Source organism: Terrabacter terrigena (genome assembly GCF_042676085.1).
Taxonomy (GTDB): Bacteria; Actinomycetota; Actinomycetes; order Actinomycetales; family Dermatophilaceae; genus Terrabacter; species Terrabacter terrigena.
Genome location: NZ_JBHTKH010000001.1, coordinates 1 through 456,523 on the forward strand (window position 1 = coordinate 1; position 456,523 = coordinate 456,523).

Sequence of the window (456,523 nt, forward strand, 5' to 3'; positions counted from 1 at the left end):
GGCACGAATCGTTGTCCGGGAACCAATCGAGCAGCTGCTGGTACGTCGACGGATAATCCACGCCCCGAATTGGATTCACGGTCATCGACAGATTCTACTTCACCCAAGCAGATATGCAGAACACCCGTTCGACGTTTCGGGTTATCGTGGGGGCATGGACCTCGCTCTCCAGGGTTCGCTGCTCGACCTCACCGACGCGATGACCCTCCGCGCCGTCGGCAGCGGCCTCACCCGCCACCACCTCGCACGGGGCGCCTGGGTCGACGTCAGACCGGGCTGGCTGGCCGCGGGCGACGAGCTCTTCACGGCCCTGCTGCGCGAGGTCCCCTGGCACGCCGAGCGCAGGCCGATGTACGACTCCGTCGTCGACGTGCCACGCCTGACGAAGTTCTACGCCGGTGGGGAGCGGCTCCCCCACCCGATGCTCGACGAGGCGCGCGACGCCCTCAGCGCCCACTACGCCGCCGAGCTCGGCGAACCGTTCGTTACCGCCGGCCTCTGCCTCTACCGCGACGGGCGCGACAGCGTCGCATGGCACGGCGACCGCATCGGACGGTCGCGCGACAGCGACACCATGATCGCCATCCTCTCGCTCGGCTCCGCCCGCACCCTGGCGCTGCGCCCGCGCGACGGCGGTGCCATCCCCGGGTCCACGACAAAGAGCTTGCGCTACCCCCTCGGGCATGGTGACCTCGTGGTGATGGGTGGCTCGTGCCAGCGCACGTGGGACCATGCGGTGCCCAAGACGTCCGAGCCGATGGGGCCACGCATCTCCGTCCAGTTCCGGGTAGCCGGCGTCCGCTGACACCAAGGAGGATCCCCGTATGCCGTCAAGCCGCTCAGGTGGCCCGCTCCCCTTCCTCGACCATCTCGCGGCCGACTCGGCCCGGTTCCGCGCCGCGCTCGAGAATGCTCCCGCCGACGTGCGCGTGCCCACGTGCCCCGACTGGGACGCCGACGACCTGCTGTGGCACCTCGCCGAGGTGCAGTGGTTCTGGGGTGAGATCGCCGAACGCGGCCTCACCGACCCGGACGACCTCGACGCGATGAACGCGAGCCGCGAGCAGCGGCCGGCCGACCGGGCCGCCCTGCTCGACTTCTTCGACCGGTCCAGCAAACGCCTCCACCGGGTGCTGTCCGGTCTCAGCCCCGAGACCCCGCTGTGGATGTGGGCCGACGACAAGAGCGCCGGCTACATCCGGCGTCGCCAGGCCCACGAGGCGATGATCCACCGCCTCGACGCCGAGCTGACGGTCGGCGACCGCACGCCGCTCGACTGTCGGCTCTCCGCTGACGGGGTCGACGAGGCCCTGCGGATCATGCGCGGCTACGAGCCCGAGCCCGGCCTCACGCACGAGCCGAGTGGCCCCGCCGTCACCATAGCGACGGTCGATGCCATGCACTCGTGGACGGTGACGCCGGTGCGCGTCACCGGCACCGACGACGACGGCGACGCCATAGACACCCAGCGCTTCCTCGTGGTCGACGGCCCCGATGACGCCGCGGCCGCAGAGATCTGCGGCTCTGCCGCGGACCTCGACTGCTGGCTCTGGAACCGCCCCGCCGAGGGCGAGATCACGCGCGACGGCGACGCGGTAGCCCTGGCCGCGGTCGACGCCGTGCTCGGCGGCTCGATCGACTGACCCGGGCCGACGCCGGGCCGACCCCGAGCTGACCCCGGCAGGCCGTCCGTCTAGGCGCCGACGTAGGCCGCGAGGTGCTGGCCCGTCAGCGTGGAGCGCGCGGCCACCAGGTCGGCGGGCGTGCCCTCGAACACCACGGTGCCGCCGTCGTGCCCGGCGCCGGGGCCGAGGTCGATGATCCAGTCGGCGTGCGCCATGACCGCCTGGTGGTGCTCGATGACGATGACCGACTTGCCGGAGTCGACGAGTCGGTCGAGCAGCCCGAGCAGCTGCTCGACGTCGGCGAGATGCAGGCCGGTGGTGGGCTCGTCTAGGATGTAGGTGCCGCCCTTCTCGCCGAGGTGCGTGGCGAGCTTGAGCCGCTGGCGCTCACCACCGGAGAGCGTCGTCAGCGGCTGGCCGAGGCTGAGGTAGCCGAGACCGACGTCCTCGAGGCGACCGAGGATCGTCGCGGCCGCCGGAACCCTTGCCTCGCCCTCGCTGAAGAAGGCGTGCGCCTCGGAGACCGGCATGGCGAACACCTCGGCGATGTTCTTGCCACCGAGCTCGTACTCGAGCACGGCGGCCTGGAACCGGCGCCCTTCGCAGTCCTCGCACGGCGACTCGACCGTGGCCATCACCCCGAGCTCGGTGAAGATGACGCCTGCCCCGTTGCACGTCGGACAGGCGCCCTCGGAGTTGGAGCTGAAGAGGGCAGGCTTGACACCGTTGGCCTTGGCGAAGGCCTTGCGGATCGGCTCGAGCAGGTCGGTGTAGGTGGCCGGGTTGCTGCGTCGCGACCCCTTGATCGCGGCCTGGTCGACCGTGATGACGCCGTCGCGGCCCTCGACGGAGCCGCGCACGAGCGAGCTCTTGCCCGAGCCCGCGACGCCGGTGAGCACCACAAGCACTCCGAGCGGGATGTCGACGTCGACGTCGCGCAGGTTGTTGGTGTCGGCGCCGCGCACCTCGAGGGTGCCGGTGGGCGTGCGGAAGCTCGACCTGAGGGTGGCGCGGTCGTCGAGGTGGCGACCCGTGATGGTGCCGCTGGAGCGCAGGCCATCGACGGTGCCCTCGAACACGATCTGGCCGCCCCCGGTGCCGGCCTGCGGCCCCAGGTCGACGACGTGGTCGGCGATGGCGATCGTCTCGGGCTTGTGCTCGACCACGAGCACGGTGTTGCCCTTGTCGCGCAGGCGCAGGAGGAGCCCGTTCATCTGGGCGATGTCGTGCGGGTGCAGCCCGATGGTCGGCTCGTCGAAGACGTACGTGACGTCGGTGAGCGAGCTGCCGAGGTGGCGGATCATCTTGGTGCGCTGGGCCTCTCCCCCTGACAGCGTGCCGGCGGGCCGCTCGAGGGAGAGGTAGCCGAGCCCGATCTCGACGAAGGAGTCGAGGCTGTGCCGCAGCGACGTCAGCAGCGGCGCGACCGACGGCTCGTCGAGATCGCGCAGCCACTGCGCGAGGTCGCTGATCTGCATGGAGCACAGGTCGGCGATGCTCTTGCCGGCGATCTTCGAGGAGCGCGCCTCGGGCGTGAGGCGGGTGCCCTCGCACTCGGGACACGACTGGAAGGTCACCGCTCGCTCGACGAACCGCCGCACGTGCGGCTGCATGGCCTCGGGGTCCTTGGAGAGCAACGACTTCTGGATCTTTGGGATGATGCCCTCGAAGGTGAGGTTCACGCCCTCGACCTTGATCTTGGTGGGCTCGGAGTAGAGCATCGTGTCGAGCTGCTTCTTGGTGAACTTCTCGATCGGGGTGTCCATGGGCAGGCCGACGCCCTCGAAGAGCCGGCCGTACCACCCGTCCATCGAGTAGCCCGGCACCGTCAGAGCCCCGTCACTCAGCGACTTCGTCTCGTCGTAGAGGGCCGTGCGGTCGATGTCGCTGACGTGACCCATGCCCTCGCAGCGCGGGCACATGCCGCCGAGGTAGACGGCCGCGCGCACGACGGCCTTCGAGACCCTGCCGCCCTTGTCGGTGGACATGACACCGCTCGCCTTGCGGGTGGGCACGTTGAAGGAGTACGCCGTGGGCGGGCCGACGTGCGGCTGCCCGAGCCTGCTGAAGAGGATGCGCAGCATCGCATTGGCGTCGGTGGCGGTGCCGACCGTCGAGCGCGGGTTGGCGCCCATGCGCTCCTGGTCGACGATGATCGCCGTCGTCAGCCCCTTGAGCACGTCGACGTCCGGACGCGCGAGGTTCGGCATGAAGCCCTGCACGAACGCGCTGTAGGTCTCGTTGATCATCCGCTGCGAGTCGGCGGCGATCGTGTCGAACACGAGGGAGCTCTTGCCCGAGCCGGACACGCCGGTGAACACCGTGAGCCGACGCTTCGGGATCTCGACGCTGACGTCCTTGAGGTTGTTCTCGCGCGCGCCCTGCACGCAGATCAGGTCGTGGCTGTCGGCGACGTGGCGCTCGGCCGTCTCGGTGAGGGACCTGCTGGGCTTGCTCATCGTGTCTCCATGGTCGGGTGTGTGCGTCAGGCTCTGGGTTCTCGACGGGTGGCCCGGGGCCTCATGCCAGCCAGCGGCCGTCACGCATGAGGTCGCGCCCGGCGAGCTCGTCGACCTCACGCCAGGCCTGCACCCGCCGCGGCACGATGCGGAACCAACGGTACGGCGTGGTCAGCTGCCGCGGGTCGAAGCCGGCCAGCCGGGCCTCGGTGTCCAGTCGGCGCTGCGCTCGCGAACGCGGTGCGTCGGTCACGTTGCCTCCAAGGTCTCGGGCGGGGAGCGTCAGCGTCACGCTATCGGCGACCACGGACGCCGCGCGTCACGATGGTGGGTCGCCGCTGCATCGACCCCCACACCTCAGGCGCGCGTGCGCCGACCCGGGAGCGGCAGCGACGAGTGCACCGCGGCAGCGAGTGCCACGACGACCGGCACGAAGGCGAAGAGGTAGCGCGACCGCCCCTGCAGCACGAGGGTGAAGGCGGCGATGCCGAGCACGGAGACGGCGAGGAGCAGGGTCTCGCGCCGGTACGGGGCACGCAGCAGACCGAGGCCGGCCACGAGCAGCACGGCGAGCCACAGGGCCTGGGTCAGGTCGGCCCGCAAGGGGTACACCGACCCGTGGAAACCGTTGAGGTCGTGGACGACTCCGGTGAGACCGGTGGCCGGCGCGAGCGTGCCGGGAAGCGAGTCCGGCCCCTCGCCCCAGGCCCAGAAGAGACCGTCCCCCCAGTTCCACGCGGCCTTGCTGCCGTAGAAGGCCAGCGTGCCCCCGAGGCCGCGCTCGGCCCAGCGGTCACCGAGGAAGCCGGCGGCGTACGCCCGCGTCTGCCCGGGGTCGCGGCCGGTCACGGCGTCGACCATCTCTCGCGAGTAGGCGCCGTAGTTGACGACGCCGGACGGGCTGCGCTGCTCGTCGGCGCCGAGGGCGACCCACCAGAGGATCGGCGGCGTCGCCGTTGCGTCGATGCGCGACGAGTCGACCCCGGAGGCGGTTGCCGCGGCGGCCGAGAGACCGAGCCCGACACCGACGAAGGCGACCATCGAGACGGCACAGGCCGCGATGACTCCGGCGCGCCTGGCGGGCTGGAGGTCGTGGTCGAAGATCGCCACGACGGCGGTCAGCACCCCGGCGATCGCGACGACCACCGGCGTCGTCTTGATCGTGTAGGCGACGGCGATGCTGACGACCGACAGCACCCACAGCGCGACGCGAGCCACTCGGGGCCCCGGGGCAAGCGCCTTGACCGCCATCGCCACCCCGCCCACGACGAAGGGCATAGCGTAGAAGTCGGTGTACGGCACGGCCAGCCACGGGCTCGTGCCGACCAGCACGAGGGTGGCGAGCTGCGCGGCGAGGGCGGGCCCCCGACCGGCCACGCGCACGACGACCAGGTGGACGGCATACAAGGTCACGCCGACGCAGAACGCGTTGAGCGGAACGAGGATGGCGTCGGGCGACAGTGAAAAGGCTTGTCCGACAGCAACACCCATGCGGTCGATCGCCAGCAGCGGGAGGTTGTTGGGGAACAGCGAGAGGTAGTCGTAGTCGGCTCTGCCCAGCGGGCGTCCGGCCTGCAGCGCCTTCGCCATGTCCATGACCACCCGGGCATCCCAGCCGTAGCGGTAGCCGGTCATCAGCCCCACGGCACCTGCGACCACTCCCCCGCCGATGGCCGTGGCGACGGGCAGCCAGCGGTTCTTCGCCCAGCGCGGGGCGCGCACGAGGCCGGCCAGGGCCAGCAGGCCGAGGGTGGCCGGGACGACCACCTGTGGGCGGTGGGCCACGTTGACCGCACGCGGGGCGAGCAGCCCGACGAGGCCGACGGCCACGAGCGACACCCCGGTCAGCCTGAGCAGGGCTCGGCCGACCGGGGTGTCCATGGGGCGCGAGGCTACCTCAGCCCGTGGCGCCGGCCGCAGCCGCCTCGTCGGCGATCCGGTCGCGGTGGGCGCGGTTGCACGCGGACACGACGGCCTTGAGCGAGGCCGTGACGATGGACGAGTCGACGCCCACTCCCCACAGCACGCGCGGGCCGATGGCGCACTCCACGTATGCCGCAGCGCGGGCGTCGCCACCCGCCGACAGTGCGTGCTCGGCGTAGTCGAGGACGCGCATGTCGGGTGCGCCGTCGATCGTCATGAAGGCGTCGAGGAAGGCCGCGATCGGACCGTTGCCCCGGCCGGTGATCGTGACGGGGTCGCCGTCGTCGGTGATCGTGGCCTCGATCGTCGAGTCGCCGTCGACGGTCGAGTCGGTGACGACGTTGACCAGCTCGAAACGCCCCCACGGCTTGCCCGGGTTGGGGAGGTACTCGTCCTGGAAGCGCGACCACAGCTCGGCGGGCGCCACCTCGCCGCCGTCCTGGTCGACGCCGCGCTGCACGACGCCGGAGAACTCGATCTGCAGGCGTCGCGGCAGGTCCATCTGGTGCTCGGACTTCATGATGTAGGAGACGCCGCCCTTGCCCGACTGGCTGTTGACGCGCACGACGGCCTCATAGGAGCGGCCGAGGTCGTGCGGGTCGACGGGCAGGTAGGGAACTCCCCAGACGAGGTCGTCGACGCTCGTGCCCCTCTCCTTGGCCTCGACCTCCATCGCCTCGAAGCCCTTCTTGATGGCGTCCTGGTGGGAGCCGCTGAAGGCGGTGAAGACGAGGTCGCCACCGTAGGGGTGGCGCTCGCCGACGGGCAGCTGGTTGCAGTACTCGACGGTGCGCCGGATCTCGTCGATGTCGCTGAAGTCGATCTGCGGGTCGATGCCCTGGCTGAAGAGGTTCATCCCGAGGGTGACGAGGTCGACGTTGCCGGTGCGCTCGCCGTTGCCGAAGAGGCAGCCCTCGATGCGGTCGGCTCCCGCGAGGTAGCCGAGCTCGGCGGCAGCCACGCCGGTGCCCCGATCGTTGTGCGGGTGGAGGCTGACGACGAGGGACTCGCGCCGGTCGAGGTTGCGCACCATCCACTCGATCGAGTCGGCGTAGACGTTCGGGGTGATCATCTCGACCGTGGCCGGCAGGTTGACGATCATCTTGTGGTCAGGCGTCGGGTCGATGACGTCGATGACCGCGTTGCAGATGCGCATCGCGAAGTCGAGCTCGGTGCCGGTGTAGGACTCGGGAGAGTACTCGTAGTAGATCGTCGTGTCGGGGATCGTCTCCTCGAGCTTCTTGATCAGGCGCGCACCCTGCACCGCGATGTCGACGATGCCGTCCTGGTCCAGGCCGAAGACGACGCGACGCTGCAGGATGGAGGTCGAGTTGTAGAAGTGGACGATCGCCTCCTTCGCGCCGCGAATGGCGTCGAAGGTGCGCTCGATGAGGTGGTCTCGGCACTGGGTCAGCACCTGGATCGTCACGTCGTCGGGGATGTGGCCGCCGTCGATCAGCTCACGGCAGAAGTCGAAGTCGGTCTGGCTCGCCGACGGGAAACCGATCTCGATCTCCTTGTAACCCATCTTCACGAGCAGCTGGAACATGCGCAGCTTGCGCTCGGAGTTCATCGGGTCGATGAGGGCCTGGTTGCCGTCGCGCAGGTCGACGGCGCACCAGCGCGGGGCACGTTCGATGCGCTTGGTCGGCCAGGTGCGGTCGGGCAGGTCGAACGGGATCTGCTCGTGGAAGGGGACGTACTTCTGGAACGGCATTCCCGACGTCTGCTGGGGGTGGATCATCGCGCACTCTCTCTCGTCTGTGTTTCGCTCGGTGTCCGGCCGGACACGGGAAACTCCGCGACGAGGAGGGCCGGGGTCAGGCCTCGTCGCGGCAGAGAAGGAGGAGGCTCACCGCACGCACGACCTCACCGTATGCCGCCGGGCTCGAGCCCGTCCACACGCCGGCCCGGGACGCCCGGATCCTGAGACCGGGTCCGGGCGTCGCTGCGGGTCGGCGTCCGTCGTGTGAGTGGGCGGCTCAGACCCGACCGGGGGCGGCGGCCTGGGTCGTGCTCGAGCCGTGGGCGTCGCCACCGATCAGGACCATGTCGTTGGCGGCCAGCCCGACGAGGGTCACGGCGACGACGGCAGCGACGACGAGGCCGGTGCGGTGGGGGTTGGGCGCACGCCGGGCGCCGGCATCGGTGTCGTCCGCGTTCTCGCCCGAGCGGAGCGACAGCGCGAAGCCGACGGCAGCCGCCTCGAGCACCGCGCAGGCGAGGTCGCCCATTCCCAGGGCCTCCGGAACCCCGGGTTCGGGACCGAACGGCAGGCCGACGGTCCTGGAGAGCGCCCAGAGCGCGATCGGTCCGGCCGCGACCACGACGGACGCTGCCCAGACGAGACGTCCCGGGCGAACCAGCACGCCGACCCCGACGAGGAGCTGTGTGGCGGCCAGCACGACGAAGAACAGGCCGGCGGCAGCCCACTCGTCGAGGTGCTCGGGCACGACCACGACGTGGATGGCGGCCGCACCTACGAGCGCGCCGACGAGCCCGAGGACCCGGTCGTCGAGCACGGAGGCGTGCGCCTTCCGCGGCGAGGTGACGCGCAGCCGGCCGCCTCGCATCGCCACCACCCACCCCACGACGAGCACGTTGGTGAGGAGCACGATGGCAGCGCCGTAGCCGGTGGCGCGAGCCTGCAGCCAGAAGCTGTCGGACTCGAGGCGCGCGACGCAGTCGACGCCGCACGTGGTGCTCATCGAGCCCATGTGCTCGACGAGACCCGACTGCAGCCGGAAGTCGACGGCGGCGCTGACGACGAGGTGGGCCGCGCCGACGAGGGACGCGCCGAGGGCGACGAGCCAGGCGGAGGAGATGACCGCTCGGGCTCCGCGCAGCACCGGACCGAAGCGGCGCTTGGCCACCGTGAGGGCGGAGAGCACCCCCACGACGTAGAGCGGCGTCGTCACCGACGACTCCCGCAGCCATGTCGCGAAGGGCTCTCCGGTGCGCTCGATCGCACCAACCGCGCCGCGCAGCGAGATCACCCAGAACCCGTCGGCGAAGGCGAGCACCGCAGCGAGCGAGATGACGGTGGCCCACGGGACACCGGGCAGGCTCGCGGGCGCGGGCAGCGACGCGGACGCGAGCTCGGTCGTCGGCTCCGCGACCGGAGTCGAGCGCCTCACCGCGCTCTTCGTGTGCGCCCTGAAGTGGTGGATGGGTTGGACGGAACGAGTCGCCATTGGGACCAGCCTCGTGTCTGCAGTGAAAAGGTAAGAGCGTCAAGGCGATCGGGGTGGCCACCCCAGAGGATGGCCACCCGCGGTCGGTGGTGCGGACTAGGTGATCTCCCAGCCGAACATCATGGCGTGGTCCTCGTGCGCCAGGTTGTGGCAGTGCGCCACGTAGGGTCCGTGGAAGTCGCGGAACCCGCGGTAGACGACGACCGACTCGTCCGGATCCAGCGCCACGAGGTCCTCACGCGAGACGTCGTCAGGATGCCCGTTCTCTGCGGTCAGCGACACGTCCTTCCCGTTGCGGATCAGGGTGCGGTGCTCCTCCATGTGCAGGTGGAAGGGATGGACCCAACCACCTCCGCCGTTGCGGATCTCCCACAGGTTGAAGCTGTTCTTCTTCTGCTGGGCCAACGGCGACTTTCCCGCAGGGTTCTTCAGGCTGGACGCGACGGTGGCGGGCTCGAACGGCTTGCCGTTGATGAGCCACTCGACGTCGGCGCCGGCACTGCCGCGCTCGACCTCGAAGATGAGCCGGTTGTCCATCAGCGTGCGCCAGTTGCTCGGCAGCGGTGGTAGGGCCCGCATGAGCCGGTTCGGCGGTGGCATGACGCTGTAGTCCGGCGCGGCGTCGCCGATGACGAACTTCAGCATCGGCACCTTGTAGTTCGGGTCGGGTGAGAAGCGCGAGGAGTCCGCCCACTTGCGCCCGTTCGGCATCTTCATCACGTCCGTCAGGTAGACGACGTCGCCCTTGGTCGTCGGCGTGCCGTCGGCGTACTTCGTGAAGTCGATGATGACCTCGCGCCGCTTCGCCGGCCACAGCTCGAACGAGCGGCGCGTGATCGGGAACGGAAGCAGCCCGCCGTCAGAGGCGATCTGCACGAACTTCATGCACTCCTGGCCGTCCGGGATGCGGTACTGACCGTCCAGCTCGTCACCCGAGTAACCCAGCGACACAGCGGACTTCGGCCCCTTGGTCGAGCTCATCAGCTTGAACTCGTAGATGCGCGAGACCGACGCGTCCAGGAACCGGAACCGGTACTTGCGGCGCTTGACGTAGAGCACCGGGTAGGCCGTGCCGTTGATGGTGAAGATGTCACCGACGAAGCCGTGCGACGGGAAGTGCTTGAAGAACGTCTTGCCCCACCACTCGGGGTGCGTGGCCGGGTTCTTGACGGCCGGGTACTCGCCGAGGGCGTCGTGCACGTCCTTGTGCGTCGTCACGCCGTCGTCGAGGCGGGTGTCGTAGAACGCCAGCGGGATGTCGTAGTCGACGTCGAAGGACCCGTCCGCGTGGTTGCGCCGGACACCGGGCAGGCGCAGGCCGTAGCGCTCGTCGCCCATGTCGAGCTTGCCCTTGGGGTCGTAGATCGGGTAGAGCCCGACCATGCCCTTGTAGACGTTGGCGCCGGTGTGGTCCATGCGGTGGTCGTGGAACCAGAAGAAGCTCTGCTTCTCGCGGTCGTCGTTACCGGCCGGCCAGTTGAGGTACAGGTTGTCGCACCACGTCTGCGGGAGGTAGCCGTGCGTCTTCGGCCCGTAGTTCATCGTGTAGTGCGGGTTGCCGTCGCTCTCCGGCGCGGTGTGCCCGTTGTGCAGGTGCGTCAGGAACGACCAGTCGGGAGCGCCGAAGTCCTGGCGGTCCAGACCCAGCTCGTTCTCGTCGAGCCGGTTGACGAAACGGACGAGCGCGGGCTTGCCGTACTCGGCGTTGATCATCGGGCCCGGGAACGTGCCGTTGAAGCCGTAGATCGTGCTAGGCGGCAGGTCGCGGACCGTGCCGGCGGCGTACGTCTTGCCGGTCGAGTCGAACGAGACGGTCGGCTTGCCTGCGGCGTCGATCGGCAGCACCTTGGAGCTCGTGAACGAGTGCGGGCGCACCATCAGCTCGATCTTGTAGACGATCGGGTCCGGGCAGTTGATCGTCTTCGTCCAGATCTGGTGCTGCTCGTTGCCGAGCGAGTTCTGTTGTCCCACACCGGGTCCCGGTGGCTGCGGCCACGCGCTGAACTCCGACAGCGGCGTCGGCCGCAGCGCCTGCGGCACGGTCAGCGGGTCCTTGAACGGGGACATGATGAGCGGGCTCGTCGGGTATGTCTCGATGTAGAAGAGCAGGTCGCTCAGGGCCGTCGAGGTGCCGGCGAAGGCACCGTCGGCGTTCAGCAGCCCACCCTTCTCGAGCCCTGGAACGGCGAAGACCTTGGCGCCGACCACGGCCGCGCTCAGTCCCCCGGCTGCCCCCAACCTCAGCAGCGTCCGGCGCCCCAGACCCCCTGTTTCTGCAGTTGCTTGCGTGTCCATGACACAGATCCCCTCTTACCTGGTCGTGCGGTGGAACCTCCCCGGGCACAACGATGAACCCCAGACCTAGGGGTCTTCTGGGGTTCCATGAAACTGGCCCGTCGGGACGTCACGAATGTCCGGATCCGTCACGAATGTCGTCCGAATTGCGTAGTGACACAAAGGGGTTCGAGAGGGTACACAACACCCCCGGGGGTGTCAGCGCACGGGCGACGGGCGCTTCGCTCAGGCCGAGGGGCCGGCCGGGTCACCTGTCGCGGCCGGATCGCCCGCCGGACCGTCCACGCCGGGGCCGTCCGGGCCCGCGTCGGCGATCAGCTCCTCGGGCCGCGGTGGCACCGTCTGGTCGTCCTCGAGGACCTCGAACTCGTGGTCGTGCGCCGCTGTCTCGGACATCTGGGCCTCCTCGACCCGAGTGTAGGACCGAAGGCGGCCCTCAGCGCCGCCCAGCTCCGGAGGGTGTGGACCAGGACAGTCAGAACCCGAGGCGCTGGAGCTGCTTGGGGTCGCGCTGCCAGTCCTTGGCGACCTTGACGTGCAGGTCGAGGAAGACCTTCTGCCCGAGGAGCGCCTCGATGCCCCGGCGGGCGTTCGTGCCGACCTCGCGCAGGCGCGACCCGCCGCGTCCGATGACGATCGCCTTCTGGCTCGAGCGCTCGACGAAGACGTTGACGCGCACGTCGAGCAGCGGCCGGCCCTCAGGACGACCCTCGCGGGGCACCATCTCCTCGACGACGACGGCGAGCGAGTGCGGCAGCTCGTCGCGCACGCCCTCGAGGGCGGCCTCGCGCACGAGCTCGGCGATCATGACCATCTCGGGTTCGTCGGTGAGCACCCCGTCGGGGTAGAGCTGGGGCGAGCGCGGCAGGAACGAGGCGAGGAGGTCGCGCACCTGCTCGACCTGCTCCCCCGACACGGCGGAGCACGGGATGATGGCGTCCCACGAGCCGAGCTGGTCGATCGCGATCAGGTGCTCGGCGAGCCGCTCACGGTCGACAGCGTCGGCCTTCGTGGCGATGGCCACGACGGGCCGCCGGCGCACCGACCGCAGCTCGGTGAGCTCGTTGGCGATGAACGTGTCGCCCGGGCCGATGCGCTGGTCGGACGGGAGGCAGAAGCCGATGACGTCGACCTCGAGGAGCGTCTCGCGCACGAGGTCGTTGAGCCGCTCGCCGAGCAGGGTGCGCGGCTTGTGCAGGCCCGGGGTGTCCACGAGGATCACCTGCGCCGTGGGCGTCGTCGCCACGCCGCGGATGGTGTGCCTGGTGGTCTGGGGCTTCGAGCTCGTGATCGCGACCTTCTGCCCCACGAGCGCGTTGGTCAGCGTCGACTTGCCGGCATTGGGCCGGCCCACGAGGCAGGCGAACCCGGCGCGGTAGTCGCCGCCGTCGCCGCCGGCGGCACCTGCGCCGCCGGCGGCACCTGCGCCGCCTGCAACCCCGCCGTCAGGTCGGCCCGGGTCAGCGTCCTGGGTGCCCATGGGCGTCCTCCGTCTCGGTGTGCTCGGGTGCTGGCTCTGGCTCCGCGGCGCGGCGCACGATGACTGACGCGACGCGGTGCCGGCGCCCCGCCATCCGCTCGGCCGTCAGCTCCAGGCCAGCGACGGTACCGGACGACCCGACGATGGGCACCCGTCCGATGACCTTGGTGAGGAGGCCGCCGACCGTGTCGACGTCCTCCTCCTCGATGTTCACGTCGAACAGCTCGGCGAGGTCGTCGATGTCCATCGTGGCCGGCACCCGCAACGTGCCGTCCTCGAGCCGCTCGACGCCCGGCCCCTCACGGTCGTGCTCGTCGGCGATCTCGCCGACGATCTCCTCGATGATGTCCTCGATGGTGATGAGTCCCGCCGTGCCGCCGTACTCGTCGACGACGATGGCGAAGTGGGTCTGGTCGCGCTGCATCTCGCGCAACAGGTCGTCGACGGGCTTGCTCTCGGGCACGAAGTGCATCGGTCGCATCACCTCGGTTGCGGGGTGGCGCCCGTCCTCGGGGGCGGCGTTCAGGCGGCGGGCGACGTCCTTGAAGTAGAGCAGGCCGCGTACGTCGTCGCTGTCCTCGCCCACGACGGGGATGCGGGAGAAGCCCGAGCGCAGGAAGAGCGACATCGCGCTGCGCAGCGTCTTGTCGGCATCGAGGACGACCATGTCGGTGCGCGGCACCATGACGCCGCGTGCCAGCGTGTCGCCGAGCTCGAAGACGGAGTGGATCATCTCGCGCTCGTCGGCCTCGATGACGTCGGACTCACCGGCCATGTCGACGAGGTCGCGCAGCTCGGACTCGGTCTGGAACGGGCCGTCGGTGTAGCCCTTGCCGGGGGTCACGGCGTTGCCGAGGACGACGAGCAGCTTGGCGACCGGGCCGAGCACCCGGCGCAGCCCCACGGCGAACGGGGCGCTCCAGAGCGCCACCGTGTCGTAGTTCTGGCGACCGAGGGTGCGCGGCGAGACACCGACGACGACGAACGAGACGACCGCCATGATCGCGATGCTGATCAGGGCACGGCTCCACGTCGACTCGACCTGCCCCGCGACGGCGAGGGTCACGAGCACGGCGGCGGTGGCCTCGGCCACGACGCGGAGGAACGCGATCACCGACAGGTAGGGGGGCGAGTCGGCGACCACGGTCATGAGCGACTTCGCCCCGGACCGCCCCTCGTCGAAGAGCTCCTGGGCACGCACCCTGGACATGCGGAAGATGGCGGCCTCGGCGGCCGACAGCAGGAACGCGACGACGATGCTGACGAGGGCCGGGACGGCGAACCGCGGGAACATCTCGGTCTCTCGCCCTCGCTCAGGCGCCGGGTCGGTTGCGGGTGGCGAGGAAGGTGAGGAGCAGCTGTCTCTGCAGCTCGAACATCTCGCGTTCCTCGTCGGCTTCGGCGTGGTCGTAGCCGAGCAGGTGCAGGATGCCGTGGGTCGTGAGCAGGAGCATCTCCTCGATCGGCGCGTGACCGGCCTCGAGGGCCTGCTTCGTCGCGACGGAGGGGCAGAGCACGATGTCGCCGAGCGTGCCCTCCTCGGGCTCCTGGCCCTCACGGCCGGGGCGCAGCTCGTCCATCGGGAAGCTCATGACGTCGGTGGGACCGGGAAGGTCCATCCACTGCACGTGGAGCACCTCCATGGCGTCCTCGTCGACGAGCTTGATGCACAGGTCGGCCTGGGGGTGCACCCGCATCTGTTCCATGACGTATCCCGCGCACGCGAGCAGCTCGAGCTCGTCGACGTCGTGGTCGGTCTCGTTGAGGACGTCGATGCTCATGCCGGGTCCTCCTGTGCGACGGCCGAGTCGACGACAGGGGGCGTATGCCGCGCGGCGGAGTCCCGCGGCCCGCTCGCACCGGCCGGGGCGTCCTTGCGGCGCTTGGCGCGCTTGTGCCCGCGCGCGTCGTCGCGCTCGTAGGCGTCGACGATGGCGCTGACCAGGCGGTGGCGCACGACGTCGTGCGAGGTGAGCTCGGCGAAGTGGATGTCGTCGACGTCGCCGAGGATGTCGCGCACGATCTTGAGGCCCGAGCGCGTGCCGCCCGGCAGGTCGACCTGGGTGATGTCGCCAGTGACGACCATCTTCGAGCCGAAACCGAGACGGGTGAGGAACATCTTCATCTGCTCGCTCGAGGTGTTCTGGGCCTCGTCGAGGATGATGAACGCGTCGTTGAGGGACCGGCCGCGCATGTAGGCGAGTGGCGCGACCTCGATCGTGCCCGCTGCCATGAGCTTGGGAATCGTCTCGGGCGAGACCATGTCGTGCAGCGCGTCGTAGAGCGGACGCAGGTAGGGGTCAATCTTGTCGTTGAGCGTCCCGGGCAGGAAGCCCAGGCGCTCACCCGCCTCGACGGCGGGCCGGGTGAGGATGATGCGGTTGACCTGCTTGGCCTGCAGCGCGGCGACGGCCTTGGCCATGGCGAGGTAGGTCTTGCCGGTGCCGGCAGGGCCGATGCCGAAGACGATCGTGTGCTGGTCGATGGCGTCGACGTAGCGCTTCTGGTTGAGCGTCTTGGGCCGGATGGTGCGACCGCGGTTGCTGACGATGTTCATCGTGAGCACGTCGGCGGGGCGCTCGAGGGTCTGGCTCCGCAGCATCGAGATGGAGCGCTCGACGGCGTCGCGGTTGAGCGGCTGACCGGTCTCGACGATGACGAGCAGCTCGTCGATGAGCGAGTCGATGATCTCGAGCTCGCCGGCCGGCCCGGCGAACGTCATCTCGTTGCCCCGGACGTGCGTGTCGACGAGCGGGAACTGCCGCTCCATGGTGCGCAGCAGCTCGTCGCGGGGGCCGAGGAGCGTGACCATCTCGATCGGGGGCGGGATCTGCCGGGTCAGGACCGGTGCGTCCGCGCCGGAGCGGGCTCCGCTGGAGCGCTCGGGCCGGTCGCTGCTGGCAGTGGTGGCGGTGCCGTCGGACTCGGATGGTCGAGGTTGCGCGTCATTCATCGTGCTGCCGAGTCTACGTGTCGCGACCGGAGCTCCTCACCACGAATTCGGACAGGTCCTTGCTCTGCCGCAGGCGCGACGGCTCGTGGACGTACATCATGTGCCCCGCCTCGTAGTAGGCGTGCTCGATGTTCGCGACCAGCCCGTCGGGCAGCTGGAGGTGCGCGACGACGTCCTCGGCGGCGAAGTGCGGCGTGGCACCGTCGTAGTAGCCGTACGCGATGTGCACCCGCAGGTGCGGGTTCTGCCGCATCGCGCGCTCGAGCTTCGGCGACACGTCGATCGGCCGACCCTCGAAGTCCTTGAACGACCACGGATGGACCAGGCGCGAGATCTGCTCGTAGTGCAGGTCGCTGCCGTAGCCGAGCTCGTCGCGCACGTAGTGGTTCCAGGCGGCGGCATACGGGCCGGTGATCGCGTCGTGCGACGGGTCGGCGTCCATGTTCTCCGCGAACGCAGCGGCGGCCGGTCCGGTGAACCGCGAGTCGAGGCGACCCACCGACAGGCGCTGGTCGCGCAGCAGCTCGGTGAAGTAGCGCCAGTGCTCGATGCGCAGGTCGACGCGGTCGACGTAGTCCTCGGTCAGGCCCGAGAGCCGGGCGAGGGTCGCGACCGCCTCGGCGCGCTCGGCCCTCGTCAGCCGGTTGCCGCGCGAGAGCACCCACGGGTAGTCGCGGGCGGCATACGCCTCCGCCTCGTCGAGGACGGTGCGCAGCGACCTGCGCCCGTGCTTGCCGTGGTAGTGGGCCACGGCGGCATACGTCGGCAGGTAGAGGGCGTGGGCGCGGTCGTTGCGCTGGTTCTCGAAGTCGACCGAGCTGAGGTCGAGCACGCTCGAGATGAGGATGAGCCCGTTGAGGTACATCCCGTAGCGGGACTGGAGGTGCTCGGCGAGCGCCGCGCCGCGCAACGTGCCGTAGGACTCGCCGGCGACGAACTTCGGGGACATCCACCGGCCGTTGCGGGAGGTCCAGAGGCGGATCAGCTCGCCGACGGACTCGATGTCCTTCTGGTAGCCGTGGTACTCCCCGGGCTTGCCGCCCTCGACGGCTCGGGAGTAGCCGGTCGACATGGGGTCGATGAAGACGAGGTCGCTGACGGCGAGGAGCGACTCGGGGTTGTCGACGAGGGCGTACGGCGGGGGCTCGAGGGCGCCGACGTCGCCACTGACCACTCGGCGCGGGCCGAGGAGGCCCAGGTGCAGCCAGACGCTCGAGCTGCCGGGCCCGCCGTTGAAGGCGAAGGTGACCGGCCGGGTGCGCGCGTCGGCGTCGTCGAGCACATAGCTCGTCATGGACAGCTCGGCGCGCGCCTTGTGCCCCCCGAAGGTGCCGTCCTTGTGCTCCTCCTCGCGGAGCACGACCCGGCCCGTCGTCGCCGTGTAGGCGAGCCGACGGCGCCCGACCTTGAGCACGTGGTGGGTCGTGACGAGCTCGTCGACGGGCTCGGGCTTGTCGCTCTTGGCGGGCGTCGCCGGCACGTCGGCGGGAGCGCTGGGACCCTCGTCGGTCTCGACGGGTGGGGCGGTGGCGGTGGCGTCGCCGCTCACACCATCCGCCCCTCGGTGAAGGCGACGCCCGCCAGCACGTGGACGTGGGCGTGGAAGACGGTCTGGCCCGCCGCGCTGCCCGTGTTGACGATCATGCGGTACGCGTCGGGGACGCCCTCCTGGTCGGCCACCTGCGCGGCCAGCCGGAACACGTCGGCGAGGTCCACGTCGGACGCGGCGGCCAGCGCCCCGACCGTCGGCTCGTGCCTTCGCGGCACGACGAGCACGTGCACCGGCGCGGCAGGCTTGATGTCGCGGAAGGCGATCGACCGCTCGGACTCGGCCACGCGGTCGCCGGGGATCTCGCCGGCGACGATCTTGCAGAAGAGGCAGTCACTTGAGGTCTGCGAGGTCATGTCTGCACCCTAGGCATGTCAACCTCCACGTGCACGTGCGCGTCATTTGTCCGTGAGAACGTTGGGTATGCCGACAGGCGAGGTGAGCGAGCCGAGGTCCAGGGGCTCCGCAGGGGGCTCGGGACCCGCCCGCCCCTCCGGCACGTATGCCGCCACGGACCTCCCGACCGACCCCGACGTCGCGATCACCGAGCTCTACCACGCGCACTGGCACCGGCTCGTGCGTCTGGCGTGGCTGCTGCTGCGTGACCAGCTGGCGGCCGAGGACGTCGTGCAGGACGCCTTCGTCGCCACACACCGCAGCTGGGCCTCCATCCGTGACGGCGGACGCGTGGTCGGCTATCTCCAGACGGCGGTCGTCAACGGCTGCCGCTCGGTGCAGCGGCACAACGTGGTGGTCGACCGCCAGAACGCCCGCGACGCCGCAGCCGCGGACGCGCCGGGCCGCGACGCGCTCGGCAGCGCCGAGACGCACGTGCTGCGGGAGTCCGAGCGCGACGCCGTCGTCGACGCCCTACGCACCCTGCCGACCCGTCAGCGCGAGGTACTCGTCCTGCGCTACTACGGCGGGCTCTCGGAGGCACAGATCGCCGAGTCCCTCGAGATCTCCCCCGGCGCCGTCAAGACCCACGCCCACCGGGGGCTCACCGCCTTGCGGCACACCATCGACCCCAGGGAGCTGTCATGAACACCGACCCGAGGCGACCGGGCGGCCAGACGCCCGACGACGAGCCGGTCGTGATCGGTGCGGGCCTGCGGCCGGTCGAGGACCGCCTGCGGCGCGCCCTCGACTCCGAGGCGCGGACGATCAGCCCCGGCGACCGGCTCGGCGCGATCCTCACGGAGGCGCACGCCTCCGAGTCGAGCGGCCGCCGCCGGCACCACCGGTGGTTCCTTCCCGCTGCCGCGGCGGCCGCTGTGGTGCTCGTCGCCGGCACGGTGTGGGCGGTCAACCGCCCGTCGAGCTCGACCCCGCCGGTCGCGGCGACCTCCAGCACGACCGGCAACCCGTCGTCGAGCCGCTCGAGCGCAACGCCCTCGACCGGGCCGTCGAGCTTGCCGACGCAGACGGCCAGTGGTCCGACCCAGGCCACCACCGCGCCGACCAGCGTCGTCCCGCCCGTGACGACGCCGACGTCGGTGCCTGTCTACTACCTCGGGCCCGTGCGCGGGGGCGGCGGCCCGGTGCGGCTCTTCCGCGAGTTCGTGTCGACCCCGGTCGCCGCGCCCGTCACGCCGGAGGGCAAGGCGCTGGCCGCCCTGCGCCTGGCGATGGGCTCCGCACCCAAGGGGTCGCAGTACCGGTCGGCGTGGACGGGCGTGACGCCGCAGTCCGTCACCGTCGGCGCCGACTCCATCCGCGTGCGTCTGTCGGCCGGGACCAGCGACGACGCCACCCTCGCGACCGAGCAGCTCGTCTGGACCGTGCAGGCCGCCCTCGGCAAGTCGCTCCCGGTGCGCTTCGAGCTCGCCGACGGCGGCCAGGACGTCTCGCCCGGTCACACGGCCTCGTCGACGTTCAACCGGCCGAGCGACCCCATCGCCGTGCTCGAGCAGGTCGCCCCGATCTGGGTCGACGCGCCCGCCCGGAACGGCGTCGTCAAGGCGGGCTCGACGCTGACGGCCAAGGGGGTGGCCAGCACCTTCGAGGCGAACGTCGAGTGGGAGCTGCTGCGCGACGGCGGCTCGTTCGAGAAGGGCTTCACGACGGCGTCCGAAGCAGCGCCGGCGCGAGGCAGCTACACCTTCTCGACGAAGAAGGCCCTCACAGCGGGCTCGTACGTGCTGCGGGTCTTCGAGAGCAGCGCCAAGGACGGCTCGGTCGCCTCGGAGCAGCGGATCCCCTTCGCGGCCCGCTGACACACGCATCGATCGGGAGAGCGCTGCGTCAACGGCCCCGAGACCGCCCAGCGCGTGACGGAGCGCACGTTCCGGTCGTGGTGGGCGTCAGCGCCAGCGGGTGCGGGCGCTGAGCACGGCGAGGGCCGCCGGGCCGGCGGACGACGCGCGCAGGATCGTCGACCCGAGGCGCACGGGGCGGGCCCCGGCAGTGCGCAGGGCCTCGACCTCGCGATCGGTGATGCCGCCCTCCGGGCCGACGACGAGGAGCACGTCGCCCTGCGTCGGCAGCTCGACGGAGGCGAGCGGCTCCGTGGCGTCCTCGTGGAGCACCAGGGCCAGGGCCGACTCCCCCACCCGGGCCACGAGCGGGGCGAGCCCGACCGCGGGCGACGTCACCGGCACACGGGAGCGGCGGGACTGCTTGGTCGCCCGGGTCACCACGGCCGCCCACTTCGCGAGCGACTTCGCGGCGCGCTCACCGCGCCACACGACGACAGAGCGCTCCGCCTGCCACGGGACGACCTCGTCGACACCGAGCTCGGTCGCGGCCTCGATGGCCTGCTCGTCGCGGTCGCCCTTGGCCAGGGCCTGCACGAGGACGAACCGCGTGGGCGGTGCGGGCTCGTCGGTGACTGCGAGCACCGTCCCCCGCACCCACGACCGGTCGACGTCGGTGGCCTCGAGCAGGACGCGGCGCCCGGCACCGTCGGCGACGAAGTAGCGTTCGCCCACGCGCAGGCGCACGACGGCGCCGGCGTGGCGGCCCTCGTCGCCGTCGAGCAGCAGCGACGCGCCCTCGACCGCCGCGGCGACCGAGGTCGGCTCGCCGAGGAAGAGCTGGTGGGTCACCGGGCGCTCACGGGGAGGTCACTTCTCCTTGAAGGCGTCGCGCAGCTTGCCGAAGAGCCCCTTGTTGGCCGGGGCGAGACGGCCCTCGGGCCGCTCCTCGCCGCGCAGCGCCGCGAACTGCCGCAGCAGCTCCTGCTGCTCGTCGGTCAGGCGCGTCGGCGTCATGACCGTGGCGTGGACGAGCAGGTCGCCGCGGCCGCCGTGCCGCAGGTGCGTCACCCCGAGACCGCGCAGCGTCAGGACGTCACCGCTCTGCGTGCCGGCCTTGATCTCGAGGTCCTGCATGCCGTCGAACGTCGAGAGCTTGAAGCTCGTGCCGAGCGCGGCGGCGGCCATCGGCAGCTCGACGCTGCAGTGCAGGTCGTCCCCGCGGCGAGTGTAGGTCTCGTGGTTGAGGACGCGGATCTCGACGTAGAGGTCGGCGGCCGGGCCGTTGCCGGGGCCGACCTCACCCTCACCGGTGAGCTGGATGCGGGTGCCGGTGTCGACACCGGCGGGCACCTTGAGCTTGAGCGAGCGACGGGTGCGCACGCGGCCGTCGCCGGAGCAGTCGTGGCACGGGTCGGTGAGGGTCGAGCCGTAGCCCTGGCAGTTGACGCACGGACGCGAGGTCATCACCTGGCCGAGGAAGCTGCGCTGGACCTGCTGCACCTCGCCGGCGCCCTTGCAGATGGGGCAGGTCTGCCGGCCCGTGCCGGGCTCGGCGCCGTCGCCGCCGCAGCGGTTGCAGCCCACCGCGGTATCGAGCGCGAGCTCCTCCTCCGAGCCGAAGACGGCCTTGGCGAGGTCGAGGTCGAGCCGCACGAGGGCGTCCTGCCCGCGCTGCGTGCGCGGCCGAGGGCCACGCGTGCCCGCCGTCGCCCCCGCTCCGAAGAAGGCGTCCATGACGTCGCTGAACGAGAACCCGGCACCGGCGCCGAAGCCGGCGCCGCCACCGCTGGCGAACGGGTCGGCGCCCATGTCGAACGACTGGCGCTTCTGCGGGTCGGACAGCACGTCGTACGCCTGCGACACCCGCTTGAACTCCTCCTCGGCCTCGGCGCCGGGGTTCACGTCGGGGTGCAGCTTGCGGGCGAGCCGACGGTAGGCCTTCTTGATCTCCTCCTGGCTCGCGTCGCGCGAGACACCGAGGACGGCGTAGTAGTCGTTCAAGCTGGGATTCCTTCGGTACGTGGTGCGTTCGGTTCTGCGCAGCGGTGCGCCGGTGGGTGCGTGAGGTGTCGAAGCGGGTCGGAGCCGGTCAGGTGGCCTGGTTCTCGTCGAGGATCTCGGAGACGTAGCGCGCGACTGCACGGACCGACGCCATCGTCGTGGGGTAGTCCATGCGGGTCGGGCCCAGCACCCCGAGGCTGGCCACGCGCTCGGACCCGGACCCGTAGCCGACGGACACGAGCGAGGTGGTCTGCAGGCCCGTCACGGGGTTCTCGGAGCCGATGCGCACGGAGACGAGGTCGGGGTCGTCGCCCAGCTGGCCGAGCAGGCGCAACAGTGTCACGTGCTCCTCGAGGGCCTCGAGGATGGGCCCGATGGTGCGCGGGAAGTCAGCACCGGCTCGTGCGAGGTTGGCTTGACCGGCCAGCACGACGCGCTCCTCGCGCTCCTCGACGAGCGCGTCACCGAGGGCCGAGACGACGGCCCGCATCGCAGCACGGTCGACCTCGTCGGTCTCGTCGACGAGGCGCCGCAGCCGCGTGGCGGCGACGGTGAACGGCACGCCGGCGGCGACGTCGTTGATGCGCGTGCGGATCGACGACACGAGGGCCTCGCCGTCGGCGTCGGACAGGACCCGGCCGGTGTCGACCACTCGCTGCTCGACGCGGCCGGTGTTGACGATGAGCACGATCATCAGGTGCGACGAGCCCAACGGGACGAGCTCGATGTGGCGCACGGTCGACCTGGTCAGCGAGGGGTACTGCACGACGGCGACCTGGCGGGTCAGGCTGGCGAGCAGGCGCACGGTGCGGTCGACGACGTCGTCGAGGTCGACGGCACCCTCGAGGAACTGGCTGATGGCGCGTCGCTCACCCGAGCTGAGGGGCTTGACCGCGCTGAGCCGGTCGACGAACACGCGGTAGCCGGCGTCGGTGGGCACCCGGCCGGCCGACGTGTGCGGAGCGTGGATGAGGCCCTCCTCCTCGAGCAGGGCCATGTCGTTGCGCACCGTCGCCGCGCTCACCCCGAGGTGGTGTCGTTCGACGAGGGCCTTGCTGCCGACCGGCTCGGAGGTCTGCACGTAGTCCTGGACGATGGCGCGCAGCACCATGAGCCTGCGGTCCTCGCTCATCACCTACCTCCTTCACGGTTGGGCCATCGGCGACCGACGGACGGCTCGGAGCGCCGCGGGTGCGGGCGAGGCTCCCTGCGGCGGCACCTGCTCTGGCACTCTCGGTCAGCGAGTGCCAAGTCTACGACGTGACGCGCCGATCTCCGATTTCATCCAACCGTATGCCGCCTCGCCACCTTCCGGTCGCCCGCGTGGCGCGCGCGCCGGGGCCGGCCCGGCGGCATACGCTCGCTTGTCGTGTCTCCCAACGACCGATACGGATCCGACGTGCTGAGCGGTGACTGGCGCGCCCCGAAGCGCGGCCGGTCGACGCCGACCCCGGCCGAGCCCGACCTCGTCGTCGAGGAGGTCGAGACGGGCTGGGTGGGTGCCGTCGTGCGCGTCGAGAAGGCCGGTGGCATGCACGTCGTGCACCTCGAGGACCGGCGCGGCCGCACCAAGGCCTTCCCGCTCGGCCCGGGCTTCCTCCTCGACGGCGCCCCCGTCACCCTGACGCCTCCGGTCGCCGCCTCTGGCGCGGCCCTGGCCGAGGCCCGAAAGGCCGCGTCACGCACCGCGAGCGGGTCCGTGGCCGTGGCCGGGGCGAGGGCGAAGGTCGCCAGCGGCTCGCGCATCTACGTCGAGGGCCGCCACGACGCCGAGCTCGTCGAGAAGGTGTGGGGCGACGACCTGCGCGTCGAGGGCGTCGTCGTCGAGCTCATGGACGGCGTCGACGACCTCGCGGGCATCATCGCGGAGTTCCAGCCCGGCCCCGGGCGCCGCCTCGGGGTGCTCGTCGACCACCTGGTGCCGGGCACCAAGGAGGCCCGCATCGTCGGGCAGGCGCAGGCCCTTCCGGGCCTCGCCCAGCACGTGAGGATCCTGGGCCACCCGTACGTCGACGTCTGGCAGTCGGTGCGGCCCGAACGGCTCGGCTGGCAGCAGTGGCCGGTCATCCCGCGGGGCACGTCGTGGAAGCACGGCATCTGCGCGGAGCTCGGCTGGGCGCACGCGAGCCAGGCCGACATCGCGAACGCGTGGAAGCGCATCCTCGGCACGGTGCGCACGTACGCCGACCTCGAGCCGACGCTGCTCGCCAGCGTCGAGGAGCTCATCGACTTCGTCACCGAGCCCGGTGCCTGACCCCTACTTCTTGAAGTAGCCCTGCACGTCGACGACGAGGTTCGTCTCGGCCGACGTGTGCACGGTGATCGAGCCGTCGGCCGCCACCGGGACGATGACCCAGTTGGCCCGCGTGCGCGCGGCCGGAACCGTGAGGCTCGGCGAGGCGGGCCTCGCAAGGCCCGTCGGGTAGGCGGTGACCGAGGTCGTGGCAGTCGGCGTGACGGCCGCCAACGTCACCGAGACGGCGCTGACCCCCACGTTCGGCACTCCACCACGCCCGAGCACCGGCACCGTGATCGTGGCTCCGGCGGCCACCCGACCGGCCGGCGCGCCCAGCCCGCTGCGCGTGTCGACGATCCGCGCCGGGGTGACGGCCACGTGGTCGGCTCCGGTCCGGAACCAGCCGACGACGTCGACGAGCACGTCGGTCTCGGCCGTCGAGTGGATCGTCACCTTGCCCCCGGTGCCGAGCCTCGAGACGACCATCCCGGTCATCGACGTGGTCGCCTCGTAGCCGACGTGCGCCGTTGCCGGGCGGGTCGACCCCGACGGGTATGCCGTCAACCAGCCGCCGGCGGACGGCGCGGCTGCCGAGATGTCCAGGGCGACCGCGGACGCCCCGGTGGCGGGCACGATCCCCGCCCCCGCGACCGGCAGGTCGACCGTGCCACCCGCGGGGATGCGCACCTGCGGGGCGCCGAGGCCGCTGCGGGTGTCGAGTACGCGGGTCGGCGTGACGGGCACGAGGTGCCCGGTCGTGGGGTACCAACCGACGACCTCGGCCACGAGGTTCGCCGCGGCGGACGTGTAGAGGCGCACCTTGCCGTCGGTCCCGAGGCGGGCCGGGACGAGCTCGCTGATGGTCGCACCGGACGCGTACGACACGCTGCGCGACCCCGGGCGCACGGCGCCCGACGGGTAGGAGGTGAGGTAGCCGGCCGCAGCGGGCGCGGTGACCGTGACGTTGAGGACGGCGGTCCCGACGCCGCCGGTCGGGACACCGGCGCGGCCACCCACCTGGACGGCGATCGACGCGCCGGCCGCGACCTTCGCCGCGGGGGCGCCGAGCCCGGTGCGGGTGTCGAGGACGCGGGTCGGGGTCACGGCCCGGTAGACGTCGGTGTCGACGACGGTGGCGCCCTGGTCCTTGAGGTGGATGAAGCCGTTCGGCCACTTGCCGCCCGTGCGGGTGACCTTGCGCCACCTGAAGTCGCCGCCCCAGTTGTCCTCGGAGACGAGGATCTCGTCGGCGGAGACCACGCGCTCGACGTAGGCGACGTGCCCGGTGGCCGAGAACGAGGTGTTCCACCAGGCGACCGAGCCGACCGCCGGGTCGTCGTTCGTGCGGTCGGCGAAGGCCGGACCCCAGTTGTAGGCGTTTCCCGAGAGCGTGGCCGGCTTGACGTTGGGCAGGCCGTTCTGGACGAGCCGGTAGGCGACGTAGTTGGTGCAGTTGTGCCCGGTGGACTGGCGCCACCAGCTCGTCGTGGCGTTCGTCGTGTAGCCCGAGTTCGGGTAGCCGGCGGTCTGGCAGGGGTCGTAGCCGGTGCACAGGACGATCCACTCGGCCGACCGGGCAGGACCGGCGAGGCCAACGGTCCCGACGAGCAGCGAGACGACGGCGACGAGCAGAGCCAGAGCCCTGGACCGGACGGTCCGAAGGGTCGACGGGTGCCCGTCCTGCTCGTGGGGGCGGCGCGCCAGTCGCATGTGGTCTCCCGTGATCGGCCGTGGGTGCTCACGGAAATGTAGGACATTCGGGCCACAGGATGACTGGTTTCCCAGAAATCCCTCGCGACACGCCAGACAGGATGCGCAACACGCAACATCAAGTGTGCTAATGACACCGCTGTCATTAGCACTGCGTTCTCGGCCGGTCAGCGTCGCCGGCGCCCGGGGGCCACGACCCTGTCGATGACCTGCTCCTTGAACCGGGTGAACGGCGGCCGGATCCAGGCCGTCGTGTCGGGGCGCGTCGGCATGGTCAGCACGGCCTTGGCGTGCGAGAAGAGCTCGACGGACCGCTCGCCGTGGTAGGCGCCCATCCCGCTCGCGCCCACACCACCGAACGGGAGCTCCGGCACCGCGAGGTGTGCCAGCGGGATGTTGAAGCCGATGGCTCCCGAGGACGTCTCACGCACGAAGCGCTCACGCACCACGGTCGACGGGGTGAAGACGTAGAGCGCCAGGGGCTTGTCGCGCCGGTTGACCAGGGCGATGGCCGCGTCGAGGTCGGCGACGGGGACGAGCGGCAGCACGGGTCCGAAGATCTCGTCGCGCATGACGGCCTCGTCGGGGTCGTCGGGGTCGGCGACCTCGACGAGAGTGGGCTCGATGTAGCGGGTGGCCGCGTCGGACCGGCCGCCGGACACGACCCGCTCGGCGTCGATGAGCCCGGTGAGCCGTTCGAAGTGCCGGGCGTCGACGATGCGGCCGTAGTCGGACGATGCGGCTGGGTCGTCACCGAAGGTCTCGCGGATCGCTTCCACGAGAAGCGGTTCCAGCTTTTCGAGCGTCTCGGCGCTGGCCATGACGTAGTCGGGGGCGACACACGTCTGCCCTGCGTTGGTGAACTTGCCCCAGACGAGGCGCCGTGCCGTAACGGGCAGGTCCGCGTCGTCGGCGACGTAGGCCGGGGACTTGCCGCCCAGCTCCAGCGTGACCGGCGTGAGGTGGACCGCGGCAGCCTCGAGCACGATGCGACCGACCGTGCCGTTGCCGGTGTAGAAGACGTGGTCGAAGCGCTCCGCGAGCAGCTCCGTCGTCTCGGGCACCGCACCCTCGACGACGTGCACGGCCTCCGGGTCGAGGTGCTTGGGCACGAGCCGGGCGAGCAGGGCCGACGTCGCCGGCGCGAGCTCGCTCGGCTTGAGCACCACGGCGTTGCCGGCGGCGAGCGCCCCGACGAGCGGCGCGAGGCACAGCTGCAGCGGGTAGTTCCAGGGGGCGATGACCAGCACCACGCCGAGCGGCTCGCGCACGACCCGGGCCCGACCCGGCGCGAGGGACAGCGGCACCGGGACGCGCCGGGGAGCCGTCCAGGCCCGCAGGTGGCGCAGCGTGTGGTCGATCTCACGGACGAGGAACCCGGTCTCGGTCACCCAGGCCTCGTTGGCGCTCTTGCCGAGGTCCGCGTGCAGCGCCGCGGCGATGTCGGCCTCGTGGTCCACGAGGAGCACGCGGAGGGCCTTGAGCTGCGCAACCCGCCACGCCCGCGGCTTCGTGCGCCCCGTGTCGAACGCCCGACGTGCCCTCGCGACGACCTCGCGGGGCTCGACCGAACGCCCACCGGACGCGCCCTCGACAACGCGGTCGGCGGCCCGTCTGACGCGAGGGGAGGTGGTCTCGGTCGCCTTCGTGCTCTCTGCGCCGCTCGTCGTCGTCGACATGGTCTCGCTCATCTGCCTTCCGGGTCGCTTCGCCACGCGCCCCTCAGGACGCGAGGAGCCGGTGCACCACCGTGTCGGCGAGGAGGCGTCCACGGAGCGTCAGGACGAGCCGGGAGTCCCGCAGGGCAGCCCGGCCGTCGAGCAGTCCGTCGGCGATCAGTCCGGCCACGGCGGTGCGCCCCGATCCTCGCAGATCCGCCACGGGAAGGCCGTCCACGAGACGTGTGCCGAGCAGCACACGCTCGTCGTAGCGCTGTTCGTCGGTGAGCCCCTCGCGGGCCTGCGCCGGCGACTCCCCCGCGCCCAGCCGGGCGGCGTACGCGCTCGGGTGCTTGACGTTCCACCACCGCACTCCGCCGACGTGGCTGTGCGCCCCCGGGCCGACCCCCCACCAGTTCGTGCCCGACCAGTAGGCGACGTTGTGCCGGCACCGCGCCTGCTCCGAGCGGGCCCAGTTGCTCACCTCGTACCACCCGAAGCCCGCCGCGGAGAGCAGCTCGTCGGCGAGCTCGTACTTGTCGGCCTCGTCGTCGTCCTCGGGCGCCGGCACGACTCCGCGTCGCACCTGCGCGGCGAGCTTCGTGCCCTCCTCGACGACCAGGGCGTACGCCGACACGTGGTCGGGCTCCAGGGCGACAGCCGCCTCGAGGCTGCGGCGCCAGTCGGCGAGCGACTCGCCCGGCGTGCCGTAGATGAGGTCGACGCTGACCTGCATGCCCGCGGACCTCGTCGCCGCGACGGCTCGCGCGACGTTCTCGGGGTCATGGGTGCGCTCGAGCGTGCGCAGCACGTGCGGCACCGCCGACTGCATCCCGACCGACACACGGGTGAATCCCCCGTCGGCGAGCTCGCGCAGCGAGTCTGGCGTCACGGAGTCGGGATTGGCCTCGGTCGTCACCTCGGCGTCGGGAGCCAGGCCGAACCGCTCGCGTATGCCGTCGAGCACCGTCACCAGGTCACGTGACCTCAGCATCGTCGGAGTGCCACCCCCGACGAAGACGGTCGACACCGGAGGCGCACCCGCCCCGAGCACAGCCTCCGCGAGGTCGAGCTCGCGCAGGGCCGCGTCGGCGTAGGTGTCGACGCCGATGCTCGCACCGGGGCCGCCGAGCTCGGTCAGCGTGTACGTGTTGAAGTCGCAGTAGCCGCACCGCACCGTGCAGAAGGGCACGTGCACGTAGATTCCGAGGTCGGTCGTCGCGAGGTCGGCGAGCGCCGAGGGTGGGAGCTCCCCCGTGCTGGGAGGGGGGTCGCCGTCGGGAAGGGCGGAGGGCGGCATACGCCCATTGTCCCAGCCCCCTGGGGGTGGCTCGTCCGCGTGGGTGGGTGCCAACCGGCTCGGCGCGGTCGCCTAGGGTGCAAGGGTGTACCGCCCCAACTGGATCGAGCTCGACGGCGTCGTCAACATGCGGGACCTCGGGGGGATGGTGACCAGCGGCGGGGACGAGGTGCTCCCACACCGCCTGCTGCGCTCCGACAACCTCCAGGACCTCACTCCGCAGGCGGTCGAGGCGCTCGTGCGCACCTACGAGGTCTCCGACATCGTCGACCTGCGCACCCACGTGGAGGTGGCCAAGGAGGGCGACGGCCCGCTCCTCGCCGTCGACGGCGTGACGCACCACCACCACACCCTCTACCGCGAGGACTCCACGGAGTCAGGCATTCCCGCCGCCGAGCGCGCCCTGCCCTGGGAGACCGACGAGCGGCGCGAGGCCGCAGCGGCAGCGGCGGTCGACGAGGAGCACCGGCGCAGCCACGAGCAGTTCTGGTCGGAGCACTACCTCGGCTACCTCGCCCAGCGACCTGACTCGGTCGTGGCGGCGCTGCGCGCCATCGCGGGCAGCCGTGGCGCCGCGGTCGTGCACTGCGCGGCGGGCAAGGACCGCACCGGCACGGTCGTGGGGCTCGCCCTCAAGGTCGTCGGCGTGCCCGACGAGCTCGTCATCGCCGACTTCGCCGCCTCGGCCGAGCGGGTCGCCGCGATCATGGGGCGCCTGCGGGCCAAGCCCGCCTACGCCGAGAACCTCAAGGACAAGACGGTGGCCCAGCAGTCGCCGACCACCGAGACGATGCGGATGCTGCTCGCCACCCTCGACGAGCGCTTCGACGGCCCCCTGGGGTGGCTTGCGCAGCAGGGCTGGACCGCTGCCGACACCGACCTGCTGCGCCGCAAGCTGCTCTCGGCCTGAGCGGCTCTGCGCCCGCGACCCTCAGCGTCGCGGGCTCACGTGGAGGTGGATCGTCCCCTCGACCGTGACGACGCCGTCGGCCCGCGTCGCCGTCACGGTGACCGGCACCTCGGACGGCTCGCCGTCCGCGGTGGGCGACCACGCCGCGGGGTCGGTGACGGCGGTGCAGGTGAGGGCGGTCGTCGACGTCGCCGGGTAGCGGACCTCCATCCCTCGCGGGATCCACCGGTGCGTCGGCGCGATGCTCGCCTCGGCCAGCAGGCCCATCGCAGCCTCGAGACCGTTGCAGGCGGCGATCGCGTGGACGGTGCCGATGTGGTTCTGCACCCGGCGTCGCTTCGGCACGACGACGACGGCACGGTTGGGGGCGACCTCGACGACGCGTGGGCGCACGGACCGGAAGTACGGCGCCGCCGCGCTGAACGCGAGGCCGAAGACCCGCTTGCCCAGGGGCACGCGCTCGAGACGACGGTAGAGGGCGTAGGCGTCGATCATGACGCATGGGTTACCGACTGGTAACCGAGCCCGCGCAGCCGTCCGGGCGGCGGTCGGATCGCCGCCCAGACGGCCACGCGTACGACTCATGCACTGCGGCCGCAGTACCCACGGTACGACCGCGAGCGCCCTTGTGCGCGTTACTTCTTCGTCTTGCCTGCGTCGGCGTCGCTCGAGAGGGCAGCGACGAAGGCCTCCTGCGGCACCTCGACCCGTCCGACCATCTTCATGCGCTTCTTGCCCTCCTTCTGCTTCTCGAGGAGCTTGCGCTTGCGGCTGATGTCGCCGCCGTAGCACTTCGCGAGCACGTCCTTGCGGATCGCGCGGATGTTCTCGCGGGCGATGATGCGCGAGCCGATGGCCGCCTGGATCGGGACCTCGAACTGCTGGCGCGGGATGAGGTCCTTGAGCTTGCCGGCCATCATCACGCCGTACGCGTACGCCTTGTCCTTGTGCACGATGGCGCTGAACGCGTCGACCGACTCGCCCTGCAGCAGGATCTGCACCTTGACGAGGTCGGCCACCTGCTCGCCGTCGGGCTCGTAGTCGAGGGAGGCGTAGCCGCGGGTGCGCGACTTGAGCTGGTCGAAGAAGTCGAAGACGATCTCGGCGAGCGGCAGCGTGTAGCGCATCTCGACGCGGTCCTCGGAGAGGTAGTCCATGCCGCGCAGGTTGCCGCGCTTCTGCTGGCACAGCTCCATGATGGCGCCGACGAACTCGCTCGGGGCCAGCACGGTGGCGCGCACGACGGGCTCTCTCACCTCGGCGATCTTGCCCTCGGGGAACTCGCTCGGGTTCGTGACGTGGATCCGCTTGCCGTCGTCCATCGTCACGTCGTAGACGACGTTCGGCTGGGTCGAGATGAGGTCGAGGTTGAACTCGCGCTCGAGCCGCTCGCGGACGATCTCGAGGTGGAGCAGGCCGAGGAAGCCGCACCGGAAGCCGAAGCCCAGTGCCGCCGACGTCTCGGGCTCGTAGACGAGCGCGGCGTCGTTGAGCTTGAGCTTGTCGAGGGCCTCACGCAGGTCCGGGTAGTCGGACCCGTCGATCGGGTAGAGCCCCGAGAAGACCATCGGTTTGGGGTCGCGGTAGCCGCCGAGGTCCTTCGACGCCGGCTTGCTCGCGTTGGTGACGGTGTCGCCGACACGCGACTGGCGCACGTCCTTCACGCCGGTGATGAGGTAGCCCACCTCGCCGACGCCGAGGCCCTTGCTCGGCACGGGCTCGGGGCTGATGACGCCGATCTCGAGCAGCTCGTGCGTCGCCTTGGTCGACATCATGACGATGCGCTCGCGCGGGTTCAGGTTGCCGTCGACGACCCGCACGTAGGTGACGACGCCACGGTAGGTGTCGTAGACGGAGTCGAAGATCATCGCGCGGGCGGGGGCGCTCGCGTCGCCCGTGGGGGCCGGCAGCAGGCGCACGATCGTGTCGAGCAGCGGCTCGACGCCCTCGCCGGTCTTGCCCGACACCCTGAGGCAGTCCTCGGGCTCGCCACCGATGAGCTTGGCCAGCTCCTCGGCGTACTTCTCCGGCTGGGCGGCCGGCAGGTCGATCTTGTTGAGCACCGGGATGATCGTGAGGTCGTTCTCCATCGCGAGGTAGAGGTTCGCGAGGGTCTGCGCCTCGATGCCCTGGGCGGCGTCGACGAGCAGCACCGCGCCCTCGCACGCGGCCAGCGAGCGCGACACCTCGTAGGTGAAGTCGACGTGGCCGGGGGTGTCGATCATGTTCAGGGCATAGGTCGTGGACGTGCCGGCCTCGTCCTCGACGGCCCACGGCATGCGGACCGCCTGGCTCTTGATCGTGATGCCGCGCTCACGCTCGATGTCCATGCGGTCGAGGTACTGCGCGCGCATCGCGCGCGAGTCGACGACACCGGTGAGCTGCAGCATGCGGTCGGCCAGCGTCGACTTGCCGTGGTCGATGTGCGCGATGATGCAGAAGTTGCGGATCAGGTCCGGCGGCGTTGCGTTGGGTGCCAACGCGGAGCGGGCCATGGGCGACACGTGGGACGAACCTCGCAGAGTCAGTGGTCAGGTCAGGCGGATCGGTGGTGCCGGTCGGACGGGGACCGGGCATGCGGTCGGGGTCACGACCCACCGCCGAGATCAGCACAGTCTCCCATGCTTTGCACCTGCACCGCTCACAGCCCGTCACGTGGGGGTGACGCACAATGGCGCCCATGCGTGCCCAACCCATGCAGGTCCTGCCCGTGGCCCACGGATCCCACCTTCCGCTGCGGCGTCACGTCCGGCACCCGCGCGAGATCCTCACCCTCGTCGTCGCGGTCGTGACATCGCTGCTGCTGCTCGCCGGCGCCTTCGGTGAGGTGCTCGTGGCGTTCGACGAGGACCGTACGCCCGACGTCTACGCCCTCGCCCTGATCTTCGCGCCGCTGCTCGTGTGGTTCGCCCGCGGCCAGCTCTGGGCCATGCAGCGCCTCAACGGGATCCGGCTGACCCCCGAGCAGTTCCCAGAGGCGTACGCGATGCTCCTCGACGCGGCGGGCCGTTCCGGACTCTCCTTCGTGCCCGACGCGTACGTCGTGCTCGGCAACGGCGTGCTCAACGCGGGCGCCTCGGGCCACGGCCACCGACGGTTCGTCATCATCAACAGCGACCTGCTCGAAGTCGGCGGTGCGGCGCGCGAGCCGGACGCCCTGAGGTTCGTGATCGCGCACGAGGTGGGTCACATCGCCGCCGGGCACACCAGCTACTGGCGGATCCTCGGCACCTTCGCGTCGCAGTGGATCCCGCTCGTCGGCTCGACGCTGAGCCGGGCCCAGGAGTACACCGCCGACAACTACGGCCACGCCCTCGTCCCCCACGGCGCCCGGTCGGCCATGGCGACTCTCGCCGGCGGCAAGTACCTCGGCCGCTCCGTCGACGTCGACGCGATGGCCGACCGGGCCGTCACCGAGCCGGGCTTCTTCGTGTGGGTGACGAACGCCGCCGCGAGCCACCCGGTGCTGCTCTGGCGCATGCACGCCCTGCGCGACCGTCGCCGTCCGGGCCGACTGCTCTGGCGGCCCAGGGAGCCGTGGCTCTGGGGTGAGACCGCGGCCCCCGGGACGTACGCCCTGCCATCACTCGTCGGCTTCACGCCGACGGCGCTCCCGGGGTCCCCGGAGCGGGCGGTCACGGCCGGGTACGCGTACGCCGGGACGCGTGGCCCCGCAGCCACGCCGGACGCCCCGACAGCCTCGGCACCGACCTCGCCCGCCGCGGACGGCATGTCGAGCGACGGCATGTCGAGCGACGGCATGCCCGTTCGACGTGAGGGCGGAGGGACCGAACCGCTCCCGAGCGACCCGACCAGAGAGGACGACCGGTGGAGACCCTGATCAGCCGCGCCGACGGGCGCGAGGACGGCGAGGACTGGACCGAGAACTACGAGGAGCTGCCCGGCCGTGCCGGCATCAGCATCATCCTCGAGTCCACGACGCAGCAGGGCGTGGGACCGCGCCTGCACCAGCACCCGTACGCCGAGACGTTCATCATCCGCCGTGGCGCGGCGACGTTCACGGTCGGCGCGGGCGACGACGCGCTCGAGGTCGTCGGGCACGCCGGGCAGGTGCTGGTCGTCCCCGCCGACACGCCGCACCGCTTCCGCACCGGCCCCGAGGGCTACGATGCGGTGCACATCCACGCCAACGAGCGCTTCGTCACCGAGTGGCTGGAGTGACCTCGACCGGCCGGGCCGGGGTCGAGGCAGCGCCGGCCGCGCGCTCGCGACGCTCGAGCAGCGCCGAGCCCACCGCCACACCGACTCCGAGCACGGCGAGGCCGGCTCCGACGAGGCTCGGCGCGCCGTAGCCCCAGCCCGCGGCGAGCACGAGCGAGCCGAGCCACGCGCCGAGCGCGTTGGCGGTGTTGAGCGTCGAGTGGTTGAGCGCCGCCGCGAGCGACTGCCCCTCGTGCGCCACGTCCATGAGTCGGGTCTGCAGCAGCGGCACGACGATCGAGGGCAGCAGGCCCAGCACGAGGACGAGCACCACCGCGAGCCACAGCGTGCGCGCCGCGAAGCCGAAGACGCCGAGCAGGACGGCGATGAGCCCCAGCGCCACGACGATCCCCTTGAGTACCCCGACCCGGTTCGCGACCCTGCCGCTGAGCACCATGCCCGCGACCATCCCGACGCCGTATGCCGCCAGCACCCACGGGATGTAGCGCTCCTCGAGGCCGGCGAGCTCGGTCATCGTCGGCGTGATGAAGGAGTACATCGCGAACATGCCGCCGAAGCCCACGACTCCGACCAGCAGGGCGAGCCAGACCTGCGGACGTCGCAGCGCCTGCATCTCGCTGCGCATCGACTCCTCGCCGCTGGGCGGCTGGTGCGGCAGCCAGAGCGCGATCGCGCCGACCGTGACAACGGCGACGAGACCGACGAGCAGGTAGGGCAGGTGCCACGAGAAACGCTGTCCGAGAAGGGTCGCCAGCGGCACACCGATCACGTTGGCGACGCCGAGACCGCCGAGGATCGCGGCGACGGCCGCGGTCCGGCGCTGGTGGGAGACGAGTGACGCGGCCACGACGGACCCGATGCCGAAGAAGGCGCCGTGCGGCAGACCTGCGAGGAACCGCGCTGCCATCACCGTGGGGTAGGTGTCGGCCGCGACGATCGCGAGGTGCGCCACGGCGAAGAACCCCATCAGTCCCATGAGCAGACCCTTGCGCGGTGCCTTCGCGAAGGCGACCGCGATGAGCGGCGCACCGACGACGACGCCGAGGGCGTACGCCGACACGTAGTGGCCCGAGGTCGCGATGTCGACGCCGGTCCCCTGGGCGATCTGGGGCAGCAGGCCCATCGTCACGAACTCGGTGGTGCCGATGGCGAAGCCCCCGACGGCGAGGGCGAGGATGGCGAGGGTGGTGCGACGGGCGGCGGGGCTCACAGGTGGTCTCCGGGTCGGGGCATGTCGGCGTCTCGGGTGGCGCGGTGGCGGGGACGCGGTGGCGGGGGGCGGATCGCCGTCGACCCGGTGTCGGACCCCAACGGTAACGGCCGCGCGGCTACGGTGATTCCCATGCCCACGACCTTCGAGCGTCTCCTCGGACGCCTGCGCGACCTCGTGCGCGGCACGTCGACCGCACCCACTCGGCAGCGCGGGACGCCGACGGCCCTGCCTCGCGAGCGGCAGCAGGGGCAGACGCGGCCGGCCCAGCCGTCGGCGGCGGAGTACCCCGGCGACGCGACCCGCCTGCCCGACACAACGTACGCCCCCAAGCCGGACGGCCGGCCCGATCCGGGCGAGATCGTCTGGACCTGGGTGCCCTACGAGGAGGACCACTCCCAGGGCAAGGACCGGCCCGTGCTGCTCATCGGCCGCGACGGCGACTGGCTCGTGGGCCTGCCGCTGACGAGCAAGGACCACGACCTCGACGAGCGGCAGGAGCGTCGCTCGGGGCGTGAGTGGGTCGACATCGGCTCGGGCTCGTGGGACCGACGGGGCCGCCCCAGCGAGGTGCGCGTCAACCGGCTCGTGCGGGTCGACCCCGCGGGCGTGCGCCGCGAGGGCGCAGTGCTCCTCCGTGAGCGCTACGACGAGGTCGTGGCAGCGGTCCGGCGACACCACCGCCACTGATCGCCGGGCCCGGCCAGTCCGGCACGCGGCCTCGATCGCCTCGGAGACGCAGATCGGGCCCGCCACCGCGAGGTGACGGGCCCGATCACGCTTGGGGTAACTGCGTCAGAGCGACGCGACCTTCTTCGCCAGTGCCGACTTCTTGTTGGCAGCCTGGTTCTGGTGGATGACACCCTTGGAGACAGCCTTGTCGAGCTTCTTCGAGGCGGTCTTGAGGGCCTCGGCAGCGGCGTCCTTGTCGCCGGAGGCGGTGGCCTCGCGGACCTTGCGGACCCAGGTGCGGAGCTCGCTCTTGACGGCCTTGTTGCGCTCGGTGCGCGTGCGGTTCGTCTTGATGCGCTTGAGCTGCGACTTGATGTTTGCCACGTGTGTTCTTTCGTTCGGTCGGATGGTTGCCGTTAGAGGGCGGCAAAGCTGCTCGGGACCGGGCGTGGGGACACCCTGCGTGAGCAGCTCTGGGTGCTGCAGACGTGCGCGCACGACCTGAGCGCGCACGCGACGGTCAAAGTTACCAGTGGCGGACGTGCTCGACCAAACCGGCCATGTGCCGTGCCTGCCTGACTCAGCGGGCGGCGCGGGCGCGCGCGATAGTGAGGATGGCGCGTTCGACGGCATACACGGGGTCGCGCCCGCCGCCCTTGACCTCGAAGTCGGCTGCGGCGACGGCCTGGACGGCGACCGCGAGGCCGTCGGCGCTCCAGTGGCCGACGGCACGGCGTGCCTTGTCGATCTGCCACGGGGCCATGCCGAGGCTCTTGGCGAGCTGGCCCGAGCTGCCCCGGCCCGCCGCGCCGACCTTGATGAGCTGACGCAGCTGGGAGGCGATGACCGCGACGATCGGCACGGGGTCGACGCCGGTGGCGATGGCGTGCCGCAGGAGCCGCAGCGCCTCACCGGAGTGCCCCGCGATGGTGGCATCGGCCACCCGGAAGCCGGTCGCCTCGACCTTGCCCCCGTGGTAGGTGTCGACGACGGTGTCGTCGACGGTGCCCTCGGTGTCGGAGACGAGCTGTGAGCACGCTGCCGCCAGCTCGCGGACGTCCTTGCCGACCGCCTCGATGAGCGCGCGCACGCCCTCGCTCGTGATCTTGCGTCGGGCGGCCGCGAACTCCTTCATCACGAAGTCGGTCTTGTCGCGGTCGGTCTTGACGGCCGGGCATTCGATGACGCGAGCGCCGGCCTTCTTCATCGTGTCGAGGACCTTCTTGCCCTTCATGCCGCCTCCATGGGCGACGACGAGACCGACGTCGGGGTCGGGGGCGGCGAGGAGCGAGAGCAGGTCGAGCTGGAGCTCGTCGGACGACTCGTGCAGGTCACTCACGACGATGGTCCTGGCACCACCGAAGAGCGAGGGGCTGGCATGCATCTGCAGCGCCCCGGACTCGTAGGTCGCCGGGTCGATGCGGATGACCTCGTCGTCGGCCTCGCGGGCCGCGAGGACCACTGAGGCGACGGCACGTTCGACGAGAACCCCCTCCGGGCCGGTCACGAGCACGAAGGGTGGAACGGCCGGGTCGGTCATGGCGTCCACTGTGCCATGCGGGCCCGACAGCCGGGCCGCCCGTCCCCGTGGAAGTGAAGGTCATGTTCGCCCTCGTCCTCGCCCTCGCGCTCGCCGCCGTCGGTCTCGTCCTGGTCCGCCTCAAGGACCACCCGAAGAAGCTGGGGCGCTACGCCCTCATCCCCTTCGGTCTCGCGGTGTTCCTCGTCGCGAGCGCCTGCTGCTACCGCCTCGACGCCGGTGAGGCCGCGGTGACCAAGACGTTCGGGACCGTCAGCGACGAGGCGGTCAGCGCGACCGGCATCCACCTCAAGGCGCCGTGGCAGGACCTCATAACGTTCGACATCCGCAACCAGACCATCTCGCTCGACGAGGACGGCGGTCGAGTCGCCACCGTGACGAGCGACAACGCGACCGTCGCCTACGACGTGACGATCCGCTACTCCCTCAACCCGGGCAAGCTGCCCGAGATCATCCGGCAGTACCCCGACCAGGAGACCTTCATCGCCCGCGCCGTGCTGCCGGGTGTCTCCTCGGTCACGCGCGACGCCCCGACGACGTTCGCGGCCGCCGCGGTCCGCCAGTCGCGCGGCGAGCTGGCGCAGCGCATCACCGAAGGCCTCGAGAAGCGGCTCGGCGAGGTCGGCGTGACGGTCGAGCAGGTCGACCCCCGTGCGATCACCCTCGACCAGAACGTCCAGGCCAACTACGACAAGGTGCAGAGCTCGCTCGCCAATGCCGAGGCGGCCAAGGCCGACCTGCAGACCGCGCTGGCCAAGGCCGAGATCACCAAGACCGAGGCGCAGGCGACCTCCGACGCCGACCAGATCATCCGCTGCGGTGCCACCTCGACCCAGGTCAGGGAGATCATCAACGGCAAGGAGGTCACGGCCGTCAAGGTCGTGCCGGTGAGCTCCGACAAGTGCCAGAACCGGCTCAACGAGCAGGTCCTCATGAGCAAGTACATCGACATGCTCAAGGAGCACGGCGACTCGCTGGTCGTCGTGCCGCAGGGCACGCAGAACCTGCTCCAGCTCCCGGCCGTCCCCGGCTCGGCCGCCAGGTCTCGGTAGGGACCCCGGGCCCACCGAACAGGTCACGACACCCCCGGGATGCGGTCCCGGGGTGTCGGGCGTACTCGGTGTGCTGCCGGAGGAAGCAGGCGGGCGGCGGGTCAGTCGAAGAGGGCCCCGGAGGCCAGCGAGAGCCCGAGCTGCTCGAGCCTCGCCCGGATCGTCTCCTCGGGCAGCTCGAAGTGGTCGACGAGCTCGTCGAGCTGCATGCCGGACTCGGCGGCGTCTCGCAGCTCCTCGTCCTGCTCGTCGGTCCAGGCGTGACCGGACGTGACGGCGTTGCGCGTCGACGGGGCGACCGGCGGCGGCCCGGCCACCGGTCTTGGGTGCTCCGTGCCGTCGGCGTCGGAGCGTGCGCCCGTGAGCGACCGCAGCGCCGGCTCCTCGACGGCGACCGGCGGCGGCGCCATCGCGTCGAGCCGCTCGAGCGCGGCCAGCACCATCTTCTTGTCGGTGGTCGGGTAGAACGGCGGCAGCGAGCGCTGGAGGAATCCGGCATACCTCGCCGTCATCATCCGCGAGTCGAGGAACGCCACGACCCCGCGGTCGTCGGCTCGGCGCACGAGCCGTCCCGCGCCCTGGGAGAGCCGGAGCGCGGCGTGGGTGGCCGACACGGCCATGAAGCCGTTGCCGCCCATCCGCGCGATGGCTTGCGACCGGGCGGACGCGAGAGGGTCGTCGGGTCGCGGGAAGGGGATGCGGTCGATGATGACGAGCTGGCACGAGGAGCCCGGCACGTCGACCCCCTGCCAGAGCGTGAGCGTGCCGAACAGGCAGGTGCGCGGCTCGCGGGCGAACTGCCGCACGAGCGTCGTGATCTGGTCCTCGCCCTGGCAGAGCACCGGGATGTCGTCGCCGAAGCGCGCCCGCATGACCTCGGCCGCGGTCTGCGCGGCGCGCATCGAGGAGAAGAGGCCCAGCGCGCGGCCGCCGGCGGCCCGCACGAGCTGCTCGATCTCGTCGAGCGTGTCGTCGCCCGCGCCGTCGCGGCCCGGGGGCGGCAGGTGCGCCGCGACGTAGGCGATGGCCTGCTTCGGGTAGTCGAACGGGCTGCCGACGTCGAGGCCCTGCCACTTCGGCGCGCCCTCGCCGCGCAGCCCGATGGTGCCGGCGACGGCGTCGAAGCTGCCCCCGAGCTCGAGCGTCGCGGAGGTGAGCACGACAGTGCGCTCCTCGAACACCTTGTCCCGCACCAGCATCGCGACACTCATCGGCGCCACCCGCAGCACGGGTCCGCGGCGCTGGTCGCGGCTCAGCCACACGACGTCGAGCTCACGCTCCTCGAGGATGCGCTCGGCGTTCTCGTGCACCTCGTCGACGGCCGCCCGGGCCACCTGGCGCGCGCCGTCGGCCTCCTGCCCCTGCGGCGGCTTGAGGTCGCTCTGCACCACACGGGCGGTGTCGCGCACCCGGGCGAGCGCCAGGCCCACCGAGTCGGGCACGCCGAGCATGCGGCCTTCCTCGAGCGGCTCGAGCGCCTGGGCGAGCAGCTCGCCAGCCTCGTCGAGGGCCGCCGTGTTCTCCGACATGCGGCCGGCCTTCTTCGCCGCGGTCATGACCATGGTGCCGGTGAGCTCGTCGGTGATGGTTGCGGTCACCCGGTCGACGAGCTCGTGGGCCTCGTCGACGATGAGCACGTCGTGCTCCGGGAGCATCTGGCGTCCCTCGAACGAGTCGATCGCCATGAACGAGTGGTTGGTCACGACGACGTCGACGTCCTTGGCCGCGGCGCGGGCCCGCTCGACGAAGCACTCCGCGACGAGCGGGCACTTGCCGCCCATGCACTCGTGCGCCGACACCGAGACCTGGCGCCAGGCACGCTCGGACACGCCGGGCACGAGCTCGTCGCGGTCGCCCGAGTCGGTCGTGGACGCCCACTCGCGCAGCCGCACCACCTCCTGGCCGAGGCGGCCGACGCTCGCGTCGACCTGCCCGACGGAGAGCAGGCCGTCCTCCTCGTCGGGAAAGCCGCCCTCGAGCTTGTTGAGGCACACGTAGTTGCGGCGTCCCTTGACGAGGGCGTAGGTCGGTCGCCGTCCGAGCACCGGGGCGAGCGCGTCGGCTACGCGAGGCATGTCGCGGTCGACGATCTGCCCCTGCAGGGCGAGCGTTGCGGTCGCGACCACGGCGGGCTTGCCGGCCTGGAAGGCGTGCGCCACGGCAGGGACGAGGTAGGCCAGCGACTTGCCGGTGCCGGTGCCTGCCTGGACCAGCAGGTGCTCGCCGCTGTCCACGGCCTTCGCGACGGCCCGGGCCATCTCGACCTGGCCGGGACGCTCCGCGCCACCGACCCCCGACACCGCGGCGTGGAGGAGTTCGTCGAGCGCAGGTCGCTGGGCCATCGGGTCAGCGTATGCCGCCTGGCCGGACCCTCGTGCGCGGCGTCCCCCGTGAGTCGTCCGTCGGCCTCCGGACCGGCCACGGACAGCCGGTCCCCCCTCCGGTACTAGTACCAAGGGACAGTGACCGCCGCCGTGGGCGCAACCCTAGTCTTGACGAGTTCAGTGCACTGCCGCTCCGCACGGCGCAGCCGCCGCGCCGCCCGCCGCAACAGGCGCTCCGCTCGACTCGAGGGAGTTCTCGCTATGGCCATGTCACGGACCACCAGCCTCCACCACGGCAGGCGCAGCCTCTCGTCGAGACGGACGGGGGTGCTCATCGCGGGGGTGGCAGTGGCCACGCTGGCCATCACCCTCCCGCAGTCCGCCCTCGCGAGCGGGCCCTCCACGCCGGTGCCCATCGGTGACCCCATCGGCCCTCGCATCCAACCGGGGCCCGTCCAGGTGGACCTCACCACCGTGACGACCGGTGTGACGGCGCCCTTGGCGGGGATCACGGCTCCCGGTCGCCCCGACGAGCTCTTCGTCGTCGACCAGGTCGGAACGCTGTGGAGCCTCGACCTGACTACGCCCGCTCCGGTCACCCCGACCTCGGTGCTGGACGTGTCGGCCCTGCTCGCGGGGCCGCAGGACCCCAAGGACGAGCGGGGCTTCCTCGGTGCGGCCTTCTCGCCCAGCTTCGCCACCGACGGCCTGGTCTACACGGACACGTCCGAGGCGACGAGTCCTGCCGACCACCCGTTGCGGCCGAGCACCGACGCGTGCCTGGCCGGCTTCCCGCAGACGCCCGACCACGTCGACGTCATCCGTGAGTGGCACCTCGTCACCGACTCCGGCGGTGCGCTGCACCTCGACCCGGCCGCCCCCGTGGGCCGCAAGCTGCTCTCGTCGGAGCACCCGCAGGCCAACCACAACGCGGGCGACATGCACTTCGGCCCGGACGGCTTCCTCTACGTCACCGACGGCGACGGCGGCGGGGCCGACGACCAGAACTGCCAGACCAACTTCGACGGCAACCCGATGTTCGGGCACCCCGGCGGCGGCAACGGCCAGAGTCTCGACACCCCGCTGGGCAAGATGCTGAGGATCAACCCCCGCACCGCCGACCCACGGGGCACCCTGTCGGCCAACGGCGCCTTCCGCATCCCCGCCGACAACCCGTTCCCCGGCGGTGCCGTGCCGGAGATCTACTCCTACGGGCTGCGCAACCCGTTCCGGTTCTCGTTCGACAAGGCGAACGGCAACCTGTGGGTGGGCGACGTCGGCCAGAACGACATCGAGGAGGTCGACCTCGTGACGGCGCCGGGCCAGAACTTCGGCTGGCGCGTCAAGGAGGGCACGTTCCTCTTCGAGCCCGGAGGCTTCCAGCTCAAGGGCTCACGGTCGGACGCGTTCGTGTTCGCCCGCTCGCCCGGCAGCCCGGCCGGCATCACCGACCCGGTGGCGCAGTACGACCACGACGACGGCACGGCCATCATCGGCGGTTACGTCTACCGCGGTTCCTCGATGCCCGGGCTGAGGGGCCACTACGTCTTCGGCGACACCTCCCGGCGCCTCAACAACGGGCACGGCCGTCTCTTCGCCTTCGACGCCGACAACCGGTCCGCCGTCACGGCGGACAACACGATCGTGGAGCTGCGCGACGGACCGATCGACTTCCAGCTGATCGGCTTCGGACAGGACAACGCCGGTGAGCTCTACGCCCTCGTCTTCGGCGTCCCGGGTCCCAACGGCACCACGGGTGCGGTGATGCGGCTGAGCCAGTCCACGCCGTAGCCCGAACGGCCCCCCATCGCCGAGCTCGGCCCCTCGGAGCTCGGACCTCCCGGCACTCACCCGAGCCCTCCCCCCACGGCTCACTCCCCCGGCAGAGTGCAGGAGAAGCGGTGCCGGTTCCCGACCACCCCCAGGGTCGGGAACCGGCACCAGACCGTGTCCGCCGGGATGCGGCCGAGGCGGGGCCGTCGCCTGCCGGTCAGTGCAGCGGGCTCGAGTCGACGCGGCGGGCCATGGCGACGTCGTCGCGGTAGTCGGTGGGACTCAGCCGCAGGCCCCTCGGGACGCGCCCCACCTCGGTCCAGCCGGCCTTCTCGTAGAAGTCGCCGAGACCCAGTCCGTCGCGGTAGTCGAGCCGCAGCAGCTCGACCCACGGCAGGTCGCGGCGTGCGATGCCGACCATGCCGCCGAGGAGGACGCGGCCGAGGTTGCGCCCCTGCGCCTTCGGGTCGACCATGAGCCGCTTCAGCCCGGCCACGTGGTCGTACGGGAAGCCACGCGAGTGCTCCCAGAACCCGAGCCCCCGCAGGCGGCCGCCGGGGTCGACGAGCACGCACAGGAGCGACCTGCCGGCACGGACGTCGGCGAGATGCCGGTCGAGGGCGACCGAGACGTCGTCAGCCGTGGCGCCGGGCAGGAAGCCCACGGACCCGCCGGCGTCGTTGACCCGGACCCACAGCCGGACGACGGCGTCGCGCAGGCCCTCGGCCGCCTCCGGCGGCACCACCCGGACCCGCGGCGCCTCGAGGTACGCCATCTGCGCTCCGTCGACGTCGTCCTTGGACGACCGGGTGCCGACCTGGACCAGCCCGGCGCTCGCGGCCGTGCGCAACGACGCCGTGTTGACGGGGTCGACCATGGCGGTCACGACCGCCTCGGGGCGGTGCTCGACGCCCCATGCCACGAGCGCCCGTGAGATCTCACGCCCCAGGCCGGCGCCCAGCCTGTCGTGCGCGAGACGGTAGTAGAGGTTGAGGAAGCAGCTGTCAGAGTCCTTGTGCCGCAAGCCCGCCCACCCGATGACCGCGCTCGTGGCACGGTCGACGACGGCTGCATACCCGAGCTGTGACGTGTCCCAGTCGGCGAGGTCGGCCGCGAGCCGGTCGCGGCAGCGTTCGGCGGTCGGCATGCTGGCCGGGGCGTGGGCGTAGGTGCGGGGATCGGTGTGGAGCCGGACATACGCGTCGAGGTCGTCGGCACGCGGACGCCGCAGCACCACGCGCTCGGTCGTGACCCAGGCTGCGGGCTCCGCGGGTGCCGCGGTCACGGCGCCTGACGTTCGGGCGCGCGCGTCTCGCAGACGGCCTGCGGGGCTCCGTCGCAGCACGGCTCGATGTAGAGGCACGCCGGGCACCGGTTGTGTGCCTGCTCGGCATACATCTGCGTGCCGCAGTAGGGGCAGGGGATCTCGAGGGCCATGGCCCCCATCCTCTCCGACGCGACCGACGCCCGGCGGGTGACCCGCCGGGCGTCGTCAGGTGGAGGGTCGTGCCGTCGGCGACCCCTCAGCGCGTGACGACGACGTATGCCGTGAGGTCGGCCTCGACGGCCGGCGTGACCTTGGCGCGCACGCGCGTGCCCTCGGCGACGTGCTCGCTCTCGAGGATCTCGGCCTCGTCGTGCAGGCGCGAGATGAGGTCGCCGCGGTCGTACGGCACGAGCACCTCGACCTCGATGTCAGGCTTCGGCAGCTCGTGGGCGATGAGTGCGCGCAGCTCGGCGAGGCCCTCGCCGGTGCGCGCCGAGACGGTCACGCAGTGCTTCTCGTGCCGGCGCAGGCGGTCGAGCACCTCCGGGTCGGCGATGTCGGCCTTGTTGACGACGATGATCTCCTTGATCTGGTCGCCACCGACCTCGGCGAGCACGCCGCGGACGGCCGAGATCTGGCCCTCGGGGTCGGGGTGCGAGCCGTCGACGACGTGCAGGAGCAGGTCGGAGTCGCCGACCTCCTCCAGCGTCGACCGGAACGCCTCGACCAGCTGGTGCGGGAGGCTGCGCACGAACCCGACGGTGTCGGCGAGCGTGTAGACGCGGCCGTCGTCGGTCTCGGTGCGTCGGACGGTGGGGTCGAGCGTTGCGAAGAGCTGGTTCTCGACGAGCACCCCCGCACCGGTCAGCCGGTTGAGCAGCGAGCTCTTGCCGGCGTTCGTGTAGCCCGCGATGGCGACGGACGGCACACCACCGACACGGCGTGACTGGCGACGGGTGTCGCGGCTCGTCTTCATGCCCTTGATGTCACGGCGGAGCTTGGCGATCTTGGTGTTGATGCGCCGCCGGTCGAGCTCGATCTTCGTCTCACCGGGGCCACGGGAGCCGATGCCCTCACCGCCGGCCACCCGGCCACCCGCCTGCCGGGACATCGACTCGCCCCAGCCACGCAGGCGTGGGAGGAGGTACTGGAGCTGGGCCAGCTCGACCTGTGCCCGGCCCTCCCGGCTCTTGGCGTGCTGGGCGAAGATGTCGAGGATCAGGGCCGTACGGTCGATGACCTTGACCTTGACGACGTCCTCGAGCGCGCGGCGCTGGCTCGGGGCGAGCTCGCCGTCGCAGATCACCGTGTCGGCGCCCTCGGCAACGACGATGTCGCGCAGCTCGACCGCCTTGCCCTTGCCGAGCCAGGTGGCCGGGTCGGGGCGCTGGCGCCGCTGGATGACGCCCTCGAGCACGGTCGAGCCGGCGGTCTCGGCGAGGGCTGCGAGCTCACGGATGGAGTTCTCGGCGTCGGCGGCGCTGCCCTCGGTCCAGACCCCGGCCAGCACGACGCGCTCGAGGCGCAGCTGGCGGTACTCGACCTCGGTGATGTCCTCGAGCTCGGTCGACAGTCCCTGGACGCGGCGCAGGGCTGCGCGCTCCTCGCGTTCGAGCTGGTCGCCGTCGTAGAGGGGGAACTCGGCCCCGTCGGTCTCGTGGCCTTCGGCAGCCAGCGCGGTGGCGCGGGTGCCGAAAAGGTCGCGCTCGCGGTCTGCGCCGCGAGCGGTTTCGCCGGTGTGATGGTGGTGGTTGCTCGTCATGTTCTCCCTATGGTCCCAAGGTGCAACGCCGGTGGCCACTCGTTTGTGCCCGTCGCGTCGACCGCCGTCCCGATACGGTGGCCCGGATGAGCGAGCCGAGCGACCACTACTTCAGCGCAGAGCCGGCCACACCGGAGGAGCGCCGCACCATCGAGGTGACCCTCGAGGGGCGCAGTCTCGCCCTCACGACCGCCCGCGGCGTCTACTCTCCCGACCGCCTCGACCCCGGCACCGCCGTCCTCCTCGCCGGTGCGCCCGACCCGAGCCCCACCGGTGAGCTGCTCGACGTCGGCTGCGGGTGGGGCCCGATCTCCATCACGATGGCGCTGCGCTCCCCTGGTGCCAGGGTCTGGGGCATCGACGTCAACCGCCGCTCCCTCGACCTCGCGCGCACCAACGCGTCGGCCGCGGGCGTCGGCTCGATCCGGTTCTGCGAGCCCGACGACGTGCCCGGCGACCTCCGGTTCTCCACGATCTGGTCGAACCCGCCGATCCACGTGGGCAAGGCGGCGCTGCACGACCTGCTCGAGCGGTGGCTCCCCCGCCTCGCCGACGACGGCGTCGCGCACCTCGTGGTGCAGAAGCACCTTGGTTCGGACTCCCTCCAGAAGTGGCTGAACGCCCAGCCGTGGGGCCTGACCTGCACCCGGTTGTCGTCGGCGAAGGCGTTCCGCATCCTCGAGGTGCGTCGAGCCTGATGCCGCCCACGGGGCCGGCTCGGTCGTGCTCCGTGGCAGGTACCCGCGGCGGGCCGCCGCCCCCGCCAACCCTGCAGAGGGTCGGCCCGCCACCGTGCTGCTGCACGGGTCGGGACACTGGTGGGGTCGGGACACTGGTGGGGTCGGGCACGTGGGTCGCCCGCGAGCTCGCCGACCTCGACCGCGGCGAGGGCCGGACGGGTCAGAGCGGGAAGTCGCCGTCGGCGACGAGCGCGGCCGGGCCGGCGAGCTCGACGCGCTGACCGGGCAGCGGGGTCACGGTCAGGCGACCGCCGGGCACGTCGACGATCCACGGGCCGAGGTCCTCGACGCCCGACCAGAAGCGGGTCGCGAGGGCGGCAGCCGCAGCACCCGTGCCGCACGACCGGGTCTCGCCGACGCCCCGCTCGTGGACCCGCATCTCGATGTGACCCGGGCCGACTGCCCGGACGAACTCGACGTTGGCGCCGTCGGCACGCTCGGGATGCAGCTGTGGCGCCTCGGACAGGTCGAGGTTCTCGAGCGTGATGCCCTCGGGCAGCATGACGACCGCGTGGGGGTTGCCGAGGTCGAGCGAGAGCGCCGGCACGGGCTTGCCGTGGCGTGGCCGGACCATGATGTCGAAGCCGTCACGGCGCGCCCCCTCCTCGTCGGCGAGGCGCCACGGGCCGAGGTCGACCGCATACCCCTGCTCGACGACGCGGACCGTCTTGACGCCGGCCCGGGTGGCGATCGAGAAGCTGGACCCGAAGGCGAGTCCCTCGCGGCGCAGGTAGGCGGCGAAGACGCGGGTGCCGTTGCCGCACATCTCGGCGAGGGAGCCGTCCGCGTTGCGGTAGTCCATGAACCACTCGGCCTCGGGGGCCTGGGCCCGCACGGCGTCGTCGGTGGCGTGCGCCGTGCGGACGACGCGGATGACGCCGTCGGCCCCGAGGCCGGCATGGCGGTCGGCGATGCGCTGCACCTGGGCAGGCGTGAGCTCGAGCGAGCCCTCGAGGTCAGGGACCAGGACGAAGTCGTTCTCGGTGCCGTGGCCCTTGGTGAAGCGCGTCATGTCAGCCATTCTCCGGTATGCCGTGTGGCGTGGCCGCACCCGCCGCGCTGATCGCGGCCAGGGCCTGGTCGAGCAGGTCGTCCGCGAGGGCGTCGAGCCACACGATGCGCGGGTCGGGGCGGAACCACGACTCCTGTCGGCGTGCGTAGCGTCGGGTCGCCTGCGCGGTGTCCAGGCGGGCCTCGGCCTCGTCGAGCCGCCCGTCGACCACGGCGATCGCCTGGCTGTAGCCAATGGCCCGGCTCGCCGTGACCCCGTCCCTGAGCCCCTGCCCGAGCAGAGTCTCGGTCTCGTGGCGCAGGCCCTGCTCCCACATCCGGTCGACGCGTCGGGCGATGCGGGTGTCGAGCACCTCGCGATCGACGCGCAGGCCGAGCAGCACCGCGGGCGACAGCAGCTCACGCTTCGGCATGGAGGCGCTGAACGGCCGACCGGTCAGCTCGACGACCTCCAGCGCACGGACGACGCGACGCACGTTGCCGGGCAGGATCGCGGCGGCAGCCTGCGGGTCAGCGGCGCGGAGCCGGGCGTGCAGGGCGTCGCCGCCGACCTCCTCCGCCTCCGACTCCAGCCGGGCGCGCACGAGCGGGTCGGTGGGCGGTATCTCGAGCCGGTCGAGGGCGGCTCGCACGTACAGGCCGGAACCGCCGACGAGCACTGCGCGGTGACCACGGCCGGCGATTCCCGCGAAGTCGCTCCGCGCGGCCTGCTGGTACGCGGCGACGCTGGCTTCCTCGCTGACGTCGAGGACGTCGAGCTCGTGGTGCGCGACGCCCCGCCGCTCGGCGGGCGCCAGCTTGGCGGTGCCGATGTCCATGCCGCGGTAGAACTGCATGGCGTCGGCGTTGACCACCTCGCCGTCCAGGCGCTCGGCGAGGTCGAGCGCGAGGTCGGACTTGCCGGTGGCCGTGGCACCCACGACAGCGACGATCGGGAGGGTCGCCCCCTCGCCGGACTCAGTGCTCAACGGGTCTCTCCCGGCGTCCTGCCCTCGGAAGATCGGCCACCGACGGCGCTCAACCGATGAGCTCGTCGGCGTGCTCGTCGCTGGGGTCCTCGTCGTGGCCGAAGGGGTCGCGGTCGACGCCGGGGTGCCACGAGCTGCCCGGCTTGCCCCAGCCGTTGCGCTTGACCGCCTTTCGGGCCTTCTTCGACTGCCGCTCGTCGAGCCGGTCGACGTAGAGCGTGCCGTTGAGGTGGTCGTACTCGTGCTGCATGCACCGCGCGAACCACCCCGTGGCGTCGAACTCCACACGGTTGCCGTCGAGGTCGAACCCGACGACGTGGGCCCGGTCCGCCCGCTTGAGCGGGAACGCCTCGCCGGGCACCGAGAGGCAGCCCTCGGTCTCCTCGTCGGGGTCGGGCCGCTCCTGCGGGATCTTCGAGGTCGTGACCGTGGGGTTGATGACGTGACCCTGCTCGGGCACGCCGTCGTCGTTGGCCATCTTCCAGATGAAGACCCGAAGCCCGACACCCACCTGGGGCGCGGCGAGGCCGACGCCGTTCGCGGCGACATTCGTCTCGTACATGTCCTCGACGAGCGTCCGCAGGTCGTCGTCGAACTCGGTCACGAGGGCAGCCGAGCGGTGCAGGACGGGCTCACCCGTGATGACGATGGGGCGCACAGACATGCGCCAAGTCAAGCATGACGGCTCGAGGGGCCCCGAATCGGCTCAGGTCGTCGCGCAGCCGGGCGCGACCTGCGCGAGCGCCGGACGTCCGACCGACGGCATACCGAGGCTGACGGCCGGCTTGCCCGTGCCCTGCGGAGCGTCCTGCAGCGCCGCCCAGGCGTCTCCGCCGGGCGTGCGCCGGACGGCATACGTGCCCCCCTCGACGCCGGAGTCGGCGACGAGGTGGTGCGGGGCGCCGTAGGTCACGGCAACGGTGACCACGTCGCCGGGGCGGGGCACCTCGGCGCCCTCGGGCACCGCGAAGTGCACGAGCCGGTTGTCGCGTGCCCGACCGGACAGGCGCTTGGTCTCGGCGTCCTTGCGGCCCTCGGAGGGCGCCACGAGCACCTCGACCTCACGCCCCTCGAGCGTGCGGTTCTCCGCCCAGCTGACCTCCTCCTGGAGCGCGATGAGCCGGTCGAAGCGCTCCTGGACGACGGCCTTGGGCACCTGGTCGTCCATCGTGGCGGCCGGGGTGCCCGGCCGGATGGAGTACTGGAAGGTGAAGGCGCTCGAGAAGCGGGACTCACGCACGACGTCGAGCGTGTGCTGGAAGTCCTCCTCGGTCTCGCCGGGGAAGCCGACGATGAGGTCGGTCGTGATCGCGGCCTCGGGGATGTGGCGCCGGACGTTCTCGATGATGCCCAGGAACTTCGTGCTGCGGTAGGACCGCCGCATGTCCTTGAGGACCTTGTCGGAGCCGGACTGCAGCGGCATGTGCAGGCTCGGCATGACGCTGGGGGTCTCGGCCATGGCGAGGATGACGTCCTCGGTGAAGGCGGCCGGGTGTGGGCTGGTGAAGCGGACCCGCTCGAGCCCCTCGATCTCGCCGCAGGCCCGCAGGAGCTTGCCGAAGGCGAGGCGGTCGCCGAACTCGACGCCGTAGGTGTTGACGTTCTGCCCGAGCAGGGTCACCTCGACGACGCCCTGGGCCACGAGCGCCTCGATCTCGGCGAGGATCTCGCCGGGCCGGCGGTCCTGCTCCTTGCCCCGCAGGCTCGGGACGATGCAGAAGGTGCAGGTGTTGTTGCAGCCGACGGAGATCGACACCCAGGCGCTGTAGGCCGAGTCGCGACGCGTGGGCAGGGTCGACGGGAAGACCTCGAGGCTCTCGAGGATCTCGACCTCCGCGCGACGGTTGTGGGCCGCCCGGTCGAGCAGGGCGGGCAGCGACCCGATGTTGTGGGTGCCGAAGACGACGTCGACCCAGGGCGCACGCTGGACGATGGCGCCGCGGTCCTTCTGGGCCATGCAGCCCCCGACGGCGATCTGCATGTCGGGGTTCCTGAGCTTCGCCGGGCGCAGCTGGCCGAGGTTGCCGTAGAGCTTGTTGTCGGCGTTCTCGCGCACCGCGCAGGTGTTGAACACGACGACGTCGGCGACCTCGGGCCGCTCCCCCACCGGCAGGCTGGCGAGGTCGACGTAACCGGCCGTCTCGAGGAGGCCGGCCAGGCGCTCGCTGTCGTGGACGTTCATCTGGCACCCGTGGGTGCGCACGTCGTAGGTCCTGCTCCCGGTGGCGGCGGGCTTCTGCGCGGAGGTCTGCATAGTCATGGCATCGACAAGGGTACGGCGTGCGCCCGCCGGGGACGGCACGCGCGGAACGAGCGTCGTCGCGTGCGCACGGGGCGGAGGCCGTGCGGGCCCGCTGACGGGACACCGGCACGCCCGGGAATAGGCCGCCGACCCGATCCGTTGACCTCACTGCTTGACAGTTCAACCATTTTCCGGCACCATAGTTGTTGAACATTTAACCACCTACTTCAAAGGACGCATCCCATGGGTTTCTTCAACCGCAGCAAGTCCGAGGCCGAGACCATCGAGGCTCCCTCCGTCGCCGTCTCCGACATCTCCGGTGACTACACCCTCGACCCGAGCCACACGCGCATCGGCTTCTCGGCCCGTCACGCGATGGTCACCAAGGTCCGCGGCAACTTCGAGCAGTTCGAGGGCTCGGCCACGGTCGACACCGCGAACCCGGCCAACTCCTCGGTCAAGGTCGTCATCGAGGCCGCTTCGGTCACGACGCACAACGAGCAGCGCGACGGCCACCTCAAGACCCCCGACTTCTTCGACGTCGCCAACTACCCGCAGATCACGTTCGTCTCGACGAACGTCGAGCGCGACGGCTCCGAGTGGGCCATCACCGGCGACCTGACGATCAACGGCGTGACCAAGTCGATCACCGTCCCCTTCGAGGAGACGGGCTCGGCCAAGGACCCGTTCGGCAACACCCGCGTCGGCTTCGAGGGTGAGACCACCATCGACCGCACCGAGTGGAACCTCTCCTTCAACGCGGCTCTCGAGACCGGCGGCGTCCTCGTGAGCGAGAAGGTCAAGCTCGAGTTCGACGTCTCGGCGATCGCCGTCGTGCCCGCGCAGGCCTGAGCCTCCCGCACCACACCCGAAGGGGGTGGGGACCGAAAGGTCCTCACCCCCTCGTGCTGTCTCGGGCACACCGCACCCCACCGCCCTGCCGCGAGCGCGACGGGTCTGGCCCGGCCGGCCGGGTCAGTCGCGCTGGTGCTCGGGCAGGCCGTCGATGGCGTCGCGGATGACCGGCCACGCCAGCTCGCCGGAGTAGCCCTTGCGTGCCAGCATCCCGGCCAGCCGCCGGGCCTGGACCCCGGAAGGCAGGCCACCCATGCTCCGGAGCTTCTTGGCGACGAGCTGCTCGGCGCGGACGCGCTCGTCGCCGGCGCCGACCTGGCCGAGCGCCTCGTCGGCGACCTCCTGGTCGATGCCCTGCTTGCGCAGCTCGTGGGCGAGCGCACGCCTGGCCAGCCCCTTGCCCGCCTGGCGCGACCGCACGAGCATCTGGGCGAAGGCCTCGTCGTCGACGAGCCCTACCTCTGTCATGCGGTCGAGGACCTTGGCGGCGATCGCGTCGTCGCACCCGCGCTGCCGCAGCTTCTTCTCGAGCTGGACCCTGCTGCGCGGTGCCATGCTCAGCTGGCGCAGCACGATGGCCCGGGCGACCGACTCGGCGTCGGCCTCGGGGACCTCAGTCTCGGGGTCGTCGGGCGGCGGCGCCCACCCCGCCCGCTTCCCGTCGTCGGCGGAGCCGGACTCGGCATGCCCCGGGGGCATCGCCCAGTCGGGCCGGTCGGCAGGGTCTGCGGCGGCCCACCCGGTGCGCGACTGACCACGACCCCCGCGCCGTGAGCCGCCGTTGTCGCGACGGCCGGGACGGCCGGGACCTCCGCGGCGGCCGCCGCCTGCAGGCGTGCCTTCGCCGGGCCCCCGGCTCGCGCGAGCCTCGCCGTCAGGTGCGGCCGCCCGCGCCTTGACGACACCCTGCGCCTCGGCGAGGGCGGCAGCAGCGCGGGCGAGCCGTTCCTGGGTGGACTCGTGTGCCGGATCAGCCACGATCAGAAGTCGACGGGCACGTCCGCGACCTCGGCGGGCTTGTCGACGCGCGGCCCGACACCGAGCTTCTCCTTGACCTTCTTCTCGATCTCGTCGGCGAGGTCGGGGTTGTCCTTGAGGAAGTTCCGGGCGTTCTCCTTGCCCTGGCCGAGCTGGTCGCCCTCGTAGGTGTACCAGGCACCGGCCTTGCGGACGAAGCCGTGCTCGACGCCCATGTCGATGAGCCCTCCCTCGCGGGAGATGCCCTGGCCGTAGAGGATGTCGAACTCGGCCTGCTTGAAGGGCGGCGACACCTTGTTCTTGACGACCTTGACGCGGGTGCGGTTGCCGACCGGGTCGGTGCCGTCCTTGAGCGTCTCGATGCGGCGGACGTCGAGTCGCACCGACGCATAGAACTTCAGCGCCTTGCCGCCGGTGGTCGTCTCGGGCGAGCCGAACATGACCCCGATCTTCTCGCGGAGCTGGTTGATGAAGATCGCCGTCGTGCCCGTGTTGTTGAGCGCACCGGTCAGCTTGCGCAGCGCCTGGCTCATGAGGCGGGCCTGCAGACCCACGTGGCTGTCGCCCATCTCGCCCTCGATCTCGGCGCGCGGCACCAGCGCGGCGACGGAGTCGATGACGATGATGTCGATGGCCCCGGAACGGATCAGCATGTCGGCGATCTCGAGCGCCTGCTCACCGGTGTCGGGCTGCGACACGAGCAGGGCGTCGGTGTCGACGCCGAGCTTCTTCGCGTAGTCGGGGTCGAGCGCGTGCTCGGCGTCGATGAACGCCGCGATGCCGCCGGCCCGCTGGGCGTTGGCGACCGCGTGGAGCGCGACCGTCGTCTTGCCCGAGGACTCGGGGCCGTAGACCTCGATGATGCGACCGCGGGGCAGTCCGCCGATACCGAGGGCCACGTCGAGGGCGATCGAGCCGGTCGGGATGACCTCGATCGGCGGCCGGACGTCGTCACCGAGACGCATCACCGCACCCTTGCCGTAGCTCTTCTCGATCTGGCCCATCACCGAGGAGAGCGCCTTGTCCTTGTCCTTCTCCTGCACCGATGCCATGTCGGGCTCCTGTTCTGCCGTCTGCGCTGCGGTCGTCTACCTGCGACCCGGGGAACGGATCGCACTGCGAGATCCGCTGTCGGGTCAGACGCTAGGTGCCGGCGCCGACATCGGGTGGACCACGAGACGGCCTGTGGACGATGCGGGTGGTGGCGCAGGACCTGTGGAGAACAGTACCGAACACGTGTTCGAAGTCGCGACGACACGCCGCGTCGGGCGAGAACCCGTCTCAGCCGTCGGCCCGGAGGTCTGCCAGCGCCGCCTCGAACGCGGCGAGCACCCCGTCCGAGAAGAGCCAGAACCGCGCTTCGCGCACGCCTTCGTGACGGTCGAGCGCGGCGGCGAGGGCGGCCAGGGACACCGTGGCCGCGGCGTCGACGGGGTAGCCGTAGACACCGCACGACACTGCCGGGAACCCCACGACCGCGCACCCCGCTGCGTCGGCGAGCTCGACGCACCGCCGGTAGCAGGAGGCGAGCAGCTCGGGACCGGCCGCCCGGTGGATCGCCCCGTCGACACCCCCGCCACCCAGCAGGGAGGGGTTGGCCGCGTTGACGATCGCGTCGGCCGAGGCGTCGGCCGTGAGGTCGCCCCGCAGCAGCGTGATCCGGTCGCGCCCGGCCGGGAGCTCCGTCACCCGCCGACCTGACCGCCCTGGGCACCGCGGGCCACCCGCACGTCGCGGCCCAACCGGCGCTCCGGTGGCACGTCCATGTCGATGCAGAGCGCCTCCCAGACCGCCCGCGGCGCCTCGCCGTCGGCCAGCGCCTGGACCACCGTTCGGTTGCCGAGCGCGCCGAGCACGTGGTCGCGCGCGAGCGAGCCGGCGTACGCCGGGCCGAACTCGTCGTCCATCAAGGTCCAGAAATGACTGATCCGCACCCCAGCAGTCTGCCACCCGCGCCGCGGGAACCGGTCGCGCCGAAGCCGTCGTCGGAGGGTTGCCCGAACCGCCAGCGCCGCCGTCGCGTGACCGGTATCGTCCTCTCGTCCCGCGCGCCGAAGCAGGGACATCGACACTTTCAGGGGAGCCACCATGTCCGAGCCCAACGGGCCGTCCGCCCAGTCCGGCGATGCCACGCGACCGATCCCGGCCGACGTGACCGCGCCCGTCGCGCACTACACCTACCCCGTGCCTTCGGGCAGCCACCCGGTCCCGGCCGCGACCGGCGAGTCCGCGGGTGTCGCCCTCGACGACGAGCCGCCCGCCCCGGTCCAGCCCGGCCGAAAGCGCACCGGCCTCATGGTCGGCGCCCTCGCCACCGTCCTCGTCCTCGGTGGCGCCGGCGTCTTCGCCGCGCAGACCCTGAGCGGCAGCGGGCCGCAGCCTTCCGACGTCCTGCCCGGCGACGCGTACGCCTACCTCCGCGTCGACATCGACCCGTCCGCCGGCCAGAAGATCGCCGCCGTCCGCTTCCTCGGCAAGCTCGACGCCGTCAAGGACACCCTCGGCAGCGACGACCCGCGCAAGAAGCTGTGGGAGATGGCCTCCAAGAACGCCGGTGACGACTGCCTCAGGAAGATCACCTACGACAAGGACATCGAGCCCTGGCTCGGTGACCGCCTCGGTGCGGCGATCCGTCCCGGCGGCACCTCCGACACGCCCAACGTCGCCGTCGCGATCCAGGTCAAGGACGAGGCCGTCGCCAAGGACACCCTGACGAAGCTCTTCGCGTGCGACTCGTCCTCCAAGACCGACGTCCGCACCAAGGACGGCTACGCCATCGTCACGCCCGCGGGCACCGGTGACGCCACCCTGGCCGCAGTCGACAAGGGCTCGCTGTCCGCGAACGCGAACTTCACCGGCGACATGGGCGCCCTCGGCGAGCAGGGCATCGTGTCGGCCTGGTTCGACATGACCACCGGTATCAAGGAGCTGCCGAAGCTGGGTGGCGGCGACGCGGGTCTCGACGCCGCTGCGATGGCGAGCGCCAAGGGCCGCTTCGCCGCCGCGCTTCGCTTCGACGCCGACTACGTCGAGCTGGCCGGCGTCGTGCGCGGCGCCGACGCGACGAAGGCCGTCAAGGGCGACGGCAGCGAGCTGGCCGACCTGCCCGCGAACACCCTGGCGGCCGTGCACGTCTCCGGCGCCGACCAGATGCTCGACTCGGCGTGGCCGCAGCTGAAGAAGCAGATCAACGACTTCGCGGCCGCCGACGGCCAGGACGACGTCATCGCCACCATCGAGGACGAGCTCGACGTCAGGCTCCCCGACGACCTCAAGGCCCTGCTCGGCCGGTCGTTCACGGTCGCGATGCCCGACCAGGACCTCAAGGGCGACACGCTGACCGTCGGCGCCAAGGTCGTGTCGAGCGACGCCAAGCGTGCCGACGAGATCATCGACCGGCTGGTCCAGATGTCCGGTGGCAGCAGCGGCGCGCTCACGCACAAGGTCGAGGGCGACAAGCTCTTCGTGGCCACGACGCCCGACTACGCCGACGACCTCAAGTCCGGCGGCAAGCTCGGTGACACCGACGCGTTCAAGCTGGCAGTGGGCGACGTCACGTCGTCGAACAGCGCCGTGTTCGTCGACCTCGACAAGCTCGAGAAGCTCTACCTCGGCGAGGTCAAGGGCAACGACAAGACGTTCCTCGAGTCGCTGCGTGCCGTCGGCCTCAACGCCACGACCACCGGCAACGGCGAGGGCACGTTCACCCTCCGCGTCCTCGGCAACTGACCGACGCACGCGTCGACGCACGACGAAGGGCCCCGCTCCCGGCGGGGCCCTTCCCATGTCGGCCGGAAGCCGCGCTCAGCCCGGCTGCGCGAACCCCGAGATGCCGAAACCGTCGGTCGAAGGGACGTGGACCTGGTTGCCGGAGTAGGAGATCCCGCCCACGACCGGGGAGGCGACCGACCACCAGGCGGCGTCGAGGTCGCTCACGGCGGTCGTGGGTTCGGCCGCGACGACCGCCGCAGCCGCTCCCACCCCGACGTGGCTCTCCATCATCGAGCCGACGATGGTGCCCAGCCCGGCCTCGTGCGCACGCCGAAGCATGTCGCGCCCGACGGTCAGCGAACCGCACTTCGCGAGCTTGACGTTGACGAGGTCGGCCGCTCCGAGCCGGATGATGCGCTCGAGGTCCCACGGCGAGTAGCACGACTCGTCGGCCATGATCGGCAGGCCGACCCGCTCGCGCACCCAGGCGAGCCCCTCGACGTCGTCGGCGACGACCGGCTGCTCGACGAGCTCGACGCCGAGGTCGGCCACCTCGAGGGCGCGGATGACCCGGACGGCCTCCTCGCGGGTCCAGCCCTGGTTGGCGTCGAGGCGGATCGCGACGTCGGGCCCGACGGCGTCGCGCACCGACGCCACGCGCTGGACGTCGGTGCCCGCGTCGGTGCCGACCTTCATCTTGAGCGTGCGGAACCCGTCGGAGACCCGCTCGCGGGCGGTGTCGGCGAGGGCGCCGGCCGTGCCGGCCGAGAGCGTCACGTCGGTCGTCAGAACGTCGCGTACGCCGTCAGCGCGCGAGCCGAGCAGAGCAGCCACGGAGGTGCCCTCCGCCTCGGCGACGAGGTCGTGGAGCGCCGCGTCGACGGCCGCCTTGGCGCCGAAGTTGCGGGCGACCGTACGCTGGACCACGGCAGCCGCGGCTTCCAGGTCGTCACGGTCGTCGAGACGCCGACCGGTCACCGCGGGCGCGAGCATCTGCTCGATGCAGGCGGTCGCGCTCGCCAGCGACTCCCCCGTGACCTGCCACACCTGGGGGGCCTCGCCCCAGCCGGTGCGACCGTCGCTGTCGGTGATCGTCACGATGACGGTGTCGGTGGTCTCGGTGCGTCGCAGGGCCGTGACGAACGGTGTGTGGAGCGGCACCGACGATGCAGTGGTGACCACCCGCTCGACCGTGGTCACCGTCCACGCATCCCGTCGTGGGCGGGGGCAGCGGGGGCGGTGGGGTCAGCGGCGCCCGACCCGGCGGCATACGCCCGCGGTGTGGCTGTGGTCGAGGGTCCGTCGTGCTCGACCTGCCAGACGTCGCGCGCGATGCCGGCCACGAACGCGGCCGCACGGGACTCGTCGAGCGCGATGGTGGTGCACACGGCGAGCACGAACGGCGGCTCGCCGGGTGGACGCACGAGCGCGACGTCGTGCGAGACGCCGGGGACCCAGCCCGACTTGCTGGCCGTGGGTGTGCCCTCGGGCAGGCCCGCGGGCACCTGGTCGACGTGCACCTGTCGCGAGAGCATCTCCTCGACCGGGCCGAGCACGGCCTCGCCACCCAGCGCCGGCTCGCGTCGCGCCACGGCGGCCATGAGCAGGCCGAGATCCGCAGCGGTGACGGTGTTGGTGATGCCGGCCGCTCGGGCCCGGGCGTCCTCGATGCCGCGGGCTACGACCGTGGCTGGCGAGCAGCCGGTCAGGCGCAGCACCTCGGCGACCTCGCCGAGCCCGACCACGTCGACGAGCAGGTTGGTCGCGATGTTGCTGGAGCGGGTGATGGCCCGGTCGGCCAGCTCACCCAGCGTGCACGTGCCACCGATGACGGCCCAGGTCTCGGGGTCCTGGTCGTCCGAGGCATCGAGCTCGAAGCGCGACCCGTCGAGCACCGACGCGAACGTGGAGGTCACGGCCACCGGCTGGTCGAGGTCCAGCTCTCCCCGAACCACCCGCCGGAAGGCTGCGACGACGAGCGGGAGCTTCATGGTCGACGCGGCGTAGTGCGGCGCGTGCGCGTCGTGCGACCACCGGTTGTGACCGTCGATGTCACCGAACCACACCGAGACCGTGGCATCGCGCGACGAGCTGACCTGGTCGAGGCGGGCGTCGATCTGCGAGAAGGGCGTCGGCACCCTCGAACGGTAGACGATCAGGCAGCAGAGGCCGACACCACGTCGCCCGAGGGGACGGGCAGCGCCACGGTGGGCGCCAGGCCCTCGCTCTCGGCCATCCGGTTGGAGACGTCGATCAGCACCCGCGACAACGGCAGGTCGAGGGCGCCGCAGATCGAGGCGAGCAGCTCGGAGCTGGCCTCCTTCTCGCCCCTCTCGACCTCGCTGAGGTAGCCGAGCGACACCGACGCGGTGGCCGAGACCTCACGAAGGGTGCGGCCCTGGGCCCGTCGGCGCTCGCGGAGGACGTCGCCGAGCTCGCGTCGCAACAGTGTCGTCATGCCGTCCTCCTTCAGGTCGCTGGTGCGGGGTCGTGCGGTGCCTGTGGGCCCTGCGGGTCACCCGACACGCCTACCGTACCCCGAGGGTCCCTCGCCGGTGCCAGAGTTCGGCGCGTGGCGCCCGTCTCCTCGGCTGCGAGGCGGAGCACCGCGGCGACGCTGGCGGCCCGGATCTGGGCCCTGGTCCCGTTCAACTCCAGCGCGCGCGTGACTGTTCCCGAGGGCCCTGCGACGGCGACGTGCACGGTGCCGGCCGGCTTGCCCTCCGATGGCCCCGGGCCCGCGACGCCGGTCGTGGACAGGCCCCACGTGGCGCCCAGCCGGCGGCGTACGCCCTCCGCCATGGCGACGGCCACGGCGGGGTCGACGGTGCCGACCCGCGCGACGAGCTCGGTGGGGACGTCGAGCAGGGCGGTCTTCACCTCAGGGGCGTACGCGACGATCCCGCCGAGCAGCACGGCTGACGCGCCGGGGGTGTCGGCGACGGTGGCCGCCACGAGTCCTGCGGTGAGCGACTCGGCGCACGCGAGGGTCTCGTGACGCGCGGTGAGCTGCGCCACGAGCAGGGGGCCAGAGCTCGTCCCGGAGGTCTCCGCGGGGCGCTCCGCGTCACGCTCTGCGGGTGCCACGTCAGTCGCGGTTCGAGGTCTTCTCGGGCGGCACCGGGCCCGCGCCGGTGCTCGTCGTCGACGTGTCGGCGGGCCCGGAGCCAGGGTGGGCGCCGGTGGGCACGTCGGTGCCGGTTGCCGCCGTCCAGTGGGAGCGCTGGACGGCGCGCGCCTCGCGCTCGGCCGCGCGGGCCGCGCGCCGCAGCCGCGTGCGCTCGCTCGTCTCGCGCAGGCGGGCGGCCTTGAAGACGTAGTCGACGCCGCTGAGCACCGTCATGACGAGGGCCGCCGCGAGCAGGACGTAGGCGACGGTCGTCAGCACCCCGCCCAACGGCCACCCCCAGAGGGGCAGCGTCAGCGAGCCGAGCGACAGGGTTTGCAGCATCGTCTTGAGCTTGCCGCCGCGACCGGCGGGCATGACTCCGTGCCGGATGACGACGAAGCGCAGCAGGGTGATGCCGATCTCGCGCACGAGGATCACGACCGTGACCCACCACCAGACGACGCCGAGCAGCGACAGGCCGATGAACGCGGTGCCGGTCAGGGCCTTGTCGGCGATGGGGTCGGCCACCTTGCCGAAGTTCGTGATCTCGCCCCGGCGGCGGGCCAGCTTGCCGTCGACGCCGTCGGTGACGGCGGCCAGGGCGAAGACCACCCAGGCCCAGAAGCGCCACCACGGCTCGTGGCCGCCGTCCTGGAAGAGCAGCACGGCGTAGACGGGGACGAGCAGGAAGCGCAGGACCGTCAGCGCGTTGGGCAGGTTCCAGTCGGTGGGACGGGGAGCGGGCCCCTCCCCCCGGTGGAAGGTCTGCGGGGTCATCGCGGCTCCGCGACGAGGTCGATCCCCTCGGTGCCGACGACGACGGCCTCGACGAGGTCGCCGACCTGGGGCGTCGGGGCACCGTGCGGCACGTGCACGATCGTGACGCCGTCGACCTCGGGGCCCTGGAACGCGGCGCGGCCGACCGCCGAGCCGTCCTCGTCGTCGATCTCCTCGACGAGGACGACGACGGGCTCGCCGATGCGCTCCTCGGCGCGCTGCGCGTTGAGCTCCTCGACCAGACGGGTGAACCGGTCGAGGCGCTCGGCGACGACCTCGGGAGCGAGGTGGCCGGTGTAGCCCTCGGCCTCGGTGCCGTCCTCGTCGGAGTAGCCGAACACGCCGACGACGTCGAGGCGCGCCTCGGTGAGGAAGGCCTCGAGCTCGTCGAGGTCGGCCTCGGTCTCGCCGGGGAAGCCGACGATGACGTTGCACCGGACACCGGCCTCGGGGGCGTCGGCGCGGACGCGGGCGAGCAGGTCGAGGAACGCCTCGCGCGACCCGAAGCGGCGCATCGAGCGCAGCAGCGGCTCCGACGCGTGCTGGAACGAGATGTCGTAGTAGGGCACGACGCCCGGGGTGTCTGCCATGGCCCGCAGCAGCCCGGGTCGGATCTCGGCGGGCTGAAGGTAGGACACGCGCACCCTCTCGATGCCCTCGATCGCGGTCAGCTCGGGCAGCAGCTTCTCGAGAAGGCCGAGGTCGCCGAGGTCCTTGCCGTAGGAGGTGGAGTTCTCGGAGACGAGGAAGAGCTCCTTGACGCCCTGCTGGGCGAGCCACCGGCCCTCGGCGACGACGTCGGCCGGACGCCGCGACACGAAGGCGCCCCGGAACATCGGGATGGCGCAGAAGGAGCAGCGCCGGTCACAGCCCGAGGCGATCTTGAGCGGGGCCCAGGGGCGGCCGTCGAGACGGGCCCGGATGACGCGCGGGCCGGAGGCCGGCACGGGCACGCCGTCGAGCGTGTCGCCGCCGGACGAACCGGTCTTGCTCGTCTCGGCGAGCTCGCCGTGGCCGGGCAGCGCGACGCCGGCCGCGCCGGCCTGCCGCTCGACCGGCGTGAGCGGGAGCAGCGTGCGGCGGTCGCCCGGCGTGTGGCTCTCGACGTGGCCGCCGGCGAGGATCGTCTGCAGGTGGCTGCTCATGTCGCGGTAGGAGTCGAAGCCGAGCACCGCGTCGGCCTCGGGCAGCTGGTCGGCCAGCTCCTTGCCGTAGCGCTCGGCGAGGCAGCCGACGGCCACGACCTTCTGCGTGCGGCCGCCGTCGCCCTTGAGGTCGGAGGCCTCGAGAAGGGCGTCGATGGAGTCCTTCTTGGCCTGCTCGACGAACCCGCACGTGTTGACGACGGCGACGTCCGCCTCGGACGCGTCGTCGACGAGACGCCACCCCTCGGCGAGCAGGCGGCCCGCCAGCTCCTCGGAGTCGACCTCGTTGCGCGTGCACCCGAGGGTGACGAGTGCGACGCTTCTGTCGGCGCTCGGGTGGGGAGGGGTCATGCGTCCACTCTAGATGGACGGGTGTTCAATGGCCGACATGCTCGGAACCGCCCAGCCCGGCTCCACCGACCCCGCCGACCCCGCCGCGCCCGCACGCGCGCTGCTCGCCCGTCACCCGCTCGTCGACGGCCACAACGACCTCCCCTGGGAGGCGCGCGAGCAGACCCGCTACGACTTCGACGCCCTGGACATCGGCGGCAGGGTCGCGACGACCCAGACCGACCTGCCGCGCCTCGCCGACGGGGGGGTCGGTGGCCAGTTCTGGTCGGTGTTCGTGCCGAGCACCCTCCAGGGCGACTCGGCCGTCACGGCCACCCTCGAGCAGGTCGACGCCGTCCACCGGATGATCGGGACGTATGCCGACCGCCTGGCCCTGGCGCGCACGGCGGACGAGGTGGACCGCGCCGTCGAGAGCGGTCGCATCGCGTCACTCCTCGGGGCCGAGGGCGGGCACTCGATCGGCTGCTCGCTCGGCACGCTCCGCCTGCTCCACGTGCTCGGCGTGCGCTACCTGACGCTGACCCACAACGACAACACGCCCTGGGCCGACTCGGCGACGGACGTGCCCGTCGTCGGCGGCCTGAGCGAGTTCGGGCGCGAGGTCGTCCGGGAGATGAACCGTCTCGGCATGATGGTCGACCTCAGCCACGTCGCCGCCACCACGATGCGAGCCGCGCTCGCGACGACCGCGGCGCCCGTCATCTTCAGCCACTCGTCGGCGCTCGCACTGTGCGACACCCCGCGCAACGTGCCCGACGACGTGCTCGCCGCCCTCGCGGCCAACGGCGGCACGTGCATGGTGACCTTCGTGCCCGAGTTCGTCTCCCCCGACACCGCCGCGTGGCGGGTCGAGGCCGCCGAGGCCGCCGCCGAGGTCGGCGTCGACGCCAAGGACTGGGAGGCCTTCGGCCGCTTCAGCGCCGGGTGGCAGCAGCAGCACCCGAAGCCCGACGCGACCATCGAGCAGGTCGTGGCCCACGTCGAGCACGTGCGAGAGGTCGCCGGCATCGACCACGTGGGCATCGGAGGCGACTACGACGGCACGGACACCTTCCCGGTGGGGCTCGAGGACGTCAGCGGCTACCCGCGCCTCGTCGCCGCGCTGCTCGAGCGCTCGTGGTCCGAGGACGACGTCGCCAAGCTCGTGCGCGGCAACACGCTGCGCGTCATGCGCGACGTCGAGGCCGTCGCCCGCGACCTCCAGACGACGCGGGGTCCCAGCCTGCGCACCTTCGACGAGCTCGACGGGCCGCCGACCGCCACGGTGTGAGCGCCGGCCCGCCGGGCGGCATACCTGGTCGGGAGCTACTGGCGGAAGCGGGCGATCGTGAGGCCGACGAGACGAGCGACCACCAGCGCGACGTAGAGCATGCCGGCGATCTGCTGGAGCAGCACGAACGCCCGTGCGTGGGGCTCGACGGCGTAGATGTCGGACAGGCCGGTCGAGGTCATCGTCGTGATGGAGAGGTAGAGCAGCTCGAACCAGGTGCGGGTGCCGGGGTCGGTCTCGCCGTAGATCGTGAACGAGTGCGGGTAGGCGATCTGGACGGCGAGGTAGAGGTACGCGAAGCCCCACGCCACCACCGTGAACGTCGCACCCGTCGCGTACAGCTCGTCGCGCGTCACCCAGTTGTCGGCGAACATGTACCGAAGCAGGCCGTAGCCGGTGTAGAGGTAGAAGAGCGCGTGCAGCACCGAGCTCCAGAAGGTCAGCGTGGTGTTGTCGCTCCAGATCGCCTCGGCGACGGTCAGGATGACGACGGGGCCGCCGAGGAGCACCGCCACCCAGGTGAGCGCCGGGGTCGCGCGGACGGCCCGGACCGCGAGGAACAGCACGACGAGGCCGATGAGGCCGAAGATCGCGCGCCCGACCTCCTGCACATCGCCCCGGCGCGTCTCGATGAAGGGGTAGGCGACCAGGGCCGCGAGCTGGACGAAGAGCAGCAGTGCGCACGGCAGCTCGGTGATCTTGCGCCGGAGGCGGTCGATGCGCGACGGCGGCCCCGTCCGACGCGGCGATGACGGCCAGAGCTCCAGCGAGGCACTCACCCCTCGGACTCTAGTGGCGCCCCCGTCAAGAACGCGTCAAGAGCCGTCAGCGCCGGGTCAAGCGCCCCGGCTCCGGGACAGGCGCCGGAGTAGGAACAAGGCATGGTCACCAACATCCTCCTGGGCCTCGTGGCGCTCGCTCTGCTCGGCTACCTCGTCCACGTCCTGCTCCATGCGGATCGCTTCTGATGAGCGACACCGTCAGCGGGCTGCTCACGATCGCCGTCCTGGTGGCAGCACTGGCGATCGTCCACGTGCCGCTCGGCAACTGGATGGCAAAGGTCTTCACCGACGAGAGGCACTGGCGCGTCGAGCGCCTCGTCTACCGTCTCTGCCGCGTCGATCCCACGTCGCAACAGCGGTGGACGACGTACGCCGTCGCCATCATGGGGTTCTCCGTCGTCGGCGTCGTGCTCCTCTTCCTGATGATCATGCTGCAGGGCGCGCTCCCCCTCGCCCGCGGCGCCGCGATGGACGTGGACACCGCGGTCAACACGGCCGTCTCGTTCGTCACGAACACCAACTGGCAGTCGTATGCCGGCGAGGCCGGGACGTCGCCGTTCGTGCAGACCGTGGGCCTGACCGTCCAGAACTTCGTCTCCCCCGCGGTCGGCCTCGCCGTCGCGGTCGCCCTCGTGCGCGGCCTCGTCCGCTCGGGCGGCTCGGAGCTCGGCAACTTCTGGGTCGACCTCGCGCGCGGTCTCTTCCGGGTGATCGTGCCGATCGCCGTGGTCGGCGCAGTCGTGCTGCTGCTCGGTGGCGTCATCCAGAACCTCACCGAACCGACGACCGTCACGACGCTCTCGGGCGGGCACCAGGTGATCCAGGGCGGCCTCGTCGCCTCGCAGGAGTCGATCAAGGAGCTCGGCACCAACGGCGGTGGCTACTTCAACGCGAACTCGGCGCACCCCTTCGAGAACCCGAACGCGTTCACCGACCTCGTCGAGATCTTCCTGCTCCTCGTCATCCCGTTCTCGCTGCCCCGCACCTACGGCGTCCTCGTCGGCGACCGTCGACAGGGCTGGACCGTCCTCGGCTTCATGGCGATCCTGTGGGCGCTCATGCTCACGGCGGTCACGTGGGCCGAGGTGCACGCCGCGGCCGGCCCGCTCGGGGGGATGGAGGGCAAGGAGCTGCGCTTCGGCGTCTGGCCCTCGGCGCTCTTCGCGACGAGCACCACGGCCACGTCGACCGGCGCCGTCAACTCGATGCACGAGAGCTTCTCGGCGCTCGGTGGCGGCGGCGCGCTCTTCAACATGATGCTCGGCGAGCTGTCACCAGGTGGCGTGGGCACCGGCCTCTACAGCGCGCTGCTCGTCGCGGTGCTCACGGTGTTCATCGCCGGGCTCATGGTGGGGCGCACTCCCGAGCTGCTCGGCAACCAGATCGGCCGGCGCGAGATCACCCTGACCGCCCTGGCCGTCCTCGTCATGCCGACGTTGGTCCTCGCCTTCACGGGCGTCGGCATGGTCGCACCCCTCGTGGCCTCCCAGATGCTCGCCGACGGGCCGCACGGGCTCACCGAGGTCATGTACGCCTACGCCTCTGCCGCGAACAACAACGGGAGCGCCTTCGCGGGGTTCTCCGCGGACACGCCGTACACCAACCTCACATTGGCGCTGTGCATGTTCCTCGGTCGCTTCGTCCCCATCGTCCTCGTGCTGGCCCTCGCCGGCTCGTTCGTGGCACAGCGCCGCCGCCCCGTCACCGCCGGCACGCTGCCCACCCACACCCCCACCTTCATCGGCCTGTTCGTCGGGGTGGCCGTCGTCGTCGGCGGTCTCACCTTCTTCCCGGCTCTGGCCCTCGGACCCCTTGCGGAGGCACTCTCATGACCCGGTCGTCCACGACCACCACGCCGCGCGTCCCGGCAGCGTCCGAGACGGCTGCCACGGCGCTCGCCCCGCACCGGCACCACCACGGCGACGAGCTGATCCGCCCCGGCCGGCCAAGCGCGTCGTACGCGCAGCTGGGACGGCAGCTGGTCACCACCTTTCCCCAGGCTGTCGTCAAGCTGGACCCGCGCCACGTCTGGCGCAGCCCGGTGATGTTCGTCGTCTGGGTCGGCTCGGTGGTCACGACCGTCCAGGCGGTCGCCGATCCGTCGTGGTTCGCCTGGGCGGTCACCGTCTGGCTCTGGGCCACGGTGCTGTTCGCCAACATGGCCGAGGCCGTCGCCGAGGGCCGCGGGAAGGCGCAGGCCGCCACCCTGCGCGCCACCCGGAAGACCACGACCGCCGTGCGTCGCCTCCCCGACGGGTCCGTCGAGACCGTCGCGGCCTCGGACCTGACGATCGGCGATGTCGTCGTCGTCCGACCCAACGAGGTCATCCCCGGAGACGGTGACGTCATCGAGGGCATGGCCACCGTCGACGAGTCGGCCATCACCGGCGAGTCGGCCCCTGTGATCCGAGAGTCCGGCGGTGACCGGAGCGCCGTGACAGGTGGCACGACCGTGCTGTCGGACGGGATCGCCGTGCGCATCACGACCCGACCCGGAGAGACCTTCATCGACCGGATGATCGCCCTCGTCGAAGGCGCCTCGCGCCAGAAGACCCCGAACGAGATCGCCCTGACGATCCTGCTCACCGTCCTGACGATCATCTTCCTGCTGGCCGTCATGGCCATGCAACCGATGGCGATCTACTCCGGGCAGGCACAGCCCCCCGTCGTCCTCGTCGCGCTGCTGGTGTGCCTGATACCGACGACGATCGGGGCCCTCCTGTCGGCGATCGGGATCGCAGGCATGGACCGGCTCGTCCAGCACAACGTGCTCGCCACGTCCGGCCGTGCCGTCGAGGCGGCGGGTGACGTCTCGACGCTCCTGCTCGACAAGACGGGCACCATCACCTACGGGAACCGTCGCGCGGCGCAGCTGCTCGCCGCTCCGGGTCTCGGCAACGAGGAGATCACCCGAGCGGCCTACGTGTCCTCGCTCGCCGACGAGACGCCCGAGGGCCGCTCGATCGTCGAGCTGGCGGCCGCGGCCCTCGACGTGCCCTCCCGTGAAACGCTGGACCGGCTCCCCCGCGCCGGGGCGACCTTCGTCCAGTTCACGGCCGCGACGCGGATGTCGGGCGCCGATCTTCCCGACGGCACGCTCTACCGCAAGGGGGCGGCGGACTCCGTCGCGCGCTGGGTGACCGGCCACGGCGGCCAGATGCCGAGCGGCGTGCTCACCGAGGTCGACGGGATCGCCACCTCGGGCGCCACCCCCCTCGCCGTCGCGGTGAAGGAGCCCGGACGAGCACCTCGCGTCCTCGGCGTCATCCACCTCAAGGACGTGGTCAAGCCAGGCATGAAGGAGCGCTTCGCCCAGCTGCGCGCCATGGGCATCCGGACCGTCATGATCACGGGCGACAACCCGCTCACGGCACGGTCGATCGCCGCCGAGGCCGGCGTCGACGACTACCTCGCCGAGGCGACGCCCGAGGACAAGATGGCCCTGATCAAGCGGGAGCAGGAGGGCGGCCGACTCGTCGCCATGACCGGCGACGGCACCAACGACGCTCCGGCCCTGGCCCAGTCCGACGTCGGCGTCGCGATGAACACCGGCACGATGGCGGCCAAGGAGGCGGCCAACATGGTCGACCTCGACTCCGACCCCACCAAGCTCATCGACGTCGTGTCGATCGGCAAGCAGCTGCTGATCACCCGCGGTGCGCTGACGACGTTCTCGATCGCCAACGACATCGCCAAGTACTTCGCGATCATCCCGGCGATGTTCGTCGTCCTGTTTCCCGGCCTCGACGCGCTGAACATCATGGGACTGGCCTCCCCGCGGTCGGCGATCACCTCGGCCGTCATCTTCAACGCCCTCATCATCATCGCGTTGATCCCCCTGTCTCTCAGGGGAGTTCGCTACCGCGCCGCCGGTAGCACCGCCCTGCTCCGACGCAACATCTGGATCTACGGCCTGGGCGGCATCGTGGCCCCGTTCATCGGGATCAAGCTGCTCGACGTCGTCGTGAGCCATCTCCCCGGAATGATGTGATACCGATGACCAGCACCATGAGCTCCTTCGTCAAGCAGTCGTGGGCGGCCCTACGCGTCATGCTCGTGCTCACCGTCGTGCTCGGGCTCGTCTACCCCGCCCTCGTGTGGGGCGTCGGGCAGGTCGTCGCGCGGCACCAGTCCGCCGGCTCCCTCGTCAGGGTCGACGGCCGAGTGGTGGGGTCCTCCCTCATCGGGCAGCAGTGGTCCGGCGACCAGTGGTTCCACGGTCGCCCGTCGGCCAGCGACTACTCCGGCGACACCAGCGGCGGCTCCAACCTCTCGGGGTCTGCGCTCGCGGACGAGGTCGCCAAGCGGGCGTCTGCCGCCGGGCTGGACCCGACGACGGCTCCTGCAGACGCCCTGACGGCGTCCGGCAGCGGACTCGACCCGCACATCTCGCCGGCCTACGCGGTGAGCCAGGTCGGGCGGCTCGCAGCGGCTCGCGGGCTCGACCCGGCCCGGGTCCTGGCGCTCGTCAGGCAGCACACGACCGGGCGCCAGCTCGGCTTCCTCGGCCAGCCGCGTGTCGATGTCCTCGCGCTCAACCTCGCGCTCGCGCGTCTGTCCGGGGGAGACCCTCGCTGACCTGCGAGGATCGGGCCATGGCAGGAGGACCCGAGCAGCCGGTCCTCGGCGGCGAGCCGGGCGGGCCGTCGACCGCCGGTCGAAGCCGGGGACGCGGCTCGCTGCGGATCTATCTCGGCGCCGCTCCGGGCGTCGGCAAGACCGTCGCCATGCTCGACGAAGCGCACCGCCGTCTCGACCGGGGCACCGACGTCGTCGTCGGCATCGTCGAGACCCATGGACGGCCACACACCGCAGCGCTGCTCGAGGGGCTCGAGGTGCTCCCCCGCCGCAGCGTGGTCTACCGCGGCAGCATCCTGCCGGAGCTCGACGTCGAGGCCGTGCTCGCCCGGCAGCCCCACGTCGTGCTCGTCGACGAGCTGGCGCACACGAACGTGGGCCCCGACCTCGGTGCCGTGGGCCCGGAAGGCCACGCGGACGTCACGGGCGCGGGGGCCCACGAGAAGCGGTGGCAGGACGTCGAGACGATCCTCGAGGCCGGCATCGACGTGCTCTCGACCCTCAACATCCAGCACCTCGAGTCGCTCAACGACACCGTCGAGTCGATCACCGGCGTGCGCCAGCGCGAGACCGTCCCCGACGAGGTCGTGCGCCGGGCGGCACAGGTCGAGCTCGTCGACATGACGCCGGAAGCCCTGCGCCGCAGGCTCGCCCACGGCAACGTCTACGCCCCCGAGAAGGTCGACGCCGCGCTCGCCAACTACTTTCGGATCGGCAACCTGTCGGCCCTGCGCGAGATTGCCCTGCTGTGGCTCGCCGACCGGGTCGACGAGGCCCTCGAGCGCTACCGGGCCGACGAGGGCATCGAGTCGCCGTGGCCCGCCCGTGAGCGGGTCGTCGTCGCGCTCACGGGCGGCCCGGAGAGCGAGACCCTGCTGCGTCGCGGCGCTCGCATCGCCACGCGCGTCGCCGGTGGCGAGCTCATCGCCTGCCACGTCCGTTCCTCCGAAGGGCTTGCGACGTCCGACCCGGCCGCGATCACCCGGCTCCGTCGGCTCGCACGCGACCTCGGGGCCGAGTTCCACGACGTCTCCGGCAACGACGTCGCCGAGGCGATCCTCGACCACGCGCGTGGGGTCAACGCGACCCAGATCGTCGTGGGCGTCAGCCGCCGCAGCCGCTGGCAGCAGCTGCTCCGGCCCGGGATCGCGGCAGCGGTCGCCGACGGCTCGGGAGACATCGACGTGCACCTCGTGTCGCACGAGGGATCGAAGGTCGGCCACCGACGTGCCCGCATGACCGGGCTCCCTGCCAGACGCGTCGTCGCCGGCCTCGTCCTCGCCGTGCTCGCACTCGCGGCGCTCACCGCAGTGCTCGTGGCGACACGCGAGGGCCACACCCTCTCTCTCGACCTGCTGCTCTACCTCGCCCTCACGGTCGTCTGCGCCCTCGTCGGCGGCATCTGGCCGGCTCTCTTCTGCGCCGTCGTCGGCTCGCTCGCGGTCAACTGGTTCTTCACCGAGCCGAGGGGCACTCTCACGATCAGCGACCCACCGAACGCCCTGGCGCTCGCCGTCTTCGTCCTCGTCGCCATGGCGGTCTCGTCCGTGGTCAACCTCGCCGCACGGCGCACCGAGCAGGCCGTGTCGGCCGAACGAGAGTCGGCCGCACTGGCCGCCCTGAGCCGCGACCTGCTCGCCGAGCCACGCCCCCTCCCCGCCCTGCTCGACCGCGCCCGCGACGACCTCGGGATGCGAGCCGCGGTGCTCACCGAGCGAGGCCGCGACGGTGGGAGGGTCGTGGTCGCCTCCACGGACCCGGCCAACGCCGTCGGGGCCCAGCTGCCGCAACGCGCGACGTGGGCCGTCGACGTCACCGTCGACGACGGGGTGCACCTGCTCCTCGACGGCCCGCCGCTGGCGGCCGAGGACCAGCGGGTCGTCGAGGCGTATGCCGCGCACGCCACGATCCTGCACGGGCGCGAGCAGCTCGTGCGTTCAGCCCGCGAGGCAGCCGGGCTCGCCCGCGACAGCGCCGCACGCACGACGCTGCTCGCGGCCGTCTCGCACGACCTCCGGACGCCGCTAGCGAGCATCAAGGCCGGAGTCTCGACGCTGCGCCAGGCGGGCCTCACCCTGTCGACCGACGACGAGGCCGAGCTGCTCGAGTCGGTCGAGGAGTCGGCCGACCGGCTCGACGCCCTCATCGGCAACCTGCTGGACCTCTCACGTCTCGAGACCGGCACGGTGCGCCCCCACAGCCACTCGGTCGACCTGCTCGATGCGGTCGTCTCGACGGTCCGCACGACGAGCGCCCCGTCGCGGGTCGACCTCGACCTCGAGTCCGACCTCCCGCCCGTCCGGGTCGACCTCGGCCTGCTCGACCGGGTGCTCGCCAACGTCGTCGAGAACGCCCTGCGGCACAGCGGCGCCGCAGACGTACGGGTGACCGCGGGCCGCATCGGCGACACGGTGCAGCTGCGGGTGGTCGATCGCGGGCCGGGCGTCGACGACGCCGACAAGGACCGCATCTTCGCCGCCTTCCAGCGCCTCGGCGACGCCCCCAGGGGCGACGGACTCGGGCTCGGCCTCGCCGTCGCGCGAGGCCTCATGAACGTCATGGGAGGTGCCCTCGTGCCCGAGGACACCCCTGGCGGCGGCCTGACGATGGTGCTCGAGCTGCCGGTCGCCACGTCGTCCGCCCCGCCGTCCGCCACGCCGTCCGCCCCGTCGCACGTCCCACCGCAGGCTCGCAGCGACGTCGACACCGCCGACGCCCACGACCATCCGCAACCGGCGACGACCACCGAGGAGGACGCGTGACCCGAGTGCTCGTCGTCGACGACGACCCACGCCTGCAGCGGACGCTGGCCATCGCGCTGCGTGCCCACGGCCACGAGGTCGTCACCGCGGGCGACGGACGCACCGCGGTGCAGTCGGTCGCCGAGGACACCCCCGACGTCGTCATCCTCGACCTCGGCCTGCCCGACCTCGACGGCACCGAGGTGCTGCGGCGCATCCGGGCCGGGTCGGTGGTCCCCGTGATCGTGCTCTCGGCCAGGCACGAGTCCGACGACAAGATCGAGGCCCTCGACCTCGGCGCCGACGACTACGTGACCAAGCCCTTCGGCGTGGAGGAGCTGCTGGCGCGGGTCCGGGCCGCCCTGCGGCGTGGTGGCGCCCAGGGCCAGCACCTCGAGCCGATGACGACCGACCACTTCCGCCTCGACTTCGTCGAGCGCCGCGCGACCGTCGCCGGGGTCGACGTGCGTCTCACCCCCACGGAGTGGCGCCTGCTCGAGGCCCTGTGCCGCGAGCCCGACCACCTCGTCTCGCAGCAGGACCTGCTGAGGGCCGTGTGGGGGCCGTCGTACGGGCGGGAGTCGAACTACCTGCGCGTCTACGCCAACCAGCTGCGGCGCAAGCTCGAGCCCGACCCGGCCAACCCCCGTCACCTGATCACCGAACCCGGCCTCGGCTACCGCTTCCACCCCTGAACCGTCGAGAGGCCACGTGCGGCCTCTCGACGGTTGAAGGGCTCCGGAACTGGCCCCTCGACGGTGGAGGGTCAGTAGCGCTCGCGGCCGCCGCGGTCGGTGAGGTTCCAGGCGTCCTCGGACTCCTCGTCGTCCTCGTCGACCGTCGGCGTCAGGTCGCCGGGCGTCCACCGTGCTGCCGGCATCGCCTGCGTGCTGTCGCCGTCGTAGTCGTCGCCCGCCTCACGTCGCTCGCCACGCTCGGCCACCAGCGCCGCCGTGCGCTGCGGCGCCGCCGACCCGTTGTCACCGTCGTCCCCGAGCGCCGTGGCAGCCGCCGTGTCGGGCTCGGCGGCGACGTCGACCGGCGATGCGGCATACGGCCCCTCGTCGCTCGGCGTCTCGTCGGCGACGGGGTGGGGCACCTCGTCGCCGCGCAGCAGCGCGAGCGTCTGCGGCAGGTCGTCGGGCCGCACGAGCACGTCGCGCGCCTTGGACCCCTCGCTCGGGCCGACGATGCCGCGCGACTCGAGCAGGTCCATGAGCCGGCCGGCCTTCGCGAAGCCGACGCGCAGCTTGCGCTGGAGCATCGACGTCGAGCCGAACTGCGTCGTGACGACCAGCTCGGTGGCCTGGAGCAGCACGTCGAGGTCGTCGCCGATGTCGTCGTCGATCTGCTTCTTCGGCGCGGCGACCGTGACGTCCTCGACGTAGTTGGGCTTGAGCTGCGTCGTGACGAACTTGACGACCTCGTGGATCTCGGACTCGTTGACCCACGCACCCTGCACGCGCATCGGCTTGCTCGCGCCCATGGGCAGGAAGAGCGCGTCGCCCTGGCCGATCAGCTTCTCGGCGCCGGGCTGGTCGAGCACGACGCGGCTGTCGGCGAGCGAGCTCGTCGCGAACGCCATGCGGGAGGGCACGTTGGCCTTGATGAGGCCGGTGACGACGTCGACGGACGGACGCTGCGTGGCCAGGACGAGGTGGATGCCGGCCGCGCGAGCCAGCTGCGTGATGCGCACGACCGACTCCTCGACGTCGCGCGGCGCGACCATCATGAGGTCGGCGAGCTCGTCGACGACGACGAGCAGGTACGGGTAGGTCGTGATCTGCCGCTCTGAGCCCGGCAGCGGCTTGACCTTGCCGGCGCGCACCGCCTTGTTGAAGTCGTCGACGTGCTTGAAGCCGAACGCCGCGAGGTCGTCGTAGCGCTGGTCCATCTCCTTGACGACCCAGGCGAGGGCCTCGGCGGCCTTCTTGGGGTTGGTGATGATCGGGGTGATGAGGTGCGGGATGCCTTCGTACGCCGTCAGCTCGACGCGCTTGGGGTCGACGAGGATGAGGCGCACCTCCTCCGGCGTCGAGCGCATGAGGATCGAGGTGATCATCGAGTTGACGAAGCTCGACTTTCCGGAGCCCGTGGCTCCCGCGACGAGCAGGTGCGGCATCTTCGCGAGGTTGGCGATGACGTACGCGCCCTCGACGTCCTTGCCGACGCCCATGACCATCGGGTGCTCGTTGCTGCGTGCGGTGTGGCTGCGCAGGACGTCGCCGAGCGCGACGTTCTCACGGTCGAGGTTGGGGATCTCGATGCCGATCGCGGACTTGCCGGGGATCGGGCTGAGGATGCGCACGTCGGCCGACGCGACGGCATACGCGATGTTCTTGGAGAGGGCGGTGACGCGCTCGACCTTGGTGCCGGAGCCGAGCTCGACCTCGTAGCGGGTGACCGTCGGGCCACGGGTGAACCCGGTGACGGCGGCGTCGATGTCGAACTGGTCGAAGACACCCGTGAGCGACTCGACGACACGGTCGTTCGTCTCGCTGCGGGTCTTGTGCGGGGGGCCCGGCGTCAGCATCGAGTGGTCGGGCAGCTGGTAGGTGATGTCGCCGCCGAGGCTCAGCTGCTCGACGCGAGCGGGCAGGTCGGACATGGGCGGCGGGATGAGCTCGGCCTTGGGGCCGACCTTGCTCGTGTCGGGGGCGCCGAGCGTCTTCGGGTCGGTGGCGTCGATCGCCTTCTCGCCGCTGGGCCGCGGCGCGAGGACACCCGGAGCGGTCGGGCGCTTCTCGCCGGGACGCACGCGCGCCGCCGGCTCGCCGTCGGCGCCCTTCTGCGCGGCCTGGCGGAACGCCTCGTCGCCGTCGCGGTCGGCGAGGTCGACCGGCTTGCGGCGTGCCCGCTTGAGTGCTGCCGTGGGGGCGTCCTCGGGCTCGGCGGCCGCATCGTCGTGGTGACTGCGCTCGATGACGAGCGCCTTGAGCTGGCGCAGCCGCGTCGGGATCATGTTGACGGGCGTCGCCGTGATGACGAGCAGGCCGAAGACCCCCAGCAGGACCAGCAGCACGATCGCGCCGTAGGGCGACACGGCGGCGGCGAGGGGGCTCGACGCGAGGAAGCCGAGGATGCCGCCGGCCGCGCGCATGCCGACGGCGCCGTCGGGCGGGTTCGGGATGCCGTCGGCGAGGTGTGCCAGCCCACAGGCGGCGAAGGTCAGCGCGATGGTGCCGACGACGATGCGGCTCGTCGTCGCCTCGTCCTGGGGAGCGCGGAGCATGCGGAGGCCGAGGGCCAGCAGGACGAGCGGGACGGCATACGCGACGCGGCCGAAGGTGCCGGCGAAGATCGCGTGCACGACCTGCCCGAAGGTGCCGGCGACGCCCCACCACTCGCGGGCCGCCACGACGACGGCGAGTGCGAGCAGGGCGAAGCCGATGCCGTCGCGACGGTGCTCCGGCTCGAGGTCGGCGGCGCTGTGACCGACGCGTCGCACCGCTCCCCCGGCCATGTGGGAGACGCCCATCCACGTGCTGCGCATGGCGCTGAGCGGGAAGGGCAGCCCACCGTCACGCGCCTTGGAGGCAGCCTTCGCCGGGGGCTTGCGCGCGGCGGGCTTGCGCTGCGCGGGCCTCGACGAGCGTGCGGCGGGGGGACGCGACGAGGTGCTGCCGGTGGCCCCCTTGGCGCGGGTGGCCGCTGCGGTGCTCGAGCGCTGGCTGCTGGACGGACGTGACCCCATGGTCGCACCGTACGTCAAGGCACCTCTGAACTCACGTGTCACACGCGCAACAGGGGAACATCGGCGCGACGACGCGCCCGAGGGTGCGGATCGGGTCTCGGGTGGGGCCGGCGGGCTCCGCCGCCACCGGGTCGTGTGCCGCCGCCACCCACCCGTCTCAGATTCCGACACCCGCGGACCGGTCGGTGGACAGCCTGCCGCCACCCGCCTATCTTCGATGCAGGTCATGAGTGCCAGTGACAAGCCCCGGCTCGCTGGCCAGCAACCCTCCTCCGCGGTGGGGTGCTCCGGGTGACGACCAGGTCGACCCCGATCAGCTCGTGTGATCGCGGCCGGCAAGCGCGGACCTGCATCCGGTGGGTCCCTCGGCCCCAGGAGCACTCCCATGTCGGTTCTTCCCAGCACCTCCGTCTGTGGTGGCAGCCCCGCCCCGGTGGTCCGCGCCCGCGCGCTGCACGTCGTCCCCGACGCCGCAGCGTTGCCGACGGTGGTCGGCGCAGGACTGCGCGTGCCGACGCTGCACGGCGACACGGCGTACGCGAACCTCGACCACGCGGCGTCCACGCCGGCTCTCGAGACCGTCAGGGCCGCCGTCGACCGTGCCCTGGAGACGTACTCGTCGGTGCACCGTGGCGCCGGCTTCGCCTCACGGCTGACGAGCGCGTGGTACGAGCAGGCACGGGCGGAGGTCGCTGCCTTCGTCGGTGCCCGTGACGACGACTCGGTCATCTTCACGCGCACGACGACGGACTCCTGGGCGCTGCTGAGCAAGGCGCTGCCGAGCCGCACGACGGTCTTCGTCTTCGGCACCGAGCACCACTCCACCCTGCTGCCCTGGGGTCGCTTCCGCACCGTGCGCCTGCCCGTGCCGCAGACGGTCGAGGACGCCCACGCGCTCCTCGAGGACGCCTTGGCCGACCACCCGTCGCGCCACCGCCTCGTCGTGCTCACCGCCGCCTCGAACGTGACCGGCGAGGTGTGGCCCGTCGAGCGCTTCGCCGCGCTGGCCCACGACCACGGCGCCCGCATCGCCGTCGACGCCGCCCAGCTCTCGGCCCACCGGAGGATCGACCTCGCGGGCTGGGACGCCGACTACGTCGCCTTCTCCGGCCACAAGACGTACGCCCCCTACGGTGCGGGTGTGCTCGCGGGCCGTTCCGACTGGCTCGACGCCGGCAACCCGTACCTGCTCGGGGGCGGCGCGACGCGCTCGGTCACCGAGGAGGGCACGACGTGGGCGACCGGCCCGGCCCGCCACGAGGGCGGCAGCCCGAACGTCATCGGCGCCATCGCCCTCGCCGCCGCGTGCGCCACGGTCAGCCGCCACCGCGAGGCCATCGAGGCGCACGAGACGCAGCTGCTCGAGCGCCTGACCGCCGGCCTCGACGGGGTGCCGGGCGTCGAGGTGCTCTCGATCTTCGGTGAGGACCACGACCGGGTCGGCGTGGTCGCCTTCACGATCGACGGCTGGGACTCCTCGCTCGTCTCGCAGGTGCTCTCGGTGGAGCACGGCATCGGGGTGCGCGACGGCAAGTTCTGCGCCCACCTGCTCGTGGACGAGCTGCTCGAGGACCCGTGGGGCGAGCGGTCGGGAACCGCGGTGCGGGCCAGCATCGGTCTCGGCTCGACGCTCGAGGGCGTCGACCGTCTCGTGTCCGCCGTGGCAGGGCTCGTCGAGCACGGTCCGACGGCGTCGTGGACGCTGACCGACTCGGGCTGGGCCCTCGACGGCGCCGACCCGCGCGACGTGGAGGTCGAGCGCCCCTGGTGACCTCGGGGGCGGCACGCCACCACGTCCGGCGGGCAGGGCACGTCGAGGACGGGCTGATGGTCCGCCTCTCGAGGGGGTGATCACCCCAGCAGACGGCGGACGACTCGACGGGCGACCGGTCGCACCGTCGTCACCGCGCTGTCGTCGCGCCCGGTGTGCCCGGTGTGCCCGGTGTGCTCGGTGTGCTCGGTGTGCTCAGCGCCCGGGCAGGGCGTAGCTCGCCCAGACCGCCGCGTGGTCGGCACGGTTGATCGCGACCTGACCCGCCGAGACGACGGTCAGGCCGCGGCTCAGCAGGTGGTCGAGCTGCACGAACGCGGGGAGGCGGTTGCCCGCGAAGGGCCACGTCCGCACCCAGCCCTCGCCGTCGGTCAGCTGTGCGTCGTCGAGGCCCTCGGCGAGGTCGCGCATGCCGGGGTGGCCGTAGGAGGCGTTGAAGTCGCCGGCCATGACGACCGGCCCGTCTCCGTGGTGGCGTTCGTTCCACGACTGGAGCGCCCTCAGGCCGGCGCGCCACTCGACGGTGTCACCGCGCAACGGAGCCGTCGGGTGCGCGACCTTGAGGCGCACCGTCCCGTTCGGCGCCGTGACGTCGAGCTCGGGCTGAGTGCTCTGCGTGCCCTCCACCGACGGGTCGGTGCCGGCGCTGCGGACCGAGAGCGGATAGCGCGAGAGCACCATCGTGCCCGTGAAGGTGCCGGGACGGGCCACCCCCTCGCGCTGGGTGAAGTAGTCGCGGGCCCCCTCCGCGTCGAGCCTTCGGAGCAGGGCGGGCGTCGCCTCCACCAGCACCAGCACGTCGACGGCGTGGAAGCGGACGGCGGCCATGAGCTGGTTCGCGTTGGCCGCGCCCACCCAGACGTTCGCCGACATGACCGTGAGATCGGCTTCGGCCTTCGGCGAGGTCGAGGCCCTGAACCCCGGTGCCGCCACGGCGACAGCGACGGCCAGCGCGACGGCGACCGGGATCGCGGTCACCCACCGTCGCAGCACGAGCGCGGTGACCGTGAGCAGCAGGAGTCCGATGAGCACGAAGGGTCCCGCGGTCTGCAGCACGACGACGAGGTATGCCGTCGAGTCGAGCCAGCGCAGCGCCCCGACAGCGACGAGGACGAGCAGGACGAGGGCGATCGCGACGTCGAGCCACCTCCGGCGGCCGCGACGTCGCCCCGGGCCTGCCGACGGGTCGTCGGTGTATTCGGTGTATTCGCTGTCGTGAGCGTCGTCGGCGTCGCCGGGCCCGCTCGGCGGGGGTGCCCCGTCGACCTCCTGCACGGTCACCTCAGGCCTGCAGCACGACCGGGATGATCATCGGCCGGCGCCGGATCTTGCCACCGACCCACGACCCGACGGCGCGCCGCACGACCTGCTGCAGCTGCTGGTCGTCGCGCACGCCGTTGGCGACGGCCTCCTCGACGGCCCGCTCGACCTTCGGGATGACCTGCTGGAAGATCTCCTCGTCCTCGACGAAGCCGCGCGCCGTGATCTCGGGTCCGCTCGCGATCTTCCCCGTCGCGGCGTCGAGCACGACGATGCAGGTGATGAAGCCCTCGTCGCGCAGGATGCGGCGGTCCTTGAGCAGGGCCTCGTCGGCGCCACCGACGCTGCTGCCGTCGACGTAGACGTATCCGCACTCGACGACGCCGGAGACGGACGCCTGGCCGTCGACGAGGTCGACGACGACGCCGTCCTCGGCCAGCACCACGTTGTCGCGGGGGACCCCCGACTGGATCGCGAGCTGCGCGTTGGCGTACATGTGACGCCACTCGCCGTGGACCGGCAGGACGTTGCGCGGCTTGACGATGTTGTAGCAGTAGAGCAGCTCGCCGGCGCTGGCGTGGCCGGAGACGTGCACCTTGGCGTTGCCCTTGTGCACGACGTTGGCGCCGAGGCGCATCAGGCCGTTGATGATGCGGTAGACGGCGTTCTCGTTGCCCGGGATGAGGCTGCTCGCGAGCAGCACGGTGTCGCCGGGGCCCACGTCGATGCGGTGTTCGCGGTTGGCCATTCGGGACAGCGCTGCCATGGGCTCACCCTGCGAGCCGGTGCAGATGAGGACGACCTCGTCGTCGCGCAGGCTGTCGATCTTCTTGATGTCGATGAGGATGCCGTCGGGCACCTTGAGGTAGCCGAGCTCCGACGCGATCCCCATGTTGCGCACCATCGAGCGGCCCACCATGGCGACCTTGCGACCGGCCTTCTCGGCGGCGTCGAGCACCTGCTGGACGCGGTGCACGTGGCTGCTGAAGCAGGCGACGATGATGCGGCGCTCGGCGTGGCGGAAGACCTTGTCGATGGCCGGGGCGATCTCGAGCTCGGGCGTGGTGAAACCGGGCACGTCGGCGTTGGTCGAGTCGGTGAGGAAGAGGTCGACGCCCTCCTCGCCGAGTCGGGCGAACGCGCGCAGGTCGGTGAGGCGGCCGTCGAGCGGCAGCTGGTCCATCTTGAAGTCGCCGGTGTGCAGCAGCGTGCCGGCCTCGGTGCGCACGAACACGGCGAGTGCGTCGGGAATCGAGTGGTTGACCGCGACGAACTCGAGGTCGAATACGCCGAGCCGCTCGCGCTGCCCCTCCTTGACCGCCATGGAGTACGGCCGGATGCGGTGCTCCTTGAGCTTGGCCTCGACGAGGGCGAGGGTCAGCGTCGAGCCGATGAGCGGGATGTCGCCCTTGAGCTTGAGCAGGTACGGGACCGCGCCAATGTGGTCCTCGTGGCCGTGCGTCAGCACGATCGCCTCGATGTCGTGGAGGCGGTCCTCGATGTAGCTGAAGTCCGGGAGGATGAGGTCGACGCCCGGGTGGTGGTCCTCGGGGAAGAGGACGCCGCAGTCGATGACGAGGAGCTTGCCCTTCGTCTCGATGACGGCCATGTTGCGACCGACCTCGCCGAGCCCACCGAGCGCGACGACCCGCAGGCCGTTGTCGGGGAGGGCGGGTGGGGTCGTCAGCTCGGGGTGGGGATGGCTCACGGGTGTCCTGTCGTTCGGTGGTGCGCCCGGGCCGACTCGGGCCCGAGCAGAGGTCAGGCGGCGGTCATCCGACCGCCGAGATGGCGTCGCGCACGAGCGCGGTCTGGGAGTCGTCGGCCTCGACGAGCGGCAGGCGCACGACCGGGGAGGCGATGACGCCCTGCACGACGAGACCGGCCTTGGCCATGATCGCGCCCTGGGTGACGTTCATGACGGCGTTGACGAGCGGTGTGAGGCGGCGGTGCACGGCGCGGGCGTCGTCCCACCTGCCGTCGACGACGGCGTCGGCCATCTCGCGGTATGCCGCCGGGGCCACCTGCGAGGTGACCCCGACGAAGCCGGCGGCCCCGTTGGCGAAGTGGCCGAGGTTCATGGCGTCGTCGCCGGAGTACCAGTCGAGCCCGGTCTCCTGCATCATCTCGCTCGCGAACCAGAGGTCGCCGCGGGCGTCCTTGACCGCAGCGATGCGCTCGTGCCCGGCGATGCGCAGGTAGGTCTCGCGGGCGATGGCGATGCCCGACCGGCCCGGGATGTCGTAGACCATGACGGGCAGGTCGCTCGCGTCGGCGATCGCGGTGAAGTGCGCGACGAGCCCGGCCTGGGGCGGCTTGTTGTAGTAGGGCGTCACGGCGAGCACGGCGTGGGCACCGGCCTTCTCGGCGAGACGCACGGACTCGATGCTCTTGGCGGTGTCGTTGCTGCCGGCTCCGGCGATGACCACGCAGCGGTCACCCACCGCCTCGATGACCGCTCGCAGCAGCTGGTCCTTCTCGCTCGCAGAGGTCGTCGGCGACTCGCCGGTCGTGCCCGAGACGACGAGGCCGTCGTGGCCGGCGTCGACGAGGTGCGTCGCGAGGCGCTGGGCCGCGTCGAGGTCGAGCGAACCGTCGGCCCGCATCGGGGTGACGATCGCCGAGAGAACACGTCCGAGGGCGGGTGCGTCAGCCATGGGCCCAAGGTTAGCGCCCCGCCCGACACGCCCACGTCGCGCGCCCACGAGTGGACGCTACTGGCACGTTCAGGACGTCCGACACTCACGTCTGACAGTCACGTCTGACGGTGCCGGCTGGCAGCGACGTCTGACAGCACGAACGAAAAGGGCGAGGCACTACTCGCTCGGGGGTCCGAGTAGTGCCTCGCCACCCACTACATCGGCGACCGCCAGTGGGCGTTACAGCCCGGACGGAACTTTCTTCAGGGAGCGTCGCGAGCGCCGTCGCGCCGCTCGTAGGTGACCCAGGAGAAACCGGTCCCGGCCTCGCGGGCGGTCTCCACCCACGTGTCCGGGTCGATGGCGGGGAACGTGACCGAGCCCGGCGGGGACTGCTCGACCTCGGTGACCAGCAGTCGGGCGGCATACGGCAGGGCGAGACGGTAGACCTCTCCCCCGCCGACGACGAAGAGCTCTCTTTCTCGGGGCACGAGGTCGAGCGCCTGCTGCAGCGAGTGCGCGACCTCGACCCCGTCATGGCTCCACCCGGTGTCGCGCGTGACGACGATGCTGCGCCGGCCGGGCAGCACCCCCATCGTGTCGAACGTGCGCCGTCCCATCACCATCGGGTGGCCCATCGTCGTGCGCTTGAAGAACTTGAGGTCCTCGGGCAGGTGCCACGGCATCGTCAGGCCGTCGCCGATGACGCCGTTGCGACCGACGGCGGCGATCATCGTCACGTTCGGTCGCACCTCGGTCATGTGGTCAAGGCTCGCAGACGCGCCGCGCTCACACGGCGATGGGTGCCTTGATGCCGGGCTCGGCGACATAGTCGAGCAGCTCGAAGTCGTCGAGGTCGAAGTCGTCGATGTTCGTCTTGCCGGGCGTGATGCGCATCGTCGGGAGCGCGTGCGGCGTGCGGCCCAGCTGCAGGCGCGCCTGCTCGAGGTGGTTGAGGTAGAGGTGCGCGTCGCCGAGGGTGTGCACGAACTCGCCCGGATCGAGGTCGGTGAGCTGCGCGATCATCTGCGTGAGCAGCGCGTAGCTGGCGATGTTGAACGGCACACCGAGGAAGATGTCGGCGCTGCGCTGGTAGAGCTGGCACGAGAGGCGGCGGCGTCCGTCGGCGCCGGGCGGGGAGACGTAGAACTGGAACATCGTGTGGCACGGCGGCAGCGCCATGTCGTCGACGTCGGCGACGTTCCAGGCCGACACGATGAGGCGCCGGCTGTCGGGGTTGGTGCGGATCTGCTCGATGACCTTGGCGATCTGGTCGACGCGCCGGCCGTCGGGGGTCGGCCAGGACCGCCACTGGTAGCCGTAGATCGGGCCGAGGTCGCCGGTCGCGGGGTCGGCCCACTCGTCCCAGATGCTGATGCCGCGCTCCTGGAGCCACCGCACGTTGGTGTCGCCGCGGAGGAACCACAGCAGCTCGCCGATGATCGAGCGCAGGTGCAGCTTCTTGGTCGTCATGGCCGGGAAGCCGTCGGCGAGGTCGAACCGCATCTGGTGGCCGAACACGCTGAGCGTGCCGGTGCCGGTCCGGTCGGACTTCTCCTGACCGTGGGTCAGGACGTGGTCGAGGAGGTCGAGGTACTGCCGCACGTCCGGAAGCGTAACCCGCCGCACCGACTCCCCATCGGTTCGATGTACCAGCGCGTCGTGGGTGACGCGCTGGTACATCGAACCCCGCGCCGGTCAGGCGGTGCGGACCTCTTCGCGACGGTGGGCGGCCAGCTGGTCCACGACGGCGCGGGCCGCGGCGCGACCGGCCCGGTTGGCGCCGATGGTCGAGGCTGACGGGCCGTAGCCGACGAAGTGGATGCGCGGGTCGGCGGTCGACGTGGTGAAGGTGTGGGTGTCGTAGGGGGCCCGAAGCCGTATGCCGCCGTGCTCGCTCCGGAGCCGCAGTGGCGCGAGGTGCCCGACGGTCGGGCGGAACCCGGTCGCCCAGATGATCGCGTCCGCCGGCTCGAACGACCCGTCCGCCCACCGCACGCCGTCCGGCTCGATGCGCTCGAACATCGGGCGACGGTCGTACGCCCCCAGCTCGGCTGCGCGGGCCTCCTGGGGTCGCAGGAGCAACCCGGTGACGCTGACGACGCTCTGCGGCGCGAGGCCGCGCGCCACCCGCTCCTCGACGAGCGCCACGGCCCGGCGGCCGGCGTCCTCGGTGAAGGGCCCGCTCCGCCAGACCGGCTGCCGCCGCGTCACCCAGGTGGTGCGAGCGACCGGCGCGAGCTCGCCGAGGATCTGCACGGCGGAGGCGCCGCCGCCGACGACGACCACCCGCGGCCCTGCGAGGTCGTCCGGCCCGGCGTAGTCGGCGGTGTGCAGCTGGCGCCCGCGGAAGGTCTCGATGCCCGGGTAGTACGGCCGGAACGGGGTCTCCCACGTGCCGGTCGCGTTGACGACCGCCCGCGTCAGCCACGCGCCGGCCGTGGTCTCCACCCGGAGCAGCCCCTCGGCGGAGCCGTCCACCGGCACCACGCCGCGCACCCGGGCCGGTCGCACCACCGGGAGGCCGAAGCGCCGCTCGTAGGCCTCGAAGTACGCCGGCACCACGACGTTGGCCCGCGCGCGTTGGTCCACGTCGCCCAGCGGCATACCGGGGAGGTCGGCCACGCCGTGCACGTCGTGCATGGTCAGGCTGTCCCATCGGTGCTGCCACGCACCCCCCGGCGCCCGGTTGGCGTCGAGCACGACGAACGGCCCGACGCCGAGCCGCTGGAGGTGATGGGCGGCAGACAGCCCGGCCTGGCCGGCGCCGATCACGACCGCGTCGACGACCTCTGCACGCATGCTCGTTGAACGCTCAACGAGCATCGGGTCTTCCCGGGGGCTCAGGCGTCGTAGTCGAGCGAGACCTCGTCGCTGACCGGGTGGCTCTGGCAGGCGAGCACGATGCCGGCCGCCACCTCCTCGGGCTCGAGCGCGTAGTTGCGGTCCATGCGCACCTCGCCCGAGACGAGGCGCGCGCGACACGTGCCGCAGACGCCGTTGGTGCACGAGAACGGGGCGTCGGGGCGCGCCCGGAGGGTGGCGTCGAGGACGGTCTCGTCACGGCTCGGCATCGGGATGACCGTGGTGCGGCCGTCGAGGTTGACCGTGACGGTCGCCTCGGGCGGGGCGGAGTCGTCGACGACGACCTTGCGCCGGGGCTCCCTGCCGTCGTCGACGTGGAAGATCTCGTGGTGGATGTGGCGCGCGTCGACGCCCCGGTCCTTGAGGAGCCCCTCGGCGCCGGTGACCAGGCCGAAGGGTCCGCAGAGGTACCACTCGTCGACCGACTGCACCGGCAGCAGCGACCCGAAGATGGCCGCCAGCCGCTCGGGGTCGAGGCGACCCGAGAAGAGCTCGACGTCCTGCGCCTCGCGCGACAGCACGTTGATGAGGTGGAAGCGGCCCGGGAAGCGGTTCTTGAGGTCCTCGAGCTCCTCGAGGAACATGATCGAGCTCGTGCGGCGGTTGCCGAAGAGCAGCGTCGCGCGGGAGCCGGGCTCCTCCTCGAGGGCGGTCGTCAGCAGCGAGAGCACCGGCGTGATGCCCGAGCCCGCCGCGATCGCGACGTGATGGCGTATGCCGTCGGGCCGGGTCGGGCAGGTGAACGAGCCCGCCGGCGTCATGACCTCGACGACGTCGCCGGGTGAGACGCCACTGTTGAGCCACGTGGACATGCGCCCCTCGGGCACCTGCGCGGCGGCGACCCGCAGCCGGTGGCCCGTCGGGTCGGCCCCGCGCGACTGGCAGATGGAGTACGACTGGCGCACGTCCTCGCCCGCGATCGTGGCGCGCAGCGTGAGGTGCTGGCCGGGCTCGAACGCGAACTCGTCGACGAGGTCGTCGGGCACCTCGAAGGTGACGGCGACAGACTCCTCGGTGAGGCGCTCGACCGCCGAGACGGTGAGGGGGTGGAACCGGGCACGGTGGCGGGCGGCTGCCGGGGCGGCCGGTCCACCCGAGGGGGCGGCGGACTCGGTGGTGACGTCGGTCATCAGATGGCCTTGAACTCGTCGAAGGGCTCGAGGCAGGCGTTGCAACGGCGCAGCGCCTTGCACGCGGTCGAGCCGAAGTGGGCGATCTCGGTGGTGTCGGTCGAGCCGCACCGCGGGCAGCCGACGACGTGACGGGACAGGGTCAGCGCCACCGGGCCGCGCGACTCCCCCGTCGGGGCGCGCCCGGGCGGGGCGATGCCGAAGCGGGCGAGGGCGGCCTTGCCCTCGTCGGTCATCCAGTCCGTCGTCCAGGCCGGCGACAGCTGCGTGCAGACATGGGCGGCATACCCGTGGCTGTAGGCCTCGAAGGAGATGCGCCCGGCGATGGCCTCCATCGCGGGGCACCCGCTGTAGGTGGGCGTGACGGTGACCACGACGGTGCGTGACGCCTCGTCGACCTCGACCGACCGCAGGATGCCGAGGTCGGCGATGCTGATCACCGGCACCTCAGGGTCAGGGATGCGCGAGATCGCCTCTGCGACACCGGACTCCACCGCCACGGCCGTCACCACGTCGCGCCGGGGTGCGACCGCGCGATGTGCTGCATCTCGGCGAGCAGGTAGCCCATCGGCCGCGAGTGGATGCCGTCACGACCGCCGCGCGAGCGCCAGGGCGACTCGTCGGGAAGCGTCAGCGTCGCCTCGCCGACGACGTCCGCGACGCGCGCCACGACGGCGTCGTGCAGCCCCGAGGGCAGCACCCCGGCGCCGAGCCCCGCCGCCTGCACCGAGGCAGCGTCGTCGTCGAACAGCTCCGCGAGGTAGGGCAGCACGCGCTGGAGGGCAGCCTGCATGCGCCGCTGCGACTCCTCGGTGCCGTCGCCGAGCCGCACGACCCACAGCGCGGCGTGGTCGAGGTGGTAGCGCACCTCCTTGAGCGCCTTGCCGGCCACGCCGGCCACGACGTCGTCGCTCGAGGCACCGAGTGCCGTGTGCAGCTCGACCTGGTAGGCGGAGAACCACAGCAGCCGTGCCATCTCGTCGGCGAAGTCGCCGCGCTCCTGCTCCACGAGGTGCACGTTGCGCCACTCACGCTCGTCGCGGTGCATGGCGAAGTCGTCCTCGCTGCGGCCGGTGCCGTCGATCGAGCCGACGTAGGGGTAGAGGCCGCGCGCCTGGCCGAGGAGGTCGAGGGCGATGTTGCCGAGCGCCATGTCCTCCTCGATCTGGGGGGCGTTCGTCATCCACTCCCCCAGCCGCTGGGCGTACACCATCGCGTCGTCGGCGAGCCCGAGCAGGTAGGTCGCGTAGGGCTTGGTGCCCGGCGAGTTCTCGGCCGCCCCGGGCAGCGGTCCCCTCTCGGCCGTTGGGCCGGATGGGGTGCTCGAGCGGGGTCTCCCCGAAGTGTCGGAGCGAGGAGGAGGGCTTTGTGGGGTGCTCACAGGTACTCGACATCCTCTGGAACGTCGTAGAACGTGGGGTGCCGGTAGATCTTGTCGGCGGACGGGTCGAAGAAGGAGTCCTTCTCGGTGGGGCTGCTCGCCGTGACGTCGTCGGCGCGCACGACCCAGATGGAGACGCCCTCCTGGCGACGCGTGTACACGTCGCGCGCGTTGCGCAGCGCCAGCGTCGCATCGGGTGCGTGGAGCGAGCCCACGTGGACGTGCGAGAGTCCCCGCTTGCCACGGACGAACACCTCCCAGAGCGGCCAGCTCCTCTCGGACGCCCTCTCGGGTGCTTCGGTCACGCGGCACTCTCCTTCTGCTTCTGCTTCTCACGGGTGGCCTGCTTGGCGGCGTACGCGTTGGCGGCCTCGCGCACCCACGCGCCCTCCTCGTGGGCGCGGCGGCGGTGCGCGATGCGCTCGGCGTTGCACGGGCCGTCGCCGCGCAGCACCTGCCAGAACTCGTCCCAGTCGATCTCGCCGAAGTCGTAGTGGCCGCGCTCGTCGTTCCAGCGCAGCTCGGGGTCGGGCAGCACGATGCCGAGCTTCTCGGCCTGCGGCACCATCATGTCGACGAACTTCTGGCGCAGGTCGTCGTTGGCGAAGCGCTTGATGCCCCAGGCCATCGACTGCTCGGTGTGCCCGCCACCCTTGGCGGCCTCACCCGTGTCGGGCGGCCCGAACATGGCCAGCGCCGGCCACCACCAGCGGTTCGCGGCGTCCTGGGCCATCGCCTGCTGCGCCTCGGTGCCACGCATGAGGTTCCAGAGGATCTCGAAGCCCTGACGCTGGTGGAAGCTCTCCTCCTTGCACACGCGGATCATGGCGCGCGCGTACGGCCCGTAGGAGCAGCGGCAGAGCGGCACCTGGTTCATGATCGCGGCGCCGTCGACGAGCCAGCCGATGGCGCCGCAGTCGGCCCACGTCAGGGTTGGGTAGTTGAAGATCGAGGAGTACTTCTGCCGGCCGTCGTGCAGGCGCTCGAGCAGCTCCTGCCGGTCGATGCCGAGGGTCTCGGCGGCGCTGTAGAGGTACAGCCCGTGGCCGGCTTCGTCCTGCACCTTCGCGATGAGGATCGCCTTGCGACGCAGGCTGGGCGCGCGGGTGATCCAGTTGCCCTCGGGCTGCATGCCGATGATCTCGGAGTGCGCGTGCTGTGCGATCTGCCGGATGAGCGTCTCGCGGTACTTCTCCGGCATCGCGTCGCGCGGCTCGATGCGCTGGTCTGCGGCGATCAGGGCATCGAAGTCGTCACCGACCGCGTCGGAACCGTCACGCTGGTCGTCGTGCGCCGCCGCCGCGTCGTACGCGTCGGTCTCGGCCGCGTTCAGCGGTTCGTTCGGGTCGATGACGTCGTTGCCATACATGAGTCCAGTATGCGAGATGGGCCGGGGCGCTGCCAAAGCCGGGTCCTTGAGAGGATGCCGGGGTGGCACACGATCACGGGCACGCCCATCCGCACACGCACGGCAACGACCACGACAACGGCGACGGGCACGGCCACGGCCACGTGCAGGGTCCCGTCGCGGACGCCAGCGTCCGCGTGGCCCGCCCCTCCGACGCGCCCGCCGTGGGCCTCGTGCAGGCCGTCGTGTTCCGTGAGGCGTATGCCGGCGTGCTCGCCCCCGAGGTCGTCGCCGCGTTCGAGCCGCGTCCCTTCGCCAACGCCTGGCGGGCGACGCTCGAGGGCGAGCAGTCCCGCGACGGGGTCCTGCTCGTCGCGTGCGCCGGCGAGCAGGTCGTCGGTTTCGCCGCGGTCGGCGCCTCCGACGACGCGGACGCCGGTCCCGGCACGGCCGAACTGCTCGTCCTCGGCGTGCACCCCGAGGCCCGTCGGCAGGGGCACGGCTCACGCCTGCTGCACGCCGTCGTCGACACGGCCCGGGCCCGCGGTCGCGACGAGCTGGCCGCCTGGGTGCTGGGGGCCGACGACACCACGCGCGCCTTCCTCACGGCCGCCGGGATGGCCGTCGACGGAGCCCGGCGCGAACGGGTCGTCTCGGACGACGGGCGCACGGCCGCCGAGATCCGCCTGTCGGCCGTCCTGGCCGACCCGGGGACCGCATGACCGCGTCCGCCCTCCCTCGCGCCGAGCGGCGGGTCGTCGTGCGAGAGGCCCTGTCGGTCGGTGTCGCGACCGGGGCGTACGGCATCAGCTTCGGCGCCCTCGCCGTCGCGGCCGGGCTCGACGTCTGGCAGGCGACGGCGCTGTCGCTGCTGATGTTCACCGGTGGCTCGCAGTTCGCCTTCATCGGCATCGTCGCGGGTGGCCTGCAGGCGGCCCCCGCCGCCATCGCGGCGTCGTCCCTGCTCGGGGTGCGCAACGGCCTCTACGCTCTCGAGCTCACCCAGCTGCTCGGGGTGCGAGGCCTGCGGCGTCTCGGGGCGGCCCACCTGACCATCGACGAGTCGACGGCGGTGGCGGTCTCGCAGGAGCACGTGCGCGCCTCGCGACTCGGGTTCTGGCTGACGGGCACGTCGGTGTTCGTCCTCTGGAACCTCACGACCCTGGGCGGCGCGCTCCTCGGCAACAAGCTCGGCGACCCACGCACCTACGGACTCGACGCCGCGGCGTGCGCAGCTTTCACGGCCCTGCTCTGGCCGCGGCTGCGCAGCCGCGACGCGGTGGGCGTGGCCGCGCTCGCCGCGGTCGTCTCCGTCGCCCTCTCGCCGAGCCTGCCGGCCGGCGTCCCCGTGCTGGCCGCGGCGCTCGCGGCGCTCCTCGCCTGGCGTGCCCCTCGAGGCGGTGACCGGGCGCCGGCGGACGACCCGCAGGCGGCGGAGGTGCGCGTCTCGCAGCAGGGCGGAGGCGCATGACCATGTGGGTGGCGGTCATCGTGGCCGCGGCGATCGCCTTCGGGCTCAAGCTCGCCGGCTACCTGGTGCCGGCGAGCGTCCTCGACGACCCCAGGGTCCGTCGGGTCACCGCGGCGCTGCCGATCGCGCTGCTCGCGGCGCTCATCGCCACGCAGGCGCTGACGCAGAAGGACGGGTCGCTGACGGTCGACGCGCGTCTGGCCGCCGTAGGGGTCGCGGTCGTGGCCCTGCTGCTGCGGGCGCCGTTCATCGTCGTGGTCGTGCTGGGCGCGGGCACGGCGGCTCTGCTGCGCCACCTCGGCTGGGGCTGACCGGTGGCCGACGCCGACGACGTCCGTCGACTGGCCCTGGCGCTGCCGGAGGTCCAGGAGGTCCCGAGCGACGGTTTCGACTTCCGGGTCGGCGGGCACGGCTTCGTCTGGTCCTATCCGGAGCGCCGACCCGGGCAGCGCCGGGTGATCCGCACCGACATCGCCGTGCTCTACGTCGGCGACGAGGCGGAGAAGCAGGCCCTCGTCCTCGGCGAGCCGGACCTCTTCTTCACGACACCGGCCTACGACGGCTCGCCGCTCGTCATGCTGCGGCTCGACCGGGTCGGCGTGCGCCGGCTCGAGGAGCTGGTCACCGACGCCTGGCACATGCGCGCCCCCGACGAGGTGCGCGCCCTGCTCGACGGCCGGGGCGGCTGAGTCGCCGGTCCCCGGGCTCGCGAAAAGGGGGCCGCGACGCGTGCTCAGGCGTGGGCGGCGCAGACCGGGCGGAGGGGCCGACCGGGAAGGTCCTCACGGTTGGCGACGCGGCTCGTCGGCTCGCCGCAGACGGAGCACGCGGCGATGTCGACCGCCTCCTCGGTGAACGGCACCGTCATGCGCTCGTCGAAGACGTAGAGGTGGCCCTCCCACAGCCCGCGGTCGCCGCGCTGCTCGCCGTAGCGCACGATGCCACCGTCGAGCTGGTAGACCTCGTCGAAGCCGCGCGAGCGCATCAGGCTCGTGAGCACCTCGCAGCGGATCCCGCCCGTGCAGTACGTGACGACGGGCCGTCCCTTGAGGTCGTCCCACCGCCCCGAGTCGAGCTCGCGCACGAAGTCGGCGGTGTGACGGACGTCGGGCACCACCGCGCCACGGAAGCGCCCCACCTCGGCCTCGACGGCGTTGCGGCCGTCCAGCAGCACCACCTCGTCACCGCGCTCGGCGACGAGCGCGTCGAGCTGGTCGGGGGTGAGGCGCGTGCCCCCGCCGACGACCCCGTGCTCGTCGACGACGACCTCGTCGGGCACGCCGAACGACACGATCTCGTCACGTGTCCTGACGACGAGCCGCGGGAAGTCGAGGCTCCGGCCCTCCGCGTCGAGCCCGGTCCCGTCGCTCCACCTGACGTCGACGTCGTGGAACGGTGCGTACTCCCTTGTCTTGCGGACATACGTCTTGAGCACCGTCACGTCGCCGCCGACGGTGGCGTTGATGCCGTGGCGTGACAGCAGGATCCGTCCGCGCAGGCCGAGGCCCTCGCAGAGATCGCGCTGCCACAGGCGCAGCGCGTCGGGGTCGGGGACCGGCCGGAACGCGTAGAAGAGGACGACCTTCGGGATGGCCACTCGGGCGACCGTCAGAGGCCGATGTAGTGCTCGAGCCCGACCGTGAGGCCGGGGTGGTCACCGACCGCGCGAACCGCCGCGACGACCCCGGGCATGAAGCTGCCGCGGTCGAACGAGTCGTGGCGAAGGGTGAGCATCTCGCCGGCGTTGCCGAGCAGCACCTCCTGGTGGGCGGTGAGCCCACGCAGGCGCACGGCGTGCACGGGTATGCCGTCGATCTTGGCCCCGCGGGCACCGTCGGGGTCGTGGGTGGTTGCGTCGGGCACGTCGGCGCAGCCCGCCTCGGACCGCGCCCGACCGATCATCGCTGCCGTGCGAGCCGCGGTGCCGGACGGCGCGTCCACCTTTGCCGGGTGGTGCAGCTCGATGACCTCGACCGACTCGAAGAAGGGAGCGGCCTTGGCGGCGAAGGACATCAGCAGGAGTGCGCCGATCGCGAAGTTGGGTGCGATGAGCACGCCGACCCCCGGCCCGGCGCCCGCCGGGGGTGCGTCGGCGAGCTGGCGCCGCAGGGCGTCGAGCCGCTCGTCGTCCCAGCCCGTCGTGCCGACGACGACGTGGATGCCACGCTCGACGCAGTGGGCCACGTTCGCCGGGGACGCGTCGGGGACCGTGAGCTCCACGGCGACGTCGGCGCCACCGAGGTCCCCGAGGTCGTCACCGGAACCGTAGGCGCCGACGAGGCTGAGCCCCTCGGCCGCCTCGATGGCACGCACCGCCTCCGACCCCATCCGGCCCCTCGCGCCGATGACGGCGACGCGGATCTCACGTCTCGTGCCGCTGTCGTCATCGGGCTCGGTCACCTGCTCGTTCATCGTCCGCACGGCACGAGGGTAGTGCCGACGACGGGCACGGAGCGGGTGGGTCTCGCGCCGGCGGTGCGCCCTACCGGCAACGGCCGCCCGTCAGCCGCCTTTCAGTGAAAACCCAGCGCCGGGCGCGAGCATCCGTGCGTGACCACGGATGCCGGGGGCGGCTCCAGCCCCACCGCCGACCGCGCCGACGCCCGCACCCCGGGGGACCCGCGCGTCCTTCCCGCCGCCACCACCGAAGAGACAGCCGCCGAGACAGCCGCCGCTCGCGCCACGCACGCTGAAGGCGGTGCGCGCGTCGACCGGCGCCTCTTCCTCACCGCGGTCACCGGCTCGGTCGCGCTCGGCGCGGCCGCCTGCTCCGCCCCGGGCGGTCCCTCGGCGTCACCGCAGTCCCGCAGTGCGTCGGCGTCCGTCACGGCGGACCGCACCACGACGAGTCCGGCCCCGCGCGGCCCCACCACGACGAACGCCACGACCGCGGGAGGGGCCGCCACAACCAGCGGGCGCGTCACCCCGGTCGTGCTGCGCACGGACGGCCCCGACATCGTCCACGGCCCCACGAACCGGGCCCTGGTGGCGCTGACCTTCCACGGTGCCGGCGACCCGAGCCTCACCCACCGGGCCCTCGACCTGCTCGCCCTCCACGACGCTCGTGTCACCGTCTTCGCCGTCGGCACCTGGCTCACCGCCCACCTCGACCTCGGGAAGGCCCTTGTCGACGGCGGTCACGACCTCGGCAACCACACGTGGTCCCACCGCACGATGCCGCGCCTGGACCCGGTGGATGCGCGCGCCGAGGTGACGCGTGGCGCGGAGGCCGTGGCCCGCGTGCCCGGGTCCTCGCCCCTGCTGTTCCGCCCCTCCGGCACGCCGAGCTCGACGGCCACGATCCGTGCGGCGGCACGCTCGGCCGGCTACCACCGATGCGTGTCGTACTCCGTCGACCCGCGCGACTACGCCGACCCCGGCCCCGCAGCCGTCACGGCCCGTACGCTGGCCGGAGTCGCTCCGGGGAGCATCGTGTCACTCCACCTCGGCCACGCCGGGACCGTGGCCGCCCTCCCCTCGGTCCTGAGCGGCCTCGCCTCGCGCGGCCTGCGCGCCGTCACCCTCTCCGAGCTGCTCGCATGACGCGCCGGAGCCTCACCGCCCTGCCGTGCGCCGCGACCCTGGGCGTGGTCCTGCTGGTGTCGGCCTGCTCGGGCCCGTGGTCCTCCCCCGGTCTCGACCCGGCCGGCGCAGCGGTGCCCTCCACGCCGACAGCAGCAGCGACGGAGCCGTCCCCCACCCGGGCCGCCGCTGCCGGCGCCACGTCGGAGGCCGGCAGGAAGGTCATCCCGCCGTACGCACGGACCGGTGCCGGTGACTTGTCCGCGAAGGCCCGCACCGCCCGCCCGCTCGTCTATGTGCCCGACCAGATGGCCGGGTTGCTCCAGACCATCGACCCGAGCACCTATCGGGTGGTGTCGAGCCGCCACGTGCCGGTCTCACCCGAGCACGTCGTGCCGTCGTGGGACCTCGGCCGCCTGTGGGTGAACTCCGACAAGGGCAACGCCCTGACGCCGATCGACCCCCGGACCGGCGCAGTCGGCCGACCCGTCGCGGTGCGCGACCCCTACAACCTCTACTTCACCCCCGACGGCCGCTACGCCCTCGTCATGGCCTCGCGATCTCGCGCCATCGACGTGCGCGACGCGCACACGATGGCGCTCGTCCGCTCGCTGTCCGTCCCGGCGTGTGCCGGCGTCAACCACGCCGACTTCACCGCGGACCTGCACACCTTCGTCGCGAGCTGCGAGTTCAGCGGCGGCCTGCTCGTCGTCGACGCCGCGGCGACCCGCGTCGAGAAGGTCATCGACCTCAACGGCGTGCGGACTCCTGGAGCCACGCCGGCCACGGGCCCCGGCAGCATGGCGGGCCCGCGGATGGGCCTGCAGAAGGCTGCGACTGCCATGCCGCAGGACGTACGCCTCACCCCGGACGGCCGGTGGTTCATGGTCGCCGACATGCTCCGCAACGGCGTGTGGTTCGTCGACGCGCACACCTTCCGTCTCGACCACTTCGTCCACACCGGGCTCGGCGCGCACGGCATCTATCCTGCGCGCGACGCCTCGAAGGTCTACGTCTCCAACCGCGATGCGGGCACGATCACCGTCTTCGACGCGTCGACCGACCGCCCGGCGACGACGTGGACGCTGCCCGGCCACGCCACCCCCGACATGGGCGGCGTCAGCGCCGACGGGAGCCAGCTGTGGCTGAGCGGCCGCTACAGCTCCGAGGTCTACGTCATCGACACCGGCACGGGCCGGCTCCTGCACCGGATCCGCGTCGGCGCCGGCCCGCACGGGCTGCTCGTGTGGCCGCAGCCGGGCCGGTTCTCCCTCGGGCACACGGGGAACATGAGATGACGCCGCAGGGCACGCCTGGCGGGGCGAGCGCGGTGGAGCAGCGGTGACCCCTGTCGTCCCGGGCGACCTGCTGACGGCGTGGACGGCCAACCCAGAGGGCTCGCACTCGTCGTGCTCGCAGCCCTGCCCTACGCCCTCCTCGTATGCCGGGCGGCCCGCGCCGGGCAGCGTCCGTCAGCCTGGCGCGCTGCCCTCTGCTGGTCGTGACCGGCCTGCTCTTCGGGCTGCCGCCGCTCGCCGGTCACCTTCTGCCCCGGTCGGGACCGGCTGACGCCTCGGGTCCGGCCCACGCGTCCGGGCTCTGGTGGGAGCAGGACCCGAGCTTCGCCCGACGTTGTGGCCGCACCCCCCGACGACGCGAACGGCCCGCCACCGCAAGGGTGACGGGCCGTTCGTGCGATCCGGGACGGGTCGATCAGACCTCGGCAGGCGCCTCGGCCGGAGCGGCCTCGGCGGCGTCGGCCTTGTCGCCCTCACCCTCGGGGAGGACCGCGGCGAGGCTGAGCTTGCCGCGCGGGTCGATCTCCTTGAGCTCGACCTGGATCTTCTGACCGATCTTGACGACGTCGTCGACGTTGTCGATCCGCTTGCCGCCGACGAGCTTGCGCACCTCGGAGATGTGCAGCAGGCCGTCCTTGCCGGGCAGCAGCGAGACGAACGCGCCGAACGTCGTCGTCTTGACGACGGTGCCGAGGAAGCGCTCGCCGACCTCGGGCATCTGCGGGTTCGCGATGGCGTTGATCGCCGCACGAGCCGCCTCGGCCGAGGGACCGTCGACCGCACCGATGAACACGGTGCCGTCGTCCTCGATCGAGATGTCGGCGCCGGTGTCGTCCTGGATCTGGTTGATCATCTTGCCCTTCGGGCCGATGACCTCACCGATCTTGTCGACGGGGACCTTCACCGTGATGATGCGCGGGGCGAACGGGCTCATCTCGTCGGGCACGTCGATGGCCTCGGCCATGACGTCGAGGATGTGCAGACGCGCGTCGCGGGCCTGGGTCAGCGCGCCGCCGAGGACCGACGCGGGGATGCCGTCGAGCTTGGTGTCGAGCTGGATGGCGGTGACGAACTCCTTGGTGCCTGCGACCTTGAAGTCCATGTCGCCGAAGGCGTCCTCGGCACCGAGGATGTCGGTGAGCGCGGCGTACTGCGTCTCACCGTCGACGGTGTCGGACACGAGGCCCATCGCGATACCGGCGACCGGGGCGCGCAGCGGCACGCCGGCGTTGAGCAGCGACAGGGTCGAGGCACAGACCGAGCCCATGGACGTCGAGCCGTTGGAGCTGAGCGCCTCGGACACCTGACGGATGGCGTACGGGAACTCCTCGCGCGTCGGCAGCACCGGCATGAGCGCACGCTCGGCCAGGGCGCCGTGACCGATCTCGCGGCGCTTCGGCGAACCGACGCGGCCGGTCTCACCGGTGCTGTAGGGCGGGAAGTTGTAGTTGTGCATGTAGCGCTTGCGCGTGACGGGACTCAGCGTGTCGAGCTGCTGCTCCATCTTGAGCATGTTGAGCGTCGTGACACCCATGATCTGGGTCTCGCCGCGCTCGAAGATCGCCGAGCCGTGAACGCGCGGCAGGACCTCGACCTCGGCGCCCAGGGCGCGGATGTCGGCGAGGCCACGGCCGTCGATGCGCACCTTGTCGCGCAGGATGCGCTGGCGGATGAGCTTCTTCTGCACGGAGCGGAAGGCGGCCGAGACCTCCTTCTCACGCCCCTCGAACTGCTCGGCGAGCTGGGCCTTGACGGCCTCCTTGATCTCGTCGAGGCGCTCTTCGCGCTCCTGCTTGCCGGCGATCGTCAGCGCGGCCGTGGTGTCGGCCTCGACGGCGGACTCGACGGCGGCGTACACGTCGTCCTCGTAGTCGAGGAAGACCGGGAAGTCCTGGACCGGCTTGGCGGCCTCGGCAGCGAGCTGGGCCTGGGCGTCGCAGAGTTGCTTGATGAACTTCTTGGAGGCCTCGAGGCCCTCGGCCACGACCTCCTCGGTCGGAGCCTGCTTGCCCTCGTTCTTCACGAGGTCCCACGTCGACTCGGTCGACTCGGCCTCGACCATCATGATCGCGACGTCGTCACCGTTGGGACCGGAGACGACGCGACCGGCGACGACCATGTCGAAGACGGAGCGCTCGATGTCGGAGAAGTTCGGGAAGGCGACCCACTGGCCGTCGATGAGCGAGACGCGCACGCCACCGATGGGGCCCGAGAACGGGAGGCCGGAGATCTGCGTCGAGGCGCTCGCGGCGTTGATGGCGAGCACGTCGTACTGGTGGTCGGGGTTCAGCGAGAACACCGAGATGATGACCTGGACCTCGTTGCGCAGACCCTTCTTGAAGGTCGGGCGCAGGGGCCGGTCGATGAGGCGGCAGGTGAGGATCGCCTCGGTCGAGGGACGGCCCTCGCGGCGGAAGAAGCTTCCGGGGATCTTGCCGATGGCGTACATGCGCTCTTCGACGTCGACCGTCAGCGGGAAGAAGTCGAACTGGTCCTTCGGCTGCTTGCCGGCGGATGTCGTCGACAGGAGCATCGTGTCGTCGTCGAGGTAGGCCGTGACGGCGCCGCCGGCCTGCTTGGCGAGGCGGCCGGTCTCGAACCGGACCGTGCGGGTGCCGAAGCTGCCGTTGTCGATGACGGCCTCGGCGAAGGTGATGTCTGGACCCTCCATGTGGGCCCTCGCTTTCTTTTTCTCAAGTGCCCGTGCACATCGTCGTTGTGTGCCCGGTTTGCGTGCTGTTCCTTCTTCGGGCCGGGTGGCCCAGGGGCGGGGTCGGCGGTCGCCGACCCGCACCTACGACGAAAGGCGGTCTCCGCGATAACGCGGTGACCGCCTTTCGTCACGAACTCATCGACGCAGGCCGAGTCGCTTGATCAGCGAACGGTAGCGCTCGATGTCGGTCGCCTCGAGGTAGCGCAGCATGCGCTTGCGGCGGCCGACGAGCAGGAGGAGACCACGACGGCTGTGGTGGTCGTGCTTGTGGGCCCGAGCGTGCTCGGTGAGGTCCTTGATGCGCTGCGTGAGCATCGCGATCTGCACCTCGGGAGAGCCGGTGTCGCCCTCGACCGTGGCGTACTCGGTCATGATCTTCTTCTTGACGTCAGCGTCCAAAGGCATGGATGAACCGACTCCTTCTCATCTCGTTGCGCGGTGCTCCAGGGCATGTCCACCTGGGCGCTATCGATCCGCGGCCGGACTACGGCGTCTCCAAGGGTAACAGCGCCGATCACACCCCCCTAATCGGGCCGCGTGTGCCTGCGTGACCGTTTCGTGACCGATTTCGTGACGGAGCCGGTGTGGCTCGGGAGCGCCGGGCGGGTACGTGACATTGTGCTCGGGGACCACACTTGAAGGAGTCACGCGACACCATGATCATTCTCGGACTCATCCTGCTGCTGATCGGCATCTTCGCCAAGGTCAGCATCCTCACCACGATCGGCATCGTCCTGATCGTCGTCGGTGCCGTCCTGTTCCTGCTCGGCGCGACGGGTCGCGCCATCGGTGGCCGGAAGCACTGGTACTGATCGGGCCGCACGAGCTGCAAGCAACAGGACGCCCCCGCGGGACTCGCGGGGGCGTCCTGTCGTCTCCCCCGGCGCATGCCGGCGTATGCCGCCGGGCAGGGTTTCGCGGGTCGTTCACCCCGTTCGCAGGCGCTTGACCGCCTGCTGTACGACGCGTCGCTCGGACTCCGCCGACCAGGCGGCCCCGTCGATCATCAACCACAACAGGTCGTCGCCCTCGGCGACGAGAACCCCTCGCGCCGAGCTGCCCGAGCCGAAGATGCTCTTCTGGGTGGCGACGAGGCCCTGCACGCCCCCGAGCCTGCCGGCCCGTCCGCTGCCGCAGCGCCTGGCGAGGTCCGCGAGCAGGTCGGCCGTCGCAGCGCGAGCCGGGTCCCCGGGATCGAACTGCAGCAGCACGTACTCGAGCGCGACGTTGCCCCTGGACAGGTAGGAGCCCGCTGCGAGCCGCGCCGCGGCGAGGCCGGCCACGACGGTGCGCGCACCGCTCCAGGAGTAGGTCCCGGGGTCCTGCGAGAGCACCCAGGGGAACGCGCCACGGTCGCACGTCTGCCGAGGTGTCGGGTCCGGGCGGCAGCCCTCGGCGTCACGAAAGGCGCGAGGGCGCCCCCGACCAGCGGGAGCGCCCTCGTGAGCCGACCTGACGGCATACGTGCTCGTCTGCGGTCGGTCAGAAGTTGATCATGTGGCCGGCGATGCCGTGGACGGCCTCCTTGACGGCCTCGCCGAGCGTCGGGTGCGCGAAGACGGTGCGCGAGACCTCGTCGGCCGTGAGGTCCCACGTCTGGGCGAGGTTGAGGACCGGGAGCAGCTCGGTGACGTCGGGCCCGATGAGCGCGGCGCCGAGGATCTCGTTGTGCTCGGCGTCGGCGATGACCTTGACGAAACCGACCGGCTCGCCGAGGCCCATGGCCTTGCCGTTGGCCGAGAAGGGGAACGTCGCAGTCTTGACGTCGTGGCCGGCCTCCTTGGCCTGTGCCTCGGACAGGCCCATGGAGCCGATCTGAGGCTGGCAGTAGGTCGCCCGCGGGATGAAGCGGTAGTCGATGGCCATCGTCTCGACGCCGGCGAGGGTCTCGGCGGCGACGATGCCCATCGCCTCGGCCACGTGCGCGAGCATCAGCTTCGCCGTGACGTCACCGATGGCGTACACGTTGGGCACGTTGGTGCGGCAGAACTCGTCGACGGCGATCGCGCCGCGGTCGGTGAGGGCGACGCCCGTCGCCTCGAGGCCGAAGCCCTCGGTGCGCGGGGCGAAGCCGATCGCCGACAGGAGGCGGTCGGCCTCGAGCACCTGCTGGTCGCCGCCGGCCGCAGGGCTCACGGTGACCTTGACCCCCGACCCGGTGTCCTCGACCGACTCGACCTTGGTGCCGAGCAGCACCTTCACGCCGAGCTTCTTGTAGTGCTTGAGCAGCTCCTTGGACACGTCGGCGTCCTCGGTGGGCACCATGCGGTCGAGGAACTCGACGATCGTGACGTCGACGCCGAAGTTCTTCATGACGTAGGCGAACTCGACGCCGATGGCGCCGGATCCGGCGATGATGATCGAGCCGGGCAGCTCGGGGTCGAGGATCTGCTCCTCGTAGGTGACGACGTTCCTGCTCACCTCGACACCGGGGATCATGCGGGTGACGGAGCCGGTCGCGAGGATGAGGTTGTCGAAGGTGATGGAGCGGGTCTCGCCGGAGTTGAGGGCGACGTCCATCGACGTGGGGGACGTCAGGGTGCCCCAGCCGTCGACCTCCTCGATCTTGTTCTTCTTCATGAGGAAGTGGACGCCCTTCACGATGCCCTCGGAGACCTTGCGGCTGCGGGCGTGCGTCGGGCCGAAGCTCATCGTGGCGTCGCCCTCGATGCCGTACTTCTGCTTCTCGTGGGTCAGGGTGTGCGACAGCTCGGCGTTCTTCAGCAGCGCCTTGCTCGGGATGCAGCCGACGTTGAGGCAGACGCCGCCCCAGTACTGCTTCTCGACCACGGCGACCTTCTTGCCGAGCTGCGCCGCGCGGATCGCCGCGACGTAGCCACCGGGACCGGCACCGAGCACAACGACATCGAAATCAGGCATGGCGCACAGCCTATCCATGCTCGAGACGGCTTCGAGAAGGCGTCCACCGGGTACGTCACGATCAGCAACCATCTGCGGAAATGGCTGTGTCGCAGGCCACATGACCCGTGCTTGCGAGAGTAAGTTTCCGCGACGCACGGCCGAAACATCCGGCCCAGACCAACGGAGGTCACTCGCGTGAGCACCACTCCGCATCGCCATGAGGCGCCACCGGCGAACAAGGGCCTGCTGGCTCTCGCCGGCGTGCTCCTCGCCATACCCGTCGTCGCGCTCATGCTCGTCGGCACCTACGCGAAGGACGAGCCTCGCGTTGCAGGCTTCCCGTTCTTCATCTGGTACCAGTTCGTCTGGGTCGTCATCTGCTCCGTGTTCACCTACACGGCCTACCGGATCGTGCTCAAGGCCCGCCCGCACGTCCCGATGAGCTCCCAGGGTGACTCCTACGACGACTCCTACAGCGACTCCCGCCGGAACTCCCGCCCGAACTCCCGCCGTGACGGGTCCCGAGAGGAGGGCACCCGATGAGCGCCATCGCGCCCGCGGCCACCAACACCGGCGTCAACGGCGTCGCCCTGGCCGTTCTCATCTTCTTCTTCGTCGTGGTCGCGGCGGCCGGGTTCTGGGCCGCGCGCTGGCGACGCCCGGCCAGCATGGAGAGCCTCGAGGAGTGGGGTCTGGGAGGCCGCTCCTTCGGCACGTGGATCACGTGGTTCCTGCTCGGCGGCGACCTCTACACGGCCTACACCTTCGTCGCGGTGCCGGCTGCCATGTTCGCGTTCGGCGCGGTCAACGGCTTCTTCGCCGTGCCCTACACGATCGTCCTCTACCCGATCATCTTCGTCTTCATGTCGCGCCTGTGGTCGGTCTCGCACCGGCACGGCTACGTGACCCCTGCCGACTTCGTCCAGGGCCGTTCGGGCTCGCGTGGCCTGTCGCTCGCCGTGGCGGTCACCGGATTCCTCGCGACGATGCCCTACATCGCCCTGCAGCTCGTCGGCATCCAGGCGGTGCTCGAGGTCGCGGGCGTGGGCGGCGGCGGCAACATCATCGCCAAGGACGCGCCGATCTTCATCGCGTTCCTCGTCCTCGCCCTCTACACCTACACCTCTGGCCTGCGCGCTCCGGCGATCATCGCGTTCGTCAAGGACATCCTCATCTACCTCGTCATCATCGTCGCCGTGATCTACCTGCCGACGAAGGTCGGCGGGTGGGACCACATCTTCGACGCCGCCAAGCAGAAGATGACGACGACCACGAACGCCGCCACGGGCAACAAGAACGTCTTCATCCCCGGCGAGAAGGCGTACTGGGCCTACGGCACCCTGGCGCTCGGGTCGGCGCTGGCGCTGTTCATGTACCCGCACTCGATCACGGCGAGCCTCTCGGCCAAGAACCGCAACACGATCCGGAAGAACGCCTCGATCCTGCCGGCGTACTCCTTCCTGCTCGGCCTCCTCGCGCTGCTCGGCTGGGTCGCCATCGCCGCCGGCACCAAGCCGATCGGCCTCGACGGCAAGCCGAACGCGCAGCTCGTCGTGCCGCAGCTGTTCGAGGACATGTTCCCGTCGTGGTTCGCCGGTGTCGCCTTCGCAGCCATCGCGATCGGTGCCCTGGTGCCCGCCGCGATCATGTCGATCGCCGCGGCCAACACCTTCACGCGCAACATCTACAAGGCGTGGCTCAAGCCGGACGCGACCGTCCAGCAGGAGGCCAAGGTCTCCAAGGTCACCTCGCTCGTCGTCAAGGCGTTCGCGCTGCTGTTCGTGCTGCTGCTCGACAAGAGCAACGCGATCAACTTCCAGCTCCTAGGCGGCATCTGGATCCTCCAGACGTTCCCGTCGCTCGTCTTCTACCTGTACACGCGCTGGTTCCACCGGTGGGCCCTGCTCGCCGGCTGGGCCGTCGGCATGGTGTACGGCACGCTGGCCGCGTACAACGTGACCAACAAGGCGACGGGTGCGCCGTTCGCGGGGTCGGTCGCCTCGATCCCGGTCATCGGCCAGCTCGGCTACATCGCGCTGACCGCGTTCGCGCTCAACGTCATCGTGGCGGCGGTCCTCACGCTCGTCCTCAGGGCCGTGAAGGCGCCCGAGGGCGTCGACGAGACGGTCCCAGCCGACTACTTCGCCGACGCGGGCGACCCGCGCGTCGAGAAGCTGCCGGCCACTCCCGAGGAGGCTGCGCGGGCGCACTGACGCCTCTGCAGACAGTCCCAGCAGGTATGCCGCAGGGCCGGGTCCGTTCGGGCCCGGCCCTGCGTCGTGTCCCCTCCCCCCCGCCTCGTGACGGTGCGCCCTCTTGAGCGGGAGGTGCGGGCGGGCTCAGGCCTCGCGGGGGCGTTCGGGCGGCAACGCTGCGATCGCCTGGTCGACGTCGAGCCCGGTGACCTGGAGCAGGTCGACGACCGTCGAGCGGAGCTGCGCGAGGACCGTCTCGGTCGCGAGGCTCGACGTACGCGGCAGTGCGGCCGTCGCACGCGCCACCTCGAGCATGGCCGGCCGCCCGACCTCGGGGGACGCGTTCTCGGACAGAGCGCGACCGACGACGTCGGTGGCCGCCGCGAGCTCGAGGAGCAGCTCCCCGTAGCCGGGCGGCAGCGGCTCGCCGCGCCCGACCGCGATCGTCACGCGGCGCACGAGCACGCGGGTGCTGCGCATCGCCCGGTCGAGCGGCTCGACGAGGTCGACCATCTTGCGGACGCCCTCGGCGTGCTGGCGCTTGAACGGCGACGACGTGAGCACCGAGAGTCCCTCGTCGGCAGCCGACCCGAGCTCGCGCAGCAGCGACTCGGTGCCCCTCGCGGAGGCGAGCACCTCGGCGGCGGCCGGCACGTCGCCGTCGCGCGCGCTGGCGGCGGCGCGACGCAGCAGCTCACCGATCTTGCGCACCGCCTCGGCGGCCGCCACCCGGGGCCGCCGCAGCGGCGCCTGGGGCACGACCGTCGCGGCGACGAGGGCGATGCCGCCGCCGATGAGGGCGTCGGTCCAGCGGTTGAAGGCCTGTCCGGGGGTGGCGACGAGTGCCGCGATGACGATCCCCTGGACGGCGGACTGGGTGACGATCACGGCGCTGCCGTGGAGCAGGGTGGCGAGGGCCATCGAGACGAGCACCACGGCCGAGATCTGCCACGGCCCGCTGCCGGCGACGTGCACGAAGACGTCGGCCGTGAAGACACCGACGGCGACGCCGATCGCGACCTCGAAGACCCGCCGGAGCCGCTGGCCGTAGGACATGCCGAGGCAGATGACGGCCACGATCGGCGCGAAGAACGGTGACGGGTGACCGACCACGTCGGTCGCGAACCACCACGCGACGCCCGCCGCGACGGCGCACTGCACGAGCAGGAACGCGCGCGTGCGGAGCCGCTCGAACCGGGTGCGCACGCTGAGCCGGCTGCGGTCCCAGGCCCGGTCGAGCACCTGGATGACCGGGGCGTCGCTCCTCAGGTAGTCGTCCACGCTCGAAGCCTCTCGTCAGTCGCGGTCGTGCCGTACGCGCGCCGGCGCCTACAGCCCCAGGGCAAGGATGGCATCGAAGATCTGGCGCACGGCAGGGGCGGCCACCTTGGAGCCCGACCCGCCCTGCCCGACGACGACCACGACGGCATACCTGGGCTTCGTCGTCGGGCCGTAGCCGGCGAACCAGCCTGTCGCCTGCTTGCCGAACACCTCGCCGGTGCCCGTCTTGCCGGCGACCGGGTAGCGGGCCTGCGGGAAGCCGGCGAAGGCCGTGCCCGCCGAACCGCCCGGTCTGGTCACGTCGCCGAGCGCCGCCCGGACGTACGCCAGGACATCGGATCGCAGCGGCACCCTGGCGACCCGTTTCGGCACGATCGGGGTGGTCGTGCCGTCCGGGGCGCGGTAGGCGGCCGCGACCTGCGGCTGCCACAGCGTGCCGCCGTTGGCGATGGCGGCGTAGACCCCGGCCATCTGCAGCAGGGTCACCGCCGTGTCGCCCTGACCGATGGAGAAGTTGACGGCGTCGCCCGCGCGGTACTGGTAGCCCGTGGCGCAGTTCTCCGTGGCGAGCCGCTTGAGGTAGTCGGCGCGCACGCGGTCGGTGCGCGCGACCTCCGGGTAGCCAGTGCCGGCGCGTCGGCACGTGGCGTCCTTGGTCGCGAGCCAGTACTCCTCCTTCCAGGCGCGGTCGGGAACGCGGCCGGCAGCCTCTCCGGGCACGTCGATGCCGGTGCGGCGGCCGAGGCCGAACGCCTTGGCCATCGCCACGAAGGGGTCGGGGGCGCCCGTGGGCGCGGCCAGGCCGCCCTGGGCCAGCCAGGCGGCGTACGCGAGCCGGTAGAAGACCGTGTCGCACGAGACGACGAGGGCCCGGTGGAGGTCGATCGGGCCGTAGCCGCGCGACTCGAAGTTGTTGAAGAGGCGGCCGCCGATCGACACGTTGGGCGAGCAGTCGTAGCTGCCGGTCAGCTTCGCCCCGGAGCTGACCGCGGCCGGCACCGAGATGACCTTGAAGGTCGAGGCGGGCGGGAACGTCTCGGCCGTCAGTCGCGACGTCAGCGGGCTGCCGTTCGCACGGCTCGTCAGCCGGGCCAGCTCGGCGCTGCTGATGCCGCCCGCGAACGCCGACGGGTCGTACGACGGGTAGCTGGCGGCGGCGACGACCGCACCGTTGGTCACGTCGAGCACGACCGCCGCGCCGGTGTCGGCCCGGAGCTTCGACGAGTGGGCACGAGCCACCGCCCCGGCGAGCGCTGCCTCGGTGCGCGCCTGCAGGCGCGAGTCGAGGTGCGTCACGACGTCGAGACCGGCGACCGGCGGCGTCACGCTGACCGTGTCGGTGACGATGCCCCGCGGGTCGACGGCCACGACGGTGCGGCCGTTCGTGCCGCGCAGCGCGAAGTCGTACTGCGACTCGAGGCCCGACCGACCGACGAGGTCGTCGGCGTCGACCCGGCCGCCGCTGCCCGAGACCTCGTCGGCGTCGGCACGGGCCACCCAGCCGAGCAGGTGCGGTGCGAGTGCACCGTCGGGCCGGGCGTAGTCGCGGCCGGGCTGGGTGGTGACGCCGACGCCGGGATACTTCTCCGGCTGCTCGACCAGGGTCAGGGCACGCCGGGCGTCGACCCCGGTGGCGACCGGGATGGGGACGTAGGGCGAGCCGTTGAAGCAGGCTGGCGCCGCAGGCGCACCCGCGGTGCCGCAGAGCATCGTCTTGCCCCACAGGCGGTCGAAGGGCAGGCCGAGCACGGCAGCGACGCGCGTCACGAGGTCGCGACCACCGTCCTTCGCGTCGACGAGCACCGAGCGCTGCACCGTCACGACGGTGTCGAAGCTGTTTCCGACGAAGGGGGTGCCGCGGCTGTCGAGGATGCGGCCGCGCAGGGCGTGCTCCGTGATGGCGCGCGTGTTGACCGTCGTCGCAGTGCGCGCGAGCTCGGGGCCCTGGACCAGCTGGAGCTGCCCGAGCCTGCCCAGGAGCAGGCCGAACATCGTGACGAGGAGCACGAGCACGACGCCGGCCACTCCGACGCGCCGCACCGGCGGCCTGCGGCCCAGCCGGAGACGCGGTGACCAGCGACTCCTCACCCGAGCCTCCGGCGCACGAGCGCCCGGTCGACGACGAGCAGGGCAGGCAGCAGCATCGCGCCGAGCACCAGGGTCGCGACGAGTCGCGTGGCATCGACGGCGAGCTCGACGCCGCCCTCGGCCAGCACGGCCGACGCGACCCGACCCGCCAGCACGACGGCGGCTGCGCAGAGCAGTGCGGCCGGCGCACGCACCCATGAGCGGGACGACGACCGCCGGAACAGGCCTGCCACGAAGCCGGCCAGCATGGTGACGAGGGGCATCAGGCCGAGCGGGGTGCCGACCGGCGGCACGAGCTCGACGACCCATCCCGCGAGCAGGCCCGCGAGTGCCCCGTGCACCGGCCCTCTCAGCACCGCCGTCGCCACGACCCCGACGAGGACGAGGTCGGGCACCCACGCCGGGGGGACGCCGAGCCGTGGCAGCAGGGTCGCCGTGAGCAGCGCCGCCAGGACGAGGTATGCCGTACGCAGCACTCCCAGCAGCGTCGGCCTCATCGTCCGCCTCCGGTCGGGTGGGACGCCGTGGCCGGTACCGGGCCGCCCGCGCGAGCGACAGCCGAGGACAGCGCGCTCGGCGAGGCCGTCGTCGGCCGCGGCACCTCCCGCGGCTTGGGCACGATGACGGCGACGACGTCGATCGCGTCGGGGTCGGTCGCGGGACGCACCGTGGCGCCCCTGGTGAGCTGCCCGCGGTCGGAGTCGACGGCGGTCACGGTTCCGACCACGATCCCGGCGGCATACGGTGTCTCGTCGACGCTGCCGAGGGTGCGCACGACGTCACCTACGACGGCAGTGCCGGGCGCGATGGTGGACAGCCACAGCGACCCCCGGGGGCGCGACTCGGTGTCGCCGGCCAGCGGCGACCTGACCGTGCCCAGGGTGCCGGCCGGCCCGACCCGGACGGCGACGACGGAACCGGCGCTGCCGAGAACCTGCACGTCGCTCGTCCACGGCGCCACCTCGACGACCCGGCCGACCAGGCCCTCGGTGGAGACGACGGTCGAGTCGGCCCGGACGCCGTCGCGGGAGCCCACGTCGAGCGTGACGGTGCGGCCCCCGAGTGGGCTCAGGTCGCTGGCGACCACGCGGGCGGGCAGCACGGTGCGGCCCGCCGTGGTGGCGGAGCCGAGGAGCTCGTCGAGCCGGTCCAGGTCGGCGGCGCGCCGCTGCTGGTCGGCGAGGATCGTGCGCAGCCGCACGTTCTCGCTCCTGGCGGCGGCGAGCTCGTCGGGCCGGGCACCGGACAGTGCCCGCTGCACCGGGCCCAGGACGATGCCGCCGGCACGACGCACGCCGTCGGCGACGCCCCAGCCGGCGAGGTCGGCGAGCAGGAGGGCGACGGTCAGCGACGCCAGGACGACGAGGAGGCGGCGGCGCACGGTCGACGGCATACGGCTAGAGGCGGTGGTCGCCGACGAGCACCCGCTCGAGGCTTGCGAACTCGTCGACGCAGCGTCCGGCCCCTCGCGCGACCGCGCGAAGGGGGTCCTCGGCGACGCGAACGGGCACCCCGAGCTCGTGGCGCATGCGCTCGTCGAGGCCCCGGAGCAGCGCGCCGCCGCCGGTGAGGGTGATGCCGCGGTCGAGGATGTCGCCCGCGAGCTCGGGCGGGCACACGTCGAGCGTCGCCCGCACCAGCTCGATGATCTGCAGGACCGGCCCCTCGATGGCGCGCCGCACCTCGACGGAACCGACCTGGACGGTCTTGGGCAGCCCGGTGACGAGGTCGCGTCCGCGCAGACGGGTGGTCAGCTCCTCGCGGAGCGGGAAGACCGAGCCGACCGCCACCTTGATGTCCTCGGCGCTGCGCTCACCGAGCAGGAGGGAGTACTCGCTCTTGACGTGGCTGACCAATGCCTCGTCGATCTCGTCGCCCGCGATGCGCAGCGAGCTCGACGTCACGATGCCGCCGAGGCTGATGACGGCGACGTCGGTGGTGCCACCCCCGATGTCGACGACCATGCTCGCCGCCGTCTCGTAGACGGGCAGGCCGGCGCCGATGGCCGCGGCCATGGGTTCCTCGATCATGTAGACGCGCCGCGCGCCGCAACGGGTGGCGGCGTCCTCGAGGGCTCGGCGCTCGACGCCTGTGACCTCGCTCGGCACGCACAGCACCATGCGGGGCCGCACGAGTCGCGACGTGCGCACCTGGTCGATGAACCAGCGCAGCATCCGCTCGGTCTCGTCGGCGTCGGAGACGACGCCGTCACGAAGGGGGCGTACGGCCCGGATGGTGCCCGGCGCCCTGCCGAGCATCTCCTTGGCCCGGCTGCCGGCAGCGACGAGCCGGCCGCTCCCCACCTCGACGGCGACGACCGACGGCTCTTCGACCACGACGCCGCGACCGCGCACGTGGATGAGCGTGTTGGCCGTGCCCAGGTCGATCGCGAGGTCGCGACCGATGGCGGGCCAGGTGCTCATGGCCGGGATTGTGTCGCGCCGTCGCGCCGTCCCCGAGGGCATCGGGGGTGTGTCGCCGGATGCGTGGCGCGAGTGGCCCCTGTGACGGGTGTGCTCTCAGAGCCCGGGGAACCAGATGTCGATCTCGCGAGCGGCCGACTCGGGCGAGTCGGAGCCGTGCACGATGTTCTGCTGGACCTTCAGGCCCCAGTCACGGCCGAGGTCGCCGCGGATCGTGCCCGGCAGGGCCTCGGTGGGGTTGGTGGCACCGGCGAGGCTGCGGAAGCCCTTGATGGAGTCGTGGCCCTCGATGACGACGGCGGCGACGGGACCCGAGCTCATGAACTCGACGAGGGGCTCGTAGAACGGCTTGCCCTCGTGCTCGGCGTAGTGGGCGGCGAGCTGCTCGCGCTTCGGGGTGAGGATCGAGAGACCGACCAGGGTGTAGCCCTTCGCCTCGATGCGACGGAGCACCTCCCCGGTGAGGCCGCGCTGGAAACCGTCGGGCTTGACGAGGACGAGGGAGCGTTCGATGGTCACCCGTCCACCCTATCGGCCGGGCCGTCGCCCCCTGACGGCGCTTCACCGGCGCCCGCAGCCGCCTCGCGGCGGGCCATCTCGGCGTCGACCTGGGCGCCCTTGACCAGACAGGTGACCCACAGGGCGAGGAAGAACAGCCCGACGACGAACATCATCGGCACCACGAGCGCACTGAGCAGCGTGAGCGCCTGCACGACCCAGCCCAGCGTGAGCCCCCACGGACGCCGCATCAGCCCGGCAGCCACCACGCAGAGCGCGCCGAGCCCGAACCCGACGAGCAGGTATGCCGTGCTGCGCCCCCCGCCGTCGTTGGCGGCGCTGACGCCCCGGGCGACGAGGGCGCCGAGCAGGATGCAGATGGACTGCCCGCCCAGCACGGTCGCGAGCATTCGGAACGTGAACTTGCCGGTCTGGCCGTGGAACGGGAGGGATCGCATGCGGTGGGGTGCCTCTGGCTGTCGGTGCTGGTCGGGAAGAGGGACTGGAACGTGGGCGGCCCGGTCAGTAGTTCTGGCTGGTGTCCCAGCTGCGGATGATCGCCTGCGCCTCGGAGGCGCTCGCGCCCGTCGCCTCGGTGTAGAGGGTCATGGCGTCCTCACGGCGTCCGGCCAGGATGAGCTCGCTGATGCGAGCACGGCCCTCGTCGGTGAGCCGACCCTCGGTGAAGGACGCCGCTGCGTCGCGCACACCCGGCCCCTGCCCCGGCACGAACCAGCTGTCGACGGCCCGCTTGGCGTCGGCCAGTGGGGCGCCGGTCGCCTCGCGGTAGATCTTGATCGCGTTGATCTTGTGCCCCGCGCTGATCTCGCGGCTGACCTTGGCGCGTACGCCGTCGGTGAGGCCGACGAGCGGGCGGTCGGGGTCCTTGCGGCCCATGACACGCCCCCACAGCACCACGAGGACGACCACGACGGCGAGAACCAGGATGATCTTGGCGGGGTTCACGTGTCCAGCCTAGGAGATCACACGTCGGTGAGGCCGAGGAGCATGCGCACCTCGCCCGCGGTGATGACCGAGCCGGTGGCGATGACGCCGCCGCCCATCCCGTCGGCCTCGGCGAGCGTGACCGCCTGCTCGAGGGCGTCGGGCAGGTCGCGGACCACGGTCACCCGGGACTCGCCGAAGAGCTCGACGGCGAGCTCACCCAGCTTCGCGGGCGAGAGCGCGCGCGGCGACGAGCTCCGCGTCACCACGACGTGGTCGAGGACGGGCTCGAGGACCTCGAGCATCCCGGTGGCGTCCTTGTCGGCGACGATCCCGACGAGCCCGACGAGCTTGGTGAAGGTGAACGACTCGTCGAGCGCCGCCACGAGGGACCGGGCGCCGTGCGGGTTGTGTGCGGCGTCGACCAGGACCGTGGGTGAGCGCCGCACGATCTCGAGCCGGCCAGGCGACGTCATAGCGGCGCAGGCGGCCAGCAGCACCTCGTGCTCGATGCGCTGCTCACCTCCACCGATGAACGACTCGACGGCCGCGACCGCCGTGGCGAGGTTGCTCGCCTGGTGCGCCCCGTAGAGCGGCAGGAACAGGTCGGGGTACTCCCCCGCCAGACCGCGCAGCGAGACCTGCTGGCCGCCGATGGCGACGTCGCGGGCCAGCACGCCGAAGTCGTTGCCCTCGAAGACGATGCGGGCGCCCCCGACCTCCTCGACCCGGTCGAGGAGCACGCGGGCGACGTCCTCGTCCTGCACGCCGGAGACGGTCACGGAGTCCGCCTTGATGATGCCGCTCTTCTCCTCGGCGATGGCGACGACGTCGTCGCCGAGCAGGTGGGTGTGGTCGAGGTCGACCGGGGTGACCACTGCGACCTGGGCGTCGATGACGTTGGTCGCGTCCCAGGATCCGCCGAGCCCGACCTCGATGATCGCGACGTCCACGGGGGCGTCGGCGAACGCCACGTAGGCGAGGGCCACGAGCACCTCGAAGAAGTTCATCCGACGGCCGCCGGACTCGAGCGACCGCGCATCGACGATCTCGATGAGCGGGGCGACCTCGTCGTAGGCGGCGATGAACTTCTCGCGCGGGATCGGCTTGCCCGACAGGGTGATCCGCTCGCGGATGTCGTGCAGGTGCGGTGACGTGAACCGACCCGTCGACAGGCCGCTCTCGCGCAGGACGGAGTCGATCATGCGGCTCGTCGAGGTCTTGCCGTTGGTGCCCGTGAGGTGGATCGACGGGTAGGTGCGCTGGGGGTCGCCCGCGAGCTCCATGACCGCGTTGATGCGCTCGAGAGAGGGGCCGATGTCGTTCTCCGGGGCGCGGCCGAGGATCTCCTCCTCGACCTCGCGCATCCGCTTCATCTCCTCCAGGTTCCGGGCCGCCTCGAGGGCCGATGCGTCGGGGCGCCCGTTCATGCCGACGCTCCGTCCGGGTCGGAGTGACCGGGGTCGAGGTCACGGGCCATCCAGACGCTCGCCGGCAGGCCGGAGCCGCCCTCCTCGCGGTGCGTCACGACGAAGCCGTGCCGCGCGTAGAAGCGTGCGGCCTGCTCGTTGCCCTCGAGGTGCGAGAGCGTGATGCGGCGGTGGCCGTCCTCCCGGGCCCTGGCGACGACGGCGGCCATGAGACGCGAGCCGGTGCCCTGGCCGTGGTGGCCGGGCAGCACGTAGAGCTTCCAGAGGACGAGGTCGTCGTCCTGGGCGCCGAACGTCGCCACGCCGATGACCTCCCCGTCCTTCTCGGCCACGAGCGTGTGCCCCTTGCGGATGGAGCGGGACACGACGTCGCTCGTCCACCACTTGGCCAGGCCCATCGCGACGTACTCGGGACCGGCGATCGGCTCGTACGTGGCGCGCCAGGTGCGGTGACCCACCGAGACCACTCCGGCCAGGTCGTCGCCGACGGCTCCGCGCACGACGACGCCGTCGCTGTCGGCCTGGGCCTCCCGGCCGTGCTGCTCGGGGGTCGCGCCCATGTCGGTGCCCTCCAGCTCGTCCTCGCGGTTCGCGATCATCGCTTCACCACCAGGATGGTCGCAGCATGGTTGTCGCCGACGACCACCTCGGTGGGGGTGCCCGGGAGCCCGTCGGGCAGGGCGTGCTCGGGGCCTGCCGCGGCGAACTGTGCGGCGAGCGTCTCACCCACGATGAGGTCGCGGTGGGTCACGGTCGCCTCGAAGACCTCGGCACCGCCCTGGATCGTGAGGCTGATGCGGTCGCTCACGTGCAGTCCGGTGTCGCGGCGGGCCTGCTGGACGGCCCGCACCAGGTCGCGGGCGAGGCCCTCGGTCGCGAGCTGGGGCGAGACGCGCGTGTCGAGCACGACGAACCCGCCGGACGGCAGCATGGCGGTGGCCCCCCTCTCGGCGGCGTCACCGGCAACGACGGTCTCGAGGGTGTACTCCCCCTCGACCAGCGCGAGGCCGCCGGAGGTCACGGACCCGTCGGCGTCGACGGACCAGTCACCGGTCTTGCTGCCCTTGATGGCGAGCTGGACGTCCTTGCCCAGGCGCGGACCGGCAACCCGGGCGTTGACGCCGAGGCGCTGGCTCACCCCGAAGTCGGCGTCGCTCGCCGTGGCCACGTCGACGAGGGTCACCGCCTTGACGTTGAGCTCGTCCTGGATGATCGCGCGGAACGGCTCGAGCGCCGCGGGGTCAGCAGTGACGACGGTGAGCTCGGCGAGGGGCAGCCGGGCACGCAGCCCCCGGGCCTTGCGCAGGCTGGATGCCGTCGAGCAGACCTCGCGGGCACGGTCCATGCCGACGACGAGGTCGTGGTCGTGCGGCAGGTCGGCCGCCTTCGGGTAGTCGGCGAGGTGGACCGAACGGCCCCCGGTGAGGCCACGCCAGATCTCCTCGGTGACGAGCGGCAGCAGCGGCGCCGTCGCACGCGTGACGGTCTCCAGGGCGGTCCACAGCGTGTCGAAGGCCGCCAGCGACTCGTCGGTCTCGCCGCCCCAGAAACGGTCGCGGGAGCGACGGATGTACCAGTTCGTCAGCACGTCGAGGAAGCCGCGCATCGTGTCGCACGCGGCCGCGATCTCGTACGCGTCGAGCTGCTCGGTCATGTCGCCCACGAACTCGCCCAGCTTGGCCAGCAGGTAGCGGTCGAGCACGTCGGACGATGCCGTCGAGTAGGTCGCCTCGTAGCCCTCGCCGCCGCGGGCCGTGTTGGCGTACAGGGCGAAGAACGACCAGGCGTTCCACAGCGGGATCATCACCTGGCGCACGCCGTCGCGGATGCCCTGCTCGGTGACGACGAGGTTGCCCCCGCGCAGGATCGGGCTGCTCATGAGGAACCAGCGCATGGCGTCGGCGCCGTCGCGGTCGAACACCTCGCGCACGTCGGGGTAGTTGCGCAGCGACTTGCTCATCTTCTGGCCGTCGGAGCCGAGCACGATGCCGTGGCTGACGCAGGTCTCGAACGCAGGCCGGTCGAACAGGGCCGTCGCGAGGATGTGCAGGGTGTAGAACCAGCCTCGCGTCTGGCCGATGTACTCGACGATGAAGTCACCCGGGAAGTGGTGCTCGAACCAGTCGGCGTTCTCGAACGGGTAGTGCACCTGGGCGAAGCTCATCGAGCCGGAGTCGAACCACACGTCGAGCACGTCCTCGACCCGCCGCATGGTGGACCTGCCCGACGGGTCGTCGGGGTTCGGGCGCGTCAGGGAGTCGATGAACGGCCGGTGCAGGTCGGTGACCTCCACGCCGAAGTCTCGCTCGAGCTCGGCGAACGAGCCGTAGACGTCGATGCGCGGGAACTCCGGGTTGTCGGACTTCCAGACCGGGATCGGGCTGCCCCAGAAGCGGTTTCGCGAGATCGACCAGTCGCGCGCGTTGGCCAGCCACTTGCCGAACTGGCCGTCCCTGATGTGCGCGGGGGTCCACTCGATCTGCTGGTTGAGCTCGAGCATGCGGTCCTTGATCTTCGTGACCTCGACGAACCACGACGAGACGGCCATGTAGATGAGGGGCTCGCGGCAGCGCCAGCAGTGCGGGTAGCTGTGGTCGTAGGTCTCGCGTCGCAGCAGCACCGTGCCGGCGGTCACCGAGCCGGTCTCGCCCTCGCCGCGGGTGGCCGCCTTGAGGTGGTCGATGATGTGCGGGTTGGCGTCGAAGACGTGCATCGACTCGTAGTCCGTGACGGGCCACGTGAACCGGCCGTCCGGTCCGACGGGGACGACCGGCTCGATGCCGGCGGCGTCGGTGACGATCTTGTCCTCCTCACCGAAGGCGCCGGCGGTGTGGACCAGCCCGGTGCCGTCCTCCGTGGTGACGAAGTCGGCAGGGAAGACATGGTGCGCACGCTCGTGGCCCAGGTAGTACGAGAACGGCGGCGTGAAGGACCGCCCGACCAGGTCAGAACCCTTGAGCCGCTGGACGATCCGATCATCCAGCGACGCAGGGTCGACGTCGGCGCCGAAGAGGTCCTTGGCGTATGCGGCGAGGCGCGCCGCACCGATGACGTAGCGCTCCGTCGTGCCGGTGGCGTCGGACTCGACGACGACGTAGTCGATGTCTGGGCCGACCATGATGCCGAGGTTGGCGGGCAGGGTCCACGGCGTCGTCGTCCAGACGAGGGCCAGCTCACCGGTCTCGAGCCGCAGGCCGATCGTGACCGCGGGGTCCTGCCGCATCTTGTAGACGTCGTCGTCCATGCGCAGCTCGTGGTTCGACAGCGGCGTCTGGTCGTTCCAGCAGTAGGGCAGCACCCGGAAGCCCTCGTAGACCAGGCCCTTCTCGTGCAGCTGCTTGAAGGCCCAGATGACCGACTCCATGTAGTCGGGCTCCAGGGTCTTGTAGTCGTTGTCGAAGTCGACCCACCGCGCCTGGCGGGTCACGTAGTCGCGCCACTCACCCGTGTACTTGAGCACCGAGCTGCGGCACGCGTCGTTGAACGTGTCGATGCCGAGCTCGACGATGTCCTGCTTCGTCTTGAGCCCCAGCTGGCGCTGCGCCTCGAGCTCGGCCGGCAGGCCGTGGGTGTCCCACCCGAAGCGTCGCTCGACACGCTTGCCGCGCATCGTCTGGTAGCGGGGCACGATGTCCTTGACGTAGCCCGTGAGCAGGTGGCCGTAGTGGGGCAGCCCGTTGGCGAAGGGCGGTCCGTCGTAGAAGACGAACTCGTTGTCGCCGTCGGTGCCCGCGTCGCGGTTCTCGACCGACGCGATGAACGTGCCGTCCTCGTCCCAGTACCTGAGGACGCGCTCCTCGATCTCGGGGAAGCGCGGGTTGGACGGGACGCCGGCCCGGGCCGTGGGCTCGCCTGCGTCGTCGTTCGTGGTGACCCTGGGGTAGGTCATGCTCGTGGTCTCCTGCGGTCGCGTCGGTCACTCGTCACCTGCACGAGGACGACTGCCGGAGGCCGCCGCGGTACCACCCCGCTTGCCGCACGTCACCCGCCGGGGCTCGGCGAGCGGCATACGACCGCTCTTGTCGAAGGCTGTGACGGGCCCATCCGTCCGGGTCTAGTGGGAGCTCGCGCTCTGTTCTTCCGGAGGCTCGCCGCTGATGACGGCTCGAACGCCTGTGCGCGCCAGTCTAGCCTGTCGGCGACACACGGCCTCCCGGGTTAGCGTGGGCGATGGTCATCCGCAGAGCGCTGACGGTCGTCCTCGCGTCGCTCTCGTTCTCTGCCGCGGCCTGCACCGGCGGGTCTCCGACGCTCGGCGCCAGCGCCCCTGGGGTGTCTTCGCCGACGCAGACGTCCGCCGGCACGACGAGCCAGTCCGCGTCAGGCGTGCCGCCGCCGAGTCGCACAGCGGTCCCCGTTCCCCCGACCACTCCCCCTCACGCGTCGCCGTTCGACGTCGAGAGGGTGCTCGGCGGCGTACGCGACCTCGCCGCCATGGGCCCTCGTGACGCCGCGAGCGCCGCCGGCGACCGCGCCGCCGCCTACGTCGCGGCACGGCTGCGCGCTGCCGGCTACCGGGTGACGGTGCAGCCGTTCACCGTGCCGGCAGGCGTCTCCTGGGGCGTGCCGGTCCCGGCCGGCAGCACCGCCAACGTCGTCGCGGACCCGCCCGGCTTCGACCCGCGCAGGCCGCACGTCGTCATCGGGGCGCACCTCGACACCGTCCCCCGGTCCCCGGGCGCCGAGGACAACGCGTCGGGCCTCATGGTGCTCGCCGAGGTCGCCCGGATCGTCCGCGAGCAGCCCGGGGCGCTGCCCGTGCGCTTCGTGGCGTTCGGCGCCGAGGAGGCACGCGGCGGGAACGGCACGAGGTACGCGTTCGGGTCCCGGCACTTCGTCACCGCTCTCGGCGGGGCCGAGCGCACAGCCGTGGGAGGGATGCTGGCGCTCGACCGCGTCGGCGTCCGTGCCGCGGCCGTGCCCGTCTGCTCGGGCGGACGGGGCACGCCGGCGCTGGCCGAGGCCATCCGGGCCGCGGCGACGAGCGCATCGGTCCCGACGAGAGCCTGCACCAACCGCGCGAGCGACCACGTGTCGTTCGAGCGGGTCGGCATCCCCGCAGCCCGGCTCGGCAGCGTGCCGTACGCCGCCTACCACTCGGCAGGAGACGTGCCATCCGTCGTGGACCGGCGGCAGCTGGCCCGGTCGGGCGCCGTCGTGCTGGCCTGGCTCCGGTCGCTGGGGTGAGCACCACCCCCGGGCGAGCCGCAAGCTGGTTCGCGACACATCGGCCGCCGCGCGGTGGACGTGTCGGAGCCGCGAGGACCTGTTTGGCAGGATGAGGCCATGACCGAAGTCGAGACGACGGGGGCGTGGCTCAGCCGCGAGGACCTCGACAACGCCCGTGACCGCCTGCCGATCCTCTACGTCCACGCCATCCCGGTGCGCGTCGACGACCGCGGCGTGGTCACCCACGTGGGCCTGCTGCTCAGGGCCGACGACGACGGCGGCATCGGCCACGAGGTCGTGGGCGGTCGCGTGCTCTACCACGAGCGCGTGCGCGACGCCCTGATCCGTCACATCGAGAACGACCTGGGTCCGGTCGCCCTCCCCCGCGTCCCCATGTCGCCGCAGCCGTTCACGGTCGCCGAGTTCTTCCCGACCCCTGGAGTGACGCCGTTCCACGACCCGCGCCAGCACGCCGTGTCGCTCGCGTTCGTCGTCGCCGTCACGGGCGACTGCCGCCCGCAGCAGGACGCCCTCGACCTGTCCTGGGTCACGCCCGAGGAGGCGGCCTCGCTCGCCGCGCTGGGCGAGATGCCGGGGTCGCACGGTGTTCTCGTGCGCCAGGCCCTGGCGCACGTCGGCTTCCCCGTCTAGGTCTCCCGGGCCACTCCCGGGCCGCGGAGGCCGTCGCGCCTGCGACCCTCCACGCAAAAGGGACGGCTTTCGGTGATCCGCTGTGCGCGGTGCGTGACCTCCGTACCGTCAGAGATGGGTTTCGCCGGGGCCCGGATCGCCGTATGCCGCGTTGGTCATCCTCCCCTGTCACGCGGCATACGGCCCGGCGTCGCGAAGCGCCGGAGCGCTCAGTGCTGGTGCTCGAGGAGCTCCTGACGGCCTGAACCCAGGACGGTGAGCGGCAGCAGCGTCTTGCCCGTCGGGCCGATCTCGATCTCGGTGCCCATCTGGGGGCACACGCCGCAGTCGAAGCACGGCGTCCAGCGGCAGTCGTCGACCTCCGTCTCGTCGAGGGCCTCCTGCCAGTCCTCCCAGAGCCAGTCCTTGTCGAGACCCGAGTCGAGGTGGTCCCACGGGAGGACCTCTGACTCGCCTCGCTCACGGGTCGTGTACCAGGCGAGGTCGACGGGCGTGTCGGCGAGCGCCTCCGCGGCACAACGCATCCAGCGGTCGTAGGAGAAGTGCTCGCTCCAGCCGTCGAACCGGCCGCCGTCCCGCCAGACCGCCTCGATGACCTTGCCGACGCGACGGTCGCCGCGCGAGAGCAGCCCCTCGACGATGCCGGGCTGGCCGTCGTGGTAGCGGAACCCGATCGAGGAGCCGTAGCGCTTGTCGGAGCGGATCGCCTCGCGCAGCTTGAGCAGGCGTGCGTCGGTCTCCTCGACGCCGAGCTGCGAGGCCCACTGGAAGGGGGTGTGCGGCTTGGGCACGAAGCCGCCGATCGAGACGGTGCAGCGGATGTCGCGGCGGCCGGACACCTGGCGGCCCGTCTCGATGACGCGCTTGGCGAGCTCGGCGATCTGGAGGACGTCCTCGTCGGTCTCGGTGGGCAGACCGCACATGAAGTAGAGCTTGACCTGCCGCCAGCCGGCGCCGTAGGCCGCGGCGACCGTGTTGATGAGGTCCTCCTCGGACACCATCTTGTTGATGACCTTGCGGATGCGCTCGGAGCCGCCCTCGGGCGCGAAGGTCAGGCCCGAGCGGCGGCCGTTGCGGGTCAGCTCGTTGGCGAGGTCGATGTTGAAGGCGTCGACGCGGGTCGACGGCAGCGACAGGCCCGTCTGGGTGCCCTCGTAACGGTCGGCGAGGCCCTTGGTGATGTCGGCGATCTCGGAGTGGTCGGCGGAGCTGAGCGAGAGCAGGCCCACCTCCTCGAACCCCGTCGCGGCGAGACCGCGCTCGACCATCTCGCCGATGCCGGTGATGGACCGCTCGCGCACGGGCCGCGTGATCATGCCGGCCTGGCAGAAGCGGCAGCCGCGGGTGCAGCCTCGGAAGATCTCGACCGACATGCGCTCGTGCACCGACTCGGCGAGCGGCACGAGCGGCTGCTTCGGGTAGGGCCAGGCGTCGAGGTCCATGACGGTGTGCTTCGCGACGCGCCAGGGCACGCCGTGCGCGTCGGACGAGGGTGCGACGCGCTTGATGCGGCCGTCGGGCAGGTAGGAGACGTCGTAGAAGGCAGGCACGTAGACCCCGCCGGTGCGGGCGAGCCGCAGCAGCACCTCGCGGCGGCCGCCGGGACGGCCCTGTGCCTTCCACTCGCCCACGATGTCGGTCACCGTGAGAACGGCCTGCTCGCCGTCGCCGACGATGGCGGCGTCGATGAACGAGGCGATCGGCTCGGGGTTGAAGGCCGCGTGCCCGCCCGCGACGACGATGGGGTCGTCGTCGGTGCGGTCGGCGCTGTGCAGCGCGATGCCGGCGAGGTCGAGCGCCGTGAGCATGTTCGTGTAGCCGAGCTCGGTCGAGAAGCTGAGACCGAAGAGGTCGAAGTCGCGCACCGAGCGGTGCCCGTCGACGGTGAACTGCGGCAGGCCCGCCTCGCGCAGCTGCGCCTCCATGTCGGGCCACACGGCATACGTGCGCTCGGCGAGGGCGTCGTCACGCTCGTTGAGGACCTCGTAGAGGATCATGACGCCCTGGTTGGGGACGCCGACCTCGTACGCGTCGGGGTACATCAGCGCCCAGCGCGTGGTCAGCTCCTCGCCGGTCTGGCCGTGGCCGCCGACGTGCCAGTCCTTGACCGTGGAGTTGAGCTCGCCTCCGACGTACTGGATGGGCTTGTTGACCCGCTCCAGCAGGGGCTCGAGGGCGTTGAACAGGGACTCTCCGGGCATTGGACCATGGTAGGCGCGCCCCGCCCCCACGCGAAAACGCCGAGGAGGGTTCGGCGCGCGTCACGCCAGGACCGACGAGCGAGGCGAGCGCAGCGAGCGAGCCGAGGAGGGAAGGCGTGACGTCAGGCGCGCCGAACACGGCGAGCGGAGCGAGCCAGATGGCTCAGTACATGGCATCGAGATCTGCCTGGTGCTTCTCGGTCACTGCCTTGCGGCGCAGCTTCATGCTGGGCGTGAGGTCGCCATCCTCGATGGTGAGGTCCTTGTCGAGGATGGTGAACTTCTTGATCGTCTCCCAGCGGTTGAGTCCGTCGTTGAGCCGGTCGACGTAGCCCTGCACGAGCTTCCGTGCCTGCGGCGAGAGGACGACCTCGGCGTACGGCCGGCCCTCCAGCCCCACGGTCGGAGCCCACGCGGCCACGGCGTCGGGGTCGAGCGTGACGAGCGCGGTCGCGTAGTTGTGCCCGGCGCCGTGCACGAGGAACTGGCTGACGAAGGGGCAGAGGCCCTTGAAGCGTGCCTCGATCTCGGCAGGCGCGATGTACTTGCCGCCCGAGGTCTTGAAGACGTCCTTCTTGCGGTCGGTGACGTAGAGGAAGCCACGGTCGTCGATGCGGCCGATGTCGCCGGTGTGGAACCACCCGTCCTCGGTCAGCACCTCGGCCGTGGCCTCGGGGTTGTTGTGGTAGCCGCGCATCACGCCGGGGCCCTTGACGAGGATCTCGCCGTCCTCGTCGGCGATGCGCACCTCGGTTCCGGGCAGCGGCCAGCCGACCGAGCCGTACTGGTAGGAGCCGTGCGCGGGCGGGTTGACCGTCGTGCCCGACGACGTCTCGGTGAGGCCGTAGCCCTCCTGGACGAGCAGGCCGACCGAGCCGAACCAGCGGGCCACGTCGGCGTTGAGGGGCGCCGAGCCGCTGATCATGAAACGCACCCGGCCACCGAAGCGCTCCTGGACCTTGTGCAGCACGAGCTTCGTCGCGAGGTCGTGCCGGCGCTTGAGGCCCGGTGAGGGCTGCTCCCCGCGGGCCTGCACGTCGCGCATCTCGCCGCCGACCTTGAGGGCCCAGTCGATGAGCTTCTTCTTGATGCCCTTCTCGCCGGCGAACATCAGCGCGATGCGGCCGCGGGCCTTCTCGAAGATGCGCGGCGGGCCGGCCATGAAGGTCGGCTTGATGACGGCCATGTTGTCGACGATCTTGTCGACCCGGCCGTCGACGGCCGTCGGGAAGCCGATCTGCAGACCGGTGGCGACGAGCATCTTGCCGAAGACGTGCGACAGGGGCAGCCAGAGGAACTGCAGGTCGTCCTTGGTGAGGGTGCCGATCGCGTCGATGACCGCGCCCTCGTAGACGACGCTGTCCTGCACGAGGCGCACGCCCTTGGGCCGGCCCGTGGTGCCGGAGGTGTAGATGACGACCGCGAGGTTGTCGGGGCCGAGCTGGTCGATGCGTGAGTCGACGAGGTCGGGCGTCGCGGCGAGCCACTCCCGGCCCCGCTCGGCGAGCTCGTCGGTGGTGATGACCCAGCCGTCGTCGCTCGCGCTGCCGGTCAGGGCGATGACCTGGCGCACGCGGGGGATCTCGGAACGAACGTGCTGGAGCTTCGCGACCTGCTCGTCGTTCTCGGCGAAGACGATGCCGCTGCCGGAGTCGGCGAGGATGTACGCGACGTCCTCGGCGATCGTCGTCGGGTAGACCGTCGTGGTGGCACCGCCTGCGCAGATGACCGCCAGGTCGGCGAGGATCCACTCGAGCCGCGTCGTGGACGCGATGGCGACGCGGTCCTCGATCTCGACCCCCAGGCTGATCAGGCCCGCCGCCCACTGCTCGACGACCTCGTGCGTCTGGGCCCACGTCAGGGTGGTCAGCTCGCTCGACCCCTCGGCGAAGTGGAGGTAGGCGGGCGCGTCGGGCGTGGAACGCACCCGGTTGCGGAAGAGCGCGCCCACGCTGGGTGCGCGCCCGTCGAGCACGTCCTGGTCGACGTCGCGGTCGGCGAGTGCCTGGAGGGGCATGTGGACTCCTTCGTCACTGGCGGCGGCCCGTCATCGGCGTCTGCGGGCACCCGCCATGCCGGGATGATGTCAACAATCCACCCGGCAGTCACGCATCCGTGGCGCTTCGACACCGCACCGTGACCGCCGGGTAACTTAGCGGCGCCCCGGCGGCGACGCCGACGCGACGTTGCCCACGAGTCCTAGCGCGATCCACGACGCGATGAGCGACGAGCCGCCGCTCGAGACGAAGGGCAGCGGCAGACCCGTGACGGGCATGACGCCGAGGTTCATCCCGATGTTCTCGAAGGCCTGCACGCCGAACCACACACCCACACCGATGGCGACGAGTCGTCCGAAGGCGTCGGCCCGGCGCGCCACGACGACGCAGCGCACGACGATGAACCCGATGAGCAGCACCAGGCCGGCGGCGCCCAGGAAGCCGAGCTCCTCGCCCGCCACGGAGAAGACGAAGTCGGTCTCCTGGAAGGGGATGAAGCCGCCCTGCGTCTGCCGGCCCTCGAAGAGGCCCTGACCGCCCAGCCCACCCGAGCCGATCGCGATCCGCACCTGCCGGGTCTGGTAGCCGATGCCCTCGGGGTCGAGCGACGGGTCCAGGAAGGCCCGCAGGCGGTTGCGCTGGTAGCCCGAGAGCACCGGCGTGAGGAAGGCCGCGGCGACCGCTGCACCCCCGGCGACGAGCACGCCGACGGTCCACAGGGCGGGAGCACCGGCCGCCGCGATGATGACCACCGACAGCGCGACGAGCACGAGCGCCGAGCCGAGGTCGGGCTGGGCCAGCACCAGCACGACGGGGACGCCGGCCACCAGCCAGGCCAGGGCGACGTCACGGTGGCGCTGCGGCATACGGCGGTCGGCCCGCTCGGCCAGCAGCATGGCCATCCCGATCGCGAGGGCGACCTTCATCAGCTCCGACGGCTGCAGGGTCATCCCGCCCGGCAGCCTGATCCACGAGCGTGACCCGTTGACGGTGGACCCGAGCGGCGAGACGACGGCCACGAGGCCGAGGACGGCCAGCCCGTAGACGATCGGCGCGAGGGCTCGCACGGCACGCACGTCGAGCCTGGTGACGACGACGGCGCACACCACGCCCACGGCGAGCGAGACGAGCTGCTTGAGGGCCGCTGTGCCGTCGGCGTCGGCGCGCGTGGCGGACCAGACGAGCACGACGCCGACGAGGGACAGCCCTGCCGCGCCGATGAACAGGCCGAGGTCGACCCGCAGCCACGACGGTCGAGTGCGCGACGGCACCCGCCTGCCTGCGCTCCCGCGGACGGTCAGGACGGCACGATCGCCGAGAGGATCTCGCGACACCGTTCCACGTCCTGCGCCATCTGCTCGACGAGCGCGTCGATGGACTCGAATCTCAGCGTCGGACGCAGGTGGTCGACGAACTCGACGGCGACCCGCTCGCCGTAGAGGTCGAGGTCGGTGCGGTCGAGGACGTACGCCTCGACCCGGCGCTGGTGGCCGTCGAACGTGGGGTTGGTGCCGACCGACACCGCGGCGGGCAGCGACCGGTCGGGGTCGGAGGGGTCGAGCCCGAGGCGCAGCAGCCAGCCGGCGTAGACACCGTCGGCGGGCACGAGGCCCTCGTGGTCCTGCGACAGGTTGGCCGTCGGGTAGCCGAGCTCGCGGCCACGGTGGTCGCCGTGCACGACGGTGCCGGTGACCCGGTGCGGGCGCCCGAGGATCTGTGCCGCATGGGCGACGTTGCCGGCCAGGATCTCCGAGCGCAGCTGTGTCGAGCTCCACCGGGCACCGACGGCCACGCCCTCGCCGATGTCGTCGAGCGCGATGACCTCGAAGCCGTCGGCGGCCCCGAGCTCGCGCAGGGTCTCGACGTCGCCGGAGTTGCGCACACCGAAGCGGGTGTCCTTGCCCACGACGACGGCCGCGGCACCGAGCGCCTCGACGAAGGTCGAGCGCACGAACTCCTCGGGGGTCTGCTGGGCGAAGTCGGCGGTGAACTCGATGACGAGCACCGCGCCGATGCCCACGGACTCGAGCGCGTCGAGCCGCTGCTCGAGCGACATGACGGCCGCAGGGGCACGATCGGGGTAGAGCACCGCGATGGGGTGCGGCTCGAAGGTGACGGCGACGGGCAGGGCGTCACGCTCGGCCGCCTCGCGCACGACCCGGGTCAGCACCTCACGGTGCCCGCGGTGCACCCCGTCGAAGTTGCCGAGGGTGACGACGGTGGGCCCGAGGTCGCTCGGGATGTCGTCGGGTCCGTACCAGCGCTGCACGGCGACCACTGTAGTGGCCGGGTTCTCGGGCTCGCGCACGCTGGTCAGACGGGGGCGCCCGACGAGACGAAGACCACCTTGGCCCGTGCCGTCGTGCGGGTCTCGTCGAGCACGGCGACGAGGCGGCCCTCGGGGTCGATCGCTGCCACGGCCTCGCACCAGCCCGGCCCGCTGGGGATGCGCTGGCCGTGGCTCAGCCGCAGGGCGTCCGCGGCCGACACCTCGTGGACGGGGAGCTGGGCGCGGGCCGCCTCGGCGATCGGGAGCAGCCGTATGCCGGACGGCCCCTGCGCCTCGGCCGTGGCCGTGAGCGCGTCGAGCGAGAGGGCCTGGTCGAGGCCGAACCGGCCGACCCGGGTGCGACGCAGCGCCGTGAGGTGCCCGCCGACGCCCAGCGCCGCCCCCAGGTCACGGGCCAGCGCGCGCACGTAGGTGCCGGAGGAGACGTCGACCTCGACGTCGACGTCGACGACGTCGATCGGTGGACCGACCTCGACGGTCTCGGTGCCGGGTCGCACCCCGAGCACCTCGAACCGGCTCACGGTGACCGGTCGGGGTGGCAGCTCGACGGTGTCGCCCTGCCGCACCCGCGTGTAGCTGCGCACGCCCTTGACCTTGATGGCGCTGACCGCGCTCGGCACCTGCTCGATGTCACCCGTCAGGGCCGCGACGGCTGCCGGGAGCGCCGCCTCCAGCGCCGGCACGTCGTCGACGCCCAGCGCCTCGGTGGCCTCCCCCTCGGCGTCGTCGGTGAGGGTCGACATGCCCAGACGGATCGTGGCGGCATACGACTTGTCACAGCCCACGAGGAACGTGAGCAGCTTGGTGCCACGGTCGACACCGAGGACGAGCACGCCGGTCGCCATCGGGTCGAGCGTGCCGGCGTGGCCGACCCGACGGGTGCCGCAGAGACGGCGTGCGCGTGCCACGACGTCGTGGCTGGTCCACCCGGCCGGCTTGTCGACGACGAGCAGGCCACCCGACCCGTCGGTCATCGTGCGTCGACGTCGGCGTCCACCCCACCGGCCGTGAGGTCGCGGACGCCGTCGCTCGTGTTGTCGAGGTCACTACCGAGGTCGCTGCCGAGGTCGCCGTCGAGGTCGTCGTCGAGGCGCTCGGCGGGCTTGCGGTAGGGGTCGGCGTCGCCCGCGGGCTTGGCGTTCGCCGCCGCCCGGGCGAGCTCGGCGTCGCGGGCGCGTGTCTGCGCGACGAGGTCCTCGAGGTGCGCGGCGCCCTCTGGCAGCGCGTCGGCGATGAACTCGACGGACGGCGTGAGGCGGATGCCGATGCCCCGGCCCACGGCGGAGCGGATGCGTCCCTTGTTGGCCTCGAGCACGTCGGCCGTGGCCTTGCGCTCCTCGTCGGTGCCGAAGACCGTGTAGAAGACCGACGCGTGCTGGAGGTCTCCGGTGACGCGGGCGTCGGTGATGGTGACGAAGCCGAGGCGTTCGTCCTTGAGCCGGAACTCGAGGTACTCGGCGACGATGACCTTGATCCGGTCGGCGATCTTGCGGGCGCGGGCGGGGTCAGCCATGACTACCTCTGCTTTCGTGTGTCGTGCGGTCGGACCGGTCCGAGCCGGCCGACGTGTGATCACCCTAGTAGCGGGCTGCCGCCGCCGCGCATTCCCACCCTGCGTGAGCGACCGACCGGTGTGCCGCTCGGCGTCTCCTTGCGGAGGACTCCTACCCGGTTCGCGTGCGCACGAGGACTCCCCCGCTCCAACGGGTACGAGGTGCTCGTGGGCGGTGCCGACTCCGACCCCGACGACCGCTCGGCCGACGGACCGGCCCAGGCGATCGCGGACCTGATTCCGATCGTGCGCCGCGTCGTCGGCGGACGGGTCGGCGCTCACCCTGCCGCCGAGGACCTCGTGCAGGAGACCCTGGCGCGCGTCCTCGCCGCGACCGCCAGGATCGAGCCGGGCATGCTCGAGCCGTACGCGATCGTGACGGCCCGCAACGTCGTGGCCTCGATGTGGCGCGACGAGGACCGCAGGCGGCGCAACCAGCACCGGGTCGTCGACCTCAGCGAGCCGGACTCGCCCGAGGCGCGCCTCGTCCTCGACGAGGAGCAGGGCGCCATGGCGCAGGCCCTGGAGCGCCTCACCGAACGCGAGCGCCGCACCCTGCTCGCCCACGAGGTCGGTGGGACCGACACCCGGACGCTGGCGCAGCAGGCAGGAAGCACGGCGGGCGCCGTTGCGGCACAGCTGAACCGGACCCGGGCACGGCTGCGGGTCGAGTACCTGCTGGCGTCCCGCCAGGTCGAGCCGCCCACCGATCAGTGCCGTCCGGTGCTCATCGCCCTGAGCAGGGCGGACCAGCGGCGCCAGCGCGAGGTCGGGGCCGCCCAGCACCTGCTCGAGTGCGAGGTCTGCGCCGAGCTCAGCGAACCGCTGCTGGAGCGCGGACAGCCGCGTGACGACACCCTGCGCATCCCCATCACCTCCGACCCCGACATCGTCGCGGCGCGCACGGCCGCCCGCAGCCTCGCCTCGACCCTCGCGTTCGGTCCGACGGACCTCACGGTCATCGCCACAGCCGTCTCCGAGGTGTGCCGCAACATCGTGCGCTTCGCCGGGTCGGGTGAGCTCGTCGTCGAGCTGCTCGAGGCGCCACGGCGTGGCCTGCAGGTCGTCGCCCGTGACGCTGGGCCCGGGATCGACGACGTCGACGCCGCGATGACCGATGGCCACAGCACGTACGGCGGGCTGGGCCTCGGGCTGCCCGGGGTGCGCCGGCTGATGGACGAGTTCGCGGTCGTGAGCGAGCCCGGCCACGGGACGACAGTGACCATGACCAAATGGGAGAGGAACGACCATGGCTGAGCAGTCGGACGGGCGGACGCAGCAGAGCGCGCCCACCGAGGAGGCGAACACCGTCACTCCGGACAGAACGCCGGACGACGGGGACAGTTCGAGGGGCAACGGTGAGCACCTGCTCCCGCAGCTCGTCGCTCACCTGCGGGAGCACCGGACCCGCTTGCGCGAGGAGTGGTCCGAGCGCATCCAGGAGGCGCACCTGCTGACGGCGATGACTCCCAAGGAGATGGCTGCCGAGACCACCTCGGTCTACGACAACTACGTCGAGGTGCTGGAGACCGGCAGCGTGGGCGCACTGCAGCAGTACGCCCGCGACCTGTCGGAGCGGATCATCCCCCGTGGGGTCGAGACCCACGAGGTCGTCGGCATCGTGCTGCTGTTGCGCGACGTGCTCGCGCGCTCGCTCTTCGAGAAGTACCAGCGGGACTTCGCGCTGCTCAACGAGGTGCTCGACGCGTACGAGCCCGCGGCCAACCGGATCGCCAACACGGTCGCCGTCAGCTTCGTGGAGGAGCGCGAGCGCGTCATCCGGCAGCAGCAGGACGCCATCCGCGAGCTGTCGACGCCCGTGCTCCCGGTGCGTGAACGCCTGCTCATCCTGCCGATCATCGGGGTGCTCGACAGCGAACGGGCGCGGCAGCTCACCGAACAGCTGCTCTCGGGCATCCGCAAGCACCGCGCCAAGGTCGTGGTCATCGACATCACCGGCTCGCCGGACGTCGACGAGACCGTGGCCAACCACCTCGTCCAGACCGTCGACGCGTCACGCCTCATGGGTGCGAGCGTCATCATCACAGGGCTGTCCCCGAAGATCGCCCAGACCCTGGTCACCATCGGCGTGGACCTGAGCAAGATGAACACGATCGGCGACCTGCAGGGCGGCCTGGAGGAGGCGGAGCGTCTGCTCGGCTACACCGTGACCCGGAAGGAGGGCAGCAGCGGATCGTGAACGGAGGACCGGCGCTGGTGTCGATCATGCGGCAGGGAGCCACCCTGATCGCATCGATCCACACTGCCCTGGACGACTCCGAGCTGGTCCGTTTCGAGCACGACCTCGTCGCGCAGATCGGTGAGCACCGCTCCAGCGGCGTCATCATCGACGTAGCCGCCCTGGACGTCATCGATTCCTTCGCGGCCCACACGCTGCGCCGGATCGCCGAGATGGCCCGCCTCCGCGGCGCACGCACCGTCGTGGTGGGCATCCGGCCCGAGGTCGCGTTCGCGATGGTGCGCCTCGGGATGCAGCCCGCCGCAGGTGGCGGTCAGGTGACCACCGCGCTCGACCTCGAGGAGGGCCTGGCTCTTCTCGGGGCGCCGCAGCCCGGCGGCTCCTCCGGGGGCTACCCCGGCGGCAGGTGGCCGTGACCGCCTCACCCGACCGCACCGTGCTGGGCGACCTCACCCAGGACTACCGCACGACGCTGCTCCGGTTCCTCCCGCACCACGACGAAGGGGCCCGGGCCACCGCGTACGAGCTCGGCCGGCGCGCTGTCGCGGCCGAGATCAGCCTCCTGGAGGTCTGCCGGCTGCACCACCAGGCGACCCTCGAGGTGCTGCGCGACACTGCACCCGACGAGGTCGTCGACATCCTCGAAGGGGCCACGGAGCTGCTCCTCGAGGTCCTCGCCGCCTACGACATGACGCAGCGCGGCGTGCTCGGCCCGTGAGGCCGTGCGCCCGAGCGAGGCGGCGGACGCCTTGGTGCCCGGCGCATGACGCGGCAGGCAGGCCGAGTCCCGCGAGGCCGGACGTGCTTTCCTGCTCGGCGACCCCCGTCCGACGAAGGCACGTCACCAGCCGCCCGGCGTGACCCACGTCATGGCCGCCTCCCCAAGGGCTCTTCAGGTGTGACAGACGGCCCACGAGGCCGCCCCTCGCACCGATGAAGGAGTTCTGTTCCATGAACCTCAAGACGAAGCTGTGTGCCACCGGTGTCACCCTCGCCACGACCGCCGCCCTCGGCCTGGTGCCGGCGGCCGCCGCATCGGCCGCCCCCTCCGCCGTGCCCGCCGCCGCCCCGGCCGCAGCAACCCCACGAGCGACCGCTGCGCCCATCCCACTGACCTTCCCGACTGCACTGGGCACCTTCAATGGGGTGTTCACACCCTCAGGCTTCACGAACCAGAACGGCTCCTTGGCGCTCACGGGCGTCGTGACCGGGACAGTCACGTCGGCCACGGGCGCCGTGACCCAGGTCCCGGCGCAGAGCATCACGACATCCGTGATCAGTGCCGCTACCACCGGTAGCTGCCAGATCCTCGACCTCGTGCTCGGGCCGCTGGACCTCAACGTGCTGGGGCTCGTCGTCCACCTCGACCGGGTGCACCTCAACATCACGGCGCAGCGTGGCCCCGGAAACCTGCTCGGCAACCTCCTGTGCGCGGTCGCCGGCCTGCTCGACGGCAACGGCATCAACGGCCTTGCGACGCTCCTGAACCGCCTGCTGGGCCTCTGAGGCACACCCACAGGCCCTCGGCCGGCGGGCAGTCCCCCTCGCCCCGCTGCCGGGACGGCCTCTCCGGGCGTCGCTCTCACCCGGACAGGCGAACGGCGCCGACTCCCTCAGGGAGCCGGCGCCGTGCCTTGTGCCGGCAGCGTCTGCCGGCCCACACGATCAGGCGCGAGGCTTCTCGCGCATCTCGTAGGTGGCGATGAGGTCGCCGAGCTGCAGGTCGTTGTACGACCCGAGGTTGATACCGCACTCGAAGCCCTCGCGGACCTCAGTGACGTCGTCCTTGAAGCGGCGCAGACCGGCCACCTCGACGTTCTCGGACACCACGACACCGTTGCGGGTGATGCGTGCCTTGGAGCCACGCTTGATCTCGCCGCTGCGCACGATCGATCCGGCGATGTTGCCGAACTTGCTCGAACGGAAGATCTCGCGGATCTCCGCCGTGCCGAGCTCGACCTCCTCGTACTCCGGCTTGAGCATGCCCTTGAGCGCCGCCTCGACCTCGTCGATGGCCTGGTAGATCACCGAGTAGTAGCGGATCTCGACGCCCTCGCGCTCGGCGTAGTCGGCGTTCTGGCCCTCGGCCCGGACGTTGTAGCCGATGATGACCGCGTTGGAGGCCATCGCGAGGTTGATGTTGTTCATCGTGATGGCACCGACGCCGCGGTCGATGATGCGCAGGTCGACGTCGTCGCCGACGTCGATCTTGAGCAGCGCGTCCTCGAGCGCCTCGACCGAACCCGACACGTCACCCTTGAGGATGAGGTTGAGGGTCTCGACCTTGCCCGCCGCGAGGGCCTCGTTGAGGTCCTCGAGCGAGATGCGCTTGCGGGCCTTGGCCAGCACGGCCTGACGGTCGGCAGCCTCGCGCCGCTCGGCGATCTGGCGAGCCGTGCGGTCGTCCGGCGCCACGACGAACGTGTCACCGGCGCGCGGCACCGACGAGAGACCGAGCACCTGCACCGGACGGGACGGACCCGCCTCGACGACGTTCTGGCCGTGCTCGTCGAGCATGGCACGCACGCGACCGTAGGCCGATCCGGTGACGATCGAGTCACCGACGCGCAGCGTTCCGGTCTGGACGAGGACGGTTGCCGTGGCACCACGGCCACGGTCGAGGTTGGCCTCGATCGCGACGCCGCGAGCCTCCTTCTCCGGGTTGGCCCGCAGGTCGAGGGCCGCGTCGGCCGTCAGGAGGACCGCCTCGAGCAGGCCGTCGATGTTCTGACCCTGGCGGGCCGAGACGTCGACGAACATCGTGTCGCCGCCGTACTCCTCGGCGATGAGGTTGTACTCGGTCAGCTGCTGACGCACCTTGGCCGGGTTGGCACCCTCGACATCGATCTTGTTGACGGCGACGACGATCGGCACGTCGGCGGCCTGCATGTGGTTGAGCGCCTCGATGGTCTGCGGCATCACGCCGTCGTCGGCTGCGACGACGAGGATCGCGATGTCGGTCACCTTGGCACCACGGGCACGCATGGCGGTGAACGCCTCGTGACCCGGGGTGTCGATGAAGGTGATCGCGCGGTCGACGCCCTCGTGCTCACGGTGCACCTGGTAGGCACCGATGTGCTGGGTGATGCCACCGGCCTCGCCGGCCACGACGTCCTCGTTGCGGATCGCGTCGAGGAGGCGGGTCTTGCCGTGGTCGACGTGGCCGACCACGGTGACGACCGGCGGACGGGCCTCGAGGTCCTCGTCGTCCTCGCCCTCGATACCGGTCTCGAGGTCGATGTTGAAGGAGTCGAAGAGCTCCTTCTCCTCCTCCTCCGGGGAGACGACCTGGATGTCGTAGCCGAGCTCGGCGCCGAGCACCTTGAAGGTGTCCTCGTCGAGCGACTGCGTGGCCGTGGCCATCTCACCGAGGTGGAACAGCACGGTCACGAGCGATGCCGGGTTGGCGTTGATCTTGTCGGCGAAGTCGGTGAGCGACGAGCCGCGACGCACGCGGATGGTCGTGCTGCCGTCGCCACGTGGGACGGTGACGCCACCCAGGCTCGGGGCCTGCATCTGCTCGAACTCCTGGCGCTTCGCGCGCTTGGACTTGCGTCCGCGGACCGGACGGCCACCGCCTCGGCCGAAGGCACCAGCCGTCGAGCCACGACCGCCACCGCCACCACGCGGACCGCCGCCGAAGCCACGACCGGGAGCGCCACCGGGGCCGCCACCGGGACCGCCGCCGAAGCCACCACGACCGCCGGCGCCGCCGCCGGGGCCACCACGGCCCGGGCCACCGGCCGGGCGCTGACCCGGACGGCCGACGGTGCTGCGCTCCGGCATCATGCCGGGGCTGGGGCGCGGACCACCGGGACGCGGCGCGCCACCGGGAGCACCCGGACGACCACCGGCAGCGGGAGCTCCCGGACGCGGGGCACCGCCGGGGGCGCCACCGGGACGGGGTGCACCCTGGCGCTGCTGCGGACGCGGCATGCCCTGGCTGGAGCTGAACGGGTTGTTGCCCGGGCGCGGACCGGCGTCGCCACCGGGTCGCGGGGCGCGGGACTGGCCCATGCCCTGGCTCGGGGCGAACGGGTTGTTGCCCGGACGCGGCTGCCCCGGACGGGGAGCCGGACGCGGGGAGGCCGGGACACCGGAGGTCTGCTGACCGCCGTCACGGCTCGACTGCACCCGGGCCGGCGCGGAGGCCGCGGGAGCGGCCGGAGCGGCGGGTGCAGGGGCAGGCGCCTTGGGTGCCGGGGCTGCGGGAGCAGCAGGGGCCGGGGCGGCCGGGGTGGGGGCAGCCGGGGCAGGCGTCGGTGCGGCCACACGGGCCGCCGGAGCTGCCGGTGCGGGGGCCGAAGCCGCCGGGGCCGACGGTGCTGCAGGGGCGGGCGCGGCCGGGGCCGACGGTGCCGGAGCAGCCTTCTGGGGCGCGGACGGGGTCGCGCTGGGGGTGGCAGCCTTTGCTGCCGGCTTCTTGTCGCCGCCGGAAGCGCCTTCGCGGGGGAAGGTCTCCATGATCTTGCGGACGACGGGGGGCTCGATGGTCGACGACGCCGACCGGACGAACTCTCCTTGGCTCTTCAAGTGTGCGAGCAGTGTCTTGCTCTCGACTCCGAGCTCCTTGGCGAGCTCGTAGACTCGGACCTTAGCCACATCTCTCCTGTTCCTGGTCCGGCCTGAACAGGATGTGGCCGAACCGTGGGTTATTGCTGGGGCTTGCTCATCGCTGAGTACTCATCGGGTGCTCATAGCGTTTTCAACCCGCCTTGGTTCGCTGACTGATTACTGACTCATACCGATCCGGCGCGCCCCTCGAAGGGCGGCCGGGTACTACGTCTGCTGGATGCCGAGGTGTCGTGCCACCGCGCTCACGTCGACCCCGGCCTGCACGCGCAGGCCACGACCGAACGCCTTGCGGCGCACTGCCAGCTCGAAGCACTCGGGCGTCGGGTGCACCCACGCACCACGTCCGGGCATCCGGTGCCTCGGGTCGGGACGAAGCATGACCGGCCCGTTGCCGGTGTCTTCGTCCGTCGCCGCGACCACTCGCAGCAGGGCCGACCAGCTATCCGATCCTCGACATCCCACACAGGTGCGGGACGGCTCAGCACGGAGTCCAGTCCGGTCGGCCACAGACAAGTCTACCGCGTCCACGCGCTCGCCCGCTCCACGGGGTGCCTGCCGTCCCGACGACACGCCGCCGGGACGGGTCTGGTCACCCGGCCTGTCGTATGCCGTCCCTGCCTGCAGGTGCCCGCGGGTTCCGATGCGGCCCCTCGGGGCCGACCCCAACGCGTGCTCAGAGGTCTTCGGGCGCGACCTCGACGCCGCCGCCGGGTGCTGCACCGGCCTCGGTGTCGGGCCGGATGTCGATGCGCCAGCCGGTGAGCTTCGCGGCGAGGCGGGCGTTCTGCCCCTCCTTGCCGATGGCGAGACTCAGCTGGTAGTCGGGCACGACGACCCGGGCCGTGCGCGCCGACGCGTCGACGATCTCCACCGACTGCACGCGGGCGGGCGACAGGGCGGCGGCCACGAACGCGGCAGGGTCCTCGGCGTAGTCGACGATGTCGATCTTCTCGCCGCGCAGCTCGGTCATGACCGCCCGGACGCGAGCGCCCATCGGCCCGATGCAGGCGCCCTTGGCGTTGACCCCGGACACCTTGCTGTGGACCGCGATCTTCGTGCGGTGCCCGGCCTCGCGAGCCAGCGCGGCGATCTCGACAGTGCCGTCGGCGATCTCGGGCACCTCGAACTTGAAGAGGGTGCGCACGAGGTTCGGGTGGGTGCGTGAGAGTCCCACCTGGGGTCCCTTGGGGCCGCGCTTGACGCTGACCACGAAGCAGCGCAGCCGCTCGCCGTGGACGTAGCGCTCGCCGGGAACCTGCTCGGCCAGGGGGAGGATGCCCTCGACCGTGCCGAAGTCGACGAGGACGTTCCGGGGGTCCTGGCTCTGCTGGATGATGCCGGAGATGACGTCGCCCTCGCGGCCCTTGAAGTCACCGAGGATTGCCTCGTCCTCCAGGTCGCGCAGGCGCTGCACGATCACCTGGCGGGCCGTCGAGGCCGCGATGCGACCAAAGCCCACCGGGGTGTCGTCGAACTCGGGCCCGGGCTCACCGCGCTGGGGACGCTCGCCGTCCTCGGTCGGGGGCAGCAGCTCGCCCTCCTCGCGGGCCCAGACGATCACGTGCCCGGACTTGCGGTCGAGCTCGACCCGCGCGATGCGCTGGCTGCCGTCGGTACGGTGGTACGCGACGAGCAGCGCCTGCTCGATGGCGGGGATGAGCACGTCCAGACTGATGTCGCGCTCCCTCTCCAGGGCGCGCAGTGCTGCGAGGTCGATGTCCATCAGTGGTCCCCTTCCGGAGCGGCGGCCTCGCCGAAGGCGTCGGCGCCGTCTCGTGTGCCGTCTCGTGTGCCGTCTCGTGTGTCGTCGTCTGTGTCGGCGGCGTCGGCCCGCTTGAACTCCACCTGCACGGTGCCGCGCTGGACGCCGTCGAGGTCGAGCGTCAGGTGACGCGCGGGTGTCTTCTTCGTCGCGGGGACGTGCAGGTCGAGCGTGTCGGAGCCCACCTCGGTCAGCCGGCCCGTGTCGGTGCCGCCCTGGTGGACGATCTCGACGAGCCGCCCCACCTGGCGGCGCAGCTGGTCGCGGGAGGCGAGCGGCCGCCCGACGCCGGGCGAGGACACCTCGAGGACGTACGGGGACTGGCCCATGACATCGCTCGCGTCGAGCTCGTCGCTGACGGCACGCGTCGCGTCGGCGACGGCGTCGAGCGAGAGTGGCGGGACCTGGCTGGTCGTGTCGGCGACGTCGAGGCCGCTGATGTCGGAGTCGACCAGGACCCGCACGAGCCGCCGCTTGCCGGCCGGGGACACGGAGACGTCCTCGACGACGAGCCCGAGGGGCGCGAGAACCGGCTCGAGCGTCGCTCTGATCTCCTGGGCCGTGCTCATCGGTCGACGCCTCCTGCTCTTCTCGAATGTCCGGTGTGGACGCCCCCTGGGGGCGGTCACGGCACCGCGTGGAACCCACTCTAGTGGCGCCGGGGGGTCGTCGCCGACCGCCCGGCGCGTGCGAAGATCTCGGCATGGACGGCGACACCCGGGGGCGCGGGGCACGGGTGATGGACGGTCTCGGCCGCCCGCCGCGCCGGCTCCTGGTGCTCGGGGGCGGGGCAGCCGCGCTCGCGCTCCTCGCCGACCACGGCCTGCGCCTGGACCTTCCCCGACCTCCGGCGCCTGCCCCGACGCGCCGGCCCGCCCCGGACGAGAAGCTGCTGCTCGGGGCCGTGGCCGAGCTCGACCGCGTCGTCAGGGCCGAGGGCGAGGTGCTCGCTGCGTCGGCCGACGACGCGCTGGTGCGCCGGGTCCGCACGGTCAGCCGTGACCAGCTGCGGGTGCTCCGGGGCCGGCTCACGAACTCCGGCGTGCCGACGTCGGTCATCGAGGGCGCCGTCGCCGCGACCAGGGCGTCATCGCCGGTGCGCACCCGGTCGGCGCTGGCGTCCCTCCTCGCCGAGCCTGCCGCCGGTCAGTGGTCCGCGCTGACGACGGCGACGGAGGGTGCCCGCGCACTGCTGGCGGCGGCATACTCCGAACGGCTGGCCGCGGCCGTGCTGCTCGGGCACCCGGTCGACACGGTCACGGCACCCAGCCCGGCGCGCCCGGCCGTCGTCGCGCGCACCCAGCCGCTCGTGTACGCCTTCGAGGTCGTCGCGGCGCAGAGCTCGGGCTCGCAGCGTCGCCGGGCCGAGGAGACCCTTGCCGAGCTGAGCCGCCTCGACCTCGCGGTGTCCGGCACCGGCTCGACCACGCCGCCGGGCTGGGCGCTGCCGTTCCCCGTCACCACCGCGGCCGACGCCAGACGTCTCGCGACCGAGGTGCTGCGCTCGGCCGTCGACGGTGCCGTCGCGGCTGCCGGCGCGGTTCCGACGGCGAGATCGCTCGAGGACGTCGCCAGGTGGAGCGCCAACGTCCAGGCGCTCGCCGTCGACTGGGACATCCCCCTGACCGCCTTTCCGGGAGCCTCGGCGTGACCTACGACCCGATGTACGACCTCATCCCGGCCTACTTCGCCCACGAGGTCAGCGGCTACGAGTCCACCGGCTACGTGTCCGGCGAGGACTGGATCGACGCCCTCCCCGGCCTCATCACCGCCCTGCTGTCGGAGTGGGAGCTCGAACCCGTGGGGCGACCGAGCAACGGAGTCTGCGCCGTCGCGATCCCCGTTCGGCTGCTCGGGGCCGGCCGCGACGTCGTCGGGGTGAGCGGCGAGGGCATCCTCAAGATCACCTGGCCCCATCCCGAGGCGGCCACCGAGCACCTGGCCCTGCAGACCTGGAACGGCCACGGGGCGGTCCGTCTCGTCCGCGCCGACCCGGCTCGCTTCGCAATGCTGCTCGAGCGCCTCCACCCCCGCGACCTCACCCGGGTCGACATCGACGAGGCCTGCGGTGTCATCGGCGGCCTCCTCGCGGTGCTGCGCCGCCCGCCCCACCCGCGCGTCCCCAGCCTGACGGCATACGCCCTGAGGAAGGCCGACGAGCTGCGCGAGGCACCGGCGGTGCTCCCTCGCCGCTACCTCGACCAGGCAGCAGCGCTGGCGAAGGAGCTCGCCGAGCGCCCTGCCGCCGAGGACCGCCTGCTGCACACCGACATGCACTACACGAACGTGCTTGCGGCCTACCGCTCCCCGTGGCTCGCGATCGACCCCAAGCCGATGGCCGGCGACCCCGCGTTCGAGGTGGCACCGGCCCTCTGGAACCGCGCCGACGAGCTCGGCAGCGGCTCGCAGATCCGCTGGTCGCTGCGGCGACGGCTCGAGATCGTCTGCGAGCGCGCCGGTCTCGACGAGGGGCGGGCGCGGGCGTGGACGATCGTGCGCGAGGCCGACAACGCCGTCGACGCGGCACGGAGCGTGGCGTCGGGCGGTCAGGCCGCCGACGCCCGGGCCCACGACCGCGTCAGTCTCGCCGTCACGGTCATCAAGGCGATGAACGACTGAGGGAGGACCTGCGTCCGAGGCTCGAGACGCGCCGGTCAAAACGTTTCGATTTCGATGTCGAAACTCTGTAATCTGGTCCGGCTCCCCTTACGACGTCGAAAGGCACTCGCATGCCTCGCCTTGCCATGCCCACCTTCCGCGACCCGCGCTCGGCCACGCCGACGCCGGCTCGCGAGATCGCGCGCATCGCCGTGCCGGTGAGCATGGAGTTCGTCCTGATGCTGGTGCTCAACTTCGTCAACCAGATCGTCGTCGGCAGTCTGGGCGCGACCGCCATCGCGGCGGTCGGCTTCTCCAACAGCCTCACCTTCATCCTCGGCGTCACCCTCGGCGCGCTCGGCACGTCCGTCGCGATCCTCGTGGCGCGCGCGGTCGGCGCCCGCCGCGCGGAGAGGCTCGACCACACCGTGACGGCGGCCGTCGTCGTCGCGCTCGGGCTGGGCGCCGCCGTCTCCCTGGTGCCGTGGTTCTTCGCCGACCACCTCCTGGGGCTCGTCGGCGCGTCACCGTCGGTCGCGGCGGCCGGCACCGACTACTTCCGGCTCACCGTCCTCGCGACGTTGCCCGTGATGCTGAGCGCGGTCCTCTCCGGGGTGCTCCGGTCGGCCGGACGGCCCACGAGCCCGATGATCGCGACGTTGATCACCGTCGTCGCGAACTCGGCCATCGCGTACTCCCTCGTGACCGGCCTCGGGCCGTTCCCGGCACTCGGCGTCGCCGGCGCCGGCTGGGCCACGCTCGTCACGGCCGTCGCGAAGAGCCTGATCCTGGCGTGGATGGTCTTCGGACCCCGCCACACGGTGCGCTGGAGCCTGCCCGACACCCGGGCGCAGTGGAAGGCGGTCATCGTGCCGCTCTTCGTGCTCGCCCTGCCCCTCGGCATCACCGAGCTCTTCTGGACCGTGGGCACCTTCCTCTACAACGTCGTCTTCCAGCAGCTCGGCGACGAGGCCCTCGCGGCCGCCCAGATCGTCACGACCCTCGAGGGGATCTTCGTCGTCGGCAGCATCGGGCTCATGGCTGCCACGACGACGCTCGTGGGGCGCTCGGTCGGCAGCGGCGACATCGCCGCGGCGGTCGCCTGGGTGCGACGCGTCAAGCGGGCCGGCATCGGCACCGCCGTGGCGTTCGGGCTGCTCTTCGGGGTGTCGGTGCTGCTCCTCGACCCGCTCTTCGGCGAGGCCGGTCCCGACGTCCGGCTGATGGCCGGCGTCGGCATCCTCCTCAACGCGGCGTTCCAGGTCGTCAAGGTGCGCAACATGATCGTCGGCGCGGGCGTGCTCCCGAGCGGCAACGACGTACGCGGCGTCATCCTCGGCGACGTCGTCGGTGCGTTCGTCGTGGGCCTGCCCCTGGCGGTGCTGCTCGGCCTGCACACCCCGCTCGGCTACGTCGGCATCTTCGTCGCCCGCATCGTCGAGGAGCTCGCGAAGCTCGCCGTGTTCAGCTACCGGGCCAAGCGCATCCGCTGGGAGTCGCTCGTGGCGCAGGCAGCCTGACCAACCGCAGGCGGCGTCGCCTAGCGTGAAGGGATGACGAACCGCCTCGCCGACGCGACGAGCCCCTACCTGCTGCAGCACCGCGACAACCCGGTGCACTGGCAGGAGTGGGGCGAGGCGGCCTTCGCGGAGGCGCGTGAGCGCAACGTGCCGGTGCTGCTCTCGGTCGGCTACGCGGCGTGCCACTGGTGCCACGTCATGGCACACGAGTCCTTCGAGGACGAGACCGTGGCCGCGGCGCTCAACGCGCGCTTCGTCTCCGTCAAGGTCGACCGCGAGGAGCGTCCTGACATCGACGCCGCCTACATGTCGGCCGTCACGGCGACCACGGGCCACGGCGGCTGGCCCATGACCGTCTTCCTGACACCCGACGGCGAGCCCTTCTTCTGTGGCACGTACTTCCCCCGCGACCACTTCCTCCGGGTGCTCTCCGCCCTCGACGAGGCGTGGCGCACCCGCGAGGCCGAGGTGCGGGCGTCCGGCACGCACATCGCCACGACGCTCGCCGCTGCCCTCGAGCCACCCACCCCGTATGCCGTCGAGCCGGCCGCGTTGTCCTCTGCGGTCGCGCTGCTGGCCCGCCAGTTCGACCATGCCGCAGGAGGCTTCGGCGGAGCACCGAAGTTCCCGCCGTCAATGGTGCTGGAGTTCCTCGTCCGTCACCACGTCCGCACCGGCGACGCGGACGCTCTTGCGATGGCCTCGAGGACGTTCAGCGCCATGGCACGCAGCGGTATGTACGACCAGCTCGCAGGCGGCTTCGCGCGCTACTCGGTCGACGCGGGGTGGGTCGTCCCCCACTTCGAGAAGATGCTGTACGACAACGCGCTGCTGCTCCGGGCATACACCTCGTGGTGGAAGGTCACGCGGGATCCTCTGGCGGAGAAGGTGGTCCGTGAAACCGCGCAGTTCATCGTCCGCGACCTCGGCACCGACTCGGGGGGCTTCGCCTCGTCGCTGGACGCCGATGCCGACGGGGTCGAGGGCCTGACCTACGCCTGGACCCCCGGGCAGCTGCGCGAGGCACTCGGCGACGATGCCGATGCCGCCGCGGACCTGTTCGTCGTCACCTCGACAGGAACGTTCGAGCACGGGTCCTCGACGCTGCAGCTGCCTGCCGACCCGGCCGACGGGGCCTGGTTCGACGTCGTCCGGTCCCGGCTGCTCGCCGCCCGCTCGGCACGCCCGCAGCCGGCCCGCGACGACAAGGTCGTGACATCGTGGAACGGCCTCGCGGTGGCAGCCCTCGCCGACGCCGGCGCGACGTTCGGCGTGGACGCGTGGGTCGAGGCGGCTCGCACCTGCGCCGGGCACGTGCTGGACGTCCATCTCGTCGATGGCGGCCTGCGCCGTGCCTCCCGTCTCGGCGCCGTCGGGGCAGCCGGCGCGGTGGCCGACGACCACGGGAACCTCGCGGAGGGCCTCCTGGCGCTGCACCAGGTCACCGGAGAGGCGCGCTGGCTGGACGCGGCTCGGACAGTGCTGGACGCCGCCTCGGGGTTCGCCGCCGACGACGGCGGGTTCCACGACACCGCCGAGGGAGCGGAGCACCTCTACCTGCGTCCACGCAGCGCCGCCGACAACGCCGAGCCCGCAGGGCAGTCGGCCCTCGCCGGGGCGCTCGTCACGCTCGGCGCCGTGACCGGCGATCCGGGCGCACTCGACGCGGGGGCGCGGGCCACGGCTGCCGGGCTCGGGCTCGCCGTCCGTGAACCGCGCTTCGGCGGGTGGAGCCTCGCGGTCGCCGAGGCGCTCGTGGCGGGGCCGCTACAGGTGGCCGTCGTCGGGTCGGGGGCGGGCGCCGACGCCCTCGAGCAGGCCGCGCGACGGTCGCCGGGCGCAGGGCTCGTCGTGGTCCGCGGCGAGCCCGACCAACCGGGCGCGCCCCTCCTCGCCGACCGGCCGCTGGTGGACGGCGGCGCCGCGGCGTACGTCTGCCGGGGAATGGTGTGCGACCTGCCCGTCACCGACCCGGCCGCCCTCGAGGCGCGGCTTCGGTCCACGTCCGCGAAAGGCTCCGACGGACGTTCCGACGCAACAGGTCCGGCGGGCAAACCGCCGGGGGGCGAGATCTGACGGGCTGAAGGCGCGCATTCTGCAACAATCACGGCATGACGGGCTCTGAACGCACCGCGGTTGTCGTCGAGGACGACGACGACATCCGCGAGCTCATCACGCACAGCTTGACGATGCAGGGCTTCGAGGTCGCTGCCGCCTCCTCCGGTCAGGCGGGCATCGACCTCGTGATGGCCAACGACCCCGACCTCGTCACCCTCGACCTCGGGCTCCCCGACCTCGACGGCATCGAGGTCTGTCGGCGCGTGCGCGACGTCAGCCAGGCGTACGTCGTCATGATCAGCGCCCGCACCGACGAGATCGACCGGCTCATGGGGCTCGAGATCGGCGCCGACGACTACCTCACCAAGCCGTTCAGCCCGCGCGAGCTCCAGGCGCGCGTCAACGCGATGTTCCGTCGTCCCCGCGCTGTCCGCACCACCGCCGAGGCGCAGCCGGCCGCCCCCAACGGCAGCACCCCACCCTCCCACGCAGCAGCCCCGGGCAGCGCCCCGGCGGGCAACGACGCCGGAATCGTCCTGCTCAGGCACGGCCGCATCTCCGTCGACGCCGAAGGGCGCGTGGTCATGGTCGACGGCAAGGAGGCCGACCTGACCCGCACCGAGTTCGACCTGCTCACCACGCTGCTGAGCGCGCCCCGTCGGGTGTGGTCGCGAGCCGTGCTCCTCGACGGCCTGTGGGGACCGGGCTGGTCGGAGGAGCACCTCGTCGAGGTCCACGTCGGCAACCTGCGTCGCAAGCTGACCCGGCTCGGGCCGGCCGGCGGCCGCGCACCGATCCGCACGGTCCGCGGCGTGGGATACCGCATGGAGGAGCCCGACGCGTTCTGACGGACGTCAGGCCAGCCTGTCACCGGCTGCCGGGGTCGGGTCGGGCCCCGTCGCGTCCAGGTGCGTCCTGAGGGCCGAGCCCGCCCCGGGCGCGATGCCGATCATCGTCGCCCCTCGCTCGCGAGCGAGGGCGGAGTCCCCACGCCGCACGGCGTCGATGACGCAGAGCACGGCGGACTCGAGGCGTACCAGGCCGACGGTGGCCGACGACACGCGAAGGCTGAGGAGCACGTCCATGGCTGCGATGTCGTCGCGGCAGGCCAGCGCGTCCGACGCCCTCGACAGGCGCCCCTCGAGCATCCGGAGGTAGGTGCGGGCGATGGAACGCGCGAGCTCGGCGCTCTCGAGCTCGGCCGCGAGGCGGACGAGGGCGGTGGGGTCGAGCTCCTGGGTGGCGAGCGCCGGGCAGGGCCGGCCCACGACGACGTCAGCAGCCACGGCAGGCCTCGGGGCATGCGCCAAGGCCACGGTGAAGGCCGCGGTCAGGGCCTCGGTCAGGGACACGGTCAGGGACACGGTCAGGGACACGGTCTCGGTCACGGAGCAGGGCGGGCCGGCCCCCCACCAGCCTGCCCGCCCCGCTCCGATCGACTCCCCCCACGGAAGTCCTCGAGGTGGCCCGCCGACCGGAGCCGGTGCCACGGCCTCGCGCCGTCGTCGCAGGGTCGACGTCGGCGGTCCTGGTCATGGCACTCCCTCCCCGGATCGGCGGGCCCTCGCCCGAAGGTCTCTGCACCAGGGGCCCGCCACCCGTCGGACCGGCTGATGCAAACGACTGTGACGAGCCAACTGCAAGCCCTCGACGACGCGCCGCGCAGGGTTTCCGCAAGATCGTCGCAAGGCCGCCCCGGTTGGGACGGCCTTGCGACTTTTGTCCTTGCGACAACCGCCGAGCGTGGTGGCGCTGCTGGCCCGACGTCGCGGCCCGGGCCGGACGCTGACGGCTCAGAGCGCCGTGGAGAGGTAGTCCGTCGCACTCGTCGCGAAGGCCTCCCGGGTCGCCTCCGAGCCGACGAAGAGGGCCGTGGCCCAGATGTCGGCCCACAGCAGGGTCGGGCCCGTCACCGTCACCGACCCGGGACGTCCCACCAGGCGGCCCTCGACGGGGTCGTAGAGGTGCGCGCCCCGGGCCGCCGTGCCGGAGGTCGCGACCGCACCGCGCGCGAGGGTCAGCGTGCTCGCGATGCGCTGGCGGTCGCGCGGGTCCTCGATGCCGACCCGCCACAGGATCGCGTCGGGTCCGGCGACCGGTAGGTCGTCGTGGGCACCGACCAGCAGGTCGCCGCCGGCGTTGATGCAGAACGAGAGTCCCCGAAGCCGTCGCAGGGGCCTGGAGGCACGGTCGACGGCCCAGCCCTTGACCAGCCCGGTGGGGTCGAACGCGAGGTCGCCCTCGCCCGTCGGCAGGAGCGTGGTGAAGGCACCCCTGGTCAGCTCCTCGGCCTCCTGCCCGAGACGGAGCGCTTCCTCCACGAGCGGGCTGCACTGCGCCAGCTGCACCTGCTCGCGTCGCAGCCGCATGAGGTCGGAGTCGTCGCGGTAGGTCGAGAAGACGGAGTCCATCTGGCGAAGGACGCCGAAGGCCTGCTCGACGGCGTCTGCCGGGCCCGGCCCGTCGACGCCGTCACCGCGCAGGTGGATGCTCACCGGCATCCCCATCACCTGCTCGACCCAGGCGCGCCGCGGCGGGGCGGGCGTGGCGTCGACCTGGGCGCTCCCGGCGGTTCCGCTCATCCTGCGCTCCCTCTTCAGTGTCGTCACGGCGGTCAGATGTTGGCTCGGTCGATGGCCGACTGCAGCGACTGGGTGTAGCCCTCCCAGGTGACCGTCGCGCCCGAGACGACGTCGATGTCGGCCGACTGCGCCTGGACCGCCTCCTCGTTGTAGACGGGGACGGCGCGGGAGTTGATCATCTGGTCGTGACGGTCCTCCCCCGGGACCTGGAGCACCTCGGAGGCCGTGATCTTGCCGCCGACGACCGTGATCTTGACCTGCACGTTGCCGAACCGCGTCATGACGGCGTCGCCGTCGACCGTGCTCGAGCCCGAGCTGGACCCTGAGGACGAGCCGGATGCCGTCCCGGACGTGGCCGACGAGGAGCCGCTGCTCTCGGACGTCCTGGTCGTGGTGCTGACCTGTCGGCTCTCAGCCACCACGACGGCCGTCGATGATCGGGACGTGCTATAGTTGAAGAGGAGCACGAGCACCGTGACGGTGCTCATGGCCCAGAGGACGATGCGGCGCATGGGAGGTCTCGTTTCGGGGTCTCGGGGGTCAGTAGCTGAAGCGCTCGTGGTGGACGGCCTCGCGCGGCACGCCTGCCTCGTGGGCCGCGGCGATGACGGCGTCCATCCAGGTCGGGTTGCCGCAGACGTACACGTCGCGTTCGGCGATGTCGGGAACGATGCGGAGCAGGGCCTCGGCGTCGCCGAGGCGGCCGGCATCGACCGGGAGCCAGCTGGCGCGGTCGCGCCTGCGGTGGCCCACGACGGCCACGACGCGCCCGCCCTTGGCGCGCGCCAGGTCGAACAGCTCGTCGCCGAGGACGATGTCGGACTGGCGGCCCACCCGGTAGAGGACGACGACGCCGTCGGGCGAGGCGGGCAGGTCCTCGAGGATGGCGCGCAGCGGCGTGATGCCGATGCCGGCGCCGACGAGCACCGTCTTGCTGCTCGTTCGGACGCCTGTGTGCAGCCGCCCGTACGGGCCCTCGACGAGGACCTGCGTGCCGGGTCGGAGGGTCGCGAGGCGTTCGGTGGACGCGCCGACCCGCTCCGCGGTGATGCGCAGGGATCGACCGTCCGGGGCCGCGGACAGGGAGAACGGGTTGGCGCGGGACCACCCCGGCCCGTCAAGGAAGCGCCACTGGAAGAACTGGCCGGCGCGCACGGGCAGGCGGTCGAGGTGGCGTCCGGTCATGACCACCGAGGTGACGGTCGGGGACTCGGCGACCACCTCGGACACGACGAGTCGGTGACGGCGCGAACGGACGACGGGGAGCACCACCCGGAAGGCGAGCACCGAGACGAGCGCGACGGCATACAGCCCCCACCAGAAGACGGTGGCCACCGGTGAGGACGTGAAGTCCTCACCGGTCCAGAGCTGGTGGGGCAGCGCCAGGCCCGCGCCGAGGTAGGCGTAGAGGTGGAGCAGGTGCCACGACTCGTAGCGCAGGCGGGCGCGCGCCCTCTTGACCGAGGTGACGACGACCATGACGAGGGCGATCGTGCCGGCGAGTGCCAGCACCATGCCGGGTGAGTGGAGCACCTCGTCGACGAACGTCCCCACCACGCCGAGGTCTGTGCCGGCGCTGTAACCCACGGTCGTCAGCACGATGTGGGCGACCATGAGGTTGAAGGACGTGAAGCCCACGAGGCGGTGCACTCGGGCGAGCTCGTCCTGGCCCCAGGCCTGCTCGACGAGCGGGATGCGGGCCATGAGCAGCACCTGCAGGAGCATGAGCACCGAGGCCAGCAGGCCGCTGAGCCGGCCGACGTCGGAGAGGGCCTCGCCCACGGACCCGAACGCGGTCAGTCCTCCCCCGGCGACCCAGAGGGCCACCACGAAGAGCGTTGCGGCCCACGCGAACACAGCCGAGGCGTCTCGCCACCAGCGCGGCGTGGGCCTGAGTGCCCGACGCTGGCTGCGGGCCGCGGCGTGCTCACGGGCCTCGGGGAGGGCGAAGGAGGTCATGGCACTCAGGTTCGAGTCGCACCCTGTGTGCGTACTGTGCCGGGCGGATGTCAGGCGTGTGAGTCGCGGGCGGGTGCCGGGGTGACACGCCGGTGGGAGTCGATGCGCCCGGGACGAGCCGGGTCAGGCCCACAGGCCGACCAGGCTCCCTCCGATCTTGACGACGAACGCGCTGACGATGACCACGAAGACACCGCGCACGAACCCGCTGCCTCGCGCGACCGCGGTGCGGGCACCGACGTACCCGCCGACGAGGTTGGTGGCCGCGATGACGACGCCGACCTTGAGCACCACGAGTCCCATGGGAGCGAAGACCGTCAGGGCGCCGAGGTTCGTCGCGAGGTTGGCGATCTTCGCCTTCGCGCTGGCCTCGAGGAAGTTGTAGCCCAGCAGGCCGACGAGCGCGAAGACGAGGAAGCTGCCGGTGCCCGGGCCGAGCGCCCCGTCGTACGCGCCGATGACGAATCCGGTGACCATCGCCAGGACCGTGTGCCGCGCTCCGTGGAACCGGCGGATCGACTCCTTGCCGAGATCGGGCTTGAAGAGCGTGTAGGCGCCGACCACGACGAGCAGCACCAGGATGATCGGGTTGAAGGCGGACTTCGGGATGTGCAGGCCGATGAGGGCGCCGCCGATGGAGCCTGCGTACGCGACGGCTGCCATCGGCAGCGCCGTGCGCAGGTCGGGCCGCACCCGACGGTAGAAGGTCACCGAGCTGGTCGTCGTGCCGAAGACCGAGCCGAACTTGTTCGTGGCCAGCAGCTGTGCCGGGGTCGCTCCGGGCAGCCCGAGGAGCAGGGCCGGGAGCTGGACCAGACCACCGCCGCCGACGACGGCGTCGATCCACCCCGCGACGAACGAGGCGACGCCGAGGAAGCCCAGCGTCGTGAGAGTCGGGTCGCTCACGCCTCGCCGCCCACGCCCTGGTGGTTCCAGAGCGCGACGATGCCGGCCACGTCGAGCAGCTCGTCGGCCACCGCGTCGGGCCTCGCGTCGACGGGCATCCGCTGACCGGCCGGGATGTCCGAGTGCGGGACGAGGATGGCGCGCATGCCGACCTGGTGGGGTCCGTGCACGTCCTCGAAGAGCCGGTCACCGACGTAGACCGCGCGCTCGGGCTCGACGTCGAGCGCGCGGCACACGGCGCGGAACGCGTCGGGGTGCGGCTTGACGACGTGGAGCTCCGACGAGTACACGTCGGCGTCGAGAAGGTCGAGCACGCCGTCGCGCGCGAAGACCTCGCGGTGGTAGTCGCGGGTCCAGATCGTGTTGGAGAGCACGCCAACGCGGATCCCCTTGCGACGCAGGGACTCCCACAGCGGACGTACCTGGGCGTCGGTGTGCGTGTGGGGTTCCCAGAACCGTCGGTAGGCCGCCAGGGCGAGGTGGTGACGGTCGTGCTCGGGGTCGACGCCCGCGTCGTCGAGGATGGCCGCGATCGTGGCGCTCTCGTGGGTCTCGCGGCCTCGGCGCCAGGCTCGCTCCTCGGCCTCGAGGATGCGCATGGCCAGGGAGTCCGCCTCCGCGATGTCGTCGACCGGCATCTCGGGGTCCTCGACGGGGAGCCCGTGGACCGTCCGCGCGAAGACGCGCCACTGCTGTGGCAGGTCGACCTCGTGCCAGGGCGTCAGGGTGCCGCCCCAGTCGAAGACCACCGCCTCGACGGGACGTCGGGAGGTCGTCACGAGCGCTCGACCTCGGCGGTCACCTCGGCGGTCAGCGCCGCCACGACGTCGTCGACGGCGACCTCACGCCGCTCACCCGAGCGGCGGTCCTTGATCTCGACCTTGCCCTCGGCGAGGCCCCGACCGATGACGAGGATCGTCGGCACCCCGATGAGCTCGGAGTCCTTGAACTTGACGCCGGGGCTGACGCCCTTGCGGTCGTCGACGAGCACGGACAGGCCCTGCACCTCGAGCTCGCGGGCGATCTCCTCCGCCTTGACGAAGAGCGCCTCGTCCTTGCCGGCGGCGACGATGTGGACGTCGGCGGGCGAGAGCTCGCGCGGCCAGATGATGCCGGACTCGTCGTAGTTGCCCTCGACGACGCAGGCGACCGCGCGGGAGACCCCGACGCCGTAGGAGCCCATGACGACGGTGACGAGCTTGCCGTTCTGGTCGAGCACCTTGAGGTCGAGCGCCTCCGCGTACTTCGTGCCGAGCTGGAAGACGTGTCCCATCTCGATGCCGCGCGCGCCCTCGAGCACGTGGTCGCAGTTGGGGCACGGGTCACCGAAGCGCACCTCGGCGGCCTCGATGGTGCCGTCGGCCGTGAAGTCGCGTCCGGCGACGAGGTCGATGACGTGCTGGCCCGGCGCGTCGGCGCCGGTGACCCAGCGGGTGCCCTCCGCGACGCGGGGGTCGAGCAGGTAGCGGATGCCCGTGCTGCCCTCGCTGCCGAGCGCGCCGGGGCCGATGTAGCCCTTGACGAGGGCGGGGTTGGCGGCGAAGTCGGCCTCGGTGAACGCCTCCACCTCGGCCGGCTCGACCTGAGCGCCGAGGCGCTTCTCGTCGACCTCACGGTCACCCGGCAGACCGATGGCCAGGGGCTCGCGGGTGCCGTCGGGGTGCACGAGGGTGACGAGGACGTTCTTGAGGGTGTCGCCGGCCTCCCAGGCGCGGTCGTCGCGCGGGAACCGCTCGTTGAGGTGCGCCACGAGCGTCTCGATGGTCGGCGTGTCGGGGGTGTCCTCGGCGTGCGCGGCGGGCACACCGTCCCACCCGACCGGGTCGGGGGCGGGCACGCGTACGGCCTCGACGTTCGCGGCGAACCCGCAGCTCGTGCAGTGGACGTAGGTGTCCTCGCCGACCTCGGCCGTGGCGAGGAACTCCTCGCTCTTGCTGCCGCCCATGGCGCCGGCCATCGCCTGGACGATGACGTAGTGGAAGCCGAGGCGGTCGAAGATGCGGACGTACGCGTCACGGTGCAGCTGGTAGCTCTTGTCGAGCCCGGCCTCGTCGACGTCGAAGGAGTAGGAGTCCTTCATGACGAACTCGCGGCCCCGCAGCACGCCGGCCCGCGGGCGGGCCTCGTCTCGGTACTTCGTCTGGATCTGGTAGATCGACAGCGGCAGGTCCTTGTAGGAGCTGTAGAGGTCCTTGACCGTCTGGGTGAACATCTCCTCGTGCGTCGGCCCGAGCAGGTGGTCGGCGCCCTTGCGGTCCTGGAGGCGGAAGATGTTGTCGCCGTACTCGGTCCAGCGTCCGGTCGCCTCGAAGGGCTCCTTGGGCAGCAGCGCCGGGAAGAGCAGCTCCTGGGCGCCGATCGCGTTCATCTCCTCACGCACGATCCGCTCGACGTTGCGCAGCACGCGCAGGCCCAGGGGCAGCCACGTGTAGACGCCGGGGCTGACCCGGCGGATGTAGCCGGCGCGGACGAGGAGCCGGTGGCTCGGGACCTCTGCGTCCGCCGGGTCCTCGCGAAGGGTGCGCAGGAACAGGGACGACATGTGCAGGGCCACCGGGACTCCTCGGGTGCAGCGCGCACGGGCGCGCGTGGGTGCGGAACCTGCGCAGGATATCGGCCGCCCGACGGTCCCCTCCTGGCACGTGTCCTGTCCTGTTCCTGTCCGGTCAGGACAAGAACAGGTCACGGACTTGACCGGTGACTCGGCCGCGTGTTCAGTGAGCCTGCCGGAGACAACGATGTCAGCATCGTCCGGCGATCGTGACGTCCTTGTGACAACACACCGCGGTGTTCGGCGACGTGAGCACGAACCGTGAGCAACAATCGGGATTGGGTGCATGCGCCCGTGGACACCACAAAGGAGTGTTGACGACCAGATGAGCGACCCCTCCACGCCGGCTCCCGGAAACGCGCGCAGCGATGTCACGGGCGCCGCCGCACAGCCGGGCGGCACGATCCTCGAGATGCGCGAGATCACCAAGGAGTTCCCGGGGGTCAAGGCCCTCTCGAACGTGTCGATGTCGGTCCGGCGCGGCGAGGTCCACGCCATCTGCGGCGAGAACGGCGCCGGCAAGTCGACGCTGATGAAGGTGCTCTCCGGAGTGCACCCGGCCGGCACCTACGACGGCGAGATCCACTTCGAGGGCAAGCTCGTCGAGTTCCACAACATCCGCGACAGCGAGCACGCCGGCATCGTCATCATCCACCAGGAGCTCGCGCTCATCCCCGAGATGTCGATCGCCGAGAACATCTTCCTCGGCAACGAGACCGCGAGCGGCGGCGTCATCGACTGGCTGGCCACCCGCGTCAAGGCGCGCGAGCTGCTCGCCCGCGTCGGCCTCCAGGAGGAGCCCGAGACCAAGATCCGCGACATCGGTGTCGGCAAGCAGCAGCTCGTCGAGATCGCCAAGGCGCTCTCGAAGGACGTCAAGCTGCTCATCCTCGACGAGCCCACGGCGGCGCTCAACGAGGGCGACTCCCAGCACCTGCTCGACCTGATCGCGGGCCTGCGCTCCAAGGGCGTGACCTGCATCATGATCAGCCACAAGCTCAACGAGATCGAGCAGATCGCCGACTCCATCACGATCATCCGCGACGGCAAGTCGATCGAGACGCTGCGTGTCAAGGAGGACGGCGTCGACGAGAACCGGATCATCCGCGGCATGGTCGGCCGCGACCTCGAGTCGCGCTTCCCCGACCACACGCCGAAGCTCGGCGAGGTCTTCTTCGAGGTGTCCAACTGGACCGTGCGCCACCCCAGCGTCCCCGACCGGCTCGTGGCCAAGCACAGCGACTTCTTCGTGCGCCGCGGCGAGATCGTCGGCTTCGCAGGCCTGATGGGCGCTGGTCGCACCGAGCTGATGCGCAGCCTCTTCGGCCGCTCCTACGGCACCTACGTCGAGGGCACCATCGTCAAGGACGGCAAGCAGCTGCGGCTGCGCACCGTCGCGGACGCCATCGACGCGGGCCTGGCCTACGTCACCGAGGACCGCAAGTCGCTCGGCCTCAACCTGCTCGACGACATCAAGCGCACCACCGTCTCGGCGCGCCTCTCGCGCATCACGAAGGGCTTCGTCGTCGACGACCGCCAGGAGTACAACTACGCCGAGTCCTACCGGAAGTCCTTGCGCACCAAGGCTCCCAACGTCGACGAGGGCGTAGCCAAGCTCTCCGGCGGCAACCAGCAGAAGGTCGTGCTGGCCAAGTGGCTCTTCACCGAGCCCGACCTGCTCATCCTCGACGAGCCCACCCGCGGCATCGACGTCGGTGCCAAGTTCGAGATCTACGGCATCATCCAGCGCATGGCGTCCGAGGGGAAGGGCGTCATCCTCGTCTCCTCCGAGCTGCCCGAGCTGATCGGGCTGTCCGACCGCATCTACACGATCAGCGAGGGTGCCGTCACCGGTGTGCTCGACCGCGAGCAGGCCGACCAGGAGTCGCTGATGCGCCTCATGACCCGCGGGACGCGCGGTGGCGGCGACCCGTCGCGCGAGAGCGCCTGACCGGCGGCCCCGCAGCCCTCCCGGCGCCCACTCCCCTCCCATCCACACCCGACAGAGCCAGGAAGCACCAATGGACAAGGTCAAGAAGATCTTCGGTGGCGACACCCGTCAGCTCGGCATGATCTTCGCCCTCGTGGCGCTGATCATCTTCTTCCAGATCTGGACCGGCGGGCTGACGCTCACGCCGGACAACGTCATCAACATCTTCCAGCAGAACTCCTACATCCTCGTCCTCGCGATCGGCATGGTGCTCGTCATCATCGCCGGCCACATCGACCTCTCCGTGGGGTCGGTCGCGGCGTTCGTCGGCATCTCCGTCGCGATCGCGATGCGGGACTGGGGCCTCAGCTGGTGGGTCGGCATCCTCTTCGGGCTCGCGCTCGGCGCGCTCGTCGGCGCGTGGCAGGGGCTCTGGACGGCCTACGTCGGCATCCCGGCGTTCATCGTCACGCTGTCGGGCATGCTGCTCTTCCGCGGCGCGAACCAGTACGTCGGCAAGTCGAACTCGGTGCCCGTCTCCGACGACTTCCAGGTCATCGGTGGCGGCTACCTCCCCGAGGTCGGCCCCGACACCGGCTACAACAACCTCACCGTCCTGCTCGGTCTGCTGCTCGCGGTCGGCATCGTCTACGGCGCCATCCGCAGCCGCCGCGCCCTGGTCAAGCTCGGCGCCGACGTCGAGGAGGCCTGGGTCATGTGGGTGCGCCTGGCCCTCATCTGCGCGGCGATCATCGCGGCGACCCTGCTCTTCGGCTCCGGCCGTCCCGGCACCTCGTTCCCGATCGCGGGGATGATCCTCGCCGTGCTCGTGCTCCTCTACGGCTTCATCTCGAACCGCACGGTGATCGGCCGCCACATCTACGCCGTGGGCGGCAACCGCCACGCGGCCGAGCTCTCCGGCGTCAAGAGCAAGAAGGTCAACTTCCTCGTCATGATGAACATGTCGATCCTCGCGGCCCTCGCCGGCATGATCTTCGTGGCCCGCTCGACCGCCTCCGGCCCGTCCGACGGTGTCGGGTGGGAGCTCGACGCGATCGCGGCCGTGTTCATCGGTGGCGCGGCGGTCACCGGTGGCGTCGGCACCGTCGTCGGCTCGATCGTCGGAGGCCTCGTCATGGCGGTGCTCAACAACGGCCTGCAGCTCAAGGGAATCGGCGCCGACGCGACCCAGATGATCAAGGGGCTCGTCCTTCTCGTCGCCGTCGCGTTCGACGTCTACAACAAGTCGCAGGGCCGTGCCTCGCTCATCGGCCTGCTGATGCGCAACGCCCGCGGGCGGGGCGGCGGCGACGACAGCACGCCGCCCCCGCCGTCGGCCGCGGTGGAGACGGCCCCGATCACCGAGAGCATCCGTCAGTCCAGCTGAGCCACCCGGTTCGCTGGCCCCACAGACACGGTCAGGGCGCCCGCCCGAGGCCGAGAAGGATCCGCGTTCGCCCGGACGCGATGAGAGGAAAGAGAGCACATGCGTACCTTCACCAAGGTGCTGGGCGTCACGGCTGTGGCCGCCCTTGTTCTGACCGGTTGCGGTCGGAGCAGCGACACCGGCACGACGCCGGGCGCTTCGAACGGCGGCTCCGCGGCGGCGGGCTTCCCCGCCAACGCGGTCATCGGTATCGCCCTGCCGCAGAAGACGTCGGAGAACTGGGTGCTCGCCGAGCAGCTGTTCAAGGACGGCCTGTCGCAGGCCGGCTTCCAGGGTGACGTCCAGTTCGCCAACGGCGGCGTGTCCGAGCAGCAGAACCAGATCTCGGCCATGGTCACGAAGGGCGCGAAGGTCATCGTCGTCGGCGCCATCGACGGCTCGCAGCTGGGCACCCAGCTCAAGGCCGCCAAGGACGCCGGCGCGGTCGTCATCGCCTACGACCGCCTCGTGAAGAACACCAACGCCGTTGACTACTACGTCGCCTACGACAACTTCAAGGTCGGCGAGCTCCAGGGCCAGGCCCTCCTCGACGGCATGGCGAAGAAGAAGCCGAACGGCCCGTACAACATCGAGCTCTTCGCCGGTTCCCCCGACGACGCCAACGCCCAGGTGTTCTTCGACGGCGCCATGAAGGTGCTCAAGCCGAAGATCACCGACGGCACCCTCAAGGTCGTGTCGGGCCAGACGGACTTCAACCAGGCCGTCACCCAGGGCTGGAAGGCCGAGAACGCGCAGAAGCGCATGGACACGCTCCTCGCGGCCAACTACACGAGCACCAACATCGACGGCGTCCTGTCGCCCAACGACACGCTGGCCCGCGCGATCCTGACGTCGGTCAAGGCGGCCGGCAAGCCGAACCCGATCGTGACCGGTCAGGACTCCGAGGTCGAGTCGGTCAAGTCGATCATGGCGGGCGTGCAGTACTCCACGATCAACAAGGACACCCGCAACCTGGTCAAGGAGACCATCGCCATGGTGACGGCCCTCCAGAAGGGCCAGACGCCGACGGTCAACGACACCAAGTCCTACAACAACGGTGTCAAGGTCGTCCCGGCCAACCTGCTCCCGCCGGTCATCGTGACCAAGGAGAACGCAGCCGAGGCGTACGCCAACGACCCGACGCTCGCGCCGCTCACCAAGTGAGCTGACGCCTCCGGGCGCCACGTGCACGAAGGCCCGTCCCTCCGGGGGCGGGCCTTCGTCGCGCCCGACCCCGTCTCGCGTATGCCGTCCCGTGCGCATCGGTGGACGCGTCGGCGCTGCGCCGCGGACCGCGCGTAGCGTCGCGTCATGGGTGACGTCTACCTGCACGGGCACCATGCGAGCGTGCTCGCCTCGCACGGGGCACGCACCGCATCGGACTCCGCGGCCTACCTGCTCCCCCACCTGCGCGAGGGCTTCCGCGTGCTCGACGTCGGGTGCGGACCGGGCACCATCACCCTCGACCTCGCCGACGCCGTCGGTCCCGCCGGGCAGGTGGTCGGCGTCGAGAACGTGGCCGGCCCGCTTGCGCAGGCCCGGCGCAATGCCGCCGCCCGTGGCGACCACCGGACCGTCTTCGCGCACGCCGACGTCATGGCCCTGCCGTATGCCGCCGGGTCCTTCGACGTGGTGCACGCGCACCAGGTGCTCCAGCACCTCACCGACCCGGTCGGGGCACTGCGCGAGATGGCTCGCGTCGCGGGCCCGGGCGGGATCGTGGCCGTGCGCGACGTCGACTACGCCTCGATGGTGTGGCACCCCGCGTCGGAGGGCATGACGCTCTGGCTCGACGTGTACCGCCGACTGGCCCGCCTCAACCACGCCGAGCCGGACGCCGGACGCCACCTCGTCGCCTGGGCCCACGCGGCCGGGCTCAGGGACCTCGCGCCGTCGGCGTCGCTGTGGACCTACGCGACGCCGGAGCAGTGCGCCCGGTGGGGTGGTGCCTGGGCGAGGCGCACCCTCGAGTCGACCTTCGCCTCGCAGGCGGTCGAGCGCGGACTGCTGACCGAGGCCGGGCTCGCCGAGGTGAGCGGGGCCTGGCGCGAGTGGTCGCAGCACCCGGACGCGTGGTTCGCGATGACCCATGCCGAGGTCGTCGCACGGGTCTGAGCGCGGCGGCTGTGACCGGGTCGCTGGTCACCGATCGGTGCTGCCCTCACGTGCGGGAGGCCGCACCGTCCCAGGACGACTGCGCTCCAGTCGACGCATCACGGTCCACCCGGCCGCCAGCGTCAGCACGCCGAGCGCGCCGCCCACTCCACCGGAGGTGACGGCTCGAACGAGGGCGCGGTGCAGGCCGTCGGCCGACCCCGCCGTCGCGATCGAGACGGCGACGCCGAGCCCCGCGCCGACGACCGGCAGGGCGCGCAGGGCCGACCTCCCCGCCAGGACCTGCGGCTCCCCCGGCACCGCCGGGCGTGAGCGCAGCTGCCGCCAGCTCCACGCGAGCAGGCCGGCAAGTCCCAGCACACCCGACGCGTACTGCAGCCACTTCGTCAGGCTCAACGGGCCGACCTGCGTGCGCAGCACGGGCAGGTGCTCGGGTCCCCAGGCTCCCGGGTGGGTGAAGGCGTCCCATCCGACGTGGGTCGCGGCCCCGAGCAGCGCACCGGCGACGACGAGAGCCCACCAGCGGAGGCTCCCCCGAGGCTGCTGCCCCCGGACGTCCACCCGGTGCCGCAGCGCCGCGGGCGCCACGTCGACGACGGGGCCGCGCAACCACACCCACCAGACGAGGACCAGGACCACCGCGAGGGCGGCGTCGACGGTGAGGACCCCACGAAGGGAGTGCGTCGTGCCGTAGTCCACGACGCCGGGGAGGAAGACCGCCACGTCGGGCGTCATCGCCCCGGCCGCCACCGCAGCGAAGGGCAGCCCCAGACGCTGCAGCGGGACCGCGACGATGGCATGGCTCGGCGTGAACGGCACGGGCGAATCGTGCCACGGCCGGCCGCGTGCGACCGGCGGATCGGCGATAGTGGCGACATGTCGTCAGCGTCGCTCTCCTACCGCCTGATCACCGAGCCCGCCCTCGCGCGAACGGCGTTCGCCGCGCTCGTCGAGCGTGAGGCGGAGGCACTGAGCGTGGTCGCCAGTGTCACCGAAGGGCTGGTCGCCGACCCGGCCCGCCACGTCGCGCCGCGCTGGTGGGCCGGGACCGACGAGGCCGGTGAGGTCGTGGCGGCGTTCATGCACACGCCGCCCCATCACCTGCACATCGCCCACGCGACCCCCGTGCAGGCCCGCGGGCTGGCCGTGCACCTCGCCGGGAGCCACGAGACGCTCCCCGGCGTCGGCGGCCTTCGAGCCCCGACGGAGGCGTTCGCCGACGAGTGGGCCATGAGGACCGGCGTGTCCGCGGCCGTGTCGATGGAGGTCGGACGGTTCGACCTGCCGGTGCGGCCCCGCGTGCCCTTCGAGGTGCCTGGTGGGTTCCGCACGGCGACGGCCGACGACAGCGCCCTGGTCGACGAGTGGCACCAGCATTTCTACGAGGCGATCGACGGCGCCGGGGCACGGGCATCGTCACTCGACCGGCACATCGCGGCTGGTCGCGTGGGGCTGTGGATCGACCGCGGTCGTCCCGTCTCGATGGCGTACGCCTCCCCCGCCAACGGCGGAGTCACCCGGGTCTCGGGCGTCTGGACCCCACCGGAGCTGCGCGGCCACGGCTACGCGAGCGGTGTCGTGGCCGCCCTCAGCTCGGCGCGGCAGGACGCCGGTGAGTCGTGCATGCTCTTCACCGACCTGGCCAACCCCACGTCGAACGCCATCTACCAGGCGATGGGCTACCGCCGGGTCGGCGACAACGTCAGCATCACCTTCAGGGCATGACTCCACCGACGCGCAGGGCTGCCCGGACCATCGGCCACTGGAGGGGCAGCCGCGCGACGGTGGCCGCGAGGTAGCCCTGCTTCGCAGTGTCATGCGGGTCGCGGTCGAACCGCCGCTTCGCCTGACCCGTCATCGTCACGTTGGCCGGGAAGACGGCGAGGAGCAGCGCCGCGGACGCCAGCCCCGCCACGCGGCGTGTGCGAGGGACGAAAAGCCCTACGGCACAGATGATCTCGGCTGCACCTGACGCATACACCAGGGCTCGCCGGGACGGCAGTCGCTTGGGGACGATCGACTCGAACGGCTCCGGCCGCAGGAGGTGCATGGTGCCCGAAGTGAGGAAGAGACCCGCCAGGGCGAGGGCATCCTTGCTGAGCGGCGCGTTCGTCGAGGTCTTCATGCCCTCACCCTAGGCGCGGGCCGGAGCGCTCAGAGGAGCACGGTCGTGAAGGCGCCCACCTCGCGGAAACCACACCGGGCGTATGCCGCCCGCGCCGCCACGTTGAAGTCGTTGACGTAGAGCGACACCTCTTCGGCCATTCCCGAGAGCACCTGCTCGACGACACTGGCCATGGCCGGGACCGACAACCCTTGCCCACGCAGCCGTGGGTGCAGCCACACGCCCTGCACCTGGGCGCAGCCGAGCGCGAGGGACCCGACGTCGGCCTTGAAGACGACCTCGCCGTCCTCGACCTTGACGTACGTGTGCCCGGCCCGGACGAGGGCGGCGACGCTCGCCCGGTAGCCGCGGTCCGAACCGAAGTAGGGCGGGTAGCCGATCTCCTCGGTGAACATGTGCGCCGCGGCCGGAAGGACGATGTCGACCTCGTCGATGCGCGCGGGTCGCACGTCGGGGTCGAGCGTCAGACCGAGGGCCGAGGGACGCTCGCGGGTGGTCAGGAGCGGCTGGTGGGTGCGCACCGCGCGCACGGGACCCCAGGTCGGGCCCAGCCGGTCCCAGAGCGCGACGACCTGCGCCCTCGGACCGAAGATCGACGCGCACTGGCGACGCATCCTCATGATGCGTGCGGCGATCGCCGCGACCCCGTCGTCGTCGAGCTCGACGGGCACGACGTTGGCGCTGACCCAGACCAGGCCACGGAGCTCACCGTCGTCCCAGTGCCCCAGGAGCGAGCCCGGCGAGGACCTCAGCGAGCCCTCGGTGATGCGTGCCGCGACGAAGACGTTGGCCACCCGGTCGCGGGCGCAGACGGCGAGCGCGGCATCCTGGTCGGCCGCCGACAGCGGTCGCACGGGTAGGCGTTGGCGCAACACCACCCAAGAGTGCCCTCCCGCGGCCCGGGTGTCACCCCGGCGCGCCTCACGAAGGCGTCACACCCGCGTCACGAACCGTCAGCTGACGGTGACGCTGGGGGCGCCCGCGGACTCCTCGTCGACCGGCTCGCCCATCTCCTCGGCGAGGCGCATGGCCTCCTCGATGAGGGTCTCGACGATCTGGGCCTCGGGGACGGTCTTGATGACCTCGCCCTTGACGAAGATCTGGCCCTTGCCGTTGCCGGAGGCGACACCGAGGTCGGCCTCGCGGGCCTCGCCGGGGCCGTTGACCACACAGCCCATGACGGCGACCCGCAGCGGCACGGTCATGCCCTCGAGGCCGGCGGTGACCTGGTCGGCGAGGGTGTAGACGTCGACCTGCGCGCGACCGCACGACGGGCAGGAGACGATCTCGAGCTTGCGGGGGCGCAGGTTCAGGCTCTGGAGGATCTGGATGCCGACCTTGACCTCCTCGACCGGGGGGGCGCTCAGGGAGACCCGGATCGTGTCGCCGATGCCGCGTGAGAGCAGTGCGCCGAACGCGGTCGCCGACTTGATCGTGCCCTGGAAGGCAGGACCGGCCTCGGTGACGCCCAGGTGGAGCGGCCAGTCGCCACGCTCGGCGAGCAGCTCGTACGCGCGCACCATGACGACGGGGTCGTTGTGCTTGACCGAGATCTTGAAGTCGTGGAAGTCGTGCTCCTCGAAGAGGCTCGCCTCCCAGACGGCCGACTCGACGAGCGCCTCGGGCGTCGCCTTGCCGTACTTCTCCAGGATCCGCTTGTCGAGCGAGCCGGCGTTGACGCCGATGCGGATCGAGACGCCGGCGTCCTTCGCCGCCCGCGAGATCTCCTTGACCTGGTCGTCGAACTGGCGGATGTTGCCGGGGTTGACGCGCACCGCGGCGCAGCCGGCGTCGATCGCGGCGAAGACGTACTTCGGCTGGAAGTGGATGTCGGCGATGACGGGGATCTGGCTCTTCCTCGCGATGGCCGGGAGCGCGTCGGCGTCGTCCTGGCTCGGGCAGGCGACCCGCACGATGTCGCAGCCCGACGCCGTGAGCTCGGCGATCTGCTGGAGCGTCGCGTTGATGTCGGTGGTCGGCGTCGTCGTCATCGACTGCACCGAGACCGGGAAGTCGCTGCCGACCCCGACCTTGCCGACCTGGATCTGGCGGGTCCGGCGCCGGGGGGCGAGGACCGGCGGGGGCGCGGACGGCATACCGAGGGAGACGCTCATGCCGCCATTATGTCCCGCCCGAGGAAACCGTCCGGTCGCGGGCGGGGCTCAGCCGAACAGCTTGATCGGCTTGACGATGTCGGCGTAGATGAGCAGCACCGACATCGTGATCAGCACGAGGCTCATGGCGTACGCGACCGGCAGGCCCTTGGCCACGTCGACGAACCCGGGGTCGGGCCGGTTGCGCACTCGCGCCCAGCCCTTCTTGATCGCCTCCCACAGCGCCCCCGCCACGTGGCCGCCGTCGAGCGGGAGCAGTGGGATGAGGTTGAAGACGAAGAGGGCGAGGTTGAGCGAGGCGATGAGCAGGATCAGCTGGGCGATCTTGAGCCAGTTGCCGCCCTCGTCGGCCGGGATGTCCAGGGCCGCCACCTCGCCGCCGATGCGACCGACGCCGACGACGGAGATCGGGCCGTTGGGGTCGCGCTCGTCGGAGCCGAACGCCGCCTGGACGACCCCTGCCATCTTCTCCGGGATGCGGACGATGATCGAGGCGGTGTCGACGGTGCGGTCCCAGACGAACTTCGGTGCCTGGGTGAGCGGCGTCTTCACGAGCTCCTGGCCGGGCGTGATGCCCGCGAAGCCCATCGAGGCGAGCACGGGCTTGCCGTCCTTGGCGATGGCGTTGCCCTGGTCGTCGTAGGTGGCGCGCTCGAGCACCGCCGGCGTGATGCTGACGTCGACCTTCTGGTTGCCGCGCTGGACGGCCCAGGTCATCGTGCGCCCCTTGCTGTCGCGGATGGCGGCCGACACGGCGTCCCAGGTCGTGACGGGCCTGCCGTCGACCGAGACGATGCGGTCGCCCGCCTGCAGCCCGGCCGCCTTGGCCGGTGCGACCGGGTCGCCCGGCCGGCACTTCGGCTGGGGCACCTGGAGCGTCGGGGCGGCCGTGGGCACGCACTGCGACAGCAGCCCGACCTTCGGGGCGACCTGCGGCAGTCCGTAGAGCGTGATGACCGCGGTCAGCAGTACCGCGGCGATGAGGAGGTTCATGACGGGGCCGCCGAGCATGATGACGATCTTCTTGGCCGGGTGGAGCCTGTAGAAGACGCGGTGCTCGTCGCCGGGCCTGACCTCCTCCATCGAGTCGGCTCGGGCCTGGTCGACCATCTGGCTGAACCGGCCGGTCGAGAGGGTGCGCAGCTCGCCGGGCTTGTCGCCGGGGCGCGGCGGCAGCATGCCGATCATGCGAACGTAGCCGCCGAGCGGGACCGCCTTGATGCCGTACTCGGTCTCGCCACGCCGCCGGGACCAGACGGTCGGGCCGAAGCCGACCATGTACTGGGTGACCTTGACCCCGAACTTCTTGGCAGGCACGAGGTGGCCGATCTCGTGCAGCGCGATGCTCAGCGCCACGCCGACGACCACGACCAGGACCCCTACGAGAAACAGCACACGACCATTGTCACATCGTCTCCACGACTTCCCGATTCGATGTATCCCCGCACGCCATGGGCCTCGCAGATACATCGACCCGGGCATGATCCACAGCCCCCTTCGCGAGAAGCTGCCTTTTCCACCGGCCACCGGTTGGCTGGCCCGGCGTCGAGGACAGGTCGACACGCTGGTTGGGTGGAGAGAAGCAAGCGTCGTCGACTGGCTGCCGAGCTGGCCGAGGCCGCGGACGGAGTCGCGTCCAGGGCATGGCTCGCCGCGGCAGGCATCACCCGCCACGACATCCGCTATGAGGTGGATGCAGGACGGTGGCGCCTGCACGGACGTCAGACGGTCGCCGTACACAACGGCACGCTGGGGACCGTTGCCCGACGCTGGTCCGTGGTTTTCGAGACGGGCAGCGCCGTGGCCGCGATAGACGGCGTGACGGCACTGCAGCACGCCGGGCTCAAGGGCTACCTCGACGAGGTGGTCCACGTCTCGGCCGTGCACAACCACAACACCGACCCGTTGCCCGGAGCAGCGATCCACAAGGTGATCCGCCGCGTCACGGGTGAGCTGGTGCTCGCCGGCCTGCCTCGCACCACGCCCGCCGTGGCGGCGATCCGGGCGGCCCACTGGGCGAGGACCGACCGTCAAGCAGCGCTGATCCTGCTGATGACCGTCCAGCAGCGTCTGACCACTCCCCATCGGCTCGCTGCCGCTCAGAGGCTCGTCCGAGGTCGCACCCGCCGTGCCTTCATCCGAGCGGTCGTTCGCGACATCGCCTTCGGGGTGCAGAGCCTCGGTGAGCTCGACTTCGCACGAATGTGCCGATCGCGCGGGCTCCCCGAGCCGTCGCGCCAGGTCGTGCGTCAGACGCCTGGCGGACGCATCTACCTCGATGTCGCCTGGGACGACCACGACCTGGTCGTCGAGATCGACGGCGCACAGCACCGTTGGGGAGTCGCGGTCACCGACGACAACCTGCGCCAGAACGACATCACCCTCTCGGGCGACAGAGTCCTGCGTGTCGACGTCATCGGCCTTCGGCTCGAGACCGACCGCTTCCTCGAGCAGGTCCAACGCGGGCTCAGCCGGCGTCGTGCCGCCTGAGCTCGCCGCGCCGCCCCCCGGTTCGATGTATCCCCGCACGGCCAGAGCCGCGCGGATACATCGAACGGGGAAGGGGCTGGCGTCAGCCGCTGATGGCGCGCTCGGCGGCGCTCCTCGCCCATGCGTCGGCGGCGAGGACGTCCCCGAGCGTCAGGTCACGCACCTGCGAAGCGGGCTCGGCGGCATACGCGTCGACGACGTGTGCGACGGTGTCGACGATGTCGACGAAGCCGATGCGGCCGTCGTGGAAGGCGTCGACGGCGACCTCGTTGGCGGCGTTGTAGACGGCCGGCCACGTGCCGCCGGCCTCTCCTACCCGCCGGGCGAGAGCGACTGCCGGGAAGGCGTCGTCGTCGAGCGGCTCGAACTCCCAGCTCTGTGCCTTCGTCCAGTCGCACGGCACGTCGGCGTCGGCGAGGCGCTCGGGCCAGCTCAGGCCGAGGGCGATCGGCACGAGCATGCGCGGCGGCCCGGCCTGGGCGATCGTCGAGCCGTCCACGAACTCGACCATCGAGTGGATCATCTGCTGGGGGTGCACGACGACGTCGATGCGCTCGAACGGGATGTCGAAGAGCAGGTGCGCCTCGATGACCTCCAGCCCCTTGTTGACGAGCGTCGCCGAGTTCGTCGTGATGACGCGGCCCATGGCGAAGTTCGGGTGGGCCAGGGCCTGTTCGGGCGTCACCCCGGCGAGCTCAGAGCGGGTGCGTCCACGGAACGGGCCACCGCTCGCCGTGACGACGAGGCGCCGTACCTCCTCCGCGCGACCGCCGCGCAGGCACTGCGCGATCGCCGAGTGCTCCGAGTCGACGGGCACGATCTGGCCGGGCGCCGCGACCGCCTTGACCAGCGGACCGCCGATGATGAGCGACTCCTTGTTCGCGAGCGCCAGCGTCGTCCCCGCCCGCAGCGCCGCCAGCGTCGGCTCGAGACCGATGGCGCCCGTGATGCCGTTGACCACGACGTCGGCGTCGCGAGCCGCGAGGGTCGTGCTGGCGTCCGGTCCGACGAGCACCTCCGGGGCGTATGCCGTCACGCCCGCTGCGTCGGCCGCGCTCGCGATCGCTCGCGCCACGTCCTGCTCGGTGCCGCTCGCCAGGGCGACCACGGGCACCCGCAAGGCCACCGCCTGCCGGGCGACGAGCTCGAGGTTGCTGCCGGCGGAGAGGCCCACGACCTCGAACCGGTCGGGGTTGCGCTCGACGAGGTCGATGGCCTGCGTGCCGATCGATCCGGTCGAGCCGAGCAGGACGATGCGGCGGCGGGTCGGGGCCGAGGTGTCTGTCACCCGGGCATTGTTCCGCAGGCGCGGGTCAAGCGGTCACTCCCCTCGCCCGCAGCAGCTCGTCGCGCTCGAAGGCGTAGGCGACGGCCCACGTCATGTGCAGGCGGTACATGCGGATGTCGTCGCCCCAGGACCACGGGCTGCTGCCGTAGTGCGCCGTCCAGTGCGCCTCGACCTCGTCGCGCTCGGGCCCGGGTGCCATGAGGTCGGCGTAGCCATGGGTGAAGAGCGCGAGGTCCTCGCCGTCGACGTGGGCCACGCTGACCGCCGGCCGTGCCGCCAGGTGCTTCGCCTTGGCCGAGGTGCCGGAAGTGCTGAAGGTCCACGTGCCGTGCAGGAAGTGGCCGTCGAGGGCACTGATGCGCGGCTCGCCGGCGGCGGTGACCGTGGCGACCGACAGCACCTTCATCCCCGTGAGCAGTCCGGTGAGCTGCTCGGCCGTCAGCGTGCGGTCGTCGGTGATGATGGCCCGCAGGTGCCCCGTGGACCGTGCGAGCGAGGCATCGAGCAGGGACTGGAGCGAAGCCGTCTCTTCACTGGTCTCGAGCATGTTCCGACGCTAGACCCGGGCGCCGACGGTCAGGGCCGGCCGACCTCTCGGTGACGTAGATGACGACGTCGCCGTGGGAGGACGACGGGGGTGGTCGTGGGCCTCACCGGGGTCGGGGACGTGCGGCGGTGGCCTGGCCTCGACCACGAGAGCGACGGCGCGACCCCGCGGGCCCGCTAAAGCCGCCCGACGGCATACCTGCTCGGGTGCGGTGCACCGTCAGTTGACGAAGACCCGCTCGTCGATGAGGCGCTCCTTGACCTGCTGGCCGTCGGTGTGGAACCGGCCGTGGGTGAAGTCCTTGTGGAACTCGAGCTCGACGCCGGCGCGGCCGTGGCGGTTCTTCTCGACGGTGACCACGCACCAGTCGCTGAAGCGCTGCGCGTTGCCGAGGTCGTAGATGAGGTGGTCGCGCGCGACGATGTCGACCTTCTCGCTGAGGATGAGCACGATGTCGGACTCGTAGGCGAGCGCGGACGAGCCGCGTAGGTCGTGGATGCGCATGCGGCGGCCCGCCCCGAGGCTGGCCTTGTCCGCCGCGGCCACCGCCACGACGGGAACGCCCGCCTGGAGGGCGAGCTCCTTGAGGCCCTCGGCGGCCACGGTCATGGCGTCGCCGTCGCGGGCGTCGTGGGCGTCGCGGACCGGCACCTTCTGGAGGTAGTCGACGAGCACGAGAGGCGCGTCGCCGGTCTGCTGCGCCACCTCGTCGACGATGCGGCGGATCTCCGCGAGGGTCGTCGACGCGTTCGACTCGTGGATGTGCAGGCGGTCGCCGAAGTCCGCGAGCGCGAAGAGCGCCGGAAGGGCTCCGGGAAGCGGCGTGAGGACGTCCTCGAGCGTGAGGCCGCCCGACTCGGACTCGAGCGCACGGCGCACCTCGTGCACGGTCGCGACCTCGCCCGGGATGCGCTCGGAGGCCTCCATCGAGACGAGGCGCTCGAAGAGCGTGTGCGCCTCGTGCTCGTAGGAGAAGAAGAGCGCCGTGCGCCCGGAGGCGACGGCGTTGCGCACGAACTGCAGGCCGATGGTCGTCTTGCCGTTGCCCTGGGATCCGCCGAGGAGCACCAGCTCACCCGCGCGGAAGCCGCCGGTCAGGGTGTCGTCGAGGACCGGGAAGCCGGAGGACCACACGGACACACCGGCCGAGCCGCCGCGCCGCAGCGCGGAGTCGGTGTCGTCGAGCAGGGAGGCGAGCGAGCGAAGCGCCCCGCCTCCCAAGCGCCCCGCTTGAGTCGTCATGGAAGGGATTGCATCACAGCGGCCGCGTCGGCCGGGCCGGTTTCGCACAGTTTGCCCCGCACTGCAGGGGTGACCGCGGACCTACAGGGCGATGCCGACGTACTTGGTCTCGAGGTACTCGTCGATGCCCTCGAAGCCTCCCTCGCGCCCGACACCGGACGCCTTCACACCGCCGAAAGGCGCCGCAGGGTTGGACACGATGCCCTGGTTGACGCCGACCATGCCGTACTCGAGCGCCTCGCTCATCGTGATGGCGCGCGAGAGGTCCTTGGTGAAGAGGTAGGCGACGAGGCCGTACTCCGTGTCGTTGGCGAGGCGGATGGCCTCCGCGTCGGTGCGGAACGTCGTCACCGGCGCGACGGGGCCGAAGATCTCCTCGCGCGCCATGTCGGCGTCGGTGGGCACGTCGGCGAGCACGGTCGGCTCGTAGAACCACCCGTCGCCCGAGGGCACCGAGCCGCCCACGAGCACCTTGGCGCCCTTCGCGACGGCGTCCGCGACGAGCGCGCTCACCTTGTCGCGCGCCTTCTCGTCGACGAGGGGCCCGACGTCGACGCCGTCCTTGGTGCCCTTGCCGAGGGTGAGGGCGCCCATCCGGCGGGCGAGCGCGGCGCTGAACTCGTCGGCGAGGGACTCGTGGACGTAGAACCGGTTGGCCGCCGTGCACGCCTCACCCATGTTGCGCATCTTGGCGAGCATCGCGCCGTCGACGGCCTGGTCGACGTCGGCGTCCTCGAAGACGAGGAACGGCGCGTTGCCGCCGAGCTCCATCGACACGCGGAGGATGCCCTGCGACGCCTGTTCCATCAGCGACCGGCCGACCGGGGTCGAGCCGGTGAAGGTGAGCTTGCGCAGGCGCGGGTCGCGGATCAGCGGCTCCATGACGGCGCCGGTGGTCTCGTGGGTGGTCATGACGACGTTGAGCACCCCGTCGGGCAGTCCGCACTCGCGGAGCAGGTCGGCGAGCGCGAGCATCGTCAGCGGCGTCTGGCTCGCCGGCTTGACGACCATCGTGCAGCCGGCGGCGATGGCGGGGCCGATCTTGCGCGTGCCCATCGCCAGCGGGAAGTTCCACGGCGTGATCATCAGCGTCGGACCCACCGGCTGCTTCATCGTCATGAGCCGGGTCGCGCCGTTGGGCGCCGTCGACCACCGGCCCGAGATGCGCACCGCCTCCTCGGAGAACCAGCGGAAGAACTCGGCGCCGTAGGCGACCTCGCCGCGGCTCTCGGCGAGCGTCTTGCCCATCTCGAGAGTCATGAGCATCGCGAACTCCTCGGCGCGCTCGGTGATCCTCTCGTATGCCGCTCGCAGCAGCTCGCCGCGGTCGCGCGGGGGGGTCCTGGCCCAGTCGGCCTGCGCCGCCACGGCGGCGTCGAGCGCGGCGCGCCCGTCGGCGACCGTGGCCGCCGCCACGTGGGTCAGCGCCTTGCCGGTCGCGGGGTCGTCGACCGCGATGGTCTGGCCGTCGCCGCCGTCGCGCCACTGCCCGCCGATGTAGAGGCCCTTGGGCACCGAGTCGATCACTGACTTCTGCGTCACCGCTGCCATGCCTGAACCCTATTCCTCGTCGATGTTCGGTCATCGGTTGCTCCCCCACCGCCCGGTCGATGTATCTGCGCGGCCTGGGGCGTGCGGAGATACATCGAACCGCGTGCCGTGCCGTCCGCTCAGCGCTCGTCCACACCCCAGGGCGAGCCGTAGCCCTCGGGTGTGGGGGCCGCGAGCAGGTCGAGGAACGAGACCGCGTCGAAGGCCTCCGGCCCCAGGACGCCCTTGCCCTTCCACGTGCCACGCGCGAGCAGCTCGAGCGCGACAACCGGGTTGACGGCGGTCTGCCACACCACGCACTGGGCGCCGTAGTCGCGCATCGTCTGCTCGTTGTCGGCGACGTGATAGAGGTAAGTGCGCCGCGGCCGCCCGTCGGTGCCCGTTCCTGTCACGAAGAGCCCGGCACACGTCTTGCCCGTCATCCGCGGACCGATGGTCGCCGGGTCGGGCAGCACCGCAGCGACGACGTCGCGGGGTGACACCTCGACGCCCTTGACGCGCACGGGGTCGGTGCTGTCGAGCCCGAGCGTGTTCAGCACCTTGAGGATCGTGATGAACGCGTCGCCGAGGCCGTACTTGAAGGTGACCCGCCGGGCGTCGACCCAGCGTGGCATGAGGAGAACCTCCTCGTGCTCGACGTTGACGCACTCGACCGGACCGATGCCCTCCGGGAAGTCGAAGACCTCGGGCTCGCTGAACGGCTCGGTGGTGAACCACCCGCGGCCCTTCTCCCAGATGACAGGCGGGTTGAGGCACTCCTCGATCGTCGTCCACATCGAGAAGCTCGGCGCGAAGACCTCGTTGCCGTCGTCGTCGCGCACCTCGAGGTTCGCGCCGTCGCGGGTGCCGAGCTCGTCGATCTCGGAGAAGAGGTGGTCGGCGGCGTAGCGGGCGAAGACGTCCGAGAGGCCCGGCTCGACGCCCATGCCGACGAGGGCGAGACGGCCGTCGGCCTCCCACTCCCCCGAGACCGCGAACTGCTCGTCGCCCAGCTTGACCCCGGTGACGGCATACGGCTGCTCGGGGTGACGCTGCGACAGGCTCATCGCCATGTCGAGGTAGTCGGCGCCGGCAGCCTTGGCACCATTGAAGATCGCCATGTTGAACTTCGGGTCGACGGCGTTGAACACGTGGGTGACGTCGTGCTCGCGGGCCAGCGCCGTCACGGCCTCGGCCGAGGACGCGTCGACCTGCGCCGTGACGAAACGGCTCTCGTCCGGGTTCCGCTCGACCACTGCGGCGACAGTGCGCTCGGCGCGCGACGCGTCGTAGTCGGCGACGACCCACAGCTCGAAGAAGTCGCGTTCGGCCGCGATGCGCGCGGCAGCGTCACCGACGCCGCCGGAGCCGACCATGAGCACTCTCACGCCTTGCTCGCCCTCCGCGCGTTGCCGATGACCTGTCCGCCCACGACGAGCAGCACTGCGATGAGGAACATCGAGAAGCCGATCACGTTGGCCTGCGCGGGGATTCCGCGGAGGTACGAGGTGTAGACGAACTTCGGGAAGGTCGACTCGTCACCCGACACGAAGTTCGTGATGATGAAGTCGTCGAAGCTCAGCGAGAACGACAGCAGCGCCGCCGAGACGATGCCAGGGAGGACGAGCGGGAACGTCACCCGCCAGAAGGTGCCGCCCGGGCCGGCATACAGGTCCTGGGCGGCCTCCTCGAGCCTCGGGTCGAGGCTCTGGAGCCGGGCCTTCACCGTGACGACGACGAAGCTGATGCAGAACATGATGTGGGCGATCACGATGGTCCAGAAGCCCAGCCGAAGCCCGATGCCCGAGAAGCCCTGGACGAAGATCGTCAGCAGGCTCGCGCCGAGCACGATCTCGGGTGTCGCCATCGGGATGAAGACGAGCAGGTTGCTCGTGCCGTGGCCGCGGAAGCGGTGCCGCACGAGGGCGAACGCGATCATCGTGCCGAGGATGGTCGCGATCACCGTGGCGATGGTGCCGACCTGCAGCGACACGACCAACGACTCGCAGGCACCTTGTGCCCCACAGGGATTCGCCCAGTGCTTCGTCGTGAAGCCCACCCAGGTGATGTTCGACTTCTTGTAGTCGTTGAAGGAGAACGCGAACGTGTAGGCCACCGGGACGAAGAGGTAGACCAGCACGAGCAGCGCGACGATCATCGCGATGTGGTCGGCGACCCAGCGCCTGGCGGCGTTCACAGCAGCTCCTCGGTGCCGAAGCGGCGGATGTAGAGGAAGACGAGGACGAGGATGATCGCCATCAGGGTGAAGGACAGCGCCGCTGCGGTGGGATAGCCGCCGAGCACGCGGAAGAACTGGCTCTCGATGACGTTGCCCACCATCTTCGTGCTGCGGTCGGAGCCGAGCAGCTCGGCATTGACGTAGTCGCCCGCGGCCGGGATGAAGGTGAGCAGCGTGCCGGCGATGACGCCGGGCATGCTCATCGGCAGCGTGACGGTGCGGAACGTGGTGAACCCGTTGGCGTAGAGGTCACCCCCCGCCTCGATGACCTTCGGGTCGGCCCTCTCGAGCGACGCGTAGATCGGCAGCACCATGAACGGCAGGAAGTTGTAGGTGAGGCCGGCGACGACCGCGACCCACGTCTCGGTGATGTGCCCGCCGGGCAGGAGGTGAAGGGTCTTCAGCACCGAGGCGAGCGGGCCCTCGTCGGCGAGGATCTGCCGCCACGCGATGGTGCGCAGGATGAACGAGGTGAAGAACGGCGCGATGACGCAGATCATCATGACGTTGCGCCAGCGGCCCGCCTTGAAGGCCATGGCGTACGCGAGCGGGTAGGCGAGCAGGAACCCGAACAGCGTCGCGAGCGCGGCGAAGAGCAGGGACCGCCCGAAGTGGCCGGCGAACTCGGTGATCGCGCCCGTGTAGTTGCCGACGTTCACGTCGCGGTAGTAGTAGCCCGGGTAGCCGGGGAACTGGGACTGGAGCGAGACGCTGGCGAGCTGCACGAGCGGCCACACGAAGAAGACGCCGAGCCACAGCATCCCGGGTAGCAGGAGCAGGTAGGGCACCCAGCGCCGGCCGCGGTGTGTCCTGGCCGGGTCGATGTCGGGAGGCCCGGCCGGCACGCCTGCCGGCCCGGTGGCGGCACCGGGCGGCGCCGCGAGGCCCTGGGCGACGCTCACGACGTCACGACCTGCGCGGTGTCGGAGCTGCCCACGCTCCCGTCGCCGCTCTTGTTCGAGGCTGTCGAAGCGCCGGCGCCTGCACCGGCCTCCGCGCTCGCCCCGGCGCCGGGGTCGGCGCCGCTGCCGGCCACCGCGAACGCATGGCCGGTCTCCCACCCGAGCCACACCTCGTCGCCGGGCCGCACGGAGTTCGGCTCGACGTCGAGGTTCTGCTCGTAGACGGCCCAGGTGGCCCCGCTCGGCACGGTGACGAGGTACTGCGTCGCGACGCCCGTGAAGCTGACGTCGGTGACGGTGCCTCGCACGTCGTTGCCGGCGCCCTCGGGACGGGTCTCGTGCAGGCGCACCTTCTCGGGGCGCACGCCGAAGAGGATCTCGTCGCCCTCGACCGAGGACCGGTTGAGCGGGACCCGCACCCGGCTGCCCGCCACCTCGGCGACGAGGTGCTCGCCGTCGCGGTCGACCACACGGCCGGCGCCGAGGTTGGACTGGCCGAGGAAGTTGGCGACGAAGGCGGTGCGCGGCAGGTCGTACAGCGCCTCGGGAGCACCCATCTGCTCGATGTGGCCGGCGTTCATGACGGCGACGGTGTCGGCCATGGTCATGGCCTCCTCCTGGTCGTGCGTCACGTGGATGAAGGTGAGTCCGACCTCCGTCTGGATGCGCTTGAGCTCAACCTGCATCTCACGACGCAGCTTGAGGTCCAGGGCACCGAGCGGCTCGTCGAGGAGCAGCACCTCCGGTCGGTTGACCAGGGCACGCGCGAGAGCGACGCGCTGTTGCTGACCACCTGACAGCTGGACGGGCTTGCGCCCGGCGAGGTGCGTCATCTGGACCAGCTCGAGCGCCTCCTGGGCCTTGCCGGCGGCATCCTGCTCGCCGCGGCGCCTGGGCCCGAAGGCGACGTTGTCGCGGATCGTCAGGTGCGGGAAGAGCGCGTAGCTCTGGAACACCGTGTTGACGGGGCGCTCGTAGGGCCGCGACCCGGTGAGGTCGGTCTCGCCGATGAGCACCCGCCCACTGGTCGGCTGCTCGAGCCCGGCGATCATGCGCAGGGTCGTCGTCTTGCCGCAGCCCGACGGGCCGAGCAGGGCGAAGAACGACCCGCGCGGCACCTCGAGGACGAGGTCGTCGACCGCGGTGAAGGACGCGAACTCCTTGGTGACGTGGTCGATCCGGAGGTCGCCGGCCGCCTGCCGGAAGCCGCTGGTGCGCCGTGCCATCAGTTACCCACCACCTTTGCCCAGGCGGCGCCGTAGTCGGCGTCCTCCTGCGGTGAGAGAGCCCGGAAGCTCTGGATCCTGTGCTGCTTGATGTAGTCCTCGGTGGGGAAGATGAACGGGCTCTTGGCGAGGTCGGGGTCCTCCTTCGCCAGGATCTCCTGTGCACCCTTCACCGGGCAGACGTAGTTGACGTACGCCGCGACCTGGGCCGCCACCTCGGGCTCGTAGTAGTAGTCCATCAGCGCCGTGGCGTTCTTCCGGTGCGTCGAGGTGATCGGGATCAGCATGTTGTCCGACCAGAGCGTGCCGCCCGACTCCGGGATCGTGAACTGCCAGTTCTCGTTCCCGGTCTCGGCCCGGAGGATGAACAGGTCGCCGCTCCAGACGATCCCGGCGATGGCGTTGCCGCTCTTGAGGTCCTCGAGGTAGCTGTTGCCCTTGATCCGTCGGATGTGGCCGTCGTTGACGCGCTTGTCGATCTCGGCCATGCCGGCCTCGATCTGCGCCTTGCTGAAGTTCGAGGAGATGTCGACGCCCTGGCGCTGCATCATCAGCGCCGCGGTGTCACGCATCTCGCTCAGCACGACGACGCGCCCCTTGAGGTCGTCGGCCCACAGGTCGTCGATCGACTTGAGGTCGCGGCCCACCTTCTCGCGGTCGTAGCCGATGCCGGCGAAGCCCGACTGCCACGTCAGGGAGTACTGCCGGCCGGGGTCGAACGAGACGTCCTTGAGCGTGTCGATCAGGTTGGCCGCGTGCGGCATCCGGATGAGCTCGAGCGGCTGCACGAGCTCGTCGCGGATGATCCGGTTGGCCATCCAGTCCGTGAAGACGAAGACGTCACGAGCGATGTCCTGCTTGGCCCGCAGCTGCGGCGCGATCTTGTTGAAGTACGAGTCGTTGTCCTCGATGTCGACGGAGTACGTCGCCGCGATGCCGGTGCGCTTCGTGAACGCCTCGAGGGTGGGGTACTTCGTGGCCTTCTCGTCCTGGTCGAGGTATGCCGTCCAGTTGGCCCACCGGACCGTGCGGTCCGTGTCGGACACGTCGACGGGCAGCTTGACGGCGGCCTTGCCACCTGCCGGCGGCAGCGGCGGTGCGCAGCCCGCGATGCCTGCGGCGGCGAGCCCGAGGGCCGAACCGCGCAGCAGCGAGCGACGGGAGACGGTGGAGCGTGCGGCCATGGAGGCCAGCGCTCGGATCGCGGGATCCGCTGGGGGGCGACGCCTGTTCACGCCTGCTCCTTCGGTTTCGTGGTGAACGGACCCGGTCTGGCGACCGGGTGGTCGGACGATCGGACGATCGAGCCCGTGGTGCTGCTTCCCTGTTGCGTTCCCTGTTGCGCAGAGCTCAGGACTCGATGTTGGCCATCACGTGCTTCACGCGGGTGTAGTCCTCCAGTCCGTACATCGACAGGTCCTTGCCGTAGCCGCTGTGCTTGAAGCCGCCGTGGGGCATCTCGGCGACGATCGGGATGTGCGTGTTGATCCACACGCAGCCGAAGTCGAGCTTGCGGCTCATCCGCATCGCCCGGCCGAAGTCCTTGGTCCACACGCTGGAGGCGAGACCGTACTGCACGCCGTTGGCCCAGGCGAGGGCCTCGGCCTCGTCGGTGAACCGCTGCACCGTGATGACCGGGCCGAAGATCTCGTTCTGGATCTGCTCGTCGTCCTGGCGCAGGCCCGCGAGCACGGTCGGCTCGAAGAAGTAGCCGTCGCCCAGGCCGTCGGCGCGGCGTCCGCCGGCGGCCACCCGGGCGTGGTCGGGCAGGCGGTCGATCATGCCCCCCACGTGCGTGACCTGGTTCGGGTTGTTGACCGGGCCGAAGAGCGCGTCGGCGTCGTCGGGCATCCCGACCTTCGCCTCGTTCTTGGCGTACTCGGCCAGGGCGTCGACGAAGTCGTCGTGGATGCGCGGCCCGGCGAGCACGCGCGTCGCGGCGGTGCAGTCCTGGCCGGCGTTGAAGTAGCCGCCGACCGCGATGCCCTCGACCGCGGCCTCGAGGTCGGCGTCGTCGAAGACCACGACGGGCGCCTTGCCGCCGAGCTCGAGGTGCACGCGCTTGAGGTCGCGCGAGGCACTCTCGGCGACCTGCATGCCGGCGCGCACCGAGCCGGTGATGGCGACGAGCGCGGGGGTCCGGTGCTCGACGAGCACGCGGCCGGTCTCGCGGTCACCGGTGATGACGTTGAAGGTGCCGTCGGGGAGGAACTCGGAGGCGAGCTCGGCGAGCAGCAGCGTGGTCTCCGGCGTCGTGTCCGACGGCTTGAGCACGATGGTGTTGCCCGCGGCCAGGGCCGGGGCGATCTTCCACATCGCCATCATCATCGGGTAGTTCCAGGGGGTGACCTGTCCGACGACGCCGATGGGCTCGCGGCGCACGAAGGACGTGTGGCCCTTCATGTACTCCCCCGCGGACTTGCCCTCGAGCACGCGCGCCGCCCCCGCGAAGAAGCGCAGCTGGTCGAGCATCGGAGGGACCTCCTCGCTCGCGGTCATGGCGTGCGGCTTGCCGGTGTTCTCGCCCTCCAGCCGCACGAAGTCGTCGGCCCTGGCCTCGATCGCGTCGGCGAACTTCAGCAGCGCCGCCTGCCGCTCGCTCGGGGTCGTGTCGCCCCAGGTCTCGAACGCCTTGGAGGCTGCGGCGTACGCCCGGTCGACGTCGGACTGGCTGCTCACGGGTGCCTTGGCCACGACCTGCGCGGACGACGGGTCGACGATGTCGGTCGTGGTGTCGCCGTCGGGGTCGACGTACTGGCCACCGATGAAGTTGCGGAGCTGGCGGGGCTTCGAAGTCATGCCGGAATGCTAGACGCAGACCTTCGCAATCGTGAAGGGTTGACGCGTACATTCTTCGGAATCAGTTGACTGAGGACTTGCCAACAGCGTGTTCCACAGGTCAGTATCGGGACATGACGACCATCCGAGGCGTGGCCAACGCGGCCGGTTCCGGAGGCGGTCGGGCGCGCAGACCCGCGGTCAACCTCGACGACGTGAGCAAGACGATCATCGAGCTGCTCCAGCACGACGGCCGCAAGTCGTACGCCTCGATCGCCCAGCAGGTGGGGCTCTCGGAGGCCGCGGTGCGCCAGCGCGTCCAGCGGCTCCTCGACGCCGACGTCATGCAGATCGTCGCGGTCACCGACCCGCTGCAGGTCGGCTTCCAGCGCCAGGCCATGGTCGGTCTGCGCGTGTCCGGTGACATGACGTCGGTGGCCGACGCCCTGACCGAGATGGACGAGGTCTCCTACGTCGTGACGACGGCCGGCAGCTTCGACGTGCTCGCGGAAGTGGTCTGCGAGAACGACACCCACCTGCTCGAGCTGCTCACGACCCGCATCCGGCCGATCCCGGGCGTCACGGCGACCGAGACGTTCGTCTACCTGAAACTCAACAAGCAGCTCTACAACTGGGGTACACGATGAGCATCAACCCGAACCAGGTCTGGGAACCCTCCTCGGACACCCGGACTCCGACCGGCGCCCTCCACTCCGAAGCGGCGCGCGACCACCTGTGGATGCACTTCACGCGCCACTCCGTGTTCGAGGAGAAGGAGGCCGGAGGCCTCGGCCACTCCGTGCCCATCATCACCAGGGGCAAGGGCTGGAAGATCTGGGACGACCGCGGCAACGAGTACATCGACGGGCTCGCCGGCCTCTTCGTCGTCCAGGCGGGGCACGGCCGCGAGGAGCTCGCCGAGGCGGCCGCCAAGCAGGCCAAGGAGCTCGCGTTCTTCCCGCTGTGGAGCTACGCCCACCCCAAGGCCATCGAGCTCGCCGAGCGCCTCGCGGCCTACGCCCCCGGTGACCTCAACCGGGTCTTCTTCACCACCGGTGGCGGCGAGGCCGTCGAGACCGCGTGGAAGCTCGCGAAGCAGTACTACAAGCTGACCGGCAAGCCGACCAAGCACAAGGTCATCTCGCGCGCCGTCGCCTACCACGGCACCCCCCAGGGCGCACTGTCGATCACCGGCATCCCGGCGGCCAAGGAGATGTTCGAGCCGCTCGTGCCCGGTGCGCACAAGGTGCCCAACACCAACATGTACCGCGCGCCCGAGCACCTGCGCGACGACGAGAAGGCCTTCGGGCGCTGGGCCGCCGACCGCATCGCCGAGGCCATCGAGTTCGAGGGGCCCGACACGGTCGCCGCCGTCTTCCTCGAGCCCGTGCAGAACTCCGGCGGCTGCTTCCCGCCACCGGCCGGCTACTTCGAGCGGGTCCGCGAGATCTGCGACGAGTACGACGTGCTGCTCGTCTCCGACGAGGTCATCTGCAGCTTCGGCCGCATCGGCTCGATGTTCGCGTGCGACGACTTCGGCTACGTGCCCGACATCATCACCTGCGCCAAGGGCATGACGAGCGGCTACTCCCCCATCGGCGCGATGATCGCGAGCGACCGCCTCTTCGAGCCGTTCAAGCAGGGCACGACCTACTTCCCGCACGGCTACACGTTCGGCGGGCACCCCGTCTCGGCGGCCGTCGCCATGGCCAACCTCGACATCTTCGAGCGCGAGGGCCTCAACGACCGGGTCAAGCAGAACGCCCCGATCTTCAAGGCGACGCTCGACAAGCTGCTCGACCTGCCGCTCGTCGGCGACGTGCGCGGGGCCGGCTACTTCTACGGCATCGAGCTCGTTAAGGACAAGGCCACGCGCGAGACGTTCAACGACGCCGAGTCGGAGCGGCTGCTCCGCGGGTTCCTCTCCAAGGCGCTCTTCGATGCCGGGCTCTACTGCCGCGCCGACGACCGCGGCGACCCCGTCATCCAGCTCGCGCCGCCGCTGATCATGGGGCCCGACGAGTTCGACGACATCGAGTCGCGGCTGCGCTCGGTGCTCATCGAGGCCGAGAACCACCTCTGACCGCCCCCCTCCTCGCGTGTGCCGTGGAGGTTGCGCAGGCCAGGATGCCACCCGTTCCGGCGGGTGGCATCGTGCGTTCCCTCGTGGCCGGCTCCGCCGCGTGACGTCGGAACGCTGTGTGGCCCCGTTCGTTGGGTAGGTATCCGACAGACGCGACGCCGACGCTAGGAGAACGACATGGGATTCCTCGACAAGCTGCTCGGGCGCGAGCCGCTGCAGCAACAGCGCACCGCTCCCGCCCCGACCGGGCAGCCCTACCAGGTGCCACCACCGCGTGGCGGGGCCTCGAGCGAGGACGAGCGAGCCATCGCCCGCTACAAGTACCTCCTGCGCACGGCCGACCCCGAGCACATCGAGCGCGTGCACGCCGAGGCGTTCGGCAAGCTGTCGCCGGAGCAGCGCCAGATGGTGCTCCAGCGCCTGACCGAGGACCTCCCCGAGAACGAGCGTCCCCGCACCGACCAGCCGGCCGACCTGGCCCGCAGCGCCACGCGCGCCGAGATGAGCCGTCCGGGCTACCTCCAGGGCGCGTTCGGTGGCGGGCGTGGCATGGGTGGTGGCCTGGGCGGGGGCATGGGTGGTGGCATGGGCATGGGCGGCATGATCGCCGGCTCGATGCTCGGCACCATCGCCGGAGTCGTCGTGGGGTCGGCGCTCGCCGACATGATGCTCGACGGCTACGACTCCTCCCCCGAGGCCCAGGAGGCCGGCGACGCGAGCGCCGACTCGGGCGACTCGGGCGACTCGGGTGACGCTGGTGGTGACTCCGGCGACTCGGGCGGTGACGCCGGGGGCGACGCCGGGGGCTCGGACTTCGGCGACACCGGAGGTGGGGACTTCGGCGGTGGCGACTTCGGCGGTGGCGACTTCGGCGGTGGCGACTTCGGCGGCGGGGACTTCGGCGGCTTCTGACCGGTGACCCGGGCGTGGTTCCGCAGAGTCCCGGCCGCGGAACCACGCCCCGCCGGGGCTCGGGTCAGACTCCGGCGAGCCAGTGGAAGAGCGCTGCGATGCCGAGGATCACCGGCACCGAGGCGAACGTGCTGACGAAGACCGTGTCGCGAGCCAGGTTGACCTCGCGACGGTAGCGGACGGCATACGTGAAGATGTTCTGAGCGGTGGGCAGTGCCGCCGTCACGACGACGGCGAAGAGTGCCTCGCCGCGCAGCCCGAGCGCGAGGCCGACGCCGAGCGCGATGGCGGGCATGACGAGGATCTTGAGCCCGACGATGGTCCAGACGTGCTCGGCGCCGCGGCCGGTCGCGGGTCGCGGGCCACGGCGGAGCGAGATGCCGAAGGCCACGAGCATCGAGGGCACCGCCATCGCCCCGAGCAGGTCGATGGGTGCGGCGACGACGCGCGGCAGGTCGATGTCGAAGATCGCGATGAGCAGGCCGGCGACGGCGCCGAGCGTGATGGGGTTGCTGAACATCCGGCGCAGGCTGCGCAGCAGCGTCGGCCGCTCGCCGCGGGCGTCGCTGTCGAAGAGTGCCATGTAGACCGGCGTGATGATGAGCAGCTGCATGAGGAGCGTCGGCGCCACCCAGGCGACGTCACCGAGGACGTAGAGCGCGATCGGGATGCCGAGGTTGCCGGCGTTGACGTATGCCGCCGAGAGGCTTCCGATGAGACGTGACCCGAGCCCCTCTCCCGCCCAACGGAACCGGGCGACGAGCAGGTAGACGGCGACCACGGCCGTGAAGCTGATGAGCGACGTCACGAGGTTGGCCGAGAGCACGGCGTCGAGCGAGGTGCGCTGCATGACGGTGAGCAGCAGGGCCGGTGAGGCGACGTGGAAGGCAAGGCGCGAGAGGTTGACCTGGGCGGACTCGTCGAGGATGCGGCGGTGCGCGAGGAACCAGCCGACGGCGACGATGACCGCGATCGTCGCGAAACCCTCGAGGACCCCGACCATGCGACCGATCCTGTCAGCGAGCCGCGACGCATGACGGCCGGGTCCGCTCCTCGATCCTCGGCGGGGTCGGGCCGTGCAGGATGGGCCCATGGAGATCGAGACGCTCGAGGAGTTCGACGACCACCTCGCCTCGGACGGCCCGCTGCGCGGCCTCCGGCTGCAGGATCTCGACCTCACGGGCTACGCCGACCGCCTGGCAGCCCGCGGCGACCTCACGGGTCTCGTCGTGCTGGGCGGGAAGGTCCCGCTACCGGTCGCCGAGGTGCTGCTCCGCGGAGGCGCGATCCAGTTCCCCGGCGTGGCGGACGCGCCGGTGGACCCGTGGCGCGGCCTCTACCTCCCCTCCGACCTGTACGCCGGGCTCCAGGACGGTTACGCCGCGACCCCCGACGCCGAGGCGTACGCGTGGTTCATCGACGCGAGGCTGCGCACCGACGCGTACTGCACCCTGGTACGGGCGATCCACGACGACTCCGTGACCGACGACCTCGACGAGTTCGTCCAGGGCCGCTCGGTCGTCGGCATCATGGGCGGCCATGCGCTGCAACGGAACTCACGTTCGTACGCCGGTGCAGCGGGACTCGGACACAGCCTTGCCGAGGAGGGCTACCTCGTCGCGACGGGGGGCGGTCCCGGCGCGATGGAGGCCGCGAACCTCGGTGCCCTGTGCCGCAGCGCGGCCGCGGTCGAGGAGGCTGTCGCCCGCATCGCGCCGGTCCCGAGCTTCCGGCCCGACGTGACTGCCTGGGCGGCCGGCGCGCTGGCGGCGCGGACGGCGGTCGTCGGTGACGAGCCGGACGCGCCCATCGACACGCTCGGCCCGACCGCCCGCTCCCTGGGCATCCCGACGTGGTTCTACGGGCACGAGCCGCCGAACGTCTTCTGCGACGTCATCGCGAAGTACTTCTCCAACGCGATCCGCGAGGAGGGACTGCTCGCCCGGTCCAACGCCGGGATCGTCGTGCTCGACGGGGCCGCGGGCACGGTGCAGGAGATCTTCCAGGCAGTGACGCCGCTCTTCTACGCCGTCGACGACGCACCCCTGCCGCCGCTCATCCTCGTCGGCCGCGAGCACTGGACCGAACGCGTGCCGGTCTGGGCGGCGGTCACGGCGATGGCGGCCGGCCGCCCGATGGAGGAGGCGATCCACCTCGTCGACACGATCGACGACGTCCTCCCCCTCCTGCCCGCCCTGACCGCGTGACCCCTGACCGCGTGACCCCTGACCCGATGTCCCGATGTCCTGACCGCAGACCTCCGCCCCTGCGCGCCGAACCCGTGAGCTCGGCCCGGGACGGTCAGGCGGGCCCGGGGGCACGGAGCACGGGGGCGAGGGCGTCGAGCACCGACGCGTCCTCGATCGTCGCCGGTACCGCGGTCTCCTTGCCGTCGGCCATCTCGCGCATCGTCTTGCGGAGGATCTTGCCCGAGCGCGTCTTGGGCAGTGCCGCCACGATGTCGACGCGGTGCAGCGCGGCGACGGCCCCGACCTCCGACCGGACCCGCACCACGAGCTCGCGCCGGATGCGTTCGCCGTCGGCCTCGGCGTCGACGCCGGACTTGAGCACCACGAGGGCGCGAGGCACCTGCCCCTTGAGGTCGTCGTGGACGCCGATCACGGCGCACTCGGCCACGGCCTTGTGCCCGGCGAGGGCCGCCTCGAGCGAGCCCGTCGACAGGCGGTGCCCGGCGACGTTGAGCACGTCGTCGGTGCGGCCCATGACGTACAGGTAGCCGTCCTCGTCGAGATAGCCGCCGTCACCGGTGAGGTAGTACCCCGGGTGGGCCGACAGGTAGGAGCTCACGTAGCGGTCGTCGTCCCCCCACAGCGTGGGAAGGGTGCCCGGCGGCATGGGCAGCTTGATGCAGATCGCCCCCTCGACACCTGGCCCAACGGGCTGGCCGGAGCCGTCGAGCACCTGCACGTCGTAGCCGGGCACAGCCACCGTCGGTGACCCCGGCTTGATGGGCATGAGGCCGATCCCCTTGGGGTTGCACGCGATCGGCCACCCGGTCTCGGTCTGCCACCAGTTGTCGATGACGGGCTTTCCGAGGGCGGCGGAGGCCCACTCGTAGGTGTCGGGGTCGAGCCGCTCACCCGCGAGGTAGAGCGCGCGGAAGCGCGAGAGGTCGTGCTCGGCGAGCTTCGAGGCCGTCGAGTCCTCCTTCTTGATCGCCCGGAACGCGGTCGGGGCGGTGAAGAGACAGACCGCGCCGTACTCGGCGATGACCCGCCAGAACGCCCCGGCGTCGGGGGTGCCCACCGGCTTGCCCTCGTAGAGCACGGTCGTCGCCCCGGTGAGCAGCGGGGCGTAGACGATGTACGAGTGGCCGACGACCCACCCGACGTCGCTCGCGGTGAACATCGTCTCGCCCGGCGCCACGTCGTAGAGGTTCGCCATCGACCAGCGCAGCGCGACGGCATACCCGCCGCTGTCGCGGTAGATCCCCTTCGGCTTCCCGGTCGTGCCAGAGGTGTAGAGGATGTACAGCGGGTCGGTGGCGGCGACTGGCACGCAGTCGGCCGGCTCGGCGTCGGCGTACACCTCGTCCCACGTCATCTCCTCCCAGTCCGTGTCGCGCTCGCCCACCGCGGCACGGGACTGCTCGCGCTGCAGCACGATCACCGACTCGGGCTTGTGGCTGCTTCGGTCGAGGGCCGCGTCGAGCATCGGCTTGTACTCGACGACGCGGTTCGGCTCGACACCGCAGCTCGCCGAGACGACGACCTTGGGCTCGGCGTCCTCGATGCGCGCGGCGAGCTCCTGAGGGGCGAACCCGCCGAAGACCACGGAGTGGATCGCGCCCAGCCGGGCGCAGGCGAGCATGGCGACGACTGCCTCGGGGACCATCGGCATGTAGATGACCACCCGGTCACCCTTCTCCACACCGAGACCCGACAGCGCACCCGCGAAGCGCGACACGCGACCCAGCAGGTCTGCATACGTCAGCGTGGCCTTCGTTCCCGTGACGGGCGAGTCGTACCGGACGGCGGGCTGGTCACCGCGCCCGGCGGCGACGTGCCGGTCGAGCGCGTTGAAGCAGACGTTGAGCTCGGCGTCGGGATACCAGCGGTAGAACGGAGGTCGGGTGTCGTCGAGGATGCGCGTCGGCGGTGTGACCCAGTCGATGGCACCGGCGGCCTCGCGCCAGAAGCCCTCAGGGTCGGCCAGGCTCGCGTCGTGGACCTTCTGGTATGCCGTCGTGGCGCCGTCGCTCATGCCCTCACTCTGCCGCCGCGCCCTCCACGACACCAGAGTCGGTGCGCTGAGGTGACGCCTCAGCGGGACGAGCGGTCCGGATCGCGACGCACATCGCAGCGGCCATGAGGCAGAGCACCGCGGCGACGTACCACGCGAGGTCGTACGTGCCGAGCTGGTCGCGGACGAGCCCCGCCCCGAGCGCTGCGACCGCGGCGCCGAGCTGGTGCGAGGCGAAGACCCAGCCGAAGACGATCGGGGCGCGCTCGCCGAAGGCGCTGCGGCACAGAGCGATCGTCGGCGGCACGGTCGCGACCCAGTCGAGCCCGTAGAACAGGATGAAGGCCAGCATGTTGACGTGCATGTGGTCGCTGAAGAGCGATGGCAGCAGGAACAGCGAGGCACCGCGCAGCGTGTAGTACGCCGCGAGCAGGATGCGCGCGTCGACCCGGTCGGTGAGCCAGCCCGAGAACACGGTGCCGGCGACGTCGAAGACGCCGACGAGGGCGAGCAGGCCCGCCGCCGTGGTCGTCGGCATGCCGTGGTCGTGGGCGGCCGGGATGAAGTGTGTGCCCACCAGCCCGTTGGTCGACATGCCGCAGACCGCGAAGCTGCCCACCAGGAGCCAGAACACCTTCGTGCGGGCCGCGTCGCGCAACGTGCCGACTGCGAGCTGCACCGGGCGGCCCGTCGGGCGGGGTGGGCGGGCCGCCGGTGTGCCCGCGGGCGAGCCGTACGCCGTGAGGCCGAGCACGCTCGGGCGGTCGTGCAGCTTCCAGAGGACGAGCGGGACCACCGTCAGTGCTGCGGCGGCGGTGGCGATGGCTGCCGAGCGCCATCCGTGGTGCTCCGCCAGCCAGGCGAGCACGGGCAGGAAGATCAGCTGTCCGGTGGCGCCGGCCGCGGTGAGGATGCCGGTCACGAGGCCGCGGCGGGCGACGAACCACCGGCCGGTCACGGTCGCGACGAGGCCCATCGACATGGCCCCGGTGCCCATCCCGACGACGATGCCCCAGCAGAGCACGAGCTGCCACGACTGGGTCATCCAGATCGGCAGCAGCGAGCCGAGGCTGACGAGCCCGAGTGCGACGGCGATGACGCGCTGGATGCCGAGGCGCTCCATGAGGGCGGCCGAGAACGGCGCGGCGAGCCCGAAGAGCACGAGGTTGACCGAGACCGCGCCACCGATGACACCCATCGGCCAGCCGAACTCGTCGTGGAGCGGCGTCATGAGCACGCCGGGCGTCGAACGGAAGCCGGCGGCACCGATGATCGTCAGGAAGGTGACGACGGCGACCCACCAGGCGGGGTGGAGGCGTGGGGTCTGCGAAGGCGCGTCGACGGCGCGGTCGGTGAGGGTCACGGGGCAACTCTGCGGCATACGGGGTGGGCGACGCGAGTGGCCGGAGGGACATCATGTGAAAGAATCCGGCCATGACCCGCACGCCGTCCCACCGGCCCCACCTCGTCGTGGTGCTCGCCCTCGACACCGTGATCGCCTTCGAGCTCGGGCTCGCCCACCGCTTCCTCGCCTCGTCGGCGCTGGACCCCGGCTGGCCCGGCGAGCCGACGGGCTCGGCGCCGCCCTACGACGTGCGCATGGTCACCGTCGACGACGGACCCGTTCGCACCTCCGCCGGTTACCGAGCGCTGCCCACCGACCCGAGCACCCTTGTGGCACAAGCCGACACGATCGTCATCCCGGGCATCAACGGCACGATCATCCGCGACGGCGTGCTCCCCGACGCCCTGGTCCGGCTGGCCGGCACGGCGCGACCCGAGGCCCGGTGGGTGTCCATCTGCACAGGTGCGTTCGTCCTCGCAGCCCTCGGAAAGCTCGACGGCCGCGAGGCCACCACGCACTGGTGCCACGTCGACGCGTTCCGGCGGCTGTTCCCCGAGGTGCACCTCACCCCCGACGTGCTCTACGTCGACCACGGCGACGTGCTCACCTCGGCCGGCAACGCCGCCGGCATCGACCTGCTGCTCCACGTGCTGCGCTCCGACCACGGCACCGAAGCCGCCAACCGGGTCGCCCGCGGTGCCGTCGTCGCACCATGGCGGGCCGGCGGCCAGGCCCAGTTCATCGACCGGCCCGTGCCCGACGAGTCCGACGCGGGCACCGGGCCGACCCGGGCGTGGGCGCTCGAGCGCCTGGACGAGCCGATCTCGCTCGCAGACCTGGCCCGGCACGCCGGCATGAGCGTGCGCACCTTCACCCGCCGGTTCCGTGAGGAGACCGGCGAGACGGCCGTGACGTGGCTGACGCGCGCCCGCGTCGACCGGGCGCGGCACCTGCTCGAGACGACCGACCTGCCCGTCGACCGTGTGGCGGCCGACGCCGGCTTCGGCACGACCGCCTCACTGCGCCAGCAGCTGTCGGCCGCCGTCGGCGTCTCACCCCTGGCCTACCGCCGCACCTACCGCGACCCCCACCCCGCCGCCTGACCCGACGAGAGGCCGACGCGTGCCGCCTCCCCCACGTCGAGAGGCCACTCACGGCCCGGCGTCCGTTGCCCTCTCGACTGCCGTTGGGCGGCCACGAGTGGCCTCTCGACGGTTGCGTCCGGGGTGAAGGTGACGGCTGGAGGTGTCAGGCGGTGGCGGCGGCCAGCTGGCCGCAGGCCCCGTCGATGTCCTGACCGCGCGTGTCGCGGATCGTGGTCGGGATGCCGTGTGCTCGAAGCCGCTCGACGAAGTTCTGCTCGACGCCCTGCCGCGAGGCGGTCCACTTCGAGCCCGGCGTCGGGTTGAGCGGGATCGGGTTGACGTGCACCCAGCCCTTGCCGCGCGCGGCGAGCTTCTCGCCGAGCAGGTCGGCACGCCAGCCGTGGTCGTTGATGTCGCGGATCAGGGCGTACTCGATGGAGACGCGCCGACCGGTCGCCTCGTAGTAGCGGTGCGCGGCGTCGAGCGCCTCGTCGACCGACCACCGGGTGTTGATCGGCACCAGCTCGTTGCGCAGCTCGTCGTCGGGCGCGTGCAGGGACAGGGCGAGCGTGACCGGGATGCCCTCGGCCGTCAGCTTGTCGATGCCCGGCACCAGCCCGACGGTCGACATCGTGATGCCGCGGGCCGACATGCCGAGGCCGTCGGGTGCGGGGTCGGTGAGGCGCCGGATGGCCCCGATCGCCGCCTTGTAGTTGGCGAGGGCCTCGCCCATGCCCATGAAGACGACGTTGCTGACGCGCAGCGGGTGCTCGCGGTCCTCGTCGCCGCCGCCCGCGAGCTCGCCCCGGCGCAGTGCGCGGGCGGCCCAGACGACCTGCTCGACGATCTCGGCGGCCGACATGTTGCGGGTCAGGCCCGCCTGGCCGGTCGCGCAGAACGGGCAGTTCATACCGCAGCCCGCCTGGCTCGAGATGCAGATGGTGACGCGCTTCGGGTAGCGCATGAGCACCGACTCGACGATCGCGCCGTCGTGCAGGCGCCACGCGTACTTCATCGTCTGGCCGTCGTCGGCGACGCGCTGGACGACAGGGGTCAGCAGCGTGGGCAGCAGGTCGGCCGCGAGGTCCGAGCGGACGCCCTTGGGCAGGTCGGTCATCTGCTCGGGGTCGTCGACGAGCCGCTCGAAGTAGTGGGTGGACAGCTGCTTGGCCCGGAAGCCCTTGTGCCCGAGCGCCTCTACGGCCTCCTTGCGCTCAGTCGGGCTGAGGTCGGCGAGGTGGCGGGGCGGCTTGCCCCGGCGGGGCGCCTTGAAGGTCAGCTGCCCCGGCTCGGGGCGGGTGGTCGTCGGCTCGGGCAGCGCGACAGGCGCGGGTGCGGGGGTCTCAGTCATGGCTCCCCCATTGTCTCAGGTGGAGTCAAAACGAGCCGTATGCCGTCGCGCGGGGCGGCGCCGGGTCCCGCCGCCCGCGCCTGGCCAGGTGCAGGGGTTGCGCCGACGGGGACCCAGGTGGACACAGCGACGTCAGGTGGGCTTGGCCGCGAGCAGGGTGAGCACGGCCCAGACGATCGGCGCGACGACCACGAGCGAGTCGAGCCGGTCCATGACGCCGCCGTGCCCGGGGAGGATGTTGGACATGTCCTTGATTCCGAGGTCGCGCTTGATGAGCGACTCCATCAGGTCGCCGACGGTCGCCGCGATCGCGACCCCGATGCCGAGGGCGATGCCGATCCACCACGCGTGGCCGAGGAAGAAGTGGACGGTGAGCGAGCCGCCCACGATGCAGAGCAGAACCGAGCCCGCGAAACCCTCCCACGACTTCTTCGGGCTGATCGACGGGGCCATCGGGTGCCTGCCGAAGAGGACGCCGGCGGCATAGCCGCCGACGTCGCTGCAGACCGTCGTGATGAGGAAGACGAACACGCGGCCGACGCCGTCCTCGGGCGCGAGCAGCAGCACCGCGAAGCCGACGAGCAGGGTCGGGTAGGTCGCGACGAAGATGCCGCCCATGACGTCGCGGCCGGCGCCGTCGAGGTGACCCGTGCCGCGCCAGAGCACCACCGCCAGACACGTGAGCACCCACGCCACGACGAGGCCGGCCGGCCCGTGCTCGTAGGCCGCCCACAGCGTGGCGAACATCCCGAGGACCGGGGGCACGAGGGGCGCCCGCACGGCGGCCTGGCGCAGGGCCGCCCGCAGCTCCCAGATCGCGACGGCCACGGCGAGCGCGACGAGGACGACGAACGACTCCTTGCGGATGAGCAGGGTCGACACGATGAGCACGCCCAGCCCCAACCCGACGCCGATGGCCGCGGGCAGGTTGCGCCCGGCGCGGCTCTGCTTCTTCTCGAGAACGGCCTGGGCGGGCAGGCCGGCGAGCTCGTCGAGCCTGGGGTCGTACGGCACCGGGTCGAGGGGCCCGTGGGGCTCGTCGACGACGGGCTCCCCACTGCCGAGGTCCCCGCGATCCGACGGGGACTCAGACGGGGACTCAGATGGGGACTCGGACGGGGATTCGGACGTCATCATCGGGTCGAACGTCGAGGTCACACCTCGAGCAGCTCGGTCTCCTTGGCCTTGACGAGCGAGTCGACGAGGTCGGTGTGCTTCTTCGTGAGCCCGTCGAGCTCCTTCTCCGCACGCGAGCCGTCGTCCTCGCCGACCTCGCCGTCCTTGACGAGCTTGTCGAGGTCGGTCTTGGCCTTGCGGCGGATGTTGCGCACCGAGACGCGGGCCTCCTCGGCCTTGTGGCTCGCGAGCTTGATGTACTCGCGGCGGCGCTCCTCGGTCAGCTCCGGCATGACGCAGCGGATCTGGGTGCCGTCGCTGCTCGGGTTGACGCCGAGGTCGGAGTCGCGGATGGCCTTCTCGATCTCGTGCATGGCCGACTTGTCGAACGGGATGACGAGGATGGTGCGCGGCTCGGGGTTCTGGAACGACGCGAGCTGCTGCAGGGGCGTCGGGGCGCCGTAGTACTCGACCGTGAGCTTGTTGAACAGGCCCGGGTTGGCCCGCCCGGTGCGGATGCCCGCGAAGTCCTCCTTGAGGACCTCGACGGCCTTGTCCATCTTCTCCTCGGCCTCGAACATCGTCTCTTCGATCATGGCTCTCTGGCTTCCTCGTCGCTCGTTGGCGGGTGAACGGGGTGGTGCGCGGTGGTCGGCGGTCGTGCCGGTGGTGCGTGTCTGCGGCTGGTGCGTGTTTGCGGCTGGTGCGGTCAGGCGTTGGTGACCAGCGTGCCGATCCTCTCACCGAGGAGCGCACGCGTGATGTTTCCCGCCCCCTCCATGCCGAAGACGACCATGGGCAGCTTGTTCTCCATGCAGAGGCTGAACGCCGCCGCGTCGACGACCTTGAGCCCCTCGACGATCGCGTCGTTGAAGGTGACCGTGTCGAGCTTCTTGGCGTCGGGGTTGCTGCGGGGGTCGGAGTCGTAGACGCCGTCGACGCCGTTCTTGGCGATGAGCACGGCGTCGCACTTGATCTCGAGGGCACGCTGCGCGCTCACGGTGTCGGTCGAGAAGAACGGCATGCCGGCGCCGGCGCCGAAGATGACGACGCGGCCCTTCTCGAGGTGGCGGATCGCGCGGCGCGGGATGTACGGCTCGGCGACCTGCTGCATCGCGATCGCGGACTGCACACGGGTCTCGATGCCCTCCTTCTCGAGGAAGTCCTGCAGGGCGAGGCAGTTCATGACGGTGCCGAGCATGCCCATGTAGTCGGCGCGCGTGCGGTCCATGCCACGCTGCTGGAGCTCGGCGCCGCGGAAGAAGTTGCCGCCGCCGATGACGACGGACACCTGCACGCCACCTCGGACGGCCTCGGCGATCTGCTTGGCGATGCCGGAGACGACGGCCGGGTCGAGGCCGATGCTGCCGCCCCCGAACACCTCACCGGAGAGCTTGAGCAGAACCCGGTGGAAGGGGGTCGTCTGGGCGTCGGTCATGGCTCAGGGCCTCCTCGTGGGCAGCATTCAGGCGGTCGGTCGATCTTTCCACATCCCGTCGCCATCGTCCGCATCGAGGTGCCGACCGGACCTCAGGCGGGAGCCGCCCCGGCCAGGATCTGGGGCAGGGCCGCCGCGAGCCGCGCGTAGTCGTCCTCGTCGTTGTAGGGCGCGGCCGCGAGCCGCAGGTAGCCGCGCCCGTCGAACGCGACCGGCGGCACGACGAAGCCGGCCGCGTGCAGACGCTGCCAGAGCGCCTCGGCCGACTCCGTCGTGTCGGCCACACCCTCCGGCAGCGCGACGAGCCTGAGGCAGGGGGCAGAAGGTATGCCGCCGTGCGGGCTCTCGGTGCCCAGCGCGGACCGCACGTGCTCGGCACCGTGCAGCAGCAGGTCGGCGTTGCGGGCGACCTGCTCCCAGCCGCCGAGCTCGGCCCAGACCTCGAGGCCGTCGGCGACGGCAGCCCAGGCGGAGTGGTCGACGGTGCCCTGCAGGTCGAAGCGCTCGGGGAAGGACAGCCCGTGGCTCCACGACGTGACGAGCGGCCGCATGTCCTCGCGGTGCCCGGGCGCCACCCACAACGCTGCGGCTGCCCGGGGCGTGTAGGCCCACTTGTGCAGGTTGCCCGCCCAGAACGCGACACCGAGCGCCTCCACGTCGAGGCCCGGGAGCGCCCCGGGCGCGTGCGCCGCATCGACGAGGACGGGCACCGGCGCGACGGCCGCCGCCACCTCGGCGACGGGGAGCACCAGGGCGGTCGGCGAGGTGATCTGGTCGACGACGACGAGCCGGGTGCGGTCGGTGACCGCCGCCGCGAAGGCGGCCGCCACCTTGGCCGGGTCCGCGTCGACCGGGAACTCGGCCGTGCGCAGGGTCGCGCCGCGCGCCTCGGCCGACCAGCCGGCGGTGAGGTAGCCGTGGTTGCTCACGACGACGTCGTCGCCCGGCCCGATGCCGAGACCCTGGAGCACGACCCCGACCGCCTCGGTGACGTTTCGCACCAAGGCCGTCGACCCGGCTGGCAGTCCCAGGAACGCCGCTGCGCGCGCACGCGCGTCTGCGAGCACCGCCGGCAGCTCGTCGCGGAAGGCGCGCATCGGCGATCGCTCGATGCGGGCGCGGGCCCGGTCCTGGGCCTCGCGCACCGACCGGGGCACCGCACCGAAGGCGCCGTGGTTGAGGTGGGTCAGGGCCGGGTCGAGCTCGAACAGCTCGGCGATGTCACGACGCACCAGGACATCCTGCCTCAGCGTGCGAGCGCCCCCGCCATGAGGTCGGGGCACGCTGCCGCCTCGGTCGGTGTCAGCGGCGCCGGCGCGGCCGCTACCTCGCGCGAACGGCCGAGGTTCCAGGAGAGCAGGTCCTCGCGTGACGCCCGGACCTCGATGGTCGACGGCTGCACGATGCAGGCGGACAGGGCCCGCGGCAGGCCCGCGACGATCGTCGGCGTCGCGTCGGGTCCGAGGGTGCGCAGGTACCCGGTGTCGAGCTTGCCGGTGGTGGCGTAGCGGTCGATGTTGTGCTGCGCCACCCAGGCCTCCGGGTTGAGCAGCCCGCCGACGAGGACGAAGGCCGCCGCCGACATCAGGGCCGCGCGCGGCAGCCACCAGCCCCGGAGCCGGATGCCGGCGACGGTGACCAGCACGACGACGAGGCCGAGCCACAGCTCGAACGCGTCGACGAGCACGCGCAGGACGGTGAAGCCGTACGCCTGCTGGTAGAGGTCCATGCGGTGCAGCGCCGAGGCGACGACGACGAGGGTGAGGGCACACAGCGCACCGAGCACGCCACGGAGGACGAGGCGTTCGGTGGCGGTCTCCCGGGGCGCCTTGCGCGCGGCGATGGCGATGGTCAGCAGGGTGAGCAACGTGGCGGACGTGAGCTGACCGAAGCCCTGGTGCACGTAGTCGGCGTACGTGAGGCCGGTGGTGCGCTGGATGTACTCGTGTCCGCCGAACAGGGCTGCCGCCTGCGCCACGACGAACGCGACGAACAGCGTGACGACGAGCCCGACCGGCACGACCCACTCGAAGGTGCGCGCGACCGGACGACCGGCGGGCAGTGCGACGCGCTGGACCCTCGGCGGGTTGAGCGCGACGTAGGAGGCGGCGAGCAGTGCCCCACCCATGACGAACCCGACGAAGAAGCGGAAGGTCAGGCTGTCCCAGGCGAACTGGGGCACGATCGCGCTCGCCCACGAACCGAAGATCGCGTCGCCCGAGGCGAAGAGACCACCGAACACGACCAGCGCGACGAGCGAGATGGCGGCGGTCCGCACGATCGGCCACACGATGCTCACCCGGCTCGTGGCGCCGACGCTCCGGCCGAGCAACGGCAGCCCACGCAGGGCGGCGAGTGGCCACGAGGCGGCGCCGGCGACCATCGACACCAGCGCCCTGGCGTCGGTGAGGGCCGTGGTCGTCAGGACGAGCCCGAGCAGCACGGCGAGCACCATGAGCCACTCGGTCGACCGCAGGACCGACAAGGAGGCGAGTCCGGTGCACACCGCGGCCGTCGCGATGGTCCAGGGCTGCAGCCGTCGCTGCGACGTGCGCCAGAGGACGACGCCACCGACCATGAGCACGAGGAAGAGCGCGACGCCCATGTCGCGGTACGGCAGCAGCACCGCGGCCAGGACGCCTACTCCGACGCAGGTGAGGAGCAGCCGCACCTGGGGGCCCACGCCCGTCTCGGGCCACAGGTCGCCGAAGAGTGAGTCGAGCAGCGGTTTGGGCGCGCCGACCGGCACGGTTCCCGGCGTCGCGGCCGGGGCGGGGCCCCCGCTCGGGTTCGTCGGGTCGGGCGTCGAGCCTGCTGCGGCGGGGATCGGGACGGGCACGGCGGTCTCCTCGGTCGTCGGTCTGGTGCCGGCGGGGCTGCCGGTCGTGCCGGTAGCGGCATACGTGGTGGGGACGGGCGGGTGCTGCACCGGGGGCCGTGGAGCTCGCGGCAGCACGGCGCGGATGCGCGCCCCTTGCTCCCCCGGCGGGGTCGGCAAGGCCACGAGCGAGCCGCCGTGGAGCTCGCACACCCAGCTCGCGATGGCGAGCCCGATGCCGGTGCCGCCGCCCGCGTCGTCCCCCGAACCGAACCGGTCGAAGACCCGCTCGACGTGCTCCGGCGCGATGCCGGCGCCCTCGTCGGCCACGAGCAGCCACCACCGGTCCTCGCCCTCGGGTCCGGCGCTCACGGTGACCGTGCCGCCCCTGGGGCTGTGCCGGTCGGCGTTGTCGAGCAGGTTGGCGAGCACCTGGTGCAGACGAGCGGCATCGGCGGTGACGGTGAGGCCTGCGGGCACGTCGACGACGTGCACCGTGCCGCGACGCGAGACGCCGGCCTCCGCCACGGCCGTCTCGACGAGCTCACGGACGTGCACCCTCCCCAGGGCGAGCGGGACCCGCCCGCCGTCGACGCGGCTGAGGTCGAGGAGGTCACCGACGAGCGCGCCGAGTCGCTCGGCCTGCGACAGGGCGGTGCGCAGCACCGCGTCGTCGGGGCGCACCACGCCGTCGACGAGGTTCTCGAGCAGCGCCTGCTGCGCGGTGAGGGGCGTGCGCAGCTCGTGCGAGACGGTGGCGACGAGCTGGCGACGCTGGCGGTCCGCGTCGGCGAGGTCGGCGGCCATGGTGTTGAAGGCCGCCGAGAGTGTGCCCACCTCGTCGGTGGCCGTGGCCGTGACCCGTTGTGAGTAGTCTCCGGTCGCCATCCGTGACGCGGCAGCCGTCATCTCGCGCAGCGGCGAGGTCATGCCGCGGGCGAGCCACTGCGTGACCCCGAGCGCGGCGACCACCGTCACCGGGACCGTGAGCCAGACAGGCACCTCGGCCCGGTCGCCGATCTCGGAGACGAGGATCGCCGCGACGATGCTGCAAGCGACGAGCAGGCCCAGCTTCACCTTGATCGAGCGGATGGCGTCGAGGGGCCGGTCGGTGTTCACGGGGCCTCGTCCGCGCTCTGGGCGGCCCGCGAGCGATGCGGGCCGCCAGGGTCGACCGCGTCGGAGGGACCGGCGTCGTCGGCCTCGAGGGCGTAGCCGATGCCGTGCACCGTGCGCACGCGGCCGGCGCCGATCTTGGCGCGCAGGGACTTCACGTGGCTGTCGAGGGTGCGCGTGCCGCTCGCGTCGGCCCAGCCCCAGACCTCACGCATGAGCTCGTCGCGGCCGCGGACGGCGCCGGGCTCGGCCGCCATGGCGAGCAGCAGGTCGAACTCGAGCGGGGTCAGGTGCACCTCGCTCCCCCGCACCGAGACGCGCCGCGAGCCGCGGTCGACACCGACGTCGCCGACGGTCAGCACGGGCGGCTGCTCGGCTGCGAGCTCGCGGGCGCGCTCGACACGGCGCAGCAGGGCCCGGATGCGGGCGACGACCTCGCGCATGCGGAACGGCTTGGTGACGTAGTCGTCGGCGCCGACGCCGAGACCGACGAGCAGGTCGGTCTCGTCTGCGCGAGCTGTGAGCATGAGGACCGGCACCGGCCGCTCGGCCTGGATGCGGCGGCACACCTCGAGCCCGTCGAAACCGGGCAGCATGAGGTCGAGCACGACGAGGTCTGGCGAGTGCTGGCCGTGGGCCTCGACGGCGCCAGGGCCGTCGAACGCCTGGACGACTCGGAACCCTTCTGCGACAAGGCGATCCGTGACTGCCTGGTTAATGGTCGGGTCGTCCTCGACCACGAGCAGCGTCGTCGGTGTGGCCGCGCTCTGCGGGCGCGACGGGGTCCCCTGGCTCATGCCACCGACTCTAGGAGCGTGCAGCCGGAGGGCGCGGGTGCGACGTGTGGAGATCGTGTGAAGGTCGCCGGGCGTATGCCGTCGCGCGAGGTCAACCCGACAGCCAGCGCCGGAACAGGCGCGTGACGAACGGCAGCAGCACGTACGTCATCCAGGGGGTGGCCACGAGCGTGGTGACGAGCACCCGCAGCACCGGTGGCCAGCCTCCGCTGAACGGCATGAGCAGGTAGGTCAGGGCGAGGCTCGTCGGGAAGAAGGCGAGCCAGATGACGCTCGCCTGCTTCCACCTCGGCGGCGCGGTCGGGACCGCAGCGCCGGGCTCCTGCACCGAGCGTGAGGTCGGCTCGTCGAACCAGCCCTCGATGCCGGTGCGGTACTCCGTGCGGCGGTGTTCGACCAGGTCGGCTGCGGCGCGCAGCCAGCGGATCCGCTCGGGCGAACGCTCCCAGGTGTCGAGGTGCGCACGCGAGGCGAACCGGTAGAGCATGTGCCAGTCCTCGGCGCCGGAGCGCACCCAGCCCGCACCGAGGAAGCCGTCGAAACGCTCGGCCATCGACGTGCCGGCGTGCACCCACGCCTGCATGAGCAGCTCGTCCTCCGGCGCTGCCCGTCGGGTGATGGCGACGGTCAGGGGGCCGTCCGCCGCGATGGTGTCATCGACGGTGTTGCCCATGGGTCCTCCTCTGGCTCAACGATGTTCGTATGCCTGCCCCGAGGGCTCGTCCGGACGCGACGATGCCGGCCGCCCCGACGGGGCGACCGGCATACGTCGTCGTGCTGCGCGGCCCGGGCTGCGCCGAACCGGCGGAGTCGGTGAGTCAGTGCCTCACTGGCCGACGCGGAAGCGCGCGAAGGACTTCGCCGAGGCGCCGCCCTCCTCGAGCACCTTCGCGACCGTCTTCTTCGGCTCCTTGGCGAACGGCTGCTCGAGCAGGACGTTCTCCTTGAAGAAGCCGTTGACGCGACCCTCGATGATCTTCGGCAGGGCTGCCTCGGGCTTGCCCTCCTCCTTGGCCGTGGCCTCGGCGACGCGACGCTCGTTCTCGACCGTCTCGGCCGGGACCTCGTCACGCGTGAGGACGGTCGGGCTGAACGCCGCGATGTGCATCGCGACGTCGCGGCCGACGGCCTCGTCGCCACCCTCGATCGCGACGAGGACACCGATCTGCGCAGGCAGGTCGGGGCTCGTCTTGTGGAGGTAGGAGACGACCTTGTCTCCCTCGAGCCGCGCCACGCGGCGGATCTCGATCTTCTCGCCGATGGTCGCGTTGGCCTCGTCGATGAGCTCCTGGACGGTCTTGCCGTCCTCGAGCGTGCTCTTGAGGAGCGAGTCGGCGTCGGTGGCGCCGGCCGAGACGGCCTGCGCGAGGACCTGGTCGGCGAGGGCGATGAACTTCTCGCCCTTCGCGACGAAGTCGGTCTCGCAGTTGACCTCGACCAGGGTGCCGACGCCATCGGTGGCCGAAGCCGCCACGAGACCGTTGGAGGCCGAACGGCCCTCACGCTTCGTGACGCCCTTGAGGCCCTTGACGCGCAGGATCTCGACAGCCTTGGCGCGGTCGCCGTCGGCCTCGTCGAGCGCCTTCTTGACGTCCATCATGCCGGCGCCGGTCTGCTCGCGCAGCGCCTTGATGTCAGCGGCGGTGTAGTTCGCCATGCTCTGTATCGCTCTTTCCGTCAGATGTGGATGACTCGAACTGGCTGGGAGAGAAGGACTCAGGCCTTCTCGGCAGCAGCCTCGGCCGGAGCCTCGGTGGTCTCGGCGGCGGGGGCCTCGGCAGCAGGCGCCTCGGCAGCGGGAGCCTCGGCAGCAGGCGCCTCAGCAGCAGGCGCCTCAGCGGCGGGAGCCTCGGTCGCGGCGGCGGCGTCGGCGTAGAGCTCGCGCTCCCACTCGGCCAGCGGCTCCTCGGCCTGCGTGTCGGAGCCGGACTTGCCGGACGAGCGCTGGACGAGACCGTCGGCGACGGCGTCGGCGATGACCCGCGTCAGCAGCGTGACGGAGCGGATCGCGTCGTCGTTGCCGGGGATCTTGTAGTCGACCTCGTCAGGGTCGCAGTTGGTGTCGAGGATCGCGATGACCGGCAGGCCGAGCTTGCGCGCCTCGTCGACCGCGAGGTGCTCCTTCTTCGTGTCGACGATCCAGACGGCCGAGGGGACCTTGGCCATCGTGCGGATGCCGCCGAGGGTCTTCTCCAGCTTGTCCTTCTCGCGCTTGAGGATGAGCAGCTCCTTCTTCGTGTAGCCCGAGCCGGCCACGTCGTCGAAGTTCAGCTCCTCGAGCTCCTTGAGGCGCGTGAGGCGCTTGGAGATCGTCTGGAAGTTGGTGAGCATGCCACCGAGCCAGCGGTGGTTGACGTACGGCATGCCGACGCGCGTCGCCTGCTCGGCGATGGGCTCCTGGGCCTGCTTCTTCGTGCCGACGAAGAGGATCGTGCCGCCGTGGGCGACGGTCTCCTTGACGAAGTCGTACGCGTTGTTGATGTACGTCAGCGACTGCTGCAGGTCGATGATGTAGATGCCGTTGCGCTCGGTCATGATGAAGCGCTTCATCTTGGGGTTCCAGCGACGGGTCTGGTGCCCGAAGTGGACGCCGCTCTCGAGGAGCTGGCGCATGGTGACGACGGCCATGCCGTGTTCTCCCTTGTTCCGTGGTTGTCAGTTGTCCGCGAGGCGCGTCACCGCTGGTCGGTCACGTGCGTGCACGTGCCGCCCTTCGGCATACCGCCCCACTCCTGGCGCCTGACGCACCCCGCCCCACCCGGAGGTGGGGACTGCCGTGGTGCGACCCGGTCCGGAAACCGGCAGAAGACGCGCGAATTACGGTCGCGCGTGACGAGCACACGTGACCGCCGTCCATCGTACGGCCTGACCCGGGTGGTGGAGAAATCGGAGCGACCAGACACAATGGCCGGCATGGTGCAGTGGCTGGCGACGATCCCGGCCTTCGTCGTCCTCTCGACCGTGCTCCTGCTCCCGGGCTGGCTCGTCGTGCGTGCCCTGGGCGCGCGAGGAATCGAGGCCCTGGCCGTGTCCCCCGCCGTGTCGACCGGCCTCATCGCCGCCTTCGCGACCGTTGCCCAACGCGCAGGGCTGCGCTGGGGGCTGCTGCCGCTGCTCGTCGTGACCCTCGTGTCGGTCGGCGTCGCGATGCTCGGCATGCGGCTCTTCAGCCGGCACGACCCGGAGCTCGGTGCCGCGAGGCGGTTCCTGGGACGCCCGCGCCCTGACGCGGTCGTCGCGATGGCCATCGGCGTCGTGCTGGCACTGGCGACGATCCTGCCGGCCATCGGTCGGCCCGACGAGCTCGTCGACAGCCCGGACGCCGTCTACCACCTCGACCGCATCCGCACCTTCCTCGAGACCGGCAACTACTCGATCGTCAACCCGACCTTCTACCCCAACGGGTTCCACGCGTGGATCGCCACGAGCCTGCTGCCGGGGGTCGCCGACGTCCTGCCGGGCACGAACGTCGCCACCGTCGTGCTGGCCGCCGTCGTCTGGCCCGTGGGCTGCGTCGCCCTCGTGCGCCACGCGCTGGGCACCTCCCGCCTCGTCACGTATGCCGCCGCGTTCGCCTCCGCCGCCTTCATCGCGTTCCCCACGACCCTCCTCGGGTGGGGGGTGCTGTGGCCCAACCTCATGGCGACCGCGCTCACCCCCGGCGCGCTGGCGCTCATGCTGCAGGCCGCGCGGTCGAAGCGCATCGGGCAGTGGCTCGGCTTCGCCGCCGCCCTTCCCGGTCTGGCACTCGTCCAGCCGAACGCCCTCGTGGCCCTCGTCCTGTTCGCGCTCGTCTGGTTCGTCGCCGCCCGCCTGCGGGCCGGGCTGCTGCACCACCTGCCATGGGTCGCGGTGTCCCGCGACCTCGCGGTCGTGGCCGTCGTCGCCGTCGGCGGCCTCGTGGCAGCGCCCGTCGTCTCCGAGCGCCTCGCCTCGACCCAGTCCTACGCATGGAACGACCGCGTCTCCATCTGGACGGCGCTCGTCGAGGTCGTCGGCGGCAGGCTCCAGATCGCGAGCGTGCTGTGGGGCCTCGTGGTGCTGCTCGCCCTCGGTGTCGCGTGGATCGCCGTGCGGGCGCGGGCTGCGATCCCGGTCGTCGCGATGTGGTTGGCGTGCGTCGTCCTCTACGTGATGGCGGCGTCCTCGACCGCCTCGTGGACGGCACTCGTCACCGGCTACTGGTACAACGACAAGGTCCGCCTGGCCGCCCTGGCCGCGGTCCCGGGCGTCGTGCTCGTCGCGGCGGCGGCGCCTGCGCTGCGCGAGCTGCTCCGCCGCGCGCCGCGCGTGGGGGCCCGGCTCGAGGCCCGACCCGTCGCCACCGCGATCGTGGCCGTGGTCGTCCTGCCGCTGGTCACCCTCGGGCTCAACGGGACCACCCGTCACCGGATGCTCACGGGCTTCTTCCAGCCCGGCTCCCCCGACCGGGTCATCCTCGGCTTCGAAGGGCAGGAGTCGCTGCGCCGCCTCAATGCCGTGATCCCCGCCGGCCAGGGCGTCGTCGGCCGGCCCGAGAACGGCACACCCCTCATGTGGGCTCTCTTCGGCACCAACACCCTCTACCGGTCGATCCCCATCCCCACGACCGGAGACGAGATCCTCATCGGCACCGGCTTCGACAACCTGGCCGGCCGACCCGACGTGTGCGACGCTCTGGCCCGCCACGACATCCGCTGGGCGATCGACTCGAGCCACGTCTACTGGCTCGACCGGCCCGAACGCAGCTCCGGCCTGAAGGACCTCGCGTCCAACGACGGCGTCGAGGCGGTCAGGACGGACGGCGCCTACACCCTCTACCGCATCACCGGGTGCGGTCTCGCGGACCGCTCGCCCGCCTGAGCTCGCCCGCCTGAGCGCACCCGCCCGACCGCACGCGACGGCAGCCACGAGCGGACTGCCTACCCAGGTGCGTCGATGCGTAACACTTCGTCGCCGCGACCGATGGTGCAGGTGCAGCCCCCACCGAGACCCCTGACCTGGTGGGTGCTGCCGGTTCGCGGCACGCCCCCCTCCACAGCTCCCCGCGAACCCACGAGAGCCCCCGCCCCCTACCGGGCGGGGGCTCTGGTGACTCCGCGGCCTGCCCGGGCAGCGCGCCTGTGGCCGTGGATACGCTCGGGCCATGGCCACGCCGCTCATCGCACGCATGCAGCCCTTCGGCACGACGATCTTCGCCGAGATGTCGGCGCTCGCGACGAGCACCGGCAGCATCAACCTCGGGCAGGGTTTCCCCGACACCGACGGCCCGGCCGAGATGCTGGCGGCGGCGACGGCCGCCATCGAGGGTGGTCGCAACCAGTACCCGCCGGGTCCCGGTGTGCCGGAGCTGCTCGACGCGGTCGCCGCCCACCAGCAGCGCTTCTACGGCATCGCGGTCGACCCCCGCTCGCAGGTGCTCGTGACGGCCGGCGCGACCGAGGCCATCGCGGCGGTCGTCCTGGCGCTCTGCGAGCCGGGCGACGAGGTGGTCACGTTCGAGCCCTACTACGACTCGTATGCCGCCACCATCGCCCTCGCCGGCGCCACCCGCCGCACCTCCGTGCTCCGCTTCCCCGACTTCTCCGTCGACGAGGCGTCGATCCGGGCCGCCTTCTCGTCGCGCACCAGGCTCGTGCTGCTCAACACCCCGCACAACCCGACCGGGAAGGTGTTCACCCGCGAGGAGCTGGAGCTGGTCGCGGCACTGGCTCGCGAGCACGACGCCTGGGTCGTCACCGACGAGGTCTACGAACACCTGGTGTTCGACGACGCCGAGCACGTCCCGATGGCGACCCTGCCCGGGATGTTCGACCGCACCATCACCATCTCCTCGGCAGGCAAGACCTTCTCGGCGACCGGCTGGAAGGTCGGCTGGCTCTCGGGACCGGTCGAGGCCGTGGCGGCCGCGCGCACTGTCAAGCAGTTCCTCACCTACGTGGCGTCGGGACCGTTCCAGCCCGCGGTGGCGCTGGCGCTCGGGCTCGGCGACCCCGTGTATGCCGGCCTGCGCGACTCGCTCCAGGCGAAGCGCGACCTGCTGTGCTCGGCCCTCGAGGCGTCCGGGCTCGAGGTGTCGCGGCCATCGGGCACCTACTTCGTCATCGCCGACGCCGCCCCGCTGGGTGCCGTCGACGGGCTGGAGTTCGCCCGGCGGCTGCCCGGGATCACCGGCGTCGTCGGCGTGCCGGTGTCCGTCTTCCACGACGACGAGGACGCCGCTCGCACCCTGGTCCGGTTCGCCTTCTGCAAGAAGGACGACGTGCTGCGCGAGGCGAGTCGCCGGCTGGCGGCGGCCGGCCGGTCCTGACGGGCTGCCCACGCGCGCTGTGCTGTCCACACCCGTCGTACGGAAGAGCCGTTCGTCCACAGGCGTGGCCGGCGTCGACCGTGACGCTGCGGGTGCGCCGCAGCATGGGTGTCATGTCGATCGGTTCAGCACTGCTCGCGGCGGTGGTCGCGACGGCTTCGGTGACCACCGCAGTCGCGGCGCCGCCGGGGGCCATGCCGTCGGGGGCCGCGCCCGCGGTCGCCCGGACCGGCTCGGGATCCCACGGACGCTGGGCCTGGCCGCTCGACCCCGAGCCTTCCGTCGAGCGGCGGTTCGACCCACCTGAGCAGCCGTGGCTTCCCGGCCACCGCGGGGTCGACCTTGCCGCGGCCTCCGGGCAGTCGGTCCAGTCGCCGGCCGCGGGCACGGTGACCTACTCGGGCCGGCTCGCCGGACGCGGCGTCGTCGTCGTCGCGCACGATCGCGGGCTGCGGAGCACGTTCGAGCCCGTGGACGGGTCCGTCGAGGTGGGCGCGACCGTCGCCCGGGGTGAGCGGGTCGGGGTCGTCACCTCGACCGCGGGTCACTGCGCACCGGCCGTCTGCCTCCACTGGGGTGTGCTGCGCGGGCAGACCTACCTCGACCCGCTCAGCTTCGTCGGGCGGGCCCGCATCGTCCTCCTCCCTCTCTGAGGCAGCTGCAGTCAACCGCGTGCGCGCGGGATCGCGTGGCTGATCGCGCTCGAGACATGGCAGCCCGGGACGCGGGACGACACCGGACGTGCGATCACGCGCGATCGCGTGCGCGATGTCGTGGTCGGCGCGGTCCGGGCACGCCGAGGCTGACGGCCGAGGCAGGTTCAGGCACGCGGATGCGCCTGCTCGTAGCTGCGGCGCAGCCGGTCGACCGAGACGTGCGTGTAGATCTGGGTCGTGGCGAGGCTCGCGTGACCGAGGATCTCCTGGACCATGCGCAGGTCGGCGCCACCCTCCAGCAGGTGGGTCGCGGCGCTGTGGCGCAGGCCGTGGGGCCCGAGGTCCGGTGCGTCGGGAAGGTGCGAGAGCAGCTCGTGCACGGCTGAGCGCACCTGGCGGGCGTCGACGCGGCGTCCCCGACGACCGAGGAAGAGGGCAGCGCCGGAGTGCTGCCCGACCAGCCTCGAGCGGACCGCCAGCCAGGCCTCGACCGCGCGACCGGCCGGCGCGCCGAAGGGGACGATGCGCTCCTTGGCGCCCTTGCCCATCACCCGTACGACGCCCTGGGCCAGGTCGAGGTCGTCGATGTCGAGGGCGGCCAGCTCGCCGACGCGAATGCCGCTGGCGTACAGCAGCTCGAGGACGGCCCGGTCGCGCACGTGGATCGGGTCCTCGTCGTCGGCGCGGGTCGCAGCCAGGTCGAGCAGCTCGATGGCCTCTGCCTGCCTGAGGACTCCGGGAAGGGTGGCACGGCGCTTCGGCGCGACGAGGCGTAGCGAGGGGTCGGTCGGGATGCGACCCGTGTGCTCCGCCCACTTGAGGAAGGTGCGCGCCGAGGCCGCTCGGCGGGCGATCGTGGCCCGTGCGGCCCCCGCGTCGGCCTGCACCCCCAGCCAGGACCGCAGGTCGCCGATGCGCAGGTCGGCAACCTCGTGGATGCCTCGCTCGGCCGCGAACGTGAGCAGATGGCGCACGTCGCCGAGGTAGGCACGACGCGTGTGCACGGAGCGACCCCGCTCCGCGCCCAGGTGGCGCGAGTAGGCGTGCAAGAGCTCTGCGTGGCGCTCGAGCACGTCAGGCCCGGCGCCGGCCTCGCCGTTCGCCACATCCGTCACTCCCGCACCATGGCAAACTGCAGACCGTTCGGCAAGTACCTGCTGCGCAGGCGCCTGCAGCGTCCGCCGAACCGAGGCAGCGACGTTCCCGGTCGAGAGCGGCCCGAGCTCGCCTCTCGACGAGCCTGGAGCGGCCACCCCTGACCACTCGACGACGCTCCAGCGGCCACACGTGGCCACTCGACGAGTCAGCCGGCTCGCGGCTTGCGCTGGGCACGCTTGCGCCAGGTGCCGGCCGACTCGGTGACGAGCCCGAGCCGTTCGAGCCGGCCCAGAGCGGCGCGGACGGTCAGCGACGCGTGGGCAGCCGACCTCACGATGTCGTCGAGCGGGACGGCGGAGCGGAACGGCACCGCGTCGAGCACAGCCGCGTCGACCGGCGACAGGTTGTCGTCGGGACGGACCGGTCCGCGGGCCGGCTCGGCGGCGTCGTCACCGAGGTCGCCGACGAGGTCGATGACCTCGTCGACCGACGTGACGAGGACCGCGCGGCCGTTGCGCAGCTCCTCGTGACAGCCGGCCGACATCATCGAGGTGACCGGGCCGGGCACCGCCCCGACCGGGCGGCAGGCCGCGACCGCGTGGGTGACCGTGTTGCGCGACCCGGACCTGAGGTCGGCCTCGACGACGATGGTGCCGCGGGTCAGGCCGGCGATGAGCCGGTTGCGTGCCAGGAACCTCGACTTCATGGGCGCCGAACCAGGGGCCACCTCCGCGATGACGAGGCCATCGGCGGCGATGCGGGAGATGAGCGCTGCATGGCCGGAGGGATAGGGCCGTTCGACGCCACCGGCGAGCACCGCGATGGTCGCCCCGTCGACGGCCAGAGCCCCTCGGTGCGCGGCACCGTCGATGCCGAAGGCCGCACCGCTCACGACGGTCCACCCTCGGCGCGCGAGCCCGCCGGCGAGCTCTGTGGCGAGCTGCTCGCCGTAGGTCGTGGCCGTGCGCGATCCCACCACGGCGACCGATCGCTCGACCGTCTCGGCCAGGTCGAGGCGGCCTCGCACCCAGAGGCACCACGGTGGCACCGGGATGGTGTCGAGCCGTTCTGGCCACTCCGGGTCGCCCGGGACGACGAGGCGGGCGCCCACCTTCGCTGCGATGTCGAGGTCGCGTTCGGTGTCGAGCACCGCGACCCTCGGGCGAAACCGCGCGAGCGTTCCCGCGCCGGCCCGGACCCGTTCGAAGGCCTCGACTGCGCCGACCGTCGCGACCAGGCCGTGCACCTCACCGTCTGCGGGCTCGACGACCCGTGACAACGCGGCCCGCGCGAAGCGGTCAGGCTCCATGACGTCCCTCCCTCACCGAACGGTCGTTCATGCCGCGACCCCCGACCGGTGACGAAGTGACAGCGCGACGTCGACCTCTTCGCGACCGGGACGTTGGAGGCCGAGGAGGTCGGCGACGGTCCACGCGCAGCGGAGCGTGCGGTCGTAGCCCCGCAGGCTGAGCGCCCCGACCTCGAGCAGGCGGTCGAGGGTGCCCGTGGACGCCGCCGGGAGCTTCCACGGCCCGGCCCTGAGCTCGGACCCGGGCACGTCGGCGTTGACCCCGCGGCTGCGCTCGAGCACGTCGCGCCAGCGGTCACCCTGGGCGGTCCGCGCCGCGGCCACGCGTGCCGCGACGACAGCGGTCGACTCACCCGGCGCGGCGCCGGCCATCGTCAGGCGCGGCGGCTGGACGTGCACCTGCAGGTCGACGCGGTCGAGGAGGGGCCCGCTGAGCTTGCCGAAGTAGGCGCGTCGCATCAGCGGGGTGCACGTGCAGTCGAGGCCCTTGCCCCACGCCTTGCCGCACGGGCAGGGGTTGGCCGCCAGCACGAGCTGGAACCGGGCCGGGAAGGTCACCGACTCCTGGGCGCGCGCGATCGACACGGCACCGCGCTCGAGTGGAGTGCGCAGCGCCTGGAGAACGCCCTTGTCGAACTCCGGCGTCTCGTCGAGGAAGAGGACCCCGCGATGGGCCTGCGTGATCGCGCCCGGACGGATGCGGCCGCTGCCGCCACCGATGACGGCCGCCTGGGAGGCCCCGTGGTGCGGCGCCACGAAGGGCGGGTGGGTGATGAGGCGCGCGTCGCCGCCCGAGCCGAGCGCCCCGAGCACGGAGTGGATGGCCGTGACCTCCATCGACTCCCCCTCGTCGAGCGACGGCAGCAGCCCCGGCAGTCGCTCGGCCAGCATCGTCTTGCCTGCCCCCGGCGGACCCGCGAGGAGCAGATGGTGGCCGCCGGCGGCCGCGATCTCGAGCGCCAGCTTGGCCTCGGCCTGGCCCACGACCTCACTGAGGTCGCGCACCGGCTCGGGCTCGAGCGCGGCGACGAACGGCACCGGGACCTCCTGCACCGGACGGCCCTTGCCGAGGTTGCCGTAGCGGCGAACCAGCTCGGTGACCTCCGCCACGGGATGCACCTGGACTCCGGACACGAGTCGCGCCTCGCCCGCGTTGGCCACCGGCACCACGGCGTGCCGCACGCCTGCCAGGGCCGCCGCGTGGACGAGCGGCAGGACACCGGGGACCGGACGCACGGTCCCGTCGAGACCCACCTCGCCGATGTGCACGACGTCGCGCACCACGCGGGCCGGCAGCAGGTCCATCGCCGCCGCGACCGCGACGAAGATGCCGAGGTCGAACCCGGTGCCGACCTTGCGCTCGCCCGCCGGAGACAGGTTGACGGTGACGCGGCGCTGGCTCACGGCCATCTTCTCGATGAGCGCCGCTGCAGCCTTGATGCGGTCGGAGGACTGCTTGACGGCGGAGTCACCGAGGCCGCTGATCGCGAAGCCGGGCAGCCCGGTCGTGACGTGCGCCTCGACGTCCACGACGAACCCGGCCACGCCACGCAGCCCGACCGAGAGTGTGCGTCCGAGCCCGGCGCCCATCAGCACACCCCGCGGAGGTGCTCGAGCCGAGCGGGGCCGGTTGGAGGTCGGAGGATCGAGATGACGTCGATGCGCAGGTCGAGCCCGCGCGCGGTGTCGGCGTGCTCGTCGCGCCACAGCCCGGCGAGACGACGCAGCCGCCGCTGCTTGCGCCACGTCACCGCCTCGAACGGCGCACCGAACGCCTCGGTGGTGCGCGTCTTGACCTCGCACACGACGAGGTCGTGGGCCTCGCGGGCGACGACGTCGATCTCACCCCGGACGCACCGCCAGTTGCGGTCGAGGATCGTCAGCCCGTGGGCGAGCAGGTAGCGGCAGGCGAGGCGTTCGCCGTAGTCGCCGAGAGCGCGGGTCGAGAGGTCCATGCGACCACCCTGTCGGCGCCCCGCCGGGCAGGACAGGCGTCAGCGTGAGGCTGTGGACGGCATACGTGACCGGCGAGGGGGTGTGGACAGCGGCCCCCGACAGCTCAGGTGAAGTCGCCGTTCTCCGGGAGCTTGATGTCGGGCTTCGGGAGCTCTTCGACGTTGACGTCCTTGAACGTCACGACGCGCACGTTCTTGACGAAGCGCGCCGGCCGGTAGATGTCCCACACCCACGCATCGGCCATCGTGACGTCGAAGAAGACCTCACCGCCGTCGCTGCGCACCTTCACGTCGACGGAGTTGGCCAGGTAGAACCGGCGCTCCGTCTCGACCACATGGGTGAAGAGGCCGACGACGTCGCGGTACTCCTTGTAGAGCTGGAGCTCCATCTCGGTCTCGTACTTCTCGAGATCTTCCGAACTCACCTGATCGCCGTCCCTGTCTGCTCTGACGTGGTGCCCACCGGAGCGAACGTCTCCGTGACCTCATTCAACACCTCGACCGGCGTCTCGGCGTAGACGCCGGGCAGGCGCCACGACCGCCGGTGCAGGTCGCACGGCCCGAGGCGCGCGAGGGCGTCGAGGTGCTCGGGGGCGGAGTAGCCCTTGTTGAGCCCCCAGCCGTAGGCCGTGTGCTGCTCTCCCAGCGCCACCATCAGCGTGTCGCGCTCCACCTTCGCGAGCACGCTCGCGGCGGCCACGGACGAGCACTTCATGTCGGCCTTGATCATCGTCGTCACCGGCGGGGTGGCCGGACCGGCGTCGTCGGCGAAGGCGAGCAGACCCACCTCGGTGGGGGCCGTGAGCCAGTCGTGGTTGCCGTCGAGGATGACGAGGTCTGGCACGACCCCGAGCCCGCCGAGCGCCCTCAGGCCGGCGAGCCGGAGCGCGGCCATGATGCCGATCTCGTCGATCTCGTCGTTGCTCGCGTGCCCGACGGCATGCGCGACCGCCCACCGCTCGATGCGGGGCACGAGACCGTGCCGCGCCCTCTCGGTGAGCAGCTTCGAGTCCTTGACCCCGACCGGGGCCGACCGCACCGTCTCGTCGATGACGACGACGCCGACGCTGACCGGCCCGGCGAGCGCGCCGCGGCCCACCTCGTCCATGCCGGCGAGCAGCCGGTGACCGGACCGCTGCAGGGCCCGCTCGACCCGCAGGGACGGCTTCTTGGAGGGTGCAGGAGGTGCCATGGTGGTGCTCGCGTCCGTCAGCCGGCCGCGACCTTCGTCGCCGACACGGTCGGCTTGGCACCCGGCTTGGGATTGACCGTCGCCTTGGTCGTGGGCTTGTTCAGGGGGGCCTTGCTGGTCGTCCTGGCGGCCGGGACCTGGCCGAAGGTGCGCTCGGGCACCCCGAGCCAGGTGACGTGGTCGATCGGCCACACGACGAACAGCGCGCGGCCGACGATCTTGTCCATCGGCACCGAGCCCGCGGCCCCGGTGCCGTCGTCGTGCCAGCGGCTGTCGGAGGAGTCGGACCGGTGGTCGCCCATGACCCAGATGCGCCCGGCCGGCACGGTGATGTCGAACTTCTTGCCCTCGCTGGGGAGGTCGCCCGGCTTGATGTACGGCTCGGTGATCTCGACGCCGTTGACCTTGAGCTTGCCGGTGTCGCCGTCAGCCTGCACGTGGTCACCCGGGAGGCCGATGACGCGCTTGATGAGGTGGTTCTCGGCGTCCTCGGGCAGCAGGCCGACGAAGACGAGCGCGTCGTGGAAGGGACCGCCGACGTCGCTGCGCTGCTCGCCGAGACTGCCGAGCCAGGGGGTCGGCGTGCCGGGGTCCTCGAACACGACGACGTCGCCACGCTTGAGGTCGAAGGGACCGGGCGTGAGCTTGCTGACGATGACACGGTCGTCCTTGACGAGGGTGTTCTCCATCGAGCCCGAGGGGATGTAGAACGCCTGGAACAGCCAGGTCTTGACGACGAAGGAGAGCGCCATCGCCAGAACGACGACGATGAGCAGCTCCTTGAGGCCGGCCAGGACCGTGGCCACGAAGCCACGTGGCTCGTCGTCGTAGTCGTCATCGACGTCGTCGATGTCGTCCCTCTCGTCGATGCCGTCGACGGGGCGCCCGCGCGTCGGGTCCTCGGGGCGTCCGGTGTACTGCGACATCACTCACCATTTCGTGGGACGGAGGCAATTTGTCCTTGGTCGACCGACCCGAGCCGATCGAGCGGCCAGTATCGCACCCAAACCTTGCCGATGATGTCGGCGCCGGGCACCATGCCGCCGCCCGGCTCGCCGAGGTGCGCCCGGGAGTCGGAGGAGGCCCCGCGGTTGTCGCCCATCATCCAGAAACGGTCGGGCGGGACGGTCACGTCGAAGGGGATGACACTCGGTCGCGCACCGGGCGCGAGGTAGGGCTCGGTGACCGCGACGCCGTTGATCTCGAGGCGGCCGTCGGCGGCGCAGCAGCGCACGTGGTCGCCGGGCAGGCCGATGACCCGCTTCACGTAGTCGGTCGGCTGGCCCTTGCCGGCCAGGCTCTCCACCGCCTCGACCAGACGCTGGAACACGCCCCGCTGGGGCACCTCGAGGTTGAAGGCCTCCGAGGCGTCGAAGACGACGATGTCGCCCCGCTGGACGTCGTCGGGCGGGGTCGTGCGGGACACCAGCAGCCGGTCGCCGACGAGCAGGGTGTCCTGCATCGACTCGCTGGGGATGCCGAAGGGGGTCACGAAGAACGCCCGGACGACGACGACGGCGAGCAGCAGGACCGCGGGGCCGAGCATCCACCGGTGCCGGCGGGCAGCGGCAAGCGCCCCGGCCACCTGCGAGCCGGGACGTGACGAAGGCGCGGCGGACCCCGTGTCGGGGAGCGTCCCGGAACTGCTCTCCGGGACGGCCCGCTCGGGGTCCACCGCGCCTCGCGTGGTCAGACGGACGACTGCGTCAGCAGGTCGTCAGCTCTTCGCGCCGGCCTTGGCCGGGATGCTGTCGCGCTTCTCGCGGATCTTGGCGGCCTTGCCGCGCAGACCGCGGAGGTAGTAGAGCTTCGCGCGGCGCACGTCACCACGGGTGACGACCTCGATCTTGTCGATGACGGGCGTGTGCAGCGGGAAGGTGCGCTCGACGCCGACGCCGAAGGAGATCTTGCGGACCGTGAAGGTCTCGCCGATGCCGCCGCCGTGACGACGGATCACGATGCCCTGGAACACCTGGACACGCGAGCGCGTGCCCTCGATGACCTTGACGTGGACCTTGAGGGTGTCGCCGGCGCGGAACTCGGGAACGTCCGAGCGCAGCGATGCGGCGTTGATCTCGTCAAACGTGTGCATGATTGCTTCGCTTTCTCAGGTGCCACAGGCCACCTCGTCACAATGTGGGTGTCGCGCCCGTCGGGCCACGTGGCCGACCGTGTGGTGCTGGTGGGCCAACTCCCCCTGTGGCAGGGGCCGTCGTGTGCCGGACGCAAGGAGCAAGTCTGCCAGAGCGGGCGGCATACCCGAAATCCGGGAGCCGAGCACCTAGCGTGGGGGCGTGGACGTCTCCCCCGGCTGGCCCGTCGTCGTCTGTCTGGTCGTCCTCCTGGCGGTGACCGTCGCCGCCGACCGCGCGGGACGCATCGACCTGGACCGCCAGGCCGTGCTGGCCGGTGGCCGGGCGGTCGTCCAGCTCACGCTGGTCGCGCTCGTCATCACCGCCGTCGTCGGGTCGCTGTGGCTCTCGTTCCTCGCGGTGGCGGTCATGTTCACCATGGCGGTCGTCACGACGACGCGCCGGGTCGGGGCGCCGGGCGGCTGGCCGTGGGCGGCCGCCGCCATGGCGTGCGGGGTCGTGCCCGTGGTCGGCATCGTCCTCGCGACGGGCGCCGTCCCGCTCGCCGGGATCGCCCTGATCCCTGTCGCCGGCATCGTCATCGGCAACACCATGACCGTGCACACGCTCGTCGGCCGGCGCACCTTCGCGGCGCTGCGCGAGGAGCGGGGGCAGTACGAGGCGGCCCTCTCGCTCGGGCTGACCTCGAGCCAGGCCATCGACGAGGTCATCGCGCGGCGGGTCCCCGAGGGCATCCTCCCGAGCCTCGACCAGGTGCGCACCTCGGGTGTGGTCACACTCCCCGGTGCGTTCATCGGAGTCATGCTCGGCGGTGGCAGCGCCGTCCAGGCAGCCACCGCGCAGGTGCTCGTGCTCTTCGCGATCATGGCGACGCAGGCGGTCACGGCCGGGGTGCAGGCGGCCCTCATCCGGCGCCGGCTGCTCCTGCCCGACGACCTGCGCGACGGGCTGCCCGTGTGAACGAGGGGGCGGCCGACGTCAACGACGCCGCTTGACGAGGGTGACGGCGCCCGGGACGGGAGGCACCGCATCGGTGAAGCGGTAGCCGGCCTTCTTGTAGAGGCGGAGGTTGTCGGCGCTCTTCGCCCCGGTGTGCAGGGAGAACGTGCGTATGCCGTCGGGCGCGGTCGACTCGGCGTGCTCGAGGAGGCGCCGGCCGAGTCCGCGGCCCTGCAGGTCGGGCGCGACGCACAGGCGGCCGATGTGCCAGTCGTCGCCGTGCCGCGACGTGCGCACCGCGCCGACGAGGCGGCCGGCGCGGCGCGCCACCCACGTCCGGGTCGTGTCGAGGCTGGCGCGGACGTCGTCGAGACTCTCGCGCAACGCGGGGATCTCGAGGGTGTCGTTGGCCAGCGCCTCCTGCACCCAGCACGCCCGCATGAGCAGCGCCAGCTCGGGCACGTCGCCGGCGGTGGCGGCAGTGATCTCGATGTCACCGTCGCCGTGCGAGGCGTGCAGCAGGTCGGGGCGGCGGGCCGCCGTGCGGGCCAGCCGCTGCTCGTGCCGCCAGGCGGCGATGGCGCCGTGGTTGCCCGAGAGCAGCACCTCGGGCACGTCCCGGCCGTTCCAGGTGCGCGGCTTCGTGTAGATGGGGTACTCGAGGAGGCCGTCCTCGTGGGACTCCTCGACGAGCGACTCGGCGTTGCCGATGACGCCGGGAACGAGCCGTCCGACTGCCTCGACGATGGCCAGGACCGCCACCTCACCGCCGTTGAGCACGTAGTCGCCGAGGCTCACGACCGACACCTCGAGGCCGAGGTCCTCGCGGGCGTGCTCGTAGACGCGCTCGTCGATGCCCTCGTAGCGCCCGCAGGCGAAGGCGAGCCACGGCTCGCGCGCGAGCTCGCGCGCGAGGGCCTGGGTGAACGGCTGCCCGCCCGGCCCGGGAACGACGAGGCGCGGCTTGGTCGACGGATCACCTTGTGCGACGACGTGGCCGAGAGCCTCGGCCCATGGCTGCGGCTTCATGACCATGCCTGCTCCCCCGCCGTACGGGGTGTCGTCGACGGTGCGGTGCCTGTCGTGCGTGTGGTCGCGCAGGTCGTGCACGCGGACGTCGAGCAGCCCGTCCTGGCGGGCCTTGCCGATGAGCGACAGGTCGAGCGCAGCAAGGTAGTCGGGAAAGATCGAGACGACGTCGATACGCATCGCGGGACCCGGGACCCCTTCGAGCGCAGGCGAGTCGGACGACGAGCGGGTCACTCGCTGCCCTCGCGGTAGAGGTCGTAGAGGCCCGGAGGCGCGTCGACGACGACGTGGTCGTCGGCCACCGTCGGCACGATGCGCTTGACGAAGGGGACGTATGCCGTGACGCCGTCGGTGAGCGTGACGACGAGGCGGTCCTGGGCAGCGCCGATCTCGAGCCCGCTGACCGTGCCGACCGGCTCGCCTGCAGGGTCGCGCACCTCGAGCCCGACGAGGTCCTCCTCGTAGTAGGCGTCGTCGTCGTCGTCCACCTTCGGCCCCGAACCGGGCAGCACCAGCCTCGTGCCGCGCAGTCCCTCGGCGCCGGTGCGGTCGGGGATCTCCTCGAACGTGAGGAGCCAGATGCCCCGGTGCACGCGCGTCGAGGCGATGGTCAGTGCCGTCGGCACACCGGAGCCCGGCTCGGCCTCGGTGGCCACGACCGTGCCGGGCGCGAAACGCGACTCTGGGTCGTCGGTGTGCAGCTGCACGGTGACCTCGCCACGTAGTCCGTGGGGCTTGCCGATGCGGGCGAGGACGACGTTCATGGCCCGAATCCTCTCAGGTTTGGCGGTGGCCGGGGCACGCGCCCGGCGCCCGGGGACTGCACCGACGGCATACGCGATCGGTGGCTCAGACGGCAGTGGGGCACCCCGGTCACCCGGGATGCCCCACTGCGCTGGCGTTCTCTCGGCGGTCGCTCAGCGGACGCGGTCGGTGTCGACGATGTCGACCCGGACGTTGCTGTTTCCCGCGAGGGCCCCGACGACGGTGCGCAGCGCGCTCGCCGTGCGGCCGGAGCGGCCGATGACGCGGCCGAGGTCGTCGGGGTGCACCCGGACCTCGAGCAGCTCACCGCGGCGCAGCTCCTTGCGGCGCACGACGACGTCCTCGTCGTGGTCGACGATGCCCTTGACGAGGTGCTCGAGCGCCTCCTCGAGCATGCTCAGGACTCGCTCTTCTCGGCGTCCGTCGCCTCGGCCGCAGGCGCGTCGGCCTTCTCGTCGGCCTTCTCGTCGGCCTTGGGCTCGGCCTTCTCGTCGGCCTTCTCGTCGGCCTTGGGCTCGGCCTTCTTGGCGGCCTTCTTCCGGGGCGTGGTCGCACCCTCGGAACCGGCGTCGGTCTTGCCACCGGCGGCGGCGACGGCGGCCTCGTAGAGGTCCTTCTTCGAGGTCTTGGCCTCCTTGGTCTCGACCTTGCCCGCGTCGACGAGCTTGATGAGGGCGGCGACGGCCTCGGTGGGCTGGGCGCCCTGGCTCAGCCAGTAGTGCGCGCGCTCGATGTCGATGTCGATGAGCGACGGCTGCTCGGTGGGGTGGTACTTGCCGATCTCCTCGATGGCCCGGCCATCGCGCTTGGTGCGCGAGTCCATGACGACGACGCGGTAGAACGGTGCACGGATCTTGCCCATGCGCTTCAGACGGATCTTGACGGCCACTGTGGCGGTCTCCTCAACCAGTAGTGAGCGCGGCGAGACCGGCTGGGTTCAGCCGGGGTGCCGACGCTCGGTGTGTAGGCGTCCGGTCCAGCCGAGAGGGGGCCGGACGGGTACAGCCCTCCATTCTGCCAGACGTGAGGGGATGCTCCGGACACGACCGTCGCCGCCCGGCTCAGGCGAACGCGGCCCGCACCGCGAGGGCGTGCCGCACGACCGTGCTCCTCGGCAGGTCGAACGCCGGGTCGAGGTGCGGCACGGCGGACGGGTCGAACCCCGCTCGGGCAAGGCCCATTCGCAGCTCCGGGGCGCTTGCTCTGACCTCGACCACCCCGCCGATGGGCGACGCCCGGAGGAGCTCGAACAAGGCGGACGGGTTCTCGACCGTGCTGGAGGAGTACAGCGGGATCCCGAGCTCGGCCGCCACAGCCGCCCCGATGCTCGTGCCGCGCGAGGCGGCGTCGAAGCCGGGTGCGCCGGTGACGACGCAGGCGATGCGCCGGTGGCTCTGGGACCGGTAGGGCACGGCCGGCCAGTCCGACGAGAGGATCGTGAAGCGCTCGTGGTCGCGCCAGTCGCGCCGGCCGTCGGGCCCCGGCAGGTGCAGGAAGTCCCGCGAGAAGCCCTCGTGGACGAACCCCAGCGACCGGACGAGGCCGGCGGAGCGGTGGTTCGCCGGCTGGATGTTGGCCTCGAGGCGGTGCAGTCCCATGCCGTGCGGCTCGTCGTCGAAGGCGATGCCGACCGTCAGCCGCAGCCCCTCGGAGAAGAGGCCGCGACCGGCATACGGGTCGTAGGAGTCGTAGCCGATGGTGGCGCTGCGGAAGGCACCACCGACGACGTTGGCGACGTTGATGCGCCCGACGAGGCCGTGCGAACCCTCGGGGTCGAGGGCGTGGACCATGAAGGTGCGGTAGGTGGGCGACTGGTTCTCGAGCACCACGGGCAGGTTGTGCGGGTTGGGGATCGCGAAGTCGGAGAGCCGGCGCTCCGACCGTGTCACGGCATCGGCGTACGCCGCCGCGTCGGCCTGGGTGGGCGGGCGCACCTCGACGCGCTCCCCCACTGCCGTGAGGGGCGCGACGGCATCGGGGTCAGCGGACAACGCGACCCCGCAGGACCACTCCGAGCGGGTCGGCGACGGTGGTGACGTCGGCGCGCGGATCGGACGCATACACCACGAGGTCGGCGTCCTCGCCCTCGACGAGGCCGGGCCGACCGAGCCACTCGCGCGCCCCCCACGTCGCGGCGGACACGACCTCGACGTTGCTGAGTCCGGCCTTCGTCAGCTCGACCATCTCCTGGGCGACGAGGCCGTGCGGCAGGCTGCCGCCGGCGTCGGTGCCGACGTAGATGGGCACGCCGGCCTCGTGGGCCGCCCCGATGGTCGCGTAGCGCCGCTCGTGGAGATCGAGCATGTGGCGGTGGTAGTCGGGGAACTTCGCCTGAGCAGGCGCGGCGAGGTCGGGGAACTGGGCGATGTTGACGAGGGTCGGCACGATGGCGATGCCCTGGGCGGCGAAGGTGTCGATGGAGTCCTCGCGCAGCCCGGTGGCGTGCTCGATGCAGTCGATGCCCGCGGCGGCGAGGTCGCGCAGGGACTCCTCGCCGAAGCAGTGGGCGGTGACTCGGACGCCCTCCTCGTGGGCGGCCGCGACGGCGTCGGCGACGACCTGCCGCGACCAGCTCGGCGCGAGGTCGCCCACTTCGCGGTCGATCCAGTCACCGACGAGCTTGACCCAGCCATCGCCCCGGTGCGCCTCGAGGCGGACGTGGCGGACGAGCTCGTCCTCCTCGACCTCGTGCGCGTAGTTGCGGATGTAGCGACGGGTGCGAGCGATGTGCCGCCCGGCGCGGATGATCTTCGGCAGGTCCTCGCGCTCGTCGACCCACCGGGTGTCGCCGGGCTGGCCGGCATCGCGGATGAGCAGCGTGCCCCGGTCGCGGTCGGTCAGGGCCTGCTGCTCCGCCTCGTCGCGCGGCACCTCGCCGTGGGGTCCGAGCCCGACGTGGCAGTGCGCGTCGACGAGCCCCGGGAGCACCCAGCCCTCGAGCGTCTGCTCGTCGGACCTGTCGGTCGGCGAGGTGAACGACACCCGGCCACCCACGACCCACAGCTCGTCGACGATCTCGTCGGGTCCGACGAGCACGTGACCGCGGACGTGGAGCACCGGTGCACTCATGGCCCCGACCCTAGCCGGAGCCGCCCGCGAGGTCGGTGAGGACGTCGGCCCAGTGCGCCATGAGCGTCGCGTGGTGGCCGGCGCCCTCGTGGACGACGATCCGAGACGTCGGCAGGTGGGCGTGCAGCCATCTGCCGTGCTCGAGGCCGACGACATGGTCGCGGTCGCCGCACCAGAGCGTCACCGGAGCCGACACGTCGGACAACGCGATGTCCCAGCCTGCGCTGAACGCGAGCGCGTCGCGTGAGGCGCCACGGTAGGACGGGACACCGGGCCGCCCGGTCGCCGTCCAGGGCTCGAGCACCTCGGATGACACGAGGCTGCCGACCGGCAGCGTCGGTCGCCGGCGCGACCACGCCTCAGGCGGAGCTGCCGGAAGGGTCGCGGCCGCGTCCTGCAGCGCCACCGCCAGGTCCACGTCACCGGCGAGCGCCGCAACCACGGCGGGCGCTTCGGCGGCTCGGGGGTCGAGCTCGAGCGCGGGACCGATGCCCGCGACGACCGCGACCGCGCGGACCCGGTCGACGTGTCTCGCTGCCGTCGCGAGGGCGTACGGTCCTCCCCCCGACACCCCGAGCACGGCGAAGCCGCCGATCGCGAGGTCACCCATGACGTGGGCGGCGTCGTCGGCGACCGTCCTGAGGGTCGTCGGCGCGTCGGTGGAGCCGCCGTAGCCCGGTCGGGAGAAGGCGACGAGCCGCACCCCGGACCGACGGGCCGCCCCGTCACCGAGCGCGGCCTGGAGGCGCCCGCCCGGCGTGCCGTGGAAGAAGAGGACCGGCGTCCCGGTCGGGTCGCCGCCCTGCCACACGTCGAGCCGGCGGCCGTCGGGCAGCCGCACCCGGGAGCGCCCGTCGGTGGTGAGCACGCACCTGAGCGTATGCCGCCGGGCTCGTCCCGCACAGGTGCCCGAGGTCGGTCAGCCGCGCAGCAGACGGGGCACGGCGACGACGTCCACGAGGGCCGTGCCACGCAGCACCGTGATCTCCATCGACCGGTCGATCGCCTCGTCGAGCAGGATGCGCTGCAGCGACTGCGCGTCGAAGAGAGCCCGCCCGTCCGCGGCGACGACGACGTCGCCGCGCATCAGCCCGGCCCGGTCGGCCGGGCTGCCGGGGACGACCTGCGCGATCCGCAGTGCCGTGCGCCGCCCCAGTCTGGCCGCGACCTCGTCGGACACGGGGACGGGCGCGGTGACGAGGCCGAGGTAGGCGCGGCGCACGTGGCCGTCCTCGACGAGGGCCTCGATGATGCGCCTGGTCGTGGCGTTGATCGGCACCGCGAGGCCGAGCCCCACGCCGGCCACGGCCGTGTTCACCCCGACGACCCGGGCACCCGAGTCGGCGAGGGCGCCCCCCGAGTTGCCGGGGTTGAGCGCGGCGTCGGTCTGGATGACGTCCTCGACGAGGCGTGAAGCGGCGCCGGACCGCGTCGGCAGCGAGCGGCCGAGCGCGCTGACGACACCTGCAGTGACACTGCCCTCGAGGCCGAGCGGGTTGCCGATGGCGACGACGACGTGCCCGACCTCCAGCCGGTCGGCGTCGCCGTACGACGGTGGGGGCGGCAGCGAGCTCTCCGCGCGCACGACCGCGAGGTCGGACAGCGGGTCGGCCCCGACCAGGTGCACCCGCAGCGACATCCCGTCGGCGAAGTGGGCGGTGCCGCGGTCGACACCGTCGACGACGTGGGCGTTGGTCAGGAGCAGTCCGTCCTCGGTGAGCACGACGGCGGAGCCGCCACCCTCGACCGTGCCGCCGCGCGCCGGCCTGCTGACGCGCAGACTGGCGACGACCGGGGCCAGTCGCCGCGCCACGGTGCTCACCGCGCGCGAGTAGGCGTCGAGCACCTCGTCGTCGCTCGGCTCAGGAGCGGGCGGCATCTCGAACGGAGGCATGGTCCCTCCCGGAGTCCTCGGCCGCGCGGCGTGCGCGGCCATGTGACGGACAGCGACGACGCGGCCCGTGGAATTCCGTGGGGCGGCCCGGGTTCGCCGAGGGCGAACGCGGAGCCGGGCCGGCGCTCGCGAGGGTTCTGCTCAGCCCTTGCCGAGGAACTTCTCGAACCCCTTGGGCAGGTTGGCCGGGTCGAAGCCGGCCATCGGGTCGGCGTCGGCGCCCTGTCCGTTGGACCCGGGGGCCCCGAACGCGCTCGCCGCGGACGAGGCACGACCGGCGGCCGCCTTCTCGGCGGCGGCGCGCTCCTCGGCCGCCCGCTTGGCCGGGTTGCCGCTCTTGCTCTTCTTGCGCTGGGGCTGCTGCTTGCCGCGCTTGCCGGTGCCCGGGATGCCCGGCATGCCCGGGAGGCCGCCACCACCGCCGCGGGCCATCGACTTCATCATCTTCTGGGCCTGCCCGAAGCGCTCGAGCAGCTGGTTGACCTCGGTGACGGTGACACCCGAGCCCTTGGCGATGCGCGACCGGCGCGAGCCGTTGATCTGCTTCGGGTGGGTGCGCTCGAACGGCGTCATGGAGCGGACCATCGCCTCGACGCGGTCGAACTCGCGGTCGTCGAAGGCGTCGAGCTGGTCACGCATGCCCTGCATGCCCGGCATCATCTTGAGCATCGACTTGAGCGAGCCCATCTTCTTGATGGCGTTCATCTGCGAGAGGAAGTCCTCGAAGGTGAAGTCCTCCTCCGCGAGGAACTTGCGGGCCATCTCGTCGGCCTCGCGTTTGTCGAACGCCTTCTCGGCCTGCTCGATGAGGGTGAGCACGTCGCCCATGTCGAGGATGCGGCTGGCCATGCGGTCGGGGTGGAACACCTCGAAGTCGCTGACCTTCTCACCGACGGACGCGAACATGATCGGCTCGCCCGTGATCTCGGCGACCGACAGGGCCGCGCCGCCGCGGGCGTCGCCGTCGAGCTTGGACAGCACGACACCGGTGAAGGCGACGCCCTCGTGGAACGCCTGGGCCGTCTCGACGGCAGCCTGGCCGATCATCGCGTCGATGACGAAGAGGACCTCGTCGGGCTGGATCGCCGTGCGGATGTCCGAAGCCTGCTGCATGAGGTTGGCGTCGACGGCGAGGCGACCGGCAGTGTCGACGATGACGACGTCGTACTGCTTGGCACGCGCCTGCTCGATGCCCATCCGCGAGACCGACACCGGGTCCCCGAAGGACCGCGTGCCCTCGCCCGACTCGAGGACGGCGTCGTGACCGCCCATGTTGCCGCGCTCGGGCGCGAACACCGGGATGCCGGCGCGCTCGCCGACGACCTCGAGCTGGGTGACGGCGTTGGGGCGCTGGAGGTCGGCCGCGACGAGGAGCGGCGTGTGGCCCTGGTCCTTGAGCCACTTGCCGAGCTTGCCGGCGAAGGTCGTCTTTCCGGAACCCTGCAGACCGGCCAGCATGATGACGGTCGGGGGCTGCTTCGCGAAGCGGATCGTGCGGGTCTGCCCGCCGAGGATCGCGACGAGCTCCTCCTGCACGATCTTCACGACCTGCTGGGCGGGGTTGAGCGCCTGGCTGACCTCGGCGCCGAGCGCGCGCTCGCGCACGCTGGCGGTGAACCGCTTGACGACGGGCAGGGCCACGTCGGCGTCGAGCAGGGCGAGGCGGATGTCGCGGATCGTCGAGTTGACGTCGGACTCCGAGAGCCGGCCCTTGCCGCGGAGGTTCTTGAAGGTCGCGGTCAGGCGGTCAGACAGGGATGCAAACACCCGGCAAGGCTATCCGTTCCCGCGCACAGCTCCGACCCGACGCCCACGCGGCAGCGTCGCACCCGTCCGTCGGCGCCCGAGGAGGTATGCCGTTCGCGTCGTCGTGGCGTGGCCTACCGTGGGCGGGTGCCTGACCTCATCGACAAGATCGCGTGGATCCACCTCGAGCAGCGCCGCCTGCTCGTGGCGCGCAACGCCGGACGTGAGAGGTTCTACCTGCCCGGGGGCAAGCGTGAGCCGGGCGAGAGCGACCTCGAGACGCTGGTGCGCGAGCTCGAGGAGGAGCTCACCGTCGTCGTCGACCCGGGCACGGCGGCATACGTCGGCACGTTCGAGGCCCTGGCCGACGCCCGCAGCGACGGCCTCGTGGTGCGCCTGACGTGCTACACGGCCTCCCACAGCGGGCCCTTCGCGCCGTCGCGCGAGATCGACGAGATCACCTGGATCACCTCGGTCGACGGCGACCGGGTGTCGGCGGTCGACCGGCTCGTCCTCGGTCACCTGCGCGACGCCGACCTCATCGACTGACCCCACCCGCCGCCGCAGCCGCAGTCCCGGTTCGATGTATCTCCGCGGCCCTGGGGCCGCGGAGATACATCGAACGGCGGTGGAGGCGGGGGGCAAGTGTGGGCGGGTCAGGCCCCGTCGCAGGTGTCGATGATCATCGCCACGGCCTGCGCGGCACGTGCCGGTGCGAGCTGCCCGCCGCCGAACTCGGTCACGTAGAAGGTGTCGAGCGTCTGGCCGGCATACGTCGCGATGTGCGCGGACCGCACCGACAGCGAGGCCCGGGCCAGCGTGATGCCGATGTCCTGGAGCAGACCGGTGCGGTCGGTGGCCCGCACCTCGATGACCGTCGCGGTGTCGGACGCGCTGCTGATCACCATCGCCCGCGTCGAGTCGACCGACCCCGACCCGGGGCTGCGGACCCCGACCGGCCTGCGGCGCTGCAGCTTGCCGAGAGGCGACCGGTCACCGCTCGCGACGCGGGTCAGGTCACGCGAGATGACGGCGGGCAGGGGCGTCTCCCCGCCCGGCGACTCGACCCACCACTCGTTGACGGCGAGGCCGTCGACGGTGCGCACGATGGCCGAGCGCACCACGAACCCGTGGGCGGCGAGCAGGCCGGCGGTGTCGGCGAAGAGGCCGGCCCGGTCGCGGTCGATGATGTCGATGCGGTGCGCCCCGCCGAGCGAGGCCACCGTCACGTAGGACTCTCCGGACGCGACGCGGTCGAGCGCGTCGTCGGGGAGCGTCAGGGTCTCCATCGGTTCCACGGCGAGTGGTCCCTCCGTCGCTGCCTGGGCGGTGAGAGCCGTCCGGCAGGCGGTGTAGAGCCGCTGGACGAGCCCGGCCCGCCAGTCGCTCCAAGCCTTCGGTCCGGCTGCTGACGCGTCCGCCTCGGTGAGGGCGCGGAGGAGGTCGAGGGTCGTGAGGGACCCGTCGACGGCGTCGGAGAGCGCGGCGATGGTCGCCGGGTCCTCGGGGTCGCGGCGCGTGGCCAGGTCGACGAGCGTCAGGTGCTCGCGCACGAGCCGCACGACGGTGACGCGGTCGGCATCGCCGATCCCGATCCGCTGCAGCACCGTGTCGGCCAGCTCGGCCCCGGTCGCGGAGTGGTCCCGCGAGCCGGGCACCTTGCCGATGTCGTGGAGCACGGCGGCGAGCATGAGCAGGTCGGGACGGGAGACGTCGCGCACCATGCCGCTGGCCGCCACGACCGTCTCGATGAGGTGACGATCGACCGTGTGCCGGTGCACGGCGTTGCGCTGGGGCCGGCTGCGCACGGCCTGCCACTCGGGGATCCACCGCTCGACGACGCCGGCGAGGTCGAGCCCCTCCCAGACCGTGACGAGCCCGGGACCCGCGGCGAGGAGGTCGGCGAAGAGGTTGCGCGCCACCTCGGGCCACGGCTCGGGCATCGGGGGCGCCTGCGCCGCAAGGTTCTTCAGCGTCGTCGGTGAGAGCGGTATGCCGCCCCGAGCCGCGACCACGGCGGCGCGCAGCGGGATGATCGGGTCCGAGGCCAGGTCGGCCGACGGTCCGAGCACCGCCTCACCGTCGTGGCGGTAGAGGCCGTAGCCGAGCGGAGCCAGCTGCGGGCGGCGCGGGCCGACGCGCAGCGTCCTGGCGCGCTGGGACTGCATGGCCCGGCGCAGGGTGCCGTCGACGGCATACGCGATGGTGCGCGCCGACGTCGACAGGTCGGTGAGCAGGTCGTCGGCGTCGGTGTAGCCGAGCAGGGCGGCGCACGCGTCCTGGTCGTCGCGGGTGAGGCGGTCGCGGCCTCTGCCGGTGACGACATGGATCGCGTCGCGCACGTCGAGGATGCGCTCGTACGCGTCGTCGACCTCGCCGTGCGGCCGGTCCGTCAGCCACGCGGCGGTCAGGGCGCGCAGCACCGACATGTCCCGCAGGCCGCCGTGGGCCTCCTTCAGGTCGGGCTCGATGAGGTGGGCGAGGTCGCCCTGCCGGGCGTGCCGCTGGACGACCGACTCCTGCATCTCGCCGAGCCGGGTGCGGGCGTTGGCCCGCCAGTCGTGCGCGACCGTCGAGCGGGCCGCGTTGACCACGTCGGCGTCACCGGCGACGTGGGTCAGGTCGAGCAGCCCGACCGCCGCCGAGAGGTCGTCGGCGGCGACCGCGCGGCAGTCGGCCACCGTGCGGACGCTGTGGTCGAGGCGGACCCCGGCGTCCCAGATCGGGTACCAGAGCTTGTCGGCGAAGGCGCCGACCTCCTTGCCCGAGAGCCCCCGGGGGTGGTGCACGAGGACGAGGTCGTAGTCGCTGAGGGGCCCGCCGTCGCCGCGGGCGAGCGAGCCGACGGCCGCGAGGGCCACGCCCTCGTGCCGCCGGCCCGCGCACGCCTCGCGCCACAGCTCCTGGAGCCAGCCGAGGCCGAAGTCGGCGAGCGCCCGGCGCCGGGTCTGGCCGGCGCCGGGCGTCGCGAAGGTTCGGGTGCCGGCGAGGTCCAGACGTCGGGTGGTCACATCCGTCATGTCAGGTTCTCGCCGTCCCCTTGAGCTGCATGTGTACGTGTCTGTGCTGTGGTGCGTGTCGTGCTGCGGCCGTGTCGCGGCGCCTCAGAGGGCGTCGACACCACGCTCGCCGGTACGGACGCGGACGACCTCGTCGACCGGGACGGACCAGATCTTGCCGTCGCCGATGCGACCGGTCTGGGCCGCCTTGAGGATGACCTCCAGCACGTCGGCCGAGTCGACGTCGTCGACCAGGACCTCGAGGCGCACCTTCGGCACGAAGTCGACGGTGTACTCGGCGCCGCGGTAGACCTCGCTGTGGCCGCGCTGGCGGCCGTAGCCGCTGGCCTCGCTGATGGTCATGCCGGCCACCCCGAAGGCCTCCAGGGCCTCCTTGACCTCGTCGAGCTGGTGCGGCTTGATGATGGCGGTGATGAGCTTCACGCGGATGCCCCTTCCTTGGAGGACGGCTCGTCGGCGACGGCCTGTCGGGTTCGTTCGGCCACGACGCCCGAGGACGGCAGGCTACGGCTGCCACCCGTGAACGAGCCGAGGTCGTACGCGGTCTCCGCGTGCTCCAGCAGGTCGATCCCGCTGACCTCTTCCTCCTCGGAGACGGTGAAGCCCATGGTCTTGTGCAGCACCCAGCCGATGGCGAAGGTGACGACGAAGGAGTAGATCAGCACGGCGAAGGCGCCGAGTGCCTGGGCACCGAGCTGGCCGAGGCCACCACCGAGGAAGAGACCGTCGTTCATGCTGAGGCCCGCCGTGCCGGTCGGGCTGTTGGTCGCGTCGGCCAGGAAGCCGATGAGCAGGGTGCCGATGAGGCCGCCGACGAGGTGCACGCCGACCACGTCGAGGCTGTCGTCGAAACCGAACCGGAACTTGAGGCCGACGGCCAGCGCGCAGCCGACACCGGCGGCCAGGCCGACGACGAGCGCCCCCCACGGGGAGACGGTGGCACACGCGGGGGTGATGGCCACGAGGCCTGCGACGACGCCGGATGCCGCGCCGAGGGACGTGGCGTGCCCGTCGCGGATCTTCTCCGTGATGAGCCAGCCGAGCATGGCGGTGCAGGTCGCGCCCAGGGTGTTGACCCAGACGCCGGAGGCCAGGGTGCCCGCGCTGAGGGCCGAGCCGGCGTTGAAGCCGAACCAGCCGAACCACAGGATGCCGGCGCCGATCATGACCAGGGTCAGGTTGTGCGGGCGCATCGGCTCCTTGGGCCAACCCACCCGCTTGCGGAGCAGGATCGCGAGGGCCAGGCCCGCGACACCCGCGTTGATGTGGATGGCCGTACCACCGGCGAAGTCGTACGCGCCGGCGCCGCCGAGGAAGAGCCCTTCGGCCTTGTTGGCGATCCAGCCACCGGTCTCGGCGGCGAAGCCGTTGAAGGCGAAGACCCAGTGGGCCGCCGGGAAGTAGACCAGCGTCGCCCAGATCACGGTGAAGACGGTCCAGGTGACGAACTTGGCGCGGTCGGCGATCGCGCCGGAGACGAGGGCCACGGCGATGATCGCGAAGACGACCTGGAAGGCCACGAACGCCCCACCGGGGATGCCGCCCGCTGCTGCCGTGCCTGCGGCCGCGTCGGCCGGGACGTAGCCGTAGATCGCATCGAGCACGCCGGTGAGCCCGAAGTGCTCGAAGGGGTTGCCGAGCAGACCGCCACCGACGTCGTTGGCGAAGGTCTCGCTGTAGCCCCAGAGGATCCACACCGTGCCGACCGTGCCCATCGTGATGAACGACATCATCATCATGTTGAGGACGCTCTTGGTGCGAACCATGCCGCCGTAGAACAGGGCCAGGCCGGGGGTCATGAACAGGACCAGGGCGGCCGCTGCGAGGACCCACGCGGTGTTCCCGCTGTCGGTGAACGGCGCGTCTGCCGTCACGAAGGTAAGTGCGCTCATGGCGAGAACGATGGACGGGCCGAATTTCCGGCGACGGCGCCGTTTGTTACAGCGGTGTCAACAACCGGTCGGCGTTGTTAGCGAATGGTTTCCCGCACGGCGCCGGTCCGGATCGTGGACACGCGCGACCGGCGGGTGGAACGCGATGCCGCCCGGCCGACCCCCGTACGCACGTGTGCCGCCCGGCCGGCGGGCGGCGTACGTGGTCGTTCGGGCCCGGTGCGTCACATGACGATGGCGTCGACGAAGGCCTCGGGGTCGAAGGGCGCCAGGTCGTCGGGGCCCTCGCCCAGACCGACGAGCTTGACCGGGACGCCGAGCTGGCGCTGCACGGCCACGACGATGCCGCCCTTGGCGGTCCCGTCGAGCTTGGTCAGCACGATGCCCGTCACGTTGACGGCCTCGGAGAACACCTTCGCCTGTTGCAGGCCGTTCTGGCCCGTGGTCGCGTCGAGGACGAGGAGCACCTCGTCGATCTCGCTCTGCTTCTCGATGACGCGCTTGACCTTGCCGAGCTCGTCCATCAGGCCGACCTTGTTGTGGAGGCGACCGGCCGTGTCGATGATGACGACGTCGGCCTCCTCCTCGATTCCTGCCTTGACCGCGTCGAAGGCGACGGCGGCGGGGTCGGCGCCGTCCTTGTCGGAGCGCACGGTGACGACGCCCACCCGGGCGCCCCACGTCTCGAGCTGGTCGGCGGCCGCGGCGCGGAAGGTGTCGGCCGCCCCGAGGATCACCTCGCGGTCCTCGGCGACGAGGACGCGGGCGAGCTTGCCCACGGTGGTCGTCTTGCCGGTGCCGTTGACACCGACGACGAGGATCACGGCGGGCCGGTCGCCGACGCGGCTGCTGGCGATGCGGCGGTCCATGTCGGGCTGGACGAGCGCGAGCAGGTCGTCGCGGAGCCAACCGCGCACCGTGGCCTCGTCGGTGGTGCCGTCGACCTTCACCTTGGTGCGCAGCGAGTCGACGAGCTCGGTCGTCGCCTCGACACCGAGGTCGGAGCGGATGAGGGTGTCCTCGACCTCCTCCCACGTCTCCTCGTCGAGGCTGCCGCGCGAGAGCAGGGCCAGCAGGCCCTGTCCGATGGAGGAGTTGGACCGGGCGAGCCGGGCGCGCAGGCGCTGCAGGCGGCCACGCGCCGACTCGGGCCGCTCGACGGTCGGTGCAGGAGGTGCGGTCGGCGCGGGTGGCGCCTCGGGGCCCGTTGCCTCCGGCGCCGGGGCCGGCGCGCCCGGTGACTCCGGTGGCGCCACGGTGTCGGTCGAGTCGGTGGGCGGTCTGCGGTCGAGGTCCTCAGCGGGTAGCCCCGGCGCCGCCGGGGGCGCCTCGCGCTCGATGGTGCGGCCGGCGCGGCCCCGCACGAGGTTGACGCCGTAGGCGACCGCTCCGGCGAGGATGACGACGCCGATGATGACGAAGATCAAGACTGTGTCCACGCCAGCCATCCAACCATCCGGGACGCGAGGCCTGCTCCGGAGAGCACGATCGGTGGGGCGTCGGCAGGCGCGACCCGACCGTGGAGGACGCTACGGCATACGGGCGTCGGGGCGGCGGACCACGCCGCTCGCGCGCCGGCGGGCGTCCTCGGCGATCGCCTCACCCTTGGCGGTGAGCACGTCCCGACCACCGCGGTGCGCCGGCACCGCGACGACACCGACGACCGCCACGGCGAGCACGGTGACGACAAGCATCGAGATGACCAGGAAAACCATGGGACAAGAGTGACGCATGAGACGTGTGTGACGCAAATAGCACAGTGTGACGTTTTGGCAACCTGGACGCGCCGGTTCCGGGGCGCGCTCGGAAGGGCCCACCGCTTCGTTGCGATGAACCCGGGCGCACGCCGACCGGCTCAGGCCGGCTGGTCGGCGACGTCACGCAGGCGCTGCGAGACGACCGTCGTCACACCGTCGCCGCGCATGCTGACGCCGTAGAGGGCGTCGGCGATCTCCATCGTCTTCTTCTGGTGCGTGATGACGATGAGCTGGGAGCTGTCGCGCAGCTCCTCGAAGAGCGTGATGAGGCGGCCGAGGTTGGCATCGTCGAGCGCGGCCTCCACCTCGTCCATGATGTAGAAGGGCGAGGGGCGCGCCTTGAAGATCGACACGAGGAGCGCCACCGCCACGAGCGACCGCTCTCCGCCGGAGAGCAGCGAGAGCCGCTTGATCTTCTTGCCCGGCGGCCGGGCCTCGACCTCGAGCCCGGTCGTGAGCATGTTGGACGGGTCGGTGAGCACCAGGCGCCCCTCACCACCGGGGAAGAGCCGCTGGAAGACGCGCTCGAACTGGACCGCCGTGTCCTCGAACGCCTCGGCGAAGACGCGCTCGACGCGCTCGTCGACCTCCTTGACGATGTCGAGCAGGTCGCGCTTGGAGCTCTTGAGGTCCTCGAGCTGCTCGGTGAGGAACTTGTGGCGCTCCTCGAGGGCCGAGAACTCCTCCAGCGCAAGGGGATTGATGCGGCCGAGGGCGTTCAGCTTGCGCTCGGCCTGCCGCAGCCGCTTCTCCTGTGCCTCACGGACGAACGGGATCGGGTCGGGCCGGCCCGCGTCGGGATCGGCGTCGGGGTCGGGCACGAACGGGACGAGCTGGTGCGGGCCGAACTCCTCGACGAGGTCGGACGGCGCGATGCCGAGCTCCTCGACCGCCTTCGTCTCGAGCTGCTCGATGCGCAGCCGCTGCTGGGTGCGGGCCACCTCGTCGCGGTGCACCGTGTCGGTGAGCTCGCGCAGCTCGGCCTGGAGCACCCCGATGTCGCGCCGGACCACGGCGAGCTCGGCGTCGCGTTCGGTGCGCTCGGCCTCGCCGGCGGCCCGGGCACGGCCGGCCTCCTCGGCCGACTCGGCGAGCAGCCCGTGGGCCCACTCGGCCGCGGTGCGCACGGCCTCCGCGATCGATGCCTCACGTTGGCGGCGGGCGCGCCGCTCGGCGAGGCGCTCGCGGGCCTGCTCCTCGTGCAGGGCTCCGCGCTCGAGCGCCTCGGCGCGGTCCTTGAGGGCGCGGGCGCGCTCCTCGCGGGTGCGCAGGGCCAGGCGCAGCTCCGTCTCGGCGGCGCGCGACTCGCGCGCGACGGCCTCGAGCCGGTCGCGCTCCTCGGTCGACGGGTCGTCGACGAAGTCGCCCTCGCCGCTGGCCGCCTCGAGACGCTCGGTGAGCTCGGCGTGCTCGGTCTGGTCGGCCTCGAGGGCCGCTGTCGCGTCGGCGATCGCCCGCTCGGTGCGCTCGACCTCGGCACGCGCGGCGCGCAGGGTCTGCCCCAGCGAGCCCAGCTTCTCCGCGATGGCCGCCATGCGGGCATCGCTCTCGTTGAGCCGCTCCAGCGCCGCCTCGACGGCGTCGGCCAGCTCGGCGCGGGTCGACTCGGCTCCGGCGACCCGGAACCGGGCCTCCTCGCCCTCGCGAGCGGCACGGGCCATGGCGTCCTGGGCGTCGTCGAGCGCGGCCTGCAGCTCGATGAGGCTCGGCGCGGCGTTGCTGCCGCCGCGCACGGCGCCGGGAGCGTAGACGTCACCCATCCGGGTCACGGCCGTGACGCCGCTGTGGGTGCGCACGACGTCTCGGGCGGTTGCACCGTCGGGCACGAGCGCGACTCGCTCGAGCACCTGGTCGAGGGCGGGGCGCACCGAGGCGGGGCACTCGACGACGTCGCGCGCCCACCGCGAGCCTCCGGGCAGCGTCGGCCAGCCCGTGTGGTCGACGGCACCCGCCGACTCGGCGACGAGCAGGCTCGCGCGGCCGTGGTCGCCCTCGCGCAGTGACTCGAGAGCCGCGGCCGCGGCGTCGAGGGAGCCCACGGCGAGCGCTTCGGCAGCCGAGCCGAGGGCGGCGGCGACGGCGTTCTCGAGCCCCGTCTCGACCGTGACGAGCGATGCGACGGAGCCGAGGATCTCGTGGCCGTCGTCGGCGGCGGCGAGCAGCGCAGCAGCGCCGTCCTTGCGGCTCAGGCTGAGCCCGAGCGCCTCGACCCGCGCGGCAGCGGTGGTGCGGGCTCGCTCGGCCGTGGCCTCGGCCTCCTTCCAGCGGGCGAGCTCGGCCTCGGCCGCGTCGAGACGCGCGGCGGCCTCCTCGTAGGCGGTGTCGAGGCCCTCCTCGCCCTCCTCGTCCTGGGCGACGCTGGCCTCGAGACGCGAGAACTCTCGCTCGGCCTCGGCCGCACGGGCCTGCGCCGCCTCGATGGTGCCGCGCAGGCGGCCAACCTCGGCCTCGCGAGCCTCGATGCGCGACGCCTTGGCGCCGACCTGGCCGCCGAGCTTGGCAAGGCCTTCGCGGCGGTCGGCGGCCGCTCGCGCCTCGCGCTGCAGCCGCGCGGTCTCCTCGGCGTGGCCGCGCTCGGCCTCCGCCCGGCCGGTTACGGCGTCCTCGAGGGCTGCCTGCGCCTCGGCGATCTCCTCGAGCAGGTACGCCTCCTGCTCGCGCACCTCGGCGGCCTGGGCGCGCAGCTGCTCGGGGTCTCGGCTCTGGCCCGACTCCTCGGGCTCGTCGTCCTCGCTCAGCAGGCGTACGCGTTCAGCCGCGAGCGAGCGCGTCGAGGCCATCCGCTCGACGAGCCGGCCGAGCGCGACGTACTCGTCCTGGGCCTGGACGAGCGCGGGCCGGGCGGCCTCTGCGGCCTCCTCGAGCGAGCCCAGTCGGCTGGCCAGCTCGGCGATGGCCTCCTCGACCTCGGACCGCCGCTCGATGAGGGCCGACTCGTCGGCGACCTCCTGCTCCAGCGTCGAGGTCAGCTGGACGAGGTCGTCGGCGAGCAGGCGCAGCCGGGCGTCTCGGGCGTCGGTCTGGATGACGGCGGCCTTGCGGGCCGTCTCGGCCTGACGGCCCAGCGGGCCCAGCTGACGTCGGATCTCACCCGTGAGGTCGTGCACGCGGGTGAGGTTGGCCTCCATCGTCTCGAGCTTGCGAAGGGCGCGCTCCTTGCGCTTGCGGTGCTTGAGCACACCGGCGGCCTCCTCGATGAAGCCGCGGCGCTCCTCGGGGGTGGCGCGCAGCACCGTGTCGAGCTGGCCCTGGCCGACGATGACGTGCATCTCACGGCCGATGCCGCTGTCGGAGAGCAGCTCCTGCACGTCGAGCAGCCGGCAGGGAGTGCCGTTGATGGCGTACTCGGACCCGCCGTTGCGGAACATCGTGCGGGCGATGGTCACCTCGGTGTAGTCGATCGGCAGCGCACCGTCGGTGTTGTCGATGGTGAGCGCGACCTCGGCGCGTCCGAGCGGGGCCCGGCCCGAGGTGCCGGCGAAGATGACGTCCTCCATCTTGCCGCCGCGCAGCGACTTGGCGCCCTGCTCCCCCATCACCCACGCGAGCGCGTCGACGACGTTGCTCTTGCCGGAGCCGTTGGGGCCGACGATGCACGTGATGCCGGGCTCGAGGCGCATGTGGGTCGCCGAGGCGAAGGACTTGAAGCCCTTCAGGGTGAGGCTCTTGACGTACACGAACGTGGGGTTCCTTCGGTGTCCTTCGGCGACGATCCCGGTCAGCGTACTAGCCACGGGGCTCGACCCCGGGGAGGTGAGCAGCGGCGGGACGACCGTGAGGCATACGGTGACAAGGTGACCGAGCAGGGGGGACGCGCCGAACCGCACACCGTGACCACGACCGAGCGGCTGCTCGAGGTCTACCCCGGCACCCCGGCGGCGAGCTCCGTCGCCAAGGAGTCGGCGACCCTCACCCCCAGCCACGTCCGGATCATCGGGGCGGCGCCGTTCGTGGTCGTCTCGACGGTGGGTGACGGCGGTCTCGACCAGTCACCGCGCGGCGACCGCCCGGGCTTCGTCGTCGTGCGCGACGAGCGCACCCTCGTCATCCCCGACCGTCGCGGCAACAACCGGCTCGACACCCTGCGCAACGTCGTCGCCGACCCTCGCGTGGGACTGCTCTTCCTCGTTCCGGGGCTCGGCGAGGAGCTGCGTGTGCGCGGCACCGCCGTCGTCTCGACCGACCCGGCCGAGCTGGCTCGCCACGAGGTCAGCGGTGTCCTCCCCGCATCCGTGCTCGTGGTCACCGTGCAGCGGGTCTACTTCCAGTGCGCGCGGGCGATCAAGCGGAGCCGCTTGTGGGACAACGAGTCCCGTGTCGACCCCAAGACGCTGCCGACGGCGGGCGACATGACCCGTGAGGCGGGCGGGTTCGGCTCCGACGAGGAGGCGGCGGCCTACGACGCGGCCCTCGACGCCCCACAGGACGCGACGCTCTACTGAGTCGCCAGCGCCGGGCGGCCCCGGTCAGCCGTTCACTCGTCGCCGTTGGCGATGCGCTCGTGGTGGTGGATGACCTCGGCGATGATGAAGTTGAGGAACGACTCGGCGAAGACCGGGTCGAGCCCGGCGTCCTTCGCGAGCACCCGCAGCCGCGCGATCTGCCGCTCCTCGCGAGCCGGGTCGGCGGCGGGCAGGTGGTGCACGGCCTTGAGCTCGCCGACCTGCTGGGTGCACTTGAAGCGCTCGGCGAGCAGGTGGACGAGCGCAGCGTCGATGTTGTCGATGCTGCTGCGCAGCCGGCCGAGCTCGGCTGGGACCTCTGGCACGTCGCTCACGCTCGCCAGCCTAGGCCGGTCAGCGCTCGACGAATCCGGAGGTTCCGTCCCTCGGAACGCCCTGCTGCACGACCACGGTCTCCACCCTCCCCGGTCGGCGTGTCGTCGACGGGTCCTCGCGCAGCAGCGCCTCGAGACGCTCCACCGCGGCGACGCTCCCCTGCGCGACCACCTCGACCCGCCCGTCTGCCGTGTTGCGGGCATGACCCACCAGCCCCAGCTCGAGAGCCCGGGCCCGCGTCCACCAGCGGAACCCCACACCCTGCACGCGGCCCCGCACGAACATCGTCACCCGCACCGTCTCGCTGCCCACCCGCACACGGTATGCCGCCCGGCGGCGCGCCCGTTGCGCGCCTCGCGCGTGTGCCGCGTGGCGCCACAACGTCAGCCCCGTGCGTAACTATGCTCACGGCAGGCACAAGGGTGAGTCAGCTCACCGGGGCCCACGGAAGGAGCGACGTGACGGCGTCGGCGATTTCTCGGGCGGCTGGCACGGGTCAGACCGCCGACACGGACAAGGGGGCGACCCCTTCCTCCGGGCGTGCCCGTCCCGCCCGCATCGAGGGCCTCGACGGCCTCCGGGCGCTCGCGATCACCGGTGTGCTCGTCTACCACCTCAACGCTGCGTGGCTGCCCGGCGGCTTCCTCGGCGTCGACGTCTTCTTCGTCGTGTCGGGCTTCCTCATCACCACCCTGCTGGTGCGCGAGCACCACCGCACCGGGCGCATCGCGCTGGGTCGGTTCTGGGTGCGCCGGGCCCGGCGCCTGCTTCCCGCCCTGGTGCTCGTCGTCCTGACCAGCGTGCTCATCGCCCGACTCGTCAGCCAGGACCTCCTCGTCGACGTCGCGCGCCAGATGGTCGGGGCGCTCACCTTCTCGACGAACTGGCTCGAGGTCACGGCCGGCACCAGCTACTTCGACCAGACCGCCCCGCAGCTGTTCATGAACTTCTGGTCGCTCGCCGTCGAGGAGCAGTTCTACCTCGCCTGGCCGCTGGTGACGCTGGCCCTGCTGGCGGTGTCGAGTCGCATCCGCGTCGGCGTCGCCCTCGTCATCGGCGCCGCCTCGACCCTGCTCATGGCCCTGCTCGTCACGCCGGGCGTCGACGCGACACGCGTCTACTACGGCACCGACACCCACGTCATGGGCCTCATGGCCGGCGCCGCGCTCGCCTTCGCCTGGGCCAGCCCACGGCTGGCCATGCGGGTGGCCCCGTCACGCTGGGGTCGCCACGGCCGGTATGCCGTCCCGCTCGCCGGCGCGGTCCTGGTGGCCGAGATGGCCCTCCTCGACGAGCAGTCGCCACTGACCTTCCGTGGCGGCATCGCGGTGGCGACCATCGCCACTGCGGTGCTCGTCATGGGCGTCATCGAGCGGCGTCCCCACGGAGTCACAGTGCTGCAGCGGGTCGTGCGCCACCCCGCAGCCACGTGGGTCGGGGCGCGGTCGTACTCCATCTACCTCTGGCACTGGCCCGTCATCCTGCTCGTCGCCCTCGACAACCCGTCGGCGCCGGGCACGATGTCCCACCTGCTGACGCGCATCTGGTGCGTGCTCGTCACCCTGGCCCTGGCCGACCTGACCTACCGCTTCGTCGAGGCACCCTTCCGCACGCTCGGCTTCCGTGGCGTCGTCTCGAGCCTGCGTGCGAGGGCGACCTCCTTGACGCCGCGCGGCAAGCAGCTCGTCGCAGGCGTGGTCGCGGGCGTCGTCGTCGTCACGGCGGTCATCGTGGTCACGGCGCCCGACATGAGCGAGACGGCCCGCCTGCTCGCGCAGAACGAGGCCGCTGCCCAGTCGGACGACCCGGGCGTCGGCGCACCGACGCCGGGTGCGACCGCCCTGCCCACCCCCACGGGCCCTGACGCAGCTCCGGCGCCGACCCGCTCGGCCGCGGGCGGGCCAAGGGCCACCGACGCGTCGTTCACGATGCCCGCGGGCCCCGAGATCGACGCGTACGGTGACTCGATTATGGTGGGCAGCCTGCAGGCGCTGCGCTACTACTTCCCCGGCATCCGCATCGACGCGAAGTCCAACCGCCGGTGGTCCGACGGGCTCACCGAGGTCACGGCCCGGGGCGAGGCAAACCGGCGGGCGGTCGTCCTCGCCTTCGGCACGAACGCCGGAGTCGACGAGGATGCCGTCCACGAGGTGCTCGACGCGCTCGGGCCCAAGCGCATGGTCGTCCTCGTCAACGTCATGGGCCCCTTCGCCCGCATCGACACCGACAACGCCACCCTCGAGCTCGTCGCACGGGGTCGCCCGAATGTCGTCGTCGCCGACTGGGCCGACGCGATCCGGGCACACCCCGAGCAGGTGCAGTCCGACCGGGTGCACCCCACCATCAAGGGCGCCCACCTCTTCTCGAAGACGGTGCGCCAGGCCCTGGCCGACCTCTCGCAGCGCAGCACCGGCAAGAAGGTCGTGCTCGAGGAGCTCCCCATCCCGTGACGAGTGACCCGACAGGCCCCGCGACGGCAGGCGTGTCCGGCGAGACGCGGGTGACCGAAGCGTCTAGCGCCACTGGTGCCATGGCGGCAGGCCGCACCGTCACGCTGGGCATCGTGTCACCCGGGGCCATGGGCAGCGCCCTCGGTCGGACGTGGGCCGCCGAGGGTCACCGGGTCGTGGCGACCGTCGCCGGTCGCAGCGAGCGCACCCGTGGGCTGGCGACCGGTCTCGAGCTGCTCCCCGACCTCGACGCCGTCGTGGCCACGAGTGACGTCGTGGTGAGCATCTGCCCGCCCTCGGCCGCCGAAGACGTGCTCACGGACGTCCTCGCAGCGGCCGCCCGCACCGACGCGTCCCCCGTGCTCCTCGATGCCAACGCCCTGGCCCCCGACGTCGTCGCGACCTTGGCCGCGCGGGCGTCCACGGCCGGGCTCGCCCTCGTCGACGGGTCGGTCAGTGGCGGTCCCCCGTCACCCGACGGTGACACGGTGCTCTACCTGTCCGGACCACGTGCCGACGAGATCGCGTCGCTGGCGGCTCGGCACCTCCGTCGCCGCGTGGTCGGGCCGCGGGTGGGCCAGGCATCGGCGGTGAAGATGTGCACCGCCTCCGTCTACAAGGGCACCACGGCGATCTGGGCGCAGGCGCTCGAGTCGGCCGAGGCCCTCGGCGTGCTCGACGTCGTGCTCCACGACCTCGGTGAGGAGTTCCCGCAGCAGGTCGCCGGGGCCGGGCGTCGCATCGCGGTGGCCACGGCCAAGAGCGACCGGTTCATCGCCGAGATGGAGCACATCGCCCGCACCCAGGCCGGCGCCGGCACGTCGCCCGAGCTGTTCGAGGGCATGGCCGCCGTCTACCGACGGCTGGCCGCGACGCCTCTCGCCGCCTCCAGCCCAGAGGAGGCGGCCGCACTCACAGACCTGCGCGAGGTCCTGTCCCGCCTCGTATGACCCGGGCAGCCGCCGCGCCGGGCTGGTCGTCCGCGAGATCGCGCAGCACGGGTCGCTGGGAGTGCACCGGCCGCGCGATCACGCGCCGGATCTCGGGCCGGACCTCGCGCGGGGTTCCGGGTTCAGGTGGTGACGACGACCGGGTCGCCGACACGGATCGTGGCGCGGCTCGCGAGCGGCAGGACCGGTGTGAGCCTGATGCCGAACCACGTCGCACCGTCCCATCGCCGATGACGGGCCAGGGTGCGGATCGGCTCCTTGGCGCTGCGCAGGTCGGCGCGGTCGATCGTCGTCATGACGCAGCGGTCGCAGATCATCGTGGCCCTGAACGGCACGTCACCGATGCGCACCGAGCGCCAGGCGTCCTCGGCGAACGGCTCGCCGCCCCCGACGACGACGTTGGGTCGCCACCGGTCGTGCCCGAGCGGGGCAGCGGGCTGCTCGCCGTGCTCCGTCGAGGTCTCGAGCAGCCAGTCGTTGAGGCGGGCCAGGGACGACTCCGACGTGACGTGGAGCGGAGCAGCGTCCGACAGCGAGTTGCGGTCGCCGTCGCGGCCGCCCATCTCGGGCCTGACGGGACGGTGGGTCTCGTCGTCCTGCCACACCAGGTGCAACGGGCGCCCGATCCGGGCGGACAGCCAGGCGTCGGCCTCGACACCGGCCGGCCGGGCACGGTCCTGACCGCTGAACGAGACCGCGACGGGCTCGGCGTGGCGCGGCGCAGCGACGTGCAGCTCCGCGCCGTCCGGACCGGTCAGGCGCACGCCCCCGTCGTCGGCCGGCTCGGCGCACAGACCGAGCAGGGCGTGCTCCTCTCGCGCCGTCACCTTGTCACCGGCGGGATCGACCACCGCCCAACGCCGGTCGCCCCGCAGCCCGACCTCCTCGACCTGCGCCTCGTCGACGTCGACGCCCGCCAGCGACTTGACTGGATAGGTCGTCAGCGCCGTGACGAGCACGCGGTCACTCGGCGAGCCAGGCGGCATACGCGTCGAAGGTGTAGGGCCGACCGAGGAAGTCCTCGACGAGGTCGGCGGCGTCACGCCGACCGCCCTGGGCGAGCACCTTGTCGCGGTACGCGCCGGCCACCTCGGGGTCGAAGAGGTCGCCGCGGTCGAAGGCCGAGAACATGTCCTTGGCGATGACGAGCGACCACATGTACGTGTAGTAGGCCGAGCTGTAGCCGTCGAGGTGCCCGAAGTGGCACTGCATGTGCGTGCCGGGCAGGTACGGGAAGACGGAGTAGCGGGCCATGAGCTCGCGCAGCCGTGCCGTCAGGTCGTCGGTCTGGTTGACGTGGAAGTCGTAGGACAGCGCAGCGTAGAACATCTGGGTCCGCGCGTCGTAGCCCTTGCCGAAGTCGTCGGCCTGCCGCATCGCCTCGACGAGGTCGGCAGGGATCGTCTCGCCCTCGGCGTTGCGCGCGAAGGTCGCGAGCACGTCGGCGTCCCAAGCCCACTCCTCGAGCATCTGGCTCGGCGCCTCGACGAAGTCCCACTCCGTGGCGACGCCCGAGAAGCGCACCCAGTCGGTGCGCCCCGCCAGCACGTGGTGGACGAGGTGCCCGAACTCGTGGAACAGGGTGACGACCTCGTCGTGCTCCATCAGACCGCGGTTGAAGTTGCAGACCAGCACGCCCTCTGCGAGCTGCGTGCCGTTGACGCCGCGGGCGAGGTCGAACTGCGCCGCGTGCTTGTACTTGCCGTCGCGCGGGTGCAGGTCGAGGTGGATGCGGCCGATGCGCTCGCCCTGGAAGGAGACGTCGTAGGTCGCCACCTCGTCGTGCCAGGTGCGGGCGTCCGCGCGGGGCACCGGCGTCCAGTCCAGGCCGAAGAGGCGGCCCGTGACGTCGAGCAGGCCCTGGCGCACGGCCTCGAACGAGAAGTAGGTGCGCACGCGCTGCGCGTCGACGGCCAGCTGCTCCTTGCGCACGAGCTCCGCGTAGTAGGTGGTGTCGGCGCCGTCGATGTCGGTCGCGTCGGGCCGGTCCTGGCGCAGGCGCTCGAGGAGCACGGCCTTGTCGCGCTCGGCGCTCGCCGTCGACAGCTCGGTGATGCGGTCGATGAACTCGCCGATCGCCTTGCCGTTGCCGATCATCTTGACCTCGGCGTCGTAGTCGGCCCACGACTCGTAGCCGAGCAGCGAGGCGTGCTCGCGTCGCACCGCGAAGATGTCCTGGAGCACCCGGTCGTTGTCGGGCCACGCGATCGTCAGGAACTCGGTGACCAGCTCGCGGCGGGCCTCCGCGTCGTGCGCGAAGGTGCGGAAGGGCACGACGTCCGGGTAGTCGGTCGTCACCGTGACGAGGCCGTCGTCGCCGACGGGGTGGGCCTCGACCCAGTCGGCCGGCATCCCCGCCAGCCGGTCCGGCGTCACCCGGATGCTGCGGACGTTCTCGCGGATGTTCTTGCTGAACTCCTGGCTCAGCAGGATGGCCCGCTCGCTCAGCTCGCGCAGGCGGTCACGGGTGGCCTCGTCGCGGTCGACGCCGGACCTCCGGAAGTCGCGCAGGGTGCGCTCGAGCACGCGGGCCGCGTCGGCGTCGAGGCCGCTGGCGTCGAGACCGGCGAAGACGGCGTACAGCTCGGTGTCGAGACCCAGGTCGGTGTCGAGCTTCTGCACCTGCTGCGCCACACCCTCCGCCCGGTCGCGCACCTGCTTGTCGGGGTGCACCTCGGAGAAGAGCGAACCGACGGAAGCCGCGTTCGACAGGGCGATCTGGGCGTCGTTCCAGACGCGGAGCACCTCGAGGGGCTCCTTCGGCGGGTCGGTGCGCAGGCCGTCGACGAGCGATCGGGCCAGCGCGAGCTGCTGCTCGCCGCGGGCGCCGACCCAGTCGAGCCAGTCGGCCTCGAGTGGCAGGGGAAGGTGCGTGGGCTCGGTCGTCACAGACGGAACTGTATGCCGCCGGGCCCGGCTCGCGCCCGAAGTAGGCATGCGGCCCCGTCTGCCCCACGGCCGCTGCCGGCTCAGTCCCAGAGCTGCATGGACCTGCTGATGATGCCGTCGAGGGCCGCGCCGTCGACCTCGCGCGGTGCCGTGGCGAGCAGGCGCTGCTGGCGCAGCGAGCCCTCGACGAGGTCGGCGACGTCGCCCGGACCGTAGCCGACGGCCGAGAGGCCGTTGGGCATGCCGATGTCGCGCATCAGGTCGACGAGCACCCGGGGCAGCACGTCGCGTGGCTCGCCGCCACGGCCGGACCCGCCGTGGGAGCCCACCGGGTCGAGCAGCCGCGCGGCCGCCAGATGGCGTTCGGGGTCGGCCGCGAAGGTCCAGCGGAACGCCTCGGGCGCAGTGAGCGCGACCGCCATGCCGTGGGGCACCATCGGGTGGTCGTCCGGGTAGCCGTCCGGACGGAAGTCGCGTACGCGGCCCGCGACGGGGTACGCGTTGGCGTGCGGCACGTGGACGCCCGCGTTGCCGAAGCCGAGCCCGGCGAAGGTCGCGGCCAGAGCCATCTCGCCCCGGGCGGCCTCGTCGGCCCCATCGCGCACGGCCCGGCGGAACGCCTTGGCCAGCAAGGACATCGATCGTTCTGCCCACAGGTCGGAGATGGGGTTGCTGCCGCAGTAGGGCACCCGCTCGTCCGGCTGTTTGCGGTCGTAGCTGGTGTAGGGCCGAGCCGTCCAGCTCTCGAGGGCATGGCACAGGATGTCCATCCCCGCGCTCGCAGTGACGCCTGCCGGCTGGCTGGCGGTGAGTCTCGGGTCGACGACCGCGAGCGTCGGGCGCAGCCGGACGTGGCTGATCCCGGTCTTGACCTTGAGGTCGAGCACGTCGAGGACACAGATCGTGGTGCTCTCGGCGCCGGTGCCGGTCGTCGTCGGCACCGCGACGAGTGGTGCCAGGGGCCGGCTGGGCGCCCGGCCCCCACCGACGGGGACGTTGACGTAGTCCATGAGGTCGCCGTCGTTGGTGAGCAGCAGGTCGACGGCCTTCGCGGTGTCGATGGCGGAGCCCCCGCCGACGGCGACGAACCCGTCGAAGGGGCCGTCGGCGCGTGCCCTCTCGATCGCGGCGGTCAGGCTGGCGTCGGTCGGTTCGACGTGCGCGGAGTCGTGCACGACCGCCTCGAGGCCGCTCTCGCGGATCACGCCGGCCACCCGGTCGGGCCAACCCGTCGCCAGCACCCCCGCATCGGTGACGACGAGCACGCGGGTCGCGCCGAGCGCCCCGAGGTCATGGCCGATCTCGTCGGCGGCGCCCGGGCCGAACTTCAGCTGCGGGGCGCCGTAGGTGAAGACGGTCTCGGGGTGCGCTGGCGACCAGGACATGGGACCAACCCTAGGGTGGGCACGTGGCAGTCGAGGAGACCGAGCAGGGCGAACCGGGCGGGTCGGGGGCGCGCGGAGGCCGGCCCGGAGAGAGGCTCGGAGACAGGCCCGGAGACAGGCCCGCAGACCGGCCCGGAAACCCGCCCGCAGGCGCGCCCGCAGGGCGGCTCGCGGCGCCGACGCTCGTGGTCGGCGCCGGCCAGGCCGGCATCTCGCTCGTCACCGCCCTGCGCGAGCTGGGCGACGCCTCCCCCGTGTTACTCGTCGGCGACGAGCCGGAGACGCCCTACGAGCGGCCGCCGTTGTCGAAGAGCTACCTGCGTGGCGAGCACGACCGCGCCTCCCTCCACTTCCGCGACCCTGCGTGGTTCGCACAGCACGGCGTCGAGCTCGTGACGGGCGACGCGGTCGTCACCATCGGACGCACGTCCTCCGGAGGCCACGCCGTGACGGCCTCCGGCCGGCGTCTCGACTTCACCCGGTTGGCCCTGACGACGGGGGCCACCAACCGTGCCCTGCCGGTCGAGGGCGGGCGTCTCGACGGGGTGCACTCGGTGCGCACGCTCGCCGACGCCGACCGCCTCGCGCCGGAGCTGCGCGACGCCGCGCGGCTCGTCGTCGTGGGAGGCGGCTTCATCGGCCTCGAGGTCGCCGCGGGCGCTCGCGCCCGCGGCGCCTCCGTCACGGTCGTCGAGGCCACCGGGCGGCTGCTCGGACGCGCCGCCACACCGACCCTCTCGGACTTCGTCCGCGAGGCGCACGAGCGCCGCGGCACACGAATCCTCCTGGACGCCCACGTGACCCGCCTGACCGGCCGGCACGGCCGCGTGACAGGTGTCGAGCTGGCCGACGGCTCGACCCTGCTCGCCGACGTCGTCGTGGTCGGCATCGGAGCCGTGCCGCGCACCGACCTAGCCGCCCAGCTCGGTCTCGCCGTGGGCCCGCTCGGCATTGTCGTGGACGAGCACGGTCGGACCTCGGACGGGCTCACCGTCGCCGCCGGCGACTGCGCTGTGGGCCCGAACCCCTTCAGCAGAGGCAAGGTCGGCCCGACGCGGCTCGAGAGCGTGCCGCACGCCACGGACCAGGCGCGCGCGGCCGCGGCGACGCTGGTGGGCAACCCGACGGCATACGCCACGGTGCCGTGGTTCTGGAGCGACCAGGCAGACCTGCGGCTGCAGATGGCTGGGCTGCCCCACGGGGCCGACCAGGTCGTGGTGCGCGGAGACGTTGCGGCAGAACGGTTCTCGGTGCTCAGCTATCGCAACGGCCTGCTGCTGGCAGTCGAGTCGGTGGGGAGCAGCGCCGACTACCTCTCCGTCAAGAGGGCGCTCGAGAAGGGTATGACGATCGAGGCCGATGCCGCGGCTGACTCCACGGTCCCGCTCAAGCGGCTCATCTCGAGGCCGGTCGACCTCCGACCGTCCTGACGCGCCCGGCGTGTTCCCCTGCGCTAGCGTGAGTCGTCGCCCAACGAAGGGACTGATCGCATGCAAGCACTGGCGGATCTGCCCACCGCAGACACCCTCATCAGCGCCAACGCCGTCGACTACCTGATCATCGCGCTCTACTTCGTCTTCGTCCTGGGCATCGGGGTGATGGCCAGGCGGGCGGTGTCCGACTCGATCGACTTCTTCCTCTCGGGCCGCTCGCTGCCGGCCTGGGTCACCGGCCTGGCCTTCATCTCGGCGAACCTCGGTGCCGTCGAGATCATGGGCATGTCGGCCAACGGTGCCGAGCTCGGCATCTCGACCGTGCACTACTTCTGGGTCGGCGCCATCCCCGCCATGCTCTTCCTCGGCGTGGTGATGATGCCGTTCTACTACGGCTCGAAGGTGCGCTCGGTCCCCGAGTTCATGTTCCGGCGCTTCGGCACCGGGGCCCACCTCGTCAACGCGCTCAGCTTCGCGCTCGCGCAGCTGCTCATCGCGGGCGTCAACCTCTACCTGCTCGGCTCGATCGTGCACGCCCTGCTCGGCTGGCCGCTCTGGGTGGCACTGCTCGTCGCGGCCGCGATCGTGCTCTCGTACATCACCCTCGGCGGGCTCTCCGCGGCGATCTACAACGAGGTGCTCCAGTTCTTCGTCATCGTCGCGGCGCTGCTCCCCCTCACCCTGATCGGGCTGCACCGGGTCGGCGGCTACCAGGGTCTCAAGGACAAGATCACCGAGTTCGCCTCCTCCCCCGCCGCGACCGCGGCGAAGGTGCCGTCGGCCGACCAGCAGCTGCACTCGTGGCCCGGCGAGGCCCTCTCGGGCTTCAGCTCGCCCTTCTGGTCGATCGTCGGAATCGTCTTCGGCCTCGGCTTCGTGCTCTCGTTCGGCTACTGGACGACGAACTTCGTCGAGGTCCAGCGCGCCATGGCCTCGAACTCGATCTCGGCGGCACGCAAGACCCCGATCATCGGGTCGTTCCCGAAGATGTTCGTGCCCTTCATCGTCATCCTGCCCGGCATGATCGCCGCCGTCCTGGTCAAGGAGATCGGCCAGCTGAAGGCGGGTGGCACGCCACCGGGCGGCGCCTCGGGCGAGGGCGTGAAGTACAACGACTCGCTGCTGCTGCTGATGCGCGACGTGCTGCCCAACGGCCTGCTGGGCGTCGCGATCGCCGGCCTGCTCGCGGCGTTCATGGCCGGCATGGCCGCGAACATCTCGGCGTTCAACACGGTCTTCAGCTACGACCTGTGGCAGCGCTACATCCGCAAGGACCACAGCGACGACTACTACCTGCGCATCGGCCGCCTGGCCACGGTGGGAGCCACGGTCATCGCCATCTTCACGGCCATCGTCGCGAGCTCGTTCAGCAACGTCATGGACTACCTCCAGACGCTCTTCGGCTTCTTCAACGCGCCGCTCTTCGCGACGTTCATCCTCGGCATGTTCTGGAAGCGCATGACACCGACCGCCGGCTGGGTCGGCCTGTCGGCAGGCACCCTGTCCGCGGTCGTGGTCGCCTTCCTCAGCAAGGACGCCTTCGGCAGCGTCAGCCGCGGCGTCATCCCCCTCGAAGGTCAGGGAGCGGCCTTCGTCGCGGCCTCCGCCGCGTTCGTCGTCGACATCGTGCTCAGCGTCGTCGTGTCACTCGTGACCCAGCCCAAGCCGGTCTCCGAGCTGCGGGGACTCGTCTACTCAGAGACGCCCAGGAAGGACCTGGTCGACCCGATGGAGCACCGTCTGCCGTGGTACCGACGCACGCTCCCCCTGGCCGGCATCTCGCTGGTCCTCGTCACGATCCTCAACTTCTTGTTCTGACAGGAGCAGCGACATGAGCCAGCACGAGATCGACGCCCCTGCCCCCACCGCCGGCCGGAGCACGAGACACACCGCCGGAGCCTTCGACATCCGGAACTTCATCGGCGCCCTGCTCGGCCTCTACGGCGTGATCCTCACGCTCACGGGCCTCTTCGGCGACACGGCGCCCGAGAAGACCGGCAACGTCAACGCCAACCTGTATGCCGGCATCGCCCTGCTCGTCGTCAGCGCCGTGTTCATCGTGTGGGCGCGTCTCAAGCCCATCGTCGTCCCCGACGACGTCGAGCCCGTGCAGGACGACCCGACCCGCCCCGCCCCGAAGCGCCGCAGGGGTCACTGAACGCCGCGCGAGGGGCGCCACCGCGCGGCTCGACCCGGACCCGTCCTCCGCTCGTGCGGTCAGGACGGGCTCCGGCGTCTGGGGCGTGGCTGGCAGACCGGGCACGAGAAGGACGAGCGGTTCATGAACTGCTCGCGACGCATGGTCGTGCCACACCGGTCGCAGGGCGTGCCGGCCCGGCCGTACGCGTGCAGCGACCGGTCGAAGTAGCCGCTCGCGCCGTTGACGTTGACGTAGAGCGAGTCGAAGCTCGTGCCGCCCTGCCCGAGCGCCTCTGCCATGACCTCGCGCGCGTGGTCGAGCACGCGCGAGAGTGTCGGCTTCGTCAGCGCCGAGCAGAGGCGCTCGCCGTGCACCTTCGCCCGCCACAGCGCCTCGTCGGCGTAGATGTTGCCGATGCCCGAGACGAGGGACTGGTCGAGCAGGGCGCGCTTGACGGCGCTGTCGCGCTGCTTCATCCGGCGCACCACACCAGCCTGGTCGTAGGCCGCCTCGAAGGGGTCGGGCGCGATGTGCGCCACCGACTCCGGGATGCCGTCCGGCAGGAGCGGCGACAGGGCCAGGCCACCGAACGTGCGCTGGTCGACGAACCGCAGCTGGGGCCCGTCGTCGGCGAAGTCGAACCGGGCATGACAGTGCTTCTCGAGCGGCGCGTCAGCGGGCTCCACGAGCATCTGGCCGCTCATGCCGAGGTGCACGATGAGTGCGTCCTCGCCGTCGAGCGCGAGCCAGAGGTACTTGCCCCGTCGCGAGGCGGCTGTGACCGTCACATCGTGCAGGCGGGCAGCGAGGTCGTCGGGGCCGGCGTCGTGGCGCCGGGCCACCCGCACACCGGTGATGCGGGCACGGGTGACGTGGCGCCCGACGACGTGGTCCTCGAGACCGCGCCGCACGACCTCGACCTCGGGGAGCTCGGGCACGGTCGGTTCAGGAGGCGGTCGGACCCGTGGCCTGCGCGGCGGGCTGGGCGGAGGCCTGCGTCGTGCCGGCGTCGGACGCCGTGCGGCGACCGTCGAGCGCCTGCCAGGCCTGCTTGGCGGCCTTCTGCTCGGCCTCCTTCTTGGAGCGGCCACGGCCCTCACCCAGGACCTCCTCGCCGACGACGACGCGGGCGTGGAACTCCTTCTCGTGGTCGGGCCCCTGCTCGCCGACGCGGTACTCGGGTGACCCGAGCGCGGCTCCGGCAGCCATCTCCTGCAGGCTCGTCTTCCAGTCGAGGCCGGCACCGAGCGTGGCGGCCTCCTCGATGAGCGGGTCGAAGTGGTGGTGCACGAACCGCGCGGCGTCGTCGATGTCGGTCGAGAGGAACACCGTGCCGATGAGGGCTTCGAGCGTGTCGGCCAGGATCGAGGCCTTGTCACGCCCGCCGGTCGCCTCCTCGCCCTTGCCGAGCATGACGTACTCGCCGAGGTGGAAGCTGCGCGCGACGTCGGCCAGGGCCCGCATGTTGACGACCGCCGCCCGCAGCTTGGCCAGCTGGCCCTCGGCGAGGTCGGGGTGCTCCCGGTAGAGGGTCTCGGTGACGACGACACCCAGGACCGAGTCGCCGAGGAACTCGAGGCGCTCGTTGTTGGGCAGGCCACCGTTCTCGTAGGCGTACGAGCGGTGCGTCAGGGCACGCAGGAGCAGCGGCTCGTCGATGTCCTGGCCGACCACCTCGTGGAGGTGGGCGATCAGAGCATCGACGGGCCGCTGCGGCGCCATCGGAACATCCCCAGACCCAAGGCCGTTCACGGGGCTGCTCACGGGGTGCTCAGGCCTGGTGCTCGGTGCGCTCGGCGACGGCGTAGTGACGGCCCTTGTAGGTGCCGCACGAGGGGCACGCGATGTGCGGCTGGGCAGCCGCACCGCACTGGGGGCACGTGGTCAGCGTGGTCGGCGTTGCCTTCCAGTTCGCACGACGCGAACGGGTGTTGGAGCGCGACATCTTCCGCTTCGGGACAGCCACGTCAGTTCCTCTTCTCTTGCGGGTCGTCCGCCAGCATTCCGCTGAGGGACGACCACCTCGGGTCGATCACTTCATGATGATGGTCCGGGTCCTCCGCGAGGTGCATCCCACACTCGGAACACAACCCCGGGCAGTCAGGCCGGCACACCGGTTGGAACGGCAGCGTCGGCACGACAGCGTCCCGGAGCACGGGCTCGAGGTCGATGAGGTCACCGACCAGCTCGTGGACCTCGTCCTCGTCCGAGTCGGCTCCCACCTCGTGGTGGTGCGCCGCCCGGTCGGCGTAGGCGAACAGCTCCTGGAAGGTCCCGTCGACGTCGAGCTCGACAGGATCCAGGCACCGCACGCAGGCGCCGGTCGCCTTGCCGTCGACCGAACCCGTGACGAGGACACCTTCGACGACGGACTCGAGCCGCACCTCGACTTGGACCGGCTCGCCGGCCTTGATCGAGATGACGTCGGTTCCGAGGTCGTCGGGCAACGTCACCGTGCGCGAGAGCTCCAGCATCGTGCCCGGTCGCCTGTTGAGCTCCCTGGTGTCGAGCACCAGGGGAGAACGGGGATCAGGACGGTTCATGGCTCCTGCGCACAGTAGTAGGTTCGGCCCGCGCCAAGACGGACGTGGACCGACCTCCAAGGCTACTAGAGGGGCGCCGTGCGCCCAAATCAGCCCAGACGCTCGCGCAGTGCGGCGAGGACCGGGTCGGGAACCATCCCGCTCACGTCGCCGCCGTAGCGCACGACCTCCTTGATGAGCGAGCTCGAGACGTGCTGGAGCGTCGGGTCGGCGGCGATGAACAGCGTCTCGACGCCGGTGAGGTGGTGGTTCATGTGGGCCATGGGCAGCTCGTAGGCGAAGTCGGTGCCGCCCCGGAGCCCCTTGACCATGCTGGCGGCTCCGACCTCGCGGCAGACGTCGACGACCAGGGTGCCCGCCCAGGCCCCCACCCGCACGTTGGGCAGGTGGCCGAGCGACTCCTCGATGAGCCGCGAGCGTTCCTCGACGGTGAACGTGCCCTGCTTGCCGGGGTTGTGCAGGATCGCGACGACCACCTCGTCGAAGAGCCGGCTCGCCCGCGTCACCACGTCGACGTGGCCGTTCGTGATGGGGTCGTACGACCCGGGACAGACACAGCGGCGCGCTTCGCTCGTCACGCGCCCAACCTACCGTCGGCGTACGCCATCGGTGGCCTCACGCCACGACGTCGCTCGGTGGGGGCTCGGCGAACCACACGGCCGTCTCGCCGTAGCGCTTCTCCCCCGACAGCTCGAGGCCGTCGGGCCAGCTCGGCTGCGGCGACCGCGAGGACCGCTCGACGACGACGAAGGCGTCCGGTGCCAGCCAGTGCCGTTCCACGAGCGCCTGGAGCACTGCTGCGAGCGCCTCCTCGGTGACATCGTAGGGCGGGTCCAGCAGGACGAGGTCCATGCGGACGTCTCCGGGCGGGCCCGCCGCGAGGGCCCGCTCGACCGTCTCGGGGAGCAGGCGCACCGCGTCGTGGCCGACGACGCCGATGTTGGCACGGATCACCTTGGCGGCCGCCTTGTGCGACTCGACGAGCAGCACGAGGCGCGCCCCGCGGCTCGCGGCCTCCAGCCCGAGGGCGCCGGACCCCGCGTAGAGGTCGAGGACGTTGGTGTCGTCGAGAAGTCCGCGGTGCTCGAGCCTGCTGAAGAGCGCCTCGCGGACCCGGTCGGAGGTGGGCCGGGTCGCGGAGCCCGGGGGGGTCTGCAGCCGGCGGCCTCCGGCGGCGCCGCCGATGATGCGAGTCACGTCAGCCCCGCTCGAGCCATGCGGCCTGCTCGTCGTCGAGGCGCATGGCGACGGCTGCCGCGAGTGCCGGGTGGGCCCGCAGGTCCGGGTCGTCGGCGACGAGCGCGAAGGCGTCCTCGCGCGCGTCGGCGATGATCTGCTCGTCCTCGACGCGGCCGAGCCGGAGGTGGCGCACCGAGCTGGCGCGCCCGCTCTGCCGGGCGCCGAGCACGTCGCCCTCGCGGCGCAGCAGCAGGTCGGCGCGGGCCAGCTCGAAGCCATCGGTGGTCGCGGCCACCTGGGTGAGGCGCTCGACGGCCGGCTCCCCCGGGTCGCGGGTCATGAGCAGGCAGAGGCCCGGCACCGCACCTCGGCCGACGCGGCCGCGCAGCTGGTGCAGCTGGGAGATGCCGAAGCGGTCGGCATCGACGACGACCATGACGGAGGCGTTGGGCACGTCGACACCGACCTCGATGACGGTCGTCGCGACGAGCACGTCGATGTCGCCGGCCGCGAAGGCGCGCATCGTGGCGTCCTTCGCGTCGGGGTCGAGCCTCCCGTGGAGCACGCCGAGCCGTACGCCCTCGAGCGCGGCCGTGGCCTGCAGGGTGCTGAGCATCGCGTAGACACCGGTGAGCTCGCGCTCGGGGGCGCCGCCCTCGCCGGCGTCGTCGGCGTCCCAGTCGTCCCAGCCGGCGTCCTCGTCGGAGGTGTCGGCCGCTCCCGTCGTCGGCGCGGTCTCGTCGTCGACGTCGCCGATGCGCGGGCAGACCACGTACGCCTGGTGTCCCTTGGCGACCTCCTCGGCCACCCGCTGCCACGTGCGGTCGACCCAGCCCGGCTTGTCGGCGTCGACGACGTGGGTCGTGATGGGCGCCCGGCCCTTCGGCAGCTCGCGCAGGGTGGAGGTCTCCATGTCGCCGAAGACCGTCATCGCGACGGTGCGCGGGATCGGCGTCGCCGTCATGACGAGAACGTGCGGAGGCCGGAGGCCCTTCTCGCGCAGGGCGTCTCGCTGCTCGACCCCGAACCGGTGCTGCTCGTCGACGACGACGAGCGCGAGGTCGGCGAACTGGACGTGCTTCTGGATGAGGGCGTGGGTGCCGACGACGATGCCGGCCTCGCCCGAGGCCGCGGCAAGCAGCGCCTTGCGACGCGTGGCGGCGCCCTGGCTGCCGGTGAGCAGGGCGACCGTGGTGCCGTGCTCGGCTCCCCCCAGCATGCCGCCGAGAGCGAGCTCGCCGAGCATCGTCGTGATCGACCGGTGGTGCTGCGCGGCGAGCACCTCGGTCGGGGCCAGCAGAGCCGCCTGGCCGCCGGCGTCGATGGCAGCGAGCATCGCGCGCAGGGCCACGATCGTCTTGCCCGAGCCCACCTCGCCCTGCAGGAGGCGGTGCATGGGCCGCTCCGACGCCAGCTCGGAGGCGAGCACCTCGCCGATCTCCTGCTGACCGGCGGTGAGCTCGAACGGCAACCGGGCGTCGAAGGCGGCGAGCAGTCCGCCGGGCCGCGGCAGCCGTGGGGTGGCCAGGTCGGCCTCGGCCACCTTGCGCCGCTGGGCCAGGATCGTCTGCAGCACGAAGGCCTCGTCGTACTTGAGGCGGTCGAGGCCCAGCGACGGCTTGTCGTCGAGCGAGGGCCGGTGGACGAGCTCGAGCGCGACGGCTCGGTCGAGCAGACCACGCGCTGCGCGTACGCCCTCGGGAACGGGCTCGCGCACGCGGTCGACGGAGTCGAGCGCCTGGTGCACGAGGCGGCGCAGCTTGAGGGAGTTGAGCTTGCCGGTGGTCGAGTAGACGGGTACGCGGTGGGTCCGGTACCACTCGACGGTGGCCTCGCCCTCCTCGTCGTCGTCGAAGAGCTCGTACTCCGGGTGGGTGAGCTGCAGCCGCCGCCCGTAGGAGCCGATCTGGCCCACGAAGAGCCCCCGCACCCCCGGGAGGAGCTTCTTCTCGTGGCCGTACGCGCTGAAGAACGTCACGTCGAGCTCGTTGCCGTGGTCGTCGCCGATGACGACGGTGAGCATCTTGCCGCGGCGGTTGCGCATGGGCCGGGTCGTGGCCTTGCGCACCTCGGCCACGACGAGGACGTCCTCGCCGACGTGCAGCGACGAGAGGTCGGTGAGCTGTCCGGGCCGCACGTAGCGGCGTGGCACGAACTCGAAGAGGTCACCGACGCTCTGCAGGCCCTTCGTCTTCGCGAGCTGCGCGGCGTCGGGCTTGGTGAGCAGCTTGGTGAGGGGCGAGTCCTCGGTCAGCACGGGCACGGGGTCACTCCACCCCGAGCAGCACGGAGTAGACCGCCTGCCCGCCGTCGACGAGGGACACCTCGATGCCGTGGTGGGCCGACCGGGCCTCGTCGGTGACGGCGTCGAGCAGGCCGTCCGGCGCCTCGACGCCGGCGACCACGGTGACGAGCTCCCCGCCGCTCGCGAGCAGCCGGTGCACGACCTCGCGTGCCACGGCGAGCTCGTCTGAGCCGACGATGACGACGTCGCCGTCGACGACGCCGAGCACGTCGCCCGCCTCGCACGGACCACCGCTCGTCAGGGCGGCGCGGTTGGCGATCGTGACGGCACCGTGGCGGGTCGCGGACGCGGCGGCCTGCATCGCGAGCACGTTGGCGGCTGCGGCGGCCGTCGGCTCGAAGACCGCGAGCGCGGCGATGCCCTGCACGGCAGTGCGCACGTGCACGAGATGGGCCTCGATGCCGTCGTCGGCGACCGCGCGCACGGCGGCCGCCGCGGCCAGCAGCGTGTCGCCGTCGTTGGGAAGCACGACGACCCCGGAGGCTCCGCGCCCGTGCTGCTCGCGGATGGCGTCGATGAGGCCGCCTGTCGAGGCCCGGCGACCGGGCCCGGACCGGACCACGACGGCTCCGGCCTCCTCGAAGAGGCCTTCGAGCCCCTCACCGGCGGCGCAGGCGACGATGGCGGCACCGCTGCGATGGCTGCCGGCGGTCGTCGCGGTGCGGCCGTGGTGGCCGGCGGTGGCTCCGAGGCCGTGGTCGTCGGTCAGGGCCGTGATGCGCAGGCGGTGCGGACGCCCGGCCTCGATGCCGGCCTCGACGGCGGCGCCGGCGTCGTCGACGTGGGCGTGGACGTTCCACTCGCCGTCGCCACCCACGACGAGCACCGAGTCGCCAAGCTCGACGAGCCTGGACCGCAGGACGTCGACCGCGGCGTCGTCGGAGTCGCGCAGGAGGTACATGACCTCGAAGGCCGGAACGGCGTCGGCACCGCCCTGCTCGGGTGGCCGGGCAGCGCTCAGCGCCGCGCTCGGCGCATCGGGCCGCAGCCGCGAGCGCCGCTCGGCGCCCTCGCCGTCGGGATGGGCGCGCTGACCGGCACAGACCCGCTCGAGGCACTCGAGCAGCACGACGAGCCCCGCGCCACCCGCGTCGACCACGCCTGCCCTGGCCAGCACCTCGAGCTGCTCGGGCGTGTGCTCGAGGGCCTCACGGGCCGCCTCGAGGGCTGCGAGCGCGACGACGTGGACACCGGCGGCCTCGCGGTCGTCCGGCTGACCGTCGGGGGCCGACCCCGGCTCCGGAACGGACGGCACCGACGCCGGCACCGAGGCCGGTACTGACGCGCGCACCGACGAGGTGGCGGCCTCGGCCATGGCCCGGGCCACGGTCAGGATGGTGCCCTCCTTGGGATCGGTGACGGCCTGCCGGGCCCGCGCCTCGGCGTGCTGCAGGCCCTCGGCGAGCGTGGCGGCGTCGATCTCGGCCGACCCGGCGCAGCCCTCGGCCAGGCCGCGCGCGAGCTGGCTGAGGATGACACCCGAGTTGCCGCGGGCCGTCCACAGCAGGTTCTTCGCGAAGACGGCGAGGAGCTCGTCGGCCGACGAGAGCTCGGGGGTGGCGAGTGTGCGCTCCACGGCGCCGTCGAAGGTGAGGTAGAGGTTGGTGCCGGTGTCGCCGTCGGGCACGGGGAAGACGTTGAGGGCGTCGATCTCGGCGCGCCTGGCCGCGAAGAGCGAGCGGGTCAGAACGGCCCACCGACGGACGGCCACCAGGTCGAGCACGGTGAGCGGCCCGTCGGGCGGCGGCGCGTCGCCGGGCATCGGACCTCCTGCTCGTCGTGCTGGGAATCGGGCTCGCCGATGCTCGGCAGGCTAGCGCCTTGCCCGGACGGTCGCATGCACGGCTACGTTGGGCGCTGTGTCGAGCGCCTCCAACGCCCACCACCGCAAGTCGTGGGCCGCCGCCCCGGCGGGCTTCTACGAGGTCGAGGCGGCAGGGCTCCGCTGGCTTGCCGAGGCCGAGCCCCTCGGCGGGGCACGCGTGGTCGCGGTTCGCGGCGTGGGCACCGACCACATCGACCTCGCCCGCCTGCACCCGGCCCCGCCGACCGCCGAGCTCGCGGAGGCGCTCGGCCGAGGGCTCGCGGTGACGCACGGGATGGGTGCGCCCGCCTTCGGCTCCCCACCGGACGGTTGGACCGGTGACGCCTGGATCGGCCGGCAGACGCAGTCGAACGAGCCGACGGCGTCGTGGGGGCAGTTCTACGCGGAGCAACGCGTACGCCCGTTCGTGCGCCGCGCGGTGGATCGTGGACACCTCGACCCGGCGGGGGCACGCGTCGTCGAGCGGGTCTGCGACCGCCTGGTGTCCGGCCTTTTCGACGACGACCGCCCACCCGCCCGCATCCACGGTGACCTCTGGTCCGGCAACGTGATGTTCACCGCGGAGGCGGCCGTCCTCATCGACCCGGCCGCCCACGGCGGGCACGGCCTGACCGACCTGGCGATGCTGGCGCTCTTCGGCTGCCCCGGGCTCGACCGCATCGGCGCGGCCTACGAGGAGGCCGCGGGCCTCTCCCCCGGCTGGCGCGAGCTCATCGAGCTGCACCAGCTCCACCCCCTGGCGACGCACGCGTCGTCGCACGGTTCGGCGTATGCCGCCCAGCTCGTCGAGACGGCACGGGCCTACGCGTGACGGTGCAGCACTGCCGTTTTGTCGTCCGAGCGAGTCGTCGGCTACTCTTTACCGGTTCCCCCCGTGCACTTCGGGGTGACGCGCGCCCTCGCGTGCGTCGGCCTCGAGTCAGTGGTGGAGCTCAGCACTTCGTCAACATCGAATTTCAGGAGATACCCGTGGCTGCCAACTGCGACGTCTGCGGCAAGGGACCGAGCTTCGGTCACAACATCTCGCACTCGCACCGCCGCACCAAGCGCCGCTGGAACCCCAACATCCAGCGCGTTCGGACGCTGGTGGACGGTGTGACGCCGAAGCGACTCAACGTCTGCACCTCCTGCCTCAAGGCGGGCAAGGTCGTTCGCTGAACGTCCCTCACCAAACGCTGAAGGCCGGTCCCCTCGGGGGCCGGCCTTCGTCGTCCCCAGCACCGCTCGGGTCGGGGTGTGACCGACCGCTCAGGCGTCTCGGAAGTGGTCCCAGCCCGTGTGGCTGACCTGTCGGCCGTCGACGAGGATCGTCGGTCGCTCTGCCTCCCCCGGCGCCCGCACGGTCCCGATGGCGCGCCAGCCGTCGGGGAGCACGCCCGCCGGGAACGTGGCGATCAGCGAGTGCTCCTCGCCCCCGGCCAGGACGCAGTCGAGTGCAACCTCGGCGCCCACTGCCCCGGTGAGCGCGGCGACGTCCGGCGCCAGCGCCGCACCGGTGACGTCGATGACGACGCCGCTCGCACGCGCGATCCTGCCACCGTCGCGCAGGAGCCCGTCGCTCAGGTCGAGCATCGAGGTCGCGCCCGCTGCAGCGGCGGCGGGACCGGCCGCGAGCGGCGGCTGGGGATGCCGCTGGTGGGCGACCGCCTCGGGCATCCGGTCTGCTGCCTCGGCCCGGAGCAGGCGCAGGCCGGCATCGGCCAACCCGAGCGACCCGCAGACCGCGAGGACGTCACCGTCGCGGGCTCCCGACCGCAGCACCGGTTCGCCGTCGAGACGGCCGAGAGCCGTGACCGAGACCATGACGACACCCGGTGGGGCCGACGACAGGTCGCCCCCGAGCACGGCCACGCCGGCATCGGCACACGCCGCGGCGAGGCCCGCCACGTGGTCGAGCACCCACTCGAGGGACAGCTCGGGGTCGGCGACGAGCGTCACGAGGACGCCGGTCGGGTGACCGCCCATCGCCGCGACGTCGGCGAGGTTCTGGGCGATGACCTTGCGTCCGACGTCGGCCCCCGACGACCACGCGTCGAGCCAGTCGCGGCCCAGCACGACCGTGTCGGTGGTGGCGATCGTGCGCTCCGACGTGCGCAGCACGGCTGCGTCGTCACCCGGAGCGACGAGCAGCTCGTCGGTCGGCGCGAAGGCCGGCAGGATCCGCCGCAGCAGCTCGTCCTCGTCGAGGGATCGCAGCGGCGTGCCGCCCGTCATCATCGGCCCGCGTTCTGACCGCTGCCCGTTCGGCACGGATCACACAACCTTTCGGTGAACGGCCGTCTGAGGGCCCGGTTTCCATGGGACGCGAAGCCCCATGGCAAGGTAGCGTCAGGGCACGGTCGCAGTCACACTGAGGCCTGCCGTTCAGCTCGGCCGTGCGCGGCGTCGCGCCGACGCGGTCGTCCATCGATCGACACACACAGTGAGGTGACACGTGGTCCAGGCGTACATCCTGATTCAGACCGAGGTCGGCAAGGCCGCGAGCGTGGCGGAGCAGATCGCCGGCATCTCGGGCGTGACCCTCGCCGAGGACGTCACCGGCCCCTACGACGTGATCGCCCGCGTCGAGGCGTCCAACGTCGACGACCTCGGCCGGCTCGTCATCGCCAAGCTCCAGGACGTCCCGGGCATCACGCGCACGCTCACCTGCACGGTCGTGCACGTCTGAGGCGGGTCCTCTGACCAGACGTCTGCTCGCGACGACGGCGGCGCTCCTGGGCGCCGCCGTCGTGCTGTCCGCCTGCAACCGTGCGCCCGAGGTGGCCCTCGCCGCGCAGGCGTCCGCACCGGTGTGCGCCTCGGCGCAGTGGCCGGCAGACGTCAGTGGCCACCCCCGCGTGGCGACGCAGCCCGACGACGGCTCCGTCGCCGCCTGGGGCGATCCGGCGATCATCGCCCGGTGCGGGCTCGACCCGCTCGCCCCCACGACCGACGACTGCGTCACGGTCGACGGCGTCGACTGGGTCGTGCGCCCGCTGAGCGACGGGTCGGCGGCCACGACCTACGGCCGCGACCCCGCGATCGAGGTGCTCGCCCCCGCCAGCTACGGCGCGGTGCCGCTCCTGCTCCCCGCCTTCACCGCCGTCGCCAAGACCCTCCCCGAGACCGGACGCCACTGCAGCTGACGGCGTGTGCCGTCCCGCCCGTCGTGCGCGCCCCCGGGCTGCGGTGGCCGGAGCGCGCGCAGACGACGGCTGCGACCGCGCACGACGCCCTGAAGAGCGCCGGCGGGTCAGCGCAGGCCGGTGCGCCGCTCGAGGGCGAGCGAGAGCAGCTCGTCGATGAGGTCGGGGTAGTCGAGGCCCGAGGCGGCCCACATCCGCGGGTACATCGAGGTCGGGGTGAAGCCCGGCATGGTGTTGATCTCGTTGATGACGACCCGGCCGTCGTCGGTGTAGAAGCAGTCCACACGGGCGAGTCCCTCGCACCCGAGCGCCTCGAAGGCCTCCGCCGCGAGCCGCTGGACCTCCTTCGAGACCTGCTCGGGCACGTCGGCCGGGCAGCTGAGGTCGACGTCGGCCTCGGCGAGGTACTTGGCCTCGAAGTCGTAGAAGGCGTGGTTGTCGTGGACCTGGATCTCGCCGACCTCCGACGTGCGCGGCCCGGAGGTGCCGTGGCCCTCGAGGACGGCGCACTCGATCTCGCGGCCGGCGATGCCGGCCTCGACGATGACCTTGGGGTCGTGCTCGCGCGCCACCTCGATGGCCGCCTCGAGGTCGGCGGGGTCGTCGACGCGGGTGATGCCCATCGACGACCCGGCGCGGGCGGGCTTGACGAAGAGCGGGTAGGCCAGTCCGGCGCAGGCGTCCATCGCTGCCGCCTTGTCGGAGCGCCACGCGCGGTCGGTGACGACGGCATACGGCCCTACGGGAAGGCCGTGCCCCGCGAAGACCACCTTCATGTAGTGCTTGTCCATGCCCGCGGCCGAGGCGAAGACGCCGGAGCCGACGTAGCGGACGTCGGAGAGGTCGAGGAAGCCCTGGAGGGTGCCGTCCTCGCCGAACGGGCCGTGCAGCAGCGGGAAGACGACGTCGACCTGCCCGAGCTCGCGCGGCGGCTGGCCCGACTCGAGCACCGTGAGCGACGTCTCGCGCGTCGAGAGCGGCAGCACGACGTGGGCGGGGCTCGCCTCGACCTCGGGCGTGCGGCCCGCGGTCAGCTCGAAGCGTGTGGGGTCGTCGGCGGCGAGCACCCACTGCCCGTCACGTGCGATGCCGATCGGCACGACGTCGTACTTGCTGCGGTCGATGGCGCGCAGCACGCCGGCTGCGGTCGCGCAGGAGACGGCGTGCTCCGAGGAGCGACCCCCGAAGACGATGGCGACGCGGGGGCGGCTCTGCTGCTCGGGCTGGGGCTGGTCCGTGGTCATCAGACGAGACTCTATCCCGACGCCAGGGGGCCACTCGTACGCTGAACGGATGGCCAGCGAAGCAGATCCGGAGCTCCTGCACGTCGAGACCTTCGTCGTGGCGGCGGGGCGTCCCGAGCGCTCCCCCGGGTCGTCGGCGAACGTCCCGGTCGAGCTCACCTCGACGTATGCCGCCGACGGTGACGTCAACTACGCCCGCTCGGGCAACCCGACGTGGAACGCCTTCGAGGAGGCCCTCGGCGGGCTCGAGGGTGGTCGCGCGCTGGTGCACGCCTCGGGGATGGGCGCGATCTCGGCCGCGCTCTCGCTGCTGCCCCCCGGGGGCACGGTCGTGGCGCCCGACACCACCTACAACGGCACCGGCGACCTGCTCGTCGCCCACGAGAAGGCGGGAGGCACGGTCGTACGCATCCACGCCACCGACACGGCACGCTTCCTGGCCGCGCTGGAGTCGGCCGACCTGCTGTGGCTCGAGTCACCGACCAACCCGCTCATGGACGTCACGGAGCTGGAGGTCGTGCTCGGCCGGGCTCGCGAGCTCGGCGTGACGAGCGTCGTCGACAACACCCTGTCGACTCCCCTGCTCTGCCGGCCGCTCACGCTCGGCGCCGACGTCGTCGTGCACTCGGTGACCAAGTACCTCTCCGGCCACAGCGACGTCGTGCTCGGCGCCACCGTGGTCGCCGACACCGAGCGGGGACGCAGCATCGGCGAGCGGCTGTTCCGCCACCGCACCCTGCACGGCGCGATCGCCGGCCCGCTCGAGGTGTTCCTCGCCCTGCGCGGCCTGCGCACCCTTTCGGTCCGCTTCGAGCGGGCGAGCGCCAGCGCCGCCGAGCTCGCCCGCCGCCTCGCCGACCACCCGGGCGTGGAGCGCGTGCGCTACCCCGGCGTGGGGGCGATCCTGTCGATCGACGTGGCGGGCGACGCCGAGGCCGCCGAGCGCGTGTGCAGCGCCACACGCCTGTGGCTGCACTCGACGAGCCTCGGCGGCGTCGAGTCCCAGGTCGAACGGCGCCGACGACACCCGTCCGAGTCCGAGCAGGTGCCGCCCAACCTCCTGCGCCTCTCGGTCGGCATCGAGCACGTCGACGACCTGTGGGCCGACCTCGACCAGGCGCTGCGCGCGATCTGACATCGAGCCCTGCCCGCGGGCGAAGGGCGCCGGTGTGAGGCAGCCCGGCTGACGGTCACTGCCCGACTCGGCCGTCGACGCACTCACGCAGCAGGTCGGCGTGGCCGCAGTGCCTGGCGTACTCCTCGATGCGGTGCACCATCAGCTCACGCACGGCGATCCTGCTCTTGCCGAGGCGCTGGCCGAGGTCGGGGTGGGCGGCGAGCGCGGCGTCGGTCTCGGACTGCTCTCGCGCCAGGTCTGCGTAGGCCGCGTCCACGACCGCCGGCTCGCCGACGGCACCGTCGAAGTCGCCGTCCGAGCTGGCGTCGGTGTCGGGGTAGAGCTTGGGCAGCGGCCCGTCGGTGGTGATCCAGCTGCGCCAGTCCCGCTCCACCTCCGCGAGGTGACGCACCAGCCCGAGCAGCGACATCGACGAGGGCGGCACCGAGCGTCTGGCCAGCTGCTGGGCGTCGAGCCCTTCGCACTTCATCAGGAGGGTGAGCCGGTAGTCCCTCAGGTAGTCCTGCAGGGTGGCGAGCTCGCCGTCCGGACTCGCGCCGTCGGTGTTGCGGGGGTCGTCGTCGGGGTCGGTCCACATGTCGGGGTAGACGGTGGCGCTGGTCCATCGGGTGGGCTGCTCGCTCATCCCGCCATGCTCGTCCGCCCAGCTCGTGACGGCCACCGGGTTTCCGCGGCCGAGGGGTCGACGCTCTCGGGGAGGGGCGGGGGTCAGGGCGGGTCGGGCGGATCCGATGGTGGTCAGTGCTTCTCGGCCTTGAGGTCGCGCGACATGAGGCGGGGCCCGACCTCACTCGCCGAGTGGCCGTCGCGGATCACGGCGACGACCTGCTCGCAGATCGGCATGACGACGTCGTGCTGCTGCGCCAGCGTCAGGATCGACTGGCAGGACTTGACGCCCTCGGTCGTCGTGCGCAGCTCGGCTGTCGCCTCGTCGACGGTCATGCCGCGCCCGAGTCGCACGCCGAAGGAGTGGTTGCGCGACAGCGGCGACATGCACGTGGCGATGAGGTCGCCGACGCCGGCGAGCCCCATGAAGGTCTGTGGGTGGGCGCCCAGGGCGAGTCCGAGGCGGGTCGTCTCGGCGAGCCCCCGGGTGATGATCGTCGCCTTGGTGTTGTCGCCGAAGCCCATCCCCTCGGCCATGCCCGACGCCAGTGCGACGACGTTCTTCGTGGCGCCGCACACCTCGGCCCCGATGACGTCGGTGTCGGTGTAGGGCCGGAAGTACGGCGTGGCGCAGGCGCTCGCCACGCGCTCGGCCGCCTCCATGTCGGTGCAGGCGACGACGCCCGCCGCCGGCTGCCTGCGGGCGATCTCGGGCGCGAGGTTGGGGCCCGACACGACCACGATGCGGTTGTGCTCGACCTCGGCGGCCTCGGCGATGACCTGGCTCATCCGCAGCGTGGTGCCGAGCTCGACGCCCTTCATGAGCGAGACCACCGGCGCGCTCGACGGGATGGAGGCACCCCAGTCCGAGAGGTTGGCGCGCAGGGTCTGCGAGGGCACCGCGACCACGACGACGTCGGCGCGGTCGAGCGCCTCGACCGGATCGGTGGTGGCCCGGACCGACTGTGGCAGCGCGAGCTCGGGCAGGTAGGCCTCGTTGCGGCCGCCGTTGATCGCATCGGCGACCTCGGCGCGGCGGGCCCACATGGTCACGTCGCAACCGGCGTCGGCGAGGATCGCCCCGAAGGCGGTGCCCCAGTTGCCGCTGCCCATGACGGCCACGCGCGCAGCTGTCACGAGGGCGCCCCGTCGCCGTGTCGACCGCCGTGCTTCTTGTGGCGGCCGATCTCGTGGTGCTTCATGGGGTCGCCGATGTCGGGAACCCCGTGCGTGCGAGGGTCGAAGCGCTCCACCGGCCGCTTCTCCTCCCGGATCTCCTCGAGCAGCCCGGTGATGCGGTCCATCAGCCGGTCGGTGGCCTCGCGGAGCACCTTGGTGTCGATGGGGCGGTCGTAGAGGTCGGACAGATCGACGGGCGGACCGGCATACATGTGCATCGTCTTGCGCGGGAACAGCGAGGGACGGTGGCCGTAGGGAGAGAGGATCTCCTGGGCGCCCCACTGCGCCACCGGGATCAGCGGGCAGCGCGTCTCGAGCGCGACCCGCGCCGCACCGGTCTTGCCCCGCATCGGCCACAGGTCGGGGTCGCGGGTGATGGTGCCCTCGGGGAAGATGCCGAGCGGCTTGCCCGACCGCACGCCCTCGACGGCAGCCCGGTAGGCCCCGGCAGCCGCGACCGAGTTGCGGTAGACCGGGATCTGGCCGCTCTGCTTCAGCAGCCAGCCCACGACGGGGATGGTGAAGAGGCTGTCCTTGCCGAGGAAGTACGCCTCGCGGCCGCTGTCGTACATGAAGTGGGCGAAGACGAGCGGGTCGGCGTACGAGATGTGGTTGGGCGAGACCACGAAGCCGCCCTCGGCCGGCAGGTTCTCGAGACCGCGCCAGTCGCGCTTCGTCAGGCCCATGAGGAGCGGCCGGAGAAGCAGTGCCACGAGTCGGTAGGCCCAGGGCAGCCGCCTCTTGCGTGCGCCGGCAGTCACGTTGTCACGTCCTCCTCGTCGTGCGCACGCCGGTCGACGTGGCAGGGCTTCATCTTGTCCACGTCACGGCGCGGTGTCGAGCAGCGCGACGGCGAGTGGGACGATATCGGCAGCATGCCGACCTCCCCGAACGCGCACCCCGAGCCCACCCCGCCTTCCGTGTCGTCAGGCGAGTGGGTCGTCGTCGTCCCCGTCAAGGACACCCGTCACGGGAAGTCCCGTCTGGCCCGCGCGGTCGGCTCGGACCGGGCGGTCCTCAGTGGTGCCATCGCGCACGACACCCTCACCGCCACCGTCGAGGCGGTGGGTGCCCGACACGTCGTGCTCGTGACCAACGACGAGCCCCTGGCCCTCGCCTGGCGCGCCAGGGGGGTGACCGTCGTCGACGACCCCGGCAGCGGTCTCAACGACGCCGTCTCCGCAGGTATGCGGCAGGCCGGGGCCGGCGTGCGGGTGGCCGCCCTGCTCGGTGACCTCCCGGCGCTGGACGCCGCGTCGTTGCGCAGCGCGCTCGCCCGGGCCGACGACGTGGCCGAGTCGTTCGTCCCCGACCGTGACGGCACGGGAACGGTGCTGCGCTGCGGCCGCGCCTTCACGCCACACTTCGGCGCCGACAGCGCGTCCCGTCATGCAGCCGACGGCGCCGTGCGGCTCGATCTCCCGCTCCCCCGCCTCCGCACCGACGTCGACGACGCCCGCAGCCTGGCCCGGGCGCGCCGACTCGGTCTCGGGCCCGCGACGCAGGCGGTCCTCGAGAACCGTGCGTCTGGTTGGATCAGGAGCATGCAGGCCTCGGTCCACCGCTTCGACCCCGACACGCACACCGGCAGCGTCCTGCGCGACGACGGCGTCGAGCTGGCCTTCGAGGCTTCGGCCTTCGAGGCGAGCGGGCTGCGGCTGCTTCGCACCGGCCAGCGCCTCACCGTCGACGTCGTCGACGACGTCGTCGTGTCGATGCGCATCGTGGGCATCGGGACCGGCCAGCCCATCCACTGACACGCTGTGGGCCCGACCGGATGTCGGTCGGGCCCACGTCGCCTCGCGTGGCCGTCAGGGCGTGTCGACGGCCGGGGCGATCACCTGGAGGCGGTCTTGCGAGCCGTCGCCTTGCGCGCGGGTGCGGCCTTCGACGTCGTCCGCTTCGCGGCGGCCTTCGCCGGAGCGGCCTTGGTGGCCGTCTTGCGCGTGGCCGTCGTCGCGGCGGCCTTGGTGGTGGCGGCCTTGGTGGTGGCGGCCTTGGTGGCGCCGGTCTTGGAGGTGGCGGCCCTCGTGGCGGTGGCGCGCTTCGCCGGAGCCGCCTTGGTCGCGGCTGCCTTCGTGGTCGTCCGCTTCGCGGCGGCCTTCGCCGGAGCGGCCTTGGTGGCCGTCTTGCGCGTGGTCGTCGCGGCGGCTCTGGTGGCGGCGGCCTTCGTGGCGGTGGCGCGCTTCGCCGGAGCCGCCTTGGTGGCAGCGGCCTTCGTCGTCGTGCGCTTCGCGGCGGCCTTCGCCGGAGCGGCCTTGGTCGCGGCCCTCTTCGTCGTCGCCTTCTTGGCGGTGGTCCTGACCGGCGCAGCGGCGACGGACGACCCCGCCGAGGCACGGGTGGCGGCCGACTCGGTCTTGGAGAGCTTCTTGGCGCCGGAGACCACTTCCTTGAAGTTGGTGCCCGAGCGGAACTTGGGAACGCGGGTCTTCTTGATCCGCACGGTCGCCCCCGTCTTGGGGTTGCGGCCGGTGCGCGCGGCGCGGTCGGCCCGCTCGAAGGTGCCGAAGCCGGTGATGCCGACCTTGCCACCCTTGGCCACCTCGCGGATGACGACGTCGAGGAAGGCCTCCAGCGCGTCGGAGGCGACCTTCTTGCTGCCGAGCTTCGTCTCGAGCGCGTCGATCAGTTCTGCCTTGTTCACGTCTTCCCCTCCAGAGGACTGTCGGTGTCAGGCGACCCGACGATGTGCGTCCGGAACCGGTCCGGCTACCTCCTGACGTTAGGACGACTCGACGGGCCGCGTCCATCACCAAATGGGGGGTTTTTCGTTGTGTCGCAAGGAGTTTGACGCCTTGTCCGAGCACCCAGAGGCCCCGACCCGGGTTTCCGAGGGATTGTCCTCGAGGGGCAGAGGAAAGCGGATCCCATTGTGTTGCAATGGGATCCGCATCCTTCACTGCCGCCAGGGGCAGCCGCCCGGGCCTGGCTCAGGCCGGGGTGGTCACCGGCTTGTGGCCGGGCCGACGTGACTCGAATTCGGTGACAAGATCTTCGTGTCGCAGGGTCAGCCCGATGTCGTCGAGGCCCTCCAGCAGCCGCCACCGGGTGTAGTCGTCGATCTCGAAGGGCGCGACGATCTCGCCGGCGTGGACCGTGCGGCCCACGAGGTCGACCGCGATCTCGGCGCCGGGGTTGTTCTCGAGGTACTTCCAGATGAGCTCGACGTCGTCCTGCGCGACGATCGCCGTGAGCAGCCCCTGCTTGCCGCTGTTGCCGCGGAAGATGTCGGCGAAGCGCGAGCTGATGACGACGCGGAAGCCGTAGTTCATCAGGGCCCAGACGGCGTGCTCGCGGCTCGAGCCCGTGCCGAAGTCGGGGCCGGCGACGAGGACCGAGCCGTCGGCGTACACCGGGTTGTTGAGGACGAACGACTCGTCCTTGCGCCATGCGGCGAAGAGGCCGTCCTCGAAGCCGGTGCGCGTGACGCGCTTGAGGTACTCGGCCGGGATGATCTGGTCGGTGTCGACGTTGCTGCGGCGCAGCGGCACGCCGACGCCCGTGTGGGTCTCGAACTTCTCCATGGCTCAGGCCTCTCCGGTCGTCGCGGACGCCAACGGGGCGCTGCTGCCCGTGGCCTGCAGGTCGGCGGGGCTCGAGAGCGTGCCGAGCACTGCGGTGGCCGCCGCCACGAGGGGGCTCACGAGGTGCGTGCGGCCGCCCTTGCCCTGCCGTCCCTCGAAGTTGCGGTTGGACGTCGAGGCGCTGCGCTCGCCGGGAGCGAGCGTGTCGGGGTTCATGCCGAGGCACATCGAGCAGCCCGGCAGGCGCCACTCGGCACCGGCCTCGGTGAACACCTTGTCGAGCCCTTCGGACTCGGCCTGGAGGCGCACCTTCGCCGAGCCCGGCACGACGAGCATGCGGACGCCGTCGGCGACCCGGTGGCCCTGGACGACGGCCGCGGCGGCGCGGAGGTCCTCGATGCGGCCGTTGGTGCACGAGCCGACGAAGACGGTGTCGACCTTGATGTCGCGCAGCGGCGTGCCGGGCTCGAGCCCCATGTAGGCGAGGGCGTTCGCCGCGGCGACGCGGTCGCTCTCGTCGGCGAAGGACTCGGGGTCGGGCACCGACTCGGACAGCGGCAGACCCTGACCCGGGTTGGTGCCCCACGTGACGAACGGCGTCAGCTGCGTCGCGTCGAGCTCGACCTCGGCGTCGAAGACGGCGTCGTCGTCGGTGCGCAGGGCGGTCCAGTCGGCGACCGCGGCGTCCCAGTCGGCACCGGTGGGCGCGTGCGGACGACCCTTGAGGTAGTCGAAGGTCGTCTCGTCGGGGGCGATCATGCCGGCGCGGGCGCCGGCCTCGATCGACATGTTGCAGACCGTCATCCGCGCTTCCATCGACAGGGCCTCGATGGCCTCACCGCGGTACTCGATGACGTAGCCCTGTCCGCCGCCGGTGCCGATCTTCGCGATGACGGCCAGCACGATGTCCTTGGCGGTGACGCCGTCGGGGAGGGCGCCTCGCACGTTGACGGCAAGGGTCTTGAACGGCTTGAGCGGCAGCGTCTGCGTGGCGAGCACGTGCTCGACCTCGGAGGTGCCGATGCCGAACGCGAGCGCGCCGAACGCGCCGTGGGTCGAGGTGTGGCTGTCGCCGCAGACGACGGTCATGCCGGGCTGCGTCAGCCCGAGCTGCGGGCCGACGACGTGGACGATGCCCTGGTCTGCGTCGCCCATCGGGTAGAGGCGCACGCCGAACTCGTCGCAGTTGCGGCGGAGGGTCTCGACCTGGACCTTCGAGACGGGGTCGGTGATCGGGCCCGGCGTCGTGGGGACGTTGTGGTCCTCGGTGGCCAGCGTGAGGTCGGGCCGGCGCACGGGCCGGCCGGCGAGGCGGAGACCGTCGAAGGCCTGGGGGCTGGTGACCTCGTGGAGCAGGTGGAGGTCGATGTAGAGGAGGTCGGGCTCCCCCTCGGCGCGACGGACGACGTGTGCGTCCCAGACCTTCTCGGCCAGTGTCCCTGCCATGTCTCCCTCTGACTTCCCTCCGCGACGACGTGTGCTGGTGCCGAGCGCGTGCGCCATCGAGGACCGGGTCGCGACATCGCTCTTCGGCAAGACTGAACCTTTTATGGTGCCAACGGATTGACGTCTCAGTGCCTGAGACGTCAATATCAGTGCATGGACAACTCTTCAGGGGTCGGTGTTCTCGACAAGGCCGCCACGGTGCTCGGCGCCCTCGAGGCAGGCCCTGCCACCCTCGCCCAGCTCGTCGGAGCCACGGGACTCGCGCGCCCCACGGCCCACCGTCTGGCCGTGGCGCTCGAGCACCACCGGCTCGTCTCACGAGACATGCAGGGCCGCTTCGTGCTCGGCCCGCGTCTCGGCGAGCTCGCCTCGGCGGCCGGCGAGGACCGCCTCCTCGCTGCGGCCGGTCCGGTGCTCGGGGCGCTTCGCGACCACACGAACGAGAGCGCCCAGCTCTTCCGCCGCCAGGGGGACCAGCGCATCTGCGTTGCTGCTGCCGAGCGCCCCGTGGGCCTACGCGACTCGATCCCGGTCGGCGCGACGCTCTCGATGCTCGCCGGCTCGGCGGCCCAGGTGCTCCTCGCCTGGGAGGAGCCCGACCGGCTCCACCGCGGCCTGCAGGGCGCAGCCTTCACCGCGACCGCCCTGTCGGGCGTGCGCCGCCGCGGCTGGGCCCAGAGCGTGGCCGAGCGCGAGGCGGGCGTCGCCTCCGTGTCCGCCCCCGTACGCGGTCCGTCGGGTCGCGTCGTCGCCGCGGTGTCGATCTCGGGCCCGATCGAGCGCCTGTCGCGTCAGCCCGGTCGCCTGCACGCCGCCACGGTCGTCGCCGGGGCGAACAAGCTCACCGAGGTGCTCCGCCGCCACCACGCGATGCAGCAGCAGCAACAGCAGCAGCAGAACGCCTGAGCCCGCCCCGGCCCCGGAGACCCCCAGCCCTGCCGGACGGGCAGTGGCCGGAGGGCGAACGGGCATTGCGCAACGGATCGGTCACGATCGCTGTCACACGCTCCTGTCGGACAACCTTCCGGGGGGTGTCCGCGTCACCCTCAGTGCAGTGCAACGAGGCACGGCACGTCGCATGACGAACCATGTTGAACAAGGGGTCACGATGCAGGCAGCCAGCTCACCGGTCCGGTCCAGAGGCGGCCTGCGCCGCGCCCTCGTCCTGACGGGGGCCCTCGCGCTCGTCGCCGGCTCGGCGGCGTGCACGTCGAGCGCCAGCCCCGACGCAGCAGCGACCCACGTCGGCCAGACCGTCGACCCGGTGACCGAGGCTCCCCCAGAGGCTCCATCGGAGGCTCCCTCCGAGGCCCCGTCCCAGACATCGACCCAGACCCCCACCCCGCGCGCCACTCCCTCGCCCGTGGCGACCACCGAGGCACCGGTGCCGGCCCCGACACCGGCACCGGCACCATCGACTCCGGAGACGAAGCCCGAACCGGCGCCGGTGGTCATGCTCAGGCCAGGCGACACCGGCGCGAAGGTGCGCTCGCTGCAGGCCCGGCTGCGCCAGATCGGGTGGTTCTCCGGCGATGTCAACGACCGCTACGACCAGCAGACGAAGGAGGCCATGCGGGGCTTCCAGGCCAAGCGCGGCTACGACGCGACCGGTGACCTCGACGACCGCACGTGGGACAAGCTCGTCTCGATGAGCCACCGGCCGACCTCCGACGAGCTGGCCAACATCCAGTCGAAGCCGGCCGAGCCCAAGCCCGAAAGCCTGTCGTGGGACGTCGACGAGCGCTGCATGACCGGCCGCGTCATGTGCGTCAGCAAGTCGACCAGGCGCCTGACCTGGGTCGTCGACGGGGTGCCGCAGTACGGCTTCGACGTGCGGTTCGGCAGTGACGAGCTGCCCACGCGCGAGGGTGTCTTCTCGGTCTACAAGAAGAAGATCGACGTCATCTCGAACCTCTACCACACGCCGATGCCCTACTCGATGTTCTTCTCGGGCGGCCAGGCGGTGCACTACTCGTCGAACTTCGCGCGCCTCGGCTACTCGGGCGCCTCCCACGGCTGCGTCAACGTGCGCAACAAGCCCCGACTGGTCCAGCTGTACAACGAGGTGCGCATCGGCGACACGGTGGTCGTGCACTGGTGACCGGCGGCTGAGCGCGCGGCCGTAGGCTGGCGAGGTCCACTCCCCCAGGCCCCAGAGGAGTCAGCGTGCTCAAGGTTGGTTGGAAGGCGTCAGCGGAGCAGTTCGGTCCGCGTGACCTCGTGACGTATGCCGCGCAGGCCGAGGAGGTCGGGCTCGACTCGGTCTTCATCTCCGACCACTTCCAGCCCTGGCGCCACCAGGACGGGCACGCGCCGTTCGCGATGTCGTGGCTGGCGGCCGCCGGTGAGCGCACCGAGCGCATCCAGCTCGGCACCTCCGTCATGACCCCCACGTTCCGCTACAACCCGGCGGTCGTGGCCCAGGCGTTCGGGACGCTCGGCGCCCTCAACCCCGGACGCATCGTCCTCGGTATCGGCACGGGCGAGGCGCTCAACGAGGTCGCGGTCGGCGCGGCCGGTTCGCCGTGGCCCGAGTTCAAGGAGCGCTTCGCGCGGCTGCGCGAGGCCGTGACCCTCATGCGCCGGCTGTGGACCGAGGACCGGGTCGAGTTCGAGGGCGAGTACTACCGCACCCACGCCGCGACGGTCTACGACCGCCCTGAGCAGCCGATCCCCGTCTACGTGGCCGCGGGTGGCCCCCTCGTCGCGAGGTATGCCGGTCGGTCCGGAGACGGGTTCATCTGCACGTCGGGCAAGGGCCGCGAGCTGTACGAGGACAAGCTCCTCCCGGCCGTCGACGAGGGGCTGGCGAAGTCGGGCCGCACGCGCGACGACATCGACAAGATGATCGAGATCAAGCTCTCCTACGACCGCGACCCCGACCAGGCGCTGCACAACGTGCGGTTCTGGGCGCCGCTGTCCCTGAGCGCCGAGCAGAAGCACGGCGTGGACGACCCGGTGGAGATGGAACGGCTCGCCGACGAGCTGAGCGACGAGGAGATCGCCGAGCGGTGGATCGTGACGAGTGACCCCCAGGAGGCCGTCGACGCGGTGCGCCAGTACGTCGACTGGGGCTTCGACCACGTCGTCTTCCACGCGCCCGGCCACGACCAGGCCCGCTTCCTCGAGCAGTTCTCGGCCGACGTCCTGCCGGGGCTGCGCGAGCTGGGCTGACCTAGCTCGCTGCCGCCCGACGCGTGAGCCGGGCGTGGCGACGGTGGGCCCGCTCCTCGGTCGTGCCGAAGGCCTTGCCGAGCCCGGTGGGCGGCATCCCGAGGTAGAGGCTCTCGTGCGCGCCGGCCGGGACGGCGTACGTCTCGTGCCAGACCCCGACCGCGCCGGCGGCCCTGCGACTGCGCCGGTAGAACGCGGTCCGGGCGGGCCGGTGTCGACGCTCGGGGTCGTTCGCGTAGGCGTAGATGGACTCGACGTCGCGCCAGTACTGCACCACGGTGGGGCCCCGCGCCCCGACGAGGGTGCGCGCCTCGAGGAAGCCGAGGTCGGGGCCCTCGCCGCGGACTGCGTGCGCCTTGGCCGCGTACAGCTCGGCGATCATGCGGGGCATGGCGCCGAACACCGGCAGCCACAGGTCGGGGCGCCACGGCTGGTTGACGCGCATGCCGATGAGGAAGACGGCGAGGTCGCCGTCGTGGGTGTGGGTGGAGTGCGAGAAACCGGTCACGACACGCCTTTCGGATAGTTGGACTATCCAAGTCTGGAGAGTCAGACTATCCAAAGTCAAGGAGGTTGTTCAGTGCGCATCTCGGAGCTGTCCGAACGCAGCGGCGTCACCATCCCCACGCTCAAGTACTACCTGCGCGAGGGACTGCTTCATGCCGGCGAGCTGCAGGGCGCCACCCGCGCGGCCTACGACGACTCCCACCTCGAGCGCGTCCGCCTCGTGCGTACGCTCGTCGACGTCGGTCGCCTGTCGCTCGAGCAGGTGCGTGAGGTGGTGCGCGCCATCGACGCACCTCCCGCGGGTCGCCACGAACTGTTGGGGGCAGCCCACGAGGCACTGAGGCCACACCCGGCGACGACCGCGCCGACGGCGGATGCGCTGGCGCAGCTGGAGGCCCTGGGGCTGCCTGGGTGCGACCACTCTCCCGCGAGCCTGCAGCTGGCCCATGCGCTGACCGCCGCGGCCGCGAGCGGCTGGACCATCGACCCGGCCACCCTCTCGCGGTGGCTGGGCGCCATGCTCGAGGTGGCGCAGACCGACGTCGTCGCCGAGCTCGGCGAGGTGTCGGCCGGCGAGGCCCTGCGCTACGCGATCGTCGGCAACGTCCTGACCGACCCGGTGCTGCTGGCCCTGCGCCGGGTCGCCCAGGAGGCCGTGAGCGCCGAACGGTTCGGTGCCGGGTCGACGGAGTGACGACGGACGACCCGGGAGAAGCAGAAGACCCCGGTCCGTGTGGACCGGGGTCTTCTCCTGCTCTCTCGAGCATCACGTAGCCCCGACGGGATTCGAACCCGCGCTACCGCCTTGAGAGGGCGGCGTGCTAGGCCGCTACACAACGGGGCCGTGAGCGGTGCCGAGCGAGCTCGGCACGAGAAGAAACCTTACCGTGTGGCTTGGATTTCTCCGAATCGGCTCACGTTGCCGTGAGCCGGAGCTGGGGTACCAGGACTCGAACCTAGAATGACGGAACCAGAAACCGTAGTGTTGCCAATTACACCATACCCCAAGGGGTTTCACTCCGAGCCTGCCTCGCGGCCGGTACGGGGTGAACCGAATGGGAATACTACCGGTCCGTGACCGGAGGCCCAAATCGGTGGTCGAGCGCGGCCGCGAGCTCGTCGAGACGCCGCACCGAGGCGACCTGTTCCGTGGTGCCCCGACCTGCCCGGTCGAGCCACACGGCGCGCAGCCCGGCCGCCTGGGCCCCCAGGACGTCCCACTCCAGGCTGTCGCCCACGCACACGACCTGCGCCGGCTCGACGCCCATGAGGCGGCAGGCCTCGACGTAGACACGACGGTCGGGCTTGCCGAAGCCCAGGGTGTCGGTGGTGACGACCACGTCGAAGCGGTCGGCCAGGTCGAGGACCTCCAGCTTGACCCGGGTGGGCGCCAGGGCGGAGTTGGTGAGCAGGGCCACGGGCAGGCCGAGCCGGTCGGCCGCCTCGAGCAGCTCGGGCACGTCGGGGAAGAGCCGCTGCGCGCCGCGGAAGGCCGGGGCGTAGGCGTCCTCGAACGACCGGTGGGCGTCTGCCGGGACCTCGAGCCCGTAGGCCGTCGCGACCTCGGCGAGCCGCCCTGCACGCATGTCATCGAAGGCCACCTCGCCGGAGGCGTAACGGGGAAACCACCGCCCGGGGTCGTCGTAGTAGCGCTGGGCCATGGCCCGGTGGTCGTCGGTGCGGTGCGGCCAGATCGCGGCCGCCGCCCGGGTGCCCGCCGTGACCATCGCCTCCTGGGTGTCGACGATGGTGTCGTCGACGTCGAGCAGCACCGCCCTCACGTCTTCGAGGACCGCCTCGAGGCGTGTGCCGTTCACCGGCCGCCCTGCCCCAGGCCGAACAGTGGGAGCGCGGGCGGCACGCCGTCGACGACGACGTCGTGCGCGAGGCCCGAGGCCGACCAGGCCGGAGCCTCCAGACGCACGTGCTGCAAGGTCTCCCCCGAGTGCTCGAGAACCGTGCGATGCGTGTCGCGGTAGCCCAGTGCCCGCGAGACCCCGAGGGAGCCACCGTTGCCCACGACGGCCGAGCTGACCGCGGCGACGGCGCCCAGGTGTCCGAACGCCAGGGCCAGCACCGCGGCCCGCATCTGCTTGCCCAGCCCCCTGCCCCGCGCCGTGGCGACGAGCCAGCTGGACGAGTCGACGATGCGCTCGGACGTCCAGTCGGGGCCCTCCAGCCACTGGACACCGACGCACTCCCCGGCGGAGCGCGCGACGAACGGCAGCGCCCAGTCGTCGGGCGACCACATGCCGAGCGCGCGCCAGTACCCCTGGGCCAGCACGGCGCGGCGGTTCGCGGGGTCGTCGAGACCGGCATACCTCGTGGCGTGCGGGTTGAGCTCGAGGTCGGCCGGCAGGACACGCGCCAGGACCGACAGGTCGCCCTCCGTCATGACCCGGAGGTCGAGGTCGGTCGTGCGCAGCCGGATGCCGTGCAGCGGCCAGACGCGAGTGGTGCCGTGGTCGTCCACGTGGGTTCCGGACACGTCCTCAGAGCGAGTCGCGGAGCGATCGCAGGCGGTTCAGCGTCGACGTCTTGCCGAGGATCTCCATGGACTCGAAGAGCGGCGGCGAGATGCGCTGACCCGACACCGCGGTGCGCAGCGGGCCGAACGCGAAGCGCGGCTTGATGCCGAGACCCTCGACGATCGCCGTGCGCAGCGCCTCCTCGATGGCGGCGGCGTTCCAGGCGCTGCCGGTGCCGAGGACGCCCTCACCGTGGTCGTCGATGTCGCCGAGGACGCGCAGCGCCGCGTCGAGCACCTCGCCCGCGTCGTCCTTGAGCTGGCCCCTGGCGTCGTCGTGGATCTCGAGCTGGTCGTCGGCGACGAAGAACGGGCCGACGAGGGCCGGCGCCTCGGTGAGCAGCGCCATGCGGGTCTGGATGAGCTCGGCGACGGCCTTGAGTCGCGCGAGCTCGCCGAGCGACTGGGTCTCACCGAGGATGCCGGCCTCCACGAGGTAGGGCAGCAGCCGGCTCGCGAACTCGCCCACCTCGAGAGCGCGGATGTGGACGCCGTTGAGCCACTCGAGCTTCTTGAGGTCGAAGATCGGCCCGATGGGGTTGACCTTCGCCCAGTCGAACGTGCGGCTGAACTCCTCGAACGTGAAGACCTCGACGTCGGCGCCCTCAGCGTCCTGCTGCGGCGGATAGGCCAGCAGCGCAAGGAAGTTCACGAGTGCCTCGGGCAGGTAGCCCTGCTCGCGGAACCACGTGAGGCGGGCGGCAGGGTTCTTGCGCTTGGAGATCTTGGACTTGTCGGTGTTGCGCAGCAGCGGCATGTGGGCGAACTGCGGCGGCTCGAGCCCCAGCCAGCGGTAGAGCAGGACGTGCTTCGGCGTCGAGCTGATCCACTCCTCGCCACGCACGACGTGGGTGATGCCCATCTCGTGGTCGTCGACGACGACGGCCAGGTGGTAGGTCGGGAACCCGTCGGCCTTGAGGATCACCTGGTCGTCGGGTCGGGGCGCCGACACCTTGCCGCGGATGACGTCGTCGAAGACGAGCGGCACGTCGTCGGGCACGAGCATGCGTACGACCGGCGTCTCGGTGAAGCCGGGCAGCTCGGCGCGCTCCTCGCGGGTCTTGCCGACGCAGAGGCGGTCGTAGCCGGTGGGCTGCTTGGTCTTCTGCTGGATCTCGCGCATCTGGTCGAGGCGCTCCTTGGAGCACCAGCAGTGGTAGGCGTGCCCGTCGGCGATGAGCCGGTCGACGTACGGGCGGTAGGTGTCGAGCCGCTCGCTCTGGCGGTAGGGCGCGAACGGCCCACCGATGTCGGGGCCCTCGTCCCAGTGCAGCCCGAGCCACGCGAGGGTGTCGTAGAGCTGGGCCTCGGAGTCCTCGCGGAACCGGGCGCGGTCGGTGTCCTCCACGCGCAGGACGAACTGCCCACCCTGCTGGCGCGTGAAGGCGAGGTTGAAGAGCGACATGTACGCGGTGCCGACGTGCGGGTCGCCGGTCGGGCTCGGCGCGACGCGGGTGCGCACCGGGCCGCTGCCGTCGGACGTGCTGCGCCGGGGCTGCCCTGCCCCGCGCACCTCGACCTGCACGTCACCCGAGTCGGACCCGGGGAGGGAACTGGACGGCATACCTGCTGTGTTGTCGCTCATGGTGCGAACAGCCTAGTGGCCGCAGCGAGTCGGGCCGCCTCGGCGGTCAGCGCCTGACGAAGGTGTTGGTCAGGGACCCAATGCCACCGATCTCGACCGTCACCTGCTGGCCGGCCTCGACGAGCCCGACGCCGGCCGGGGTGCCGGTCAGGATGACGTCGCCGGGAAGCAGCGTGAAGGCGGCAGAGGCGTACTCGATGATCTTCGCGATGCCGTGGATCATGTCCGCGGTCGTGCCGTCCTGCTTCACGTCGCCGTCGAGCGTCGTGACGATGGACAGGTCGGTCGGGTCGAGCTCGGTCTCGACCCACGGGCCGAGGGGGCAGCTCGTGTCGAAGCCCTTGGCCCGGGCCCACTGCCCGTCGGTGCGCTGCCAGTCGCGGGCCGTGACGTCGTTGGCGATGGTGTAGCCGTAGATGCACTCCGTGGCGTTCTCGGCCTTGACGCCCTTCGTGATCGTCTTGATGACGACGGCCAGCTCACCCTCGTAGGAGACCTCGCCGCTGCCGGCCGGCAGCACCACCGGGTCGAACGGCCCGATGACGGCGGTGTTCGGCTTGAAGAACATCATCGGCTCGGCCGGCGCCTCGCCACCCATCTCCTTGGCGTGGTCGGCGTAGTTCTTGCCGATGGCCACCACCTTGGAGCGCGGGATGACGGGCGCGAGGAGGCGGACGTCCTCGAGCATGACGGGAGGCTGCCCGCTGGGCTGCAGGCCCACGTAGAGCGGATCACCCGCGAGCGGCGTGATGACCTCGCTGCCCGGGTCGCCCTGGACGATGCCGTATGCCGGGTCGTCCCCGGTCGTGTACCTCGCGATGCGCACGGCCCCACCCTAGCCACAGGGCCAGGCGGGCACCGACCGCGTCCGACCGTCATCCGACCGGGCCCGCCCCCGCTCGCGGTCGTCGACGGGTCGAGGTCAGAAGGTGCGCCGCAGGCGCAGGTCGAGTGGCCGCCCGTCGGGGTCGTAGACGAGGCGGTAGAGCGGGTCGGCCCACAGGCGGGTGAGCCGGCTCTGCTCCGGGTCGTCGAGCGGACGCAGCCGGCCCGGCGGTCGGGTCGCTGGTGTGCCGGCGTCGGCGCCCTGCCGCCAGGACTCCAGGGCGTGGGCACTCGCGGCGTACGCGTCGAAGTGGTCCTCGAGGGCCAGCTGGCCGCCGGTGCCGAGGTGCTCGCGGGCGAGCTCCTGGCGCAGCCCGCGGGCGAAGTCCCGGTGCACCACGGCCGCGGACAGCTCGGAGTCGTGGGTCCACGAGCGCCGGTTGAGGTTGTCGGAGCCGACCGTGACCCACTCGTCGTCCACGACGCACACCTTGGCGTGGACGTAGACGGGCGTGCCGGCCGGGTTCTCGATGCCGTACACGCCGACCCGCCCGGGAGCGGCCGCGTGCAGCTCGTCGAGAAGCCGCGCCCGGCTCACGAGGTTGGGAGCGCGGCTCACGGCGCCGTCCTGGTCGGGCTGGTGCGGGAGGACGGCGACGAGACGCAGGTCAGGCGCCCGTCGCAGGGTCGCGACGAGGAGCGCGCAGACCTCGGCGGACCACAGGTACTGGTCCTCGACGTAGACCAGGTGCCTGGCCCTGGAGAGCGCCTTGGCGTAGCCACGCGCCACGCTCCTCTCCCCGCGTGGTGCGAACGGGTAGCCACCGAGACGACGACCGTAGGTGCGCAGCAGCTGGACCGGATGGTCGCCCGTCGGGGCGGGGTCGGGCGACTGCGGCGGCAGGGGGCGGCGGCGCGGCCGGTCGCCGCGCGCGGCGTCGAACGCCAGTCGGACGGGCGATCGGGTGAGCGCGTGCGGGTCGTCCCACCGCTCGCGGAAGACCGTCTCGACGTCACCCACGACCGGGCCGGTCAGCGCGAGCTGGACGTCGTGCCACGGGGGTCGCGAGCCGTAGACGCCGGCCATGGACTGCGGCTGCGGGTCGCCGGCGTGGTCGGCGTCGTCGCGGCGGCTGTGGCACAGGTCGATGCCGCCGAGGAACGCGATGTCGAGCTCCGGCCTGCCGGGGTGCCGCAGGACGACGAACTTCTGGTGGTGGGAGCCACCGAGGCGCACCCGCATGTCGAGGTAGCACTCACCGCCGGCCGCGTTGACGTGCTCGCCCAGGTGGCGGTTCTCGTCGGCGGAGAACGCCAGCCGGTCCCAGTGCGATCGCCAGACCAGCCCGCGCACGTCGACCCCGCGCCGAGCGGCGTCGGCGAAGAGCCGGGCAACCTCACTGCCCGGCTCTTCCGTCAACCGCTCGTCGGGGTCACCGCGCCAGTCGACGAACAGCAGCAGGTCCCCGGAACGCATCGCCGCAACCCGTTCGGTGAGCGCCGCGAAGTACGCCTTGCCGTGGATCAGCGGTGTCACCGAGTTGCCCTCGCTCCAGGCGCGGCCGCCGGGATGGCGCGCATCGAGGCGCGTCCACGGGTTGCCCCGTTCGTGGGCTGTGAGGAACCACTCGTCGGCGACCACGGACCGAGCGTATGCCGTGGCGCGGGCGCGGCGAGGTCAGCGCGGCCAGAGGATGGTGACGTCGGCCGGGGAGCCGGGTGCGCCGCTGCGGCGCGTGCGGTACTCCGGCACGCCGACGCACGTCCACAGCAGACCCGCGACGTCCTCCCCGAGGAGGCCCGCGAGGTCTGAGTCGCGGAACGTCATGCCCGACGCGGCCGCGCCCAACGCGTACGCCATGAGGTGCAGCCGGCCCTCCACGAGACCCGCGAGCAGCTGGGCGTCGCGGTAGTCGTGGTCGTCGAGGTCGGCGAGCCGCGTGCCGCTCATGGCGACGAAGGCGGCATCGTGCGCGAGTCCCTGCTCGAGGGCGGCGCCGAACAGCTCATCGCGCACCTGCAGCTCCCCGAGTGGCCGCTGCGGGGCGTCGACGTCGGGCCAGCGGGCGACCCCGGTCGGCACGCCCTCGACGCCGCTCACCCCGACCCAGTGCGGGACGGTGACTCCGCGCAGGGCGGTGTGCATCGCGTCGTGGAACACGTCGCGTGGCAGGGTCCGGTCGGCGTGGAGGCGCCGGATCGAGCCCTTGCTCGCGACGACCGCGTCGATGGCGGGACTCGAGCCGCGGTGCGAGAGGTCGGTCGGACCGCCGCGGTCGATCTCGGCACCGAGCTCGCTGCGCTCACCCGCCCGCTGGGCCTGCGTCACGAGCGGGAACTCGAGACCGTCGGAGTCGTGGTGGCCGCTGAGCGCGTCGCCGGTCGGATGGATGCCCGGCGCGCCGGGGCCGAGGGCCACGAGCGCGACCGGGAACTCCCTGACGCCGTCGGCACCCACGAGGGCTGCGACCTCACGGTCGGCGAACGTCGTGAACAGCCGGGCGGGCACGCCGGCGCCGTCAGCCAGGGCGAGCAGCTGGGCCAGCATCGTGCCGGCGTCCCAGTAGATGTGGCGGAACCCCCGTTCGCGGTAACGCCACCCGGTGCGCCACGGGACACCGGTGACGACGACCGTCGGCGCGTCGCCGGAAGGCGGCGGGCCGACCGTGACGAGGGCGTGCGCCTCCGGGTCGTACCAGTGCAGCCCCGGCGCCACGTCGCCGGCGAGGACGTCGCGGTCGACCCCGCGCGGCACCGCGACGTAGAGCTCCAGGGGGAAGCGTGCTCCGGCCGAGCCGGAGGCCCGGAAGAGGAAGAGGCCATCGGGTCGCTGCGTGCGGCGCGTCACGCCCGACGACAGGTAGAGCAGTCGCGCGAGGCCGGCGAGGTCGAGGCGGCTGGTGGTCACGGCGGCGGTGCCGGCGAGCACGGCGGTGGCCGGCGCCGTGGCGGCGGGCAGCTCCTGCGGCAGGAGCGTGCGCTGCAGGTCGTCGTCGTAGGCCTTGTACCAGGCAGGGCGCCGGGTCAGGTCGTTCGGCACGAGGTCCTGCACGAGGCGGTCGTCGTCGGGCACCTCGGTCCACTCGCGCTCGTGGGAGTAGCAGGTGAGCCGGTGCAGCAGGTGGGTGGGCCGTTCGGCGTCCGGAGCCATGGGCCCATCCTGCTCCGGCGCGTCCGCGCGTGGCAGGTCTGCCGCGCGCCATCACCTACCCTCGTGGGGTGCGGGTGCTGGGTGAGCCGGAGTGGCGTGAGCGCACCGCGACCCACGAGACGCGGGTCGCGGCGGCCACCTCCGCGCACCTCGAGCGCCGGCGCGACCACCGGAAGCACCCCGTGGAGGACTTCCTCTTCACCTACTACTCCTACAAGCCCGCCCAGCTGCGCCGCTGGCACCCGGGCGCCGGGGTCGCCCTGGCCGGCGGGGTGCGCGCGCCGCACCGCGACTGGCGGTTCTACGTCGTCGACGGCGACCACGCGCGGCTCGACGGCGACGCGTTCGTGGCCGCGCGCGGCGACACGCTGCGCTTCGTGCGCGACCTGCTCGAGCGCACCGCCGGCCGGCCGGCACGCTTCGGCTGCTTCGGCCTCCACGAGTGGGCCATGGTGTACCGGCTGGGCGCCACGGACGTGCGCCACTCGGGCTGGCCGCTTCGGCTCGGGGCCGAGGGCACCGACGCCGTCGTCGAGAGCCACCAGATCGCGTGCTCGCACTTCGACGCGTACCGCTTCTTCACCTCCGAGGCCGTGCAGCGCAACGCCCTGCGGCCGACCCGCGAGAGCCAGGCCGACCTCGAGCAGCCCGGCTGCCTCCACGCCGGCATGGACCTCTACAAGTGGGCGCACAAGCTCGTCCCCGCGGTGTCGAGCGACCTCGTCATGGACTGTTTCGAGCTGGCCCGCGACATCCGCTCCCTCGACATGCGCGCGGCACCGTACGACCTGCGCGAGCTCGGCTACGAGCCGGTGCGCATCGAGACGCCCGAGGGCAAGGCGCAGTACGCCGCCGAGCAGCGTGCCTTCTCGGTGCGGGGCCAGGCGCTCAGGCAGCGCCTCGTCGAGGTCGTCGACCGCCTCGTCGCTCGCGAGCCTGCCGTGACCAGCCCGTGAGAGGGGCGTCCCAAGTTCCTCGTTTTCGCACGTATCACCGCGGGGATGAGCCACTCTGATGGATGTCGGCGAAGGTTCCACGGCACGCGCGCCGGCGATGCCACCCCTCGGGGGTGGTGCTGGGCGGGGCCTGGGCCGCCCAGCACTTTCGCGCCCGTCGACGTCAGGTCGCGGCGCCGAGGCCCCGCACGATGACGGCCAGACCGACCTCGAACGCCTTGGCCTCCGAGGTTGAGTCGGGCGCCGGCAGCTCGGGGTCGATGTGAGCTGCGAGCGCCCGGTTCTGTTGTGCTGCAACGGAACCCAGGATGTGATGGACGACCAGGACCGCCACGTCGTCGCGCTCGGAGGCCGTCGCGCCGGCCTCGTGGACCAGCCGCGCTAGGTCGCGCAGTGCACGTGCGGCACCCGGCTCGACGGCATACGCCAGGCCGACGACGTCGGCGGCGTCGGGCACCTGGACCAGGGCCTCCCGGATCGCGACGGCGAGCCCAGCGAGGGCCTCGGGCGCGGGCCGGTCGGTCGGCACCGGCGGGATCTCGGCGAGCAGCACGTCGGCCACCTCCACGAGCAGCTCCTGCTTGTTCGCGACGTGCCAGTAGAGGGCCCCGGGCGCCACGCCCAGCTCTCGCGCCAGCCGCCGCATCGACAGGTCGCCCAAGCCGTAGCGGCGCAGCAGGTCGACGGCCGTCGCGACGACCTGCTCCCGGCTGAGCGCCACGCGATCCCCCGTCCTCGGCGAGCGGGCCGCACCACGGACCCGCGTTGACAGCCGAGCCTAGCGACTCGGCATACTGAACGCCGTTCAAGTTGAACACCGTTCAACACCGCGCGCAAGGAGCCTGCATGACCCGCCGTCCCGACGACCTCGCCGACGCCGTCCTGGCCGGCATCCCCGCCACCCCGCAGGATGCCCTCGACGTCCTGGCCACCGGCGACGACGAGCTGCTCTCCCTCGTCGCAGCGGCGGCACGCCTGCGGCGCAGGCACTTCGGCAACACGGTCAAGGTCAACTACCTCGTCAACCTCAAGTCCGGACTCTGCCCCGAGGACTGCCACTACTGCTCCCAGCGCCTCGGCTCGCAGGCCGACATCCTCAAGTACACCTGGCTCAAGCCCGACGAGGCCGTCGAGCAGGCGGCTGCCGGGCTGCGCGGCGGGGCGACGCGCATCTGCATGGTCTCGAGCGGGCGCGGCCCGACCGACCGCGACGTCGACCGGGTGGCCGGCATGGTGGGCGCGCTCAAGCAGGAGCACCCCGACGTCGAGGTCTGCGCGTGCCTCGGGCTGCTCAAGGACGGCCAGGCCGAGCGTCTGCGTGCGGCCGGCGTCGACGCGTACAACCACAACATCAACACCGCCGAGTCACACCACGACGACATCGTCACGAGCCACACGTACGCCGACCGCGTCGACACCGTGACCAAGGCGAAGGACGCCGGGCTGTCCCCCTGCTCGGGGCTGATCGCCGGACTGGGCGAGACCGACGAGCAGCTCGTCGAGGCCCTCTTCGCCCTCCGCGACCTCGGTTCCGACTCCATCCCCGTCAACTTCCTCATGCCCTTCGACGGGACGCCGCTCGAGGGCACGTGGGAGCTCACGCCCGGACGCTGCCTGCGCATCCTGGCGATGGCCCGGTTCGTCTGTCCCGACAAGGAGATCCGCATCGCCGGTGGCCGTGAGATGCACCTGCGGTCGCTCCAGGGCCTCGCGCTGCACGTCGCCAACTCGATCTTCCTCGGCGACTACCTCACGTCGGAGGGGCAGGCGGCCGAGGCCGACCTCGAGCTCATCCACGACCACGGTTTCGTCGTCCTCGGCGCCCGGCCCGACGGCGGGCCGACGCACGCGACCGGCACCCACGACCCCACCAAGCGCCGGCGTGGTGCCGGCACCGACGTGCCCGCCAATGCCTGAGACCGCCGGCACCGCCCTGGCAGCCCGCGACCGCGGGCTCGTCTGGCACCCGTACGCCCCGCTCGACGGACCCGAGCCGTATGCCGTCGAACGGGCCTGCGGGGTGCGCCTGTCCCTCGCGGCTCCCGACGGCGAGACCTTCGAGGCCGTCGACGCGATGGCCTCGTGGTGGTGCGCGGTGCACGGCTACCGCCACCCGGCACTCGACGCGGCCGCGCACGAGCAGGTCGACCGCTTCAGCCACGTGATGTTCGGGGGCCTGACCCACGAGCCCGCCGTCAGCCTGGCTGAACGGTTGACCGCGGTCGCGCCCGGCCCCATGGCGCACGTCTTCTACGCCGACTCCGGTTCGGTGTCCGTCGAGGTCGCTCTCAAGCTGTCACTGCAGTACCAGGCCGCGCAGGGCCGACCCGGCAGGCAACGGTTCCTCACGGTGCGCGGTGGCTACCACGGCGACACCTTCGCCGCCATGAGCGTGTGCGACCCGGTCGACGGCATGCACTCCGCGTTCCCCGGCGCCCTGGCCCGGCAGGTGTTCGCACCCAGGCCGCCCGCGGCCCGCCTCCTTGTCTCTCCTGAGGGTGAGGAGCGTTGGGAGACCGACGAGTCCGCGCTCGAGGCGTGGACCGTCGCGGTCGACGAGTTGGCGGCGACCCACTCCGACGAGCTGGCCGCCATCATCGTGGAGCCGGTGCTGCAGGGTGCGGGCGGCATGCACGTCTACCACCCCGACTGCCTGCGCGAGCTCCGTCGCGTGGCCGACGAGCACGGGCTGCTGCTCGTCGTCGACGAGATCGCGACCGGGTTCGGACGCACCGGCCGGCTCTTCGCCTCCGAGTGGGCCGGCGTCTCCCCCGACGTCATCTGCGTCGGAAAGGCGCTCACCGGCGGATACCTCACTCTCGCAGCAGTGCTCACCACCCGTCACGTCGGTGACGCGATCACCCGGTCCGAGTTCAGGGCGCTGCTCCACGGCCCCACGTTCATGGCCAACCCGCTGGCCTGCGCCGTCGCGAACGCCTCCCTGTCGCTCGTGGAACAGGGCTGGAAGGACGACGTGCCACGGGTCGGCCGCCTGCTGCAGGAGCACCTCCTGCCGGCCGCCGACCTTCCCGCCGTCGCGGACGTGCGCACCCTCGGCGCGGTCGGGGTCGTCCAGCTCGGATCCCCGGTCGACGTGGCGGCCGTGACCCGGGCCGCCCTGCGACGCGGCGTGTGGCTGCGCCCGTTCCGAGACCTCGTCTACACGATGCCGCCCTACGTCTGCACCGACGACGACGTCCGCACCATCGCCGACGCGATCGTCGGCGCCGTCTGGGAGGTCCACGGGTGAGCGACGTCTGGGGCTCGTGGCTGCGGGAGCGCGCCGAGCTGCGCGCCGAGCGCGGCGTCGAGCGGTTCGACCCGGTGCTGCGGCTCGGCGGTCGCCTGCCGGGCGGGCACGACGCCCTCGACCTCGCCTCCAACGACTACCTCGGGCTGGCGCGTGACGAGCGGGTCGTCGCCGCCGCCCACGATGCCCTGGACCGCTACGGGGCCTCGGCGACCGCCAGTCGCCTCGTGACCGGCACCCTCCCCGTCCACCGTGACCTCGAGGCGGCCCTGTGTCGCCTCACCGGGCAGCCCAGCGCCCTCGCCTTCTCGACCGGGTACGCCGCCAACCTCGGGGTGCTGACGGCGCTGAGCGGGCGCGGGGCCGAGATCCTGCTCGACGCGCACGCCCACGCCTCCCTGCACGACGCGGCCCGGATGTCACGCGTGCCCTACGCGACGTTCGCCCACAACGACGCCGTCGACCTGGACCGGGAGCTGGCAGCACGCCCCGGGCGACGGGTCGTGGTCGCCGTGGAGTCGATCTACTCGGTGCTCGGCGACGCCGCCCCGCTGACCACCCTGGTCGAGGTCTGCCGGCGGCACGACGCCCTGCTCGTCGTCGACGAGGCGCACGGCATAGGCGTTGCCGGCCGGGGGCGCGGGCTGGTCCACTCGCTCGGGCTCGTCGGGGCCACCGACGTCGTGGTCACGATGACGCTCTCGAAGGCCCTCGGGTCCCAGGGTGGCGCCGTGCTGGGCTCCACGGCCCTGCGCAACCACCTGGTCAACACCGCGCGGTCGTTCATCTTCGACACCGGCCTGGCACCGGCGGCCGCGGGGGCGGCCACGACGGCCGCGGACCTCGTCGTGACCGACCCGTCCCTCGCGGACGCGGTGCGCGCCAACGCGCAGGTCATCGCCAGCCTGTGCGGCGTCGAGCAGTCCGCGGGCGCCGTGCAGTCGCTGCCCATGCCGTCACCCGAGGCGGCCGTGGCGGCCTGCCTCGACCTGCGGGCCGAGGGTGTCCTCGTCGGCTGCTTCCGGCCGCCGAGCGTCCCGGACGGCGTGTCGCGACTTCGTGTCACGGCAAGGGCCGACGTGACCGGTGAGGACCTGCTCCAGGCCGCCGGGCGGGTCGCCCGGGTCGCCCGGGTCGCACGGCAGCGCGCACCGCGACCCGAAGGTGGCGCCGCCGTCGAGAGGTCACGGGCGGTGGACGCTCCCTCCACCGCCCGTGGCCTCCCGACGGTCGCGGCGGTCGAGGGCCCGCAGGACCCGGCGTCCTCGTCGCCGCTCGCCCAGGTCCCACCCCACGACACCGATGGGTGAGCCGCGGCTGCCGGCGGTCGTCGTCGTCACCGGCACCGACACCGACGTGGGAAAGACCGTCGTCACGGCGGCGGTCGTCGCCCTGCTCGTCGGGGTGGGGCTGCGCGTCACGGCCTACAAGCCGACCCAGACCGGGGTGGCACCCGGCGAGTCCGGCGACATGGGCGAGGTCGAGCGACTGACCGGCGTCCCCACGTCGGAGGGGACGAGACTGCGCGCCCCCATGGCGCCCCGCCCCGCGGCGCGACTCGAGGGCGCAGCCCTGCCGACGCTCGCGGACCACGTCGACATCATCAGCGACCTGAGCGCCGGCCATGACGTCGTGGTCGTCGAGGGAGCAGGCGGCCTCCTCGTCGAACTGACCGACGACGGCGAGACGCTCGCCGACCTGGCCGCGGCCCTGCCGGACAGCGGCGCGGTGCTCGTGGTGCGGAGCGCGCTCGGCACACTCAACCACACGATGCTGACCCGAGAGGCCTTGTCGCACAGGTCGATCCGGCTGCTCGGCCTGGTGCTGGGCGCCTGGCCGAGCCACCCCGACATGATCGAGACGACGAATCTCGACTACCTCTCAGCCCTGCCCGAAGGTCTGCTCGGTCAGGTGCCGCGCGGTGCACCTGCCCTGTCCCCGGACGTCTTCCGGGGAGAGGCACCCACCTGGTTGCCGGGGCTGACCGGGATGGCCGAGAGTGCCGCGACGGCTCAGCGGCGCGGCACGCCCTGACGCAGGAGACCGTGGACGATGCCGTCGGTGAGGGCTCGCCACGACGCCGCGAGGATCGAGCCTGCGACCCCGATGGTGTCCCACGACGTCTCGCCGTCGGAGGTCTCGATGAGCACGCGGGTCACGGCGTCGGTGCCGTGCGACGCGTCGAGGATGCGCACCTTGAAGTCGATGAGCTCGATCTTCTCGATCTCGGGGTAGGCGCGGCTCAGGGCCTCGCGCAGCGCGTGGTCGAGGGCGTTGACCGGCCCGTTGCCCTCGCCGGTGGCGATGAGCCGCGAACCGTCGGCGCGCAGCTTCACGGTCGCCTCGGATGTCGCGTCTCCCTCGCCCGAGGAGTCGGTGATGACGCGCCACGACTCGACCTCGAAATAGTCGGTGCAGCCCGGCTCGAGCGCCTCGCGGAGCATCAGCTCGACCGTGGCGTCGGCGGCGTCGAAGGTCCAGCCGCGCAGCTCGAGGTCCTTGACCTCGGCCAGCACCCGCGCCACGACGTCGGGACGCTCGGACAGGTCGAGCCCGGCCTCCCGGGCCTTGAGCTCGATGCTGGCCCGCCCGGCCATGTCGGAGACGAGGGTGCGCATGCCGTTGCCGACGAGCGCGGGGTCCATGTGCTGGTAGAGGTCGGGGTCGACCTTGAGCGCGCTCGCGTGCAGACCCGCCTTGTGGGCGAACGCGCTGGCGCCCACGTAGGGCTGGCGGCTGTAGGCCGGGACGTTGGTGACCTCGCTGATCGCGTGGGCGATGTGCATGGCCCGCCGGAACGAGTCGACCTCCATCGCATCCAGCCCGAGCTTGAACTGCAGGTTGGCGGCGACGGTCAGCAGGTCGGCGTTGCCGGTGCGCTCGCCGTAGCCGTTGACGGTGCCCTGCACGTGGGTCGCGCCGGCCCGCACCGCCGCGACCGAGTTGGCCGCCGCACAGCCGGTGTCGTTGTGGCAGTGCGCCCCGACGCGCGCGCCGGTGGTGGCGATGACGTCGGTGACGACCTGCTCGACCTGGTGCGGCAGCATGCCGCCGTTGGTGTCGCAGAGCACGACGACCTCGGCACCGGCCTCGTGCGCCGTGCGGACGACGGAGAGCGCGTAGTCGCGGTCGAGGTGCCAGCCGTCGAAGAAGTGCTCGCAGTCGAGGAAGACGCGGCGGCCCTGTGCGACGAGGTACGAGACGGTGTCGCGCACCATCTCGAGGTTCTCCTCGAGGGTCGTCCTGAGGGCACGCTCGACGTGGCCCGTGTGCGACTTCGCGACGAGGCAGACGACCGATGCGCCCGAGTCGACGAGGGCCTGCACCAGGGGGTCCTGCGCGGCGGCCCCGCCGGCCTTGCGGGTGGCCCCGAAGGCGGCGAGGGTCGCGCGGCGGAGATGGAGCTCCTGACGGGCCCGCTCGAAGAACTCGGTGTCCTTCGGGTTCGCGCCCGGCCAGCCCCCCTCGATGAAGTCCACCCCGAGGTCGTCGAGCAGTCCGGCGATGGCCAGCTTGTCCGACACCGAGAGGTTGAGACCTTCCTGCTGGGCGCCGTCGCGCAGGGTGGTGTCGTAAACGTGCAGGGCATCCATGGCCTTCATTGTCCTTGATCCAGGGGGCGGGTCCATGTGGCCGCTCGGTCCTCGGTCCCATTCATCTGGTGCCGCTCGGCCCGGTGTGGCTCTGCAGCGGTCTCCGTGGCTCGTGGCCGGGAAACAAAAAGACCCCCCGGGGACGGGAGGTCTGCGCGACGAGAGGTGTTCTCGTCGCGCTAGCTGATAATGAGCGTGCTCGTGGCAAGCCGGGAAGCGGTCACGGGATCAGGGTGGCAGGGGCGCTCGCCCAGCGAAACCGCGGGTCCGCCATGTGGACCGGGCACTCGCCCCACGTCCCGACGCGCGAGCGTCAGCCGCGCGTTCTCCCCCGCCCGGCGGCATACGCCCCCGCTGCCGCGACGAGGGCGTGGAAGAGCCGGGCGTCGTCGCCCACCTCGGGGTGCCACTGCACGGCGAGCCGGAAGGCAGCCCGGGGGTCCTCCATCGCCTCGAGCGTGCCGTCGTCGGCCCACGCCGAGGGCGCGTAGCCGGGATGGGTGAGCACCGACTGGTGGTGGTAGCTCGGCACGTCGGCGCCGTCGCCGAGGATGCCGGCCAGCCGGGTGCCCGGGACGGTGCGCACGTGGTGGTTGCCGTAGGTCGCCGGAGCGGGCGAGTGCAGGTTGTGACCCACACGGTCGGGAACGTGCTGCTCGAGCACTCCCCCGGCCGCCACGGCCATGACCTGCATGCCGCGGCAGATCCCGAGCAGCGGCACGTCGAGCGCCGCCGTCGCGTGGGCGAGCGCGAGCTCGGTCGTGTCACGGTCGGGCCGCGAGGCCTGCACCGACGCGTGCCGCTCCTCCGCGTAGAGCTCGGGGGCCACGTCGACGCCGCCGGCGAGGATCACGCCGTCGAGCCGCGCGAGCAGCTCGTGGGCGACCCCGTCGTCGGCGTCCGGCCGCGGCGGCACCACGACCGCGATGCCGCCGGCGTCCTCGACGTGGCCGACGTAGCGGTAGGGCACCAGGGCACCCGGCACGTCGACCCAGCGTCCCCACGACGCCGGCTCGACATAGGCCGTGATGCCGATGACCGGCCGCGCCTCCACCACGACAACCCCCTCAGAGCGGCGTGACGTACGCGCCGGAGATGCCGCCGTCGACGAGGAACGTCGAGGCGGTGATGAAGCTCGACTCGTCGGACGCGAGGAAGAGCACGGCGTTGGCCATCTCCTCGGGCTCGCCGAACCTGCCCATGGGCACGTGCACGAGGCGCCGCGCCGCACGCTCCTCGTCCTTGGCGAAGAGCTCCTGCAGCAACGGGGTGTTCACCGGCCCGGGGCACAGCGCGTTGACCCGCACCCCCTCACGCGCGAACTGGACGCCGAGCTCGCGGCTCATCGACAGTACACCGCCCTTGCTCGCGCTGTAGGAGATCTGCGACGTGGCCGCGCCCATGACCGCGACGAACGAGGCCGTGTTGATGATCGAGCCCTTCTTCTGCTCGAGCATGTAGGGCAGGGCGGCCTTGCAGCACAGGTAGACCGACGTGAGGTTGACCTCCTGCACCTTGCGCCACGCGTCGAGGTCGGTGTCGAGGATCGAGTCGTCCTCGGGCGGGCTGATGCCGGCGTTGTTGAAGGCGATGTCGACCGACCCGTAGATCTCCTTGGCCGTGCGGAAGAGCGCGTCGACGTCCTCCTTGCTCACGACGTCGACGCGCACGAACGTGCCGCCCACCTCCTGCGCGATGCGCGGCCCGTTGGCCTCGTCGAGGTCACCGATGACGACCTTCGCCCCCTCCTCGGCGAACCGCCGCACCGTGGCGAGACCGATGCCGGAGCACCCGCCCGTGATCACCGCGACCTTGCCGTCGAGCCTGCCTGCCATGAGTCCTCTTTCCTTGCCGTCCAATGGGTTTCGTCTGCGTCGGTTGCGCGTGCGATGACGCGGTCATGCGGGTTGGGGGTGTCAGTCGGTCGAGATGAACACGTTCTTCACCTCGGTGAACGCCTCCAGCGCGTCGGGTCCGAGCTCGCGCCCGATGCCGCTCTGCTTGAAGCCGCCGAACGGCGTCGAGTAGCGCACGCTGCTGTGGGAGTTGACCGACAGGTTGCCGGCCTCGACGCCGCGCGCGACGCGGAGCCCGCGCCCGAGGTCGCGGGTCCAGATCGAGCCGGAGAGGCCGTATGCCGTGTCGTTGGCCTTGGCGACCGCATCGGCCTCGTCGTCGAACGGGAGGACGGCGACGACCGGACCGAAGACCTCCTCCTGCCAGACGGGGTCGGTGGTCGAGCGCGGGAGGACCACGGTCGGGGCGTACCAGTACCCGTCCCCTTCGGGGGCGATGCCCCGGAAGGCCACGTCGACACCGTCGCCGGCACCCTCGACGTAGGCGCTGACACGGTCGTGCTGCTCGGCGCTGATGAGCGGGCCCATCTCGGCTGCCTCGTCGCGCGGGTCGGTGACGACGACGCCACGCACCGCCGTCTCGAAGTGCTCCATGAAACGGTCGAAGGCACTGCGCTCGACGAGGATGCGGCTGCGCGCGCAGCAGTCCTGTCCCGCGTTGTCGAAGACGGCGTACGGCGCCCGCGCGGCCGCGAGCTCGAGGTCGGAGTCGGCGAAGACGATGTTGGCGCTCTTGCCGCCGAGCTCGAGGGTGACCCGCTTGACCTGGTCGGCGGCGCCCCGCATGATGCGCTGGCCGACCGCCGTCGACCCGGTGAAGCACACCTTGCGCACGTCCGGGTGGGTGACGAAGCGCTCACCGACCACCGACCCCTTGCCCGGGATGACCGTGAGGACGCCTTCGGGAAGGCCCGCCTCGAGGGCCATCTCGCCCAGGCGCATGGCGGTCAGCGGCGTCAGCTCGGCCGGTTTGAGCACGACGGTGTTGCCCGCGGCCAGCGCCGGGGCGAAGCCCCACCCGGCGATCGGCATCGGGAAGTTCCACGGCACGATGATGCCGACGACGCCGAGCGGCTCACGGAAGGTGACGTCGATGCCGCCGGCCACCGGGATCTGCCGCCCGAAGTTCCGCTCCGGCGCACCGGCGTAGTAGGCGAGCACGTCGCGGACGTTGCCCGCCTCCCACCGGGCGTTGCCGATCGTGTGTCCGGCGTTCTCGACCTCGAGCAGCGCGAGCTCCTCCTGGTGGTCGCCCACGAGCTGCGAGAACCGGCGCATCAGCAGGGCCCGGTCGGCTGGGGCCACGGCGCGCCAGGCCGGGGCCGCGGACGAGGCGCGCGCGATCGCCGCGTCGGCCTCCTCGACGGTGGCGAGCTCGACGCTGCGGACGAGCTGCTCGGTGGCGGGGTTGATGACGTCGTGCGTGGTGGTCACAGTCGCTCGAATCCTCTCCTGCGCTCCCAGTCGGTGACCGCGGCGTTGAAGGCCGTGATCTCGACGTCGGCGGCCTTGACGTAGTGGTCGACGACCTCGTCGCCGAAGGCCGCCCGCGCGACCGCCGAGCCGGCCAGCAGGTCGCGCGCCTCCTGCAGGGTCGAGGGCACGTGCGGCTTGTCAGAGGTGTAGGCGTTGCCCTCGAGAGCGGGCTCGAGCTCGAGCTCCTGCTCGATGCCGTGCAGTCCGCCGGCGAGCATGGCGGCCACGGCGAGGTACGGGTTGAGGTCGCCGCCGCCGACCCTGTTCTCGACCCGCAGCGCCGGTCCGTGGCCGACGACGCGCAGCGCGCAGGTGCGGTTGTCGCGCCCCCAGGCGACGGCGGTCGGAGCGAAGCTCCCCGCGGCAAATCGCTTGTAGGAGTTGATGTTCGGCGCATAGAAGTAGGTCAGCTCACGTTGGGTGGCGAGGATGCCGGCGAGGAAGTGCTCGAACATCGCACTGTGCCCGTGCTCCCTGTCGCCGTCGGCGAAGACGGTCTCACCGTCGAGCCCGCGCAGCGAGAGGTGGATGTGGCAGGAGTTCCCCTCACGCTGGTCGAACTTGGCCATGAAGGTGATCGACTGGCCGTGGTGCGCGGCGATCTCCTTGGCCGCGTTGCGGTAGACGACGTGGTTGTCGCAGGTGCGCAGGGCCGTGTCGAAGAGGAAGCCGATCTCGTGCTGGCCGTTGTTGCACTCGCCCTTCGCGCTCTCGACGACCGCGCCGGCGGCGTACATCTCGTTGCGGATCTCGCGCAGGAGCGGCTCGACGCGGTCTCCGCCGAGGATCGAGTAGTCGACGTTGTAGCGGTTGGCCGGAGTCAGCCCCGTGTAGCCGGCGTCCCAGGCCTGCTCGTAGGACTCCTGGAACACGATGAACTCGAGCTCGGTGCCGCAGTGGGCGGCCATCCCGAGGGCCTCCGCGCGGTCGATCTGGGCCTTGAGCACCGAGCGCGGCGACTGCACCACCGGACCGCTGCCGTCGAGCCAGGTGAGGTCGCACTGCACCGTCGCCGAGTGCGGGGTGCCCGGCGTGCGGCGAAGGGTGTCGAGGTCGAGGTCGAAGAACATGTCGCCGTAGCCACGCTCCCAGGACGACATCGCGTAGCCGTCGACGGTGTTCATGTCGACGTCCACGGCGAGCAGGTAGTTGCAGCCCTCCGTCCCGTCCTCGAGCACGTGGTCGAGGAAGTAGTGCCCGTGCAGGCGCTTGCCCTGCAGTCGTCCCTGCATGTCGGTGAACGCGACGACGACCGTGTCGATGTCGCCCGCGTCGATCTCGGTGCGGAGCTGCTCGACGGTCAGAGTCGGTGGTTTCGCCATGTCTCTTCCTATCCGATGAGGCCGCGGAGCAGCGCGGAGGTGGCATCGCAGTGCTCCTCCATGACGACGCGGGCCCGGTCAGGGTCGCCGCCCAGGATCGCCTCGACGACCTGGGCGTGCTGGGTGTCGGAGTGCTCGATGTTGCGGCGCAGGACGGGAATCGCCATGAGCATGTCGTGCAGGGCAGCCTGCGCCCGGGTCACGGCGTCGACGAGCATGGGCGACCCCGAGAGCGTGGCGATCGCAAGGTGCAGCCGTGAGTCGGCCACCCGGTGCGCGGCGGCGTCCGGGGCCTCCTCGACCTCGCGCAGGCTCTCGGTCAGCCAGGCACGCTGGTCGCCCGCCAACGGCTGGGTCGCAGCCAGCCAGGCCGCCCCTGGCTCGACGACCCGCCGGAAGGTCAGGGCGTCGAGCATCGCGGCGCCGCTGCGCACGAACGTTCCTGAGAGCCCGCGGGCCGACGGGGGGACCTCTGCGGCATACGTCACCGTCGTCCCGCCGCCCCGGCCACGCTTCGTCGTGACGAGCCCCGAGTCGCGGAGCGCTGCGATCGCCTCGCGCAGCGTGTTGCGGCTGACCCCGAGTCGCTCGGCGAGGTCGCGCTCCGGCGGCAGCTGCTCGCCGTCGGCGAGCACCCCGAGACGGATCGCCCGCGCGAGCTGCTCGACGGTGTTCTCGAAGGCGTTGCCGGACGCCGGCCGCAGCACCGCGTCCGGCAACGCCGTGAGCGCGAGGTGACGCTCTCCCCTGACCGTCGGCATGTCAGCTCAGCAGCTCAGCGGCGGGCTTGGTGTCGTGACCCTCGGGGACGTCGCGCATGAAGTGCCTGCGGCCGCCTGCGATCCACGACACCAGGGCGAAGAGCGCGACCACCGCGACCGTGACCGGGGCGAAGTTGAACGTCGGGTCGCCGAAGGTGCCGGGTGAGTACTGCGGCAGCAGGAAGAGGATGACGATGAAGCCCACCCAGACGATGGCGATCCAGCCGACCGGCGCACTCCACCGACCGAGGCTCCACCGGCCCTGGCGGAAGTCGGGGTTGAGCCGTCGCAGCAGGATCGGCGTCGCGTAGGCGATGTAGAGACCGATGACCGCCACCGAGGTGACTGCGAAGAAGGCGGTCGTGTTCCAGATCGCCGGGACCGTGAGGATGAAGGACAACGCGGCGCACAGCCAGATCGAGTTGGTCGGCGTCCCGGTGCGCGGGTTGATCCTGGCCCACAGCCGCGAGCCCGGCAGGGCGTTGTCCCGCGAGAACGCGTACGACATCCGCGAGTTCGCGGTGACGGACGCCATGCCGCAGAAGAACTGCGCGACCCCGCAGATGACGACCATCGTCACCCCGAGCCGCTCACCGAGAGCGTCGAGGAAGATCTGGGCGGGAGGCAGCCCGTTGGCATCGGCAGCCTTGCGGGCGGTGTCGTAGTCCTGGATCGCGGCGGTCACCGACACGAGCAGGATGGAGCCGGCCACGATCGAGACCCAGACGCTGCGCACGATGCCCCTGGGTGCCTCGATGGAGGCGTTGCGCGTCTCCTCGGCGACGTGGGCGGACGCGTCGTAGCCCGTCAGGGTGTACTGCGCCATGAGCAGACCGACGAGGAAGGCGTAGATGGGCAGGCCGAAGACGCCGCCCGTGCCCTCGAAGCCGGTGTTGTTGACGTAGTGCGTGAAGGTCCACGACAGCGACTGGTGCGGCACCGGCGCGACCCAGAGGGCCACGACGATGATCGCGACGCCGACCACGTGCCACCACGCGCTGACCGACGACAGGATCTTGACGAGGTCGACCCCGAAGGTGTTGAGCAGGGCGTGCAGCAGCAGGAGGACCGCGAAGATGACGAAGACCTGGGGCAGCCCGAGCGCGTTCCCCGTGAGCAACGTGTACACCGCCGACCACGTCAGGGCGGCGCCGTAGTCGATCGACGCCGTCACCGCGACCTCGCCCAGGAAGTTGAACCAGCCGACGAACCAGGCCCACTCGCGCTTGCGGCTGCGGGCGAGCCGGCCCGCCCACCAGTAGAGGCCGCCCGCCGTCGGGTAGACGGAGCAGATCTCGGCCATGGCGAGGGCGACGCAGAGCACGAAGGCACCGCAGATGAGCCAACCGGTGTTGATCGCCAGCGGACCACCGGCGTCCATGGCCAGGTAGTAGGTCGTGATGCAGCCGGCCAGGATCGAGATGATCGAGAAGGACACGGCGAAGTTGGAGAAGCCGCTCATGCCCCGGTGGAGCTCCTGCTTGTACCCGAGCTCGGCGAGCATCGACTCGTCGTCGGCGGACTCGGTGCTGACGCCGCGGGCGCTCACGGTGTCGGATGTGGACGGAGGAACGCTCATGCACTACCTCGCAAACATCGCGCAGCAAACCTTTGTTCGCCGCTGCCAGTGGTGCTGGGCATCCTCCACCGGTCAAACCGTCAGCGTCAATGGTTCTGGATCAAACCTTTACTGTCGCTGATCGAGCACCGCTTCAAGCACCTCGGCCACGCCGTCGTCGTCGTTGCCGGGACACGTCCGGTCGGCGACCTCGAGAAGAGCCGGGTGCGCATTGGCGACGGCCCACCCGACGCCCGCCCACGTGAGCATCGGCAGGGGCGCCGTTGCCGCAGATCGCGACGCCGCGCGGCCCGACGACGTGCGCGAGGTCGTGGAGCCACCGCGGCGGCCGAGCCGTGACGAGAACCGTCTCGATGCCGGCCGCGTCGGCAGTGGCCCACACTGCGCGGGTGCGCTCCGAGACGGAACCGTCGGAGCGCAGCAGGGTGCCGTCGAGGTCGGTCGCGACGAGTCGCGGCCGACGCAGCCCCGGCTCCCCCGCTGCGCCCACCGGGTCAGACGAGACGGGTCAACCAGCCGTGGGCGTCCTCGGCACGGCCGTACTGGATGTCGAGCAGCTTGTTGCGGATCGCCTCGGCGTAGCGGTCCTCGTGGCCGTCGCGGCGGTGGTCGACCGACCCACCGTCCCAGCGCAGCTCGCCCACGGGCGTGACGACGGCTGCGGTGCCGCAGGCGAAGATCTCGACGATGTCGCCGCTGGCCGCGCCCTCCTTCCACTCCTCGATGGGAATGCGACGCTCCTCGGGCTCGAGGTCGAGCTCCTTGGCGATCTCGAGGATCGAGCTGCGGGTGACGCCCTCGAGGATCGTGCCCGTGAGCTCGGGCGTGATGATGCGGCCGTCCTTCGTCACGAGGAACAGGTTCATGCCGCCGAGCTCCTCGATGTACGTGTGCGTCGAGGAGTCGAGGAAGACGGCCTGGTCGCAGCCGTGGTCGATGCCCTCGAGCTGGCCGGCGAGCGAGCTCGCGTAGTTGCCGCCACACTTGGCCGCGCCGGTGCCGCCCTCGCCCGCGCGGGCGTAGTCGGTGGAGATCCAGAGGGTGACCGGCTTGAGTCCGCCCGGGAAGTAGGCACCGGCCGGCGAGGCGATCACCGAGTAGGTGACCTGCTGGGCCGGCCGCACACCGAGGAACGCCTCGGACGCGAACATGAAGGGTCGCAGGTAGAGGCTCTTCTCGCCTGCGCCGCCGGCGGGCACCCAGTCCTGGTCGACGGAGACGAGCTGGCGCAGCGACTCGATGAAGTCGGCCTCTGGCAGCACGGGGAGCGCGAGGCGCCGGGCCGAGCGCGCGAAGCGCGCTGCGTTGGCCTCGGGACGGAAGGTCCAGACCGAGCCGTCGGCGTGACGGTAGGCCTTCATGCCCTCGAAGATCTCCTGCGCGTAGTGGAGCACGGCGGCCGCAGGGTCGAGCTGGAAGGGACCGTAGGGCTTGACCTGCGCATCGCCCCACCCGCCGTCGGCGGTCCATGTCGCGACGACCATGTGGTCGGTGAAGGTCTTGCCGAAGCCGGGGTTCTCGAGGATCTCGGCGATGCGCTCGGGCGAGGTGGCGTCGTCGCGGCGCGTCACCTCGAAGGACAGCTGGGACATGACAAACCTCCATGGAGCGAAAATCAGCGGTGATCCGACGTCAGGCTATCGCCCACATCGTGAGACGACGAAGGCGGCCGGGTCGGGGTGCTGCCCGTATGCGCCCTACGCGCCCCGCCGTCGCGCGCGACCCGAACGCCGCGCGTACGGGTCAGGCACCTTCGGTCGGGGGTGGGCCCGCGTACTGGCCGGGCCGCCCGCGGGCGTATGCCGTGTGGTTCCGGTGCCGTCAGAGGCGGCCGACGACAGCTTCTCCCACGGCGGTGGTGCTGCGTACGGCACCGCCTCGGTCGGCGAGGTCGGCGGCGACCGCCGCGTCGACGCGCTCGGCCTCGGCGTCGAGACCGAGGTGTGCGAGCAGCATGCCGACCGAGAGGATCGCCGCGGTCGGGTCGGCCTTGGACTGGCCCGCGATGTCGGGGGCCGAGCCGTGCACGGGCTCGAACATGCTCGGGGTCGTCCGGGCGGGGTTGATGTTGCCGGATGCGGCGAGCCCGATGCCGCCGGCGATGGCGGCCGCGATGTCGGTGAGGATGTCGCCGAAGAGGTTGTCGGTGACGATGACGTCGAACCGGCCCGGGTCGGTGGCCATGAAGATCGTGGCGGCGTCGACGTGCTGGTAGGCGGTCTCGACGTCCGGGAACTCCGTCCCGACCTCGTCGACGGTGCGCCGCCACAGGTGGCCGGCGTGGGTGAGGACGTTGTGCTTGTGCACGAGGGTGAGGTGCTTGCGCGGGCGGGCCTGGGCGCGGGCGAACGCGTCGCGGACGACGCGCTCGACGCCGTAGCGGGTGTTGACGCTGACCTCGGTCGCGACCTCGGCGGGGGTGCCGACGCGCAGGGCTCCACCGTTGCCGGTGTAGGGACCTTCGGTGCCCTCGCGGACGACGACGAAGTCGATGCCGTCGGGGGCGACCCGGGCGACGTCTAGCGGGCTGCGGACACCGGGGAAGAGCTTGGCCGGGCGCAGGTTCACGTAGTGGTCCAGCGCGAAGCGCAGAGGGAGCAGGACGCCGCGCTCGAGCACACCGCTCGGGACCGTCGGGTCGCCGATGGCGCCGAGGAGGATCGCGTCGTGCCCGCGGAGCTCCTCGAGGACGGAGTCGGGCAGCGTCTCGCCGGTGGCGTGCCAGCGGCGGGCGCCGAGATCGTAGTCGGTCGTCGCGAACTTCGGACCGCCGGAGCCCGTGACGGCGTCGAGCACCTTGAGGCCCTCGGCGACGACCTCGGGGCCGATGCCGTCACCGCCGATCACGGCGATCGAGTAGGCGTCCTTGACCTGCGTCTCTCCCATGTCGTCAGCCTAGGTGCCGTCTTGTGATGTGGAACGTGCGTCTCATTTAGTGGGCGACGACGAGGGCCCCCGCCCAACTGGGGCGGGGGCCTTCGTCTTGACGGAGGAGACCGGGACTCAGTCCTCGGTGTGGCCCTGGTCACGCAGGTCCATCGACTCCTGCAGCGCCTGACGGGCTGCCTTGGCGTCTTCGCTCATGGGGATCACGTCTTTCGAGTTGCCGTGCTTCTGGTGGTCTCAGGCGGCTCGAGCCCGGGTGGGCGAGCCAGTCAGCAGGAGGGTGCGCGGGATCTCCGCGGCGAGGTGCTGACTACCTGGACTCGCCGCGGCTGGGAATAAGTACGACCTGCCGCGTCATGGGTTTCACGGTACGCCGGGCTACCCGCGGGTAAAGGGGGTTTCCAGTAATTGAGACGGGGCGTCCAGCATTCGTGCGGTTGTGCCTTCAGCGCGTGTCACACGTCACGGGGGCCGTCCGCCCCGTGCGCGGCCTCCCCCGCTCCCCGCCGGCCGGACCGTAGGCTCGCCGCGTGAGCGCTCATCTGCCCGACTCGCACGACGCGCGCGACGCGCACGACCAACACGACCGTCACGTGAGCCACGCCGTCCCCGGGGTGCGGTTCGACGACGAGGCGCGCTGGATCGCCGTCACGCCGGGCAACGCCCGGCGTGTGACGATCATCGTCCTGACCGCGGTGGTCCTGCTGTCGATCGCGACGTGGGCCTTCCACGCGCTCGCCAGCTTCTTCTTCCTCCTGCTGCTCGCCTGGCTGGTGTCCATCGCGATGGAGCCGGTCGTGCTGTGGCTCTCCTCCCGAGGCATGAAGCGCGGGCTCGCGACCGGACTCACGATGCTGGGCCTGCTGGTCCTCTTCGCCGGGCTCGCCGAGCTCTTCGGGCAGGTGTTCGTCTCGCAGGTCTCGGAGCTCGGGACGCAGCTGCCGGGCGCGGTCACCTCGGCCATCAACTGGGTCAACTCGACCTTCGGCACGACCTTCGACCTCGAGCAGGTGCGCGAGGCGCTCAGCCTCACCCCCGACAAGCTGGGCGAGCTCGCCGGCCGCTACGGCGGAGGCATCGTCGGGATCTTCGGCTCGCTGTTCACCTTCCTCTTCGACAGCCTGACGATCCTCGTCTTCGCCTACTACCTGTCCGCCGACAGCCCACGCCTGCGCCAGACGATCGGGTCGTGGCTGCCGCAGCGCTACCAGCGCGTCTTCATCACCGTCTGGACCATCTCGGTCGAGAAGACCGGCGGCTACGTCGTCTCGAAGCTGGTCCTCGCGGCGCTCTCGGCCGTGTTCCACGCCGGGTTCTTCTGGGTCATCGACGTGCCGTTCTGGCTGCCCCTCGGCGTGTTCGCCGGCATCGTCGGCCAGTTCATCCCGACCATCGGCACGTACATCGGCGTCGCCCTGCCGGCGCTGTTCGCGGTTCTCGACAAGCCGATCAACGCCGTGTGGATCGGCGTCTTCGCGACGATCTACCAGCAGCTGGAGAACTACGTCTTCACGCCGCGCATCAGCCGCCGCACCATGGACGTCCACCCGGCTGTCGCGCTGGGCTCGGTCATCGCCGGCGCCGCCCTCTTCGGGGCGATCGGCGCGCTCATCGGCATCCCGATCGCCGCCGTGGCGCTCGCGATCATCGACACCTTCAGCAAGCGCCACGAGCTCGTCCCGGAGCTCGCCGAGCTCCACACCGACGACGACGACGAAGCAAAGGACGACGCGAAGGACGCCGTGGATGGCGGCCCGGACGAGGACGGCCGGCGCTCCTGAGGCACGCTACGCACCTCACGCACCCGACGCCGGGGCGCCGGGGCGTTGGGTGCGTTGGGGGGCCGGGTCAGTCCTGCAGGTCGACGACCGAGAAGGTCCTGGCCTCCACCACGTCGGACAGCTCGGCCGCCAGGGCGGCCGGGACGGCGCTGTCGACGTTGAGCACGCCGATCGCACGGTCCTGCTGGCGCGAGACCTGCATGCCGCCGATGTTGATGTCGGCGTCGCCGAGGATGCGGCCGATGTTGCCGATGACGCCGGGCCGGTCGGAGTACTCGAAGACGAGCATGTGCTCGGTGAGCGGCACCTCGAGGTCGTACCCGTTGACCCCGACGAGCTTCTCGACGAGCTTCGGACCGGTCAGGGTGCCCGAGACCGACACGACGCTGCCGTCGGCGAGCGTGCCGCGCAGCGTCGTGACGTTGCGGAAGTCGCCCGAGTCGGGGTCGGTGACGAGACGCACGACGCAGCCCCGCTGCTCGGCGAAGACCGGGGCGTTGACGTAGGTCACCGGGTCCTCGACCACGTCGGTGAACAGGCCCTTGAGCGCCACGAGCTTCCAGACGCTGACGTCGTGCTCGGTGATCTCGCCGCGCACGTCGACGTCGAGCTGGGTCGGCACGCTCCCGGCGACGGCCGTGAACATCCGGCCGAGCTTCTCGACGAGCGGGATGCCGGGGCGCACCTCCTCGGCGATGAAGCCGCTCGAGACGTTGACGGCATCGGGCACGAGCTCACCGCCGAGCGCGAGACGCACCGACTTCGCGACGGCGATGCCGGCCTTCTCCTGGGCCTCCTCGGTCGAGGCACCGAGGTGGGGTGTGACGACGACCGACTCGTGGTCGAAGAGCGGCGACTCGGTGGTCGGCTCGGTCGCGAAGACGTCGATGCCCGCCCCGGCGACGCGACCCTCTGCGATGGCTCGCGCCAGGGCGGCCTCGTCGACGATGCCCCCGCGCGCGGCGTTGACGATGCGCACCGAGGGCTTGACCTTCGAGAGGGCCTCGTCGCCGATGAGCCCGAGGGTCTCGGGAGTCTTCGGCAGGTGGATCGTGATGAAGTCGGACTCGGCGAGCAGCTCGTCGAGGCCGACGAGCTGGGCCCCCAGCTGCCCCGCCTTGGCGGGCGAGGCGTACGGGTCGTAGGCGACGATCTTCATGCCGAAGCCCTTGAGCCGTTCGGCGACGAGGGCACCGATGCGGCCGAGGCCCACGACGCCGACGGTCTTGTCGAGCAGCTCGACGCCGGAGTACTTGCTCCGCTGCCACGCGCCGCCCTTGAGCGCCTGGTTGGCGGGGGCGATGTTGCGGGCCGTCGCGAGGAGCAGGCCGACGGCGAGCTCGGCGGCCGAGGTGATGTTGGACGTCGGTGCGTTGACGACCATGACCCCGGCCTGCGTCGCCGCCTGCACGTCGACGTTGTCGAGGCCGACGCCGGCGCGCGCGATCACCTTGAGCCGCTTGGCTGCTGCGATCGCCTCGGCGTCCATTCTCGTCGCGGAGCGGACCAGCACGGCGTCGACGTCGGCGAGGGCCGGCAGCAGCTCGTCACGGTTGGCCCCGTCGGCCGAGCGGACCTCGAAGTCGGGGCCCAGGGCCTCGATCGTTGCGGGCGACAGCTCTTCGGCGATGAGGACAACGGGCTTGCTCACAGGAAGTTCCCTTTCGAGACGGAGCGGCGGGGTTGCCGTGGAGGGCAAGGGCCGGGCCCATCGCGGACGCGGGCCGTCGGGGACACCGCGGCGTGCCGTCGGCGAGTCTAGGGGCTGTGGTGTCGAGAATCACGGAGCGTGGCCAACATGTGAACCTCGCTGCGCGCCGGCTCTCGTCTTGGTTCGTGGACACCCGGTTCCGTATGCCGGGACGCGGGCGCCGGGTGCGGGCTACCGTGGGTGCCGTGCGAGTCGTCGTGACGGGTGGAGCGGGAGACCTCGGCTCCCGGGTGGTCGGGAAGATCCGCGAGCGGGGCCACGATGCAGTGCCCGCCAGCCGGCGCACCGGGGTCGACCTCAGCAGCGGGGCGGGGGTCGACGCGGCGCTCCGGGGTGCCGACGCCGTCGTGCACTGCGCCGACGACGCGTCCGCAGGCGACACGGTGACGGTCCACGGCACGCGGCGGCTCGCCGACGCGGCGGCCGCCCAGGGGGTGCACCTCGTGCACATCTCGATCGTCGGCATCGACGACCACCCGATGGCCTACTACCGGCGAAAGCTGAGGGCCGAGCAGGCCATCGCCGCCGCGGGCCCGGCCACCGTCCTGCGCGCGACCCAGTTCCACTCTCTCGCAGCATTCTTCGCGCGCACGCTGACGAAGGGCCCGGTGACCTTCGCGATCGGCGACATGGCCTTCCAGCCCGTCGACACCGACCACGTCGCGCTGCGCCTGGCCGACCTCGCGCTGGGCCCGAGCCCGACGGCATACGCACGAGCGAGGGACCTCGCCGGCCCCGACGTGCTCACGGTCGGCGAGCTCGCGACACTCGTGCGCGCCCACCGTGGCGCGTCGGCGCCCCGGGTCGTGCACCTGCCGGCCGTGGGGTCGGTCCTGACGGCGTTCGCCCGGGCCGACAACGTGCCGGCGGCCGGGACCGCCGAGACGGGTGGCCGTACGTTCGCGGCCTGGCTCGCCGACCAGCCCGCCCGGCTGTCGGGACGCTGAGCCCCGCTCCCCCGGGACGGCGACGGCCGGCCACCCCACGAACGGGTGACCGGCCGCCAGGCGAGTGGTGGTCAGCGCGCGGCCGAGCCCTCGGTGTAGTCGGAGTCGGTCTGCTTGACCCACGCCATCAGCTTGCGCAGCTCGCGGCCCGTGGCCTCGATCGGGTGCTGGGCTCCCTTCTCACGCAGGGACTTGAACTCCGGTGCCCCGGCGTCCTGGTCGTCGATGAAGCGCTTGGCGAACGTGCCGTTCTGGATGTCGCCGAGGACGGCCTTCATGTTCTCCTTGACGCTGGGGTCGATGACGCGCGGACCCGAGACGTAGTCGCCGTACTCGGCGGTGTCGGAGACGGACCAGCGCTGCTTGGCGATGCCACCCTCGATCATGAGGTCGACGATGAGCTTGAGCTCGTGGAGGCACTCGAAGTAGGCGACCTCGGGCTGGTAGCCCGCCTCGACGAGGGTCTCGAAGCCGTACATGACGAGCTGGCTCGCACCGCCGCACAGCACGGCCTGCTCGCCGAACAGGTCGGTCTCGGTCTCCTCGGTGAACGTCGTCTTGATGCCGCCGGCACGCAGACCACCGATGGCCTTGCCGTAGGCCTTGGCGAGGTCCCACGCCGTGCCGGACGCGTCCTGCTCGACGGCCAGGAGCACGGGCACCCCACGGCCGTCGGCGAACTCACGGCGCACGATGTGGCCGGGGCCCTTGGGGGCGACCATGATCACGTCGGCGTCGGCCTCGGGCTTGATGTAGCCGAAGCGGATGTTGAAGCCGTGACCGAACAGCAGCGCGGCGCCGTCCTTGAGGTTGGGCTGGATGTCGTTCGCGTAGACGGTCCGCTGCACCTGGTCGGGCGTGAGGATGACGACGAGGTCGGCCTCCTTGACCGCGTCGGCCACCGAGGTCACCGCGAGGCCCTCGGCCTCGGCCTTGGCCTTGCTCTTGCTGTTCTCGGCGAGGCCGACGCGCACGTCGACGCCGGAGTCGCGCAGGTTGAGCGCGTGGGCGTGGCCCTGGCTGCCGTAGCCGATGACGGCGACCTTCTTGCCCTGGATGATCGACAGGTCGGCGTCGTCGTCGTAGAACATCTCGGCCATGGTGGCCTTCTCCTTCGGTTGCGGTGTGCTGGTGGTCTGGTGGTGGGTCAGGCGCTGCGCAGGTTGCGGTCGGTGATCGAACGCGACCCGCGTCCGACGGCGACCATGCCCGACTGGACGAGCTCCTTGATGCCGAACGGCTCGAGGACGTCGAGCAGGGCGCGGAGCTTGTCGGAGTTGCCGGTCGCCTCGACGACGACAGCGTCGGTCGTGACGTCGACGACCTTGGCCTTGAAGAGCTGGATGGTGTCGATCACCTGGCTGCGCGTCGCTGCGTCGGCACGGACCTTGACGAGGACGATCTCGCGCTGGACGGAGGCGTGCGGGTCGAGCTCGACGACCTTGAGCACCTCGATGAGCTTGTTGAGCTGCTTGGTGACCTGCTCGAGCGCGGCGCCCTCGACCTCGACGACGACCGTGATGCGTGAGATCTCGGGCAGCTCCGTCGGACCGACGGCGAGCGAGTTGATGTTGAAGCCCCGGCGCGAGAAGAGCGCCGCGACGCGGGTCAGGACGCCGGGCTTGTCCTCGACGAGCACCGACAGGGTGTGCTTGCTCATGCTCAGTCCTCCCGCTCCCAGACCGGCGCCTCGTGGCGGGCGGCCTGGATCATGTCGTTGCTGACGCCCGCCGGGACCATGGGCCACACCATGGCGTCACGGTGGACGATGAAGTCGATGACGACCGGTCGGTCGTTCGTCTCGAGCGCCTGCTTGATGACGGCGTCGACCTCCTCCGGCGTCTCGGCGCGCAGACCGAGGCACCCGTACGCGTCGGCGAGCTTGACGAAGTCGGGCACGCGCTGGCTCATCGGCTGGAGGTCCGTGTTGGAGTAGCGCTCGTTGTAGAAGAGGGTCTGCCACTGGCGCACCATGCCGAGCGAGCTGTTGTTGATGATCGCGACCTTGATCGGGATGTTGTTGATGACACAGGTGGCGAGCTCCTGGTTGGTCATCTGGAAGCAGCCGTCGCCGTCGATGGCCCAGACCGTGCGCTCGGGCTCGGCGACCTTCGCGCCCATGGCCGCCGGCACCGAGAAGCCCATGGTGCCGAGGCCGCCCGAGTTGATCCAGGCGTTGGGGCGTTCGTACTGGACGAACTGGGCGGCCCACATCTGGTGCTGGCCGACACCGGCGACGTACGTCGCCTCGGGACCGGACAGCGCACCGATGCGCTCGATGACGTACTGCGGTGAGAGGGTGCCGTCCTCGCTCTCGGTCCAGCCGAGCGGGAAGGTCGCCTTCCACTCGGCGACACGCTCGCGCCACGCCGTGTAGTCCCAGGGGCCGCTCTCGGCGTTCGCGCGGTCGAGCGTCACCTGCTCGATGAGGTCCTTGATGACCTCGCCGGCGTCGCCGACGATCGGCACGTCCGCGACCCGGTTCTTCGAGATCTCGGCGGGGTCGATGTCTGCGTGGATCACCTTGGCGTCGGGGGCGAACGTCGACAGCTGACCGGTCACGCGGTCGTCGAAGCGGGCCCCGAGCGCGATGATCAGGTCGGACTTCTGCAGGCCCGTCACCGCGGCGACGGTGCCGTGCATGCCCGGCATGCCGAGGTTGAGCGGGTTGCTGTCGGGCACGGTGCCGCGCGCCATGAGGGTCGTGACGACCGGGATCTGCGTGAGCTCCACCAGCCGGCGCAGCGCCTCGCTCGCGCCGGACCGCACGACCCCGCCACCGACGTACAGGACGGGCCGCTCGGCGGCCGCCATGAGGCGGGACGCCTCGCGGATCTGCTTGCCGTGCGGGCGCAGCACCGGGCGGTAGCCGGGCAGGTCGATCTGGGGCGGCCAGCTGAACGTGGTGCGCGCCTGCAGGGCGTCCTTGCTGATGTCGACGAGGACGGGCCCCGGGCGTCCGGTGCTCGCGACGTGGAAGGCCTCGGCGATCGCCTGCGGGATCTTGGCGGGGTCGGTCACGAGGTAGTTGTGCTTGGTGATCGGCATCGTGATGCCGCGGATGTCGGCCTCCTGGAAGGCATCCGTGCCGATGGCCGCGCTCGCGACCTGACCGGTGATCGCGACGACCGGGACGGAGTCCATGTGGGCGTCGGCCAAGGGCGTCACGAGGTTGGTCGCGCCGGGTCCGGAGGTCGCCATGCAGACGCCGACCTTGCCGGTGGCGGACGCGTACCCCTCGGCGGCGTGGCCGGCGCCCTGCTCGTGGCGCACGAGGATGTGGCGCACCTTCTTCGAGTCGAGCATCGGGTCGTAGGCCGGGAGGATCGCGCCGCCCGGGATGCCGAAGACGGTGTCGCAGCCGATGGCTTCGAGGGAGAGTACGAGCGCCTGCGCCCCGGTGACCTCGACGGCCGGGGCGGCCGCCGTGACCGGCTCGACGGGCTTGCCGTCAGCGGTGGGTCGGGGACGGGCCAGGGAGGCCACGTCAGCGGGCGAGGGCGCCTGCCTGGTCGTGTCGCTCACGATCTTTTCCTTGTCTCGAACACTCGTCGTACTGCGGATGTCCTGCTGTCTCGGGCTGACTCCAGCCACAAAAAAACCCCTCGGTCCCGTGGTGGGACGGAAGGGAGCGCGCTGACCGGTGGAGCTGGTCGGCGCGCTAGGGAAGTACGAGGAGTCGGGCCACGTGACAACCGTCCTACGCGGCCCCAGTGGTGTCAATCGACGGTCACGGGCGTCTCAGGATGTGGCATCGTGATCTCACCCACTGTCAGTTCCGCACGGGTGGCGGGAACGGACCGCATCGGCCGGGCCGGCGCCCGAAAGTCGGTTGTCGCCCCGCACGGGCCTCGCGACACTGGCCCGCATGACCAGCACCGTCGCCGACCTGTTGCCCGCGCTCGGCCTCCGGGTCGCCGCCGGGCCGCTGGAGCTGCGCGGGATCGATGACGACGACCTCGCGGTACTGGCCGACCTCGCGGCCCGTGGCATCCACCCGGCCGACCGGATGCCCTTCTACCACCCGTGGACCGACGCCGAGCCGGACGTGCTGCGCACCCGGTTCGTCCAGTACCACTGGCGCTGCCGCGCCGACTTCACACCGGAGCGCTGGGAGCTCAACCTCGGGGTCTGGCACGAGGGGACCCTCGTCGGCACGCAGGGCATCTCCACCCGCGACTACCTCGTGACCCGAACCGGCGAGACCGGTTCGTGGCTCGGCCTGGAACACCAGGGCAGAGGCATCGGCACGGCGATGCGCCAGGCGATCTGCGCCTTCGCCTTCGACCACCTCGGAGCCGAGGAGGTCACCTCGGGCGCCTTCACCGACAACCCCGCGTCCCTGGCCGTGAGCCGCAAGGTCGGATACCGCCCCGACGGGCGCACGCGACTGCAGCGCCGCGAGGGCGAGCTCGCCGTCAACCAGAGGCTCGTCCTGCGCCCGGAGGACCTCGTCCGGGGCGGCCACGCCATCACGGTGGAGGGCGGCGCGGCCTTCCGCCGCCTCGTCGGACTCGACGCCACCGAACAGGAGCAGGCATGACCACCCCTCACGACGCCGACCCCATCGCGCTCGTGCTGCCCGGCGGCTCGGACGCCCTCACGGTGCGCCCGCTGACGCCGGGCGACGCCGCCTCGGTCGCCGCCCTCATGGCCACCTGCGAGCAGCACGACGTCGGCGAGGTCCTCATCGAGGAGGCCGACATCGTCGGCGACTGGCAGCGCCCGGCCTTCGACCTCGCCAGCCAGTCCGTCGGTGTCCTCGACGGCGAGCGGCTCGTCGCGTACGCCGAGGTGTACAAGGCGCGCTGGGCCGACGGCGCGGTCGACCCGGCATACCGTGGCCGCGGCATCGGCGCCGCGTTGTCGCGCTGGACCCGCGCCGTCGGTGCGCGGGACGGCGGCACCCTCGTCGGCCAGCCCGTTCCCGGCGACTCCGCGGGTGAGCGGCTCTTCGCCGCCCTCGGCTACCGCAGCCTGTGGACCTCGTGGGTGCTCGAGATGCCCGCCGGTGAGTCGATCGTGCCGCAGCCCACGCCTGCCGGGTACGCCATCCGCGAGCCCCGCGACCGGGCCGACCTCGAGGCCGCCTGGACGGTCAACGAGGATGCCTTCCTCGAGTGGTCGGAGCGCGAGCGCACGACGTTCGACGAGTGGGCGGCCACCGTGGTCAACCGTCCCGGCTACGAGCCGTGGCAGCTGCGCCTCATGGCCGACCCGGCCGGCGAGGTGGTCGGCATGGCGTTCGTCATCGTCTCGGGCGGCTGCGCGTACGTCGACAAGCTCGCGGTGCACCGCGACGAGCGGGGCCGTGGCCTGGCCCGGGCGCTGCTCGTCGACGCGTTCGAGGTGGGGCGAGCACACGGCGGTGACCGGTCCGAGCTGTCGACCGACTCGCGCACGGGCGCGCTCGGGCTCTACGAGAAGGTCGGGATGCGGGTGACGTCGCTGTGGCGCCACTGGGCGGCCGACGTGGTCGCGGCGCCGGCCACCACAGAGGCGGCCGGAGCCGCCCACGCCGGCGATGCCTGAGGAGGCATCACGGAGCACGCCGGCATCGACATCGAGGCCCCCGCCAGCCGGGTCTGGGACATCCTGAGCGACGCCGCACGCCGGCCCGAGTGGACGCCGTCGGTGCGGGGCTGACGCTGCACGACAGGCCCCTGCGGGTCGGTGCGAGGGCGACCATCGACCAGCCGCGCGTCCCGACGGCCAAGTGGACGGTGACGTCCCTGACCCCTGGACAGTCGTTCACGTGGCAGTCCGGAGGTCCGGGAGCCCGCACGGTGCACACCACGGCATCGAGGTCACCGGCGACGACCGCTGTCGCCTCACGCTCTCGGTGACCCAGTCCGGCGCCGTCGGGTCAGCCGGCGCTCGACGCCGCGCCGAGCACGGGGTTGGCCGCGCCCCCGGCCCGGTCGCCCGGGGCCTGACCCGGCAGCCACGAGCCGAGGTCGTTCGCCTGGGCGTCGTTGGCGGGCTCGAGCACGTCCAGGCCGTCGGCGAACCAGATGACGGTCATCACCTCGCGCATCTCGTCCGCGCTGTTGCCGAGGGCACGGTGGACGGTCCAGCCCCAGTGGAAGGACGCGTCACCGGCGCGCATCGCGACGGGCTCGTCGATGTGCAGGCCCCGGCCTGCGACGAGCCGGTCGAAGTGCTTCTCGGACGCGTCGGAGATGCCGATGTCGCTGAGCGGGCCGTCGACGTGGCTGCCGCGGGCGAACGACAGACCGCCGTGGCCCGGCGTGATGTCGACGAGCGGCATCCACATCGTCAGGCAGCGCGAGCCGTCGAGCGGCCAGTACATCGCGTCCTGGTGCCACGGCGTGCGGGCGCCGCCGGGCTCCTTGAACAGGGCCTGGTCGTGGTAGAGCCGCACGCTCGGCACCCCGAGCAGCCGGGCAGCCACGTCTGCGAAGCGCGAGGCCAGGACGAAGCGTGCCACCGCCTCGTCGTGCCGCCACAGGTTCATCACCTGGAGGAACGCCATCCCGTAGCCGTCGCGTTCGGCGAGCGGTCGCGACTCGGTGCTGAGCCGCTCGACAGCGGCCGCGATTGGGCCCCGGTACGCCGCCGCCTCTTCCGGGCGTGCGACGCCGCGGAGCCGGACGAACCCGTCCGCGCGGAAGGCGTCCACGTGAGCGTCACCGACGGGGTATGCCGTGGTGAGCGCTGGGAGGGTGTCGGTGGGCATGGTGCGCGCCATCCTCTCGCGAATCGTGAGCGACCGAAACGGCCGTGGCCTGCACACAGCACACCAGAGGGAGGTCGGCGACGTCCGGGATGGCGTGGTCGCGGGGGTACGTTCTGGTTGGATGCCGGGATGAGCGACTCGCGGGCGCCGGTACCCGAACGGAGACCCGAGGGACACGCCCGCCCCATGGCCGGCCCACGCCTCGGGCACGTGCTCGTCGCCGCCCGCATCGCGGCGGGCCGCGGCCTGCAGCCCGGGACGACGCGGCGGCACCCCACGTGGGGCCTCACCTTCCTCACCGCCGGTAGCGGCCGATACCGCGACGCACGGCACGACGAGCCCCTGACCCCAGGGTCGCTCGTCGTCGTGCACCCCGGACACCCGCACTGGTACGGCGCCGAGCCGGGCGGCTGGGACGAGCACTTCGTCGTCTTCGACGGGCCTGTCTTCGGCCTCGCGACCCGGTCCGGGGCCCTCTCCTCCGATCACCCGCTCGTGCACGGACTACCGGTCAGGCGCTGGGCGGCCCGCTTCGCCGCCTTCGACCGGCCTCGCCCTGCCACCGCCGACGGCCGCGACGCCGAGGCGCTCGCGCTGCTCACCGCACTCCTCGAAGCGCGCGACGCCTCCACGGGCACCACGCGCCGCGCCGGCCGCCCGGGCGCCGTCGACTGGCTCACGCGGTCCGTCGAGCTCCTCGACGGCGAGCTGACCGAGCCGCTCGACCTGCGTGCCGTCGCGGCCGAGGTGGGGCTCCCCTACGAGACGTGGCGCCGGCGCTTCCGGGCCGAGACGGGCACCAGCCCGTGGGCGCACCGGTCGGCACGCCGGCTCGCCGCCGCCACCGACCTTCTCGTGCACACCGGTCTCGGGGTGCGCGACATCGCGGCGGCCACCGGCTACAGCGACGAGCGGCACCTCATCCGGAGGTTCCGCGAGGCAACGGGGCAGACGCCTCGCGCCTACCGTGACGACGCCACCTGACGGCATACGCCCGCGCTCGCAACCCGCCGAGAACGCCGCAACGCACCGGCATCGGCTGCCGGTGCGTTGCGACCTGTTCGGTGTGTTGGGGGGGCGGTCAGCCGCAGACGGCGCCGCCGCTCGCGCTGCCGACGAGCTTGCGGTACTTCGCCAGGACGCCGCGGGTGTACTTCGGCTCCGGGTGGGTGACGCCCTCGGCGCGACGACGCTGCATCTCCTCGTCGTCGACGAGCACGTCGAGGGTGCCGCTCGCGACGTCGAGGCGGATCGTGTCGCCGTCGCGCACGAACGCGATCGGGCCCTCGTCGACGGCCTCGGGGGCCACGTGCCCGACGCAGAGGCCGGTCGTGCCACCGGAGAAACGGCCGTCGGTGAGCAGCAGGACGTCCTTGCCGAGGCCCGCGCCCTTGATCGCGCCGGTCACGGCGAGCATCTCGCGCATTCCGGGGCCGCCCTTGGGGCCCTCGTAGCGGATGACGACGACGTCGTTCTTCTTCAGCGAACCGTCCTCGACGGCGTCCATGGCCGCGCGCTCGCCGTCGAAGACGCGGGCCGTGCCCTCGAAGACGGACTCGTCGAAACCGGCCGACTTCACGACCGCGCCCTCCGGCGCGAGCGAGCCGGTGAGGATGGTCAGGCCACCCGTCTTGTGGATCGGGTGGGCCATCTCGCGGATGACGCGCCCGTCGATGTGCGGCGGGTTGATCTCCTCGAGGTTCTCGGCCATGCTCTTGCCAGTCACGGTGAGGCAGTCGCCGTCGAGCAGGCCGGCCTCCAGCAGCGTCTTCATCACGACCGGGATGCCGCCGATGTGGTCGATGTCCTTCATGACGAAGCTGCCGAACGGCTTGACGTCGGCCAGGTGCGGCACCTTCGCCCCGATGCGGCGGAAGTCCTCGATGGTGAGGTCGACCTCCGCCTCGTGCGCGATGGCGAGCAGGTGCAGCACCGCGTTCGTCGAGCCGCCGAAGGCCATGACGACCGCGATGGCGTTCTCGAACGCGGGCTTGGTCATGATGTCGCGCGCCGTGATGCCGCGGCGGAGCAGCTCGACGACGGCCTGACCCGACTTGCGCGCGTACATGTCGCGGCGACGGTCGGTGGCCGGGGGCGCTGCCGATCCCGGGAGCGACATGCCGATCGCCTCGGCGACGGCTGCCATCGTGTTGGCCGTGTAGAAGCCGCCACAGGCGCCCTCCCCGGGACAGATGGCCCGCTCGATCGCGTCGACGTCCTCACGCGACATGAGACCGGCGTTGCACGCCCCCACGGCCTCGAAGGCATCGATGATCGTGACCTCCTTCTCGGTGCCGTCGCTGAGCTTCGCGACACCGGGGAGGATCGTGCCGGCGTACAGGAACACCGACGAGAGGTCGAGGCGCGCGGCGGCCATGAGCATGCCGGGCAGCGACTTGTCGCAGCCGGCGAGCAGCACTGAGCCGTCGAGGCGCTCGGCGTTCATGACGGTCTCGACCGAGTCGGCGATGATCTCGCGCGACACGAGACTGAAGTGCATGCCCTCGTGGCCCATCGAGATGCCGTCTGAGACCGAGATCGTGCCGAACTCGAGCGGGTAGCCCCCGCCGGCGTGCACCCCGTCCTTGACCGCCTTGGCGAGCCGGTCCAGCGACAGGTTGCACGGCGTGATCTCGTTCCACGAGCTCGCGACGCCGATCTGCGGCTTGGCGAAGTCGTCGTCGCCGAGGCCTACCGCCCGGAGCATCCCCCGCGCCGCGGTCTTCTCGAGACCGTCGGTGACGTCGCGGCTGCGGGGCTTGATGTCAGGCGTCTGCGTCATGTCCTGCAGCATAGGACTGTGTCCGCTGGGTGGACACCGCATCTCACAGCCTGATCCATCGTTAGCGGGACTCAGTCGTCGTGACCACGGCTGACGTGGAAGCGCGCGAGAGCGCACGAGCCGAAGTCGATGTCGGCCCACTCACCGGCATACCGCAGGACCGCGAGCCCGCTCGTCACGAAACCCTCGCCGAGAGCGTCGTGCGCCTCGCGCGACCCCTCGCCGTCGGTGAGCAGGCTGGTCAGCTGGGCCATGGTCGGGTTGTGCCCGACGACGAGCACCGTCGTGGTCTCGCCGGCGTCCTCGCGCACCGTCTCGAGGGTCTGCTCGGAGCCACCGAGGTAGACGCTGCGGCGGTACTCGACGAACTCGGTGTGCGCGCCGCCGCGGCAGGCCTCCTCCCACGTCTGCCGGGTGCGCTGCGCCGTCGAGCAGATCACGAGGTCGGGCACGAGGCCCTGCTCGTGCAGCCACCGGCCGGCAGCCTTGGCGTCACGCCGGCCCCGCGTGGCGAGCTCGCGGTCGTGGTCGGCCTTGCCGAGCCCCTCCTCGGCCTTGGCGTGCCGCATCAGGATGAGGGTCTTCTCTCTCGACGCACTGCTCATACGTCTAGAGCATGCTCCGGGTCGCGCCGCTTGTCAGCCCGGAACACCGGGCAGCCGGGCGGCGATCCTCGGGGCCCTGCTCGCGTCAGAGCGCGAGCTCCGGCTTGATCCGCCTGGGCGTCCACACCCGTGACCCGCGCGCCGCCACGGTCGAGACCAGGAGCGCCCCGACGAGGTATGCCGTGAGCACCGCCACCGCTCCGAGCACCGGCGCGAGGTCGGCACCGTAGAGCAGCCGGCGCAGGCCGTCGACAGCGTGGCTCATCGGCACGACGTGGTGGACCGCCTGCAGCGGCGCGGGCAACGTCTGCCACGGGAACGTGCCGCCGGCGCTCACCAGCTGGACGACCATGAAGACGAGGCCGAGGAACTTGCCGACCGCGCCGAAGCGCGAGGCGAGCGCGTGCAGGATCGCGACGAACGTCATCGAGGTGAAGCAGAGGAAGAGGAGGGCGAGCACCGGGTGCGCGATCCGGATGTCGACGCCACGGCCGACCACGAGGACCAGGGCTGCGGCCTGGACGATCCCGACCGTCGCCGGAGCCAGCCACCCACCGAGCGCGGTGCGGAACGAGCGCTGGCTCGTGGCGAGCGCGCGGGGCGAGAGGGGACGCACGAAGAGGAACAGGACGTAGGCCCCGATCCACAGGGCCAGGCTCATGAACAGCGGCGCGAGCCCGGCACCGTAGGAGCCTGCCGACGAGAGCGAGTCGGTCGCGACGCCGACGGGGTTGCCGATCGTCTGGGCCATGGCCTTGCGCTGCGAGTCGGTCGGGTCAGGCACGGCGTCGCGACCCTTGACGAGGCCCGCGTGCAGGTCTGTTGCGCCCTTGGTCAACGTGTCGAGGCCGGAGGCCAGGCTCGTCGAGCCGGCCGCGAGCGAGCGCGCTCCCGTGGCTGCGGAGGACGCTCCGTCGACGAGCCGGTCGGCCCCCTCGTCCACCCGGTCGAGGCCGGTCGCGAGCGCGCCCGCACCGTCGCGCACCCGGGCTGCACCCGAGTGGGCCTGGGCGATGCCGTCGGTGAGGCCGGGGGTGGCGTTCGCGAGCGCGCGCGCCCCGGTGGCCACCTCGTCGGCGCCCCTCGACAGCCGCCCCAGGTCGGCGGAGGCGGACTGGATCGTGGCATCGGCGCTGTCGACGTGGCCGTCGACGACGTCGAGCCGCCGCTCCACGACGGCCAGCTGCGCATCGGTGAGCCCTTGCGCCTTCAGGGTGGAGAGCAGGCCGGCGCGGTCGTCGGCGATGCGGCTCTTCAGCTGGGTCGAGGCGTGAGCGGCCCGGGCACCGTAGCCGGCGACCGTGCGGTTGCCCGCCGCGACCTGTTCGGCGCCGTCGGCGAGGCGGTCGGTCTGCGCGGGCAACGCAGCCGTCCGCGACTGCAGGGTGGCCAGGCCGGAGGCGAGCCGGGTGGCGCCGGCCTTCAGGTCGTCGGCACCCGAGGCCGCGCGCGCAATGCCGGCGTCGAGCGCTCGCGCGCCTGACGCGAGGTCCCTCAGCCCGGTCGCGAGGGAACCGGCGCCCGCCGCCAGCTGGCGCGCCCCCTCGTCGGCCTCGACCGCACCGGTCCGGAGCTTCGCGGAGCCGTCCACGGCCTTCGCGAGCTGGTCGTGCACGTCGCTGAAGCCCAGCAGCAGCCGGCTCGCCGCTGTCTGGCTCACCTCGCCGGCGACGGTGGCAGTCACCTGCTTGATGACCTGGTTGCCGATCATCGAGGTCATGTAGTTGTTGGCGTCGTTGGTCTCGAGGACCAGCGTCGCCTGTCGCGGCGTGAGCTCCGCCGTCGAGGCGAGGTCGGCCGAGAAGGTCCGGGGCAGGATGACCGCGAACGCGTAGCTGCCGTCGTCCACACCGTGCTTCGCCTCGTCGCGCGACACCCGGTGCCAGTCGAAGGTCTTCGACTCGACGAGGTGGCCAGCCACCCGGCCGCCGACCTGGAGCCTCTCACCCGTGTCGAGCGTGGTGCCGGCGTCGTCGCTGACCACGGCCGCGGGCACCTGCGGGAAGGCGCCGTACGGGTCGTGGTTCGCGTAGAGGTAGAGGCCGCCGTACAGGGTCGGGACCAGGACGAGCGCCGCGAGCGCCAGACGCGCGAGGCGCGACGCCGTCAGACGACGCAGCTCGGCGACGGCGAGGCGGACGGGGTTCATGCGGGCTCCCCCTCGGTGGTGAGGTCGGTGGTGAGGTCGGTGTGGTGCGGCAGGGTCGAGGCGGTTGCGGGAGCACAGAGCGCGATCACGGTCAGGCCACGGTCGGCGACCGACCGTGCGGCCTCGAACCACTCGCGCGGGTCACCCCCGTGGCGGTCGGGACCGGAGAGCACCAGGACGCGCACGTGCGGGTGCCACGAGCCGAGCTCGAGCAGCAGCTCAGTGCGCTGGCCCGCGGGCAGGCTCTCCCAGCGTCGCGACGCCAGCTCGGTGAGATGCCTCTCCCGGAGGAAGGTGGCGACGTCCCTGCGCGACGAGGACCGCTCGGCGAGGGCGAGCTCCTCGGCCACGACCGCACGAAGCGGGAGGGCGTCCTCCGGCGCCGTTACGTCGGGCACGTCGACGAGGCGGGTACGCAGCTGCAGGTGCGCCCGGTCGGTGGAACCGCCGATCGAGACCGTGCCCGTGAGCAGGTCCACGCGTCCCCCGATCGCGAGAGCCAGGGCGACCTGGCTGGCTCCGGGGTCCACCCCGACCACCGTGACCTCCCCCGCGGGGGCCGTGAACCCGATTCCCGACACGAAGGGCTCGTGGGTTCCCCGGACCGACACGTCTCGTGCGACCACCTGGCGCTCGTTCACTGGATCCATCCTCCGAGCGGGACCGTCCCGACTCTTGATACGAGTATGCATCCAATACATAGTCGTATTCAATTCGAGGGCGTATCCTCGGAGCATGTCGTCCGTCACGTCCCGGGTTCCAGCCACCCGTCGCATCACCGCGCGCCGTCAGGCGACCCGCGACCGCGTGCTCGAGGCTGCCAGCGAGGTCTTCGCCGAGCGCGGCTTCCACGGCGCCAGCGTCGAGGACATCTGCGAGCGAGCCGGCTTCACGCGAGGCGCGTTCTACTCCAACTTCTCGTCCAAGGACGACCTCGTGCTCGAGCTGTCGCGCCGACACTCCGAGGCCCTCGTCGAGCGCATCCGTGCAGCCAGCAAGCAGGAGCGTGCAAGGGCCGACGAGATGCTGCAGGCCGTCTTCGCCGCCCTCGCCGACGACACCCGCAGCAAGGAGCAGTGGCTGGTCCTCACGACGGAGTTCACGCTCCACGCGATCCGTGAACCCGGCGCCCGACGCGCCTGGGCCGCCCAGCAACGCCGAGTACGTGACGAGCTGGTGGCCGTCGTCGACGAGGCGGTGGCCCGGCAGGGACTCACGCTGCCCATGCCCACCGACGTGTTCGTCCGCGCGGCCATCGCACTCGCCCACGGCTCCATGACGCAGCGGCTGGTCGAGCCCCGCTCCCTCACGGTCGGCGAGCTCGAGCGCACCGTGCTCCCGGTCCTGCTCGGCGTCGACGCCTGAGCCCGAGCACGCACCGGCCGCCCGGTCTGGGCACACCAGTGGCGGGCGCCCACTGGGGACGCCCGCCTCTCCTGGGGGATCAGGTCACAGGGCGCTCATCACCACCGAGGTGGAGATCCCGCCGAGGACGACCGGCGACGCACCGGGCCGGCGCCGAGCCGCTTGAACGAAGTCTCCACACCCTGATCGGGTGCGGTACCACTCTCGGCCTGCGCCCTTGCGGAAACCTTGGAGCCGAGCGTCTTGCCCCAAAGGCCCACAGATGTCCGAATTGTGTTGCCGCATATGTGGATTCGCAAGGTATCAACAAGGTCACTGGGGTCCTCTTGAGCCGGAAAGGGCATGATCAAGGGAGGAACCATGTCTTTGTCTCGCCGAGACCTCATGAAGCTGGGCGTCGTCGGGGGCGCCGCCCTGGCACTGCCGCTGGAGCGCACCGTGAGTGCCAGGTCCAGCTCCCAGGGCCGCCTGGCGAGCAGCCGGTTGCCCAGGCCGTTCACGCTGCCGTTCCGGACACCGCCGGTCCTGCGGCCCCACCGCACCGATGCCACGACCGACTTCTACAAGGTCTACATGAAGCCCCTCCAGGCAGAGGTGGTCCCCGGCCTGCAGACGCCGCTGTGGGGCTACAACGGACTCGTGCCGGGCCCGACCGTCAAGGTCGCACAGGGTCGGCAAACCGTGATGCGACAGGTGAACAACCTGCCCAGGAAGCACCCTCTGCTCAACTACACGCCGTGGACGTCGGTGCACCTGCACGGGTCCCCGTCCCTGCCGCAGTACGACGGCTACGCGAGCGACATCACGAACCCCGGCCAGTACAAGGACTACGTCTACCCGAACACGCAGACCGGCCGGACCCTCTGGTACCACGACCACGGGCTCCACCACACGGCCGAGAACGTGCTCATGGGACTCGCCGCCCAGTACCAGCTGGTCGACCCGCTCGAGAGGTCACTGCCGATCCCCAAGGGCGAGTTCGACGTGCCGCTGCTCGTCAGCGACGCGATGTTCGCGAGCAACGGATCGCTCTACTTCGACAACCACAGCGAGTCGGGGATGTACGGCGACGTCGTCCTCGTCAACGGGGTGCCGTGGCCCGTCATGCAGGTCAAGCGGCGCAAGTACCGCTTCCGCATCCTCAACGCGTCCATCTCGCGCTCGTACCAGTGGTCGCTCGACTCGGGCGACCCCATGACCGTGATCGCGACGGACGCCGGCCTCATGCCACGCCCCCAGAAGGTGCAGCGGTTCCGGCACGGTGCGGCCGAGCGCTACGAGGTGGTCATCGACTTCAGCAAGATGCCGGTCGGCCGTCGGGTCGTCCTGCGCAACACGAGCCCGAAGAACAACATCGACTACGAGAACACCAACAAGGTGATGGCCTTCGACGTCGTCGCCGACCCGTTCGACACGTCGTACAACTCCGTGCCCGACCTGCTCAACCCGACCAACCCGGCGATGCTGCTGACGGCCAAGGACGCGGTGCGCACACGCCAGCTCAACCTCGTGCGCGAGCACGGGATGTGGACCATCAACGGCCACACCTGGGACGACGTCGTGAAGAGCAAGTTCGACCTCGTGGAGGCGAACCCGCGCGAGGGCGACGTCGAGATCTGGGAGATCCGGAACTCCTCGGGGGGATGGTTCCACCCCGTCCACATCCACCTCATCGACTTCCGTATCCTCGACCGCAACGGCAAGCCACCGATGCCGCACGAGCTCGGGCCCAAGGACGTCGTCTACGTCGGCGAGAACGAGACGGTGCGGGTCGTGGCACGCTTCGAGGGCCGGGGAAAGTACATGATCCACTGCCACAACCTCGTGCACGAGGACCACGACATGATGAGCCAGTTCGAGGTGCTCGCCGACCACGACGTGTCCGACCCGCTCAGCGACCCGTGCAAGGGGTTGCCCGAGACCTCCGACCTCTGAGGCGGTGACGACGTGTCGTCCATGACCTTGCCACCGGACTCGCACGCGGGCTCGAGCCCCGGGACCGGCCCGGACGCCGGGACGGCCCCAGCCACCGGCCGAGTGCTCGCCACCGCGCCACGGGCGGCCGCGGCGCTCGTCTGCGTCGCCGGCCTGGTCCACCTCGTCGTGGCTCCCGATCACTTCGACGAGTGGGCGCCCGCGGGTCTCTTCTTCATCGCCGTGGCGGCCGGTCAGCTCTGGCTGGCGCAGGCCCTGTCGCGAGGCCTCAGTGCCCGCCTCGTCCCGGCGGCAGTCCTGCTCACGTCGGGGCTCGTCGCGCTCTACGTCGTGTCGCGCACCATTGGCCTGCCGTTCCACGCGGACGGTGCGGGCCTCGGGCTGGGCGGGAGCCATCACGGAGGGTCACAGGTGCCCGGCGGCCAGGGCAACGGCATGCCGATCATCCCTGGCTCCGGCGCCGAGGCAACCATCGAGACCGTCGGCGCCCTCGACCTGGTGTGCGTCGTCGCCGAGCTCGGAGCTCTCGCACTGCTCGTGGGGATGCTGCCGCCCCGACAGCGTCGCTCCGTGGGCAACCTCCTCCTCGCCGTGGGCATCTGCGGCTGGGTCGTCTGGGGCCTGGTGCGTTTCACGTGAGGCGGGACGCGCAGGACCCGGTGGCAACGCACTCGGAGGGCAACGGATCCGTTCTCGAGGACTGCACCGACCTCGACGGCGGGCCACCGCGGGCACACGCACGAGCGTTGGCGCGGCACCACCGGGCGGTGGCCGCGGGCCTCGTCGCCGCGGCTGTTGGCGCAACCCTCGCGTGGGTGGTGCAGCCCGTGCGGGTCAGCTCGGACTCGATGACCCCGACCCTGACGTCCGGCGAGCACGTGCTGCTGCTCAAGCAGCCCTGGGCCGGTCCGGTCGCTCGCGGTGACGTGGTGGTGCTCGACGGGACCTCGTGGGCGCAGGCGGCGGCCGCCGCCGTGGCGGCAGGCGGGGCCGACGGCCTCTCCCCCGACCGTGTCGACGCCGCGGTCCGCACCGTACGCGGCACCTCCCTGGTCAAACGGGTGGTCGGTGTCGCCGGCGACACCGTCGAGCTCGACGACGGCGCCCTGGTGGTCAACGGCAGACTCGTCGTCGAGCCGTTCGTCGACCTCGAGTCGGTCGACGGCGTGTGGTTCGGTCCGGTCACGGTCCCGACCGATGCCGTCTTCGTGATGGGTGACGCCCGGGCGAGCTCCATCGACTCCCGCGACCTGGGCGTGGCCCGGCTCGACGCGGTCGAGGGCCGCGTCGTCAGCCCGTTGCGGCGGTGAGGTCCGCGGTGAGGTCCGCGGTGGTGGCGAGCGCGGCCGAACACTGTCGTGCGTCGGCTCCCCCGACCAGGTCCATGAGACGGCTGCAGTCCTGCTGGAGGGGCCTCGCGACCACCGAGCCGATACCGCCGACCTTGCCGTCGTCACCACGCGCCACCGGTACGCCGACCACACCCTTCATCCTTGTCCGCCCGGTGCAGATCCCCTTGCAGCCACGGGGCATCGCGGTCGGCCGCAAGCGACCTCTCGGACCACGGGCGGGACGACCCCTAGCAATTGGGACCATTTTCCGTCGAACGCGCACGAGTGCCGTGATACTGGGGGCCAGGGGGAGCGCCGGGGGGCGCAGCGGCCCCCCACGAGGGGGTACTCGATGACGTCCGATGTCTTGCGAGTCCTGGTGGTGGACGACCACAGGACCCTCGCCGACGCGCTGTGCCTCGCGATCTCGGCAGAGCTCGGCATGGAGTGCGTCGGAACCGCCCACGGGGCGCGCGAGGCCTCTGCGCTCGTGGCGACCGCCTCTCCCGACGTCGTCGTGATGGACGTGAGGCTCGACGACGGCGACGGCGTCGACGTGACCCGGGCCATCACGAACGACAGGCCCGAGACGCGGGTCGTGGTCCTCACGGCGCACGTTGACGAGTCCCTGCTGACCCGCGCGGCCGAAGCCGGAGCCTGCGCGGTCCTTCCCAAGGGTGGCCCGCTCACGGAGCTCATGGACTCCGTGCGCACGGCTCCACGCGACGGTTTCGCCGTCCACCCCCTCCTGCTGCGCAGCCTCATCAGCCCGGCCTCGGCGGCACGTCCAGCGCCCAACCTCCTCACGGCGCGCGAGCGGGAGGTGCTGACCCTGTTGGCCGAGGGCCGCGATCCCACCGCCATCGCGCGCGCCCTCGGGATCTCGGTCCTGACGTGTCGCGGCTACATCAAGAGCCTCCTGGTGAAGCTCGACGCCCACAGCCAGCTCGAAGCCGTGATGATCGCCTTGCGCCGCAGGCTCATCCAGCTCCCGGACGAGGACTGAACCGATGCTCGTGAAGACACCGCCGAAGACGAAGCTCGTTCCGGTCAAGCCCGCGCCGACCCGCGGCACGTCACCAGCGCAGCTCGACGTCCCGCACCGGGGCCGGTCGAAGGTCGTCCGCGACTCCGTGATCCGGTTCCTGTTCTGGAGCGCTGCGGTGCTCGGCCTCGTGGCCGCGGGCACGCTGCTGCTGTCGACCCCTCTCGCCGAGCGGCTCTCGCTGCGCGAGGCGACGGCGCGGAGCGTGGCCTACGCCAACTCCGTGGTCAAGCCCCTCGTCGACAAGAAGGTCCTCGCCGGCGACCCCGGGGCGACGCAGGCCCTGGTCCACCTCATGAGCTCGCGGATGGCGGACGGCTCGATCGCCCACATGAAGATCTGGACCCGCGACGGTCGCGTGCTCTGGAGCGACGAACGCGGCGTGACCGGTCGGAAGTTCGAGCTCGAGCCCGATGTCGAGGAGCTCTTCGGCACGACCGAGGCAACGGGCCAGGTCTCCGACCTCGACAAGCCCGAGAACGCCCAGGAACGGTCGGAGGAGGAGCTGATCGAGGTGTACGTCGGCTTCAGCGCCGACGACGGCACCCCGCTCGTCTTCGAGGCGTACTGGCCGACCGAACGGATCCGCCAGGACGTGAGCGACATCCGCTGGCAGTTCACGACGCTCGGACTCGTCGCGCTGCTGCTGCTCGCGCTCGCGCTGCTCCCCCTCGCCCTGTCGCTGGCGCGACGCGTCGACCGCGGACTGGCCGAGCGCGAGGAGATGATGGCCCAGGCCCTGTCGGCGTCCGACCTCGAGAGGCGCCGCCTCTCGCAGGACCTGCACGACGGCATCGTCCAGGACATCGTCGCGCTCGGCTACGCCCTTCCCACCGTGGCGGCGGCCCTGCCGCACGAGGCGACGGCCGCCCGGGCCCTGCTCGAGCAGGTCCACCACGACGTCGCCCGTGGGGTCGCCGGCGTACGCGAGCTGCTCACCGACGTCTACCCGGCCGACCTCGAGCACGGAGGGCTCGAGCACGCCGTCCAGGAGCTCGCCGAACGGCACCGACGCAACGGCACCGAGGTCGTCGTGGCCGTCGACCTGCGGCTCGGCGAGCCGCTGGCGGTCGCGCAGCTGACCTACCGCGTCGTGCGCGAGGCGCTACGAAACGTCGCCAAGCACGCCCGGGCCACCGAGGTGGAGGTCACGGCAGAGGTCGAGGACGACCGGGCGACCGTCGAGGTGCGCGACGACGGCGTCGGCCTGCGAGGCGCGTCCGACGTGGCGGACGAGACGACCTCGACCGACGGGCTCCCCGGCGGCGAGGGGCACCTCGGGCTCCGGTTGCTGCGCGACACCCTGCGGACCTTCGGTGGCGACGTCACGATCAGCGAGCGGCCCGGCGGCGGCACCGTGCTGCGGGCGACCTTCCCGCTGGCCCTACGACCGGTCTCGACGCGCTGACGGGCGGCCCCTCGTCAGCCGCCTGACACGGCGTTGATGATGTGGACCCTCGCGCCGGCCGGCACCTCGGCCGCTGTGCCTGCCCCACGCGTGGCGTCCTCGCCGTTGACGAAGACCTTGACGTGCCGGCGGATCTGCCCGCGCTCGTCACGCACCTTGCCGTCGAGGATGCGGTGCTCGGCGAAGGCACGGTCGAGCAGCTCGGCCACGGTCTGGCCCTCGCCGGGAGACTCCACCTCGATCTCGGCGACGCCCCCGACCAGGTCACGGAGCATTCCCGGCAGGATGACGCGAACGGGAGCGGACGGCGTACGAAACCCCTTGTGCATCAAGTGAGCTGGGCCGCGCGGACCACGAGGACGTCGGGCAGCTGCGTGGCGATGCGCTGGAAGCTCTCGCCCTCGTCGGCCGACGCGAAGACGTCGCCGTTGCGGGTGCCGAGGTAGACACCGACGGGGTCGGCTGAGTCGAGACCCGCCGCGTCGCGCAGCACGCAGGTGTAGCTGTGGTCGGGCAGCCCGCTGGCCTGCCGGTGCCACGTCGCGCCGGCGTCGTCGGTGCGCTGCACCTGCAGCTGGGCCTCGGGCGGGATGCGCTCGCCGGCGTCGGCGACGGGCACGACCCAGGCCACGCCGGGGCGCCTCGGGTGCGCGAGCACGGTGAACCCGAAGTCGGTGGGCAGGCCCTCGGCGATGGAGTCCCACGTGGCGCCGTTGTCGCCGGACCGGTAGACACCGTTGTGGTTCTGGGCGAACAGCTCGCCCTCACCCTGGCCGCGGGCCACCTTGTGGACGCACTGGCCGTACTCGGGGAACTCGTTGTCGGGCATGAACCCGGCACGGATGCCGGGGTTGCTCGGCGACCATGTCGCGCCTCCGTCACCCGAGCGGTAGACGCCACCGGCACTCATGGCCACGAGGATCGACTCGGGGTGGCCCGGCTCGGGCACGATGGTGTGCACCGCACCACCGCCGAAACCGGGCTCCCACATCGGTCGGTGCGGGTGGTCCCACAGCCCGCGGACCAGCTCGTAGCGCTCGCCACGGTCGGTGCTCTTGAAGAGGGCGTGCGGCTCGACCCCGGCCCAGACCACGTCGGCGTCGTTGGGGTCGGGCGTCAGCTGCCAGACCCGCTCGAGGGCGGTGTCGGTGTCGCTCGGGAACGCGAGCGCGCGCTCGGCGCTCTCGGTCCACGTGCGACCCCCGTCGGTCGAGGCCTGGACCGTCGGCCCCCAGTGCCAGGACTTGACCCCCGCGAGCACGGTCGAACGACCCTGCCTCGTGTCGATGGCGACGGAGGCGACCTCGCTCATGAGGAAGTGCGGACCTTCGAGGGTCCACTCGGTGCGGTCGCTGCTGCGTGCGATCCACAGGCCCTTGCGCGTGCCGATGGCGACGATGGTCTCGGTCATGTTGACAGTGTCCACTAAGGGTCTGACAGCGACAAGGCCACGGCGCGGTGACGAGCCTCGGCCGGCTCACACGGCCGGGGCCCCACCTGTCGCGACCGCGTTGACGGGGGCGTCACCCGTCAGCATCGCCTGCACCTGGCGTCGCACGAGCGCCTTCGCCCGAGGGCGCATCGCCTGCGTCGCGCCGCCGACGTGGGGCGTGATGAGCACACCCGGGGTGGTCCAGAGCGGGTGGTCGGCGGGCAGGGGCTCGGGGTCGGTCACATCGAGCGCCGCCCTGAGCCGCCCGGACGCGCACTCGGCCAGGAGGGCGTCCGTGTCGACCACGGGACCTCGGGCCACGTTGACGAGGAGGGCGCCGTCCGGCATACGCCCGAGGGTGTCGGCGTCGAACAGCCCACGGGTCGCGTCGGTCAGCGGGACGATGACCACCACGACGTCGTGGCTCGGCAGGAGCCCCGGCAGCTCGTCGATGCCGTGCACGTGCGGGACGAGGTTGTCACCCTCCCGGGCGCGCGAGGCGACCGCGGTCACGGTGACCTCGAACGGCGCAAGCCGACGGGTCACCGCCCGGCCGATCCGGCCGTAGCCGACGACCAGCACCCTGCTGTCGGCGAGTGCCGACCGCAGCACGAGCGGCTCCCACGTCGAGCTCGCCTGCGACGCGACGAACTTCGGGATCTCCCGAACGGACGCGAGCGTCAGCGTCAGCGCGAGCTCAGCCGTCGACGCGTCGTGCACGCCTGCGGCGTTGCACAGCGTGACCCCCACGGGCAGGTCCGGCAGGAACTCCTCGTAGCCGGCGCTCTGCAGCTGCACGACCCGCAGGGCGTCGAGTCCGACGGCCACGTCGGCGAGCCGCAGCCGCGTCATGTACGGCATCACCGCGAGCTGGACCTGCGCACCCCGGGGGTGTGGCCCGGCCATGTCCCAGACGACGGTGTCGACACCGTCGAGGTCGGCGATCGCCTCGGCGAACTCGGGATCGGGCACGGACACGACGAGCGGATCGGCAGCCATGCGGCCACGCTAGATGACCGGTTCGACGGCAGCCGCGAACGTCCACGCGGCATCGGCCGAGCGGGCCCCTGCGCCTCCCGCCCGAGGCTAGGCTCGCCACCGTGAAGCCGCCCCACGTCCTGTCCCTCAACTCGGGTCGTCGCATCCGCCCGTCGGGTGGGGGCTCCCCCACGGCGATCGACAAGAGGCCGGTGGAGTCCTTCGAGGTCCGAGATCCCGGACCCAAGCACGGCGGGCTCGGCAGCGGCGTGGTCGGCGACGAGATCGGCAAGCCGCAGCACCACGGCGGAGCCCTCCAGGCCGTCTACGCGTACGCCCGCGAGGACCTCGACCACTGGGAGCGCGAGCTCGGGCGGTCGATCGCATCGGGCGGGTTCGGTGAGAATCTGACGACCCTCGGGGTCGACACGACGCACGCGCTCGTCGGCGAGCTGTGGCACATCGGCGAGGTGGTGCTGCGCGTCGAGGTGCCCCGCATCCCCTGCGCCACCTTCGCCGCCCACATGGGTGTGCCGCGCTGGGTGCGCCGCTTCGCGGACGAGGGCCGCACCGGGGCCTACCTGTCGGTCGTGATGCCCGGCGTCGTGCGCACCGGCGCCCCCATCTCCGTCGAACGGCCCGACCACGAGGTCGACCTGCTCCTGCTGTTCCGCGGGCTGATGGGCGACCTCGGCGCAGCGCAGCGGGTCATCGACGCAGGAGTCGTCCACCCCGAGGTGCGTGAGAGCCTCGCCGACACCGTGGCGCGACGCGGCGCCTGACCAGTGTGGTCATCGGCGACCCTTGGGACACAATGAGGTATGCCGCATCGTCCCCGCCGGATAGGCCGCGCCCTCACGGGAGGTGTCGCCGTCGTGCTTGCTGCCACGGCGTGCACGGGCTCGTCCCCGAACGCGCCGTCGACCAGCGCCGGCGCGTCGACGGCCGGAACGAGCGCCACGTCGGCCCCGAGCACGCCGGTCGAGACGAGCACCGCGAGTTCGCCGAGCACCCCCGGTACCACGACGCCGACCACCTCGACGACGCCGCCCACCAGCACCGCGGCCCGCACCACCACCACCACGCCGCCCAGCCAGCCGACCGGACCCGTGACGCTCCTCGCCGGCCTCGACATCGCCTGGTCGGTCGCCGTCCTGCCCGACGGCAGCGCACTCGTCAGCGAGCGCAACACGGGCCGGGTCCACCACGTGCCCAAGCCGGGCACGGGCGGCCAGGCCACGGTCGTCGGACGCCTCCCGATCTTCCGCACCGAGGGCGAGGGCGGGCTGCTGGGGCTCGCGGTGGCGCCGGACTTCGACACCGAGCCGGTGCTGTACGCGTACTACACCACCGAGAGCGACAACCGCATCGCCGCCGTAGCCTGGCAGGACGGCCGGCTCGGTGAGCCGAAGGTCATCTTCTCGGGCATCCCCAGTGGCCGGCGCCACGACGGCGGGCGCATCGCCTTCGGTCCCGACGGCTACCTCTACGTGGGCACGGGCGAGGCCGGTGACACCGGGCTCTCGCAGAACCTCGACTCCCTCGGCGGGAAGATCCTGCGCATCACCAGGGACGGCGACCCTGCGCCCGGCAACCCCTTCGGCGGCTCCCCCGTCTGGTCCTACGGCCACCGCAACGTCCAAGGGCTCGCCTGGGACAGCCGGAAACGGCTGTGGGCCAGCGAGTTCGGCCAGGACACCTGGGACGAGCTGAACCTCATCGAGGCCGGCAGGAACTACGGCTGGCCCGAGGTCGAGGGCCGGCAGGACAACCCCGACTACGTCGACCCGGTCGCGCAGTGGTCGACCGACGAGATGTCGCCGAGCGGCATCGCCGTCGGCCCCGACGGCGCCGTCTACATGGCGGCGCTGCGAGGCGAGTCGGTCTGGCGCGTCCCCGTCAGCGCGGACGGCTCGGCCGGCAAGGCGACCCGCCACCTCAACCGCACCTACGGGCGCATCCGCGACATCCAGTTCGTCGGCAACCGCGTCTGGATCACGACGAGCAACAACAACCGCAACGACCGGCTGCTCTCCCTGCCGCTCTCCGCGGTGGGCGCCGGCTGACGGACGTCGAGATCGGCGGCTCGCAGGCTGCCGAAGTCCTCAGCGCGTGGCTAGCCTGACGGGCAGGGGCTCGCAGCGGCGTGGGCCCGCGACGAGAGGGTCACCTCATGGGTGCGTACGACGAGATCCTTGACCAGGTGCCGGTCGACCAGCTGGCCGGCCAGCTCGGGGTCGGGAGCGACGAGGTGCGCCTGGCGGCGCAGAACGCCCTGCCCGCGCTGCTCGCCGGCCTGCACGCCAACGCGTCCGACCCGGCGGCCGCCGACTCCCTCATGGCGGCGCTGTCCGACCACCAGGCCCCGGTCAAAGGGCTCGACAACGTCGACGAGCAGGACGGCCGGGCCATCGTCGGCAACATCTTCGGCGACAACACCGACCAGGTCGTGAGCCAGCTCGGTGGGCTCGGTGGGCTCGGTGGGTCCGCTGCGCGCGGTGGCGCGTCGGGCGGCATCGTCCAGAAGCTGCTGCCCATCCTGGCCCCGATCGTGCTGTCGTGGCTGGCCGGGAAGGTCGGCCAGGGTGGCGGGCTCGGCGGTGTTCCGGGCGGCAGCGAACCGGCCCCCTCGACGGGCGGCGGCGCGACCGACGGCGGTGCCCTGTTCCCCGGCGGTGCGGGGGCCGACAGCGGTCCGGTGCAGGCACCCGGCACCGCGACCCCGACGGGGGGCGCAGCGACGGGCGGCTCGAACCCGCTGCAGGACATCCTCGGCCAGGTGCTCGGTGGAGCCGCGGGCGGCGGGGCAGGGTCCGGGGGCTCGGGCGGCGCCGGCGACATCCTCGGCGGCCTGCTCGGCGGCCTCCTCGGCGCCGGCAAGCGCTGACCCCCCCTCTCCACTGGGGGTGGGGTCGGGGGGTCGGGGGCAGTCGGATCCGGGGTCAGGTGAGCTTGGTGAGGATGAGCTCGCGGGCCTTGCCGGCGTCGGCCTGGCCCTTCATCTCCTTCATCACCTGGCCGATGAGCGCACCCGCGGCCTGGACCTTGCCGTCGCGGACCTTCGCCGCGATGTCGGGGTTGGCCTCGATGACCTTGTCGACCGCGGCCTCGAGGGCCCCGTCGTCCTGGACGAGCTCGAGCCCGCGCGCGTCGGCGACGGCGGTCGGCGTGCCTTCACCGGCGAGCACGCCGTCGAGCACCTGGCGGGCCATCGAGTCGTTGAGCCGGCCGGAGGTGACGAGTCCGTCGAGCTCGGCGACGTGGGCGGGCGTGAGGCCCAGCTCTGCGGCATACGTGACGATGTCCTGGCCCTCGGCGTTCGCACGACGCGACGGCTCACCGAGCCACCACTTCCTCGCGGCGCCGGCGCTCGCCCCTGCAGCCACGGTCTCCTCGATGAGCTCCACCGCGCCGGCGTTGATGACGTCACGCATCTCGAGATCGCTGTAGCCCCAGTCGGACTGGAGCCGCTTGCGACGGGAAGCGGGGTTCTCGGGCAGTGTGCCGCGCAGCGCCTCGACCGTCTCACGCGTCGGCGCGACCGGCACGAGGTCCGGCTCGGGGAAGTAGCGGTAGTCCTCGGCGTCGGACTTCACGCGGCCAGACGTCGTGATGCCGGTGTCCTCGTGCCAGTGACGGGTCTCCTGGAGGATCGAGCCGCCGTCGTCGAGGATCGCCGCGTGTCGCGAGATCTCGTAGCGCACGGCCCGCTCGACCGAGCGGAGGGAGTTGACGTTCTTGGTCTCGGTGCGCGTGCCGAGCGGCACGGCGAGCTGCTCGGGCGACGTCGGGTCGCCGACCTTGGCCCGCAGCGACACGTTGGCGTCGCAGCGCATCGAGCCCTGCTCCATCTTCACGTCACTGACGTCGAGGGCGCGCAGCAGGTCGCGGAGCGCCGAGACGTACGCCTTCGCGACCTCGGGTGCCCGCTCCCCCGCCCCGACCATCGGCTTGGTCACGATCTCGATGAGCGGGATGCCGGCCCGGTTGTAGTCGACGAGCGAGTGGTCGGCCCCGTGGATGCGTCCGGTGGCGCCGCCGACGTGCAACGACTTGCCGGTGTCCTCCTCCATGTGGGCGCGCTCGATCTCGACGCGGTAGACGGTGCCGTCCTCGAGCTCGACGTCGAGGTGGCCGTTGTAGGCGATCGGCTCGTCGTACTGCGAGGTCTGGAAGTTCTTCGGCATGTCCGGGTAGAAGTAGTTCTTCCGGGCGAAGCGGCACCACTGCGCGATCTCGCAGTTGAGCGCGAGACCGATGCGGATGGCCGACTCGACGCCCTTCTCGTTGACGACCGGCAGCGCCCCGGGGAGGCCGAGGCACACCGGGCAGACCTGCGAGTTCGGCTCGGCGCCGAACTCCGTCGGGCAGCCGCAGAACATCTTCGTCGCGGTGTGCAGCTCGACGTGCACCTCGAGGCCCATGACGGGGTCGAACTTCGCGAGGGCCTCGTCGTAGTCCATGACGGCGTCGGCGGTGGCCGTGCTCATGTCAGGCTCCCTTCACTGCAGCGGTGTCGCCCAGCACGGGCGCGCGGTCGAGGATCGGACCGCCCCAGCGGTCGACGAGCGCAGCCTCGAGGGCGGCGCCCACCGAGTAGAGCCGCTCGTCCTTCGTGGCCGGCGCGAGGATCTGGATGCCGGCGGGCAGGCCGTCCTCGTCGGCGAGACCGGACGGGATCGACATGCCGGGCACGCCGGCGAGGTTGGCCGGGATGGTCGCGATGTCGTTGAGGTACATGGCCATGGGGTCCTCGAGCTTGTCGCCGAGCCTGAAGGCCGTGGTCGGGGCCGTCGGGCTGACGAGCACGTCGACCTTCTCGTACGCATTGTTGAAGTCCCGTGCGATGAGCGCGCGCACCTTCTGCGCGGAGCCGTAGTACGCGTCGTAGTAGCCGGAGCTCAGGGCGTAGGTCCCGAGGATGATGCGCCGCTTGACCTCAGGTCCGAAGCCGGCGTCGCGGGTGGCCGCCATGACCTGCTCGGCGCTCGGGTCGTCGACACCGTCGGGCAGCACCCGCAGGCCGTAGCGCATCGCGTCGAACTTCGCGAGGTTGCTCGAGGCCTCGCTCGGCAGGATGAGGTAGTACGCGGCGAGGGCGTAGTCGAAGTTGGGGCAGCTGACCTCGACCACCTCGGCACCGAGCTCCTCGAGGAGCACCACCGACTCGTCGAAGCGGGCGCGGACGCCGGGCTGGTAGCCCTCGCCGCCGAGCTCCTTGACGACGCCGATGCGCATGCCCTTCACGTCGGCGTTGCGTGCGGCCTCGACGACGGGGGGCACGGGCGCTTCGATGGAGGTCGAGTCCATCGGGTCGTGGCCGCCCATGACGGCGTGCAGCAGAGCCGTGTCGAGCACGGTGCGTCCGCACGGTCCGGCCTGGTCGAGCGAGCTCGCGAGGGCGACGAGGCCGTAGCGCGAGACGCCGCCATAGGTCGGCTTGGTGCCCACGGTCGCCGTCACGGCTGCCGGCTGGCGGATCGACCCACCGGTGTCGGTGCCGGTGGCGAGCGGCGCCTGGAACGAGGCGAGCACCGAGCTCGAGCCACCACCCGAACCACCAGGGATCCGCTCGAGGTCCCACGGGTTGCGCGAGGGACCGTACGCCGAGTGCTCCGTCGAGGAGCCCATCGCGAACTCGTCCATGTTCGTCTTGCCGAGGATCGGCAGTCCGGCCTCGCGCAGCTTCGTGACGACGGTCGCGTCGTACGGCGGCACCCACCCCTCGAGCATCTTGCTGCCGCAGGTCGTCGGCAGGCCCGTCGTCGTCATGACGTCCTTGACGGCGATCGGCACGCCGGCCAGCGCGCCGAGGCTCTCACCGGCCCTGCGACGCTCGTCGACCGCCCGGGCCTGCCCGATGGCGCCCTCGGTGTCGACGTGCAGGTACGAGTGCACCTGGCCGTCGACGGCGGCGATGCGGTCGAGGTGGGCCTGGGTCACCTCGACCGACGAGACGGTGCCCGCGGCGAGCGCGTCGGCGAGCGCGGAGGCAGTCGCCCGGGTGAGGTCGGTTGGCAGGTCGGTCACGTCAGTGCCTTCGTGTTCGTTTCTGCTGCAGGGGTTTCGTGGTGCCCATGAAGAGGGCGTCTGCCGCGGGGCTCAGCCCGGCGGCATACGCGGGCGTCACCTGACGGCTGGGTGGGCGGCTCGGTGGGCTCAGTCCTCGTCGAGGATGCGCGGCACGGAGAAGCGCTGCTGGTCGACCTCGGGGGCGCCGGAGAGGGCGGCCTCGGCCCCGAGGCTGGGTCGCACGACGTCGGGGCGGGTCACGTTGGTCAGCGGCATGGGGTGCGACATGGGGGCGACACCGTCGGTCGGCGCCTGCTGGACCTTGGCCACGGACTCGAGGATGACCCCGAGCTCACCCACCATGCGGTCGAGCTCGGCGTCGGAGAGCCCGATGCGGGCGAGGCCGGCCAGGTGGGCTACGTCGTCGCGGGACAGGGAGGACATGCGGGCCAGTCTATGGGGCGCCCGAGCGCGCCCCGAACCGGTGCCCGAGCTGCTCCGTGCGCGGAAAACGCATGTCAGGGCGTGTCCTGCAGCCTGCCCGCCTCGTTGATGAGGCAGAGCCACGTACAGCCAAGGAGAACCCTCGATGTCGAGCACGGCAAGCACCACCTCCTCCAGCCCCACCCCGGACCCGGCCTCGGGCGCCGCGACGGGCAAGGAGCACGACCCCGGAGACGCGACCCTGACCGAACAGCCGGTTGCGAGCAGGTTCACCGATCGCGCGGCAGCGAAGGCAGCGCAGGCCGAGTCCAACTCCACGCCAGCACACGTGGCGGGCCCCGCGCCCGAGCCGACCGTGCCGACCGTGCCCACCGTGCCCGGCCAGCCCGCTCAGCCCGCTCAGCCCGCTCAGCCCGTGCAGGCCACCTCGCCCGCCGAGCCGACCCAGCGCACCGCGCGCGTCCGGCGCTCGCCCGACCTGCGGGCCGGCGCCCGACGCGCGGCGTCCCTCACGAAGAGCGGTGTCAACCGTCTGCGCACCCTGCTGGGCGAGATCGTGTGGGTCGTCTGCCTGCTCGCCGCTGCTGCCCTGCTGCTCGGCACCGCCGTCGTCGTGCTCGAGGCCAACACGCACAACGCCCTCGTCGAGGGAGTTCTCAAGGCCGCGGACTGGGCCGACCTCGGTGTCTTCAGCCGCACCGCCGGCATCAAGCAGTTCACCGGCGAGAACGCGGTGATCAAGAACGCCTTCGTCAACTGGGGTCTCGGCGCCGTGGTCTGGCTCGTCGTCGGTCGCATCGCGCGCCGCATCCTCACCCCCTGACCCTCCCCCGCCGCCGTTCGATGTATTCGCGTGCTGTTCGAGCGGACGCGAATACATCGAACGGCGGTCAGTCGCGGGTCTTCTTGCGACGGTCGAGGACGTACTTGCGCACGACGTTGCGGCCGGTGCCCCAGATGCCGTGGCGGAAGAGCAGCACGATGAGCACGAAGATCGAGCCGGTGATGAGGCCGATGCCCTCGAAGCCCGAGCTGGCGAGGAAGTCCTCCAGGGTGACGACGACACCCGCCCCCGCGAGCCCGCCCCAGAGGGTGCCGATGCCGCCGAGCACCGTGACGAGCACGACCTTGCCGGACGTCGTCCACATCAGCTCCTGGAGCGAGGCGAACTGGTGGCTGATCGCGAAGACACCTCCCGCCAGGCCGGCGAGGCCTGCCGAGATGACGAACGCCTTGATCTTGTAGCGCTCGACGTCGTAGCCGAGCGCGCGAGCGCGGGCGGGGTTGTCGCGGACGGCCGTCAGCACGCGGCCGAACGGCGAGTTGACGACCCGCCAGGCGATGAGGATCCCGACCAGGATCATCGCGGCACCGACGTAGTAGAAGTAGAAGGAGTCCTCCTCGACGAGCTCGATGCCGAAGAAGCTGCGCGGGATGCCCTGCAGGCCGTTCTCGCCGCCGGTGAGGTCACGGGCCTGGTTGGCGATGAAGTAGAGCATCTGCGCGAAGGCGAGCGTGACCATGGCGAAGTAGATGCCGGTGCGGCGCACCGACAGGTAGCCGATCGGCCACGCGATGAGCATCGCGAAGACAGCGCCACCGACCACCGCGACCGGGAACGGGACGCCCCAGTGCGTGGCGATGAGGCCGGTGCAGTAGGCCGAGCCGCCCCAGAACGCCGCGTGGCCGAAGCTCAGCAGCCCGGTGAACCCGAGCAGCAGGTCGACGCTGATCGCGAAGAGCCCCCAGCAGAGGATGTCCATCGCGACGGGCGGGTAGATCCAGTACGGCAGCAGCACGAGGACCACGAGGCCACCGAGCAGCATGAGGTGGCGCAGCGGGTTGCGCCGCGACAGGATCGAGGGCTGGGCCAGGTCGACGTCGACCTTGGCGGTCATCTGCTCGCTCATGCGACCTCCTCCCGTCCGAAGAGCCCCGAGGGCCGGACGAGGACCACGAGCGCCATCAGCACGAAGATGACGATCTGGGCGTACGTGGGGGCGTAGGCGATGCCGTAGGCCTCGACGAGTCCGACGAGGAACCCTGCGACCACCGCACCGAGGATGCTGCCGAGGCCGCCGATGACGACGACCGCGAACAGGATGATGATGAAGTTGCTGCCCATCTCGGCGGTGATGGCGCGAGTGGGAGCGGCGAGGACACCGGCGAGCCCGGCGAGTGCGATGCCGAAGCCGAACACCGGCGTGACCCAGCGGCCCACGTTGATGCCGAGGGCGCGGGTGCGCTCGGGCGCCTCGGTCGAGGCACGCACGATCATGCCGATGCGGGTCTTCGTCAGGAGCAGCCCGACCCCGATGCAGACGACCAGGGAGAAGAGGCACGCGAAGATCGCGTAGACCGAGAGGTTGACGCTGCCGACGCCGACCTGGCCGCCGAGCCCGGCCGGCACCTCGTAGGGCAGACCCGAGACGCCGTACCTCTGCTTGACCGCCTCGACGAGGATCAGGGTCAGACCGAAGGTGAGCAGGAAGTTGTAGAGCGGGTCGAGGGCGAGCAGCCAGCGCACGAGCAGCCGCTCCATCAGCACCCCGAAGCCGAACATGAGGATCGGCACGACGACGAGGGCGACCCAGAAGCCGACGTGCAGCTCGGCGAGCAGCACCGCGGAGATGACGGCGCCGAGCATGTAGCAGGCGCCGTGGGAGAAGTTGACGACCCCGAGGACGCCGAAGATGACGGCCAGGCCCAGCGCGGACAGCGCGTAGAAGCCGCCGGCGGCCAGACCCTGGAGGGTGTACTGGAGGAATGCGCTCATGTCTCTCGCTCGCTCGCGGTCGGTCGATCGGGCTGGACGGACCTCGCCCGTATGCCGTCCGGCGCGGCCTCGTGGGACGCGGCCGGACGGCATACGAGCTCGGGGTCAGCCCATCTTGCAGGCGGGGTTCGCCTCGCCGTACGCCTCGGCGGCCGGGATGGTCTTGACGATGTCCTCGTAGTCCCACTCCTCCGGGGCGGAGGACTTGACCTTCGCGAGGTAGACGTCGTGGGTGACGGCGTGGTCGGCCTTGCGGACCTCGCCGTTGCGCAGGAACACGTCGTTGATCTTCTTGCCCTCGAGCTTGCCGACGACGGCGTCGGCGTCGTCGGTGCCGGCCTCCTGGACCGCCTCGAGGTAGTTCATCGCAGCCGAGTAGTTGGCGGCGTGCGCGAAGGAGGGACGGGTGTTCGTCTTCTCCTTGAAGCGGTCGGCCCACTTCTTGTTCTGCTCGTCGAAGTTCCAGTACCACGCGTCGGTGAACTGGGTGCCGGCGAACTGGTCGACTCCGAGCGAGTGGATGTCGGTGATGAACATCAGGCCGACGGCCAGCTGCGCCTTGCCCTTGAGCGAGCTCTGGTTGAACTGCTTGACGAAGTTGATGAGGTCTCCACCGGCGTGCATCGAGCCGATGACCTTGGGGCTGCCCTCACCGGCCTTGGTGATGAACGTGGCGAAGTTGTCGCTCGGGAACGGCGAGGCGATCGACTGGCCCACCGAGCCACCGGCAGCCATGACCTCCTTGGAGAAGGACTTGTTCATGTCCTGGCCGAAGGCGTAGTCGGGGTAAACGATGTTCCAGCTCGTCCCGCCCTCCTTGGTGATGGTGCCTGCCGTGCCGCGGGCGAGCATCGCCGTGTTGTAGGCCCAGTGGAAGGTGTACTTGTTGCAGCTCTCGCCGGTGAGCTTGGTCGTGCCGGCGCCGATGTTGATGTAGAGCTTCTTCTTGTTCGCGGCCTGGGTCGCGACGGCGAGCGCGGCGGCCGAGTTCGGCACGTCGAGGATGATGTCGGCCTTCTGCCGGTCGTACATCTCCTGGGCCTTGGAGTTGGCGACGTCGGCCTTGTTCTGGTGGTCGGCCGTGACGACCTCGATGTCCTTGGCGACGGCCTTCTCGCCGTACTTCGCCTTGTAGTCGGCGATGGCGAGCTCGATGGCCGCCTTGGAGTTGGGCCCGGAGAGGTCCTTGTAGACGCCGGACTGGTCGTTGAGCAGGCCGATGACGACCTTGTCGTCGGTGAGCTTGCCCGAGCCGCCCGACTGCGGGCCGCCGGCGCCGCTGCCGCACGCGGCGAGCGCGAGGGAGGCGGTCGCCGCGATGGCGACGGTGCCCTGGACTGTCCTGCTACGCATGTCCCCTCCTGGGGTGTGACGAGATGTGACGGGTGGTTCGGTGACGCGGACGTCGGTTGACGTGCTGGTTGAGGTGCCGGTGGGACCGCGCGGGCCGACCGGCGGCTACATCCCGAGATAGGCGAGCAGCTCGCTCTCGCGGGCCCGGAAGTCGTCGTTGCTGAGGTGCTCGACGACCTTTCCCTGCGCCAGCAGGTAGTGCCGGTCGGCGACCGTCGAGGCGAACTTGACGTTCTGCTCGACGAGGAGCACGCCGACGCCCTGGCCCTTGATCTCGCGGATGATCTCGCCGATGCGCTGGACGATGACGGGGGCCAGGCCCTCGCTCGGCTCGTCGAGCAGCAGCAGGCGCGAGCCCATCCGCAGGACCCGGGCCATGGCGAGCATCTGCTGCTCGCCTCCCGACAGCTTGGTGCCGGGGAAGTCGCGGCGTTCGTGGAGCACCGGGAAGAACTCGTAGACGCGTTCGAGCGGCCACGCGTCGGCATGGACGACCGGGGGCAGCAGGAGGTTCTCGGCGACGGTGAGGCTGGCGTAGATGCCGCGGTCGTCGGGCACCCAGCCGATGCCGGCCCGGGCGCGGGAGTCGGCCGACGTCTTCCCCAGGTCTGTGCCGTCGAGGCTGATGGCCCCCTCGATCTGGCGGTGCAGGCCCATGACGGAGCGCAGCAGCGTCGTCTTGCCCGCGCCGTTGCGGCCGACGAGCGTGACGACCTCGCCAGGGGCGACGTCGACGGCGACGTCGGTCAGCACACGCGCCTCGCCGTACCACGCGGACAGGCCCTTGACCTCGAGCATGCGCGAGCGCGCCTGTGTCGCAGTGGTTTCCGCAACCGCGCCAGTACGTTCGGTGGTGGTCGTCTCGTCACTCATGGGTGGCTCCGAGGTATGCCGTGATGACGCGCTCGTCGGCGCGCACCTGCTCGTAGGGGCCCTCCGCGAGGACCTGCCCCGACTGGAGCACCGTCACCTGGTCGGCGAGCGAGCCGACCACGTGCATGTTGTGGTCGACGAAGACGACGGTGCGCCCTGCGGAGAGCTGCTTGACGAGCGCGATGGTGCGGTCGACGTCCTCGATGCCCATGCCGGCGGTGGGCTCGTCGAGAAGGAGCAGCTTGGGGTCGAGGGCCATCGCGATGGCGAGCTCGAGCGCCCGCTTCTGCCCGTACGCCAGCGACGAGGCGGGTGCGCTCGCCCGGTCGGCGAGGCCGACCTGCTCGAGCAGCTCCATCGCCTGGTCCTTGAACCTGGCCATGCGGGTGACGGACCGCCACCACTGCCTGCCCATCCCGGTGGGGCTGGCGAGGGCGAGCTCGAGGTGCTCGCGCAGGGTCATCGCCTCGAAGAGGCTCGTGATCTGGAACGAGCGCGCGATGCCGAGTGGCGCGATCTGCTCGGGGGCGCGTCCGGTGATGTCCTGGCCGTCGAAGGTCACCGAGCCCGAGGTCGGTGTGAGGAACCCGGTGAGCAGGTTGAACAGCGTGGTCTTGCCGGCACCGTTGGGGCCGACGAGGGCGTGGACGGTGCCCTGCGCGACCGTGAGATCGACGTCAGAGACGGCCCGGAAGCCTCGGAACTCCTTGGTCAGGGCCCTGGTCTCGAGCAACGGGGTACCCGTCAAGACCTGCACCTCCTCGTGCGTCGCACTGGCTGCGGCGCCGACCGGGCGGTCGACGGCATCGCGTTGCCGGTGCGGCCGTGGAGCGCGGAACCGGGCAACTTCGGGCAAGCCTAGGAGGACCCGCTTCGCAGGTGACGGTGGGTACCCACACACCTGCACCCGTTCTGTGGTGCGCGCACACATGAGAGCGTGGGCACGCGACGACGCCCTGACGGATGCCTCGCGCAGTCGGCACGAGCGTGTGCGGAAGGGCGCCCGCACGCTGTTGCGTGCGGGCGCCTCCGGGGTTGCTGGGATCAGCGGCGCACGGTGGCGCTGGTGTGGCCCCAGACCACCGAGGTGTCGGAGAAGACGACGCGGTAGTCGCGGACGCTCGCCATGGAGTACGTGAAGCTGTAGCGGCCGTTGGAGGCGGGGTAGACGTACTTGAAGCTCGTCCACGTCGTGGCGGTCGGCGCCTTGTACTGCACCGTGCCCCGGACGCCGGTCCACGGCACGAACTTGTGCACCGAGTACGCGTAGCGCGCAGCCGACGTGGTCAGGGTGACCTTCGAGCCCGAGCGGGTCGCCGTCAGCCCGGACCAGCCGCCGAGACGGACGTCCATGGTGCGGGTGTTCTGCGTGCAGACCTCCACGAGGGCGGCGTCCTTGCAGGCGAGGGGACGCCAGGTCCAGCGACCGAGCGGGTCGTCGTCGAACATGTCGAAGGGCTCGGTGCGCGTGCCGTCGAAGACCACGAGGTCCACGGGCCCGCTGCCGGCAACCGCCTCCCACGCGGCGTGGGTGCCGGTGGCGCAGTTGGACGCGAGCGAGAGGGTCATGGTCTTGAACGGGCTGGAGATGGTCCAGCGCGTCGGGGTGTTGATGCTGCAGGTGCCGGCGGCCGACGCAGGCGCGGCGGAGGAGACGGCGAGGGTCGCGGCCAGGGCGGCGACCGCGGAGACCGCCGCGAGGGCGCGGCGGAGGATGGTGCGAGACATGGAGGATCCCCTGTCGAGAACGTGAGTTGGCGGCGTGATCGTAACCGGTCGAACAGGTGCCCCGTGACCGATTGGCACCAATCGGTCGGCCCGTGCTCGTTTCGCCCGAGAAGGGCCACTTCCGCATGCGACCGACGGGCGCACCGGCCGTCGGCGTGACGAGGGAGCGGCCGTCAGTCGGGCGAGCCGGTCTCGAGGAGGCGGCGGAAGCCGTCCTCGTCGAGGATCGTGAGCCCGAGCTCCTCCGCCTTGGCGGCCTTGGACCCGGCGTTGGCCCCGATCACCACGAAGTCGGTCTTATTCGACACCGAGCCCGACGCCTTGCCACCGCGGCTGATGATCGCCTCCTTGGTCTCGTCACGCGAGAAGCCCTCGAGCGAGCCGGTGACGACGACGGTCTTGCCCTCGAGGGTGCGCTCGACCGCTGCGTCGACCTCGTCGGCCATGCGCACGCCGGCGTCTGCCCACTTGCGCACGATCTCCTGGTGCCAGTCCACCTCGAACCATGCCGTGACGGCCTCGGCGATGACCCCGCCGACGCCTTCGGCCTGCGCGAGCTCCTCGGTGGACGCTGCGCGGATCGCGTCCATCGAGCGGAAGTGGGTCGCGAGCGCCCTGGCCGCGGTGGGCCCGACGTGCCGGATCGACAGGGCGACGACCACCCGCCAGAGCGGCTGCGTCTTCGCCTTCTCGAGCTCGGCGAGCAGCTTCTCGCCGCCGGCGGAGAGCACGCGTCCGTCGACGACGCGCTGCTCGGGGTCGGTCTTCTTCGCGGTCCGCGTGTAGAGCGGAACCTGCACGAGCTTCTCGCGGCTGATGCCGTAGTCGCCCGCGTGCGGGCTGTCGTCGGCGGGCGCGAAGAGGTCGCCCTCGTCGGTGATGATGCCCGAGTCGAGCAGGGCGCTGGATCCCTCCCACCCGAGTGCCTCGATGTCGAGCCCGCTGCGGGAGGCCAGGGCGAAGACGCGCTCGCGCAGCTGGCTCGGGCACGACCGCGTGTTGGGGCAGCGGATGTCCTTGTCGCCCTCCTTCTCGGGGGCGAGCGTCGTGCCGCACGCGGGGCACTCGGTGGGCATGACGAAGGCACGCTCGGTGCCGTCGCGCAGGTCGACGACGGGTCCGACGATCTCGGGGATCACGTCGCCTGCCTTGCGCAGCACGACGGTGTCGCCGATGAGTACGCCCTTGCGCTCCACCTCGTACGCGTTGTGGAGGGTCGCCTGCTCGACGGTCGACCCGGCCACGACGACCGGCTGCATGACGCCGTAGGGCGTGACGCGACCGGTGCGCCCGACGTTGACGCGGATGTCGAGCAGCTTGGTGTTGACCTCCTCGGGCGGGTACTTGAACGCGATGGCCCACCGCGGCGCACGTGACGTCGCGCCGAGCTGGCGCTGCAGCGGCACCTCGTCGACCTTGACGACGATGCCGTCGATGTCGTGGGCGCGGTCGTGCCGGTGCTCGCCGTGGTAGGTGACGAACTCCTCCACGGCCGCGATGTCGTCGAGCACGCGCACCTCGTCGGAGGTCGGCAGGCCCCAGGCGCGCAGGGCGGCATACGCCTCGCTCTGTCGCGCGATGTCGAAGCCGCGGCGCGCGCCGATGCCGTGCACCAGCATGCGCAGCCGCCGGCTGGCGGTGACCTTGGGATCCTTCTGCCGCAGCGAGCCCGCGGCCGCGTTGCGCGGGTTGGCGAAGGGCGCCTTGCCCGCCTCGACGAGCCCGGCGTTGAGGTCGGCGAACGCCGCGGTGGGGAAGAACACCTCGCCACGGATCTCGACGAGCTCGGGCACGTCGTCGCCCGCGAGCCGCTCGGGGATGCCGTCGATCGTGCGGACGTTGTTGGTGACGTCCTCGCCCGTGCGCCCGTCGCCGCGCGTGAGCGCCCGGACGAGCCGGCCCTTCTCGTAGAGCAGGTTGATCGCGAGGCCGTCGATCTTCAGCTCGGTCAGGTAGTGGGCGCCCGAGCCGACCTCGCGCTCGACGCGCTCGGCCCAGGTCTGCAGCTCCTCGAAGGAGAAGGCGTTGTCGAGGCTCAGCATGCGCTCGACGTGGTCGACGGTCTCGAAGCCCGTCGCGAACGAGGCCCCCCCGACGTTCTGCGTCGGGCTCTCGGGCGTGCGCAGCGACGGGTGCTCGTCCTCGATCGCGTTGAGCCGCCGGATGAGACGGTCGTACTCGCCGTCGCTGATCGTCGGCGAGTCCTTGACGTGGTAGGCGAACTGGGCCGCGGCGGCCTGCTCGGCGAGGTCGGCCCACTCCTGGTGGACCTCGGTCGGGACGTCGTCGGTGACCGCCGTTGGGCCGCTGCTCTCGCTCACGCGCCCATCCTGCCAGCCACCTCCGACGCGGCCGGGGCGTGAGGCTCGGCACGTCGCGGGGAAGGTCTGTTCACCCGGCGACCGAGCAGTAACAATGAACGCGAGCCCGAGGCCAACCCCCTGCGAAGGAGCAGAGATGACCAACCTCGCCGCCAACCTCGTCGCCACCGCCGGGCGTGTCCCCGACAAGGTCGGGATCAAGCTCGACCAGGCGGAGGTGAGCTGGTCGACCCTGCACCGGGCCGCCTCGGCGGTCGCGGGCCAGCTCCGCGCGGCGGGTCTCGAGCCCGGCGACCGCGTCTCGCTCATCCTCCCCAACGTGCCGGCATACCCCGTCACCTTCTACGGCGCGTTGCTGGCCGGCGGTGTCGTGGTGCCGATGAACCCGCTGCTCAAGTCCGGTGAGATCCAGTACTTCTACGAGGACAGCGGGGCCCGCTTCAGCTTCGTCTGGCCCGACTTCGCCGAGGAGGCGGGCAAGGCCGCCGCCGAGACGGGCACCCGCCTCGTCGTGTGCGGTCCGATGGGGCCGGCCGACGGCCAGTTCGACGCGTCCGAGACCGCCGCCGCGCCGGTGACCGAGCCGGTCGAGAGGGCCGACGACGACACCGCGGTGATCCTCTACACGAGCGGCACGACCGGCAAGCCCAAGGGCGCCGAGCTCACCCACTTCAACCTGCACCGCAACGCCGAGCGCTCGGCCTCGGACATCATGCAGATCACCGAGGACGACGTCATCATGGGCTGCCTGCCCCTCTTCCACGTCTTCGGCCTCACGTGCGGGCTCAACACGTCGGTCCAGCGCGGCGCCACCCTGACGCTCATCCCCCGGTTCGACCCCGCGAAGGCCATCGAGGTGCTCGGCCGCGACCACGTGACGATCTTCCAGGGCGTCCCGACGATGTATGCCGCGATCCTCAACCACCCGAACGCCGATCAGGCCGACACGAGCAGCCTGCGCACGTGCGCCTCGGGCGGCTCGGCGATGCCCGAGGCGGTCATGAAGGCGTTCGAGGCGAAGTTCGGCTGCCAGATCCTCGAGGGCTACGGCCTGTCCGAGACCTCCCCGGTCGCCTCCTTCAACATGCCCGACAAGCCGACCAAGCCCGGCACGATCGGCCGCGCCATCCCGGGCTGTGAGATGAAGCTCGTCGACCTCGAGGGCAACGACACCCCTGCCGGTGAGATCGGCGAGATCGCGATCCGCGGCGAGAACATCATGAAGGGCTACTGGAACCGCCCCGAGGCCACGCAGGAGGCCATCCCCGACGGCTGGTTCCGCTCGGGCGACCTCGCGACCGTCGACGACGAGGGCTACTTCACGATCGTCGACCGCAAGAAGGACATGATCATCCGCGGCGGCCTCAACGTGTACCCCCGCGAGGTCGAGGAGGTGCTCTACACGCACCCCGACGTGCTCGAGGCCGCGGTGGTCGGGGTGCCGGACGACCTCATGGGCGAGGAGGTGGGCGCCGCCGTCGTCTTCCGGCCGGGCTCGAGCTCGACGCTCGACGACGTCCAGGCGTACGTCAAGGAGCGCCTCGCCGCCTACAAGTACCCCCGCCGCCTCTGGACGCTCGAGGAGCTCCCGAAGGGACCGACCGGCAAGATCCTGCGCCGCGCGGTGCGCCCGGTCGACGCCTCCTGAAGGACGCGACACGCGGGAGTTTGGACTCGCCGCTCGTTTTGGAGTATCCGGTCGCCATCGGTGACACTGGAGCAGGGTCACTATCGACGCGTCGCACCCCGTTCCGCCCTGGAGCGCCCGGCGCCGCGTCCGTGAAGGGTATTCAAAGCGTGAAGTCGAGCATCCGTACCGCCGCAGTCTCGGGGATGGCCGTCGTGGCCATGCTGGGCGTGACCGCCTGCAACGCGACAGCCACCGCCGAGAACGGCAAGCCTGCCAGCTCGTCGTCCGCGGCCCCCGGCAGCTCCGAGACGTCGACGCCGACCCCGACGACCGACCCCGTCGTCTACACGACGACGCCCTCTGACGACGCCGACGACGTCTCGGTCGACACGCGTGTCACGGCCACGGCCCAGAAGGGCACCCTCAAGAAGGCGTCGCTGTCCTACGTGAGCAAGAAGGGCAACAAGATCACGGTCGACGGCACGCTCAAGGACGGCACGTGGACCGCCGGCGAGCTGCTCGAGCCCGGCGTCGAGTACACCCTGGCCCTCGAGGCCGAGGACCCCGACGGCCGCGCCGACGAGGTCACCCGCACGTTCCGCACCGCGAACCTCAGGCTCGACGACCAGGTCTACACCTCGGTGTCGCCGCGCGACGGCGGCACGGTCGGCATCGGCATGCCGGTTGTCATGCGCTTCGACCTGCCGGTCAAGGACAAGGCGAACTTCGAGAAGCACATGAAGGTCACCTCCTCCCCCGCGCAGGCCGGCTCCTGGTACTGGCTGTCGTCCAAGGAGGCCCACTGGCGGCCCCGGTCGTACTGGAAGCCCGGCACGAAGGTCCACGTCGAGGCCGACCTCAACGGCGTCTCGGCCGGCGGCGGCCGCTGGGGCGAGCAGTCGCGCACGTCCGACTTCACGATCGGCCGGTCGCTCATCGCCAAGGTCAACCTCCAGACCCACCAGATGGACGTCTTCATCAACGGCAAGTTCACCAAGCGCATCCCCGTCACCGGTGGCCGGCCCGGCTTCATCACCCGCTCCGGCACCAAGGTGATCATGGACAAGGTCACCAACATCACGATGCGCGCCGAGACCATCGGCCTGAAGAAGGGCGACACCGGCTACTACGAGGACACCCCGGTCAAGTACGCCATGCGCGTCACGAACTCCGGCGAGTTCCTCCACACGGCTCCGTGGTCGGTCAAGGACCAGGGACACCGCAACGTCAGCCACGGCTGCACCGGCATGAGCGACGCGAACGGCCAGTGGCTCTACGGCCAGACCCGCATCGGCGACGTCGTCGAGACGGTCGGCACGGCCCGTCCCATGACGATGGGCAACGGCTACGCCGACTGGAACCTCAGCTGGTCCACGTGGACGGCGGGCTCGGCTCTCTGAGTCCCCCTGCCCCGGCAACGCGAAGGCCGGTCACCCTCGGGGTGACCGGCCTTCGTCGTCCGCGGGTCGCGGTGAGCGTGCCGTGCCCGTTCAGGCGACGCTGCGCTCGTCCAGCTCACGCGCGGTCTCGACGGCCGCGCGCTGGATCGTGCGGGCGAGCTCGGGGGCGGCACCGGCCAGCCCACAGGCCGGGGTCACGACGACGTCGGTGAGCGAGGTCAGGGGCATACCGATGCGACGCCACGCGTCGACGAACCGGTCGGCGACCGCCTGCGGCCGGGTCACACTGCCGTCGGTCGGGATCGCTCCCGCATGCAGCCGTATGCCGTCCTCGACCGCGACGGCGACGCCCTCCCACCCGCGCGGGCGCAGCAGCGAGGTGTCGACCGACAACGCCGAGGGGCCGGCCGAGCGCAGCAGCGGCAGCGGTGGCTCCGCGGCGCAGCAGTGGAGCACGGTCTCGCCGTCGTGCGCGCCGAGCACCGTCCTGAGGCCGGCGGCGGCCACCTGTGGGTCGAGGCTGGGCAGGCGTCCGAATCCGGAGGAGGTCGGCAGCCGGCCGGCGAGCACCGTGGGCAGCGACGGCTCGTCCACCTGGAGGACGACCTCGGCGCCCGGCACGAGGCGCCGTACGGCGGCCACGTGCACGCGGATGCCCTCCGCGAGCGACTCGACCAGGTCGCGGCTCGCTCCCTCGTCGACGACCATGCGCTCGCCGCGGCTCAGCCAGACGCTCGCGGCGAGCGTCCAGGGCCCGACGACCTGCAGCTTGAGCCGGCCGGTGTGGCCGTCGAAGGCCTCGGCGAGCTCGTCGAGGTCCTCGCGCATCAGGGCAGCGGTACGGGTGGCATCACGGCCGGGACGGTCGACGAGCCGCCAGCCCACGGGTTGCAGGTCGACCGGCATCTCGACGAGCAGCCCCGCCGTGCGGCCGAGCATGTCGGCGCCGGGTCCGCGGGCCGGCAGCTCGGGGAGGTAGGGCAGGTGTCCGTCGAGGATCTCGCGCACCTGCGCAAGGGCGTCACGCACGGAGGTTCCGGGCCAGGAGCCGATGCCGGTTGCCAGGGTCACCGCGCCAGCCTAATGGGGGCGCATCCCGCCCCCGGGGCCACAGCCGGCAGGGCCGCAGCCTTCGCGGACCTGCGACGACGGCAGGAACCCGTGCGACGGACGCGCACCGCCCCCTCTACGCTGGCGCGATGGCGACCGCACGTCGTGACTTCTCGGGACCCGCCGACCTGCGCGCGATGCAGGCCATGGCCTCCCGGCTCTGGTCGCCCACGAGCCGTTTCCACCCGGGCCAGCTCGCATGGAGCCGCTACTACCGCCCGGTCGATCCGGGGCGCCTCGACGAGGGTGAGGCCATCGCGGTGTGGAGCGACGACGGGCTCGAGGTGGGCTTCGGCTGGGCCGAAGCACCCGACTGGCTCGAGCTGCAGGTGCACCCGGACCGTCCCGACGTCGCCGAGGAGCTGGTCGAGTGGTTCGAGGAGGTGAGCGACGCCGAGACGCAGTCGGCCCTCGTCATGGAGCACGACGTCGCCGAGTCAGCCCTTGCCGCAGCGGGTTTCGCGGCTCAACCTGATGCTCCGTGGTTCACCCACCACACGGCCGCGGTCGGCGACCTTGCTGCGGCGCCTCGGGTGGACGGCTACCGCTTCCGGCACGTGGAGCCGCACGAGGCCCGCGAGCGCGCCGCTGTCCACGCGGCTGCCTGGTCGGACTTCGGGCGGTCCAAGGTCGACGAGACCGCCTACCGGCAGCTGATGGCTGCGTGGCCCTATCGGCACGACCTCGACTGGGTGGCCGTCGACGAGCAGGACCGCATGGTGGCCTCGGTGCTCGTCTGGCTCGACGAGGCCACCGGGGTCGGGCTCGTCGAGCCGGTCGGGTGCGTGCCCGCGCACCGGGGCCGGGGCCTGGCCGGAGCCGTCACCCTGGCTGCACTCCACCACCTCGGGGCGGTCGGCGGCTCCCTCGCGCAGGTCAGCCCACGCGGTGACGACGGCTACCCGGGCCCGCAGCGTCTCTACCGCTCGCTCGGGTTCCGACCGGCAGCCCGCACCGTCACGTGGACGCGCTCGCTCGACTGACGACCGTGGGCGGCCCGGTCACGGGCGGCCTGGGGCGACGGGCGGCGCCAGTCGTCGGATGCCTCAGCCGACCGGCGTGCGCTCGAGACGAGCCGCCGCGATCGTGGCGGAGCCCACCACCCGCGTGCCGTCGTAGAGCACCACCGACTGGCCCGGCGCCACGCCGCGGATGCGCTCGTCGACCCGGACCTCGACGCTGTCGCCGTCGGCCCACGCCCGCGCGGCGTACTCGGCGCCGTGCGCGCGCACCTGTGCGCCCACCTCGACCACACCTCGGGGGTGCGGGCCGCACCAGCGGGCATGGTCTCCGGTCAGCGCGTTGACGCCGAGCAGGTCGGCGGTGCCGACGACGACCTGGTTGGTGTCGGGACGTACCTCCACGACGTAGCGCGGCTGCCCGTCGGGCGCCGGCCTGGAGAGCCCGAGGCCCCGACGCTGCCCGACGGTGTAGGCGAACGCACCGTCGTGGCTGCCGACGACGGCCCCGTCGGTGTCGACGATGTCGCCCGGCGCCTCCCCCAGCTCGCGGCCCAGCCAGCCGCGGGTGTCGCCGTCGGCGATGAAGCAGATGTCGTGGCTGTCGGGCTTGCTCGCCACGTAGAAACCGCGCTCGGCAGCCTCCTGGCGGATCTGCGGCTTCGTCGTGTCGCCCAGGGGGAAGAACGAGCGAGCGAGCTGGTCGGCGTCGAGCACGCCCAGGACGTAGCTCTGGTCCTTGGCCGCGTCGACGGCCCGGTGCAGCTCGCGACGCACGGTCCCGTCGGGGTTCACGGTCTCGACGACCTGGGCGTAGTGCCCGGTCGCGACGGCGTCGAAACCGAGCGCGACCGCCTTGTCGAGCAGGGCCGCGAACTTGATCTTCTCGTTGCACCGCAGGCAGGGGTTGGGGGTGCGGCCGGCGGCGTACTCGGCGCGGAAGTCGTCGACGACGTCGCGCTTGAAGCGCGCCGCCATGTCCCACACGTAGAAGGGGATGCCGAGCACGTCGGCCACGCGCCTCGCGTCGCCGGCGTCCTCGATGGTGCAGCAGCCGCGGGCCGACTCGCGCAGGGTGGCCGCGCTCTGCGACAGGGCCAGGTGGACGCCGACGACCTCGTGCCCGGCGTCGAGCATGCGGGCCGCGGCCACGGCCGAGTCGACGCCACCGCTCATCGCTGCGACGACCCTCACGAGGCGGTCGCCTCCCGAGCACGACGTGCCCGCTCGATGGCGGCCGGCAACGCGTCGACGAAGGCGTCGACGTCGGCCTGGCCGGACGTGTGGCCCAGGGTCACGCGCAGCGCCCCCCGGGCATCGGTCTCGGGCACGCCCATGGCGAGCAGGACGTGGCTCGGCTGCGGCACGCCGGCCTGGCAGGCCGAGCCCGTCGAGCACGAGACGCCGGCCGCGTCGAGCAGGTAGAGCAGCGAGTCACCGTCGCAGCCCGGCACGAGCAGGTGGGCGTTGCCCGGAAGGCGCGTCGTGCCGTCGCCGGCGGCCCACGCCCCGGTCACACGGATGTCGGGCGAGAGCGCCGTCGCACGCTGGATCAGGTCGTCGCGCAGGGCGACGAGCCGTGCCGACTCGGACTCGATGGCCGCGGTGGCCTCGACGAGCGCCGTCGCGAACCCGACGACGGCCGGGGTGTCGAGCGTGCCCGAACGGACCTGTCGCTCCTGGCCGCCGCCGTGGCTGAGCGGCACGAGCTTCGCCTCGCGCCGCGCGACGAGGGCCCCCACGCCGATGGGGCCACCCAGCTTGTGGGCGGTCACCGACATGAGATCGGCGCCGCTCGCGGCGAAGTCGACGGGCACGTGCCCGGCGGCCTGGACGGCGTCGGTGTGGAACGGGATGCCGAACTCGTGCGCCACCTCGGCGATGGCCCGGACGTCCTGCACCGTGCCGACCTCGTTGTTGGCCCACATCACCGACACGAGCGCCACCGACGCCGGGTCGGCCTCGATGGCCAGGCGCACCGTGGAGGGCTCGACGACGCCCTCGGGCGTGCACTCGAGCCAGGTGACCTTGGCGCCCTCGTGGGCCACGAGGAAGTCGACGCAGTCGAGCACCGCGTGGTGCTCGGTGACCCCGACGAGCAGGCGGACCCGGCCCGGCTCGCGGTCGCGCCGGGCCCAGTAGGTGCCCTTGATCGCGAGGTTGTCGGACTCGGTGCCGCCGGACGTGAAGATGACCTCCGACGGGCGCGCACCGAGGCAGCGGGCGATCTTCTCGCGCGACTCCTCGACGGCGCGCCGGGCCGCACGGCCCGTGCGGTGCAGCGACGACGCGTTGCCCACGATGCCGAGCTGCCGGGTCATCGCCGTGATGGCGGCGGGCAGCATCGGCGTGGTCGCCGCATGGTCGAGGTAGGCAGTCACCCACCGATTCTAGGACGGCCGGCCCGGTGCGCCGACCGGCCGTCGAGGCCGCTACCGCTGCGTAACCTCCACGCGGCCCGCCTCGTTGCCCCTGTACGTCGCCGTCCTCCACTGCAGCAGGGCGGCCCTGCAGAGAGGCAGCTCATGCGCTCCACCCCAACTCGCCGACTCCGTCTGGGGGCGGTCGCCCTGGCGGCGGCCACCGCGCTCACCACGGCCACGGTCGCAGCCGCGTCGCCGCAGCCCGGGTCGGCCGCCCCGGTCGGCGGCCTGCTCGGCTCGGGCTCGGGCTCGGCCAAGGCACCGCTCTCGTCGTGGCTTTCAGCCCACTGGTCGACGCTGTCAGCGGTCACCCCGACCACCGTCATGGTGCATGCCGCGGACGTGGCGACCGCTCGCCGGGCCGCCACGGCGTCCGGGCTCGTCGTGCGCGAGACGTTCGACAAGATCGGCGTCGTCGTCGCCGCGGGCCTGCCGCTGCAGATCGACGCCGTGCGCTCGAAGGCCGGCGTCACCTACGTCGAGGGCAACGAGCCCATCGACATGTTCCTGTCGACGTCCAACACGGCCACGCGCGGCTCGGAGGCGCGCGCCACGCTCACCGGGGCGAACGGCAAGCCCCTGGACGGTTCCGGGGTCAGCGTTGCCGTCATCGACTCGGGCGTGGACCCCACGCACCCGTTCCTCCGGAACGCCGACGGCACCTCGGCCGTCGTGAAGAACCTCAAGATGGTCTGCGACCCGCTCGAGGTGCTCCCTTGCCAGCCGGTCGACGCCGGCAGCCTCAACACCGACCTGCTGGCGGCGGGCGGCCACGGCATGCACGTCTCCGGCATCGTCGCGGGACGTGACGTCACCCTCTCCGACGGCACGAGGATGCACGGAGCAGCCCCCGGTGCGAGCATCGTCAGCCTCGGCACGGGCGCCGTCCTGCTCATCGTCGGCGCCGACTCGGCCCTGAACTGGGTGCTCGAGAACCACGCCACCCCGTGCGGCGCCGGCGTGCCCGCCAGCACGTGCCCGCCCATCAAGGTGACGAGCAACTCGTACGGCCCGTCGGGCGGCGGCGAGTTCGACCCGAACTCGGCGACGGTCAAGCTCCAGCGCCAGCTCGTCAAGGAGGGTGTCGTCTCCGTCTGGGCCAACGGCAACGACGGCGGTGACGGGTCGGCCAACCTGTCGAACCCGCCCGGCCAGGACCCCACGGGCGGCATCATCTCCGTCGCGTCGTACAACGACCAGGACACCGGCACCCGCAACGGCACGGTGAGCGACTTCAGCGCGCGTGGCCGTGCGGGCCAGTTCGGCACCTATCCCGACATCTCCGCGCCGGGTGAGGGCATCACGAGCTCGTGCCGCATCTACCTGCCGATCTGCACCACCGGCGGCGACCCGCGTGACGGCGGCAACTACAACACGATCAGCGGCACCTCGATGGCCACCCCGCACATCTCGGGCATCGTGGCGCAGCTCTTCCAGGCGAACCCGAACGCGACGCCGGCGCAGGTCGAGGCCGCGATCAAGGCGACCGCGTACAAGTATGCGAACGGCGCCGCCTACGTCAGCGACCCGGCAGGCAACGGCACGACGTCGTTCGACAAGGGCCACGGCCTCGTCGACGTCGTGGCCGCAGCAGCAGCCGTGCGATGACGCGTAGGGGTTCGACGCGCGTCTGACCCGCTCGATCCCGCCCGTGGGGCCGGTCGACCTATGATCGGCCCCATGGGTGACGCGCGCGTGGGCACCGGGGGCAGTCGACTGCGTGCCCCGGCCGCGCACCGGGCTCTCTCGGCTCTGGCCTGCCCCGTCATCGGCTACTTCGTGGCGAGGCTCGTCCTGCACTACCTCCCCCGCGGCCCCGTCACGGCCGTGTATGCCGTGTGCCTCACCCTCGCTGTGGCCCTCGGCTGGCGCGCGTGGTCGGCGCGGATCGAGCTGGGAGCGCAGAGCCTTCGCGTGCACAACACGCTCGCCTCGACCACCGTCGAGCGCTCCCACGTCCGCCGCGTCTCGTCCGGTGGACGGCTCGAGTGGACCCCTGGCGACGGGCGCCCTGTGCGCCTGCCATCGGAGGCTCTCAGGGGCGCCTGGTGGACGCTGGGCACCGGGAGGGCGGCATACGCCCTCAACCGTGAGCGGCTCGAGAGCTGGGCGCGTCTCTCGCGGGCCGACCTCGACCCCGAGGCGGCCTGAGCCCGGCAGAGTGCCCACCCGACCGTGCTGGTCGAGTGGGCACCCTGGTGAGGACGCTCAGTCCTTGGCGGCCTTGATGGCCTCGGTGGCCTGGGGCAGAACGTTGAACAGGTCGCCGACGACGCCGAAGTCGACGAGCTCGAAGATCGGGGCCTCGTTGTCCTTGTTGACGGCCACGATCGTCTTGGAGGTCTGCATGCCGGCGCGGTGCTGGATGGCGCCGGAGATGCCGCACGCGACGTAGAGCTGCGGGCTGACCTGCTTGCCGGTCTGGCCGACCTGGCTCGTGTGCGGGTACCAGCCGGCGTCGACGGCGGCGCGGCTCGCGCCGACCGCGGCGCCGAGGCTGTCGGCGAAGTCCTCGACCTTGGAGAAGTCGCCGCCGGTGCCGCGGCCACCGGAGACGACGATCGCCGCCTCGGTCAGCTCGGGACGACCCGTCGCCTGCTTCGGCTTGGACTCGGTGATGCGCGCGCCCTTGGCGGCGTCGGACGGGGTGAAGTCGACGACCTCGTCGGCAGCCGCGCCGGCAGCCTCCTCGGGCGTCGCCGAGTTCGGCTTCACGGCGACGATGGGCGTGCCCTTCGTGACCGTGGCCGTGACCGTGTAGGAGCCGGCGAAGACCGACTGGGTCGTCGCGACGCCACCGTCGCCGGCCTGCACGTCGACGGCGTCCGTGATCAGACCAGACTCGGTCTTGACCGCGAGGCGCGCGGCGATCTCCTTGCCCTCCGGGGACGCCGGCACGAGCACGGCCGCCGGGGACGTCGAGGCGACGAGCTGGGCGAGCAGCTCGGCCTGCGGGACGACGAGGTGCTCGAGCACCTCGGGCGACTCGACGCGGTAGACCTTCTCGGCGCCGAAACGGGCGAGGGACTCCTTGGCGGCGTCGAAGCCGGCGCCGACGAAGACGGCCGACGGCTCACCGAGGCGGCGGGCGATCGTGAGCAGCTCGGCGGTGGTCTTGCGGACCTTGCCATCGACGTGGTCGACGAGCACGAGTACTTCAGCCATGGTGCGGATCTCCTTTGCTGGCTGGGAAGTTCAGGACGAGAGCGGTCAGACGAACTTGCGCTCGGACAGGAACGCGGCGAGCTTGCTGCCGCCGTCACCCTCGTCGGTGACGATCTCGCCCTGCGTGCGGGGCGGGCGGGCGTCGAACGACGACACCTTCGTCCAGGCGGCGTCGAGGCCGACCTGGCCGGCGTCGACACCGAGGTCGGCCAGGGACCACTGCTCGACCGGCTTCTTCTTCGCGGCCATGATCCCCTTGAACGAGGGGTAGCGCGGTTCGTTGATCTGGTCGGTGACCGACACGAGGGCCGGCAGCGTGGCCGTGATCGTCTGGGTGGAGGCGTCGCCGTCGCGGCGGATCGTCGCCGTGGAGCCCTCGACCGTCAGCTCGGACGCGAACGTCACGGCCGGCAGGCCGAGTCGCTCGGCGAGCATCGCGGGCACGACACCCATGGTGCCGTCGGTCGAGGCCATGCCGGTGAGGACGAGGTCGACGTCCCCGATCTTCTGGATGGCCTCGGCGAGGACGAGGGAGGTCGCGATGGCGTCGGAGCCGTGGATGGCGGCGTCGTTGACGTGCACACCCTTGTCCGCGCCCATCTGCAGGGCCTTCTTGATGGCGTCCGCGGCGGCGTCGGGGCCCACCGTCAGGACGGTGACCTCACCCTCGCCGGCCTCGACGATCTTGAGGGCCTCCTCGACCGCGTACTCGTCGAGCTCCGACAGCAGGCCGTCGACGTTCTCGCGGTCGGTCGTGTTGTCAGATGCGTTGAACGTGCGCTCGGCCTGGGCGTCCGGCACGTACTTGACACAGACGACGATGTTCATGGGTGAACGTCCTCTTCCGTTGCTGGTGGTGGTGCTCATGGAACTGCCGGAGGTCGCTCCGGCACTGCCGTCCATCCTCTCACTGAGCGCCCGCTCAGTCCGCACGCGTCTGGCGTGACGCTCACCACCAGCCCCCTGCGTATGCCGCCCGTGACGTCTGCGACCACGGGCGGGCCTGTGGGGTGGGCTCGGACGAGGCAAAACCGGTTGTCGAGGGTTGTCGGACCTGCGGAGGATGGGCGCCATGTCCTCCGCCTCCCCCGCCTCGTCCACGCGCCACCGGGTCGCCCTCGTCACCGGGGTAGGCAGGCGTCGTTCGATCGGCTCCGAGCTCGCCCTCGGACTCGCCGCGGACGGCTGGGACCTGGCCCTCGGCCACTGGCAGCCCTACGACGAGCGGCTCGGCTACGAGCGCGGCACCGACGACCCGGCGGCCGTCGCCGACGAGTGCCGGGCCCTGGGTAGCCGTGTCGAGCTCCTGTCCGGCGACCTCGCGGACCCGGCTGTCCCCGAGGCCCTCGTCGCCACGGCTACGGAGCGGCTCGGACCCGTGACCGGCCTCGTCATGTCGCACTGCGAGTCGGTCGACAGCGGGATCCTCACGACCTCGCTCGAGAGCTGGGAGCGGCACTACGCCGTCAACGCCCGCGCGACGTGGCTCCTCATCCGGGCGTTTGCCGTGCGGCTCCCCGAGCAGGCACCGGGTGGACCCGCGGCCGCGCACGTCGTGGCCCTGACGAGCGACCACACGGCGCACAACCTGCCCTACGGCTCGAGCAAGGGCGCCCTGGACCGCATCGTCATCGCGGCGGCGATCGAGCTCGCCGACCGGGGCGTGCGTGCCAACGTCATCAACCCCGGCCCGATCGACACGGGCTGGATGGACGACCGCATCCGGGCCCTCGGCGCCGCCGACACCCCGGCGGGCCGGCTCGGCACGCCCCGCGACACGGCCGACCTCGTGCGCTTCCTGCTGTCGGAGCAGGGCGGCTGGATCAACGGCCAGCTCCTCCTCAGCAACGGCGGCTTCAAGACGTCGTGAGCCGGACCGCGCCACGGCGCAGTTCCGACACCCGAGCCGACCCCGGCCACGAACGAAACCGCGCCATGGCGCAGTTCCTGCGCCGGACGGCATATCGACGTCGGGCGCCGAACCGTCAGGCGGGGTCGACGTCGGCGGTCTCGAGGACGTGGAAGGCCGGCTCCTCGTAGGGGTGCGCGGCCCGGAGCGCGGCGACGACATCGGCTCGGAGCGCCCGGTCGAGGACGAGCTCGACGCGGTTCTCGGAGACCTTCTCGAGGTCACCGACGGTGCCGATCGTCGGTGTCGCACCGGCGACCGGTCGGAACTGTCCCGTGCCGCGGGTGACGAAGGCGCACTCGCGGTAGTCGCCGACCGTCCCGGCCCCGGCGGCGAAGAGTGCCTGGAGCACCGCCTCGGTGTCACCGACGGGGACGTAGACGACGAGGACGTCGAGGGGCCCGCGACCCGGCTCGGCGGTCACGGCAGGGTCCTGTCGAGCTCCCGCAGACGCCCGAGGCGGACCCACCGGCACGGGCGCCGCGGGTCCGCCTCGAGCGGCGTCCGGGTGAGGGTCATCGACCCTCGAACTGCGCCTTGCCGGGACCGTGCTCGACGAACGAGGACATGCCGATCTCCCGGTCCTTGGTCGCGAAGAGCGAGGCGAAGAGCAGCCGCTCGATCTCGAGCCCGGTCTCGAGGTCGACCTCGAGACCGCGGTCGATGGCCTCCTTGGCGGCACGGACGGCATACGACGCGGCACCGACGAAGGTCGACGCCCACTCGCGGGCGGACGAGTAGACGTCGGCGGCCGGGACGACCTTGTCGGCGAGGCCGATCGCGAGCGCCTCCCGGGCGTCGACGAAGCGGCCGCTGAAGATGATCTCCTTGGCACGCGAGGCGCCGACGAGCCGTGACAGCCGCTGCGTGCCGCCGGCGCCGGGGATGATGCCCAGCAGGATCTCGGGCTGGCCCAGCTTGGCGTCGTCGGCGACGACGCGGAAGTCGCAGGCGAGCGCGAGCTCGCAGCCGCCACCGAGGGCGTAGCCGGTGATGGCGGCGATGACCGGCTTGGGGATGCGCGCCACCGACGTGATCGAGCTCATGAGGGGGGCGGAGCGCTCGACCATGTCGGTGTACGACATCGTCTGCATCTCCTTGATGTCCGCACCCGCAGCGAAGACGCGCTCGCCGCCGTAGACGATGACGGCCTTGACGTCGGTCCGAGCGGTCGTCTCGGCAGCGGCCTCGCGGATCTCCTCCTGGACCTGGACGTTGAGGGCATTCATCTTCGGCCGGTCGAGGCGGATCGTGCCGACGCCGTCCTCGACCTCGAGCCGGACGAACTCGCCCATCAGGCGGTCGGGCCCGCGGGCGCGTCGTCGACGGGCAGCCAGGACTGGAAGAAGAAGCCGACGCTCTGGAGGATGTGGTTCACCGAGAGGGGCACGAGGATCTCGAGGTCGGCGTTCGGCGTGATGACGTGCTCGGCGGAGACGACGAGGCTCTCCTGCACGAGCGAGAGCTTGACGATGTTGAGCTGCATCGTGAGGTCGTTGCAGCGGGCGATGCGCTCGTTGCGGTCGGGCGAGACGGGCTCGGCGAGCTGCCACTGGCCGAAGAAGCGGACCAGGGCCAGGTCGCCCTCGGCAACGCGTGCGAAGAGGGTGGTGCTCGCGCCCTCGTCGTCGACGATGGCGAACTCGAGGTCGCCGTCGCCGTCGATGGACGCCTCGATGCCGAGGCCCTTCAGCACCTCGAGGATGCGGTCACGCACAGGGGTCTCACTGGCGGGGACGTTGTTGGGCCCCGCATCGGGAGCGCTGGGCATGAAGTTGGGCAGCGAAGTCGGATCGGTCATGCGCCAACCGTAACGAGAGGCCGCGGCGAGGTCGATCCGGCCCGCACACCGTCCACGCGCTTCGCCCCGCGGAGCGTCGGGTCTGCCCCTCTTCGTCCGGCCCCCCTACGCTCGGATGCATGTGCCCGCCCCCACCCGCGACGCCCGACCTCCCACCGGAGCTCGGCGCCCGCCTCACCGACGAGGGCGCCCAGTTCTCGGTCTACGCCGGCCACGCCCGCTCGGTGGAGGTCTGTCTCTTCGACGAGCAGTCCGACGGGTCGACGACCGAGCGCCGGGTGACGCTGCGGCACCGCGCCCACGGCACGTGGTTCGACACCGTTGCCGGGGTCGGGGCCGGCCAGCGCTACGCCTTCCGGGTCGACGGAGAGTGGAACCCCGACCATTCCCTGCTGCACAACCCCGCCAAGCTCCTCCTCGACCCGTACGCCCGTGCCATCGAGGGCGAGGTCGGCCTCGACCCCGCCCTCTACGGCCACCGCGTCGGCCCCGACCTGCGCGGCGACATCTGGGTGCGTGACGACCGCGACTCGGCGCCCCACATGCCGCGCTGCGTCATCGTCGAAGACGGTTTCGACTGGGGCACAGACGAGTTCCCGCGCAGGTCATTGACCGAGTCGCTCATCTACGAGGTGCACGTCAAGAACGCGACGATGCTGCACCCGGGCGTGCCCGAGGAGCTCAGGGGCACGTATGCCGGCCTCGCCCACCCCGCCTTCGTCGACCACCTGCTGGGCCTCGGTGTCACCGCCGTCGAGCTGCTTCCCGTGCACGCGTTCACGCACGAGCCCGACCTCGTCCTGCGCGGCCTGAGCAACCACTGGGGCTACAACACCCTCGGGTTCTTCGCCCCGCACGCCCCCTACGCGTCCGCGACCGACCCGCAGGGAGTCCTCGACGAGTTCAAGGGCATGGTGAAGAGCCTCCACGCGGCGGGCATCGAGGTCCTGCTCGACGTCGTCTACAACCACACCGCCGAGAACTCCCGCGACGGAATGACGCTCTCGTGGCGCGGGCTCGACCAGCGCGCGTACTACCGCCTCGACGCCCGGGGTCGCGACATCGACGTGACCGGTTGCGGCAACACGCTCGACCTCACCCATCCGGTCGTGGCGCGCATGGTGCTCGACTCGCTGCGCTACTGGGTGCAGGAGTGCCACGTCGACGGCTTCCGGTTCGACCTCGCCGTGGCGCTCGGCCGCGGCAAGGACGACGGCTACGACCGCGACCACCCGTTCCTGGTGGCCCTGCGCACCGACCCGGTGCTCTCCCGCGCCAAGCTCGTCGCGGAGCCCTGGGACCTCGGCATCCACGGCTGGCGCACCGGGCAGTTCCCCCCGCCGTTCTCCGAGTGGAACGACCGCTACCGCGACACGGCCCGCACGTTCTGGCTGCGCGACCTCGCAGCCTCGGCCTCGGGCGGCGTCGGGCACGGGGTGCGCGAGCTCGCCACCCGGCTGGCCGGGTCGCAGGACCTCTTCGACAGCCACGACCGGGGCACCATCGCGTCGGTCAACTTCATCACCGCGCACGACGGCTTCACCCTCGCCGACCTCACGGCCTACGACACGAAGCACAACGGCCCCAACGGCCACGGCGGCACCGACGGCTCGAACGACAACCGGTCGTGGAACCACGGCGTCGAGGGCCGCACCGACGACCCCGACGTCGTGGCGGCGCGGCGCCGGTCGATCCGCAACCTCCTCGGCACGCTGCTGCTCTCGACCGGTGTCCCCATGCTCAACGCCGGCGACGAGCTCGGCCGGAGCCAGCGCGGCAACAACAACCCGTACTCCCAGGACAACGAGATCAGCTGGATGAGGTGGGACCTCGAGCCCTGGCAGGAGAACCTGCTCGAGACGACCCGACACCTCGTGCGACTCCGTCGTGACCACCCGGTGCTGCGCCAGCGGGAGTTCTTCTCCGGCAGGCCGACCCACGAGGGCGGCTCGACCGACCTCGCCTGGTTCGCTGCTGACGGCGAGCTCATGGGCCACCGCTGGGACGGGCCAGCTGTCGACGTGCTCCAGGCCCTCTACAACGGTGCCTGGTTCTCGCAGCAGTCGGTCCTCGTCGCCGTCAACGGCTCGGCCCGCAAGACCGACGTCACGCTGCCCGACGCCCCGGGCGTGACGGCATACCAGCTGGTCTGGGACAGCTCCGACGATCGTCCGGTCGCGCCCGGGGAGCCGGTGCTGTCGGGCACCGTCGTCACGATGGACGCCGCCTCGATGCGCGTCTGGTGCTCCGTCGCGCCCGACTGACCGCGTCGTCCCGGCATGCGCGAGGAGCCCGGACCCACCAGGGATTCCGGGCTCCTCGGCGTTCCTCGACGCCAGCGGCGCCGTCAGGCGTTGCGCGCGAGGCCCAGCTCGGCGGCGCTGGCGAGCGACGGGTGCTTCGGCACGACGCGGACGCTGTAGCCGAACGACCCGGTGCGGCGCAGCGGCTGCGAGCCGGCGAACTGGTGACGGCCGTCGTCGTAGGACTCGACGAGCCGGAGCGGGGCGACCTCCATGCCCCACAGCTCGTCGACGTCGTTGACGTGGCCGTGGACCAGCTGCACGTCGACGTCGTCGGGGGTCAGGCCGTCGAGCGCGACGTAGGCGCGCAGGTCGAGGACGTCGCCGATCTGGGGCGAGTCCGACAGGCCCGAGGGCTCGACGTGCTCGACCTTGACCTTCGGCCAGGAGGCCCGGATCTTCGCCTTGTAGGCGGCGAGGTCCTTGGCGCCGGCGAAGTCCGAGGCGATCACCGCGCGGCCCGCGTTGGCGGCAGGGCTGTAGAGCTGGCGGGTGTAGTCCTGCACCATGCGGCTCGCCAGCACCTTCGGGCCGAGGGTCTTGAGGGTGTGGGTCATCATCGCGATCCAGCCCTGCGGAAGCCCTGCGGCGTCGCGGTCGTAGAACTTCGCGGCGACGTCGTTCTCGATGAGGTCGTACAGCGCTGCGGCCTCGATGTCGTCACGACGCTCGGCGTCCTCGACACCGTCGGCGGTCGGGATGGCCCAGCCGTTGCGCCCGTCGAACCACTCGTCCCACCAGCCGTCGAGGATGGAGAGGTTCAGGCCGCCGTTGAGCGCCGCCTTCATGCCGGAGGTGCCGCACGCCTCGAAGGGGCGGAGCGGGTTGTTGAGCCAGACGTCGCAGCCCGGGTAGAGGTGCTGGGCCATCGCGATGTCGTAGTTGGGCAGGAAGACGATGCGGTGACGCACCTCTGGGTCGTCGGCGAAGCGGACCATCTCCTGGATGAGGCGCTTGCCGGTCTCGTCGGCCGGGTGTGACTTGCCGGCGATGACGAGCTGGATCGGCCGCTGCGGGTGCAGCAGCAAGGCCTTGAGACGGGCCGGGTCGCGCAGCATGAGCGTGAGCCGCTTGTAGGTGGGCACGCGACGGGCGAAGCCGATGGTCAGCACGTCGGGGTCGAGCACGTCGTCGACCCACCCGAGCTCGGCGTCGGTCGCTCCGCGCTTCTGCCACGACGAGCGCACGCGCCGGCGGGCGTCGGTGACGAGCTTCTCGCGCATCTCGCGCTTCGTCGACCAGACGGCGTCGGCGGGCACCCCGTCGATGCGGGCCCAAGCGTCCGTTCCGGCGATGTCGGCGGTGCCGAGGTGCTTGCGCGCGACGTCGTAGACGGCGCGGTCGACCCACGTCGGGGCGTGGACTCCGTTGGTGATGCTGGTGATCGGCACCTCGACGTCGTCGAAGCCCGGCCACAGGCCGTCGAACATGCCGCGGCTGACGACGCCGTGCAGCTGCGAGACGCCGTTGGCGCGCTGCGCGAGCCGCAGGCCCATGACGGCCATGTTGAAGATGCCGGGCTGGCCGCCTTCGTAGTCCTCGGCACCGAGGGCCAGCAGGCGCTCGACCGGCACGCCCTCGATGGCGTTGGCGCCGCCGAAGAAGAGGTTGATCTTCGCTGCGTCGAAGCGGTCGATGCCGGCGGGCACGGGCGTGTGCGTCGTGAAGACGGTTGCCGCGCGCACGGCCTCGAGGGCCTCGTCGAAGGAGAGCCCGTGGTCGCGCACCAGCTCGGCGATGCGCTCGACGCCGAGGAAGCCGGCGTGGCCCTCGTTGGTGTGGTAGACCTCCGGCGTCGGCGCGCCGGACAGGCGCGACCAGAGGCGCAGGGCACGCACGCCGCCGATGCCGAGCAGCAGCTCCTGCTCGAGGCGGGTGTCGCCGCCGCCGCCGTAGAGGGACTCGGTGACCTTGCGGGTCTGCTCGTCGTTGCCCGGCACGTCGGAGTCCAGCAGCAGCAGCGGAACGCGTCCGACCTGCGCCTTCCAGACGTGCGCGTTGAGCACGCGCCCGGCCGGCAGGTCGATCGTGACGACGGCGGGGGTGCCGTCCTCCTCCCGCAGCAGCGACAGCGGCAGCTCGTCCGGGTCGAGCACCGGGTAGGTCTCGACCTGCCAGCCGTCGCGGTTGAGCGACTGCTTGAAGTAGCCGGTCTTGTAGAAGAGGCCGACACCGACGATGGGCACGCCGAGGTCGGAGGCCGTCTTCAGGTGGTCGCCGGCGAGGATGCCCAGACCACCGGAGTACTGGGGCAGCACGGCCGTGATGCCGAACTCGGGGCTGAAGTACGCGATGGCGGCGGGAGCCGCCTTCCCGGCGGCCTCCTGCTCGCGGCTCCACGACTGGTACCAGCGCTCGTCGGTGAGGTAGTGGTGCAGGTCCTCGTTGGCCGCCACGACGCTGCTGACGAACTCGTCGTCGGCGGCCAGCGCGGCGAGCTCGTCGGCCGAGAGGCGGGAGAGGAGCTTGACGGGATCCTCACCGGCGTCGACCCACTTGCGCGGACTGATGCTCTCGAACAGGTCACGGGTCGGCGGATGCCACGACCAGCGGAGGTTGCTCGCGAGGACGCCGAGCCCCTCGATGCGGCTCGGCAGGACGGTGCGGACGCTGAAGCGACGGATGGCCTTCACAAGGGGACAGCATAGGGGTCGCCATGACGTGTTCTTGCAACACTTGCAGCACCATTTCACCGACCGGACGGACCGTCGGCGCGTCGTGGGCGTAGCGCCCCAACTTCGATACGGTCGATCACGTGACTGGCTCAGCGAAGAAGTCCCGTTCCAGCAAGCCAACCCCCGCGCGCACCACCGCCCGCCCACCGACACCGACGGCACCACCCGAACCCGCAGCACCTCCCCGCGTCGACGCGACCCCGACCGCCGACGACGCGTTCGTCGACGACACCGAGGCCGGCGCCGTCCACCTCGCCCCCGAGCACCCGGTGAGCGCCCCGCCGACCGTCGAGGGCATGCCCGGTGGCGCGCTCCCCATCGGTCGCATCCCCGTGAGCGACGTGCGACCGCTCGTCGACGGCGGCACCCGCCCGGCGAAGTCCGTCGTGGGCGAGGAGTTCACCGTGCGCGCCAAGGTGTTCCGCGAGGGACACGACGCCGTCAACGCGACAGCCGTGCTGACCGACCCCGACGGCAACGAGCACTACTTCGCGATGCACAGCGACAACCCCGGGCTCTCCGAGTGGTCGACCACCGTCGTCGCCGACCGCGAGGGCTGGTGGACCTACCGTGTCGAGGGCTGGTCCGACCCCTACGCGACGTGGGTCCACGACGCCGGCATCAAGATCGCCGCCGGCGTCGACGAGGACCTCATGTGCGCCGAGGGCGTACGCGTGCTCGAGCGTTTCGCTGCCGCCGTGAGAGGGCTCGGCGTCGACGCCACCGAGATCGACAAGGGCGTCGTGGCGCTCGGCGACAACCGGGCGCCCGCCGCGCACCGCTTCGGTGCGGCGACCTCGCCAGAGATCACCGGCCTGCACGCACTGGTGCCGCTGCGCGAGTTCGTGTCGCCCTCCCCCGCCTACTCCCTGCTCGTCGAGCGCGAGCGCGCCCTCTACGGGGCGTGGTACGAGATCTTCCCACGTTCCGAGGGTGCCCACCGCGACGAGAAGACGGGCGAGTGGGTCTCCGGCACCTTCCGGTCCGCGGCCAAGCGCCTGCCCGCGATCGCCGACATGGGCTTCGACGTCGTCTACCTGACCCCGATCCACCCCATCGGCACGACGGCCCGCAAGGGACGCAACAACACCCTGACCGCCCAGCCGGGCGATCCCGGATCCCCGTACGCCATCGGATCGCCGGACGGCGGGCACGACGCCATCCACCCCGACCTCGGCACGTTCGACGACTTCGACGCGTTCGTCGGCGAGGCGCGGCGGCTCGGCATGGAGGTCGCGCTCGACATCGCGCTGCAGGCCTCCCCCGACCACCCGTGGGTGCAGACCCACCCGCACCTGTTCACCACCAGGGCCGACGGCACCATCGCGTACGCCGAGAACCCGCCCAAGAAGTACCAGGACATCTTCCCGCTCAACTTCGACAACGACCCGGCAGACGCCTATGCCGAGGTGCGTCGCGTCATCCAGGTGTGGCTCGACCACGGCGTCCGCATCTTCCGCGTCGACAACCCGCACACGAAGCCGGTCGCCTTCTGGCAGTGGCTGATCGCCGACGTCGCCAAGGACCACCCCGAGACGATCTGGCTCTCCGAGGCGTTCACCAAGCCGGCCATGATGCACCAGCTGGCCAAGGCCGGGTTCCAGCAGAGCTACACCTACTACGCGTGGCGCAACGAGAAGTGGGAGCTCGAGGAGTACGGACGTGAGCTCGCCGGCGAGACGAGCGGGTCGGCATACATGCGCCCCTCGTTCTGGCCGACGACGCACGACATCCTCACGCCCTACATGCAGTACGGCGGCCCGACGGCCTGGAAGCTGCGCGCAGCCGTCGCGGCGACGATGGCGCCGACCTACGGCATCTACGCCGGCTACGAGCTGATGGAGCACGTCGCCCGGCCCGGCGCCGAGGAGCAGATCGACAACGAGAAGTACGAGTACAAGGACCGCCAGTGGTACCTCTACGAGCCCGGCGGCCCGCTCGAGAGCCGGTCGCTGGCGTGGTACCTCAAGCGGCTCAACGACATTCGCGAGTGGCACCCCGCCCTGCGGTGGTTGCGCAACCTGCGCTTCCACGCCGCCGACGACGAGAACGTCCTCGTGTTCAGCAAGTCGCGCATCGTCGACCACGCGACAGGTGAGCGCGACACCGTGCTCGTCATCGCCAACCTCGACCCGCACGCGACCCGTGAGACGTGGGTGCACCTCGACATGGAGGCGCTGGGTATGGCGACATGGTCGAGCTTCGACGCGCACGACCACATCACCAACCAGACGTGGGAGTGGCGGCAGGACAACTTCGTCCGGCTGGGGCCCGACTCCGAGCCCGTCCACATCATCCACGTGAGGAGCCACTGACGCATGCAGGGACTGAACCTCGCCCAGCCGGGACTGAAGCACGACCCGCAGTGGTTCAAGAAGGCCGTCTTCTACGAGGTGCTCGTGCGTGCCTTCGCCGACAGCAAGGGCGTCGGTGCAGGTGACTTCACCGGCCTGATCCAGCGGCTCGACTACCTGCAGTGGCTGGGGGTCGACTGCCTCTGGCTGCCCCCGTTCTACGCCTCACCGCTTCGCGACGGCGGTTACGACATCTCGGACTACAAGGCGGTGCTGCCGGAGTTCGGCACGCTGCCCGAGTTCACCGAGCTCGTCTCGCAGGCGCACGCCCGCGGCATCCGCATCGTCACCGACCTCGTCATGAACCACACGAGCGACCAGCACCCGTGGTTCCAGGCGAGCCGCGCCGAGCCCGACGGTCCCTACGGCGACTTCTACGTCTGGTCCGACACCGACGACGGCTACGACGACGCGCGCATCATCTTCGTCGACACCGAGGTCTCCAACTGGACCTTCGACCCCGTGCGCCGGCAGTTCTTCTGGCACCGCTTCTTCAGCCACCAGCCCGACCTCAACTTCGAGAACGAGGCCGTGCAGGAGGCCATGTTCGACATCGTGCGCTTCTGGATGGACCTCGGCATCGACGGCTTCCGCCTCGACGCCGTGCCCTACCTCTACGAGGAGGAGGGGACCAACTGCGAGAACCTCCCGAGGACGCACGAGTTCCTCGCCCGGCTGCGCTCGATGGTCGACACCGAGTACCCCGGTCGCATCCTGCTCGCCGAGGCCAACCAGCCCCCGGCCGAGGTCGTCGACTACTTCGGCTCCGAGGACTCGCCCGAGTGCCAGATGTGCTTCCACTTCCCCGTCATGCCGCGGCTCTACTACTCGCTGCGCGAGGAGAAGGCCCAGCCGATCATCGACGTGCTCGCCGACACGCCGGCGATCCCGAAGGGCACGCAGTGGGGCACGTTCCTGCGCAACCACGACGAGCTGACGCTCGAGATGGTCACGCCGGAGGAGCGCGCCGCGATGTACGGCTGGTACGCCCCCGACCCCCGCATGCGCGCCAACGTGGGCATCCGGCGGCGCCTCGCGCCCCTGCTCGACAACAGCCGCCCCGAGATCGAGCTCATCCACGCTCTGGTGCTCTCCCTGCCCGGCTCGCCGTGCCTCTACTACGGCGACGAGATCGGTATGGGCGACAACATCTGGCTCCACGACCGAGACGCCGTGCGCACGCCGATGCAGTGGACGCCCGACCGCAACGCGGGCTTCTCGAACGTCGACCCCGGCAAGCTCTACCTGCCCGTCATCAGCAGCCTCGTCTACCACTACAACAACGTGAACGTCGAGGCGCAGATGGCGTCGTCGGCCTCACTGCTCCACTGGGTGCGCGGCATGCTCCAGGTGCGCGGTCGCCACCCTGTCTTCGGCCTCGGCGACTTCACGGTCGTCCCGGCCGACAACGAGTCGATCCTGGCCTTCACCCGGGTGCTGAAGGGCGACCACGACCACCCCGACGAGGCGGTGCTCTGCGTGAACAACCTGAGCAGCCGCCCCCAGGCCGCGACGATCCAGCTGCCGGAGGGTCTGTCGGGGCGCCAGCTCATCGACCTCTTCGGCGGGCAGGGCTTCCCCTGGGTGGCCAACGACGGCCGCGTGACGCTCACCCTCGGCTCGCGCGACTTCTTCTGGCTCCAGCTCCGCGGCGGAGAGGACAACGGCTGATGGCCATCGTGCACAAGGGCGCGTCGCTCGTGCCCACCAAGACCGAGATCATCACCGAGTGGATGCCGCACCAGCGCTGGTACCACGGCAAGGGTCACGTGCCCGAGCTGCGTCGGGTCGGCGGCTTCCGCTTCGAGGACCCCGACGGCGAAGTCGGCTGCGAGACACTGCTGCTCGCCGACGAGGCCGTGACACCGGCTGTCGTCTACCAGGTGCCGCTCACCTACCGTGGCGCGCCCCTCGAGGGCGCGGAGCACGCGTTGCTGGGCACCATGGAGCACAGCGTCCTCGGCACGCGCTGGGTCTACGACGCGCCGCACGACCCCGTCTACGTCTCGCAGCTGATGGCGACCATCCTCGGGGCGGGCGTGTCCGACGACGCCCAGGCCTCCGTCGGCAGCAACGCCCGCGCCACCGGCTCGAGCACCGGTCACGCCGCGGGCACGGTCTCCTCGTCGTCGGTCCTCAGCGGCGAGCAGTCCAACACGTCCATCATCTGTCGCATGGCGGCCCCCGACGGTGGCCCGGCCGAGCCGCTGATCGTCAAGGTCTTCCGCACCGTGCAGGACGGCGACAACCCCGACGTCGTCGTGCAGTCGGCGCTGACCCGAGAGGGCTCCGACCGCGTACCCATCGCGGTCGGCCACCTCGCAGGCGCGTGGGACTCCCCCGTCGACGGCGCGCCCCTGCACGGGCACCTCGCCTTCGCCCAGGAGTTCATCCCCGGCGTCGAGGACGCCTGGCGCGTGGCACTCGTCGCTGCGGCATCGGGCACGGACTTCACGGCCCGCGCGCGCGACCTCGGGGTCGTCACGGCGCAGATCCACACGGCACTGGCGCACGCGCTGGGCACCTCCGAGGTCACGCCCGAGTCGCGCGACGCCCTCGTCACGTCGATGCGCCAGCGGTATGCCGCCGCTGCCGCCCTGGTGCCCGAGCTCTCCTCGCACTCGGCAGCCGTCGAGCGCATCGCGCAGTCGGTCCGTGACGTGCACTGGCCGCTGCTGCAGCGCATCCACGGCGACTACCACCTCGGCCAGGTGCTCGACGTCCCCGAGCGCGGCTGGGTCGCGCTGGACTTCGAGGGAGAGCCGCTGCGCCCGCTCGCCGAACGCACCCGACCCGACCTCACGGCACGCGACGTCGCCGGCATGCTCCGGTCGTTCGACTACGCGGCAGGCTCCGTGGCCCTCGCGCAGTCACCGGTCGACGCGACAGCGTGGGCAGCCGCCTGTCGCGAGGCCTTCCTCGATGGGTACGCCTCTGTGGCAGGCCCCCTCGACGCCGACGCCGTCGCGCTGACCCGCGCCCTCGAGCTCGACAAGGCGTTGTACGAGGTCGTCTACGAAGCCCGCAACCGCCCCTCCTGGCTGCCGATCCCGCTCGGCGCGGTCGAGCGGCTCACCGATCCGGAAGGCACGCCATGAGCAGTCACACCTCCCAAGGACCCTCGCTCGACGATGCCGCCATCACGGCATTCCTCCACGGCCGCAACGGCCAGCCGCACGACCTCCTCGGGCACCACATGGGGCCCGGGGGGCTCACGATCACGGCATACCGCCCGTACGCGAGCCGGGTGTCGGCGCGCCTCGACTCGGGTGACCGCGTCGACCTGCACCACGTGCGCGACGGCATCTGGTCGATGACCTCCCCCGACTTCGGCTCGACGCACGACTACCGCCTGCTCGTCGAGTACGGCGACGGTGTCGAGCACGAGCAGGACGACCCCTACCGCTTCGCCCCCACGCTCGGCGAGATCGACCGCCACCTCATCAACGAGGGCCGGCACGAGCAGCTGTGGACCGTGCTCGGCGCCCACGTGCGCCACTACCCTGGGCCGCTCGGCGACGTCTGGGGCGTCTCGTTCGCCGTCTGGGCGCCTCGCGCCAAGGCGGTCCACGTCATCGGCGACTTCAACGACTGGGACCGCCGCACCCACCCGATGCGCGCCCTGGGCGAGAGCGGCATCTGGGAGCTGTTCCTCCCGGGTGCCCACGAGGGGATGAACTACCAGTTCGCCGTCCGTGGCCCCGACGAGCTGGTGCGCCTCAAGAGCGACCCGATGGCACGGATGACCGAGGTCGCACCGAAGCAGGCGGCGATCGTCACCGAGAGCCACTACCACTGGGGCGACGACGCCTGGATGGAGCGGCGCCGCACCTCCGACGCCCACCAGGGACCGATGAGCATCTACGAGGTCCACCTCGGCTCGTGGCGCCAGGAGCTCGGCTACCGCGGCCTCGCCGAGCACCTCGTCAACTACGTGCGCGACCTCGGCTTCACGCACGTCGAGCTCCTCCCCGTCATGGAGCACCCGTACGTCCCCTCGTGGGGCTACCACGTCACCGGCTACTACGCGCCGAGCTCGCGTTGGGGCCACCCCGACGACTTCCGCTACCTCATCGACGAGCTGCACAAGGCCGGCATCGGCGTGCTGCTCGACTGGGTGCCCGGTCACTTCGCCACCGACGAGTGGGCACTCGCCCGCTTCGACGGCCTGCCGCTCTACGAGCACCCCGACCCGCGTCGGGGCTGGCACCCCGAGTGGGGCTCCAACATCTTCGACTACGGCCGTCCCGAGGTGCGCAACTTCCTCGTCGCCAACGCCATCTACTGGCTCGAGGAGTTCCACATCGACGGCCTCCGGGTCGACGGCGTCGCCTCGATGCTCTACCTCGACTACGCCCGCGACGCCGGGGCCTGGGTGCCCAACAAGAACGGCGGGCGCGAGAACCTCGAGGCCGTCGAGCTGCTCAAGGAGACCAACGCGACCGCCTACAAGCGCGTCGGCGGGATCGTCACCGTCGCCGAGGAGTCGACGACGTGGCCCGGTGTCACGAAGCCGACCAACCACGGCGGCCTGGGCTTCGGCTTCAAGTGGAACATGGGCTGGATGAACGACTCGCTGAAGTACCTCGGCGAGGAGCCCATCTACCGCAAGTACCACCACGGCAAGCTGACCTTCTCGCTCATGTACGCCTTCGACGAGAACTTCGTGCTCCCGATCAGCCACGACGAGGTCGTCCACGGCAAGGGCTCGCTGCTGCGCAAGTCGCGCGGCCCGCGCGAGGAGCAGGTGGCCACGCTGCGCGCCTTCCTCGCCTACCTCTGGTGCCACCCCGGCAAGCAGCTGCTCTTCATGGGCTGCGAGTTCGGGCAGGAGTCCGAGTGGTCCGAGGGCCGCAGCCTCGACTGGTGGCTGCTCGAGCAGCCGCTCCACTACCGGGTGCACAACCTCGTCAAGGACCTCAACGGCATCTACCGCGGCAACCGCGCCCTGTGGGAGCTCGACGCCGACCCGTCCGGCTTCGAGTGGCTCGAGGCCGACGACGCCGACCACAACACCTTCTCGTGGCTGCGCTTCGGCCGGGGCGACCGCGCCGAGGACGCCCCGGTCGTCGCGTGCGTCATGAACTTCAGCGGGCAGACCCAGGAGTCGTACCGCATCGGGCTGCCGCGCGGCGGTCGCTGGACCGTCGTGCTCGACACCGCCGGCTACCACCCCGATGCCCCGAGCAGCACGGGCACGGTGGTCGAGGCGCGCGAGGAGCAGTGGCACCACCAGCCGTATGCCGCGGACCTGACGGTTCCGCGGCTGTCCACCGTCTGGCTCGTCCCGCTCGACGAGCCCGGCCCGGCGGCGACGGCCACGGTTGCCGGAAGGGCCTCCAGCAGCAGCGAGACGTCCGCACCGCAGCCCACGCCGACGAACGGAGACCCCTCATGACCCACCCACGCGCCGGCCAGCCCGCACAGGCCGAGGACCTCGTCGACGTCGACGCCCTCATCGGTGCGTACTACGACCTGCACCCCGACGTCGACGACCCCGACCAGCAGGTCGCCTTCGGCACGTCGGGGCACCGCGGGTCGAGCCTGCGCACCGCGTTCAACGAGGACCACATCCTCGCCACGACGCAGGCCATCGTCGACTACCGGGTGTCACAGGGGTTCGACGGGCCGCTCTTCATCGGGCGCGACACGCACGGACTCTCCGAGCCGGCCTGGCGCTCGGCCCTCGAGGTGCTCGTCGCCAACGGTGTCCAGGTGCTCGTCGACGACCGAGACGGCTTCACCCCGACGCCGGCCGTCTCGCACGCCATCCTCCGCGCCAACCACGGAAAGCCTTCCGGCGCAAAGGGCCTCGCCGACGGAATCGTCGTGACGCCCTCGCACAACCCGCCGGCCGACGGCGGCTTCAAGTACAACCCGCCGCACGGCGGTCCCGCCGACACCGACGCCACGTCCGTCATCGCAGCCCGGGCCAACGACCTCGTGCGCGGCGGCCTCAAGGACGTCAGGAGGATCGCGTTCGACAAGGCCAGGGCCGAGGCGGGCGCGTACGACTTCATGGGCGCCTACGTCGACGACCTGCCCAACGTCGTCGACCTCGCGAGGATCCGCGAGGCCGGCGTGCGCATCGGGGCCGACCCGCTCGGTGGGGCCTCCGTCGCCTACTGGGGCGAGATCGGCGAGCGCCACGGCCTCGACCTCACCGTCGTCAACCCGCGGGTCGACCCCCAGTGGGCCTTCATGACGCTCGACTGGGACGGCAAGATCCGGATGGACTGCTCCTCCCCGTCGGCGATGGCCTCGCTCATCGGCAACAAGGACGCCTACGACCTGTCGACGGGCAACGACGCCGACGCCGACCGGCACGGCATCGTCACTCCCGACGCCGGCCTGATGAACCCCAACCACTACCTCGCCGTGGCCATCCAGTACCTCTACGGCGGCGCCCGGCCGGGTTGGGGCGAAGGCACCGCCATCGGCAAGACGCTCGTGTCGAGCTCGATGATCGACCGCGTCGCCTCCGACCTCGGGCGCACGCTCCTCGAGGTGCCGGTCGGCTTCAAGTGGTTCGTGCCCGGGCTCCTCGACGGCTCCGTCGGCTTCGGCGGCGAGGAGTCCGCGGGCGCGAGCTTCCTCCGCTTCGACGGCACCGTCTGGTCGACCGACAAGGACGGCATCCTGCTGGCGCTGCTCGCCTCCGAGATCCTGGCAGCCACCGGCCGCACCCCCAGCCAGCACTACGCCGAGCTGACCGCGCGACACGGCGACCCGGCATACGCCCGCATCGACGCGGCCGCGACGCGTGAGGAGAAGGCGAAGCTCGGCGCCCTGTCCCCCGACGACGTGAGCGCGCAGGCGCTCGCCGGAGAGTCGATCACGGGCAAGCTGACGGCGGCGCCGGGCAACGGCGCCAAGATCGGCGGCCTCAAGGTCACCACCGAGAGCGCGTGGTTCGCCGCGCGGCCCTCCGGCACCGAGGACGTCTACAAGATCTACGCCGAGTCGTTCCGGGGCGCCGACCACCTCGCCCGGGTGCAGGCCGAGGCGAAGGACGTCGTCTCGGCGGCCCTCGGCGGATGACGGCTCCCGACCCGCCCGTCGGGTCGCCTGGCCCGGCCGGCGCTGCGAGGAGTCGTGGCGCCGGCGACGCCCGCGGCCGCCTCGTCCTCGTCACCGGCGCCGACGCGTCCGGCCTGGGTCGGCTCGGCCGCGCGATCGGTGAGCGGCTCGGGGACTCGGTCGTCGTCGACGGCCAGGTGCTCGACTCGATGCTCGTCGGCCCCTCGCGGGGCGAGCACGCCGAGGCGCTCACGGGCGTGGCGCTGGTGCGGCGCCAGCTGCTGCGGTGGTCGGCCGGGCTCGCGCTCGCCGAGACCTACCTCATCGAGGGGTACGACGTCGTCGTCGCCGACCGGGTCGAGGGCGACCGCGTCGAGGACTACCTCGACCTGGCGGCACCCGAGCCCGTGCACCTCGTCGTGGTCGGCACGGGCATCGACCCGGCGACGCCGGGCTGGGGCCTGTGGGTGACGACGCCGCCCGACCCCGACGACGCGGAGTCGCTGGCCGGCACCGCGGCTGAGGTCGTCGAACGCCTGGTGGAGTCGGTCGTCGACACCGCCGCCACCGACTGACGGTCGCGAGAAACCTCTGTCGCCGCCGTCGGCGATCGAAGGAGCCCGCCGTCACCCGCGACGGTCGAAAGGGCAGTCCGTCCCCGCGGGACGGGCTGCTCCTTCGACGTGGGCGGCAGGCGGGCGCGAGCTCAGAAGAGGGCGCTCATGAGGGACTTGCGAGCCTTGGCCACGCGCTCGTCGGTGGCGCCGACGACCTCGAACAGCTCGACGAGGTGCTCGCGCGCCTTGTTGCGGTCGGCGTCGGCCGTGACGCGCACGGTGTCGATGAGCCGCACGAAGGCGTCCTCGACGTGGCCGCCGAGCAGGTCGAGGTCGGCGACGAGGATCTGGGCGTCGACGTCGGTCGGTGCGGCGGCCGCGGCGGCCCGGGCTGCCTGCAGGTCGACGTCCTGGGTGCGCTGCATGAGGCCGACCTGCGCGAGCCCGAGCTTCGCATCGGCGTCGGCGGGGCTCTGCAGGAGCGCCTCGCGGTAGGCGGCAGCCGCAGCCTCGAGGTCGCCCTGCTCGATGGCGTCGAAGGCCTGCTGGTGCAGCGGTGGCAGGGGCTGCTCCTCCTGGGCGTCGGCATCGTCGGTGGGCTCCGCGCCGTCGACGGCCACCGTGCCGGTGACGCCGTGCTGGGCCGCGAGGGCCAGCACCTGGTCGATGACGGCCGTGACCTGCTCCTCGGGCTGCACGCCCTCGAAGAGGGGCACCGGCTGGCCCTGCACGAAGGCGAAGGAGACGGGCACCGCCTGCACCTGGAAGGCCTGCAGGATGGTGGGGTTCGCGTCGACGTCGACCGTCACGAGCTGGAAGCGCCCGGCGTAGCGTCGGGCGACCGCACCGAACGTGGCGACGAAGTCGGCCGACTCCTGAAGTCGCGGCGACCACAGCACCATGACGACCGGGTGGGTCGCCGACGCTGCGAGCACGTCGCGGATCGAGGCGTCAGTGCCCTCTACGACGAGGGAAGCACCGCCCGTGGAGGTGGAGCCCGCGTCTGATGCGGGGCCACCCTGCGGGGCCGGACGCTTCAGCGAGGACAGGTCGACGGCACCGCGAAGTGCTGCTGCGGTGAATGGCTGGTGACTCATAGATCAATCCTGCCTCACCGACCTGAGCCGGCGACGAGCTGGTCCGACGCCGCGACGACGCGGGCCTGTCCAGACGCGGGGATGACGATGGCGACGACCTCGTTGGAGGTGAGGTCGGCCTCGGTGGTGATCTGCTTGATGCCGGTCAGGAGGGTGAGGTCCTTGGCCGGGGTGAGCTTGAGCGGCGTACGCATCGCGATGGTGTCGTGGCGCACGAGGTGGGCGAAGACGATCGCCCCGTTGCCGTCCTTGAGACGGACGCCGCCGATGACGCCCTTGGGCGCGTGGTCCTGGGTGAAGGCGCCCTGGTTCTTGAGGGCCTGCGACTGGGCGAGAGCCGACTGCCGCAGCTGCTCCGACAGCGGGTCGGCCGCGAGCACCTTGGCCGCGGTCGGCTTGGGGAACTTCACCGAAGCGGCGAACGCGGCGAGCACGTCGTCGGGCGAGGCCACCAGGCCCTTGCCATCGGCGATCGCGGGCGAGCCGTCGGTGGTCGGGTCGAGCGCGTCGAGCTTCGCGTCGGGCAGCATCGGTGTGACGGCCGCAGCCTTGAACGCACCGCTCTCGTCGGCGACGAGCAGCACGAGCACGGCGGCCCCGGTCTTCTTCAGCGTCGTCTGCGCCAGGATCTGCCGCGGCTTGTCGCCCTCACGCGAGACCGCGAGCACCTTCACACCGGTCGTTGCCAGCTCGGCTTCGGCCTTGTCCGCCGCGGTGCGGCCGGGAAGCGACTTCGCGTACGCGTTTGCCGACTCGAGCGCGACTCCGGCGAAGGCCTTGCCGCGGGCCGCGGTTCCCGCGGCCGTGCCGTCGAGGGACGAGGACGCGGCGGCCGCCACTGCCGATGACGCCGTCGTCGCGGCGGCTTCGGGGGCGACCACGGGGCTCGCCGACACGCCGCTGCCGTCGGTGCCGTCGTCGGAGTTGCCGGTGCAGGCCGAGAGCATCGCGGCCGAGGCGAGCGCGGCGGCCAGGGCACGTCGGGTCGCGGGGCGGGGCATGGATGGGCCTTTCGATGGTGCAGGGGGATGCGGGCGAGGAGGCTCGACCGGGCCCAACGATACGGCCCGGGGTGCCCGCAGCCCGAATCCGCCGAAATGCGCGTCATGGGGCAATCCCGGACATTGCGGGCACGAATCGTGCGGGCGGAGCGAAATTACCCGCCGGTTCGACCGCCCGGCGCCTGCCCGCAATGCCTGATCTGCGGCAGGCCGCTGCGCCACTGGACGGCCGCTCAGGACGGCCGCTCAGGAAGGGGCCCTCGTCGTACCATCCGCAGCTGCGGGGGCCGGTGTCGGGGTGCTCGCCCCGTCCACCCTCGTCGACGAACCCGCGACGTGTGTAGAAGGCCCTCGCCCGCGCGTTCCCCTCGACCACCCAGAGGGTCGCGTCACGCCCACCGAGCAGCTCGTCGGGGAAGCGGTCGGCGACCCCGGTCCCCCGCGCGCTCGGCATGAGGTTCACGGCATACAGCTCCCACTCGGTGGGAGGGTCGGCGTCGCGGCTGGGTCCGGCGCCGCCGCAGCCGGCAAGGTGCCCCCGGTCGTCCACGACGACGAGCGTGCGTGCCGCGGCGTCAGCCGGTCGGGCCGCGACGGCTCGCCAGCTGTCGGCACACCGCTCGTCGCTGAGGCCCGCGAGGTAGTCGTCCGGCATGATCCCGGCGTACGCGTCGCGCCAGACGGCCATGTGCACCCCGCCGAGCTCGTCGCAGTGCTCCGGCGCGAGCGGCCTCAGCTGCCAGCCGCGCTCACTCATCTCGCTGGCGGTCGAGCGCATCCTCGAGCCGCTCGAGCTTGGCGTCGAGCTCGCCCGTGAACCCCGGCCGGATGTCCGCCTTGAGCACGAGCCCGACACGCGGGGAGCTCTGCGCCAGCACGTCGCAGCACTGCTTCACGACGGCCATGCACTCGTCCCACTCCCCTTCGATCGTCGTAAACATGGCGTCCGTGCGGTGCGGCAGGCCCGAGTCACGGACCACTCGGATGGCGCGGGCGACGGCCTCGGACACCGATCCGGTGTCGTCGGCAGCGACGGTGGGGGCGACGGAGAAGGCGATCAGCATGGCCTCACCGTATGCCGCCACCACCGCCGCGCCGACACCGCCCGAGGCGTCAGAAGGCCTTCTTCATCGAGAGCGCCTCTTCGATGATCGCGAAGCCCAGGTCCTTGTTGATCTGGACCATCCACGGGTTCTGCTCGTCGTTCATCGTCTGCACCGACCGTCGGTCAGGAGCGATGCGCGCGAGCTCGTCGAGGTTCGCGACCTTGACCGCCATGCCGAGCCGGTGTCCTCGGAACTCGGGCAGCACGAGCGTGCCCCACTGGAACACGACGTCGGGGTCACCGGCCGGAACGGACAGGTCGGTGTACGCGGCGACCGTCCCGGTGGCCCGGTGGACGGCGACGGCAGTGAGCAGGATGCGACCCAGGTCGCGTTCGTGGTCGAGCATCGTCTGGTAGTCCTCGACGGTCATCGACTCCGGCTCGAACTCGACGTCCCCCGTGGGGGCGTCGAGGATGAGCCGGTTCGATGCGTCGCAGACACCCTGGCGCAGGTGCTGCGGCACGCCGTCGACGTGGACGCTCAGCTCGAAGCCGTCGCCCATCGCTTCGGCGGAGCGCTGTCGGTGGCCGTCGAGCACCGCCGACGGGACGGGCAGCGCAAGGGACCGCACGATCTCGACGCTCGACACGGCATACCCACGCCGGAGGGCGAACTGGCGGTCGGCGTGGGACTCTCGGTCGCCGACGGGCACGAACACCTCGCTGAGGAGCATGTCGCGTCCGGCCGCGCGCGCCCGCGCCTCGGTCCACTCGAGCAGCGCCGAGCCGACCCCGCGACGACGGTGCTGGGGGTCGACCTCGAGGTGGGTCCAGCACTTGTCGAGGTTGTCGCGCTCGGGGAAGAAGACCCGCGACCAGCCGACCGGCGTACCGTCGACGACGGCGACCGCGCCCTCCTCGCGCTCCCCCGGGAACGAGAAGCGCACCATCTTGACGAACTCGTCCTCGGAGCGTCGGATCGGCTGCACGCGCGAGACCGCCTCGCTGCGCGTCGCGACGCCGAAGAGCCCTTTGAGCATGACGTCGTCGTCACGGTCGAGCACGATGATGTCCATGTCTCGACGGTGACACCGGCGCTCCCCGCCGACAACAGAATTACGTCTACCGGTTCGCCTACGAACAGGTCGTGTTCCAAGCAGGACCGGGTCCGCTTCGTGCTCGTGCGTGCCGAGACCACGGCGCGCGCGACACAGCAGCTGCGACCAGCAGCAGCCGCACGAGCACAACGCAGCGCCCATTCGTGTGTCGGCGTGGACCGAGCCCGGGGTAGCCCGGCGATCAGGAGCCGAGCTGCTCCACGAGGCGGTCGGCGGCGGCATACGGGTCGGCGGTGCCGGCGAGCACTTCGCGGGCCAGCGCGAGCACGCTCTCGCGGCCCCCGAGGTCGCCGAGCCGGGAGCGGAGGCTCGCGAGCGCGATGGTCTCGATCTCGTCGGCCGCCCGGCGCTCCCGACGTCGTGCGAGCTCGCCGTTCTCCTCCACGTGGGCCCGGTGCTTGTCGAGGGCCTCCATGACCTCGTCGATGCCGACCTTCTGTGCGGCAACGGTCTTCACGACCGGCGGCCGCCACAGACCGGGCTCGGTGCGGTCGCCGAGGGAGATCATGTGGCGCAGGTCGCGCACCGTCGCGTCGGCGCCGTCACGGTCGGCCTTGTTGACGACGAAGACGTCGCCGATCTCGAGGATGCCGGCCTTCGCGGCCTGGATGCCGTCGCCCATGCCCGGCGCGAGCAGCACGATGGACGTGTCGGCGAGCCCGGCGATCTCGACCTCCGACTGTCCCACCCCGACGGTCTCGACGAGCACGACGTCGCAGCCTGCGGCATCGAGCACCCGGATCGCCTGCGGCGTCGTCCACGACAGGCCGCCGAGGTGCCCGCGCGAGGCCATCGAGCGGATGTAGACCTCGGGGTCGAGCACGTGGTCCTGCATGCGGATGCGGTCGCCGAGCAGCGCCCCTCCGGAGAAGGGCGACGACGGGTCGACGGCGAGGACACCGACGCGAAGACCTCGCTCGCGGAAGGCGCCGACGAGCGCCGTGGTCGTCGTCGACTTGCCGACGCCCGGCGACCCCGTGAGACCGATGACCCATGCCGAACCCGAGTGTGGCGCAAGGGCGGCCATCACGTCGCGCAGGGCCGAGTGGCCGTCCTCGACGAGCGAGATGAGACGCGCGACGGCGCGCGGCGAACCCGCCCTGGCCGACTCGACCAGGGCGGGGACGTCGACGGAGCGGCGCGCCACGCGGTTGGTGGGAGGGGGCGTCAGGCCGACGCGGGCACGCGGACGATGAGGGCGTCGCCCTGGCCGCCACCGCCACAGAGGGCAGCCGCGCCGACACCGCCGCCGCGGCGCTTCAGCTCGAGCGCGAGGTGCAGCGCGATGCGCGCGCCCGACATCCCGATCGGGTGGCCGAGCGCGATGGCGCCGCCGTTGACGTTGACCTTGTCGACGTCGATGCCGAGCTCCTTGGCAGACGCGAGACCGACCGCTGCGAACGCCTCGTTGATCTCGACGAGGTCGAGGTCCGCGGGCGTGATGCCCTCCTTCTCGCACGCGCGGGCGATGGCGCGCGCCGGCTGCTGCTGCAGGGTGGAGTCGGGGCCGGCGACGACGCCGTGGGCACCGATCTCCGCGACCCACGAGAGCCCGAGCTCCTCCGCCTTGGCCCTGCTCATGACGACCACCGCAGCGGCGCCGTCGGAGATCTGCGACGCCGAGCCGGCCGTGATCGTGCCGTCCTTGCTGAACGCCGGGCGCAGGCCCGAGAGGGATGCGGCCGTCGTGTCGGCGCGGATGCCCTCGTCGTTCTTGAACTCGACCGGGTCGCCCTTGCGCTGCGGGATGGAGACGGAGACGACCTCGTCGTCGAAGAGGCCGTCCTTCCAGGCCTTCGCGGCGAGCTGGTGGCTGCGGGCCGAGAACTCGTCCTGCTCCTCGCGCGTGAACGCCTGCGACCCGGTGTTGGCCTGCTCGGTGAGCAGCCCCATCGCCTGGTCGGTGAAGGCGTCCCAGAGACCGTCGAAGGCCATGTGGTCGCGGACCGTGACGTCGCCGTACTTGTAGCCCTCGCGCGACTTCGTCATGAGGTGCGGGGCGTTGGTCATCGACTCCTGGCCGCCGGCGACGACGACGTCGAACTCGCCTGCGCGGATGAGCTGGTCTGCCATGGCGATGGCGTTGATGCCGGAGAGGCAGACCTTGTTGATGGTCAGGGCCGGGACGGTCATCGGGATGCCGGCGGCGTGCGCGGCCTGGCGGGCCGGGATCTGGCCCGCGCCGGCCTGCAGCACCTGGCCCATGATGACGTACTCGACCTGCTCGGGGGCGACGCCCGCCTTCTCGAGGGCGCCCTTGATGGCGATGCCACCGAGGTCCGATCCGGAGAAGTCCTTGAGCGAGCCGAGCAGCCGACCCATGGGGGTGCGGGCGCCCGCGACGATCACGGAGGTGGGACGGTCAGCAGTCATGGGTGAAGCCTCTTCCGACGTCATTGGGGATGTCGCCGTCAACTCTAGTCGCGCCCCACGGGCAGCCCCGACGAGCATGACCAAGCGCACACGGCATACGGCCGCCGTATGCCGTGGGGCCCCCTACGTTGGGCACATGAGCGCGAGCCCCGACCCCCTCTTCACCCACATCGACCACGTCGGCATCGCGGTGCCCGACCTCGACGCGGCCATCGCGTTCTACCGCGACACGTACGGCATGCGGATGCTCCACGAGGAGACCAACGAGGAGCAGGGCGTGCGCGAGGCGATGATGGGCGTCGGCGACTCCGGGTCGTGCATCCAGCTGCTCGCTCCGCTCTCGCCCGAGTCGACGATCGCCAAGTTCCTCGACCGCAGCGGCCCGGGCATGCAGCAGCTCGCCTACCGCGTCAGCGACATCGACGCCGTGTGCAGGACCCTGCGCGACCGCGGGATGCGCCTGCTCTACGACGCCCCGAGGCGCGGCACGAGCAACAGCCGCGTCAACTTCATCCACCCCAAGGACGCCGGCGGGGTGCTCGTCGAGCTCGTCGAGCCCGCGGCCGACGCCGGGCACTGACCCGACGCGCTCAGTGCGGCGTGCCCGCCGCGATGAGGTCCTGCACCGGCACGCCCACGAGTCCCCTGCGGCGCACGCTCTCGAGGAGGGCGGGTAGAGCCAGCAGGGTGGCGGACCGGTCGATGTCCTGGGGGTTGGCGCCGACGACGCGTCCACCGTCGTGGGCGAGCACGACGTCGCCGGCCCGCAGCCGCGAACCGACCTCGTCTCCGGCGGCGACCGGCCCCTCCCTCAGGGCCGACTCGAGACACGTGGTCCAGAAGACCGACCGCAGGCCGAGCTCGCTCGTGCACCGTGCCACGGTCCGGGACGTCCATCCGCGGGGCGGGCGCACCAGCTGCCCGCCCTCGCGGTCGTGGGCCGCCACGGCATCGCGCCCGCGGATGAGCTGCTCGGTGACCGTCGCCGCGTCCACCCGGTCGAGCCAGAGGTGGTCGTGGGTGTGGTTCGACAAGCGGTGCCCCTCGGTGACGATCCGGCGCGCCAGGTCGGGGTGGGCCTCGACGTTGCTGCCGACGGCGAAGAACGTGGCGTGGCAGCCGTACGCGTGCAGCACGTCGAGCACGCCTGGCGTCCATCGCGGGTCGGGCCCGTCGTCGAAGGTCAGCGCGACCCAGCGGCGTGAGGTGTGCACCCGCGTGATGCCGTGCGGGTCGACGTCGTGCCGCAGCGCCGGGCTGTCGGTCTCGCGCCCCGGGCCGCCGGGGTGCAGCGCCTCGTCGACGCGCGGCCACGCCAGCAGGGCGCAGAGCCCCGCGACCCCGGTCATCACAGAGCGGCGCGACACCGCGGCCGAAGAGTCCACCTGTGCCACGGCGCCAGTGTGGCGGAGAGCCGGCCGCCCCGCGACGGAACCGAGTCGGAACGTCGTGTCAGAACGTGCCGGGGTCGCTCGCGCCCCGGGCCCGGCGGGACATGAGCACCCAGGCGGCCCCGGCCAGCCACGGGTAGGCGGGCCAGAGAGTGGCCCGCTCGAGGGCGCCGACCCATGGGCCGCCAGCAAGCCGTGCCCCGAATGCGGCCGCGCCCGCGACCGTCATCGCCCCGACCGCGAGGCCGGACCGGGCCAGTCGCGGACCAGTGGCCCCCGAACGCCCGAGAGCCACACCCGTGACGACCAGGGCCAGGGGCTGCAGGACGAAGACGGGGAGGGCCAGCCCTGCGTGAAGGCCTGGGACGACGTCGACCGGGGCCAGCCCGACAGCGGCGGCAGCGATCCCGGACGCCACCCAGAGCGCGCATGCCGTGGTGCCCCACCCGCCTCCGGCGACCGCGGGCCGCAGGAGCACCGCACCGGCCGCGCGCAGCAGCCCGAAGACGACGAAGGCTGCGTCGAGCACGGCCGGGGCGGCGGAGCAGACGTCGACGACCGCGCCCTCGTGACCGGGTGCGCAGCCGAGCTGCCCGAGCGCGCTGATCGTGTCGTCGCGCAGGCTGTAGGAGGCCGACGCAGCAGCCGCCACGAGCAGCTCGACGACGACGTAGAGCGGTTGGACGAGCCAGCACGCCACGCCCACCGCGGTCCTTCGCACGCCTGACCGTAGCCCGTGACTCACGTCACCTGTGGTGGGAGTCTCAGAAGTACTCATCGGTACGGGGGCCGTCGCTACGTTCGGCGGGAGCACGCAATGCCTCGAACCACCAATGACGCTGCGACGTAAGGACCTTCAATGCAGGCCATCCGCGACGCCATCCTCTCCGGCGACCGCGCCCAGGAGACCTACGCGAACATCGAGATCCCCGAGACCTACCGGGGAGCCACCGTCCACAAGGACGAGGTCGGCATGTTCGAGGGGATCGCCACGCGCGACAAGGACCCCCGCAAGTCCCTCCACATCGACGAGGTGCCGGTGCCGGAGCTCGCGCCCGGTGAGGCGCTCGTGGCCGTGATGGCCAGCGCCATCAACTACAACACCGTCTGGACCTCGATCTTCGAGCCGGTCTCGACCTTCGGCTTTCTCGAGCGCTACGGCCGCATGTCGGAGTTCGCCAAGCGCCATGACCTGCCCTACCACGTCGTCGGCTCCGACCTCGCGGGCGTCATCCTGCGCACCGGGCCCGGCGTGACGAAGTGGAAGCCCGGCACCGAGGTCGTCGCGCACTGCCTGTCGGTCGAGCTCGAGGACGCCGAGGGCCACGACGACACGATGATGGACCCGCAGCAGCGGATCTGGGGTTTCGAGACGAACTTCGGCGGGCTGGCCGAGCTCGCCATCGTCAAGGCCAACCAGCTCATGCCCAAGCCGGGTCACCTCACGTGGGAGGAGGCAGCCTCCCCCGGTCTCGTCAACTCGACGGCATACCGGCAGCTCATCTCCAAGAACGGCGCAGCCATGAAGCTGGGCGACCGCGTGCTCATCTGGGGCGCGTCCGGTGGGCTCGGCTCGTACGCCACCCAGATGGCCCTCGCCGGCGGTGCGACCCCGATCTGTGTGGTGTCCTCCCCCGAGAAGGCCGAGATCTGCCGGTCCATGGGCGCCGAGCTGATCATCGACCGTAACGCCGAGGAGTACCAGTTCTGGAACGCCGAGGGCACCGAGCAGAACCCTCGCGAGTGGCAGCGGCTCGGCAAGAAGATCCGTGAGCTGACCGGCGGCTACGACGTGGACATCGTCTTCGAGCACCCGGGCCGCGAGACCTTCGGTGCGAGTGTCTACGTCGCGCGCAAGGGCGGCACCATCGTCACGTGCGCGTCGACCTCGGGCTACATGCACGAGTACGACAACCGCTACCTCTGGATGAACCTCAAGCGCATCGTCAGCTCGCACTTCGCCAACTACCGCGAGGCGTGGGAGGCCAACGAGCTGGTCAACCGCGGCCTGATCCACCCGACCCTGAGCAAGACGTACACGCTGGACGAGGTCGGCCAGGCTGCTCTCGACGTCCACCAGAACGCCCACCAGGGCAAGGTCGGCGTGCTCACCCTCGCTCCCGAGCCGGGCCTCGGCATCACGAACCCCGAGAAGCGCGCCGGCTTCGAGAGGGCCATCAACCGTTTCGCCGACCAGTAGCCGGGGCCGCACGTCCGCGCCCGCGTCACCGGGCTGACGTAGGCTCGCCGTCGTGAGCATCTGGGGACGCTGGGCGCGGTACCGCCGCACCCAGCGTGCCCGGATGGACGGCTTCCTCGCGAGGGACCTCGGCTTCGGCTCGCAGACCGACGAGTCGGCGTACGGCTCGCCACCACCCGGGCAGGACGACCCGGCTCAGGGCGACCTCCTCGCCGCGACCCTGCCGCTCGGTCCCGGGGGCCGCGCAGGCGAGGAAGCCGCCTCCGGAGCCGCCTCCGGGACCGGCTCAGGGGCGGGCTCGGAAACCCGCTCCGAGACCCGCACGGGGACCAGCTGGGACGCCGGTCGGGACGCAGGCACGAGTGGCGAGGAAAGCCCCGACCCCGGCAGCCGCCGCGGCAAGGGCCCGCGGCGCAACTTCGGCCCGAGCGGCACGCCCTTCAACCGGCAGTCGCCGTTCTACGTCGGCTTCGTCGGGGCCGTCGGCGTGCTCACGGCGTATGCCGTCGTGCAGGCCGTCGGTCGCCTGGGCACCGTCATCAGCCTGCTCGTCATCTCCTTCTTCCTCACCCTGTCGCTCAACCCGCTCGTCGAGGCGCTGACCCGGCGCCGGGTCTCGCGCGGGTGGGCCGTCACGATCGTCTTCCTCGGCGTGCTCGCGGTGTTCACCCTCGTCGGTTGGGTCGTCATCCCGCCGGTGGCCGAGCAGGGCAGCGAGCTGGCCAGCAACGCGCCGCGCATGTTCGACAACCTGCTCGCCAACCCGTGGGTGCAGGAGGTCGACCACCGCTACCAGCTCGTCCAGCGCATCCAGGAGGAGGTCAACCGCCGCGTCGCCGACGGCAACCTCTGGGCCGGCATCTTCGGTGGGGTGCTCGACGCCGGCAAGCTCATCGCGACGGGCGTCTTCAGCGTGCTGACCGTGCTCGTCCTCACCCTCTACTTCCTCAGCTCGCTGCCCGCGGTCAAGCAGGCGGCCTACGCCCTCGTACCGGCGAGCCGTCGCCCCCGCACCGTCTCGCTGTCCGAGGAGGTCATGCGGCGGGTCGGGTCGTACGCCATCGGGCAGGTCGTCGTCGCCGCGATCAACGCGTCCTGCGCCTGGATCATGATGAGCCTCATCGGCCTGAGGTTCGCTGCCGTCCTCGCCGTCGCGGTCGGCTTCCTCGGGCTCGTCCCGATGGTGGGCGCGACCCTGGGCGCGTCGGTCGTGGCGATCGTGGCCTTCTTCGACGAGCCGAAGAAGGCGCTCATCGTCATCATCTACTTCGTCGTCTACCAGCAGATCGAGAACTACGCCGTGATGCCGCGCATCATGCAGCGCACCGTGGCCGTCCCCGGGGCCGTCACGGTCGTCGCCGCCCTCGCCGGAGGCACGCTGCTCGGCATCCTCGGTGCGCTGCTCGCGATCCCGTTCGCGGCGGGCGCGCTGCTGCTCTACGAGGAGGTCCTGGTCCCCCGGCAGCGGCGGCACTGACGTGGCAGGCTCGGCGCATGACGTTCCCGCCGACGTTCGCCCAGGACGTCATCGCCCAGCCGGCCAAGGTCCAGATGGAGTCGTTCCTCGCTGCTCGGACTCGTCAGGCACGCGACGTTCGTCGAGAAGGTGTGGTTCGACCAGGCCGTGACGGGTCGCGGCCGGGTCGAGATCGGCATTCCCGAGGACTCGGGCGACACCTTCCGGTTCACTGACGCCGACACGGTCGACTCGGTGGCGCGCGCCCACCGCGACGCGTGCGAGGGCTCACCGAAGGCGATCGCGTCGCTCGGGCTCGACGACGTGCTGCGGGGTCACCGGATCGGCCCCGGGGCTGCTCAGCGGTAGGCGTTGCCCGGTGGGCGGGCGTCGCGCTTCTGCCAGCATCCGGTGTGCCAGTGCCGCCGGTCGCCGAGCCCGCCGACGCCCTCCGACGGCCACACGACCACGTGCGGCACGCCGGGGGTGACGTCCTGCTGGCAGCCCGGGCAGAGGTACGCCCGGGTGGCGGACGCACCGCTGACCGCGCGCACGGTCCAGCGGGTGCCGGCATACGCCTCCTCGCGCGTCGACCCGCCCTGGATGCGCGTCACGTCGAGGGGGACGTGCTCTCGCGCGTGCTTGCTGGGTCGACGACGCGAGGGCATGCCTCCAGCGTAGGTGTCAGGCGTAGGTGCGGAACCCACGCCCCGTCTTGCGCCCGAGGTAGCCGGCGGTGACGAGGTGCTCGAGGAGCGGCGCCGGGGCGTAGCCGCGCTCGCGGAACTCGAGGTAGAGCTCGCGCTCGATGGCGAGCGACACGTCGAGGCCGACGACGTCGAGCAGCTCGAACGGGCCCATCGGCAGGCCGCAGCCGGTCTTCATCGCGGTGTCGATGTCGTCGGCTGTCGAGTAGTTGGCCTCGAGCATCTTCACGGCGTCGTTGAGGTAGGGGAAGAGCAGCGCGTTGACGATGAAGCCGGCCCGGTCGCCGCACGTCACGGCGTGCTTGCCGATGGTCGCGCACAGCGACTGGACGGTGGCGACGACGTCGGGCGCGGTCGAGACCGTGTGCACGACCTCGACGAGCCTCATCACCTGCGCCGGGTTGAAGAAGTGCATCCCCACGACGTCCTGCGGACGCTTCGTCGCGGCGGCGCACTCGACCACGGGCAGCGAGCTCGTCGTGGTCGCGAGGATCGCCCCGGGGCGGCAGATCTCGTCGAGGTTCTCGAAGAGGGCGCGCTTGACGGTGAGGTCCTCGACGACGGCCTCGACGACGAGGTCGACCTGTGCGAGGTCGTCGAGACGCGTCGTGCCGGTCACCCGGGCGAGCGCGGCGTCGCGCTCCTCCTCCGTGGCCTTGCCCCGCTGCACGGCCTTCTCGAGGCTCTTCGCGAGCGCGGCGCGCACCGCCTCGACCTTGGCGTCGCTGCGGGCCACGAACGTGACGTCGAGCCCGGCCTTGGCGAAGACCTCGACCATGCCGGTGGCCATGGTGCCGGAGCCGACGACGCCGACCGTGCGGACCGACCGGGTGCCGCCCTGGCCCTCGACGCCGCCCTTCGGCGTCAGCGCGTCGTCGACGACCTGCGAGCTGCCGGGCTCGGCGTAGGTGTAGAAGCCGCGTCCGCTCTTGCGCCCCTTGAGACCGGCGCTGACCATCTGCTTGATGATCGGGCTCGGCGCGTGCAGGCGGTCGCGACCCTGCTTGTACATCGTGTCGAGGATCTCGTAGGCGGTGTCGAGGCCGATGAGGTCCATGAGCGCGAGGGGGCCCATCGGGTAGCCGCAGCCGAGCTTCATCGCCGCGTCGATGTCCTCGCGCGTCGCGTAGCGGCTCTCGTACATCGACACCGCGTGGTTGAGGTAGCCGAAGAGCAGGGCGTTGGCGATGAAGCCCGCCTTGTCGCCGACGATGACCGGCTTCTTGCCGAGCCGCTCGGCGAGCGCCTTGACGTCCTCGAAGATCTCGTCGCTCGTGATGACGGTCTTGATGACCTCGACGAACTGGAGCACCGGCGCGGGGTTGAAGAAGTGCATGCCGACGACGCGCTTGGGGTTGATCGTGGCGACGGCGATCTCGGTGACGGGCAGCGAGCTCGTGTTGGTCGCGAGGATCGCGTCGTCGCTGACGATCGCGTCGAGCCGGCCGAAGATCTCCTTCTTGAGGTCGAGGTGCTCCGGCACGGCCTCGACGACGAGCTGGCACTCCTTGAGGTCGGCCATGTCGCTCGTGAACTGCACGCGCTCGTGCAGTGCTGCCTGGTCGTCGGCGCTGAGCTTGCCGCGCGAGACGGCCCGGTCGGTCGAGTGCTGCAGCACCCCCCGGCCCTTCTCGACCGCCTCGTCGGTGACCTCGACCGCGACGACGTCGATGCCGTTGCGTGCGAAGACCTCGACGATGCCGGCACCCATGGTGCCGAGTCCGATGACGCCAACCTTGGTGAACTCACGAGCCATGGGCGAAAGTCTCCCAGAGGGTGTGTGCCGCCCACACCCGTCCTCGGGGTGACGCTCCCCACGCCGGCTGCGCACGAGCGCGCGTCACCTCCTCTAGGGTGGTCCGGTGCGTCTCGTCATTGCCCGCTGCAGCGTCGACTACGACGGTCGGCTCACGGCCCATCTCCCGCTCGCGACGCGGCTGCTCCTCGTCAAGTCCGACGGCTCGGTCCTCGTGCACAGCGACGGCGGCTCCTACAAGCCGCTCAACTGGATGTCGCCGCCGTGCACCATGGCCGAGGTCGAGCCCGACGACACGCAGGTCGGCGACGGGGTCGTGGCCGTGTGGCGCGTGCAGCACGCGAAGAGCGAGGACCGCCTGACGGTGCTCATCCACGAGGTGCTGCACGACTCCGAGCACGAGCTCGGCGTCGACCCCGGGCTCGTCAAGGACGGCGTCGAGGCGCACCTGCAGAAGCTGCTCGCCGAGCACATCCACACGCTCGGGCACGGGTGGTCGCTCGTGCGCCGCGAGTACATGACCGCCATCGGCCCCGTCGACATCCTCGCCAGGGACTCCGCCGGCGTGAGCGTCGCGGTCGAGATCAAGCGCCGCGGAGAGATCGACGGCGTCGAGCAGCTGACCCGCTACCTCGAGCTGATGAACCGCGACCCGCACCTCGCCCCCGTCACCGGGGTGTTCGCCGCGCAGCAGATCAAGCCCCAGGCGCGCACCCTCGCCGAGGACCGCGGCATCCGGTGCGTCGTGCTCGACTACGACGCCCTCAAGGGCATCGACGACGCGGAGTCACGCCTCTTCTGACCCCTGCCTGCGTATGCCGGCCGGTGGGTCGCGTCGTCAGCGCCCCACCCAGCGGGACCGGAGGTCGGACGGCAGCTTCTCGACGGCGAGTCGGACGGCCGGCCTCGGCATGGCGCCGGCGTGCTGCTCGAGGAACGTGACCAGCCGGTCGCGGTCGCGGTCGCCCGCGTGCTTCAGGAAGATGCCAACCGGCTTGTGCACCAAGGGATCCCGGTCGGCGTGCAGCGTCTCGGCGATCTCATAGCCGGCCTCGACGTCAGTGGTGTCGAGCAGGCCGAGTGGCGCGGTCATCGCCGTGCGCCGACGGAGCGGGTCGGCTGACCCGGCGAGGTCGTGAAGGAGCTGCTTGTCCTTGCCCGCGAGCCACAGACCGATGACCCGTGGAGCGGCGCGGTCGACCATGTCCCACGACGTGATGGCGTGGTGGTGGCCGAGGTAGGTGCGAGCCAGCGTTCCACGCTCGTGCGCGCCGATGCGTTTGCGCCGTGCCTTGAAGTCGAGGATGCAGAACGCCGCCAGCCGGGGCTCGTACGCCGGGTGTGCCAGCAGGCGCTGGACCTCGGCCAGCGGCAGCCCGGTGTTCGTCTTCGCGATCGCGAACAACGTGCCCATGCGGACACCGAAGGCGGCTTCGCCCTCGGCGAGGCGAGCCTGGACCTTGGCGAGATCCGCCTCGGTGCGCTCCTGCTCCAGCTCCGCGACGACCGCGGCAGCGGTCGACGCACCCGCCATCAGGTCAGTCCCTCGATGGGCTGCCGGGTCGTGCCGTCGGCGTCGACGAGCAGCATTGCGGGGTCTGCGTCGGCTCCACCCCGCACGACGACGATGCACTCGCCCCGGTGCCGGTCGACGAGCTCGGCGAGGCCCTCGGAGCCGTCGTGGAGGTCACCGTGGCCCAGGTGCGAGGGCACCCCGAGGTCGTCGGCGAGGGTCTCGACCGGTCCGGTGTCGGGGACGTCGTCGGCGGCATACACCGCCTGGACCTTCTCGAGGTGGATCGCCGAGGCGAGCCAGGCGACGTCGGAGAGCCCCGGAGGGTTGACCACGACGATCCGTGCGGCGCACTGCAGGTCGCTCATGCCCCGACGCTACGCCAGTCAGGCCGGTGCGGTCTCGAGCGGCGCGAGGCCGCGGGCGGCACGGATGACCCCGACCAGCTCGCCCATGATGTCGTTGAGCCCGAAGTCCTTCGGGGTGAACACCATCGCGACCCCGGCTGCCCTGAGGGCCGCTGCGTCGGACTCGGGGATGATGCCACCGACGATGACGGGCACGTCCGCAGCACCGGCGGCCTCGAGGCCTCGGAGCACCTCGGGCACGAGCTCCATGTGCGAGCCGCTGAGGATCGACAGGCCCACGAGGTGGACGTCCTCGGCCACGGCAGCCGCGACGATCTGCTCTGGCGTGAGCCGGATCCCCTGGTAGACGACCTCGAAGCCGGCGTCGCGGGCCCGCACGGCGACCTGCTCGGCACCGTTGCTGTGGCCGTCGAGGCCGGGCTTGCCGACGAGGATGCGCAGCTTCTCGCCGAGGTCGTCGCCCGTGCGGGCCACGAGGTCACGGACCCGGGACAGGGCGTCACCCGGCTCGCTGGACCCGACGCCCACGGAGCCCGAAACGCCTGTGGGAGCGCGGTACTCACCGAACTGCTCGCGCAGCGCCGCCGCCCACTCCCCCGTCGTGATCTCTGCCCGGGCGCAGTCGAGGGAGGCAGCCATGAGGTTGGTGCCCGAGGCCGCGTCGGCTCGCAGCCGCTCGAGTGCCGTGGCTGCGCGGTCGCGCCGGGCCGGGTCGGCGTCGCGCGACTCGCGCCACGTGCGTACGGCCTCGGCGGCGGCGCGCTCGACGCCGGCGTCGACGGTCTGGATCGCGGTGTCGAGGTCGGCGGTGAGCGGGTTGGGCTCGGTGGTCTCGAACTTGTTGAGGCCCACGATGACGGAGTCGCCGGCCTCGATGCGACGGCGACGCTCGGCGTGCGAGGCGACGAGCGCGGACTTCATGTAGCCCGACTCGACCGCCGCGACCGCGCCGCCCATCTCCTCGATGCGCGCCATCTCGGCCCTCGCGCCGGCGACGAGCTCGGCGACCTTGCCCTCGACGACGACGGAGCCGGTGAAGAGGTCGTCGTACTCGAGCAGGTCGGACTCGTAGGCGAGCACCTGCTGCATGCGCAGGCTCCACTGCTGGTCCCAGGGTCGCGGCAGGCCGAGGGCCTCGTTCCAGGCCGGCAGCTGGATGGCCCGGGCCCGGGCGTCCTTGCTCAGCGTCACGGCGAGCATCTCGAGGACGATGCGCTGGACGTTGTTCTCGGGCTGCGCCTCGGTGAGACCGAGGCTGTTGACCTGGACGCCGTAGCGGAAGCGGCGGGCCTTGGCGTCGGTGACGCCGTAGCGGTCGCGGGTCAGCTCGTCCCAGAGCTCGACGAAGGCGCGCATCTTGCACATCTCCTCGACGAAGCGCACGCCGGCGTTGACGAAGAAGGAGATGCGCGCGACGACGCTCGCGAACTCGGCGGCCGGCACCTGGCCCGAGGCACGCACCGCGTCGAGCACCGCGACCGCCGTGGACATGGCGTACGCGATCTCCTGCACGGGCGTGGCCCCGGCCTCCTGCAGGTGGTAGCTGCAGATGTTGATCGGGTTCCACTTGGGGATCTCGCGCACCGTGTAGGCGACCATGTCGGTGATGAGGCGCAGCGACGGCGCGGGCGGGAACACGTAGGTGCCCCGCGAGAGGTACTCCTTGATGATGTCGTTCTGGGTGGTGCCGGCGAGCGCGTGCACCCAGTCGGCGGGGTCGTCGCCCGCTGCCTCGGCCTGTCGCTCGGCGGCCACCTGGTAGAGCGCGAGGAGCCACATCGCGGTCGCGTTGATCGTCATCGACGTGTTCATCTCGCGCAGCGGGATCGCCTCGAAGAGGGCCTGCATGTCGCCGACGTGGCTGACCGGGACGCCGACCTTGCCGACCTCGCCGCGCGCGAGGACGTGGTCGGGGTCGTAGCCCGTCTGGGTCGGCAGGTCGAAGGCGACGGAGAGGCCGGTCTGGCCCTTGGCGAGGTTGCGGCGGTAGAGCGCGTTGCTCGCAGCGGCACTCGAGTGGCCGGCATACGTGCGCATGACCCACGGACGGTCGGGCGTCACCCGGGTGGTCGGGTGCGGCGTGCTCTCCGTCGAAGACATGGCTCGACGGTAGCGGCGGGGTGGTGCGGTGGGGAGGCGCTCAGGCGGTGAGAGGCGCCACAGTGGTGGCGGGGTGGCGCGGGGCGAGGATGCGCTCGAGGCGGCAGCCCCGGAGCAGGCGCGTCGTGCGGTCGCTCGCGTCGACCAGCAGGAGCCGACGCTCCGCCCGGGTGGCGCGGCGGTGCAGGTGGACGATGACACCGAGGCCCGTGGCGTCGCCGATCTCGGCGCTGCCGAGGTGGAGACGGAGCTCGCCGGGACCGAGCACGATCACCGCGTGGATGGCGTCGCGGATGTCGGGAACGGTGTGGACATCGAGCCGACCCTCGATGATCACGTCGTGGCCATCGGGTGCGTCGAGCACTCTGACCGGTCCCCTGCGGTGGGTGTTCAGCGTCATGTAGACCCCTCTCAACGCTGTGCCGTCACCCATGATGACGCCTCAGCCTGCCGAAACGTTGCCCCTCGGAGTCAAGAAGTGGTCAAGAAAATACGTAGCTCGAGACAAACTCCGTCGGCCGGCCGACGCACCACCTGAGTGCTTCGGACAATGCGGACGAACTGTCGTCGCGCTCGTCGTCGCGCTCGTCCTCGGGGCCGCCCGACTCCGGGCCCGAGCGACCTACTCGAAGGGCTCGTCGTCGGGCTCGCGGGTGACGTCGGCGCCGAGGGCCCGGAGGGCCTCCTCGAACCGGGGGTAGCCACGGTCGATGTGGTGCACCCCGCTGACGAGCGTGTCGCCCTCGGCGACGAGCCCGGCGAGGACGAGGGCAGCACCGGAACGGATGTCGCTGCTCTCGACGGGGGCTCCGGAGAGGATCGGGACGCCGTGGGTCATGACGTGGTGCCCGTCGACCTGGGTGTCGGCGCCCAGCCGGGCCAGCTCCTGCACGGTGCGGAAGCGGGCCTCGAAGAGGTTCTCGGTGACCATCGCCGACCCCGCCGCGACCGCGTTGTAGGTGAGGGCGAACGGCTGCAGGTCGGTCGGGAAGCCCGGGTAGGGCAACGTCGCCACGTCGAAGGCCCGCAGCGTGCGACCCGTCGCCGTGACACGGAAGCCCCGGTCGGTCGTCTCGACGTGGCAGCCCGCCCGCTCGAGCGCGCCGAGCGGCGCACGCAGGTGGTCGGCGACGCCGCCGACGACCTCGATGTCGCCACGCGTCGTGGCCGCCGCGAAGGCCCAGGTGCCGGCCGCGATGCGGTCGGGCACGACGGAGTGCTCGCACGGCGAGAGGGAGTCGACCCCCGAGACGGTGATGCGCGAGGTGCCGGCGCCCTCGACCCTCGCGCCCATCGAGGTGAGCATCTCGGCGATGTCGACGATCTCGGGCTCCTTGGCGACGTTGTCGATCGTCGTCGTGCCGCGTGCCAGGACCGAGGCGGTGAGGATGTTCTCGGTGGCGCCGACGCTCGGGAAGTCGAGGCGGATCTCGGCGCCGTGCAGCCCGTTGGGGGCCGTCGCCACGAGGTAGCCGTGCGTGACGTGGACCTCGGCGCCGAGGGCCTCGAGGCCGGCGGCATGGAGGTCGAGCCCACGCGAACCGATCGCGTCGCCGCCGGGGACGGCGACGTCGGCCTCGCCCACACGGGCCACGAGGGGTCCGAGCACCGAGATGGAGGCTCGCAACGCCCGCACGAGCTCGTAGTCGGCACGGTGGCCGATGCGCTCGGGCACGTCGAGCACGACGGTTTCGGCAGCCGCGTCGTAGTCGACGCCCACCCCGAGCCGTCGCAGCAGCTCGGCCATGATCGTCACGTCGGCGATGGCGGGGACGTTCGTCAGCGTCGTGCGCCCCACCGCGAGCAGGGCCACCGCCATGAGCTTCAGGGCGCTGTTCTTGGCCCCCACGACGGAGGCCTCGCCGACGAGGTGTGCGCCGCCGACGACCCGGAATCGCTCTCTCACCCACCGAACCCTATCGGCCGACGGCCGGCGCCCGACCCCGCGCCGCCGGGTGAGAGAGTGTGCCCATGGTCAACCTGACGCGGATCTACACGCGCACCGGCGACGACGGCACCACGAGCCTCGGCGACTTCTCGAGGGTCGGCAAGAACGACGCCCGGCTCCACGCGTACGCCGACTCCAACGAGGCCAACGCGGCCATCGGAGTCGCCGTCGCGTGCGGTGACCTGCCCGACGAGGTCAAGGCGACCCTGCAGCGGGTGCAGAACGAGCTCTTCGACGTCGGGGCCGACCTCTCGACGCCGCTGCGCCAGACCTACGACTACCCGCCGCTGCGGGTCGAGCAGCCGTGGATCGACGACCTCGAGGCCGACTGCGACCACTATCTCGCCGCGGTCGAGAAGCTGCGCTCGTTCATCCTGCCCGGAGGCACGGCCGGGTCGGCCCACCTGCACCTCGCGACGACGATCGTGCGGCGCGCCGAGCGGTCGGCGTGGGCGGCCGTCGAGCAGCACGGCACCGAGCCGGCAGCGGAGGGCAGCGAGGGCTCCGTTGCGCGCGGGGTCGGCGGCGTCAACGTGCTGACGGCGAAGTACCTCAACCGGCTCTCGGACCTGCTCTTCATCCTCGCCCGCGTCGCGAACAAGCCCGTCGGCGGCGACATCCTGTGGCAGCCGGGTGGCGGCCGCGTCGAGAAGCCCGAGCGCCGCGAGAAGCGCTGACTCAGCCGGCACAGGGTCGAGGCGAGCTGCCGCTGAGCAGCGCCGGTTTCGCTCAGCTACGTCGCAGGGCTCCGGCGTTGAGCGGCTCCCTGCCTCGAGAGGGGCCCGGGGCACACCCCTTGCGCTATCCGGCGGGCGAGGTCAGGCGACGTTGACGTTGTAGCCGGGGGGCGCGGCCTCCTGCCACGACCGCAGCGCCGTGTAGGCCGGGCCCTGGAGGGCCAGCTCGAAGTCGTTGTCACCGTCGGTGCACGGGACGCGGCTCGCGTCGGGCAGCAGCGGGATCGAGTCGCGGCCGACGAGCAGCTCGGGGGCGTCGAGGATGAGCCGCTGGCGCAGCCATCGGTGCCTCGGTCGCACGGAGACGCCCCCGAGCGTGTGCCACTCGAGGGCGTTGTCGCCGAACCGGATGAGGCCCAGGCGCCAGCGGTCGGTCTGCGTGCAGCGCAGGCCGCAGAGCGTCAGGGGCAGACCCTTCGCGATGTAGCGGCGGCGCAGGTAGGTCGTCGCGAGGACGACCACCGCGAGCACCAGCAGCGTGCCGATCGCGATCTCGGTGGAGACGAGAACGGACGGCACGCGGTGACCTCAGTTCGCCTGGAGCGACGAGGCGTCGACGTGCTCGGCCACGATGGTCACGACGTCGGAGTCGACCGAGAGGAACCCACCGTCGACCGTGACCGTGCGTCGGTCGCCGTCGAGGGACTCGATGGCGACCTCACCCTCGACGAGCACGCCGAGCAGCGGGGTGTGGCCGGGCAGGATGCCCAGCTCGCCCGAGATGGAACGGGCGCGTACGAACTTGGCCTCGCCCTCCCAGACCTTCCGGTCGGCGGCAACCATCTCAACCTTGAGCGAACTCACGTTTCCTCCGGATCGTGGGGGTGTGCTCTGCAGTTTAGTGCCTCTGGAAGGATGCTCCGTACGCGAGGTGGCATGGGCCCCCCCGCGCCGATTCCCCACCTCCACAGGAGTCATTACCGATGAGCACTGCCGTGTCCGATGCCCTGCTCGAGCCGACCCGCCGCCCCGTGGCCGTCGCGACCCTCACCGACGTGATCGACGCCGAGGTCGCCGACAAGTCCGGTCTCGGCGGAGCTGCCGTCAAGGCCGGCTACGCCGCCGCGAAGAAGCTCGGGGGCAACTTCGTGACCAGCGCCACCGACCGCCTTCTCCCCCAGTTCGCCGTCGCCCTCGACCCGTTCTGGGCGACCAAGGGCGAGCAGTCCTTCGGCGCCCACCTCGCGGCCCAGCCCGACGCCGCGGCCGATGCGCTGCTGGCCGTCACCGACGCGAAGGCCGCGAGCACGTCGCACGGCTCGGCCGCGAAGGTCTACGGCTCGCTGCGCGGCAAGGCCAAGGAGCACGTCGTCGCCGCCCTTCCCCGCCTCGGCGCGGCCGTGGAGCGCCTCGTCCCCTGAGACCCCGCACCGAGCACGTATGCCGCTGGGCCGGCCCCCGCACGTGGGAGCCGGCCCAGCGGCGTCTCGTGACCGGGCGCGTCAGTCGGGCTGCTGCTCGTGCGGCCGGTCCTTGGCCAGGCGCGGCAGCTCGGGACTGAACTGCGAGCCGAGGTCGGCGATCGCCTGCCGGGCGAAGACCTGCTGCTCGGTGACGACCCGCTCGGAGCGGCCGCGGCCGATGAAGGTGACGACCCAGTGCAGCAACGTCGTGATGCGGTGCTTGAAGCCGATGATGTAGACGAGGTGCACGGCGAGCCAGAGCACCCACGCGAAGAAGCCGCTGAACTGCGCCCTGCCCACCGACGCGACCGCCGAGAAACGCGAGATGGTCGCCATCGAGCCCTTGTCGAAGTACTCGAACCGGCCCTTCGGCGGCTTGCCCTCGAGCCGTCGCACGATCTGCTCGGCGGCGTAGCGGCCACCCTGGATGGCCACCTGTGCGACGCCGGGCAGGCCCCGCAGCGCCATCATGTCGCCGACGACGAAGACCTCGGGGTGACCGGGCAGCGTCAGGTCGTCGTTCACCTCCACGCGACCGGCGCGGTCGATGCCGGCGCCGGACTGCTCGGCCAGCTGCCGACCGAGCGGCGAGGCGCTGACGCCTGCCGCCCAGACCTTGCAGACCGACTCGATGCGCTCACGCGAGCCGTTGCCCAGCTCGACCTCGATGCCGGTCGAGTCGACGTCGACCACCTTCGCGCCGAGGCGCACCTCGACACCCATCTCGGTGAGCCGCTTGACGGCCCGGTCGCCGAGCTTCTCCCCGAACGAGCTGAGCACGGCCGGGGCGGCGTCGAGCAGGATGACGCGCGCCTTCGTCGGGTCGATGCGGCGGAAGTCGCGGCGCAGCGTGCGCCTGGCCAGCTCGGAGATCTGTCCGGCCATCTCGACACCCGTCGGGCCGGCGCCGACGACGACGAAGGTCATCAGGCGCTCGATCTCTGCCGGCGTGGACGCGAGCTCGGCGAGCTCGAACGAGCCGAAGATGCGCCCACGCAGCTCGAGGGCGTCGTCGATCGACTTCATGCCAGGGGCGTGCCGCGCGAACTGGTCGTTGCCGAACCACGACTGGCCGGCACCCGCCGCGACGATGAGCGAGTCGTAGGGTGTCACGGTCTCGCGGCCCACGGCAGTGTGGGTCACGGTGCGCGCGTCGAGGTCGATGGCGGTGACGTCGCCGAGCAGCACCTTGGCGTTGCGCTGTCGGTGGAGCACCTCACGCGTCGAGGGTGCGATCTCGCCCTCGGAGAGGATGCCCGTGGCCACCTGGTAGAGCAGCGGCTGGAACAGGTGGTGCGTCGTGCGCGCGATGAGGGTGACGTCGACCTCGGCTCCCTTCAGCTCCTGGGTGCTGAACAGTCCTCCGAAGCCCGATCCGATCACCACGACGCGGTGACGTGCCGGGGTGGACTGGGTGGACTGGGTGGGCAGAGTCATGACGGCGGCTCCTCGCTGCTCGACGTTGTGCTCGTCACTTGCTACAACGACACAGCGCCGGCATCCCTTTCGGGACACCGGCGCTGGCGCGTGTCTGCTCGGTCACACGTGGCGGCCGAGCGGTGTTGCATCAGAGGTTCTTCTGGATCTCCGACCACTGGCGCTCGACGTCGTCGAGGCCACCGCACATGAAGAACGCCTGCTCGGCGACGTGGTCGTACTCGCCGTCGGCGATCTTCGTGAAGCCCTCGATCGAGTCGGCCAGCGACACCGTCGAACCCTCGATGCCGGTGAACTGCTTGGCGACGTAGGTGTTCTGCGACAGGAAGCGCTGGATGCGACGGGCCCGGTTGACGAGGATCTTGTCCTCTTCGGAGAGCTCGTCGATACCGAGGATCGCGATGATGTCCTGGAGCTCCTTGTTGCGCTGCAGGATCGACTTGATGCGCACGGCCGTGTTGTAGTGGTCGGCCGTGATGTAGCGCGGGTCGAGGATTCGCGAGGTCGAGGACAGCGGGTCGACGGCGGGGTAGATACCCATCGACGCGATGTCACGCGAGAGCTCGGTCGTCGCGTCGAGGTGCGCGAACGTCGTGGCCGGCGCCGGGTCGGTGTAGTCGTCGGCCGGCACGTAGATCGCCTGCATCGAGGTGATCGAGTGACCACGCGTCGAGGTGATGCGCTCCTGGAGCGTGCCCATCTCATCGGCGAGTGTGGGCTGGTAACCCACGGCGGACGGCATACGGCCGAGGAGGGTGGAGACCTCGGAACCGGCCTGCGTGAAGCGGAAGATGTTGTCGATGAAGAGGAGCACGTCCTGCTTCTGGACGTCGCGGAAGTACTCCGCCATCGTCAGCGCGGACAAGGCCACGCGAAGGCGCGTGCCCGGCGGCTCGTCCATCTGGCCGAAGACGAGGGCGGTCTGGCCGAGGACGCCGGCCTCCTCCATCTCGACCATGAGGTCGTTGCCCTCACGGGTGCGCTCGCCGACACCGGCGAACACCGACACACCGCCGTGGTCGCGGGCGACTCGGGCAATCATCTCCTGGATGAGCACCGTCTTGCCGACACCGGCACCGCCGAAGAGGCCGATCTTTCCACCCTGGACGTACGGGGTGAGCAGGTCGATGACCTTGATGCCCGTCTCGAACATCGTCGTCTTCGACTCGAGCTGGTCGAAGGCCGGAGCCTTGCGGTGGATGCCCCAGCGCTCCTTGACCTCGAGGGTCTCGCCCTCCTTGAGGTTCATGCACACGCCGGTGGTGTTGAACACCTTGCCCAGCGTGACGTCGCCCACCGGGACGGTGATCGGGCCACCGGTGTCCTGCACGGCCGAGCCGCGCACGAGGCCGTCGGTCGGCTGGAGGGAGATGGCGCGGACCATGTTGTCGCCGATGTGCTGGGCGACCTCGAGGTTGAGCTCCCTCGTCTCACCCGCGAGGGTGACCTCGGTCGTGAGCAGGTTGTACTGCTCGGGCATCGCGTCGGAGGGGAACTCGACGTCGACGACCGGGCCGATGATGCGGGAGATGCGGCCGACGCCACCCGCGGCCGGAGCCGTCCAGGCGGTGTCGCTGACAGTTGCAGTCATGGTGGTCTGCTTCCTTACCTGTGGGCGTTACTTCTTGGCGTCCGCGAGGGCGTCTGCGCCGCCCACGATTTCGCTGATCTCTTGGGTGATGCCGGCCTGGCGGGCCTGGTTGGCGAGGCGCTCGTACTTCTTGATGAGCTCGCCGGCGTTGTCGGTCGCGGACTTCATGGCGCGCTGGCGGGCAGCCAGCTCGGACGCGGCCGAGCTGAGCAGCGCGGTGAAGATCCGGTTGCGAACGTACTTCGGCAGAAGCAGGTCCAGCACCTCGGACGCACTCGGCTCGAAGGAGTACTCGGGCGGGATCTGGCCCTCCTCGTAGCGGTTCACCGACAGGTCGAGGTCGCTGTCCTCACCGGCGTCGTCGGCGTCGACGACCTCGAGCGGCAGCAGCCGCAGCACGTGCGGGTCCTGGCGGACCATCGAGCGGAAGCGGGTGAAGACGACGTGGATCTCGTCGTGGCCTCCCTCCTCGGTGTCCTTGAGGAAGTCGGCCGTGATGCGGTCGGCGATCTCCTTGGCGTTCTCGAACGTCGGTGCGTCGGAGAAGCCGGTCCACTCGGCGGCGTAGTCGCGCTTGCGGAACTTGTAGTAGCTCACGGCCTTGCGACCCACGAGGTAGGGCACGATCTCCTTGCCCTCGGCGGTCAGCTTGGAGATCAGCTCCGCGCTCTCCTTGATCGCCGCGACGGAGTAGGCACCGGCAAGTCCGCGGTCCGCCGTGATGATGACGACGCCAGCCCGCTTCGCGGTCTCCTTCGCCGTCGTCAGCGGGTGGTCCTCGTTCGTGTTGGTCGCCACCGCGGACACGGCGCGCGTCAGCGCGGTCGTGTACGGCGTCGCCTCGGTGGCCCGCTGGCGGGCCTTGACGACGCGTGCGGCCGCGATCAGCTCCATCGCGTTGGTGATCTTCTTGATGGAGTTGACGGACTTGATGCGCTGGCGGTAGATCCGCATCTGCGCTCCCATGTGCTCCGCCTCTCTTGGTCTCGTAAGTCTGTGGTTGCCTGCAGGGTGGGCTCACGCCCGCTCCCGTATGCCGCCCGGCCGTGCCGGGCGGCATACGGGACTGGTCACTTCTGCTTGACGATCTTCGCCTGGGTGATCTGGTCGTCGGCGATCTCGTCGAACTCCTCGTTGCCGGCCTCGAGGCCGTCCTTGCCGGTGCCCCGGAAGGTGAACTTGACCTCGTCGACGACCTTGCCGAGAGCGGTCTCGGTGTCGTCGTCGAGCTTCGCCGTCTCGCGGATCGTCTGCAGGATCGAACCGTCGCGGCGCAGGGTCTCGAGCAGCTCGGACTCGAAGGCGCGGACGTCCTCGACGGCGACGTCGTCGAGCTTGCCCGTCGTGCCGGCCCACACCGAGACGACCTGCTCCTCGACGGGGTACGGGTTGCTCTGCGGCTGCTTGAGCAGCTCGACGAGGCGCGCACCACGGGCGAGCTGGGCTCGCGACGCGGGGTCGAGGTCGGAGGCGAACATGGCGAACGCCTCCATGGCGCGGAACTGCGCGAGGTCCAGCTTGAGTCGACCGGCAACCGACTTCATCGCCTTGATCTGTGCGGCACCACCGACTCGGGAGACCGAGACACCCACGTCGATGGCCGGACGCACGTTGGCGTTGAACAGGTCGGCCTGCAGGTAGATCTGGCCGTCGGTGATCGAGATGACGTTGGTCGGGATGTACGCCGAGACGTCGCCCGCCTTGGTCTCGATGATCGGCAGACCCGTCATCGAGCCGTGGCCGAGGTCGTCGGAGAGCTTGGCGCAACGCTCGAGGAGCCGGCTGTGCAGGTAGAAGACGTCACCCGGGTAGGCCTCGCGGCCCGGCGGACGGCGCAGCAGCAGCGACACGGCGCGGTAGGCCTCGGCCTGCTTGGACAGGTCGTCGAAGACGATGAGGACGTGCTTGCCCTGGTACATCCAGTGCTGGCCGATGGCCGAGCCGGTGTACGGCGCGAGGTACTTGAAGCCCGCCGAGTCGGACGCGGGGGCCGCGACGATCGTGGTGTACTCGAGCGCGCCGGCCTCCTCGAGGGTGCCGCGGACCGACGCGATGGTCGAGCCCTTCTGGCCGATGGCGACGTAGATGCAGCGCACCTGCGCGTCGGGGTCGCCCGACTCCCAGTTGCGCTTCTGGTTGATGATCGTGTCGATCGCGACCGTGGTCTTGCCGGTCTGGCGGTCGCCGATGATGAGCTGGCGCTGGCCACGGCCGATCGGCGTCATGGCGTCGATCGACTTGATGCCGGTCTGGAGCGGCTCGTGCACCGACTTGCGCTGGACGACCGTCGGGGCCTGCAGCTCGAGGGCACGGCGCCCCTCGGACTTGATGTCGCCGAGGCCGTCGATCGGGTTGCCGAGCGGGTCGATGACGCGACCGAGGAAGTCGTCACCGACGGGGACGGAGAGGACCTCGCCCGTGCGCTTGACGACCTGGCCCTCCTCGATGCCCGCGAAGTCACCGAGCACGACGACGCCGATCTCGTGGACGTCGAGGTTCAGGGCGAGGCCGAGCGTGCCGTCCTCGAACTGGAGCAGCTCGTTGGTCATGGCCGAGGGGAGACCCTCGACGTGAGCGATGCCGTCACCGGCGTCTGTGACGCGGCCGACCTCTTCGCGGGAGGCCGCGCCGGGCTCGTAGGACTGGACGAACGAGTCCAGTGCGTCCCGGATCTCCTCCGGACGGATCGAAAGCTCCGTCATGTCAGATCTTCTCCTCGGTTTCGACCCGCGTGACGGGCCGGTGGTTGTTCAGAGCTTGTGGTGGCGCTGGTGGTGGGCTCAGGCGCCCATGGCCCGGCGGGCCGCGTCGAGCTTGCGGATGACGGTTCCGTCGATGACCTCGTCACCGATCTCGACCTTGACCCCGCCCATGACCCGGGGGTCGACGACGGTGTTGACGTGGACCGTGCCGCCGTAGACGGAGGCGAGACCCGCGGCGAGGCGGGCGCGGTCGTCGTCGGTGAGCGGGACGGCCGAGGTGACGGTGGCCGTCTGCTGCTCGCGACGGTGTGAGGCCGTCTCGAGGTAGGACTCGACGACCCGGTCGAACCGGCGACCACGCGGGGCGACGACGGCCTGGCGGGCCAGCACGAGCGTCTCGGGGGCGACCTTGTCGCGAAGCAGCGACGACACGAGGTCGGCGCGCTTGTCGACCGGGGCCTGCGTGTCGGTCAGGGCCGCTCGCAGGGCGGGGTCGGCCGCGACGATGCGCTCGAAGCGGAACAGCTCGTCCTCGACGCGGTCGGCACGGTCGGCTGCCTCCGCCGATGCGATGACGGACTCGACGGCATACGCCTCGAGGGTGTCGGAGAGGTCTCGCTCGGAGCTCCAGCGCTGAGCGGCGACTCCCTTGAGCACGACCAGCGCCTCGGCGCTGACCTTGCCGGAGAAGAGCCGCTCGATGAGCTGCGCCTTGTCAGAGCCCTCGCGCGAGGGGTCGGCGACCGCACGACGCAGGGTCGCGTTGCCGTCGAGGACGTCGACGGCGGCGAAGAGCTCCTCGGCCAACCGCGACCGGTCGGCCCCGGCCGCGAGCGCGCCGGTGAACGCTTCGCGGCTGGCTGCCGCTGCTGCGCGTGAGGGTCCCTGCATCAGGCGTCTCCGCCCTGGCTGCCGGCGCGCCCGCCGACCTTCTCGCGCACGACGTCGCCCGACTCGAGCTCGGCCAGGAACCGCTCGACGATGCCCTTCTGACGGGTCTCGTCGTGCAGCGACTCACCGACGATGCGGCTGGCGAGGTCGGTCGAGATGCGGCCGACGTCGCTGCGGAGCGACACCACGGCCTGCTGGCGCTCGGCCTCGATCTGCTTGTGCGCCGTCTCGGTGATCCGCGCCGCCTCGGAGGCTGCGTGCTCACGCATCTCGGCGATGATCTGCGCGCCCTGGGCCTTGGCGTCCTCGCGGATGCGGGCGGCCTCGGAGCGGGCCTCGACGAGCTGCGCCTGGTACTGCTCGAGGGCGGCCTGGGCCTGGGCCTGGGCCTCCTCGGCCTTGTTCATGCCGCCCTCGATGGCCGCCGTGCGCTCGGCGTAGATCTGCTCGAGGCGCGGCACCACCTTCGTCTTCACGACGTAGTAGAGGATCGCGAAGCACGCCAGGCCGAAGAAGAACTCGAGCGGGTGCGGGATGATCGGTGCCGCGGTGGCCCAGAAGCCGCCCTCGCCGCCCTCGGCGGTCACGGTCACTGCTTGCATGAGGTGCTCCTAGTGAGAATCGAACGATGTCTCGGGATGCCCCGGGAAGGGGCGTCAGCCCTTGAAGACGAAGGCGAGCGCGATACCGAAGATGGCGAGCGCCTCGGTGATGGCCATGCCGAGGAAGGCGATCGGCTGGAGCATGCCGCGGGCCTCGGGCTGACGGGCGACGCCGTTGATGTAGGCGGCGAAGATCAGACCGACACCGATACCGGGGCCGATGGCGGAGAGGCCGTAACCGAGGATGGCGATGTTGCCAGTCATGTTTGTTCCATTCCTTCTTGTGTTGTCCGGCTGGCGGTTGTCAGCCGGGCTGGGCGAAGCTCGGGTGGTGCAGGTGGTGCAGTCGGGGGCGCTCAGTGCTCGTCGGCGACCGCGCCGGCGATGTAGAGAGCGGCGAGCAGGGTGAAGACGTAGGCCTGCAGGAACTCGACCAGCAGCTCGAACAGCGTCATGACGAAGGCGAAGACCCACGTGACGCCGCCGGCGGCGATGAGGATGCCGCCCGAGGTGAGCATGTACCAGCCACCGGTGATGAACAGGACCATGAGGATGTGACCGGCGAACATGTTGCCGAAGAGTCGCAGCGCCAGGGTGACGGGGCGCGTGAAGAGGTCGGTGATCAGCTCGAGGATGAAGATCGGGATGATCATGCCGCTGGGCAGGCCGGCCGGGACGAGCGACTTCCAGTAGCCGATGAAGCCGTGCTTCTTCATGCCGACGACGTGGAAGACGACCCAGACGATGAGGGCCAGGGCGATCGGGAAGCCGATGCGGCTCATCGTCGGGTAGCTCATCGGCGGGATGACGCCGAAGAAGTTGTTGACGAGGATCAGCACGAACATCGAGAAGAGCAGCGGCACGAACTTCATGAACTCGTGGCTGCCGATGAGGTCCTTGGCGACGCCGTTGCGCACGAGGCCGTAGACCGCCTCGGTGCCCATCTGCCCGCGGCTCGGCACGAGGGCCCTCTTCTTCGTGGTGGCGAGCAGCCACCAGATGATGAGGCCCGTGGCGAGGACCATCAGGAAGATCGGACGCGTGATCGCCCACGCACCGTCACCGATGAGGGGCTGCCAGAACTCCTCGACACCGGGGGCGGTGTAGTCCGTCGGGGCGGCGGCCACGATGCTCACGGGTTACTCCTTCGTAGGTTCTGGGCACTTCGGGTGACGCTCTGCGTCAGCGGTGCTGGATCAACGCCTGGCTTCGTGCTGCCGGCGGGATCCCAGGTCGGCGTGCTGGTTCGGGGCGCGCGGTGCGACAGCACGAGGGCCGCTGGGCTCAATGGGTACCGTATCGGAACCAGATCAGGTAGAGCGACAGGGCCATCCCACCGACGATCCCCGCTCCGACGAGCCAGGACGTGCCCAGCCAGTGGTCGGCCAGGGCACCCAGGCCGCCGTAGACGAGCGGGCCCGTCAGCAGGTAGGCGACGGCACGCCAGGCGGAGTCCTGCTCGCGCGTGTTGAACGCCCGCAGCTCCTCGTCGGCATCGCGTTCCGGCCGCTGCGGCGTCGGCTCGTCGCTCGAGGACGTGGTCATGGTGACCTCCCGTGTCACGGCTCATCACGCGGCTCCCGGCTGGGCGGCTGGTCGAGGGACGCCTCGCCGTCGGGGTCGTAGGCGAAGATGCGCAGCCGCTTGTAGGCGCGCATCTCGAAGAACAGCCAGACGACGGCGCACACGGTGACCGAGAGGCCGATGGCGTAGCCGGACGCCCACGTCACGTCGCGGAGCGCGAACATGGTCACGCCGAGCACGAGCACCTTGAAGGTGTAGGTCGCCATCACGATCATCATCGTGGTCGTCGGCGCGAGGTCGGCCGTGCGCTTCATGACGAGCAGCGTCAGGCTGAAGAAGAAGATCACGAGCGCGGCGCCGAGCGCGGCCGACCACGCGGCCTTGGGGCTGGAGAACAGCCCGACCACGATGCACACGAGGCCTGCGGCGGCGGTCGGCAACAGCGACCCTCGGAGGAGCTGCGCGAACGCATCGGACTGTGATGCGCTCGGGGCCGGTGTGGCGCTCAAGAAAACCTGCCTGGTTGCGTCGTGAGGCGTAGTGCGGGCGGGACTCGGGCTGATCCGGATGGGGCTCGGATCGACTGTGCGTGAAGCGATTCCAGCGCCTCGGAGAGCCCTTCCCAGACTCCCCTCAGGTGCTTGTGAATGCTATCACAAGCGTTCGGAGGGCCTCCACCGCGGAAGCCAGACGGTCAGGACGACACCCATGGCGGCGGCGGCGCCGACGACCGCGAGCGGGCGTGGCCCGTCCCAGATGACGAAGGACACCGAGCCCAGTGCCACGATCGCGGCCCACAGGTAGAGGATGAGGACGGCCCGGCGGTGGCCGTGGCCGATGCGGAGCATGCGGTGGTGCAGGTGCATGGCGTCGGGGTGCCAGGGCCGCTGCCCCGCCCGGGTGCGTCGCACGACGGCGAGCAGCATGTCGAGCAGGGGCAGGAGCAGCACCGCGAGCGGCACCAGGATCGGCAGGAACGCCGCCGACACCTCGTTGGTGCTGACCTGACCGGGATCGACGTTGCCCGTCAGGGTGATGGTCGCGGCAGACAGCAGCAGCCCGAGCGTGAGCGCCCCGGAGTCGCCCATGAAGAGTCGCGCCGGGTGGAAGTTGTGCGGCAGGAAGCCGGCGCAGCACCCGACGAGGGCCGCGGAGATCAGCGTCGCCGTGGAGAAGACGTTGGCCGGCTGGAACGCCTTGGACACCGAGTAGCTGTAGACGAAGAACGCGAAGGCCGCGATGCCGACGACCCCCGCGGCCAGCCCGTCGAGGCCGTCGATGAAGTTGACCGCGTTGGTCGAGGCGATGACGACGACCACGGTGACGAGCACGAGCACCGGGGTGGGCAGGATCGTCGTGCCGAAGATCGGCAGGGAGAGCAGCTGCACCCCGGTGTACGCCATCAGCCCGGCCGCGAGCATCTGCCCCGCGAGCTTCGTCAGCCAGTCGAGCTCACGGATGTCGTCGAAGGCCCCGACCAGGCACACGATGCCACCGGCGACGAGCACGCCCCAGAGCTGCCGGGTCGAGAAGAGCCCGCCGAGGTAGGGCAGCGCTCGCGCCACGAGCACCGCGGCGACGAAACCGAGGTAGATCCCCACTCCCCCGAGCCGCGGGATGGGCGTCTTGTGGACGTCTCGCTCACGGACGGCCGTGAAGGCCCCCGTCGCCACGGCCAGGCTGCGAACGAAGGGTGTGGCGAGGTACGTGACCGCCGCGGCCACGATGAGGACGAGGACGTACTCGTGCACCTACCGACCTTCGTTCGTGCCCTGACGCGTGCGGGTGGACCCCACTCAGCGAGGGTATGCCGGGAACCGCGTCACGAGATCGGTGACCTCGGCGCGGACCTGCTTGCTCACGGCGTGGTCGGGGTCGGCGTCGCCCTTGGTGACGGCCGTGTGAATGAGCGAGGCGATCGTCTTCATCTCCTCGAGGCCCATCCCCTGGGTCGTGACCGAGGGGGTGCCGACGCGGATGCCGGAGGCGATGTTCGGCTTCTGCGGGTCGAAGGGGATCGCGTTCTTGTTGAGCACGATGCCGGCAGCGTCGGCGCGCTCCTCGGCCTCCTTGCCGGTGACCCCGACGCCCTGCAGGTCGAGCAGCGACAGGTGGGTGTCGGTGCCGCCCGTGGTCGGGCGGATGCCGACCTCCTTGAGGCTCTCGGCGAGCTGCTGGCTGTTGGCGATGACGTCCTTGGCGTACTGGGCGTACTCGGGGCTCGCGGCCTCCTTGAAGTTGACCGCCTTGGCCGCGATGGTGTGCATCTGCGGGCCGCCCTGCATCATCGGGAAGACGGCCTTGTCGAGAGCAGCCTGGTGCTCGGCCTTGCAGACGAGGGCGCCGGAACGCGGCCCACGCAGCACCTTGTGCGTCGTGAAGGTCACGACGTCGGCGTACGGCACCGGCGACGGGATCGCCTTGCCGGCGACGAGCCCGATGAAGTGGGCGGCGTCGACCCAGAGGATCGCCCCGACCTCGTCGGCGATGGCCCGGAAGCGCTCGAAGTCGATGAGGCGCGGGATGGCGGAGCCTCCGGCGCAGATGACCTTGGGCCGGTGCTCCCTGGCGAGGGCCTCGACCTGGTCGTAGTCGATGTCCTCGCTCTGCTTGTCGACGCCGTAGTGGACGGCGTTGAACCACTTGCCGGAGAAGGAGACCTTGGTGCCGTGCGTGAGGTGACCGCCCATGGGCAGAGCCATCGCGAGGATCGTGTCGCCCGGTGCCATGAAGGCGCCGTAGACGGCCTGGTTGGCGCTCGCGCCGGAGTGCGGCTGGACGTTGGCGTGGTCGGCGCCGAAGAGCTCCTTGGCCCGGTCGATGGCGATCTGCTCGGCCTTGTCGACCTCGGCGCAGCCGCCGTAGTAGCGGCGTCCGGGGTAGCCCTCGGCGTACTTGTTGGACAGCGTCGACCCGAGCGCCGTCAGCACAGCCGGCGAGCTGATGTTCTCGCTGGCGATGAGCTGCAGCCCACCGCGGATGCGGTCGAGCTCGGACAGGAGCACGCCCGCGATGTCGGGGTCGAAGGACTGCAGGGCGCCGAAGTCGGAGCCGTAGAACGTGTCGTCAGCCATGGGAGATCTCCGGGTGTGTCGGGAGTGGGGCGCGAGCGCTAGCCAACTCTATGCCGTCGGGGGGCGCTCGCCCGAGGGGCTCTCGGGCGTGGGCAGGTCGCCCTCGACGACGACCGCCGACGGGAAGCCCGTCGACTCCCCGGGCGCCGCCTCACCTGCTGTGGCGCCGGGCCCGTAGGGGTTGGTCTCGGGCTCGTAGTCGAGCTCGGGGTCGCCGGCCTCGTCGCCCTGCTGGTCCTGCCCGTCCAGCCCTGCCTCGACGTCCTCGGGCGCGAGGGCGGCGTCGATGTCGGCCTGGGAGAGAGCCCCGAGGCGCAGGGTCACCGGCGCGTCGCCGGTGCAGTCGACGATGGTCGACGGCCGGCCCTCGCCGGCCGGACCGCCGTCGAGGTACACCCCGACCGACTCGCCGAGCATGGCCACCGCCTCGTCGACGGTGTGAGCGGCGGGGTCGCCGGTCGTGTTGGCGCTCGTGACCGCCATGGGTCCGATGTCGCCGAGCAGCTCGAGGGCGAGCTCGTGGTCGGGCACCCGCAGGGCGACCGTGCCGTTCGTCTCGCCGAGGTCCCAGTGCAGCGACGTCTGGGCCTTGAGCACGAGGGTCAGCGGGCCGGGCCAGAAGCGCTCCATGAGGCGCTGGGCGTAGTCGGGCACCTGGGTCGCGAGGCCTTGAGCAGTGCGGGCCGTGGGGATGAGCACGGGCGGCGGCATGTCGCGGCCGCGCCCCTTGGCCGCGAGCACGGACGCGACGGCGTTGGCGTCGAACGCGTCGCACCCGATGCCGTAGACGGTGTCGGTCGGCAGGACGACGATCTCGCCGCGGCGTACCGCGGCTCCTGCAGCCGGGATGCCCTCGGCGCGCTGCTCGGGGTCGGTGCAGTCGTAGCGCTCGCTCACGGTGGCGAGCCTACTGGGGCTCCCCCGCCACGGGCGCGGCGGTCCGCACCGCCGCCGCCCCACGTGCCGGCGCCGCCCGTCGCGCGGTCGTGACCCTCGGGCGGCCGGACAGGTCGCGGTGGTCGGCCACGTCGACCCACTCGCCCGTCGACGCAAGGCGGCGCGGCAGGCTCTCGCCCTGCGAGTCGGCGTGCTCGACGAGCACGAGACCGCCCGGACGCAGGAGCCCGGCGGCGACGCGTGCGACCGCGAGCGGGATCGCGAGCCCGTCCTCGCTGCCGCCGTAGAGCGCGACCGCGGGGTCGTGGTCGCGCACCTCGGGGTCGAGGGGCACGGCGCCGACGGGGATGTACGGCGGGTTGACCGTGACGACGTCGACCGTGCCCACCCAGTCCGGGAAGCAGGCCGCCGTGGCGTCGCCGTTGGCGAGGGCGACGTCGAGGCCGAGCCGGTCGCGGTTGGACACCGCCCAGGCGTACGCGTCGGGTGAGAGCTCGAGACCGCGCACCTCTGCACCGGGGCACTCGTGCTTGACCGCCAGCGCGATCGCACCCGAGCCGGAGCACAGGTCGACGACCCGCGCTCCCCCGGGCTGCGCCGTCAGCTGCCGCAGCTCGGCGAGGGCGAGGTCGACGAGCACCTCCGTCTCGGGGCGGGGCACGAAGACGCCGGGACCGACCGCCAGTGTGAGGCGGCGGAAGTGTGCCCGCCCGGTGAGGTGCTGCAGGGGCACGCGGCGCGCACGCTCGTCGACGAGGACGGCATACGTCGACGGCAGCGTGCGGCCACCGAGCACCATGAGGCGGCGCACCTCGGAGGCGTCGGCGCCCAGCACGTGGGCGGCGAGCTCGACCGCGTCGACGTCGGCCGACGCGACCCCGGCGGCACGCAGCTGTCCGGCAGCAGCGCGTATGCCGTCGCGCAGGTCGGTCACGCGGACGACCCCGCGCCGTCGGCGAGGGCCGCGAGCTTCGCTGCCTCGTCGGCGTCGAGCGCGGACCGGACCACCGGGTCGAGGTCGCCGTCGAGCACGGAGTCGAGGTTGTAGGACTTGTAGCCCGTGCGGTGGTCGGAGATGCGGTTCTCGGGGAAGTTGTAGGTGCGGATGCGCTCGGAGCGGTCGACGGTGCGCACCTGCGAGCGGCGGGCTGCGGACGCCTCGGCGTCGGCCTCGTCCTGGGCGATCTGGTGCAGACGGGCCCGCAGGACGCGCATGGCGGCCTCCTTGTTCTGCAGCTGCGACTTCTCGTTCTGGCACGAGACGACGAGGCCGGTCGGCACGTGGGTGACGCGCACGGCCGAGTCGGTGGTGTTGACGCTCTGGCCTCCCGGGCCGCTCGACCGGTAGACGTCGATGCGCAGGTCGTTCGGGTCGATCGTGACCTCGACCTCCTCCGCCTCGGGCATGACGAGGACGCCGGCTGCGGAGGTGTGGATGCGGCCCTGGCTCTCGGTGACGGGCACGCGCTGGACGCGGTGCACGCCACCCTCGTACTTCAGCCGCGCCCACGGCGCTTCGCCGGGACCCGGCGTGCCCTTGGCCCTGACCGACACGCGGACGTCCTTGTAGCCGCCGAGGTCGCTCTCGGTGGCGTCCTCGATGACGGCCTTCCAGCCGCGGTGCTCCGCGTAGCGCAGGTACATCCGCAGCAGGTCGCCGGCGAACAGGGCCGACTCGTCGCCGCCCTCCCCCGCCTTCACCTCGAGGATGACGTCGCGGTCGTCGTCGGGGTCGCGCGGCACGAGCATCCTGCGCAGGTGCTCCTCGGCCCCGGCGAGGCGGGCCTCGAGCCCGGGCACCTCCTCCGCGAACGACGTGTCCTCGGCGGCGAGCTCGCGGGCGGCCTCGAGGTCGTCACCCGCTGCCGTCCACTCACGGGCGGCGGCGACGGTGGGGGCCAGGGCGGCGTACCGCTTGTTGAGCGTGCGCACGAGGTCCTGGTCGCCGTGGACGGCCGGGTCGGCGAGCCGGGACTCCAGCTCGGCGTACTCGTCGAGGATCGACTGCACGGAGTCCAGCACGGTGGGGTCCTTGGGTCGTCGGGGCCGGCGTCAGCGGGCGGCTCGGTCGGGAGCTCGAAACAATGGGAGGTCGAACGGTGGGAAGACGAACGCCGGCCCCCGACGACCGAAGTCGTGGGAGCCGGCGTGCGGGAGACCTACTTGGCGGCCTTCTTGCCGTAACGGGCCTCGAACCGGGCCACGCGGCCACCGGTGTCGAGGATCTTCTGCTTGCCCGTGTAGAACGGGTGGCACTGCGAGCACACGTCGGCCGAGATCTTGCCGGACGTCTCGGTGCTGCGCGTGGTGAACGTGTTGCCACAGGTGCAGGTCACCGTGGTCTCCACGTAGTCGGGGTGAAGGTCCTTCTTCAACGTTGTCTCCTCGAGGTAGTCGGCCGGGTCGGTGTCGTCGCTCGCCACCCTGGTGGTTCGCTCGACCGTGAACCGGTCCAAAGGAAGAGTGTGCCAGAAAGGCGCACCTCCTCCCAAACGCGCCGGAGGGTGCCGGCATTCCCCGCCGGCTAGGCCGGGACACCTGCCGGCTGGGCCACCGGGAGCACCACCTGCATCGTCGAGCCCTCGCCCTCGACGGACGCGATCACGAGCTCGCCGCCGTGGCCCTCGACGATGGCCCGGACGATCGCGAGACCGAGTCCGGTGCCCGGGATGGCCGCGGCGGTGGCGTTGCCGGCCCGGAAGAAGCGCTCGGAGAGTCGGGCGAGGTCGGCAGCAGGGATGCCGATGCCGGTGTCGTGGACGGAGATGATGGTTGACCCCCCGGACCGTTCCGCCGTGAGCACCACCTCGCCGCCCTCGGGCGTGAACTTCACCGCGTTGGAGCCGAGGTTGATCAGGGCCCGTTCGACCTGGCCCCGGTCGACCTTGACGATGAGGTCGTCGGGCACCTCGGGGCGGATCAGGCGCACGCCCGAGGCAGCCGCCACGGGCTCCATCGTCTCGGTGACGGTGCGCAGCAGGTCACGCACCGCGACCTCCTCCGCGATCGCCTGCAACCCGCTGATCTCGATCTTGTTGAGCACCAGAAGGTCCTCGATGAGGCCCCGGAGCCGGGTGGCGTTGCGTCCGATGATGTCGAGGGCGACGTGCTGCCCGTCGGAGACCTCGCCGAAGTCGCCGTCGACGAGCAGCTCGAGGTAGCCGCTGATCGAGGTGAGCGGGGTGCGCAGCTCGTGGCTGACCGTGGCCATGAAGTCGGTCTTCTGGCGGTCGAGCTCGGTGAGCCGCTGGACCTGCTCGTCCTGCATCTGCGAGAGGCGCAGCGAGACGATCGACTGCGCGGCGATGGCGGCACACTGCTGGGCGGCCTGGATCTCGTGCCGGTGCCAGCGCCGGGGCGCGTTGACCATGAGCACCGCCACGATGCCGAGACCACGCCCGCCGGTGCCGACGGGCAGCATGAGCATCGACAGCGCCCCCGTGGCCCGGTGGAAGGCGCGCACCCGCTCGTCGCCGTAGGCCTCGTGGGCGAGCAGGTCGCCGAGGTCGAAGAAGCCGGCGTCGCGACGCAGCTCGTCGTTGACGGCCCCCACCTGCTGGGCGAGCGAGCGCGGCAGGGGCGGCAGGTCGGGCAGGTCGTCGGTGTGCCACTGGAGCCGGTCGTCGATCGACTGCCCGTCGTCGGCGAGCGTGTAGAGCAGCACCCGGTCGGCGCCGAGCCCGGCGCCCAGCTTCGAGGTGATGCGCAGCAGCGCCTCGTGGACGTCGGCGGCCCCACGTGCGCCGCGGCCGACGTCGAGGACGAGCTCCTGCATCTCGAGGACGGCGGCCTGCTGGTCGACGAGGCGGGCGTTGGCGCGCGTGAGGTCGTTGAAGTCGCGGGCCAGCATGCGCACCTCGAGGGCCCCCTCCTCCTGGTTGGCCATCGCGATGACGTCCTCCTCGGCCTGGCGGCGCACGACCTCGCGCAGCCTGGCGAGGGGGCGGCCGACGGCGCGGTCCATGCCGAAGCCGGCCGCGACGAGCACGATGAGCACGAGGGCGGCCGCGGCGATGATGACGCCGGAGGTGACGTCGGTGGCCGCACGGGAGTCGACCCGGGCGGCGTCGCGTCGGGCGCGGATCGCGTCGCCGAGCGTCGCGCCGGCCGTGGTGAAGCTCGCGTATGCCGCCTCGACGCGGGCGCGTACCGCGGGGTCGACCACCGGCGGAGCACCGGTGCTCGGGGCCTCCGCCAGCGCTGCCCTGGCCGCGGCGAACCACTCGGTCACGGCGGCGCGTTCGGCGGCGAGGAGCGTGGCGAGCTGGGCGCGGTCGGCGGCGGCGAGCTCGGCGCTCTGGGTGCCCTCACGCACTCGGTCGAGCTGCTTGTCCACGGCAGGCTGGACCGACAGCGGGTCGATGGGGGCGGAGGAGCCCACGATGGCCGCGCGCCACGCCCCGTCGGCACGGGTCATGTCGAGCAGGACGTTGTTGTTGGCCTCCGACGCCGGTCCCAGGGCGAGCGTGAGCGCACGCACGGCAGCGCTCTGCGAGTGGATCGTGGCGACGGAGATGACGGCTCCCAGCGGGACGAGCACGACCAGGATCCCGATGAGCACGCGGATCTGGCTGCCCACCGATCGCCGCGAGACGGCGGGCAGTCCGCCGTTCACGCGGGGTCCTCGTCGAAGCCGGTGCGGGTCATCACGCCCCAGACGTGCTTGCGGCCGCGCAGGCTCGACCACCAGCCCTCGAGGCGCCACCACACCGTCGCCTGCCGGTAGCCGACGTTCTCGAGCACGGAGGCCACGATGGTCTGCCCGATGGCCCGCCAGCGGTCGTGCTTGTGGAAGGCCCACTCGTCGACGACCATCGCCGCCAGGGTGACCAGCACGGCGTACCCGTAGGCGAGCAGCAGGAAGAGGATCGCGAAGGGCACGTTGACGACGCCCAGCAGCAGCGCCAGCGGGACGATGAGGATGCCAAAGAGCTCGAGGAGCGGGGCCATCAGCTCGAAGAGCCAGTAGTAGGGCAGCGCGAGCCAGCCGATGCGGCCGTACCTCGGCCGGAAGAGCATGCTCCGGTAGGCCCACAGGACCTCCCAGAGGCCACGGTGCCAGCGGCGACGCTGGTTGCGCAGCACCTTGGCCGTGACGGGCACCTCCGTCCACGAGACGGGCTCGGGCACGAACTCGACCCGGTAGTCACGGCCCTCGTCGCGGAGGCGCTTGTGGATGCGCATCACGAGCTCGAAGTCCTCGCCGATCGTGCCCGGCTCGAGGCCACCCACCTCGACGACGACGTCGCGCCGGAACAGCCCGAACGCCCCGCTGATGAGGATGAGGCCGCCGAGGCGCGACCAGCCGGTGCGACCGAGCAGGAATGCCCGGAGGTACTCGACGAGCTGGATGCGCGGGATCCAGGTCTGCGGCATCTCGACGCGCACGATGCGGCCGGAGACGACGCGGCTGCCGTTGACGGGCCGGATCGCACCGCCGGTGGCGACCATGCGGGTCGGGTCGTCGGCGAACGGGCGTGTGACGTGCAACAGGCCGTCGGGCTCGAGGATGGAGTCGCCGTCGAGCATGGCCACGAGCGGCTCGTTGGCGGCGTTGATGCCCACGTTGAGCGCCTCGGTCTTGCCGGAGTTCTCCTTGCGGACCACGACGAGGTTCGCGCGGCCGTCGCGCGGCACGAAGACGCCCAGCACCTTGGCGCGGACCGGGACCTCGCGGGGCAGCTCCCGCGGCACCCGGACGAGGTCGAAGGCCTCCTGCAGCCTGGCGAAGGTGGCGTCGGTACTGCCGTCGTCGATGACGACGACCTCGTGGCGCGGGTAGCGCAGCGTGAGGAACGACTTGACGGCCGTGACGATGCCGGCCTCCTCGTTGTACGCCGGCACGAGCAGCGAGACACCCGGAGCCAGCCCGGCCCCGTGCCACGGAAGGGCGGTGGCCCGTCGGCGCTCCTGGTCGCGGAACTCCAGGTAGGCCAGACCGATGATGAGCAGGAGCGATGAGTTGATGAGCACGAAGTAGACGAGGATCGGCACGCTCGAGACGTCCATGACCCACACGACGAAGGACCGCAGCCCCTCGACGAAGCCCTGCCAGCTCATGCGCTCGCCTTCTGCAGACTGGCCAGGAGCCGCGCCGTACGGACGGCTGGGTTGTCCTCGTGGCCGACGAGGGCGTCGTGGCCCTCGGTGCCGAGACCGAGGAGCGCCGTGGCCGAAAGCTCGGCCAGACGCGGGTCGGCGTCCTCCAGCAGGGACGCCAGCGTCGGGACGGCCGCCTCCTCGCGGAGCTCGCCGAGGGCCTGAACGCACGCGCGACGGAGCGGGAGGGGCTCGTCGACCGCCGTGTGCCGGGCCAGCACGGCGACGTCCTCGCTGCGGCCGAGTCGACCGATCGCGACGGCGCAGGTCTCGCGGACGGTGACGTCGACGTCGTGGCCGAGCAGGTGGCGCAGCTCCGGGAGCCCGCGGGTGAAGCTTCGCTCACCACCGAGGTGGGCCGCCACCATGCGCGTGCGTGCGTCGTCGGAACGCAGTCCCTCGCGCAGCACCTCCGAGATGCCCACACCCATCGACTGGAGGGTCTCGGCCGCCGTGGCCGCCGGCAGCCCGCGGTCGGGCACGCCGATCGCTGCCAGCACGGGGCCGGCGGCGGCCGGGTCACCGATGAGCCCCAGCGCGTACGCCGCGCTGTTGCGGACCTCGACCGACTCGTCGTGCAGCGCTTCGACGAGGAGCGGCACGGCGTGGCCGGCCCTCGCCAGCCCGAGCAGCTGCGCCGCCCTGGCCCGGCGGACGGAGGAGCGGTGGGTGAGGTCGGTCACCGCGGCCTCGACCGCGCCGTGGACCTCCAGCACTCGCACGAGCTGCTCGGCAGGGACCCCGCGGATCTTCGTCAGCAGCTCGACGATGTTGCGGTCGAGAACCGTGCGGGACATGCCCGTGGCCCAGGTGAGCTGCTCCGCTGCGGCGCCGTCGTCGTCCTCACCGGACGCGACGGTGATGAGGGGCGGGCGCAGCGGTGACAGGAGCATCTGGTCACGTTGGTTGCGGCTCTGGCGTCGTGCGCGCACCGTGACGACTGCGATCACGAGCAGGAGGCAGCCACCCAGGATCGCGATGATCGCGGCCAGGAGGAGGGCACCGCTGACGGTCACGGCCAGGCGCCGATCGTCGCCGGGGTCGACGTGGCGCGCCGCCGGCTCATCGCGCCCGGGCGAGCATGCCGTTGACCCGGTGCAGGAGCTCGCGGGGGCTGAACGGCTTGATGACGTAGTCGTCCGCGCCGACGGCGAACCCGGTGTCGACGTCGGAGTCGCGCGACTTCGCGCTGAGGAGCAGGACGGGCACCGCCGCGTTGTCGCTCTCGCGGATCTTGCGCAGCACGTCGATGCCGGACAGGCCGGGCATCATCACGTCGAGAACGGCGAGCTGCGGCGGGTTCGCGGCGAACGCCTCCCACGCGCTGATTCCGTCGGGAACGGCTTCGACGGCATACCCGGCCTGGGTCAGCTTGAACTCGACGAGGTCGCGGATGTCGGCGTCGTCGTCGGCCACGAGGACTCGGACGGGGCTGGCATCGGGGTCGCCGGCAGGGGCAGACATGGCACTCCAGGGTGACGTTCGGTGATGGCACCCCAGTTTAGGAACAAATCGCCCGAATGGGCCATGAAACGCCGAAGGGGAGCAGTGCCGTCAGGCACCACTCCCCTTCGCGCGAGCGCTTCGTCAGGACGGGTCGTCGAGCTTCGAGCCGCTCGTCTGCTGCACCTGCGTGAGGAACTCGTAGTTCGTCCGCGTCTTCTTGAGGCGGTCGATCAGCAGCTCGATGGCCTGCTGCGGGTCGAGTGCCGCGAGCACCCGGCGCAGCTTCCACATGATCTTCAGCTCCTCGCTCGCGAGGAGGATCTCCTCGCGGCGCGTGCCGGAGCTGTTGATGTCGACGGCCGGGAAGATCCGGCGGTTGGCCAGGTCGCGGTTGAGCCGAAGCTCCATGTTCCCGGTGCCCTTGAACTCCTCGAAGATCACCTCGTCCATCTTCGAGCCGGTCTCGACGAGGGCCGTCGCGAGGATGGTGAGAGAGCCACCGTTCTCGATGTTGCGCGCCGCCCCGAAGAACTTCTTCGGCGGGTAGAGCGCGGCCGAGTCGACACCACCGGAGAGGATGCGACCGCTCGCCGGGGCCGCCAGGTTGTAGGCACGGCCGAGCTTGGTGATCGAGTCGAGCAGCACGACGACGTCGTGGCCCAGCTCGACGAGACGCTTGGCGCGCTCGATGGCGAGCTCGGCGACCGTGGTGTGGTCCTCGGCCGGCCGGTCGAAGGTCGAGGAGATGACCTCGCCCTTGACGGCGCGCTGCATGTCGGTGACCTCCTCGGGGCGCTCGTCGACGAGGACGACCATGAGGTGGCACTCAGGGTTGTTCGTCGTGATCGCGTTGGCGAGGGTCTGCATGATCATCGTCTTGCCGGCCTTGGCCGGGGCGACGATGAGGCCGCGCTGGCCCTTGCCGATCGGCGCGACGAGGTCGATGATGCGCGTCGTCAGGACGTTCGGCTCGGTCTCGAGGCGCAGCCGCTGCTGCGGGTAGAGCGGGGTCAGCTTGCCGAACTCGACCCGCTTGGCGGCCTCCTCGGGCGTGGTGCCGTTGACCGTGTCGAGGCGGACGAGGGCGTTGAACTTCTGGCGCCCCACGTTGCCCGAAGGCTGCTCGCCGTCGCGCAGCGCCTTGACCGCGCCGGTGACGGCGTCGCCCTTGCGCAGGCCGTTCTTCTTGACCATGCCGAGAGGGACGTAGACGTCGTTCGGGCCGGCGAGGTAGCCGGACGTGCGCACGAACGCGTAGTTGTCCAGCACGTCGAGGATGCCGCCGACCGGCACCAGGACGTCGTCGTCGCCGACCTGCAGGTCGGCGTCGTTCCAGTCCTGGCCGCCCTCGCGGCCACGGCCACGCTTGCGGTCACGGCTGCGCTGGCGGTTGCGGCTGCGGCGGCTGCCGCTGTCGTCGTCGAAGTGCGACTGCTGGCCGCGGGTGTCGCCCGGGCGGCCGTCGTGCTGTCGGTCGCCGCCCTGGTCCTGCTGGCGGTTGTCCTGCTGGCGGTTGTCCTGCTGGCGGTTGTCCTGCTGGCGGTTGTCCTGCTGGCGGTTGTCCTGCGGGCGGTTGTCCTGCTGCCGACTCTGCTGGCGGTCGGCGCGGTCGTTCTGCCGGTCGTTCTGGCGCTCGAAGCGGCTGCCCTGCTGGCGGTCCCCCTGCTGGCGCTCGCCCTGCTGGCGGTCCCCCTGCTGGCGCTCGCCCTGCTGGCGCTCGCCCTGCTGACGGGCCGGACGCTCGGGCTGGCGCTCCGTCTGCTGGCCGCGCCCACGCTGGCGGTTGCCCCGGTCGTCACGGTCGTCACGGCCGGCGGCGTCGGCGGCGTCGGCAGCAGCGTCACGCGACTCGTGCGACGAGCGGTCGTCGCCGGGAGCCTCGGACGGCGTGTGCGCCGGACGCCCGGTCGCGGGGCCGGCCTGGTCGCCGTCCCGCGCGACGGTCGTCGCTGTCGTGTCGGCCGAGGCGACCGCCTCGGTCTTCTTCTCGGCCTGCTCCGTGCCGGCCGAACCCGCCGGGCGGCTGGCGCGCCGCGACGTGCGGGCCGGGGCGGGGGCGTCCGGCGTCTCGCCCTTCGCGGGCGCGGGGGCCTGGGCTGCGGGGGCTGACGAGCCGCCCGCCTGCCGTGCCTTGATGGCCTCGACGAGGTCGCTCTTGCGCATCTTCGTCGTGCCCGTGATGCCCATCGACGACGCGACGCCCTTGAGCTCGTCCAGCTTCATGGCCGACAGGCCGGACAGCGGACGGGTGGTGGTTTCTGACACGAAGGATCCTTCCCCCTCGTTTGCGGCCCGGGAGGTGGGGCGGGCCGGAGCTGGACCAGCTGAACTGGCCGTCTGAGATCCACTTCGGCGCAGAACGCGCCACGAGGCAGGTGACTTCGCCTCAGCGTGGGGGTGATGCACCGTCCTGCGAGTGTCGCGGCTGTGGTGCGCGCCCAGAATACCACCCGGGCGCGTCGGCGCCCGGGCGGATGGCGGGAGTGTCGATGCTCAGCACGCCCTGACCGTGGCGCCGTGCGCGGGCACGCCAGGGGTCAGCCGCTCCCAGTGCGGAGCGAGACGGCCCGCCTGCACGCTGTCGGCCGCGTCGTGCGTCGTCAGCACCAGGACGCTGGGTCCGGCGCCGGAGACGACGGCCGCGTGGCCCTGCGAGCGCAGCAGGTCCACGAGCTGCATCGTGTCGGGATAGGACGGGCGGCGCGCCTCCTGGTGCAGCCAGTCGCGCGTCGCGGCGTGCAGGTGTGACGGGTCGGCTGTGAGCGCGTGCACGAGCAGGGCGGCGCGCCCCGCGGCGGCGGCAGCCGCGGCGAGGGGAACGGTCGCCGGCAGGACGGCGCGAGCGGTACGCGTGGCGAGCTGGGTCTCGGGGACGAAGACGACGACCTCGACGTCGGCGTGCGGCTCGATGCGTGCCGTCACGGTGCGCTCGCCGTGGTCGTGGCCGCTGTCGTCGGGCATCCAGCTGACCGTGAGGCCGCCGAGGGCGCTCGCCGACGCGTTGTCGGGGTGCCCCTCGAGCTCGCTGGACAGGTGCGTCGCCAGCCCGAGGTCCACGGGCACCTCGTCGCCGGTGCCGGGCCAGGCGGCATACGGCTCGGGGCGTGAGGGCGTCGTTCCGAACGAGAGTGCTTGTGCGGCAACGACGCCGGCGACGATGGCAGTGGCCGATGAGCCGAGACCGCGACTGTGCGGCACGCCGTTCGTCGCGACGATGCGCAGACCCGAGGGTGCTTCGACCCCCAGCGAGCGCCAGGTGTGCTGCATCGTCGCCTGCACCAGGTGCCGCTCGTCGGTGGGCACGTCGGCGGCCCCCTCGCCCGCGACCTCGATGACGAGACCCGGCTCGTCGGAGGTCGTGACGACGTAGTCGTCCCAGAGTCCGAGGGCGAGTCCGATGGAGTCGAAGCCGGGGCCGAGGTTGGCGCTGCTCGCCGGCACGCGGACGTGCACGGACCGCCCCGCAGGCACCCGGCTCACGCGGTCAGCCCTCGAGCCCGAGCGCCTGCGCCGCGCTGAAGGCGTCGACGCTGACCCGCTTGGGCACGACGTCGCTGCCGTCGGCGGTGCGCAGTGCCCACTGGGGGTCCTTGAGCCCGTGGCCGGTGACGGTGCAGACGATGCGCGCACCGGGGGGCACGAGGCCGGCTGCGTGGCTCGCGAGCAGGCCGGCCACGGAGGCGGCCGAGCCGGGCTCGACGAAGACGCCCTCCTCGGAGGAGAGGTAGCGGTGCGCGTCGAGGATCTGCTCGTCGGTGACGGCGTCGATGCGGCCTCCGGACTCGTCACGCGCGGCCACCGCCTGCTGCCACGAGGCCGGGTTGCCGATGCGGATGGCCGTGGCGATGGTCTCGGGCTGGTCGACGGGGTGGCCGAGCACGATGGGCGCGGCACCTGCCGCCTGGAAGCCCCACATCGCGGGCAGGCGCGTCGCGGGCCCCGCCGGCGCGTCGGTGACCGGCGAGGCGAGGTACTCGCGGTAGCCACGCCAGTACGCGGTGATGTTGCCTGCGTTGCCGACCGGCAGGCAGTGGACGTCGGGCGCGTCGCCTAGGGCGTCGACGACCTCGAACGCGGCGGTCTTCTGGCCCTCGATGCGGGCGGGGTTGACCGAGTTGACCAGCTCGACGGGGTAGGCCTCGGCGAGCTTGCGCGCGAGCGTCAGGCAGTCGTCGAAGTTGCCGTCGACCTGCAGCAGCGTCGCCCCGTGGGCGATGGCCTGGCTCAGCTTCCCCATCGCGATCTTGCCGTCGGGCACGAGAACGCCACAGGTCATGCCGGCCTTCGTCGCGTATGCCGCCGCCGAGGCCGACGTGTTGCCGGTGCTGGCGCAGATGACGGCCCGCGCACCCTTGCCGGCAGCGACGCTGATGGCTGTGGTCATGCCCCGGTCCTTGAACGAGCCGGTCGGGTTGAGGCCTTCGTACTTGAGGTGCACCTCGGCGCCGACACGCTCGGAGAGCTTCTCGGCGTGGATGAGCGGCGTGCCGCCCTCGTGGAGGGTGACGACCGGAGCCCCCTCGAGCATCGGGAGCCGGTCGGAGTACTCGCGGATGACTCCGCGCCACTGGTGGGCCATCACGAACCTTCCACGCGCATGACGGAGTTGACGCCACGGACGACGTCGAGCGTGCGCAGGCGCTCGACCGTGGACGAGAGGGCGGCGTCGGTCGCGGTGTGGGTCACGATGATGAGGTTGGCCCTCGCGGACTCGCCGTCGGCGGCCGCGACGAGCTGCTGGCGCACGGTCTCGATCGACACGTCGTGGTCGGCGAAGGCGGCGGCGACCTGTGCGAGCACGCCGGAGCGGTCCTCGACGTCGAGGCTGATGTGGTACCTCGTCTCGGCGTCGCCCATCGTGAGGACGGGCAGGTCGGCGTAGCTGGACTCCCCCGGGCCGAGGCCGCCGCCGACGCGGTGGCGGGCGACCGCGACGAGGTCGCCGAGCACCGCCGAGGCCGTGGGGTCGCCACCGGCGCCCTTGCCGTAGAACATCAGCTCGCCCGCGGCGTCCGCCTCGACGAACACGGCGTTGAACGCCTCACGGACCCCGGCGAGCGGGTGCGAGCGCGGGATCATCGCCGGGTGCACGCGTACGCTGACGCCGCGTTCCCCGCGCTCGCAGATGGCGAGCAGCTTGACGACGGCGTCCATCTCTCGTGCCGCGGCGACGTCTGCCGCCGAGACCTCGGTGATGCCCTCGCGGTAGACGTCTGTGCCCGAGACGCGGGTGTGGAAGGCGAGCGAGGCGAGGATCGCGGCCTTGGCGGCGGCGTCGAAACCCTCGACGTCAGCCGTGGGGTCGGCCTCGGCGTAGCCCAGCGCCTGGGCCTGCTCGACCGCGTCGGAGAAGCCGGCGCCGGTGGTGTCCATCTTGTCCAGGACGTAGTTCGTCGTGCCGTTGACGATGCCGAGCACCTTGCGCACCTCGTCGCCGGCGAGCGACTCGCGCAGCGGCCGCAGCAGCGGGATGGCACCGGCGACGGCGGCCTCGTAGTAGAGGTCGACGCCCTTCTCGGCGGCCGCGGTGTAGAGCGCCGGGCCGTCCTCGGCCAGCAGGGCCTTGTTGGCCGTGACGACCGAGGCCCCGTGGTCCATGGCCCTGAGGATCAGCGAGCGGGCAGGCTCGATGCCGCCGATCACCTCGACGACGACGTCGGCGCGCGTCACGAGTTCGTCGGCATCGGTCGTGAAGAGCGACGGGTCCACGCCGAGCTCCGACCGGTCGCGCCCGCCCCGCCGCACGGCGATGCCGACGATCTCGAGGGGTGCACCGACGCGCGCTGCCATGTCGTCGGCGTGCTCGGTGAGCAGGCGGGCCACGGCTCCACCCACGACACCCGCCCCGAGGAGGGCGACGCGCAACGGCCGGGGGTCACTCACAGCACTGTCCACGGTGCGAATCCTGCCGCCTGTCCGGGATCTGGACGTCCATTGTTTCGCGATCCGGACATGGACGGCGCAGGATCTGCGGCGACATCAGACGTCGAGCGCGAGCAGGTCGTCGATCGACTCGCGCCGCACGATGACGCGCGCCACGCCGTCGCGCACCGCCACGACCGGGGGCCGCGGCGTGTGGTTGTACTGGCTCGAGAGCGACCGGCAGTAGGCCCCGGTGCCGGGCACGGCCACGAGGTCACCCGCCGTCACGTCGGCGGGCAGGAACTCGTCCTTGACGACGATGTCGCCGCTCTCGCAGTGCTTTCCGACCACCCGGGCAAGCACCGGGTCAGCCTGAGAGGCACGGTTCGCGAGCGTGCACGAGTAGTTGGCGTCGTAGAGGGCGGTGCGCACGTTGTCGCTCATGCCGCCGTCGACCGAGACGTAGACGCGCTGCGCCCCGCCGTCGAGCTCGACCGGCTTCACGGTGCCCACCTCATAGAGCGTGAAGGTGCTCGGCCCGGCGATGGCACGGCCCGGCTCGACCGAGATGCGGGGCACGGCGACGCCGTCGGCGCGGCACTCGCGCTCGATGATCTCGGCCATGCCGGCGGCGAGGTTCTTCGGGGGCAGGGGGTCGTGCTCGGTCGTGTAGGCGATGCCGAACCCGCCGCCGAGGTCGAGCTCGGGCAGCTCGGTGCCGAGCTCGCGGGCGATCTGCGTGTGGAGACCGACGATGCGCCGGGCCGAGACCTCGAACCCGGACGTGTCGAAGATCTGCGAGCCGATGTGGCTGTGGAGGCCGAGCAGTCGCAGCGACTCCGGCCTGCCCAGGATGCGGCGCGCCGCCTCGAAGGCGTGACCTCCCGAGAGCGACAACCCGAACTTCTGGTCCTCGTGGGCCGTGGCGATGAACTCGTGCGTGTGGGCCTCGACGCCGACCGTGACGCGGATGAGGACGGGTGCGACCACTCCGAGCTCGGTCGCGACCGCGGCCACCCGGTCGATCTCGTCGAACGAGTCGACGACGATGCGCCCGACGCCGTACTCGAGGGCGGCACGGATCTCGGCGATGCTCTTGTTGTTGCCGTGCACGCCGATGCGTTCGCCGGGCACGCCGGCGCGGATCGCGACGGCGAGCTCTCCTCCGGTGCACACGTCGAGGCTCAGTCCCTCGTCGAGGATCCACCGCGCGACCTCGGTGCACAGGAACGCCTTGCCGGCGTAGAACACGTCGGCGCCCCCCGACAGGCTGTCGAACACCTCGGCGTACGTCTGCTTGAAATCCCTTGCGCGCGAACGGAAGTCGTCCTCGTCGATAATGTATGCCGGCGTGCCGAAATCGCGTGCGAGGTCGGCCACGCTCACCCCACCCACGGTGAGGACACCGTCGGCACCACGTCCGACGGACGTCGCCCAGAGCGAGGGCACGAGGGCGTTGACATCGACGGGGGTCTGGAGCCACGCGGGGCCGCGATAGCCCTCGGCGTGCAGCGCTCCTGCTTCGTGTGCGCGCATTCCTACATCCTCTCGGGGGCCGGCGCGCCCAGGCGCGCGAGTCCATTGCGCAAGACGACCCGGACGGCGTCGGCGAGCAGCAGACGCGCCGCGTGGACGGACCGCACCGGTTCGTCCACGACCGCGGGTCGCAGGGGGTGGTCCCAGCCGTCGGCGAGGTCGGCCAGGTCGGTGACGGCGCGACGCTGCTGCGCCGCGTCGCCGGTGTGGGTGTCGAGCCGTTGGGGCAGGTCAGCGAGCGCCACGAGCAGGTGCCGCTCGACGACGTGGGTCAGGTGCTCGACGCGGGCCGAGTCACGCCGCTCGACACCGGCAGCCTCGGCGTTGCGGATGAGGCGGCAGAGCCGGGCGTGGGCGAGCTGGGCCCCCAGGACGGGGTCACCGGGCCCCCTGCTGCCGGGCGCCTCGGCACAGACGGGAAGGGTCACCGCGTCGCCGAGGGCGTAGTCGTCCTGGTGCTCGAGGACGTGGGCGACGATCGCGGACCGCGCGGCGTCGTCGAGCGTCACGGCGATCAGGCCGCTCGGTGCGACCTCGACCGCGGCAACGGGCTTCTGGAGGGTGAGTCCCTGCGCGAGGACCCGCGCCAGGTCACGAGGGCCGAGCCCGAGCCGCGGCGCCCACCGCTGGGCCACGGGTGTCACCCAGTCGGCCACCACCCCGGCCGCCCGGGTGTCCGTCGGTCGGAAGATGGCACCGTCGGGCGGACCTGAAGCCGCCCCACCCGGCAGCTCCCCACAGCGTACGGCCTCCGCGGCGACCTGCTCGAGGAGGGCGCGCAGCTGCTCCGGCGTCATGGCGCCGAGTCTACGAGGGGACCTCCGGCCCGCAGCCGGGGCACCGGCCTCGCGCCCGGAACGCCACGTATCGCCGCACCGGCGCCCGGTCGTGCCGGGGCCATGGCTTTCGCGAGTGTCGTGGCGATACGGCGAGAGGCCGGCCCGGAAGGCGCTCAGCGCCTCCAGGTCGGCCTCTCGTATCGTGCCCCCGGCAGTGTCCGATCTCAGGACATCGGAATGGGGTGTCTCAGGTCATCGGAATGGCGTGTCGCAGGACATCGGAATGACCGGCTCCGGCAGGGTCGGCGGTGTCGAAGCGTCGTCTTGTCATCAGTGCCGTCCTGGCCGGTTCCTCGCAGTCGGAAGTCGCCCGCAGGTACGGGGTCTCGCAAGGCTGGATCAGTCGCCTGATGTCCCGATACCGGCTCGAAGGAGACGCGGCGTTCGAGCCCGCCTCTCCCGGGCCCCGCGCACCTCCCCGACGGCGACCAGCGCGCAGGTCGTGGCGCTGATCCTGCAGCTGCGCACCGAGCTGACCGGCAGCGGGCACGACGCCGGCGCCGACACCATCGGCTGGCACCTGCAACACCGCCACCAGGTGAACGTCTCCCGGGCCACGATCCACCGGATCCTGGTCCGCCACGACGCGGTCACCCCGGACCCGCGCAAACGCCCCCGCTCCTCCTACATCCGGTTCGAGGCCGACCAGCCCAACGAGACCTGGCAGTCCGACTTCACCCACTACCGCCTCGCCGATGGCACCGACGTGGAGATCATCACCTGGCTCGATGACCACTCCCGCTACGCACTGCACGTCAGCGCCCACCCGCGGATCACCGGCCAGACCGTGGCCGCCACGTTCACCAGCACCGCCGCGTCGCACGGCCACCCGGCCTCCACCCTGACCGACAACGGCATGGTCTACACCGTCCGCTTCGCCGGCGGCCGCGGCGGCCGCAGCCGCCTCGAGGCCGAGCTACGCCGGCTCGGGATCACCCAGAAGAACTCCCGCCCGAACCACCCCACCACCTGCGGCAAGGTCGAACGCTTCCAACAGACCCTGAAGAAGTGGCTGCGCGCCCAACCCGTGCAGCCACACACCCTGACCGCCCTGCAGGCGCTGCTCGACACCTTCCAGCAGCAGTACAACCACGACCGGCCCCATCGCTCCCTGCCCCACCGCGCCACCCCAGCAGCCGCCTACGCCGCCCGACCCAAAGCCCGCCCCGGCGACCGCAGCAGCGACACCCACGACCGCGTCCGCACCGACAAGGTCTCCAAGACCGGCAACGTGACCCTGCGCCACAACGGACGCCTGCACCACATCGGCCTCGGACGAACCCACGCCGGAACCTACGTCCGCCTCCTGGTCCACGACCTGCAGATCACCATCATCGACGCCACCACCGGCGAGGTCCTACGACAGCTCCTCCTGGACCCCTCACGCGACTACCAACCCACCGGCCACCGCAAAAACCAATGAGCCGGACCTACATTCCGTAGGTCCGGCTCATTCCGATGTCCTGAGACATCACATCGTGCCCCCGGCAGGATTCGAACCTGCGCTCCCGCCTCCGGAGGGCGGTGCTCTATCCCCTGAGCTACGGGGGCGGTGCGCACTTTCGTGCGCCCGGTGAGATTAGCAGCCGAGGCGGCTGACTGCTCAATGCACCCCCGGGACCGCCCCGACGACCGTGGTGGCGGACTCCGGTGCCTGGTGACGGAGACACTCCGCGACTCGGACCACGGCGTCCGACCCGGACGGGGGTGCCACGATGGGGCGTGCTCATCTCCAAGCCGGTCGCCGAGGCCATCCGCGCCGGGACCGTGACCCAGGCCTTCCGCCGCTGGGACGCTCCTCGGGTCAAGGTGGGCGGCGTGCAGCTGACGCCCGCCGGACTGGTGCGCTTCGACGCCGTGAGCCAGGTGCGCGACCCCGCGAAGCTGACCGAGCGCGACGCGCGCAAGGCGGGCGTGAAGGACCTCGCGACGCTGCAGAAGTTCCTGGCCCCGACCGCCCGCAAGCCCTCCGCCCGCGGCGGCCGCGGTGGTGACAAGGTGTATCGGGTGCGATTGAGCTGGGCCGGTGAGGACCCGCGAATCGCCTTGCGCGAGAGGCTCCCCGACGACGGCACGCTTGAGGACCTCGCGACCAGGCTGGCTCGGCTCGATGCGCGACCGAGCGGCCCCTGGACGCGCGACATCCTCGAGTGGATCCGCGACAACCCCCGGGTGGTGTCGAAGGAGCTGGCCGCTCTGCGCGGCTGCGAGCTGCTGCCGATGAAGGTCGACATCCGCAAGCTCAAGGCCCTCGGGCTGACCATCAGCCACGAGGTCGGATACGAGATCTCGCCGCGCGGCGCGGCCTACCTCGAGTGGGCCGCCCGGCACGGGCGCTGACTGCTTCGCGAGCCACCCAGGTGTCCGCGAACGCCTCGGGCAGGGTGACGGTCAGCAACGCTCCCCCGCCGTCGGCAGCTCCGAGCACCAGCTCTCCCCCGAGGTCGCGCACCGTGTCCCTCAACAGGTGCAGGCCGACGTGTCCCTGCCCGGAGCCCACGGGACGGACCCTGGCGGCGAGGCCTGCGGGATCGCGCGGGCCGATGCCGTCGTCGCGCACGGTGACGACCACCTGGTGCCCGACGACGCGGGCGCGCAGCAGGACCGACGAGGCCTCGGCGTGCTTGAGGACGTTGCGCAGGCCCTCACGGACGGAGCGGTAGACCACCTGGACCATTGGCATGCCGGACCGGTCCAGGGCCGGGTCGAGGTCGACCTCGACGTCGAGGCCCGACGCCCGGGCATGGTCGGCGAGCCACTCGACGGCCGGCACCAGGCCACCCTCGGCGAGGTCGGCCGGGTAGATGTCGGTCATGAGCGAGCGCAGTCCTTCGGCGTCGCGCTTGAGCCCCGACGACAGTTCCCCGACGATCGAGCGAGCCCGGGTCGCCTCTCGCGGGAGGTCGTCGACCAGGGCGCCCATCAGGTAGCCGAAGCCCGCGAGGTCCTGGAGGACGCCGTCGTGCAGGTCGTCGGCGATGCGGCGGCGCTCGAGGTCCGACGCCGAGAGGGCGTGGCCCAGCATCGTGCTGCGGTCGGCCTCTCCGCGCTCGACCCTGCGCGCCAGCGACACGGCCAGCGGCAGCACCATGACCGCGAAGAGGATCAGCGAGCCGAGGCCCAGCAACGCCAGCCGGCCGAGCAGGGCCGCCTCGTCCTCGTGGAGCGGGTCGGCCGTCCAGTAGGACTCGAAGACGAGGGGCACCCCTTCCGCGTCGTGCAGGCCGGCATACACCTCGAGCAGCTCGCCGCTGCCTCGCTCCTCGGCGTTCTCGGCCTTCGACAGGTCCGACACTGCGGCCGTGACGTTCTCGGAGCCGAAGAGCTCGGCCACGTCGGGGTCGAGGGGGAAGGTGTCTCCGACGAGGTCGGTCTCGTCGGACCACAGGACCCGGCCTTCCTGCGTCCAGATCTTCATGTGGACGATCGACCCGTCCTTCATGCGGCTGCGGAGGAGGTAGTCGAGCGTGCCCGTGGGGCCCGGCTCACCGGCGCGCACGTGCCGGTCCACCAGAGGGGCGACGACGGCGCGCGCGAGCCCCGAGCCACGGACCGCGGCGTCGCGCAGGGCGATCTGCGATGCCAGCGGTCGGGCCAGCAGCACGGTGCCGACGCCGACCAGCACCAGCGCGGCGAGGGTCCAGAGCAGGAACCGGCGCAGCGCCGAGCGCCTCACCCCGTCGGGCAGGGGGTCCGCAGGACGCAGCAGCGCCACGTCAACCAGTCCCTCTGAGGCTCACCATCCCCAGCCTGCTGGCGGTCACCACGGCTTCGAGCTGCGAGTGCGCGCCCAGCTTCGCGAGCACGCTCTTGATGTGCCCACGGCTCGTGAGCACGGCGATGCCGAGGGTCCGCGCGATCTCGGCTGCGTCACGCCCCTCGGCGAGCAGCCCGAGCACCTCGGCCTCGCGTGAGGTGAGGTCGACGGGCGGCAGCCCCCGGGCAGTCTGCGAGCCCATGAGTCCGCGCAGCAGCTTCGGGTGCACGTGGAAGCCGTCCCGGGACGCCGAGTGGACGGCCGTCAGGACGTCCTCCCACGAGCCGTCCTTGGGCAGCAGAGCGCACGCGCCGGCGTCCGCCGCACGCCTCAGCAGGCCCTGGTCGAGGTGCGCGGTCAGCACGATGACGCGAAGGTCGGGCAGCCTCTTGGTCAGCTCCGCCGTCAGGGCGATGCCGTCGTCGTGGCCGAGCCGCACGTCCATGAGCACCGCGTCGGGGGTCTCGCGCTGGAGCAGCTCGAGCGCCGACACGGCCGTGTAGGCGACCCCGGTGCAGGTCAGGCCCGCCTCGCGCTCGACGGCGAAGGCCATCGCGTCGGCGACGGCGCGGTGGTCGTCGACGACGGCCACGGTCAGCTGCGCGAACGGCTCGACGTCGTCGCCGACGTGCTGCAAGTGCCCAACGGGCAGGACACGACCCATCTGATCCCCCATGTGTTCGATTGCGGGCACCCCCTCCCGTCCGGCAATTATCACAAGGCCGGGACGTCGGGGCAGGGCTTTCACCCCAAATCTTGGGGAGGGGTTCTCCCGCCGGTGGGTGTGGTCGCTGGCTCGACGACGACTCAGGCTGTAGGGGTGCCGGTTGCCTCCCCGACGGTGACCCGGTCGTACCGCCCTCCCCGGACCGGTGTCATCCACGGTGGCCGCGCGCCACCGGCTGAGGCCCGCCGGCCGCCCCGCGGCCGGCGGGCCTCAGCGCTGCGTGGTGTCGGTGACCTCGCCGACGAGCTCCTCGAGGACGTCCTCGAGGAAGACGACGCCGGTCACCGCGGCGTCGGCGTCGATGACGCGCGCGAGGTGGGCCCCGGTCAGCTGCATCGTGGCGAGGACGTCCTCGATGTCGTCGGCCTCGCGGACGGTCGCGAGCCGGCGGATGCGCTTGGGTGGGATGGGCTGCTCGTGACGCTCGTCGTCGGCGTACAGCACGTCCTTGAGGTGGATGTAGCCTGCGATCTCGCCGGCCGCGTCGAGCACGGGGTAGCGCGAGAAGCCCTGCTTCGCGACGAGCCGCTCGATGTCGGCGGGGGTCGCGCCGAGCTCGACGGTCGTCAGCTCGTCGGTGCCCACGGCCACGTCGCGGGCGAGCTTGTCGGAGAACTCGAGGGTCTTGGCGACGAGACCGTGCCGCTCCTCCTCGATGAGTCCCTCGCGACGTGACTCGCCGACGATGTGCGCGACCTCCTCGACGGTGAAGGCGGAGGTGATCTCGTCCTTCGGCTCGACCCGGAAGAGCCGCACCAGCGCTTTGGCGACGGTCTCCATCGCGTGCACGATCGGGCGGAGGGTGCGGGAGATGAGGAAGAGCGGCGGCACCAGCACGAGCGCGGCCCGGTCGGGCCCGGCGATGGCGAGGTTCTTCGGGATCATCTCGCCGACGACGACGTGCAGGTAGCTGACGATGAGCAGCGCGAGCGCGAGGGCGACCCCACCGGCCCAGGCCTCGGACAGGCCCCAGGCGTGGAAGACGGGCTCGAGCAGGTGGTGCAGCGCCGCCTCGGCGAGTGCACCGAGACCGACCGAGCACACCGTGATGCCGAGCTGTGCCGTCGCGAGCATCGAGCCGAGCCGTTCGAGCGCGAGCAGGCACGATGCAGCCCGCTTGCTGCCGGCGTCGGCGAGCGGCTCGAGCGTCGAGCGACGCACGGCCATCGCCGCGAACTCCGCACCGACGAAGAACGCGTTGCCGACGAGGAGCAGGAGCGAGACCACGTAGGCCCAGAGCCCGTTCACGACCGCCCTCCCTCGTCACCCGAGGACGTATGCCGTGTGCCGGTGCGCGCTGGCGCGTCGCCGGCCCGGCCCCGCGGTTCGTCGACGCCGTCCGTGCCGCGGTGGTGCGTCGGGTCGGAGCCCGGCAGCGAGTCGGGGTCGGGCACGAAGCGGAGGCGGTCGACCCGACGCCCCTCCATCCCGACGACGTTGATGCGCCATCCGGGCAGGGAGACCACGTCGCCGACGACGGGCACGCGGCCGAGCACGTGCATGACGTAGCCGCCCATCGACTCGTACGTGTGGCCGTCGGGGACGTCGGCGTCGAAGGCGTCGCGCACCTCGTCGGGCCGCCACAGCCCGGGAACCGTCCACGACCCGTCGACGAGCTCGCGGCCGCCCTGCCTGCTGCGGTCGTGCTCGTCGGAGACCTCCCCGACGATCTCCTCGACGACGTCCTCGAGCGTGACGATGCCCGAGGTGCCCCCGTACTCGTCGACGACGACGGCCATCTGGAACCCACCCTCGCGCAGCTGTCGCAGCAGCGGCGCGAGCCGGATGGTCTCCGGGACGACGAGCCGCTCGGACATCAGGGCCGAGACCGGCACGTCCTTGCGCCGCTCGTGCGGCACCGCCATCGCCTTCTTGACGTGGACCACGCCGTCGATGTCGTCCCAGTCGTCGCCGAGTACGGGGAAGCGGGAGTGGCCGGTGCGTCGCGACAGGCGCAGAACGTCGTCGGCGGACTCGTCACGGTGGACGCCGGTGCACCGCACCCGGGGCGTCATGACGTCGTCGGCCGTGCGTTCCCCGAAGCCGAGCGAGCGCGTCAGCATGCGCGCGGTCGTGACGTCGAGGGTGCCCGCCTCGGCGGAGCGCTGGACGAGGCTCGCGAGCTCCTGCGGTGTGCGGGCACCCGACAGCTCCTCCTGCGGCTCGATCCCGAGGGAGCGGAGGAAGCGGTTGGCCGACCCGTTGAGCACGACGATGAGGGGCTTGGCGACCACGGCGAACACGCGTACGGGCAGGGCCACGACCTTCGCCGTCGAGAGGGGCGCCGAGATGCCGAGGAACTGCGGCAGCAGCTCGCCGAAGACCATGGAGAAGACCGTCGCGAGCACGAGGGCGAGCGAGCTCGAGACCGCGTCGACCGGCCCGTCCCCGAGGCCGAGGCCGCGCAGCGGGCCCGACACAAGCACGCCGATCGAGGGCTGCGCGAGGTAGCCGACCACCAGGGTGGTGATGGTGATGCCGACCTGCGCCGCCGACAGCTGGGTCGACAGCTGCTTGAGCGACTGCAGGACGACGCGCGCGCGTGAGTCCCCCTCGTCGATGGCGCGCTGGACGGTCGGCCGGTCGAGCGCGACGAGCGAGAACTCGGCGGCCACGAACACGGCCGTTCCCGCCGTCAGCAGCACGGCGCCGAGGACGAGGAGCCACTCGGTCACCGCCGCGCCACCCGTCGGGCCGGGACGGTGCGCACCTGGGGTCGGATGGACGTCATGGTGGAGCCACTATAGGGAGCCGTCGCGGGCGCGCGGCTACGCGAGCACTCGTCGTCGTCGGGAATCGGGAGCCCTGTGCTCGGGTGTCCCGTCCTCCTGTCCTACGGTGGCCGCCGGATGCCGTGTGGTTGAGTTGGGCGCGCCGGGGGATGGACTCGGCGGGGCGAGTGGAAGAGGGCATGGTCGTGGGTGCAGGACCTGAGTGGGGCGGCCGCATCGAGGTGCGCGGCCTGACCAAGCGGTTCGGCTCGTTCACCGCGGTCGACCACCTCGACTTCGACGTCGAGCCCGGTCGGGTGACCGGGTTCCTCGGCCCCAACGGGAGTGGCAAGACGACCACGCTGCGCATGCTGCTCGGCCTCGTGCGCGCCACCGCCGGCACGGCGACGATCGACGGCCACCGCTACCGCGACATCCCCAACCCGCTCACGGTGGTCGGGTCGGCACTCGAGGCCACGAACTTCCACCCGGGACGCACCGGGCGCAACCACCTGCGGGTCCAGGCGGCCGTCGCCGGCGTGCCCGACCGGCGCGTCGACGAGCTGCTCGAGCTCGTCGGCATCCCCGCAGCGGCCCGCAAGCGCGCCGGGGGCTACTCCATGGGTATGCGCCAGCGGCTCGGTCTCGCCGCGGCGCTGCTGGGCGACCCGCGCGTCATCATCCTCGACGAGCCGGCCAACGGCCTCGACCCCGAGGGCATCCGCTGGCTGCGCGGCTTCCTGCGCCACCTCGCCGACGAGGGCCGCACGCTGCTCATCTCGAGCCACATGCTCTCGGAGGTCGAGCAGACGGTCGACGACGTCGTCATCATCGCCAACGGCAAGCGCGTCGCGCAGGGGACGGTCGCCGAGCTGCGAGGCAACCCGACGGCATACGTCCGCACGTCCGACCCCGACCGGCTGGCGGAGGGTCTGCGGCGTCGCGGGCTCGCCGTGACCGCGGCAGGTCGCGGACTCCGGGTCACGACCGACGACCTCGCGAGCGTCGGCGACGTCGCCCACGCGAGCGACGTCGCGATCCACGAGCTGCGCTCGGAGCAGACCCACCTCGAGGAGCTCTTCTTCAACCTCACCGAGAGAGACGAGTTCCGCAACCGCAACCTCCTCTCCCAGTCCGGGCCCGACGGAGCGCCGTCCGGGGCGCCGTCCGGGGCGCCGTCCGGGGCGCCGACCGACCTCCCCCCGCCGAGCGGACCGCCGATCGACCCCGCCCTGCTCGCCGAGCCGGGCCTGCACACCCGCCGAGACGGAGACGCACGATGACCGCCGTGCGCGCCGAGCTGCGCAAGCTCTTCACCACCAGGCTCTGGTGGGGCATGGCGATCGCCGTGCTGCTGAGCGGCGCCGCCTTCGCCGTGCTCTTCGCGTTCGTGTTCACCAGCGACGCGGTGCAGGGGCCCCAGGCCGCCGTCGCGCCCCGCACCGACGCCGCCATCGCCAAGGCCGTCTTCACCGGCGGGCTGCAGGTCGGCTACCTCCTGACGCTGGCGATCGGGGTGCTCACGATCGGCTCCGAGTACCGCCACCAGACCGTCACCGCGACCTTCCTCGCCATCCCCCGCCGCGGACGGGTCATGGCGGCGAAGGTGGCTGCGCTGCTCGTCGTCGGCGCCTTCTACGGAGTGCTCTCCCTGGCCGGCGCGGTCGGCGCCGGGTCGCTGGTGCTCGGCTCGAAGGGCATCGCTCCCTTCGCCGACACGTCGATCTGGCGCACCCTGGCGCTCTGCCTGCTCGTCCTGGGACTCTGGGCCCTCATCGGGCTCGGCGCCGGCATCCTCATCCCCAACCAGATCGCCGCCCTGCTCATCTCGGTCGCTGTGGCCTGGATCGTCGAGCCGGTGCTGGGCCTCGTCCTCGCCCTCACCGAGTGGGGCAAGAACATCTCGCCCTACCTTCCGAGCCGGGCCACGAGTGCGATGGTCGAGTCGACGAGCGGTGGCTTCGACGGGCAGCCGATCGAGCAGCTCTCGTGGTGGGCCGGGGCCCTCGTGCTCGTCGCGTATGCCGTCGTGATGGCCGGGCTCGGCACGTGGCGCACGCTGCGCGCCGACATCAGCTGAACACCCGTCGGGGCGCCGATACGAGCGCGCCGCAAGGCCGCTCGGGCCTGTTCTGTCAACGTGAGAAAGGCCTCGGCCACACCCCGGCTCGACATCCGAGCCGCCGTCGGGTATCGGAGCGTTCGGGGCTAGGCTGGACCCCTGTATACGCAACGTCGCTCCCAAGCCAAACGAAAGAGGCGCATTCGCCGTGTCCGATCAGTCCACGTCCGGTGACCCGATAGCAGCGTTCGGGCCGAACGAATGGCTCGTCGACGAGCTCTACCAGCAGTTCCTCACCGACAAGTCGTCGGTCGACAAGGCCTGGTGGGGGTTCTTCGAGGACTACCGGCCGAGTGAGGCCGACACGAGCTCGAGCACCACCGCGGCCCCGAGCCGCACGGCGACCGCGACGAAGCCCGACCCCAGCACCGCGCCGACCCCCAACGGGTCGAGCAACGGCGCCCCCGCCCCGGCCGGCCCCGCCACCGCGCCGAGCGCCGCCACCTCGGCCGCACAGCCCAAGGCCGCCGCCCAGCCGCCGGCCACCGCGGCGCCCGAGGCGGCCCCCGCCGCCCCCACAGAGGCGAAGACCGAGCCGAAGACCGAGCCGAAGACCGAGCCGAAGACCGAGCCGAAGACCGAGCCCGTCGCCGAGGCGCCGAAGCCCCGCGACATCCCCGCCGTCAAGGGCACAGGCCCGGTCAACGAGGACGTCGTCACGCCGCTGCGCGGTGCGCCCTCGCGGGTCGTGTCCAACATGGAGGTCTCGCTGACGGTGCCGACCGCGACGAGCGTGCGCGCCGTCCCGGCCAAGCTGCTCATCGACAACCGCGTCGTCATCAACAACCACCTCGCCCGCTCCCGCGGCGGCAAGGTCAGCTTCACCCACCTCATCGGCTACGCCATGGTCAAGGCCCTGGCGATCATGCCCGAGATGAACAACGGCTTCACCGAGGTGAACGGCAAGCCGGCGCTGGTGCAGCCCGCCCACGTCAACTTCGGCCTCGCCATCGACCTGCAGAAGCCCGACGGCAGCCGTACCCTCGTCGTCCCGTCGGTCAAGTCGGCCGAGGAGATGGACTTCGTGCACTTCTGGACCGCCTACGAGGACATGGTCCGCAAGGCGCGCAACAACAAGCTGACCGTCGAGGACTTCCAGGGCACGACCATCTCGCTGACGAACCCCGGCGGCATCGGCACCGTGCACTCGGTCCCGCGCCTCATGGCCGGCCAGGGCGCCATCATCGGCGTCGGCGCCCTCGACTACCCCGCCGAGTGGCAGGGCGCGAGCACCGAGACGCTCAACCGCAACGCGGTGAGCAAGATCATCACGCTCACCTCGACCTACGACCACCGCATCATCCAGGGCGCCCAGAGCGGTGACTTCCTGCGCATCATCCACCAGCTGCTCCTCGGCGAGAACCGCTTCTACGACGAGATCTTCGAGTCGCTGCGCATCCCCTACGAGCCGGTCCGGTGGATCCAGGACATCGACTCCTCCCACGACGACGACATCAACAAGGTCGCCCGCGTCCAGGAGCTCATCCACGCGTACCGTGTGCGCGGCCACCTCATGGCCGACACCGACCCGCTCGAGTACAAGCAGCGTCGCCACCACGACCTCGACGTCACGACGCACGGTCTGACCCTGTGGGACCTCGACCGCACGTTCGCGACCGGCGGCTTCGGCGGCTTCCCGTTCCTCAAGCTGCGCAAGGTCCTCGGCATCCTGCGCGACTCGTACTGCCGCACGGTCGGCATCGAGTACATGCACATCCAGGACCCCGAACAGCGCAAGTGGATCCAGAACAAGGTCGAGCGGCCCTACGAGAAGGCCAACCGCGACGAGCAGATGCGCATCATGCGCCGCCTCAACGCGGCCGAGGCGTTCGAGACGTTCCTGCAGACGAAGTTCGTCGGCCAGAAGCGCTTCTCGCTCGAGGGCGGCGAGTCCGTCATCGCCCTGCTCGACCGCATCCTGTGCCGTGCCGCGAGCGAGAAGCTCGACGAGGTCTGCATCGGCATGCCGCACCGTGGCCGCCTCAACGTGCTCGCCAACATCGCGGGCAAGTCCTACGGCCAGATCTTCCGCGAGTTCGAGGGCACCCAGGACCCCAAGTCGGTCCAGGGCTCCGGCGACGTGAAGTACCACCTCGGCACCGAGGGCGAGTTCGTCTCCGAGGACGGCAGCAAGACGAAGGTGTACCTCGCGGCCAACCCGTCGCACCTCGAGGCCGTCAACCCCGTGCTCGAGGGCATCGTCCGCGCCAAGCAGGACCGGCTCAACCTCGCCGGTGAGTCGTTCACCGTGCTTCCCGTGCTCCTGCACGGCGACGCGGCCTTCGCGGGCCAGGGTGTCGTGGCCGAGACGCTCAACCTCTCGCAGCTGCGCGGCTACCGCACCGGCGGCACGATCCACGTCGTCATCAACAACCAGGTCGGCTTCACGACGTCGCCGAGCAGCTCGCGCTCGTCGGTGTACTCCACCGACGTGGCGCGGATGATCCAGGCGCCGATCTTCCACGTGAACGGCGACGACCCCGAGGCGTGCGTGCGCGTGGCCGAGCTCGCCTACGAGTTCCGCCAGGAGTTCAACAAGGACGTCGTCATCGACCTGGTGTGCTACCGCCGTCGGGGGCACAACGAGGGCGACGACCCGTCGATGACGCAGCCGCTGATGTACAACCTCATCGAGGCCAAGCGCTCGGTGCGCAAGCTCTACACCGAGTCGCTCATCGGTCGCGGTGACATCAGCGTCGAGGACGCCGAGGCGGCACTGCGCGACTACCAGCAGCAGCTCGAGCGCGTCTTCGTCGAGACCCGTGAGGCGATGAAGGCCCAGGCGGCCGGTCCCGCCGGGGGCGGCCACCGCGACTCCGACGCCCCCGACAACGCCGGCCTCGAGAGGCCGACGGCGCAGGTGCTCGACGACGAGGCGCCGGTGCGCTCGGCCACCGAGACGGGCGTTCCGGCGAGCGAGATCGTCCACATCGGCGAGACGTTCGCCAACCCGCCGCGGGGCTTCACGATCCACCCGAAGCTCAAGCAGCTCATGGACAAGCGCGCCCAGATGGTGCACGAGGGCGGCATCGACTGGCCGATGGCCGAGCTCCTCGCCTTCGGAACGCTGCTCAAGGAGGGCACCCCGATCCGCCTCGCGGGTCAGGACAGCCGCCGCGGCACGTTCGTGCAGCGTCACGCGGTGCTCATCGACAAGGACACCGCGGAGGAGTGGACACCGCTGCTCTACCTCGGCGAGGGCCAGGCCCGGTTCTGGGTCTACGACTCGCTGCTGTCCGAGTACGCCGCGATGGGCTTCGAGTACGGCTACTCCGTCGAGCGTCCCGATGCCCTCGTGCTCTGGGAAGCGCAGTTCGGCGACTTCGGCAACGGCGCCCAGACGATCGTCGACGAGTTCATCTCCAGCTCCGAGCAGAAGTGGGGCCAGCGCAGCTCGGTCGTGCTGCTCCTCCCCCACGGCTACGAGGGCCAGGGTCCCGACCACAGCTCGGCGCGCATCGAGCGCTACCTGCAGCTGTGCGCCGAGAACAACATGACCGTGGCCTACCCGTCGACGGCGGCGAGCTACTTCCACCTGCTGCGCCGTCAGGCCTACGCCCGCCCGCGCACGCCGCTCGTCGTCTTCACGCCCAAGTCGATGCTCCGCAGCAAGGCCGCGGCCAGCCCGGTCGAGGCGTTCACGCAGGGTGGCTTCCAGCCGGTCCTCGCCGACCACGAGGGTGCCACCAAGGACGTCACCCGGGTCCTGCTCGCGAGCGGCAAGATCGTGCACGAGCTCGACGCCGAGCGTCAGAAGCGCGGCGACACCTCGACCGCCATCGTGCGCGTCGAGCAGCTCTACCCGATCCCCGAGCAGGAGATCGTCGACGCCGTCGCGAAGTACCCCGACGCCGAGCTGGTCTGGGTCCAGGACGAGCCGCGCAACCAGGGCGCCTGGCCCCTCATGGCCCAGTGGCTGCACGAGGACCTCTGCGACATGGGCGAGACCCGCCCGTGGCGCGTGGTCTCGCGCAAGGCCGCGGCCTCGCCGGCCACCGGCTCGTCGAAGAAGCACGCCGCCGAGCAGGCCGAGCTCATGGAGCGCGCCTTCGGGCGCTGACCTGCCAGCACGACACGAGGGGCCCCGCCGGCACGGCGGGGTCCCTCCGTCGTCCCGCGCCCCCGTCGCGGACCGGTGACCGCCGCTCCCGTGCACGTGTGCGCCCGCTCACGGCCCGCCTCCGCCGGGGCACCGACCACTCGCGATAACCTCCAGACGTGTACTTCACCGACAGGGGCATCGAGGAGCTGGCGGCCCGTCGCGGCGAGGAGGAGGTCACCATCGAGTGGCTGGCCGAGCAGCTGCGCACGTTCGTCGACCTCAACCCCGAGTTCGAGGTGCCGATCGAGCGACTGGCGACCTGGCTCGCTCGGCTGGACGACGACGAGGACTGAGCACGTGAGAGACCGCACCAACCCACCGCAGGGCACCGAGGCTCCGCGGGAGCCCTACGGCGTGGGCCCGGCCTACCCCTCGTCCCACACCCAGTTCACCGACGACGCCCCGGGGCGGTATGCCGGCTCGCCGGCTCCCGAGGACACCGCACCGTCCGGGCCCACCCCCGCGCCGCCGGCCTCGCCGGCGCCCCCGCTGGCCCAGGCCCCAGTCGCGGAGGACCCCTACTACACGCCGAGCGCCGAGTTCACGGTGGCCGAGGGCCTGCGAGACGTGGGCATGGTCTTCGTCGGCGCGTCCATGACGGCCGGCTACGGCGACCCCAAGGGGCTGGGTTGGGTCGGCCGGGTCGTGGCCCGCACGCAGCATCCCGACCTCGACCTCACGGCATACAACCTCGGTGTCCGTGGCAACACCTCGGGCGACGTCGTCGCACGCTGGGGCGCCGAGTGCCACCCGCGCTGGAAGGGCCGCACCGAGCGCCGCCTCGTGCTGTCGGTCGGCACCAACGACGTGCTGTCGGGCATGACCATGGCCCGCTCCCGGCTCAACCTCGCCAACGTGCTCGACGAGGCCACCAACGCCGGCATCGGCGTGTTCGTGGTGGGGCTCACGCCCACTCTCGACGACGACCTCAACCGCCGCATCGAGGCGCTCGCCGAGGCCCAGGCCGACGTGTGCGCCCGCCGCGGCATCACCTACGTCGACTGCTACCGGCCGCTCGCCACGCACGACCAGTGGATGGCCGACCTCGCAGCGAGCCCCGACCGTTCCCACCCCGGGCAGGCCGGCTACGGCCTCATCGCCTGGCTCGTGCTGCACAACGGCTGGAACGACTGGCTCTCGCTCAGCTGACGACGTCGGACTCGCCGTCCGCCCCGCCCGTCCCGTCAGCGTCGTCGCGGCGGCCGGGAGCCGAGAGGGCGGCGACGATGCTCGCCACGGCGAGGGCCGCGACCGCGAGCGCGACCGGGTCGCGGTCCGACTCGTGCAGCGACCACGCGACGGGCAGCAGCAGCACGTTCCACAGCACGGTGGGGGTCCTGGCCCACTGCGACGCCCCGGTCCACGCGCGGGCCAGGGCCAGCAGGGCCAGCCCGAAGACGAGGATGAGGGCCCCGGACGTCGCGGCGCGGGTCAGGTCGTCTGTGGCACCCGTCACCATCTCGTAGACGTAGAAACCCGCGAAGCCGAGGACGACGAGGGCCTCGACGAGCGTGAGCACGGCTGCCGCGCGGCGGGATCGGCCCGCCCGACGGTTCGGCGCGGTCGGTTCTGTCACCCCGGCAGCCTAACGACCGCAGAGCGCGGGCCGGTGCCGGCACCCGTCCGAGCGGCTCCGGCCGGCTCGGGGTCTGGAACTGGGAGCCGTCTGCCGATAGACTCAATCCTTGGTGTGACCTGCGCCCACGGCGTTGAACACGGACACGGCTGCCGGCCACACTGGTTCATGGTCCACGACGCGTACGGAACAACTTCGTGCGCGTTTCCGTTGGTCAGGGGGGTCAACTCCCCCGATGACCACCCCCAGCACCATGACCTGGCTCCGACAATGACGCTGGCGCCCGAGCACATGCACCGCGACCGACACCCGGACGCCGGTGCCGAACACGACACATGAAGGAGCACGATCCACATGGATTGGCGCGACCGCGCTGCCTGCCTGGATGCCGACCCCGAGCTGTTCTTCCCCATCGGGAACACCGGACCGGCCATCCTGCAGATCGAGGAGGCGAAGGCCGTGTGCCGGACCTGTCCGGTCATCGACACGTGCCTCAAGTGGGCCCTTGAGTCCGGCCAGGACGCCGGCGTCTGGGGAGGCCTCTCCGAGGACGAGCGCCGCGCCCTGAAGCGTCGCAACGCACGGGCCCGCCGCGCCGGCTGAGGCCGCACGACCCCTCGTGCGCAAGCCCGGTGACCGTCACGGTCGCCGGGCTTTTGGCTGCCCCGACCGCTCCGCGTGCTCCGGCTGCTCCGGCTGCTCCCGGCCCACCGGACCTCAGCTGATCGGGCGCAGGCTCGCGGTGAAGCGGGCCCGGGTGCCGTGCGGTGTCACCGGCTCCCAGGTGATGCGGCCCTGCAGGTCACCGACGAGCGACTGGACGATCTGGGTGCCCAGCCCCGATCCGGGGCGCCTTTCGGGGTCGATGCCCTTGCCGTCGTCCTCGACCGACACCACGAGCATCGGCTGTCCCCGCTCGTCGGGGTGCCGCTCGATCGTGATGCGCACCTGTCCCCCGGCGTCGCCGAGCCCGTGCTCGATGGAGTTCTGGACGAGCTCGCTCATGATCATCGCCAGCGAGGTGGCGTCCTCGGCGCGCAGGCGACCGAACGAGCCCTGCGTCACCGTGTGCACGGGGGCGCCGTTGGCCGAGACCTCGACGACGGCGTTGAGCCCCCGCTGCGCGATGCCGTCGAAGTCGACGGTCTCGTCGAACCCCTGGCTCAGCTGGTCGTGGACCATCGCGATGGTGCCGACCCGGCGCTCCGCCTCCGCCAGCGCCACCCTTGCCTCGCCCTCGGGCAGCCGGCGCGCCTGCAGGCGCAGCAGGGCGGCGACCGACTGGAGGTTGTTCTTCACCCGGTGGTGGATCTCGCGGATCGTGGCGTCCTTGGTCATCAGCTCGCGTTCGCGCCGGCGCAGCTCGCCGACGTCACGCATGAGCACGATCGCGCCGAAGCGCTGGCCGGCCTCGGTCAACGGGATCGCCCGCATCGACACGGTGGTGCCGCCGGCCACGACCTCGGTACGCCACGGCTGACGGCCCGTGACGACGAGCGGGAGGCCCTCGTCGACGGGGTAGGACTCGCGCACGTTGTCGGTGACGATCTGGGCCAGGCTCGCCCCGACGACCTCACCGAGGTGCCCGAGCCGGTGCAGCGCAGACACGGCGTTCGGGCTCGCGTAGGTCACCACGCCGTCGACGTCGAGGCGGATGACCCCGTCGCCCACGCGTGGGGCTCCGCGGCGCAGCCCGGTAGGGGCTCCGCTGTGGGGGAACTCGCCACCGGTCACCATGCGGCACAGGGCATCGGCGGTCGCGAGGTAGGTCAGCTCGAGGCGGCTCGGCGTGCGGGTCGTCCAGAGGTTCGTGTGCCGGGTCAGCACGGCCACGACGTGCCCGCCGCGGACGACCGGGATGTACTCCTCGCGCACGGCCTGGTCGGGCCCGGGCTCGTGCGGCACGACCACCTGGCGCACCCGCAGGATCCGCTGCTCGGCGGCCGCCTCGTCGAGCAGGTCGCGCGTGCGCCCCGGGTCGGCCACGCGGCCGACCTGGTCCTCGACGAAGACGAGCTGGCCGGTGGTGGGTCGGACGTGCGCGACGGCCTCCCAGCGGTCGCTCACCGAGCGGACCCAGAGCACGAGGTCGGCGAAGGAGAGGTCGGCGACGAGCTGCCAGTCCCCCACGAGCAGCTGCAGCCACTCGACGTCGTGGTCGGGCAGGTCGGTCCGCCCGCGAAGGAGCTCGCTCAGGGTTGCCACAGCACGAGCCTAGTGAGCCGGTCGCGGACCACGGGCGGGCGCCCCCCGCCCCGAGGACGGGGCAGGGCGCCGGCGAGCGCCCTCCGGTCGGCGCGCACGCGCCCGCTGCTCAGCTGGTCGAGGTCCTGGCTGCCGATGCAGACCGCTTGGCGCCGGACGTGCTCGTGGCCTTCTTGGCCGCGGGCGCCTTCAGGTCGGCGACCTTGCCCGCCGGCGTCGTCTTCGACGCTGCCACGGCCGACGTGCGCGACCCCGTGGAGGCCGCCGCCTTCCGGGCCGCGGGCTTCGGGGCCGCGGTCTTGGAGGCGGCAGGCTTCGTGCCGGCCCGCTGCGTCGCCGTCTTCTTCGTCGAGGCCTTGGTGGCGGCCCTGCCGGCATCCTTCTTGACCGACTTCTTGACCGCCTTCCTGACCGCCTTCTTCGCGGCCGGCCCCGGCGTGAGTGCGGTCCGCGCGGAAGCCGCCGCGGGCGCCGGTGCCGGTGTCCCCGACGCGGCGGGCTTGGTCACCGTGCGCAGCGTGCGCAGCGCGACCGACAGCGCGGCGATGCCGGCATGGCTCATCCGCTCGATGCCACCGAGGGCGGCACGGGCCCGACCGAGCGCGTCGGCGTTGAGCTCGGACCACTCCGCGAGCCGGGCCTTGGCATCGTGCCCGGGGTTGCTCACCTCGAGCACCGACCGGGTCAGGCTCTCGAGCACCGCGTAGAGGTCGTCGCGCAGGGCCCCACGCGCCATGGCGTCCCAGCGGTCGTCGCGCGGCAGCCTGGTGACGCGCGTCAGCATGGCGTCGATCGAGAACGTCTCGGACGTGAGGAAGTAGGTCTGCACGACGTCCTCGAGCTTCTCGCCCGTCTCCTCGGCGATCTCGATGCAGTCGAGCAGGGAGTACGCGTCGAGCAGGCAGGCGGCCGACAGCGCGAGCTCCTCCGGCACGCCCTTGCCCTCGAGCTCACGCGCCCGTCGCTGGAGGCGGGTGCGCTCGCTGCCCTGGAGCAGCTCGGGGATGCGGCCGCTGAAGGCCCGGATGCCCGGCTGGAACCGCGCCACCTCGGCGGCGATGTCGAGGGCGGCCGGCCGCGACGAGAGGAACCAGCGCACGGACCGGTCGACGAGCCGACGGAACTCGAGGTAGAGCGCCGTCTGGGCGGCGGTGGTCACGACGTTGTCGGTAGCCTCGACCCGGCGCACGAAGCCGGCCAGGTCGAAGATCTCGCGACAGACGACGTACGCGCGCGCGACCTGCTCGGGGCTGGCGCCGGTCTCCTCGCCCGCCCGGTATGCGAACGTGATGCCCCCACGGTTGACCATCGAGTTCGCGACGGCGTTCGTGATGATCTCGCGGCGCAGCGGGTGGGCCGCGATCTGCTCGGCGTACTTGGTGCGCAACGGCTTCGGGAAGTACTCGGCCAGGGTCGTCTCGAACCACGGGTCGTCGGGCAGGGACGTGGAGATGAGCTGGTTCTTGAGGTAGAGCTTGGCGTAGGCGACGAGCACCGAGAACTCCGGCGAGGTGAGACCGAGGCCGTCCTTCTGGCGACGGGCGATCTCGGCGTCGCTCGGCAGGAACTCGAGCGAACGGTCGAGGTCGCCCTTCTCCTCGAGGAACTGGATCAGCCGCTCGTGCACGCCGAGCATCGCGTGCTGCTGTGCCCGGGCGTTGCCGAGCAGCACGTTCTGCTCGTAGTTGTCGCGCAGAACCTGCTCTGCCACCTCGTCGGTCATCGAGGCCAGCAGCGTGTTGCGGCGCTTCATCGTCAGCTCACCGGACCGGGTCAGCTCGGTGAGCAGGATCTTGATGTTGACCTCGTGGTCGGAGGTGTCGACCCCGGCGCTGTTGTCGATGGCGTCGGTGTTGACCCGCACGCCGGCGAGTGCCGCCTCGATGCGGCCGAGCTGGCTCGCGCCGAGGTTGCCGCCCTCACCGACGACCTTGCACCGCAGGTCGGCACCGTTGACGCGGATCGCGTCGTTGGCACGGTCGCCGATCTCGGAGTTCGTCTCGGCGGTCGCCTTGACGTACGTGCCGATGCCGCCGTTCCAGAGCAGGTCGACCGGCGCGAGGAGGATCGCCTTCATGAGGTCGGCGGGCGTCATCGACTTCGTGTTGGCCCGCAGCCCGAGCGCGGCGACCATCTGCGGCGACACCGGCACCGACTTGGCCGAGCGGGGGAACACGCCGCCGCCCTTGCTGATCAGCTTCGTGTCGTAGTCGGCCCACGACGAGCCGGGCAGGTCGAACATGCGGCGGCGCTCGGCGTACGAGGTGGCGGCGTCGGGGTCGGGATCGACGAAGATGTGCCGGTGGTCGAAGGCCGCGACGAGCCGGATGTGCTCGGACAGCAGCATGCCGTTGCCGAAGACGTCACCACTCATGTCGCCGACCCCGACGACGGTGAAGTCCTCGGACTGGGTGTCGGTGCCCAGCTCGCGGAAGTGGCGCTTGACGGACTCCCACGCGCCTCGGGCGGTGATGCCCATGGCCTTGTGGTCGTAGCCTGCCGAGCCACCCGAGGCGAACGCGTCGTCGAGCCAGAAGCCGTAGTCGGACGAGATGCCGTTGGCGATGTCCGAGAACGTCGCGGTGCCCTTGTCAGCGGCGACGACGAGGTAGGTGTCGTCCTCGTCGTGCCGGACGACCCGCTCGGGGGGCACCGCCGTGCCCGATACGAGGTTGTCGGTGACGTCGAGCAGGCCGGAGATGAACAGCTTGTAGGAGGCGATGCCCTCGTCCATCCACGCCCCGCGGTCGACCGTCGGGTCGGGCAGCTGCTTGGCGTAGAAGCCGCCCTTGCTGCCGGTCGGCACGATGACGGCGTTCTTGACCATCTGCGCCTTGACGAGACCGAGCACCTCGGTGCGGAAGTCCTCGCGGCGGTCGGACCAGCGCAGGCCACCGCGCGCGACCTTGCCGAAGCGCAGGTGCACGCCCTCGACGCGCGGGCTGTAGACCCAGACCTCGAACATCGGGCGCGGTGCCGGGAGGTCGGGCACCTTCTTGGGGTTGAGCTTGAGCGAGACGTACGGCTTGTCGTGGCCGTGCTCGTCGGGCTGGTAGAAGTTCGTGCGCAGGCTCGCCTGGATGACCCCGAGCAGTGCCCGGACGATGCGGTCGTGGTCGAGGCTGGCGACGTCGTCGAGGGCCTCTCGGACCTTGGTCACGAGGCTCTTCTCGCGCGCCGCTCGCTTGTCGCGGCCGGCGTCGGTGGCGGGGAAGGCGTCGGGACGGAAGCGCGCCTCGAAGAGCTCGACGAGGCCGCGCGCGATGCCGGTGTTGGCGACCAGCGCCGACTCGACGTAGTCCTGCGAGAAGGTCGAGCCGGTCTGCCGGAGGTACTTCGCGACGGTGCGCAGGATGACGACCTGGCGCCACGTCAGCCCGGCGGCGAGCACAAGGGCGTTGAAGCCGTCGGACTCGGCGCGGCCGTCCCACACGGCCCGGAAGGCCTCCTCGAACCGGCCTCGGACGTCGTCGGCCAGTGCGGCGTCGCCGTCGCCCCACGTGCGTGCGTCGGCGCACAGCCCGAAGTCGAAGATGTGCAGGGTGCGGCCGTCGGCGCCCGGGATCTCGTAGGGCCGCTCGTCGGTGACCTCGACGCCGAGGTGGGTGAAGAGCGGCAGCACCTGCGTGAGCGACAGGTCGGCCCGCCGGTAGAGCTTGAAGCGCCGCTCGCGAGGGTCATCGGACGCGGGGTCGTCATAGAGGTGCAGGCCCGTGGTGCGGTCGCCGTCGCCGAGCGCGTCGATGCGGTCGAGGTCCTCGACCGCGGTCGCGACGTCGAAGTCCTCCTTGTACGCCTCGGGGAGGGCCTTGGCGTACGCCGCCATCGTGCGGGCGGCCCCCTCGAGCCCGCGGGCCTGGGCCAGGGCCTCCGCGAGGTCCTCGTCCCACGTGCGGGTGGCGTCGATGACGCGCCGCTCGAGGGCCGCCTCGTCGATGTCGGGGATGTCGGTGCCGGCCGGCATACGGACGACGAAGTGAAGGCGGGCGAGCGTGGACTCGCTGACGCGGGTCGTGTTGTCGATGTTCGCGCCGCCGAAGGCCTCGAGCAGCAGCGACTCGATGCGCAGCCGCACCGTCGTGTTGTAGCGGTCGCGCGGCAGGTAGACCAGGCACGAGACGAAGCGGCCGAACTCGTCGCGGCGCAGGAAGAGCTTGGTCTTGCGGCGCTCCTGCAGGTGCAGGACGCTCGTCGCGATGTCGGCGAGCTGCTGGGCGCTCGTCTGGAAGAGCTCGTCGCGCGGGTACGTCTCGAGGATCTGCAGGATGTCCTTGCCCGAGTGGCTGTCGGAGCTGAGGCCGGTCAGGCGCAGCACCTCCTGGGCGCGCACGTCGATCAGCGGGATGTCGTGGATGGTGTCGTTGTAGGCCGCCGACGCGTAGAGCCCGAGGAAGCGCTGCTCGCCGACGCACTCGCCACGGGCGTCGAACTTCTTGATCGAGATGTAGTCGAGGTAGACGTCGCGGTGCACCGTGGCCCGCGAGTTGGCCTTCGTGATGATGAGGATGTTCGAGTCGCGCGCGGCGCGACTCGCCGCGGGCGTCAGCACGAGTCCCTTTGCGGCAGAAGGGCGGTCGTAGCGCAGAAGGCCGAGACCGGTGCCGGGGACCTGGCGTGAGACGTCGTGGCCGTCCTCGCGCACGAGGGAGTACTCGCGGTAGCCGAGGAAGGTGAAGTTGTTGTGGGCGAGCCATTCGAGGAAGCGGCTCGCCTCGCGTGCGTGGTGCGGGTCGGTGCCGGGCGGGGTGGCCGAGCGCAGCTCGCTCGCGATCGTGAGCGCGTGCGCGCGCATCTTCGGCCAGTCCTCGACGGAGTCGCGCACGTTCTCGAGGACGTGGCGCAACCGGGACTCGACGTCGCGCAGGGCGTCGGCGGGCAGGCGGTCGATCTCGAGGTGCATCCACGACTCTCGGACGAGCCCGAGCGAGGACGACTCCACCGTCGTCGACCCGTCGGTGACCACGGACTTGAGCTCACCGGTGATGGTGCGCGAGACGGTCATCTGCGGGTGCACGATGAGGTGCACCCCGCGGTCGAAGCCGCCGAGCGCGGCCACGACCGAGTCGACGAGGAACGGCATGTCGTCGACGACGATCTGCACGACCGTGTGGCCGGTCGACCAGCCCTCGTCGTCGGAGCTGGGGTTGAAGGCCCGCACGTTGAACGTGCCCACCGGACGGTCCTGCGCGAACGTGCGGTGCTCGGAGGCGATCGTCGCCAGCTCGCGCGCCGGGCGGGCGAGGAGGTCCTCGGTGGCCACCAGACGGTAGTAGGCGAGGAGGAACTCCTCGAACTCGCCCTGCGCGGTGCCGGCGGAGCGCCCTCGAGCCCGTCGGGTGGGGGGCGCGGGTGCCGCCGCGGCGGCCTTCATGACGTCGATTCGGGACTGTTCGAGTGACGCTGACATTCGGTTGTCGGATTCCTCACCGTGCGGCCCGTGACGCGACACGTCGCTGTGCCGCGCATCTCACGATGTGAGCCTATCCCCGTCCGGCGCCCGGCCCGAACCACCCCCGGTGGAGAACTCCCGGGCCGTCGGGGCACAGTCCCTAGAGTGGAGCCATGAGCGAGGGGAACCAGGGGCCGGGTGTCGCGGACCCTGCGACCCTGAGGGGCCTGACGACCTCACGCGCCGTGACGAGGTCGATGTCCGACGACCTCCTCACCCACCTGCCCGACCTCGGCGACCTCCCCACCCAGCGGGCCCTCGACGCCTGGGTGGAGCAGGCGGCCGACACGCTGCGGGCACTGTCGGAGGCGTTGGAGGAGCGCCTCCTTCACCTCGGCTCGGCGGCCGTCCCCGACACCTCCGGCCGCGCGCACCGGGCAGGTCCGCGGTGAGCCTCTCCCCCGGAGACCCTGCCTCGACCTCGGCCCTCGGGGGTGCGCTGCGCACCCAGGCGGGCCGTCTCGCCGACCTCGTCGTCGACCTCGACGCCGCCGCGACGCGCCTGTCGCGCACCGGGGCGTCCGACCCCTCCGACCGCGAGCGTGACCTCGTCACCCGGGCCGCGACCGAGCTCGACCGGGTCGGCGGGCTGCTGCAGTCGTGGACCACCACCGCAGTCGAGTCGGCCGCCGGGCTCCGGTCGCTCGAGCCGGCCCTGCGCCGCAGCGACCTGGCCGTCGACGGACAGCTCGTCGTCGAGCGCAGCGGCCCGAGCCGGGTCGAACCGGCGCAGCGGCTGGCCGAGCGCGAGCGCCTCCAGGAGCTGCTCAACCGCGTCACGGCCGTCCGCTCGCGCGAGCTGGCCCGGTTGCGCCGCGAGCTCGAGATCTCGCACGCCTCCCTGGCCGCGCTCTCCGACCGGGCCCGGTCAGGCACCTGACGGATCCCCCGGGTCGCCATCTGCCGCAGCCGGGTCGCCACGGGGACGGCGTGCCCGCGTGCAATAGCGTGTGCGCCATGAGGATCACCGAGACGATCACGTATGCCGCGCCGCCAGAGACCGTCTACGAGATGGTCACCGACCAGGCCTTCCAGGAGCGCAAGTGCGTCGAAGCCGGGGCCCAGCGGCACGAGGCAGCGGTGAGCGCGGCCGGGGACGGCGCCCGCGTCGTCACCAAGCGCGACCTTCCTGCCGACGACCTGCCCGACTTCGCCAAGTCCATCGTCGGCCCGACCCTGTCGGTGACCGAGACCTACGAGTGGGCGGGTGCGTCGGGCGACGGCGGGCGCGCGGGCACGCTGACCGTCGAGGTCGCGGGCGCCCCGGTGGCGATGCGCTCGAAGATCAGGCTCGCCCCTGCGGGCGGCGGCGGCAGCGAGATCACCATCGACGGCGACCTCAAGGCGTCGATCCCGCTCTTCGGCGGCAAGGTCGAGAAGGCTGCTGCCCCCGCCGTCATCGACGCCATCCGCAGCGAGCAGCGCACCGGGACGGCCTGGCTCGCCGAGCGCGGCTGACCGGACGACGCACCACGCGGTCGGGCCCGCCCCCGGTTGGGGACGGGCCCGACGGCATACCTGCCTTGCCGTGCGGCCGGGTGGTCAGCCCATGTGGGGATAGGTGTGGTTCGTCGGCGGGACGAAGGTCTCCTTGATCGAGCGGACGCTCGTCCAGCGCAGCAGGTTCTGAGCGGCGCCCGCCTTGTCGTTGGTGCCGGACGCCCGGCCCCCGCCGAAGGGCTGCTGGCCGACGACCGCGCCGGTGGGCTTGTCGTTGACGTAGAAGTTGCCGGCTGCGAAGCGCAGCCGCTGGGTCGCGTCGGCGATCGCCCGGCGGTCCTGGGCGATGATCGAGCCGGTGAGGCCGTACGGGGCGAACCGCTCCATCTGGTCGAGCACCGCGTCGTACTGCGCGTCGGGGAAGACGTGCACCGAGAGGATCGGGCCGAAGTACTCGGTGCGGAACGACTCGTCGGCGGCGTCCTTGATCTCGAGCACGGTCGGGCGCACGAAGTAGCCGACGGAGTCGTCGTAGGTGCCGCCGGCGACGACGTCGATGCCCTTGGTCGCGTGCGCGCGGTCGATGGCGTCCTTGTGCTTGGCGAACGCCCGGTCGTCGATGACGGCACCCATGAAGTTCGACAGGTCGGTGACGTCGCCCTGGCTCAGGCCGTTGGTGATGTCGACGAGGTCGCCCTTGATCTGCTTCCACACGGAGGCCGGCACGTAGGCGCGCGAGGCGGCCGAGCACTTCTGGCCCTGGAACTCGAAGGCGCCGCGGATCATCGCGGTGCGCAGCACGGCCGGGTCGGCGCTCGGGTGGGCGAGGATGAAGTCCTTGCCGCCGGTCTCGCCCACGAGGCGCGGGTAGGTCCGGTAGCGGTCCAGGTTCGTGCCGACCTCGTGCCACAGGTGCTTGAAGGTGGGCGTCGAGCCGGTGAAGTGGATGCCTGCGAGGTCCTCGTCGGCGAGGGCGGCCTTGCTCACGTTGATGCCGTCACCCGTCACCAGGTTGATGACGCCCGGCGGCATGCCGGCCTCCTCGAGCAGCTCCATCGTCAGCTGTGCGGCGAGCTGCTGCGTCGGGCTCGGCTTCCAGACGACGGTGTTGCCCATGAGCGCGGGCGCCGTGGGCAGGTTGCCCGCGATCGCCGTGAAGTTGAACGGCGTGATGGCGTAGACGAAGCCCTCGAGCGAGCGGTAGTCGGAGCGGTTCCAGATGCCCTTGGCGTTGAGCGGCGGCTGCTGCTCGAGGATCTGCCGCGCGAAGTGCACGTTGATGCGCCAGAAGTCGATGAGCTCGCACGCGGCGTCGATCTCGGCCTGGTAGGCCGTCTTGCTCTGGCCGAGCATCGTCGCGGCGTTGAGGCGGGCGCGCCACGGGCCGGAGAGCAGCTCGGCGGCCTTGAGCAGGATCGCGGCACGGTCGTCGAACGACAGCTCGCGCCACATCGGGGCGGCTGCCTTGGCGGCGTCGACGGCGGCCTGGCCCTCCTTGACCGTGGCGTTGCGCAGGGTGCCGAGCACCTTGCGGTGGGCGTGCGGCTGACGGACGGCGATCTTGCGACCGGTGCCGGTGACGCGCTCCCCGTTGATCGTGTGGGGCAGTTCGCGCTGGGTGGATCCCAGCTCGGCGAGGGCGACCTCGAGCGCGGCCCGCTCGGGCGAGCCCGGGGCGTAGTCGAGCACCGGCTCGTTGGCCGGTGCGGGCACGTGGGTCACGGCGTCCATCAAGTTCTCCTGCGGGTTGGCGCGGTGGTCGTCGCCCGGGACGGGCGATGGGGTGACCCCGCCTCGTGGGCGGAGCCACCCCATCGTTCCATGCCTTCAGGAGCCGTCAGCGCAGGATCGTGATGCCCCACGGGTAGTGGAAGACCTCACCGCGGTTGGCCGCCATGGCCGCACGGATGTGGAACCACAGGGCCGCGACGACGGCGACGACCCACACGATGATCGCGACGGGGATGAGGATCACGGTGAAGAACATGATCCAGCCGACGATGATCGCCGCCCAGACCGCCAGGTTGAAGTTGAAGGAGCCCGCTGCCGCCTGGCGGACGAACGCGCTGCGGTCCTTGTAGATGGCCCAGATGAGGAGGGGGCCGACGAAGCTGAGCCAGCCCACGGAGATGATGGCGGCGACGATGGCGGCGAGGTGCCCGAGGATCGCCCACGTGCGCTCGTCGCTGGTGGGCGTCGTCAGGTCCCGGCCCGACGGGTTGGGGATCGGTTGTGTCATGGCTCCATCGTGCCCGCGATCGGGGCCCCGGCGCTCCCGGGGACGGCCCTGATCCGACCCTGACCCGGCCCTGACCCCGGCTGGGTCGGAGCCGGTGCGAGCCCTGAGCTCGCACGCTGGACCGGCGGAGCCTCCGCCGGCCCCGTGGGTCGTCCTCCGGGGCGCGGCCTCAGGCGCTGGCGCCCACGCCGTCCTCGACGACGAGCGAGCACACGGGGCTGGCCGCGTCGTGGATGCCGAGCGTCGACAGCAGCGTGAGGGTCAGCTCGTGGTGGCCACGGGCGCCCGGGTGGAACGAGTCGTCGAGCCAGCCGGCCGGCGCGACGTCGTCACCCGCAGCCTCGGCAGCCTCGTGCCACGCCGCGGCGTGGTCGACGACGAGCACACCGAGGTCACGCGCGACCTCGCGCACGGCCTCGGCGTAGAGCGAGATGAGCCGGGGGTTGCGGCCGCCCTCGTCGAGCACCGGCGGAGGCGTCTGCAGCACGACGGTCGCGCCGACGTCGCGCGAGCGCTGGACGATCTGGTCGATGCGGAACCGGAACCCGCGCACGCCGTCCTCACCGGCGAGGACGTCGTTGGTGCCGAACATCACGAAGACGACGTCGGGTGCGAAACGGCCTGCGCGCCAGTGGAACTCCGGCAGCAGGTCCTCTGCGGTGGCGCCGGACACCCCGCTGTTGACGACGGTGTCGCCACGACGGCCGAGCTCACCGCGCACGCGCTCGGCGAAGTGCTCGACGTAGCCACGGTGTCCGTGCGTGTGGCTCACGCCCTGAGTGATGCTGTCACCCAGGAACACCCACGTCACGGGCGGTCCCGAGAGGATCTCGCGGAGTCGGTCGGCATCGCGGCGGGCGTACTCGTCGGCGGTGAAGTCCATTCGCGCAACGTAACAAGCGAGCGCGTCAAAGCAACTCCCCCGGACCAGCACGTGGACGGTCAGGCGGCGCCGGCCACGCGGCTGTTCGCGTCCACCGTGAGCCCGCGGGGGAAGGAGGCAGGGCGCTCGTCGCCGTGGAGCGAGGGCTCGACCGGCAGCCGGTCGACGAAGCGTGACACCGCACCCCCGACGGCGGCATCGGCGAGGACGCGTCGGTGACCGAGTCCCGAGGTCGAGAGGAGCTCGGCGCCGGGCCAGGAACGGATGAGGCGGGTCGAGGGCTCGTGCGGCGCCTCACGGTCGAGCAGGTCGTGCACGACGAGCAGCTCCGGCCGCTCGTCGGCGCCCAGCCCGGTCGCGATACGGACGAGGTCGAGCTCGTCGACGGCGTAGCCCGTTCGACGGCGCGCGCGCTCCGCGAGCCTCCGGGACGCCCCCGGGCCGAGGCCGAGCTCACGGCTCACCCGCTCGAGGAGGTCGGGGACCCCGCTCGGCGGCGCCACGAGGACGAGTCGCTCGGTCGCGAGCCACCCGTCACGCACCGCGAGCAGCGCGGCGAGGGCTCCCATCGAGTGGGCCACGACGGCCCTGGCCGGGCCGAAGCGAGCGGCGACCGCGTCGAGGGACCGGCCGAGCTCGACCGCATCGCTCGAGCGCGGTCCGTGCGCACCGGCGTCCGAGCGACCATGACTCAGGCCGTCGAACGCGACGACCTGCAGACCACGGTCGAGCAGCGGCGCGACGAGGGGCACCATCTGCTCGAGGTCGCCGCCCCAGCCGTGCACGAGGTAGACGACCGGGCCGGAGCCCCAGGACCAGCCCCGGACGAGCCGGCCGCGCAGGTCGGCCTCGAAGGGCGCTCCCAGCAGCTCGCGCACCGTGGGGGCCGAGTCAGCCGCCGGGGCCGCGGCGGCGGACGGCAGACGGAACCACAGGCCCTCGGCGGCACGCGCGGCCAGACCGGGCAGGGCCGCGCCGACCAGGCCGAGGCCGCGGCCCGCAATAGACCGAACGATCGTGCTTTTCTGAATAGAGGAAAGAGCCATGGGGCTGACCTGTCTTCTCGTGGGGGCCGTGCGGCGGGCGCCGCTCAGGCCTGGCGGACCTCGCCGGCGCGCGGCCGGCAGCTCTCGAGGAGCCGTTCGAACGCGCGACGGGCGCGCGACTCGGCGGTGCCGTCGCGCATGAGACGGCGGGCGTGGTGGTGGGCGAGCACGATCCCCTCGAGCTCGTAGGCGAACTGCTCGGGGTCGACGTCGTCGCGGAAGTGCCCCTCGCCCACGGCCGTGCGCACGATCATGGTCACCGACTCGAGCTTGTCGCGCTCGGCGCGCACCAGCTCGTCGCGCACCGCACCCTCCTGGTCGTCGAACTCGCTTGCCGCATCGACGAACACGCAACCCCCGCCGAAGGCAGTGGACTGCCACCTGAGCCAGCGGTCGAAGAACTCACGCAGCCGGGGCTCGCCACGGGGTGTGGCCAGGGTCGGGCGCATGACGACGTCGACGAACTTCTCGCGCGCGTGCTGGAGCACCTCGACCTGGAGCGACTCCTTGGACGCGAAGTGGGCGTAGAGCCCGCTCTTGCTCAGCTTGGTCGCCGCGGCGAGCGTGCCGAGGGTGAGGCCGCCGAGGCCGACGAGCGAGGCGAGCTCGGTGGCCTCGTCGAGGACGGCCGCCTTGGTGCTCTCTCCCTTGCCCATGCAGCCATAAAAGCACGACCGTTCGGCTCTGGCAAGAGCGGTCAAGAACGCGCTACGAGGAAACCCAGCCGTGCAGGACGGCGCGCCAGACCGCCACGCTGTCTGGCACGAGGCTCTCCGGCTCCTCCTCGAGGCGCCGCACCAGCTCGGCCACGCTCACCCAGTCGCCCCACGCCACCTCCTCGGGCTGCCAGCGGATCGGACCGTCCCAGGTGGTGACGTAGCGGAAGGCGCGATAGCGGGTCTGGCTGTCGGCGTAGTCGACGGGTCCGAGGTCGACCAACGGCACGCCGGCCACCCCGAGCTCCTCCTCGACCTCGCGCACGGCACCGACCGCGGGATCCTCCCCCGCGAGGACGACCCCGCCGGCCGCGAAGTCGAGCAGGCCGGGATAGACGTCCTTCGTCACGGTGCGGCGGTGCAGGTACACCCGACCGATGGAGTCGCGCACGACCACCGACGAGGCAGCGTGACGGAGGTTGAGCGCCCGCATCCGCGAGCGGGGCGCCGAGCCGGACACCTGCCCGGACTCGTCGTAGAGGGCGACCTCCTCGTCGGCCACGGCGACCGCTCAGCCGAAGAAGGCGCGTACGTCGTCGAGCTCGGTGACGTCGTACCAGAGCAGCTCGTCGGCCTCCTCGTCGACGCCGGCGGTGACCTCGTCGTCGACGTGGAACGAGGCGACCCGCGACAGCGGCACCGGTGCGATGAGCACCACACGCGAGACCGGCCGGCCGTCGCGCGGCGCGACGGAACCGGGATCGGCGTCGGCGGACGCCACGACGCGTCGGTCACGGGGAGCCGACCTGAGCGCCCCGGCCGCCTCGACGGCGTCGCTGAACGCGGCGTACTCGAGGTCCTCGACGTCGAGACCCGGCGCGCTCTGCTCGAGACCCGACGTGACGGCATACGCGACCCGAGGGTTGCCGGGACCGGCGGCCAGCGAGCCCTCGCTCGACAGCTCCTCGAGGCCCGAGCGCCCCAGCGGCACGTAGACGCGCACGACGGGCATCAGCCCTCCCTCCCGCTCGTCAGCTCGGCGAGCGACTCGACGATCGACTGACCGAGGACGTCGACGTCGGGCATCGCCTCCCGGTCGGCGTTGAGCCCGAAGTAGACCCCGCCGTTGTACGAGGTGATGCCGATCGACAGCGCCTGCCCCTTCGCGAGCGGCGTCACGGGGTAGGTCGACAGCATCTCGGCGTCGCCGGCGTACAGCGGCTCCTGGGGCCCGGGGACGTTCGTGATCATGACGTTGTAGAGGCGGCGCGACATCGCCGAGCCGAGACGGGCCCCGAGCGCGTGCAGTGTCGGCGGGGCGAAGCCGGCGAGGTTGGCCAGCGAGGTGGCCCCGACCGCCTGCCCGCCCTCCATCTGCTGGCGCATCGCGAACGCGATCTGGTGCAGCCGCATCGAGGCGCCGGGCTCCCCCACGGGCAGGTTCACCACGCACGCCATCACCTGGTTGGCGTACATCCCTGCGGGGTCGTCGCCGTAGATGCTGACCGGCACCATGGCGCGAACGGCCGTGTGGGAGCCGACGGGCTCGCCGCGTCCGAGCAGCCAGGCGCGGAACCCACCAGCGATCGTCGCGAGCACGACGTCGTTGATCGTGACGTCCTCTGCGTAGGCCCCGCGCGCGAGTCGCTTGCGCACCAGGCGGTAGTCGTCGAGGTCGGTGGCGACCATGACCCACCGCCGTGCCGACCCGATCTCGGCATTGAGGGGCGAGTCGGGAGCCGGGCGGGCGGCGGTGCGCGCGACGGTCGAGAGCACCTGCCCGGCGGACTCCACGGCACGCAGCCCGACGTTGAGGGCGTCGTTGAGGCCGCCGCGCACGAGGTCGACGACCTGGGTGGGTCGACGCACCGCGTCGACGACCGCCCCGGTGACGAGCTCGACCGACGACGGCCCGCGCTCGGGCTCCCACGGCGGCGGGTCGTCGTCGAAGTCCTCGCCCTTGACCGCGTCGACGATGACGTGCGCGATGTCGAGGGCGTTGACACCGTCGATGAGCGCGTGGTGCGTCTTCGTGACGACCGCGAAGCGACCACCCTGCAGCCCCTCGACGAGGTAGACCTCCCAGAGCGGGCGGGTGCGGTCGAGCTTGCGTGGCTGGACCCGGGCCACGAAGTCCTGCAGCTGCCGGTCGCTGCCCGGCCGGGGCAGCCCGGCGCGCCGCACGTGGTAGCCCATGTCGAACGCCTCGTCGTCGACCCACACCGGGTTGGCGATGCGCCCCGGCACGTCGCGGACCTTCTGCCGGAAGCGCGGGATGGCGCCGATGCGGCTCTCGATGATCCGAACGAGCTGGTCGTAGTCGAAGCCCTCGCGCGGCGGCTGGAAGACCATGACCGACCCGACGTGCATCGACGTGGTGGACTCCTCGAGGTAGAGGAACGACGCGTCGAGCGAGGTCAGGCGGTCAGACATGGTCACACTCTGCCAGAACGGCTTACGTAGGATCGTGGCCATGCCAGCGTTTCGCGCCCTGCCGTATGCCGTCTGCGTCCTCGCCCTCGCGGGCGTCGCCGCCTGCTCCTCGAGCAGCGCCACCGACGGCGCCGCGACGCCCGCCGGGGTGAGCTCCACCGGCTCGGTCGAGCGCCTCGAGGTCACCATCAAGGGCACCACCGTCACGCCGGCCCCCGCCCAGGTCGAGCTGCCCGTCGGGTCGACGCTCGAGCTGGTCGTGACGTCCGACCACGACGACGAGCTGCACGCACACGGCTTCGAGGCCGAGGCCGAGATCAAGGCCGGCGTGCCGGCGACGCTGCGGCTCACCGCCAAGGAGCCCGGCTCCTACGAGGTCGAGACGCACGAGCCGGCGCTCACGCTGCTCACGGTCGCCGTCCGCTGACCTCGCCGCGACCCACACGCTGACCGCCATGGCCCACTCCTTCTCCCCGGCGCTCGTCCCGGCCCACGGTGTCGGCAGCCGAGGTGACCTGCCGCTGCCCTTCACCGCGCTCGTCGTCTCCGCCCTCGCCGCCCTGCTCATCTCGTTCGTCGCGATCAGCACGCTGTGGCGCGAGCCGCGGCTGCGGGCGAGCGACGGGATCCTGCTGCCCGCAGCCGTCGCCGCCGTCCTCGACTCGCGGTGGGTGCGGGTCGTCGCCCGTCTCCTCGCGGCGGTCCTCACGGTCTGGACGCTCGTCGCGCTCCTGCTCGGGCCGGACTCCGCGCGCAACCCTGTGCCGCACGTGGTCTACGTGTGGCTGTGGGTCGGCCTCGCCTTCGCCTCGATGCTCCTCGGACCGGTGTGGCGGGTCGTCAACCCGATCCGGGCACTGCACGCCGGGCTGCTCAGGCTCGCCCGCGTCTCGCCCGACCTCGCTGCCCTGCCCTACCGGTGGGGACTCTGGCCGGCCGCCGTCGGGCTGGGCACGTTCACGTGGGTCGAGCTCGTCGCCGAGGACAACACCTCGCTCGGCTTCCTGCGGGTTCTCATCTCCGGCTTCATCGCGCTGTCGCTGCTCGCTGCCGCCGTCTTCGGCCGCGCCTGGTTCGAGCAGGGCGACCCGTTCGAGGTGTGGTCGCGCCTCCTCGGGCTGCTGTCACCGCTCGGGCGCCGCGACGACGGGCGCTGGGTGCTGCGCACTCCCCTGCACGGCGTCAACAGCCTGCGAGGGCAACGGGGACTCGTGCCCACAGTGTCCGTGATGCTGGGCGGCACGGCGTACGACGGCTTCTCGGCGAACCTCTCGTGGGCCACGTTCGTGCAGACGTCGTCGGTGCCCTCGTCACTGCTCAAGACCGCGACGCTGCTCGCGTTCTTCGCCGTCGTGGCCGCGACGATCTGGCTCGCGTCGGCGGTGTCGGTGCGCCTGGCCGGTGAGCCGCTGCGGCGATCGTTCGCCTTCGTCAGCGACATCGCGCCCTCGCTCATCCCCATCGCCGGCGGCTACCTCGTCGCCCACTACTGGTCGCTGTGGGTCTACCAGGGACAGCTCGCCTGGGTGCTGCTCACCGACCCGCTCGGCACGGGTGCCGACCTGCTGGGCACCGCCGGGCTCACCCCGGACGACGCGCTCATCCAGCCCACCCTCGTCGCCACGATCCAGGCGGTGAGCATCGTCGTCGGCCACCTGCTCGGCGTCCTCGCCGCCCACGAGCGGGCCATCACCGTGCTCGAGCGACGAGCCGCCGTGATCGGGCAGGTCCCACTCATGGTGGTCATGATCATCTACACGCTCGGCGGACTGACCATCCTCTTTGCCCCCTGAGGCAACGGTCGACGGTCGGGTGTCATGCGTCGACCGTGGCGGACGGGCGCCCGGACGACCGTGAGCGGCGCCCCCGACCACCCGTGCGCTGCCGACGGTCACCGGCGGGGAGCGTCCACGGCAGGATCGCGGTCGCGAGGTCGCCGACGGCGCGACGGACGGGCGACTCGGGGGCGTGCTCGACGAGAGAGCGGCCTGCGAGCAGCGCCCCGTCGAGAGCCGACGGGTCGTCGGGGACGAAGCGCACCGACGTGAGTCCCGCGAAGCGCAGCAGCGAGTCGGCGATGCGCGACTCGGGACGGGATCCGACGGCACCGGCCCGCACGCGGTTGACGACGGGTACGGGCTCACCCGAAGGGACGGTGCCGAGCTCCTGGAGACCGCGCACGAAGCGCTGGAGCGCCACGGGGTCGGCCCCGCCGACGGCGACCACGAGCTCGGATGCGGCGAGCGAGGTCAGCGTCGCCTCGTTGCGGCGGGGCGCTGCGGTGTCGTAGCTCAGCTCCTCGTCGTCCTCGAGGCAGAAACCGCAGTCGACGACGACCACGCCCACGAGCGACCTGCTGAGGTCGAGCACGCGCTCGAGGGCGGCCGAGCGTACCTCGGGCCAACGCTCCGCCTTGGGCAGCCCGGTGAGGACACGCAGACGCGGGACCACCTCAGGAGCCAGCCGGGCGAGCAGCGGCAGGTCGAGCAGGCCCTGGTCGGCCGCGCGACAGGCAGCGGCCACCCCGGGCGCCTCGTCGAGCAGGCCGAGCGACTGGGCGACGCAGCCGCCGTAGGTGTCGGCGTCGACGAGCAGGACCTCGACTCCACGGCTCGCGAGCTCGGCGGCGAGGGTCGTCGCGACGACGGTGCGACCCGGAGCACCCGTGGGGCCCCAGACCGCGACGAGGGGTGCCCTTTCGGGACCGCGTCCTCGACGGGGGGCGGCGGCGTGGTCGGCGGCGTCGTCGGCGGTGTCTTCGCCCGCGCTCGGAATGGACGGCCCGGGCTGGGACGCTCCGGCCGGGAGCCATCCCGTGACGCCGCCGGCGGCCGGGCCGGCACCGACATCATCCGGCCCGGCCAGACCCGCGGAGGACCCACCGTGCGCGTCGATGCGCGTGGCGCCGGGAACGTCGTCGGGCCCACCGTCGAGTCCCGCCCCGGCTGCCAGCGCGCCTTCGAGGTCGGCGACGTCGGAGTCGTCGTCGAGGCAGCGGGTCCAGCGCTCGGGGCCTGCATCGGCGGGCAGGGTGCTGCTGATCGTGAGCTGGCGCAGCCGACGCTCGGCCTGCTCGTCGTCGCCGGGGTGCACCCCGATGACACGGATCCGGTTGGAGCGCAGGCGGTCGACGACCGAGAGGTCGAGTCCCCGCAGGTCGGACGACACGACCGCAGTGTCGCCGAGACCGGCCTCCGCGACCGACAGGAGCTCGGCCACGTCGGCACACCGCCGGCTGACCACGACGCCCCGCACAGCCTCGAGCGTCGTCGCGACCGCGGACTCCCACTGGTGGCTGAGCGCGGTCAGGATCTCGGTCATGCGCCGCCGCCGGAGACCGCCCCGACCGATGGCACCAGGGTGAGCTTGGACTCGGCGTCGACCGCCTCGACGAGCGGCTGAACCTTGTCGGCCGGCACGTAGATCTGGACCGAGGTCATGGACCCGGCGCCGAAGCCACCGCTGCTCGTCAGCACGTTGGCGACGGCCGCCGACCGGAGCACGCGCGTGGTCGAGGCCGACGCCTGGTCGCCGGTCGTCGTCGCCTTGGGGGTGACGAAGACGTCGACGCGGCTGCCACGCGTCAGGCCCGAGGTCGACATGGCGTCGGCGCGCACCGTCACCCGCTGGACGTCGACCTCGTCAGCACCGCCGACGGCAGAGGTGGGCACCATCTCGCCGGCGCGGACGTCGCGGAGCATGAACGACCCTGTGGGTGCCGGGGCATCGGCACCCAGGTAGGCATTCATGCCGTCGGCCAGACGTACGTCGGCGCGCACGAAGGATCCAGCGTCGACCGTGTCGCCGGCGACGAGGTTGGTGGCAGCGACCCAGACCGGCACCCGGTCGTCAGCGCTCGCGACCGCCTTGGCGCCGAGGGTTGCGGCGAGAATGACGAGAAGGACGCCGACGACGAGACGGCTGTCGCGCCAGGAGGGTCGCTGCAGTCGTTTGGCGCTCGGCCTGGCCAGCTCGGTCATCTGGGCCCCCTGTGGTCCGTTCGTCGATGGCGACGCCGTTCGCGGATGCTCACCGCACGACGCCGGCAACATCTTGCATCAGGTCGTGGCAGACCGCGCGCGGAGCTCACAGCTGTGGACGGCGGACGGCGGCGGTCTCGACACCCAACTACGATGAGGGCGTCCGACCCACCGGCCCGACACCACCCGAGCCCGGGTGGGGCGACGGCCGTCCACCGACCGTCGGGTCGGGGTACGACGGGTCGGGATCGTCGTGTGCCGGTGCCTGAGGAGGAGTCAACGTGGCCCAGCGGTTCCTGCAGCTCACCGAGGTGTCCGAGATCCTCAACATCTCCTCGGCCCAGGCGTACGCCCTGGTGCGTTCGGGCGAGCTGCCCGCCATCAAGATCGGTGGCCGCGGCCAGTGGCGTGTCGAGGCGACCGAGCTCGAGAGCTACATCCAGCGGATGTACGCCGAGACCAAGTCCTTCGTGCAGGCACACCCGTTCGGTGGCGGCGGCGAGGAGTGAACCGAGGGCCCCAGCACGGGGCCCGTGCGCCGAGGCGCAGCCCCCGGTCCTGCACCTGCTCAGTGGATCCGGCGCACCGATCCCAGTGACCAGAAGGGCACGAGCAGCCGGCCCGTGAGGTTGGCCGTGCGCCGCATCTCGTCGGGAGCGTGCTCCGCCAGCTCGAGGTGGTCGGCTCCCACGACGTCGATGGTGCCCGTCACGACGCGGCCGTCGACGTCGGCGAGCTCGACGACGGCCCGGTCACGACTCACCGCCCGAAGGGCTGCCCCGAGCCCGAAGCGCTTCGCCACGACCGACGGGGTGCGAGCGCCGGGGCCCAGACCGGTGATGCCGCGCACCGCGGCCAGGGCGACGAGGCACGGGCGCCCGGGCGCCGTCTCCACGAGAGCCCAGTCCGGACCCACGTCGGCGAGGCGACCGGTGACCACCCGACCCGGCAGGCGAAGTCCGACGTGGCCTGCGTCGGTGTTGGCCAGCATCCGGGTGTGCACGTCGAGCAGGGCCCGTTCGCGCCGGGTGCGGTCGGCGACCTCGGCGTCGAGCTCACGCGCCTCGTCGAGCGCCAGCTGGGCGGCGAGGTCGTCGAAGAGTCGGTCCCAGCGCATGCCCACACCCTTCCCTGCCGGCTCGTCGGCGGCCACTCAGCACTTCTTGACCAACACCATACTTGACCAAACACACGCAAACTGCATTGAATGAAGACATGCACAGGGGAAAGCACACAGGAGCAGACGTCCACCGCGTCCTCACGCGCTGGCGAAGCGACCGCACTCCGCGCCCGTCGTCCGAGGCGCGACAGCCCCGCGAGGAGCAGCGGGGCCCCCGGCTGCCGGGCCTCGCGATGGCTGTCACCGGCCTGGTCGTGGCCGTCGTGGCCCTGCGCCTGCTGTCGGCCGTCGCCACGCGGGGAACGGGCGCACCGTCCGGAGCAGCACGACCCGATGACGTCCTGCTCGTGCTCATGGCCTGGGTGGGTGTCGCCCTCGCGGTCTGGCTGGCCCTCGGCTCGCTGCTTGGCCTGCTGGCAGCGCTCCCGGGCACTGCTGGACGCCTCGCCGCGACGACGGCGGAGCGCATCACGCCCGTGGCCGCCCGCCGGGCGCTGACCCTGGTGCTCGGGGCCTCGGTCGGGTCGGTCGCCCTCCCTCCGGCGCCGGTCTCCAGCGCGGGTTCCGCACCGCTGTCGGTCAGCGCAGCCGAGGCGGCCGCCACCGGAGGCGCGCTCACGCCAGCCGACCTCGGGCCGGGCTTCGTTCCCAGCCGAGCCGTCACCGGCCCCACCTCCACGCCCTCCCCCGGCTTCGCACCCACGGGCGCGGACGTCACCCCCGCCTTCGTTCCGACCCCGGGCGAGCCGAACGAGCGCCGGCGTGACGACGTCGGCCCCGGCTACGTCCCCTCCGCGCCTCCCCCGGTGCTCGTCCCCGACCGCTCGCGACTGCTGGCCCCCTCGCCGCGGCCGACGGCCGTCACCCACGACGTCGTCATCGTGCACCGCGGCGACTCGTTGTGGGCCGTTGCCGCGCGCCACCTGGGGCCGGGCGCCGGCGACGCGCAGGTCGCGCGCGAGTGGCCCCGCTGGTACGCCGCCAACCGTGACGTCATCGGCGACGACCCCGACCTGCTGGTCCCGGGGCAGCAGCTGCGTCCGCCGACGGCCTTCACCCCCGCACCGTCCGCCCTCGAGACGACGCCCGTCCGGGCAGAGCGAGGAGCACACCGATGAGCAGCGCCTCCAGCGCCACCCCCGGAAGCGCCTCGTCCGATGCAGGTGTGCACATCCCCGGAGGCTTCGTCGTGCGCCGCATCCCGCAGACCGCCCCGCGCGTGATCAGTGCTGACGAGGCCTGGCACGGTGAGCAGCCGTACGCCCAGGACGCGCTCGCGCTCGACTTCTTCGGAGCGCGGGACGACGAGGACTTCGGGCGGCGGCCGACGCGGACCAGCCTGCTGCCCGACCCCGCGGCGGTCGTGGGACGGCTGGCCCAGGCCGTCGTCGAGGTCGTGTCGGGGCAGCGGCCGGCACCCCAGCTGATCCGGCACACCGCCCCGACGGTCTACTCCGTGATCGCACGACAGGCGATGGTGGCGGCCCGGCGCCGCACGCCGGGTCCCCAGCGTGCCGCAGTCGTGCGACGGGTCCGGGTCTGCGAGCCCGCCGACGGCATCGTCGAGGCGTGCGCCGTCGTCGTGTCGCACGGGCGGGTCCGGGCGCTCGCGCTGCGCCTCGAGGGCCTCGACGGCCGCTGGCTCCTGACAGCGCTCACCATCGGCTGAGCAGCAGGGCGCACGCCGGACGCCCGGTCCTCACACCCACCCTCGGCCACGCACCAGCGTCCACCAGCGGCCACCATGGAGAAAGCGACCCGTCCGGATGGACGGGTCGCTTTCTCGATGGTCCTGCCTGTCGGCGGCCTGAGCGGCCGGCCTGTCCGACGCGACGTCGGTGGCGGCGTACGTCAGCGGCGCTTGCGCTTGACCTTCTTGCCGCGGCGGTCGGCCTGACGCTCGACGGTGTGCTGCCCGCCCGTCTCGACGGCACGACCGTCCTCGCCGGGCGCCGTGTAGCGCAGGGCGCCGCTGCGCTGCCCGTCGGCGTGGTCGACGCCCGAGACCAGGACGCCGGCACCGAAGGCCCGGCCGCCGTTCGCGCTCGCCGGCTCGTCGTCGGACGCGGGGCCGGCGGCGTCGTCGGGCACCGGGGCTGCGGCCGTGAGACCGCCGACGAGGTCACTGACCGACATGGGGGCCGCTCCGACGGGAGCCGCCGGAGCCTGGGGCACCTGCACCTCGACGGAGAACAGGTGCGACACCGACTCCTCCTTGATGGCCTCCATCATCGCCTCGAACAGCTGGAAGCCCTCGCGCTGGTACTCGATGAGAGGGTCGCGCTGGGCCATCGCGCGCAGCCCGATGCCCTCCTGCAGGTAGTCCATCTCGTAGAGGTGCTCGCGCCACTTGCGGTCGAGCACCGACAGGACGACGCGACGCTCGACCTCACGCATGGTCTCCGAGCCGAGGGTCTCCTCGCGCTGGTCGTACGCGTGGTGCGCGTCGGACATCAGCTGCTCGCGCAGCAGCTCGGCGGTGACGGCCTGGCGGCCACCTGCCATGTCCTCGACCTGCTCGATCGTCAGCGACACCGGGAAGACCTGGCGCATCGCGTCCCATAGCTTCTCGAGGTCCCAGTCGGCGGCGAAGCCGTCGGCCGTGGCCGCGTCGACGTAGGAGTTGACCACGTCGTTGACGAAGAGCCGCAGCTGCTCGTGGAGGTCCTCCCCCTCGAGCACGGCACGGCGCTCCTCGTAGATGACCTGCCGCTGGCGGTTCATGACGTCGTCGTACTTCAGGACGTTCTTGCGGATCTCGTAGTTCTGGGCCTCGACCGCGCCCTGCGCTTTCTGGATCGAGTTCGTGACCATCTTGGACTCGATCGGCACGTTGTCCTCCATGCCGGCGGTCTGCATGAAGCGGTCGACGAGACCGGCGTTGAACAGACGCATGAGGTCGTCGTTGAGCGAGAGGTAGAAGCGCGACTCGCCCGGGTCGCCCTGACGGCCGGAACGGCCGCGGAGCTGGTTGTCGATGCGACGCGACTCGTGTCGCTCGGTGCCCAGGACGTAGAGACCACCGAGCTCGGTGACCTCCTCGTGCTCGGCTGCGACGTCACTCTCGGCCTTGGCGAGCGCCTCCTCCCAGGCGGCCTCGTACTCCTCGGGCGTCTCGTGGGGGTCGAGACCGCGCTTCTTCAGCTCGGCCACCGCACGGAACTCGGAGTTGCCTCCGAGCATGATGTCGGTGCCTCGACCCGCCATGTTCGTGGCGACGGTGACGGCTCCCTTGCGGCCGGCGTCGGCGACGATCGCCGCCTCGCGCTCGTGCTGCTTGGCGTTGAGGACCTCGTGCCGGATGCCGCGCTTCTTCAGCTGCTGCGAGAGGTACTCGCTCTTCTCGACCGACACGGTGCCGACGAGCACGGGCTGGCCGACGGAGTGCTTCTCGGCGATGTCGTCGACGACCGCGTCGTACTTGGCCACCTCGGTGCGGTAGACGAGGTCGGGCTGGTCCTTGCGGATCATCGGCCGGTTGGTCGGGATCGGGATGACACCCAGCTTGTAGATCGAGTTGAGCTCGGCGGCCTCGGTCTGGGCCGTGCCCGTCATGCCGGAGAGCTTGTCGTACATGCGGAAGTAGTTCTGCAGGGTGATCGTGGCGAGCGTCTGGTTCTCGTTCTTGATCTCGACGCCCTCCTTCGCCTCGATCGCCTGGTGCATGCCCTCGTTGTAGCGCCGCCCGGGAAGCATGCGACCGGTGTGCTCGTCGACGATGAGGATCTCGCCGTTCATGACGACGTAGTCCTTGTCCTTCTTGAACAGCTCCTTGGCCTTGATGGAGTTGTTGAGGTAGCCGATGAGCGGCGTGTTGACGGTGTCGTAGAGGTTGTCGATGCCGAGGAGGTCCTCGACGCGGGCGATGCCCGACTCGAGCACGCCGACGGTGCGCTTCTTCTCGTCGACCTCGTAGTCGCCGCGGCCGTCCTCGCCGCGGCTGAGGCGCTGGGCGATCCGTGCGAACTCGACGTACCACTTGGTCGCGAGGTCGGCCGGGCCGGAGATGATGAGCGGCGTGCGGGCCTCGTCGATGAGGATGGAGTCGACCTCGTCGACGATGCAGAAGTTGTGGCCGCGCTGCACGAGCTCGGCGGGGTCCCACGCCATGTTGTCGCGCAGGTAGTCGAAGCCGAACTCGTTGTTCGTGCCGTACGTGATGTCCTTGGCGTACTCGGCACGACGCTGCTCGGGCGTCATCTGGCTGAGGATGCAGCCGGTCTCCATGCCGAGGGCGCGGTGCACGCGGCCCATGAGCTCGGACTGGTACTCGGCGAGGAAGTCGTTGACGGTGATGACGTGCACGCCCTTGCCGGACAGGGCGTTGAGGTAGCTCGGGAGGGTCGCGACGAGCGTCTTGCCCTCACCGGTCTTCATCTCGGCGACGTTGCCCATGTGCAGCGCCGCGCCGCCCATGATCTGCACGTCGAAGTGCCGCTTGCCCAGGGTGCGCTTGCTGGCCTCGCGCACGGCCGCGAAGGCCTCGGGCAGGAGCATGTCGAGGGTCTCGCCGTTGTCGAGCCGCTCGCGGAAACCCTTGGTCTCGTCGCGCAGCTCGTCGTCGGTGAGCTTCTCGAAGTCGGCCTCGAGGGCGTTGACCTGCTTGGCGATGCCCTGGAGCTTCTTCAGGGTCCGGCCTTCGCCGGCGCGAAGCAGCTTCTCGATGACGGCCATCTGGTGATCTCACTCCCGACTGAACGTGTGGACTCGCCCGGTGGGCGGGCTCCATCGCCCGTGATGGGTCACGGGACCCGCCTAGGCTAGCCGCCTTCCCGACGGAACGACCAACGCACCGGCCGACGCTGAGGTTCCGGGTCGGCCCCGGGATCGCACCGGCCGGGGTGCGGACGTTCAGGCAGCACCGAGGTCTACCCGTGACAGGCCCAGCCAGGTGGCCATCGACTCGAGGTTGGCCACCAGCGCGAGCCGCGCCTCGACGGGTGCACCGGGCTCCCAGGTGACCCGGTGGCAGCGCAGCACCCCGGCCGGGCGGTCGGCCTTGAGGTCGCAGCGTGCCACCAGCGCGTCGCCGAAGAGGAAGGGCAGGACGTAGTAGCCGTGCACCCGCTTGTGGGCTGGCGTGTAGATCTCGATCCGGTAGTGGAAGTCCCACAGTGCGTGGATGCGTTCGCGCTGCCACACGAGGGAGTCGAACGGGCTGAGCAGCGCCTCCGCGTGGACCCGGCGGGGCAGGCGCGCCTCGGCGTGCAGCCAGGCCGGCTTCCACCCGGGCACGGTGACCGGGATGAGCTCGCCCTCGGCGGCGAGCCGGGCGATGGCGGGGCGGGCGTCCTCGCGGCGGATGCGGAAGTAGTCGGCCAGGCACAGCTCGGTGCCGACCCCGTGCGCCCGTGCGGCGATGCGGACCAGCTCGACGAACCTGTCGGGGTCGGCCTCCGCGCCGGGGCGGTGGGTCCACGCCGGTCGCAGCGCCGGTGGGGCCGTGGCGGACAGCGCGGCGTAGCGCCGCTCGAACTGGCTGGTGCGCCCGGCGGAGCTGATGCGCCCCGCCCAGAAGAGGTACTCGAGGGCCTGCTTGACCTCGGACCAGTTCCACCCCCACTGGTCGGTGCTGCGGGGCTGGTCGTGCTCGAGCGCGACCTCCACCTCGCGCGCCGTCAGCGGCCCGCGGGCCTCCACCTCGGCCTGGACGACGTCGACGAAGTCGGGCCGCTCCTGCAGGATGCGGCGCATCCCGCCCCACGCCTTCTCGGCGGCGGCGCGCATGCGGAAGTCGAGCAGCGGCCAGGTCGAGGGCGGGACGAGGCTCGCCTCGTGGGCCCAGTACTCGACCAGTCGACGAGGGGCGCGGTCGCGGGCCCGGTCGAGCAGGCTCGTGTCGTAGGGCCCGAGCCGGGCGAAGAGCGGGAGGTACTGGCTGCGCGCCAGCACGTTGACGCTGTCGATCTGGATGATGCCGACCCGGTCGACCACCCGCTGGACGTGCCGCATCGTCGCGGTGAAAGGCGCCGGGCGCGGGTCGAGGAAGCCCTGGGCCGCGATGGCGACGCGGCGCGCCTGGGCACGCGACATCGCGCGCGTGGCCACGCTCATGCGGTCACCGGGCGCTCACTCACCGGGGTCGATGAGCCGCTGGCGCACGGCATACATGGCCGCCTCCATCCGCGAGTGCATCTGGAGCTTGTCGAGGATGTTGCGGATGTGGTTGCGCACCGTGTTCTCGGAGATGAACAGCTCGCCGGCGATCTCGCGGTTGAGCTTGCCACGGGCGACGAGCTTGAGGATCTCGAGCTCGCGCTCGGTCAGTCGCGGCAGCTCGAGCCCGGGGGTGGGTGCGGGGACGGTCTCGCGCTGGCTGATCTGCGCGAACTCGAGGAGCAGCTTGGAGGCCATCAGCGGCGACAGGAGCGACTGGCCGTGGAAGACGCCGCGTATGCCGGCCGCGACCTCCTCGGGCGGGACGTCCTTGAGGAGGTAGCCGTTGGCCCCGGCGCGCACAGCCTCGAAGAGGTTGGCCTCGTCGTCGGAGCTCGTCAGCATGAGGATGCGGGCGGACGGCACGCGTTGCTTGATGACCCGGCAGGCGTCGATGCCGCCCCGCTTGGGCATGCCGACGTCCATGACGATCACGTCGGGCAGCTTCTCCTCCGCCTGGTCGACCGCCTCGACCCCGTCGGCCGCCTCTCCGACGATCTCGATGCCCTCCTCGGTGGCCAGGACGGTCTGCAGCCCCCGACGGTAGAGCGCGTGGTCGTCGACGATGAGGACGCGGATGACGTCAGGCGGCGGGTTCACGCGCCCAGTTTGTCAAAGACCGCCCACAACGCGCCCGGTGAGGTGGCGCGACGCCGAGCCGGAGGTCGGAGGGAGCCTCGCCGCAGACGCGTCGAGGCGCCCCCTCGACGGGGACGCCTCGACCTCGCGAGAGCAGGACGGACGGTCAGCCGGTGGCGGCGACGTCGACGTCGGTCTCGAGGTGCAGCACCCCGTAGCTCCATCCGCGTCTGCGGTACACGACGCTCGGACGGTCGGTGTCGGCGTCGTGGAAGAGGAAGAAGTCGTGGCCGACGAGCTCCATCTGGTTCACGGCGTCCTCGAGGGACATCGGAGCCGCGGTGTGGATCTTCTCGCGCACCTCGATGGGCGAGTTGCCCAACGCGCCGAAGCGCTCGAGGTCGTCGACAACGCCGTCGCCGGCAGCGCTCTCGGTCTCGACCGGACGCGAACCGTTGGCTGACGCGTCGATGCGCGCGGTCGCCTGCGCGACCGACTCGGGGATCCGTCGTCCGCGGCTGACCCGCCGCTTGTCGTGCACCCGCCTCAGGCGTTCCATGAGCTTGTCCACGGCCGCGTCGAGGGCGGCGTACTTGTCGTCCAGACAAGCCTCGGCCCTGATCACGGGTCCCTTTGCGTGGCAGGTGATCTCGACCTTCTCGGACCCGCGGGCAACTCGCTCGTGGGTGACGACGACGTCGACACGGTGCACCTTGGGGGCGAGCGCCTGGACCTTTGCCAGCCGCTCGTCGAGCTGCTCACGGAATCGGTCGGGGATCTGGACATGACGTCCAGTGACGACGATCTCCACGTTTCCTCCTTGATCACGCACGTCTTCTTCGTGCGGTGCAGTGAGAGTGGTCCGGGCCTCTGGTCACCTAGGACAGGCCCGCGGTCAACGCGGCACCACCTCTTCCGGTCGATCACGTCCTGAGGAGTCGGCCGGGAGGCCGCTCCGTCCTTCGGACGGGTCCATGACCCGACACTACTTGGGCCCCGCGTCCACTGGGAAGCCATCCGGCGGAACGTGCTGGAACATCACATTCCGTACCCTCGGAGAGCCACCGGGTCGGCCGCCACGGAGGCCCGCCGTCACCCTCGAGTGCGCTGCGTGGCGGCGATCGCAGCACCCGCCACGGGGCCGGCACCGGCCTCTCGCAGAGCCCGTGCGGCCTCGGCGAGGGTGGCCCCCGTGGTCACGACGTCATCGACCAGGAGACACCTCCTGTCGCGAACGACGTTGAGCCACAAGGGATTCACTTCAAGAGCACCCCGGAGGTTGACTCGCCGCGCCGCCGTGCCGAGGCCGGACTGGTCCTCGACGCGGCGCACGTGGTGGAGGGCCGGGGCGACCCGGATCACGACCCCGGCGCCCGCTCCGGAGCCGACCTGCTCGGTGCGGCCCACGGCGGCAGCGGCGGCCCGGCAGAGCTCGACGATCGGCGTGTCGCCCCGCTGGCGCTCGGCGCGCCGCGACGAGGGTGCCGGCACGACGAGGACGACGCCCTCGACCCAGCCGACGCCGTCGAGCGCGCCCGCGATCGACGACGTCAGGACCGGCTCGAGGAGCCGAGCGAGATCGCGCCGGCCGCCGTCCTTCCAGGCGGAGACGACCGCACGCAGGGGGTCTGCGTAGATGCCCCAGGCGTGGACTGGCGGCATGCCACCGGGCGCCCGGTGGGGCACCACCCACGGCGCGCCGCCGATGGCGCGGGGTGCGCCCCCTCCGGACGCCGGTGAGGCGACCCGGGGTGCAACGCCCGGCGCGCCGTCGGGCTCGACCGCTGCCGTACGCGTACGGCCGGGTGACGGGGCCCCGCGCGCCGCCGGGGCGACGAAGGCGAGCGCGTCGAGGGCGCGAGCGCACCGCCCGCACCACTCCTCCCCGGCCCGCAGGCAGCCCCCGCACTCTCGCGGCAGCACGAGGTCGAGCACGTCGCTCCCGCGCGCTGCCACGACCGCTCGCCCGAGCAGCTCGCGGGCTCTCCGCGCCCACCTGGCAGGGTCGACGACGGTCATCCGCCACCTCCGTCCCGTCGACGCCACGCCGTCATGGGGCCAGCCAAGCGGTTCCCCGCGGGGGTGGGCAGCCCGAGCCCGGTCACCTGTGGACGCTCGCACGACGGGCCGGGAGGGTGTGGACGACGGGACCGGCCCCGCGCAAGAGTGTGCCGGGCTCAGCCGCCCGGGACGAGGACGTCGCTGCCCTCCTCGATCGGCGGCCAGTTGGACCCGGCCCGGGCGAGAACGCGGTCGTCGCTCGTCACGATGAGCAGACCACGAGGGCCGCCGACCGACGTGATGGCCACGGCACCCGGGACAGCGTTGAGCCGCCCCGTCTCCCTGCGCGTGCCGTCCACACCGGCCCCGATCGTCGCGAGCCAGGGCCGCATCGGGTCGTTCGTGCGCACCTGCCCGAGCAGTGCATAGCTCGTCGGGTCGAGCCAGGTGACGTCCTGGATGCGGGTCAGCGACTGGGCCTGTCGCAGGGGCGCGGTCAGCGACTGTGGCTCGCCGTTGGGCGCCCGCACGATGCCGCTCAGCCCCACCTGCTCGTCGATGCCGTTGCGGTCGGTCGTGACGAGCAGCAGGCGTGCGCCGTCGGCCGACACGGAGAGCGTCTTGACGCGACGGTCCTTGAGCCAGGGCGTGCTGACCGCCTTCGGGACCGTGGTGACGTCGCTCGACACGGAGTCGAGTGCGAAGACGCGGTCGTTGCCGGCGTCGTCCCGTCCGGCGATCCAGAGGTAGCCGACCGGGTCGTAGACGGGTCTGGTCAGGGACGTCGCGAAGGGTGGCACGGCCCGAGTCGGTTCGGTGGCCCGCCAGATGGAGAGGTCGCTGCCGCTGCGCGACACCGCAGCGACCTGCTTGCCGTCGCCCGACAGCGCCAGGTTGCGCCACGTGTCGGGGATGCGTGCGACGTCGATGTCCTTGGGCTTGAGGTCGGGCCGTTTCGCCGCCTGGGTGTCAGGGACGTAGCGCGGGTCGATACGGCGGATCGTGTCGCCGCGCCGCAGCAGGGCGGTGTCGAGCGCGGGCTTCGCCACGACGTCGTAGCCCAGCTCCGCCGCCGATCCCACCGACGTCACCCCTCCCGGCAGCTCGAGCGGTGTGTTGTCGACGGCCAGGGAGACCGAGCCGACCGACGCGACCTGCCCGAGCGTCTTGGTCAGCTGCGCCCACATGGCAGCCCGGTTTGCCGGGTCGGCCGACAGGGCCTGGGTGCTCAGGTTGACCTGGGCGCGGCCGTTGGAGACCGGGACGGCGTTCACGACGAGGCTGGTGTTGGCAGGCACTCCGGTGGTGACGGCACCGTCCAGGAACGGCGGAACCCCGCTCAGCTGGGCGCGCGCGAGGGTCGTCGCCAGGCGGGAGCCGTTCTGGAACCAGCGGGAGTCGGGCACGAGGGCCCGGGTCGTGCGGCTGACGTAGTAGATGAAGCGGTTGGTGAAGACGCGGTTGAACTGGTCGTTGTCGAGCCACAACCCGAAACCGGTGGTGGGCAGCTCGATCCGCCACTCGCCGCCGACCTTCGTCAGGCCGAGCATGAGTCGCTCGCGCACGCCCGGTGCCTGCTCGACGTAACGGCCGTCGGGAGTCAGCCTGGCCAGCACGGCCGCGGTCACCTCGACGGAGTCCTCGTCGACCTGGCGGAAGGAGAGGTCGCCGTCGTAGACGATGACATCGGCGCTGGACCACCGCCACAGGTCCACCGACTGGGGCGCGAGGAAGCTCTTGCCCGTCGCGTGGGTCTCGTCGGCGTCCTCACCTGCCCTGAGGAAGCCCCTGACCACGGCCTCCTGGCTGGCCCCGTCGGCGGGTCCGACCGCGACGACGCGCACCGGCTCGTTGACGACGTCACCGAGAACCCGGCCCTCGAGCACCGGGCCCGTGGTCGGCAGGCCGCCACACCCCGCGAGGAGGGTGGCCGCCGTCGCGAGCAACCCGACGAGCAGCTGGCGTCTCACGGGGAGCGCTCCACCGTGATTCGTCGCAGCCGCTTGGTGTCGTCGTCGGCAGCGCCGGTGCCCGACCCGGCTCCGGAGGGCGCCTCCCTGGCCGCACGTGCGGCCTCGGCCGCGAGCGGGCTCAGCGGCAGGGGGGAGCTCGTGATGGTCGCCTCGGCCCTGCGCGGCAGGGTCAACCGGAAGCAGGAACCCTCCCCCCTAGCGCCCCAGGCCTCGAGCCGGCCGGCGTGCAGACGGGCGTCCTCCAGCGCGATGGCGAGGCCCAGGCCCGTCCCGCCGGTGGTGCGGGCACGTGCGGGGTCGGCCCGCCAGAACCGGGTGAAGACGAGCGCGGCCTCGCCCGGTCGCAGACCCACGCCGTGGTCACGCACGGTGACGGCGACGGCCGTGTCGTTGTAGCCGATCGTCACCTCCACGGGCTTGCCCTCGCCGTGCTCGATGGCGTTGGAGACGAGGTTGCGCAGGATTCGCTCGATGCGGCGCGAGTCCATGTCGGCGATGACGGGCGCGGCGGGGGTGCTGACGACGAGCCGCGTCCCCTTGCGAGCCGCCAGGGTGCGGTGTGCGTCGACGGCCCGCTCGACGCAGGCTCGCAGGTCGCTCGCCTCGACCTCGAGCACGGCGGCACCGGCGTCGAAGCGCGAGATCTCGAGCAGGTCGCTGAGCAGCGACTCGAAGCGGTCGAGCTCGCCGCGCAGCAGCTCCGCCGACCGCGCCACGGTTGGCTCGAAGTCACCGCGGGAGTCGTGGATGAGGTCGCCGGCCATGCGGATGGTCGTCAGCGGCGTGCGCAGCTCGTGAGAGACGTCGGAGACGAACCGCTGCTGGACGCGTGAGAGGTTCTCCAGCTGCGCGATCTGCTGCTGGATCGAAGCGGCCATGCCGTTGAACGAGTTGCCGAGCCGTGCGAGGTCGTCCTCGCCCTTGGCCCGCATGCGCTCGTTGAGGTTGCCCTCGGCGAAGCGTTCGGCGACCGCAGCCGCACGCCGCACCGGGTCGGCCACGAGACGGGTGACGACGAACGCGATCGCGCCGATGAGCACGATCAGGGCGAAACCGCCGACGAGGAACGTCTTGCCGATCGAGCTGATGATCTCGCGCTCGCGGTCCATCGGGTAGATGAAGTAGAGGCCGTAGTTGCCGGCGACGGGCAGCACGACCGTCTGCCCGACGATGACGGCGGAGATGCTGTCGTTGCCCTCGTCGATGGTCGCGACCTGCAGGTGCTGGCGGTCGGGCTGGGTCGCGACCTGACGGCGCAGCTCGTCGGGGATGAACCGGAGGCCGACGCTACCGCTCTCGATGGACCTGACGTTGAAGGGCGAGGTGTTGTCGTCGGAGCGGGTGAGCACGACGTAGCGGGTCTGGTTGCCGGCATCACGCCGGTAGGAGTTGATCAGCGTCGTGGCGAACTGCGTCAGCTTCGCCTCGGTGTCGGTCTGGTCGGTGGAGTCGAACTGGTCCTGGGCGTTCTGGGCGTCACGCAGGCTGTCGTCCACCGCGATGCGCTGGCGGCTGTCGACGAGGTTCTGCGCGATGGAGCCGTAGAGGTACGTGCCCACGGCGGTGAGCACGAGGATTCCGAGGAGCATCGTCACGACGACGACGCGGAACCCGAGCGATGCCCGCCACAGGTGCAGGATGCGCTGCCACCAGCCGCGCAGCGTCGAGCCGACCCGCGAGGCCAGGCCCGCGAGTCCGCTGGTGGCCGCGCGCTCGCTCATCTCAGGAGGGGCCGGCCTTGTAGCCGACGCCGCGGACGGTCACGACGATCTCGGGACGCTCGGGGTCGTGCTCGATCTTCGAGCGCAGGCGCTGCACGTGGACGTTGACGAGGCGCGTGTCGCCGGCGTGGCGGTAGCCCCAGACCTGCTCGAGCAGCACCTCGCGCGTGAACACCTGCCACGGCTTGCGGGCGAGCGCGACGAGCAGGTCGAACTCGAGCGGCGTGAGCGACAGCGCCTGGCCGTCGCGCTTCACCGAGTGTCCGGCGACGTCGATGTCGAGGTCGCCGATCGAGAGCTTCTCGGGGGCCGGCTCGTCACCGCGACGCAGCCGGGCCCGCACGCGGGCGATGAGCTCCTGCGGCTTGAACGGCTTGACGACGTAGTCGTCGGCCCCGGACTCGAGCCCGACCACGACGTCGACGGTGTCGGTGCGCGCCGTGAGCATGACGATCGGGACTCCGCTCTCGGCGCGGATGCGGCGGCACACCTCCATGCCGTCGAGCCCGGGGAGCATGACGTCGAGGAGCACCAGGTCGGCCCGCGACTCGCGGAACGCGGCGACGGCCTCGGAGCCGTCGGCCACGTGCGTGACCTCGAGCCCCTCGTTGCGCAGCACGATCCCGAGCATCTCGGCGAGCGCGAGGTCGTCGTCGACGACCAGAACCCGACCCTTCACGACACACTCCTTCCCGAGGCCGTGGACCACGGCCCCGCATGTCCTGACCAAATCATCACACACGCACGTCGACGGGCCGGTGCGCGCCGGAGTGTGCGCGCGCCCGCCTGCACCGGCGGCTGGGATCAGCCCTGCGTGATGTACCACTTCCCGGCGATCTTGACCGCCTTGAAGCTGGCGACGACGTCCGCGGCGAGCGCGGGCTCGGTCGTCACGCTCTCGAACGTGGCGTTGTTCCCGTTGACCGTGGCCCCGTTGATCTGCAGGCCCTGGAAGGCGGCACCCAGCTCCTTGATCTGGTCGAGCATCGGCGTGATGGACTTGCCGCAGGCGGCCGCGGCGCCCGGGATGCTCGTGATGGCCTTGCCGCCCGCCGCCATGAGCGAGCAGACGGCGGTGCCGTCACCGGCCACCATGGAGCCGAGCCACGAGGTCATCGCGGCCTCCGGGGTCGACTGGTCGATGGGCGGTCGGGTCGGGGAGGCCGTTGCCGTGCCCGAGTCGTCGGCGGTGCCGGTCGACATCGAGTCGGTGGGGGTCGTGACGCTCGACGACGAGCCGGTCGGGGAGGTCGGGGTCGCCCCCTGGTCGAGCGACTTCGAACAGCCGGCGAGCGAGACGGACAGCGCCAGTGCGAGCGCACCGGGGAGGAGCTTGTTCATGGAGGGTCCCTGCGATCCAGGAGGTCGGTGAGTCCGGCAATCCTCCCACGACAGAACCGGGTCGGCCCGGCGCCGAGGCGGCCCCAGCAGCACACCAATCCACCCAAAACGCCCCGACCTGGCGCGCGAACGGGGATGATCGGGCGGTGACGAGCGACACGAGGGAACTCGCCGCGACGACCGACG

General features: G+C 71.6%; 415 protein-coding genes, 3 tRNA genes, 3 pseudogenes and 1 riboswitch (1 of these 422 cut by a window edge). Of the genes and pseudogenes, 133 read left to right on the forward strand and 288 right to left on the reverse strand.

Features of this window, described 5'->3' with window-relative positions; all coding sequences use genetic code 11:
- The first annotated feature begins 154 nt into the window (after positions 1-154).
- Together ACFQ2V_RS00005 and ACFQ2V_RS00010 are read left to right on the forward strand one after the other, a co-directional pair.
- Complete coding sequence (locus tag ACFQ2V_RS00005) at positions 155-805, forward strand: alpha-ketoglutarate-dependent dioxygenase AlkB (RefSeq protein ID WP_386049861.1); 651 nt, start codon at positions 155-157, stop codon at positions 803-805.
- A gap of 19 nt (positions 806-824) precedes the next feature.
- Positions 825-1,643 carry a maleylpyruvate isomerase family mycothiol-dependent enzyme gene (locus tag ACFQ2V_RS00010; RefSeq protein WP_386049862.1) on the forward strand — a complete coding sequence of 273 codons (819 nt, stop codon included), beginning with the start codon at positions 825-827 and terminating at the stop codon, positions 1,641-1,643.
- A gap of 50 nt (positions 1,644-1,693) precedes the next feature.
- Here ACFQ2V_RS00010 and ACFQ2V_RS00015 read toward each other — a convergent pair whose 3' ends face one another.
- The 13 genes from ACFQ2V_RS00015 to ACFQ2V_RS00075 all read right to left on the reverse strand — a co-directional run bounded on the left by ACFQ2V_RS00015 (position 1,694) and on the right by ACFQ2V_RS00075 (position 17,834).
- Positions 1,694-4,084, reverse strand: a complete 2,391-nt coding sequence (locus ACFQ2V_RS00015) for an ATP-binding cassette domain-containing protein (protein WP_386049863.1) — start codon at positions 4,082-4,084, stop codon at positions 1,694-1,696.
- A 61-nt stretch (positions 4,085-4,145) separates the two neighbouring features.
- A complete protein-coding gene (locus tag ACFQ2V_RS00020; RefSeq protein ID WP_386049864.1) occupies positions 4,146-4,337 on the reverse strand; it encodes a hypothetical protein in 192 nt (63 codons plus the stop codon).
- 104 nt (positions 4,338-4,441) lie between these two features.
- The gene (locus ACFQ2V_RS00025) at positions 4,442-5,965 is read right to left on the reverse strand and encodes a hypothetical protein (protein WP_386049865.1); all 1,524 of its coding nucleotides are present in this window, start codon (positions 5,963-5,965) and stop codon (positions 4,442-4,444) included.
- Between the two features lie 16 nt (positions 5,966-5,981).
- Entirely contained in the window at positions 5,982-7,751 is a 1,770-nt protein-coding gene (gene leuA, locus ACFQ2V_RS00030; RefSeq protein WP_386049866.1) for a 2-isopropylmalate synthase, read from the reverse strand.
- Positions 7,752-7,989: 238 nt separating this feature from the next.
- Positions 7,990-9,201, reverse strand: a complete 1,212-nt coding sequence (locus ACFQ2V_RS00035) for a hypothetical protein (RefSeq protein WP_386049867.1) — start codon at positions 9,199-9,201, stop codon at positions 7,990-7,992.
- Positions 9,202-9,297: 96 nt separating this feature from the next.
- A complete protein-coding gene (locus tag ACFQ2V_RS00040) occupies positions 9,298-11,496 on the reverse strand; it encodes a multicopper oxidase family protein (protein WP_386049868.1) in 2,199 nt (732 codons plus the stop codon).
- A 225-nt stretch (positions 11,497-11,721) separates the two neighbouring features.
- On the reverse strand, positions 11,722-11,892 hold the full coding sequence (locus tag ACFQ2V_RS00045; RefSeq protein ID WP_386049869.1) for a hypothetical protein: 171 nt from the start codon (positions 11,890-11,892) through the stop codon (positions 11,722-11,724).
- Between the two features lie 79 nt (positions 11,893-11,971).
- Positions 11,972-12,976: a GTPase Era gene (era, locus tag ACFQ2V_RS00050; RefSeq protein ID WP_386049870.1), complete on the reverse strand. Its 1,005-nt coding sequence runs from the start codon at positions 12,974-12,976 to the stop codon at positions 11,972-11,974.
- Positions 12,957-14,270 carry a hemolysin family protein gene (locus ACFQ2V_RS00055; RefSeq protein WP_386049871.1) on the reverse strand — a complete coding sequence of 438 codons (1,314 nt, stop codon included), beginning with the start codon at positions 14,268-14,270 and terminating at the stop codon, positions 12,957-12,959. Before ACFQ2V_RS00055 ends, era begins: the two co-directional genes overlap by 20 nt.
- A 19-nt stretch (positions 14,271-14,289) precedes the next feature.
- A complete protein-coding gene (gene ybeY, locus ACFQ2V_RS00060; protein WP_386049872.1) occupies positions 14,290-14,757 on the reverse strand; it encodes an rRNA maturation RNase YbeY in 468 nt (155 codons plus the stop codon).
- Positions 14,754-15,929, reverse strand: a complete 1,176-nt coding sequence (locus ACFQ2V_RS00065; RefSeq protein WP_386049873.1) for a PhoH family protein — start codon at positions 15,927-15,929, stop codon at positions 14,754-14,756. Before ACFQ2V_RS00065 ends, ybeY begins: the two co-directional genes overlap by 4 nt.
- Positions 15,930-15,942: 13 nt before the next feature.
- A complete protein-coding gene (locus tag ACFQ2V_RS00070; protein WP_386049874.1) occupies positions 15,943-17,478 on the reverse strand; it encodes a S10 family peptidase in 1,536 nt (511 codons plus the stop codon).
- Positions 17,475-17,834, reverse strand: a complete 360-nt coding sequence (locus tag ACFQ2V_RS00075) for a histidine triad nucleotide-binding protein (RefSeq protein ID WP_386049875.1) — start codon at positions 17,832-17,834, stop codon at positions 17,475-17,477. The genes ACFQ2V_RS00070 and ACFQ2V_RS00075 overlap by 4 nt, the downstream gene beginning before the upstream one ends.
- Before the next feature lie 67 nt (positions 17,835-17,901).
- Here ACFQ2V_RS00075 and ACFQ2V_RS00080 point away from each other — a divergent pair, with 67 nt between their 5' ends.
- Positions 17,902-18,522, forward strand: a complete 621-nt coding sequence (locus tag ACFQ2V_RS00080) for an RNA polymerase sigma factor (protein WP_386049876.1) — start codon at positions 17,902-17,904, stop codon at positions 18,520-18,522.
- Positions 18,519-19,694 carry a Gmad2 immunoglobulin-like domain-containing protein gene (locus ACFQ2V_RS00085; protein WP_386049877.1) on the forward strand — a complete coding sequence of 392 codons (1,176 nt, stop codon included), beginning with the start codon at positions 18,519-18,521 and terminating at the stop codon, positions 19,692-19,694. The genes ACFQ2V_RS00080 and ACFQ2V_RS00085 overlap by 4 nt, the downstream gene beginning before the upstream one ends.
- A gap of 87 nt (positions 19,695-19,781) precedes the next feature.
- Here ACFQ2V_RS00085 and ACFQ2V_RS00090 read toward each other — a convergent pair whose 3' ends face one another.
- The 3 genes from ACFQ2V_RS00090 to hrcA form a co-directional block, all read right to left on the reverse strand.
- Complete coding sequence (locus ACFQ2V_RS00090) at positions 19,782-20,525, reverse strand: 16S rRNA (uracil(1498)-N(3))-methyltransferase (protein ID WP_386049878.1); 744 nt, start codon at positions 20,523-20,525, stop codon at positions 19,782-19,784.
- Between the two features lie 18 nt (positions 20,526-20,543).
- Positions 20,544-21,677, reverse strand: a complete 1,134-nt coding sequence (gene dnaJ / locus ACFQ2V_RS00095; protein WP_386049879.1) for a molecular chaperone DnaJ — start codon at positions 21,675-21,677, stop codon at positions 20,544-20,546.
- Positions 21,678-21,765: 88 nt separating this feature from the next.
- Positions 21,766-22,809, reverse strand: coding sequence for a heat-inducible transcriptional repressor HrcA (gene hrcA / locus ACFQ2V_RS00100; protein WP_386049880.1), 1,044 nt, complete (start codon positions 22,807-22,809; stop codon positions 21,766-21,768).
- A gap of 237 nt (positions 22,810-23,046) precedes the next feature.
- Here hrcA and ACFQ2V_RS00105 point away from each other — a divergent pair, with 237 nt between their 5' ends.
- Positions 23,047-23,931, forward strand: a complete 885-nt coding sequence (locus ACFQ2V_RS00105) for a DUF3097 domain-containing protein (protein ID WP_386049881.1) — start codon at positions 23,047-23,049, stop codon at positions 23,929-23,931.
- A gap of 3 nt (positions 23,932-23,934) precedes the next feature.
- Here ACFQ2V_RS00105 and ACFQ2V_RS00110 read toward each other — a convergent pair whose 3' ends face one another.
- The 3 genes from ACFQ2V_RS00110 to hemW form a co-directional block, all read right to left on the reverse strand.
- The gene (locus ACFQ2V_RS00110; RefSeq protein ID WP_386049882.1) at positions 23,935-25,623 is read right to left on the reverse strand and encodes a CHAP domain-containing protein; all 1,689 of its coding nucleotides are present in this window, start codon (positions 25,621-25,623) and stop codon (positions 23,935-23,937) included.
- A gap of 167 nt (positions 25,624-25,790) precedes the next feature.
- Positions 25,791-27,314 (reverse strand): aldehyde dehydrogenase family protein, encoded by a 1,524-nt coding sequence (locus ACFQ2V_RS00115; RefSeq protein ID WP_386049883.1) that lies wholly within the window; start codon positions 27,312-27,314, stop codon positions 25,791-25,793.
- Positions 27,315-27,345: 31 nt separating this feature from the next.
- Positions 27,346-28,581: a radical SAM family heme chaperone HemW gene (gene hemW, locus ACFQ2V_RS00120; protein WP_386049884.1), complete on the reverse strand. Its 1,236-nt coding sequence runs from the start codon at positions 28,579-28,581 to the stop codon at positions 27,346-27,348.
- 85 nt (positions 28,582-28,666) lie between these two features.
- Between hemW and ACFQ2V_RS00125 the strand changes: the two genes are divergently transcribed.
- A complete protein-coding gene (locus ACFQ2V_RS00125) occupies positions 28,667-29,491 on the forward strand; it encodes a tyrosine-protein phosphatase (RefSeq protein WP_386049885.1) in 825 nt (274 codons plus the stop codon).
- A 21-nt stretch (positions 29,492-29,512) separates the two neighbouring features.
- On the opposite strand, the gene ACFQ2V_RS00130 is transcribed toward ACFQ2V_RS00125, so the two are convergent.
- On the reverse strand, positions 29,513-29,986 hold the full coding sequence (locus ACFQ2V_RS00130) for a hotdog fold domain-containing protein (RefSeq protein ID WP_386049886.1): 474 nt from the start codon (positions 29,984-29,986) through the stop codon (positions 29,513-29,515).
- A 140-nt stretch (positions 29,987-30,126) separates the two neighbouring features.
- Positions 30,127-31,986: a translation elongation factor 4 gene (gene lepA, locus ACFQ2V_RS00135; RefSeq protein ID WP_386049887.1), complete on the reverse strand. Its 1,860-nt coding sequence runs from the start codon at positions 31,984-31,986 to the stop codon at positions 30,127-30,129.
- Between the two features lie 185 nt (positions 31,987-32,171).
- Between lepA and ACFQ2V_RS00140 the strand changes: the two genes are divergently transcribed.
- Positions 32,172-33,332, forward strand: coding sequence for a M48 family metallopeptidase (locus ACFQ2V_RS00140; RefSeq protein WP_386049888.1), 1,161 nt, complete (start codon positions 32,172-32,174; stop codon positions 33,330-33,332).
- On the forward strand, positions 33,320-33,673 hold the full coding sequence (locus tag ACFQ2V_RS00145; RefSeq protein ID WP_386049889.1) for a cupin domain-containing protein: 354 nt from the start codon (positions 33,320-33,322) through the stop codon (positions 33,671-33,673). Before ACFQ2V_RS00140 ends, ACFQ2V_RS00145 begins: the two co-directional genes overlap by 13 nt.
- On the opposite strand, the gene ACFQ2V_RS00150 is transcribed toward ACFQ2V_RS00145, so the two are convergent.
- Complete coding sequence (locus ACFQ2V_RS00150; RefSeq protein WP_386049890.1) at positions 33,654-34,883, reverse strand: MFS transporter; 1,230 nt, start codon at positions 34,881-34,883, stop codon at positions 33,654-33,656. The two genes, ACFQ2V_RS00145 and ACFQ2V_RS00150, sit on opposite strands and share 20 nt — an antisense overlap.
- A 132-nt stretch (positions 34,884-35,015) precedes the next feature.
- Between ACFQ2V_RS00150 and ACFQ2V_RS00155 the strand changes: the two genes are divergently transcribed.
- Positions 35,016-35,573 (forward strand): type II toxin-antitoxin system PemK/MazF family toxin, encoded by a 558-nt coding sequence (locus ACFQ2V_RS00155; RefSeq protein WP_386049891.1) that lies wholly within the window; start codon positions 35,016-35,018, stop codon positions 35,571-35,573.
- A 105-nt stretch (positions 35,574-35,678) separates the two neighbouring features.
- On the opposite strand, the gene rpsT is transcribed toward ACFQ2V_RS00155, so the two are convergent.
- Entirely contained in the window at positions 35,679-35,939 is a 261-nt protein-coding gene (gene rpsT, locus ACFQ2V_RS00160) for a 30S ribosomal protein S20 (RefSeq protein WP_045190444.1), read from the reverse strand.
- A 196-nt stretch (positions 35,940-36,135) separates the two neighbouring features.
- A complete protein-coding gene (holA, locus tag ACFQ2V_RS00165) occupies positions 36,136-37,095 on the reverse strand; it encodes a DNA polymerase III subunit delta (RefSeq protein ID WP_386049892.1) in 960 nt (319 codons plus the stop codon).
- Between the two features lie 62 nt (positions 37,096-37,157).
- Between holA and ACFQ2V_RS00170 the strand changes: the two genes are divergently transcribed.
- Positions 37,158-38,147, forward strand: coding sequence for a prohibitin family protein (locus ACFQ2V_RS00170; protein ID WP_386049893.1), 990 nt, complete (start codon positions 37,158-37,160; stop codon positions 38,145-38,147).
- Between the two features lie 101 nt (positions 38,148-38,248).
- Here the strand turns inward: ACFQ2V_RS00170 and ACFQ2V_RS00175 are convergent, their stop codons facing one another.
- The gene (locus tag ACFQ2V_RS00175) at positions 38,249-40,489 is read right to left on the reverse strand and encodes an ATP-dependent DNA helicase (RefSeq protein WP_386049894.1); all 2,241 of its coding nucleotides are present in this window, start codon (positions 40,487-40,489) and stop codon (positions 38,249-38,251) included.
- A gap of 249 nt (positions 40,490-40,738) precedes the next feature.
- Here ACFQ2V_RS00175 and ACFQ2V_RS00180 point away from each other — a divergent pair, with 249 nt between their 5' ends.
- A complete protein-coding gene (locus ACFQ2V_RS00180) occupies positions 40,739-42,262 on the forward strand; it encodes a PQQ-dependent sugar dehydrogenase (RefSeq protein WP_386049895.1) in 1,524 nt (507 codons plus the stop codon).
- Between the two features lie 199 nt (positions 42,263-42,461).
- On the opposite strand, the gene ACFQ2V_RS00185 is transcribed toward ACFQ2V_RS00180, so the two are convergent.
- From ACFQ2V_RS00185 to hflX, 3 genes are all read right to left on the reverse strand, one after another.
- Entirely contained in the window at positions 42,462-43,529 is a 1,068-nt protein-coding gene (locus tag ACFQ2V_RS00185) for a GNAT family N-acetyltransferase (RefSeq protein WP_386049896.1), read from the reverse strand.
- Positions 43,526-43,681, reverse strand: coding sequence for a hypothetical protein (locus ACFQ2V_RS00190; RefSeq protein ID WP_386049897.1), 156 nt, complete (start codon positions 43,679-43,681; stop codon positions 43,526-43,528). Before ACFQ2V_RS00190 ends, ACFQ2V_RS00185 begins: the two co-directional genes overlap by 4 nt.
- Positions 43,682-43,767: 86 nt before the next feature.
- A complete protein-coding gene (gene hflX, locus ACFQ2V_RS00195; protein ID WP_386049898.1) occupies positions 43,768-45,273 on the reverse strand; it encodes a GTPase HflX in 1,506 nt (501 codons plus the stop codon).
- Positions 45,274-45,359: 86 nt separating this feature from the next.
- Here hflX and ACFQ2V_RS00200 point away from each other — a divergent pair, with 86 nt between their 5' ends.
- A complete protein-coding gene (locus ACFQ2V_RS00200) occupies positions 45,360-45,971 on the forward strand; it encodes a class I SAM-dependent methyltransferase (protein ID WP_386049899.1) in 612 nt (203 codons plus the stop codon).
- 202 nt (positions 45,972-46,173) lie between these two features.
- Here ACFQ2V_RS00200 and dapF read toward each other — a convergent pair whose 3' ends face one another.
- The 4 genes from dapF to miaB are packed head-to-tail and all read right to left on the reverse strand — an operon-like array spanning position 46,174 to position 50,252.
- Complete coding sequence (gene dapF / locus ACFQ2V_RS00205; protein ID WP_386049900.1) at positions 46,174-47,025, reverse strand: diaminopimelate epimerase; 852 nt, start codon at positions 47,023-47,025, stop codon at positions 46,174-46,176.
- A 1-nt stretch (position 47,026) separates the two neighbouring features.
- Positions 47,027-47,992, reverse strand: coding sequence for a tRNA (adenosine(37)-N6)-dimethylallyltransferase MiaA (gene miaA, locus ACFQ2V_RS00210; protein WP_386049901.1), 966 nt, complete (start codon positions 47,990-47,992; stop codon positions 47,027-47,029).
- Positions 47,993-48,041: 49 nt separating this feature from the next.
- A complete protein-coding gene (def, locus tag ACFQ2V_RS00215) occupies positions 48,042-48,656 on the reverse strand; it encodes a peptide deformylase (protein WP_386049902.1) in 615 nt (204 codons plus the stop codon).
- Between the two features lie 42 nt (positions 48,657-48,698).
- Positions 48,699-50,252 (reverse strand): tRNA (N6-isopentenyl adenosine(37)-C2)-methylthiotransferase MiaB, encoded by a 1,554-nt coding sequence (miaB, locus tag ACFQ2V_RS00220; RefSeq protein ID WP_386049903.1) that lies wholly within the window; start codon positions 50,250-50,252, stop codon positions 48,699-48,701.
- A 225-nt stretch (positions 50,253-50,477) separates the two neighbouring features.
- Between miaB and ACFQ2V_RS00225 the strand changes: the two genes are divergently transcribed.
- On the forward strand, positions 50,478-51,086 hold the full coding sequence (locus ACFQ2V_RS00225) for a YceI family protein (RefSeq protein ID WP_386049904.1): 609 nt from the start codon (positions 50,478-50,480) through the stop codon (positions 51,084-51,086).
- A 123-nt stretch (positions 51,087-51,209) separates the two neighbouring features.
- Here the strand turns inward: ACFQ2V_RS00225 and ACFQ2V_RS00230 are convergent, their stop codons facing one another.
- From ACFQ2V_RS00230 to ACFQ2V_RS00245, 4 genes are all read right to left on the reverse strand, one after another.
- Complete coding sequence (locus ACFQ2V_RS00230) at positions 51,210-52,067, reverse strand: regulatory protein RecX (RefSeq protein ID WP_386049905.1); 858 nt, start codon at positions 52,065-52,067, stop codon at positions 51,210-51,212.
- Between the two features lie 2 nt (positions 52,068-52,069).
- Positions 52,070-53,119, reverse strand: a complete 1,050-nt coding sequence (gene recA / locus ACFQ2V_RS00235; protein WP_386049906.1) for a recombinase RecA — start codon at positions 53,117-53,119, stop codon at positions 52,070-52,072.
- Between the two features lie 229 nt (positions 53,120-53,348).
- On the reverse strand, positions 53,349-53,756 hold the full coding sequence (locus ACFQ2V_RS00240; RefSeq protein ID WP_386049907.1) for a macro domain-containing protein: 408 nt from the start codon (positions 53,754-53,756) through the stop codon (positions 53,349-53,351).
- Positions 53,753-54,001 (reverse strand): DUF3046 domain-containing protein, encoded by a 249-nt coding sequence (locus ACFQ2V_RS00245; RefSeq protein ID WP_386049908.1) that lies wholly within the window; start codon positions 53,999-54,001, stop codon positions 53,753-53,755. The genes ACFQ2V_RS00240 and ACFQ2V_RS00245 overlap by 4 nt, the downstream gene beginning before the upstream one ends.
- 154 nt (positions 54,002-54,155) lie before the next feature.
- Here ACFQ2V_RS00245 and ACFQ2V_RS00250 point away from each other — a divergent pair, with 154 nt between their 5' ends.
- A complete protein-coding gene (locus tag ACFQ2V_RS00250) occupies positions 54,156-55,796 on the forward strand; it encodes a DUF3352 domain-containing protein (protein ID WP_386049909.1) in 1,641 nt (546 codons plus the stop codon).
- 75 nt (positions 55,797-55,871) lie between these two features.
- Here the strand turns inward: ACFQ2V_RS00250 and ACFQ2V_RS00255 are convergent, their stop codons facing one another.
- The 6 genes and pseudogenes from ACFQ2V_RS00255 to rimO form a co-directional block, all read right to left on the reverse strand.
- Positions 55,872-56,978 carry a dipeptide epimerase gene (locus tag ACFQ2V_RS00255; protein WP_386049910.1) on the reverse strand — a complete coding sequence of 369 codons (1,107 nt, stop codon included), beginning with the start codon at positions 56,976-56,978 and terminating at the stop codon, positions 55,872-55,874.
- Positions 56,975-57,916, reverse strand: coding sequence for a serine hydrolase (locus ACFQ2V_RS00260; RefSeq protein ID WP_386049911.1), 942 nt, complete (start codon positions 57,914-57,916; stop codon positions 56,975-56,977). Before ACFQ2V_RS00260 ends, ACFQ2V_RS00255 begins: the two co-directional genes overlap by 4 nt.
- A gap of 17 nt (positions 57,917-57,933) precedes the next feature.
- The gene (locus tag ACFQ2V_RS00265) at positions 57,934-58,236 is read right to left on the reverse strand and encodes a helix-turn-helix domain-containing protein (protein WP_386049912.1); all 303 of its coding nucleotides are present in this window, start codon (positions 58,234-58,236) and stop codon (positions 57,934-57,936) included.
- A gap of 11 nt (positions 58,237-58,247) precedes the next feature.
- Positions 58,248-58,865, reverse strand: coding sequence for a CinA family protein (locus tag ACFQ2V_RS00270; protein WP_386049913.1), 618 nt, complete (start codon positions 58,863-58,865; stop codon positions 58,248-58,250).
- Between the two features lie 154 nt (positions 58,866-59,019).
- Positions 59,020-59,664, reverse strand: a pseudogene (gene pgsA, locus ACFQ2V_RS00275) (CDP-diacylglycerol--glycerol-3-phosphate 3-phosphatidyltransferase); the annotation flags it as partial.
- Positions 59,661-61,160, reverse strand: a complete 1,500-nt coding sequence (gene rimO / locus ACFQ2V_RS00280) for a 30S ribosomal protein S12 methylthiotransferase RimO (protein ID WP_386049914.1) — start codon at positions 61,158-61,160, stop codon at positions 59,661-59,663. The pseudogene pgsA and the gene rimO, both read right to left, overlap by 4 nt.
- A gap of 28 nt (positions 61,161-61,188) precedes the next feature.
- On the opposite strand from rimO, the gene ACFQ2V_RS00285 reads away from it, so the two are divergent.
- The gene (locus ACFQ2V_RS00285) at positions 61,189-62,430 is read left to right on the forward strand and encodes a dipeptidase (protein WP_386049915.1); all 1,242 of its coding nucleotides are present in this window, start codon (positions 61,189-61,191) and stop codon (positions 62,428-62,430) included.
- 35 nt (positions 62,431-62,465) lie between these two features.
- Here the strand turns inward: ACFQ2V_RS00285 and ACFQ2V_RS00290 are convergent, their stop codons facing one another.
- A complete protein-coding gene (locus ACFQ2V_RS00290) occupies positions 62,466-63,209 on the reverse strand; it encodes an ion channel (protein ID WP_386049916.1) in 744 nt (247 codons plus the stop codon).
- Positions 63,210-63,311: 102 nt separating this feature from the next.
- Between ACFQ2V_RS00290 and kdpF the strand changes: the two genes are divergently transcribed.
- Genes kdpF through ACFQ2V_RS00320 form a run of 6 tightly spaced genes read left to right on the forward strand, consistent with a single transcriptional unit; the run spans position 63,312 to position 71,226 of the window.
- Positions 63,312-63,398 carry a K(+)-transporting ATPase subunit F gene (gene kdpF / locus ACFQ2V_RS00295; RefSeq protein WP_386051010.1) on the forward strand — a complete coding sequence of 29 codons (87 nt, stop codon included), beginning with the start codon at positions 63,312-63,314 and terminating at the stop codon, positions 63,396-63,398.
- Positions 63,398-65,044 (forward strand): potassium-transporting ATPase subunit KdpA, encoded by a 1,647-nt coding sequence (kdpA, locus tag ACFQ2V_RS00300; RefSeq protein ID WP_386049917.1) that lies wholly within the window; start codon positions 63,398-63,400, stop codon positions 65,042-65,044. The genes kdpF and kdpA overlap by 1 nt, the downstream gene beginning before the upstream one ends.
- Positions 65,041-67,203 (forward strand): potassium-transporting ATPase subunit KdpB, encoded by a 2,163-nt coding sequence (gene kdpB / locus ACFQ2V_RS00305; protein WP_386049918.1) that lies wholly within the window; start codon positions 65,041-65,043, stop codon positions 67,201-67,203. The genes kdpA and kdpB overlap by 4 nt, the downstream gene beginning before the upstream one ends.
- A 5-nt stretch (positions 67,204-67,208) precedes the next feature.
- Positions 67,209-67,790, forward strand: coding sequence for a potassium-transporting ATPase subunit KdpC (gene kdpC / locus ACFQ2V_RS00310; protein WP_386049919.1), 582 nt, complete (start codon positions 67,209-67,211; stop codon positions 67,788-67,790).
- 17 nt (positions 67,791-67,807) lie between these two features.
- Positions 67,808-70,552, forward strand: a complete 2,745-nt coding sequence (locus tag ACFQ2V_RS00315) for a DUF4118 domain-containing protein (RefSeq protein ID WP_386049920.1) — start codon at positions 67,808-67,810, stop codon at positions 70,550-70,552.
- Complete coding sequence (locus ACFQ2V_RS00320) at positions 70,549-71,226, forward strand: response regulator transcription factor (protein WP_386049921.1); 678 nt, start codon at positions 70,549-70,551, stop codon at positions 71,224-71,226. Before ACFQ2V_RS00315 ends, ACFQ2V_RS00320 begins: the two co-directional genes overlap by 4 nt.
- Positions 71,227-71,297: 71 nt before the next feature.
- Here ACFQ2V_RS00320 and ACFQ2V_RS00325 read toward each other — a convergent pair whose 3' ends face one another.
- Positions 71,298-74,225 carry an FtsK/SpoIIIE family DNA translocase gene (locus ACFQ2V_RS00325; protein ID WP_386049922.1) on the reverse strand — a complete coding sequence of 976 codons (2,928 nt, stop codon included), beginning with the start codon at positions 74,223-74,225 and terminating at the stop codon, positions 71,298-71,300.
- A 222-nt stretch (positions 74,226-74,447) separates the two neighbouring features.
- A riboswitch (SAM riboswitch) is annotated at positions 74,448-74,573 on the forward strand.
- A gap of 37 nt (positions 74,574-74,610) precedes the next feature.
- On the opposite strand from ACFQ2V_RS00325, the gene ACFQ2V_RS00330 reads away from it, so the two are divergent.
- The gene (locus ACFQ2V_RS00330; RefSeq protein WP_386049923.1) at positions 74,611-75,996 is read left to right on the forward strand and encodes an aminotransferase class V-fold PLP-dependent enzyme; all 1,386 of its coding nucleotides are present in this window, start codon (positions 74,611-74,613) and stop codon (positions 75,994-75,996) included.
- A 195-nt stretch (positions 75,997-76,191) separates the two neighbouring features.
- Here ACFQ2V_RS00330 and ACFQ2V_RS00335 read toward each other — a convergent pair whose 3' ends face one another.
- The 11 genes from ACFQ2V_RS00335 to paaA all read right to left on the reverse strand — a co-directional run bounded on the left by ACFQ2V_RS00335 (position 76,192) and on the right by paaA (position 86,640).
- Positions 76,192-77,277 carry an endonuclease/exonuclease/phosphatase family protein gene (locus ACFQ2V_RS00335; RefSeq protein WP_386049924.1) on the reverse strand — a complete coding sequence of 362 codons (1,086 nt, stop codon included), beginning with the start codon at positions 77,275-77,277 and terminating at the stop codon, positions 76,192-76,194.
- A gap of 1 nt (position 77,278) precedes the next feature.
- A complete protein-coding gene (locus ACFQ2V_RS00340; protein WP_386049925.1) occupies positions 77,279-78,964 on the reverse strand; it encodes a ribonuclease J in 1,686 nt (561 codons plus the stop codon).
- Between the two features lie 64 nt (positions 78,965-79,028).
- Complete coding sequence (gene dapA / locus ACFQ2V_RS00345) at positions 79,029-79,913, reverse strand: 4-hydroxy-tetrahydrodipicolinate synthase (protein ID WP_386049926.1); 885 nt, start codon at positions 79,911-79,913, stop codon at positions 79,029-79,031.
- 245 nt (positions 79,914-80,158) lie between these two features.
- Positions 80,159-80,656: a dihydrofolate reductase gene (locus ACFQ2V_RS00350; RefSeq protein ID WP_386049927.1), complete on the reverse strand. Its 498-nt coding sequence runs from the start codon at positions 80,654-80,656 to the stop codon at positions 80,159-80,161.
- 28 nt (positions 80,657-80,684) lie between these two features.
- Positions 80,685-81,500, reverse strand: a complete 816-nt coding sequence (locus ACFQ2V_RS00355; protein ID WP_386049928.1) for a thymidylate synthase — start codon at positions 81,498-81,500, stop codon at positions 80,685-80,687.
- 93 nt (positions 81,501-81,593) lie between these two features.
- Positions 81,594-82,697 carry an NAD(P)-binding domain-containing protein gene (locus tag ACFQ2V_RS00360; RefSeq protein WP_386049929.1) on the reverse strand — a complete coding sequence of 368 codons (1,104 nt, stop codon included), beginning with the start codon at positions 82,695-82,697 and terminating at the stop codon, positions 81,594-81,596.
- 41 nt (positions 82,698-82,738) lie between these two features.
- Positions 82,739-83,890 (reverse strand): 1,2-phenylacetyl-CoA epoxidase subunit PaaE, encoded by a 1,152-nt coding sequence (gene paaE, locus ACFQ2V_RS00365; RefSeq protein WP_386049930.1) that lies wholly within the window; start codon positions 83,888-83,890, stop codon positions 82,739-82,741.
- The gene (paaD, locus tag ACFQ2V_RS00370; RefSeq protein WP_386051011.1) at positions 83,890-84,384 is read right to left on the reverse strand and encodes a 1,2-phenylacetyl-CoA epoxidase subunit PaaD; all 495 of its coding nucleotides are present in this window, start codon (positions 84,382-84,384) and stop codon (positions 83,890-83,892) included. Before paaD ends, paaE begins: the two co-directional genes overlap by 1 nt.
- An 11-nt stretch (positions 84,385-84,395) precedes the next feature.
- The gene (gene paaC, locus ACFQ2V_RS00375; protein WP_386049931.1) at positions 84,396-85,271 is read right to left on the reverse strand and encodes a 1,2-phenylacetyl-CoA epoxidase subunit PaaC; all 876 of its coding nucleotides are present in this window, start codon (positions 85,269-85,271) and stop codon (positions 84,396-84,398) included.
- Positions 85,268-85,576 carry a 1,2-phenylacetyl-CoA epoxidase subunit PaaB gene (gene paaB / locus ACFQ2V_RS00380; protein ID WP_386049932.1) on the reverse strand — a complete coding sequence of 103 codons (309 nt, stop codon included), beginning with the start codon at positions 85,574-85,576 and terminating at the stop codon, positions 85,268-85,270. The genes paaC and paaB overlap by 4 nt, the downstream gene beginning before the upstream one ends.
- Complete coding sequence (gene paaA / locus ACFQ2V_RS00385) at positions 85,573-86,640, reverse strand: 1,2-phenylacetyl-CoA epoxidase subunit PaaA (protein WP_386049933.1); 1,068 nt, start codon at positions 86,638-86,640, stop codon at positions 85,573-85,575. Before paaA ends, paaB begins: the two co-directional genes overlap by 4 nt.
- Positions 86,641-86,702: 62 nt before the next feature.
- Here paaA and ACFQ2V_RS00390 point away from each other — a divergent pair, with 62 nt between their 5' ends.
- Genes ACFQ2V_RS00390 through ACFQ2V_RS00405 form a run of 4 tightly spaced genes read left to right on the forward strand, consistent with a single transcriptional unit; the run spans position 86,703 to position 88,779 of the window.
- The gene (locus tag ACFQ2V_RS00390; protein WP_386049934.1) at positions 86,703-87,341 is read left to right on the forward strand and encodes a GNAT family N-acetyltransferase; all 639 of its coding nucleotides are present in this window, start codon (positions 86,703-86,705) and stop codon (positions 87,339-87,341) included.
- A complete protein-coding gene (locus ACFQ2V_RS00395) occupies positions 87,338-88,090 on the forward strand; it encodes an AzlC family ABC transporter permease (RefSeq protein ID WP_386049935.1) in 753 nt (250 codons plus the stop codon). Before ACFQ2V_RS00390 ends, ACFQ2V_RS00395 begins: the two co-directional genes overlap by 4 nt.
- Positions 88,087-88,401, forward strand: a complete 315-nt coding sequence (locus ACFQ2V_RS00400; protein WP_386049936.1) for an AzlD domain-containing protein — start codon at positions 88,087-88,089, stop codon at positions 88,399-88,401. Before ACFQ2V_RS00395 ends, ACFQ2V_RS00400 begins: the two co-directional genes overlap by 4 nt.
- 3 nt (positions 88,402-88,404) lie before the next feature.
- On the forward strand, positions 88,405-88,779 hold the full coding sequence (locus tag ACFQ2V_RS00405; protein ID WP_386049937.1) for an MmcQ/YjbR family DNA-binding protein: 375 nt from the start codon (positions 88,405-88,407) through the stop codon (positions 88,777-88,779).
- A 44-nt stretch (positions 88,780-88,823) separates the two neighbouring features.
- Here the strand turns inward: ACFQ2V_RS00405 and trhO are convergent, their stop codons facing one another.
- Entirely contained in the window at positions 88,824-89,687 is an 864-nt protein-coding gene (trhO, locus tag ACFQ2V_RS00410; RefSeq protein ID WP_386049938.1) for an oxygen-dependent tRNA uridine(34) hydroxylase TrhO, read from the reverse strand.
- A gap of 11 nt (positions 89,688-89,698) precedes the next feature.
- Positions 89,699-90,502 carry a 4-hydroxy-tetrahydrodipicolinate reductase gene (gene dapB / locus ACFQ2V_RS00415; RefSeq protein ID WP_386051013.1) on the reverse strand — a complete coding sequence of 268 codons (804 nt, stop codon included), beginning with the start codon at positions 90,500-90,502 and terminating at the stop codon, positions 89,699-89,701.
- Positions 90,503-90,640: 138 nt separating this feature from the next.
- On the opposite strand from dapB, the gene ACFQ2V_RS00420 reads away from it, so the two are divergent.
- Positions 90,641-91,633: a polysaccharide deacetylase family protein gene (locus ACFQ2V_RS00420; protein WP_386049939.1), complete on the forward strand. Its 993-nt coding sequence runs from the start codon at positions 90,641-90,643 to the stop codon at positions 91,631-91,633.
- Positions 91,630-92,910, forward strand: a complete 1,281-nt coding sequence (locus tag ACFQ2V_RS00425) for a YncE family protein (RefSeq protein ID WP_386049940.1) — start codon at positions 91,630-91,632, stop codon at positions 92,908-92,910. The genes ACFQ2V_RS00420 and ACFQ2V_RS00425 overlap by 4 nt, the downstream gene beginning before the upstream one ends.
- Positions 92,911-93,325: 415 nt before the next feature.
- Here ACFQ2V_RS00425 and ACFQ2V_RS00430 read toward each other — a convergent pair whose 3' ends face one another.
- Entirely contained in the window at positions 93,326-95,581 is a 2,256-nt protein-coding gene (locus tag ACFQ2V_RS00430) for a polyribonucleotide nucleotidyltransferase (RefSeq protein ID WP_386049941.1), read from the reverse strand.
- 177 nt (positions 95,582-95,758) lie between these two features.
- Positions 95,759-96,028, reverse strand: coding sequence for a 30S ribosomal protein S15 (gene rpsO, locus ACFQ2V_RS00435; RefSeq protein WP_045190522.1), 270 nt, complete (start codon positions 96,026-96,028; stop codon positions 95,759-95,761).
- 251 nt (positions 96,029-96,279) lie between these two features.
- Here rpsO and ACFQ2V_RS00440 point away from each other — a divergent pair, with 251 nt between their 5' ends.
- The gene (locus ACFQ2V_RS00440) at positions 96,280-96,435 is read left to right on the forward strand and encodes a DUF6131 family protein (RefSeq protein ID WP_386049942.1); all 156 of its coding nucleotides are present in this window, start codon (positions 96,280-96,282) and stop codon (positions 96,433-96,435) included.
- Between the two features lie 114 nt (positions 96,436-96,549).
- Here ACFQ2V_RS00440 and ACFQ2V_RS00445 read toward each other — a convergent pair whose 3' ends face one another.
- Together ACFQ2V_RS00445 and lpdA are read right to left on the reverse strand one after the other, a co-directional pair.
- Positions 96,550-96,957, reverse strand: a complete 408-nt coding sequence (locus ACFQ2V_RS00445; protein WP_386049943.1) for a hypothetical protein — start codon at positions 96,955-96,957, stop codon at positions 96,550-96,552.
- A 148-nt stretch (positions 96,958-97,105) separates the two neighbouring features.
- Positions 97,106-98,503, reverse strand: coding sequence for a dihydrolipoyl dehydrogenase (gene lpdA, locus ACFQ2V_RS00450; RefSeq protein WP_386049944.1), 1,398 nt, complete (start codon positions 98,501-98,503; stop codon positions 97,106-97,108).
- 177 nt (positions 98,504-98,680) lie between these two features.
- Here lpdA and ACFQ2V_RS00455 point away from each other — a divergent pair, with 177 nt between their 5' ends.
- Both ACFQ2V_RS00455 and mctP read left to right on the forward strand, forming a co-directional pair.
- Positions 98,681-99,028: a DUF3311 domain-containing protein gene (locus tag ACFQ2V_RS00455; protein ID WP_386049945.1), complete on the forward strand. Its 348-nt coding sequence runs from the start codon at positions 98,681-98,683 to the stop codon at positions 99,026-99,028.
- On the forward strand, positions 99,025-100,698 hold the full coding sequence (gene mctP / locus ACFQ2V_RS00460) for a monocarboxylate uptake permease MctP (protein WP_386049946.1): 1,674 nt from the start codon (positions 99,025-99,027) through the stop codon (positions 100,696-100,698). The genes ACFQ2V_RS00455 and mctP overlap by 4 nt, the downstream gene beginning before the upstream one ends.
- Before the next feature lie 126 nt (positions 100,699-100,824).
- Here mctP and ACFQ2V_RS00465 read toward each other — a convergent pair whose 3' ends face one another.
- The 11 genes from ACFQ2V_RS00465 to ileS all read right to left on the reverse strand — a co-directional run bounded on the left by ACFQ2V_RS00465 (position 100,825) and on the right by ileS (position 113,234).
- Entirely contained in the window at positions 100,825-101,961 is a 1,137-nt protein-coding gene (locus ACFQ2V_RS00465; RefSeq protein ID WP_386049947.1) for an FUSC family protein, read from the reverse strand.
- Positions 101,962-102,009: 48 nt separating this feature from the next.
- Positions 102,010-104,049, reverse strand: a complete 2,040-nt coding sequence (locus ACFQ2V_RS00470) for a penicillin-binding transpeptidase domain-containing protein (protein WP_386049948.1) — start codon at positions 104,047-104,049, stop codon at positions 102,010-102,012.
- The gene (locus tag ACFQ2V_RS00475) at positions 104,046-104,546 is read right to left on the reverse strand and encodes a rod shape-determining protein MreD (protein ID WP_386049949.1); all 501 of its coding nucleotides are present in this window, start codon (positions 104,544-104,546) and stop codon (positions 104,046-104,048) included. Before ACFQ2V_RS00475 ends, ACFQ2V_RS00470 begins: the two co-directional genes overlap by 4 nt.
- Positions 104,543-105,430, reverse strand: coding sequence for a rod shape-determining protein MreC (gene mreC / locus ACFQ2V_RS00480; RefSeq protein WP_386049950.1), 888 nt, complete (start codon positions 105,428-105,430; stop codon positions 104,543-104,545). The genes ACFQ2V_RS00475 and mreC overlap by 4 nt, the downstream gene beginning before the upstream one ends.
- A gap of 16 nt (positions 105,431-105,446) precedes the next feature.
- Positions 105,447-106,472, reverse strand: a complete 1,026-nt coding sequence (gene mreB, locus ACFQ2V_RS00485; protein WP_386049951.1) for a rod shape-determining protein — start codon at positions 106,470-106,472, stop codon at positions 105,447-105,449.
- Positions 106,473-106,568: 96 nt separating this feature from the next.
- Entirely contained in the window at positions 106,569-106,991 is a 423-nt protein-coding gene (ndk, locus tag ACFQ2V_RS00490) for a nucleoside-diphosphate kinase (RefSeq protein WP_386049952.1), read from the reverse strand.
- Entirely contained in the window at positions 106,988-107,428 is a 441-nt protein-coding gene (locus tag ACFQ2V_RS00495; protein ID WP_386049953.1) for a DUF4233 domain-containing protein, read from the reverse strand. Before ACFQ2V_RS00495 ends, ndk begins: the two co-directional genes overlap by 4 nt.
- Before the next feature lie 64 nt (positions 107,429-107,492).
- On the reverse strand, positions 107,493-107,936 hold the full coding sequence (locus ACFQ2V_RS00500; protein WP_386049954.1) for a hypothetical protein: 444 nt from the start codon (positions 107,934-107,936) through the stop codon (positions 107,493-107,495).
- 17 nt (positions 107,937-107,953) lie between these two features.
- Entirely contained in the window at positions 107,954-109,345 is a 1,392-nt protein-coding gene (locus tag ACFQ2V_RS00505) for a bifunctional folylpolyglutamate synthase/dihydrofolate synthase (RefSeq protein ID WP_386049955.1), read from the reverse strand.
- The gene (locus ACFQ2V_RS00510; protein WP_386049956.1) at positions 109,342-109,944 is read right to left on the reverse strand and encodes a GNAT family N-acetyltransferase; all 603 of its coding nucleotides are present in this window, start codon (positions 109,942-109,944) and stop codon (positions 109,342-109,344) included. The genes ACFQ2V_RS00505 and ACFQ2V_RS00510 overlap by 4 nt, the downstream gene beginning before the upstream one ends.
- Complete coding sequence (gene ileS, locus ACFQ2V_RS00515) at positions 109,941-113,234, reverse strand: isoleucine--tRNA ligase (protein ID WP_386049957.1); 3,294 nt, start codon at positions 113,232-113,234, stop codon at positions 109,941-109,943. The genes ACFQ2V_RS00510 and ileS overlap by 4 nt, the downstream gene beginning before the upstream one ends.
- Before the next feature lie 281 nt (positions 113,235-113,515).
- Between ileS and ACFQ2V_RS00520 the strand changes: the two genes are divergently transcribed.
- A complete protein-coding gene (locus ACFQ2V_RS00520) occupies positions 113,516-114,532 on the forward strand; it encodes a M28 family metallopeptidase (RefSeq protein ID WP_386049958.1) in 1,017 nt (338 codons plus the stop codon).
- A gap of 99 nt (positions 114,533-114,631) precedes the next feature.
- Positions 114,632-115,165, forward strand: coding sequence for an NUDIX hydrolase family protein (locus tag ACFQ2V_RS00525; protein WP_386049959.1), 534 nt, complete (start codon positions 114,632-114,634; stop codon positions 115,163-115,165).
- A gap of 209 nt (positions 115,166-115,374) precedes the next feature.
- Here ACFQ2V_RS00525 and ACFQ2V_RS00530 read toward each other — a convergent pair whose 3' ends face one another.
- The 6 genes from ACFQ2V_RS00530 to rbfA all read right to left on the reverse strand — a co-directional run bounded on the left by ACFQ2V_RS00530 (position 115,375) and on the right by rbfA (position 123,166).
- Positions 115,375-117,366 carry a TIGR03960 family B12-binding radical SAM protein gene (locus tag ACFQ2V_RS00530; protein WP_386049960.1) on the reverse strand — a complete coding sequence of 664 codons (1,992 nt, stop codon included), beginning with the start codon at positions 117,364-117,366 and terminating at the stop codon, positions 115,375-115,377.
- A gap of 163 nt (positions 117,367-117,529) precedes the next feature.
- A complete protein-coding gene (locus ACFQ2V_RS00535; RefSeq protein ID WP_386049961.1) occupies positions 117,530-119,383 on the reverse strand; it encodes an AMP-dependent synthetase/ligase in 1,854 nt (617 codons plus the stop codon).
- Positions 119,384-119,518: 135 nt separating this feature from the next.
- On the reverse strand, positions 119,519-120,697 hold the full coding sequence (rodA, locus tag ACFQ2V_RS00540; protein WP_386049962.1) for a rod shape-determining protein RodA: 1,179 nt from the start codon (positions 120,695-120,697) through the stop codon (positions 119,519-119,521).
- Entirely contained in the window at positions 120,661-121,632 is a 972-nt protein-coding gene (locus ACFQ2V_RS00545; RefSeq protein WP_386049963.1) for a bifunctional riboflavin kinase/FAD synthetase, read from the reverse strand. Before ACFQ2V_RS00545 ends, rodA begins: the two co-directional genes overlap by 37 nt.
- 44 nt (positions 121,633-121,676) lie before the next feature.
- Complete coding sequence (gene truB, locus ACFQ2V_RS00550) at positions 121,677-122,627, reverse strand: tRNA pseudouridine(55) synthase TruB (protein ID WP_386049964.1); 951 nt, start codon at positions 122,625-122,627, stop codon at positions 121,677-121,679.
- Complete coding sequence (gene rbfA, locus ACFQ2V_RS00555; RefSeq protein WP_386049965.1) at positions 122,624-123,166, reverse strand: 30S ribosome-binding factor RbfA; 543 nt, start codon at positions 123,164-123,166, stop codon at positions 122,624-122,626. Before rbfA ends, truB begins: the two co-directional genes overlap by 4 nt.
- A gap of 207 nt (positions 123,167-123,373) precedes the next feature.
- On the opposite strand from rbfA, the gene ACFQ2V_RS00560 reads away from it, so the two are divergent.
- From ACFQ2V_RS00560 to ACFQ2V_RS00580, 5 genes are all read left to right on the forward strand, one after another.
- Positions 123,374-124,462, forward strand: a complete 1,089-nt coding sequence (locus ACFQ2V_RS00560; RefSeq protein WP_386049966.1) for a sigma-70 family RNA polymerase sigma factor — start codon at positions 123,374-123,376, stop codon at positions 124,460-124,462.
- Positions 124,455-125,405 (forward strand): STAS domain-containing protein, encoded by a 951-nt coding sequence (locus tag ACFQ2V_RS00565; RefSeq protein ID WP_386049967.1) that lies wholly within the window; start codon positions 124,455-124,457, stop codon positions 125,403-125,405. Before ACFQ2V_RS00560 ends, ACFQ2V_RS00565 begins: the two co-directional genes overlap by 8 nt.
- A complete protein-coding gene (locus ACFQ2V_RS00570; protein WP_386049968.1) occupies positions 125,402-125,821 on the forward strand; it encodes an STAS domain-containing protein in 420 nt (139 codons plus the stop codon). Before ACFQ2V_RS00565 ends, ACFQ2V_RS00570 begins: the two co-directional genes overlap by 4 nt.
- Positions 125,818-126,123 carry a phosphatase RsbU N-terminal domain-containing protein gene (locus ACFQ2V_RS00575; protein ID WP_386049969.1) on the forward strand — a complete coding sequence of 102 codons (306 nt, stop codon included), beginning with the start codon at positions 125,818-125,820 and terminating at the stop codon, positions 126,121-126,123. The genes ACFQ2V_RS00570 and ACFQ2V_RS00575 overlap by 4 nt, the downstream gene beginning before the upstream one ends.
- A 233-nt stretch (positions 126,124-126,356) precedes the next feature.
- Positions 126,357-126,911, forward strand: coding sequence for an ABC transporter substrate-binding protein (locus ACFQ2V_RS00580; protein WP_386049970.1), 555 nt, complete (start codon positions 126,357-126,359; stop codon positions 126,909-126,911).
- Positions 126,912-127,070: 159 nt separating this feature from the next.
- Here ACFQ2V_RS00580 and infB read toward each other — a convergent pair whose 3' ends face one another.
- The 4 genes from infB to ACFQ2V_RS00600 form a co-directional block, all read right to left on the reverse strand.
- Positions 127,071-130,007: a translation initiation factor IF-2 gene (infB, locus tag ACFQ2V_RS00585; protein ID WP_386049971.1), complete on the reverse strand. Its 2,937-nt coding sequence runs from the start codon at positions 130,005-130,007 to the stop codon at positions 127,071-127,073.
- Between the two features lie 177 nt (positions 130,008-130,184).
- On the reverse strand, positions 130,185-130,700 hold the full coding sequence (locus ACFQ2V_RS00590) for a YlxR family protein (protein ID WP_386049972.1): 516 nt from the start codon (positions 130,698-130,700) through the stop codon (positions 130,185-130,187).
- Positions 130,654-131,703 carry a transcription termination factor NusA gene (gene nusA, locus ACFQ2V_RS00595; protein WP_386049973.1) on the reverse strand — a complete coding sequence of 350 codons (1,050 nt, stop codon included), beginning with the start codon at positions 131,701-131,703 and terminating at the stop codon, positions 130,654-130,656. Before nusA ends, ACFQ2V_RS00590 begins: the two co-directional genes overlap by 47 nt.
- Entirely contained in the window at positions 131,703-132,311 is a 609-nt protein-coding gene (locus ACFQ2V_RS00600) for a ribosome maturation factor RimP (RefSeq protein ID WP_386049974.1), read from the reverse strand. The genes nusA and ACFQ2V_RS00600 overlap by 1 nt, the downstream gene beginning before the upstream one ends.
- Positions 132,312-132,445: 134 nt before the next feature.
- Between ACFQ2V_RS00600 and ACFQ2V_RS00605 the strand changes: the two genes are divergently transcribed.
- The 5 genes from ACFQ2V_RS00605 to ACFQ2V_RS00625 all read left to right on the forward strand — a co-directional run bounded on the left by ACFQ2V_RS00605 (position 132,446) and on the right by ACFQ2V_RS00625 (position 138,766).
- Complete coding sequence (locus ACFQ2V_RS00605) at positions 132,446-133,393, forward strand: hypothetical protein (RefSeq protein WP_386049975.1); 948 nt, start codon at positions 132,446-132,448, stop codon at positions 133,391-133,393.
- Positions 133,390-134,361: an aminoglycoside phosphotransferase family protein gene (locus ACFQ2V_RS00610; RefSeq protein WP_386049976.1), complete on the forward strand. Its 972-nt coding sequence runs from the start codon at positions 133,390-133,392 to the stop codon at positions 134,359-134,361. Before ACFQ2V_RS00605 ends, ACFQ2V_RS00610 begins: the two co-directional genes overlap by 4 nt.
- A 110-nt stretch (positions 134,362-134,471) precedes the next feature.
- Positions 134,472-135,860: an MATE family efflux transporter gene (locus ACFQ2V_RS00615; protein ID WP_386049977.1), complete on the forward strand. Its 1,389-nt coding sequence runs from the start codon at positions 134,472-134,474 to the stop codon at positions 135,858-135,860.
- A gap of 33 nt (positions 135,861-135,893) precedes the next feature.
- Positions 135,894-137,936: a thioredoxin domain-containing protein gene (locus ACFQ2V_RS00620; protein WP_386049978.1), complete on the forward strand. Its 2,043-nt coding sequence runs from the start codon at positions 135,894-135,896 to the stop codon at positions 137,934-137,936.
- Positions 137,937-137,971: 35 nt separating this feature from the next.
- Positions 137,972-138,766, forward strand: a complete 795-nt coding sequence (locus ACFQ2V_RS00625; protein WP_386049979.1) for a response regulator transcription factor — start codon at positions 137,972-137,974, stop codon at positions 138,764-138,766.
- A 6-nt stretch (positions 138,767-138,772) separates the two neighbouring features.
- Here ACFQ2V_RS00625 and ACFQ2V_RS00630 read toward each other — a convergent pair whose 3' ends face one another.
- The 7 genes from ACFQ2V_RS00630 to ACFQ2V_RS00660 all read right to left on the reverse strand — a co-directional run bounded on the left by ACFQ2V_RS00630 (position 138,773) and on the right by ACFQ2V_RS00660 (position 145,919).
- A complete protein-coding gene (locus tag ACFQ2V_RS00630; RefSeq protein ID WP_386049980.1) occupies positions 138,773-139,306 on the reverse strand; it encodes a hypothetical protein in 534 nt (177 codons plus the stop codon).
- Between the two features lie 405 nt (positions 139,307-139,711).
- Positions 139,712-140,500 carry an FAD:protein FMN transferase gene (locus tag ACFQ2V_RS00635; RefSeq protein WP_386049981.1) on the reverse strand — a complete coding sequence of 263 codons (789 nt, stop codon included), beginning with the start codon at positions 140,498-140,500 and terminating at the stop codon, positions 139,712-139,714.
- 32 nt (positions 140,501-140,532) lie between these two features.
- Positions 140,533-141,012, reverse strand: a complete 480-nt coding sequence (locus ACFQ2V_RS00640; RefSeq protein WP_386049982.1) for an FMN-binding protein — start codon at positions 141,010-141,012, stop codon at positions 140,533-140,535.
- Between the two features lie 28 nt (positions 141,013-141,040).
- Complete coding sequence (locus ACFQ2V_RS00645; RefSeq protein ID WP_386049983.1) at positions 141,041-142,459, reverse strand: ferredoxin reductase family protein; 1,419 nt, start codon at positions 142,457-142,459, stop codon at positions 141,041-141,043.
- A gap of 123 nt (positions 142,460-142,582) precedes the next feature.
- Entirely contained in the window at positions 142,583-143,365 is a 783-nt protein-coding gene (locus ACFQ2V_RS00650; RefSeq protein ID WP_386049984.1) for a sulfite exporter TauE/SafE family protein, read from the reverse strand.
- Entirely contained in the window at positions 143,362-144,144 is a 783-nt protein-coding gene (locus ACFQ2V_RS00655; protein ID WP_386049985.1) for an HAD family hydrolase, read from the reverse strand. The genes ACFQ2V_RS00650 and ACFQ2V_RS00655 overlap by 4 nt, the downstream gene beginning before the upstream one ends.
- Complete coding sequence (locus ACFQ2V_RS00660; protein WP_386049986.1) at positions 144,141-145,919, reverse strand: proline--tRNA ligase; 1,779 nt, start codon at positions 145,917-145,919, stop codon at positions 144,141-144,143. Before ACFQ2V_RS00660 ends, ACFQ2V_RS00655 begins: the two co-directional genes overlap by 4 nt.
- 409 nt (positions 145,920-146,328) lie before the next feature.
- On the opposite strand from ACFQ2V_RS00660, the gene mmsA reads away from it, so the two are divergent.
- The 4 genes from mmsA (at position 146,329) to ACFQ2V_RS00680 (ending at position 151,387) form a co-directional block, all read left to right on the forward strand.
- Positions 146,329-147,867, forward strand: a complete 1,539-nt coding sequence (gene mmsA, locus ACFQ2V_RS00665) for a multiple monosaccharide ABC transporter ATP-binding protein (RefSeq protein WP_386051015.1) — start codon at positions 146,329-146,331, stop codon at positions 147,865-147,867.
- 70 nt (positions 147,868-147,937) lie between these two features.
- On the forward strand, positions 147,938-149,233 hold the full coding sequence (gene mmsB, locus ACFQ2V_RS00670) for a multiple monosaccharide ABC transporter permease (protein WP_386049987.1): 1,296 nt from the start codon (positions 147,938-147,940) through the stop codon (positions 149,231-149,233).
- A gap of 99 nt (positions 149,234-149,332) precedes the next feature.
- Positions 149,333-150,436 (forward strand): substrate-binding domain-containing protein, encoded by a 1,104-nt coding sequence (locus tag ACFQ2V_RS00675; RefSeq protein ID WP_386049988.1) that lies wholly within the window; start codon positions 149,333-149,335, stop codon positions 150,434-150,436.
- Positions 150,437-150,583: 147 nt separating this feature from the next.
- Entirely contained in the window at positions 150,584-151,387 is an 804-nt protein-coding gene (locus ACFQ2V_RS00680) for a methyltransferase domain-containing protein (protein WP_386049989.1), read from the forward strand.
- A 27-nt stretch (positions 151,388-151,414) separates the two neighbouring features.
- On the opposite strand, the gene ACFQ2V_RS00685 is transcribed toward ACFQ2V_RS00680, so the two are convergent.
- A complete protein-coding gene (locus ACFQ2V_RS00685) occupies positions 151,415-152,206 on the reverse strand; it encodes a DUF4184 family protein (RefSeq protein ID WP_386049990.1) in 792 nt (263 codons plus the stop codon).
- 57 nt (positions 152,207-152,263) lie between these two features.
- On the opposite strand from ACFQ2V_RS00685, the gene ACFQ2V_RS00690 reads away from it, so the two are divergent.
- Positions 152,264-153,112: a GNAT family N-acetyltransferase gene (locus ACFQ2V_RS00690; protein WP_386049991.1), complete on the forward strand. Its 849-nt coding sequence runs from the start codon at positions 152,264-152,266 to the stop codon at positions 153,110-153,112.
- Here the strand turns inward: ACFQ2V_RS00690 and ACFQ2V_RS00695 are convergent.
- From ACFQ2V_RS00695 to ACFQ2V_RS00710, 4 genes are all read right to left on the reverse strand, one after another.
- Entirely contained in the window at positions 153,102-153,512 is a 411-nt protein-coding gene (locus ACFQ2V_RS00695; protein ID WP_386049992.1) for a DoxX family protein, read from the reverse strand. The genes ACFQ2V_RS00690 and ACFQ2V_RS00695 overlap by 11 nt on opposite strands.
- A gap of 29 nt (positions 153,513-153,541) precedes the next feature.
- The gene (locus tag ACFQ2V_RS00700; protein ID WP_386049993.1) at positions 153,542-154,387 is read right to left on the reverse strand and encodes a GNAT family N-acetyltransferase; all 846 of its coding nucleotides are present in this window, start codon (positions 154,385-154,387) and stop codon (positions 153,542-153,544) included.
- Between the two features lie 78 nt (positions 154,388-154,465).
- Positions 154,466-155,626, reverse strand: coding sequence for a flavodoxin-dependent (E)-4-hydroxy-3-methylbut-2-enyl-diphosphate synthase (ispG, locus tag ACFQ2V_RS00705; RefSeq protein WP_386049994.1), 1,161 nt, complete (start codon positions 155,624-155,626; stop codon positions 154,466-154,468).
- A 48-nt stretch (positions 155,627-155,674) separates the two neighbouring features.
- Positions 155,675-157,021 carry a M50 family metallopeptidase gene (locus ACFQ2V_RS00710; protein WP_386049995.1) on the reverse strand — a complete coding sequence of 449 codons (1,347 nt, stop codon included), beginning with the start codon at positions 157,019-157,021 and terminating at the stop codon, positions 155,675-155,677.
- Positions 157,022-157,198: 177 nt separating this feature from the next.
- Here ACFQ2V_RS00710 and ACFQ2V_RS00715 point away from each other — a divergent pair, with 177 nt between their 5' ends.
- Positions 157,199-158,116, forward strand: a complete 918-nt coding sequence (locus tag ACFQ2V_RS00715) for a DUF559 domain-containing protein (protein ID WP_386049996.1) — start codon at positions 157,199-157,201, stop codon at positions 158,114-158,116.
- An 82-nt stretch (positions 158,117-158,198) separates the two neighbouring features.
- On the opposite strand, the gene dxr is transcribed toward ACFQ2V_RS00715, so the two are convergent.
- The 10 genes from dxr to ACFQ2V_RS00765 all read right to left on the reverse strand — a co-directional run bounded on the left by dxr (position 158,199) and on the right by ACFQ2V_RS00765 (position 169,889).
- Positions 158,199-159,404 (reverse strand): 1-deoxy-D-xylulose-5-phosphate reductoisomerase, encoded by a 1,206-nt coding sequence (dxr, locus tag ACFQ2V_RS00720; RefSeq protein ID WP_386049997.1) that lies wholly within the window; start codon positions 159,402-159,404, stop codon positions 158,199-158,201.
- 25 nt (positions 159,405-159,429) lie between these two features.
- The gene (locus ACFQ2V_RS00725; protein WP_386049998.1) at positions 159,430-159,951 is read right to left on the reverse strand and encodes a pyridoxamine 5'-phosphate oxidase family protein; all 522 of its coding nucleotides are present in this window, start codon (positions 159,949-159,951) and stop codon (positions 159,430-159,432) included.
- 219 nt (positions 159,952-160,170) lie between these two features.
- Positions 160,171-161,193 carry a DnaB-like helicase C-terminal domain-containing protein gene (locus ACFQ2V_RS00730; RefSeq protein WP_386049999.1) on the reverse strand — a complete coding sequence of 341 codons (1,023 nt, stop codon included), beginning with the start codon at positions 161,191-161,193 and terminating at the stop codon, positions 160,171-160,173.
- Between the two features lie 81 nt (positions 161,194-161,274).
- Complete coding sequence (locus tag ACFQ2V_RS00735) at positions 161,275-162,744, reverse strand: NAD-dependent succinate-semialdehyde dehydrogenase (RefSeq protein WP_386050000.1); 1,470 nt, start codon at positions 162,742-162,744, stop codon at positions 161,275-161,277.
- 119 nt (positions 162,745-162,863) lie between these two features.
- Positions 162,864-164,111, reverse strand: a complete 1,248-nt coding sequence (locus ACFQ2V_RS00740; RefSeq protein ID WP_386050001.1) for a saccharopine dehydrogenase family protein — start codon at positions 164,109-164,111, stop codon at positions 162,864-162,866.
- Positions 164,108-164,881, reverse strand: a complete 774-nt coding sequence (locus ACFQ2V_RS00745) for an ABC transporter permease (protein ID WP_386051017.1) — start codon at positions 164,879-164,881, stop codon at positions 164,108-164,110. The genes ACFQ2V_RS00740 and ACFQ2V_RS00745 overlap by 4 nt, the downstream gene beginning before the upstream one ends.
- A 35-nt stretch (positions 164,882-164,916) precedes the next feature.
- Positions 164,917-165,864, reverse strand: a complete 948-nt coding sequence (locus tag ACFQ2V_RS00750; RefSeq protein ID WP_386050002.1) for an ABC transporter permease — start codon at positions 165,862-165,864, stop codon at positions 164,917-164,919.
- Positions 165,861-167,090 carry an ABC transporter ATP-binding protein gene (locus tag ACFQ2V_RS00755; protein ID WP_386050003.1) on the reverse strand — a complete coding sequence of 410 codons (1,230 nt, stop codon included), beginning with the start codon at positions 167,088-167,090 and terminating at the stop codon, positions 165,861-165,863. The genes ACFQ2V_RS00750 and ACFQ2V_RS00755 overlap by 4 nt, the downstream gene beginning before the upstream one ends.
- On the reverse strand, positions 167,090-168,325 hold the full coding sequence (locus tag ACFQ2V_RS00760; RefSeq protein ID WP_386050004.1) for an ABC transporter substrate-binding protein: 1,236 nt from the start codon (positions 168,323-168,325) through the stop codon (positions 167,090-167,092). The genes ACFQ2V_RS00755 and ACFQ2V_RS00760 overlap by 1 nt, the downstream gene beginning before the upstream one ends.
- A 115-nt stretch (positions 168,326-168,440) precedes the next feature.
- Positions 168,441-169,889: a gamma-aminobutyraldehyde dehydrogenase gene (locus tag ACFQ2V_RS00765; protein WP_386050005.1), complete on the reverse strand. Its 1,449-nt coding sequence runs from the start codon at positions 169,887-169,889 to the stop codon at positions 168,441-168,443.
- Positions 169,890-170,002: 113 nt separating this feature from the next.
- Between ACFQ2V_RS00765 and ACFQ2V_RS00770 the strand changes: the two genes are divergently transcribed.
- From ACFQ2V_RS00770 to ACFQ2V_RS00780, 3 genes are all read left to right on the forward strand, one after another.
- Positions 170,003-170,515 carry an Lrp/AsnC family transcriptional regulator gene (locus ACFQ2V_RS00770; protein WP_386050006.1) on the forward strand — a complete coding sequence of 171 codons (513 nt, stop codon included), beginning with the start codon at positions 170,003-170,005 and terminating at the stop codon, positions 170,513-170,515.
- A complete protein-coding gene (locus tag ACFQ2V_RS00775; RefSeq protein ID WP_386050007.1) occupies positions 170,512-171,951 on the forward strand; it encodes an aspartate aminotransferase family protein in 1,440 nt (479 codons plus the stop codon). The genes ACFQ2V_RS00770 and ACFQ2V_RS00775 overlap by 4 nt, the downstream gene beginning before the upstream one ends.
- Before the next feature lie 177 nt (positions 171,952-172,128).
- Positions 172,129-172,863: a hypothetical protein gene (locus tag ACFQ2V_RS00780; protein WP_386050008.1), complete on the forward strand. Its 735-nt coding sequence runs from the start codon at positions 172,129-172,131 to the stop codon at positions 172,861-172,863.
- A gap of 64 nt (positions 172,864-172,927) precedes the next feature.
- On the opposite strand, the gene ACFQ2V_RS00785 is transcribed toward ACFQ2V_RS00780, so the two are convergent.
- Positions 172,928-173,866, reverse strand: coding sequence for an AEC family transporter (locus ACFQ2V_RS00785; protein WP_386050009.1), 939 nt, complete (start codon positions 173,864-173,866; stop codon positions 172,928-172,930).
- An 88-nt stretch (positions 173,867-173,954) separates the two neighbouring features.
- On the opposite strand from ACFQ2V_RS00785, the gene ACFQ2V_RS00790 reads away from it, so the two are divergent.
- Positions 173,955-175,070: an LOG family protein gene (locus tag ACFQ2V_RS00790; protein WP_386050010.1), complete on the forward strand. Its 1,116-nt coding sequence runs from the start codon at positions 173,955-173,957 to the stop codon at positions 175,068-175,070.
- Positions 175,071-175,164: 94 nt separating this feature from the next.
- Here ACFQ2V_RS00790 and ACFQ2V_RS00795 read toward each other — a convergent pair whose 3' ends face one another.
- Together ACFQ2V_RS00795 and ACFQ2V_RS00800 are read right to left on the reverse strand one after the other, a co-directional pair.
- Positions 175,165-177,087, reverse strand: coding sequence for a propionyl-CoA synthetase (locus tag ACFQ2V_RS00795; RefSeq protein ID WP_386050011.1), 1,923 nt, complete (start codon positions 177,085-177,087; stop codon positions 175,165-175,167).
- A gap of 4 nt (positions 177,088-177,091) precedes the next feature.
- On the reverse strand, positions 177,092-178,429 hold the full coding sequence (locus ACFQ2V_RS00800; RefSeq protein WP_386050012.1) for an MFS transporter: 1,338 nt from the start codon (positions 178,427-178,429) through the stop codon (positions 177,092-177,094).
- Between the two features lie 71 nt (positions 178,430-178,500).
- Here ACFQ2V_RS00800 and ACFQ2V_RS00805 point away from each other — a divergent pair, with 71 nt between their 5' ends.
- Positions 178,501-179,514 carry a GlxA family transcriptional regulator gene (locus tag ACFQ2V_RS00805; protein ID WP_386050013.1) on the forward strand — a complete coding sequence of 338 codons (1,014 nt, stop codon included), beginning with the start codon at positions 178,501-178,503 and terminating at the stop codon, positions 179,512-179,514.
- 145 nt (positions 179,515-179,659) lie between these two features.
- On the opposite strand, the gene rlmN is transcribed toward ACFQ2V_RS00805, so the two are convergent.
- The 10 genes from rlmN to rpsB form a co-directional block, all read right to left on the reverse strand.
- A complete protein-coding gene (rlmN, locus tag ACFQ2V_RS00810) occupies positions 179,660-180,847 on the reverse strand; it encodes a 23S rRNA (adenine(2503)-C(2))-methyltransferase RlmN (protein ID WP_386050014.1) in 1,188 nt (395 codons plus the stop codon).
- 132 nt (positions 180,848-180,979) lie between these two features.
- Positions 180,980-181,861, reverse strand: coding sequence for a phosphatidate cytidylyltransferase (locus tag ACFQ2V_RS00815; protein WP_386050015.1), 882 nt, complete (start codon positions 181,859-181,861; stop codon positions 180,980-180,982).
- A gap of 140 nt (positions 181,862-182,001) precedes the next feature.
- Positions 182,002-182,559 (reverse strand): ribosome recycling factor, encoded by a 558-nt coding sequence (gene frr, locus ACFQ2V_RS00820; protein WP_386050016.1) that lies wholly within the window; start codon positions 182,557-182,559, stop codon positions 182,002-182,004.
- Between the two features lie 113 nt (positions 182,560-182,672).
- Positions 182,673-183,401 (reverse strand): UMP kinase, encoded by a 729-nt coding sequence (gene pyrH, locus ACFQ2V_RS00825; protein ID WP_386050017.1) that lies wholly within the window; start codon positions 183,399-183,401, stop codon positions 182,673-182,675.
- A gap of 92 nt (positions 183,402-183,493) precedes the next feature.
- On the reverse strand, positions 183,494-184,633 hold the full coding sequence (locus tag ACFQ2V_RS00830) for an aminotransferase class V-fold PLP-dependent enzyme (protein WP_386050018.1): 1,140 nt from the start codon (positions 184,631-184,633) through the stop codon (positions 183,494-183,496).
- 14 nt (positions 184,634-184,647) lie between these two features.
- Positions 184,648-187,338, reverse strand: coding sequence for a DUF4153 domain-containing protein (locus ACFQ2V_RS00835; protein WP_386050019.1), 2,691 nt, complete (start codon positions 187,336-187,338; stop codon positions 184,648-184,650).
- On the reverse strand, positions 187,335-188,132 hold the full coding sequence (locus tag ACFQ2V_RS00840; protein WP_386050020.1) for a response regulator: 798 nt from the start codon (positions 188,130-188,132) through the stop codon (positions 187,335-187,337). The genes ACFQ2V_RS00835 and ACFQ2V_RS00840 overlap by 4 nt, the downstream gene beginning before the upstream one ends.
- Positions 188,133-188,223: 91 nt before the next feature.
- Positions 188,224-188,805, reverse strand: coding sequence for an antibiotic biosynthesis monooxygenase (locus ACFQ2V_RS00845; RefSeq protein WP_386050021.1), 582 nt, complete (start codon positions 188,803-188,805; stop codon positions 188,224-188,226).
- Positions 188,806-188,958: 153 nt separating this feature from the next.
- Positions 188,959-189,789 carry a translation elongation factor Ts gene (gene tsf, locus ACFQ2V_RS00850; protein ID WP_386050022.1) on the reverse strand — a complete coding sequence of 277 codons (831 nt, stop codon included), beginning with the start codon at positions 189,787-189,789 and terminating at the stop codon, positions 188,959-188,961.
- A 59-nt stretch (positions 189,790-189,848) separates the two neighbouring features.
- On the reverse strand, positions 189,849-190,760 hold the full coding sequence (rpsB, locus tag ACFQ2V_RS00855) for a 30S ribosomal protein S2 (RefSeq protein ID WP_386050023.1): 912 nt from the start codon (positions 190,758-190,760) through the stop codon (positions 189,849-189,851).
- Between the two features lie 285 nt (positions 190,761-191,045).
- Between rpsB and ACFQ2V_RS00860 the strand changes: the two genes are divergently transcribed.
- The 3 genes from ACFQ2V_RS00860 (at position 191,046) to ACFQ2V_RS00870 (ending at position 195,074) form a co-directional block, all read left to right on the forward strand.
- Positions 191,046-192,974 (forward strand): DUF6541 family protein, encoded by a 1,929-nt coding sequence (locus ACFQ2V_RS00860; RefSeq protein ID WP_386050024.1) that lies wholly within the window; start codon positions 191,046-191,048, stop codon positions 192,972-192,974.
- Between the two features lie 283 nt (positions 192,975-193,257).
- Complete coding sequence (locus ACFQ2V_RS00865; protein ID WP_386050025.1) at positions 193,258-194,421, forward strand: pyridoxal phosphate-dependent aminotransferase; 1,164 nt, start codon at positions 193,258-193,260, stop codon at positions 194,419-194,421.
- 113 nt (positions 194,422-194,534) lie between these two features.
- On the forward strand, positions 194,535-195,074 hold the full coding sequence (locus ACFQ2V_RS00870) for a murein hydrolase activator EnvC family protein (protein WP_386050026.1): 540 nt from the start codon (positions 194,535-194,537) through the stop codon (positions 195,072-195,074).
- 167 nt (positions 195,075-195,241) lie between these two features.
- On the opposite strand, the gene ACFQ2V_RS00875 is transcribed toward ACFQ2V_RS00870, so the two are convergent.
- The 9 genes from ACFQ2V_RS00875 to rplS form a co-directional block, all read right to left on the reverse strand.
- Positions 195,242-196,183, reverse strand: a complete 942-nt coding sequence (locus ACFQ2V_RS00875) for a tyrosine recombinase XerC (RefSeq protein WP_386051019.1) — start codon at positions 196,181-196,183, stop codon at positions 195,242-195,244.
- A gap of 197 nt (positions 196,184-196,380) precedes the next feature.
- Complete coding sequence (gene dprA / locus ACFQ2V_RS00880; RefSeq protein WP_386050027.1) at positions 196,381-197,484, reverse strand: DNA-processing protein DprA; 1,104 nt, start codon at positions 197,482-197,484, stop codon at positions 196,381-196,383.
- 27 nt (positions 197,485-197,511) lie between these two features.
- Entirely contained in the window at positions 197,512-199,074 is a 1,563-nt protein-coding gene (locus ACFQ2V_RS00885) for a YifB family Mg chelatase-like AAA ATPase (protein WP_386050028.1), read from the reverse strand.
- Positions 199,074-199,439, reverse strand: coding sequence for a YraN family protein (locus tag ACFQ2V_RS00890; protein ID WP_386050029.1), 366 nt, complete (start codon positions 199,437-199,439; stop codon positions 199,074-199,076). The genes ACFQ2V_RS00885 and ACFQ2V_RS00890 overlap by 1 nt, the downstream gene beginning before the upstream one ends.
- 104 nt (positions 199,440-199,543) lie before the next feature.
- Positions 199,544-199,864, reverse strand: coding sequence for a DUF2469 domain-containing protein (locus ACFQ2V_RS00895; protein ID WP_045191677.1), 321 nt, complete (start codon positions 199,862-199,864; stop codon positions 199,544-199,546).
- Positions 199,861-200,631: a ribonuclease HII gene (locus tag ACFQ2V_RS00900; protein WP_386050030.1), complete on the reverse strand. Its 771-nt coding sequence runs from the start codon at positions 200,629-200,631 to the stop codon at positions 199,861-199,863. Before ACFQ2V_RS00900 ends, ACFQ2V_RS00895 begins: the two co-directional genes overlap by 4 nt.
- 17 nt (positions 200,632-200,648) lie before the next feature.
- Positions 200,649-201,557: a signal peptidase I gene (gene lepB / locus ACFQ2V_RS00905; protein ID WP_386050031.1), complete on the reverse strand. Its 909-nt coding sequence runs from the start codon at positions 201,555-201,557 to the stop codon at positions 200,649-200,651.
- Positions 201,557-202,177, reverse strand: coding sequence for a signal peptidase I (gene lepB, locus ACFQ2V_RS00910; protein WP_386050032.1), 621 nt, complete (start codon positions 202,175-202,177; stop codon positions 201,557-201,559). Before lepB (ACFQ2V_RS00910) ends, lepB (ACFQ2V_RS00905) begins: the two co-directional genes overlap by 1 nt.
- Before the next feature lie 171 nt (positions 202,178-202,348).
- Positions 202,349-202,723 (reverse strand): 50S ribosomal protein L19, encoded by a 375-nt coding sequence (gene rplS, locus ACFQ2V_RS00915; RefSeq protein WP_045191672.1) that lies wholly within the window; start codon positions 202,721-202,723, stop codon positions 202,349-202,351.
- Positions 202,724-202,925: 202 nt separating this feature from the next.
- Between rplS and ACFQ2V_RS00920 the strand changes: the two genes are divergently transcribed.
- Positions 202,926-203,684 (forward strand): ABC transporter permease, encoded by a 759-nt coding sequence (locus ACFQ2V_RS00920; RefSeq protein ID WP_386050033.1) that lies wholly within the window; start codon positions 202,926-202,928, stop codon positions 203,682-203,684.
- Positions 203,685-203,702: 18 nt separating this feature from the next.
- Here ACFQ2V_RS00920 and trmD read toward each other — a convergent pair whose 3' ends face one another.
- The 9 genes from trmD to ffh form a co-directional block, all read right to left on the reverse strand.
- The gene (gene trmD, locus ACFQ2V_RS00925) at positions 203,703-204,872 is read right to left on the reverse strand and encodes a tRNA (guanosine(37)-N1)-methyltransferase TrmD (RefSeq protein ID WP_386050034.1); all 1,170 of its coding nucleotides are present in this window, start codon (positions 204,870-204,872) and stop codon (positions 203,703-203,705) included.
- 50 nt (positions 204,873-204,922) lie between these two features.
- The gene (gene rimM, locus ACFQ2V_RS00930; protein WP_386050035.1) at positions 204,923-205,456 is read right to left on the reverse strand and encodes a ribosome maturation factor RimM; all 534 of its coding nucleotides are present in this window, start codon (positions 205,454-205,456) and stop codon (positions 204,923-204,925) included.
- 153 nt (positions 205,457-205,609) lie between these two features.
- Complete coding sequence (locus tag ACFQ2V_RS00935; protein WP_045191668.1) at positions 205,610-205,852, reverse strand: RNA-binding protein; 243 nt, start codon at positions 205,850-205,852, stop codon at positions 205,610-205,612.
- A 2-nt stretch (positions 205,853-205,854) separates the two neighbouring features.
- Positions 205,855-206,346 carry a 30S ribosomal protein S16 gene (gene rpsP, locus ACFQ2V_RS00940; RefSeq protein ID WP_386050036.1) on the reverse strand — a complete coding sequence of 164 codons (492 nt, stop codon included), beginning with the start codon at positions 206,344-206,346 and terminating at the stop codon, positions 205,855-205,857.
- A gap of 172 nt (positions 206,347-206,518) precedes the next feature.
- On the reverse strand, positions 206,519-207,448 hold the full coding sequence (locus ACFQ2V_RS00945; RefSeq protein ID WP_386050037.1) for a GNAT family N-acetyltransferase: 930 nt from the start codon (positions 207,446-207,448) through the stop codon (positions 206,519-206,521).
- Positions 207,438-208,526, reverse strand: a complete 1,089-nt coding sequence (locus ACFQ2V_RS00950; protein WP_386050038.1) for an amidohydrolase family protein — start codon at positions 208,524-208,526, stop codon at positions 207,438-207,440. The genes ACFQ2V_RS00945 and ACFQ2V_RS00950 overlap by 11 nt, the downstream gene beginning before the upstream one ends.
- Before the next feature lie 10 nt (positions 208,527-208,536).
- Entirely contained in the window at positions 208,537-209,394 is an 858-nt protein-coding gene (locus ACFQ2V_RS00955; RefSeq protein ID WP_386050039.1) for an alpha/beta fold hydrolase, read from the reverse strand.
- Between the two features lie 51 nt (positions 209,395-209,445).
- Positions 209,446-210,420 carry a S1C family serine protease gene (locus ACFQ2V_RS00960; protein ID WP_386050040.1) on the reverse strand — a complete coding sequence of 325 codons (975 nt, stop codon included), beginning with the start codon at positions 210,418-210,420 and terminating at the stop codon, positions 209,446-209,448.
- Positions 210,421-210,561: 141 nt separating this feature from the next.
- A complete protein-coding gene (ffh, locus tag ACFQ2V_RS00965; protein ID WP_386050041.1) occupies positions 210,562-212,187 on the reverse strand; it encodes a signal recognition particle protein in 1,626 nt (541 codons plus the stop codon).
- Positions 212,188-212,313: 126 nt separating this feature from the next.
- Here ffh and ACFQ2V_RS00970 point away from each other — a divergent pair, with 126 nt between their 5' ends.
- On the forward strand, positions 212,314-212,715 hold the full coding sequence (locus ACFQ2V_RS00970; protein ID WP_386050042.1) for an NUDIX hydrolase: 402 nt from the start codon (positions 212,314-212,316) through the stop codon (positions 212,713-212,715).
- Between the two features lie 107 nt (positions 212,716-212,822).
- Here ACFQ2V_RS00970 and ACFQ2V_RS00975 read toward each other — a convergent pair whose 3' ends face one another.
- From ACFQ2V_RS00975 to smc, 6 genes are all read right to left on the reverse strand, one after another.
- On the reverse strand, positions 212,823-215,186 hold the full coding sequence (locus tag ACFQ2V_RS00975) for a [protein-PII] uridylyltransferase (protein WP_386050043.1): 2,364 nt from the start codon (positions 215,184-215,186) through the stop codon (positions 212,823-212,825).
- 84 nt (positions 215,187-215,270) lie between these two features.
- Entirely contained in the window at positions 215,271-215,609 is a 339-nt protein-coding gene (locus tag ACFQ2V_RS00980) for a P-II family nitrogen regulator (RefSeq protein WP_386050044.1), read from the reverse strand.
- Positions 215,606-217,078 carry an ammonium transporter gene (locus ACFQ2V_RS00985; protein ID WP_386050045.1) on the reverse strand — a complete coding sequence of 491 codons (1,473 nt, stop codon included), beginning with the start codon at positions 217,076-217,078 and terminating at the stop codon, positions 215,606-215,608. The genes ACFQ2V_RS00980 and ACFQ2V_RS00985 overlap by 4 nt, the downstream gene beginning before the upstream one ends.
- A 224-nt stretch (positions 217,079-217,302) precedes the next feature.
- On the reverse strand, positions 217,303-218,526 hold the full coding sequence (ftsY, locus tag ACFQ2V_RS00990) for a signal recognition particle-docking protein FtsY (RefSeq protein ID WP_386050046.1): 1,224 nt from the start codon (positions 218,524-218,526) through the stop codon (positions 217,303-217,305).
- An 81-nt stretch (positions 218,527-218,607) separates the two neighbouring features.
- Complete coding sequence (locus ACFQ2V_RS00995) at positions 218,608-218,793, reverse strand: hypothetical protein (protein WP_386050047.1); 186 nt, start codon at positions 218,791-218,793, stop codon at positions 218,608-218,610.
- A gap of 140 nt (positions 218,794-218,933) precedes the next feature.
- Positions 218,934-222,512: a chromosome segregation protein SMC gene (gene smc / locus ACFQ2V_RS01000; protein ID WP_386050048.1), complete on the reverse strand. Its 3,579-nt coding sequence runs from the start codon at positions 222,510-222,512 to the stop codon at positions 218,934-218,936.
- A 117-nt stretch (positions 222,513-222,629) separates the two neighbouring features.
- On the opposite strand from smc, the gene ACFQ2V_RS01005 reads away from it, so the two are divergent.
- The gene (locus ACFQ2V_RS01005; protein WP_386050049.1) at positions 222,630-223,277 is read left to right on the forward strand and encodes an MSMEG_1061 family FMN-dependent PPOX-type flavoprotein; all 648 of its coding nucleotides are present in this window, start codon (positions 222,630-222,632) and stop codon (positions 223,275-223,277) included.
- A 32-nt stretch (positions 223,278-223,309) separates the two neighbouring features.
- On the opposite strand, the gene ACFQ2V_RS01010 is transcribed toward ACFQ2V_RS01005, so the two are convergent.
- A complete protein-coding gene (locus tag ACFQ2V_RS01010; RefSeq protein WP_386050051.1) occupies positions 223,310-223,612 on the reverse strand; it encodes a chorismate mutase in 303 nt (100 codons plus the stop codon).
- Positions 223,613-223,631: 19 nt separating this feature from the next.
- Entirely contained in the window at positions 223,632-223,898 is a 267-nt protein-coding gene (locus ACFQ2V_RS01015; protein WP_386051020.1) for an acylphosphatase, read from the reverse strand.
- 137 nt (positions 223,899-224,035) lie between these two features.
- Here ACFQ2V_RS01015 and ACFQ2V_RS01020 point away from each other — a divergent pair, with 137 nt between their 5' ends.
- The gene (locus ACFQ2V_RS01020) at positions 224,036-226,063 is read left to right on the forward strand and encodes an acyltransferase family protein (RefSeq protein ID WP_386050052.1); all 2,028 of its coding nucleotides are present in this window, start codon (positions 224,036-224,038) and stop codon (positions 226,061-226,063) included.
- A gap of 80 nt (positions 226,064-226,143) precedes the next feature.
- Complete coding sequence (locus ACFQ2V_RS01025; RefSeq protein ID WP_386050053.1) at positions 226,144-227,013, forward strand: NAD(P)-dependent oxidoreductase; 870 nt, start codon at positions 226,144-226,146, stop codon at positions 227,011-227,013.
- Positions 227,014-227,135: 122 nt separating this feature from the next.
- Here the strand turns inward: ACFQ2V_RS01025 and ACFQ2V_RS01030 are convergent, their stop codons facing one another.
- The 3 genes from ACFQ2V_RS01030 to ACFQ2V_RS01040 all read right to left on the reverse strand — a co-directional run bounded on the left by ACFQ2V_RS01030 (position 227,136) and on the right by ACFQ2V_RS01040 (position 231,287).
- Entirely contained in the window at positions 227,136-227,999 is an 864-nt protein-coding gene (locus ACFQ2V_RS01030) for an MOSC domain-containing protein (protein WP_386050054.1), read from the reverse strand.
- On the reverse strand, positions 227,977-229,902 hold the full coding sequence (locus ACFQ2V_RS01035) for a M3 family metallopeptidase (RefSeq protein ID WP_386050055.1): 1,926 nt from the start codon (positions 229,900-229,902) through the stop codon (positions 227,977-227,979). The genes ACFQ2V_RS01030 and ACFQ2V_RS01035 overlap by 23 nt, the downstream gene beginning before the upstream one ends.
- Before the next feature lie 80 nt (positions 229,903-229,982).
- Positions 229,983-231,287 (reverse strand): hydroxyacid-oxoacid transhydrogenase, encoded by a 1,305-nt coding sequence (locus ACFQ2V_RS01040; protein WP_386050056.1) that lies wholly within the window; start codon positions 231,285-231,287, stop codon positions 229,983-229,985.
- 23 nt (positions 231,288-231,310) lie between these two features.
- On the opposite strand from ACFQ2V_RS01040, the gene ACFQ2V_RS01045 reads away from it, so the two are divergent.
- From ACFQ2V_RS01045 to ACFQ2V_RS01055, 3 genes are read left to right on the forward strand one after another with little or no spacing between them, the layout of a single operon-like run.
- Positions 231,311-232,717 carry an NAD(P)/FAD-dependent oxidoreductase gene (locus ACFQ2V_RS01045; protein ID WP_386050057.1) on the forward strand — a complete coding sequence of 469 codons (1,407 nt, stop codon included), beginning with the start codon at positions 231,311-231,313 and terminating at the stop codon, positions 232,715-232,717.
- A gap of 60 nt (positions 232,718-232,777) precedes the next feature.
- Complete coding sequence (locus ACFQ2V_RS01050; protein ID WP_386050058.1) at positions 232,778-234,538, forward strand: sodium:solute symporter family protein; 1,761 nt, start codon at positions 232,778-232,780, stop codon at positions 234,536-234,538.
- Positions 234,539-234,551: 13 nt separating this feature from the next.
- Positions 234,552-234,878: a hypothetical protein gene (locus ACFQ2V_RS01055; RefSeq protein WP_386050059.1), complete on the forward strand. Its 327-nt coding sequence runs from the start codon at positions 234,552-234,554 to the stop codon at positions 234,876-234,878.
- A gap of 59 nt (positions 234,879-234,937) precedes the next feature.
- On the opposite strand, the gene mutM is transcribed toward ACFQ2V_RS01055, so the two are convergent.
- The 8 genes from mutM to ACFQ2V_RS01095 form a co-directional block, all read right to left on the reverse strand.
- On the reverse strand, positions 234,938-235,798 hold the full coding sequence (mutM, locus tag ACFQ2V_RS01060) for a bifunctional DNA-formamidopyrimidine glycosylase/DNA-(apurinic or apyrimidinic site) lyase (protein ID WP_386050060.1): 861 nt from the start codon (positions 235,796-235,798) through the stop codon (positions 234,938-234,940).
- 7 nt (positions 235,799-235,805) lie between these two features.
- Complete coding sequence (rnc, locus tag ACFQ2V_RS01065) at positions 235,806-236,582, reverse strand: ribonuclease III (protein ID WP_386050061.1); 777 nt, start codon at positions 236,580-236,582, stop codon at positions 235,806-235,808.
- 49 nt (positions 236,583-236,631) lie between these two features.
- Positions 236,632-236,826 (reverse strand): 50S ribosomal protein L32, encoded by a 195-nt coding sequence (rpmF, locus tag ACFQ2V_RS01070; protein ID WP_045191645.1) that lies wholly within the window; start codon positions 236,824-236,826, stop codon positions 236,632-236,634.
- A 1-nt stretch (position 236,827) separates the two neighbouring features.
- Complete coding sequence (locus tag ACFQ2V_RS01075; protein ID WP_386050062.1) at positions 236,828-237,403, reverse strand: YceD family protein; 576 nt, start codon at positions 237,401-237,403, stop codon at positions 236,828-236,830.
- 89 nt (positions 237,404-237,492) lie between these two features.
- Entirely contained in the window at positions 237,493-237,981 is a 489-nt protein-coding gene (coaD, locus tag ACFQ2V_RS01080; RefSeq protein ID WP_386050063.1) for a pantetheine-phosphate adenylyltransferase, read from the reverse strand.
- Between the two features lie 37 nt (positions 237,982-238,018).
- On the reverse strand, positions 238,019-238,600 hold the full coding sequence (gene rsmD, locus ACFQ2V_RS01085; protein WP_386050064.1) for a 16S rRNA (guanine(966)-N(2))-methyltransferase RsmD: 582 nt from the start codon (positions 238,598-238,600) through the stop codon (positions 238,019-238,021).
- A gap of 1 nt (position 238,601) precedes the next feature.
- Positions 238,602-240,845, reverse strand: coding sequence for an ATP-dependent DNA helicase RecG (locus tag ACFQ2V_RS01090; protein WP_386050065.1), 2,244 nt, complete (start codon positions 240,843-240,845; stop codon positions 238,602-238,604).
- 4 nt (positions 240,846-240,849) lie between these two features.
- On the reverse strand, positions 240,850-242,649 hold the full coding sequence (locus ACFQ2V_RS01095; RefSeq protein WP_386050066.1) for a DAK2 domain-containing protein: 1,800 nt from the start codon (positions 242,647-242,649) through the stop codon (positions 240,850-240,852).
- Positions 242,650-242,737: 88 nt separating this feature from the next.
- Here ACFQ2V_RS01095 and ACFQ2V_RS01100 point away from each other — a divergent pair, with 88 nt between their 5' ends.
- Entirely contained in the window at positions 242,738-243,523 is a 786-nt protein-coding gene (locus ACFQ2V_RS01100; protein ID WP_386050067.1) for a fructosamine kinase family protein, read from the forward strand.
- A 158-nt stretch (positions 243,524-243,681) separates the two neighbouring features.
- Complete coding sequence (gene rpmB, locus ACFQ2V_RS01105) at positions 243,682-243,870, forward strand: 50S ribosomal protein L28 (RefSeq protein ID WP_020142801.1); 189 nt, start codon at positions 243,682-243,684, stop codon at positions 243,868-243,870.
- A 90-nt stretch (positions 243,871-243,960) separates the two neighbouring features.
- On the opposite strand, the gene thiL is transcribed toward rpmB, so the two are convergent.
- Positions 243,961-244,929, reverse strand: coding sequence for a thiamine-phosphate kinase (thiL, locus tag ACFQ2V_RS01110; RefSeq protein ID WP_386051021.1), 969 nt, complete (start codon positions 244,927-244,929; stop codon positions 243,961-243,963).
- Between the two features lie 217 nt (positions 244,930-245,146).
- On the opposite strand from thiL, the gene ACFQ2V_RS01115 reads away from it, so the two are divergent.
- Positions 245,147-245,380: an Lrp/AsnC family transcriptional regulator gene (locus tag ACFQ2V_RS01115; RefSeq protein WP_030146698.1), complete on the forward strand. Its 234-nt coding sequence runs from the start codon at positions 245,147-245,149 to the stop codon at positions 245,378-245,380.
- 61 nt (positions 245,381-245,441) lie between these two features.
- Positions 245,442-245,837, forward strand: a complete 396-nt coding sequence (locus ACFQ2V_RS01120) for a DUF3515 family protein (protein WP_386050068.1) — start codon at positions 245,442-245,444, stop codon at positions 245,835-245,837.
- Between the two features lie 107 nt (positions 245,838-245,944).
- Here ACFQ2V_RS01120 and ACFQ2V_RS01125 read toward each other — a convergent pair whose 3' ends face one another.
- Positions 245,945-247,081 carry a D-alanine--D-alanine ligase family protein gene (locus ACFQ2V_RS01125; protein WP_386050069.1) on the reverse strand — a complete coding sequence of 379 codons (1,137 nt, stop codon included), beginning with the start codon at positions 247,079-247,081 and terminating at the stop codon, positions 245,945-245,947.
- 49 nt (positions 247,082-247,130) lie between these two features.
- Here ACFQ2V_RS01125 and ACFQ2V_RS01130 point away from each other — a divergent pair, with 49 nt between their 5' ends.
- On the forward strand, positions 247,131-248,216 hold the full coding sequence (locus ACFQ2V_RS01130) for a trans-sulfuration enzyme family protein (protein ID WP_386050070.1): 1,086 nt from the start codon (positions 247,131-247,133) through the stop codon (positions 248,214-248,216).
- Positions 248,217-248,271: 55 nt separating this feature from the next.
- On the opposite strand, the gene ACFQ2V_RS01135 is transcribed toward ACFQ2V_RS01130, so the two are convergent.
- The 3 genes from ACFQ2V_RS01135 to ACFQ2V_RS01145 all read right to left on the reverse strand — a co-directional run bounded on the left by ACFQ2V_RS01135 (position 248,272) and on the right by ACFQ2V_RS01145 (position 250,765).
- Positions 248,272-248,844, reverse strand: a complete 573-nt coding sequence (locus ACFQ2V_RS01135) for a DinB family protein (RefSeq protein WP_386050071.1) — start codon at positions 248,842-248,844, stop codon at positions 248,272-248,274.
- A gap of 113 nt (positions 248,845-248,957) precedes the next feature.
- On the reverse strand, positions 248,958-249,962 hold the full coding sequence (locus ACFQ2V_RS01140) for an NAD(P)H-dependent glycerol-3-phosphate dehydrogenase (RefSeq protein ID WP_386050072.1): 1,005 nt from the start codon (positions 249,960-249,962) through the stop codon (positions 248,958-248,960).
- Positions 249,959-250,765: a lysophospholipid acyltransferase family protein gene (locus ACFQ2V_RS01145; RefSeq protein WP_386050073.1), complete on the reverse strand. Its 807-nt coding sequence runs from the start codon at positions 250,763-250,765 to the stop codon at positions 249,959-249,961. Before ACFQ2V_RS01145 ends, ACFQ2V_RS01140 begins: the two co-directional genes overlap by 4 nt.
- A gap of 114 nt (positions 250,766-250,879) precedes the next feature.
- Between ACFQ2V_RS01145 and cofC the strand changes: the two genes are divergently transcribed.
- Complete coding sequence (cofC, locus tag ACFQ2V_RS01150; protein ID WP_386050074.1) at positions 250,880-251,761, forward strand: 2-phospho-L-lactate guanylyltransferase; 882 nt, start codon at positions 250,880-250,882, stop codon at positions 251,759-251,761.
- Positions 251,762-251,841: 80 nt separating this feature from the next.
- On the opposite strand, the gene ACFQ2V_RS01155 is transcribed toward cofC, so the two are convergent.
- From ACFQ2V_RS01155 to leuC, 3 genes are all read right to left on the reverse strand, one after another.
- The gene (locus ACFQ2V_RS01155; protein ID WP_386050075.1) at positions 251,842-252,651 is read right to left on the reverse strand and encodes an HU family DNA-binding protein; all 810 of its coding nucleotides are present in this window, start codon (positions 252,649-252,651) and stop codon (positions 251,842-251,844) included.
- 286 nt (positions 252,652-252,937) lie between these two features.
- Positions 252,938-253,531, reverse strand: coding sequence for a 3-isopropylmalate dehydratase small subunit (gene leuD, locus ACFQ2V_RS01160; protein WP_386050076.1), 594 nt, complete (start codon positions 253,529-253,531; stop codon positions 252,938-252,940).
- A gap of 3 nt (positions 253,532-253,534) precedes the next feature.
- On the reverse strand, positions 253,535-254,977 hold the full coding sequence (leuC, locus tag ACFQ2V_RS01165; protein ID WP_386050077.1) for a 3-isopropylmalate dehydratase large subunit: 1,443 nt from the start codon (positions 254,975-254,977) through the stop codon (positions 253,535-253,537).
- Between the two features lie 153 nt (positions 254,978-255,130).
- Here leuC and ACFQ2V_RS01170 point away from each other — a divergent pair, with 153 nt between their 5' ends.
- The 3 genes from ACFQ2V_RS01170 (at position 255,131) to fgd (ending at position 258,151) form a co-directional block, all read left to right on the forward strand.
- Positions 255,131-255,883, forward strand: a complete 753-nt coding sequence (locus ACFQ2V_RS01170) for an IclR family transcriptional regulator (RefSeq protein WP_045191628.1) — start codon at positions 255,131-255,133, stop codon at positions 255,881-255,883.
- Between the two features lie 202 nt (positions 255,884-256,085).
- Positions 256,086-257,078 (forward strand): L,D-transpeptidase family protein, encoded by a 993-nt coding sequence (locus ACFQ2V_RS01175; protein ID WP_386050078.1) that lies wholly within the window; start codon positions 256,086-256,088, stop codon positions 257,076-257,078.
- A 65-nt stretch (positions 257,079-257,143) separates the two neighbouring features.
- Complete coding sequence (fgd, locus tag ACFQ2V_RS01180) at positions 257,144-258,151, forward strand: glucose-6-phosphate dehydrogenase (coenzyme-F420) (RefSeq protein WP_386050079.1); 1,008 nt, start codon at positions 257,144-257,146, stop codon at positions 258,149-258,151.
- 1 nt (position 258,152) lies between these two features.
- Here the strand turns inward: fgd and ACFQ2V_RS01185 are convergent, their stop codons facing one another.
- Complete coding sequence (locus ACFQ2V_RS01185) at positions 258,153-258,659, reverse strand: DUF4188 domain-containing protein (RefSeq protein WP_386050080.1); 507 nt, start codon at positions 258,657-258,659, stop codon at positions 258,153-258,155.
- Positions 258,660-258,731: 72 nt separating this feature from the next.
- On the opposite strand from ACFQ2V_RS01185, the gene ACFQ2V_RS01190 reads away from it, so the two are divergent.
- On the forward strand, positions 258,732-259,352 hold the full coding sequence (locus ACFQ2V_RS01190; RefSeq protein ID WP_386050081.1) for a MerR family transcriptional regulator: 621 nt from the start codon (positions 258,732-258,734) through the stop codon (positions 259,350-259,352).
- 77 nt (positions 259,353-259,429) lie between these two features.
- On the opposite strand, the gene ACFQ2V_RS01195 is transcribed toward ACFQ2V_RS01190, so the two are convergent.
- The 8 genes from ACFQ2V_RS01195 to ACFQ2V_RS01230 all read right to left on the reverse strand — a co-directional run bounded on the left by ACFQ2V_RS01195 (position 259,430) and on the right by ACFQ2V_RS01230 (position 266,746).
- Positions 259,430-259,502, reverse strand: a tRNA-Glu gene (locus ACFQ2V_RS01195).
- A 91-nt stretch (positions 259,503-259,593) separates the two neighbouring features.
- Positions 259,594-259,665: transfer RNA gene (locus ACFQ2V_RS01200), tRNA-Gln, on the reverse strand.
- Between the two features lie 57 nt (positions 259,666-259,722).
- Entirely contained in the window at positions 259,723-260,475 is a 753-nt protein-coding gene (locus tag ACFQ2V_RS01205; RefSeq protein ID WP_386050083.1) for an HAD family hydrolase, read from the reverse strand.
- On the reverse strand, positions 260,472-261,146 hold the full coding sequence (locus ACFQ2V_RS01210; protein ID WP_386050084.1) for a GNAT family N-acetyltransferase: 675 nt from the start codon (positions 261,144-261,146) through the stop codon (positions 260,472-260,474). Before ACFQ2V_RS01210 ends, ACFQ2V_RS01205 begins: the two co-directional genes overlap by 4 nt.
- Before the next feature lie 4 nt (positions 261,147-261,150).
- On the reverse strand, positions 261,151-262,590 hold the full coding sequence (gene gltX / locus ACFQ2V_RS01215) for a glutamate--tRNA ligase (protein ID WP_386051023.1): 1,440 nt from the start codon (positions 262,588-262,590) through the stop codon (positions 261,151-261,153).
- A gap of 226 nt (positions 262,591-262,816) precedes the next feature.
- The gene (locus tag ACFQ2V_RS01220) at positions 262,817-263,596 is read right to left on the reverse strand and encodes a fumarylacetoacetate hydrolase family protein (protein ID WP_386050085.1); all 780 of its coding nucleotides are present in this window, start codon (positions 263,594-263,596) and stop codon (positions 262,817-262,819) included.
- Between the two features lie 96 nt (positions 263,597-263,692).
- Positions 263,693-265,237: a phospholipase D family protein gene (locus ACFQ2V_RS01225; protein ID WP_386050086.1), complete on the reverse strand. Its 1,545-nt coding sequence runs from the start codon at positions 265,235-265,237 to the stop codon at positions 263,693-263,695.
- Between the two features lie 36 nt (positions 265,238-265,273).
- Positions 265,274-266,746, reverse strand: coding sequence for a SagB/ThcOx family dehydrogenase (locus ACFQ2V_RS01230; protein ID WP_386050087.1), 1,473 nt, complete (start codon positions 266,744-266,746; stop codon positions 265,274-265,276).
- A 29-nt stretch (positions 266,747-266,775) separates the two neighbouring features.
- On the opposite strand from ACFQ2V_RS01230, the gene ACFQ2V_RS01235 reads away from it, so the two are divergent.
- The gene (locus tag ACFQ2V_RS01235; RefSeq protein WP_386050088.1) at positions 266,776-267,702 is read left to right on the forward strand and encodes a 3-methyladenine DNA glycosylase; all 927 of its coding nucleotides are present in this window, start codon (positions 266,776-266,778) and stop codon (positions 267,700-267,702) included.
- A 163-nt stretch (positions 267,703-267,865) separates the two neighbouring features.
- On the opposite strand, the gene ACFQ2V_RS01240 is transcribed toward ACFQ2V_RS01235, so the two are convergent.
- Positions 267,866-268,423 (reverse strand): TetR family transcriptional regulator, encoded by a 558-nt coding sequence (locus tag ACFQ2V_RS01240; protein WP_386050089.1) that lies wholly within the window; start codon positions 268,421-268,423, stop codon positions 267,866-267,868.
- 125 nt (positions 268,424-268,548) lie between these two features.
- On the opposite strand from ACFQ2V_RS01240, the gene bioB reads away from it, so the two are divergent.
- From bioB to bioD, 4 genes are read left to right on the forward strand one after another with little or no spacing between them, the layout of a single operon-like run.
- Complete coding sequence (bioB, locus tag ACFQ2V_RS01245) at positions 268,549-269,619, forward strand: biotin synthase BioB (RefSeq protein ID WP_386050090.1); 1,071 nt, start codon at positions 268,549-268,551, stop codon at positions 269,617-269,619.
- Complete coding sequence (gene bioA, locus ACFQ2V_RS01250) at positions 269,612-270,952, forward strand: adenosylmethionine--8-amino-7-oxononanoate transaminase (protein WP_386050091.1); 1,341 nt, start codon at positions 269,612-269,614, stop codon at positions 270,950-270,952. The genes bioB and bioA overlap by 8 nt, the downstream gene beginning before the upstream one ends.
- On the forward strand, positions 270,949-272,262 hold the full coding sequence (locus tag ACFQ2V_RS01255) for an 8-amino-7-oxononanoate synthase (RefSeq protein ID WP_386050092.1): 1,314 nt from the start codon (positions 270,949-270,951) through the stop codon (positions 272,260-272,262). The genes bioA and ACFQ2V_RS01255 overlap by 4 nt, the downstream gene beginning before the upstream one ends.
- Positions 272,255-272,986 carry a dethiobiotin synthase gene (bioD, locus tag ACFQ2V_RS01260; protein WP_386050093.1) on the forward strand — a complete coding sequence of 244 codons (732 nt, stop codon included), beginning with the start codon at positions 272,255-272,257 and terminating at the stop codon, positions 272,984-272,986. The genes ACFQ2V_RS01255 and bioD overlap by 8 nt, the downstream gene beginning before the upstream one ends.
- Here the strand turns inward: bioD and cimA are convergent.
- The 12 genes and pseudogenes from cimA to ACFQ2V_RS01320 all read right to left on the reverse strand — a co-directional run bounded on the left by cimA (position 272,965) and on the right by ACFQ2V_RS01320 (position 284,623).
- Positions 272,965-274,545: a citramalate synthase gene (gene cimA / locus ACFQ2V_RS01265; protein WP_386050094.1), complete on the reverse strand. Its 1,581-nt coding sequence runs from the start codon at positions 274,543-274,545 to the stop codon at positions 272,965-272,967. The two genes, bioD and cimA, sit on opposite strands and share 22 nt — an antisense overlap.
- A 313-nt stretch (positions 274,546-274,858) precedes the next feature.
- Positions 274,859-275,602 carry a gamma-glutamyl-gamma-aminobutyrate hydrolase family protein gene (locus ACFQ2V_RS01270; RefSeq protein WP_386050095.1) on the reverse strand — a complete coding sequence of 248 codons (744 nt, stop codon included), beginning with the start codon at positions 275,600-275,602 and terminating at the stop codon, positions 274,859-274,861.
- Between the two features lie 10 nt (positions 275,603-275,612).
- Positions 275,613-276,380, reverse strand: a complete 768-nt coding sequence (locus tag ACFQ2V_RS01275; protein ID WP_386050096.1) for a 3-oxoacyl-ACP reductase — start codon at positions 276,378-276,380, stop codon at positions 275,613-275,615.
- An 81-nt stretch (positions 276,381-276,461) separates the two neighbouring features.
- A complete protein-coding gene (locus ACFQ2V_RS01280; RefSeq protein WP_386050097.1) occupies positions 276,462-277,835 on the reverse strand; it encodes an aldehyde dehydrogenase family protein in 1,374 nt (457 codons plus the stop codon).
- Entirely contained in the window at positions 277,832-279,199 is a 1,368-nt protein-coding gene (locus ACFQ2V_RS01285) for a glutamine synthetase family protein (RefSeq protein WP_386050098.1), read from the reverse strand. Before ACFQ2V_RS01285 ends, ACFQ2V_RS01280 begins: the two co-directional genes overlap by 4 nt.
- 8 nt (positions 279,200-279,207) lie before the next feature.
- Positions 279,208-279,960, reverse strand: coding sequence for a FadR/GntR family transcriptional regulator (locus tag ACFQ2V_RS01290; protein WP_386050099.1), 753 nt, complete (start codon positions 279,958-279,960; stop codon positions 279,208-279,210).
- A gap of 1 nt (position 279,961) precedes the next feature.
- Positions 279,962-281,539, reverse strand: a complete 1,578-nt coding sequence (locus ACFQ2V_RS01295) for an amino acid permease (protein WP_386050100.1) — start codon at positions 281,537-281,539, stop codon at positions 279,962-279,964.
- A 108-nt stretch (positions 281,540-281,647) separates the two neighbouring features.
- Entirely contained in the window at positions 281,648-281,788 is a 141-nt protein-coding gene (locus ACFQ2V_RS01300) for an HAD family hydrolase (protein WP_386050101.1), read from the reverse strand.
- Positions 281,789-281,801: 13 nt separating this feature from the next.
- Positions 281,802-282,029 (reverse strand): annotated as a pseudogene (locus ACFQ2V_RS01305) (HAD family hydrolase); the annotation flags it as partial.
- A gap of 4 nt (positions 282,030-282,033) precedes the next feature.
- Positions 282,034-283,131: a branched-chain amino acid aminotransferase gene (locus tag ACFQ2V_RS01310; protein WP_386050102.1), complete on the reverse strand. Its 1,098-nt coding sequence runs from the start codon at positions 283,129-283,131 to the stop codon at positions 282,034-282,036.
- Between the two features lie 229 nt (positions 283,132-283,360).
- Positions 283,361-284,425 (reverse strand): 3-isopropylmalate dehydrogenase, encoded by a 1,065-nt coding sequence (locus ACFQ2V_RS01315; RefSeq protein ID WP_386050103.1) that lies wholly within the window; start codon positions 284,423-284,425, stop codon positions 283,361-283,363.
- 117 nt (positions 284,426-284,542) lie between these two features.
- On the reverse strand, positions 284,543-284,623 hold the full coding sequence (locus tag ACFQ2V_RS01320; protein WP_081633825.1) for a 3-isopropylmalate dehydrogenase: 81 nt from the start codon (positions 284,621-284,623) through the stop codon (positions 284,543-284,545).
- Positions 284,624-284,955: 332 nt separating this feature from the next.
- Here ACFQ2V_RS01320 and ACFQ2V_RS01325 point away from each other — a divergent pair, with 332 nt between their 5' ends.
- Complete coding sequence (locus ACFQ2V_RS01325; RefSeq protein WP_386050104.1) at positions 284,956-286,206, forward strand: AI-2E family transporter; 1,251 nt, start codon at positions 284,956-284,958, stop codon at positions 286,204-286,206.
- Positions 286,207-286,273: 67 nt separating this feature from the next.
- Here the strand turns inward: ACFQ2V_RS01325 and serA are convergent, their stop codons facing one another.
- On the reverse strand, positions 286,274-287,857 hold the full coding sequence (gene serA / locus ACFQ2V_RS01330; protein ID WP_386050105.1) for a phosphoglycerate dehydrogenase: 1,584 nt from the start codon (positions 287,855-287,857) through the stop codon (positions 286,274-286,276).
- 245 nt (positions 287,858-288,102) lie between these two features.
- On the opposite strand from serA, the gene ACFQ2V_RS01335 reads away from it, so the two are divergent.
- Positions 288,103-288,864: an SDR family oxidoreductase gene (locus ACFQ2V_RS01335; RefSeq protein ID WP_386050106.1), complete on the forward strand. Its 762-nt coding sequence runs from the start codon at positions 288,103-288,105 to the stop codon at positions 288,862-288,864.
- A 71-nt stretch (positions 288,865-288,935) separates the two neighbouring features.
- Here ACFQ2V_RS01335 and ilvC read toward each other — a convergent pair whose 3' ends face one another.
- The 3 genes from ilvC to ACFQ2V_RS01350 are packed head-to-tail and all read right to left on the reverse strand — an operon-like array spanning position 288,936 to position 292,389.
- The gene (gene ilvC / locus ACFQ2V_RS01340) at positions 288,936-289,964 is read right to left on the reverse strand and encodes a ketol-acid reductoisomerase (protein ID WP_386050107.1); all 1,029 of its coding nucleotides are present in this window, start codon (positions 289,962-289,964) and stop codon (positions 288,936-288,938) included.
- 47 nt (positions 289,965-290,011) lie between these two features.
- Positions 290,012-290,524 (reverse strand): acetolactate synthase small subunit, encoded by a 513-nt coding sequence (ilvN, locus tag ACFQ2V_RS01345; protein ID WP_386050108.1) that lies wholly within the window; start codon positions 290,522-290,524, stop codon positions 290,012-290,014.
- Positions 290,525-290,526: 2 nt separating this feature from the next.
- Positions 290,527-292,389: an acetolactate synthase large subunit gene (locus ACFQ2V_RS01350; RefSeq protein WP_386050109.1), complete on the reverse strand. Its 1,863-nt coding sequence runs from the start codon at positions 292,387-292,389 to the stop codon at positions 290,527-290,529.
- Positions 292,390-292,732: 343 nt separating this feature from the next.
- Between ACFQ2V_RS01350 and ACFQ2V_RS01355 the strand changes: the two genes are divergently transcribed.
- From ACFQ2V_RS01355 to ACFQ2V_RS01365, 3 genes are read left to right on the forward strand one after another with little or no spacing between them, the layout of a single operon-like run.
- Positions 292,733-293,407, forward strand: a complete 675-nt coding sequence (locus ACFQ2V_RS01355; RefSeq protein ID WP_386050110.1) for a GNAT family N-acetyltransferase — start codon at positions 292,733-292,735, stop codon at positions 293,405-293,407.
- Positions 293,404-294,396 (forward strand): GNAT family N-acetyltransferase, encoded by a 993-nt coding sequence (locus ACFQ2V_RS01360; protein WP_386050111.1) that lies wholly within the window; start codon positions 293,404-293,406, stop codon positions 294,394-294,396. The genes ACFQ2V_RS01355 and ACFQ2V_RS01360 overlap by 4 nt, the downstream gene beginning before the upstream one ends.
- A 30-nt stretch (positions 294,397-294,426) precedes the next feature.
- Positions 294,427-294,510 carry an SRPBCC family protein gene (locus tag ACFQ2V_RS01365; RefSeq protein ID WP_386051025.1) on the forward strand — a complete coding sequence of 28 codons (84 nt, stop codon included), beginning with the start codon at positions 294,427-294,429 and terminating at the stop codon, positions 294,508-294,510.
- A 220-nt stretch (positions 294,511-294,730) separates the two neighbouring features.
- Here the strand turns inward: ACFQ2V_RS01365 and ACFQ2V_RS01370 are convergent, their stop codons facing one another.
- Positions 294,731-295,564 carry a phytanoyl-CoA dioxygenase family protein gene (locus ACFQ2V_RS01370; protein WP_386050112.1) on the reverse strand — a complete coding sequence of 278 codons (834 nt, stop codon included), beginning with the start codon at positions 295,562-295,564 and terminating at the stop codon, positions 294,731-294,733.
- A 186-nt stretch (positions 295,565-295,750) separates the two neighbouring features.
- Here ACFQ2V_RS01370 and ACFQ2V_RS01375 point away from each other — a divergent pair, with 186 nt between their 5' ends.
- Positions 295,751-296,548: a helix-turn-helix transcriptional regulator gene (locus tag ACFQ2V_RS01375; protein WP_386050113.1), complete on the forward strand. Its 798-nt coding sequence runs from the start codon at positions 295,751-295,753 to the stop codon at positions 296,546-296,548.
- 97 nt (positions 296,549-296,645) lie between these two features.
- Here ACFQ2V_RS01375 and ilvD read toward each other — a convergent pair whose 3' ends face one another.
- The 4 genes from ilvD to ACFQ2V_RS01395 all read right to left on the reverse strand — a co-directional run bounded on the left by ilvD (position 296,646) and on the right by ACFQ2V_RS01395 (position 301,741).
- The gene (ilvD, locus tag ACFQ2V_RS01380; RefSeq protein ID WP_386050114.1) at positions 296,646-298,346 is read right to left on the reverse strand and encodes a dihydroxy-acid dehydratase; all 1,701 of its coding nucleotides are present in this window, start codon (positions 298,344-298,346) and stop codon (positions 296,646-296,648) included.
- Between the two features lie 71 nt (positions 298,347-298,417).
- Positions 298,418-298,951 (reverse strand): SixA phosphatase family protein, encoded by a 534-nt coding sequence (locus ACFQ2V_RS01385; protein WP_386050115.1) that lies wholly within the window; start codon positions 298,949-298,951, stop codon positions 298,418-298,420.
- Between the two features lie 85 nt (positions 298,952-299,036).
- On the reverse strand, positions 299,037-301,100 hold the full coding sequence (locus ACFQ2V_RS01390) for a YhgE/Pip family protein (protein WP_386050116.1): 2,064 nt from the start codon (positions 301,098-301,100) through the stop codon (positions 299,037-299,039).
- Entirely contained in the window at positions 301,097-301,741 is a 645-nt protein-coding gene (locus ACFQ2V_RS01395; RefSeq protein ID WP_386050117.1) for a hypothetical protein, read from the reverse strand. Before ACFQ2V_RS01395 ends, ACFQ2V_RS01390 begins: the two co-directional genes overlap by 4 nt.
- A gap of 94 nt (positions 301,742-301,835) precedes the next feature.
- Here ACFQ2V_RS01395 and ACFQ2V_RS01400 point away from each other — a divergent pair, with 94 nt between their 5' ends.
- The 4 genes from ACFQ2V_RS01400 (at position 301,836) to lepB (ACFQ2V_RS01415) (ending at position 305,710) form a co-directional block, all read left to right on the forward strand.
- Entirely contained in the window at positions 301,836-302,465 is a 630-nt protein-coding gene (locus tag ACFQ2V_RS01400; RefSeq protein ID WP_386050118.1) for a TetR/AcrR family transcriptional regulator, read from the forward strand.
- A 360-nt stretch (positions 302,466-302,825) separates the two neighbouring features.
- A complete protein-coding gene (locus ACFQ2V_RS01405; RefSeq protein WP_386050119.1) occupies positions 302,826-304,400 on the forward strand; it encodes a multicopper oxidase family protein in 1,575 nt (524 codons plus the stop codon).
- 21 nt (positions 304,401-304,421) lie between these two features.
- Positions 304,422-305,039, forward strand: coding sequence for a hypothetical protein (locus tag ACFQ2V_RS01410; RefSeq protein ID WP_386050120.1), 618 nt, complete (start codon positions 304,422-304,424; stop codon positions 305,037-305,039).
- 20 nt (positions 305,040-305,059) lie between these two features.
- Entirely contained in the window at positions 305,060-305,710 is a 651-nt protein-coding gene (gene lepB / locus ACFQ2V_RS01415; RefSeq protein ID WP_386050121.1) for a signal peptidase I, read from the forward strand.
- On the opposite strand, the gene ACFQ2V_RS01420 is transcribed toward lepB (ACFQ2V_RS01415), so the two are convergent.
- Positions 305,691-305,882 (reverse strand): hypothetical protein, encoded by a 192-nt coding sequence (locus ACFQ2V_RS01420; protein WP_386050122.1) that lies wholly within the window; start codon positions 305,880-305,882, stop codon positions 305,691-305,693. The genes lepB (ACFQ2V_RS01415) and ACFQ2V_RS01420 overlap by 20 nt on opposite strands.
- Positions 305,883-306,083: 201 nt before the next feature.
- Here ACFQ2V_RS01420 and ACFQ2V_RS01425 point away from each other — a divergent pair, with 201 nt between their 5' ends.
- The gene (locus ACFQ2V_RS01425) at positions 306,084-306,737 is read left to right on the forward strand and encodes a response regulator (RefSeq protein WP_386050123.1); all 654 of its coding nucleotides are present in this window, start codon (positions 306,084-306,086) and stop codon (positions 306,735-306,737) included.
- Between the two features lie 4 nt (positions 306,738-306,741).
- Complete coding sequence (locus tag ACFQ2V_RS01430; RefSeq protein ID WP_386050124.1) at positions 306,742-308,184, forward strand: sensor histidine kinase; 1,443 nt, start codon at positions 306,742-306,744, stop codon at positions 308,182-308,184.
- Between the two features lie 14 nt (positions 308,185-308,198).
- Here ACFQ2V_RS01430 and ACFQ2V_RS01435 read toward each other — a convergent pair whose 3' ends face one another.
- From ACFQ2V_RS01435 to ACFQ2V_RS01445, 3 genes are all read right to left on the reverse strand, one after another.
- Positions 308,199-308,513, reverse strand: a complete 315-nt coding sequence (locus ACFQ2V_RS01435) for a MoaD/ThiS family protein (protein ID WP_386050125.1) — start codon at positions 308,511-308,513, stop codon at positions 308,199-308,201.
- Positions 308,513-309,595 carry a WD40/YVTN/BNR-like repeat-containing protein gene (locus tag ACFQ2V_RS01440; RefSeq protein WP_386050126.1) on the reverse strand — a complete coding sequence of 361 codons (1,083 nt, stop codon included), beginning with the start codon at positions 309,593-309,595 and terminating at the stop codon, positions 308,513-308,515. Before ACFQ2V_RS01440 ends, ACFQ2V_RS01435 begins: the two co-directional genes overlap by 1 nt.
- 66 nt (positions 309,596-309,661) lie before the next feature.
- Positions 309,662-310,615, reverse strand: coding sequence for a 2-hydroxyacid dehydrogenase (locus ACFQ2V_RS01445; RefSeq protein WP_386050127.1), 954 nt, complete (start codon positions 310,613-310,615; stop codon positions 309,662-309,664).
- A gap of 101 nt (positions 310,616-310,716) precedes the next feature.
- On the opposite strand from ACFQ2V_RS01445, the gene ACFQ2V_RS01450 reads away from it, so the two are divergent.
- From ACFQ2V_RS01450 to ACFQ2V_RS01460, 3 genes are all read left to right on the forward strand, one after another.
- Positions 310,717-311,376 carry an MOSC domain-containing protein gene (locus ACFQ2V_RS01450; protein ID WP_386050128.1) on the forward strand — a complete coding sequence of 220 codons (660 nt, stop codon included), beginning with the start codon at positions 310,717-310,719 and terminating at the stop codon, positions 311,374-311,376.
- 93 nt (positions 311,377-311,469) lie between these two features.
- Complete coding sequence (locus tag ACFQ2V_RS01455) at positions 311,470-312,660, forward strand: PQQ-dependent sugar dehydrogenase (RefSeq protein ID WP_386050129.1); 1,191 nt, start codon at positions 311,470-311,472, stop codon at positions 312,658-312,660.
- A 107-nt stretch (positions 312,661-312,767) separates the two neighbouring features.
- Positions 312,768-313,481 carry a DUF937 domain-containing protein gene (locus tag ACFQ2V_RS01460; RefSeq protein ID WP_386050130.1) on the forward strand — a complete coding sequence of 238 codons (714 nt, stop codon included), beginning with the start codon at positions 312,768-312,770 and terminating at the stop codon, positions 313,479-313,481.
- Positions 313,482-313,536: 55 nt separating this feature from the next.
- Here ACFQ2V_RS01460 and gatB read toward each other — a convergent pair whose 3' ends face one another.
- From gatB to gatC, 3 genes are all read right to left on the reverse strand, one after another.
- Positions 313,537-315,084 (reverse strand): Asp-tRNA(Asn)/Glu-tRNA(Gln) amidotransferase subunit GatB, encoded by a 1,548-nt coding sequence (gatB, locus tag ACFQ2V_RS01465; RefSeq protein ID WP_386050131.1) that lies wholly within the window; start codon positions 315,082-315,084, stop codon positions 313,537-313,539.
- Between the two features lies 1 nt (position 315,085).
- Entirely contained in the window at positions 315,086-316,615 is a 1,530-nt protein-coding gene (gene gatA, locus ACFQ2V_RS01470) for an Asp-tRNA(Asn)/Glu-tRNA(Gln) amidotransferase subunit GatA (RefSeq protein WP_386051027.1), read from the reverse strand.
- 138 nt (positions 316,616-316,753) lie between these two features.
- Entirely contained in the window at positions 316,754-317,050 is a 297-nt protein-coding gene (gene gatC / locus ACFQ2V_RS01475) for an Asp-tRNA(Asn)/Glu-tRNA(Gln) amidotransferase subunit GatC (protein WP_386050132.1), read from the reverse strand.
- A gap of 145 nt (positions 317,051-317,195) precedes the next feature.
- On the opposite strand from gatC, the gene ACFQ2V_RS01480 reads away from it, so the two are divergent.
- On the forward strand, positions 317,196-317,873 hold the full coding sequence (locus tag ACFQ2V_RS01480; protein WP_386050133.1) for a hypothetical protein: 678 nt from the start codon (positions 317,196-317,198) through the stop codon (positions 317,871-317,873).
- A 67-nt stretch (positions 317,874-317,940) separates the two neighbouring features.
- Here ACFQ2V_RS01480 and ACFQ2V_RS01485 read toward each other — a convergent pair whose 3' ends face one another.
- From ACFQ2V_RS01485 to ligA, 7 genes are all read right to left on the reverse strand, one after another.
- Positions 317,941-318,960, reverse strand: coding sequence for a branched-chain amino acid ABC transporter permease (locus ACFQ2V_RS01485; RefSeq protein ID WP_386050134.1), 1,020 nt, complete (start codon positions 318,958-318,960; stop codon positions 317,941-317,943).
- Positions 318,957-319,826 (reverse strand): branched-chain amino acid ABC transporter permease, encoded by an 870-nt coding sequence (locus ACFQ2V_RS01490; protein ID WP_386050135.1) that lies wholly within the window; start codon positions 319,824-319,826, stop codon positions 318,957-318,959. Before ACFQ2V_RS01490 ends, ACFQ2V_RS01485 begins: the two co-directional genes overlap by 4 nt.
- A 105-nt stretch (positions 319,827-319,931) precedes the next feature.
- Positions 319,932-321,179, reverse strand: coding sequence for an ABC transporter substrate-binding protein (locus tag ACFQ2V_RS01495; RefSeq protein WP_386050136.1), 1,248 nt, complete (start codon positions 321,177-321,179; stop codon positions 319,932-319,934).
- Between the two features lie 105 nt (positions 321,180-321,284).
- A complete protein-coding gene (locus ACFQ2V_RS01500) occupies positions 321,285-322,052 on the reverse strand; it encodes an ABC transporter ATP-binding protein (RefSeq protein WP_386050137.1) in 768 nt (255 codons plus the stop codon).
- Positions 322,045-322,809, reverse strand: coding sequence for an ABC transporter ATP-binding protein (locus ACFQ2V_RS01505; protein WP_386050138.1), 765 nt, complete (start codon positions 322,807-322,809; stop codon positions 322,045-322,047). Before ACFQ2V_RS01505 ends, ACFQ2V_RS01500 begins: the two co-directional genes overlap by 8 nt.
- A gap of 287 nt (positions 322,810-323,096) precedes the next feature.
- Positions 323,097-323,780: a hypothetical protein gene (locus ACFQ2V_RS01510; protein ID WP_386050139.1), complete on the reverse strand. Its 684-nt coding sequence runs from the start codon at positions 323,778-323,780 to the stop codon at positions 323,097-323,099.
- A gap of 173 nt (positions 323,781-323,953) precedes the next feature.
- A complete protein-coding gene (gene ligA, locus ACFQ2V_RS01515; RefSeq protein WP_386050140.1) occupies positions 323,954-326,101 on the reverse strand; it encodes an NAD-dependent DNA ligase LigA in 2,148 nt (715 codons plus the stop codon).
- A 136-nt stretch (positions 326,102-326,237) separates the two neighbouring features.
- On the opposite strand from ligA, the gene ACFQ2V_RS01520 reads away from it, so the two are divergent.
- The gene (locus ACFQ2V_RS01520; protein WP_386050141.1) at positions 326,238-327,749 is read left to right on the forward strand and encodes a long-chain-fatty-acid--CoA ligase; all 1,512 of its coding nucleotides are present in this window, start codon (positions 326,238-326,240) and stop codon (positions 327,747-327,749) included.
- 149 nt (positions 327,750-327,898) lie between these two features.
- The gene (locus tag ACFQ2V_RS01525) at positions 327,899-329,131 is read left to right on the forward strand and encodes a L,D-transpeptidase (RefSeq protein ID WP_386050142.1); all 1,233 of its coding nucleotides are present in this window, start codon (positions 327,899-327,901) and stop codon (positions 329,129-329,131) included.
- 90 nt (positions 329,132-329,221) lie between these two features.
- Here ACFQ2V_RS01525 and ACFQ2V_RS01530 read toward each other — a convergent pair whose 3' ends face one another.
- Positions 329,222-330,202: a methionine synthase gene (locus tag ACFQ2V_RS01530; RefSeq protein WP_386050143.1), complete on the reverse strand. Its 981-nt coding sequence runs from the start codon at positions 330,200-330,202 to the stop codon at positions 329,222-329,224.
- 128 nt (positions 330,203-330,330) lie between these two features.
- Here ACFQ2V_RS01530 and ACFQ2V_RS01535 point away from each other — a divergent pair, with 128 nt between their 5' ends.
- Positions 330,331-331,224, forward strand: coding sequence for a GNAT family N-acetyltransferase (locus tag ACFQ2V_RS01535; RefSeq protein ID WP_386050144.1), 894 nt, complete (start codon positions 330,331-330,333; stop codon positions 331,222-331,224).
- A gap of 63 nt (positions 331,225-331,287) precedes the next feature.
- Here ACFQ2V_RS01535 and mnmA read toward each other — a convergent pair whose 3' ends face one another.
- A complete protein-coding gene (gene mnmA, locus ACFQ2V_RS01540; RefSeq protein WP_386050145.1) occupies positions 331,288-332,394 on the reverse strand; it encodes a tRNA 2-thiouridine(34) synthase MnmA in 1,107 nt (368 codons plus the stop codon).
- A complete protein-coding gene (locus ACFQ2V_RS01545) occupies positions 332,391-333,581 on the reverse strand; it encodes a cysteine desulfurase family protein (RefSeq protein ID WP_386050146.1) in 1,191 nt (396 codons plus the stop codon). The genes mnmA and ACFQ2V_RS01545 overlap by 4 nt, the downstream gene beginning before the upstream one ends.
- Before the next feature lie 144 nt (positions 333,582-333,725).
- Here ACFQ2V_RS01545 and ACFQ2V_RS01550 point away from each other — a divergent pair, with 144 nt between their 5' ends.
- Positions 333,726-335,231 carry a S8 family peptidase gene (locus ACFQ2V_RS01550; RefSeq protein WP_386050147.1) on the forward strand — a complete coding sequence of 502 codons (1,506 nt, stop codon included), beginning with the start codon at positions 333,726-333,728 and terminating at the stop codon, positions 335,229-335,231.
- Positions 335,232-335,303: 72 nt separating this feature from the next.
- On the forward strand, positions 335,304-335,774 hold the full coding sequence (locus tag ACFQ2V_RS01555; protein WP_386050148.1) for a hypothetical protein: 471 nt from the start codon (positions 335,304-335,306) through the stop codon (positions 335,772-335,774).
- Positions 335,775-335,831: 57 nt separating this feature from the next.
- Here the strand turns inward: ACFQ2V_RS01555 and ACFQ2V_RS01560 are convergent, their stop codons facing one another.
- The gene (locus ACFQ2V_RS01560; RefSeq protein WP_386050149.1) at positions 335,832-336,788 is read right to left on the reverse strand and encodes an electron transfer flavoprotein subunit alpha/FixB family protein; all 957 of its coding nucleotides are present in this window, start codon (positions 336,786-336,788) and stop codon (positions 335,832-335,834) included.
- A 45-nt stretch (positions 336,789-336,833) separates the two neighbouring features.
- Entirely contained in the window at positions 336,834-337,616 is a 783-nt protein-coding gene (locus tag ACFQ2V_RS01565) for an electron transfer flavoprotein subunit beta/FixA family protein (protein WP_386050150.1), read from the reverse strand.
- 244 nt (positions 337,617-337,860) lie between these two features.
- Here ACFQ2V_RS01565 and ACFQ2V_RS01570 point away from each other — a divergent pair, with 244 nt between their 5' ends.
- Positions 337,861-338,658: an SDR family oxidoreductase gene (locus tag ACFQ2V_RS01570; protein ID WP_386050151.1), complete on the forward strand. Its 798-nt coding sequence runs from the start codon at positions 337,861-337,863 to the stop codon at positions 338,656-338,658.
- A 115-nt stretch (positions 338,659-338,773) separates the two neighbouring features.
- Here ACFQ2V_RS01570 and ACFQ2V_RS01575 read toward each other — a convergent pair whose 3' ends face one another.
- From ACFQ2V_RS01575 to ACFQ2V_RS01585, 3 genes are all read right to left on the reverse strand, one after another.
- Positions 338,774-339,121 (reverse strand): hypothetical protein, encoded by a 348-nt coding sequence (locus ACFQ2V_RS01575; RefSeq protein WP_386050152.1) that lies wholly within the window; start codon positions 339,119-339,121, stop codon positions 338,774-338,776.
- Between the two features lie 91 nt (positions 339,122-339,212).
- Positions 339,213-339,992: an enoyl-CoA hydratase/isomerase family protein gene (locus ACFQ2V_RS01580; RefSeq protein ID WP_386050153.1), complete on the reverse strand. Its 780-nt coding sequence runs from the start codon at positions 339,990-339,992 to the stop codon at positions 339,213-339,215.
- Positions 339,992-340,498, reverse strand: coding sequence for a hypothetical protein (locus ACFQ2V_RS01585; RefSeq protein ID WP_386050154.1), 507 nt, complete (start codon positions 340,496-340,498; stop codon positions 339,992-339,994). The genes ACFQ2V_RS01580 and ACFQ2V_RS01585 overlap by 1 nt, the downstream gene beginning before the upstream one ends.
- A gap of 119 nt (positions 340,499-340,617) precedes the next feature.
- Here ACFQ2V_RS01585 and glgX point away from each other — a divergent pair, with 119 nt between their 5' ends.
- Positions 340,618-342,762, forward strand: a complete 2,145-nt coding sequence (gene glgX, locus ACFQ2V_RS01590; RefSeq protein WP_386050155.1) for a glycogen debranching protein GlgX — start codon at positions 340,618-340,620, stop codon at positions 342,760-342,762.
- An 83-nt stretch (positions 342,763-342,845) separates the two neighbouring features.
- Here glgX and glgP read toward each other — a convergent pair whose 3' ends face one another.
- Positions 342,846-345,434 carry an alpha-glucan family phosphorylase gene (gene glgP / locus ACFQ2V_RS01595; protein WP_386050156.1) on the reverse strand — a complete coding sequence of 863 codons (2,589 nt, stop codon included), beginning with the start codon at positions 345,432-345,434 and terminating at the stop codon, positions 342,846-342,848.
- A 338-nt stretch (positions 345,435-345,772) separates the two neighbouring features.
- Here glgP and ACFQ2V_RS01600 point away from each other — a divergent pair, with 338 nt between their 5' ends.
- From ACFQ2V_RS01600 to ACFQ2V_RS01625, 6 genes are read left to right on the forward strand one after another with little or no spacing between them, the layout of a single operon-like run.
- Positions 345,773-347,791, forward strand: coding sequence for an alpha-1,4-glucan--maltose-1-phosphate maltosyltransferase (locus tag ACFQ2V_RS01600; RefSeq protein ID WP_386051028.1), 2,019 nt, complete (start codon positions 345,773-345,775; stop codon positions 347,789-347,791).
- Positions 347,792-347,794: 3 nt separating this feature from the next.
- Complete coding sequence (gene treS / locus ACFQ2V_RS01605) at positions 347,795-349,501, forward strand: maltose alpha-D-glucosyltransferase (protein ID WP_386050157.1); 1,707 nt, start codon at positions 347,795-347,797, stop codon at positions 349,499-349,501.
- Positions 349,501-350,928: a maltokinase N-terminal cap-like domain-containing protein gene (locus ACFQ2V_RS01610; protein ID WP_386050158.1), complete on the forward strand. Its 1,428-nt coding sequence runs from the start codon at positions 349,501-349,503 to the stop codon at positions 350,926-350,928. Before treS ends, ACFQ2V_RS01610 begins: the two co-directional genes overlap by 1 nt.
- A complete protein-coding gene (glgB, locus tag ACFQ2V_RS01615; RefSeq protein ID WP_386050159.1) occupies positions 350,925-353,228 on the forward strand; it encodes a 1,4-alpha-glucan branching protein GlgB in 2,304 nt (767 codons plus the stop codon). Before ACFQ2V_RS01610 ends, glgB begins: the two co-directional genes overlap by 4 nt.
- Positions 353,225-354,871 (forward strand): phosphoglucomutase (alpha-D-glucose-1,6-bisphosphate-dependent), encoded by a 1,647-nt coding sequence (pgm, locus tag ACFQ2V_RS01620; RefSeq protein WP_386050160.1) that lies wholly within the window; start codon positions 353,225-353,227, stop codon positions 354,869-354,871. The genes glgB and pgm overlap by 4 nt, the downstream gene beginning before the upstream one ends.
- On the forward strand, positions 354,868-355,425 hold the full coding sequence (locus ACFQ2V_RS01625; RefSeq protein WP_386050161.1) for a hypothetical protein: 558 nt from the start codon (positions 354,868-354,870) through the stop codon (positions 355,423-355,425). The genes pgm and ACFQ2V_RS01625 overlap by 4 nt, the downstream gene beginning before the upstream one ends.
- A gap of 131 nt (positions 355,426-355,556) precedes the next feature.
- On the opposite strand, the gene ACFQ2V_RS01630 is transcribed toward ACFQ2V_RS01625, so the two are convergent.
- The 7 genes from ACFQ2V_RS01630 to ACFQ2V_RS01660 all read right to left on the reverse strand — a co-directional run bounded on the left by ACFQ2V_RS01630 (position 355,557) and on the right by ACFQ2V_RS01660 (position 362,041).
- Positions 355,557-356,504 carry a co-chaperone YbbN gene (locus ACFQ2V_RS01630; protein ID WP_386050162.1) on the reverse strand — a complete coding sequence of 316 codons (948 nt, stop codon included), beginning with the start codon at positions 356,502-356,504 and terminating at the stop codon, positions 355,557-355,559.
- Positions 356,505-356,518: 14 nt separating this feature from the next.
- Entirely contained in the window at positions 356,519-357,505 is a 987-nt protein-coding gene (locus ACFQ2V_RS01635) for a hypothetical protein (RefSeq protein ID WP_386050163.1), read from the reverse strand.
- A 103-nt stretch (positions 357,506-357,608) separates the two neighbouring features.
- Positions 357,609-358,283, reverse strand: coding sequence for a GNAT family N-acetyltransferase (locus tag ACFQ2V_RS01640; protein ID WP_386050164.1), 675 nt, complete (start codon positions 358,281-358,283; stop codon positions 357,609-357,611).
- Positions 358,255-358,569, reverse strand: a complete 315-nt coding sequence (locus ACFQ2V_RS01645; protein WP_386050166.1) for a thiamine-binding protein — start codon at positions 358,567-358,569, stop codon at positions 358,255-358,257. The genes ACFQ2V_RS01640 and ACFQ2V_RS01645 overlap by 29 nt, the downstream gene beginning before the upstream one ends.
- A gap of 49 nt (positions 358,570-358,618) precedes the next feature.
- Entirely contained in the window at positions 358,619-359,626 is a 1,008-nt protein-coding gene (locus tag ACFQ2V_RS01650) for a GNAT family N-acetyltransferase (RefSeq protein ID WP_386050167.1), read from the reverse strand.
- A gap of 223 nt (positions 359,627-359,849) precedes the next feature.
- Positions 359,850-360,815, reverse strand: a complete 966-nt coding sequence (gene meaB / locus ACFQ2V_RS01655; protein WP_386050169.1) for a methylmalonyl Co-A mutase-associated GTPase MeaB — start codon at positions 360,813-360,815, stop codon at positions 359,850-359,852.
- A 20-nt stretch (positions 360,816-360,835) separates the two neighbouring features.
- Positions 360,836-362,041, reverse strand: a complete 1,206-nt coding sequence (locus ACFQ2V_RS01660) for an acetyl-CoA C-acetyltransferase (protein ID WP_386050171.1) — start codon at positions 362,039-362,041, stop codon at positions 360,836-360,838.
- Between the two features lie 136 nt (positions 362,042-362,177).
- Here ACFQ2V_RS01660 and mce point away from each other — a divergent pair, with 136 nt between their 5' ends.
- The gene (gene mce, locus ACFQ2V_RS01665) at positions 362,178-362,621 is read left to right on the forward strand and encodes a methylmalonyl-CoA epimerase (RefSeq protein WP_386050173.1); all 444 of its coding nucleotides are present in this window, start codon (positions 362,178-362,180) and stop codon (positions 362,619-362,621) included.
- A 10-nt stretch (positions 362,622-362,631) separates the two neighbouring features.
- Here mce and ACFQ2V_RS01670 read toward each other — a convergent pair whose 3' ends face one another.
- Positions 362,632-363,435: a polysaccharide deacetylase family protein gene (locus tag ACFQ2V_RS01670; RefSeq protein ID WP_386050174.1), complete on the reverse strand. Its 804-nt coding sequence runs from the start codon at positions 363,433-363,435 to the stop codon at positions 362,632-362,634.
- A gap of 58 nt (positions 363,436-363,493) precedes the next feature.
- The gene (locus tag ACFQ2V_RS01675; protein WP_386050176.1) at positions 363,494-364,153 is read right to left on the reverse strand and encodes a DUF998 domain-containing protein; all 660 of its coding nucleotides are present in this window, start codon (positions 364,151-364,153) and stop codon (positions 363,494-363,496) included.
- A 138-nt stretch (positions 364,154-364,291) separates the two neighbouring features.
- Here ACFQ2V_RS01675 and ccrA point away from each other — a divergent pair, with 138 nt between their 5' ends.
- From ccrA to ACFQ2V_RS01690, 3 genes are all read left to right on the forward strand, one after another.
- Positions 364,292-365,632, forward strand: coding sequence for a crotonyl-CoA carboxylase/reductase (gene ccrA / locus ACFQ2V_RS01680; protein ID WP_386050177.1), 1,341 nt, complete (start codon positions 364,292-364,294; stop codon positions 365,630-365,632).
- A 52-nt stretch (positions 365,633-365,684) separates the two neighbouring features.
- Positions 365,685-367,109 carry an AI-2E family transporter gene (locus ACFQ2V_RS01685; RefSeq protein WP_386050179.1) on the forward strand — a complete coding sequence of 475 codons (1,425 nt, stop codon included), beginning with the start codon at positions 365,685-365,687 and terminating at the stop codon, positions 367,107-367,109.
- A gap of 129 nt (positions 367,110-367,238) precedes the next feature.
- Positions 367,239-367,457 carry a hypothetical protein gene (locus ACFQ2V_RS01690; RefSeq protein ID WP_386050181.1) on the forward strand — a complete coding sequence of 73 codons (219 nt, stop codon included), beginning with the start codon at positions 367,239-367,241 and terminating at the stop codon, positions 367,455-367,457.
- On the opposite strand, the gene ACFQ2V_RS01695 is transcribed toward ACFQ2V_RS01690, so the two are convergent.
- Together ACFQ2V_RS01695 and ACFQ2V_RS01700 are read right to left on the reverse strand one after the other, a co-directional pair.
- Positions 367,448-367,756 carry a hypothetical protein gene (locus ACFQ2V_RS01695; protein WP_386050183.1) on the reverse strand — a complete coding sequence of 103 codons (309 nt, stop codon included), beginning with the start codon at positions 367,754-367,756 and terminating at the stop codon, positions 367,448-367,450. The genes ACFQ2V_RS01690 and ACFQ2V_RS01695 overlap by 10 nt on opposite strands.
- A gap of 16 nt (positions 367,757-367,772) precedes the next feature.
- A complete protein-coding gene (locus ACFQ2V_RS01700) occupies positions 367,773-369,551 on the reverse strand; it encodes a 3-hydroxyacyl-CoA dehydrogenase family protein (RefSeq protein ID WP_386050185.1) in 1,779 nt (592 codons plus the stop codon).
- 106 nt (positions 369,552-369,657) lie between these two features.
- On the opposite strand from ACFQ2V_RS01700, the gene nucS reads away from it, so the two are divergent.
- The gene (gene nucS / locus ACFQ2V_RS01705) at positions 369,658-370,353 is read left to right on the forward strand and encodes an endonuclease NucS (RefSeq protein ID WP_386050187.1); all 696 of its coding nucleotides are present in this window, start codon (positions 369,658-369,660) and stop codon (positions 370,351-370,353) included.
- A 36-nt stretch (positions 370,354-370,389) separates the two neighbouring features.
- Here nucS and ACFQ2V_RS01710 read toward each other — a convergent pair whose 3' ends face one another.
- From ACFQ2V_RS01710 to murA, 5 genes are all read right to left on the reverse strand, one after another.
- On the reverse strand, positions 370,390-371,085 hold the full coding sequence (locus ACFQ2V_RS01710) for a DNA alkylation repair protein (protein ID WP_386050189.1): 696 nt from the start codon (positions 371,083-371,085) through the stop codon (positions 370,390-370,392).
- Positions 371,085-371,432 carry a hypothetical protein gene (locus ACFQ2V_RS01715; protein WP_386050191.1) on the reverse strand — a complete coding sequence of 116 codons (348 nt, stop codon included), beginning with the start codon at positions 371,430-371,432 and terminating at the stop codon, positions 371,085-371,087. Before ACFQ2V_RS01715 ends, ACFQ2V_RS01710 begins: the two co-directional genes overlap by 1 nt.
- Positions 371,433-371,450: 18 nt before the next feature.
- A complete protein-coding gene (locus ACFQ2V_RS01720) occupies positions 371,451-373,469 on the reverse strand; it encodes a protein meaA (protein WP_386051030.1) in 2,019 nt (672 codons plus the stop codon).
- A gap of 103 nt (positions 373,470-373,572) precedes the next feature.
- Complete coding sequence (locus ACFQ2V_RS01725; RefSeq protein ID WP_386050193.1) at positions 373,573-373,932, reverse strand: STAS domain-containing protein; 360 nt, start codon at positions 373,930-373,932, stop codon at positions 373,573-373,575.
- Positions 373,933-374,154: 222 nt separating this feature from the next.
- The gene (gene murA, locus ACFQ2V_RS01730) at positions 374,155-375,438 is read right to left on the reverse strand and encodes a UDP-N-acetylglucosamine 1-carboxyvinyltransferase (protein WP_386050194.1); all 1,284 of its coding nucleotides are present in this window, start codon (positions 375,436-375,438) and stop codon (positions 374,155-374,157) included.
- Between the two features lie 65 nt (positions 375,439-375,503).
- Here murA and ACFQ2V_RS01735 point away from each other — a divergent pair, with 65 nt between their 5' ends.
- Positions 375,504-376,157, forward strand: a complete 654-nt coding sequence (locus ACFQ2V_RS01735) for a cob(I)yrinic acid a,c-diamide adenosyltransferase (protein ID WP_386050195.1) — start codon at positions 375,504-375,506, stop codon at positions 376,155-376,157.
- Positions 376,158-376,298: 141 nt separating this feature from the next.
- Here the strand turns inward: ACFQ2V_RS01735 and ACFQ2V_RS01740 are convergent, their stop codons facing one another.
- Entirely contained in the window at positions 376,299-376,736 is a 438-nt protein-coding gene (locus ACFQ2V_RS01740; RefSeq protein WP_386050196.1) for a DUF2550 domain-containing protein, read from the reverse strand.
- A 9-nt stretch (positions 376,737-376,745) separates the two neighbouring features.
- Positions 376,746-377,021: a F0F1 ATP synthase subunit epsilon gene (locus ACFQ2V_RS01745; RefSeq protein WP_386050198.1), complete on the reverse strand. Its 276-nt coding sequence runs from the start codon at positions 377,019-377,021 to the stop codon at positions 376,746-376,748.
- Between the two features lie 119 nt (positions 377,022-377,140).
- Here ACFQ2V_RS01745 and ACFQ2V_RS01750 point away from each other — a divergent pair, with 119 nt between their 5' ends.
- On the forward strand, positions 377,141-377,578 hold the full coding sequence (locus ACFQ2V_RS01750) for a DUF6918 family protein (protein ID WP_386050200.1): 438 nt from the start codon (positions 377,141-377,143) through the stop codon (positions 377,576-377,578).
- Between the two features lie 81 nt (positions 377,579-377,659).
- Here the strand turns inward: ACFQ2V_RS01750 and ACFQ2V_RS01755 are convergent, their stop codons facing one another.
- The 26 genes from ACFQ2V_RS01755 to ACFQ2V_RS01880 form a co-directional block, all read right to left on the reverse strand.
- Complete coding sequence (locus tag ACFQ2V_RS01755; protein ID WP_386050202.1) at positions 377,660-379,057, reverse strand: NAD(P)/FAD-dependent oxidoreductase; 1,398 nt, start codon at positions 379,055-379,057, stop codon at positions 377,660-377,662.
- A gap of 130 nt (positions 379,058-379,187) precedes the next feature.
- Positions 379,188-380,648, reverse strand: a complete 1,461-nt coding sequence (gene atpD / locus ACFQ2V_RS01760) for a F0F1 ATP synthase subunit beta (RefSeq protein WP_386050204.1) — start codon at positions 380,646-380,648, stop codon at positions 379,188-379,190.
- Positions 380,649-380,675: 27 nt separating this feature from the next.
- The gene (locus ACFQ2V_RS01765; RefSeq protein WP_386050206.1) at positions 380,676-381,614 is read right to left on the reverse strand and encodes a F0F1 ATP synthase subunit gamma; all 939 of its coding nucleotides are present in this window, start codon (positions 381,612-381,614) and stop codon (positions 380,676-380,678) included.
- A gap of 104 nt (positions 381,615-381,718) precedes the next feature.
- Entirely contained in the window at positions 381,719-383,350 is a 1,632-nt protein-coding gene (atpA, locus tag ACFQ2V_RS01770) for a F0F1 ATP synthase subunit alpha (RefSeq protein WP_386050208.1), read from the reverse strand.
- 78 nt (positions 383,351-383,428) lie between these two features.
- Complete coding sequence (locus tag ACFQ2V_RS01775; protein ID WP_386050210.1) at positions 383,429-384,241, reverse strand: F0F1 ATP synthase subunit delta; 813 nt, start codon at positions 384,239-384,241, stop codon at positions 383,429-383,431.
- The gene (locus ACFQ2V_RS01780; protein WP_386050212.1) at positions 384,241-384,843 is read right to left on the reverse strand and encodes a F0F1 ATP synthase subunit B; all 603 of its coding nucleotides are present in this window, start codon (positions 384,841-384,843) and stop codon (positions 384,241-384,243) included. The genes ACFQ2V_RS01775 and ACFQ2V_RS01780 overlap by 1 nt, the downstream gene beginning before the upstream one ends.
- Before the next feature lie 54 nt (positions 384,844-384,897).
- Positions 384,898-385,107, reverse strand: coding sequence for an ATP synthase F0 subunit C (atpE, locus tag ACFQ2V_RS01785; protein ID WP_020142944.1), 210 nt, complete (start codon positions 385,105-385,107; stop codon positions 384,898-384,900).
- A 92-nt stretch (positions 385,108-385,199) separates the two neighbouring features.
- Positions 385,200-385,979, reverse strand: coding sequence for a F0F1 ATP synthase subunit A (atpB, locus tag ACFQ2V_RS01790; RefSeq protein WP_386050214.1), 780 nt, complete (start codon positions 385,977-385,979; stop codon positions 385,200-385,202).
- A gap of 148 nt (positions 385,980-386,127) precedes the next feature.
- Complete coding sequence (locus ACFQ2V_RS01795; protein WP_386050216.1) at positions 386,128-386,388, reverse strand: AtpZ/AtpI family protein; 261 nt, start codon at positions 386,386-386,388, stop codon at positions 386,128-386,130.
- Between the two features lie 14 nt (positions 386,389-386,402).
- Positions 386,403-386,807: a hypothetical protein gene (locus ACFQ2V_RS01800; protein WP_386050218.1), complete on the reverse strand. Its 405-nt coding sequence runs from the start codon at positions 386,805-386,807 to the stop codon at positions 386,403-386,405.
- Positions 386,808-387,020: 213 nt separating this feature from the next.
- Positions 387,021-388,118, reverse strand: coding sequence for a glycosyltransferase family 4 protein (locus tag ACFQ2V_RS01805; protein ID WP_386050220.1), 1,098 nt, complete (start codon positions 388,116-388,118; stop codon positions 387,021-387,023).
- Between the two features lie 45 nt (positions 388,119-388,163).
- A complete protein-coding gene (locus ACFQ2V_RS01810; RefSeq protein ID WP_386050221.1) occupies positions 388,164-389,441 on the reverse strand; it encodes a serine hydroxymethyltransferase in 1,278 nt (425 codons plus the stop codon).
- A 48-nt stretch (positions 389,442-389,489) separates the two neighbouring features.
- Positions 389,490-390,338, reverse strand: coding sequence for an L-threonylcarbamoyladenylate synthase (locus ACFQ2V_RS01815; protein WP_386050223.1), 849 nt, complete (start codon positions 390,336-390,338; stop codon positions 389,490-389,492).
- Between the two features lie 10 nt (positions 390,339-390,348).
- Positions 390,349-391,272 carry a peptide chain release factor N(5)-glutamine methyltransferase gene (gene prmC, locus ACFQ2V_RS01820; protein ID WP_386050225.1) on the reverse strand — a complete coding sequence of 308 codons (924 nt, stop codon included), beginning with the start codon at positions 391,270-391,272 and terminating at the stop codon, positions 390,349-390,351.
- Complete coding sequence (prfA, locus tag ACFQ2V_RS01825) at positions 391,269-392,360, reverse strand: peptide chain release factor 1 (protein WP_386050227.1); 1,092 nt, start codon at positions 392,358-392,360, stop codon at positions 391,269-391,271. Before prfA ends, prmC begins: the two co-directional genes overlap by 4 nt.
- A 137-nt stretch (positions 392,361-392,497) precedes the next feature.
- On the reverse strand, positions 392,498-392,713 hold the full coding sequence (rpmE, locus tag ACFQ2V_RS01830; RefSeq protein WP_344255827.1) for a 50S ribosomal protein L31: 216 nt from the start codon (positions 392,711-392,713) through the stop codon (positions 392,498-392,500).
- 149 nt (positions 392,714-392,862) lie between these two features.
- Positions 392,863-394,953: a sensor histidine kinase gene (locus tag ACFQ2V_RS01835; RefSeq protein WP_386050228.1), complete on the reverse strand. Its 2,091-nt coding sequence runs from the start codon at positions 394,951-394,953 to the stop codon at positions 392,863-392,865.
- On the reverse strand, positions 394,950-396,398 hold the full coding sequence (locus tag ACFQ2V_RS01840; RefSeq protein ID WP_386050230.1) for a glycosyltransferase family 2 protein: 1,449 nt from the start codon (positions 396,396-396,398) through the stop codon (positions 394,950-394,952). The genes ACFQ2V_RS01835 and ACFQ2V_RS01840 overlap by 4 nt, the downstream gene beginning before the upstream one ends.
- Positions 396,395-397,453 (reverse strand): HEAT repeat domain-containing protein, encoded by a 1,059-nt coding sequence (locus ACFQ2V_RS01845; protein ID WP_386050232.1) that lies wholly within the window; start codon positions 397,451-397,453, stop codon positions 396,395-396,397. Before ACFQ2V_RS01845 ends, ACFQ2V_RS01840 begins: the two co-directional genes overlap by 4 nt.
- Before the next feature lie 46 nt (positions 397,454-397,499).
- Positions 397,500-397,901, reverse strand: a complete 402-nt coding sequence (locus ACFQ2V_RS01850; RefSeq protein WP_386050234.1) for a response regulator transcription factor — start codon at positions 397,899-397,901, stop codon at positions 397,500-397,502.
- Positions 397,902-398,024: 123 nt separating this feature from the next.
- Complete coding sequence (rho, locus tag ACFQ2V_RS01855; RefSeq protein ID WP_386051032.1) at positions 398,025-400,106, reverse strand: transcription termination factor Rho; 2,082 nt, start codon at positions 400,104-400,106, stop codon at positions 398,025-398,027.
- 270 nt (positions 400,107-400,376) lie between these two features.
- Positions 400,377-401,363, reverse strand: a complete 987-nt coding sequence (locus ACFQ2V_RS01860; RefSeq protein WP_386050235.1) for a homoserine kinase — start codon at positions 401,361-401,363, stop codon at positions 400,377-400,379.
- Positions 401,364-401,367: 4 nt separating this feature from the next.
- Positions 401,368-402,462, reverse strand: a complete 1,095-nt coding sequence (thrC, locus tag ACFQ2V_RS01865; protein ID WP_386050237.1) for a threonine synthase — start codon at positions 402,460-402,462, stop codon at positions 401,368-401,370.
- Positions 402,462-403,778, reverse strand: a complete 1,317-nt coding sequence (locus ACFQ2V_RS01870) for a homoserine dehydrogenase (protein ID WP_386050239.1) — start codon at positions 403,776-403,778, stop codon at positions 402,462-402,464. Before ACFQ2V_RS01870 ends, thrC begins: the two co-directional genes overlap by 1 nt.
- Before the next feature lie 84 nt (positions 403,779-403,862).
- Positions 403,863-405,281 (reverse strand): diaminopimelate decarboxylase, encoded by a 1,419-nt coding sequence (gene lysA / locus ACFQ2V_RS01875; RefSeq protein WP_386050241.1) that lies wholly within the window; start codon positions 405,279-405,281, stop codon positions 403,863-403,865.
- 2 nt (positions 405,282-405,283) lie between these two features.
- Positions 405,284-406,078, reverse strand: coding sequence for a DALR anticodon-binding domain-containing protein (locus ACFQ2V_RS01880; RefSeq protein WP_386050243.1), 795 nt, complete (start codon positions 406,076-406,078; stop codon positions 405,284-405,286).
- 290 nt (positions 406,079-406,368) lie between these two features.
- Here ACFQ2V_RS01880 and ACFQ2V_RS01890 point away from each other — a divergent pair.
- Positions 406,369-407,543 (forward strand): annotated as a pseudogene (locus ACFQ2V_RS01890) (IS481 family transposase).
- Positions 407,544-407,599: 56 nt separating this feature from the next.
- On the opposite strand, the gene ACFQ2V_RS01895 reads toward ACFQ2V_RS01890, so the two are convergent.
- Positions 407,600-407,671, reverse strand: a tRNA-Arg gene (locus ACFQ2V_RS01895).
- A gap of 171 nt (positions 407,672-407,842) precedes the next feature.
- On the opposite strand from ACFQ2V_RS01895, the gene ACFQ2V_RS01900 reads away from it, so the two are divergent.
- Positions 407,843-408,460: an ASCH domain-containing protein gene (locus ACFQ2V_RS01900; protein ID WP_386050248.1), complete on the forward strand. Its 618-nt coding sequence runs from the start codon at positions 407,843-407,845 to the stop codon at positions 408,458-408,460.
- On the opposite strand, the gene ACFQ2V_RS01905 is transcribed toward ACFQ2V_RS01900, so the two are convergent.
- The 4 genes from ACFQ2V_RS01905 to ACFQ2V_RS01920 all read right to left on the reverse strand — a co-directional run bounded on the left by ACFQ2V_RS01905 (position 408,384) and on the right by ACFQ2V_RS01920 (position 413,279).
- A complete protein-coding gene (locus ACFQ2V_RS01905) occupies positions 408,384-409,835 on the reverse strand; it encodes a sensor histidine kinase (RefSeq protein ID WP_386050250.1) in 1,452 nt (483 codons plus the stop codon). The genes ACFQ2V_RS01900 and ACFQ2V_RS01905 overlap by 77 nt on opposite strands.
- Before the next feature lies 1 nt (position 409,836).
- Positions 409,837-410,553 carry a response regulator gene (locus tag ACFQ2V_RS01910; protein ID WP_386050251.1) on the reverse strand — a complete coding sequence of 239 codons (717 nt, stop codon included), beginning with the start codon at positions 410,551-410,553 and terminating at the stop codon, positions 409,837-409,839.
- A gap of 261 nt (positions 410,554-410,814) precedes the next feature.
- Complete coding sequence (locus ACFQ2V_RS01915) at positions 410,815-411,852, reverse strand: hemolysin family protein (RefSeq protein WP_386050252.1); 1,038 nt, start codon at positions 411,850-411,852, stop codon at positions 410,815-410,817.
- The gene (locus tag ACFQ2V_RS01920; RefSeq protein ID WP_386050253.1) at positions 411,849-413,279 is read right to left on the reverse strand and encodes a hemolysin family protein; all 1,431 of its coding nucleotides are present in this window, start codon (positions 413,277-413,279) and stop codon (positions 411,849-411,851) included. Before ACFQ2V_RS01920 ends, ACFQ2V_RS01915 begins: the two co-directional genes overlap by 4 nt.
- 236 nt (positions 413,280-413,515) lie before the next feature.
- On the opposite strand from ACFQ2V_RS01920, the gene ACFQ2V_RS01925 reads away from it, so the two are divergent.
- The 5 genes from ACFQ2V_RS01925 to ACFQ2V_RS01945 all read left to right on the forward strand — a co-directional run bounded on the left by ACFQ2V_RS01925 (position 413,516) and on the right by ACFQ2V_RS01945 (position 420,688).
- Complete coding sequence (locus ACFQ2V_RS01925; RefSeq protein ID WP_386051034.1) at positions 413,516-414,598, forward strand: ABC transporter ATP-binding protein; 1,083 nt, start codon at positions 413,516-413,518, stop codon at positions 414,596-414,598.
- Positions 414,595-415,395 carry an ABC transporter permease gene (locus ACFQ2V_RS01930; RefSeq protein ID WP_386050255.1) on the forward strand — a complete coding sequence of 267 codons (801 nt, stop codon included), beginning with the start codon at positions 414,595-414,597 and terminating at the stop codon, positions 415,393-415,395. The genes ACFQ2V_RS01925 and ACFQ2V_RS01930 overlap by 4 nt, the downstream gene beginning before the upstream one ends.
- A gap of 190 nt (positions 415,396-415,585) precedes the next feature.
- Complete coding sequence (locus tag ACFQ2V_RS01935) at positions 415,586-419,497, forward strand: multifunctional oxoglutarate decarboxylase/oxoglutarate dehydrogenase thiamine pyrophosphate-binding subunit/dihydrolipoyllysine-residue succinyltransferase subunit (RefSeq protein WP_386050257.1); 3,912 nt, start codon at positions 415,586-415,588, stop codon at positions 419,495-419,497.
- Between the two features lie 158 nt (positions 419,498-419,655).
- A complete protein-coding gene (locus tag ACFQ2V_RS01940; protein WP_386050258.1) occupies positions 419,656-419,832 on the forward strand; it encodes a DUF6104 family protein in 177 nt (58 codons plus the stop codon).
- Between the two features lie 4 nt (positions 419,833-419,836).
- Complete coding sequence (locus tag ACFQ2V_RS01945; RefSeq protein ID WP_386050260.1) at positions 419,837-420,688, forward strand: GDSL-type esterase/lipase family protein; 852 nt, start codon at positions 419,837-419,839, stop codon at positions 420,686-420,688.
- On the opposite strand, the gene ACFQ2V_RS01950 is transcribed toward ACFQ2V_RS01945, so the two are convergent.
- Positions 420,681-421,115 (reverse strand): hypothetical protein, encoded by a 435-nt coding sequence (locus ACFQ2V_RS01950; protein WP_386050262.1) that lies wholly within the window; start codon positions 421,113-421,115, stop codon positions 420,681-420,683. The genes ACFQ2V_RS01945 and ACFQ2V_RS01950 overlap by 8 nt on opposite strands.
- A 354-nt stretch (positions 421,116-421,469) precedes the next feature.
- On the opposite strand from ACFQ2V_RS01950, the gene ACFQ2V_RS01955 reads away from it, so the two are divergent.
- Positions 421,470-421,718 carry a WhiB family transcriptional regulator gene (locus ACFQ2V_RS01955; RefSeq protein ID WP_045188353.1) on the forward strand — a complete coding sequence of 83 codons (249 nt, stop codon included), beginning with the start codon at positions 421,470-421,472 and terminating at the stop codon, positions 421,716-421,718.
- 114 nt (positions 421,719-421,832) lie between these two features.
- Here ACFQ2V_RS01955 and ACFQ2V_RS01960 read toward each other — a convergent pair whose 3' ends face one another.
- Together ACFQ2V_RS01960 and ACFQ2V_RS01965 are read right to left on the reverse strand one after the other, a co-directional pair.
- Positions 421,833-423,320 carry a sensor histidine kinase gene (locus ACFQ2V_RS01960; RefSeq protein ID WP_386050264.1) on the reverse strand — a complete coding sequence of 496 codons (1,488 nt, stop codon included), beginning with the start codon at positions 423,318-423,320 and terminating at the stop codon, positions 421,833-421,835.
- A gap of 109 nt (positions 423,321-423,429) precedes the next feature.
- Positions 423,430-428,691, reverse strand: coding sequence for an NAD-glutamate dehydrogenase domain-containing protein (locus ACFQ2V_RS01965; protein ID WP_386050266.1), 5,262 nt, complete (start codon positions 428,689-428,691; stop codon positions 423,430-423,432).
- 191 nt (positions 428,692-428,882) lie between these two features.
- Here ACFQ2V_RS01965 and ACFQ2V_RS01970 point away from each other — a divergent pair, with 191 nt between their 5' ends.
- The 3 genes from ACFQ2V_RS01970 to ACFQ2V_RS01980 all read left to right on the forward strand — a co-directional run bounded on the left by ACFQ2V_RS01970 (position 428,883) and on the right by ACFQ2V_RS01980 (position 430,227).
- The gene (locus ACFQ2V_RS01970) at positions 428,883-429,161 is read left to right on the forward strand and encodes a hypothetical protein (protein ID WP_386050268.1); all 279 of its coding nucleotides are present in this window, start codon (positions 428,883-428,885) and stop codon (positions 429,159-429,161) included.
- Positions 429,158-429,649 (forward strand): hypothetical protein, encoded by a 492-nt coding sequence (locus tag ACFQ2V_RS01975; RefSeq protein ID WP_386050270.1) that lies wholly within the window; start codon positions 429,158-429,160, stop codon positions 429,647-429,649. The genes ACFQ2V_RS01970 and ACFQ2V_RS01975 overlap by 4 nt, the downstream gene beginning before the upstream one ends.
- Before the next feature lie 77 nt (positions 429,650-429,726).
- Positions 429,727-430,227, forward strand: a complete 501-nt coding sequence (locus ACFQ2V_RS01980) for a DUF2505 domain-containing protein (protein ID WP_386050272.1) — start codon at positions 429,727-429,729, stop codon at positions 430,225-430,227.
- A gap of 84 nt (positions 430,228-430,311) precedes the next feature.
- Here ACFQ2V_RS01980 and pruA read toward each other — a convergent pair whose 3' ends face one another.
- The 8 genes from pruA to ACFQ2V_RS02020 form a co-directional block, all read right to left on the reverse strand.
- Positions 430,312-431,940 (reverse strand): L-glutamate gamma-semialdehyde dehydrogenase, encoded by a 1,629-nt coding sequence (gene pruA, locus ACFQ2V_RS01985; protein WP_386050274.1) that lies wholly within the window; start codon positions 431,938-431,940, stop codon positions 430,312-430,314.
- A 106-nt stretch (positions 431,941-432,046) separates the two neighbouring features.
- Positions 432,047-432,448: a DUF4870 domain-containing protein gene (locus ACFQ2V_RS01990; protein ID WP_386050276.1), complete on the reverse strand. Its 402-nt coding sequence runs from the start codon at positions 432,446-432,448 to the stop codon at positions 432,047-432,049.
- A gap of 169 nt (positions 432,449-432,617) precedes the next feature.
- Entirely contained in the window at positions 432,618-433,331 is a 714-nt protein-coding gene (locus ACFQ2V_RS01995) for an SGNH/GDSL hydrolase family protein (protein ID WP_386050278.1), read from the reverse strand.
- Between the two features lie 59 nt (positions 433,332-433,390).
- Positions 433,391-434,377: an alpha/beta hydrolase gene (locus ACFQ2V_RS02000; protein WP_386050280.1), complete on the reverse strand. Its 987-nt coding sequence runs from the start codon at positions 434,375-434,377 to the stop codon at positions 433,391-433,393.
- Positions 434,378-434,421: 44 nt separating this feature from the next.
- A complete protein-coding gene (locus ACFQ2V_RS02005) occupies positions 434,422-435,033 on the reverse strand; it encodes a TetR/AcrR family transcriptional regulator (RefSeq protein ID WP_386050282.1) in 612 nt (203 codons plus the stop codon).
- A gap of 52 nt (positions 435,034-435,085) precedes the next feature.
- Positions 435,086-435,595 carry an NUDIX hydrolase gene (locus ACFQ2V_RS02010; protein ID WP_386050284.1) on the reverse strand — a complete coding sequence of 170 codons (510 nt, stop codon included), beginning with the start codon at positions 435,593-435,595 and terminating at the stop codon, positions 435,086-435,088.
- Between the two features lie 9 nt (positions 435,596-435,604).
- The gene (locus ACFQ2V_RS02015) at positions 435,605-436,045 is read right to left on the reverse strand and encodes a DUF6912 family protein (protein WP_386050286.1); all 441 of its coding nucleotides are present in this window, start codon (positions 436,043-436,045) and stop codon (positions 435,605-435,607) included.
- Positions 436,045-437,466, reverse strand: coding sequence for a WS/DGAT/MGAT family O-acyltransferase (locus tag ACFQ2V_RS02020; protein ID WP_386050287.1), 1,422 nt, complete (start codon positions 437,464-437,466; stop codon positions 436,045-436,047). Before ACFQ2V_RS02020 ends, ACFQ2V_RS02015 begins: the two co-directional genes overlap by 1 nt.
- Positions 437,467-437,506: 40 nt before the next feature.
- Between ACFQ2V_RS02020 and ACFQ2V_RS02025 the strand changes: the two genes are divergently transcribed.
- Together ACFQ2V_RS02025 and ACFQ2V_RS02030 are read left to right on the forward strand one after the other, a co-directional pair.
- Entirely contained in the window at positions 437,507-437,893 is a 387-nt protein-coding gene (locus ACFQ2V_RS02025; protein ID WP_386050288.1) for a hypothetical protein, read from the forward strand.
- Positions 437,894-437,921: 28 nt separating this feature from the next.
- Positions 437,922-439,259, forward strand: a complete 1,338-nt coding sequence (locus tag ACFQ2V_RS02030; RefSeq protein WP_386050290.1) for a hypothetical protein — start codon at positions 437,922-437,924, stop codon at positions 439,257-439,259.
- Positions 439,260-439,281: 22 nt separating this feature from the next.
- On the opposite strand, the gene ACFQ2V_RS02035 is transcribed toward ACFQ2V_RS02030, so the two are convergent.
- Positions 439,282-440,787 (reverse strand): AAA family ATPase, encoded by a 1,506-nt coding sequence (locus ACFQ2V_RS02035; protein ID WP_386050292.1) that lies wholly within the window; start codon positions 440,785-440,787, stop codon positions 439,282-439,284.
- The gene (locus tag ACFQ2V_RS02040) at positions 440,784-441,446 is read right to left on the reverse strand and encodes a hypothetical protein (RefSeq protein ID WP_386050293.1); all 663 of its coding nucleotides are present in this window, start codon (positions 441,444-441,446) and stop codon (positions 440,784-440,786) included. Before ACFQ2V_RS02040 ends, ACFQ2V_RS02035 begins: the two co-directional genes overlap by 4 nt.
- 281 nt (positions 441,447-441,727) lie before the next feature.
- Here ACFQ2V_RS02040 and ACFQ2V_RS02045 point away from each other — a divergent pair, with 281 nt between their 5' ends.
- A complete protein-coding gene (locus ACFQ2V_RS02045) occupies positions 441,728-441,955 on the forward strand; it encodes a helix-turn-helix domain-containing protein (protein WP_386050294.1) in 228 nt (75 codons plus the stop codon).
- Between the two features lie 59 nt (positions 441,956-442,014).
- Here the strand turns inward: ACFQ2V_RS02045 and ACFQ2V_RS02050 are convergent, their stop codons facing one another.
- Positions 442,015-442,563: a hypothetical protein gene (locus tag ACFQ2V_RS02050; protein WP_386050296.1), complete on the reverse strand. Its 549-nt coding sequence runs from the start codon at positions 442,561-442,563 to the stop codon at positions 442,015-442,017.
- A gap of 98 nt (positions 442,564-442,661) precedes the next feature.
- Here ACFQ2V_RS02050 and ACFQ2V_RS02055 point away from each other — a divergent pair, with 98 nt between their 5' ends.
- Positions 442,662-443,684: a LysM peptidoglycan-binding domain-containing protein gene (locus tag ACFQ2V_RS02055; RefSeq protein WP_386050298.1), complete on the forward strand. Its 1,023-nt coding sequence runs from the start codon at positions 442,662-442,664 to the stop codon at positions 443,682-443,684.
- Entirely contained in the window at positions 443,681-444,235 is a 555-nt protein-coding gene (locus tag ACFQ2V_RS02060) for an Rv3235 family protein (protein ID WP_386050300.1), read from the forward strand. The genes ACFQ2V_RS02055 and ACFQ2V_RS02060 overlap by 4 nt, the downstream gene beginning before the upstream one ends.
- Before the next feature lie 182 nt (positions 444,236-444,417).
- Here the strand turns inward: ACFQ2V_RS02060 and secA are convergent, their stop codons facing one another.
- The 9 genes from secA to ACFQ2V_RS02105 form a co-directional block, all read right to left on the reverse strand.
- Positions 444,418-447,240 carry a preprotein translocase subunit SecA gene (gene secA, locus ACFQ2V_RS02065; RefSeq protein ID WP_386050302.1) on the reverse strand — a complete coding sequence of 941 codons (2,823 nt, stop codon included), beginning with the start codon at positions 447,238-447,240 and terminating at the stop codon, positions 444,418-444,420.
- A 177-nt stretch (positions 447,241-447,417) separates the two neighbouring features.
- A complete protein-coding gene (locus ACFQ2V_RS02070; protein WP_386050303.1) occupies positions 447,418-448,620 on the reverse strand; it encodes a winged helix-turn-helix domain-containing protein in 1,203 nt (400 codons plus the stop codon).
- A 15-nt stretch (positions 448,621-448,635) separates the two neighbouring features.
- Positions 448,636-449,322 (reverse strand): response regulator, encoded by a 687-nt coding sequence (locus tag ACFQ2V_RS02075; protein ID WP_386050305.1) that lies wholly within the window; start codon positions 449,320-449,322, stop codon positions 448,636-448,638.
- A gap of 145 nt (positions 449,323-449,467) precedes the next feature.
- Positions 449,468-450,112, reverse strand: coding sequence for a ribosome hibernation-promoting factor, HPF/YfiA family (hpf, locus tag ACFQ2V_RS02080; protein ID WP_386050306.1), 645 nt, complete (start codon positions 450,110-450,112; stop codon positions 449,468-449,470).
- A gap of 281 nt (positions 450,113-450,393) precedes the next feature.
- Positions 450,394-451,320: a ComF family protein gene (locus tag ACFQ2V_RS02085; RefSeq protein WP_386050308.1), complete on the reverse strand. Its 927-nt coding sequence runs from the start codon at positions 451,318-451,320 to the stop codon at positions 450,394-450,396.
- A 158-nt stretch (positions 451,321-451,478) separates the two neighbouring features.
- Positions 451,479-453,272, reverse strand: coding sequence for a GerMN domain-containing protein (locus tag ACFQ2V_RS02090; RefSeq protein ID WP_386050310.1), 1,794 nt, complete (start codon positions 453,270-453,272; stop codon positions 451,479-451,481).
- The gene (gene mtrB, locus ACFQ2V_RS02095; RefSeq protein WP_386050311.1) at positions 453,269-454,996 is read right to left on the reverse strand and encodes an MtrAB system histidine kinase MtrB; all 1,728 of its coding nucleotides are present in this window, start codon (positions 454,994-454,996) and stop codon (positions 453,269-453,271) included. The genes ACFQ2V_RS02090 and mtrB overlap by 4 nt, the downstream gene beginning before the upstream one ends.
- Position 454,997: 1 nt before the next feature.
- Positions 454,998-455,675 (reverse strand): MtrAB system response regulator MtrA, encoded by a 678-nt coding sequence (gene mtrA, locus ACFQ2V_RS02100; RefSeq protein ID WP_386050313.1) that lies wholly within the window; start codon positions 455,673-455,675, stop codon positions 454,998-455,000.
- 125 nt (positions 455,676-455,800) lie between these two features.
- On the reverse strand, positions 455,801-456,337 hold the full coding sequence (locus tag ACFQ2V_RS02105; protein WP_386050315.1) for a hypothetical protein: 537 nt from the start codon (positions 456,335-456,337) through the stop codon (positions 455,801-455,803).
- A gap of 146 nt (positions 456,338-456,483) precedes the next feature.
- On the opposite strand from ACFQ2V_RS02105, the gene ACFQ2V_RS02110 reads away from it, so the two are divergent.
- On the forward strand, positions 456,484-456,523 hold the beginning of the coding sequence (locus tag ACFQ2V_RS02110; RefSeq protein ID WP_386050317.1) for a hypothetical protein. Its footprint extends 1,526 nt past the window's final position; 40 of the gene's 1,566 nt are visible here — the first part of the coding sequence; its start codon is at positions 456,484-456,486; the stop codon falls past the right edge of the window.

Excerpts from the sequence above, each read along its gene's own strand:
- ACFQ2V_RS00005 (WP_386049861.1), top strand. The coding sequence starts at position 155 with ATGGACCTCGCTCTCCAGGGTTCGCTGCTCGACCTCACCGACGCGATG.
- ACFQ2V_RS00010 (WP_386049862.1), top strand. The coding sequence starts at position 825 with ATGCCGTCAAGCCGCTCAGGTGGCCCGCTCCCCTTCCTCGACCATCTC.
- ACFQ2V_RS00015 (WP_386049863.1), bottom strand. The coding sequence starts at position 4,084 with ATGAGCAAGCCCAGCAGGTCCCTCACCGAGACGGCCGAGCGCCACGTC.
- ACFQ2V_RS00025 (WP_386049865.1), bottom strand. The coding sequence starts at position 5,965 with ATGGACACCCCGGTCGGCCGAGCCCTGCTCAGGCTGACCGGGGTGTCG.
- leuA (WP_386049866.1), bottom strand. The coding sequence starts at position 7,751 with ATGATCCACCCCCAGCAGACGTCGGGAATGCCGTTCCAGAAGTACGTC.
- ACFQ2V_RS00035 (WP_386049867.1), bottom strand. The coding sequence starts at position 9,201 with ATGGCGACTCGTTCCGTCCAACCCATCCACCACTTCAGGGCGCACACG.
- ACFQ2V_RS00040 (WP_386049868.1), bottom strand. The coding sequence starts at position 11,496 with ATGGACACGCAAGCAACTGCAGAAACAGGGGGTCTGGGGCGCCGGACG.
- ACFQ2V_RS00045 (WP_386049869.1), bottom strand. The coding sequence starts at position 11,892 with ATGTCCGAGACAGCGGCGCACGACCACGAGTTCGAGGTCCTCGAGGAC.
- era (WP_386049870.1), bottom strand. The coding sequence starts at position 12,976 with ATGGGCACCCAGGACGCTGACCCGGGCCGACCTGACGGCGGGGTTGCA.
- ACFQ2V_RS00055 (WP_386049871.1), bottom strand. The coding sequence starts at position 14,270 with ATGTTCCCGCGGTTCGCCGTCCCGGCCCTCGTCAGCATCGTCGTCGCG.
- ybeY (WP_386049872.1), bottom strand. The coding sequence starts at position 14,757 with ATGAGCATCGACGTCCTCAACGAGACCGACCACGACGTCGACGAGCTC.
- ACFQ2V_RS00065 (WP_386049873.1), bottom strand. The coding sequence starts at position 15,929 with ATGAATGACGCGCAACCTCGACCATCCGAGTCCGACGGCACCGCCACC.
- ACFQ2V_RS00075 (WP_386049875.1), bottom strand. The coding sequence starts at position 17,834 with ATGACCTCGCAGACCTCAAGTGACTGCCTCTTCTGCAAGATCGTCGCC.
- ACFQ2V_RS00080 (WP_386049876.1), top strand. The coding sequence starts at position 17,902 with ATGCCGACAGGCGAGGTGAGCGAGCCGAGGTCCAGGGGCTCCGCAGGG.
- ACFQ2V_RS00085 (WP_386049877.1), top strand. The coding sequence starts at position 18,519 with ATGAACACCGACCCGAGGCGACCGGGCGGCCAGACGCCCGACGACGAG.
- hrcA (WP_386049880.1), bottom strand. The coding sequence starts at position 22,809 with ATGAGCGAGGACCGCAGGCTCATGGTGCTGCGCGCCATCGTCCAGGAC.
- ACFQ2V_RS00110 (WP_386049882.1), bottom strand. The coding sequence starts at position 25,623 with ATGCGACTGGCGCGCCGCCCCCACGAGCAGGACGGGCACCCGTCGACC.
- ACFQ2V_RS00115 (WP_386049883.1), bottom strand. The coding sequence starts at position 27,314 with ATGAGCGAGACCATGTCGACGACGACGAGCGGCGCAGAGAGCACGAAG.
- hemW (WP_386049884.1), bottom strand. The coding sequence starts at position 28,581 with ATGCCGCCCTCCGCCCTTCCCGACGGCGACCCCCCTCCCAGCACGGGG.
- ACFQ2V_RS00130 (WP_386049886.1), bottom strand. The coding sequence starts at position 29,986 with ATGATCGACGCCTACGCCCTCTACCGTCGTCTCGAGCGCGTGCCCCTG.
- lepA (WP_386049887.1), bottom strand. The coding sequence starts at position 31,986 with ATGGCCCGCTCCGCGTTGGCACCCAACGCAACGCCGCCGGACCTGATC.
- ACFQ2V_RS00140 (WP_386049888.1), top strand. The coding sequence starts at position 32,172 with ATGCGTGCCCAACCCATGCAGGTCCTGCCCGTGGCCCACGGATCCCAC.
- ACFQ2V_RS00155 (WP_386049891.1), top strand. The coding sequence starts at position 35,016 with ATGCCCACGACCTTCGAGCGTCTCCTCGGACGCCTGCGCGACCTCGTG.
- holA (WP_386049892.1), bottom strand. The coding sequence starts at position 37,095 with ATGACCGACCCGGCCGTTCCACCCTTCGTGCTCGTGACCGGCCCGGAG.
- ACFQ2V_RS00170 (WP_386049893.1), top strand. The coding sequence starts at position 37,158 with ATGTTCGCCCTCGTCCTCGCCCTCGCGCTCGCCGCCGTCGGTCTCGTC.
- ACFQ2V_RS00175 (WP_386049894.1), bottom strand. The coding sequence starts at position 40,489 with ATGGCCCAGCGACCTGCGCTCGACGAACTCCTCCACGCCGCGGTGTCG.
- ACFQ2V_RS00180 (WP_386049895.1), top strand. The coding sequence starts at position 40,739 with ATGTCACGGACCACCAGCCTCCACCACGGCAGGCGCAGCCTCTCGTCG.
- ACFQ2V_RS00190 (WP_386049897.1), bottom strand. The coding sequence starts at position 43,681 with ATGGCCCTCGAGATCCCCTGCCCCTACTGCGGCACGCAGATGTATGCC.
- hflX (WP_386049898.1), bottom strand. The coding sequence starts at position 45,273 with ATGACGAGCAACCACCACCATCACACCGGCGAAACCGCTCGCGGCGCA.
- ACFQ2V_RS00200 (WP_386049899.1), top strand. The coding sequence starts at position 45,360 with ATGAGCGAGCCGAGCGACCACTACTTCAGCGCAGAGCCGGCCACACCG.
- dapF (WP_386049900.1), bottom strand. The coding sequence starts at position 47,025 with ATGACGCGCTTCACCAAGGGCCACGGCACCGAGAACGACTTCGTCCTG.
- def (WP_386049902.1), bottom strand. The coding sequence starts at position 48,656 with ATGTCTGTGCGCCCCATCGTCATCACGGGTGAGCCCGTCCTGCACCGC.
- miaB (WP_386049903.1), bottom strand. The coding sequence starts at position 50,252 with ATGACTATGCAGACCTCCGCGCAGAAGCCCGCCGCCACCGGGAGCAGG.
- ACFQ2V_RS00225 (WP_386049904.1), top strand. The coding sequence starts at position 50,478 with ATGGGTTTCTTCAACCGCAGCAAGTCCGAGGCCGAGACCATCGAGGCT.
- recA (WP_386049906.1), bottom strand. The coding sequence starts at position 53,119 with ATGGCATCGGTGCAGGAGAAGGACAAGGACAAGGCGCTCTCCTCGGTG.
- ACFQ2V_RS00250 (WP_386049909.1), top strand. The coding sequence starts at position 54,156 with ATGTCCGAGCCCAACGGGCCGTCCGCCCAGTCCGGCGATGCCACGCGA.
- ACFQ2V_RS00265 (WP_386049912.1), bottom strand. The coding sequence starts at position 58,236 with ATGACGACACTGTTGCGACGCGAGCTCGGCGACGTCCTCCGCGAGCGC.
- rimO (WP_386049914.1), bottom strand. The coding sequence starts at position 61,160 with ATGACCCCTCCCCACCCGAGCGCCGACAGAAGCGTCGCACTCGTCACC.
- ACFQ2V_RS00285 (WP_386049915.1), top strand. The coding sequence starts at position 61,189 with ATGGCCGACATGCTCGGAACCGCCCAGCCCGGCTCCACCGACCCCGCC.
- kdpF (WP_386051010.1), top strand. The coding sequence starts at position 63,312 with ATGGTCACCAACATCCTCCTGGGCCTCGTGGCGCTCGCTCTGCTCGGC.
- kdpA (WP_386049917.1), top strand. The coding sequence starts at position 63,398 with ATGAGCGACACCGTCAGCGGGCTGCTCACGATCGCCGTCCTGGTGGCA.
- kdpB (WP_386049918.1), top strand. The coding sequence starts at position 65,041 with ATGACCCGGTCGTCCACGACCACCACGCCGCGCGTCCCGGCAGCGTCC.
- kdpC (WP_386049919.1), top strand. The coding sequence starts at position 67,209 with ATGACCAGCACCATGAGCTCCTTCGTCAAGCAGTCGTGGGCGGCCCTA.
- ACFQ2V_RS00315 (WP_386049920.1), top strand. The coding sequence starts at position 67,808 with ATGGCAGGAGGACCCGAGCAGCCGGTCCTCGGCGGCGAGCCGGGCGGG.
- ACFQ2V_RS00325 (WP_386049922.1), bottom strand. The coding sequence starts at position 74,225 with ATGGGGTCACGTCCGTCCAGCAGCCAGCGCTCGAGCACCGCAGCGGCC.
- ACFQ2V_RS00330 (WP_386049923.1), top strand. The coding sequence starts at position 74,611 with ATGTCGGTTCTTCCCAGCACCTCCGTCTGTGGTGGCAGCCCCGCCCCG.
- dapA (WP_386049926.1), bottom strand. The coding sequence starts at position 79,913 with ATGGCTGACGCACCCGCCCTCGGACGTGTTCTCTCGGCGATCGTCACC.
- ACFQ2V_RS00350 (WP_386049927.1), bottom strand. The coding sequence starts at position 80,656 with ATGACCGAGGTGCGACCGAACGTGACGATGATCGCCGCCGTCGGTCGC.
- ACFQ2V_RS00360 (WP_386049929.1), bottom strand. The coding sequence starts at position 82,697 with ATGCGTGCAGAGGTCGTCGACGCGGTCGTGATCGGCGCCGGCCAGGCC.
- paaE (WP_386049930.1), bottom strand. The coding sequence starts at position 83,890 with ATGACCGACGTCACCACCGAGTCCGCCGCCCCCTCGGGTGGACCGGCC.
- paaA (WP_386049933.1), bottom strand. The coding sequence starts at position 86,640 with ATGTATGGCAACGACGTCATCGACCCGAACGAACCGCTGAACGCGGCC.
- ACFQ2V_RS00395 (WP_386049935.1), top strand. The coding sequence starts at position 87,338 with ATGACCGCGTCCGCCCTCCCTCGCGCCGAGCGGCGGGTCGTCGTGCGA.
- ACFQ2V_RS00400 (WP_386049936.1), top strand. The coding sequence starts at position 88,087 with ATGACCATGTGGGTGGCGGTCATCGTGGCCGCGGCGATCGCCTTCGGG.
- dapB (WP_386051013.1), bottom strand. The coding sequence starts at position 90,502 with ATGAACGAGCAGGTGACCGAGCCCGATGACGACAGCGGCACGAGACGT.
- ACFQ2V_RS00425 (WP_386049940.1), top strand. The coding sequence starts at position 91,630 with ATGACGCGCCGGAGCCTCACCGCCCTGCCGTGCGCCGCGACCCTGGGC.
- ACFQ2V_RS00430 (WP_386049941.1), bottom strand. The coding sequence starts at position 95,581 with ATGGAGGGTCCAGACATCACCTTCGCCGAGGCCGTCATCGACAACGGC.
- rpsO (WP_045190522.1), bottom strand. The coding sequence starts at position 96,028 with ATGCCTTTGGACGCTGACGTCAAGAAGAAGATCATGACCGAGTACGCC.
- ACFQ2V_RS00440 (WP_386049942.1), top strand. The coding sequence starts at position 96,280 with ATGATCATTCTCGGACTCATCCTGCTGCTGATCGGCATCTTCGCCAAG.
- lpdA (WP_386049944.1), bottom strand. The coding sequence starts at position 98,503 with ATGCCTGATTTCGATGTCGTTGTGCTCGGTGCCGGTCCCGGTGGCTAC.
- mctP (WP_386049946.1), top strand. The coding sequence starts at position 99,025 with ATGAGCGCCATCGCGCCCGCGGCCACCAACACCGGCGTCAACGGCGTC.
- ACFQ2V_RS00475 (WP_386049949.1), bottom strand. The coding sequence starts at position 104,546 with ATGAGGCCGACGCTGCTGGGAGTGCTGCGTACGGCATACCTCGTCCTG.
- mreB (WP_386049951.1), bottom strand. The coding sequence starts at position 106,472 with ATGAGCACCTGGCCCGCCATCGGTCGCGACCTCGCGATCGACCTGGGC.
- ACFQ2V_RS00495 (WP_386049953.1), bottom strand. The coding sequence starts at position 107,428 with ATGCGATCCCTCCCGTTCCACGGCCAGACCGGCAAGTTCACGTTCCGA.
- ACFQ2V_RS00505 (WP_386049955.1), bottom strand. The coding sequence starts at position 109,345 with ATGAACGGGCGCCCCGACGCATCGGCCCTCGAGGCGGCCCGGAACCTG.
- ACFQ2V_RS00510 (WP_386049956.1), bottom strand. The coding sequence starts at position 109,944 with ATGATCGCGAACCGCGAGGACGAGCTGGAGGGCACCGACATGGGCGCG.
- ileS (WP_386049957.1), bottom strand. The coding sequence starts at position 113,234 with ATGACCTACCCCAGGGTCACCACGAACGACGACGCAGGCGAGCCCACG.
- ACFQ2V_RS00520 (WP_386049958.1), top strand. The coding sequence starts at position 113,516 with ATGGTCATCCGCAGAGCGCTGACGGTCGTCCTCGCGTCGCTCTCGTTC.
- ACFQ2V_RS00525 (WP_386049959.1), top strand. The coding sequence starts at position 114,632 with ATGACCGAAGTCGAGACGACGGGGGCGTGGCTCAGCCGCGAGGACCTC.
- ACFQ2V_RS00530 (WP_386049960.1), bottom strand. The coding sequence starts at position 117,366 with ATGCCCGGAGAGTCCCTGTTCAACGCCCTCGAGCCCCTGCTGGAGCGG.
- ACFQ2V_RS00535 (WP_386049961.1), bottom strand. The coding sequence starts at position 119,383 with ATGCCCCTCCAGGCACTCGCCGACCGCGACGTCGACCAGGACGTGCTC.
- truB (WP_386049964.1), bottom strand. The coding sequence starts at position 122,627 with ATGACCGACGGGTCGGGTGGCCTGCTCGTCGTCGACAAGCCGGCCGGG.
- rbfA (WP_386049965.1), bottom strand. The coding sequence starts at position 123,166 with ATGGCTGACCCCGCCCGCGCCCGCAAGATCGCCGACCGGATCAAGGTC.
- ACFQ2V_RS00565 (WP_386049967.1), top strand. The coding sequence starts at position 124,455 with ATGGCTGAGCAGTCGGACGGGCGGACGCAGCAGAGCGCGCCCACCGAG.
- ACFQ2V_RS00580 (WP_386049970.1), top strand. The coding sequence starts at position 126,357 with ATGAACCTCAAGACGAAGCTGTGTGCCACCGGTGTCACCCTCGCCACG.
- nusA (WP_386049973.1), bottom strand. The coding sequence starts at position 131,703 with ATGGACATCGACCTCGCAGCACTGCGCGCCCTGGAGAGGGAGCGCGAC.
- ACFQ2V_RS00600 (WP_386049974.1), bottom strand. The coding sequence starts at position 132,311 with ATGAGCACGGCCCAGGAGATCAGAGCGACGCTCGAGCCGGTTCTCGCG.
- ACFQ2V_RS00605 (WP_386049975.1), top strand. The coding sequence starts at position 132,446 with ATGGACGGCGACACCCGGGGGCGCGGGGCACGGGTGATGGACGGTCTC.
- ACFQ2V_RS00615 (WP_386049977.1), top strand. The coding sequence starts at position 134,472 with ATGCCTCGCCTTGCCATGCCCACCTTCCGCGACCCGCGCTCGGCCACG.
- ACFQ2V_RS00620 (WP_386049978.1), top strand. The coding sequence starts at position 135,894 with ATGACGAACCGCCTCGCCGACGCGACGAGCCCCTACCTGCTGCAGCAC.
- ACFQ2V_RS00625 (WP_386049979.1), top strand. The coding sequence starts at position 137,972 with ATGACGGGCTCTGAACGCACCGCGGTTGTCGTCGAGGACGACGACGAC.
- ACFQ2V_RS00635 (WP_386049981.1), bottom strand. The coding sequence starts at position 140,500 with ATGAGCGGAACCGCCGGGAGCGCCCAGGTCGACGCCACGCCCGCCCCG.
- ACFQ2V_RS00640 (WP_386049982.1), bottom strand. The coding sequence starts at position 141,012 with ATGCGCCGCATCGTCCTCTGGGCCATGAGCACCGTCACGGTGCTCGTG.
- ACFQ2V_RS00645 (WP_386049983.1), bottom strand. The coding sequence starts at position 142,459 with ATGACCTCCTTCGCCCTCCCCGAGGCCCGTGAGCACGCCGCGGCCCGC.
- mmsA (WP_386051015.1), top strand. The coding sequence starts at position 146,329 with ATGCGCGAGATCACCAAGGAGTTCCCGGGGGTCAAGGCCCTCTCGAAC.
- mmsB (WP_386049987.1), top strand. The coding sequence starts at position 147,938 with ATGGACAAGGTCAAGAAGATCTTCGGTGGCGACACCCGTCAGCTCGGC.
- ACFQ2V_RS00675 (WP_386049988.1), top strand. The coding sequence starts at position 149,333 with ATGCGTACCTTCACCAAGGTGCTGGGCGTCACGGCTGTGGCCGCCCTT.
- ACFQ2V_RS00680 (WP_386049989.1), top strand. The coding sequence starts at position 150,584 with ATGGGTGACGTCTACCTGCACGGGCACCATGCGAGCGTGCTCGCCTCG.
- ACFQ2V_RS00690 (WP_386049991.1), top strand. The coding sequence starts at position 152,264 with ATGTCGTCAGCGTCGCTCTCCTACCGCCTGATCACCGAGCCCGCCCTC.
- ACFQ2V_RS00695 (WP_386049992.1), bottom strand. The coding sequence starts at position 153,512 with ATGAAGACCTCGACGAACGCGCCGCTCAGCAAGGATGCCCTCGCCCTG.
- ispG (WP_386049994.1), bottom strand. The coding sequence starts at position 155,626 with ATGAGCGTCTCCCTCGGTATGCCGTCCGCGCCCCCGCCGGTCCTCGCC.
- ACFQ2V_RS00725 (WP_386049998.1), bottom strand. The coding sequence starts at position 159,951 with ATGCTCGAGACCAGTGAAGAGACGGCTTCGCTCCAGTCCCTGCTCGAT.
- ACFQ2V_RS00730 (WP_386049999.1), bottom strand. The coding sequence starts at position 161,193 with ATGACGACTCAAGCGGGGCGCTTGGGAGGCGGGGCGCTTCGCTCGCTC.
- ACFQ2V_RS00735 (WP_386050000.1), bottom strand. The coding sequence starts at position 162,744 with ATGGCAGCGGTGACGCAGAAGTCAGTGATCGACTCGGTGCCCAAGGGC.
- ACFQ2V_RS00745 (WP_386051017.1), bottom strand. The coding sequence starts at position 164,881 with ATGATCGTCGCGCTGCTCGTGCTGGTCTACCTCTTCGTCCCGGTGGCC.
- ACFQ2V_RS00755 (WP_386050003.1), bottom strand. The coding sequence starts at position 167,090 with ATGGCACGGCGCACCAGCGGCTTCCGGCAGGCGGCCGGCGACCTCCGG.
- ACFQ2V_RS00765 (WP_386050005.1), bottom strand. The coding sequence starts at position 169,889 with ATGACTTCGAAGCCCCGCCAGCTCCGCAACTTCATCGGTGGCCAGTAC.
- ACFQ2V_RS00770 (WP_386050006.1), top strand. The coding sequence starts at position 170,003 with ATGACGACCATCCGAGGCGTGGCCAACGCGGCCGGTTCCGGAGGCGGT.
- ACFQ2V_RS00775 (WP_386050007.1), top strand. The coding sequence starts at position 170,512 with ATGAGCATCAACCCGAACCAGGTCTGGGAACCCTCCTCGGACACCCGG.
- ACFQ2V_RS00780 (WP_386050008.1), top strand. The coding sequence starts at position 172,129 with ATGGGATTCCTCGACAAGCTGCTCGGGCGCGAGCCGCTGCAGCAACAG.
- ACFQ2V_RS00785 (WP_386050009.1), bottom strand. The coding sequence starts at position 173,866 with ATGGTCGGGGTCCTCGAGGGTTTCGCGACGATCGCGGTCATCGTCGCC.
- ACFQ2V_RS00790 (WP_386050010.1), top strand. The coding sequence starts at position 173,955 with ATGGAGATCGAGACGCTCGAGGAGTTCGACGACCACCTCGCCTCGGAC.
- ACFQ2V_RS00795 (WP_386050011.1), bottom strand. The coding sequence starts at position 177,087 with ATGAGCGACGGCGCCACGACGGCATACCAGAAGGTCCACGACGCGAGC.
- ACFQ2V_RS00805 (WP_386050013.1), top strand. The coding sequence starts at position 178,501 with ATGACCCGCACGCCGTCCCACCGGCCCCACCTCGTCGTGGTGCTCGCC.
- rlmN (WP_386050014.1), bottom strand. The coding sequence starts at position 180,847 with ATGACTGAGACCCCCGCACCCGCGCCTGTCGCGCTGCCCGAGCCGACG.
- frr (WP_386050016.1), bottom strand. The coding sequence starts at position 182,559 with ATGATCGAAGAGACGATGTTCGAGGCCGAGGAGAAGATGGACAAGGCC.
- pyrH (WP_386050017.1), bottom strand. The coding sequence starts at position 183,401 with ATGACCGACGCCCAGACGACCCCCTTCCACCGGGTTCTGCTCAAGCTC.
- ACFQ2V_RS00840 (WP_386050020.1), bottom strand. The coding sequence starts at position 188,132 with ATGAGCCAGGGGACCCCGTCGCGCCCGCAGAGCGCGGCCACACCGACG.
- ACFQ2V_RS00845 (WP_386050021.1), bottom strand. The coding sequence starts at position 188,805 with ATGGGCAACACCGTCGATGACACCATCGCGGCGGACGGCCCCCTGACC.
- tsf (WP_386050022.1), bottom strand. The coding sequence starts at position 189,789 with ATGGCGAACTACACCGCCGCTGACATCAAGGCGCTGCGCGAGCAGACC.
- rpsB (WP_386050023.1), bottom strand. The coding sequence starts at position 190,760 with ATGGCCGTCGTCACCATGCGCCAGCTCCTCGAGAGCGGCGTCCACTTC.
- ACFQ2V_RS00860 (WP_386050024.1), top strand. The coding sequence starts at position 191,046 with ATGGTGCAGTGGCTGGCGACGATCCCGGCCTTCGTCGTCCTCTCGACC.
- ACFQ2V_RS00865 (WP_386050025.1), top strand. The coding sequence starts at position 193,258 with ATGGCCACGCCGCTCATCGCACGCATGCAGCCCTTCGGCACGACGATC.
- ACFQ2V_RS00870 (WP_386050026.1), top strand. The coding sequence starts at position 194,535 with ATGTCGATCGGTTCAGCACTGCTCGCGGCGGTGGTCGCGACGGCTTCG.
- dprA (WP_386050027.1), bottom strand. The coding sequence starts at position 197,484 with ATGGAGCCTGACCGCTTCGCGCGGGCCGCGTTGTCACGGGTCGTCGAG.
- ACFQ2V_RS00885 (WP_386050028.1), bottom strand. The coding sequence starts at position 199,074 with ATGGGCGCCGGGCTCGGACGCACACTCTCGGTCGGGCTGCGTGGCGTG.
- ACFQ2V_RS00890 (WP_386050029.1), bottom strand. The coding sequence starts at position 199,439 with ATGGACCTCTCGACCCGCGCTCTCGGCGACTACGGCGAACGCCTCGCC.
- ACFQ2V_RS00900 (WP_386050030.1), bottom strand. The coding sequence starts at position 200,631 with ATGGCACCTCCTGCACCCTCCAAGAAGCCGTCCCTGCGGGTCGAGCGG.
- lepB (WP_386050031.1), bottom strand. The coding sequence starts at position 201,557 with ATGTCGCAGTACACCGGACGCCCCGAGGACCCGACGCGCGGGCGCCCC.
- lepB (WP_386050032.1), bottom strand. The coding sequence starts at position 202,177 with ATGCTCGGCCCCGCGGTCCTGCTGCTCGCCGTCGTCGTCGTCCGGGCG.
- rplS (WP_045191672.1), bottom strand. The coding sequence starts at position 202,723 with ATGCACACGTTTGACGAGATCAACGCCGCATCGCTGCGCTCGGACGTT.
- trmD (WP_386050034.1), bottom strand. The coding sequence starts at position 204,872 with ATGCGTATCGACGTCGTCTCGATCTTTCCCGACTACCTTGCTGCGCTC.
- rimM (WP_386050035.1), bottom strand. The coding sequence starts at position 205,456 with ATGAACGTCGTCCTCGCCCGCATCGGCAAGCCCCACGGACTACGTGGC.
- ACFQ2V_RS00935 (WP_045191668.1), bottom strand. The coding sequence starts at position 205,852 with ATGCTCGAGGAGGCGCTCGAGCACCTCGTCAAGGGCATCGTCGACCAC.
- ACFQ2V_RS00950 (WP_386050038.1), bottom strand. The coding sequence starts at position 208,526 with ATGAGTGCACCGGTGCTCCACGTCCGCGGTCACGTGCTCGTCGGACCC.
- ACFQ2V_RS00960 (WP_386050040.1), bottom strand. The coding sequence starts at position 210,420 with ATGCCTCCGTTCGAGATGCCGCCCGCTCCTGAGCCGAGCGACGACGAG.
- ACFQ2V_RS00975 (WP_386050043.1), bottom strand. The coding sequence starts at position 215,186 with ATGACGGATGTGACCACCCGACGTCTGGACCTCGCCGGCACCCGAACC.
- ACFQ2V_RS00985 (WP_386050045.1), bottom strand. The coding sequence starts at position 217,078 with ATGAGCGCACTTACCTTCGTGACGGCAGACGCGCCGTTCACCGACAGC.
- ftsY (WP_386050046.1), bottom strand. The coding sequence starts at position 218,526 with ATGGCTGGCGTGGACACAGTCTTGATCTTCGTCATCATCGGCGTCGTC.
- ACFQ2V_RS00995 (WP_386050047.1), bottom strand. The coding sequence starts at position 218,793 with ATGGTTTTCCTGGTCATCTCGATGCTTGTCGTCACCGTGCTCGCCGTG.
- ACFQ2V_RS01015 (WP_386051020.1), bottom strand. The coding sequence starts at position 223,898 with ATGTTCGTGCGGGGCCGCGTGCAGGGTGTGGGGTTCCGCTGGTGGACG.
- ACFQ2V_RS01025 (WP_386050053.1), top strand. The coding sequence starts at position 226,144 with ATGGCGGCAGGCCGCACCGTCACGCTGGGCATCGTGTCACCCGGGGCC.
- ACFQ2V_RS01030 (WP_386050054.1), bottom strand. The coding sequence starts at position 227,999 with ATGCCGCCTGGCTCGCCGAGTGACCGCGTGCTCGTCACGGCGCTGACG.
- ACFQ2V_RS01040 (WP_386050056.1), bottom strand. The coding sequence starts at position 231,287 with ATGTCCTGGTCGCCAGCGCACCCCGAGACCGTCTTCACCTACGGCGCC.
- ACFQ2V_RS01050 (WP_386050058.1), top strand. The coding sequence starts at position 232,778 with ATGCAAGCACTGGCGGATCTGCCCACCGCAGACACCCTCATCAGCGCC.
- ACFQ2V_RS01055 (WP_386050059.1), top strand. The coding sequence starts at position 234,552 with ATGAGCCAGCACGAGATCGACGCCCCTGCCCCCACCGCCGGCCGGAGC.
- rnc (WP_386050061.1), bottom strand. The coding sequence starts at position 236,582 with ATGGCGCCGCAGCGGCCCGTCGATGCTCTGATCGCCCACCTCCACGAG.
- ACFQ2V_RS01075 (WP_386050062.1), bottom strand. The coding sequence starts at position 237,403 with ATGAACCGTCCTGATCCCCGTTCTCCCCTGGTGCTCGACACCAGGGAG.
- ACFQ2V_RS01095 (WP_386050066.1), bottom strand. The coding sequence starts at position 242,649 with ATGCCCGGCGACGCGCCGCCGCCCGACGGGCCGCTCACCGTGCTCGAC.
- thiL (WP_386051021.1), bottom strand. The coding sequence starts at position 244,929 with ATGATGACGGGCGGCACGCCGCTGCGATCCCTCGACGAGGACGAGCTG.
- ACFQ2V_RS01125 (WP_386050069.1), bottom strand. The coding sequence starts at position 247,081 with ATGACCACGGACCAGCCCCAGCCCGAGCAGCAGAGCCGCCCCCGCGTC.
- ACFQ2V_RS01130 (WP_386050070.1), top strand. The coding sequence starts at position 247,131 with ATGGCCAGCGAAGCAGATCCGGAGCTCCTGCACGTCGAGACCTTCGTC.
- ACFQ2V_RS01135 (WP_386050071.1), bottom strand. The coding sequence starts at position 248,844 with ATGAGCGAGCAGCCCACCCGATGGACCAGCGCCACCGTCTACCCCGAC.
- cofC (WP_386050074.1), top strand. The coding sequence starts at position 250,880 with ATGCCGACCTCCCCGAACGCGCACCCCGAGCCCACCCCGCCTTCCGTG.
- leuD (WP_386050076.1), bottom strand. The coding sequence starts at position 253,531 with ATGGAGAAGTTCGAGACCCACACGGGCGTCGGCGTGCCGCTGCGCCGC.
- leuC (WP_386050077.1), bottom strand. The coding sequence starts at position 254,977 with ATGGCAGGGACACTGGCCGAGAAGGTCTGGGACGCACACGTCGTCCGT.
- ACFQ2V_RS01170 (WP_045191628.1), top strand. The coding sequence starts at position 255,131 with ATGGACAACTCTTCAGGGGTCGGTGTTCTCGACAAGGCCGCCACGGTG.
- ACFQ2V_RS01175 (WP_386050078.1), top strand. The coding sequence starts at position 256,086 with ATGCAGGCAGCCAGCTCACCGGTCCGGTCCAGAGGCGGCCTGCGCCGC.
- gltX (WP_386051023.1), bottom strand. The coding sequence starts at position 262,590 with ATGTCGCTCTTCAACCTCGCCTTCACGCGCCAGCAGGGTGGGCAGTTC.
- ACFQ2V_RS01230 (WP_386050087.1), bottom strand. The coding sequence starts at position 266,746 with ATGGCTCCGGACGCCGAACGGCCCACCCACCTGCTGCACCGGCTCACC.
- bioB (WP_386050090.1), top strand. The coding sequence starts at position 268,549 with ATGACCCGCCGTCCCGACGACCTCGCCGACGCCGTCCTGGCCGGCATC.
- bioA (WP_386050091.1), top strand. The coding sequence starts at position 269,612 with ATGCCTGAGACCGCCGGCACCGCCCTGGCAGCCCGCGACCGCGGGCTC.
- bioD (WP_386050093.1), top strand. The coding sequence starts at position 272,255 with ATGGGTGAGCCGCGGCTGCCGGCGGTCGTCGTCGTCACCGGCACCGAC.
- cimA (WP_386050094.1), bottom strand. The coding sequence starts at position 274,545 with ATGGATGCCCTGCACGTTTACGACACCACCCTGCGCGACGGCGCCCAG.
- ACFQ2V_RS01275 (WP_386050096.1), bottom strand. The coding sequence starts at position 276,380 with ATGGCAGGCAGGCTCGACGGCAAGGTCGCGGTGATCACGGGCGGGTGC.
- ACFQ2V_RS01285 (WP_386050098.1), bottom strand. The coding sequence starts at position 279,199 with ATGGCGAAACCACCGACTCTGACCGTCGAGCAGCTCCGCACCGAGATC.
- ACFQ2V_RS01290 (WP_386050099.1), bottom strand. The coding sequence starts at position 279,960 with ATGCCGACGGTCAGGGGAGAGCGTCACCTCGCGCTCACGGCGTTGCCG.
- ACFQ2V_RS01295 (WP_386050100.1), bottom strand. The coding sequence starts at position 281,539 with ATGAGCGTTCCTCCGTCCACATCCGACACCGTGAGCGCCCGCGGCGTC.
- ACFQ2V_RS01300 (WP_386050101.1), bottom strand. The coding sequence starts at position 281,788 with ATGCTCACGTGGGCGGGCGTCGGGTGGGCCGTCGCCAATGCGCACCCG.
- ACFQ2V_RS01310 (WP_386050102.1), bottom strand. The coding sequence starts at position 283,131 with ATGTCCCAGCTGTCCTTCGAGGTGACGCGCCGCGACGACGCCACCTCG.
- ACFQ2V_RS01315 (WP_386050103.1), bottom strand. The coding sequence starts at position 284,425 with ATGGGAGAGACGCAGGTCAAGGACGCCTACTCGATCGCCGTGATCGGC.
- ACFQ2V_RS01320 (WP_081633825.1), bottom strand. The coding sequence starts at position 284,623 with ATGAGCGAAGACGCCAAGGCAGCCCGTCAGGCGCTGCAGGAGTCGATG.
- ilvC (WP_386050107.1), bottom strand. The coding sequence starts at position 289,964 with ATGGCCGAGATGTTCTACGACGACGACGCCGACCTGTCGATCATCCAG.
- ilvN (WP_386050108.1), bottom strand. The coding sequence starts at position 290,524 with ATGAGCAAGCACACCCTGTCGGTGCTCGTCGAGGACAAGCCCGGCGTC.
- ACFQ2V_RS01355 (WP_386050110.1), top strand. The coding sequence starts at position 292,733 with ATGACCAGCACCGTCGCCGACCTGTTGCCCGCGCTCGGCCTCCGGGTC.
- ACFQ2V_RS01360 (WP_386050111.1), top strand. The coding sequence starts at position 293,404 with ATGACCACCCCTCACGACGCCGACCCCATCGCGCTCGTGCTGCCCGGC.
- ACFQ2V_RS01370 (WP_386050112.1), bottom strand. The coding sequence starts at position 295,564 with ATGCCCACCGACACCCTCCCAGCGCTCACCACGGCATACCCCGTCGGT.
- ACFQ2V_RS01375 (WP_386050113.1), top strand. The coding sequence starts at position 295,751 with ATGGCCGGCCCACGCCTCGGGCACGTGCTCGTCGCCGCCCGCATCGCG.
- ilvD (WP_386050114.1), bottom strand. The coding sequence starts at position 298,346 with ATGACGCAGACGCCTGACATCAAGCCCCGCAGCCGCGACGTCACCGAC.
- ACFQ2V_RS01385 (WP_386050115.1), bottom strand. The coding sequence starts at position 298,951 with ATGAGCAGTGCGTCGAGAGAGAAGACCCTCATCCTGATGCGGCACGCC.
- ACFQ2V_RS01390 (WP_386050116.1), bottom strand. The coding sequence starts at position 301,100 with ATGAACCCCGTCCGCCTCGCCGTCGCCGAGCTGCGTCGTCTGACGGCG.
- ACFQ2V_RS01400 (WP_386050118.1), top strand. The coding sequence starts at position 301,836 with ATGTCGTCCGTCACGTCCCGGGTTCCAGCCACCCGTCGCATCACCGCG.
- ACFQ2V_RS01405 (WP_386050119.1), top strand. The coding sequence starts at position 302,826 with ATGTCTTTGTCTCGCCGAGACCTCATGAAGCTGGGCGTCGTCGGGGGC.
- ACFQ2V_RS01410 (WP_386050120.1), top strand. The coding sequence starts at position 304,422 with ATGACCTTGCCACCGGACTCGCACGCGGGCTCGAGCCCCGGGACCGGC.
- ACFQ2V_RS01425 (WP_386050123.1), top strand. The coding sequence starts at position 306,084 with ATGACGTCCGATGTCTTGCGAGTCCTGGTGGTGGACGACCACAGGACC.
- ACFQ2V_RS01430 (WP_386050124.1), top strand. The coding sequence starts at position 306,742 with ATGCTCGTGAAGACACCGCCGAAGACGAAGCTCGTTCCGGTCAAGCCC.
- ACFQ2V_RS01435 (WP_386050125.1), bottom strand. The coding sequence starts at position 308,513 with ATGCACAAGGGGTTTCGTACGCCGTCCGCTCCCGTTCGCGTCATCCTG.
- ACFQ2V_RS01440 (WP_386050126.1), bottom strand. The coding sequence starts at position 309,595 with ATGACCGAGACCATCGTCGCCATCGGCACGCGCAAGGGCCTGTGGATC.
- ACFQ2V_RS01445 (WP_386050127.1), bottom strand. The coding sequence starts at position 310,615 with ATGGCTGCCGATCCGCTCGTCGTGTCCGTGCCCGATCCCGAGTTCGCC.
- ACFQ2V_RS01460 (WP_386050130.1), top strand. The coding sequence starts at position 312,768 with ATGGGTGCGTACGACGAGATCCTTGACCAGGTGCCGGTCGACCAGCTG.
- gatB (WP_386050131.1), bottom strand. The coding sequence starts at position 315,084 with ATGAGCACGGCCACCGCCGACGCCGTCATGGACTACGACGAGGCCCTC.
- gatC (WP_386050132.1), bottom strand. The coding sequence starts at position 317,050 with ATGTCCTCCCTGTCCCGCGACGACGTAGCCCACCTGGCCGGCCTCGCC.
- ACFQ2V_RS01480 (WP_386050133.1), top strand. The coding sequence starts at position 317,196 with ATGTCGAGCACGGCAAGCACCACCTCCTCCAGCCCCACCCCGGACCCG.
- ACFQ2V_RS01485 (WP_386050134.1), bottom strand. The coding sequence starts at position 318,960 with ATGAGCGAGCAGATGACCGCCAAGGTCGACGTCGACCTGGCCCAGCCC.
- ACFQ2V_RS01490 (WP_386050135.1), bottom strand. The coding sequence starts at position 319,826 with ATGAGCGCATTCCTCCAGTACACCCTCCAGGGTCTGGCCGCCGGCGGC.
- ACFQ2V_RS01495 (WP_386050136.1), bottom strand. The coding sequence starts at position 321,179 with ATGCGTAGCAGGACAGTCCAGGGCACCGTCGCCATCGCGGCGACCGCC.
- ACFQ2V_RS01500 (WP_386050137.1), bottom strand. The coding sequence starts at position 322,052 with ATGAGTGACGAGACGACCACCACCGAACGTACTGGCGCGGTTGCGGAA.
- ACFQ2V_RS01510 (WP_386050139.1), bottom strand. The coding sequence starts at position 323,780 with ATGTCTCGCACCATCCTCCGCCGCGCCCTCGCGGCGGTCTCCGCGGTC.
- ACFQ2V_RS01520 (WP_386050141.1), top strand. The coding sequence starts at position 326,238 with ATGACCAACCTCGCCGCCAACCTCGTCGCCACCGCCGGGCGTGTCCCC.
- ACFQ2V_RS01535 (WP_386050144.1), top strand. The coding sequence starts at position 330,331 with ATGGCGACCGCACGTCGTGACTTCTCGGGACCCGCCGACCTGCGCGCG.
- ACFQ2V_RS01550 (WP_386050147.1), top strand. The coding sequence starts at position 333,726 with ATGCGCTCCACCCCAACTCGCCGACTCCGTCTGGGGGCGGTCGCCCTG.
- ACFQ2V_RS01555 (WP_386050148.1), top strand. The coding sequence starts at position 335,304 with ATGGGTGACGCGCGCGTGGGCACCGGGGGCAGTCGACTGCGTGCCCCG.
- ACFQ2V_RS01560 (WP_386050149.1), bottom strand. The coding sequence starts at position 336,788 with ATGGCTGAAGTACTCGTGCTCGTCGACCACGTCGATGGCAAGGTCCGC.
- ACFQ2V_RS01565 (WP_386050150.1), bottom strand. The coding sequence starts at position 337,616 with ATGAACATCGTCGTCTGTGTCAAGTACGTGCCGGACGCCCAGGCCGAG.
- ACFQ2V_RS01570 (WP_386050151.1), top strand. The coding sequence starts at position 337,861 with ATGTCCTCCGCCTCCCCCGCCTCGTCCACGCGCCACCGGGTCGCCCTC.
- ACFQ2V_RS01580 (WP_386050153.1), bottom strand. The coding sequence starts at position 339,992 with ATGGGCGAGTTCGTCCGGCTCGAGGTCGAGGACGGCGTCGGCACGATC.
- ACFQ2V_RS01585 (WP_386050154.1), bottom strand. The coding sequence starts at position 340,498 with ATGACCGATCCGACTTCGCTGCCCAACTTCATGCCCAGCGCTCCCGAT.
- glgX (WP_386050155.1), top strand. The coding sequence starts at position 340,618 with ATGTGCCCGCCCCCACCCGCGACGCCCGACCTCCCACCGGAGCTCGGC.
- ACFQ2V_RS01600 (WP_386051028.1), top strand. The coding sequence starts at position 345,773 with ATGCCCGGTGGCGCGCTCCCCATCGGTCGCATCCCCGTGAGCGACGTG.
- treS (WP_386050157.1), top strand. The coding sequence starts at position 347,795 with ATGCAGGGACTGAACCTCGCCCAGCCGGGACTGAAGCACGACCCGCAG.
- ACFQ2V_RS01610 (WP_386050158.1), top strand. The coding sequence starts at position 349,501 with ATGGCCATCGTGCACAAGGGCGCGTCGCTCGTGCCCACCAAGACCGAG.
- glgB (WP_386050159.1), top strand. The coding sequence starts at position 350,925 with ATGAGCAGTCACACCTCCCAAGGACCCTCGCTCGACGATGCCGCCATC.
- pgm (WP_386050160.1), top strand. The coding sequence starts at position 353,225 with ATGACCCACCCACGCGCCGGCCAGCCCGCACAGGCCGAGGACCTCGTC.
- ACFQ2V_RS01625 (WP_386050161.1), top strand. The coding sequence starts at position 354,868 with ATGACGGCTCCCGACCCGCCCGTCGGGTCGCCTGGCCCGGCCGGCGCT.
- ACFQ2V_RS01630 (WP_386050162.1), bottom strand. The coding sequence starts at position 356,504 with ATGAGTCACCAGCCATTCACCGCAGCAGCACTTCGCGGTGCCGTCGAC.
- ACFQ2V_RS01635 (WP_386050163.1), bottom strand. The coding sequence starts at position 357,505 with ATGCCCCGCCCCGCGACCCGACGTGCCCTGGCCGCCGCGCTCGCCTCG.
- ACFQ2V_RS01640 (WP_386050164.1), bottom strand. The coding sequence starts at position 358,283 with ATGCGCTCGACCGCCAGCGAGATGAGTGAGCGCGGCTGGCAGCTGAGG.
- ACFQ2V_RS01645 (WP_386050166.1), bottom strand. The coding sequence starts at position 358,569 with ATGCTGATCGCCTTCTCCGTCGCCCCCACCGTCGCTGCCGACGACACC.
- ACFQ2V_RS01650 (WP_386050167.1), bottom strand. The coding sequence starts at position 359,626 with ATGGACATCATCGTGCTCGACCGTGACGACGACGTCATGCTCAAAGGG.
- ACFQ2V_RS01660 (WP_386050171.1), bottom strand. The coding sequence starts at position 362,041 with ATGACTGCTGACCGTCCCACCTCCGTGATCGTCGCGGGCGCCCGCACC.
- mce (WP_386050173.1), top strand. The coding sequence starts at position 362,178 with ATGAGCGCGAGCCCCGACCCCCTCTTCACCCACATCGACCACGTCGGC.
- ccrA (WP_386050177.1), top strand. The coding sequence starts at position 364,292 with ATGCAGGCCATCCGCGACGCCATCCTCTCCGGCGACCGCGCCCAGGAG.
- ACFQ2V_RS01695 (WP_386050183.1), bottom strand. The coding sequence starts at position 367,756 with ATGCCCTCGCGTCGTCGACCCAGCAAGCACGCGCGAGAGCACGTCCCC.
- ACFQ2V_RS01700 (WP_386050185.1), bottom strand. The coding sequence starts at position 369,551 with ATGGCTCGTGAGTTCACCAAGGTTGGCGTCATCGGACTCGGCACCATG.
- ACFQ2V_RS01710 (WP_386050189.1), bottom strand. The coding sequence starts at position 371,085 with ATGGCGGGTGCGTCGACCGCTGCCGCGGTCGTCGCGGAGCTGGAGCAG.
- ACFQ2V_RS01715 (WP_386050191.1), bottom strand. The coding sequence starts at position 371,432 with ATGAGCGACCTGCAGTGCGCCGCACGGATCGTCGTGGTCAACCCTCCG.
- ACFQ2V_RS01720 (WP_386051030.1), bottom strand. The coding sequence starts at position 373,469 with ATGCGCACGTATGCCGGCCACTCGAGTGCCGCTGCGAGCAACGCGCTC.
- ACFQ2V_RS01725 (WP_386050193.1), bottom strand. The coding sequence starts at position 373,932 with ATGACGCTGAACACCCACCGCAGGGGACCGGTCAGAGTGCTCGACGCA.
- ACFQ2V_RS01735 (WP_386050195.1), top strand. The coding sequence starts at position 375,504 with ATGGTCAACCTGACGCGGATCTACACGCGCACCGGCGACGACGGCACC.
- ACFQ2V_RS01750 (WP_386050200.1), top strand. The coding sequence starts at position 377,141 with ATGAGCACTGCCGTGTCCGATGCCCTGCTCGAGCCGACCCGCCGCCCC.
- ACFQ2V_RS01755 (WP_386050202.1), bottom strand. The coding sequence starts at position 379,057 with ATGACTCTGCCCACCCAGTCCACCCAGTCCACCCCGGCACGTCACCGC.
- atpD (WP_386050204.1), bottom strand. The coding sequence starts at position 380,648 with ATGACTGCAACTGTCAGCGACACCGCCTGGACGGCTCCGGCCGCGGGT.
- ACFQ2V_RS01765 (WP_386050206.1), bottom strand. The coding sequence starts at position 381,614 with ATGGGAGCGCAGATGCGGATCTACCGCCAGCGCATCAAGTCCGTCAAC.
- atpA (WP_386050208.1), bottom strand. The coding sequence starts at position 383,350 with ATGACGGAGCTTTCGATCCGTCCGGAGGAGATCCGGGACGCACTGGAC.
- ACFQ2V_RS01775 (WP_386050210.1), bottom strand. The coding sequence starts at position 384,241 with ATGCAGGGACCCTCACGCGCAGCAGCGGCAGCCAGCCGCGAAGCGTTC.
- ACFQ2V_RS01780 (WP_386050212.1), bottom strand. The coding sequence starts at position 384,843 with ATGCAAGCAGTGACCGTGACCGCCGAGGGCGGCGAGGGCGGCTTCTGG.
- atpE (WP_020142944.1), bottom strand. The coding sequence starts at position 385,107 with ATGACTGGCAACATCGCCATCCTCGGTTACGGCCTCTCCGCCATCGGC.
- ACFQ2V_RS01795 (WP_386050216.1), bottom strand. The coding sequence starts at position 386,388 with ATGACCACGTCCTCGAGCGACGAGCCGACGCCGCAGCGGCCGGAACGC.
- ACFQ2V_RS01810 (WP_386050221.1), bottom strand. The coding sequence starts at position 389,441 with ATGGCTGACGACACGTTCTACGGCTCCGACTTCGGCGCCCTGCAGTCC.
- ACFQ2V_RS01840 (WP_386050230.1), bottom strand. The coding sequence starts at position 396,398 with ATGAGCTGGCAGGGCTTCGTCGAGGGGCTGCGGTCCTTCGTCGTGTGG.
- ACFQ2V_RS01850 (WP_386050234.1), bottom strand. The coding sequence starts at position 397,901 with ATGTCTGCCCCTGCCGGCGACCCCGATGCCAGCCCCGTCCGAGTCCTC.
- rho (WP_386051032.1), bottom strand. The coding sequence starts at position 400,106 with ATGAAGCTGGACGAGCTCAAGGGCGTCGCGTCGTCGATGGGCATCACG.
- thrC (WP_386050237.1), bottom strand. The coding sequence starts at position 402,462 with ATGGCCCACCAGTGGCGCGGAGTCATCCGCGAGTACTCCGACCGGCTC.
- lysA (WP_386050241.1), bottom strand. The coding sequence starts at position 405,281 with ATGCGCGCACACGAAGCAGGAGCGCTGCACGCCGAGGGCTATCGCGGC.
- ACFQ2V_RS01880 (WP_386050243.1), bottom strand. The coding sequence starts at position 406,078 with ATGACGCCGGAGCAGCTGCGCGCCCTCCTCGAGCAGGTCGCCGCGGAG.
- ACFQ2V_RS01910 (WP_386050251.1), bottom strand. The coding sequence starts at position 410,553 with ATGGGGGATCAGATGGGTCGTGTCCTGCCCGTTGGGCACTTGCAGCAC.
- ACFQ2V_RS01925 (WP_386051034.1), top strand. The coding sequence starts at position 413,516 with ATGGTCGTGGGTGCAGGACCTGAGTGGGGCGGCCGCATCGAGGTGCGC.
- ACFQ2V_RS01930 (WP_386050255.1), top strand. The coding sequence starts at position 414,595 with ATGACCGCCGTGCGCGCCGAGCTGCGCAAGCTCTTCACCACCAGGCTC.
- ACFQ2V_RS01955 (WP_045188353.1), top strand. The coding sequence starts at position 421,470 with ATGGATTGGCGCGACCGCGCTGCCTGCCTGGATGCCGACCCCGAGCTG.
- ACFQ2V_RS01965 (WP_386050266.1), bottom strand. The coding sequence starts at position 428,691 with ATGAAGGCCGCCGCGGCGGCACCCGCGCCCCCCACCCGACGGGCTCGA.
- ACFQ2V_RS01970 (WP_386050268.1), top strand. The coding sequence starts at position 428,883 with ATGAGCGAGGGGAACCAGGGGCCGGGTGTCGCGGACCCTGCGACCCTG.
- ACFQ2V_RS01980 (WP_386050272.1), top strand. The coding sequence starts at position 429,727 with ATGAGGATCACCGAGACGATCACGTATGCCGCGCCGCCAGAGACCGTC.
- pruA (WP_386050274.1), bottom strand. The coding sequence starts at position 431,940 with ATGGACGCCGTGACCCACGTGCCCGCACCGGCCAACGAGCCGGTGCTC.
- ACFQ2V_RS01990 (WP_386050276.1), bottom strand. The coding sequence starts at position 432,448 with ATGACACAACCGATCCCCAACCCGTCGGGCCGGGACCTGACGACGCCC.
- ACFQ2V_RS01995 (WP_386050278.1), bottom strand. The coding sequence starts at position 433,331 with ATGGACTTCACCGCCGACGAGTACGCCCGCCGCGATGCCGACCGACTC.
- ACFQ2V_RS02000 (WP_386050280.1), bottom strand. The coding sequence starts at position 434,377 with ATGGCTCTTTCCTCTATTCAGAAAAGCACGATCGTTCGGTCTATTGCG.
- ACFQ2V_RS02005 (WP_386050282.1), bottom strand. The coding sequence starts at position 435,033 with ATGGGCAAGGGAGAGAGCACCAAGGCGGCCGTCCTCGACGAGGCCACC.
- ACFQ2V_RS02015 (WP_386050286.1), bottom strand. The coding sequence starts at position 436,045 with ATGCCCGTCGTGCGCGTCTACGTGCCGCTGGGGCGCTCGGGCCTCGAG.
- ACFQ2V_RS02020 (WP_386050287.1), bottom strand. The coding sequence starts at position 437,466 with ATGTCTGACCGCCTGACCTCGCTCGACGCGTCGTTCCTCTACCTCGAG.
- ACFQ2V_RS02025 (WP_386050288.1), top strand. The coding sequence starts at position 437,507 with ATGCCAGCGTTTCGCGCCCTGCCGTATGCCGTCTGCGTCCTCGCCCTC.
- ACFQ2V_RS02030 (WP_386050290.1), top strand. The coding sequence starts at position 437,922 with ATGGCCCACTCCTTCTCCCCGGCGCTCGTCCCGGCCCACGGTGTCGGC.
- ACFQ2V_RS02035 (WP_386050292.1), bottom strand. The coding sequence starts at position 440,787 with ATGACCGAGATCCTGACCGCGCTCAGCCACCAGTGGGAGTCCGCGGTC.
- ACFQ2V_RS02040 (WP_386050293.1), bottom strand. The coding sequence starts at position 441,446 with ATGACCGAGCTGGCCAGGCCGAGCGCCAAACGACTGCAGCGACCCTCC.
- ACFQ2V_RS02050 (WP_386050296.1), bottom strand. The coding sequence starts at position 442,563 with ATGCGCTGGGACCGACTCTTCGACGACCTCGCCGCCCAGCTGGCGCTC.
- ACFQ2V_RS02055 (WP_386050298.1), top strand. The coding sequence starts at position 442,662 with ATGCACAGGGGAAAGCACACAGGAGCAGACGTCCACCGCGTCCTCACG.
- ACFQ2V_RS02060 (WP_386050300.1), top strand. The coding sequence starts at position 443,681 with ATGAGCAGCGCCTCCAGCGCCACCCCCGGAAGCGCCTCGTCCGATGCA.
- secA (WP_386050302.1), bottom strand. The coding sequence starts at position 447,240 with ATGGCCGTCATCGAGAAGCTGCTTCGCGCCGGCGAAGGCCGGACCCTG.
- ACFQ2V_RS02070 (WP_386050303.1), bottom strand. The coding sequence starts at position 448,620 with ATGAGCGTGGCCACGCGCGCGATGTCGCGTGCCCAGGCGCGCCGCGTC.
- ACFQ2V_RS02085 (WP_386050308.1), bottom strand. The coding sequence starts at position 451,320 with ATGACCGTCGTCGACCCTGCCAGGTGGGCGCGGAGAGCCCGCGAGCTG.
- mtrB (WP_386050311.1), bottom strand. The coding sequence starts at position 454,996 with ATGAGCGAGCGCGCGGCCACCAGCGGACTCGCGGGCCTGGCCTCGCGG.
- ACFQ2V_RS02105 (WP_386050315.1), bottom strand. The coding sequence starts at position 456,337 with ATGAACAAGCTCCTCCCCGGTGCGCTCGCACTGGCGCTGTCCGTCTCG.